This is a genomic window from Streptomyces pluripotens (assembly GCF_000802245.2).
Lineage (GTDB): Bacteria > Actinomycetota > Actinomycetes > Streptomycetales > Streptomycetaceae > Streptomyces > Streptomyces pluripotens.
This window is the reverse complement of the sequence record NZ_CP021080.1, coordinates 4,134,236-4,590,976: the sequence shown is the minus strand read 5'-3', so window position 1 is coordinate 4,590,976 and position 456,741 is coordinate 4,134,236. Positions and strand designations below refer to the sequence as shown.

At 69.7% G+C, this 456,741-nt stretch carries 407 protein-coding genes, 5 tRNA genes, 3 pseudogenes and 3 riboswitches (2 of these 418 only partly in view); of the genes and pseudogenes, 178 read left to right on the top strand and 237 right to left on the bottom strand.

The genetic code is table 11. The features are described from left to right. On the bottom strand, positions 1-298 hold the 5' end (the start) of the coding sequence (locus LK06_RS20805; protein WP_039652967.1) for a PH domain-containing protein. Its footprint begins 368 nt before the window's first position; 298 of the gene's 666 nt are visible here — the first part of the coding sequence; the start codon lies at positions 296-298; its stop codon lies off the left edge, out of view. 147 nt (positions 299-445) lie between these two features. On the opposite strand from LK06_RS20805, the gene deoC reads away from it, so the two are divergent. Genes deoC through LK06_RS20790 form a run of 3 tightly spaced genes read left to right on the top strand, consistent with a single transcriptional unit; the run spans position 446 to position 3,749 of the window. Then, positions 446-1,432, top strand: coding sequence for a deoxyribose-phosphate aldolase (gene deoC / locus LK06_RS20800; RefSeq protein WP_039653204.1), 987 nt, complete (start codon positions 446-448; stop codon positions 1,430-1,432). 6 nt (positions 1,433-1,438) lie between these two features. Next, a complete protein-coding gene (locus LK06_RS20795) occupies positions 1,439-2,869 on the top strand; it encodes an aldehyde dehydrogenase family protein (protein WP_039652964.1) in 1,431 nt (476 codons plus the stop codon). After that, on the top strand, positions 2,862-3,749 hold the full coding sequence (locus tag LK06_RS20790) for an aldehyde dehydrogenase family protein (protein WP_039652962.1): 888 nt from the start codon (positions 2,862-2,864) through the stop codon (positions 3,747-3,749). Before LK06_RS20795 ends, LK06_RS20790 begins: the two co-directional genes overlap by 8 nt. Before the next feature lie 76 nt (positions 3,750-3,825). Here LK06_RS20790 and LK06_RS20785 read toward each other — a convergent pair whose 3' ends face one another. Then, the gene (locus tag LK06_RS20785; RefSeq protein ID WP_039652960.1) at positions 3,826-4,233 is read right to left on the bottom strand and encodes a hypothetical protein; all 408 of its coding nucleotides are present in this window, start codon (positions 4,231-4,233) and stop codon (positions 3,826-3,828) included. A 127-nt stretch (positions 4,234-4,360) separates the two neighbouring features. On the opposite strand from LK06_RS20785, the gene LK06_RS20780 reads away from it, so the two are divergent. Next, positions 4,361-4,996 (top strand): uridine kinase family protein, encoded by a 636-nt coding sequence (locus tag LK06_RS20780; RefSeq protein WP_234367461.1) that lies wholly within the window; start codon positions 4,361-4,363, stop codon positions 4,994-4,996. A gap of 160 nt (positions 4,997-5,156) precedes the next feature. On the opposite strand, the gene LK06_RS20775 is transcribed toward LK06_RS20780, so the two are convergent. Further along, positions 5,157-5,933, bottom strand: a complete 777-nt coding sequence (locus tag LK06_RS20775) for a SigE family RNA polymerase sigma factor (RefSeq protein WP_039653203.1) — start codon at positions 5,931-5,933, stop codon at positions 5,157-5,159. A gap of 243 nt (positions 5,934-6,176) precedes the next feature. On the opposite strand from LK06_RS20775, the gene afsQ1 reads away from it, so the two are divergent. From afsQ1 to LK06_RS20750, 5 genes are all read left to right on the top strand, one after another. Further along, on the top strand, positions 6,177-6,854 hold the full coding sequence (gene afsQ1 / locus LK06_RS20770) for a two-component system response regulator AfsQ1 (protein WP_026248263.1): 678 nt from the start codon (positions 6,177-6,179) through the stop codon (positions 6,852-6,854). After that, positions 6,851-8,500 (top strand): sensor histidine kinase, encoded by a 1,650-nt coding sequence (locus LK06_RS20765; RefSeq protein WP_234367460.1) that lies wholly within the window; start codon positions 6,851-6,853, stop codon positions 8,498-8,500. The genes afsQ1 and LK06_RS20765 overlap by 4 nt, the downstream gene beginning before the upstream one ends. Then, positions 8,497-9,099, top strand: coding sequence for a hypothetical protein (locus tag LK06_RS20760; RefSeq protein WP_039652955.1), 603 nt, complete (start codon positions 8,497-8,499; stop codon positions 9,097-9,099). The genes LK06_RS20765 and LK06_RS20760 overlap by 4 nt, the downstream gene beginning before the upstream one ends. A 145-nt stretch (positions 9,100-9,244) precedes the next feature. Next, positions 9,245-9,805 (top strand): VanZ family protein, encoded by a 561-nt coding sequence (locus LK06_RS20755; RefSeq protein WP_039652953.1) that lies wholly within the window; start codon positions 9,245-9,247, stop codon positions 9,803-9,805. Positions 9,806-9,916: 111 nt separating this feature from the next. Continuing rightward, positions 9,917-10,117: a PspC domain-containing protein gene (locus tag LK06_RS20750; protein ID WP_039652950.1), complete on the top strand. Its 201-nt coding sequence runs from the start codon at positions 9,917-9,919 to the stop codon at positions 10,115-10,117. A 76-nt stretch (positions 10,118-10,193) separates the two neighbouring features. Here the strand turns inward: LK06_RS20750 and LK06_RS20745 are convergent, their stop codons facing one another. Beyond that, a complete protein-coding gene (locus tag LK06_RS20745; protein ID WP_039653200.1) occupies positions 10,194-10,553 on the bottom strand; it encodes a hypothetical protein in 360 nt (119 codons plus the stop codon). A 150-nt stretch (positions 10,554-10,703) separates the two neighbouring features. Continuing rightward, a complete protein-coding gene (locus LK06_RS20740; protein ID WP_039652949.1) occupies positions 10,704-11,891 on the bottom strand; it encodes an adenosine deaminase in 1,188 nt (395 codons plus the stop codon). 122 nt (positions 11,892-12,013) lie between these two features. Here LK06_RS20740 and LK06_RS20735 point away from each other — a divergent pair, with 122 nt between their 5' ends. Beyond that, a complete protein-coding gene (locus LK06_RS20735) occupies positions 12,014-12,781 on the top strand; it encodes an alpha/beta hydrolase (protein WP_039652947.1) in 768 nt (255 codons plus the stop codon). A gap of 40 nt (positions 12,782-12,821) precedes the next feature. Here the strand turns inward: LK06_RS20735 and LK06_RS20730 are convergent, their stop codons facing one another. Beyond that, on the bottom strand, positions 12,822-13,781 hold the full coding sequence (locus LK06_RS20730; protein ID WP_039652945.1) for a LysR family transcriptional regulator: 960 nt from the start codon (positions 13,779-13,781) through the stop codon (positions 12,822-12,824). 62 nt (positions 13,782-13,843) lie between these two features. Between LK06_RS20730 and LK06_RS20725 the strand changes: the two genes are divergently transcribed. Next, a complete protein-coding gene (locus LK06_RS20725; RefSeq protein ID WP_039652943.1) occupies positions 13,844-15,127 on the top strand; it encodes an MFS transporter in 1,284 nt (427 codons plus the stop codon). A 273-nt stretch (positions 15,128-15,400) separates the two neighbouring features. After that, positions 15,401-16,414, top strand: a complete 1,014-nt coding sequence (locus LK06_RS20720) for a sigma-70 family RNA polymerase sigma factor (RefSeq protein WP_039652942.1) — start codon at positions 15,401-15,403, stop codon at positions 16,412-16,414. Here LK06_RS20720 and LK06_RS20715 read toward each other — a convergent pair. Then, complete coding sequence (locus tag LK06_RS20715; protein WP_071659134.1) at positions 16,298-16,684, bottom strand: STAS domain-containing protein; 387 nt, start codon at positions 16,682-16,684, stop codon at positions 16,298-16,300. The genes LK06_RS20720 and LK06_RS20715 overlap by 117 nt on opposite strands. Before the next feature lie 111 nt (positions 16,685-16,795). Between LK06_RS20715 and LK06_RS20710 the strand changes: the two genes are divergently transcribed. Then, entirely contained in the window at positions 16,796-17,716 is a 921-nt protein-coding gene (locus LK06_RS20710; RefSeq protein ID WP_039652940.1) for an AEC family transporter, read from the top strand. Between the two features lie 177 nt (positions 17,717-17,893). Here the strand turns inward: LK06_RS20710 and LK06_RS20705 are convergent, their stop codons facing one another. The 7 genes from LK06_RS20705 to LK06_RS20675 form a co-directional block, all read right to left on the bottom strand. After that, a complete protein-coding gene (locus tag LK06_RS20705; RefSeq protein ID WP_039652939.1) occupies positions 17,894-19,177 on the bottom strand; it encodes a thymidine phosphorylase in 1,284 nt (427 codons plus the stop codon). Positions 19,178-19,242: 65 nt separating this feature from the next. Next, positions 19,243-19,650: a cytidine deaminase gene (locus LK06_RS20700; protein ID WP_039652937.1), complete on the bottom strand. Its 408-nt coding sequence runs from the start codon at positions 19,648-19,650 to the stop codon at positions 19,243-19,245. After that, positions 19,647-20,936: an ABC transporter permease gene (locus LK06_RS20695; RefSeq protein WP_039652935.1), complete on the bottom strand. Its 1,290-nt coding sequence runs from the start codon at positions 20,934-20,936 to the stop codon at positions 19,647-19,649. The genes LK06_RS20700 and LK06_RS20695 overlap by 4 nt, the downstream gene beginning before the upstream one ends. Further along, positions 20,936-22,063 carry an ABC transporter permease gene (locus tag LK06_RS20690; protein WP_039652933.1) on the bottom strand — a complete coding sequence of 376 codons (1,128 nt, stop codon included), beginning with the start codon at positions 22,061-22,063 and terminating at the stop codon, positions 20,936-20,938. Before LK06_RS20690 ends, LK06_RS20695 begins: the two co-directional genes overlap by 1 nt. Next, a complete protein-coding gene (locus tag LK06_RS20685) occupies positions 22,060-23,619 on the bottom strand; it encodes an ABC transporter ATP-binding protein (protein ID WP_071659133.1) in 1,560 nt (519 codons plus the stop codon). Before LK06_RS20685 ends, LK06_RS20690 begins: the two co-directional genes overlap by 4 nt. Positions 23,620-23,785: 166 nt before the next feature. Then, entirely contained in the window at positions 23,786-24,841 is a 1,056-nt protein-coding gene (locus LK06_RS20680) for a BMP family lipoprotein (protein WP_043406115.1), read from the bottom strand. Positions 24,842-25,192: 351 nt separating this feature from the next. Continuing rightward, positions 25,193-26,431, bottom strand: a complete 1,239-nt coding sequence (locus LK06_RS20675; protein WP_174673907.1) for an amidohydrolase — start codon at positions 26,429-26,431, stop codon at positions 25,193-25,195. A 181-nt stretch (positions 26,432-26,612) separates the two neighbouring features. Between LK06_RS20675 and LK06_RS34480 the strand changes: the two genes are divergently transcribed. Both LK06_RS34480 and LK06_RS34475 read left to right on the top strand, forming a co-directional pair. Beyond that, a complete protein-coding gene (locus LK06_RS34480) occupies positions 26,613-26,972 on the top strand; it encodes a class I SAM-dependent methyltransferase (protein ID WP_234367459.1) in 360 nt (119 codons plus the stop codon). A gap of 109 nt (positions 26,973-27,081) precedes the next feature. Beyond that, complete coding sequence (locus LK06_RS34475; protein WP_234367458.1) at positions 27,082-27,288, top strand: hypothetical protein; 207 nt, start codon at positions 27,082-27,084, stop codon at positions 27,286-27,288. Here the strand turns inward: LK06_RS34475 and LK06_RS20665 are convergent. After that, positions 27,285-28,487: a L,D-transpeptidase gene (locus LK06_RS20665; protein WP_039652926.1), complete on the bottom strand. Its 1,203-nt coding sequence runs from the start codon at positions 28,485-28,487 to the stop codon at positions 27,285-27,287. The genes LK06_RS34475 and LK06_RS20665 overlap by 4 nt on opposite strands. Positions 28,488-28,730: 243 nt before the next feature. Here LK06_RS20665 and LK06_RS20660 point away from each other — a divergent pair, with 243 nt between their 5' ends. The 6 genes from LK06_RS20660 to LK06_RS20635 all read left to right on the top strand — a co-directional run bounded on the left by LK06_RS20660 (position 28,731) and on the right by LK06_RS20635 (position 35,460). After that, positions 28,731-29,915: a lipid II:glycine glycyltransferase FemX gene (locus tag LK06_RS20660; protein ID WP_039652924.1), complete on the top strand. Its 1,185-nt coding sequence runs from the start codon at positions 28,731-28,733 to the stop codon at positions 29,913-29,915. After that, entirely contained in the window at positions 29,912-31,612 is a 1,701-nt protein-coding gene (gene murJ, locus LK06_RS20655; protein ID WP_089516734.1) for a murein biosynthesis integral membrane protein MurJ, read from the top strand. Before LK06_RS20660 ends, murJ begins: the two co-directional genes overlap by 4 nt. 79 nt (positions 31,613-31,691) lie before the next feature. Continuing rightward, the gene (locus tag LK06_RS20650; RefSeq protein WP_039652922.1) at positions 31,692-32,372 is read left to right on the top strand and encodes a response regulator transcription factor; all 681 of its coding nucleotides are present in this window, start codon (positions 31,692-31,694) and stop codon (positions 32,370-32,372) included. Next, positions 32,369-33,907 carry a sensor histidine kinase gene (locus tag LK06_RS20645; protein ID WP_039652921.1) on the top strand — a complete coding sequence of 513 codons (1,539 nt, stop codon included), beginning with the start codon at positions 32,369-32,371 and terminating at the stop codon, positions 33,905-33,907. The genes LK06_RS20650 and LK06_RS20645 overlap by 4 nt, the downstream gene beginning before the upstream one ends. Further along, positions 33,904-34,413, top strand: a complete 510-nt coding sequence (locus LK06_RS20640; RefSeq protein WP_063837881.1) for a hypothetical protein — start codon at positions 33,904-33,906, stop codon at positions 34,411-34,413. The genes LK06_RS20645 and LK06_RS20640 overlap by 4 nt, the downstream gene beginning before the upstream one ends. Positions 34,414-34,638: 225 nt before the next feature. Next, positions 34,639-35,460, top strand: coding sequence for an oxygen-binding di-iron domain-containing protein (locus tag LK06_RS20635; protein ID WP_043406121.1), 822 nt, complete (start codon positions 34,639-34,641; stop codon positions 35,458-35,460). A gap of 217 nt (positions 35,461-35,677) precedes the next feature. Here the strand turns inward: LK06_RS20635 and LK06_RS20630 are convergent, their stop codons facing one another. The 4 genes from LK06_RS20630 to LK06_RS20615 are packed head-to-tail and all read right to left on the bottom strand — an operon-like array spanning position 35,678 to position 40,433. Continuing rightward, positions 35,678-36,826: a hypothetical protein gene (locus tag LK06_RS20630; protein WP_039652917.1), complete on the bottom strand. Its 1,149-nt coding sequence runs from the start codon at positions 36,824-36,826 to the stop codon at positions 35,678-35,680. Positions 36,827-36,870: 44 nt separating this feature from the next. Continuing rightward, positions 36,871-37,809: an N-acetylneuraminate synthase family protein gene (locus tag LK06_RS20625; RefSeq protein ID WP_039652915.1), complete on the bottom strand. Its 939-nt coding sequence runs from the start codon at positions 37,807-37,809 to the stop codon at positions 36,871-36,873. A gap of 15 nt (positions 37,810-37,824) precedes the next feature. Then, entirely contained in the window at positions 37,825-39,078 is a 1,254-nt protein-coding gene (locus tag LK06_RS20620) for an N-acylneuraminate cytidylyltransferase (RefSeq protein WP_039652913.1), read from the bottom strand. Between the two features lie 41 nt (positions 39,079-39,119). Then, positions 39,120-40,433: a DUF6716 putative glycosyltransferase gene (locus tag LK06_RS20615; protein ID WP_039652911.1), complete on the bottom strand. Its 1,314-nt coding sequence runs from the start codon at positions 40,431-40,433 to the stop codon at positions 39,120-39,122. 198 nt (positions 40,434-40,631) lie between these two features. On the opposite strand from LK06_RS20615, the gene LK06_RS20610 reads away from it, so the two are divergent. The 3 genes from LK06_RS20610 to LK06_RS20600 all read left to right on the top strand — a co-directional run bounded on the left by LK06_RS20610 (position 40,632) and on the right by LK06_RS20600 (position 45,949). Next, positions 40,632-41,609 carry a glycosyltransferase family 2 protein gene (locus LK06_RS20610; protein WP_043406126.1) on the top strand — a complete coding sequence of 326 codons (978 nt, stop codon included), beginning with the start codon at positions 40,632-40,634 and terminating at the stop codon, positions 41,607-41,609. Next, positions 41,606-42,940, top strand: coding sequence for a polysialyltransferase family glycosyltransferase (locus LK06_RS20605; RefSeq protein ID WP_039652908.1), 1,335 nt, complete (start codon positions 41,606-41,608; stop codon positions 42,938-42,940). The genes LK06_RS20610 and LK06_RS20605 overlap by 4 nt, the downstream gene beginning before the upstream one ends. A gap of 342 nt (positions 42,941-43,282) precedes the next feature. Next, entirely contained in the window at positions 43,283-45,949 is a 2,667-nt protein-coding gene (locus LK06_RS20600; protein WP_043433832.1) for a glycosyltransferase family 4 protein, read from the top strand. A 146-nt stretch (positions 45,950-46,095) separates the two neighbouring features. Here LK06_RS20600 and LK06_RS20595 read toward each other — a convergent pair whose 3' ends face one another. From LK06_RS20595 to LK06_RS20560, 8 genes are all read right to left on the bottom strand, one after another. Then, positions 46,096-47,676: an acyl-CoA mutase large subunit family protein gene (locus tag LK06_RS20595; protein ID WP_039652904.1), complete on the bottom strand. Its 1,581-nt coding sequence runs from the start codon at positions 47,674-47,676 to the stop codon at positions 46,096-46,098. A 30-nt stretch (positions 47,677-47,706) separates the two neighbouring features. Then, positions 47,707-47,934: a hypothetical protein gene (locus LK06_RS33335; RefSeq protein ID WP_043406135.1), complete on the bottom strand. Its 228-nt coding sequence runs from the start codon at positions 47,932-47,934 to the stop codon at positions 47,707-47,709. 193 nt (positions 47,935-48,127) lie between these two features. Next, positions 48,128-49,261 carry a hypothetical protein gene (locus LK06_RS20590; protein WP_052269927.1) on the bottom strand — a complete coding sequence of 378 codons (1,134 nt, stop codon included), beginning with the start codon at positions 49,259-49,261 and terminating at the stop codon, positions 48,128-48,130. After that, on the bottom strand, positions 49,261-49,923 hold the full coding sequence (locus LK06_RS20585; RefSeq protein ID WP_039652903.1) for an RNA polymerase sigma factor: 663 nt from the start codon (positions 49,921-49,923) through the stop codon (positions 49,261-49,263). Before LK06_RS20585 ends, LK06_RS20590 begins: the two co-directional genes overlap by 1 nt. 443 nt (positions 49,924-50,366) lie before the next feature. Beyond that, positions 50,367-52,046 carry a serine/threonine-protein kinase gene (locus LK06_RS20580; RefSeq protein WP_043433834.1) on the bottom strand — a complete coding sequence of 560 codons (1,680 nt, stop codon included), beginning with the start codon at positions 52,044-52,046 and terminating at the stop codon, positions 50,367-50,369. A 551-nt stretch (positions 52,047-52,597) separates the two neighbouring features. Continuing rightward, positions 52,598-53,164 (bottom strand): hypothetical protein, encoded by a 567-nt coding sequence (locus LK06_RS20570; RefSeq protein ID WP_039652900.1) that lies wholly within the window; start codon positions 53,162-53,164, stop codon positions 52,598-52,600. 92 nt (positions 53,165-53,256) lie between these two features. Continuing rightward, positions 53,257-53,961 carry a DUF4328 domain-containing protein gene (locus tag LK06_RS20565; RefSeq protein WP_039652898.1) on the bottom strand — a complete coding sequence of 235 codons (705 nt, stop codon included), beginning with the start codon at positions 53,959-53,961 and terminating at the stop codon, positions 53,257-53,259. A 181-nt stretch (positions 53,962-54,142) separates the two neighbouring features. Continuing rightward, a complete protein-coding gene (locus LK06_RS20560; protein ID WP_078858903.1) occupies positions 54,143-55,801 on the bottom strand; it encodes a beta-N-acetylhexosaminidase in 1,659 nt (552 codons plus the stop codon). A gap of 154 nt (positions 55,802-55,955) precedes the next feature. On the opposite strand from LK06_RS20560, the gene LK06_RS20555 reads away from it, so the two are divergent. From LK06_RS20555 to LK06_RS20525, 7 genes are all read left to right on the top strand, one after another. After that, the gene (locus LK06_RS20555) at positions 55,956-56,528 is read left to right on the top strand and encodes a 2-oxo-4-hydroxy-4-carboxy-5-ureidoimidazoline decarboxylase (protein ID WP_039652894.1); all 573 of its coding nucleotides are present in this window, start codon (positions 55,956-55,958) and stop codon (positions 56,526-56,528) included. A gap of 189 nt (positions 56,529-56,717) precedes the next feature. Further along, positions 56,718-57,098: a succinate dehydrogenase, cytochrome b556 subunit gene (gene sdhC / locus LK06_RS20550; RefSeq protein ID WP_043406142.1), complete on the top strand. Its 381-nt coding sequence runs from the start codon at positions 56,718-56,720 to the stop codon at positions 57,096-57,098. Positions 57,099-57,103: 5 nt separating this feature from the next. Further along, the gene (locus LK06_RS20545; RefSeq protein ID WP_039652891.1) at positions 57,104-57,586 is read left to right on the top strand and encodes a succinate dehydrogenase hydrophobic membrane anchor subunit; all 483 of its coding nucleotides are present in this window, start codon (positions 57,104-57,106) and stop codon (positions 57,584-57,586) included. A 19-nt stretch (positions 57,587-57,605) separates the two neighbouring features. Next, positions 57,606-59,360 (top strand): succinate dehydrogenase flavoprotein subunit, encoded by a 1,755-nt coding sequence (gene sdhA / locus LK06_RS20540; protein ID WP_039652889.1) that lies wholly within the window; start codon positions 57,606-57,608, stop codon positions 59,358-59,360. Then, positions 59,360-60,139, top strand: coding sequence for a succinate dehydrogenase iron-sulfur subunit (locus LK06_RS20535; RefSeq protein WP_039652888.1), 780 nt, complete (start codon positions 59,360-59,362; stop codon positions 60,137-60,139). Before sdhA ends, LK06_RS20535 begins: the two co-directional genes overlap by 1 nt. A gap of 269 nt (positions 60,140-60,408) precedes the next feature. After that, the gene (locus LK06_RS20530) at positions 60,409-60,846 is read left to right on the top strand and encodes a VOC family protein (RefSeq protein WP_039652886.1); all 438 of its coding nucleotides are present in this window, start codon (positions 60,409-60,411) and stop codon (positions 60,844-60,846) included. Between the two features lie 53 nt (positions 60,847-60,899). Further along, a complete protein-coding gene (locus tag LK06_RS20525) occupies positions 60,900-61,640 on the top strand; it encodes a TetR/AcrR family transcriptional regulator (protein WP_039652884.1) in 741 nt (246 codons plus the stop codon). 86 nt (positions 61,641-61,726) lie between these two features. Here LK06_RS20525 and LK06_RS20520 read toward each other — a convergent pair whose 3' ends face one another. Both LK06_RS20520 and LK06_RS20515 read right to left on the bottom strand, forming a co-directional pair. Further along, positions 61,727-63,271: an ABC transporter substrate-binding protein gene (locus tag LK06_RS20520; protein WP_078858904.1), complete on the bottom strand. Its 1,545-nt coding sequence runs from the start codon at positions 63,269-63,271 to the stop codon at positions 61,727-61,729. Between the two features lie 445 nt (positions 63,272-63,716). Then, positions 63,717-63,956: an SCO4848 family membrane protein gene (locus LK06_RS20515; RefSeq protein ID WP_039652880.1), complete on the bottom strand. Its 240-nt coding sequence runs from the start codon at positions 63,954-63,956 to the stop codon at positions 63,717-63,719. Positions 63,957-64,047: 91 nt separating this feature from the next. Between LK06_RS20515 and LK06_RS20510 the strand changes: the two genes are divergently transcribed. After that, complete coding sequence (locus LK06_RS20510) at positions 64,048-65,283, top strand: D-alanyl-D-alanine carboxypeptidase family protein (RefSeq protein ID WP_039652878.1); 1,236 nt, start codon at positions 64,048-64,050, stop codon at positions 65,281-65,283. Here LK06_RS20510 and LK06_RS20505 read toward each other — a convergent pair. Beyond that, positions 65,231-66,139: a YihY/virulence factor BrkB family protein gene (locus LK06_RS20505; RefSeq protein WP_039652877.1), complete on the bottom strand. Its 909-nt coding sequence runs from the start codon at positions 66,137-66,139 to the stop codon at positions 65,231-65,233. The genes LK06_RS20510 and LK06_RS20505 overlap by 53 nt on opposite strands. A gap of 195 nt (positions 66,140-66,334) precedes the next feature. Here LK06_RS20505 and dprE2 point away from each other — a divergent pair, with 195 nt between their 5' ends. Continuing rightward, the gene (dprE2, locus tag LK06_RS20500; RefSeq protein WP_039653195.1) at positions 66,335-67,111 is read left to right on the top strand and encodes a decaprenylphospho-beta-D-erythro-pentofuranosid-2-ulose 2-reductase; all 777 of its coding nucleotides are present in this window, start codon (positions 66,335-66,337) and stop codon (positions 67,109-67,111) included. Positions 67,112-67,165: 54 nt separating this feature from the next. On the opposite strand, the gene LK06_RS20495 is transcribed toward dprE2, so the two are convergent. From LK06_RS20495 to LK06_RS20485, 3 genes are all read right to left on the bottom strand, one after another. Further along, a complete protein-coding gene (locus LK06_RS20495; protein ID WP_039652875.1) occupies positions 67,166-67,750 on the bottom strand; it encodes a 2'-5' RNA ligase family protein in 585 nt (194 codons plus the stop codon). 137 nt (positions 67,751-67,887) lie between these two features. After that, positions 67,888-68,901 carry a tryptophan--tRNA ligase gene (trpS, locus tag LK06_RS20490; RefSeq protein ID WP_039652873.1) on the bottom strand — a complete coding sequence of 338 codons (1,014 nt, stop codon included), beginning with the start codon at positions 68,899-68,901 and terminating at the stop codon, positions 67,888-67,890. Positions 68,902-69,101: 200 nt separating this feature from the next. Further along, positions 69,102-70,550, bottom strand: coding sequence for a glycine hydroxymethyltransferase (locus LK06_RS20485; protein WP_039652871.1), 1,449 nt, complete (start codon positions 70,548-70,550; stop codon positions 69,102-69,104). Between the two features lie 32 nt (positions 70,551-70,582). After that, positions 70,583-70,674: riboswitch (ZMP/ZTP riboswitch) on the bottom strand. A 109-nt stretch (positions 70,675-70,783) separates the two neighbouring features. Between LK06_RS20485 and rocD the strand changes: the two genes are divergently transcribed. Continuing rightward, positions 70,784-71,989: an ornithine--oxo-acid transaminase gene (rocD, locus tag LK06_RS20480; protein ID WP_039652869.1), complete on the top strand. Its 1,206-nt coding sequence runs from the start codon at positions 70,784-70,786 to the stop codon at positions 71,987-71,989. A 154-nt stretch (positions 71,990-72,143) separates the two neighbouring features. Here rocD and LK06_RS20475 read toward each other — a convergent pair whose 3' ends face one another. Together LK06_RS20475 and LK06_RS20470 are read right to left on the bottom strand one after the other, a co-directional pair. After that, positions 72,144-72,353, bottom strand: a complete 210-nt coding sequence (locus LK06_RS20475; RefSeq protein WP_043406149.1) for a DUF397 domain-containing protein — start codon at positions 72,351-72,353, stop codon at positions 72,144-72,146. Next, positions 72,350-73,180 (bottom strand): helix-turn-helix domain-containing protein, encoded by an 831-nt coding sequence (locus LK06_RS20470; RefSeq protein ID WP_043433849.1) that lies wholly within the window; start codon positions 73,178-73,180, stop codon positions 72,350-72,352. Before LK06_RS20470 ends, LK06_RS20475 begins: the two co-directional genes overlap by 4 nt. Positions 73,181-73,284: 104 nt before the next feature. On the opposite strand from LK06_RS20470, the gene LK06_RS20465 reads away from it, so the two are divergent. From LK06_RS20465 to LK06_RS20455, 3 genes are all read left to right on the top strand, one after another. Beyond that, positions 73,285-73,539, top strand: coding sequence for a vWA domain-containing protein (locus LK06_RS20465; protein ID WP_039652864.1), 255 nt, complete (start codon positions 73,285-73,287; stop codon positions 73,537-73,539). After that, positions 73,536-73,805, top strand: coding sequence for a DUF7848 domain-containing protein (locus tag LK06_RS20460; protein WP_039652862.1), 270 nt, complete (start codon positions 73,536-73,538; stop codon positions 73,803-73,805). Before LK06_RS20465 ends, LK06_RS20460 begins: the two co-directional genes overlap by 4 nt. A 109-nt stretch (positions 73,806-73,914) precedes the next feature. Then, positions 73,915-74,742, top strand: coding sequence for a DMT family protein (locus LK06_RS20455; RefSeq protein WP_039653194.1), 828 nt, complete (start codon positions 73,915-73,917; stop codon positions 74,740-74,742). A gap of 142 nt (positions 74,743-74,884) precedes the next feature. Here the strand turns inward: LK06_RS20455 and pdxR are convergent, their stop codons facing one another. Beyond that, entirely contained in the window at positions 74,885-76,282 is a 1,398-nt protein-coding gene (gene pdxR / locus LK06_RS20450; protein WP_039652860.1) for a MocR-like pyridoxine biosynthesis transcription factor PdxR, read from the bottom strand. 47 nt (positions 76,283-76,329) lie between these two features. On the opposite strand from pdxR, the gene LK06_RS20445 reads away from it, so the two are divergent. The 3 genes from LK06_RS20445 to LK06_RS20435 are packed head-to-tail and all read left to right on the top strand — an operon-like array spanning position 76,330 to position 78,001. After that, positions 76,330-76,839 carry a carboxymuconolactone decarboxylase family protein gene (locus tag LK06_RS20445; protein ID WP_039652858.1) on the top strand — a complete coding sequence of 170 codons (510 nt, stop codon included), beginning with the start codon at positions 76,330-76,332 and terminating at the stop codon, positions 76,837-76,839. Beyond that, positions 76,836-77,279 (top strand): carboxymuconolactone decarboxylase family protein, encoded by a 444-nt coding sequence (locus tag LK06_RS20440; protein ID WP_039652856.1) that lies wholly within the window; start codon positions 76,836-76,838, stop codon positions 77,277-77,279. The genes LK06_RS20445 and LK06_RS20440 overlap by 4 nt, the downstream gene beginning before the upstream one ends. Next, a complete protein-coding gene (locus tag LK06_RS20435; RefSeq protein ID WP_039652854.1) occupies positions 77,276-78,001 on the top strand; it encodes an isocitrate lyase/PEP mutase family protein in 726 nt (241 codons plus the stop codon). The genes LK06_RS20440 and LK06_RS20435 overlap by 4 nt, the downstream gene beginning before the upstream one ends. Positions 78,002-78,096: 95 nt before the next feature. Here LK06_RS20435 and LK06_RS20430 read toward each other — a convergent pair whose 3' ends face one another. The 6 genes from LK06_RS20430 to LK06_RS20405 all read right to left on the bottom strand — a co-directional run bounded on the left by LK06_RS20430 (position 78,097) and on the right by LK06_RS20405 (position 86,699). After that, positions 78,097-79,062, bottom strand: a complete 966-nt coding sequence (locus LK06_RS20430; protein ID WP_039653193.1) for an ABC transporter substrate-binding protein — start codon at positions 79,060-79,062, stop codon at positions 78,097-78,099. Positions 79,063-79,233: 171 nt separating this feature from the next. After that, positions 79,234-81,252 carry an ABC transporter permease subunit gene (locus LK06_RS20425; RefSeq protein ID WP_043406325.1) on the bottom strand — a complete coding sequence of 673 codons (2,019 nt, stop codon included), beginning with the start codon at positions 81,250-81,252 and terminating at the stop codon, positions 79,234-79,236. Between the two features lie 52 nt (positions 81,253-81,304). Further along, entirely contained in the window at positions 81,305-82,414 is a 1,110-nt protein-coding gene (locus tag LK06_RS20420; RefSeq protein ID WP_052269926.1) for a quaternary amine ABC transporter ATP-binding protein, read from the bottom strand. Continuing rightward, entirely contained in the window at positions 82,414-83,964 is a 1,551-nt protein-coding gene (locus tag LK06_RS20415) for a GMC family oxidoreductase (protein WP_039652853.1), read from the bottom strand. Before LK06_RS20415 ends, LK06_RS20420 begins: the two co-directional genes overlap by 1 nt. A 44-nt stretch (positions 83,965-84,008) precedes the next feature. Then, on the bottom strand, positions 84,009-85,529 hold the full coding sequence (locus tag LK06_RS20410) for an aldehyde dehydrogenase family protein (protein WP_039652851.1): 1,521 nt from the start codon (positions 85,527-85,529) through the stop codon (positions 84,009-84,011). A gap of 225 nt (positions 85,530-85,754) precedes the next feature. Beyond that, positions 85,755-86,699 (bottom strand): LysR family transcriptional regulator, encoded by a 945-nt coding sequence (locus LK06_RS20405; protein WP_039652849.1) that lies wholly within the window; start codon positions 86,697-86,699, stop codon positions 85,755-85,757. A gap of 94 nt (positions 86,700-86,793) precedes the next feature. On the opposite strand from LK06_RS20405, the gene LK06_RS20400 reads away from it, so the two are divergent. Then, complete coding sequence (locus tag LK06_RS20400) at positions 86,794-88,200, top strand: MFS transporter (RefSeq protein ID WP_039652847.1); 1,407 nt, start codon at positions 86,794-86,796, stop codon at positions 88,198-88,200. Between the two features lie 88 nt (positions 88,201-88,288). On the opposite strand, the gene LK06_RS20395 is transcribed toward LK06_RS20400, so the two are convergent. The 4 genes from LK06_RS20395 to LK06_RS20380 form a co-directional block, all read right to left on the bottom strand. After that, the gene (locus LK06_RS20395; RefSeq protein WP_039652846.1) at positions 88,289-89,278 is read right to left on the bottom strand and encodes a malate dehydrogenase; all 990 of its coding nucleotides are present in this window, start codon (positions 89,276-89,278) and stop codon (positions 88,289-88,291) included. A 284-nt stretch (positions 89,279-89,562) separates the two neighbouring features. Next, on the bottom strand, positions 89,563-90,831 hold the full coding sequence (locus LK06_RS20390; protein WP_039652843.1) for a helix-turn-helix domain-containing protein: 1,269 nt from the start codon (positions 90,829-90,831) through the stop codon (positions 89,563-89,565). Between the two features lie 294 nt (positions 90,832-91,125). After that, entirely contained in the window at positions 91,126-91,611 is a 486-nt protein-coding gene (locus LK06_RS20385; RefSeq protein WP_043406157.1) for a DUF3017 domain-containing protein, read from the bottom strand. Then, positions 91,601-92,455: a bifunctional methylenetetrahydrofolate dehydrogenase/methenyltetrahydrofolate cyclohydrolase gene (locus tag LK06_RS20380; protein WP_039652840.1), complete on the bottom strand. Its 855-nt coding sequence runs from the start codon at positions 92,453-92,455 to the stop codon at positions 91,601-91,603. Before LK06_RS20380 ends, LK06_RS20385 begins: the two co-directional genes overlap by 11 nt. 280 nt (positions 92,456-92,735) lie before the next feature. Here LK06_RS20380 and LK06_RS20375 point away from each other — a divergent pair, with 280 nt between their 5' ends. Next, positions 92,736-93,413, top strand: coding sequence for a hypothetical protein (locus LK06_RS20375; protein ID WP_043433838.1), 678 nt, complete (start codon positions 92,736-92,738; stop codon positions 93,411-93,413). A 272-nt stretch (positions 93,414-93,685) separates the two neighbouring features. Here the strand turns inward: LK06_RS20375 and LK06_RS20370 are convergent, their stop codons facing one another. The 4 genes from LK06_RS20370 to purN all read right to left on the bottom strand — a co-directional run bounded on the left by LK06_RS20370 (position 93,686) and on the right by purN (position 96,870). Continuing rightward, entirely contained in the window at positions 93,686-94,000 is a 315-nt protein-coding gene (locus tag LK06_RS20370) for a hypothetical protein (protein ID WP_159025117.1), read from the bottom strand. Between the two features lie 346 nt (positions 94,001-94,346). Then, a complete protein-coding gene (locus LK06_RS20365) occupies positions 94,347-94,556 on the bottom strand; it encodes a hypothetical protein (protein WP_039652835.1) in 210 nt (69 codons plus the stop codon). A 116-nt stretch (positions 94,557-94,672) separates the two neighbouring features. After that, positions 94,673-96,235 (bottom strand): bifunctional phosphoribosylaminoimidazolecarboxamide formyltransferase/IMP cyclohydrolase, encoded by a 1,563-nt coding sequence (gene purH / locus LK06_RS20360; protein WP_043406163.1) that lies wholly within the window; start codon positions 96,233-96,235, stop codon positions 94,673-94,675. Beyond that, a complete protein-coding gene (gene purN / locus LK06_RS20355) occupies positions 96,232-96,870 on the bottom strand; it encodes a phosphoribosylglycinamide formyltransferase (protein WP_039652832.1) in 639 nt (212 codons plus the stop codon). Before purN ends, purH begins: the two co-directional genes overlap by 4 nt. A gap of 273 nt (positions 96,871-97,143) precedes the next feature. Between purN and LK06_RS20350 the strand changes: the two genes are divergently transcribed. Continuing rightward, positions 97,144-97,977, top strand: coding sequence for a hypothetical protein (locus LK06_RS20350; RefSeq protein ID WP_039652829.1), 834 nt, complete (start codon positions 97,144-97,146; stop codon positions 97,975-97,977). Positions 97,978-98,172: 195 nt separating this feature from the next. Here the strand turns inward: LK06_RS20350 and LK06_RS20345 are convergent, their stop codons facing one another. Then, positions 98,173-100,071: a cell division protein PerM gene (locus LK06_RS20345; protein WP_063891040.1), complete on the bottom strand. Its 1,899-nt coding sequence runs from the start codon at positions 100,069-100,071 to the stop codon at positions 98,173-98,175. Between the two features lie 96 nt (positions 100,072-100,167). On the opposite strand from LK06_RS20345, the gene LK06_RS20340 reads away from it, so the two are divergent. Then, on the top strand, positions 100,168-101,334 hold the full coding sequence (locus LK06_RS20340) for a helix-turn-helix domain-containing protein (RefSeq protein ID WP_324618358.1): 1,167 nt from the start codon (positions 100,168-100,170) through the stop codon (positions 101,332-101,334). 175 nt (positions 101,335-101,509) lie between these two features. Here the strand turns inward: LK06_RS20340 and sucD are convergent, their stop codons facing one another. From sucD to LK06_RS20315, 5 genes are all read right to left on the bottom strand, one after another. Beyond that, positions 101,510-102,394 carry a succinate--CoA ligase subunit alpha gene (gene sucD, locus LK06_RS20335; protein WP_039652825.1) on the bottom strand — a complete coding sequence of 295 codons (885 nt, stop codon included), beginning with the start codon at positions 102,392-102,394 and terminating at the stop codon, positions 101,510-101,512. 27 nt (positions 102,395-102,421) lie between these two features. Next, positions 102,422-103,600 carry an ADP-forming succinate--CoA ligase subunit beta gene (gene sucC, locus LK06_RS20330; protein ID WP_039652823.1) on the bottom strand — a complete coding sequence of 393 codons (1,179 nt, stop codon included), beginning with the start codon at positions 103,598-103,600 and terminating at the stop codon, positions 102,422-102,424. 558 nt (positions 103,601-104,158) lie between these two features. Then, a complete protein-coding gene (locus LK06_RS20325) occupies positions 104,159-105,334 on the bottom strand; it encodes a VWA domain-containing protein (protein WP_039653188.1) in 1,176 nt (391 codons plus the stop codon). 35 nt (positions 105,335-105,369) lie between these two features. Then, a complete protein-coding gene (locus LK06_RS20320) occupies positions 105,370-107,943 on the bottom strand; it encodes a DUF5682 family protein (RefSeq protein WP_039652822.1) in 2,574 nt (857 codons plus the stop codon). Further along, entirely contained in the window at positions 107,940-109,070 is a 1,131-nt protein-coding gene (locus tag LK06_RS20315) for an ATP-binding protein (RefSeq protein WP_043433842.1), read from the bottom strand. The genes LK06_RS20320 and LK06_RS20315 overlap by 4 nt, the downstream gene beginning before the upstream one ends. Positions 109,071-109,227: 157 nt before the next feature. Here LK06_RS20315 and LK06_RS20310 point away from each other — a divergent pair, with 157 nt between their 5' ends. Together LK06_RS20310 and LK06_RS20305 are read left to right on the top strand one after the other, a co-directional pair. Then, positions 109,228-110,583: an SWIM zinc finger family protein gene (locus LK06_RS20310; protein WP_043406167.1), complete on the top strand. Its 1,356-nt coding sequence runs from the start codon at positions 109,228-109,230 to the stop codon at positions 110,581-110,583. A 175-nt stretch (positions 110,584-110,758) separates the two neighbouring features. After that, positions 110,759-112,423 (top strand): DUF5691 domain-containing protein, encoded by a 1,665-nt coding sequence (locus LK06_RS20305; protein WP_374208084.1) that lies wholly within the window; start codon positions 110,759-110,761, stop codon positions 112,421-112,423. 69 nt (positions 112,424-112,492) lie between these two features. On the opposite strand, the gene icmB is transcribed toward LK06_RS20305, so the two are convergent. Continuing rightward, positions 112,493-112,915 (bottom strand): coenzyme B12-dependent isobutyryl CoA mutase small subunit, encoded by a 423-nt coding sequence (gene icmB, locus LK06_RS20300; RefSeq protein WP_039652816.1) that lies wholly within the window; start codon positions 112,913-112,915, stop codon positions 112,493-112,495. A 224-nt stretch (positions 112,916-113,139) separates the two neighbouring features. Here icmB and LK06_RS20295 point away from each other — a divergent pair, with 224 nt between their 5' ends. Both LK06_RS20295 and LK06_RS20290 read left to right on the top strand, forming a co-directional pair. After that, positions 113,140-113,994, top strand: coding sequence for an esterase/lipase family protein (locus tag LK06_RS20295; protein ID WP_039652814.1), 855 nt, complete (start codon positions 113,140-113,142; stop codon positions 113,992-113,994). A 308-nt stretch (positions 113,995-114,302) separates the two neighbouring features. Beyond that, positions 114,303-115,787, top strand: coding sequence for a M23 family metallopeptidase (locus LK06_RS20290; RefSeq protein WP_039652812.1), 1,485 nt, complete (start codon positions 114,303-114,305; stop codon positions 115,785-115,787). A 62-nt stretch (positions 115,788-115,849) separates the two neighbouring features. Here the strand turns inward: LK06_RS20290 and pcrA are convergent, their stop codons facing one another. Then, on the bottom strand, positions 115,850-118,330 hold the full coding sequence (pcrA, locus tag LK06_RS20285; RefSeq protein WP_043433844.1) for a DNA helicase PcrA: 2,481 nt from the start codon (positions 118,328-118,330) through the stop codon (positions 115,850-115,852). Between the two features lie 262 nt (positions 118,331-118,592). Continuing rightward, positions 118,593-118,763: riboswitch (cyclic di-AMP (ydaO/yuaA leader) on the top strand. A gap of 56 nt (positions 118,764-118,819) precedes the next feature. Between pcrA and LK06_RS20280 the strand changes: the two genes are divergently transcribed. After that, entirely contained in the window at positions 118,820-119,767 is a 948-nt protein-coding gene (locus LK06_RS20280) for a C40 family peptidase (protein ID WP_052318944.1), read from the top strand. A 138-nt stretch (positions 119,768-119,905) separates the two neighbouring features. Here LK06_RS20280 and LK06_RS20275 read toward each other — a convergent pair whose 3' ends face one another. Beyond that, entirely contained in the window at positions 119,906-120,259 is a 354-nt protein-coding gene (locus LK06_RS20275) for a hypothetical protein (RefSeq protein WP_039652807.1), read from the bottom strand. Between the two features lie 425 nt (positions 120,260-120,684). On the opposite strand from LK06_RS20275, the gene LK06_RS20270 reads away from it, so the two are divergent. Beyond that, positions 120,685-121,749, top strand: coding sequence for a C40 family peptidase (locus LK06_RS20270; RefSeq protein WP_039653185.1), 1,065 nt, complete (start codon positions 120,685-120,687; stop codon positions 121,747-121,749). 17 nt (positions 121,750-121,766) lie between these two features. Here LK06_RS20270 and LK06_RS20265 read toward each other — a convergent pair whose 3' ends face one another. Together LK06_RS20265 and LK06_RS20260 are read right to left on the bottom strand one after the other, a co-directional pair. After that, on the bottom strand, positions 121,767-122,513 hold the full coding sequence (locus LK06_RS20265) for a LuxR C-terminal-related transcriptional regulator (RefSeq protein WP_039652805.1): 747 nt from the start codon (positions 122,511-122,513) through the stop codon (positions 121,767-121,769). Beyond that, positions 122,510-123,802 (bottom strand): ATP-binding protein, encoded by a 1,293-nt coding sequence (locus LK06_RS20260; protein WP_039653183.1) that lies wholly within the window; start codon positions 123,800-123,802, stop codon positions 122,510-122,512. Before LK06_RS20260 ends, LK06_RS20265 begins: the two co-directional genes overlap by 4 nt. Positions 123,803-124,019: 217 nt before the next feature. On the opposite strand from LK06_RS20260, the gene LK06_RS20255 reads away from it, so the two are divergent. Together LK06_RS20255 and LK06_RS20250 are read left to right on the top strand one after the other, a co-directional pair. Then, complete coding sequence (locus tag LK06_RS20255; RefSeq protein WP_039652803.1) at positions 124,020-125,534, top strand: PspC domain-containing protein; 1,515 nt, start codon at positions 124,020-124,022, stop codon at positions 125,532-125,534. Then, on the top strand, positions 125,521-125,718 hold the full coding sequence (locus tag LK06_RS20250) for a hypothetical protein (RefSeq protein ID WP_039652802.1): 198 nt from the start codon (positions 125,521-125,523) through the stop codon (positions 125,716-125,718). The genes LK06_RS20255 and LK06_RS20250 overlap by 14 nt, the downstream gene beginning before the upstream one ends. Positions 125,719-125,881: 163 nt before the next feature. Here the strand turns inward: LK06_RS20250 and LK06_RS20245 are convergent, their stop codons facing one another. The 3 genes from LK06_RS20245 to LK06_RS20235 form a co-directional block, all read right to left on the bottom strand. Further along, the gene (locus tag LK06_RS20245; RefSeq protein WP_039652800.1) at positions 125,882-126,412 is read right to left on the bottom strand and encodes a DoxX family protein; all 531 of its coding nucleotides are present in this window, start codon (positions 126,410-126,412) and stop codon (positions 125,882-125,884) included. Positions 126,413-126,770: 358 nt separating this feature from the next. After that, positions 126,771-128,051, bottom strand: coding sequence for a hypothetical protein (locus LK06_RS20240; protein WP_039652798.1), 1,281 nt, complete (start codon positions 128,049-128,051; stop codon positions 126,771-126,773). Between the two features lie 358 nt (positions 128,052-128,409). Further along, entirely contained in the window at positions 128,410-129,204 is a 795-nt protein-coding gene (locus LK06_RS20235; RefSeq protein WP_039652797.1) for a class II aldolase/adducin family protein, read from the bottom strand. 140 nt (positions 129,205-129,344) lie between these two features. On the opposite strand from LK06_RS20235, the gene LK06_RS20230 reads away from it, so the two are divergent. Continuing rightward, positions 129,345-129,821, top strand: coding sequence for a pyridoxamine 5'-phosphate oxidase family protein (locus tag LK06_RS20230; protein WP_174673906.1), 477 nt, complete (start codon positions 129,345-129,347; stop codon positions 129,819-129,821). Positions 129,822-129,843: 22 nt separating this feature from the next. On the opposite strand, the gene guaA is transcribed toward LK06_RS20230, so the two are convergent. Beyond that, positions 129,844-131,424 (bottom strand): glutamine-hydrolyzing GMP synthase, encoded by a 1,581-nt coding sequence (gene guaA / locus LK06_RS20225; protein ID WP_039652793.1) that lies wholly within the window; start codon positions 131,422-131,424, stop codon positions 129,844-129,846. 290 nt (positions 131,425-131,714) lie between these two features. Here guaA and LK06_RS20220 point away from each other — a divergent pair, with 290 nt between their 5' ends. Continuing rightward, positions 131,715-132,020 (top strand): chorismate mutase, encoded by a 306-nt coding sequence (locus tag LK06_RS20220; RefSeq protein WP_039652792.1) that lies wholly within the window; start codon positions 131,715-131,717, stop codon positions 132,018-132,020. An 816-nt stretch (positions 132,021-132,836) separates the two neighbouring features. On the opposite strand, the gene LK06_RS20215 is transcribed toward LK06_RS20220, so the two are convergent. The 8 genes from LK06_RS20215 to LK06_RS20180 all read right to left on the bottom strand — a co-directional run bounded on the left by LK06_RS20215 (position 132,837) and on the right by LK06_RS20180 (position 148,921). Then, on the bottom strand, positions 132,837-134,615 hold the full coding sequence (locus LK06_RS20215; protein WP_039652790.1) for a GMC family oxidoreductase N-terminal domain-containing protein: 1,779 nt from the start codon (positions 134,613-134,615) through the stop codon (positions 132,837-132,839). Positions 134,616-134,735: 120 nt separating this feature from the next. Next, on the bottom strand, positions 134,736-136,349 hold the full coding sequence (locus tag LK06_RS20210) for a succinic semialdehyde dehydrogenase (RefSeq protein ID WP_039652789.1): 1,614 nt from the start codon (positions 136,347-136,349) through the stop codon (positions 134,736-134,738). Positions 136,350-136,517: 168 nt separating this feature from the next. After that, positions 136,518-137,444 (bottom strand): serine/threonine-protein kinase, encoded by a 927-nt coding sequence (locus LK06_RS20205; protein WP_039652788.1) that lies wholly within the window; start codon positions 137,442-137,444, stop codon positions 136,518-136,520. 380 nt (positions 137,445-137,824) lie between these two features. Further along, on the bottom strand, positions 137,825-139,630 hold the full coding sequence (locus LK06_RS20200; RefSeq protein WP_039652787.1) for a serine/threonine-protein kinase: 1,806 nt from the start codon (positions 139,628-139,630) through the stop codon (positions 137,825-137,827). 224 nt (positions 139,631-139,854) lie between these two features. After that, positions 139,855-141,594 carry a protein kinase domain-containing protein gene (locus LK06_RS20195; protein ID WP_039652786.1) on the bottom strand — a complete coding sequence of 580 codons (1,740 nt, stop codon included), beginning with the start codon at positions 141,592-141,594 and terminating at the stop codon, positions 139,855-139,857. Positions 141,595-141,777: 183 nt separating this feature from the next. Then, positions 141,778-144,465, bottom strand: coding sequence for a protein kinase (locus LK06_RS20190; protein ID WP_043433632.1), 2,688 nt, complete (start codon positions 144,463-144,465; stop codon positions 141,778-141,780). A gap of 163 nt (positions 144,466-144,628) precedes the next feature. Then, complete coding sequence (locus tag LK06_RS20185; protein ID WP_174673905.1) at positions 144,629-146,647, bottom strand: serine/threonine-protein kinase; 2,019 nt, start codon at positions 146,645-146,647, stop codon at positions 144,629-144,631. A gap of 567 nt (positions 146,648-147,214) precedes the next feature. Next, the gene (locus tag LK06_RS20180) at positions 147,215-148,921 is read right to left on the bottom strand and encodes a glycerol-3-phosphate dehydrogenase/oxidase (protein ID WP_043433630.1); all 1,707 of its coding nucleotides are present in this window, start codon (positions 148,919-148,921) and stop codon (positions 147,215-147,217) included. Between the two features lie 282 nt (positions 148,922-149,203). Here LK06_RS20180 and LK06_RS20175 point away from each other — a divergent pair, with 282 nt between their 5' ends. After that, positions 149,204-150,412 carry a nucleotide sugar dehydrogenase gene (locus tag LK06_RS20175; RefSeq protein ID WP_039652782.1) on the top strand — a complete coding sequence of 403 codons (1,209 nt, stop codon included), beginning with the start codon at positions 149,204-149,206 and terminating at the stop codon, positions 150,410-150,412. Positions 150,413-150,634: 222 nt separating this feature from the next. Further along, on the top strand, positions 150,635-151,189 hold the full coding sequence (locus LK06_RS20170) for a hypothetical protein (protein WP_039652781.1): 555 nt from the start codon (positions 150,635-150,637) through the stop codon (positions 151,187-151,189). A gap of 85 nt (positions 151,190-151,274) precedes the next feature. On the opposite strand, the gene LK06_RS20165 is transcribed toward LK06_RS20170, so the two are convergent. The 4 genes from LK06_RS20165 to LK06_RS20150 form a co-directional block, all read right to left on the bottom strand. After that, positions 151,275-152,399, bottom strand: a complete 1,125-nt coding sequence (locus LK06_RS20165) for a GuaB3 family IMP dehydrogenase-related protein (RefSeq protein WP_039652780.1) — start codon at positions 152,397-152,399, stop codon at positions 151,275-151,277. A gap of 148 nt (positions 152,400-152,547) precedes the next feature. Beyond that, positions 152,548-154,056 (bottom strand): IMP dehydrogenase, encoded by a 1,509-nt coding sequence (gene guaB, locus LK06_RS20160; protein WP_039652778.1) that lies wholly within the window; start codon positions 154,054-154,056, stop codon positions 152,548-152,550. A 232-nt stretch (positions 154,057-154,288) separates the two neighbouring features. Continuing rightward, on the bottom strand, positions 154,289-154,876 hold the full coding sequence (locus LK06_RS20155) for a sigma-70 family RNA polymerase sigma factor (protein WP_014674427.1): 588 nt from the start codon (positions 154,874-154,876) through the stop codon (positions 154,289-154,291). Positions 154,877-155,607: 731 nt separating this feature from the next. Then, on the bottom strand, positions 155,608-156,219 hold the full coding sequence (locus LK06_RS20150; RefSeq protein WP_003948568.1) for a response regulator transcription factor: 612 nt from the start codon (positions 156,217-156,219) through the stop codon (positions 155,608-155,610). A 381-nt stretch (positions 156,220-156,600) separates the two neighbouring features. On the opposite strand from LK06_RS20150, the gene LK06_RS20145 reads away from it, so the two are divergent. Next, complete coding sequence (locus tag LK06_RS20145) at positions 156,601-156,930, top strand: WhiB family transcriptional regulator (protein WP_039652771.1); 330 nt, start codon at positions 156,601-156,603, stop codon at positions 156,928-156,930. Positions 156,931-157,023: 93 nt separating this feature from the next. On the opposite strand, the gene LK06_RS20140 is transcribed toward LK06_RS20145, so the two are convergent. Beyond that, positions 157,024-158,013, bottom strand: coding sequence for a LysR family transcriptional regulator (locus LK06_RS20140; RefSeq protein ID WP_043433628.1), 990 nt, complete (start codon positions 158,011-158,013; stop codon positions 157,024-157,026). An 80-nt stretch (positions 158,014-158,093) separates the two neighbouring features. Here LK06_RS20140 and LK06_RS20135 point away from each other — a divergent pair, with 80 nt between their 5' ends. From LK06_RS20135 to LK06_RS20125, 3 genes are all read left to right on the top strand, one after another. After that, positions 158,094-158,762: an MOSC domain-containing protein gene (locus LK06_RS20135; protein ID WP_039652768.1), complete on the top strand. Its 669-nt coding sequence runs from the start codon at positions 158,094-158,096 to the stop codon at positions 158,760-158,762. A gap of 73 nt (positions 158,763-158,835) precedes the next feature. Next, positions 158,836-159,609: an SDR family NAD(P)-dependent oxidoreductase gene (locus tag LK06_RS20130; protein ID WP_043406187.1), complete on the top strand. Its 774-nt coding sequence runs from the start codon at positions 158,836-158,838 to the stop codon at positions 159,607-159,609. 88 nt (positions 159,610-159,697) lie between these two features. Then, the gene (locus tag LK06_RS20125) at positions 159,698-160,402 is read left to right on the top strand and encodes an ester cyclase (RefSeq protein ID WP_039652765.1); all 705 of its coding nucleotides are present in this window, start codon (positions 159,698-159,700) and stop codon (positions 160,400-160,402) included. An 81-nt stretch (positions 160,403-160,483) separates the two neighbouring features. Here LK06_RS20125 and groL read toward each other — a convergent pair whose 3' ends face one another. From groL to LK06_RS20105, 4 genes are all read right to left on the bottom strand, one after another. Further along, positions 160,484-162,106, bottom strand: a complete 1,623-nt coding sequence (gene groL, locus LK06_RS20120; RefSeq protein ID WP_039652763.1) for a chaperonin GroEL — start codon at positions 162,104-162,106, stop codon at positions 160,484-160,486. Positions 162,107-162,258: 152 nt separating this feature from the next. After that, positions 162,259-162,567 (bottom strand): co-chaperone GroES, encoded by a 309-nt coding sequence (groES, locus tag LK06_RS20115; protein WP_039652762.1) that lies wholly within the window; start codon positions 162,565-162,567, stop codon positions 162,259-162,261. Between the two features lie 258 nt (positions 162,568-162,825). After that, the gene (locus LK06_RS20110) at positions 162,826-163,650 is read right to left on the bottom strand and encodes a polysaccharide deacetylase family protein (RefSeq protein WP_043406190.1); all 825 of its coding nucleotides are present in this window, start codon (positions 163,648-163,650) and stop codon (positions 162,826-162,828) included. Then, entirely contained in the window at positions 163,647-164,600 is a 954-nt protein-coding gene (locus tag LK06_RS20105; RefSeq protein ID WP_078858863.1) for a polysaccharide deacetylase family protein, read from the bottom strand. The genes LK06_RS20110 and LK06_RS20105 overlap by 4 nt, the downstream gene beginning before the upstream one ends. 90 nt (positions 164,601-164,690) lie before the next feature. Here LK06_RS20105 and LK06_RS20100 point away from each other — a divergent pair, with 90 nt between their 5' ends. Continuing rightward, positions 164,691-165,860: a THUMP-like domain-containing protein gene (locus LK06_RS20100; RefSeq protein ID WP_039652758.1), complete on the top strand. Its 1,170-nt coding sequence runs from the start codon at positions 164,691-164,693 to the stop codon at positions 165,858-165,860. 31 nt (positions 165,861-165,891) lie between these two features. Here LK06_RS20100 and LK06_RS20095 read toward each other — a convergent pair whose 3' ends face one another. The 6 genes from LK06_RS20095 to tsaB form a co-directional block, all read right to left on the bottom strand. Further along, positions 165,892-166,947, bottom strand: coding sequence for an LCP family protein (locus LK06_RS20095; RefSeq protein WP_174673904.1), 1,056 nt, complete (start codon positions 166,945-166,947; stop codon positions 165,892-165,894). A 266-nt stretch (positions 166,948-167,213) separates the two neighbouring features. Then, positions 167,214-167,283: transfer RNA gene (locus LK06_RS33330), tRNA-Arg, on the bottom strand. A gap of 90 nt (positions 167,284-167,373) precedes the next feature. Beyond that, positions 167,374-167,631, bottom strand: a complete 258-nt coding sequence (locus LK06_RS20090; RefSeq protein WP_039652755.1) for a hypothetical protein — start codon at positions 167,629-167,631, stop codon at positions 167,374-167,376. Then, positions 167,628-168,713, bottom strand: coding sequence for a tRNA (adenosine(37)-N6)-threonylcarbamoyltransferase complex transferase subunit TsaD (gene tsaD, locus LK06_RS20085; RefSeq protein WP_039652753.1), 1,086 nt, complete (start codon positions 168,711-168,713; stop codon positions 167,628-167,630). The genes LK06_RS20090 and tsaD overlap by 4 nt, the downstream gene beginning before the upstream one ends. Further along, the gene (gene rimI, locus LK06_RS20080) at positions 168,706-169,203 is read right to left on the bottom strand and encodes a ribosomal protein S18-alanine N-acetyltransferase (protein ID WP_039652751.1); all 498 of its coding nucleotides are present in this window, start codon (positions 169,201-169,203) and stop codon (positions 168,706-168,708) included. The genes tsaD and rimI overlap by 8 nt, the downstream gene beginning before the upstream one ends. Before the next feature lie 29 nt (positions 169,204-169,232). Beyond that, entirely contained in the window at positions 169,233-169,889 is a 657-nt protein-coding gene (tsaB, locus tag LK06_RS20075; protein ID WP_039652750.1) for a tRNA (adenosine(37)-N6)-threonylcarbamoyltransferase complex dimerization subunit type 1 TsaB, read from the bottom strand. A gap of 113 nt (positions 169,890-170,002) precedes the next feature. On the opposite strand from tsaB, the gene LK06_RS20070 reads away from it, so the two are divergent. Continuing rightward, on the top strand, positions 170,003-170,563 hold the full coding sequence (locus LK06_RS20070) for a hypothetical protein (protein WP_039652748.1): 561 nt from the start codon (positions 170,003-170,005) through the stop codon (positions 170,561-170,563). Here LK06_RS20070 and LK06_RS33810 read toward each other — a convergent pair. The 6 genes from LK06_RS33810 to LK06_RS20045 form a co-directional block, all read right to left on the bottom strand. Continuing rightward, a complete protein-coding gene (locus tag LK06_RS33810) occupies positions 170,560-170,733 on the bottom strand; it encodes a hypothetical protein (protein WP_167747949.1) in 174 nt (57 codons plus the stop codon). The two genes, LK06_RS20070 and LK06_RS33810, sit on opposite strands and share 4 nt — an antisense overlap. A 130-nt stretch (positions 170,734-170,863) precedes the next feature. Continuing rightward, positions 170,864-171,376: a tRNA (adenosine(37)-N6)-threonylcarbamoyltransferase complex ATPase subunit type 1 TsaE gene (gene tsaE / locus LK06_RS20065; RefSeq protein WP_039652744.1), complete on the bottom strand. Its 513-nt coding sequence runs from the start codon at positions 171,374-171,376 to the stop codon at positions 170,864-170,866. Next, on the bottom strand, positions 171,342-172,616 hold the full coding sequence (locus LK06_RS20060) for an alpha/beta fold hydrolase (protein WP_039652742.1): 1,275 nt from the start codon (positions 172,614-172,616) through the stop codon (positions 171,342-171,344). The genes tsaE and LK06_RS20060 overlap by 35 nt, the downstream gene beginning before the upstream one ends. Before the next feature lie 142 nt (positions 172,617-172,758). After that, on the bottom strand, positions 172,759-173,925 hold the full coding sequence (alr, locus tag LK06_RS20055; protein ID WP_043406196.1) for an alanine racemase: 1,167 nt from the start codon (positions 173,923-173,925) through the stop codon (positions 172,759-172,761). Positions 173,926-173,987: 62 nt separating this feature from the next. Further along, positions 173,988-175,418, bottom strand: coding sequence for an NAD(P)H-hydrate dehydratase (locus LK06_RS20050; RefSeq protein WP_174673903.1), 1,431 nt, complete (start codon positions 175,416-175,418; stop codon positions 173,988-173,990). A gap of 60 nt (positions 175,419-175,478) precedes the next feature. After that, a complete protein-coding gene (locus LK06_RS20045; protein ID WP_039652737.1) occupies positions 175,479-175,850 on the bottom strand; it encodes a holo-ACP synthase in 372 nt (123 codons plus the stop codon). A gap of 72 nt (positions 175,851-175,922) precedes the next feature. Here LK06_RS20045 and LK06_RS20040 point away from each other — a divergent pair, with 72 nt between their 5' ends. Continuing rightward, positions 175,923-176,702 carry an SDR family NAD(P)-dependent oxidoreductase gene (locus tag LK06_RS20040; RefSeq protein ID WP_039652736.1) on the top strand — a complete coding sequence of 260 codons (780 nt, stop codon included), beginning with the start codon at positions 175,923-175,925 and terminating at the stop codon, positions 176,700-176,702. 440 nt (positions 176,703-177,142) lie between these two features. Here LK06_RS20040 and LK06_RS20035 read toward each other — a convergent pair whose 3' ends face one another. Then, on the bottom strand, positions 177,143-178,534 hold the full coding sequence (locus tag LK06_RS20035; RefSeq protein WP_039652735.1) for a cystathionine beta-synthase: 1,392 nt from the start codon (positions 178,532-178,534) through the stop codon (positions 177,143-177,145). 161 nt (positions 178,535-178,695) lie between these two features. Here LK06_RS20035 and LK06_RS20030 point away from each other — a divergent pair, with 161 nt between their 5' ends. The 3 genes from LK06_RS20030 to LK06_RS20020 all read left to right on the top strand — a co-directional run bounded on the left by LK06_RS20030 (position 178,696) and on the right by LK06_RS20020 (position 182,309). After that, positions 178,696-179,751 (top strand): SGNH/GDSL hydrolase family protein, encoded by a 1,056-nt coding sequence (locus LK06_RS20030; RefSeq protein ID WP_174673902.1) that lies wholly within the window; start codon positions 178,696-178,698, stop codon positions 179,749-179,751. A 272-nt stretch (positions 179,752-180,023) separates the two neighbouring features. Next, on the top strand, positions 180,024-181,244 hold the full coding sequence (locus LK06_RS20025) for an acetyl-CoA C-acetyltransferase (RefSeq protein WP_039652734.1): 1,221 nt from the start codon (positions 180,024-180,026) through the stop codon (positions 181,242-181,244). A gap of 273 nt (positions 181,245-181,517) precedes the next feature. After that, on the top strand, positions 181,518-182,309 hold the full coding sequence (locus LK06_RS20020) for a hypothetical protein (protein ID WP_043406200.1): 792 nt from the start codon (positions 181,518-181,520) through the stop codon (positions 182,307-182,309). An 82-nt stretch (positions 182,310-182,391) separates the two neighbouring features. On the opposite strand, the gene LK06_RS20015 is transcribed toward LK06_RS20020, so the two are convergent. After that, positions 182,392-182,703 (bottom strand): hypothetical protein, encoded by a 312-nt coding sequence (locus LK06_RS20015; protein ID WP_234367457.1) that lies wholly within the window; start codon positions 182,701-182,703, stop codon positions 182,392-182,394. 99 nt (positions 182,704-182,802) lie between these two features. On the opposite strand from LK06_RS20015, the gene LK06_RS20010 reads away from it, so the two are divergent. Further along, positions 182,803-183,033: a DUF4287 domain-containing protein gene (locus LK06_RS20010; protein ID WP_039652729.1), complete on the top strand. Its 231-nt coding sequence runs from the start codon at positions 182,803-182,805 to the stop codon at positions 183,031-183,033. A gap of 371 nt (positions 183,034-183,404) precedes the next feature. Here the strand turns inward: LK06_RS20010 and LK06_RS20005 are convergent, their stop codons facing one another. Together LK06_RS20005 and LK06_RS20000 are read right to left on the bottom strand one after the other, a co-directional pair. After that, entirely contained in the window at positions 183,405-184,241 is an 837-nt protein-coding gene (locus tag LK06_RS20005) for a Bax inhibitor-1/YccA family protein (protein WP_043406203.1), read from the bottom strand. A gap of 237 nt (positions 184,242-184,478) precedes the next feature. Next, positions 184,479-184,565: transfer RNA gene (locus LK06_RS20000), tRNA-Leu, on the bottom strand. Between the two features lie 422 nt (positions 184,566-184,987). Between LK06_RS20000 and LK06_RS19995 the strand changes: the two genes are divergently transcribed. Together LK06_RS19995 and LK06_RS19990 are read left to right on the top strand one after the other, a co-directional pair. After that, entirely contained in the window at positions 184,988-185,809 is an 822-nt protein-coding gene (locus tag LK06_RS19995; protein ID WP_039652726.1) for an ABC transporter ATP-binding protein, read from the top strand. Beyond that, positions 185,809-188,337, top strand: a complete 2,529-nt coding sequence (locus LK06_RS19990; RefSeq protein ID WP_039652725.1) for an ABC transporter permease — start codon at positions 185,809-185,811, stop codon at positions 188,335-188,337. The genes LK06_RS19995 and LK06_RS19990 overlap by 1 nt, the downstream gene beginning before the upstream one ends. Positions 188,338-188,427: 90 nt before the next feature. Here LK06_RS19990 and LK06_RS19985 read toward each other — a convergent pair whose 3' ends face one another. Together LK06_RS19985 and LK06_RS19980 are read right to left on the bottom strand one after the other, a co-directional pair. Continuing rightward, positions 188,428-189,717 (bottom strand): SAM-dependent methyltransferase, encoded by a 1,290-nt coding sequence (locus LK06_RS19985; protein ID WP_039652724.1) that lies wholly within the window; start codon positions 189,715-189,717, stop codon positions 188,428-188,430. Positions 189,718-189,919: 202 nt separating this feature from the next. Further along, complete coding sequence (locus LK06_RS19980; protein ID WP_039652723.1) at positions 189,920-191,302, bottom strand: NAD(P)/FAD-dependent oxidoreductase; 1,383 nt, start codon at positions 191,300-191,302, stop codon at positions 189,920-189,922. Positions 191,303-192,051: 749 nt separating this feature from the next. Between LK06_RS19980 and LK06_RS19970 the strand changes: the two genes are divergently transcribed. Both LK06_RS19970 and LK06_RS19965 read left to right on the top strand, forming a co-directional pair. Further along, positions 192,052-192,324 carry a type II toxin-antitoxin system Phd/YefM family antitoxin gene (locus LK06_RS19970; protein ID WP_039652721.1) on the top strand — a complete coding sequence of 91 codons (273 nt, stop codon included), beginning with the start codon at positions 192,052-192,054 and terminating at the stop codon, positions 192,322-192,324. After that, positions 192,321-192,590, top strand: coding sequence for a type II toxin-antitoxin system RelE family toxin (locus LK06_RS19965; protein ID WP_039652720.1), 270 nt, complete (start codon positions 192,321-192,323; stop codon positions 192,588-192,590). The genes LK06_RS19970 and LK06_RS19965 overlap by 4 nt, the downstream gene beginning before the upstream one ends. A gap of 109 nt (positions 192,591-192,699) precedes the next feature. Here LK06_RS19965 and LK06_RS19960 read toward each other — a convergent pair whose 3' ends face one another. From LK06_RS19960 to LK06_RS35085, 6 genes are all read right to left on the bottom strand, one after another. Further along, positions 192,700-193,653 carry a Ppx/GppA phosphatase family protein gene (locus tag LK06_RS19960; RefSeq protein WP_039652718.1) on the bottom strand — a complete coding sequence of 318 codons (954 nt, stop codon included), beginning with the start codon at positions 193,651-193,653 and terminating at the stop codon, positions 192,700-192,702. Continuing rightward, positions 193,650-194,180 (bottom strand): DUF501 domain-containing protein, encoded by a 531-nt coding sequence (locus LK06_RS19955; RefSeq protein WP_039652717.1) that lies wholly within the window; start codon positions 194,178-194,180, stop codon positions 193,650-193,652. The genes LK06_RS19960 and LK06_RS19955 overlap by 4 nt, the downstream gene beginning before the upstream one ends. A gap of 82 nt (positions 194,181-194,262) precedes the next feature. Further along, positions 194,263-194,739: an FtsB family cell division protein gene (locus tag LK06_RS19950; RefSeq protein ID WP_039652716.1), complete on the bottom strand. Its 477-nt coding sequence runs from the start codon at positions 194,737-194,739 to the stop codon at positions 194,263-194,265. A 101-nt stretch (positions 194,740-194,840) separates the two neighbouring features. After that, positions 194,841-196,148: a phosphopyruvate hydratase gene (gene eno, locus LK06_RS19945; protein ID WP_039652714.1), complete on the bottom strand. Its 1,308-nt coding sequence runs from the start codon at positions 196,146-196,148 to the stop codon at positions 194,841-194,843. 321 nt (positions 196,149-196,469) lie between these two features. Then, positions 196,470-197,168: a LysM peptidoglycan-binding domain-containing protein gene (locus LK06_RS19940; RefSeq protein WP_043433624.1), complete on the bottom strand. Its 699-nt coding sequence runs from the start codon at positions 197,166-197,168 to the stop codon at positions 196,470-196,472. Between the two features lie 4 nt (positions 197,169-197,172). Then, positions 197,173-197,352: riboswitch (cyclic di-AMP (ydaO/yuaA leader) on the bottom strand. Between the two features lie 181 nt (positions 197,353-197,533). Further along, positions 197,534-197,761 (bottom strand): LysM peptidoglycan-binding domain-containing protein, encoded by a 228-nt coding sequence (locus LK06_RS35085; RefSeq protein WP_308355252.1) that lies wholly within the window; start codon positions 197,759-197,761, stop codon positions 197,534-197,536. Between the two features lie 352 nt (positions 197,762-198,113). Here LK06_RS35085 and LK06_RS35080 point away from each other — a divergent pair, with 352 nt between their 5' ends. After that, on the top strand, positions 198,114-198,509 hold the full coding sequence (locus LK06_RS35080; protein ID WP_324618369.1) for a hypothetical protein: 396 nt from the start codon (positions 198,114-198,116) through the stop codon (positions 198,507-198,509). Here LK06_RS35080 and LK06_RS35075 read toward each other — a convergent pair. From LK06_RS35075 to LK06_RS19900, 8 genes and pseudogenes are all read right to left on the bottom strand, one after another. Continuing rightward, positions 198,473-198,760 (bottom strand): annotated as a pseudogene (locus tag LK06_RS35075) (transglycosylase family protein); the annotation flags it as partial. The gene LK06_RS35080 and the pseudogene LK06_RS35075 overlap by 37 nt on opposite strands. 146 nt (positions 198,761-198,906) lie before the next feature. Continuing rightward, a complete protein-coding gene (locus tag LK06_RS19930) occupies positions 198,907-200,205 on the bottom strand; it encodes a cytochrome P450 family protein (RefSeq protein WP_043406212.1) in 1,299 nt (432 codons plus the stop codon). Between the two features lie 251 nt (positions 200,206-200,456). Then, positions 200,457-201,479 carry a nucleoside triphosphate pyrophosphohydrolase gene (locus LK06_RS19925; RefSeq protein WP_039653178.1) on the bottom strand — a complete coding sequence of 341 codons (1,023 nt, stop codon included), beginning with the start codon at positions 201,477-201,479 and terminating at the stop codon, positions 200,457-200,459. 278 nt (positions 201,480-201,757) lie between these two features. Next, positions 201,758-202,408: a SurA N-terminal domain-containing protein gene (locus LK06_RS19920; protein WP_039652707.1), complete on the bottom strand. Its 651-nt coding sequence runs from the start codon at positions 202,406-202,408 to the stop codon at positions 201,758-201,760. A gap of 195 nt (positions 202,409-202,603) precedes the next feature. Then, positions 202,604-203,431 carry a glycoside hydrolase domain-containing protein gene (locus tag LK06_RS19915; protein WP_039652705.1) on the bottom strand — a complete coding sequence of 276 codons (828 nt, stop codon included), beginning with the start codon at positions 203,429-203,431 and terminating at the stop codon, positions 202,604-202,606. A gap of 142 nt (positions 203,432-203,573) precedes the next feature. After that, a complete protein-coding gene (locus LK06_RS19910; RefSeq protein WP_267886100.1) occupies positions 203,574-205,067 on the bottom strand; it encodes a serine/threonine-protein kinase in 1,494 nt (497 codons plus the stop codon). Between the two features lie 38 nt (positions 205,068-205,105). Beyond that, positions 205,106-205,801, bottom strand: coding sequence for a hypothetical protein (locus tag LK06_RS19905; protein WP_039652701.1), 696 nt, complete (start codon positions 205,799-205,801; stop codon positions 205,106-205,108). Between the two features lie 165 nt (positions 205,802-205,966). Next, on the bottom strand, positions 205,967-208,300 hold the full coding sequence (locus tag LK06_RS19900; RefSeq protein WP_039652700.1) for an N-6 DNA methylase: 2,334 nt from the start codon (positions 208,298-208,300) through the stop codon (positions 205,967-205,969). Between the two features lie 188 nt (positions 208,301-208,488). Here LK06_RS19900 and LK06_RS19895 point away from each other — a divergent pair, with 188 nt between their 5' ends. Beyond that, positions 208,489-209,181 carry an Rv1352/Rv1906c domain-containing protein gene (locus LK06_RS19895; RefSeq protein WP_039652698.1) on the top strand — a complete coding sequence of 231 codons (693 nt, stop codon included), beginning with the start codon at positions 208,489-208,491 and terminating at the stop codon, positions 209,179-209,181. 361 nt (positions 209,182-209,542) lie between these two features. Further along, positions 209,543-210,232 (top strand): hypothetical protein, encoded by a 690-nt coding sequence (locus tag LK06_RS19890; RefSeq protein ID WP_039652696.1) that lies wholly within the window; start codon positions 209,543-209,545, stop codon positions 210,230-210,232. Positions 210,233-210,527: 295 nt separating this feature from the next. On the opposite strand, the gene LK06_RS19885 is transcribed toward LK06_RS19890, so the two are convergent. The 5 genes from LK06_RS19885 to LK06_RS19865 all read right to left on the bottom strand — a co-directional run bounded on the left by LK06_RS19885 (position 210,528) and on the right by LK06_RS19865 (position 220,267). Next, positions 210,528-211,235, bottom strand: a complete 708-nt coding sequence (locus LK06_RS19885) for an HNH endonuclease family protein (protein ID WP_039652694.1) — start codon at positions 211,233-211,235, stop codon at positions 210,528-210,530. Between the two features lie 108 nt (positions 211,236-211,343). Then, on the bottom strand, positions 211,344-214,910 hold the full coding sequence (gene mfd, locus LK06_RS19880) for a transcription-repair coupling factor (protein WP_039652693.1): 3,567 nt from the start codon (positions 214,908-214,910) through the stop codon (positions 211,344-211,346). 241 nt (positions 214,911-215,151) lie between these two features. After that, on the bottom strand, positions 215,152-216,039 hold the full coding sequence (locus tag LK06_RS19875; protein WP_043433621.1) for a cellulose-binding protein: 888 nt from the start codon (positions 216,037-216,039) through the stop codon (positions 215,152-215,154). A 285-nt stretch (positions 216,040-216,324) separates the two neighbouring features. Next, positions 216,325-219,156 carry an SUKH-4 family immunity protein gene (locus tag LK06_RS19870; RefSeq protein ID WP_078858861.1) on the bottom strand — a complete coding sequence of 944 codons (2,832 nt, stop codon included), beginning with the start codon at positions 219,154-219,156 and terminating at the stop codon, positions 216,325-216,327. Positions 219,157-219,166: 10 nt separating this feature from the next. Continuing rightward, positions 219,167-220,267 (bottom strand): SMI1/KNR4 family protein, encoded by a 1,101-nt coding sequence (locus LK06_RS19865; protein WP_078858860.1) that lies wholly within the window; start codon positions 220,265-220,267, stop codon positions 219,167-219,169. Between the two features lie 262 nt (positions 220,268-220,529). On the opposite strand from LK06_RS19865, the gene LK06_RS19860 reads away from it, so the two are divergent. Continuing rightward, positions 220,530-221,048 (top strand): YwqJ-related putative deaminase, encoded by a 519-nt coding sequence (locus LK06_RS19860; RefSeq protein ID WP_039652688.1) that lies wholly within the window; start codon positions 220,530-220,532, stop codon positions 221,046-221,048. 73 nt (positions 221,049-221,121) lie between these two features. Beyond that, a complete protein-coding gene (locus LK06_RS19855) occupies positions 221,122-221,616 on the top strand; it encodes an SUKH-3 domain-containing protein (protein WP_039652687.1) in 495 nt (164 codons plus the stop codon). 67 nt (positions 221,617-221,683) lie between these two features. Here the strand turns inward: LK06_RS19855 and LK06_RS19850 are convergent, their stop codons facing one another. Continuing rightward, positions 221,684-223,000: a sensor histidine kinase gene (locus tag LK06_RS19850; protein WP_039652685.1), complete on the bottom strand. Its 1,317-nt coding sequence runs from the start codon at positions 222,998-223,000 to the stop codon at positions 221,684-221,686. 572 nt (positions 223,001-223,572) lie between these two features. Between LK06_RS19850 and LK06_RS35070 the strand changes: the two genes are divergently transcribed. The 7 genes from LK06_RS35070 to LK06_RS19815 all read left to right on the top strand — a co-directional run bounded on the left by LK06_RS35070 (position 223,573) and on the right by LK06_RS19815 (position 229,105). After that, positions 223,573-224,088: a hypothetical protein gene (locus LK06_RS35070; protein WP_308355236.1), complete on the top strand. Its 516-nt coding sequence runs from the start codon at positions 223,573-223,575 to the stop codon at positions 224,086-224,088. Between the two features lie 14 nt (positions 224,089-224,102). After that, positions 224,103-224,178: transfer RNA gene (locus LK06_RS19840), tRNA-Gln, on the top strand. 131 nt (positions 224,179-224,309) lie between these two features. Beyond that, on the top strand, positions 224,310-225,758 hold the full coding sequence (gene glmU / locus LK06_RS19835; protein ID WP_043433619.1) for a bifunctional UDP-N-acetylglucosamine diphosphorylase/glucosamine-1-phosphate N-acetyltransferase GlmU: 1,449 nt from the start codon (positions 224,310-224,312) through the stop codon (positions 225,756-225,758). 152 nt (positions 225,759-225,910) lie between these two features. Further along, positions 225,911-226,891: a ribose-phosphate diphosphokinase gene (locus tag LK06_RS19830; RefSeq protein WP_039652683.1), complete on the top strand. Its 981-nt coding sequence runs from the start codon at positions 225,911-225,913 to the stop codon at positions 226,889-226,891. A gap of 268 nt (positions 226,892-227,159) precedes the next feature. Then, positions 227,160-227,753: a 50S ribosomal protein L25/general stress protein Ctc gene (locus LK06_RS19825; RefSeq protein ID WP_039652682.1), complete on the top strand. Its 594-nt coding sequence runs from the start codon at positions 227,160-227,162 to the stop codon at positions 227,751-227,753. 69 nt (positions 227,754-227,822) lie between these two features. After that, entirely contained in the window at positions 227,823-228,425 is a 603-nt protein-coding gene (gene pth / locus LK06_RS19820) for an aminoacyl-tRNA hydrolase (RefSeq protein ID WP_039652680.1), read from the top strand. Positions 228,426-228,583: 158 nt separating this feature from the next. Then, complete coding sequence (locus LK06_RS19815; protein ID WP_086083412.1) at positions 228,584-229,105, top strand: hypothetical protein; 522 nt, start codon at positions 228,584-228,586, stop codon at positions 229,103-229,105. Positions 229,106-229,190: 85 nt separating this feature from the next. Here LK06_RS19815 and ppc read toward each other — a convergent pair whose 3' ends face one another. After that, on the bottom strand, positions 229,191-231,935 hold the full coding sequence (gene ppc, locus LK06_RS19810; protein ID WP_039652678.1) for a phosphoenolpyruvate carboxylase: 2,745 nt from the start codon (positions 231,933-231,935) through the stop codon (positions 229,191-229,193). Between the two features lie 308 nt (positions 231,936-232,243). Between ppc and LK06_RS19805 the strand changes: the two genes are divergently transcribed. Continuing rightward, a complete protein-coding gene (locus tag LK06_RS19805) occupies positions 232,244-233,251 on the top strand; it encodes an acyl-CoA desaturase (RefSeq protein WP_039652677.1) in 1,008 nt (335 codons plus the stop codon). Continuing rightward, positions 233,248-233,925 carry a TetR/AcrR family transcriptional regulator gene (locus LK06_RS19800; RefSeq protein ID WP_039652676.1) on the top strand — a complete coding sequence of 226 codons (678 nt, stop codon included), beginning with the start codon at positions 233,248-233,250 and terminating at the stop codon, positions 233,923-233,925. Before LK06_RS19805 ends, LK06_RS19800 begins: the two co-directional genes overlap by 4 nt. A gap of 92 nt (positions 233,926-234,017) precedes the next feature. Here LK06_RS19800 and LK06_RS19795 read toward each other — a convergent pair whose 3' ends face one another. After that, positions 234,018-234,398 carry a VOC family protein gene (locus LK06_RS19795; protein ID WP_039653175.1) on the bottom strand — a complete coding sequence of 127 codons (381 nt, stop codon included), beginning with the start codon at positions 234,396-234,398 and terminating at the stop codon, positions 234,018-234,020. 2 nt (positions 234,399-234,400) lie between these two features. Beyond that, positions 234,401-235,225, bottom strand: coding sequence for a trans-aconitate 2-methyltransferase (locus LK06_RS19790; RefSeq protein WP_039652675.1), 825 nt, complete (start codon positions 235,223-235,225; stop codon positions 234,401-234,403). 89 nt (positions 235,226-235,314) lie between these two features. Between LK06_RS19790 and LK06_RS19785 the strand changes: the two genes are divergently transcribed. Then, positions 235,315-235,812 (top strand): MarR family winged helix-turn-helix transcriptional regulator, encoded by a 498-nt coding sequence (locus tag LK06_RS19785; RefSeq protein WP_039652674.1) that lies wholly within the window; start codon positions 235,315-235,317, stop codon positions 235,810-235,812. On the opposite strand, the gene LK06_RS19780 is transcribed toward LK06_RS19785, so the two are convergent. The 7 genes from LK06_RS19780 to LK06_RS19745 form a co-directional block, all read right to left on the bottom strand. Beyond that, complete coding sequence (locus LK06_RS19780; protein WP_039652673.1) at positions 235,771-236,538, bottom strand: LuxR C-terminal-related transcriptional regulator; 768 nt, start codon at positions 236,536-236,538, stop codon at positions 235,771-235,773. The two genes, LK06_RS19785 and LK06_RS19780, sit on opposite strands and share 42 nt — an antisense overlap. Positions 236,539-237,478: 940 nt before the next feature. Next, positions 237,479-238,135, bottom strand: a complete 657-nt coding sequence (locus LK06_RS33325) for a hypothetical protein (protein WP_159025321.1) — start codon at positions 238,133-238,135, stop codon at positions 237,479-237,481. After that, a complete protein-coding gene (locus LK06_RS19765; RefSeq protein WP_043406227.1) occupies positions 238,128-240,299 on the bottom strand; it encodes a hypothetical protein in 2,172 nt (723 codons plus the stop codon). The genes LK06_RS33325 and LK06_RS19765 overlap by 8 nt, the downstream gene beginning before the upstream one ends. A gap of 5 nt (positions 240,300-240,304) precedes the next feature. Then, positions 240,305-240,757 (bottom strand): hypothetical protein, encoded by a 453-nt coding sequence (locus LK06_RS19760; protein ID WP_043432349.1) that lies wholly within the window; start codon positions 240,755-240,757, stop codon positions 240,305-240,307. 174 nt (positions 240,758-240,931) lie between these two features. Next, positions 240,932-242,086, bottom strand: a complete 1,155-nt coding sequence (gene galK / locus LK06_RS19755; protein ID WP_039652672.1) for a galactokinase — start codon at positions 242,084-242,086, stop codon at positions 240,932-240,934. Then, positions 242,086-243,054: a UDP-glucose 4-epimerase GalE gene (galE, locus tag LK06_RS19750; protein WP_039652671.1), complete on the bottom strand. Its 969-nt coding sequence runs from the start codon at positions 243,052-243,054 to the stop codon at positions 242,086-242,088. The genes galK and galE overlap by 1 nt, the downstream gene beginning before the upstream one ends. After that, a complete protein-coding gene (locus LK06_RS19745) occupies positions 243,051-244,160 on the bottom strand; it encodes a galactose-1-phosphate uridylyltransferase (RefSeq protein WP_039652670.1) in 1,110 nt (369 codons plus the stop codon). The genes galE and LK06_RS19745 overlap by 4 nt, the downstream gene beginning before the upstream one ends. A 178-nt stretch (positions 244,161-244,338) precedes the next feature. Here LK06_RS19745 and LK06_RS19740 point away from each other — a divergent pair, with 178 nt between their 5' ends. Together LK06_RS19740 and LK06_RS19735 are read left to right on the top strand one after the other, a co-directional pair. Then, entirely contained in the window at positions 244,339-246,030 is a 1,692-nt protein-coding gene (locus LK06_RS19740; protein WP_039652669.1) for a sodium:solute symporter family protein, read from the top strand. A gap of 21 nt (positions 246,031-246,051) precedes the next feature. Then, a complete protein-coding gene (locus LK06_RS19735; protein WP_039652668.1) occupies positions 246,052-246,405 on the top strand; it encodes a hypothetical protein in 354 nt (117 codons plus the stop codon). A 99-nt stretch (positions 246,406-246,504) separates the two neighbouring features. Here LK06_RS19735 and LK06_RS19730 read toward each other — a convergent pair whose 3' ends face one another. The 9 genes from LK06_RS19730 to rsmI form a co-directional block, all read right to left on the bottom strand. Next, positions 246,505-247,197: a helix-turn-helix transcriptional regulator gene (locus tag LK06_RS19730; RefSeq protein WP_043432351.1), complete on the bottom strand. Its 693-nt coding sequence runs from the start codon at positions 247,195-247,197 to the stop codon at positions 246,505-246,507. A 223-nt stretch (positions 247,198-247,420) separates the two neighbouring features. Beyond that, positions 247,421-249,172, bottom strand: a complete 1,752-nt coding sequence (locus LK06_RS19725) for an outer membrane protein assembly factor BamB family protein (protein WP_043406235.1) — start codon at positions 249,170-249,172, stop codon at positions 247,421-247,423. Between the two features lie 335 nt (positions 249,173-249,507). Beyond that, the gene (locus LK06_RS19720; RefSeq protein ID WP_039652665.1) at positions 249,508-251,316 is read right to left on the bottom strand and encodes an ABC-F family ATP-binding cassette domain-containing protein; all 1,809 of its coding nucleotides are present in this window, start codon (positions 251,314-251,316) and stop codon (positions 249,508-249,510) included. Between the two features lie 325 nt (positions 251,317-251,641). Then, positions 251,642-252,535, bottom strand: a complete 894-nt coding sequence (locus tag LK06_RS19715) for a 4-(cytidine 5'-diphospho)-2-C-methyl-D-erythritol kinase (RefSeq protein ID WP_039652664.1) — start codon at positions 252,533-252,535, stop codon at positions 251,642-251,644. Beyond that, a complete protein-coding gene (gene rsmA / locus LK06_RS19710; RefSeq protein ID WP_039652662.1) occupies positions 252,532-253,401 on the bottom strand; it encodes a 16S rRNA (adenine(1518)-N(6)/adenine(1519)-N(6))-dimethyltransferase RsmA in 870 nt (289 codons plus the stop codon). The genes LK06_RS19715 and rsmA overlap by 4 nt, the downstream gene beginning before the upstream one ends. A 222-nt stretch (positions 253,402-253,623) precedes the next feature. Next, positions 253,624-255,087 (bottom strand): resuscitation-promoting factor, encoded by a 1,464-nt coding sequence (locus LK06_RS19705; RefSeq protein WP_043432353.1) that lies wholly within the window; start codon positions 255,085-255,087, stop codon positions 253,624-253,626. 122 nt (positions 255,088-255,209) lie between these two features. After that, positions 255,210-256,106, bottom strand: coding sequence for a TatD family hydrolase (locus tag LK06_RS19700; protein ID WP_043432355.1), 897 nt, complete (start codon positions 256,104-256,106; stop codon positions 255,210-255,212). A 47-nt stretch (positions 256,107-256,153) separates the two neighbouring features. Further along, positions 256,154-256,555: a hypothetical protein gene (locus tag LK06_RS19695; protein WP_039652658.1), complete on the bottom strand. Its 402-nt coding sequence runs from the start codon at positions 256,553-256,555 to the stop codon at positions 256,154-256,156. 484 nt (positions 256,556-257,039) lie between these two features. Continuing rightward, positions 257,040-257,888 (bottom strand): 16S rRNA (cytidine(1402)-2'-O)-methyltransferase, encoded by an 849-nt coding sequence (gene rsmI / locus LK06_RS19690; protein WP_039652656.1) that lies wholly within the window; start codon positions 257,886-257,888, stop codon positions 257,040-257,042. A gap of 127 nt (positions 257,889-258,015) precedes the next feature. Between rsmI and LK06_RS19685 the strand changes: the two genes are divergently transcribed. Next, positions 258,016-259,767: a dolichyl-phosphate-mannose--protein mannosyltransferase gene (locus LK06_RS19685; protein WP_039652655.1), complete on the top strand. Its 1,752-nt coding sequence runs from the start codon at positions 258,016-258,018 to the stop codon at positions 259,765-259,767. 32 nt (positions 259,768-259,799) lie between these two features. On the opposite strand, the gene LK06_RS19680 is transcribed toward LK06_RS19685, so the two are convergent. Further along, entirely contained in the window at positions 259,800-260,957 is a 1,158-nt protein-coding gene (locus tag LK06_RS19680; protein WP_039652653.1) for a PP2C family protein-serine/threonine phosphatase, read from the bottom strand. Positions 260,958-261,178: 221 nt separating this feature from the next. Here LK06_RS19680 and LK06_RS19675 point away from each other — a divergent pair, with 221 nt between their 5' ends. Continuing rightward, the gene (locus tag LK06_RS19675; protein WP_043432356.1) at positions 261,179-262,843 is read left to right on the top strand and encodes a penicillin-binding transpeptidase domain-containing protein; all 1,665 of its coding nucleotides are present in this window, start codon (positions 261,179-261,181) and stop codon (positions 262,841-262,843) included. A gap of 69 nt (positions 262,844-262,912) precedes the next feature. Here the strand turns inward: LK06_RS19675 and LK06_RS19670 are convergent, their stop codons facing one another. Beyond that, on the bottom strand, positions 262,913-263,251 hold the full coding sequence (locus LK06_RS19670) for an SsgA family sporulation/cell division regulator (protein ID WP_039652651.1): 339 nt from the start codon (positions 263,249-263,251) through the stop codon (positions 262,913-262,915). A 149-nt stretch (positions 263,252-263,400) separates the two neighbouring features. Between LK06_RS19670 and LK06_RS19665 the strand changes: the two genes are divergently transcribed. From LK06_RS19665 to LK06_RS19640, 6 genes are all read left to right on the top strand, one after another. Then, positions 263,401-264,453 carry an energy-coupling factor ABC transporter permease gene (locus LK06_RS19665; RefSeq protein ID WP_043406248.1) on the top strand — a complete coding sequence of 351 codons (1,053 nt, stop codon included), beginning with the start codon at positions 263,401-263,403 and terminating at the stop codon, positions 264,451-264,453. 1 nt (position 264,454) lies between these two features. Beyond that, positions 264,455-265,216, top strand: a complete 762-nt coding sequence (gene cbiQ / locus LK06_RS19660; RefSeq protein ID WP_039652649.1) for a cobalt ECF transporter T component CbiQ — start codon at positions 264,455-264,457, stop codon at positions 265,214-265,216. Beyond that, on the top strand, positions 265,204-265,962 hold the full coding sequence (locus LK06_RS19655; protein WP_039652648.1) for an energy-coupling factor ABC transporter ATP-binding protein: 759 nt from the start codon (positions 265,204-265,206) through the stop codon (positions 265,960-265,962). Before cbiQ ends, LK06_RS19655 begins: the two co-directional genes overlap by 13 nt. Then, complete coding sequence (locus tag LK06_RS19650; RefSeq protein ID WP_052318842.1) at positions 265,959-266,435, top strand: MarR family winged helix-turn-helix transcriptional regulator; 477 nt, start codon at positions 265,959-265,961, stop codon at positions 266,433-266,435. Before LK06_RS19655 ends, LK06_RS19650 begins: the two co-directional genes overlap by 4 nt. Before the next feature lie 189 nt (positions 266,436-266,624). Further along, a complete protein-coding gene (locus LK06_RS19645; RefSeq protein ID WP_039652646.1) occupies positions 266,625-267,071 on the top strand; it encodes an organic hydroperoxide resistance protein in 447 nt (148 codons plus the stop codon). 114 nt (positions 267,072-267,185) lie between these two features. Continuing rightward, complete coding sequence (locus tag LK06_RS19640) at positions 267,186-268,346, top strand: serine hydrolase domain-containing protein (RefSeq protein WP_039653172.1); 1,161 nt, start codon at positions 267,186-267,188, stop codon at positions 268,344-268,346. A gap of 28 nt (positions 268,347-268,374) precedes the next feature. On the opposite strand, the gene LK06_RS19635 is transcribed toward LK06_RS19640, so the two are convergent. The 4 genes from LK06_RS19635 to LK06_RS19620 form a co-directional block, all read right to left on the bottom strand. Then, positions 268,375-268,650, bottom strand: coding sequence for a DUF1876 domain-containing protein (locus LK06_RS19635; RefSeq protein WP_039653171.1), 276 nt, complete (start codon positions 268,648-268,650; stop codon positions 268,375-268,377). Between the two features lie 55 nt (positions 268,651-268,705). After that, the gene (locus LK06_RS19630) at positions 268,706-269,608 is read right to left on the bottom strand and encodes an NAD(P)-dependent oxidoreductase (protein WP_039652644.1); all 903 of its coding nucleotides are present in this window, start codon (positions 269,606-269,608) and stop codon (positions 268,706-268,708) included. Between the two features lie 141 nt (positions 269,609-269,749). After that, complete coding sequence (locus LK06_RS19625; protein ID WP_039652642.1) at positions 269,750-271,975, bottom strand: MMPL family transporter; 2,226 nt, start codon at positions 271,973-271,975, stop codon at positions 269,750-269,752. Between the two features lie 100 nt (positions 271,976-272,075). Next, positions 272,076-272,678, bottom strand: coding sequence for a TetR/AcrR family transcriptional regulator (locus LK06_RS19620; protein ID WP_039652641.1), 603 nt, complete (start codon positions 272,676-272,678; stop codon positions 272,076-272,078). 170 nt (positions 272,679-272,848) lie between these two features. Between LK06_RS19620 and LK06_RS19615 the strand changes: the two genes are divergently transcribed. Continuing rightward, a complete protein-coding gene (locus LK06_RS19615) occupies positions 272,849-276,178 on the top strand; it encodes a S41 family peptidase (protein ID WP_039652639.1) in 3,330 nt (1,109 codons plus the stop codon). A 412-nt stretch (positions 276,179-276,590) separates the two neighbouring features. Here LK06_RS19615 and LK06_RS19610 read toward each other — a convergent pair whose 3' ends face one another. The 4 genes from LK06_RS19610 to LK06_RS19595 all read right to left on the bottom strand — a co-directional run bounded on the left by LK06_RS19610 (position 276,591) and on the right by LK06_RS19595 (position 280,327). Continuing rightward, the gene (locus LK06_RS19610) at positions 276,591-276,788 is read right to left on the bottom strand and encodes a hypothetical protein (RefSeq protein ID WP_039652638.1); all 198 of its coding nucleotides are present in this window, start codon (positions 276,786-276,788) and stop codon (positions 276,591-276,593) included. Positions 276,789-276,882: 94 nt separating this feature from the next. Beyond that, entirely contained in the window at positions 276,883-277,767 is an 885-nt protein-coding gene (locus LK06_RS19605; protein ID WP_043406255.1) for an SDR family oxidoreductase, read from the bottom strand. Continuing rightward, entirely contained in the window at positions 277,764-278,729 is a 966-nt protein-coding gene (locus LK06_RS19600) for an alpha/beta fold hydrolase (protein ID WP_043406258.1), read from the bottom strand. The genes LK06_RS19605 and LK06_RS19600 overlap by 4 nt, the downstream gene beginning before the upstream one ends. Further along, positions 278,726-280,327 (bottom strand): flavin-containing monooxygenase, encoded by a 1,602-nt coding sequence (locus LK06_RS19595; protein ID WP_078858715.1) that lies wholly within the window; start codon positions 280,325-280,327, stop codon positions 278,726-278,728. Before LK06_RS19595 ends, LK06_RS19600 begins: the two co-directional genes overlap by 4 nt. Before the next feature lie 177 nt (positions 280,328-280,504). Between LK06_RS19595 and LK06_RS19590 the strand changes: the two genes are divergently transcribed. Continuing rightward, entirely contained in the window at positions 280,505-281,131 is a 627-nt protein-coding gene (locus tag LK06_RS19590) for a MerR family transcriptional regulator (protein WP_039652633.1), read from the top strand. A gap of 16 nt (positions 281,132-281,147) precedes the next feature. Here LK06_RS19590 and LK06_RS19585 read toward each other — a convergent pair whose 3' ends face one another. Further along, a complete protein-coding gene (locus tag LK06_RS19585; protein ID WP_039652632.1) occupies positions 281,148-281,951 on the bottom strand; it encodes an exodeoxyribonuclease III in 804 nt (267 codons plus the stop codon). A 144-nt stretch (positions 281,952-282,095) separates the two neighbouring features. On the opposite strand from LK06_RS19585, the gene LK06_RS19580 reads away from it, so the two are divergent. Continuing rightward, the gene (locus LK06_RS19580; RefSeq protein ID WP_039652631.1) at positions 282,096-282,572 is read left to right on the top strand and encodes a GNAT family N-acetyltransferase; all 477 of its coding nucleotides are present in this window, start codon (positions 282,096-282,098) and stop codon (positions 282,570-282,572) included. 285 nt (positions 282,573-282,857) lie between these two features. Here LK06_RS19580 and eno (LK06_RS19575) read toward each other — a convergent pair whose 3' ends face one another. Further along, on the bottom strand, positions 282,858-284,129 hold the full coding sequence (eno, locus tag LK06_RS19575) for a phosphopyruvate hydratase (RefSeq protein ID WP_043432357.1): 1,272 nt from the start codon (positions 284,127-284,129) through the stop codon (positions 282,858-282,860). A 591-nt stretch (positions 284,130-284,720) separates the two neighbouring features. Between eno (LK06_RS19575) and LK06_RS19570 the strand changes: the two genes are divergently transcribed. From LK06_RS19570 to LK06_RS19560, 3 genes are all read left to right on the top strand, one after another. Continuing rightward, entirely contained in the window at positions 284,721-285,191 is a 471-nt protein-coding gene (locus LK06_RS19570; RefSeq protein ID WP_043432358.1) for a transposase, read from the top strand. 118 nt (positions 285,192-285,309) lie between these two features. Continuing rightward, on the top strand, positions 285,310-286,461 hold the full coding sequence (locus tag LK06_RS19565; protein WP_234367286.1) for an ISAs1 family transposase: 1,152 nt from the start codon (positions 285,310-285,312) through the stop codon (positions 286,459-286,461). A 424-nt stretch (positions 286,462-286,885) separates the two neighbouring features. Continuing rightward, on the top strand, positions 286,886-287,812 hold the full coding sequence (locus LK06_RS19560) for a NotI family restriction endonuclease (RefSeq protein ID WP_089516733.1): 927 nt from the start codon (positions 286,886-286,888) through the stop codon (positions 287,810-287,812). Here the strand turns inward: LK06_RS19560 and LK06_RS19555 are convergent. Continuing rightward, positions 287,809-288,849, bottom strand: coding sequence for a site-specific DNA-methyltransferase (locus LK06_RS19555; RefSeq protein ID WP_078859144.1), 1,041 nt, complete (start codon positions 288,847-288,849; stop codon positions 287,809-287,811). The genes LK06_RS19560 and LK06_RS19555 overlap by 4 nt on opposite strands. 229 nt (positions 288,850-289,078) lie before the next feature. Between LK06_RS19555 and LK06_RS19550 the strand changes: the two genes are divergently transcribed. The 3 genes from LK06_RS19550 to LK06_RS19540 all read left to right on the top strand — a co-directional run bounded on the left by LK06_RS19550 (position 289,079) and on the right by LK06_RS19540 (position 291,559). Then, entirely contained in the window at positions 289,079-290,158 is a 1,080-nt protein-coding gene (locus tag LK06_RS19550) for a DNA-methyltransferase (RefSeq protein ID WP_078859145.1), read from the top strand. Between the two features lie 76 nt (positions 290,159-290,234). Next, the gene (locus LK06_RS19545) at positions 290,235-290,552 is read left to right on the top strand and encodes a hypothetical protein (protein WP_052319120.1); all 318 of its coding nucleotides are present in this window, start codon (positions 290,235-290,237) and stop codon (positions 290,550-290,552) included. Positions 290,553-290,713: 161 nt separating this feature from the next. Next, positions 290,714-291,559 carry a DUF3846 domain-containing protein gene (locus LK06_RS19540; protein WP_043435960.1) on the top strand — a complete coding sequence of 282 codons (846 nt, stop codon included), beginning with the start codon at positions 290,714-290,716 and terminating at the stop codon, positions 291,557-291,559. 45 nt (positions 291,560-291,604) lie between these two features. Here the strand turns inward: LK06_RS19540 and LK06_RS19535 are convergent, their stop codons facing one another. Together LK06_RS19535 and LK06_RS19530 are read right to left on the bottom strand one after the other, a co-directional pair. Continuing rightward, a complete protein-coding gene (locus tag LK06_RS19535; RefSeq protein WP_234367456.1) occupies positions 291,605-292,522 on the bottom strand; it encodes a restriction endonuclease in 918 nt (305 codons plus the stop codon). 501 nt (positions 292,523-293,023) lie between these two features. After that, a complete protein-coding gene (locus LK06_RS19530) occupies positions 293,024-294,937 on the bottom strand; it encodes a cutinase family protein (protein ID WP_159025320.1) in 1,914 nt (637 codons plus the stop codon). Between the two features lie 167 nt (positions 294,938-295,104). Here LK06_RS19530 and LK06_RS33320 point away from each other — a divergent pair, with 167 nt between their 5' ends. Beyond that, entirely contained in the window at positions 295,105-295,650 is a 546-nt protein-coding gene (locus LK06_RS33320; RefSeq protein ID WP_159025319.1) for a hypothetical protein, read from the top strand. Between the two features lie 227 nt (positions 295,651-295,877). Here LK06_RS33320 and LK06_RS19525 read toward each other — a convergent pair whose 3' ends face one another. The 7 genes from LK06_RS19525 to LK06_RS19500 all read right to left on the bottom strand — a co-directional run bounded on the left by LK06_RS19525 (position 295,878) and on the right by LK06_RS19500 (position 302,018). Continuing rightward, on the bottom strand, positions 295,878-297,611 hold the full coding sequence (locus tag LK06_RS19525; protein WP_078859147.1) for an anti-phage protein: 1,734 nt from the start codon (positions 297,609-297,611) through the stop codon (positions 295,878-295,880). Between the two features lie 73 nt (positions 297,612-297,684). After that, positions 297,685-298,320: a Cap15 family cyclic dinucleotide receptor domain-containing protein gene (locus LK06_RS33315; RefSeq protein WP_159025318.1), complete on the bottom strand. Its 636-nt coding sequence runs from the start codon at positions 298,318-298,320 to the stop codon at positions 297,685-297,687. Continuing rightward, the gene (locus LK06_RS19520) at positions 298,317-299,204 is read right to left on the bottom strand and encodes a nucleotidyltransferase domain-containing protein (protein WP_052319121.1); all 888 of its coding nucleotides are present in this window, start codon (positions 299,202-299,204) and stop codon (positions 298,317-298,319) included. Before LK06_RS19520 ends, LK06_RS33315 begins: the two co-directional genes overlap by 4 nt. Before the next feature lie 114 nt (positions 299,205-299,318). After that, a complete protein-coding gene (locus LK06_RS19515; protein WP_043435994.1) occupies positions 299,319-300,437 on the bottom strand; it encodes a hypothetical protein in 1,119 nt (372 codons plus the stop codon). A gap of 269 nt (positions 300,438-300,706) precedes the next feature. Beyond that, complete coding sequence (locus LK06_RS19510) at positions 300,707-301,372, bottom strand: ATP-binding protein (RefSeq protein WP_063891063.1); 666 nt, start codon at positions 301,370-301,372, stop codon at positions 300,707-300,709. Beyond that, positions 301,372-301,698 (bottom strand): recombinase family protein, encoded by a 327-nt coding sequence (locus LK06_RS19505; RefSeq protein ID WP_043435966.1) that lies wholly within the window; start codon positions 301,696-301,698, stop codon positions 301,372-301,374. The genes LK06_RS19510 and LK06_RS19505 overlap by 1 nt, the downstream gene beginning before the upstream one ends. Then, positions 301,695-302,018, bottom strand: a complete 324-nt coding sequence (locus LK06_RS19500; protein WP_043435968.1) for a recombinase family protein — start codon at positions 302,016-302,018, stop codon at positions 301,695-301,697. The genes LK06_RS19505 and LK06_RS19500 overlap by 4 nt, the downstream gene beginning before the upstream one ends. A 234-nt stretch (positions 302,019-302,252) precedes the next feature. Between LK06_RS19500 and LK06_RS19495 the strand changes: the two genes are divergently transcribed. Together LK06_RS19495 and LK06_RS19490 are read left to right on the top strand one after the other, a co-directional pair. Further along, positions 302,253-303,419: a helix-turn-helix transcriptional regulator gene (locus LK06_RS19495; RefSeq protein WP_043435970.1), complete on the top strand. Its 1,167-nt coding sequence runs from the start codon at positions 302,253-302,255 to the stop codon at positions 303,417-303,419. Between the two features lie 16 nt (positions 303,420-303,435). Beyond that, a complete protein-coding gene (locus tag LK06_RS19490) occupies positions 303,436-304,146 on the top strand; it encodes a 5-formyltetrahydrofolate cyclo-ligase (protein WP_043435996.1) in 711 nt (236 codons plus the stop codon). Positions 304,147-304,464: 318 nt separating this feature from the next. On the opposite strand, the gene LK06_RS19485 is transcribed toward LK06_RS19490, so the two are convergent. Both LK06_RS19485 and LK06_RS19480 read right to left on the bottom strand, forming a co-directional pair. After that, on the bottom strand, positions 304,465-304,920 hold the full coding sequence (locus tag LK06_RS19485) for a hypothetical protein (protein WP_043435972.1): 456 nt from the start codon (positions 304,918-304,920) through the stop codon (positions 304,465-304,467). A 152-nt stretch (positions 304,921-305,072) separates the two neighbouring features. Further along, positions 305,073-305,714 (bottom strand): hypothetical protein, encoded by a 642-nt coding sequence (locus tag LK06_RS19480; RefSeq protein ID WP_159025317.1) that lies wholly within the window; start codon positions 305,712-305,714, stop codon positions 305,073-305,075. A gap of 433 nt (positions 305,715-306,147) precedes the next feature. Between LK06_RS19480 and LK06_RS19475 the strand changes: the two genes are divergently transcribed. The 14 genes and pseudogenes from LK06_RS19475 to LK06_RS35320 all read left to right on the top strand — a co-directional run. Beyond that, positions 306,148-306,399, top strand: coding sequence for a hypothetical protein (locus LK06_RS19475; protein WP_043435976.1), 252 nt, complete (start codon positions 306,148-306,150; stop codon positions 306,397-306,399). Further along, on the top strand, positions 306,399-306,755 hold the full coding sequence (locus LK06_RS19470; protein ID WP_043435978.1) for a hypothetical protein: 357 nt from the start codon (positions 306,399-306,401) through the stop codon (positions 306,753-306,755). Before LK06_RS19475 ends, LK06_RS19470 begins: the two co-directional genes overlap by 1 nt. Next, positions 306,752-306,940, top strand: a complete 189-nt coding sequence (locus LK06_RS19465; protein ID WP_043435981.1) for a hypothetical protein — start codon at positions 306,752-306,754, stop codon at positions 306,938-306,940. Before LK06_RS19470 ends, LK06_RS19465 begins: the two co-directional genes overlap by 4 nt. Then, positions 306,931-307,485, top strand: coding sequence for an MT-A70 family methyltransferase (locus LK06_RS19460; protein ID WP_052319122.1), 555 nt, complete (start codon positions 306,931-306,933; stop codon positions 307,483-307,485). Before LK06_RS19465 ends, LK06_RS19460 begins: the two co-directional genes overlap by 10 nt. Before the next feature lie 20 nt (positions 307,486-307,505). After that, the gene (locus tag LK06_RS19455) at positions 307,506-307,691 is read left to right on the top strand and encodes a hypothetical protein (protein ID WP_043435983.1); all 186 of its coding nucleotides are present in this window, start codon (positions 307,506-307,508) and stop codon (positions 307,689-307,691) included. A 206-nt stretch (positions 307,692-307,897) separates the two neighbouring features. Further along, positions 307,898-308,074, top strand: coding sequence for a hypothetical protein (locus LK06_RS33310; protein WP_159025316.1), 177 nt, complete (start codon positions 307,898-307,900; stop codon positions 308,072-308,074). Next, complete coding sequence (locus LK06_RS19450; RefSeq protein WP_043435984.1) at positions 308,071-310,284, top strand: type IV secretory system conjugative DNA transfer family protein; 2,214 nt, start codon at positions 308,071-308,073, stop codon at positions 310,282-310,284. The genes LK06_RS33310 and LK06_RS19450 overlap by 4 nt, the downstream gene beginning before the upstream one ends. 163 nt (positions 310,285-310,447) lie before the next feature. Beyond that, complete coding sequence (locus LK06_RS19445) at positions 310,448-311,284, top strand: replication-relaxation family protein (RefSeq protein WP_043435986.1); 837 nt, start codon at positions 310,448-310,450, stop codon at positions 311,282-311,284. Then, on the top strand, positions 311,277-311,918 hold the full coding sequence (locus tag LK06_RS19440) for a DUF2637 domain-containing protein (RefSeq protein ID WP_052319123.1): 642 nt from the start codon (positions 311,277-311,279) through the stop codon (positions 311,916-311,918). Before LK06_RS19445 ends, LK06_RS19440 begins: the two co-directional genes overlap by 8 nt. Before the next feature lie 77 nt (positions 311,919-311,995). Beyond that, entirely contained in the window at positions 311,996-312,358 is a 363-nt protein-coding gene (locus LK06_RS19435) for a helix-turn-helix domain-containing protein (RefSeq protein ID WP_078859148.1), read from the top strand. 14 nt (positions 312,359-312,372) lie between these two features. After that, complete coding sequence (locus LK06_RS19430) at positions 312,373-313,020, top strand: ImmA/IrrE family metallo-endopeptidase (protein ID WP_078859149.1); 648 nt, start codon at positions 312,373-312,375, stop codon at positions 313,018-313,020. 14 nt (positions 313,021-313,034) lie between these two features. Next, entirely contained in the window at positions 313,035-313,262 is a 228-nt protein-coding gene (locus tag LK06_RS19425; protein ID WP_052319126.1) for a helix-turn-helix domain-containing protein, read from the top strand. Positions 313,263-313,390: 128 nt separating this feature from the next. Next, positions 313,391-314,668 (top strand): tyrosine-type recombinase/integrase, encoded by a 1,278-nt coding sequence (locus tag LK06_RS19420; RefSeq protein WP_159025315.1) that lies wholly within the window; start codon positions 313,391-313,393, stop codon positions 314,666-314,668. A gap of 131 nt (positions 314,669-314,799) precedes the next feature. Continuing rightward, positions 314,800-315,816, top strand: a pseudogene (locus tag LK06_RS35320) (recombinase family protein); the annotation flags it as partial. 210 nt (positions 315,817-316,026) lie between these two features. Here the strand turns inward: LK06_RS35320 and LK06_RS19405 are convergent. The 8 genes from LK06_RS19405 to galU form a co-directional block, all read right to left on the bottom strand. After that, positions 316,027-316,341, bottom strand: a complete 315-nt coding sequence (locus tag LK06_RS19405; protein WP_086083408.1) for a hypothetical protein — start codon at positions 316,339-316,341, stop codon at positions 316,027-316,029. A 253-nt stretch (positions 316,342-316,594) separates the two neighbouring features. Further along, positions 316,595-316,668: transfer RNA gene (locus tag LK06_RS19400), tRNA-Ala, on the bottom strand. A 95-nt stretch (positions 316,669-316,763) separates the two neighbouring features. Further along, positions 316,764-318,026: a divisome protein SepX/GlpR gene (sepX, locus tag LK06_RS19395; RefSeq protein ID WP_174673901.1), complete on the bottom strand. Its 1,263-nt coding sequence runs from the start codon at positions 318,024-318,026 to the stop codon at positions 316,764-316,766. A gap of 172 nt (positions 318,027-318,198) precedes the next feature. After that, positions 318,199-318,846, bottom strand: coding sequence for a GNAT family N-acetyltransferase (locus tag LK06_RS19390; RefSeq protein ID WP_174673900.1), 648 nt, complete (start codon positions 318,844-318,846; stop codon positions 318,199-318,201). Between the two features lie 20 nt (positions 318,847-318,866). Further along, positions 318,867-319,367, bottom strand: a complete 501-nt coding sequence (locus LK06_RS19385; RefSeq protein ID WP_039652628.1) for a MogA/MoaB family molybdenum cofactor biosynthesis protein — start codon at positions 319,365-319,367, stop codon at positions 318,867-318,869. Next, complete coding sequence (gene moaC / locus LK06_RS19380) at positions 319,364-319,843, bottom strand: cyclic pyranopterin monophosphate synthase MoaC (RefSeq protein WP_039653164.1); 480 nt, start codon at positions 319,841-319,843, stop codon at positions 319,364-319,366. Before moaC ends, LK06_RS19385 begins: the two co-directional genes overlap by 4 nt. 128 nt (positions 319,844-319,971) lie before the next feature. Then, positions 319,972-321,294: a molybdotransferase-like divisome protein Glp gene (gene glp, locus LK06_RS19375; protein WP_039652627.1), complete on the bottom strand. Its 1,323-nt coding sequence runs from the start codon at positions 321,292-321,294 to the stop codon at positions 319,972-319,974. Positions 321,295-321,299: 5 nt separating this feature from the next. After that, a complete protein-coding gene (gene galU / locus LK06_RS19370) occupies positions 321,300-322,202 on the bottom strand; it encodes a UTP--glucose-1-phosphate uridylyltransferase GalU (RefSeq protein ID WP_086083406.1) in 903 nt (300 codons plus the stop codon). A gap of 148 nt (positions 322,203-322,350) precedes the next feature. Between galU and LK06_RS19365 the strand changes: the two genes are divergently transcribed. Further along, positions 322,351-322,932, top strand: coding sequence for a 5-formyltetrahydrofolate cyclo-ligase (locus LK06_RS19365; protein ID WP_052269923.1), 582 nt, complete (start codon positions 322,351-322,353; stop codon positions 322,930-322,932). A gap of 115 nt (positions 322,933-323,047) precedes the next feature. Here the strand turns inward: LK06_RS19365 and LK06_RS19360 are convergent, their stop codons facing one another. Further along, a complete protein-coding gene (locus LK06_RS19360) occupies positions 323,048-325,945 on the bottom strand; it encodes a penicillin acylase family protein (RefSeq protein WP_043435786.1) in 2,898 nt (965 codons plus the stop codon). A 213-nt stretch (positions 325,946-326,158) separates the two neighbouring features. Between LK06_RS19360 and LK06_RS19355 the strand changes: the two genes are divergently transcribed. From LK06_RS19355 to mscL, 6 genes are all read left to right on the top strand, one after another. Beyond that, the gene (locus LK06_RS19355; RefSeq protein ID WP_078859125.1) at positions 326,159-327,664 is read left to right on the top strand and encodes a potassium/proton antiporter; all 1,506 of its coding nucleotides are present in this window, start codon (positions 326,159-326,161) and stop codon (positions 327,662-327,664) included. Positions 327,665-327,963: 299 nt separating this feature from the next. After that, the gene (locus LK06_RS19350; RefSeq protein WP_039652621.1) at positions 327,964-329,259 is read left to right on the top strand and encodes an MFS transporter; all 1,296 of its coding nucleotides are present in this window, start codon (positions 327,964-327,966) and stop codon (positions 329,257-329,259) included. Positions 329,260-329,326: 67 nt separating this feature from the next. Then, positions 329,327-329,659 (top strand): FmdB family zinc ribbon protein, encoded by a 333-nt coding sequence (locus LK06_RS19345; RefSeq protein ID WP_071659147.1) that lies wholly within the window; start codon positions 329,327-329,329, stop codon positions 329,657-329,659. Between the two features lie 160 nt (positions 329,660-329,819). Next, complete coding sequence (locus LK06_RS19340) at positions 329,820-330,653, top strand: S-methyl-5'-thioadenosine phosphorylase (protein ID WP_039652619.1); 834 nt, start codon at positions 329,820-329,822, stop codon at positions 330,651-330,653. A gap of 601 nt (positions 330,654-331,254) precedes the next feature. Then, positions 331,255-331,521: a hypothetical protein gene (locus tag LK06_RS35065; protein ID WP_324609095.1), complete on the top strand. Its 267-nt coding sequence runs from the start codon at positions 331,255-331,257 to the stop codon at positions 331,519-331,521. A gap of 138 nt (positions 331,522-331,659) precedes the next feature. Next, the gene (mscL, locus tag LK06_RS19330) at positions 331,660-332,145 is read left to right on the top strand and encodes a large conductance mechanosensitive channel protein MscL (RefSeq protein WP_039652617.1); all 486 of its coding nucleotides are present in this window, start codon (positions 331,660-331,662) and stop codon (positions 332,143-332,145) included. Between the two features lie 19 nt (positions 332,146-332,164). Here the strand turns inward: mscL and LK06_RS19325 are convergent, their stop codons facing one another. Then, positions 332,165-332,341 (bottom strand): hypothetical protein, encoded by a 177-nt coding sequence (locus tag LK06_RS19325; RefSeq protein WP_086083402.1) that lies wholly within the window; start codon positions 332,339-332,341, stop codon positions 332,165-332,167. 209 nt (positions 332,342-332,550) lie between these two features. Here LK06_RS19325 and LK06_RS19320 point away from each other — a divergent pair, with 209 nt between their 5' ends. The 4 genes from LK06_RS19320 (at position 332,551) to LK06_RS19305 (ending at position 337,201) form a co-directional block, all read left to right on the top strand. Next, the gene (locus LK06_RS19320; protein WP_039652616.1) at positions 332,551-333,789 is read left to right on the top strand and encodes a low temperature requirement protein A; all 1,239 of its coding nucleotides are present in this window, start codon (positions 332,551-332,553) and stop codon (positions 333,787-333,789) included. A 57-nt stretch (positions 333,790-333,846) separates the two neighbouring features. Continuing rightward, positions 333,847-334,872 (top strand): P1 family peptidase, encoded by a 1,026-nt coding sequence (locus LK06_RS19315; protein ID WP_174673899.1) that lies wholly within the window; start codon positions 333,847-333,849, stop codon positions 334,870-334,872. 192 nt (positions 334,873-335,064) lie between these two features. Then, positions 335,065-336,285, top strand: a complete 1,221-nt coding sequence (locus LK06_RS19310) for a L,D-transpeptidase (RefSeq protein WP_086083712.1) — start codon at positions 335,065-335,067, stop codon at positions 336,283-336,285. A gap of 157 nt (positions 336,286-336,442) precedes the next feature. Continuing rightward, a complete protein-coding gene (locus LK06_RS19305) occupies positions 336,443-337,201 on the top strand; it encodes a DUF6227 family protein (RefSeq protein WP_039652614.1) in 759 nt (252 codons plus the stop codon). A 195-nt stretch (positions 337,202-337,396) separates the two neighbouring features. Here LK06_RS19305 and LK06_RS19300 read toward each other — a convergent pair whose 3' ends face one another. Further along, positions 337,397-338,920, bottom strand: coding sequence for an MFS transporter (locus tag LK06_RS19300; protein WP_039652613.1), 1,524 nt, complete (start codon positions 338,918-338,920; stop codon positions 337,397-337,399). Positions 338,921-338,982: 62 nt separating this feature from the next. On the opposite strand from LK06_RS19300, the gene LK06_RS19295 reads away from it, so the two are divergent. Beyond that, positions 338,983-339,984, top strand: a complete 1,002-nt coding sequence (locus LK06_RS19295; RefSeq protein ID WP_174673897.1) for a helix-turn-helix transcriptional regulator — start codon at positions 338,983-338,985, stop codon at positions 339,982-339,984. Here LK06_RS19295 and LK06_RS19290 read toward each other — a convergent pair. After that, a complete protein-coding gene (locus LK06_RS19290) occupies positions 339,981-340,766 on the bottom strand; it encodes a TetR/AcrR family transcriptional regulator (protein WP_043435789.1) in 786 nt (261 codons plus the stop codon). The genes LK06_RS19295 and LK06_RS19290 overlap by 4 nt on opposite strands. A gap of 505 nt (positions 340,767-341,271) precedes the next feature. After that, entirely contained in the window at positions 341,272-342,270 is a 999-nt protein-coding gene (locus LK06_RS19285; RefSeq protein WP_039652609.1) for a sigma-70 family RNA polymerase sigma factor, read from the bottom strand. Positions 342,271-342,478: 208 nt separating this feature from the next. On the opposite strand from LK06_RS19285, the pseudogene LK06_RS34465 reads away from it, so the two are divergent. Then, positions 342,479-342,987, top strand: a pseudogene (locus LK06_RS34465) (GNAT family N-acetyltransferase). A 19-nt stretch (positions 342,988-343,006) separates the two neighbouring features. Here LK06_RS34465 and LK06_RS19275 read toward each other — a convergent pair. Next, positions 343,007-343,774 carry a dioxygenase family protein gene (locus tag LK06_RS19275; RefSeq protein ID WP_039652608.1) on the bottom strand — a complete coding sequence of 256 codons (768 nt, stop codon included), beginning with the start codon at positions 343,772-343,774 and terminating at the stop codon, positions 343,007-343,009. Between the two features lie 258 nt (positions 343,775-344,032). Here LK06_RS19275 and LK06_RS19270 point away from each other — a divergent pair, with 258 nt between their 5' ends. Further along, a complete protein-coding gene (locus tag LK06_RS19270; RefSeq protein ID WP_039652607.1) occupies positions 344,033-344,542 on the top strand; it encodes a MarR family winged helix-turn-helix transcriptional regulator in 510 nt (169 codons plus the stop codon). A gap of 181 nt (positions 344,543-344,723) precedes the next feature. Here the strand turns inward: LK06_RS19270 and LK06_RS19265 are convergent, their stop codons facing one another. Together LK06_RS19265 and LK06_RS19260 are read right to left on the bottom strand one after the other, a co-directional pair. Next, positions 344,724-346,262 (bottom strand): MFS transporter, encoded by a 1,539-nt coding sequence (locus LK06_RS19265; RefSeq protein ID WP_043435792.1) that lies wholly within the window; start codon positions 346,260-346,262, stop codon positions 344,724-344,726. A gap of 254 nt (positions 346,263-346,516) precedes the next feature. Beyond that, entirely contained in the window at positions 346,517-347,164 is a 648-nt protein-coding gene (locus tag LK06_RS19260) for a TetR/AcrR family transcriptional regulator (protein WP_043406267.1), read from the bottom strand. A gap of 422 nt (positions 347,165-347,586) precedes the next feature. On the opposite strand from LK06_RS19260, the gene LK06_RS19255 reads away from it, so the two are divergent. Next, on the top strand, positions 347,587-348,822 hold the full coding sequence (locus tag LK06_RS19255) for a M6 family metalloprotease domain-containing protein (RefSeq protein WP_039653155.1): 1,236 nt from the start codon (positions 347,587-347,589) through the stop codon (positions 348,820-348,822). Positions 348,823-349,044: 222 nt separating this feature from the next. Here LK06_RS19255 and LK06_RS19250 read toward each other — a convergent pair whose 3' ends face one another. The 5 genes from LK06_RS19250 to LK06_RS19230 all read right to left on the bottom strand — a co-directional run bounded on the left by LK06_RS19250 (position 349,045) and on the right by LK06_RS19230 (position 353,975). After that, positions 349,045-350,091: a TRM11 family SAM-dependent methyltransferase gene (locus LK06_RS19250; RefSeq protein ID WP_039652603.1), complete on the bottom strand. Its 1,047-nt coding sequence runs from the start codon at positions 350,089-350,091 to the stop codon at positions 349,045-349,047. A 749-nt stretch (positions 350,092-350,840) separates the two neighbouring features. Continuing rightward, entirely contained in the window at positions 350,841-351,755 is a 915-nt protein-coding gene (locus LK06_RS19245; RefSeq protein WP_052319107.1) for a LysR family transcriptional regulator, read from the bottom strand. 139 nt (positions 351,756-351,894) lie between these two features. Beyond that, a complete protein-coding gene (locus tag LK06_RS19240) occupies positions 351,895-353,178 on the bottom strand; it encodes a multidrug effflux MFS transporter (RefSeq protein WP_063891060.1) in 1,284 nt (427 codons plus the stop codon). Positions 353,179-353,221: 43 nt separating this feature from the next. Continuing rightward, positions 353,222-353,407 carry a hypothetical protein gene (locus LK06_RS19235; RefSeq protein WP_039658369.1) on the bottom strand — a complete coding sequence of 62 codons (186 nt, stop codon included), beginning with the start codon at positions 353,405-353,407 and terminating at the stop codon, positions 353,222-353,224. A 370-nt stretch (positions 353,408-353,777) separates the two neighbouring features. Beyond that, positions 353,778-353,975, bottom strand: coding sequence for a tautomerase family protein (locus LK06_RS19230; RefSeq protein ID WP_039658368.1), 198 nt, complete (start codon positions 353,973-353,975; stop codon positions 353,778-353,780). Between the two features lie 251 nt (positions 353,976-354,226). On the opposite strand from LK06_RS19230, the gene LK06_RS33300 reads away from it, so the two are divergent. Both LK06_RS33300 and LK06_RS19225 read left to right on the top strand, forming a co-directional pair. Then, the gene (locus LK06_RS33300) at positions 354,227-354,379 is read left to right on the top strand and encodes a hypothetical protein (RefSeq protein ID WP_159025239.1); all 153 of its coding nucleotides are present in this window, start codon (positions 354,227-354,229) and stop codon (positions 354,377-354,379) included. Positions 354,380-354,599: 220 nt separating this feature from the next. Then, positions 354,600-354,675, top strand: a tRNA-Arg gene (locus LK06_RS19225). A gap of 769 nt (positions 354,676-355,444) precedes the next feature. Here the strand turns inward: LK06_RS19225 and LK06_RS19220 are convergent. Further along, entirely contained in the window at positions 355,445-356,032 is a 588-nt protein-coding gene (locus LK06_RS19220) for an SMI1/KNR4 family protein (RefSeq protein ID WP_043406270.1), read from the bottom strand. A gap of 43 nt (positions 356,033-356,075) precedes the next feature. Next, positions 356,076-357,743, bottom strand: coding sequence for an ISL3 family transposase (locus tag LK06_RS19215; protein WP_043435795.1), 1,668 nt, complete (start codon positions 357,741-357,743; stop codon positions 356,076-356,078). A 332-nt stretch (positions 357,744-358,075) separates the two neighbouring features. On the opposite strand from LK06_RS19215, the gene LK06_RS19210 reads away from it, so the two are divergent. Next, positions 358,076-358,783 (top strand): MBL fold metallo-hydrolase, encoded by a 708-nt coding sequence (locus LK06_RS19210; RefSeq protein WP_043435798.1) that lies wholly within the window; start codon positions 358,076-358,078, stop codon positions 358,781-358,783. A gap of 24 nt (positions 358,784-358,807) precedes the next feature. Here LK06_RS19210 and istB read toward each other — a convergent pair whose 3' ends face one another. From istB to LK06_RS19175, 6 genes are all read right to left on the bottom strand, one after another. Next, positions 358,808-359,596, bottom strand: coding sequence for an IS21-like element helper ATPase IstB (gene istB / locus LK06_RS19205; RefSeq protein ID WP_043406277.1), 789 nt, complete (start codon positions 359,594-359,596; stop codon positions 358,808-358,810). Beyond that, positions 359,593-359,856 (bottom strand): hypothetical protein, encoded by a 264-nt coding sequence (locus LK06_RS19200; protein ID WP_078859128.1) that lies wholly within the window; start codon positions 359,854-359,856, stop codon positions 359,593-359,595. The genes istB and LK06_RS19200 overlap by 4 nt, the downstream gene beginning before the upstream one ends. Positions 359,857-360,224: 368 nt before the next feature. Further along, positions 360,225-361,661: a group II intron reverse transcriptase/maturase gene (ltrA, locus tag LK06_RS19195; RefSeq protein WP_086082975.1), complete on the bottom strand. Its 1,437-nt coding sequence runs from the start codon at positions 361,659-361,661 to the stop codon at positions 360,225-360,227. Between the two features lie 545 nt (positions 361,662-362,206). Next, complete coding sequence (locus tag LK06_RS19185) at positions 362,207-363,181, bottom strand: IS3 family transposase (RefSeq protein WP_159025314.1); 975 nt, start codon at positions 363,179-363,181, stop codon at positions 362,207-362,209. Positions 363,182-363,557: 376 nt separating this feature from the next. After that, the gene (locus LK06_RS19180; RefSeq protein ID WP_159030172.1) at positions 363,558-364,127 is read right to left on the bottom strand and encodes a hypothetical protein; all 570 of its coding nucleotides are present in this window, start codon (positions 364,125-364,127) and stop codon (positions 363,558-363,560) included. 67 nt (positions 364,128-364,194) lie between these two features. Continuing rightward, entirely contained in the window at positions 364,195-364,632 is a 438-nt protein-coding gene (locus tag LK06_RS19175) for a hypothetical protein (protein ID WP_234367453.1), read from the bottom strand. Positions 364,633-366,016: 1,384 nt separating this feature from the next. Here LK06_RS19175 and LK06_RS33295 point away from each other — a divergent pair. Then, positions 366,017-366,904 (top strand): hypothetical protein, encoded by an 888-nt coding sequence (locus LK06_RS33295; RefSeq protein ID WP_159025153.1) that lies wholly within the window; start codon positions 366,017-366,019, stop codon positions 366,902-366,904. Between the two features lie 13 nt (positions 366,905-366,917). Here LK06_RS33295 and LK06_RS19160 read toward each other — a convergent pair whose 3' ends face one another. Both LK06_RS19160 and LK06_RS19155 read right to left on the bottom strand, forming a co-directional pair. After that, a complete protein-coding gene (locus tag LK06_RS19160) occupies positions 366,918-368,726 on the bottom strand; it encodes a sensor histidine kinase (RefSeq protein WP_234367452.1) in 1,809 nt (602 codons plus the stop codon). After that, a complete protein-coding gene (locus LK06_RS19155) occupies positions 368,723-369,478 on the bottom strand; it encodes a response regulator transcription factor (RefSeq protein WP_039654061.1) in 756 nt (251 codons plus the stop codon). Before LK06_RS19155 ends, LK06_RS19160 begins: the two co-directional genes overlap by 4 nt. 91 nt (positions 369,479-369,569) lie before the next feature. Between LK06_RS19155 and LK06_RS19150 the strand changes: the two genes are divergently transcribed. The 4 genes from LK06_RS19150 to LK06_RS19135 all read left to right on the top strand — a co-directional run bounded on the left by LK06_RS19150 (position 369,570) and on the right by LK06_RS19135 (position 374,883). Further along, complete coding sequence (locus LK06_RS19150; protein WP_234367451.1) at positions 369,570-370,976, top strand: hypothetical protein; 1,407 nt, start codon at positions 369,570-369,572, stop codon at positions 370,974-370,976. Further along, positions 370,973-371,704 carry an ABC transporter ATP-binding protein gene (locus LK06_RS19145; protein ID WP_052270011.1) on the top strand — a complete coding sequence of 244 codons (732 nt, stop codon included), beginning with the start codon at positions 370,973-370,975 and terminating at the stop codon, positions 371,702-371,704. The genes LK06_RS19150 and LK06_RS19145 overlap by 4 nt, the downstream gene beginning before the upstream one ends. Next, positions 371,701-372,939 (top strand): ABC transporter permease, encoded by a 1,239-nt coding sequence (locus tag LK06_RS19140; RefSeq protein WP_039654037.1) that lies wholly within the window; start codon positions 371,701-371,703, stop codon positions 372,937-372,939. Before LK06_RS19145 ends, LK06_RS19140 begins: the two co-directional genes overlap by 4 nt. Positions 372,940-373,353: 414 nt before the next feature. Further along, complete coding sequence (locus tag LK06_RS19135) at positions 373,354-374,883, top strand: serine/threonine-protein kinase (RefSeq protein WP_039654038.1); 1,530 nt, start codon at positions 373,354-373,356, stop codon at positions 374,881-374,883. Between the two features lie 48 nt (positions 374,884-374,931). On the opposite strand, the gene LK06_RS19130 is transcribed toward LK06_RS19135, so the two are convergent. From LK06_RS19130 to LK06_RS19120, 4 genes are all read right to left on the bottom strand, one after another. Next, positions 374,932-375,606: a dienelactone hydrolase family protein gene (locus LK06_RS19130; protein ID WP_039654040.1), complete on the bottom strand. Its 675-nt coding sequence runs from the start codon at positions 375,604-375,606 to the stop codon at positions 374,932-374,934. Positions 375,607-376,050: 444 nt separating this feature from the next. Continuing rightward, positions 376,051-377,496 (bottom strand): protein kinase domain-containing protein, encoded by a 1,446-nt coding sequence (locus tag LK06_RS19125; RefSeq protein WP_052270012.1) that lies wholly within the window; start codon positions 377,494-377,496, stop codon positions 376,051-376,053. A 34-nt stretch (positions 377,497-377,530) separates the two neighbouring features. Continuing rightward, entirely contained in the window at positions 377,531-377,887 is a 357-nt protein-coding gene (locus LK06_RS33290; protein WP_159025313.1) for a hypothetical protein, read from the bottom strand. Between the two features lie 298 nt (positions 377,888-378,185). Next, on the bottom strand, positions 378,186-379,577 hold the full coding sequence (locus LK06_RS19120; RefSeq protein ID WP_078858695.1) for a lanthionine synthetase LanC family protein: 1,392 nt from the start codon (positions 379,575-379,577) through the stop codon (positions 378,186-378,188). 318 nt (positions 379,578-379,895) lie between these two features. Here LK06_RS19120 and LK06_RS34915 point away from each other — a divergent pair, with 318 nt between their 5' ends. Both LK06_RS34915 and LK06_RS34450 read left to right on the top strand, forming a co-directional pair. Continuing rightward, positions 379,896-380,030 carry a hypothetical protein gene (locus tag LK06_RS34915; RefSeq protein ID WP_267886110.1) on the top strand — a complete coding sequence of 45 codons (135 nt, stop codon included), beginning with the start codon at positions 379,896-379,898 and terminating at the stop codon, positions 380,028-380,030. Between the two features lie 45 nt (positions 380,031-380,075). Continuing rightward, positions 380,076-380,234 (top strand): hypothetical protein, encoded by a 159-nt coding sequence (locus tag LK06_RS34450; RefSeq protein ID WP_234367450.1) that lies wholly within the window; start codon positions 380,076-380,078, stop codon positions 380,232-380,234. A gap of 117 nt (positions 380,235-380,351) precedes the next feature. Here LK06_RS34450 and LK06_RS19110 read toward each other — a convergent pair whose 3' ends face one another. From LK06_RS19110 to LK06_RS19100, 3 genes are read right to left on the bottom strand one after another with little or no spacing between them, the layout of a single operon-like run. Next, positions 380,352-381,206, bottom strand: coding sequence for a phosphatase PAP2 family protein (locus tag LK06_RS19110; protein ID WP_043432073.1), 855 nt, complete (start codon positions 381,204-381,206; stop codon positions 380,352-380,354). Continuing rightward, positions 381,203-382,021 carry a VTC domain-containing protein gene (locus LK06_RS19105; protein ID WP_052270013.1) on the bottom strand — a complete coding sequence of 273 codons (819 nt, stop codon included), beginning with the start codon at positions 382,019-382,021 and terminating at the stop codon, positions 381,203-381,205. The genes LK06_RS19110 and LK06_RS19105 overlap by 4 nt, the downstream gene beginning before the upstream one ends. Next, positions 382,018-382,671, bottom strand: a complete 654-nt coding sequence (locus LK06_RS19100; protein ID WP_052270014.1) for a DUF4956 domain-containing protein — start codon at positions 382,669-382,671, stop codon at positions 382,018-382,020. The genes LK06_RS19105 and LK06_RS19100 overlap by 4 nt, the downstream gene beginning before the upstream one ends. A 156-nt stretch (positions 382,672-382,827) precedes the next feature. Between LK06_RS19100 and LK06_RS19095 the strand changes: the two genes are divergently transcribed. Together LK06_RS19095 and LK06_RS19090 are read left to right on the top strand one after the other, a co-directional pair. Beyond that, the gene (locus tag LK06_RS19095) at positions 382,828-383,499 is read left to right on the top strand and encodes a response regulator transcription factor (protein WP_039654043.1); all 672 of its coding nucleotides are present in this window, start codon (positions 382,828-382,830) and stop codon (positions 383,497-383,499) included. Continuing rightward, positions 383,496-384,869, top strand: coding sequence for a HAMP domain-containing sensor histidine kinase (locus LK06_RS19090; RefSeq protein ID WP_052270015.1), 1,374 nt, complete (start codon positions 383,496-383,498; stop codon positions 384,867-384,869). The genes LK06_RS19095 and LK06_RS19090 overlap by 4 nt, the downstream gene beginning before the upstream one ends. 199 nt (positions 384,870-385,068) lie before the next feature. Here LK06_RS19090 and LK06_RS19085 read toward each other — a convergent pair whose 3' ends face one another. After that, entirely contained in the window at positions 385,069-386,658 is a 1,590-nt protein-coding gene (locus tag LK06_RS19085) for a helix-turn-helix domain-containing protein (RefSeq protein ID WP_234367449.1), read from the bottom strand. A 131-nt stretch (positions 386,659-386,789) separates the two neighbouring features. Between LK06_RS19085 and LK06_RS33285 the strand changes: the two genes are divergently transcribed. The 3 genes from LK06_RS33285 (at position 386,790) to LK06_RS19065 (ending at position 389,131) form a co-directional block, all read left to right on the top strand. Then, the gene (locus LK06_RS33285; RefSeq protein WP_039650911.1) at positions 386,790-387,512 is read left to right on the top strand and encodes a DUF4232 domain-containing protein; all 723 of its coding nucleotides are present in this window, start codon (positions 386,790-386,792) and stop codon (positions 387,510-387,512) included. A gap of 177 nt (positions 387,513-387,689) precedes the next feature. Continuing rightward, the gene (locus LK06_RS19070; protein ID WP_039650909.1) at positions 387,690-388,196 is read left to right on the top strand and encodes a glutathione peroxidase; all 507 of its coding nucleotides are present in this window, start codon (positions 387,690-387,692) and stop codon (positions 388,194-388,196) included. 86 nt (positions 388,197-388,282) lie between these two features. Further along, complete coding sequence (locus tag LK06_RS19065) at positions 388,283-389,131, top strand: MerR family transcriptional regulator (RefSeq protein ID WP_043406293.1); 849 nt, start codon at positions 388,283-388,285, stop codon at positions 389,129-389,131. A gap of 140 nt (positions 389,132-389,271) precedes the next feature. Here LK06_RS19065 and LK06_RS19060 read toward each other — a convergent pair whose 3' ends face one another. The 3 genes from LK06_RS19060 to LK06_RS19050 all read right to left on the bottom strand — a co-directional run bounded on the left by LK06_RS19060 (position 389,272) and on the right by LK06_RS19050 (position 391,556). Further along, positions 389,272-389,463, bottom strand: coding sequence for a DUF397 domain-containing protein (locus tag LK06_RS19060; protein ID WP_039650905.1), 192 nt, complete (start codon positions 389,461-389,463; stop codon positions 389,272-389,274). 189 nt (positions 389,464-389,652) lie between these two features. Continuing rightward, complete coding sequence (locus LK06_RS19055; RefSeq protein ID WP_039650903.1) at positions 389,653-390,510, bottom strand: helix-turn-helix domain-containing protein; 858 nt, start codon at positions 390,508-390,510, stop codon at positions 389,653-389,655. 299 nt (positions 390,511-390,809) lie between these two features. Further along, positions 390,810-391,556 (bottom strand): GOLPH3/VPS74 family protein, encoded by a 747-nt coding sequence (locus LK06_RS19050; protein ID WP_039650901.1) that lies wholly within the window; start codon positions 391,554-391,556, stop codon positions 390,810-390,812. A 193-nt stretch (positions 391,557-391,749) separates the two neighbouring features. Between LK06_RS19050 and LK06_RS19045 the strand changes: the two genes are divergently transcribed. Both LK06_RS19045 and LK06_RS19040 read left to right on the top strand, forming a co-directional pair. After that, positions 391,750-394,020 (top strand): D-alanyl-D-alanine carboxypeptidase, encoded by a 2,271-nt coding sequence (locus LK06_RS19045; protein ID WP_043433472.1) that lies wholly within the window; start codon positions 391,750-391,752, stop codon positions 394,018-394,020. A 196-nt stretch (positions 394,021-394,216) separates the two neighbouring features. Continuing rightward, positions 394,217-396,052, top strand: coding sequence for an MFS transporter (locus tag LK06_RS19040; RefSeq protein ID WP_039650899.1), 1,836 nt, complete (start codon positions 394,217-394,219; stop codon positions 396,050-396,052). Between the two features lie 49 nt (positions 396,053-396,101). Here LK06_RS19040 and LK06_RS19035 read toward each other — a convergent pair whose 3' ends face one another. Continuing rightward, entirely contained in the window at positions 396,102-396,950 is an 849-nt protein-coding gene (locus LK06_RS19035) for a hypothetical protein (RefSeq protein WP_039650897.1), read from the bottom strand. A gap of 78 nt (positions 396,951-397,028) precedes the next feature. Here LK06_RS19035 and LK06_RS19030 point away from each other — a divergent pair, with 78 nt between their 5' ends. Then, positions 397,029-397,817, top strand: coding sequence for an SDR family oxidoreductase (locus tag LK06_RS19030; protein WP_039650895.1), 789 nt, complete (start codon positions 397,029-397,031; stop codon positions 397,815-397,817). 16 nt (positions 397,818-397,833) lie between these two features. Here LK06_RS19030 and LK06_RS19025 read toward each other — a convergent pair whose 3' ends face one another. Beyond that, positions 397,834-398,946, bottom strand: coding sequence for an ADP-ribosylglycohydrolase family protein (locus LK06_RS19025; RefSeq protein WP_039650893.1), 1,113 nt, complete (start codon positions 398,944-398,946; stop codon positions 397,834-397,836). 389 nt (positions 398,947-399,335) lie between these two features. Here LK06_RS19025 and LK06_RS19020 point away from each other — a divergent pair, with 389 nt between their 5' ends. Beyond that, positions 399,336-399,872, top strand: coding sequence for a DUF2165 domain-containing protein (locus LK06_RS19020; protein ID WP_039650891.1), 537 nt, complete (start codon positions 399,336-399,338; stop codon positions 399,870-399,872). Here LK06_RS19020 and LK06_RS19015 read toward each other — a convergent pair. The 3 genes from LK06_RS19015 to LK06_RS19005 all read right to left on the bottom strand — a co-directional run bounded on the left by LK06_RS19015 (position 399,865) and on the right by LK06_RS19005 (position 404,083). Further along, on the bottom strand, positions 399,865-400,428 hold the full coding sequence (locus LK06_RS19015) for a hypothetical protein (protein WP_039650890.1): 564 nt from the start codon (positions 400,426-400,428) through the stop codon (positions 399,865-399,867). The two genes, LK06_RS19020 and LK06_RS19015, sit on opposite strands and share 8 nt — an antisense overlap. A gap of 59 nt (positions 400,429-400,487) precedes the next feature. Further along, the gene (locus LK06_RS19010; protein WP_039650888.1) at positions 400,488-403,073 is read right to left on the bottom strand and encodes a bifunctional FO biosynthesis protein CofGH; all 2,586 of its coding nucleotides are present in this window, start codon (positions 403,071-403,073) and stop codon (positions 400,488-400,490) included. Positions 403,074-403,237: 164 nt separating this feature from the next. Beyond that, the gene (locus LK06_RS19005; RefSeq protein ID WP_043433467.1) at positions 403,238-404,083 is read right to left on the bottom strand and encodes a TIGR03619 family F420-dependent LLM class oxidoreductase; all 846 of its coding nucleotides are present in this window, start codon (positions 404,081-404,083) and stop codon (positions 403,238-403,240) included. A 110-nt stretch (positions 404,084-404,193) separates the two neighbouring features. On the opposite strand from LK06_RS19005, the gene LK06_RS19000 reads away from it, so the two are divergent. Next, the gene (locus tag LK06_RS19000) at positions 404,194-405,579 is read left to right on the top strand and encodes a CehA/McbA family metallohydrolase (RefSeq protein WP_039650884.1); all 1,386 of its coding nucleotides are present in this window, start codon (positions 404,194-404,196) and stop codon (positions 405,577-405,579) included. 75 nt (positions 405,580-405,654) lie between these two features. Further along, a complete protein-coding gene (locus LK06_RS18995) occupies positions 405,655-406,050 on the top strand; it encodes a nitroreductase/quinone reductase family protein (RefSeq protein ID WP_039650882.1) in 396 nt (131 codons plus the stop codon). A gap of 24 nt (positions 406,051-406,074) precedes the next feature. On the opposite strand, the gene LK06_RS18990 is transcribed toward LK06_RS18995, so the two are convergent. The 6 genes from LK06_RS18990 to LK06_RS18965 all read right to left on the bottom strand — a co-directional run bounded on the left by LK06_RS18990 (position 406,075) and on the right by LK06_RS18965 (position 413,520). Next, positions 406,075-407,526: an aldehyde dehydrogenase family protein gene (locus LK06_RS18990; protein ID WP_039650880.1), complete on the bottom strand. Its 1,452-nt coding sequence runs from the start codon at positions 407,524-407,526 to the stop codon at positions 406,075-406,077. After that, positions 407,523-409,253, bottom strand: coding sequence for an N-acyl-D-amino-acid deacylase family protein (locus tag LK06_RS18985; RefSeq protein ID WP_043406454.1), 1,731 nt, complete (start codon positions 409,251-409,253; stop codon positions 407,523-407,525). The genes LK06_RS18990 and LK06_RS18985 overlap by 4 nt, the downstream gene beginning before the upstream one ends. Positions 409,254-409,349: 96 nt before the next feature. After that, positions 409,350-410,468, bottom strand: coding sequence for an LLM class flavin-dependent oxidoreductase (locus LK06_RS18980; RefSeq protein WP_071659281.1), 1,119 nt, complete (start codon positions 410,466-410,468; stop codon positions 409,350-409,352). A gap of 99 nt (positions 410,469-410,567) precedes the next feature. Then, positions 410,568-411,338 carry an SDR family NAD(P)-dependent oxidoreductase gene (locus tag LK06_RS18975; RefSeq protein ID WP_039650872.1) on the bottom strand — a complete coding sequence of 257 codons (771 nt, stop codon included), beginning with the start codon at positions 411,336-411,338 and terminating at the stop codon, positions 410,568-410,570. Between the two features lie 29 nt (positions 411,339-411,367). After that, positions 411,368-412,291 carry a TIGR03619 family F420-dependent LLM class oxidoreductase gene (locus tag LK06_RS18970; RefSeq protein ID WP_234367448.1) on the bottom strand — a complete coding sequence of 308 codons (924 nt, stop codon included), beginning with the start codon at positions 412,289-412,291 and terminating at the stop codon, positions 411,368-411,370. Beyond that, positions 412,288-413,520, bottom strand: a complete 1,233-nt coding sequence (locus LK06_RS18965) for an amidohydrolase family protein (protein ID WP_039650869.1) — start codon at positions 413,518-413,520, stop codon at positions 412,288-412,290. The genes LK06_RS18970 and LK06_RS18965 overlap by 4 nt, the downstream gene beginning before the upstream one ends. Before the next feature lie 199 nt (positions 413,521-413,719). Between LK06_RS18965 and afsR the strand changes: the two genes are divergently transcribed. Together afsR and LK06_RS33280 are read left to right on the top strand one after the other, a co-directional pair. Beyond that, positions 413,720-416,728, top strand: a complete 3,009-nt coding sequence (afsR, locus tag LK06_RS18960) for an SARP-family global regulator AfsR (RefSeq protein ID WP_039650868.1) — start codon at positions 413,720-413,722, stop codon at positions 416,726-416,728. A gap of 202 nt (positions 416,729-416,930) precedes the next feature. Next, a complete protein-coding gene (locus LK06_RS33280) occupies positions 416,931-417,098 on the top strand; it encodes a hypothetical protein (protein ID WP_159025097.1) in 168 nt (55 codons plus the stop codon). An 81-nt stretch (positions 417,099-417,179) separates the two neighbouring features. Here the strand turns inward: LK06_RS33280 and LK06_RS18955 are convergent, their stop codons facing one another. Continuing rightward, positions 417,180-418,772, bottom strand: coding sequence for a FadD3 family acyl-CoA ligase (locus tag LK06_RS18955; RefSeq protein WP_234367447.1), 1,593 nt, complete (start codon positions 418,770-418,772; stop codon positions 417,180-417,182). A gap of 90 nt (positions 418,773-418,862) precedes the next feature. Here LK06_RS18955 and LK06_RS18950 point away from each other — a divergent pair, with 90 nt between their 5' ends. Genes LK06_RS18950 through LK06_RS18940 form a run of 3 tightly spaced genes read left to right on the top strand, consistent with a single transcriptional unit; the run spans position 418,863 to position 421,205 of the window. Beyond that, positions 418,863-420,017 (top strand): lipid-transfer protein, encoded by a 1,155-nt coding sequence (locus LK06_RS18950; protein ID WP_039650864.1) that lies wholly within the window; start codon positions 418,863-418,865, stop codon positions 420,015-420,017. 7 nt (positions 420,018-420,024) lie between these two features. Next, positions 420,025-420,432, top strand: coding sequence for a Zn-ribbon domain-containing OB-fold protein (locus LK06_RS18945; protein ID WP_043406448.1), 408 nt, complete (start codon positions 420,025-420,027; stop codon positions 420,430-420,432). Further along, positions 420,417-421,205 carry an enoyl-CoA hydratase/isomerase family protein gene (locus LK06_RS18940; protein ID WP_039650860.1) on the top strand — a complete coding sequence of 263 codons (789 nt, stop codon included), beginning with the start codon at positions 420,417-420,419 and terminating at the stop codon, positions 421,203-421,205. The genes LK06_RS18945 and LK06_RS18940 overlap by 16 nt, the downstream gene beginning before the upstream one ends. 281 nt (positions 421,206-421,486) lie before the next feature. Here the strand turns inward: LK06_RS18940 and afsK are convergent, their stop codons facing one another. Continuing rightward, positions 421,487-423,859, bottom strand: a complete 2,373-nt coding sequence (afsK, locus tag LK06_RS18935) for a protein serine/threonine kinase AfsK (protein WP_039650858.1) — start codon at positions 423,857-423,859, stop codon at positions 421,487-421,489. Positions 423,860-424,029: 170 nt separating this feature from the next. Beyond that, the gene (gene kbpA / locus LK06_RS18930; RefSeq protein ID WP_039650856.1) at positions 424,030-424,773 is read right to left on the bottom strand and encodes an AfsK-binding protein KbpA; all 744 of its coding nucleotides are present in this window, start codon (positions 424,771-424,773) and stop codon (positions 424,030-424,032) included. A gap of 134 nt (positions 424,774-424,907) precedes the next feature. Between kbpA and LK06_RS18925 the strand changes: the two genes are divergently transcribed. After that, entirely contained in the window at positions 424,908-425,543 is a 636-nt protein-coding gene (locus LK06_RS18925) for a TetR family transcriptional regulator (protein ID WP_039650854.1), read from the top strand. 121 nt (positions 425,544-425,664) lie between these two features. On the opposite strand, the gene LK06_RS18920 is transcribed toward LK06_RS18925, so the two are convergent. After that, positions 425,665-426,117, bottom strand: a complete 453-nt coding sequence (locus LK06_RS18920) for an Lrp/AsnC family transcriptional regulator (protein WP_039650852.1) — start codon at positions 426,115-426,117, stop codon at positions 425,665-425,667. Positions 426,118-426,199: 82 nt separating this feature from the next. Between LK06_RS18920 and LK06_RS18915 the strand changes: the two genes are divergently transcribed. Beyond that, a complete protein-coding gene (locus LK06_RS18915; protein ID WP_039650850.1) occupies positions 426,200-426,823 on the top strand; it encodes a LysE family translocator in 624 nt (207 codons plus the stop codon). Positions 426,824-426,888: 65 nt separating this feature from the next. Here the strand turns inward: LK06_RS18915 and LK06_RS18910 are convergent, their stop codons facing one another. Together LK06_RS18910 and LK06_RS18905 are read right to left on the bottom strand one after the other, a co-directional pair. Continuing rightward, positions 426,889-427,668, bottom strand: a complete 780-nt coding sequence (locus LK06_RS18910; protein ID WP_234367618.1) for an IS5 family transposase — start codon at positions 427,666-427,668, stop codon at positions 426,889-426,891. 218 nt (positions 427,669-427,886) lie between these two features. Beyond that, the gene (locus LK06_RS18905; RefSeq protein WP_039650848.1) at positions 427,887-428,213 is read right to left on the bottom strand and encodes a rhodanese-like domain-containing protein; all 327 of its coding nucleotides are present in this window, start codon (positions 428,211-428,213) and stop codon (positions 427,887-427,889) included. Between the two features lie 36 nt (positions 428,214-428,249). Between LK06_RS18905 and LK06_RS18900 the strand changes: the two genes are divergently transcribed. Then, positions 428,250-428,879, top strand: coding sequence for a TetR/AcrR family transcriptional regulator (locus tag LK06_RS18900; protein WP_199838664.1), 630 nt, complete (start codon positions 428,250-428,252; stop codon positions 428,877-428,879). Positions 428,880-428,922: 43 nt separating this feature from the next. On the opposite strand, the gene LK06_RS18895 is transcribed toward LK06_RS18900, so the two are convergent. Continuing rightward, entirely contained in the window at positions 428,923-429,423 is a 501-nt protein-coding gene (locus LK06_RS18895) for a nitroreductase family deazaflavin-dependent oxidoreductase (protein ID WP_039650846.1), read from the bottom strand. Continuing rightward, a complete protein-coding gene (locus tag LK06_RS18890) occupies positions 429,423-430,607 on the bottom strand; it encodes an acyl-CoA dehydrogenase family protein (RefSeq protein WP_086083396.1) in 1,185 nt (394 codons plus the stop codon). The genes LK06_RS18895 and LK06_RS18890 overlap by 1 nt, the downstream gene beginning before the upstream one ends. A gap of 120 nt (positions 430,608-430,727) precedes the next feature. Here LK06_RS18890 and LK06_RS18885 point away from each other — a divergent pair, with 120 nt between their 5' ends. Both LK06_RS18885 and LK06_RS18880 read left to right on the top strand, forming a co-directional pair. Further along, positions 430,728-431,900, top strand: a complete 1,173-nt coding sequence (locus LK06_RS18885; RefSeq protein WP_039650843.1) for a thiolase C-terminal domain-containing protein — start codon at positions 430,728-430,730, stop codon at positions 431,898-431,900. A gap of 65 nt (positions 431,901-431,965) precedes the next feature. Further along, positions 431,966-432,634: a pyridoxine/pyridoxamine 5'-phosphate oxidase gene (locus tag LK06_RS18880; RefSeq protein ID WP_039650841.1), complete on the top strand. Its 669-nt coding sequence runs from the start codon at positions 431,966-431,968 to the stop codon at positions 432,632-432,634. Between the two features lie 58 nt (positions 432,635-432,692). Here LK06_RS18880 and LK06_RS18875 read toward each other — a convergent pair whose 3' ends face one another. After that, positions 432,693-433,088: a Zn-ribbon domain-containing OB-fold protein gene (locus LK06_RS18875; protein ID WP_039650939.1), complete on the bottom strand. Its 396-nt coding sequence runs from the start codon at positions 433,086-433,088 to the stop codon at positions 432,693-432,695. A 70-nt stretch (positions 433,089-433,158) separates the two neighbouring features. After that, entirely contained in the window at positions 433,159-433,608 is a 450-nt protein-coding gene (locus LK06_RS18870) for a DoxX family membrane protein (RefSeq protein ID WP_039650839.1), read from the bottom strand. Between the two features lie 174 nt (positions 433,609-433,782). Between LK06_RS18870 and LK06_RS18865 the strand changes: the two genes are divergently transcribed. The 4 genes from LK06_RS18865 (at position 433,783) to LK06_RS18850 (ending at position 439,938) form a co-directional block, all read left to right on the top strand. Next, complete coding sequence (locus LK06_RS18865) at positions 433,783-435,246, top strand: hypothetical protein (RefSeq protein ID WP_039650837.1); 1,464 nt, start codon at positions 433,783-433,785, stop codon at positions 435,244-435,246. A 149-nt stretch (positions 435,247-435,395) separates the two neighbouring features. After that, positions 435,396-436,574, top strand: coding sequence for a flavin-containing monooxygenase (locus LK06_RS18860; RefSeq protein ID WP_039650835.1), 1,179 nt, complete (start codon positions 435,396-435,398; stop codon positions 436,572-436,574). A gap of 154 nt (positions 436,575-436,728) precedes the next feature. Then, complete coding sequence (locus LK06_RS18855) at positions 436,729-438,966, top strand: acetate--CoA ligase family protein (protein ID WP_039650832.1); 2,238 nt, start codon at positions 436,729-436,731, stop codon at positions 438,964-438,966. Positions 438,967-439,149: 183 nt separating this feature from the next. Beyond that, complete coding sequence (locus LK06_RS18850; protein WP_039650831.1) at positions 439,150-439,938, top strand: enoyl-CoA hydratase/isomerase family protein; 789 nt, start codon at positions 439,150-439,152, stop codon at positions 439,936-439,938. Here LK06_RS18850 and LK06_RS33275 read toward each other — a convergent pair. Then, positions 439,859-440,872, bottom strand: coding sequence for a hypothetical protein (locus tag LK06_RS33275; RefSeq protein WP_052318885.1), 1,014 nt, complete (start codon positions 440,870-440,872; stop codon positions 439,859-439,861). The two genes, LK06_RS18850 and LK06_RS33275, sit on opposite strands and share 80 nt — an antisense overlap. Positions 440,873-440,953: 81 nt before the next feature. Between LK06_RS33275 and LK06_RS18840 the strand changes: the two genes are divergently transcribed. Next, positions 440,954-441,562, top strand: coding sequence for a flavin reductase family protein (locus LK06_RS18840; RefSeq protein ID WP_039650829.1), 609 nt, complete (start codon positions 440,954-440,956; stop codon positions 441,560-441,562). Positions 441,563-441,914: 352 nt separating this feature from the next. On the opposite strand, the gene LK06_RS18835 is transcribed toward LK06_RS18840, so the two are convergent. Beyond that, positions 441,915-443,231: an MFS transporter gene (locus LK06_RS18835; RefSeq protein ID WP_043433101.1), complete on the bottom strand. Its 1,317-nt coding sequence runs from the start codon at positions 443,229-443,231 to the stop codon at positions 441,915-441,917. A 71-nt stretch (positions 443,232-443,302) separates the two neighbouring features. On the opposite strand from LK06_RS18835, the gene LK06_RS18830 reads away from it, so the two are divergent. Continuing rightward, positions 443,303-444,319: a GlxA family transcriptional regulator gene (locus tag LK06_RS18830; RefSeq protein ID WP_174673896.1), complete on the top strand. Its 1,017-nt coding sequence runs from the start codon at positions 443,303-443,305 to the stop codon at positions 444,317-444,319. Between the two features lie 29 nt (positions 444,320-444,348). On the opposite strand, the gene LK06_RS18825 is transcribed toward LK06_RS18830, so the two are convergent. The 3 genes from LK06_RS18825 to LK06_RS18815 form a co-directional block, all read right to left on the bottom strand. Beyond that, a complete protein-coding gene (locus tag LK06_RS18825; protein WP_039650815.1) occupies positions 444,349-445,398 on the bottom strand; it encodes a Zn-dependent alcohol dehydrogenase in 1,050 nt (349 codons plus the stop codon). Then, positions 445,398-446,546: an acyl-CoA dehydrogenase family protein gene (locus tag LK06_RS18820; RefSeq protein ID WP_043433076.1), complete on the bottom strand. Its 1,149-nt coding sequence runs from the start codon at positions 446,544-446,546 to the stop codon at positions 445,398-445,400. The genes LK06_RS18825 and LK06_RS18820 overlap by 1 nt, the downstream gene beginning before the upstream one ends. Positions 446,547-446,658: 112 nt before the next feature. Further along, positions 446,659-447,576, bottom strand: coding sequence for an SDR family NAD(P)-dependent oxidoreductase (locus LK06_RS18815; protein ID WP_043433077.1), 918 nt, complete (start codon positions 447,574-447,576; stop codon positions 446,659-446,661). An 86-nt stretch (positions 447,577-447,662) separates the two neighbouring features. Here LK06_RS18815 and LK06_RS18810 point away from each other — a divergent pair, with 86 nt between their 5' ends. Beyond that, the gene (locus LK06_RS18810; protein WP_039650809.1) at positions 447,663-448,589 is read left to right on the top strand and encodes a cyclase family protein; all 927 of its coding nucleotides are present in this window, start codon (positions 447,663-447,665) and stop codon (positions 448,587-448,589) included. 412 nt (positions 448,590-449,001) lie between these two features. Here LK06_RS18810 and LK06_RS18805 read toward each other — a convergent pair whose 3' ends face one another. From LK06_RS18805 to LK06_RS18785, 5 genes are all read right to left on the bottom strand, one after another. Next, the gene (locus LK06_RS18805; protein WP_039650807.1) at positions 449,002-449,463 is read right to left on the bottom strand and encodes an ATP-binding protein; all 462 of its coding nucleotides are present in this window, start codon (positions 449,461-449,463) and stop codon (positions 449,002-449,004) included. Between the two features lie 18 nt (positions 449,464-449,481). After that, complete coding sequence (locus tag LK06_RS33270) at positions 449,482-449,619, bottom strand: hypothetical protein (protein WP_159025312.1); 138 nt, start codon at positions 449,617-449,619, stop codon at positions 449,482-449,484. Positions 449,620-450,016: 397 nt separating this feature from the next. Beyond that, on the bottom strand, positions 450,017-450,892 hold the full coding sequence (locus LK06_RS18795) for an acyl-CoA dehydrogenase family protein (protein WP_043433078.1): 876 nt from the start codon (positions 450,890-450,892) through the stop codon (positions 450,017-450,019). Between the two features lie 2 nt (positions 450,893-450,894). Further along, complete coding sequence (locus LK06_RS18790) at positions 450,895-452,028, bottom strand: acyl-CoA dehydrogenase family protein (protein WP_039650803.1); 1,134 nt, start codon at positions 452,026-452,028, stop codon at positions 450,895-450,897. Beyond that, a complete protein-coding gene (locus tag LK06_RS18785) occupies positions 452,028-453,236 on the bottom strand; it encodes an amidohydrolase family protein (protein WP_043406433.1) in 1,209 nt (402 codons plus the stop codon). The genes LK06_RS18790 and LK06_RS18785 overlap by 1 nt, the downstream gene beginning before the upstream one ends. Before the next feature lie 86 nt (positions 453,237-453,322). Here LK06_RS18785 and LK06_RS18780 point away from each other — a divergent pair, with 86 nt between their 5' ends. After that, a complete protein-coding gene (locus LK06_RS18780) occupies positions 453,323-454,840 on the top strand; it encodes a class I adenylate-forming enzyme family protein (protein ID WP_039650798.1) in 1,518 nt (505 codons plus the stop codon). Between the two features lie 236 nt (positions 454,841-455,076). Here LK06_RS18780 and LK06_RS18775 read toward each other — a convergent pair whose 3' ends face one another. Further along, complete coding sequence (locus tag LK06_RS18775; RefSeq protein ID WP_039650797.1) at positions 455,077-455,463, bottom strand: STAS domain-containing protein; 387 nt, start codon at positions 455,461-455,463, stop codon at positions 455,077-455,079. A gap of 336 nt (positions 455,464-455,799) precedes the next feature. On the opposite strand from LK06_RS18775, the gene LK06_RS18770 reads away from it, so the two are divergent. Both LK06_RS18770 and LK06_RS18765 read left to right on the top strand, forming a co-directional pair. Beyond that, positions 455,800-456,390, top strand: a complete 591-nt coding sequence (locus tag LK06_RS18770; RefSeq protein WP_039650795.1) for a sigma-70 family RNA polymerase sigma factor — start codon at positions 455,800-455,802, stop codon at positions 456,388-456,390. Next, positions 456,387-456,741 carry the beginning of a maleylpyruvate isomerase N-terminal domain-containing protein gene (locus tag LK06_RS18765; protein ID WP_174673895.1) on the top strand. 1,076 nt of this gene lie beyond the right edge of the window, so only the first 355 of its 1,431 coding nucleotides appear in the window; the start codon lies at positions 456,387-456,389; the stop codon falls past the right edge of the window. The genes LK06_RS18770 and LK06_RS18765 overlap by 4 nt, the downstream gene beginning before the upstream one ends.

Sequence of the window (456,741 nt, the reverse complement as noted above, 5' to 3'; positions counted from 1 at the left end):
CGCCCCAGGGCAGGGTGATCACCCGGAAGGGGTTGCGGATGCGCAACCGGTCGTCGTTCGCAAAGACCGCCGGGCGCAGCGTGAAGCCGACCACCAGCGGGATGACCAGGATCATCCCGGCGAGCGCCAGCCATGGCGCACGGCCGTGGGCGCTGAACAGCGCGTCCAGGCCCAGCCAGCCGACGATCGCGAGCAGCAGCACGCCGGCCAGGAGTGCCAGGGGCGAGCGGTAGATCCGGTCTTTGGCGAGGGGTGCCGGGGGCCGTGGCGCGGGTGACTGATGGTCCGGGGTGGTCATGGCCCCGATTCTGCACGACACCGGTACCGATGCCCCCACACGCCCCTGGCCCGGCGCTCATCCGTGATCTCGGTATGAGGGATGAGCACCTTCTGGCACTCGGGGCTGTACAGCCGCTACGCGCGTAGATATGCTCGTCTGGTGACCATGCCCACTACCGCACCCACAGCATCCTCGCCCCCTGCTAAGCGCGTGGGCGGGACCCCCATCGCCGACGTCACCGCGTCCAACAGCACGCTGCGCCGTTTCCTGCACGGACTGCCCGGCGTCGACGCGGTCGGCCTGGAGGCGCGCGCCGCGTCTCTGGGCACCCGTTCCATCAAGACCACCGCGAAGGCGTACGCCATCGACCTCGCCATCTCGATGGTCGACCTGACGACGCTGGAAGGCGCGGACACCCCGGGCAAGGTCCGGGCCCTCGGCGCCAAGGCGGCCCACCCCGACCCCACGGACCGTGCGACCCCGACGACGGCCGCGGTCTGCGTCTACCCCGACATGGTGGCCGTCGCCAAGCAGGCCGTCGCCGGCAGCGGCGTGAAGGTCGCCTCCGTCGCCACGGCCTTCCCGGCCGGCCGCGTCGCCCTGGACGTGAAGCTGGCCGACGTCCGCGAGGCCGTCGACGCCGGTGCCGACGAGATCGACATGGTCATCGACCGGGGCGCGTTCCTCTCCGGTAAATACCTGAAGGTGTACGACGAGATCGTCGCCGTCAAGGAGGCCTGTGGGGACGCCCGGCTGAAGGTCATCTTCGAGACCGGAGAGCTGTCGACGTACGACAACATCCGGCGGGCGAGCTGGCTGGGCATGCTGGCGGGCGCCGACTTCATCAAGACGTCCACCGGCAAGGTCGCCGTCAACGCGACCCCCGCGAACACCCTCCTCATGCTGGAGGCGGTGCGCGATTTCCGCGCCCAGACCGGCGTCCAGGTCGGTGTGAAGCCCGCCGGCGGCATCCGGACCAGCAAGGACGCGATCAAGTTCCTCGTCCTGGTCAACGAGACCGTCGGCGAGGACTGGCTGGACAACCACTGGTTCCGCTTCGGCGCCTCCTCGCTCCTGAACGATCTGCTGATGCAGCGCCAGAAGCTGGCCACCGGCCGCTACTCCGGCCCCGACTACGTGACGGTGGACTGATCCATCATGGCTTTTGAGTACGCACCCGCACCCGAGTCCCGCGCGGTCGTCGACATCGCACCCTCGTACGGCCTCTTCATCGATGGCGAGTTCGCCGAAGCCGCGGATGGCAAGGTCTTCAAGACAGTCAGCCCCAGCACGGAGGAAGTGCTGTCGGAAGTCGCCCGGGCCGGCGCCGAGGACGTCGACCGTGCGGTGAAGACCGCCCGCAAGGCCTTCGAGAAGTGGTCCGCGCTGCCCGGCTCGGAGCGCGCGAAGTACCTGTTCCGCATCGCGCGGATCATCCAGGAGCGCTCCCGCGAGCTCGCCGTCCTCGAAACCCTCGACAACGGCAAGCCGATCAGGGAGACGAGGGACGCCGACCTGCCCTTGGTGGCCGCGCACTTCTTCTACTACGCGGGCTGGGCCGACAAGCTCGGCCACGCCGGGTTCGGCCCGGACCCGCGTCCGCTGGGTGTGGCCGGCCAGGTCATCCCCTGGAACTTCCCCCTGCTGATGCTGGCGTGGAAGATCGCCCCGGCGCTCGCGGCCGGCAACACGGTCGTCTTGAAGCCGGCCGAGACAACCCCGCTCTCGGCGCTGTTCTTCGCCGACATCTGCCGCCAGGCGGGCCTGCCCAAGGGTGTTGTCAACATCATCCCGGGCTACGGTGACGCGGGCGCCGCACTCGTCGCGCACCCGGACGTCGACAAGGTCGCCTTCACCGGCTCCACGGGCGTCGGCAAGGAGATCGCGCGGACCGTCGCGGGCACCCGCAAGAAGCTCACCCTCGAACTGGGCGGCAAGGGCGCCAACATCGTCTTCGACGACGCCCCGGTCGACCAGGCCGTCGAGGGCATCGTGAACGGCATCTTCTTCAACCAGGGCCAGGTCTGCTGCGCGGGCTCCCGCCTCCTGGTCCAGGAGTCGGTCCACGACGAACTGCTGCACTCGCTCAAGCGCCGTCTGTCGACCCTGCGCCTCGGCGACCCGCTGGACAAGAACACCGACATCGGCGCCATCAACTCCGCCGAGCAACTGGCCCGGATCACCGCGCTCGCCGAGCGGGGCGAGGCGGAGGGCGCCGAGCGCTGGTCCCCGACCTGTGAACTCCCCGAAAGCGGCTTCTGGTTCGCCCCGACGCTCTTCACGAACGTCAGCCAGGCGCACACCGTCGCACGCGACGAGATCTTCGGCCCGGTGCTGTCGGTCCTCACCTTCCGCACACCGGACGAGGCGGTCGCCAAGGCGAACAACACGCCGTACGGCCTGTCGGCGGGCATCTGGACCGAGAAGGGTTCCCGGATCCTGGCCGTCGCCAACAAGCTGCGCGCCGGTGTCGTCTGGTCCAACACGTTCAACAAGTTCGACCCGACCTCGCCGTTCGGCGGTTACAAGGAGTCGGGCTTCGGCCGCGAGGGCGGCCGCCACGGCCTGGAGGCGTACCTCGATGTCTGATGCACGACTGTCGGTGTTCAAGACCTACAAGCTGTACGTCGGCGGGAAGTTCCCGCGTTCCGAGAGCGGCCGGGTGTACGAGGTGACCGACTCGAAGGGCAAGTGGCTGGCCAACGCTCCCCTGGCCTCCCGCAAGGACGCCCGTGACGCGGTCGTGGCCGCGCGCAAGGCGTTCGGCGGGTGGTCCGGTGCGACCGCATACAACCGTGGCCAGGTCCTCTACCGCGTTGCGGAGATGCTGGAGGGCCGCCGGGACCAGTTCGTCCGGGAGGTCTCGGAGGCGGAGGGCCTGTCGAAGTCGAAGGCGACCGCCGTCGTGGACGCCACCATCGACCGCTGGGTCTGGTACGCGGGCTGGACCGACAAGATCGCCCAGGTGGTCGGCGGCGCCAACCCGGTCGCGGGCCCGTTCTTCAACCTCTCCTCCCCGGAGCCGACGGGTGTGGTGGCCGTCGTCGCCCCCCAGGAGTCATCGTTCCTGGGCCTGGTGTCGGTGCTCGCCCCGGTGATCGCGACCGGTAACACGGCGGTGGTGATCGCCAGCGAGAAGTCCCCGCTCCCGGCGCTCTCCCTGGCCGAGGTCCTGGCCACCTCCGACGTCCCGGGTGGTGTCGTCAACATCCTGTCCGGCCGCACGGCGGAGATCGCGGCGCCGCTGGCCGCGCATCAGGACGTCAACGCGATCGACCTCGCGGGAGCCGACGAGGTGCTGGCGAAGGAGCTGGAGATCGCGGCGGCGGACAATCTCAAGCGCGTCCTGCGTCCCCAGCCCGTGGACTACTCCGGGACGCCCGGCACCGACCGTATGACGGCGTTCCTGGAGACCAAGACCGTCTGGCACCCGACGGGTTCGCTGGGCGCGTCGGGCTCGTCGTACTGACGGGCACCGCAGACCGGGAGGCGTGCCGCCCCTCCGTCCGGGGGTGGCACGCCTCCCGCCCTTCGACGTGCCGCACTCAGTGGGCGCCCAGCACCCCCGCCACCTGCCCGACGACCGGAACCGCGCCGAGCGACTGGGCCTCGGCGACCGGGCCGGTCAGCGCCTGCGTGGCGATCGGCTTGAAGTCCGCCAGCTGGGTACCCACCCCGTTGTCGAGGGGATCGACCCCGGTACCCGCCAGCGGATTCGGCTTGAGGCCGGCCACCGGGCCGGTGACATAACCGACGGTGCCGGTGAGAACCGCGAGGCCCGCCTGCGGGTCGACCTTGCCGAGCGAGGTGGGCCGCCACGGTACGTCCACCACGGGGACGGCCGGCTCTGCGTGCGCCGTCGCCGCGCCGGCTGCCAACGCCGCTCCGGCGGTCGCAACGGCGATCAGGGCGCGCTGCGCGGTGGGGTGCTGGGAGGAAGTGTGTCGGGCCATCGCCGGTGCCACCTTCTGGTGCGAAGGGTAAGGATGTCGACACGTAGGGTAGTTGAGGCGGGAGTCACGCTCAAAAGCCGACCCGCGGGGTCGGCAGCCCGCCGACCATGCGTCAAACTGGTGTTCCGTGAGCATTCATCCGCCGTCTCCCGCCCGCGTCGTGCTGCTGTGCGGCCCCTCGGGCTCGGGCAAGTCACTTGTCGCCGCCCGCTCCGGGCTTCCCGTGCTGCGCCTGGACGACTTCTACAAGGAAGGCGACGACCCGACCCTGCCGCTGGTGCGGGGGAGTTCGGACATCGACTGGGACCACCCGCAGTCCTGGGACGCGGACGTCGCGGTCGGTGCCATCACCCGACTGTGCTCCTCGGGCTCGGCGCCGGTTCCGGTGTACGACATCGCGCTCAGCGCCCGTACCGGCGAGGAGGTGCTGAGCATCGGCCGCACCCCGCTGTTCATCGCAGAGGGCATCTTCGCCGCGGAGATCGTGGAACGCCTCCGTGACCTCGGGGTACTGGCGGACGCCCTGTGCCTGTCGCGCGGCCCCGTCACCACGTTCCGGCGGCGCTTCGTGCGGGACTTGAGGGAAGGCCGCAAGTCGGTGCCGTTCCTGCTGCGACGCGGCTGGCGGTTGATGCGTGCCGAGCGGTCGATCGTCACCCGCCAGGTGGCCCTGGGCGCGCATCCCTGCGACCGGGACGAGGCGCTGGGCCGGCTGGCCGCAGCGGCGGCCAGCCGCCGGCTGCACCGACAGACCGCGGTGTGACCGGTGCACCGGAACGGAAACGGGACTGGCTGGGCCCCCGCCCACCAGTCCCGCTCCTCCTGCTCCCCCGTGTCCCCCGTGTCCCCCTGATTCCCCGTGGGCCCACCCCCCAGTGGACCCCCGTACCCCCCTGGGGTCACCCCCCAGTGACCCCCGTCCTTCAGGCGACCAGCTCGCCGAAGGCGCTCTCCTCGTCACGGCCGAAGCTGAGGACCTCGTCCTCGCGCAGCCGGCGGAGCGACCGCCAGATGCTGGACTTCACCGTGCCGACACTGATGCCGAGGATGTCCGCGATCTCCGGGTCCGTACGGCCCTCGTAGTAGCGCAGCACCAACATGGTGCGCTGCTGCTCCGGCAGCCGGGCCAGCGCCTGCCACAGGACCGCGCGCAGCTCGGTGCCGCGCATGGCGTCCGTCTCGCCAGGCGTCTCGGGCAGTTCCTCGGTCGGGTACTCGTTGAGCTTGCGGCGGCGCCAGGCGCTGATGTGCAGGTTCGTCATGGTGCGGCGGAGATATCCACCGACGGCCGCCTTGTCGGTGATCCGGTCCCACGCCCGGTACGTCGAGAACAGCGCGCTCTGCAGCAGGTCCTCGGCCTCGAAACGGTCACCGGTCAGGTGATAGGCGGTGGCGTACAGGGAGGCGCGGCGCTCTTGGACGTAGGCGGTGAACGCCGCTTCGGCGTCCGCGGTCTCCGTCCTCGAACGACGCTCCCCCGCGCCTTCCCTGTACGCGGTTCCCCCGTGCGTCTCCCCCGTACGCGCGTCAACCACCGACATGTAGGGCTGAAGCCCTTGCTGCGCAGGCGCGGTGTGTTGACGCCCGGCGCCGCGAGCGCACCCCCGCCCGCTCACGGCGCCGGACTTCTCGGAACCCCGGTGCACGTCGTGCAGACGCGTGACCACTGCGCTGGTGCTGATGCCGTGCAGCGTGTTCATCTCGCGCTCCCCGTCGTGGACTTCCGGTGCTTCGGTCTTGCCGGGCCAGTTCCAGCTCGCCGTCCGGCCCGTGTTCAAAAAGACTGCCGGGGCCACTTCATGGCCATGTCCGCCGACTGTCACAGACCTGTCACAGGGACCGCACCCAGGCGCTCCACAGGAAGCGCACAGTTGACGGAGGTAGGGAGGGGCCCCGTGCCGGCAGGTCGTCCGACACCCGTTCCATGGGTCAGAATGACCCCCGTGCCTTCCCTGTTGCTGATCGAGGACGACGACGCCATCCGGACGGCCCTGGAGCTCTCCCTGACGCGCCAGGGGCACCGGGTGGCCACCGCTGCCAGCGGAGAGGACGGTCTGAAGCTGCTGCGCGAGCAGCGGCCGGACCTGATCGTGCTGGACGTGATGCTGCCAGGCATCGACGGGTTCGAAGTGTGCCGGCGCATCCGGCGCACGGACCAGCTGCCGATCATTCTGCTGACCGCGCGCAGCGACGACATCGACGTGGTGGTCGGGCTGGAGTCCGGCGCCGACGATTATGTGGTCAAGCCGGTGCAGGGACGGGTGCTGGACGCCCGGATCCGGGCCGTGCTGCGGCGCGGGGAGCGCGAATCCAGCGACTCGGCGACCTTCGGCAACGTCGTCATCGACCGTTCGGCGATGACCGTGACGAAGAACGGCGAGGACCTTCAGCTGACCCCGACCGAACTCCGGCTGCTATTGGAGCTGAGTCGGCGGCCTGGTCAGGCGCTGTCCCGACAGCAACTGCTGCGGCTGGTGTGGGAGCACGACTACCTCGGTGACTCCCGCCTGGTGGACGCCTGCGTGCAACGGCTGCGCGCCAAGGTGGAGGACGTTCCGTCATCCCCGACGCTGATCCGTACCGTCCGTGGCGTCGGCTACCGGCTGGACGCCCCTCAGTGACCGATACACGAGGGGGGCTGCGCGGCTGGGCCGCGGGGCGCAGGGGGAGTCTGTCGCGGCTTCGGTTCACCAGCCTCAGGCTGCGGCTGGTCGTGGTCTTCGGGCTGGTCGCGCTCACCGCTGCGGTGTCGGCCTCGGGCATCGCCTACTGGCTCAACCGGGAAGCCGTGCTCACCCGCGCCCAGGACGCGGTGCTGCGCGACTTCCGGCAGGAGATGCAGAACCGCGCGGGTGCCCTGCCGGTGCACCCCACGCAGGACGCGCTGCAGCGCGCGGCGAGCCAGATGTCCGCGAGTAGCCAGCACTTCAGCGTGCTGCTGGTCGCCCAGGACGCGAGCGACAAGACGGTGTACGGCAACTCGGGCGGCATCAACGGCTTCGCGCTGGAGGACGTGCCGGAGTCGCTGCGCGCCGCCGTGAACAAGCAGCAGCAGGTGACCGGTTCCAACAAGGAGCCCCACCACCTGTACTGGCAGCGGATCGTGGAGCGCGGCACGCCATATCTGGTGGCCGGCACCAAGGTGATCGGCGGCGGTCCGACCGGCTACATGGCGAAGTCGCTGGAGCCGGAGGCCAAGGACCTCAACTCGCTGGCCTGGTCGCTGGGCATCGCGACCGGACTCGCCCTGATCGGTGCCGCACTGCTCGCGCAGGCCGCCGCCACGACCGTGCTGAAGCCGGTGCACCGGCTCGGGGTGGCCGCCCGACGGCTCGGTGAGGGCAGGCTGGACACCCGGCTGCGGGTCTCCGGTACGGATGAACTCGCGGACCTCTCCCGGACGTTCAACAATGCGGCCGAGGCACTGGAGAAGAGGGTCGCGGAGATGGCGGCCCGGGACGAGGCCTCGCGCCGGTTCGTGGCCGACATGTCACACGAGCTGCGGACGCCGCTGACCGCCATCACCGCCGTCACCGAGGTACTGGAAGAGGAGCTGGAATCGGAGGCGGGGGGCATCGACCCCATGGTCGAGCCCGCCGTACGGCTCGTCGTCAGTGAGACCCGGCGGCTGAACGACCTGGTCGAGAACCTGATGGAGGTCACCCGCTTCGACGCGGGCACCGCCCGGCTGGTCCTGGACGACGTGAACGTCGCCGACCAGATCACCGCATGCATCGACGCCCGCGCCTGGCTGGACGCCGTCGAGCTGGACGCCGAGCGCGGCATCCACGCCCGCCTGGACCCGCGCCGTCTGGACGTCATCCTCGCCAACCTGATCGGCAACGCCCTCAAGCACGGCGGGTCGCCGGTACGGGTGTCGGTGCGGGAGGCCGGCGGACCAGCCGGAGGATCTGGTGCACAGGCTGGCGAAGGCGGCAGGGTGACGGAGGACGGCGAGGTCGTGATCCAAGTCCGTGACCACGGCCCGGGCATCCCCGAGGAGGTCCTCCCGCATGTCTTCGACCGCTTCTACAAGGCGAGCGCCTCCCGGCCGCGCTCCGAGGGCAGCGGCCTCGGCCTGTCCATCGCTCTGGAGAACGCCCACATCCACGGCGGCGAGATCACCGCAGCCAACTCCCCTGAAGGTGGCGCGGTGTTCACCCTGCGGCTGCCTCGGGACGCCTCGCGGCTGACCGAGGCGGCCGGCGGGGGCGAGCAGGACCGCGAGACCGACCGGAACGACGGATCGGGGAAGGAGGCGTCATGACCGTCCGGCGCCTGCTGGCACTGCCCCTCCTGGGCGCACTTCTCACCGGCTGCGGCATCCGGGCCACGGAGGTGCCCACCGACTTCGGGGCAGCGCCCTCGCGCGTGCCGTGTTCGCTGGCCGGGCCGGACCTGTCCACGCAGGTCTCACGCGGGGTTCCCGTGCAGGTGTTCCTGCTGTGCGGAACGTCGCTGGTGACCGTCGACCGGGCCGTACGGGTCCCGGGCGGCACCCCGGACGCCCAGCGCCGGGTGATCGTGGCGCAGGGACTTCTGGACCAACTCGCCGCCTCCCCGTCGGCTCCGGAGAAGGCGGCGGGCTACATGACGTACGTGCCCGGGGGCATAAACGTGGCCGGGCCGGGCCCGAAGGACCCCGAGGAGACCCTCCGCCTGAGCACCGCCCCCGGCCGGCTCACCTCCTACGCGCTGGCGCAAGTGGTGTGCACCCTGTCCGACTCCGCCGCGACCGAGGGCGACGGCTCGGTCATCCTGGGTGGTCCCGGCGGCGCCCCGTTGCACCGCTACGGGTGCACCGACGACGTCCGTAACCACCCCGGTACCGCTCGTCCACCGTCCAGCGAGGTCACGGGCAGGTAGCCGCCTGCGCCGCCGCGGGCGGGCACGCCGGGGACGGTGTGTCGGGGGCGGTGTGTCGGCGTGGGCGGGCGTGCCGGGGGTGCCGGGGGTGCATCCGCGTAACCGGTACGGAACCGATCGTGTGCGTCGGCGCGTCTAGGGGGGCGTGCAGCGTCAAGGCTCCATCGGCGGCAGCGCCGCGATCAGCATCCGCGCGACAGGGAGTGTTCTCCTCGTCGCCCACCTCGTGTTCGTCGCCTGGCTGATGCTGCGACCTCTGGACGTGCCCTGGGTGACGCCCCCCAACCTGCGCCCGCTGGCCGGCATCCGAGCCGATATGGCACTGGGCTGGCCGGCCGCCGCCAGACCTCTCGGCGAAGGACTGGCACTGCTCGCGCCTCTGGGCGTGCTGTTGCCGATGGCGCACGGCAGGCTCCTGGTCTCCCCGCTCGCCTCCCTGCTCCGTACGGTGACTGCGGGGGGTCTGGTCTCCCTCGGCATCATCCTGCTGCAGACCGGTGTGCCGGGCAGGGTCGTCGACGTCGATGCGCTGCTGCTGAACACCGTGGGCGTGCTGGTGGCCCATGTGGCGGTCGTACCGGCGGGACGGGCCTGGCTGCGGCGGCAGGCGCCGGACACGGCCTCCGAAGCGGAGCCGGTCACCCTCCAGGGGGAACTGCCTCAGGGGAGTACCCCGACGATTCCCAGGGTCGGGATCGCTCCGTAGAGGGACGCTTCATCCCGTTCTTCTCCCTACCGTGGAAGACAGCTGGGGACGCCATCCGGGCGGCCCCGACCACCGGCCCGCCAACGGACCGACGACCACGGAGGAACCCAGATGGCCGCCCTTGCCCGCCCCACCGACGGCCGCGTGATCGGCGGAGTGTGCGCAGCGCTGGCACGGCGCTTCGGCACCTCCGCGACGACGATGCGGGTGATCTTCCTGCTCTCCTGCCTGCTGCCCGGCCCGCAGTTCCTGCTCTACATAGCGCTGTGGATCCTGCTGCCGTCCGAGGAAAGGGCCCGCACTTCCTGGTGAGCGTGTGCACGCACGCCGTTGGGGCGCTCCCGGACGACTCCGGGGCGCCCCAACGGCGTGCACACGGCGGACGGGGTCAGCCGAGCGGAATGCCGTTCACCGGCACGCCTTGCGTGGGCAGGCCCGTGTTGTGCAGCGGCAGTCCGCCGAGCAGCCCGGCGACCGGTGCGGTCGGCCCGTCGGCGAGGACCTTCTCGACGGCCGGCTTCGCGGCGGCCACCCCGGCACTCACGGCACCCTGCCCCTGGGTGAGCGCCTCGGCAGCACCCGGCAGCGCCTTGCCGACGTTCTCGGCAGGCAGCGTCTTGGTGACGGAGTCCAGCGCCTGAGTGGCGTCCGGGACGGCCGGAGCCGCGTTGGCCGCACCCGCACCGACGGCGGCGAAGGCGGCACCGAGGGCGGCGACACCGAGGGTCTTGGCAGCAGACTGCTTCATGGTGAATGCGTCCTTGAATGCGGAGACGGAGATCAAAAACGACCTGAGTGTCCACGAACGTAAACATGCCGAGCCGCCCGCCGCAAACACCGGAATGCAGGCGCCTTGTGAAAGTGCGTTCGCATTCCAGGTCGGACGACCGCACGGTGACTACTCCCCTGAAACGACAGAATCGCTGGTGAGGACCGCATTCTGGAACAGCCATTCGGATTTCAGTTCCGCATATCCAGGCTTGACGACGTCATTGATCATGGCGAGTCGTTCATCGAAAGGAATGAACGCTGATTTCATCGCATTGACGGAGAACCACTGCAGATCGTCGAGCGTATAACCGAACGCTTCGACGAGATGCTCGAATTCCCGGCTCATGCTGGTGTGCGACATCAGCCGGTTGTCGGTGTTCACCGTGGCACGGAAGTGGAGCCGGCGCAGCAGACCGATGGGGTGCTCGGCATAGGAGGCGGCTGCGCCCGTCTGCAGATTGGAGCTGGGGCACAGCTCCAGCGGGATCCGCTTGTCCCGCACGTACGACGCCAGTCGGCCGAGTTTCACCGAGCCGTCCTCACGGACCTCGATGTCGTCGATGATCCGCACGCCGTGGCCGAGCCGGTCGGCACCGCACCACTGCAGCGCCTGCCAGATGGACGGAAGCCCGAAGGCCTCACCAGCGTGGATGGTGAAGTGGTTGTTCTCGCGCTTGAGGTACTCGAAGGCGTCCAGGTGCCGGGTGGGCGGGTGACCGGCCTCAGCGCCGGCGATGTCGAAGCCGACCACGCCGGAGTCCCGGTGACGGTTGGCGAGTTCGGCGATCTCCAGAGAACGGGCCGCGTGCCGCATGGCGGTCAGCAGGGCACCGACCCGGATGCGGCGACCGTTCTCCCAGGCGAGCCGTTCCCCCTGCCGAAACCCCTCATTGACGGCCTCAACCACCTGTTCAAGGGTCAACCCCTTCTCCAGGTGCTGTTCGGGCGCGTACCGCACCTCCGCGTAGACGACCCCGTCCTCGGCGAGATCCTCGGCGCACTCCCGGGCCACCCGGATCAGCGCGTCACGGGTCTGCATCACGGAGACGGTGTGCCTGAAGGTCTCCAGATACCGTTCCAGCGAACCGGAATCGGCAGCCTCCTGGAACCAGATGCCCAGCTTGTCCGGGTCGGTCTCGGGAAGCTCCGCATAGCCGGTGGCCCGGGCGAGTTCGATGACGGTACCCGGTCGGAGCCCGCCGTCGAGATGATCGTGCAACAGAACCTTGGGGGCCCGGCGGATCTGGTCCGGCGTCGGAACACGCGCCGGGACGTTCGCCGGAACGGTCCCGCTCGGTACAGTCTGGCTCGTCATTTCCGCACTGTAACGCCTACGCGCGTAGAGCGCGTGGCTTTCGCGCCGACATTTTTCGCCGATACGCAACGGTGACCACACATACGGGTTTCGTACACCGCTGCTTCTGACACTGTTCTGTCATGGGACACCAAGCGACGCCGGTCCGAACGGCCAGGCTGGGCAGGGCAGTCGGCCCGGAGCCGACCGCAGTCAGCGCAGCGGTGCTGCTGCTCCCCAGTGGACAGGAGGTCTCCGTCCGCAGGCCGTCCCCCGTGTGGGCGACCGCCTTCGTCCGCTCCCTCAGTCGCGTGCTCGCCCGCGCGGGTCGGGCCGAGGGGTTGGCCGTCCACACCGTCCACTACCGCTACCGGGGCTGGAACGGCAGCGAGGCGCATCCGGCGGCGGACGCGGAGTGGGCCGCCGACGAGGTCGTTCGACGGTACGGGGACGTCCCCGTGTGCCTGACCGGTGTGGACATGGGCGGCCGGGCAGCCCTGCGGGCGGCCGGGCACGAGGCCGTCAACTCCGTCGTCGCCCTGGCCCCACAACTGCCCGAGGAGGATGTCGCCGCGTCCCCCGAGCCAGTGAAGCACCTGGTGGGACGCCGAGTACTGATCGCGCACGGCACGAACGACGAACGCACCGATCCCGAACTGTCGTTCCGGCTGGCCGCACGCGCAAAGAAGGTCAACCCGCAGGTGTGCCGGTTCGAAGTCCATTCCGACGGCCACGGATTGCACGGACACCGGCAAGAAGTGCTCCACCTGGCCGAGGACTTCGTCATGGGGGCGCTGTACGGGTATCCCCTGTCACGGCCGGTGGAGGACGCACTCGCGGCTCCGCCGCCGATCGGGTTGCGGATGCCGTTGGCCACGGGGTTCGGCAAGTCGCTGCGGCGGTCCCCGTAGGAAGGCAGGGGCCGCCCCTCCTGGAACGGCGGCGGACCCGTCAGGGCAGCAGGCTCCCGCGCCGGGAGAGCAGAAACTTCTTGAAGGCTGCCACCGGAGGCGTGTCCGGCCGGTTCGTCAGCCAGGCGACGCCGATCTCCCGCACCGCCCTCGGGGCGGTGACCGCCAGTTCCACCACCCCGGGCCTGGGGACGGTCGGCGGAGGCAGAAGGGCGACGCCCAGCCCCGCCGCGACCAGGCCCCGCAGAGTCTCCGCCTCCTCGCCCTCGAAGGCGACCCGCGGGCGGAAACCGGCCTGTCGGCACAGGTCGTCCGTGATCCTCCGGAGCCCGTAACCCGGCTCCAGGGTGACGAAGGTCTCCTCGGACGCCTCGGCCAAGCGGATGCGGCGGCGGGTGGCCAGGGGGTGGTCGCCGGGGACGACCAGGCGGAGTTTCTGTTCGTCCAATCGGCGGGCGACCAGGTCGGGGGCGTCGGGGACCGGCGAGGTCAGACAGAGGTCCAGGTCACCGGCGCGCAGCCGCTCCAGCATGGCCTCACCGTAGTTCTGGACCAGGCTGAAGCGGACCCGTGGGTGGTCGGCGCGGAAGGCATGCAGGAGGCCGGGCACGGTTTCGGCACCCATGGTGTGCAGGAAGCCGAAGGCGACCTTGCCTGTGGCCGGGTCGGCGTCCGCGCGGATCTCCTCGGCGGCGCGGTCGATCTCGGCGAGGGCACGTTCGACGGAGGCGAGGAAGGTACGGCCGGCGGTGGTCAGGGAGACGGTGCGGCCGTGGCGGGCGAACAGGTCGATACCCAGGTCTTGTTCCAGGCGGGCCATCGCCCGGGACAGGGTGGACTGGGGGACATTCATCTCCCGGGCGGCACGGGTGACGTGCTCGGTACGGGCCACGCCGGCGAAGTGCGCGAGGCGGGGCGCGAGCACCCTCGACATCTCAGTCATGTCTTCTGTGTCACCGGATGATGACAGCCATGCCTGTGACCTCTGCTGATGCATCATGGGAACGATTATGGCGATTCCATGCATTGGACGGATGAGCAGCACCTCCATAGCGTCGAAGCATGCCTTGCGTCAGTACCGAGGCGTCCGCAGGCGCGGACGCCGTCACGCCCGTCCCCTCCCACGACTCCGACTCGCGCATGACGCCCGGCGATCCCGCCTACCGCCGGATGAGCCTCGCCCTGTTCCTCGCCGGAGTCGCCACCTTCGCCCTTCTGTACTCCACCCAGGCCCTACTGCCACTGATCTCCACAGAGTTCGGGGTCGCGGCCAGCCAGGCGAGCTGGACCGTGGCGGCCGCGACCGGCGGCCTGGCGCTGCTCGTGCTACCGATGAGCGCCCTGTCGGAGCGCTTCGGACGCCGTGCGGTGATGACCGCCTCGCTGGCGGTCGCGGTGAGCGTCGGCCTGCTGGTGCCCTTCGCCCCGTCGATCGGCGCGCTGGTGGTGCTGCGGGCGGTGCAGGGCGCGGCACTGGCCGGTCTGCCGGCCTCGGCCACGGCCTACCTCGCGGAGGAGGTCCGGCCGAAGGCACTGGTCACCGCCATCGGCCTGTTCGTGGCGGGCAATAGCATCGGCGGGATGAGCGGACGGCTGATCACCGGCTGGGTCGCGCAGGAGTGGGGCTGGCGGGTCGCCGTCGGCGTGATCGGCGTGATCGCGGTGGGGTGCGCGGCAGCGTTCCGGGCGCTGCTTCCGGCCCCGCGCCACTTCACGGCGGGCTCGCTGCGCCCACGCGTCCTGCTCGGCACGGTCCGCGACCACCTCTGTGACCCGTTGCTACGCCGTCTGTACGCGATCGGGGCACTGTTCATGACGGTGTTCGGCGGCGTCTACACGGTGATCGGCTATCGCCTGACCGAGCAGCCGTTCGGGCTGCCGCAGGGCGTCGTCGGCTCGATCTTCCTGGTCTACCTGGTGGGTACGGTGTCGGCGTCCGCGGCGGGCCGGCTGGTGGGCCGTCTCGGCCGCCGGGGCGCGCTGTACCTGGCGGGCGGTACCACGGCGGCGGGGCTGCTGCTCTCCGTGGCCACCTCCCTCTCCGTGGTCCTGCTGGGCCTGGTATTGATCACAGCGGGTTTCTTCGCCGGCCATGCGGTCGCCTCCTCGGCCGTGGGCAGGACGGCCACGCACGGCCGCGCCCAGGCCGCGGCCCTCTACCAGTCCGCGTACTACATCGGCTCCAGCGTCGGCAGCACGGTCGGTGCGACGGCCTTCCACGCGTCCGGCTGGGCCGGCACCGTCAGGGTCGGCCTCCTCGCGGTCCTGGGCGTGGTGGCGATCACCGTCCTCGGTTCGCGGGCGGCCCGCACGGCGGCCGGACGGGAGCCGGTCACGGCCCCCTGAGCCGCACGTTCCCCCCTGCTCAGGGTCCGTTGTCAGGGGGAACGGATGGCGGCCGCCGGTCAACTGGCACGTTGCGTAGCGGGGGTGCTGTTGCCCGCGCGGCGGCTGCGGGAGGTGGCCCGCTCCGCGACCCGGTGCGGGACCGTACGGACCGGACCGGGCTTCTCCGGGCCCGGGGGCTGTTGCATCACCATCAATGTCAGTGGGCCGCGGTAGTTTCCCGGGTGTGGAACGCGAAAGCGCGAACCGGACGGCCACGGGGGTGGAAGGGCGATGGGCGACAGCACGGCGACGACGGATCTCGACCTGGCACTGGAGGAGCACCGGACCGAGCTGACCGGGTACTGCTACCGGATGCTCGGTTCCTCATTCGAGGCCGAGGACGCCGTACAGGGCACCCTGATCCGGGCGTGGCGGAGCTACGACAGGTTTGAGGGCCGTTCCTCCCTGCGTTCCTGGCTGTACCGGATCGCAACGAACGTGTGCCTGGACATGCTGACGGCGGGCAACAAGCGGGCCCGCCCGGTGGACCTGACCGAATCGACACCGCTCGCCCAGGCGGCGCTCTTCCCCCGCCCGGACAGCACGTGGCTGGAGCCGATGCCGGACGCGCGGGTACTGCCCGCGGTGGACGACCCGGCTGAGGCGGCGGTCGCCAAGGAGTCCGTCCGCTTGGCCTTCGTGGCGGCCCTGCAGCAGCTGCCGCCCAAGCAGCGGGCGGTACTGATCCTGCGCGAGGTGCTGGCCTGGAGGGCGAGTGAGGTCGCCGAGCTGCTAGGCACCACGACCGCCTCCGTCAACAGCGCGTTGCAGCGGGCCCGGGCCACGCTCGCCGAGCGTGCGGACGCGACTGCCGAGGGTGCGGTGTCCGACGCGTTGGACGAAGGGCAGCAGAAGCTCCTGGAGCGCTACGTGACAGCCTTCGAGGGCTACGACATGACGGCGCTGACGGCATTGCTGCACGAGGACGCCGTCATGACGATGCCGCCGTTCGACCTGTGGCTGCGCGGCCCGGCCGACATCACCGGCTTCATGTCCACCCTGGGTGCGTCCTGCGCCGGCTCCCGGCTGCTGCCGGTCCGGGCCAACGGCCTGCCGGGCTTCGCGCACTACAAACCGGACCCGGACAACGGCGGGTTCAGCCCGTGGGCGGTGCAGGTGCTGGAGCTGTCAGACGGCCGGATCACCGGTTTCCACTGCTTCCTCGACACCAAGCGCTGGTTCCCCCTCTTCGATCTGCCGCTCCACCTGGAAGCGGAGGCCGACGAGGTCGAGAAGGGCGGATAGCGCGGGATCGGGGTCCCCCAGCCATATCCGCCCACCGGTCCGGCGGGCGGTCAGCTCCAGCCGGGTCAACAGATCCACGGCGGCGAGTCCCGCGGGTCCCAGCCCGCGCACATCGCCGACCACGACTCGGACCCCGCCGCCCTCCAGGAGTGCCCGCACCTCGGCACACGGTCCCGGCACCCCGTGACGGCCGACGGGACCGTCCAGCACGAGTACTGCGGGTGTTCTGTCATCCACGTGCGGTAGACCGGCGGGGCAGTCGGAACTCATCGGCCCGGACGGCGGGTACAGGACCGGGACAAGGGGCGACCGTCTCCGCCGCCCCGTGGTCGTCGAAGATCACATTGACCTGCCGCTCCCTGCCGCCGCAGGGTTGGCTCCGTGGCGGGGGTGCTGAGCGGGTTCGCGGTGATCGCGGTCGTCATCGGGGTGGGCTATATCATCGGGCGGCGCAGCACCCTCGGTGAGCAGGGCGGCGAGGTGCTGACCGCCCTGGTCTTCACGCTGGCCGGACCGGCTCTGCTGTTCACCACGCTCGCACGGGCCCACCTGTCCGTCCTGTTCTCCAGCCGCCTGGCGGTGACGGCGTTGAGCGCAGCGGCGACCTCCGGGGTGTTCGTCACCATCGGCGTACTACGGCGCTGGGGGTTCGGCCGCACCACGATCGGCGCCCTCTGTTCCGGCTACGTGAACGCGGGCAACCTCGGCATCCCGATCGCCGCGTACGTGCTGGGTGATGCATCCCTGGTGGCACCGGTGCTGCTCTTCCAGGTCGTCCTGGTCGCGCCCCTCGCCCTCACGGTCCTGGACCTGTCCGGGACGGACGAGAAGGGCACCAGGGGACGACGTCTGCTGACCCCGCTGCGGAATCCGATCGCGGTGGGTTCGCTGTCGGGCGTGGTGGTATCGGCGCTGGGCTGGAGTGTCCCCGGCCCTGTCATGGAGCCGCTCACCTTGATCGGCAACATGTCCGTCCCGGCAGCCCTGCTGGTGTTCGGCATGTCGTTGCACGGGAGCGCGGCGCCCGGCCGGGGCCAGGACCGGGGGCCGGTCCTGCTGTCGATCGCGTTGAAGTCGGTGGGCCAGCCGCTGGTGGCCTGGGCGCTGGCGGCGGCCGTCTTCGGCCTGCACGGCGCACCCCTGCTCGATGTGGTGGTGACGTCGGCCCTCCCGGCGGCACAGAACCTGTTCACCTATGCGAGCCGCTACCGGGTGGCCGAGTCCCTGGCCCGCGAGTCGGTCCTGCTGTCGACCGTGCTGTCCGTACCGGTGCTGGTGACAGTGGCGGCGGTGCTGGGGTGAGGACCAGCCGACGCAGCCGACGGGAACGTCGTTCGTGCCGAGGGCCGAGGAGTTCGGCCGTGACAGCACGACGGGGTCGCGCTCCTGGGCGCGCAGCACCTCCCCCGGTGCCACGGGGACGCCAAAGGGGACCGGTGCGGGTCACCGATCCCCTCCACTCGAACGAGAGGACGCTGGTCAGGCGATACGTTCCAGCACGACCGGCGACGCCGTGAAGTCAGTGCCCGGCGCCGAGACGTCGTACGAGCCCTCGACCGCCTGCAGCGCGTACTCGAAGCGCTCGGGGGTGTCCGTGTGCAAGGTCAGCAGAGGCTGGCCCTCGGTCACCGTGTCGCCCGGCTTGGCGTGCAGCTCGACGCCTGCCGCCGCCTGCACCGGGTCCTCCTTGCGGGCGCGGCCGGCACCCAGGCGCCAGGCGGCGACGCCGATGCCGTAGGCGTCCAGACGGGTCAGGACACCGGATGAGGCGGCCTTGATCACGTGCTGTTCCTTCGACGTGGGCAGTTCCGCGTCCGGGTCGCCGCCCTGTGCCGCGATCATTCGGCGCCACACGTCCATGGCCGAGCCGTCGGCCAGTGCCTTCGCCGGGTCGGCGTCCTTGATGCCGGCCGCGTCGAGCATCTCGCGGGCCAGGGCGATCGTCAGCTCGACCACGTCCGCGGGGCCGCCGCCGGCCAGCACCTCCACCGACTCGCGGACCTCCAGGGCGTTGCCCGCAGTCAGGCCCAGCGGGGTGGACATGTCCGTGAGCAGGGCCACCGTCTTCACGCCGTGGTCGGTGCCGAGGCCAACCATCGTCGACGCGAGTTCCCGTGCGTCCCCGATCGTCTTCATGAAGGCGCCGGTGCCGACCTTCACGTCCAGGACCAGTGAGCCCGTGCCCTCGGCGATCTTCTTGGACATGATCGAGGAGGCGATCAGCGGGATCGCCTCCACCGTGCCGGTGACGTCGCGCAGCGCGTAGAGCTTCTTGTCCGCCGGGGCGAGGCCGTCGCCCGCCGCGCAGATCACCGCACCGGTCGTGTCGAGGACGTGCAGCATCTCCTCGTTCGAGAGCAGGGCACGCCAGCCGGGGATCGACTCCAGCTTGTCCAGCGTGCCGCCCGTGTGGCCGAGGCCCCGGCCGGACAGCTGGGGTACAGCCGCACCGCAGGCCGCCACGAGCGGGGCCAGGGGAAGGGTGATCTTGTCGCCCACGCCGCCCGTCGAGTGCTTGTCGGCCGTCGGGCGGGACAGCGACGAGAAGTCCATGCGCTCGCCGGAGGCGATCATGGCCGCCGTCCAGCGGGCGATCTCACGCCGGTTCATGCCGTTGAGCAGGATCGCCATGGCGAGCGCGGACATCTGCTCGTCGGCGACCTCGCCGCGGGTGTAGGCGTCGATGACCCAGTCGATCTGCTCGTCGGTCAGCTCACCGCGGTCCCGCTTGGTGCGGATGACGGAGATGGCGTCCATGGCCATGGCTTTCCTTCCGGAAGTGCGAAGTGCTCGGCCCCCCTGAGCGGGTCAGGGGGGCCGTAGCGGAGTTACTGGGTGAGATGGTCCGGGCCGAAGGCCTGGGGCAGCATCTCGGCGAGCGGGAGGATGCCCGCGGGGGTGTCCACGAGCAGCTCCGGGCCGCCGAACTCGTACAGCAGCTGGCGGCAGCGGCCACACGGGACGAGCAGGCCGCCCGTGCCGTCGACGCAGGTGAAGTGCGTCAGCCGGCCACCGCCGGTGAGCTGGAGCTGCGAGACCAGTCCGCACTCGGCGCACAGGCTGATCCCGTAGGAGGCGTTCTCGACGTTGCAGCCGGTCACCGTGCGGCCGTCGTCGACCAGGGCCGCCACACCGACCGGGAAGCCCGAGTAGGGGGCGTAGGCGTGGGTCATCGCCTCCCGCGCCAGGGCGCGCAGCGCCTCCCAGTCGAAGCCGGCGGCCGGGGTCGTGGTCACTTGCCCTGGCCCTTCCGGTACCGCATGCCGTCAGCCTTCGGCATCCGCAGGCGCTGCGCGGACAGCGACAGCACCAGCAGTGTGACGACGTACGGGGTGGCGCCCACGAAGTCGCTCGGGACCTCGTCGGTGAACAGGTACCAGACCAGCACGAGCGCGCCCACGAAGAGGCTGATCCCGCCCTGCCACAGGGACGTCCTGCGGTAGAGCTTCCAGCCGGCCAGCCCCACGAGCAGGACGACGAGCAGGAGCAGCAGGGCGTGCACGGTCGTGCCGCCGTTGCGCAGTTGCAGGGCGTCGGAGTAGCCGAACAGGCCCGCACCCATCGCGACGCCGCCGGGGCGCCAGTTGCCGAAGATCATGGCCGCGAGACCGATGTAGCCGCGGCCTCCGGTCTGGTTCTCCAGGTAGGTGTGCGAGGTGACCAGCGCGAGGAAGGCGCCGCCGAGGCCGGCCAGGCCGCCGGAGATGGCGACGGCCATGTACTTGTAGCGGTAGACGTTGACGCCGAGTGACTCCGCAGCGGTCGGGTTCTCACCGCAGGAGCGCAGCCGCAGACCGAACGGGGTACGCCACAGCACCCACCAGCTGCCGACGAACAGCGCGGCAGCGATGATCGTCACCACGGACACGTTGGTGATCAGTCCGCCGAGGATGCCGGCGATGTCGGAGACCAGGAACCAGTGGTGCTTCTCGATCGAGGACAGGCCGTCCGAGAGGCCGGGGACGGTGACCCTCGGCAGCGCGTCCACGGGCGGGGACTGCTTGGGGTTGCCGCCCATCTCCGCGGCCTTGCCGCCGGCGAAGAAGACCTTGGCGAGGTACTGGGTGGCACCGAGCGCGAGCAGGTTGACCGCGACACCGGAGACAATGTGGTCGACGCCGAAGGTGACGGTGGCGACGGCGTGCACCAGACCGCCGAGGACACCGAAGCCGATGCCGCACAGCAGGCCGAGCCAGGGGCTGGTCTGCCAGCCGATCCAGCCGGCGCCGAAGGTGCCGAGGATCATCATGCCTTCGAGGCCGATGTTGACCACGCCGGACCGCTCGGACCACAGTCCTCCGAGACCGGCGAGGCCGATCGGCACGGCGAGGGCGAGGGCGGCGGCGACCTGGCCGGAGGAGTCGAGCTGGTTGGAGCCCGTGACCATGCGGAGCGCGGCCAGGAGCAACAGGGCGCCCGAGACGAGCATGAGGATCTGGCCCGGGGACCGGCCGGAGCGCTTGGACGCGGTGTCCGCCTTGGGGGCCGCGGGCGGCGGCGTGTCGGTCATCGTGGCAGTCATCACGCCACCTCCTGATTCTTCGTCGCGGCGGCGGCCTGGGCGGCGAGCTCGGCGCCGACCCGCTGCTGCTGGCGCTTCAGGCCGTAGCGGTTCACGACCTCGTAGGCGATGACGACGCACAGGACGATGACGCCCTGGATGACGCCGAGGATTTCCTTGTCGTAACCCTGCATTTCCAGGTGGTTGGTGGTGCGCTCCAGATAGCCCCACAGGAGGGCGCCGAGCGCGATCCCCACCGGGTTGTTGCGGCCGAGCAGCGCGATGGCGATGCCGGTGAAGCCGATACCGACCGGGAAGCTGTTGTCGTACTGGTGGCTCTCGTTGAGCAGGGTCGGCATACCGACCAGACCGGCCACCGCACCCGAGATGATCATGCTGGTGGCGACCATCTTCTTCACCCCGACGCCGCTCGCGCTGGCGGCGGTGTCGGACTGGCCGACGGTGCGCAGGTCGAAACCGAACCGGGTGCGGCCGAGCACGAACCAGTACGCGAGGCCCACGAGCACGGCGATGAAGATGAAGCCGTACAGCACGCCGGCCGGACCGGTGTCGATGTTGAAGAAGTACGAGGACGACGGCAGCGGCTTGGTGGAGACGAGGGTGCCGCCCTGCTGGAGTTCACCCAGCTTCCCGGGCTGCAGCAGGTAACCGATGATCGCGGTGGCGATCGCGTTCAGCATGATCGTCGAGATGACCTCGCTGACGCCCCGGGTCACCTTGAGGACACCGGCGATGCCCGCCCACAGGGCGCCGGTCGCCATGGCACAAATGATGATCAGCGGGACGGCGATCCAGCCGGGCGCGGTGAGCGCCCCGCCGAGGACGGCGGCGAAGAACGCGGCCAGCCGGTACTGGCCGTCGACACCGATGTTGAACAGGTTCATGCGGAAGCCGATGGCCACCGCGATACCCGAGAGGTAGTACGTCGTCGCCTTGTTCAGGACGTAGACCTGGCTGTCGCTGGCGAAGCCGTAGGTCGTCATGTCGTGGAAGGCGGGGCCGGGGTTCTTGCCGGTCGCGAGGATCACCAGGGCGGTGACGACGATCGCGGCGACGAGGGCCAGCAACGGCGCGGCGAGTCCGAGGACCAGCCGCTCCTTGTCGATCCGTGAGGTCAGCTTCTTCATCGCTCGTCGTCCTCTGTGTGCTCCAGGTGGCCGGCGGCCGCACCCGTCATGGCGGAGCCCAGCTCCTCGGGGGTGATCGTGGCAGGGTCGGCGTCGGCGACCAGGCGGCCGCGGTACATCACCCGCAGGGTGTCGGAGAGCCCGATCAGCTCGTCCAAGTCGGCGGAGATCAGCAGTACGGCCAGGCCCTCGCGGCGGGCCTCGCGGATGTGGTCCCAGATCGCGGCCTGGGCACCGACGTCCACACCGCGGGTGGGGTGCGCGGCGATGAGCAGCTTGGGGCTGTGGCTCATCTCGCGTCCGACGATCAGCTTCTGCTGGTTGCCGCCGGACAGCGACGCGGCGGTCACGTCGATACCGGGCGTGCGGACGTCGTACGCCTCGATGATCCGCTCGGTGTCGGTGCGTGCGCCCCTGATGTCGAGCAGCGGGCCGCGCGAGTTGGGCCGCTCGGTGACATGACCGAGGATGCGGTTCTCCCACAGCGGTGCTTCGAGGAGCAGGCCGTGGCGGTGGCGGTCCTCGGGGATGTAGCCGACACCGGCCTCGCGGCGGGTGCGGGTGGGGATGTGGGAGACGTCCTTACCGTCGAGCGTGATGACGCCGGCGTCCGGGTGGCGCATGCCCATGATCGCCTCGACCAGCTCGGACTGGCCGTTGCCCTCCACGCCGGCGATGCCGAGGACCTCGCCCTTGTGGATGGTGAAGGAGATCTGGTCGAGGATGATCCGCTCGACGCCGTCGAGGTCGGTCATCGCCAGGTGCAGGCCGTCCACCTGGAGCATCGAGACGTCCGTGACGGTGGACTCCTCGGTCTCCGGGGTGGGCAGTTCGCTGCCCACCATCAGCTCGGCTAGCTGCTTGGGCGTGGTGCCCTCCGGCTCGACGGTGCCGACGGTGGTGCCGCGCCGGATGACGGTGATCTCGTCGGCGACCGACAGCACCTCGCCCAGCTTGTGGGAGATGAAGATGACGGTGAGGCCCTCGGCCTTGAGCTCGCGCAGGTTGTCGAAGAGCGCGTCGACCTCCTGCGGCACCAGGACGGCGGTGGGCTCGTCCAGGATGAGGGTCTTGGCACCCCGGTAGAGGACCTTGAGGATCTCCACCCGCTGACGGTCCGCGACGCCCAACTGCTCGACGAGGACGTCGGGGCGGATGTTCAGGCCGTACGCGCCGGAGATCTCCATAATCCTGGCACGTGCCTTGCCGCCGATGCCGTACAGCTTCTCCGCGCCGAGGACGACGTTCTCCAGCACGGTGAGGTTGTCGGCGAGCATGAAGTGCTGGTGCACCATGCCGATGCCGCGGGCGATGGCGTCGCCGGGGTTATGGAAGACGACCTGTTCGCCGTTCACGGTGATGGTGCCCTCGTCCGGCTGCTGCATGCCGTAGAGGATCTTCATCAGGGTGGACTTTCCGGCACCGTTCTCACCGCACAGGGCGTGAACGGTACCGGTGCGGACGGTGATGTCGATGTCGCGGTTGGCGACGACGCCGGGGAAACGCTTGGTGATGCCGCGCAGTTCGACGGCAGCGGGAGGGCTGGACGCGTTGATGGCGCACTCTCCTCGGGGGAAAGGGGCTGCGGGGAGGGGCGAGCGTCGGCGACGCTAGCGCGGCAACTCCGCGCTACACGCGTAGAGTTGACACATTGTTATGGCTCGGCGGGGGGCTCCCAGAGGTGCCCCCGCGCCGAGCCCAGGTCCGATCGGACCCATCAGGTCACGGGGTGGTCTTCACCTTGATGTCACCGTTGACGATCTTCTGCTTCGCGGCGTCCAGCTTGGACTGGATGTCGTTGATGAAGCCGCCGCTGGTGGCCAGCGAGACACCGTTCTTGCCGAGCGAGTAGGTGTTGGTGCCGGTCAGCGGCTTGCCGTCGTGGACCGACTTGATGAAGTCGTAGACACCGACGTCGACGTTCTTGACCATCGAGGTCAGGATCGAGTTCTTGTACTTGGCCAGACCCGGGATGTTGTACTGGTCAGAGTCCACGCCGATGGCCCAGGCGCCCTTGACGCCGTGGACGGCCTCGATCGCGCCGTTACCGGAGGAGCCGGCCGCCGAGTAGATCACGTCGGCACCCCGGTCGAGCATGCCCTGCGCGGCCTCCTTGCCCTTGTCGGGGCTGGCGAAGCCGGAGGTGTCCGAGCCGTGGCTCAGGTACTGGGTGTCGACCTTGACCTTCGGGTTGGTGTCGTGGACGCCCTGGACGTAGCCCGCCTCGAACTTCTTGATCAGCGGGACGTCGACGCCGCCGATGAAGCCGACGTGGTCCTTCTTGGTCTTCAGCGCGGCGGCGACACCGGCCAGGTAGGAGCCCTGCTCCTCGGTGAAGGTGATGCTGTCGACGTTCTTGGCGTTCACCACCGAGTCGACGATGCCGAAGCTGGTCTTCGGGTACTTCGCGGCAACCTTGGTCATGGACGGCGCGTAGGCGTAACCCACGGCGATGATCGGGTTGTAACCGGCGTCCGCCAGGTCCGACAGGCGCTGCTCGCGGTCGGCCTCGGTGTCCGAGGTCTTCGCGGTCAGCTCCTTGACGGAGCCGCCGAACTCGCTCTTGGCCTTGTCGGCACCGCGAGCGGCGGAGTCGTTGAAGGATCGGTCACCACGGCCGCCGACGTCGTAGGCGAGACCGATCTTGACGCCCTTGCCGCCACCGGAGGAGGAGGACGAGCTGGCATTGTCCGAGGACGTGCTGCCACATGCAGTGGCAGTCAGTGCGAGAGCTGCGGTCGCGATGGACGCAGCGGAAAGCTTGGCTACCCGGCGCACGGGAAGGCTCCTTCACCTGACCTGAGCGCCATGTCGGCGCTTGATGTGAGCACCGTGTCGGTGCTCCAGCCGAGACGCCCCGGCGGCGTCGGCTTCGCGGCATCGTAACGCGCGTAGATGTCAGAAAAACACCCCTCTCGACGCCGTTATCGATTCGAGGCAAACAGCATCTGAACACGCTCTCCGTGACCTCTCACACTGGCTGTTGCGCACAGTGCACGAATGACTTACGAGCGTGTTGCGCCGAACAGCGGAGTGTGGCAGGGGCCGATCCCCCCGGGACCGGGGGCGACCTGCACCGTCGCCCTCGCCGGGCACCTCCCGGGCCGCCTGCGTCGCCCCGCCGCCCGCTCAGCCCTGCGCCGGAGGAGCGTCCAGGAAGGCCGCCGCTGTGAACATCTCCACTCCGACCGTGATCGCGTATTCGTCGGCGTCGAAATCCCCCTGGTGGAGATCACGCACCGTACGCTCGCCGGGCCTGCGCACACCCAGCCGGGCCATCGCACCGGGCACGTGCTCCAGGTACCAGGAGAAGTCCTCGCCGCCGAGGCTCTGCTCGGTGCTCTCGACGGAGTCCCGGCCACGCCGGGCGGCCATGGCCCGGCGCAGCAGTTCGGTCGACTCCCGGTCGTTGACGACGGGCGGCACCCCGCGCACGTAGGTGATCTCCGACTTGGCCCGGTGCAGCGTGGCGACCTCGTCGATCGCCGCGTGCACGATGTCGGGGGCCTGCCGCCAGGCCTCCAGATCCAGACAGCGGACCGTCCCGGACAGCTCGGCGTGCTGCGGGATCACGTTCGGTGCGTGGCCCGACTCGATCCGGCCCCAGGTGAGGGCGAGACCGGCCCGGGTGTCGACCCGGCGGGCGACCAGTGCGGGCACGTCGACCGCGACGCGGGCGGCTGCGGTGACCAGGTCAGTGGTCAGGTGAGGGCGAGCGGTGTGCCCCCCGGGCCCGTCCAGCGCGATCTCCAGCCGGTCACACGCACTGGTGATCGGGCCGTGCCGTAGCCCGATCCGTCCGGCGTCCACCCTGGGGTCACAGTGCACGGCGAGGATCCGGCCCACTCCGGTCAGCGCCCCGTCCTCGATGGCGCCCATGGCACCGCCGGGCAGCACCTCCTCGGCGGGCTGGAAGATCAGCCGCACCGGGCGGGGCAGCAGCCCCTTGGCGTGCAGGTCGGCCAGGACGAGACCGGTGCCGAGTACCACGGTGGTGTGCACGTCGTGCCCGCAGGCGTGCGCCCGGTCCGGCACGGTCGACCGGTAGGGGCAGTCGGTCTTGGTGTCCGGAATGGGCAGGGCATCGATATCCGCTCGCAGCGCGAGCAGGGGTACGGCCGGCCGCTGCTCACCCTCCGCGAACCCGATGTCGCACACGAGTCCGGTTCCGGTGGCGAGGACCCGGGGCCTGAGCCCGGCCCGCTCCAGCCGCTCCTTGATCGCGGCGGTCGTACGGAACTCCTGATTGCCCAGCTCGGGGTGCATGTGCAAGTCGCGGCGGAAGCCGACGAGTTCGGTGTGCAGGGACTCGCTCAGCACACCGGGGAGCACATCCCCCGGGAGGCCGGACTCGGACTCTAGGGACATCAAATGATTCACCCTCTGAAGGGTAGAACGCCCGGCTGGTCGACTACCCCTCGATCAACAAAAGTTCAGCCCGTTAGGGGAAGAAAATCTGACCGTCGGACGCATGGCGGCGGACTCTGATGGGTAAAACCTCTCTTTTCTCCCTTCACGCATACCATGCATCGCCCGGTTCACGCGCGCCATGTCCACGAAACGGACCCCTCCCCGCCCCCGTCCCGGTAGGGTCCGCGGTCGTAGTGACTCGACCGAGGACTTCCTGCAGACCACCCACACCTCGTACGACTCGATCGCCAAGGGCCACGCGGCCCGCTTCCCGACCGGGCCCCTCCGCCTGCTGGACCGCTCGGTGGTCACCGCCTTCGCCGAGCTAGTCACGGCGAACGGCCCGGCCCCGGTCGCCGACCTCGGCTGCGGCCCCGGCCACGTCACCGCGCTCCTGCACGACCAGGTGTCCCGGCCTTCGGTGTCGGCCTCTCCCCCGCCATGGCGGCCCTGGCCCGCGAGGCCCACCCCCAACTGCCATTCCACGTGGGCTCGATGACGTGCCTGGATCTGCCCGCCGCCCTGGGCGGCATCCTCGCCCTCTGTTCCACCATCCACGTCCCCGACACCCATCTGCCGTTGCCTCCGCGGAGTTCCACCACCTGCTGGTGCCGGACGGCCAGGTCCTCCTCGCCTTCCAGTCCGGCACCGAGCCGGGCCACCCCCACATGTCCGAGCGCTTCGGCCACGAGATCGGTCTCGACTACTGCTGGCGAACGCCAGAGCAGATCACGACCTTGCGGGCAGGGGCCGGTCTGGAACCGGTGGCGACGGTGGTTCCCTGCCGGCCGCGCCCTCGGCGGCATGCGGCCTAGCCCAGCGCGCTGAGCCTGCGCCACTGCTCCCATCCGGCGTTCCAGTCGCCGAGGCCGTTGTTCAGGGCCACCCTGCCCTTGGTCTGCGCACCCTCGACCTCGAACGGGTCGCCGACGCGGACGTGGGCGTACAGCCACTTGGCGTCGGCCTCGCTCATGCCGATGCAGCCGTGGCTCTTGTTGGCCCGGCCGAAGTAGGCGGCGTTCCAGGGCGCGGCGTGCGCGTACGTGCCGGACCAGGTGAGCCGTATCGCGTAGTCGACCATCGAGTTGTACGCCTTGCCCAGGCCCACGGTCTCGGAGTTCATCCGGATGGTGCCCTCCTTCGCCATCACCACCTCCGTACCGCGCCAGGAACCCGTCTCCGGGCCGGGCGTGCCGCCGGAGACCGGAAAGGTGCGCACCGTCCTGCCTCCGCGCTGCAGGGTGAGGCGGTCCCGGTCGAGGTCCACCTTGACCACCTGACGCGCGCCGATGGTGAAACGGACCTGGTAGTCGCGGACGAACCAGCCGCCGCGGGGTCCCGAGTCGGTGCCGTTCAGCCCGGCGTTCAGCGTCACCTCGGTGCCCGGCTGCCAGTACTCCTTGGGGCGCCAGTCCACCCGGTCCTTGCCGGACCAGTCCTTCAACCAGCCCCAGGACCCCTCGGTGCCGTTCGAGGTGGTGACTTTGAGCTGCTTCTCCACGGCCGTCTTGTTGCGCACCGGACGGTCGAAGACCAGGGAGATCGGCTGGGCCACACCCACCGTGGTGCCGCTGCCCGGCCGCCAGTCCACCTTGTTGACCAGTGCGGCGGCCCGGGTCGTGAAGGAGGTACGGGCCTCGCCCTTCGTACCGTCGGCCGTGCGGGTGGCGGCACTGACCCGGTAGGCGGTGCCGGGCCGGGTGTTGCGGTCGGAGGTCCAGGTCCGGCCGTCGCCCGCCAGCCTGCCCGCGAGCCGGTCGCCGTGGGTGTCGGTGACGGTGACGGAGCTGAGGGTGCCGTCGTGGGCGGTGATCTCGATCGGTTCGCCGGCCTTCGCCCGCGTGCCGTGGGGCGTCACGGTGATCGTCGCCGCCCCGCCGCTCCGCCGCCCGCCGCCCTTCGCGTCCTGTGCGGCCGGGGCTTCGGACGAACAGGCGGAGAGAGCGGTGGTGAGCAGGACGGCCGTCACGGCCGTGGTGACGGCGCCGGCGCGGATGTGGCTCAACTGGCTCAACGAATACCTCCGTGGAAGCGGACGTCGGGAAGGACGGGGCCGGAACGCCGGCGACTCTAGGACGCCAAACGTGCAGCACAGCGGCTGTTTCCGCCGTGTGACGGCGGTTGTGGGGCAACGGTCGTCGTCCGGTCACATACGGCGCGTGGGCCGGTCACCGGCGCCTGTGAATCTCCCGTCATCGACGCACCGGTCGACGCACCGGTCGACGCACCACTCGACGACGGCACCCGAGGAGGCGCAGTGTCAGCGCTGCTCGCGACGGCAGGCTGCGGCCGGCAGGAAACCCGGCTGGGGCCCGTCTCCCCCGAGGCGTACCGGGCCTTCCTGGCCTCACGCACCGGATCCAACCTGGCCCCCAGCTTCCTGCAGTGTCCGTCCTGGGCCGCGGTGAAGGACGGCTGGCAGGCCCAGCTCCTGGGCTGGGGACCGCGGTTCGGCGACGGCACGGGAGAGCTGAGCGGAGTGGCGCTCGTGCTGCTGCGTCAGCTCCCGGGCACCCGAAGGTACTTCGCCTACCTGCCCGAAGGCCCCGTCGCCGACTGGTCCGATCCCGACCTCGACGGCTGGCTCGACCCGCTGCTGCACCACCTTCGTGCCGCGGGCGCCTTCGCCGTGCGCATCGGGCCGTCGCCCGCCTACCGCCGCTGGGACGCCCCCGGACTCAAGGCGGGCGTCGGCCCCGGGCGGCGGGTGACCGACGTACTCGCCCGGGAGGTCGATCCGCTGGGCGCCGCGGTGGCCGAACGGCTGCGGGCCCGCGGCTGGCGGCGCTGCGGCGGCGACGAGGGCGACGGTGACGCCCAGCCCCGCCACGTCTTCCAGGTAACCCTCGCCGGGCGCACCACCGAGGACCTGTGGACCGGCCTCAACCAGGAGTGGCGGCGCAACATACGGCGGGCGGCGAAGTCGGGCGTGGCCGTGACGGTGGGCGGGTCCGCCGAACTTTCCGAGTTCCACCGGCTGTTGCGGATCACGGAGGAGCGGGACGGATTCCGCCTCGGCCGCTCGCTGGAGTACTACCAGCGCCAGTACGCGGCGCTCAACGCCGAGGAGCCGGGCCGGATGCGGCTCTACCTCGCCCGCCACCGGGGGGAGATCCTGGCCGCCCACACCATGATCACGGTGGGGCGCCGGGTCTGGTACCAGACCGGTGCCTCCGCCGACCACCGGCGCGAGGTCCGCCCCTCCAACGCCCTGCAGTGGCGGATGATGCTCGACGCCCACGCCCTGGGCGCGGAGGTCTACGACATGCGGGGCGTGCCCGCCACGCTCGCCCCCGAGGACCGCTCGTTCGGGCTGCTGCGCTGGAAGCTCGGCACCGGTGGACAGGTCGTGGAGACGCTGGGCGAGTGGGAACGGCCGCTCGGAGGCACCGCCAACCACACGCTGTACCGGGCCTTCCAGATGTACCTGGCCCGCCGGTGAGCCAGACACCCGGCCCGCCGGTGAACGGCTCGGCGGCCACCGCCACGGCCGAGCCCGCCGAGCCCGCCGAGCCGGCGGAGCCCGCACGGCCCGTCCTGCGCAGCGGCGCGTTGATGGCCGCCGGCTCCCTCGTCTCCCGCGCCACCGGCTTCGGACGTTCCGCCGTCATCGCCGCCGCGCTCGGCGTGGGGTCGGTCGCCGACGGGTACGCGGTCGGCAACACCGTCCCCAACATCGTCTACACCCTGCTCGTCGGCGGTGCCCTCAACGCCGTTTTCGTTCCCGAACTGGTCCGGGCCGCCGCGGAGCACGAGGACGGCGGGGAGGCGTACACCGACCGGCTGCTCACCGCCTGCACGGCCGCCCTGCTGCTGATCACGGCCGGCACGGTGCTCGCAGCGCCCGCGATCGTGGCGGCGTACACGGGGTACGGCGGCGCGCAGGCGGCGACGACGGTCGCCTTCGCCCGCGCCTGCCTGCCGCAGATCTTCTTCCTCGGCCTGTTCACCCTGCTGGGGCAGGTACTCAACGCCCGCGGCCGGTTCGGCGCCATGATGTGGACGCCGGTCCTCAACAACGTGGTCGTCATCGCCGTCTTCGGCCTGTACCTGGCGACGGCCGCGACCGGCCGGACCCTCACCACCGGCCAGACCGCGCTGCTCGGCTGGGGGACCACCGCGGGGATCGTCGTCCAGACGCTGGCGCTGCTGCCGTCCCTGCACGCGGCCCGCTTCCGCTGGCGGCCGCGGTTCGACTGGCGGGGCAGCGGGCTGTCCCGGCCGCTACGCTCGGCCGGCTGGCTGGTGCTGCTCGTGCTCACCAACCAGGTCGCCTACTGGGTGGTGACCCGGCTCGCCACGCAGGCGGGACAGCGCGCGACGGCGGAGGGGATCGACGGCGGGGCCGGGTTCAGCGCATACGGCAACGCGTATCTGCTGTGGGTCGTACCGCACGGCATCGTGACCGTCTCGCTCGTGACCGCGCTGCTGCCCCGCATGAGCGGGGCGGCGGCCGGCGGCGACCTGGCCGGCGTGCGGCGGGACGTCTCGTACGCCCTGCGGACCACCGCCGCCGCCGTCGTACCGGCCGCGTGCGTGCTCGGCGCGGTCGCCGGGCCGGCCATGGCGGTCGTCTTCCAGTACGGCAGGACCGGCGCGGACGACATCGCGGTCATGGCGGGTGCGTTGACGGCGTTCGCACCGGGACTGATCGCCTTCTCCGGGCAGTACGTCCTCTCCCGCGCCTTCTACGCCATGTCCGACACCCGTACGCCCTTCCTGCTGAACCTGGTCATCGCTGGGCTCAACGCGGGCCTGTCCACGGTCGCCTGCCTGCTGCTGCCCGCGCGCTGGGCGGTGACCGGCATGGCCGGGGCGTACTCGGTGGCGCTCTGCGCGGGCTGGGCGGTCACCGCGTACGTCCTCGACCGCAGGCTGTCGGGACCGGGTCGGCGGGCGGTGTGGCGCTCGCCGACCGCCGCCGCCCAGGCCCGCCTGTTGCCGGCCGCGGCCCTGGCCATCCTGCTCGGTCACCTGGCGTCCACGCGTCTGGCCTTCCTCGGCCCGCTCGCTGCGACGGGCGCGGGCACGGCGGCAGTCCTGGCGGCCTTCGCCCTGTCGGCCCGCCCGCTGCGGTTGGCCGAAGTGGAGGCCGGGCTCGGCGCGGCGCTCGGTGCACTGCGCCGCCTCCGCAAGTGACCCGCCGACCACCTCCAACTGATCGATTTCGTTCATGATTTGACCGAGTCGATCCGCCATCGAATGGAATACTCGGCACATGCCCCGTGTCCTGCTCATCGAAGACGACGCCTCCGTCCGCGCGGGCATCGAACTCGGCCTGCGGCGCCGCGGGCACGACGTACGCACCGCCCCCACCGGGGAGGCCGGGCTCGCCGCCATCGGCGAGTTCCACCCGGATCTGCTACTCCTCGACCTCATGCTGCCCGGCATGAACGGGGTCCAGGTCTGCCGCCGGGTGCGCGAGGCCGGCCAGTTGCCGATCATCATGCTCACCGCCCGCGGCGACGACTTCGACGTCGTGGTCGGGCTGGAGGCCGGGGCCGACGACTACATCGTCAAACCCGCCCGTACGGAGGTGATCGAGGCCCGTGTCAGGGCCGTACTGCGCCGTATCGAGGAGCCGGCCGGCCGGGCCGACGTCGAGTTCCACGGCGACCTCGCCATCGACCGGGTCGCGCTGAACGTCGCCAAGGCCGGGCAGCGCCTGTCCCTGGCCCCCTCCGAGCTGAAGCTCCTGCTGTACCTGTCGGCCGCGCCCGAGCAGGTCTTCAGCCGTCAGCAACTGCTCGAACAGGTCTGGGAACACGGCTATCACGGCGACGCCCGCCTGGTCGACGCCTGTGTACGGCGGCTGCGGAACAAGATCGAGGACGTGCCCGCCAGCCCGCGCTACATCCAGACCCTGCGGGGATTCGGCTACCGCTTCGGGCCGCTGTGAGCCACAGGAAGGCCCGCGCCGGACTGCGCACCCGGCTGGTGCTCGCCTTTCTGCTGGTCGCCGTCGTGAGCGCCGTGTCCACCGCGGTCCTCACCTACCGCGCGGCACGCACCGCAATCCTCCAGCAGGCCCAGGACACCGCGGTGTCCTCCTTCCGCGACCGGGCCCAGTCCCTGGTCGTGCAGTTGCCCGTCCAGCCGTCCGTGCTCCAGGGGCAACTGCGGCAGATGGCCCGCGAGGGCAAGCCGCATCCCTGGGTGGTGTTCGCCGAGTACGGCTCGCTCCGGCTGTCCTCCGGCACCCGGCCGGTGTCCACCGTGATCACCCCGGCCCTGCGCCGCGCCGCGCTGGCCCACCCGAGGGGCAGCTTCCAGCGGGTGGACGAACACGGCCGGCCGTGGTTGACCATCGCCGTGCCGACCGTGTTCCGGCCATGGCCCGGGGCCGCCGCGCGTCCCACGGGCCTGACGCTGTACGCCGTGATGCCGCTGACCGATGAGGAGGCAAGCGTTCAGGCCATGGTCACCGCGGCCCGCGACGGAGCGGTGCCGGGACTCGCGCTCGCCCTCGTGCCCGCGCTGCTGGCGGCCCGCAGCGTGCTGCGCCCGGTACGGGACCTGCGCCGGGCCGCCCGGAACATGGGCAGCGGCCGCCTGGACACCCGTATCCAGGTCAAGGGCGGCGACGAACTCTCGGACCTGGCCCGTACGTTCAACGAGTCCGCGGTCGAACTGGAGCGGACCGTCGGCGAACTGAGAGATGCCGAGGCCCGCGCCCGCCGCTTCGCCTCCGACGTCTCCCACGAGCTGCGCACCCCGCTCGCCGGGATGCTCGCCGTCACCGAGGTCCTGGACGAGGACGCCGCCCGCCTCGCCCCCGACACCGCGGCCGCCGTCCGGCTGATCAGCACGGAGACCGGCAGACTGGCCGTCCTGGTCGAGGACTTGATGGAGATCTCCCGCTTCGACGCCAGGGCGGCCGAGCTGAACACCGACGAGGTCGACGTCGCCCAGGTCATCCGCAAGACCCTGGCGGCCCGCCAGTGGACCGACCCGGCGCAGGTCGTCACCGACCTGCCCGACGGCATCCGGGCCCGGCTGGACCCCCGCCGCTTCGACGTCGTCGTAGCCAACCTGGTGGCCAACGCCCTCCGCCACGGCGCCCCGCCCGTCCGGGTGCGTCTGAGCGTGACGCCGCGCACCACCGCACCCCCGGCGTCACCGGCGGGCGCGGCGGCTGCACCGGCGTCCGTTTCTTCTGCCGCCCCGGTACCCCCGGCGGCCGCGGCCCGGATCGTCGTCGAGGTCGCGGACAGCGGCCCCGGCATCCCCGCGGACGTGCTGCCGCACATCTTCGAGCGCTTCTACAAGGCGGACGCGGCCCGCCGCCGGTCGCAGGGCAGTGGGCTCGGCCTCGCCATAACCCTGGAGAACGTGCACCTGCACGGCGGCACCGTCCGCGCGGCGAACTCTCCCGAAGGCGGAGCCGTCCTCACCGTGGAGATACCCCTGCGGTGCGCGGAGGCCACGGCGTGAGACGTGCCCTCTCCAGGGCGGCCCGGTCCCTCTCGGCCTGCGCCTCGGCAGCCGTACTGGTGACCGGCTGCGGCGTGCGCGGCACCGGCGTCGTCCAGGCCGGCGGACCCGCCACCGTCGCGGTCGTCCCCGCCTCCACGGGGCGGGTTCTGCTCTTCTTCCTCTCCTCGAAGGACAAACTCATGCCGGTGGCCCGGGATATCCACATCGACCAGCCGACGGATCCGGTACCCGGCGTGAAGGTCCTCACCATGCTGTTCACCGGTCCGACACCGGCCGAGCGCACGGCCGGCCTCCACACGGGGCTGCCCAGCCATCCGGGCCCCCTGACCGCGACGAGGTCACCCGGCGAGGTGTCCGTGCTCGTCTCCTTCCCGGTCCACCCGCTCACAGCCTCCGCGGTGCGGCAGTTGGTGTGCACGGCGGCGTTCACGGACGGCGAGGACGGCACCGCAGCGGTGAGCGTCAAGGGCACCGACGGCTCGCTACCGGCGGCCCGCTGCTGAGCACTTCAGCTGTCCGGCGCCTTCGGCGACGGAGCCGCCGAGTCGCGGTCGCCGTGCGCTTACGAGCGTGTGGATCCCGTGGCGAGCGGCGTCACAGGGTGCGCGTACCTCTACGCCGTGCGTGCCCTGGTGGCGTACGGGATGCAGCCTTCGCGAGAAGCGGCGACGATGGGACATGTGGCCGCGGCGCGATCACCCATCCCCGGGGGGGCAGGGAGATGCGACATGCCGATTCACAGGGTCCGCCCGGACATCAGCGTCCTGAACGACAGCCTTGAGGTGCCGGGAATCGGTCACCTCCCGGTGAACGCCTTCGTGTTGTTCGCCTCCCAGCCCGTTGTGGTAGACAGCGGGCTCGGGCTACCCGACCGGAACTTCGTGGAGGTGGTCGGATCCGTGCTGGATCCCGCTGACGTGCGATGGATCTGGCTCACCCACCCGGACCGGGATCACACGGGTGGGATCTTCGACCTGCTGGCCGCGGCGCCTGAGGCGCGTGTGGTGACCACGTTCCTGTCCGTGGGGTTCATGTCCTGTGAACGGCCACTGCCGCTCGACCGCCTCCACCTGATCAACCCGGGACAGTCCCTGGACGTCGGCGACCGTACCCTCACGGCGTTCAGACCACCCCTGTTCGACAATCCGAGCACGGTCGGATTCTTCGACGACCGGACGGGAGTCTGCTTCAGCTCCGACTGCTTCGGTGGGCCGATGCTGAGCGCCGAACTGGCGCAAGCCGATCATGTCGGTGCGGTCGACGAAGAGGACCTGCGGGCCGCACAGTTGCTGTGGGCCACGGTCGACAGCCCGTGGGTGCAGAACGTGGATGTCGAGAAGTTCCGGGGCAGCTTCCAGCCAATACGGGACCGGGAGCCCGAGCTCGTCCTCTCCACACATCTGCCGCCGGCCCCGGGGATGGCCGCCACGATGACGGACAGACTGGCTTCGGTGGCCGGGGCCTCGGCGTTCGTGGGGCCGGACCAGGAAGCGCTGGAGCAGATGCTGGCCGGGTTCGAACCGGGTGGCGGAGGTCAGCCTGCGCCCTGAACCCCGGGATGACCCCGGCGCGCCAGTGTGTTCCGCGGCGCGTCGGCTCTTCCTCGCTGTCTCGGGGCGAGTCCAGCGAGCCGCGTCGAGGTGTCCGGCGTGTCCACGGGCCTCTCGTACACGATCCACGGCGGTTGCCGCACCCCTTCGCGTGCAGGGCCCGACACTTCGGTGGTCGACCGCGTTCCAAGGCTGTCGAGGTCGTCTGCCGGGAGTTCTAGGCTAGGCCCACCGCCGCCAGCCGGTGCACGTCCCGCGCCGTCCCGGTCACCCCCGACAAGAAGCCCTGGGCCCGTGGTGAGGCGGTCTCCGTGAGCCAGCTGGGATCAACGTCGCACACCGCGACGCGGACCCCCGTGCCCGCAAGGGCCAACGGCAGCGTGTGGACCACCGTCGACGGGAAGCTGAGGACCGTACGGCCGATCGGGCCGCGGCGGGCGATCAGTTCCAGGGGCAGGTCGGGCCGGACTATCTCCAGACCGGTCTGGGCGGCGAGACGGTGCAGCTTGTCCACGGCTTCGCGGCGGTGGGCGAAGTAGCGCGTGGCACCGTGCGTCCTGGCCAGGCCGCGCACGGCCGACAGATAGCGGTCGCCGTCCACGACGCCGGTCTCCACCAGGGACGTGCCGACCATGTCCGCGCCCTTGATGATGCGCGGCGGGCCGAAGCGGGCACGGGTCCAGGTGAACTCGTTGGCCGTGACGGTGACGCCGTCCGGGATTTCCGTCACCGGCATGGAGGAGAAGACCTCCACCCGGCGGCGGGCGCTCGGTGTCAGCCGGCGGCGGGCGGAGGAGGACACCGGGGCGAAGAGCAGGTCGCGGGGGCCGGGGCGACCGCCCTTGCGGTGCCACCGGACCAGGCGTTCTCCACGGGCCAGCTGGGCGACGAATTCCATGGTCGCCGTGCCGTCGTCCACCACCACCAGGTCCCGGGCCCGGGTGATGGTCAGGAGCAGTTGTACGTAGCGGGAGAACGGGTCCCCCATGACGATGCGCTCGGCCCGGCGCAGCGCGCCCGCCAAGCCGCCGATGGTATGGAAGGGCGCGGTCGTGCCGCCCCGCGCCTCCTCCCAGCGCACCCGGTACCCCTCGTCCCGGGCCAGATCGGCCATGCGGCGCAACTGGCCCCGGGTCATGGGGTCGGTCGGGGACAGGACGACGACCATGAGTTCCGCGCCGGACGGTGGCGGGGCGCTCACCACCGTCCGGCGCAGCTGCGCGGGCACGGACGGGGAAGTGTCCGGCTCCGCGCCGTGCAAGCCGTGCAGATGTGCCCACTCCAGTACGTTCAGCAGTTGGACCGGGCTCTCCACGAAGGCGAGCGTGTAGGAAGGCTGGCCGGGCTGACCGGCGCGGGGGCTCATCGGCGTACGACCGTCCCGTCGTAAGGGGCTCAAGGGGCCGCGGGTCAGACGGCGACCGGCTCGCCCGCCGCCGCCGCGATCTCCGCCTCGGCGACGACGCCGGCGACACGGCGCAGCTTCTTCATCGGGCCCAACTCGGAGTCATAGACCTTCTTGACGCCGTCACCGAGGGAGGCCTCGATGGCGCGGATGTCGCGGACCAGACGCGTCAGGCCCTGCGGTTCGACGGAGGCGGCCTGGTCGGAACCCCACATGGCGCGGTCGAGGGTGATGTGGCGCTCGACGAAGGTGGCACCGAGGGCGACCGCCGCCAGCGTGGTCTGCAGGCCGGTCTCGTGGCCCGAGTAGCCGATCGGGACGTTCGGGTACTCCTTCTCCAGCGTGTTGATCACGCGGAGGTTCAGTTCCTCGGCCTTGGCCGGGTAGGTGGAGGTCGCGTGGCAGAGCAGGATGTTGTCGCTGCCCAGGACCTCCACCGCGTGACGGATCTGCTTCGGGGTGGACATGCCGGTGGAGAGGATGACCGTACGGCCGGTGGCGCGGAGGGCGCGCAGCAGCTCATCGTCCGTCAGGGAGGCGGAGGCCACCTTGTGGGCGGGGACGTCGAACTTCTCCAGGAAGGCGACGGCCTCGGTGTCCCACGGGGAGGCGAACCAGTCGATCCCCTTCTCCTTGCAGTACGCGTCGATCTGGCGGTACTCGTCCTCGCCGAACTCCACCCGGTGGCGGTAGTCGATGTAGGTCATCCGGCCCCAGGGGGTGTCGCGCTCGATGTCCCACTGGTCGCGCGGGGTGCAGATCTCCGGGGTGCGCTTCTGGAACTTCACGGCGTCGCAGCCGGCCTCGGCGGCCACGTCGATCAGCTTGAACGCGTTCTCCAGCTCGCCGTTGTGGTTGATGCCGATCTCGCCGCAGATGTAGACGGGGCGGCCGGGGCCGGCCTCGCGCGAACCGAAGGTACGGATACGGGAGTTGGTGCTCATGGTGGGAGTCGTCCCTTACTTGGTGGGGTGGAGGGGGTTTTCGAGGGAGGGGCCGAGGATCCAGCCGGCGATCTCCCGGATCGCGCCGTCACCGCCGGGAACGGTGGTGACCGCGCGTGCGGCGCCGCGTACGACGTCGTGGGCGCTCGCGACCGCCACCGGCCAGCCGACGAGGGCGAAGCAGGGGAGGTCGTTGACGTCGTTGCCGACGTAGAGCACGCGCTCCGGCGCGATGCCCTGCTCCTCGCACCACTGTTTGAGGGCGAGGTCCTTGCGGTCGATGCCGTGCAGCACCGGAAGCTTCAGCTTCCGGGCGCGCGCGGCGACCACCGGATTCTGTTCCGTGGACAGCACCAGCATCTTCAGGCCGCTCCTGCGCAGGGCCGCGATGCCGAGCCCGTCCCCGCGGTGCACGGAGACGAACTCCCGTCCTTCGGAGTCGATCAGCACCCGGTCGTCGGTCTGGGTGCCGTCGAAGTCGAGGACCACGGCGTCGATGTCGCCGTGTGAGGGGAGGGCGCCCGGGCGGTCCGCGTCGAACAGCGGGGCGAGGGCCCGGGCGCGGGCCAGGTCGTGCGGATCGTCGATCTCCAGGACCCGGGCGGGGTCGGTGCGCACCAGTTCGGTGCGGCCGAAGAAGCGATGGTTGCGGTCGCGGAAGCCGGCCGCGTCCATCGCGTAGGCGGCGCCGGTTTCCAACAGGTCCTGGGGACGGTCCTGGCGGCGGGGCCGGAAGGACTTGTCGTGATTGACGCCGTACCCTCCGCCGTCCGTGGACGGGCCGTCGGCGGCGTCCGCGTCCCGCCAGATGAAGCCGTGGAAAGGCGCCACGGTCACGGCAGTGTCGGCGCCGTTCTCCACGACCGCCGCGGCAACCCCGTCAATGTCCTCACGGGCCAGGAACGGACTGGTGCACTGCACGAGCAGGACGACGTCCACCGCCGACCCGTGGAGGGCCTCGTGCGCGTCCATGGCGTGCAGCACCGCTGCCTCGGACGTGGCCGTGTCCCCGGCGATGGCGGCCGGCCGCAGCACCACCTCGGCACCGGCCTCCCGCGCGGCGGTCGCAATGGCCTGGTCGTCGGTGGACACCACCACGTCGGTGACCAGGCGGGTCGCCCGGCACTCGCGCACCGCACGCGCCACCAGCGGGACACCACCCACGGGCGCGAGGTTCTTCGCGGGCACCCCCTTGGAACCGCCGCGCGCGGGGATCACGGCGAGCACCCGGCGCATCGAAGCGCTCCGCTCCGCATCCGAGTTGGGCATGGGTTCCTCTCCTTGAGGTCTTCGACGTGCGGTCCGGTGGCTCACAGCTCCCCCATCCGCCGGATCACCGGAGCGACCCGCTGCACCCCGTGCCGGTAAGCGCCCCGCGCGGCCCGGCGCACGATCTGGCGGACTGGTCCGGGCGCCTTGCCGGCGGCGGGCGCGCCGGGCAGCGGGGCGCCGTCGGGGCCGAGATGGTGGCGGGCGAGGATGCCGGGCAGGTAGCCGGGCGCGGTCTCGGGGGTGTAGTAGGGGTTCAGGGGCGGCAGGCCGCCGGGGCGGTCCAGCAGCCTCGCGATCCGTGCGCGGGCCGCGTCGAAGGCGGTGGCGTAGGAGCCGTCGGCGGCGACGCCCTGGCGGGCGACCCACTCCTCGTCGGGCACCGGGCGGTACCCGGCGTCCAGCCGGTCCCAGGAGGCGAGGCAACCGGAGCCGGTGAAGTGGTGGTTGCCGAGCGCCTCGCGCACGCCCAGGTCGGTCAGGACGGCCGTCGGGATGCGCCGGTGCAGGGCCTCCAGGGCGGCCGTGGAGCTGACCGTGACCAGCAGGTCGGTGCGGTCCAGCACCTCGCCCATGTTCCCGTAGACCAGCTTGAAGTTGGCGGGCACGTCAGTGCCCTGGACCAGCTTCTGGTAGGGCAGTTCCTCGATATGGGTGGTGTGCTCACCCGGCTTGGACCGCAGCTTCAGCAGCACCTCGCGCTCGGGGTGCCGCCGGGCGTGCTCGATCAGGCGGTTCAGCAGGTACCTGCGGTCCCTGCGGTTGTCCGGTACGGACGGCTGGGCCGCGAACGCCACCGTGTACGGGTCGTGTTCGCCGGTGTACGGCGTGCCGCCCAGGAAGGGCAGCGCGACCTCGGTGACCGCGGACGCATCGGCGCCCACGCCTTCGTACACGGCCCGGAACCGGTCCGCGTCGTGGCGGGAGTTGGCGAGGACGAGATCCGCGCCGTGCCGCAGCAGGAGTCCGTCGGTGAGCTTCTCGTAGACGACACCGACGTAGCCGGTGACGACGACGGGACGCCGGCTTGAGCCGGCCAGGATGTCGCGCAGGCCGTGCAGCATCGCCTGCACACCGCCGCCGACCAGGGCGAGGACGAGGACGTCATAGGGCTCCTCGGTCATCGCGCGCAGGAACTCCACACTGGTGACCTCGCGCAGGGAATCCGCGCTGACACCGACTTCCTGGAGTTGACGGGCTGTCGGGGTGGCTCGCCCACGCAGGAGGTAGCCGTCGAGCCGGACCTCGGCAGCCGCGGGAGTGAGGCGCTGCGCGGTGAGCGCGCCCCACTTCCACCGGGTGTCGGAGTCCGCCAGGACGGCGACCCGCAGGAAACTCGTTGCACTTGCTGGCACGCCGCAGACGCTAGAAAGCCATTCCGAGGTTTCCCCCAACCCGAACGCAACAAACGGTTAACAGCACATCGCCGAATGGAGAATCGAGTCGCGATCGCTCCGGAATAGAGCCTGGTTCACAGTTTAGCCACACGTCGTTCACTCATTATCAAGGAATCCGTCAGGACGTGTGACGGGCTTGGACCTAACGTCCCTGACGTGGTCAAGCTCTCCGTCATCGTGCCGTTCTACAACGTGCAGCAATACGCGCCCGACACGCTCAAGAGCCTCCGAGTGAATGCGCGTGCGGACTTCGAATTCATCCTTGTCGACGACTGTTCCCGCGACGGGACACCAGAGATCCTCGCGCGCGCGGAGCGCGAGCTGCCGGGCGCAGTGCTGGTCCGGCACGAGCAGAACGAGGGGCTGGCCACCGCGCGCAACACCGGTATCGACCGGGCGCGCGGCCAGTACCTGACGTTCCTGGACGGCGACGACTGGCTCGCCCCCGGCTACCTCCCCCGGCTGGTCACGGCCATGGCGGAGCTGGGCTGCGACTTCCTGCGCACCGACCATGTGCAGTGCACCGCGCGGGCGCGTACCGTGCACCGGGTGCCGGTCGGCCGGCGGAACGTGGTGTTGAACCCGCGCGAGGCGATCCTGCCCGCGGACCGGACCACATCCGTGGACTACGCCTACGCCTGGGCGGGTGTCTACCACCGACGGCTGGTGGACAAGGGGCTGCTGCACTTCACTGACGGGCTGCGGACGGCGGAGGACCGGCCGTGGATCTGGAAGCTGCACCGGGAGGCGGAATCGTTCGCCGCGGTGAGCATGCTCGGCGTCTTCTACCGGCGCGGTGTCGCCTCGTCACTCACCCAGATCGGTGATGTACGGCAGCTGGACTTCATTCGCGCGTTCGACGAGGTCATCGCGGGCACCGCCCGCGATCCGCAGGCGGACACGCTGCTACCCAAGGCCGTCCGCACCTACTGCGCCATCATTTCCCATCACCTGGGATCCATCGAAAGGTTCGAGCCCACGGTGGCGAAGAAACTGAAGTCCCTGAGCGCCGCCGCCCTGCGACGCATGCCCCAGGACGTGCTGGACCAGGCTCTGGACTCGATGGACCTCCAGCGCGCCGCCAGGCTGCGCCGACTGCGCCGCCGTCCCGTCCCGGCGGGAGTCGCCGCGTGACCATCCAGATCTTCCAGGCCTCGACGCTGTACGGCACCGCCACACTCGCCGCCGCCCTGGACTCCGGCTGCTTCCGCCCGGCCGACCGGCGGATCCTGCTGGTCTGCAACAACGCGGCCACGCCCGAAACCACGCCCGGCCTGGACCAGGTACCCGGATTCGAGCAACTGCGCGACCGGTTCGACGACGTGGTGTCGTACAACGAGGCGATCTTCCCCTTCCACCCGGGCGGCTGGGCGCCGCGCCCGGAGGACCTGCCGCTCTGGGAGCGCTACCTGCGCCACGAGTGGCGGCTGGGGCCAGATGACGTCGAGTTGGCCGTGGAGTCCATCCAGGTCAACCCGTCCCTGGCGCTCGCACAGATCTTCACCGGTGCCCCGGTCACCGTCTACGCCGACGGCCTGATGAGCTACGGTCCCACTCGCAACAAGATCGACCCGCTGGTCGGCACGCGGGTGGACCGGGTGCTCCACCTGGACCTGGTGCCGGGTGTGGACCCGCTGCTGCTGACCGAGTTCGGGGTGCCCGGCGAGGTGGTACCGACGCCCGCCTTCACCAAGGTTCTCGCCGAACTCACCGCGAGCGGCGAGGACCTGCCGGCGATCGAGGAACCCGCGCTGCTGCTCGGCCAGTACCTGTCCGCGCTCGGCATCCTCTCCGCCGAACAGGAGGAGGACCTGCATGTGCGGATGCTGAAGGGCGCGGCCGGGCTCGGGCACACCACCGTGGTGTTCAAGCCGCACCCGTCCGCCCCCGCCCGTTTCACCCGGTCCCTGGAAGAGGCGGCGGAGCAGCTGGAGGTCCAGCTGACCGTGCTCGACGCACCGGTCCTCGCCGAGGTGCTCTACCAGCGGATGCGTCCCGCGCTGGTCGTGGGCTGTTTCTCCACCGCCCTGCTCACGGCCTCCGCGCTGTACGGCCTACCCGTCGCCCGGACCGGAACCGACCTGTTGCTGGAGCGGCTGACACCGTTCGAGAACAGCAACCGGGTCCCGGTCACCCTGGTGGACGCCCTGCTGCCCGAGCTGGGCGACCGTGCCGCCGTCGCCGAGCAGCGCCGGGGCATGGACGCGACGGCGCTGGGCGCGCTGGTGCGGGCGGTGGGTTTCGCGATGCAGCCGAGAATCCTGCCGGAGCTGCGCGAGGAGACCGAACGGTACCTGGCACGGAACCTGGACGAACGGACCCTGCGCTACTTCAAGCGCAAGCGGCTGACCACGCTGGGACTGCCCGGCGGAATCCCCACCCAGCTGTCGTTCGTCACGCGCAGCACCACGGTCCGCCGGATGGCCCGGACAGCGCGTCGTCTGCGCCGGGGCGTACGTCGCTGAACCCGCCCCGGCCGAACCGTCCCCTCGGGAGGGCCGGGCCTATGGCAAGCCGGCCCTCCCGGGTCGCTCAGCAGCCCGGGGCAGACCGCGCGCGGGCCGCTCTCCCCCTGTATTCCTCGTGGACGGAGACATGCCGTTCGGGGCACTTGAGGTCACTGAGAACGTCTTGCCACGCGTCAACTGAATGTTCACCGGGATTTCCTTTTACGTTCGACTCCCTCGGTAACATGGCCATATTTCATTCATGAACGAAGGTACGCCTGCTCCTCTGAACTGAAGGGGCTTGCCGCGGCCGGACCCTTCACCATTCTCCCCGAGTAGTCGGAGTGGACTGATACATCCATGCGCATCGCTGTGTTTGTCGAGAACCGCAACGGCGTCAGCCTCGCCTCCGAGATCATGCGGGCCTCAGGGGCCGAGGCCCACTCCTTCCACCTGGTCACCGCCGACCGGGATGGACATGTGGCCGAATGGATCGAGGAGGAGGCCAAGGCCCGCTTCGACGCCCTCGCGGTACGCAACCTGTTCGTGGTGGACGAGGCGCTCAGCGATGCCGAGTTCCTCGAAGCGCTCGGGCACCGGATGCGCACCTTCGTGGAGCAGCAGCACATCGATCGGCTGGTGTACTTCAACGACCAGTCGCAGCGCGGCCGTCGCGTGGCCGGGGCGCTGGGCCGCACGCTGCCCCTGATATTGGTGCAGGACGGCCATCTGGACTTCCACTTCAAGAAGACCGGCACCGGACTCCGTGACCAGAACTGGTACTACGGGTCCTCCAACCCCACCGCCGTCTGCGTCTGGGGGCCGGCCACCGCTCACCACCTGATGTTCCGCACCGCGGACGCCAACCCGCCGGTCCACATCACCGGAGCCCTCGGACACAGCGACGACCCGCTCCTGCTGCGCGCGGCCCGCTCCACCACCCACCGGCACGCCAAGGAGTCCGGTGCACCACTGCGCATCGTGGTCCTCGACCAACCCCTCAGCAACCAGAACAAGCTCTCCCGGTCCGACCACCGCGAACAGCTCACCCAACTGTGCGCGGATCTGGCCGAATTCGGCGAGGTCGAGATCAAGCCGCACCCGTCCACGCTCCGCGTCCACCTCGACTGGCTGCGTACGCTGCCCGATGTGACCGTCCTGGACGAGAAGGCCCTGCTGGACGCGGAGGCACTCGACGGATACGACCTCGCGGTCACGTTCTTCTCCACCACGTACCTGCAGACCCTGCGGGCGGGCACGCCGCTGATCCTGTTCAGCCCGCCCCCGCTCAACATCGTCTTCCCGACGATCAACCACCCGCTGCTGCGCAACGTCGGCACGGTCGGGGAACTCGTCGACGTCGTCGCCGATCTGCAGCGCTCGGGCAAGTTCGCGGCCAATGTCCACGGTGAGCCCGTCGAACACTTCATCAGCTTCCACGACGACGTTCCCGAGCAGGTCCTGCATATCGTCGAAACGGCCGCCGTGCCCGCTGAACCTCCGGCCCCGCGGTGGGCAGCCACCGAGGACGCGCACAACAGCCTTCCGCGGGCGGCACGAGCGTTGCACGCCGTGCAACGGCGCATGGAGCGACCGCGCTCGCTGGCCGTGCTCGGCCTCGGTTTCTCGTACGTCACCGGTGTGGCCATCCCGGTCCTGACCTACACGCAGGCACTGCTCGCCCAGAGCCCGGTCGACGTGCGCTACTTCGACCTCGGTGCCTACACCCGCGCCGAGGACATCATGGCCGACCTGGAGGCCGTCGAGGTCGTCCTGGTCAACAGCCTGGCGCCGTTCTGGCGTTCGCCGCTGGCCAACGAACTGGTCCTGGCGCTGCAGGACACCGGCAAGACCGTGGCGCTGTACGCCCACGAGACCGAGTACGTCATGAACTTCGAGGGCGAGCAGCACGCGCTGCGGCACCAGGAGATGCTCGCTCTGCTACCGAAGCTCAAGGTGCTGTGTGTGTCCACCGCCCAGGCCGACATGTTCCGCCAGCACGGGGTGACCGACCCGGTGGTGGTGTACAACACGGTCCCGCAGGACACCCACCGCGCCCGGGCGCGACGCACCCCGGGTGAGCGGCCGCGGATCGTCATGGTCGGCTCGATGCAGGACCGCAAGGGCCTCGACCTGTTCTCACGCGTCGCGGAACTGGCCTCCACGCAGGGCCTGCCGTGGCGGTTCGCGTGGATTGGACACAAGACGTGGCGGATCGGTCCGTCGACCCTGCTGTCGGACCGCGTCGAATGGATGGGGGCGCTCTCCCGCGACCGGGTGCGTGAGGAACTCGCCGCCTCGGACGTCTTCTTCCTCTCCAGCGTCGACGACCCGATGCCGCTGTCCGTCGTGGAGGCGGTGCAGCAGCGGCTGCGCACCGTCACCTATCACCGGGTGGGCTCGCGGGAGGTGCTGGAGGGTGTGCCCGGCTATCGCTCGTTCGCCGAATACACGCCGGAAGCCGCGCTGGAGGCGCTGCGCGGGGTGCTGGACGAGGAAGTCTCGGAAGCCGAATACCAGGACGTCGAGGATCTGTTCGACATCCCCGCCTTCACCACCCGGATGACGGCGGCGCTCGGGCTGCCCGGTCCTGGCGAGAACGTGCAGCCAGCAGTCCATGGGGCCGCGGAAGAGGGCGAGGGTGCCGGGGCCGGCCCGACGTCCTTCTCAGCGGTGCTCGCCCGGCGCGGCAGCTTCCTGGCCGAGGACTTCGCCCGGCACTTCAAGGCGGGCAAGCACGATGACGCGCTGCGCGTGGGCACAGAGATCCTGCGTCGCAGACAGCCGGTGGACGTCATCATCGGCATGGCCGAGATACGGGCGCGGCGCGGCCAGATCAGAGAGGCCTGCCAGTTGCTCTCCGCGGCGGCGATCGCCGGGGGCGACCGCGGCCGGGTCTGGACGGAGGTGGCACGGGTCGCGGATCTCCTCGGCGCTCGGGGGCGGTCCATACGGCAACTCGCCCGCAAGGAAGCGGTCCGCATCCAGCTCGGGAAGCGTTCGGCCCGGCTGCTGAAGCCGGAGTAACCGGAGTAACCGGAGCAAAGGGAGTGGGGATCGAGCAGCAGGACGATCAGGCCGAGACCTGCCCGATGGGTGGGGAGATCGTTGACGCCGACCACGGGAAGGAGCGTCGTCGCACGGCGGTGCCACATCGCCTCCGAGCCAGGTGCTCAGAACGCGTCCGAAGGCACATAGCTCCCCCACACCTCGCGGAGGGCGCCGCACACGTCCCCCACCGTCGCCCGCCCCCGCAACGCCTCCTTCATCGGATACAGCACGTTGTCCTCCCCCTCCGCCGCCTTCTTCAGGGCGTCCAGGGCCGCGTCCACCGCCCCCTGGTCCCGCTCGGCCCGCAATCCGGCCAGCCGCTCCGCCTGCTGGACCTCGATCGCCGGGTCCACGCGCAGCGGCTCGTACGGCTCCTCCTCGTCCAGCTGGTAACGGTTCACACCCACCACCACCCGCTCCCCGGAGTCCGTCTCCTGCGCGACGCGGTACGCGTTCCGCTCGATCTCGGCCTTCTGGAAGCCGCGCTCGATCGCCGCCTCCGCTCCCCCGAGTTCCTCGACCTTGCGCATCAGACCGACGGCCGCCTCCTCCACGTCGTCGGTCATCCGCTCCACCGCGTAGGAACCCGCGAAGGGGTCCACCGTCGCCGGTACATCGGTCTCGTACGCCAGCACCTGCTGGGTGCGCAGCGCCAACCGCGCGCTCTTGTCCGTCGGCAGCGCGATCGCCTCGTCGAAGGAGTTGGTGTGCAGGGACTGGGTGCCACCGAGGACCGCGGCCAGTGCCTGGACGGCGACCCGGACCAGGTTCACCTCCGGCTGCTGGGCCGTCAGCTGGACGCCGGCCGTCTGGGTGTGGAAGCGGAGCATCAGGGACTTGGGGTTGCGCGCGCCGAACTCCTCCTTCATCACCCGCGCCCAGATCCGGCGGGCGGCCCGGAACTTGGCGACCTCTTCCAGCAGCGTCGTACGGGCCACGAAGAAGAAGGACAGTCGGGGGGCGAAGCCGTCCACGTCCATGCCCGCGGCGACCGCCGTGCGCACGTACTCGATGCCGTCCGCGAGCGTGAACGCGATCTCCTGGGCGGGCGACGCCCCCGCCTCCGCCATGTGATATCCGGAGATCGAGATGGTGTTCCACTTCGGGACCTCGGCGGTGCAGTACTTGAAGATGTCCGCCGTCAGACGCAGCGAGGGCTTCGGCGGGAAGATGTACGTCCCGCGCGCGATGTACTCCTTCAACACGTCGTTCTGGATCGTGCCGGTGAGCCGGTCGGCGCTCACCCCCTGTTCCTCCGCCACCAGCTGGTACAGGAGGAGCAGCAGGGCCGCCGGGGCATTGATCGTCATCGAAGTGGACACCCGGTCCAGCGGGATGCCGTTGAACAACACTCGCATGTCCTCGATGGAGTCGATCGCCACGCCGACCTTGCCGACCTCGCCGTGGGCGAGGGGTGCGTCTGAATCATGGCCCATCTGGGTGGGCAGGTCGAAGGCGACCGACAGGCCGGTGGTCCCGTGGGCGATCAGCCTTCGGTAGCGGGCGTTGGATTCGGCGGCCGTGCCGAATCCGGCGTACTGGCGCATGGTCCACGGGCGGCCGGTGTACATGCTCGGGTACACCCCGCGGGTGAACGGGTACTGGCCCGGTTCGCCCAGTTTCCCGGCCGGATCCCAGCCGGTGAGGTCGGTCGGCCCGTAGACCGGCTGGATCGGCAGTCCGGACTCCGACTCACGCGCCATGGGTGCCTCCGCAGTACGTTTCCGTACCCCTCACCATGCCCGGGTCGGCGCCTGGTGTCCTGCGATGGCGGCGACGGCGTGTCCGCCGGGGAGGGAGAGCTGCACCTGAGGGGCGATCAGCCGACCGCTGCGCTGGTGCGTGGAACTGCGGGGCGCGGGCGGGACCGGGGGAACGTGCCCCGCCCGCGCCAGGTGCACGAGCCGTAGGTACGGGGGGAACCCCGGCTCGGTGCGACGGCCGATGACCAGTCGGCTCACTCAGTACTGCGCCACGGGCTCCAGAAACGTCACACCCTTCCCGAAGAAATTTTCGTGGATCACAAAATCGCAGGTCAGACGGGATGAGAGGGGGCGCCGAGCGGTCGTGCCACAGGCCGCGGCGAGGTGCGGAAGCCCCACGAGCGGGCAGGAGCCGCGCGAGGCGGAAGGAAGCACGCGGGACACCCGCGGGTCAGAACGCGGTGTGCGCCGGACCCGGCATCGGCACCGGCGCGGTCCTGCCCTGGTGGCCGGGGAGCGTGGCTATGAAGGCGGTGGGAGCGGGTGCGGCGACACCACGGTGCCGTCCTCTGCCGTTGCCACCACCGGAGCGGGCGCCCTTGCCGGTGCCCTTGCCCTTGCCGGGGTGGCTCTCGTCGTCGTCCTGGTCGCCCTTGCCCCGCCCCTGGCCGTTGCCCGTGCCCTCGCCGTGGCCCGCGGCCCCCTCGCCGCCGTCGTTCGCGCCGCCCTTGCCGCTGTTCGGGGTACCGGAGGCGGAATCGCCCGGGGCCAGGACCACCTTGCAGTACGCGTTCACCCGGGCGGAACCACCCGCCAGGTTCTCCAGTGCACGCCTGCGTCCGGCGTTCAGGCCCTTGCCGTCCCGGATGTCCCGGCAGGACGCGGCGGCATCGCTCCATCCGCTGCCCCGGGTCGCGGACGGCAGGTCATGGCTGGTGTCCGCGCTCGCCCCCGAGCTGTCGTCCGGTGCGACCGCCTCGGCCGAGGAGCCGCCGGGGACCACCCCGGTGCTACCGCTCGGCTGCCCGGAGCCCGCTCCGGCGCCCGACGTGGTCTGTGGGGAGGCCGAGGCGAGCGGCTCTCCGGAAGTGCCGGCGGTGACCGACGGGACGGGCTCGGAGTGTTCGCCGCCGAACGGGGTGGGCAGTACCCCTCCGGCGGCCATCGCGACCCCGCCGAGGGTGCCTGCCGCCACCACCGCGGCGAACGCCAGACGCACCGGGCGGGCCCACCGGGGCCGTCGTGCCGGGATTCCGGTACGGGCCAGGGCACCGATGCGGACCAGCCCCGCGTCGGTGTGGTGGGCGGAGACGGCGGAGCGCCGGCCGGAATCGCCGTCGGCGGCGGAGGCGGCGCCCCGCTCAGCCCCGGCAGCTCCGCGGGCCTCTCGGAAGGCGGCCAGGGCAGCCTTCTCACCAGGGAGTTCTCCCGTCGCGCGCGCCGCCTCCGCGGACAGCGCGCCAAGCGCCTCGGAGAGACGTTCGGCCTGGTCACGGGCGGAGGCGTCGACGACTTCCAGTGACTCACCGCGCAACAGACGTTCCGCCGTCTCACGGTCCAGCCACTTGTACTGCTCGTCGGCCATCACATGTCCTTCTGCGTCCGCGTCGGCGTATGCGTCACAGTGGCGGACGTCACCGCGCGACCGCGCGGTTCTCTCTGTGGCGGAAGGGCGTCGAGCCCGCTCGCCGATTCCGGATCGTCGCCGAGCAGCTCCGCGAGCCGCTTCAGTCCGCGATGCGCAGCGGTGCGTACGGCGCCGGCGCGTTTGCCGAGCGTCTCGGCCGCGGTCTTGGCGTCCAGGCCCACCACCACGCGCAGGACGACCGCCTCGGCCTGGTCCTGCGGGAGGCGGGAGATGAGGGCGAGTGCCCGGTCGGTGGCCAGCGCGTCCATGGCCTCGCCTGCCGTGTCCGAGTCGGCGGCCCGGCCGGTCAGCTCCGTCTCGTCGCCGCCGATGGCGGGACGACGGCCCCGCATGCGTATGTGGTCGAGAGCACGATTGCGGGCGATCCGGGCGGCCCAGCCGCGGAACCGGTCGGCATCGCCGCTGAACCGGTCCAGGTCCCGGGCGATCTGCAGCCAGGCCTCGGAGGCCACGTCCTCGGCGTCCGGGTCTCCGACGAGCGTACGGACGTAACCGAGCAGTCGTGGGTGCACCGCGCGGTACACAGTACGGAACGCGGTCTCGTCCCCGTCCTGTGCCGATCTCACCGCGGCGGTCAGCTCCGCGTCGTCCCCCAGCACCTGACTCCCTTTACGCCCGTCCTTGGTCGGCGCGAAAGGCACGTTACGGCGTCAAACCACTCCTCGTCCATGTCTGTAGAAGCTGCAACTAACTCGTGACCAGGTTCGGATGTGCGCAGGGTGACATCCGAGTGGGGCAGGGTGTGACAGAAAACGCACTCACGACGCTGAGGAGAGTGCGGGCCGCACGCGACCCGTTCGCGCGACGGCCGGGGCCTCTCCTGTGGGGGGTGGCGGCCCCGGCCGTTGCCGCGGTGAACCACTCTGACCTGGGACGATGCAGGGTCACCTGGGTCTCCGTGACGAGCGGGATCGGGGTGGCAGTGTGGTCGTGCAGGTGGGACAGGTGCAGGACGACGTCACCGGTCGCACTGGTGGCGAACCCTCTTGTATGGCTCCTGTGCCATGGGCTGCGGTCCGGCGGGGGCGGCGGCGACGCTCGCTCAGCCGAGGGTGCCGAAGTGGCTGCCGGTCATCTGCCCGTCCTCCGTGCCGGCCGCGGCGACACAGCGGAAGACACGGAGCCCGTCGTCCCATTGCGTCGCGCTCGGCGGAATCACCGTGATCTGCCAATCGTTGGCGATATCCGCGCTGTGCGGGGACCTGGTCTCAGTCATGACCTGCTGGGTACACAGCGCCCGGACATCGGGGTGCTTGATGAGGTCCCGTGCGTTGTTCGTCATGCCGTCCGCGGGCAGGGGGGCGATGGCGAAGGTCTCCCACACGTGCTTCACGTGGCAGTCCGCACGACTGACGGTGACGATCCCCGATACGTCGAGAATGCCGCTCCAGCACTCGGGGGTGGTCACACACCGACCACTCGCACCCTCCACAGCCGTAGCGGGGCAGTTGTCGGTGGTGGTCGGCACCCCGAAGCCGGATGAAGAGGGCGAACCGCTTCCTTCGCCTGTTCCCGCCGATGAGGGCGCGGTGTTCGAGGAGGAGTCCGCGCCCCGGCTCGACTGCCCGGTCTGCCCGGTCTGCCCGGTCTGGGAGACCACCACGGTGATCGACACCGTGACCGAGACGGCCACCGCTGCCAACACGGCGATCAGCCGGGGGCGCCATCGTGTGTGTTCTCGGTCGCCTGCTCCCGTGGTCGTCTCCCTGGTCCCGGGTGCCTCGCCCGGGTGTCCCGGAGCCGTCCCGGCCGGACGGGGGGTCCCCAGGGACTCGGGCAACGGGGTGGTGTCCTGAGGCAGGGTGTGGGGCGGCGCGGAGATGTCCTGGTGTCCCCGGTGGGCGGGGCCGCCAGCGGTGGTCATGCCGGGTGCCGGTCCGAAGTGACCGAGATCGACCGTGTCGAGGTCGACCGCGGCGAGTCCGTCCCGCAGCGCCGCGGCGTGGGGCAGCCGGTGCACCGGGTCCGCCGACAGGGCTTGTCTGAGAACCTCGTTGAGGGCTGCCGGTACGGCGGGCAGGGCAGGATAGGGCCAGGTGTGCCGCACGATGAGTTCGGCAAGGCCCAGTTGGCCGCCGTCCGCCGGGAAATGGGGCGGGCGCCCCAGCAACAGGGCGTACAGGGTCGCGGCGAGCGAGTACACGTCCCCTGCGGGCGACGGCTCCACCATGCGGAACGCCTCGGGCGGCGCGTACGCAGGAGTCAGCGCCTCCCTGGTCACGGACAGTTCCTGGTCTGGCCGTGGCACTGCGGCGAGCCCGAAGTCGGTCAGGGCTACTGCACCGTACTGGTTGACCATGATGTTGCCCGGCTTGATATCGCGGTGCAGCACCCCGGCGGCGTGCGCGGCTGCTACCGCGTCGGCGATGCCCACACCGATGTCGCGGACCTCTTTCACCGGCAGCGGTCCGTCCCGGTGCAGCCGCTCGCCCAACGACCCGCCGGGACACAGCTCCAGCACGATGTACGGGCGGTTGTCGTCGAGCACACCGGCGTCGTACACGGCGACCACATGCGGATGCCCGGACAGCCGTCCAGCCGAGGTGACCTCGCGCATGAACCGCTGCCGGTCGCGGTGAGTGGACAGCCTTCTGCTGTCCACCTTGAGCGCGACCTCCCTGTCCACCATCAACTGACGCGCCCGGTACACCGTGGCGAACCCGCCCTGTCCCAGGACCTCATGGACGTCGTAGCCGGGTAGCTCGAATTGTCCGGGGCGCATGCGCCGCCTCCTCCAGCGTGAATCCCCCGGAGCCGGCACGCCCGGCCCGAAACGGGTGCCGAGACTGTAGCCCAGCGACGGCCCAGCGACGCGACCACCTCGACGGCGGCATCTGCGCGGCGATCGCCCGCGAGCCTCTGGATCTGATCACCAGCACCGGAGGACGGCCGGTGTGCCCGTCCGGTTGCACACGGCGGCGACCTGTTTGTCCAGGTGCTGGGCCAGCACGCTGACCCCGCGCGGCTACGGGCGTGGCATTCGACGTCATTCGACGGTGTCGGTCCACTTCCTTGGGCCAGAGAAGTGGCCGCACGGGCGTCGAGCGCGGCTCCGCCGGGACGCCGCGCTTGCGGTAGGGCGACAGCAGGTGCCGCATGTCGACCACCATCTGCCTGACCCGCCCCGAAGGGATGCCGTCCTCCATCGCGTCCAGGACGCTGCTCCACGTCGCACAGGCTTCCTCAACACCGCCGTGCGCGAAGCTGCTCCGCACCCCGCCGAGCGGCCGGGAGTCCGGACCGCGGGCAGGTGCGAAGCTGACCAACGGCTTGTCAGGTACGTCCCCGCAGCCGGCGCGAGACAACCGCGCGCAGGACCCGCCGGCCCTCCACCGACACCTCCAGGGCTTGGCGCAGACCGGTCGCGCCGTGATCCGCGAGGAGTTCCAGGACGGTCACCTGGCGGCGCAACTCGGCGGCGACCAGTGGGTACCCGGCGTCGGAGCGGCCTGCACGGCCCTCCTCCAGGCCGTCGGCCGCCTCGTCCGGCTCAGCACCGTCCGCGGCGGGGTCGAGGAGCCGGTGGATGCGGAGCGAGGCGACGGAGCAGGCGTCAGCCCAGGCCCGGATTCCGTCTGCGGTGCGCTCGGCCGGAGCGGCTTCCAGCATGCGGCGGGCGAGCCGCGCGGCCTCGTCGTCGTCGGGCTGCGCGGGGTCGAGCGCCCCGCGGGCCTTCTCCAGGCTCTCGCCCCAGTCGGAGCGGCCGGCGAGGCTGGCCCAGAGCGGGCGCAGCACCTCGTCGTCGACCCCGAGCAGGGGTATACACCGATCCAAACAAGCCAACCCGCTGGCGGCCAGTCCCCGCTCGTCGGCCTGTGCGATCAGTTCCACCAGGCTCATCAAAGCCTCCCTCGCCGGGGCGCCGCCCGGTACGGAGCCCGCACTTCCCCTTACTGCGTGCAACGGCCCGGGAGTGTCACAGTCGTAGGTTTTCAGCCATCGACCGGGAGCAGCACGGGACCTGCGAGGGCCTTCCCATCCTGCATCCGGGTGATCGTGAGGACCACGAAGACGGCGAGCACGGCGGCCACGATGTCGAGCAGGTCGCAGAGCAGGATCTGACGGGCGGCATCACGCAGTTCGGCGACGCCCTGCGCCCGGGTGTACTGCCGCGTCGACACCCGCTCGGCGAACAAGGAGCCGAGCCACAGCGCCCACCAGGTGTTGATCAGCGCGTGGCCGCGGCGGTTGGCCGGAGTGGTACTGGCGTCCCAGATGTCGCAGGTGATCCGGCGCGGGAACCACAGGTTGACGACTGGGCAGAACCAGGCGCCGATCGCCCAGCCGCGCTTCATGCTCTGCTCCCCGGGGGCGAACACCTCGGCGTTGATCCGCACCCGCCAGAGCCAGCACAGGTACACGACCATCGCGGCGACCAGGGCGAGGATCTGGGCGATGCCGGCGGCGTTGTAGAACGAGTCGGCGCGGTCGGCACGTTGGAAGACGGCGGAGCCGGTGGCCCCGTTCGCGATGTCCCCGAGGACGCTCAACTCCAGTTGGTCCGCGAAGACGGCGAACAGGTCGGTGACGATGACGACCCCGAGCAGCACGGCAGCAGCCCGGCCCAGCGCCACCGGCGAACGCAGGACGGGGCCGGGTGTCCCGGCGTAGGGCTGCGCGGGCATGGGTGAGGTCATGGCAGAGGTCCCCCGGAATGATGTTGACGGTGTGACGGACGCCCGGCTCTCCCCGAGTCCGGTACGCACGGAGCACCGGAACATACGGCGCGGACGGTCGTACGTCCCATCGATTCCCGGCTCCTGGCCGGGGCCCGGATCCCCGCGCCGGGTCCGTGCGCCGGAGTGCCGGCGGCACCCTTCAGCCCAGCCGGTCCGCCAGCTTCTTGAAGCCGACCCAGGACAGCGCGGGCTTGCCGGGGTCCCACAGCTTCTGCGCGGTGGCCCGCAGCGGCATCCGTATCCCGGCGGCGACCTGTTCCTGTGTCTGGGCATGGGCGAAGTCGCACCACACCGCGAACGACCCGCCGAGGATCTGCCCGTCGTAACGCGCCGGTACAGCGGTGGTGCCGCGCAGTACCCGGGGGGTCCACTGCTCGTAGATGCGCTGGCCCGTCGGATACACGAAGGTTTGCGGCTGCCCGAGGACGTAGTAGAGGAACTCGTCGTTGTAGTTGAGCACCTTGCGGCCCGCGCTCAGGTAATCGACCGGTTGCCGGGCGCCGAACTCCTTGCCGGTCCAGTAGGCGACCTGGAGGTCCCCGGCGGGCTGTACGGAGCTGCTGTGGTAGAAGCCGTCGTTCCAGGCCCGGGCGGTCCGGCCGTGGGCGCGGACGGTGTCGGCGCGGTCGTTGAGCCAGCCCGTGGTGAGGTCGGCGACGGTGCCGCCGGAGCCGTAGGCCTGCCGGGCGGCGGCGGCCAGCTGCGGATAGGAGGCCTGCGGATTCTTCACGGCCAACGCCTGGTACTCGTCACCGCCGAGGTGCCACTCACCGCCGGGGAACAGTCCGGCGTACTCGTTCAGCAGATCGTCGACGATCTTCGCGGAGGCGTCCTTGGAGATGTCGATCGCGCCCCTGGTCGCCACCCCGCTCGCGTTGCGCAGTTGCAGGTCCGGGTGGGCGGCGAGGACGGCTCCCAGATGTCCCGGTGAGTCGATCTCCGGTACGACGGTGATGTGCCGGCTCTCCGCCACCGCCACGATCCGTCTGACCTGCGCCTTGGTCAGGTGGTCCTTGGCCACGATCTCGGGGTGGCTGGTGGACTCGATCCGGAAGGCCTGGTCGTCGGAGAAGTGCAGCCCCAGTTCGTTGAACTTCAGGTCCCCCAGCTCGCGTATTCGATCCTCGATCCAGGACTCGGTGAAGGGCTTGCGTGCGATGTCCAGCATGAACCCGCGCACCGGCTTGGCGGGCTCGTCCCGCACCACCCCTTCCGGGGCCGTGCCACCACCGTGGACCTCCTGCTTGAGGGTGCGGGTGCCGTAGAAGACGCCCGCCTCCCCGGGCCCGCTGATGTGGACCCGTCCGCCGCGGACGGTCATGGTGTAGGACTCCGGGTTCCCGCCCCCGCCGTCGAGCGTGAGCCGCACGTCACCGGCCCGCACGTCGTTCTTCTCCCCCGCGTACGTCAGCCCCAGCTCCGTGGCTATGAGCCGCCCCTCGTCGGCCAGCCCGGCATCGTCCACCACCACCCGGTCGCCCCGCTGCGGCTTCCAGCCGGGCCCGTGCGCGGGGGTGTGGGAGCGCACCGCGGGTATCGTGCGCGGCGCCTGCGACAGCGGATAGGACCGGCTCGGTGTCGGGCTGACCGACGAGGCGGCCGGTGCGCTGGGGTCCGCGGTCGACGCCCGTCCGGACGGCAACCGTGCTCCCCCTTCCGGCTCCCCACCGCCCCCGCCCGACAAGGCCCACACGCCGACGCCTGTGCCGAGCGCGACGGTTGCCGCGAACGCGGTGGCCACCACCGCCCGCTTCCGTATCCGCTGTTGTGCCGAGCTCCGGCGTCTGTGCTGGTTCACCCTGTCAACCTACGGCCGATCCCCCAGTTGTCCGTCACCCGCACGTCCCGAAACTCTCCCATCTGGGTGAAATTCGGGCACCGTGCGGACCCGTCGTGACCACTCTCGATAAACTGACGACACACCTTTCACAGCATCCCCTGCCGCACCACATGTGACGCGAGGACCCACGCTGCCCGCCCACCACCTCCCGTACCTCCCCAAGCCCCTCGACGCCTTCAACGCCGCTCCCGCCGAAGAGGCCCGCACACTCCTCCTGCACTGCCTGCGCAGTCTGCGCTGGTCCTGCCGGCTCGTGGACCACCGGCCCTATCCCGACCTGGACGCCCTGCTCGCCGCGGCGGACGAGGCGGCGTACGACCTCTCACCCGGCGACCTGACGGAAGCCCTGGCGGGCGAGTCCCTCACCGACCTGCCCGAGGGCATCTACTCGGCGGCGCACATGGCCCTGAGCGCGGCCCACGCCGCCTACGAGGCCAGATTCGGACACGCGTTCGTCATCTATCTGGGTGATGTACACCCGGACGAAGTCATCGACTGCATCCTCGAAGGCATCCGATCACGATTGACAAACGATCCGGAGGAGGAACGGGTGACGGCGGCGGAGGAAGTCAGACGCCTCGCACGGCAACGACTCGGACACCTCCTCAGAGGCGCGGGACCCCGCCCACCAGCGGTTTCGCCACACAGCGCGAGCAGCCGCAACGCATCCGCACACGGGACATAGCCGCACACACCCCGCCAGATACCGCAGCTCTAGTCCGTCCGGTGCCAGTTTGATCACACAGGCAGGCCCCCCGTAAAGCACGGCGCGACGCATCGCTACGATGCTGGGGGCCGGTGGACCGTACCCGGCCGGGCCCGACCGACAGTGAAGCCGGCGCGGCCCTAGTCCCCGCTCCCGGAGGGTTCTTCCGTGCCGGCTGGAACGCTGTACCGCGGCCGGGAAGGAATGTGGTCCTGGGTGGCTCACCGAGTCACCGGCGTCCTCATTTTCTTCTTCCTGTTCGTTCACGTACTGGACACCGCTCTCGTGCGTGTCTCGCCCGAGGACTACGACAAGGTCGTAGCCACGTACAAGACGCCGATCGTCGCGCTGCTGGAGTACGGCCTCGTGGCCGCCATCCTCTTCCACGCGCTCAACGGTCTGCGCGTCATCGCCGTCGACTTCTGGTCGAAGGGCCCGCGCTACCAGAAGCAGATGCTCTGGACCGTCGTCGGCGTCTGGGTCGTCCTGATGGCGGGGGCGATCTACCCCGTCCTCGGCCACGCCGCTCGTGTTCTGTTCGGGAGCTGACGCCCATGTCCACGACTGAAACCCCCGCGTCCGGAGTCGGCCCCGTCGAGGGCGCCCCCCTCTACAGCGTCGACAACCCGGCCCCGTTCATCGAGGCACCGCGCAAGCGCACCAGGAAGACCCCGAAGTCGACCCGGGGCAACTTCGAGATGGCCGCCTGGCTGTTCATGCGCCTGTCCGGCATCGTGCTGGTCGTCCTGGTCCTCGGCCACCTGCTGATCCAGTTGGTGCTCGACGGCGGTGTCTCCAAGATCGGCTTCGCTTTCGTGGCCGGCCGCTGGGCGTCCCCGTTCTGGCAGGTCTGGGACCTGCTGATGCTGTGGCTGGCGATGCTGCACGGCGCCAATGGTCTGCGCACGGTCATCAACGACTACGCCGAGCGGCCGAACACCCGGCTGTGGCTGAAGGCCCTGCTCTACACCGCCACGGTCTTCACCATCCTGCTGGGCACGCTGGTGATCTTCACCTTCGACCCGAACATCCGCTAGGCACGGGGCTGCGAGAATCATGAAGATCCACAAGTACGACACCGTCATCGTCGGCGCCGGTGGCGCGGGCATGCGTGCCGCCATCGAGGCGACGAAGCGCAGCCGCACCGCGGTGCTGACCAAGCTCTACCCCACCCGCTCCCACACGGGCGCCGCGCAGGGCGGCATGGCCGCCGCGCTGGCGAACGTGGAGGAGGACAACTGGGAGTGGCACACCTTCGACACGATCAAGGGCGGTGACTACCTGGTCGACCAGGACGCCGCCGAGATCCTGGCGAAGGAGGCCATCGACGCGGTCCTCGACCTGGAGAAGATGGGCCTGCCGTTCAACCGGACGCCGAACGGCACCATCGACCAGCGCCGCTTCGGCGGTCACAGCCGCAACCACGGTGAGGCCCCGGTCCGCCGCTCCTGCTACGCGGCCGACCGCACCGGCCACATGATCCTCCAGACGCTGTACCAGAACTGCGTCAAGGAGGGCGTGGAGTTCTTCAACGAGTTCTACGTCCTGGACCAGCTGATCATCGAGGTCGACGGCGTCAAGAAGTCGGCCGGTGTGGTTGCGTACGAGCTGGCCACCGGCGAGATCCACATCTTCCAGGCGAAGGCGGTCATCTACGCCTCCGGCGGTTGCGGCAAGTTCTTCAAGGTGACCTCCAACGCGCACACCCTCACCGGTGACGGCCAGGCCGCCGTCTACCGCCGCGGGCTGCCGCTGGAGGACATGGAGTTCTTCCAGTTCCACCCGACCGGCATCTGGCGCATGGGCATCCTGCTCACCGAGGGCGCCCGCGGTGAGGGCGGCATCCTGCGCAACAAGGACGGCGAGCGCTTCATGGAGAAGTACGCTCCCGTCATGAAGGACTTGGCGTCCCGTGACGTCGTGTCCCGCTCCATCTACACGGAGATCCGCGAGGGTCGCGGCTGCGGTCCCGAGGGCGACCACGTCTACCTCGACCTGACGCACCTCCCGCCGGAGCAGCTGGACGCCAAGCTCCCGGACATCACCGAGTTCGCGCGCACCTACCTCGGCATCGAGCCCTACACGGACCCGATCCCGATCCAGCCGACCGCGCACTACGCGATGGGCGGCATCCCGACCAACGTCGAGGGTGAGGTCCTGGCGGACAACACCACGGTCGTCCCCGGCCTGTACGCGGCCGGCGAGGTCGCCTGTGTCTCCGTGCACGGTGCCAACCGCCTCGGCACCAACTCGCTGCTGGACATCAACGTCTTCGGCCGCCGCGCGGGCATCGCCGCCGCCGAGTACGCCCACACGGCGGACTTCGTCGAGCTGCCGGAGAACCCGGAGTCCCTCGTGGTCGAGCAGATCGAGCAGCTGCGCGGCTCGACCGGCAGCGAGCGGGTGGCGACCCTGCGCCGCGAGCTGCAGGAGACCATGGACGCCAACGTGATGGTGTTCCGCACCGAGCAGACGATCAAGACGGCGGTCGAGAAGATCGCCGAGCTGCGCGAGCGCTACAAGAACGTGGCGATCCAGGACAAGGGCAGGCGGTTCAACACGGACCTGCTGGAGGCCATCGAGCTGGGCAACCTGCTGGACCTGGCCGAGGTCATGGCCGTCTCGGCGCTGGCCCGCAAGGAGTCCCGCGGCGGTCACTACCGCGAGGACTACCCGAACCGCGACGACGTCAACTTCATGCGCCACACGATGGCGTACCGCGAGGTCGGCGCCGACGGCGCGGAAACCGTCCGTCTCGACTACAAGCCGGTCGTCCAGACCCGCTACCAGCCGATGGAGCGTAAGTACTGATGGCTACCCCTGTTCTGGACAAGGCGGACGCGGCCGGCGAGCCCGAGCCCGGCTTCGCCGACACCCCCAACATCACGGTCACCTTCCGCGTCCGCCGGTTCAACCCGGAGGTCTCGGCCGAGTCGGTCTGGGAAGACTTCCAGCTGGAGATCGACCCGAAGGAGCGGGTCCTCGACGGCCTCCACAAGATCAAGTGGGACGTCGACGGCAGCCTCACCTTCCGCCGTTCGTGCGCGCACGGCATCTGCGGCTCGGACGCGATGCGGATCAACGGCAAGAACCGCCTTGCCTGCAAGACGCTGATCAAGGACATCAACCCCGAGAAGCCGATCACGATCGAGCCCATCAAGGGCCTGACGGTCCTGAAGGACCTGGTCGTGGACATGGAGCCGTTCTTCCAGGCGTACCGGGACGTCATGCCGTTCCTTATCGCCCACGACAAGAACGAGCCGACCCGGGAGCGGTTGCAGTCCGCCGAGGACCGCGAGCGCTTCGACGACACCACCAAGTGCATCCTGTGCGCCGCGTGCACGTCGTCCTGCCCGGTGTTCTGGAACGACGGCCAGTACTTCGGTCCGGCCGCGATCGTGAACGCCCACCGGTTCATCTTCGACTCGCGCGATGATGCCGCTGAGCAGCGGCTGGAGATCCTCAACGACCGCGACGGCGTGTGGCGCTGCCGCACGACCTTCAACTGCACGGACGCCTGCCCGCGCGGTATCGAGGTCACGAAGGCGATCCAGGAAGTCAAGCGCGCCCTGATCACGCGCCGCTACTGAGGCGATCCGCCGTCACACCTCGCTCGGGGCCCCGTTTCCGCAGGGAACGGGGCCCCGAGCACGTACAGCGCTCCCATCGGGTGGACCTGAGCGCAAACGGCGTGCCGGGGCGCCGTCCGGCCTGGTCCTTCCGATCGCCGCAGGCAACCGGAAGGGCGGTGCACGGGCCGGGCACCGGGGTCTCCCCGAAGACGACCGCCGGCATCGGAGCGGGCCGTGCCCGGCGTGCTTGAGCCGCCCCGGGGCATGCCCCGATCTAATCTGACGTCATGTCAGACGATGAGTCGTACGAACTGCTCGGTTTCGACAACGTGCTGTTCCCCGTCGGCGACCTCGCCGAGGCGGCCGGCTTCTACGAGCGGGCCGGGTTCACCCTGGCGTTCCGGTTCGACGAAGCCGGGATCGCACTGCTGAAGGTCGGCGGAGAGACACCCGGCGTCCTGCTGCGCGCCGAGGAGGAACTCGGCCACCGGCCGCCGCCCTGGCCCTCGCCACGCGTCTGGGTCGAGGTACCGGACGCACAGGCGGCGGCGCGGAAGCTGGCCGCCGCTGGCATCGCGCCCCTGGACGGGGTGTTCCAGGGGGCCACCGGCTGGACCGTGGAGATCGCCGACCCCTGGGGGAACGTCATCGGCCTCACGGACTACACCCGCCGTCCGGAGCTGGGCCGCCGGGGCCGATCGGGGCCGACCCCGCTGAGCCGGTAGCGTCCGACAGGGCGGTCCGAGGGGGCCCGCGCCACTCGTTAGGCTCTTCTACCGTGCCCGCGAAGAACGACGGCCCGGCCGCGGCCGGCCCCCAGAGCAGCAAGTCCGAGCAGACCCGCGCACTGATCCTGGAGACCGCATTGCGGCTGTTCCAGGAACGCGGTTACGACAAGACGACGATGCGGGCCATCGCCAAGGAGGCCGGGGTCTCCGTCGGCAACGCCTACTACTACTTCGACGGCAAGGAGCACCTGATCCAGGGCTTCTACGACCGGATCGCCGCCGCACACCAGGCGGCGGTCCGGGAAGTACTGGACCGGGAGACCGAACTGGAAGCGCGGCTGGCGGGCGTGCTGACCGCGTGGCTGGACATCGCCACGCCGTACCACGAGTTCGCCGTGCAGTTCTTCAAGAACGCCGCCGATCCCGACAGCCCGCTCAGCCCCTTTTCCCCGGAGAGCGAGCACGCCCGCGAGCAGGCCATCAGCGTCCACCGGGAGGTACTGGCCGGCTCCAGGTCCAAGGTGGCACCCGAACTACGTGAAGCCCTGCCGGAGTTGATGTGGCTGGCCCAGATGGGCCTGGTCCTGTACTGGGTCTTCGACCGGACTCAGGGGCGGGAGCGCAGCTACCGGCTGGCGCGGCGGGGCGCTCGGCTGACCGCGCGGGGGGTCGCCCTCGCCCGCTTCCGGGTCCTGCGTCCCCTGGTCCTGGAGGTCCACGAACTCTTCACGGACTTCCTGCCGGGAATGACGAAAGCACTGCCGGATCCGGCGCGCGAGCGGGGCGACTGATCAGCACCGGGTGAACGCGTCGGACCGACCCGGCTCCCGGGCCGCGTGCTGCGGCTCAGGGCCGGCCGGCGCGACACATCACCCGGTCAGATCCACTGCAGCCGCCACAGCCGGAACACGCCCGTGCCGTCGGACAGGTACTGGCCGCCGCCCACGTCCTCGGTGCTCACCACGTACTCCTTGCGCTGCCACAGCGGGATCAGCGGCACGTCCTGGGCCACGTCGCCCTGGATGCTGCGGAAGTCCTTCGCGGCACGGGTACGGTCGGCGAACCGCTGGCTGTCCTGGATGAGGTGGTCGACCGGCTTGCTGCTGTACCCGGTGCTCATCGTGGAGCCGGTACCGACGAGCGCGGCGCCGAAGGTGTCGGGGTCCGGGTAGTCGGCCACCCAGCCGACCGCCCATGCGTCCAGCTTCCCGGTCGCCCAGCGCTTTTGGAAGTCGGTCCACTCGTAACCCCGGACGTCCACCTTGAACAGGCCGCCCGCCTCCAGTTGCTGCTTCAGCGCCGCCGCCTCCTGCGCGCCCACGCCCCGGCCCTTGCCGTAGCCGAAGGTGAACCGCACCGGCAGGGTCACCCCAGCCTGGGTGAGCAGCTCGCGCGCCTTGTCCACGCTCTGCGTCGGGTAGTTGTCGAAGAACGACGTGGTGTGGCCGGTGATGCCGGTCGGGATCAGCGAGTACAGCGGATCCACCGTGCCCTGGTAGACCGTCACGGCCAGCTTCTCGCGGTTGATCAGCCAGGCCATGGCCCTGCGCACCCGGGCATCGTGCAGCGGTGAGCTGGCGCGGGTGTTGAGGTACAGGTTGTGGGTCTCCGCGCTGTCCGACTCAGTGACGCGCATCTTGGGGTCGCTCGGGTTCAGCTGGGAGAGCACGTCCGGCGGCAGTGTCCGGGTGGCGACGTCCACTTGCCCGGCCTTCCAGGCGCTGTTGAGCTTCTGGGAGTCGGCGTAGTAGCGCAGTGCGATCGGGCTGCCGGGACCGCTGAGGTACCCCTTGTAGCCCGTGTTCGGCGCGAGGTCGGCCGTCTTGTCCTTGGTGTACCCCGTCAGCCGGTACGGGCCGGTGCCGTCGACGGCGGAGCCGGTGCGCAGGGAGTCGGCCGGGTACTTCTCCTTGTCCACGATGGAACCGGCTCCGGTGGCGACCTTCAGCGGGAAGGTGGCGTCCGGGGACGACAGGTGGAAGGTGACCGTCTTGGCGTCGTCGGCGGTCACCGAGCCGAGCGTGGCGAACAGTGACGCCGGGCCGACTTCGGAGTTGATCTTCTTGACCCGGTCGAAGGAAAACTTCACGTCCTCGGCCGTCATCGCGCGCCCGCTCGGGAAGGTGATCCCGTCGCGCAGCGTGCACTGGTACGTCTTCAGCCCGGTGTCCTGGAACGAGCAGCTCTTCGCGGCGTCCGGAACCGGTTCGGCCCCGCCCGGCTCGAAGGTCAACAACGACTGGAACACGTTGCTGAACAGTGCCCAGGAGCCGGCGTCGTACGCACCGGCCGGATCGAGTGCGGTGACCGCGTCGGTCGTGCCGACGGTGATGGTGTTGTTCTTGTCCTCCTGTGATGGCAGCAGTTGCCAGCCGCCGATTCCCACGACGGCGAGTACGAGCAGCGTCACGAAAATGCGCATGCGAAGAGATCGCATGGTGGTGTTGCCTCCCCAGGCCGGTCAAGGCCCTACCCCTGGCCCAGCACGAAAATGGCCACTCCCCTAAAGTGGCGCGGCTCACCTAATCACACGTGTTTCACCTGGGGGAAGGGCTTTCTGCCCAGATGAGCAAGAACTTACCGAGGTGTTGTTAAGGCGTTGTTTTCAGCCGACTGCACAGCACCTGCGCAGTTGCGGGACCGCCTGTCCCGGGGGAGGCGCCGCTCGTGCCGCGGCAGGCAACGTGTGCCCGTCACGGAGCGGCGTCCGGTGCGTGCTCACGGCGTGCTGGCCGGACATCCTCGTACGGGATGTACGTGGGCTTTCGGTCGGTTCGGCGAGCGTGCATGCATGCATGCATGCATGCATGCATGCCGGCGTCACGACGGGGCGAACGTCGCCTGGTGCGGTACTAGCTGGTGCGGTACTAGGGGGTCCGGCGCAGTGCGCGCAGCCCGCGCAACCCGATGACCCCGATGGCCGTCCCCAGTACGAAGGAGACGATCGCCAGCAACAGGTGCACCCAGAAGTACGCGGTCGGGTGACCGTTGTGGAAGGCAAGCCCGCTGCCGTCCTTGATCAGGTTCTTCACGAAAGTGACCCAGATGACCCAGCTCCACACCCCGAAGGCGAGCAGGAACCAGGAGACCGGGCGGCTGAGTTTCATGGGGCCAGTATCGCCGCCTGCCGTCCGGTTCCGTGCCGGGGGTGCCACCGGCGGTGGGACTTCACGGCGCGCTCCGGGTACGTTCTCGACCGTGCCCGCACCCAAGAACTCCGTCCGGCGCTCCCTGCTGGTCGCCTCCGCCGCGCTGTCGTCGCTGTCCGTCGCCACGTCCGCCGCCCTCGCCGCTCCCACCCCCTCGTCGAGCCCGTCGACCACGCCCCCGGCCCACATGTCCACCGTCGGCGGGGTCCGGCTCGGACAGCCCGGCACGCAGGTCAACCTCGCCCCGGGCGTCCCGGTGCTGCCCAAGGGCCTCACCGCCCGTTCCTGGATCGTCGCCGACGCCGAGTCGGGGGACGTGCTCGCCACGCACAACGCGCACTGGCGACTGGCCCCGGCGAGCACGCTGAAGATGCTGTTCGCCGACACCGTGCTGCCCCGGTTTCCGAGAGGGACCCGGCACAAGGTGGTGCCGTCCGACCTCGCCGGAATGGGCGCCGGTTCCAGCGTGGTCGGCATAGCGGCGGGGCACACCTACACCGTCCACGACCTGTGGCTCGGGGTCTTCCTGCGCTCGGGCAACGACGCCGTCCACGTGCTGTCCTCGATGAACGGCGGTGTCGGACAGACCGTCAAGGACATGCAGGCGCACGCCGACGACCTGCAGGCGCTGGACACGCACGTGGTCTCCCCCGACGGCTACGACGAACCCGGGCAGGTGTCGTCGGCGTACGACCTGACCCTGTTCGCCCGTTCCGGGCTGCAGAAGAAGGACTTCCGCGACTACTGCTCCACCGTGCGGGCGCGATTCGGGTCCAGGGAGATCCAGAACACCAACCGGATGCTGAGCGGCGACACCGACGTGCCCGTCTACCGGGGCATCGCAGGTGTGAAGAACGGCAACACCACCCACGCGGGCGCCACCTTCACCGGTGTCGCCGAGCGCAACGGCAGGGTGCTGCTCGTCACGGTGATGAATCCGGGGAAGCACGAGCACAACGAGGTCTACAAGGAGACCGCCACGTTGTTCGACTGGGGCTTCCAGGCGGCCGGCAAGGTCAAGCCGGTGGGTGAACTGGTGCCGCCGAGGAGCGCCGTGGCGGACGCCACCGCACAGCCGGGTCCCAGTGCCGCCGGGCAGGCCTACGGTACCGGCGGGTCGGGCTCGGCGCCGGCGGCGCGCGCCACCGCCGGGTCCCGCTCCAGTGGCATGGGCATCGCCCTGGCCATCACGGGCGGGTTGCTGGTGCTGCTCGCGGCCGGGGCGTTCCTGGTCAACCGCCGGTGGCCGCTGCCGGATCTGAGGCGCCGTCGGACGCCTTCCTGAGCTCGGTTCCGTCGTCCTGCGTCGCCGTCCAGGAGGCGCAGAACAGAACGAGTTTCGCGGTGAAGTTGATCCACAGCAGCAGGGCCACGGGGACCCCGAACGCGCCGTACATGCTCTTCGCGGCGACCCCCTGGATGTAACCGCTGAGGAGCAGCTTCAGCAGTTCGAAGCCGATCGCGCCGAGCAGGGCGGCCACCAGCAGACGGCCGCGCGGCGGCTCCACCCCGGGCAGCAGGGTCAGCACGTAGAGCAGGACCAGGAAGTCGGCGAGCACGGCAACGGCGAACGCGGCGAGCTGCAACAGCGCGGTGCCCCAGCCGTGCTCGGCCAGGCCGAGCAGGCCCGCCACCCGACCGACCGCGGCCGAGGCGAGCGTGGACGCGGCGAACGTGACCAGCAGGGCGCCGCCGAAGCCGACGAGGACGCCGGCGTCCTTGGCCTTGGCGAGGAAGGGGTTCTCCTTGTGGTCCGGCAGTTCCCACACCGCGCGCAGGCAGTCCCGCACCTGGCCGACCCAGCCGATGCCCGCGAGCAGCAGCACGGCGCCCGCGATGACCCCGACGGTACCGGCGTTGTGCACCAGGGAGCCGATGTCCAGTTGCTGGGAGATGCCCGGGACCTGTTGGGCGATCTTGTCCTCGATGGTCTTCTGGGTGGCCGTGCTCAGTGTGGCGGCGGTGATCGCGGCGATCAGGGTGAGCAGCGGGAACAGGGCCACGAAGCTGATGAACGTCATGGCGGCGGCCAGCCGTGTCCATTTCACCCGGGCCAGCCGCTCGTAGGAGTACCACGCGTGCGTGGCCGTCAGCCAGGTGACGGCCGGCCCGATGCCGGGCAGTCTCTGCAGCCAGTCCATGATCCGTTCCTGCCCTTGTCGCGGAAGCCCAAGCGGGAGACCACCGTGCCGTTGTCCCGGGGCCCGCAGCATGGTGGCCGGGTAGCCGCCGTCCCGTGCGGCTGGGATGGTGCGACATCCCATTAATCACCCACTTCGGGTAGCACGGCGATGTTTCGCCACGGTCAGCCCGTGACCGGCGGATACGGTCACGACATGCCTGGAGCCACGTCGCCCGACCTGCCTGCCCTCGGTCTCCCCCGGTCACTGCTCGTCCTCGGCGGCACGTCCGAGATCGCGCTGGCCACCGCCCGCCGGCTGATCACCCGCCGCACCCGTACCGTGTGGCTGGCCGGCCGCCCCTCACCCGCTCTGGAGCAGGCCGCGGACGGCCTGCGTGCGCTCGGCGCGGAGGTGCGCACCGTCGACTTCGACGCCCTCGACCCCGAGTCCCACGAGACCGTCCTCGGCAAGGTCTTCGCCGAGGGCTGCGTCGACATGGTGCTGCTCGCCTTCGGCATCCTGGGCGACCAGGCCCACGACGAGCGTGACCCGGTGCGGGCCGTGCAGGTCGCCCGGACCAACTACACCGGGGCCGTCTCCGCGGGCCTGGTCAGCGCCCGTGCCCTGCAGTCCCAGGGCCGCGGCTCGCTGGTGGTCCTCTCCTCGGTGGCCGGCGAACGGGCCCGCCGCGTCGACTTCATCTACGGCTCGAGCAAGGCCGGCCTCGACGCCTTCGCCCAGGGCCTCGGCGACGCCCTGCACGGCACCGGCGTGCGCGTCATGGTCGTACGACCCGGATTCGTCAGGACGAGGATGACGTCCGGCCGGCCGGAGAGCCCGTTCGCCACCACCCCTGAGGCGGTCGCCGCGGCGATCGAGCTGGGCCTGCGCCGCCGCTCCGAGACGGTGTGGGTGCCCGGCGCGCTGCGCCTGGTCATGTCGGTCCTGCGGCACTTGCCGCGGTCGGTGTTCCGCAGGCTGCCCGTCTGACGGTCACCGAGTGGGACGGCCGGGGCGGGACTGCGGAAGCGACGACCCGCGCGGCTACCGGCTGGCGATCGTCCCGCGCCCGATGTCGACGTGGCCGGCCTGCGGCGGCACCACGGATCCCCCGAACGTGTACTCCCGCAACTTGCGCCACACCCCGTCGGCGCCCTGCTCGTACAGCGCGAACCCGTTGCACGGCCACTCGGCCTCGAAGGCCGCGAGTTCCTCAAAGGCCCGGTCCATGGCCGCTTCGTCGATGCCGTGGGCGACGGTGACGTGCGGGTGGTAGGGGAACTGCAGCTCGCGCGCGACCGGCCCGGAGGCATCTCGGACCCGCTGCTGCAGCCGGGCGCAGGCCTGCGCGCCCTGGACGACCCGCACGTAGACCACCGGTGACAGGGGCCGGAAGGTACCGGTTCCGGAGAGTCGCATCGGGAACGGCCGGCCGGCCGCTGCGACCTCGGTGAGGTGGGCCTCCACGGCCGGCAGGTCCACCTCGCTCACCTCGGTCGGCGGCAGCAGGGTGACATGTGTGGGGATACCGTGCGCCGCGGCGTCGCCGAAGCCTGCGCGCCGCTCCTGGAGCAGGCTGCCGTGCGGCTCCGGGACCGCGATCGACACGCCGATCGTTACGGTCCCCACGTCGTCTCCTGTCGTCGCACCTGTGGTGTGCCCGGTCGTCCGGGTATCGACTGTACGGCCATGCCGGTCCTGTGGGCAGGCGCAGCGGAAGTGATGTGCAGCGCTCTGCCTCACGGACGTGTGTGCGGTCGTACGCCTCAGTGCTTCGCGGGCAGGAAGCCCACCCGGTCGTACGCCTGCGCGAGCGTCTCGGCAGCGACCGCACGGGCCTTCTCCGCGCCCTTGGCCAGGATCGAGTCAAGCGTCTCGGGGTCGTCCAGGTACTGCTGGGTGCGCTCCCGGAACGGGGTCACGAACTCGACCATGATCTCGGCGAGGTCCGTCTTGAGCGCGCCGTAGCCCTTGCCCTCGTACTTCGCCTCCAGGTCGGCGATGCCCGCCCCGGTGAGCGTCGAGTAGATCGTCAGCAGGTTGCTCACACCCGGCTTGTTCTCGGCGTCGAAGCGGACCACGGTGTCCGTGTCGGTGACGGCGCTCCTGACCTTCTTGGCCGTCGCCTTCGGCTCGTCGAGGAGGTTGACGAGGCCCTTCGGCGTGGATGCCGACTTGCTCATCTTGACCGACGGGTCCTGCAGGTCGTAGATCTTCGCCGTCTCCTTGAGGATGTACGGCTTCGGGACGGTGAAGGTCTGGCCGAACCGACCGTTGAACCGGTCAGCGAGGTCCCGGGTCAGCTCGATGTGCTGACGCTGGTCCTCACCGACCGGCACCTCGTGGGCCTGGTACAGCAAGATGTCCGCGACCTGCAGGATCGGGTACGTGAACAGACCGACGGAGGCCCGGTCGGCGCCCTGCTTGGCGGACTTGTCCTTGAACTGGGTCATCCGGGAGGCCTCGCCGAATCCGGTGAGGCAGTTCATGACCCACGCGAGCTGGGCGTGTTCGGGAACATGGCTCTGCACGAAGAGCGTGCAGCGGTCGGGGTCGAGCCCGGCGGCCAGCAGCTGTGCGACGGCCAGCCGGGTGTTGGCCCGCAGTTCCGCGGGGTCCTGCGGGACCGTGATCGCGTGCAGGTCGACGACCATGTAGAACGCGTCGTGGGTCTCCTGTAGGGACACCCACTGGCGGACGGCGCCGAGGTAGTTGCCGAGGTGGAACGAGCCGGCGGTGGGCTGGATGCCGGAGAGCACGCGGGGTCGGTCAGTCGCCATGCTCACCATTGTCTCAGAGGGTGGAGGTGCGATTGGCCGCCGAGGCAGGCGGCTTCGACGGGTGCTCGGTGGCCCTGTGGCGGAGGGACGGAGCCCCGGGACCGGGCGTCCGGCCGCGGCCGTGTGCCCGGGCCGCACAGCGGGGCCGCGTGCTGCACGCGGCCCCTGCCGAAGCGGCTGCTCCCGCCGGGGGGCGTCCGTCAGCCGAGGTCGACTTCCGGGTACAGCGGGAAGCCCGCCACCAGGTCCGCCGCCCGCTGGGAGACTTCCTCCGCCGCCTTCGGGTCCAGGACGTGCGCGGCCTTGGAGGGGGCGCCCGACTTGGTGGTGCCCGGCTCGGTGGTGGTCAGCACGCGGTCGATGAGGCCGGCGACCTCGTCCATCTCGGCGGTACCGAGGCCGCGCGTGGTCAGGGCAGGGGTGCCGATCCGGATACCGGAGGTGTACCAGGCGCCGTTGGGGTCGGCCGGGATGGCGTTGCGATTGGTGACGATCCCCGACTCCAGGAGGGCGGCCTCGGCCTGGCGGCCGGTGAGGCCGTGGGAGGTGGCGACGTCAATCAGGTTGAGGTGGTTGTCCGTGCCACCGGTCACCAACGTGGTGCCGCGCCGCTTGAGGCCTTCGGCCAGGGCACGGGAGTTGTCGACGATGCGCTGGGCGTAGTCGCGGAAGGCGGGCTGCCGGGCCTCGGCGAGGGCGACCGCCTTGGCGGCCATGACGTGCGGGAGCGGACCGCCGAGAACCATGGGGCAGCCGCGGTCGACCTGGTCCTTGAGGGAGTCGTCGCACAGGACCATGCCGCCGCGCGGGCCGCGCAGCGACTTGTGGGTGGTGGTGGTGACGATCTGGGCGTGCGGGACCGGGTCGAAGTCTCCAGTGAGGACCTTGCCGGCCACGAGGCCGGCGAAGTGGGCCATGTCGACCATCAACGTCGCCCCGACCTCGTCGGCGATCTCGCGCATGACCCGGAAGTTCACCAGCCGGGGGTAGGCCGAGTAGCCGGCGACGATGATCAGCGGCTTGAACTCACGGGCCTGCGCGCGCAGGGCCTCGTAGTCGATGAGGCCGGTGGCCGGGTCGGTGCCGTAGGAGCGCTGGTCGAACATCTTGCCGGAGATGTTCGGGCGGAAACCGTGGGTGAGGTGACCGCCGGCGTCCAGGGACATGCCGAGCATGCGCTGGTTGCCGAAGGCCTGGCGCAGCTCCACCCAGTCGGCCTCGCTGAGGTCGTTGACCTGGCGGACGCCGGTCTTCTCCAGGAAGGGTGCCTCGACCCGGTCGGCCAGCACGGCCCAGAAGGCGACGAGGTTGGCGTCGATGCCGGAGTGCGGCTGAACGTAGGCGTGCCGGGCACCGAAGAGTTCACGGGCGTGCTCGGCGGCCAGGGCCTCCACGGTGTCGACGTTGCGGCAACCGGCGTAGAAACGGCGGCCGACGGTGCCCTCGGCGTACTTGTCGCTGAACCAGTTGCCCATCGCCAGGAGGGTGGCCGGGGAGGCGTAGTTCTCGGAGGCGATCAGCTTGAGCATCTCGCGCTGGTCGGCGATCTCCTGGCCGATGGCGTCCGCGACGCGCGGCTCGACGGCGCGGACGACGTCGAGGGCGGCGCGGAAGGCGGTGGACTCGGTGGAGAGGTGCTGCTCTGGCACGGGGACCTCCGGACGGTGTGCGTTCAGCGTTCACGTTCGGCCCAGGCGCACGGCACTGATTTTGGCGCTCGGGCCGCTCCCCGATGGTCCGTCCCATCCCAGCGCGCCAGTCACGGCCCGCTGGCCAGCCTACCGGGCGCGCCGGGCACGGCAGGTCCCGCGTCCACCATGCGAGCGACGGTAGGAAGGGGGGATCGTCGTGTCCCCGTTCCCCGTGGTGTCCAGGAGAGGCCGTGACCGCTGCCGAGGATCTGATCGCCGCCGCCGGCGCGCACTGTGCGCCCACCTACCGTCCGCTGCCGGTCGTGGTGGCCACGGCCGAGGGCGCATGGATGACGGATGTGGAGGGACGCCGGTACCTGGACTGGCTGGCGGGCTACTCGGCGCTCAACTTCGGACACCGCAACCGGCGGCTGATCGATGCGGCGAAGGCACAGCTGGAACGGGTCACACTGACCTCCCGCGCCTTCCACCACGACCGGTTCGCAGCGTTCTGCACCCAGCTGGCCGAGCTGTGCGGCATGGAGATGGTGCTGCCGATGAACACCGGCGTGGAGGCCGTGGAGAGCGCGCTGAAGACGGCTCGGAAGTGGGGGTACCGGGTGAAGGGGGTGCCCGCGGAGATGGCGAAGATCGTGGTCGCGGGCGGCAACTTCCACGGGCGTACGACGACTGTGATCAGCTTCTCGACGGATGCGCAGGCCCGCGCGGACTTCGGGCCGTACACGCCGGGGTTCGAGATCGTGCCCTACGGAGACCTGACGGCGATGCGGTCGGCGCTCACCGAGAACACGGTGGCGGTGCTTCTGGAGCCGATCCAGGGCGAGTCCGGGGTGATCGTGCCACCGGCCGGTTATCTGCCGGGGGTGCGGGAGCTGACGCGCGAGCGGAACGTCCTCTTCGTCGCCGACGAGATCCAGTCGGGCCTGGGCCGGACCGGAAAGACCTTCGCGTGCGAGCACGAGGGGGTGGTGCCGGACGTGTACGTGCTGGGCAAGGCGCTCGGCGGCGGGATCGTCCCGGTGTCGGCAGTGGTGTCGAGCGAGGCGGTGCTCGGGGTGTTCCGGCCGGGCGACCACGGGTCGACGTTCGGCGGGAATCCGCTGGCCTGTGCGGTGGCGCTGGAGGTGATCGCGATGCTGCGGACCGGTGAGTACCAGGCGCGGGCGGCGGAGCTGGGCGCCCGTCTGCACCGCGCACTGCGAACGCTGCTCGACGGGGGTGCAGTGACGGCGGTGCGCGGGCGCGGGCTGTGGGCGGGAGTGGACATCGCGCCGGGACTGGGTACCGGACGAGAGGTGTCGGAGCGGCTGGTGGAGCGCGGGGTACTGGTGAAGGACACCCACGGGTCCACCATCCGGATCGCGCCACCGCTGGTGATCGGCGAGGAGGACCTGGACTGGGGGCTGGAGCAGCTCACAGCGGTGTTGGGCGGCTGAGGCGGGACCCGGCGACCCGGTACACCGAAACGGGGTCACGAGCGCCGGTGTGCACACCTGCCGGGCACCTCCGTCCGCACGGTTCTGGTGCGAGGTGCTCGCCGGGAGACCCCGGACGAGCACCTGCGCGCACTGCTCGCGGCCCGCCGAGTGGTCAGACCACTGCGAACCCGCCGGCCTTGACGCCCGTCACGAACGACGAGAACGCCTCGGCGGGAAGGTCCAGAACCGGACCGCTCGGATTCTTCGAGTCCCGGACGGGGACCACGCCGCACGGGGCGACGAGGTTGGTGGCGACCTCGATGCACTGGCCGCCGTTGCTGCTGTACGAGGACGTGAACCAACGCGGGTCTTCGGTCGTCACGGGGCGCCCTTTCGTAACTGACTGATCATGGCCACAGAGTCCGTCTGCGAGCGGGCTTCAGCCTGCAGTTGATGGTAGGCCGTCAACATGGGCTGAACGAGGCGCGTTTCGCGCTCCAGTCGTCCTTGTAGCGCAGACTCGGCGTACGCAACATGGCTCCGGTCAGCGAGAGTCAACAGCGTGACGGGCAGATCGAATGCCCGCCGTTCACCGAGGTCGTACGGAGCCACCTGAAGGACAGTGGAGGGTAGTTCGGCGAACGCGGCGAGCCGGTCCAGTTGCGCCGCTATGACCTTGGCACCGCCTACTGGTCGCCGTATGCAGCTCTCGTCCAGAACCGCGTAGACCATGGGGGCAGGCGTGCGTTCAAGGGACGCCTGGCGCGCTGCAAGCAGAGACAACCTTTCCTCCGCCTGCTGCTCCGTAATGGCTCCTCGCCGGACAGCGCCCGTGGTGATGGCCGCCGCGTACTCGGGAGTCTGGAGCAACCCCGGAACGATTCCCAGCTCAAAGAGGCGGATCTCGGTCGCACGGACCTCCTGCGCAACATAGTCCGGGAACCCCTCCAACAGCGCTGTGTGCCGTACAGCGCGCCCTTGGCGTTCGAACAGATCGCCGGTACCGAAGGCCTTGTCAGCACTATGCGAAAAACGGGGAGTTGGAGTCCGACGGCCAGTTTCCACGGCGGAGATGTGCGTCCCGGAGTAACCCATCCGCTCTGCCAGGTCGTCTTGAGTCCAGCCCCGCTCCTCCCGCAACATGCGCAGACGCTGACCGAACGCCGCGCCTGGTGAGTGCTCGGGGTCCAACTCTTTCCGATTCAACAGCCACCACCCAACTTTCCGTGCAAACACCGCAAGTTGAAGACAACCAGGACCCTACGCCACGCTGAATCCTCCGAGTAGTGGACCAACTACGGAGAGGAGTGGCCGTGTCTGGCAAGAACGACCCCGCCGAACGGCAGAACCCCCCACACGTTCCGGCCCCTGGCACGCTCATGGTGGACGTACACGATCGGGTCGGGGAGTTCCGCGGCGAGGCGTACGGATTCTGGTATCTGCGTCCGGTCACGGGCGGTATCGAGTGGTCCGTTCACCCCGCGGACGTGCGGCCGGCGAGTCCCGCGCAGCGTCTCCGGGCCGAGAACGCCCGCGCCAACGCGCGGAGCCGGGGTGAGTTGCTGTGAGCACTCCCGCCCGTGGCACGTTCCGTTTCGTGAACTGGACGCTGCGCCCCGACCGTGACGACGACGCCCCACCAGTGACGTACGCGTTCCGGTGTCTCACCCTCACCGGGAACGACACCGAGTGCGAGGCGAGATCGGAGCCGAGCACGGACCCGACCGAACCGCAGACATGGGCGTTCGGCCACCTGCGCGAGCATCCCGAGCACACCAGCTATGCCGAGGTGATCGAACGCCCGTGGGTGATGTGGCGGGAGGGCCCGGCGTGAACGGCGAACCGGCGCCGGCCGGCTACCGGACCGGGACAGCCCCGTCAACCGCCACCTGAGCCGATAGCCCACCGAGTCGGCGGGCTAGAGTCACTTCGTGCTGTTCGGAATGGTGTGCGCCCTCGGCGCAGCGGTCTGCTTCGGAACCGCGACGGTGTTGCAGGCGGTGGCCGCACGGACGGCGGTGGCCGAGGAGAGCGGGGGCGGGGACGCGGCGCTATTGCTCCGGGCGCTGCGGCAGTGGCGTTACCTCGCCGGGCTGGCGTTGGACGGGCTCGGCTTCCTGTTGCAGATCGCGGCGCTGCGGTCCGTGCCGATCTATGCGGTGGGCGCAGCGCTGGCGGCGAGCCTGGCGGTGACGGCCGTGGTGGCGGCACGGCTGCTGCGGGTGCGGCTGAGCCCCACGGAGTGGGGTGCCGTGGGCGTGGTGTGCGCGGGTCTGGCCATGCTGGGCCTGGCCTCGGGCGCGGAAGGCGACCGCAGCGGGCCGGACCGGCTGGGGTACGCGATGGTGGTGGCGGCGGTGGGCGTGCTGCTGATCGGTGGTCTCGCCGGGCGCCTTTCCGGGCGGACCCGTGCGCTGCTGCTGGGGCTCGGCGCGGGTTTCGGTTTCGGGGTGGTGGAGGTCTCGGTACGGCTGATCAACTCGCTGCGTCCGGCCGGACTGCTGACCAATCCCGCGACGTACGCCCTGCTGCTCGGCGGCGGGGCCGCGTTCCTGCTGCTCACCTCGGCCCTGCAACGCGGCTCGGTGACGACGGCGACGGCCGGGCTGGTGATCGGCGAGACGATCGGCCCGGCGTGGGTCGGGGTGGTGTGGCTCGGCGACCGGACGCGGGAGGGACTGGCCTGGCTGGCGGTGCTGGGCTTCGTGGTCGCGGTGGCAGGGGCGATGCTGCTGGCGAGGTTCGGGGAGGCACCGGCAACGGAGGGATGACCTGTCGGACGCCCCACGCCCGACGCCCGGTGCCGTCTCGGCGCCACCCTCGACGCGGTTCCACCGCGGCGGCACCCTGCGACGACGGCGAGCCACCCGGGATGGCCGGCCGTGTGTGCCGAGACGGCACAGCCGTCGCGGCCTACCGCGGCAACACCCGGCACAGCGCTTCCAACGCCCCCGCCCACGCGCTGTCCGAGGGCCTTGCGTACCCCACGACCAAGGCGTCCCGTGGCTCGGCGACGGCCCGCGGATGCCGGTACCAGGACAGGCCGTGCAGCGCCAGCCCTTGCCGGCCGGCCGCCTCGATGACCGGTTGTTCGGTGCCGGGCGGCAATCGCAGCACCACGTGCAGTCCGGCCGCGATTCCCGTCACCCGGACTTCACGGCCGCGGTCGGCCACGGCCTCGGCAACGGCGTCACGACGACGCCGGTAGCGCAGCCGGGCCGAGCGCACGTGGCGGTCGTAGGCGCCGGAGTCGATGAACTCGGCCAGGGTGAGCTGCTCCAGTACACCGACCGTGTCGACGGTGCCCTTGGCCGAGGCCACCTCCTGCACCAGCGCCGGTGGCAACACCATCCAGCCGAGCCGCAGTCCGGGGGCGAGGGACTTGCTGGCAGTGCCCAGGTAGACGACCCGGTCGGGGTCGAGCCCCTGCAGTGCGCCGACCGGCTGGCGGTCGTAGCGGAACTCGCCGTCGTAGTCGTCCTCCAGGACCAGCCCGCCGGTGCGCCGCGCCCAGTCGACGACGGCGGCCCGCTGGTCGGAGCGCAGTGGCACGCCCATGGGGAACTGGTGAGCCGGGGTGAGCAGAACCGCCCCGTGCCCGCCCAGCTCCCGGGTGTTCGTGCCGAGCTCGTCGTACGGCAGCGCGGGGGTCGACAGGCCCGAGTCCTGCAGCAGCCGCCGGTACGCGTCGACCCCGTACGACTCGACCGCCACGGTCCGCGCCCCGCGCGCCCGCAGCACCGTGCCGAGGAGGCGCAGCGCATGCGCGAACCCCGCGGTGATCAGCACGGCTTCCGGATCCGCGCGGACCCCCCGGGAGCGGGCGAGGTAGCCGGCGAGAGCGGTGCGCAGTTCGGTACGGCCGCGCGGGTCCCCGTAGCCGAGGGCGTGGGAGGGGACGACGGACAGCGCACGGCGGGCGGCCTTGAGCCACTCGGCGCGCGGGAAGGCGGAGAGGTCGGGAGCGCCGGGAATGAGGCTGTGGGCGGGGTGGTCGAGGCGCCGGCGACGCAGTGGCGTGTCACTGCCCGAGGGCGGGACCACCACACGCTCCGCCACCCGCGTGCCCGAGCCCTGCCGGGCGGTGAGCCACCCCTCCGCCACCAGGTCGGTGTAGGCCTCGGCGACGGTGTTGCGGGCGATGCCGAGGTCGGCGGCGAGGGAACGGGAGGAGGGCAGCCGGGTACCGGGAGCCAGGCGCCCCGAGCGGACGGCGTCCCGCAGGGCGTCGGTCAGCCCCCGGCGCAGCCCGGCCGAGCCGACCGGTTCGAGGTGCAGGTCGATGCCCAGATTGGCCCAGGGTTTCACCACGAAATTGGACCATAACGCTGGACTACCTCGCCCCTAGGGTCAAGGGCATGAGCACGACCCACGACGCACACGACGACGCCCGGCTCGCGCCCGAGCGCACCCCTCGCATGCACTGGGCCCAGCAGGCCCCAGAGGTGTACGAGGCCATGGTCCGACTGAACACGGCCGCCGGTCGGGGACTCGACCCCACCCTGGTGGAGCTGGTCCGACTGCGCGCCTCCGCACTCAACCGCTGTGCGCTGTGCCTGGACATGCACACCAAGGACGCGCTGGCGTCCGGGGAGAGCGTCCAGCGCATCGTGCAGCTCAGTGCGTGGGAGGAGTCGGAACACTTCTACACCGAGAGGGAACTGGCGGCGATCGCGCTGACCGAGGCGATCACGGTCCTCACGGACGGTTTCGTACCGGACGAGGTGTACGAGAGGGCCGCCAAGCACTTCGAGGAGGCCGAACTCGCCCAGCTGATCGCCACCATCACGGTGATCAACGCGTGGAACCGGTTCGGCGTGGCCACCCGCGCGGTACCGGGGCACTACCAGCCGGGACAGCACAAGTGAGCCGTACGCAGCTGCTGGACAGGGAGGTCGGCCAGGCGATGACCGCGCTCAGCGCGGCGGCGAAGAGGGGGTTCGGCGACCCCGTTCTCGCTGAGCTGGTCATGATCCGTGCCTCGCAGCTCAACCACTGTGCCTTCTGCCTCGACATGCACCTGCGGGTGGCCCGGGCGAACGGCGAGTCGGAGGACCGCCTCCAGCTCCTTGACGCCTGGGAGGAGACCGGGGGTCTCTACAGCGAGCGGGAGCGGGCGGCGCTCAGGCTGACCGAGTCGGTCACCCTCCTCACCGACGGCTTCGTACCGGACGCGGTGTACGACACTGCGGCCCGGCACTTCGGCGGGAGGGAACTGGCCCATCTCATCGGGCTGATCACCGTTATCAACAGCTGGAACCGGCTGATGGTCAGCCGCCGTGTCCCGCCGGGAGGCAACCAGCCATGAGCACGGTGGAGGAGTTCCGCGCCCTGCATCTGCGGCGCGCCGAGGACGATCCGCTGATCCTGCCCGGGCCCTGGGACGCGGCCAGTGCGCGGGTGTTCGCGGAGGCCGGTTTCCCGGCGCTGGCCACGCCGAGCGCGGGCGTGGCCGCCTCGCTCGGGTACGCGGACGGGGCCACTGGGGCGGACCTGATGTTCGCGGCGGTGGCCCGGATCGCGCGGGCGGTGGACGTACCGGTGTCGGCGGACGTCGAGGACGGATACGGGTTGGCGCCGGAGGAGCTGGTGGAGCGGCTGCTGGGGGCGGGCGCCGTGGGCTGCAACCTTGAGGACTCGCAGCCCGGGGGGATCCTCAAGGACCAGCACGAGCACGCGGAGTACCTCGCCGAGGTCTGCTCGGTCGCCGCCGGCCGGCTGTTCGTCAACGCCCGTGTCGACACCTTCGTCCATGGCGACGGCGATCCCGAACGGGCGGTCGAACGCGCCACGTTGTACACGGCGGCGGGTGCGGACTGCGTCTACCCGATCCTCGCCCCGCCGGACGTGCTGCCGCTGCTGCGGGCCGGGGTCGAGGGCCCGCTGAACGCCCTGGCCCTGCTGGACGACGGGGGCCCCTCGCCCACCGCACTCGGCCGGCTCGGGGCCACCCGGGTCACGTTCGGGCCGGGGTTGCAGCGGCGGGCGGTCGCTGCCCTGCGGGAGATCACCGCCGGCCTCGGGAGCTGACCAGGCGCCGTGCCGGCTGACCGGCTGGCAACGCTACGGCCCCCACCCGCCGAGGGCGGGTGGGGGCCGTAGCGTCAGGCTGCTGCGTCGGCCGATTACTTCGGCAGCCAGGCCTTCCAGACGTCCGGGTTGGCCTTGACCCACTTCTCGGCGGCCTTGTCAGAGCTCATCTTCTGGTCCGCGATCATCGCGGCGACCTCGTTCTGCTGGGCGTTGGTCCAGTTGAAGTTCTTCAGGAACTGGGCCGCCTTCGGGTTGTTCTTGGCGAAGCCGGCGCCCAGGTACTTCTGCAGCGGGGTCTGGGCGTATCCGCAGGCGACCTTCTTCGGGTCGGAGTCGCAGCCCTTCTTGTACTCGGGCAGCTTCACCTCGACCAGGTCGAGCTGGGAGTTGAGCCACTGCGGCGTCCACCAGTAGCTGATGAACGGCTTCTTGGACTTGTAGCTCTCCTTGATCTGGGTGATCTGTGCGGCCTCGGAGCCGGCGTAGACCGTCTTGAGGTTCAGCTTCAGGTTCTTGATGAGCGCGTCGTCGTTGGTGGTGTACGACGGCGAGCCCTCCAGCAGCTGGCCCTTGCTGCCGCTCTCGGCGGTCTTGAAGAGGGACGCGTACTTGTTGAGGTTCTTGTAGTCGGTGATGTCCGGGTGCTCGTCGGCCAGGTACTTGGGGATGTACCAGCCGATGTGACCGGTGACGCCCAGGCCACCGCCCGAGATGATCGACTTCTTGTCGTCGACGTAGAGCTTGACCTTCTTCGGCGCGCCGCCCCAGTCCTCCAGGATGACGTTGGCCTTGCCGCTGTTGAGGGCGTCGAAGGCGACCGACTCGTCGAGCTGGGTCAGCTTGACCTTCGTGTGGAGTTCGTTCTCCAGGATGTACTTGGCGACGGCCGCGTTGGCCTCGGCACCGACCCAGGACGGCACGGCGATGGTGACCGCCTCCGAGCCGCCGGACGAGCCGGACGAGGAGGAGGTCTTGGCGGCGCTGCACGCGCTCAGACCGGTGACGCCGAGGACGACGGTGGCGGCGGTGGCGGCACGCAGGAGGTGCTTTCTGTTCATCATGGGAAGGGTGTCTCTCGTTTCAAACAGGCAGGTGGGTCCTGCGGCGCCGGCAGCGGAGGTGATCCGGCCGGATGGGGGCGGATTCGGGCTGCCGAGCGCGGTGGGCGGGAGTCGGGGACGGGGACGGGGGTTGGGGACAAGGACGGGACGGGGGGCGGGGTGGTCGGCTCAGTGCCTGCCGTTCCCCTTGTTCGGGCGCTGTGTGGTGCGGTCCAGCACCAGCCCCAGCAGCACGATGGCGACACCGGCGGTCAGGCCGACGCCGAGTTGGCTCTTCTGCAGGCCGTAGACGACGTCGTAACCGAGCGCGCCGGAGCCGACGAAACCGCCGACGATCACCATGGCGAGCACCAGCACCACGCCCTGGTTCAGCGCGAGCATCAGCGCGGGCCGGGCCAGTGGCACCTGCACCTGGCGGATCTGCTGGAAGGTGCTCGCGCCCATGGAGCGGGCCGCCTCCAGCGTGGCCGGGTCGACCTGGCGCAGGCCCTGCATGGTGATCCGCACGACGGCGGGCAGCGCGTACAGCACGGCCGCGGCGACCGCGGGAGCGCGGCCCACGTTGAACAGGGCCACCACCGGGATCAGGTAGATGAACTGCGGCAGGGTCTGCAGGGTGTCCAGCACCGGACGCAGGATGCGTTCCAGCAAGGGCACACGGGCCCCGGCCACGCCGATGATGAAGCCGAGCACGAGGGTGACGGCGACACCGGCGATCGCCTGGGACAGGGTGTCCAGGGCGTGGCCCCACACCCCGATCACGCCGACGCCGGCCATTGCCAGGGCGGCCGTGCACATCGCGCCCCAGCCGCCCGCGAGCAGGGCGAGGGCCGCGACCAGCAGGACCAGCAGCCACCACGGTGTGCCGGTCAGGACGCTCCGGATCGGGTCGAGCACCCAGATGGTGAAGTTGCCGGCCCAGGTGCGGGTTCCGCCCAGGACGGGCACCCCCTCGGCCAGGTGGCCGGTGAACCAGTCCACACCGCTCTGGACGGGCGAGGCGATATCCACGTTCCAGGCCTCGGGCCAGTCGGCGACCAGCAGCTGCCAGCCGACCGCGCCCAGCACGGTGCCCGAGCCGACCGCCAGGAGCCAGGCGCGCCAGCCGTGCAGCCAGGAGGAGCCGGACGGGGCGGCGCCCTCGCCCAATCGCTCGCCCGCGGCAGCGGTGACCCGGTCCAGCCAGACGGCCAGCAGCACGATCGGGATACCCGCGGCGAGCGCGCCGCCCACGTCGAGGATGGACAGTGCGTGGAACACTTCCTCGCCGAGGCCGCCGGCGCCGATCACCGAGGCGATGGTGACCATCGACAGGGCCATCATGATCGTCTGGTTCAGGCCGAGCAGGATCTCCTTGCGGGCCAGCGGCAGCCGCGCGGTCAGCAGCCGCTGCACCGGACTGGTGCCCAGCGACTCGGCGGCCTCCATGACACCCTGGTCGGCGCCGCGCAGGCCGAGCGCGGTGAGGCGGGCCATCGGCGGGGCGGCGTAGATGATGGTCGCGATCAGCGCGGACGGCACACCGACGTCGAACAGCAGCACCAGCGGCAGCAGGTAGGCGAACGCCGGCATGATCTGCATGGTGTCCAGCACGGGTCGCAGCACGCGCTCGAAGCGGTCCGACAGACCGGCACCCAGCCCGAGCGCCCCGCCGATGACGGCGGAGACCGCGACCGCGACTGCCATCAGCGCGAGGGTCTCCATCGTGGCTTGCCACATGCCGAGCAGACCGCACACCGTGAAGGCGGCGAACGTGATGCCGGCGAGCTTCAGCCCGCGCCGGTCGCGCAGGCCTCCGATCCGCCAGGAGAGCAGCACGGCGGCCGCGATCACCGGCGACCAGCCCAGGCTCTCCAACAGGTCGGTCACCCAGCTCACCGAGCCGTCGGCCCAGTTGCTCAGGTGCAGCAGGCCGTAGAGGAAGACCGGGTTGGTGTCCCGGTTGCGCACGATCCAGGTGTACGTGTCGTCCAGCGGCGTCTTGACGTCGACGCTCAGCGCGGACGGCCAGGCTCCGCTGCCCCACAGCAACGCGGCCAGCGGGACGAGCACGACCGCGGCGACGGCCAACGGCCACAGCCGGCGCACCACGGGGTGGCGCAGCCATGCGCGGGGCGCGGCGGAGACCTTCTCCTCGGCCGGTTCGGCCGGGGTCGGCGGCGAGGCAGGGGTGACGACGGCGCTCATGCGGTCCACCCCCGGGTATGGCCGATCGGTGCTGTTGTCGTGGCGATCCGCATCAGGCGGCCACCTCCTCGCGGTCGATTCCGGCGACGACCCGCAGCAGCGCGGCGTGGTCCACCTGGCCCAGGCAGTGGCCGTCCTGCACCACGCAGACGGCCCGGCCGGTGCGGGCGACGGTCTCGATGGCCTTGACGACCACCGTGTCGGGGGTGAGGGCGCCGGGGTGCTCCGGGCCGCCGCAGTCCCCGGCGTGCATCGCGGTGCGTACCGTCATGACCTGCTCGCGCGGCACGTCCCGGACGAAGTCACGGACGTAGTCGTCAGCGGGGGCGCCGACGATCTCCTCAGGAGTGCCGAGCTGCACGACCTGGCCGTCCCGCATCAGCGCGATGCGGTCGCCGACGCGCAGTGCCTCGCTGAGGTCGTGGGTGATGAAGACCATGGTGCGGCCCTCTTCGCTGTGCAGGCGGATGACCTCCTCCTGCATGTCGCGGCGGATCAGCGGGTCGAGGGCGCTGAACGGCTCGTCGAAGAGCAGCACCTCGGGGTCGGAAGCGAGCGCGCGGGCCAGCCCGACGCGCTGCTGCTGGCCGCCGGAGAGCTGGCCGGGGCGGCGCTGCTCCAGGCCCTCCAGGCCGACCTTGGCGACCATCTGCGCGGCCCGCTCGCGCCGCTCCGCCTTGGGCATGCCCTGGATCTCCAGGCCGTAGGCGACATTGTCCAGGACGGAGCGGTGGGGCAGCAGGCCGAAGTGCTGGAACACCATGGCGGCCCGGTGGCGGCGCAACTCGCGCAGCCGGTTCTTGTCCATGGCGAGGACGTCCTCGCCGTCGATCTCCAGCGTGCCGGAGGTCGGCTCGATGAGCCGGGTCAGGCAACGCACCAGGGTGGACTTGCCGGAGCCGGACAGGCCCATGACGACGAAGACCTCGCCCTTGCGCACGTCGAAGGAGACGTCCCGGACGGCCGCGGTGCAGCCAGTACGGGCGCGCAGCTCGGACTGGGAGAGCCCGGAGTACTCCGGGTTGCCGGGAACACCGTCGGCTTTGGGGCCGAAGACCTTCCACAGGTTGCGCACGCCGAAGACGGGGGGCGCCTCGGTCGCTTCCGCGGGACCGCTCTCCTTGTCGAGAGTGGGCTTCTTTGGGGTAGGTATGCCGCTCATCAGGCCTGGTTCCCTTCGCTGGTGCCGGCCAGCAGTTCGGCTGCCTTCTCGCCGACCATCAGTACGCCGATCATGGGGTTCACCGCGGGCAGGGTCGGGAAGACGGACGCGTCGACGACGCGGATGCCCTCCAGCCCATGGATTCGCAACTCGGCGTCGACGACGGCGAGTTCGTCGTCGGCAGGGCCGATCTTGCAGGTGCCCGCCGGGTGGTAGACAGTGTGGTGCGCCTTGCGCAGCAGTTCGCTGAGCTGTTCGTCGTCGGTGACGTCGGGGCCGGGGAAGACTTCCCGCTCCAGCCAGCCGGCGAACGGCTCGGTCTTGGCGATCTGCCGGGCCACCCGGACTCCGTCGACGAGGGTCTGCGCGTCGTAGCCGTCCTCGTCAGTGAAGTAGCGGAAGTCGAGGGCGGGCTTGACGTCGGGGTCCGCGGAAGTGAGGTAGATCCGCCCGCGAGCACGCGACTTGGGGATGTTCGGCGTCATCGACACGCCGTGCTCGGGACGTTCGTAGCCCAGCCGCTCGGGGTTGTCGGTGAAGGGGACCTGGTAGAAGTGGAACATCAGGTCAGGGAGGTCCTGGGTGGCGTCCCGGCGCACGAACAGCGCGGCGTCGGAGTCCATCGCCGAGTTCTCCGGCAGCGGCCGGCTGGTCTCCCAGACGATCACCGACTCCGGGTGGTCCTGCAGGTTCTCGCCGACACCCGGCAGGTCGTGCACGACCGGGATGCCCAGCTCTTCGAGGTCCTTCTTCGGGCCGATGCCGGACAGCAGCAGCAGGCGCGGGGAATCGACGGCGCCGGCACTGACCACGACCTCGCGACGGGCGGTGATCAGCTGCTCCGTGCCGTCCTTGGTGCGTACCCGCACTCCGGTGGCGCGCTTGCCGTCCAGCTCCAGCTTGTAGGCCCAGGTCTCCAGCAGCAGCGTCAGGTTGGGCCGGTCGCCGGCCTCCATGTGGGGGTGGAGGTAGGCGACGGAGGCGGAGGAACGCTTGTTGTTCTCCGGGTGGTAGGCGAGGTCGAGGAAACCGACGCCCTCGTGGAAGGGCTTTGCGTTGAAGCCGGTCACCTCGGGAACGCCGGTGGCCGCCTTGGCCGCCTCGATCCAGTCCTTGGCGATGGCGTTCTGGTCCTTGTCGGCGACCCGGACGATGTTGTTGCGCAGCCGGGCGTAGTAGGCCTCCATCTGCACGGCACCCCAGCCGGTGGCTCCGGCCGCCTCCCACTCGTCCCAGTCGGCCGGGAGCGGCTTGAAGGAGATCAGGGTGTTGTGCGAGGAACAGCCGCCGAGGACCTTGGCGCGGCTGTGCAGGATGTGGGAGTTGCCCTGGGGCTGCTCGACACTCGTGTACTCGTAGTCGAGGTCGCCACCGAGCAGTCCCTTCCAGCGGCGCAGGGTGAGGACGTCGTCGCGGTCGATGTCGCTGGGGCCGCCCTCGATGACGGCGACGGTGACGTCCGCGTTCTCGGTGAGGCGGGAGGCTATGACGGAACCGGCCGTGCCGCCACCGATGACGACGTAGTCGTAGACGTGGGGGGTCTCGGACATGGGGGTACTACTCCAGGTCGGGGGGGAAGGGGGGTTCGGTGGGCTCAACCGGCGAACCAGCGCACCGGCTTGGGGGCGAGGTTCTGGTAGACGTGCTTGGTCTCCCGGTACTCGGCGAGCCCTGCAGGCCCCAGCTCGCGGCCGGTGCCGCTCTTGCCGAAGCCGCCCCACTCCGCCTGCGGCAGATAAGGGTGGAAGTCGTTGATCCAGACGGTGCCGTGGCGCAGGCGGGCCGCGACGCGCCGGGCTCGGCCCGGGTCTGCGGTCCAGACGGCGCCGGCGAGGCCGTACTCGGTGTCGTTGGCGAGGAGGACGGCCTCCTCCTCGGTGCGGAAGGTCTCGACGGTGAGGACCGGGCCGAAGACCTCCTCACGCACCACCTTCATGTCCCGGTGGCAGCCGTCGAGGACGGTCGGCTCGTAGAAGTAGCCGGTCTCGGGCCGCGCCGGTGACGGTTCCGGCCGCTTGCCGCCGCAGCGCAGCACCGCGCCCTCGGCGAGCGCGGAGGCGACGTAGGCCTCGGTCTTGTCGCGCTGCTGCGCGGAGACGAGCGGGCCGCACTCCACGCCGTCCTCGGTGCCCCGGCCGAGCCTGATCTTCTGTGCGCGGCGGGCGAGTTCGGCGACGAAGCGGTCACGGACCGTCTCCTCGACGATCAGCCGGCCACCGGCCGAGCAGACCTGGCCACTGTGGATGAAGGCGGCGTTGAGGGCCTGGTCGACGGCGGTGTCGAAGCCCTCCTCGGTGGCGCAGGCGTCGGCGAAGACCACGTTGGGGTTCTTGCCGCCGAGTTCGAGGGCCACCTTCTTCACGGTGGGGGCGGCGGCCTGGGCGACCTTGGTGCCGCTGACCAGTCCGCCGGTGAAGGAAACCAGGTCCACGTCCGGGTGCTCGGCGAGCCGGGCGCCGACGCTGTGACCGGGTCCGGTGACGATGTTGGCGACACCGTCCGGCAGGCCGGCCTCGGCGAGCAGCTCGATCAGCGCGACGGTGGTCAGCGGGGTGATCTCGCTGGGCTTGATCACGAAGGTGTTGCCGGCCGCGAGCGCGGGGGCGATCTTCCAGCTGGCCTGCAGGAGCGGGTAGTTCCAGGGGGTGATCAGCGCGCAGACGCCGACCGGCTCGTGCACCACCACGCTGTGGACGTCAGGGGAACCCGCGTCGACCACCCGGCCCGGGGCCTCGGCGGCGACCAGGTCGGCGAAGTACCGGAAGGCATCGGCGACGCAGTCGATGTCGATCCGACCCTCCTCGGCAGTCTTGCCCGCGTCCCGGCTCTCCAGCAGGCCGAGCTCCTCGCGGTCACGTACCAGCAGGTCGGCGACGCGGCGCAGCAGAGCAGCACGTTCGGCGACCGGGGTGCCGGGCCAGGGGCCGTGGTCGAACGCCTGCCGAGCGGCGACCACCGCACGCTCCGCGTCCTTCTCGTCCCCCTCAGCAACCACGGCGAACGGCCGGGCGTCCGCGGGGTCGAGGATCTCGCGCGTGGCACCGGAGACCGCCTCCAGCCACTCACCCCCCACGTGAATGGTCGCCTGGACCTTTCGTTCCTTTGTGTCCGCCATGATCGATATTGCCTTCCGTTCCTGTTTTGCACCCCTGAGTCACACACGTGACCCACTCGGGGACCGTGACCGCCTGCCCGGACTCACCGATCGCATGCGTAATTGGTGGCCGAAAGTGCGCCGCGTCACTAAAAGCAAGGAAGAAAAGCAAACAAAACGGACGAATACGTGAGGTGTGAACGCTCCGTGCCGGCCGCTGGGCACACAGAAACCGGTCCACAACTGTCACGGAAGGTCACGACCACCGGCGGAATCGGGCCATCGCGCCCCCATCAGGTCGCGCACGCAGGCGCGCAGCCAGGCGTGAGCCGGGTCGGCGTCGTGGCGCGGATGCCAGGCCAGCCCGACCCTGAGCGGGGGGAGTCGTAGGGGGACGTCGAAGGCGACCAGACCGAGGGCCGCGGCCAGCGGAAGGCTCCAGGAGCCGACCAGCCCGATCAAGTCACTGTCGCGCAGCACGAACAACGAGGCCGGATAGGTGCCGACGCTGCCCACCACCCGGCGCTGCAGGCCCGACTCGGCCAGGGCCTCGTCGATCGGCCCGTGCAGTCTGCCGCGCCGCGAGACGATCAGGTGCCCGGCGGCCGTCGCGAACCTCTCCGGCGTGACCTCACCCTCCAGCAGCGGGTGGCCGGCCCGTACGACGCCGCACATACGGTCCTCGCCGACGGTCTCCACATGCACCTCGGGCGAGGTGGTGTCGATCACCCCGACCTCCAGATCGGCGGTGCCCTGGCGCAGGAACGGAGCGTCCACATGGCTCTCGGACAGAAAGCGCAGGCGGATGCCGGGCGCCTCGCGGGCGGCGCGGGCGAAGAGGGCCGCACCATGGGCGGCGGCGATCGCATCGTGGCCGAGCAGCGTGAAGGTGCGGCTCACCGTGCGCAGGTCGGAACCCCGGCCCGGCGCGAACAGGGCCCGCGCCCGCTCCACCACCGCGCTCACCTCGGCGCGCACGGCCAGTGCGTGCGGGGTCGGCACCATCCGACGGCCGGCGCGCACCAGGACGGGATCACCGAGCGCCTTGCGGATCCGGCCGAGGGTACGGCTCATCGCGGGCTCGGACAGGTGCAACCGGCGGGCGGCGCCCTGCACGCTCTGTTCCTCCAGCAGCACGTCCAGCGCGACCAACAGATTGAGGTCCAGGCTGGTGGATTGCGTCATGTGCATTCATCCCTTGCAAAGACTGCACTGGAGTGCAGGTCATGGCGAGCCTACGGTGAGAGCACATCCCACCCCAACCGCCAAGCTCCCGGGAGGAGCCGTGCCCGCGCACGCTCTCAAACGCCCCGTCCTGCTCACGCTGTGCGCCTGCGTCCTGGTCGCCCAGAGCATGGTCGCCGCCATCAACCTACTGATCCCACAACTGAGTTCGTCCGCCCTGCACCCCTCGCACACCGAGATCCTGTGGACGGTCGACGCCTACGTCATCGTCTTCGCGGGGCTCCTCGTCCCGGCCGGCGCGCTAGGCGACCGGTACGGCCGCAAGGGCGCCCTGCTGGTCGGATTGGGCCTGTTCGCCGCCGGTGCCGCCGCCAGCGCACTCGCCCCCGTTCCCGCCGTACTGATCACGGGCCGGGGCCTGTCCGGCGCCGGAGCCGCCCTGATCACCCCGGCGACCCTGTCGATCCTGATGCAGTTGTCCGCACCCGGGCACCGAGCCCGCTCGATGGCCGCCTGGACCCTGGCGATCGGTCTGGGTGGCGCGGCGGGCAACCTGGGTGGCGGACTGGCCGGCCAGTTCCTCACCTGGCGCGCACTGTTCGCGGTGATGGTCCCGCTCGCCGCCGTCCTCGCCGTCGCCGTCGCGGTCACCACCCCGCGTACGGCGCGCTCGGCGCGGAGCAACCCCGACCCGCTCGGCGCCCTGCTGCTCACCGCGGGTCTGGCCGCGGGCCTGTTCGGCATCATCGAGGGTCCGGTCTACGGCTGGACGTCCGCGCGCATCCTCGGCGCCTTCGCCGCCGGTGCCCTGCTGATCAGCGGCTTCGTCCGGCACGCCCTGCGCGCGGCGGCCCCGTTGTTCGACCCCCGGGTCTTCGCCTCCGCGCGGCTGCGGGCGGCCTCCCTCGGCACGGCCACCGGTTTCTTCGGCCTGTTCTCCCTCTTCTTCCTCAACTCGCAATACCTGCAGGACATCAAGGGTTTCGGCGCGGCCGTCACCGGTGTGGCGATCCTGCCGCTGCCCGTCGGGATGGCGGTCGCGCAGAAGCTGGCCGCCCGCTGGGCGGACCGTCCCCGCGCAATCGTCGGCACCGGTCTGAGCCTGATCGGCCTCGGCCTGCTGGGCGCGTCCGGCATCGACGCGAGCACCCCCTACTGGGCGTACGCCGGCTGGCTGCTGCTGATCTCGGCCGGCACCGGGCTGTCCATGCCGGCCCTGACCCTCGGTGTGGTCACCTCGCTCCCCGCCCACCAGACGGGCCTCGGATCCGGCCTGGGCACCACCGCCAGGGAGACCGGCGCCGCACTGGGCGTCGCGGTCACCGGCACCGTCCTGTCCTCGCACGCCGACCTCGCCCATGGCATGGGCCCGGCCCTGCGCACCGTCGCCCTGGTGGTACTGGCCGCGACGGTCCTGGTGGTGACGGGGTACGGGGCCGGCTCCGGATCATCACGCACGGTCGCTGCGGGCCGGGAACGCGACCTGACCCCCTCCAGCCGCCCCTGACCGACGCGGGGCGGCACGAACGAGCGCGGGCCCGGTTGCCGGAGAAAACCGGAACCGGGCCCGCGCCGGATACGACGGGGAGGCCAGCTCAGATGAGGCCCAGGGCGCGGACCGCCTCGCGCTCGTCCGCCAGCTCCTTGACGGAGGCGTCGATGCGGGCGCGGGAGAACTCGTTGATCTCCAGGCCCTGGACGATCTCGTACGCGCCGTCCTTGCAGGTGACCGGGAAAGAGGAGATCAGGCCCTCCGGAACGCCGTAGGAACCGTCTGACGGAATACCCATGGAGGTCCAGTCGCCCTGGGCGGTGCCGTTGACCCAGGTGTGGACGTGGTCGATGGCGGCGTTGGCGGCGGAGGCGGCCGACGAGGCGCCACGCGCCTCGATGATGGCCGCACCACGCTTGGCGACAGTCGGGATGAAGTCCTCGGCCAGCCACTTCTCGTCGTTGACGGTCTCGGCGGCGTTCTTGCCGGCGACGGTGGCGTGGAAGATGTCCGGGTACTGGGTGGCGGAGTGGTTGCCCCAGATGGTCAGGCGCGTGATGTCGGCGACCGGGGTGCCCGTCTTCTTCGCGAGCTGGGTCAGCGCGCGGTTGTGGTCCAGACGGGTCATCGCGGTGAAGCGCTCGGCCGGGACGTCCGGCGCAGCGGCCTGCGCGATGAGCGCGTTGGTGTTGGCCGGGTTGCCGACCACGAGCACCTTGATGTCGTCCGCGGCGTGGTCGTTGATGGCCTTGCCCTGCGGCTTGAAGATGCCGCCGTTGGCCTCCAGCAGGTCGCCGCGCTCCATGCCCTTGGTGCGCGGACGGGCGCCTACGAGGAGGGCCACGTTGGCGCCGTCGAAGGCGACGTTCGGGTCGTCCGAGATGTCGATGCCCTGCAGCAGCGGGAAGGCGCAGTCGTCCAGCTCCATGGCCGTGCCCTCGGCGGCCTTGAGTGCCGGGGTGATCTCCAGCAGGCGCAGCTTGACCGGCACGTCCGCGCCGAGCAGCTGGCCGGAGGCGATGCGGAAGAGCAGGGCGTAACCGATCTGGCCGGCCGCGCCGGTGACGGTGACGTTCACGGGAGTGCGGGTCATGGCGTTCTCCGTATGACAGCTGGCGGTGGGGCGTCCCTGCCCCGGGCGGATGATCGATCTCTTGGCGTCAAGAGAGATCCAGCGGTCAGGCTATCGCGCATCCGGCATGCGAGACGTCCCGGGCCCTGTGGCTCACCCCACAGGGGTCAACGCAGGGCACCGGGGGGAGCAGGTCGCCCAGCCTGGTCGTCACCGCACACCCTGTCCGCCCGTCATGTCCCCTCCCCGTCCGCGGGTCGTCCCCCCTCCCGACCGCCCGTCACCTCGTGCCCCCGTCGGGTCCGTTATCTCGTGCATCCCGTCGGCCCGGATGCCAGGGTCACGCACGCCCTGGCCTCCGTCGCGTCCCGCACGGCGACCATCGGGGTGTAGGCGATGGTGTCCCCAGCAGCCGTAGCGTCCGCCGTCTGCCGCTCCCCGCCCGCTGAGACCTGCACGCGGTCGCCCGGTGCCGCACCGGTGATGCGGCCCCAAGCCGCACCACAGGTCTTGCTGTAGCGGACCTCCAGGGTGATGGCGCCGACGGTGGTGCTCTTGGCGGTGGTCACCAGGTCACCACTGCAGTGCATGACCTCGGCGTCCTTACCGTTGCAGGCCGGGCCGGCACACTTGACCCCGGCGGGCAGGCTCACGTGCGTACTGGTGACCGGGGAGGGCGACGTGGCGGGGTGTCCCTCCTTGCCGCCGCCTCCCTGGCCGGTGAAGTAGAAGACGGCGCCGATGAGGACGAGCACGCCGACGAGTCCCGCCAGGAACGCAGCCAACCGGTGCCGGTCCACGGCCCGGTCGGCCGCCGGTCCCGGACGCGACTCCGCCGGCTCTGCCGGGTGGGGGCCGGAGGTGCCCGGCCCGTCCGGACGCCGCCCGGGGTGGGCGCCCGCCCGGGACGGGCCCTGGTAGCCGGCCAGCCCCCACGAGTTGCCGTCGGACGCTGCACCATCCGCGGGGGCGGTCGCCGGCCCGGACACGTCTTGGCCACCGGTGCCATGAGCCGGTCCGTGTCCCGCCCCCTCCCGGGCACCGGCATGGGCATCGACACTGGCATCGGGAACCGTCGGCTGGGCGGGAAGCGTCGGCTGGGCGAAGACCGCCGGAACGGCGTCCGCGGGTCCGGCGGACCCCGGAGGCGCGGCGGTGTCGCCGCTCCCGCGGTCGGCCGAGTCGCTTGTCTCCCGGCCCGGTTCCCCCGAATCGCCCGCCTCCCCCAGTTCCCCCAACTCCCCCAGTGCGGCCCGCGCCTGGGAGATCCGGATCGCCTCCATGGTGCTGTCGTGCCGCATCTCCGCCCGGCTCCAGGCACGTTCGGCCAACTCCCACAGAGTGACCAGATGGACCGGGTTGGTGCCGGTGACCTCGGCGAGCGCCACGACCGCCCCCTTGGGTGCGAGGAGCCGACCACCGAGGTAGCGCTCCCAGGACGTCCTGCCGTAGCCCGTGCGGTCGGCCAGCGCCGCGATGCTCAAGCCGCTACGGTCCACGAGCCGGCGCAGCTGGCTGGTGAACTCCCTGATCTGCGGATCCAGATCCTCCGGCAAGGCTTTCCAGCGAGGCATCGTCCTCCCCCTCTTCCCCCCCAGTCGGTGGCTCTTGCCCAAGGATCCCAGTTCCCGGAGTGGGAGCGCATGGACACCTGCGTGCCCCGTGTACCGGCACCACGGTGCCACCTGCGTCGGCAGGCCGGCACCGGAGCGGAACCGTCACCTCCGGGCCACAGCACGGGGACAGGCGCTGAACGCCTTGTTCATGGCAAGGAAGTCCGGACGGTGAACAGCCTGCGGAATCCCGGTGAAAGACCGGTGGCCCGCACCATCCGGGCGAGGTGCGGGCCACCGGTCCAACGGGCGCCGTTACTTGGTGACCGTGAAGTGCAGGGTGTCCTTCAGGAACGGGATCTGCAACCAAGGTTTGGGCTGGGCCATCAAAGCCAGCAGGACGATCGCCAGGCCAAGGATGCCGTAGGTGACGATGTCCGTGAAGCGGGAACGAACGGCGAGCATGCCGACGCTCGGCAGTATCCAGCGCATGGCCGCGCCGGTCAGCAGGGCGGCCCCGATCAACAGGCTGCCGTAGCGGAACGCGTCGAGCGCGGTCAGCAGCAGGCCGAGCGCGACTGCCGACAGCACGACGAGCACGGGCCACTGCCGTGCGGGCGCCGGGGCGTCACCGGGCGCGGCCCGGCCGCCCCCCTCGGGACGCGCGGTGTCCTTCGTCAACAGCGGGAAACGGCGAGTGGTCCGCCGCGGGCGCCCCTCCGGGGCGGGGACGGTCGCCGCGTCGCGCACCGCCGGTACCGGTTCTGATCCCGCGTGCCCACGGGTGCCCTCAGCCGACACTGCGCTCCGCCGCCTCGACCACGTTGACCAGCAGCTGCGCCCGGGTCATCGGGCCGACGCCGCCGGGGTTCGGGGAGATCCAGCCGGCCACCCCGGCCACGTCCGGATGGACGTCTCCGACGATCTTGCCCTCGGCGTTGCGCGAGACGCCGATGTCCAGCACCGCTGCGCCCGGCTTGACGTCCTCGGCGCGGATCAGATGCGGGGAGCCAGCCGCCGCGATGATGATGTCGGCCCGCTTGAGGTGCGCGGACAAGTCGCGGGTTCCGGTGTGACACTGGGTCACGGTGGCGTTCTCGCTGCGCCGGGTGAGCAGCAACGGCATCGGGCGCCCGATGGTGACACCGCGACCGACGACCACGACCTCGGCGCCCTTGATCTCGACGCCGTAGCGGCGCAGCAGAGTCAGCACACCGTTGGGGGTGCAGGGCAGCGGCGCCGGTTCGTTCAGCACCAGCCGACCGAGGTTCATCGGGTGCAGCCCGTCCGCGTCCTTGGCCGGATCCATCAGTTCCAGGATGCGGTTCTCGTCGATGCCCCTGGGCAGCGGCAACTGGACGATGTAGCCGGTGCAGGCCGGGTCCTCGTTCAGCTCCCGGACGACCGCCTCGATCTCCTCTTGGGTGGCCGTGGCCGGCAGCTCGCGCTGGATCGAGGCGATGCCGACCTGCGCGCAGTCACGGTGCTTGCCGGCGACGTACTTCTGACTGCCGGGGTCGTCCCCGACCAGGATCGTGCCGAGGCCGGGCGTGACGCCCCTCTCCTTCAGGGCCGCCACGCGGGCGGTCAGGTCGGACTTGATCGCGGCTGCGGTGGCCTTGCCATCGAGAATCTGGGCGGTCATGGCCCCATCCTCGCGGATGACCCGGCCCGGATTCCAATCCGGGGTGGCCGGACGCTCCTGCCACACCTGTTATCACATGATCGGGGTGGTAATACGTGATGATCGGCGATGTTGCACTTGCACAACACCTGACGATTCCGGCTGGACAAGTAAGAGCCCGTTAAAGAACGATGAGAGCACAGTGCCGCGGGCAGTGCCGGGGGGGCGGACCGCATCTGTACATCTCCTCCGAACCGTGCTGCGCGTCGTCCCCGCACTTGAGCAACGGAGGAACTGCGCCATGAGCTTTGGCGACCAGAACAACCCCTACGGCCCCCCACCCCAGCAGCCGCCGGCCACCCCCGCCCCCGGCTACGGCTACCCCCAACAGCCCGGCGTTCCGCCGCAGCCTCCGGGCTACCCCCAGGCTCCGGGCTATCCCCAGGCTCCGGGCTATCCCCAGGCTCCGGGCTACCCCCAGCAGGCCTACCCGGGGTACCCCGCCACGAACGCGATGCCGCAGACGATGCCCGGCCTGACGACCACCGCGCGGGTCCTGCTCTACATCGTGGCAGGCGTACAGGTCCTCATCGGCGTCTTCGCGATCTTCGGCGCCGCGACGCTCAACGACGCCTCCAACGCGGGTGAGGACACCTTCGGCAACAACAGCCTGTCCGACATCGGACACGCCAGCGCCGGCCTCATCTTCTTCTTCGCCCTGCTCTTCCTCGGGCTTGCCGGGCTGTCGATCACGCTGGGCGTGAAGTTCTCCACCGGCGGCCAGGGCATCCGCATCACCACGATGGTCTACGGCATCCTGGGCGCCCTCTTCGGCGTCCTGATCCTCATCGGGGCGGCGAACACCAACTCCAGCGCCGGACTCGTGTGGGCCCTGCTGTGGATCGGCTTCGGCGGCGTGATGGCGGCGGCGATGATCTCCCCGTCCGGCGCGGCATGGTTCAGCCGCCCGCGCTACTGAGCCCGTAGGACGTACGGCACACACCCGCCGAGGGCCGTGTCCGCATCCCGTGATCGGGGGGACACGGCCCTCGACGTTCGAAGAGACCGGGCAAACCGGACAGGTGACTCACCGTCGCCTCCGCGCTCCGGCATCCAGCCCTGAGCCGCCACCCGGCCCCTCGGGGAACCAGCGGGGACGCTCTCCCTGCGACGCCCGCGGTCATCGCCGCCACGGCCACCCACGGGGAGCAGGCCGGGACCGACCGGGCCCGCCCGCGCCTCCTGCGGATCTCAGCCGACGGGACGCCCTCGCCGCCGCGCGCCCCCGCGCACCACGCCCAGGACGCGCGACACGAACTCCAGCAGGAGGAGCAGCCCGGCGAACACCACGCACGCCCTCGCCGCCATCCAGGACCCGGCCGCGACCGCGCGTGCGTAGGAGGCGACCCAGGGCCCCGCGCTGCCGAGGTCCCACACGGGCCGCTGCGGAAACTCCGCGCCGACCACGTCACTCACCGCCGAGGTCACGAGCCCGAGCAGGGCCAGACCGACGGCCGCGAGCACCAGCTTCCGCAGAGCGGGGCGCCGCTCGCACACTCCACGCATGTTGTCCCCTTTCCCACCGGCTGGACACTGTACGCGCCGGCCGCCTGGCCCACCCGCTGGGCCGGCCCGAGAGTGGGCCACGCCCCCTGGCACCCCAACCGGTTCAGCCCCCGCGTCAGGAACCGGGCGGCTGGTGCTGGAGGCGTTTCCTGCCCCCCCCACCGGTCACCGCCGTGCGCATCGAGCCACCGGGGGAGAACTGCCGTGCGGTGTCGTCCAGAACGTCAAGACCTCCGCGCCCCGTCCAGGCGTTTCCCGCCCCCACCGCCGCCGAGGCACCCGGCCGTTCCTCCGGACGGCCGACGGTGACCGGGTGGGGAAGCCTGCCCTCGTCGTGGGTCGGGCGTCAGCCCTCGTCGGTCTCCCAGTGGAAGGACGCAAGGGTGGCGGGCTCCTCGCCCGGTGCAGCGCTGATGCGCCGTCGGCCGGCCAGGCGCCCCAGACCAGTGAGCGCGCCGAGCAGGACGGCGAGCAGACAGAAGAAGCCGACAACGAGACCAGCGGCGCCGAGGAAGCCGAGTTCGGCCAACCGGGCCAGGAAGTCCAGGGGGTTCATGCATCCGCATGCCAACATGCCGACAGCCTCCCCGGTGGGGAGGCTGTCGGCACGGCTCGTGTCCGTACGGTGCTACGGAATTTTCCCTTCCGGGACCGCCGCAGGGCGGCGGCCGCTCAGTGGAAGAAGTGGCGCGTACCGGTGAAGTACATGGTCACGCCCGCCTTCTTCGCCGCTTCCACAGCGAGCTCGTCACGGACCGAGCCGCCCGGCTGGACGATCGCCCGGACACCGGCACCGATGAGGATCTCAGGGCCGTCGGGGAAGGGGAAGAAGGCGTCGGAGGCCGCATAGGATCCCCGGGCGCGCTCCTCGCCGGCCCGCTCGACAGCCAGTTTGCAGGAGTCGACGCGGTTGACCTGGCCCATGCCGACACCGACCGAGGCACTGTCCTTGGCGAGCAGGATCGCGTTGGACTTCACCGCGCGGCACGCCTTCCAGGCGAAGGCCAGCTGAGCCAGCTCGTCGGGGGAGAGCGCCTCGCCGGCGGCCAGTGTCCAGTTGGCCGGGTCGTCGCCCTCGGCCTGGAGCCGGTCGGTGGCCTGGAGCAGCGCACCACCGTCGATCGGCTTGACCTCGACGGGGTTGGCCGGGCCCTCGGGACAGCGCAGTACGCGGATGTTCTTCTTCTTGGTCAGGGCCTCCAGCGCGCCGTCCTCGTAGCCGGGCGCCACGATGACCTCGGTGAAGATCTCCGCAACCTGCTCGGCCATCTCCTTGCTGACCGGCCGGTTCACGGCGATGACCCCGCCGAAGGCGGAGAGCGGGTCGCAGGCGTGCGCCTTGCGGTGCGCCTCGGCGACGTCCGCGCCGATCGCGATGCCGCAGGGGTTGGCGTGCTTGATGATCGCGACGCAGGGCTCGTCGTGGTCGTACGCGGCACGGCGGGCGGCGTCCGTGTCCGTGTAGTTGTTGTACGACATCTCCTTGCCGTGCAGTTGTTCGGCCGCCGCGAGGCCCCCCTCGCCGGAGGTGTAGAGGGCGGCGGGCTGGTGCGGGTTCTCGCCGTAGCGCAGTGTGCGGTCCCGCTCCAGGGTGGTGCCGATGAAGTCGGGGAACGCGGAGTCGTCCGCGGGAGCGTAGGCGGAGGCGAACCAGGAGGCGACGGCCGTGTCGTACTCGGCCGTGTGCCGGAAGGCCTCTGCCGCCAGGCGCTTGCGGGCGGCGAGGTCGAAGCCGCCGTCCTTCACTGCGGCGAGTACGTCCCCGTACCGCTCGGGGCTGGTGACCACGGCGACGGAAGGGTGGTTCTTGGCGGCGGCGCGGACCATCGACGGGCCGCCGATGTCGATCTGCTCCACGCACTCGTCCGGCGAGGCGCCGGAGGCGACCGTCTCCCGGAACGGGTAGAGGTTAACGACGACCAGGTCGAACGGCTCCACACCGAGTTCGGTGAGCTGGCGCCGGTGGTCCTCCAGACGCAGGTCGGCGAGGATGCCGGCGTGGACCTTGGGGTGCAGGGTCTTGACCCGGCCGTCCAGGCACTCGGGGAAGCCGGTCAGCTCCTCGACCTTGGTCACGGGGACACCGGCGGCGGCGATCCGGCCGGCCGTGGAGCCGGTGGAGACCAACTCGACACCGGCCTCGTGCAGCCCGCGGGCCAATTCCTCCAGCCCGGTCTTGTCGTAGACGCTGACGAGCGCGCGATGGATGGCCCGCTTGTTGCTCTCGGCGGTCACTGGATAACTACCTTTCGTCCCTCGATGCGATAGCCGTTGCGGGCGAGCCGCCCCACGACCTCGACGAGCAGCCTTCGCTCGACTTCCTTGATGCGCTCGTGCAGCGCGCTCTCGTCGTCCTCGTCCCGGACCTCGACCACGCCCTGCGCGATGATCGGCCCGGTGTCGACGCCGTCGTCGACGAAGTGGACGGTGCAGCCGGTGACCTTGGCGCCGTACGCGAGCGCGTCACGGACCCCGTGGGCCCCCGGAAAACTGGGGAGGAGGGCCGGGTGGGTGTTCACGAACCGCCCGCCGAAGCGCGCGAGGAATTCCTTCCCCACGATCTTCATGAAACCGGCGGAGACCACGAGGTCGGGCTCGTACGCAGCCACCGCGTCGGCGAGGGCGGCGTCCCACTCCTCCCGGGTGCCGAAGTCCTTGACCTTCCGCACGAAGACCGGCAGCCCGGCCCGCTCGGCGCGGGCGAGCCCCTCGATGTCTTCACGGTCGGCCCCGACGGCGACGATCCGAGCGCCGTACGACTCGGCTCCGGTGCGCTCGATCTCGTCCAGGAGCGCCTGCAGATTGGTGCCGGATCCGGAGACCAGCGCGACGAGGCGCTTGACCGCTGGGCCAGCGGAGGTGGCGGCCACGGTGGGGCCCTTTCTCGGGGTGGCGGTGTGTCCAGCCAGCGGCTCGTATGTTCGCACGAATGCTTCACACCCCGGGATACGGGGAAGTCTACGAAGCGGCCGGCCGTCAGCAACGATACCGGCACTGTGACCGGCCCCCACGGGACGGGGGCGTGGCCGGAAGGTAGCGTTCGCAAGGAGCCGGCTCGGGAACGCGGTCGTGGTGCAGTGCGTTCACGGAGTGGAAGCTCACGTCGGACAGCCGTGGTTCACCTAGGGGAAGACGCTCTTTTGATGCCCGATCGCAGCCCGCGACTCCTCACGTTCCCTCCGCGCCCAGCCCAGGGGGGCGAGCGTGGCGTGCTGCTGCGGGAGCGGCCGGCGTCGCCGCCCGAGGCGTCCCGAGGCGGACAGGACGGCGGCAGCCGGGGCGGTGAGCAGCAGGACGACAACCCCTTCGCTCCGCCGCCGGAGGGCACCCCCGACCGCCCCTGGCAACCCCGCCACCCCGAGGGCTCATCCAGTGCCGGTGCCGGTTCCGGCTCTGAGACCGGCAACACCGGAGGCGCTCCCGGCCCCGGAGGTGGTTCACCCTCGGGTTCCCGGTGGAGTGACCGTCAGCCCGGCGGTTCCCCCGACGGCGGCTTCGGCGAGCGGCCCGGCAGTGGTCCGCAGAGCCCCGGCGGCTCCACCGGCCCCGGCGGCCCCGGCGGCATGCGCTGGGACCCGACGGACCCGGCGCAACGACGGGCCCGCTACGCCCTGCTGTCGGGCATGTGGTCGGTCTTCTTCGTGCTCTTCGGCTGGCAGTACGTGGCCCTGCTGCTGGGCGCGCTGGCCCTGTACTGGGGCATCAGCGCGCTGCGCGCCAAACCGCGCGTCCCGGGGTCGGACACCCCGGCGTCCACAGACGGCCGGGGCGTCCGGCCTCAGGCCACGGCGGCCATCGGCGGCCTGGTCACGGCGTCCCTGGCACTGGTCCTGGTGGCCTCGGCCTTCACCGTCCAGCTCGTCTACCGCGACTACTACACCTGCGTCAACGACGCCCTCACCCACGAGGCCAAGCAGTCCTGCGAGAAGCTGCTGCCGCAGGAGCTGCGCGGGGTGCTGGGGGCAGAGAACGGGTAGCCGGGTCCGGCGGGTCCGGCGGGTGTCCGTTTCAGGTCCCGATCGGCAGGGTGCGCTCCGGGGCCCGTGAGGCCTGTCGGGGTCCAGCGGGGTGCGGACCCGTTCACGGAGTCTGCCCGATCACCGGGGCCTTCCCAGCGCAGCTGCGCCCGCCCACGGCTCAGCGGGGCCCGCCCGGGGTTCAGCGGGGCCCGCTCAGGGTTCAGCCGTGTCCGTCCAGGTCTCGTCGGGCCGGGGACAGGACTCGGTGGGCGCACCCCGGGTGGCAGCGGGGTCCGGACGAAGCTCGTCCGTGCTCGACCCCTGCCCGGCCTGGGGCCCGGCAGTGCCGTCGCGCGGGGCGGCGGCGTCCCGCAGGGCCGCCCAGCGAGATGCGCGCGCGAGGTCATCGTGCCAGTCCGGGGTGAACGGGTCGTCAGCGGGAACGAAGTCGTACAGCTCGTCCTCGACGGCACCGCTCGTGCCGCGCACGGTCCCGACCCGGGCGGACATGGCCGGCTTCGCCCCAGCCGGCTCGGTTGGCCTGGCGGTCTCCTCGGCTGTGCCGGCACCTCCGGCGTTCACCCCGGCCGCCGCCTTCGGGTTCGCCCTGGCCTTCGACTTGGCCGACCTGACCTGCAACTTCCACTTCACCTTCGACTTCAGTTTCAGCTTCGCCTCCGACTCCGACTCCGACTCCGAGGTGCCCTCCCCCTTCCCTGGCGTCGTCGCGGAGTCCGTGCCCACCGCGTGGCCCGCCGCGGCTCCCGGCGCCGGGATCCCGCCGCGCCGGGCCCGGTACCCCCGCAGCCGCCAGGACCGTACGCCCAGTGCGACCGGAATCCCGAGCACCGCCGTCCAGATCCCGGCCGCTCCCCCGGTCTGCCACCACACCGGCCCGAAGCGGGCCAGTGCGGCCACGCCCAGCGGGCCGCCCGCCAGCTCGGCGAGCAGCGCGAGGCCTGCCGCGCAGACCGTCGCGGTCAGTAGGACCACCCCGGTGGTGCGGCCGGCTGACCAAGGGGCCCGCGAAGCCTCCCGGGGCTCCGCCCGGTTCACGGCCGCCCTCGCCACGAACCAGCCGGCGGTGATCCCGGCCGCCACAGGCACCAGTGCCGCCGCCCAGTCCGGAACTGTCCCGGCGCCGGCGTCCGGCACCGCGGCCAACAGCGGGAACGGCGGAAGCATCGGGGCCGGGTCGGAGGCGAGCGGGTGCACGACGTGCCCGGTGCCCAGGGCGAAACCGGGTCCGAGGGCGTAGGAGGCGGCCCACACCGCCGCGTTGGGGATGAGCGCGAGGCCGAGCAGCAGTACGGCGAAGCGTCCCGCCCAGCCCTCGGTCAGTTGGAGGAAGGACGCCCGCACGGCCCCTCCGTGCCACACCAGCGACACGCCGAGCAGCAGGGCCCCACCGCCGAACAGTACCGCCGTCGCCGCCCCGGCGGCCCGAACGGCCGCACCCAGCCGCGCCCGCGCATCCACTCCCAGCACCAGCCTCCGTACCGGCCCGGGTAGTACCACCAGCGCGCTCAGCACAGGCGCACGAGGACGGCCGTGCGCCGACCATGCCCCCACTCCCGCCGCACCCACCGCGACCAGCGGCAGACATGCCGTCACCCATCCCCAGGAAGGACGCAGTTCGCTGCCGGAGCAGTAGAGCGCGGTGGCGACACCGACACCGAGGTAGCCGAGGACCACACCCGTCCACGCCGTGCGCACCGGCACCGGCGGGGGGCCATCGGGGTCGGCGGACACGTCCGACGCGTCCCGCGCCGCCCGGTACAGCAACCACAGGGGCAGCGCGAGCAGCAGCAGCGGTGTCACCCCCACCGGCAGGGGCGCGCCGGAGAGGGTGTCGGTGCGGACCAGTTCCACCCCGTGCGCCAGCAGCCACAGTGCGGCGGCGACGTGCAGTGCTCCGCCCGGTCCGCTGTCGGGGTAGGGCGAGCTGACCCACATCCCCAGGACGAGCACGGCGAGCGAACCGAGCCCGAGGCCGGCCGCGACCGCACCTGAGAGGAGGCTCGCGGCCAGCCCAGGCGAACGGTCGCGGAGCCGGGCGAGCAGAGGCGACGACAACGGTCGGCGAGCGGTCATCCGGATCACGGAGGCCATGCTCCCAACGACACGCGCTTTCCCGTCGTAACAGGCGAACCACCGATGTGTCGCTCAATATACGTTTATGTTCTTTTCCGCATGGAAGGGCGAACGGTGACGACGCAGACCACTGCCAGCCCGCTGCCACCGCCGAAGGAACGCCGACGCCTGCGCGAGTCCGTTTCGCTGACGCAGACTCAGCTTGCGGCACGGCTCGGCGTCAGCCGCGCCACGGTGCGTGCCTGGGAGTCCGGCCGCCGTGCCCCGAACGGCGGCGAGGGCGAGGCGTACACCAGGCTGCTGACCCGCCTTGCCGAACCGACGGGCGCTCAGGGGACCAAGACTGCCGCCACGGAGAAGACCGGGTCTCACCTGGCGGAGAAGACCGGGGCCGCGGCCACACAGACGTCCTCTGGGACGGTGAGCTCCGGGGGAGGAGCCCCCGGACCCGAGTCCCGGCCGCACGTGCCGGACGCGCTTGAGCCGCCGGAGCCCACTCAGGCCTTCGACGCCCTGTACGCGTTCTGCGCCCCGGCGCTGGTGCGTCAGGCCTACCTGCTCACCGGACGCCGGGAGCTGGCCCGCGAGGCCGTGGAGCAGGCCTTCCAACTCGCCTGGCAGCACTGGCCGGAGGTGGCCCGGGACCGGGATCCCGGCGGATGGGTACGGTCCACGGCGTACGACTGTGCGCTCTCCCCGTGGCATCGATTCCGTCCCCGCTACCGACACCCGGAGCCCCCACCCGCGGACCCGGCCGACCGCGATCTACTGAACGCCCTGCTCAGGCTACCGACGTCGTACCGACGCACGGTCGTCCTCTACGACGGCGTGGGCCTCGACCTGCCGGAGACAGCGGCGGAGACGGAGGCCACCACACCGGCCGCCGCCAACCGGCTGACCCACGCCCGCGAGGCGCTGGCCGCGCGGATTCCGGAACTGGCCGATCCTGCCGAACTCCATCGCCGCCTTCTCGAACTGGCCTCGGCCGAGCGTCTGCGCGCGGCCAAGCCGATGACGGTACGGACGGTCGGCGAACGCCGGAACGTGTTCTGGACGCGGGCCGCCATCACCTTCACGGTGACGATCATCGGTGCCACGACGCTCACCCTGCGGACGGCACCGACGCACTACGAAGCACCGGTCGCGCCCGCACAGGCAGTACGGGGGGTTCCACGGCCGGCGGCGCTGGGGCCCCTCTCCGAGGAAGAACGGGCGTTGCGCGCGAAGCTGCGCGCAGAGACGGCGAACGGCCCGGAGCGTCTGGTTCCGCAGGCACGGTGAGCACTGCGGCGGTCCCGCCGTGGCTGGTGCCCGCCGCGCGGTGCCGTCCCTGCCCCCATCACCACACGAGGCGTGAAACGCCGGTGGGCCCGCCCCAGCCGGGGAGCGGGCCCACCCACGGTCGAAACCGGGACGCTCGGGCGCCGAAACGTCAGGCGCACGGGCCGTCAGGCCGTCAGGCGCTCAGGATCTCGCGCGCGAGCTTCGCCGTCTCGGTGGGGGTCTTGCCGACCTTGACGCCCGCGGCCTCCAGGGCTTCCTTCTTGGCCTGTGCGGTACCGGAGGAGCCGGAGACGATGGCGCCCGCGTGGCCCATGGTCTTGCCCTCGGGCGCGGTGAAGCCCGCGACGTAGCCGACCACCGGCTTGGTCACGTTCTCCTTGATGAAGGCCGCGGCACGCTCCTCCGCGTCGCCGCCGATCTCACCGATCATCACGATGAGGTCGGTCTCCGGGTCGTTCTGGAACGCGGCGAGGGCGTCGATGTGCGTGGTGCCGATGATCGGGTCACCGCCGATGCCAACGGCGGTCGAGAAGCCGATGTCCCGCAGCTCGTACATCATCTGGTACGTCAGCGTGCCGGACTTCGACACCAGGCCGATGCGGCCCGGCTTGGTGATGTCGCCCGGGATGATGCCGACGTTCGACTGACCCGGGGTGATGATGCCGGGGCAGTTCGGACCGATGATGCGGGTCTTGTTGCCCTTCTTGCCGGCGTACGCCCAGAAGGCCGCCGTGTCGTGCACGGCGATGCCCTCGGTGATCACGACGGCCAGCGGGATCTCGGCGTCGATGGCCTCGACGACCGCGTCCTTGGTGAACTTCTCCGGCACGAAGATGACGGAGACGTCGGCACCGGTCTTGTCGACGGCCTCCTTGACGGTGCCGAAGACGGGTACCTCGGTGCCGTCGAAGTCCACGGTGGTGCCCGCCTTGCGCGGGTTCACGCCGCCCACGACGTGGGTGCCGTCACCGAGCATGAGCTTGGTGTGCTTCATGCCGGTGGAACCGGTCATGCCCTGGACGATGACCTTGCTGTCCTTGTTGAGCCAGATAGCCATGGTGTGTCGGTGTCCTCGTCCTCGTACTTACTTGGCGGCGGCCAGCTCGGCGGCCTTGTCGGCCGCGCCGTCCATGGTGTCGACGCGCTGCACCAGCGGGTGGTTGGCGTCGGTGAGGATCTTGCGGCCCAGCTCGGCGTTGTTGCCGTCGAGACGGACGACGAGCGGCTTGGTGACTTCCTCGCCGCGGTCCTCCAGCAGCTTCAGGGCCTGCACGATGCCGTTGGCGACCTCGTCACAGGCGGTGATGCCACCGAAGACGTTCACGAAGACGGACTTGACGTCCGGGTCGCCCAGGATGATCTCCAGGCCGTTCGCCATCACCTGGGCGGAGGCGCCACCACCGATGTCCAGGAAGTTGGCGGGCTTGACGCCACCGTGCTTCTCACCGGCGTACGCGACGACGTCCAGGGTGCTCATGACGAGGCCGGCGCCGTTGCCGATGATGCCGACCTGGCCGTCGAGCTTGACGTAGTTGAGGTTCTTCTCCTTGGCAGCCGCCTCCAGCGGGTTGGCAGCGGCCTTGTCGTGAAGCTCCTCGAAGTCCGGGTGACGGAATTCGGCGTTGTCGTCCAGGGACACCTTGCCGTCGAGGGCGATGACGTCACCGGAGGCGACCTTGGCCAGCGGGTTGACCTCGACCAGGAGGGCGTCCTCCTTGATGAAGGTGTCCCACAGCCTGACCAGAACGTTGACGATCTTGTCCGCGACCTCGGCCGGGAACTTGGCGGCCTCGACGATCTCGCGGGCCTTCGCCTCGTCCACACCGTCGATCGGGTCGATCGGGGTCTTGGCAACGGCCTCCGGGCGGGTGGCCGCGACCTCCTCGATCTCCACGCCGCCCTCAACGGAGGCGATGGAGAGGAAGGTGCGGTTGGCACGGTCGAGGAGGAAGGAGACGTAGTACTCCTCGACGATCTCCGGAGCGGTCTCGGCAATCATGACCTTGTGGACCGTGTGGCCCTTGATGTCCATGCCGAGGATGTCCGTCGCCCGGGCGACTGCCTCGTCCGCGGAGGCGGCCAGCTTGACGCCGCCGGCCTTACCACGACCACCGACCTTCACCTGCGCCTTGACGACGGACTTGCCGCCGAGACGCTCGGTGATCTCGCGCGCCGCCTCAGGCGTGTCGATGACTTCACCGGCCAGCACCGGTACATCGTGCTTGGCGAAGAGGTCCCTCGCCTGGTACTCGAACAGGTCCACGCGCTTCCGTCCCTATCAGTGATCTCGCGGTTCGTTGGATGCGTGGGCGTGCCGCGAAGGGCAACGTGACGTCCGCTCTGTCACAGGGGAAGCGCACACGGTGTCCGAGCGCGCGGCATGTCCGCCTCGCAGGTTATCGCTGCTTGCGGGGGGCCTCTAAATCGCGGGTCACACGCGAGCGGTGATACCTGTCACATGATGCCGGGTCTGCTGGCACGGCGTGCCGCGAACCGGGCGGTGTACGGGTGATCTGCGAGACCTTGCCAGACCGGGGCGACCCGGCGGGGCCCCTCGGGCAACCCCGGGGCGGGCGCCGGGACGCCGGCGGCCGACCGGCCCAGCCGCCCCCGAGGTCACTACCCGCTCCAGCCACCAGGCTCCACCCTCTCCCAGCCGACGGCGTTCGGCTGTCCGGCAGGTCACGAGTGCCGTACGCAGGACCGGCACCGAAGGTGATGGGTATCGTCACCCTATTCCAACTTCCAAGGCCCTCCTCGCATTTCTTCCTTCCTTTTCACCTTTATCCCACTTCGTTCTCCTTCCTCTTCCGGGCCTTCCTCACACGGGCTCCGGCACCGGCAACGGGCGCTTCTCCAGCGCCGCTGCCATCACCGCGGGAAACAGATCGGGCGTACAGGCGAAGGCGGGTGCGCCGAGCGCGGCGAGCGCCGCCGCGTGCTCCCGGTCGTACGCGGGGGCTCCCTCGTCCGACAGCGCAAGCAGCGTCACGAACTGCACCCCGGACGCCTTCATCGCGGCGACCCGCCCCAGCATCTCGGCACGGATGCCGCCCTCGTAGAGGTCGCTGATCAATACCACCACGGTCTCCGCAGGTCGGGTGATCCGGGACTGGCAGTAGGCGAGCGCCCGGTTGATGTCCGTGCCGCCCCCGAGCTGGGTGCCGAAGAGGACGTCGACCGGGTCGTCCAACTGGTCGGTGAGGTCGACCACCGTCGTGTCGAAGACGACCAGGCGGGTGCTGATCGAGCGCAGGGAAGCCAGGACCGCGCCGAACACGGACGCGTAGACCACGGACGCGGCCATCGAACCGGACTGGTCGACGCAGAGCACGACCTCCTTCCTCACCGACCGCGCGGCGCGCCCGTAGCCGATCAGCCGCTCCGGCACGACCGTGCGGTACTCGGGCAGGTAGTGCTTCAGGTTGGCCACGATGGTGCGGTTCCAGTCGACATCGTGAGGGCGGGGGCGGCTCACACGTGCGCTGCGGTCCAGGGCACCGGTGAGCGTGGCCCGGGTACGGGCAGCGAGCCGCTTCTCCAGGTCCTCGACCACCTTGTGTACGACCGCGCGTGCCGTTTCCTTGGTCGTCTCCGGCATCGCCTTGCTGAGCGAGAGCAGCGTGCCGACCAGATGCACGTCGGGCTCCACCGCCTCCAGCATCTCCGGCTCCAGCAGTAGAGAGGAGAGCCCGAGCCGGTCGATGGCGTCGCGCTGCATGACCTGGACCACGGAGGACGGGAAGTACGTGCGGATGTCGCCGAGCCAGCGCGCCATGGCCGGCGCCGAGGCCCCTAGCCCCGCCGTGCGGCCCCGGCCCGGCTGTGGTCGGTCCCCCTTTCCGTAGAGCGCGGCCAATGTGCCGTCCATCGCCGCGTCCCGACCGGACAGCGCGTATCCCGTGCCGTCGGCCCGATCACCGCCCAGCACCAGCCGCCAGCGGCGCAGCCGCTCCTGGATCGGGTCGTGCGCGTCCACCGGCGACGGCACGGTCATCGGCTCGGGTGTCGCCCCGGTCGTCGGCCCGGTCGTCATGCGCCCACCTCCAAGAGGCTGTCGTCATCGGTCGTGTCGTGTTCGCCTTCCAAACCGAGCAGCAGTCGCAGCACGGGCAGCACGGCATCGGCGCGCCCGGTGTCCGGTTCGGCGGCGAAGCCGGGGGGCCCGGCCTGCCGCTCCACCAGTCGCGCCCGCTCCCCCGGTCCCCGCCGGGCCAGTTCGCCCAGGGTTCTGCGCACGCCCGGCTCATATGCCGCGAACGTGCGCCGCAACAACGGCAGCACGTCCGCGAATGCCTCCGCCGGTACCTCGGTCAGCCAGGTGTCGACCAGGCCCAGCAGCCGCTCGTCGTGCACCAGGAGCAGACCGCCCCCGCCGCCGACGAAACCCTCGATCCAGGCGGCGGCGTCTACGGGCGAAGTGCCCGGGGAGAGCGCGAGCCCCATCAGCCTTGCCGCCTCTTCGGGCTCCAGCGCGGCCCTGTCCAACAACAGCCGCACGGCCCGGCCCCGGATGACACCGGGCGTACTGTCCCGCAGGAACAGGCTCCGCAACACGGCACACCAGCGACCACGCAGGTCACCGTGGCCGGTGGCCCGGGGCCCGGCGAGGACCGAACCCGCCTGCTCCGCTGGGGTGTTGGGGGTACCGGTGGTCCGCCCGGCGGCAACCTCCACGGCCCCCGCACCTCCTTCAGCTCCTCCTTCACCACCTGCGGCATCAGCCACGACAGGGGCACTGGTCGCATCCTGCGCGCCGGGAGCGCCGGCCAGGACTTCCCCCAGCAGTTCCACGGCCGTGTGCACCGCGTCCACGTGGCCGCGCATCTCGTCCGCCGCGTCCGGGTCGAGCGCGGAGCAGGCCGGGGGGAGACCCACGAAGATCCGCTCCGCGAGACCCACGGCGACCCCGGTCAGCGCGCTGGTATCGGTGCCGCGCACATCGCCGTAGCGCAGCGAGCGGACCAGGGCGGGCAGAGCCTGTGCAAGGTGGCCGACGTCCGTGTCGAGGGCCGCCCGGTCGGCGAGCACCCGCATGACCACGGGCAGCGCGTCCGCCAGTCCGGCCAGCAGGCACTGCTCGGCCAGCGCGGTGACGTCGGCCAGAGCACGCGCAGCGGTCGCGTCCGCCTCGGCCTTGGCCCGGGCGGCAGCGAGGACGGTCGTCCCCCACCCGCCTGCTTCGGCGACCCGCACCGACAGTTCCGGCTCCCAGCACAGCCGCCAGGTCTCCCGGAAGGTGCCCGCACTTCCCCGCGACGCGGCGGGTTCGCCCCAGCCGACGCCGAGCAGACGCAGCCGGTGCAGCAGCCTGCTACGGCCGGAGTCGGTGTCCCGGCGCAGATCCAGCTCAAGCTCGCGCTCTCGTGCCTCGGGCTTGAGCCGCAGCGAGCGCTGCTGCCGGGCCAGGTCACGCTGCAGCGGTACCGCTGGGGCCGACTCGGGGACCTCGCCCAGGACGTCCCCGACCACCAGCCGGTCGTGCACCAGCGCGAGCGGCACGTCCGAGCCCTCGCACATGACCGCGCGCACCGCGTCGGTGGTCTCGCCGAGCCCGGGCAGCGGACGGCCGCGCAGCGCCGCCAGGGTCTCCGCAAGCCGTACGGCCTCGATCACGTGCGCGGGGGAGACGACCCGGTCCTCCTGGCGCAGCAGTCCGGCCACCGTGGTCAGCCACCGCTCCACGGGGCGGTCAGGGGCGTGGAACAGATGCCCGTACCAGCCGGGCGAGTCGATGCCCGCGCCGTACCCGCCGGCCCGGGCCAGCCTGCGGTACGTCCATGGCACCCAGGTCAGGTCCGCCCGGATCCTGGCCAGCCCCTTGAGCAGCGCCCGGTCCGCGGTGACGGACCTCTCCTCGCGCAGTGCGGGCACGTGCCAGGCCCCGCACACCACGGCCACCGTGTCCCCGAACTCCTTGCGCGCGGCGCGCAGTCGGAGCCGCATGTGCGCCTCCCGGACGGCGTCCCGGGAGCGGGCACCGGTGTCGTACCGCTCGCGCAGTGCTCCCATGGCCTCCGCCAGTGCGGCGAACGGAGCGAAGGGGTCCCGCCCGGCCGGGCCCCGGTGCTCCACGACGTCCTCCCACCACCGCTCGGGATCGTCGTACCCGGCGACCCCGGCGAGTGCGGCCAGGGGATCGACGCGGACCCGGTCGCCGGCTTCCAGGGTGGCCCCGGCGGGGGGCCCGCCGGGCGTCCCGGACCCGGGCCCGGTGTCCTGCCCGGCCCCGGCGGGAACGTCGTCCTTCTCCTCCCAGGCGAGTGTGTGCGCGGCCGGCAGGTCGATGAAGCGGGCCGGGACGCCTTCCTCCAGGGCCCAGCTGAGCGCCACCCATTCGGGGCTGAACTCGGCGAAGGGCCAGAAGGCCGAGCGGCCCTGCTCGCCCACGGCGTGGGCGAGCAGGGCGACCGGAGGCCGCAGGCCAGGGTCGGCGGCCAGCGGGATCAGCGCGTCGGCCTCGGGCGGGCCCTCGATCAGGACGGCACACGGACGGGCGGCCTGCAGCGCGGCCCGCACCGCGCGTGCGGAGCCGGGCCCGTGGTGGCGCACACCGAGCAGCAGTGGCTCGGAGCCGCCGGCCGCGCTCCGGCCGGAGTCGGTCATGCGCTCACCTCCCGACAGGCCCGGTAGAAGTCCGTCCAGCCCTCGCGCTCCCGGACGACGGTCTCCAGATACTCCTGCCAGACGACCCGGTCGGCTGCCGGGTCACGGACGACGGCGCCGAGGATGCCGGCGGCGACGTCCCCCGGGCGCAGTACTCCGTCGCCGAAGTGCGTGGCCAGGGCGAGGCCGTTGGTGACGACGGAGATGGCCTCCGCAGTGGACAGCGTGCCGCTGGGCGACTTCAGCTTGGTGCGGCCGTCCGCGGTGATGCCGTCACGCAGTTCCCGGAAGACGGTCACGACCCGGCGGATCTCCTCGATGCCGTCGGGCGCGGTCGGCAGATCGAGAAGGTGGCCGGTCTGCTCGACCCGACGCGTGACGATGTCGACCTCGGAGTCGGCACTCTCCGGCAGCGGCAGCACCACGGTGTTGAAACGGCGGCGCAGCGCACTGGAAAGGTCGTTGACGCCCCGGTCTCTGTCATTGGCCGTGGCGATCAGATTGAAACCGCGGACTGCCTGGACCTCCTCGCCCAGCTCCGGGATGGGGAGCGTCTTCTCCGACAGGATCGTGATCAGCGTGTCCTGCACGTCGGCTGGGATACGGGTCAGCTCCTCCACCCGGGCCGTCATGCCCTCGGCCATGGCCCGCATGACGGGACTGGGCACGAGGGCGCCACGGCTCGGACCCTGCGCGAGCAGCTGCGCGTAGTTCCAGCCGTACCGGATCGCCTCCTCCGGGGTGCCGGCGGTGCCCTGCACCAGCAGGGTGGAGTCGCCGCTGACAGCGGCTGCCAGGTGCTCAGAGACCCAGGTCTTGGCAGTGCCGGGCACACCCAGCAGGAGCAGGGCGCGGTCGGTGGCGAGGGTGGTGACGGCGACCTCGACGATCCGGCGCGGGCCCACGTACTTGGGTGTGATCACCGTGCCGTCCGGCAGGGTGCCGCCGAGCAGATAGGTCGCCACCGCCCACGGCGACAGCTTCCAGCGGGCCGGGCGCGGGCGGTCGTCCTGGACGGCGAGCGCGGACAGCTCGGCGGCGAAGGCATGCTCGGCGTGCGGCCGCAACGCGTGCGCCCTGTCGTCGCGCTCGGGTGCGGCGGTGGTCGGTGGCACGGGTACGGACATGGCTGAGGCCCCCTCCAGCTCGGCCGGTTCGGATCTGTCACCCACCGTGCACCACGCCACTGACAATCGCTCTCACCTGCATGAACACACGCACGAGAGGGACTGCCGACGGTGCTCGCCGGGCCGATTGTCAGTGGTGGGACCTAGCGTCGGTGACATGACTGAGCAGGGGGTGCGCTGGACCGTGGGCCAGGTGCTGGCACTGGCGCCTGACGCCACGTCACGCACAGCAGGGAGCAGACTCGGCGCGGCCGGGCCGTGGTCCGGGGCGGGAAGCGGAGAGGGGGTGGTGTGGGGGCTGTGCAAGGGGAGTGGCAGCAGGCCGTACCAGACCGTGGTGGACCTCGCCGGTGCGGCCGGGCCGGCGTACAAGTGCAGTTGCCCGAGCCGTAAGTTCCCGTGCAAGCACGCACTCGGTCTGCTTCTGTTGTGGGCGGGCGGCGAGGCCTCGGTACCGGCTCGCGCACAGCCTCCGGACTGGGCCGGACAGTGGTTGTCGGACAGACGCAAGCGTGCCGGGAGCACAGGGGCGCCGGCCGAGGGGGATTCCGCGGCAGGGCCCGCCGATCCGGAGGCGGCACGCCGGCGGACGGAGCGCCGGGCCGCGCGGATCACGGCGGGCGCGATGGAGCTGGAGCACCGACTGGCGGACCTGCTGCGCAGCGGCCTGGCCTCGGCCGAGCAGACGGGTTACGGCCCGTGGGACGAAACAGCGGCCCGCATGGTCGACGCGCAGGCACCCGGCCTGGCCTCCCGGGTCCGTGAGCTGGGGGCGATTCCGGGGTCGGGCCCAGGCTGGCCGACACGATTGCTGGAGGAATGTGCACTGGTGCACCTGCTCGATCAGGGCTGGCTGCACCGTGACCAGTTGCCGGACGAGCTGGCGGCCACGGTCCGCTCCCGGCTCGGTCTGCCGAGCTCGGCTGACGGCCCACCCATACGCGACCGGTGGCTGGTCCTCGCTCAATACGACACGGCGGACACGAAACTGACGACGCGCCGAATCTGGCTGCACGGTGCCGCATCCGGCCGCACCCGGCTGCTGCTGTCCTACGGCGCGGCCGGTCGGGCCCCCGAGCTGGCACTGCCGGTCGGCTTGGCCCTGGATGCGGAGCTGTCCGACTATCCGGGGACCGGCCGGTCCCGGGCCGCCCTGGGCGGGCAGTTCGCCCCGCCCGCCCCGGCCGGGTTCCGCCCGCCGGGACTGACCACGGCCGGGGCTACGGCCCGCTACGGCGAGGCGCTGCGCGACGACCCCTGGCTGGAGTCGATCCCGGTGACCCTGGACCGGGTGGTACCGGTCCCGGACGGAGATCTGTGGCAACTGGCCGACGCCGAGGCGGACGCGGCCCTGCCGCTGGCCACGGCCGCCGGTTCCCGTCCGGGCCTCTGGCAGCTGATCGCCCTGTCCGGCGGCACCCCCGTGAAGGTGTTCGGCGAATGCGGCCACCGCGGTTTCACTCCGCTCACCGCCTGGCCGGAGGGCGCGGGAGACGCGGTGGCGCTGTGCTGATCCGGCCGCTCATGCAGCACCTCGGCAGGCGCGCCCGGCCGTGTGCGGGGGACATCGGCACACACGCTCAAGTGCGCACGAAGGGCCACGGCAGCCCCGGACGGCCTCCGGCGAACTGCATCCGCGGGCTCACCGGACAACCACTCGTCCACACCCATCGGAAGGGACGACGGTCTTGAACGCGACCCCGGCCGCGACGCCTCCCGCAAGCTCCCGGCGAAGGTCCCCGACGCCCCTCACGACCGCCTGGGAAGACCTGGTCGCCATCGCCCTGCTGGGCACCGACCGGCGCCCCCTGTCCCATGGCGCGTCTGGCCGTGCAGCCCCCGTCGCCCTGCTCGACGCAGCCGCCGTGGCGACCGTACGGCGGCGGGCAGGAGTGCGGCCCGCCCCGCCGGCACCACGGCCGGCACGGGCCCCCGAGGACCCGCGCCCGGCGCTGCCTGCCCCGGCGGCCCGCAGATTGGCGACGCTCCTCGCAGACCGTTCCGGCGGCTCCGGCAGTGGCCGGCGGGGCAGTTCCCCAGACCTCATGGAGCTGCTCCCGCAATGGCTCGCGGCGGCCAACGCGCACGGGTACGCCGCACCGCCGCAGGCACTCCCTCCCCTGCTGGACGCAGCACGGGGCCGCACCGACCTGCGCCCGGCGGCGCTGGCGTTCGCGGGTCCGCGAGCACTGTGGCTGGCCCGGCTGAACCCGGACTGGCGCTTCGCCCTGCGCGTGGTCCCCGGCAGTACGGCGCTGCCCGGCCCGGACGACGCCGAGGCGGTGCGACGCCTCTGGCAGGAAGGGCTGTTCGCCGAACGGGTGGCTCTGCTCGGCACGCTGCGGGCCCGTAGACCTGCGTTCGGGCGGGACCTGCTGTCGTCGACCTGGTCGGCGGAACGGGCGGAGGACCGGCTGGTGTTCCTGGATTCGCTGCGCACCGGCCTGTCCACCGACGACGAGCCGTTCCTGGAACAGGCGTTGGGCGACCGCAGCCGCACCGTCCGGGCGACGGCCGCGGAGCTGCTCTCCGCGCTGCCGGACTCGGCGCTGGCCACGCGCATGGCCGTACGGGCCGCGGCGTGCGTGACACTCGACCGCACGGGGAACTCCCCGGCGATCGCGGTGGAGCCGCCGTCCGCGTGCGACTTGACCATGGAGCGGGACGGAGCGGTAGCCACGCCTCCTGCCGGCAGAGGGGAACGGTCCTGGTGGCTTGGCCAGTTGGTGGAGGCGGCGCCACTCGGCACATGGGAGGAGCGGCTCGGTGGACGGAGCGCGCGGGAGATAGTGGCGCTGCCGGTGGCCGACGGCTGGCAGGGCGAACTGCACGCCGCCTGGTGCCGCGCAGCGGTGCGCCAGGGGGACGCCACATGGTCGAGGGCACTGCTCGGTTCGCCGGCGGCACCGGACGCGGGCGGGCCGGGGGCCGTCTCCCTGGCTGAACGGGCGAAGCTGCTGACCACACTGGACCCGGCCGACCGGGCCGAGTGGGTCGCCGGATTCATCGCGACGCACGGGCTGTCGGAGGCGTTCCAGTTGCTCGGGGTGTGCGCGGTGCCCTGGGCTCCGCCGCTTGGCCGGGCGGTCGTGGACGCCCTCGACATCGCCAGGGACGCAGGCAGTTACCCATGGAGCTTCAGCGGGGTGATGGGGCTGGCGGAGCGCTGTCTGGACCCGGCGGAGGCAGCCCGGATGCAGGTACTACTGGCGGTACCGGACGAGCGGGACGATGCTGCCCCGGGTGCCGGGGGGTACTGGGCGGAGGCGTTCCAACGGCTCGTCACGACGCTGCGGTTGCGGGCGGCGATGGCGGACGAACTCGACGCGACGTCGTCCTCCCCGCCACCGTAGCCCGCGCCCAGCCGTCGCGCACGCCGAGCAGGCCGCCACCCCGGGCATCCAGCCCTCTGGGGGAGCCGCTCAGCCCCCGGAGGCAGCCGGCTGACGGACGTTCGCCTGGACCCAGGTCACGATCGACGCGGTCGTCGCCCCGGGCGTGAAGATCTCGGCGACGCCCTTCTCCTTCAACGGCGGGATGTCCTCGTCAGGGACGATGCCCCCGCCGAAGACGAGGATGTCCTCGGCGTCCCGCTCCTTGAGGAGGTCGATGACCGCGGCGAACAAGGTGTTGTGCGCACCGGAGAGGATGGACAGGCCGATCGCGTCGGCGTCCTCCTGGATCGCGGTGTCGACGATCTGTTCCGGCGTCTGATGGAGCCCGGTGTAGATGACCTCCATGCCGGCGTCGCGCAGGGCGCGCGCGATGACCTTGGCCCCGCGATCGTGGCCGTCGAGCCCCGGCTTGGCCACCACCACGCGGATCGGACCGGCTGCCACACCCATCACTTCCTCCATCACACGACCACGGAAGCGGTTGCTTCCGCACCTAACGACAAGTACCGCACTTTTGGTGCGCTCCGCCACCCGTCGCGAAGTGAACGAACGTTATCTCCAGGATCCCGCAACCGGCAGTTTTACAGTGCGCAGCGAGGGGGAAATCACACGGAGGGACATAAAGGCACACGGGGGATCGAGCCGTCCTCCGGCGTGCCGACAGGAGGTCGGCCATGAAGGTCACCGGGGTATTGCCGCTCTTTCTCCCGCTCTGTCGTCGTCTGTGGCCAGGCAAGCTGGCCGGACTTTCCGTCGCGCTGCTCAAGGCCACCGCGCTGGAAGCGGCGATCTTGGCCGGCCATCTCCTGCTGTATCCGACCGGTCTCACCCAGGAGCGCCGCGCCCACCCGGCCCTTCCCGGCGACGACCGCGCCGCTCAGTTGCCCGTCCGGCCCGAACCACCGGTCGTGCTGCTGCATGGTTTCATCGACAACCGTTCGGTGTTCGTACTGTTGCGCCGCAGCCTCGCCCAGCACGGCAGACAGTGGGTGGAATCACTCAACTACTCTCCGCTCATCTGCGACATCCGCACCGCGGCCGAGCTGCTCGACCGGCACATCGAGGAGGTCTGCGACCGAACCGGTAGCGGCAAGGTCGACATTGTGGGGCACAGCCTCGGCGGGCTGATCGCCCGCTACTACGTGCAGTGTCTCGGCGGCGATCTACGCGTGCGCACGCTCGTCACCCTGGGCACCCCGCACGGCGGGACCCGGGCGGCGCCGCTGGCCAATGCGCACCCGATCGTGCGGCAGATGCGGCCCGGCTCGGAGGTCATCGAGGAGCTGACCCAGCCCGCACCCGGCTGCCGCACCCGGTTCGTGAGCTTCTGGAGCGACCTGGACACGGTGATGGTCCCCCTGGAAACGGCCGCCCTGGACCACCCGGACCTCGATGCGGAGAACGTCCGGGTGTCCGGCATCGGACATCTCGCCCTGCCCGTACACCCCGCCGTGGCAGCTGGGGTGCGCGAGGCCCTCGATTCCACGCGTTCCCGGGAGCAGGACAGCGGCGGCCTGACGGTGGCCTAAGTGCGGCGGCAGGCGACGTTCGCCCCGGGCAAACGTCGCCCGCCGCGGCACTGGCAACGAGACCGAGCACCCCGAGACAGAGGGCGGCGGCGAGCACGACACAGCCGCCACACAGGCCACTCACCGCCACCGAATATCGAACACTCATCGAACGCAAAGCCAAACTCGCGTCCGGCGCCCCCTAAACCCTGCCGAATGCCCGTTTACGCCCCACGCGTGCCCGGCCGAAGATTGTCGCGCCCGCGTACTGCCGGGTACAGTCGCCGCACTGCTCTGGCAGCCCTGTTGTCGAGGCGAAAGAGAAGTTGGTGAACGATCGTCACCCGTCGGGGATCATGACCACCCCGGCTCCGGCTTCCGACGCCTCCACCGCGTACCACGCACCGTACGGGACCCAGGAAGCCTCCTACGGCGACCCCACCACCTGCAGCGGCTACGACACCACTGGTTTTACGGGCCACCCCACGAGCGCCTCGGCCTTCCACTCGGACCCGCTCTTCGGCGGCCTCCCGAACAGCGGGCTGGCCACCGGCTCGTACGACACCGCGCAGTGGTCGACGGGCACCGAGTCCCCGCGCCACGACTCCTACGGGTCCGAGCAGCACACCGTCTACGACGTCGGGGCCCACGCCTCGACCACCTGGACAGTCCCTGCACAGGCCACCGGAAACGACGTCAGCGGCCAGTGGGACGCCGGCACCTGGCTCCACCCCGACCAGCCCGCCGGCACCGACCCCACCCAGCAGTGGGATTGGGGCACACAGGCCTTCGACACAGGTGCTTACGACGCCACGCAGTGGAACTCCGGCAGCCAGTTCCATGCGGCGGATCCCGAGCAAAGCGCCGAACCGTTCGGGCAGCAGGCAACCGCGACTGTCGGACAGGACGGCGATCCGCAGGGGAGCGCCGTTTTCGAGCGGGCACCGTACGAGGACACCGCCTTCGGTGAACCGGTACCCGGCGAGGACGAAAGGGCTGCCACCGGTGAACTGTCCGCGGTGACCGGCCTGCCGGAGGACCGCCGGGAGGGCGCCCCCGCCCCAGCGCCCCGCGCGGGGCGATCCCGCCGCCGTACGCCTGCCAAGCGCTCCGCGTTGCTGACCATTGCCGTGCCCTCGGCCTGCGTGGTGGGGGTCACCGGAATCGCCGCGGCCTCTGTCGGCGCGCTGACCGACGACTCCAAGGACACCACCGCCTCCGCCCCGGACGCCCACGCGGTACAGCCGTCGGCCGCCAACAGCGAGTTGGACAGCCAACTCAAGACGCTCTCGGCAGGCGCTCACGACTTCGCCGACCGGGCGAGCCGCACACAGGACCGGATCGACCTCAAGGCGCAACAGGCACTGGAGAAGAAGAAGGCCGCCGCGGAAGCGGCACTCAGGGAACGGCTGCGCCCCAAGTTCGCGCTTCCGGTCACCCAGAAGGGGCTCAGCGCCTACTTCGGCCAGGCGGGCGTGAACTGGATGTCGGTGCACACCGGAATCGACTTCCCCGTCTCCTACGGCACCACCGTGATGGCTGCCACCGACGGCACTGTCAGCACGAAGTGGAACAGCGCCTACGGCAATATGATGATCGTGACGGCGAAGGACGGCACGCAGACCTGGTACTGCCACCTGTCCCATTACCGCGTGGCCTCCGGCGCGACCGTCAAAGCCGGCCAGCCGATCGCCTATTCAGGCAACTCCGGCAATTCCACCGGCCCACATCTGCACTTCGAGGTGCGGCCGGCCGGCGGAGCCGCCGTAGATCCGCTGCCGTGGCTGAGGAGCCACGGACTCGATCCCACCTAGGCCGCCACCCCGGGGCCCCGCACGGAAGACGTCCAGTGGAGTCCAGGGCCCCTGCCGGTGGACTACAGCTTCTCCACCGGGGCGTACCGGAGCAGCAGCCGCTTCGGCTTGGCGTCGCCGAAGTCGATCGTCGCCTCGGCGTTGGCACCCGTGCCCTTCACCGCGACGACCGTGCCGAGCCCGAACTGATCGTGGGTGACCCGGTCCCCGACGGCCAGCGCGACCACCGGTTTCTCGGTGGCGCGCCGTGTGGCGAACCCGGACGCCCCCGAAGCCGAGGAGCGCGAGCGGGCCGAGGACAGCGAGGCCGCGATCCCGGAGGCCGGGCCGGAGGACACCGGTGCCGCCGCCCCCGTCCGCTTCCATACCAGGTGGGCGGCCGGGATCTCTTCCAGGAAGCGTGAGGGCGGGTTGTACGACGGCTGCCCCCAGGCGCTGCGCATCGCCGAGCGCGTGAGGTAGAGCCGCTCCCGTGCCCGCGTGATGCCGACGTACGCCAGGCGCCGCTCCTCCTCCAGTTCCTTGGTCTGGCCGAGGGCTCGCATGTGCGGGAAGACGCCGTCCTCCATTCCGGTCAGGAAGACGACCGGGAACTCCAGGCCCTTGGCGGTGTGCAGGGTCATCAGTGTGATGACGCCGTCACCGTCGCCCTCGTCCGGAATCTGGTCGGAGTCGGCGACCAGGGCGACCTGCTCAAGGAAGTCGGCGAGTGTACTCTCCCGGTCTTCCCCGCGCTCCTGTTCGAACTCCAGGGCGACGGCCGCGAGCTCCTGCAGGTTCTCGATGCGGGTCTCGTCCTGCGGATCAGTAGAGGTCTGCAACTCAGCCAGGTAGCCAGTGCGTTCGAGGACCGCCTCCAGGATGGTGGCCGGCCCCGCGCCGGACTCCACGACGGTACGCAGTTCCTCCATCAGCGTGTTGAACCGCTTGACCGCGTTGGTGGAGCGCGCGGCCATGCCATATGCCTCGTCCACACGCTTGAGCGCCTGCGGGAAGCTGATCCTCTCGCGTTGGGAGAGGGCGTCGATCATCGCCTCCGCGCGCTCACCGATGCCCCGTTTGGGCACGTTGAGGATGCGGCGCAGTGGCACCGAGTCCTCGGGGTTGGCGAGGACACGCAGATAGGCGAGGACGTCCCGGACCTCCTTGCGCTCGTAGAAGCGGACCCCTCCGACCACCTTGTAGGGCAGGCCGACACGGATGAAGACCTCTTCGAAGACACGGGACTGTGCATTCGTGCGGTAGAAGACGGCGATGTCGCCCGCCCGGGCCTCGCCCGCGTCGACCAGGCGGTCTATCTCGTCTGCGACGAACTGGGCCTCGTCGTGCTCGGTGTCGGCGACGTACCCGGTGATCCGTGCGCCCTGGCCCGCGTTGGTCCACAGGTTCTTCGGGCGGCGGGACTCGTTGCGTTCGATGACCGCGTTGGCGGCGGACAGGATGGTCTGCGTGGAACGGTAGTTCTGCTCCAGCAGGATCGTCGTCGCGTTCGGGTAGTCCTCCTCGAACTGGAGGATGTTGCGGATCGTCGCACCGCGGAACGCGTAGATCGACTGGTCCGCGTCGCCCACCACGCAGAGCTCGGCGGGCGGGAGGTCGTGCTCGCTGGGGGGCGCACTCTCGTCGTGCTCGCCGGTCCCGACGAGCTCGCGAACCAGCGCGTACTGGGCGTGGTTGGTGTCCTGGTACTCATCGACCAGGACGTGCCGGAAGCGGCGACGGTAATGCTCGGCGACGTCCGGGAAGGCGCGCAGCAGGTTGACCGTCGTCATGATCAGGTCGTCGAAGTCGAGGGCGTTCGCCTCGCGCAGCCGCGACTGGTACAGGGCGTAGGCCTGGGCGAGGGTCTTCTCGAAGCCGTCGTTGGCCTGGGCGGCGAAGTCCTCCTCGTCGATCAGCTCGTTCTTCAGGTTGCTGATCTTGGCGCTGAAGGACTTGGGCGGAAAGCGCTTGGGATCGAGGTCCAGGTCGCGGCAGACCAGGGCCATCAGGCGCTTGCTGTCAGCGGCGTCGTAGATCGAGAACGACGACGTGAATCCGAGTTTCTTCGACTCCCGGCGCAGGATGCGCACACACGCGCTGTGGAAGGTCATCACCCACATCGCGCTCGCACGCGGGCCGACGAGCCGCTCGACCCGCTCCTTCATCTCGCCCGCAGCCTTGTTGGTGAAGGTGATCGCGAGGATCTGGCCCGGGTGGACATTCCGCTCGGCGAGCAGGTGGGCGATGCGATGGGTGAGCACGCGGGTCTTGCCGGAGCCTGCGCCGGCGACGATGAGCAGTGGCGAGCCGGCGTGCACGACTGCGGCACGCTGGTTCTCGTTCAGCCCCTGCAGCAGCGCCGCCGGGTCGAGCACGGGGCGCGGGGCTCCGCCGCGGTAGTGGGCGTCCCGGTCCTGCGGCACGTCGAACTTCCCGCCGAACAGATCGTCCGGAAGGGGCTCCGGAGCGTGATCGCCCTCGGGCGGTGGCGGGGGTTCCTCCTCGTGCCCGCGCGGGGGCTGGAGGTCCGCCAGGAAGCTGTCGTCAAAGAGGCTGCTCATCGCTCTACGAGTCTAGGGCGCCGCACCGACAACCGGTCGCCGTCCCCCGAACCCGGCCGGATTCCCGATGGGTCGATCTTCACCGCCCGGGCACCGATCAGCCCTTCACGCTGCGCAGGTACGTGATCACCCGTGCGCGAAACCATCCTCAGGTCACGGAAATGTATCGGACATACCGCTCACCAACCTTCACAGAAGTCACACGAGTTGGCTAAGTTGCCGTCAGGCCGCACGACCCCCTTCCGGCGAACGTCGCCGGGCCGCACGGCCTCCGCCGAGTCCGGCGCGCCCGCACGGGTGCCCGGAGCCGGGGACCCACCGATCCTGGGGTGAATCGGCCGAATCCCACCTGGGATGACGCCGTAGGGCAACCCTTCCGAAGCACCCGCCCGAACCCGACAGCTAACCCGGCAGGCGGCACATTGGAAGGAGTCGCCTCCCTTGGCGTCGCACCGCAAGACGCGCCCCGGCGGGACCCACGGAGCGGGTGTGCACACCCCCTCTCCCGCCGCTCTCGCCACCGCCACCCTCGCGTCGGTGGCCGTACTGCCCCAGCCGACCCCGGCGGCACCCGCCGGTGACGGCGGGCCCAGCCCGGAGGAGATCGAGAAGAAGATCGACGAGTTCTACCGCCGGCCCGACTCGGCGCCGGAGGGGGAAGCGGCGGCCCTGCAGCGGCCCCGGTCCGGCGAACCGCACGGGGAAGGCGCCCGGCGCGCGGGCCGGCGCACCAAGGCCCGTGACGGGCTGGGGCCCTTCGCGACCACCCAGGATTCGGCCACCGCTCTTCTCGCGGAGTACCCGCAGGATCACTTCGCCCAGAACCTGGTGATGAACCGGCTGGCCTCACGCGTGCGGGACGCCGCCGATCGGGGCAAGGCCACCAGGAGCCCGGAGACGCCGACGGCTTCGCACTACGACGTGAAGACCGCCAAGGCCGACGTCCAGCACAAGCTCGCCACCGCGCGTGAACTCCTGGGCCGCCTGGTGGCCCGGGAGCACGGACCGACGGCCGCGGCCGGACAGCGCGGTCGGGAGGATCCGGCGCCGCGGGGCCGCGCCTCCTCCGTCTCCCAGGCCACGCGGGCCGACAGGGCGGTCGTCTTCGCCCGAGCCCAAATCGGCAAGCCGTACGTCAGCGGTGCCAGCGGTCCTGGCTCCTACGACTGTTCCGGCCTCACCCAGGCCGCCTGGAAGGCCGCCGGTGTCACCCTCCCCCGTGGCGCCCGAGAGCAGGCCGCCGCGGGTACCCCGGTCTCCCCCGATGACGCGCGCGCCGGTGACCTGGTCTTCTTTCATGACGACTGCAGCCACGTGGGACTCTGCACGGGCAACGGCAGCATGATCCACGCCCCGAAGCCCGGCACGTACGTCTGCGAGGAGTCCCTCGACCACGGTGGCGAGTCGACCGTCCACCACGTGGTGCGTCCGGCCTGACCCCGCCGTCTGCACGTACCCGCGCCCATGCGCGTCGCGCGGGTACGGCAGGGTCTCCGAGCGCGCGGGGCGTCGCATCCGGTGCTCGCGGCCGGCTCGACGGCACGGGCGGGCGGCCGTGGAGTGCGCGGTCGAGTGTCAGGTCCACAGGACGGCGATGAAGATGTTCACCGTGGTCAGCAGGCCGACCAGCCCGAAGAGGCCCTTGTCGATCCGCTCCTCGTCGCGCTTCACATAGACCAGCCCGAGGATCACGATCAGCAGCGCCAGCTTCACACCAATCTTGACGGTGTTGACCGGATAGCCGTGGGCCTGGTGGAGGCCGACCAGGGCGACTCCGGTGACGAGCATGGTCAGGGCACCATGGAGCATCCCGGGGACGAACCGGGCCGTGCCCTGGCCTATCGCCTTCATCTGGGTGAGAAAACCGCCGAGTAGCGCCGCGATGCCGATGATGTGCAGGCCGACGAAGAAATGGATGAGTACGTCCATGGTGCCGGAGCCTAACCAGAGGTGCGCGGGCCGCCCTTCACCGGGCCCGCCCGGCGTCGGCATGGATCTTGCATCCATGCGCCCCTAGCACCCCACGCCTCCTGACCTCGCCACTTTCCGCATTTCGGTCACCGCACCGCGTGAAGCCGGTGCCTCCAGGCGGCTCGTGCTGTCACACAAGGTCACATCCTGATCCTTCAGAGCCAGTTCCGTACACGCGTTACCCACTCGTCACAGTGCGGCTTAGCGTCCTCCTCCAGGTGACCGGCTCCCCATCGCCGCCCGGGCCAGGGGCGGCAGTCGGACACCACCGCCGAGAAGGGCCCGGCGGCGGTCCGTTCCCCCTGTGCGGGGCGCCGCCGGGCACACCGAACGCTCGGTCGTACTAGTCCCATCCAGTCCCGTGAAAGGACGTGACGGTACAGGTGGCAGCGCACCGCAAGCCCCGGCAACGCCCGCTGGGCGGCCATACGGCCCGGACGGCCGCCACGCTCGCCCTCGCGGGCGCGGCCACCGCAACGGGCTTCGAAGGAACGGGGCACGCCGCACCACAGCTGACGCCGGCGCAGGTGAAGGCGAAGGTCGACAAGCTGTACCAGGATGCCGAGGCCGCCACCGAGAAGTACGACGGGGCCAAGGAGAAGGCGGACACGGCCCAGCGGCGGCTGAACACGCTGCGGGACGAGGCCGCCCGCAAACAGCAGAAGCTGAACTCGACCCGCGAGGCACTGGGCTCGATCGCGGCGGCGCAGTACCGGCAGGGCGGCATCGCCCCGGCCTGGCAGCTGGCCCTGTCCAGTGACCCCGACCGGTACCTGGACGGCGCCGCGTTCGCGGAGCGGGCCGGCGACCGACAGGCCGCCGCAGTGTCACGAGTGCGCACACAACTGCGAGAGGTCGAGCAGTTGCGCGGCACTGCGCGCGTCGAGCTGAAGTCGCTGCGGGCACGGCAGGCGGAGCTGAAACGGCAGAAGAAGACCATCACCAGCAAGCTCGACGAGGCGCAGAAGCTGCTCGCCCGGCTCAGTCCGCGGGAGCGGAAGGAAGTCGTCGGCGACAGCGCTACGGCCGGGCGCGCTTCCCGGGCGGCCCCGGGTGCCCGCAAGACGCTGGAGCGTGCCGGGTCGGCCACAGCTCCGGACGCGCGCGCCGCCGCGGCCATCTCCTATGCCTACGCCAAGCTCGGCAGCCCCTATGTGTGGGGCGCGACGGGTCCCAACGCCTTCGACTGCTCTGGGCTGGTGCAAGCTGCGTACCGCTCCGCCGGTGTCTCGCTACCGCGCACCACCTACGCTCAGATCAACGCGGGCCGGCGCGTCTCCCGCTCCGAACTCCAGCCGGGCGACCTGGTGTTCTTCTACTCCGGGATCAGTCACGTCGGCCTCTACATCGGCAACGGCCAGATGATCCACGCGCCGAACCCGTCGGCACCCGTGCGGCTGGCTCCGATCGACGAGATGCCGTTCGCGGGGGCGACCAGGGTGGCGTGAGGGCCGCCCCGCAGAGGTCAGACCAGCCTGCGCGCGGTCGCCCAACGGGTCAGCTCGTGACGATTGGAAAGCTGGAGCTTGCGCAGCACCGCCGAGACATGGGATTCGACCGTCTTCACCGAGATGAACAGTTGCTTGGCGATCTCCTTGTAGGCATAGCCACGGGCGATCAGACGCAGTACCTCGCGTTCCCGCTGGGTCAGTCGATCCAGGTCCTCATCCACCGGCGGAGCGTCGGTGGAGGCGAAGGCGTCGAGGACGAACCCGGCCAACCGCGGGGAGAAAACGGCGTCGCCTTCCTGAACCCGGAAGATCGAGTCGACCAGATCGGTGCCGGTGATGGTCTTGGTGACATAGCCGCGGGCGCCGCCTCGGATCACCCCGATCACGTCCTCCGCCGCGTCCGACACCGACAGTGCGAGGAAGCGCACGGGCCGTTCCGGGTCCGCCGTCAAGGCCGCGCACCGGCGCAACACCTCGACACCGCCGCCGCCCGGGAGATGGACGTCGAGGAGAACGACCTCAGGCCGGGTCGCGGTGATGACGGTGACCGCCTGATCGACGTCCCCGGCCTCACCGACCACTTCGACGCCGGTCGTCCCGGTCTGCCCGATTTCGGCCTGGACCCCGGCGCGGAACATGCGGTGGTCGTCCACGAGCACCACCCGGACGTGCCGAGCCCCCTCACCGCGGTCGGCAGGCCCGCCTGACCCGGCCGCCTCTGCCGCCTCCGCCGTGCCATTCGCCTCGGTCGCGTCGTTCATGACGTCTTCTCCGCCCTCTCCATCTCCAGCTCGACCTCCGTGCCACCGCCCGGCACCGCCCGCAGTCGGGCCGTACCACCGTTACGCTCCATGCGGCCGATGATCGATTCTCTGACGCCCATGCGGTCGGCAGGTATCGAGTCGAGGTCGAAGCCCGGGCCGCGGTCCCGCACGGACACGAAGACCGTCCTTCCCTCGACTTCTGCATAGACCTGTACGGCACCGCCCTCGCCACCGTACTTGGCCGCATTCACCATCGCCTCGCGCGCGGCCTGCATCTGCGCACCGGTCTTCTCGTCCAGCGGGCAGTCACCGACGATGACGACCTCGATGGGCACTCCGTGCTTGTCCTCCACCTCTGCCGCACTGGACCGCACCGCCTCCGCGACCGTGTCCGGCTCCTCGTCCTCGTCCTTGCCGGTGCCCTCGGGCCTGTACAGCCAGGTACGCAGGTCGCGTTCCTGGGCGCGGGCGAGGCGGCGCACCTCGTTCGGGCTCTCGGCGTTGCGCTGGATCAGGGTGAGGGTGTGCAGCACGGAGTCGTGGACGTGGGCGGCGACCTCGGCGCGTTCCTGTGCACGGATGCGCATCAGCCGTTCCTCGGACAGGTCCTGGGTCATGCGGACCAGGTAGGGGCCGGCCAGCAGGGTGATGCCGACGAGGACGGCGAGCGCGGCTTGGAGGACCGCACCGAGGTGGGCGGCCGAACCCTGCAGGACGAAGATGGCGGAAACACCTGCCGTGACGAGCAGGACCCCGCCGGCCGCACGGAGCAGGGTGAGGGTGTGACGCCGACGGCCGACCTCGGCCCAGCGGGCACGTCGGGCGTTGTCCGCCTGACGCCAGACCAGGGCGACGCCAGCCGCAACGAGCACGGCGGGCAGCAGGTAGGCCTTGGCCGCGCTGCCCAGGTTGACGCTGCCCACGAAGACCATGGCCACGACGACCATAAGGAGCAGCGCGACGATCTGGCCCCGGTCCGGCTTGCGGGCCACCAGTCTGCGGCGGCCGTCCGGCGCGGTTTCAGCGCCGACCAGCGAGGGCGGCTTCTGGTCGCCGACGCCACCGACACCGAGGGGGACGAAGAACCAGAACGCGGCGTACAGCAGTGCCCCGAGTCCGTCGGCCATGAACAGGCCGGCGAAGACGAGCCTCACCCAGACCACGGGCAACCCCAGATGCCCGGCGAGGCCCCGCGCCACTCCACCGAGCCAGCGTCCGTCGCTACTGCGGTAGAGCTTGCGCGGCGGCCGCGGGGCGTCGACTGGCAGGCTTGCGGCTTCCGGCATGTCATCGATGGTCACACGACCGGCGAGGACAGGGCATCAGGGTCGGCCCCGAGAGGCCCCTGATCTTCGGTGCAACCGGGTGGGGGGACAACCAGGCGCGGTTCCGGGCGGCCGGTGCCGTTCGAACGCTTCCCCGCGCCCTCTCAGGGCTGATTTCAGGGTTCGCCCAGGGTCGTCCCGACTGCCGTCGTGGTGGGCGGGCCGTCACCATGGACGCATGACGGATCACGAGCACGCCGCGACGGGTCCGGGACCCGGCACCGGCCCTCGCCCGGCACCGGGCACCGGACCGACGGATGCCGCGCCCGCCGCAGCGGGGAGGGCCGAAGCGGCCGGTGCGGGCACCCGTGCCAGTGCCCGCACCGGCGGTGGAGCCGGCGTGGGCAATCGCAGTGGCGACAGCCCCGGTGCCCGCGCCGGCAGCAACGCCGGTGTGCCGCACCAACCGGATGCCGCCGGGGCCCCCGACCGGTTCCTGCGCGACCGTCGGCACAAGCTGATCGCAGGTGTGTGCGCGGGCCTCGGCCGGCAGACCGACATGGATCCGGTGATCTTCCGAATCACCCTGTCCGTGTTGTCGGCGACCGGCGGCATAGGCCTCATCTTCTACGGATTCGCCTGGCTCCTGGTGCCGTACACGGACGAGGAGGAGAACGAACTCCGCAAGCTGCTGACGGGCCGGGTCGACGGCCAGGCGCTTGCCGCCGTGCTGTTCGCCCTGGTCGGCTGCGGGATCTTCCTGACCATGCTGAAGAACGGCGGAGTGCTGGCCTTCGGCGCGGTGCTCTCCCTGCTGCTGGCGGGCGCCGGGTACTGGTCGCGGCGCCGTGGCGCCCCCGGTCCCGACCCGCTCGCCGCGTCGGCCGCCGCCGACGCCCCGCCGGAAGCCCAGGCGCCGCCGGTCGTCACCTCGTACCCGTCCTGGTGGCGCGACCCAATCGTCAAGGACGGCACCCACATCGGCGGCACCGGCTATCTGTGGGGGCCCGGTGACGCCCGCGAGCGGGACCTCAGCCCGGTCGTAGACGTCGGCGTCGCCACCCCCTGGATCCACCCCGGCTCCGCGCAGCCGCCACGCACCATGCCCCAAAGACCCCGCGGGCCACGCTGGATCGGCGGCTGGGTGTTCCTGCTCGCCCTGCTGGCCGGTGGCCTGGGCACCGGGCTGACCTGGCACACGCACCCGCTGGGAACCAGCCTGCAGACGGGCCTGGCCTGCGCGCTCATGGTCTTCGGGCTGGGTGTCACGGTCAGTGCGTTCCTGGGGCGTACGGGCGCAGGGACGGTGTTCTTGGCGATCGTCACGGCGGCGCTGCTCGCCGCGGCGGCGGCCCTGCCGAAGGACATCACCACGGACTGGAGGGACGTGTCCTGGAAGCCGGCCGTGGCCTCGCAGGTACGGCCCACGTACGACCTCGGCGCCGGGCGGGGCACGCTGGACCTGAGCCGGGTGCACCCGGGCCAGGGAACGAAGGTCACGATCAGCGCTCATGTGGGGGTGGGGCGGCTCGTGGCAGTCGTGCCGGCGGACGCGACCGTGCGGATGAGCATCGAGGTGGGAATGGGCGACGTTCGCTTGCCCGGAGACAGCAGGAAGGATGTAGACGTGCGTCCGGACCGGCATGAGGTCGTGGCACTGGAGCCGGTCAAGGGTGCCAAGGACTCTGGCACGCTGGACCTCACGCTCAAAGTGGGTGTGGGACGGGTGGAGGTCAGCCGTGCTGCGTCATGAGTTCCAGCCCGGGAAACTGGTCGCCGGGCTTTCCCTCACCGCCGCCGGCGTCGTCTACGCCGGGGACGCGGGCGGTTTGTGGGAGACGCCGTGGTTCGTGATCGTCCCGCTGGTGGTGGGCGGCCTGTTCCTGGCCGGCGTCACGGCCGCCCTGGCCCGTGGGGTACGCAGAGGGGGTGGCTAGCAGTGCTGCCGCAGGCAACGTTCGCCCCGTCGCGACGCCCGGCACGCACGCTCGCCGCACCGACCGAAGGCCCACGTACATCCCGTACGAGGATGTCCGGCCAGCACGCCGAGAGCACGCACCGGACACCGCTCTTTACGGGCACACGTCACCTGCGGCGGTACTAGTGGTAGCCGCCGGCCCGCTGCCGGCGCCGTGTCCGCCAGGCCGCGTCCAGGGAAAGGAAAGGGGTGCCTGCGAGGACCAGGGGAAGCCAGGCCATCAGGTAGGCGAGATCGTTGCCGTAGTAGTAGGGAGTGGCGGTCCAGCTGACCGTCAGCCACAGGCTGAGTGAGATCAACGCGCCGCCGAGCGCAGCCAGTCGGCCGAACAGACCGAGCAGGGTGCCGATCCCGACGGCCAACTCACCCAGGGCGATGGCGTAGCCAAAACCCACTGGGCTCTTGAGGGCCACGTCGATCAGGGCCGGGAGGGCGGAGGAGTCACGGGCCGCGCGCATGGTGTCGCCGATCGAGCCGGCGCCCCCGGACGTCAGAAAGGCGCTGTTCGTGAGCTTGTCCAGGCCGGCGTAGACGAAGGTGACCCCGAGGAAGATGCGCAGCGGCAGCAGAGCGTAGTGGCCGGCGACGTCCCGCAAGCCGCGGCGGCCGGTCGGCCTGGTGGTGTACGTGTCCGCCCTCATGCCGTAAGTCATCGCTGCCAGCCGCCTCTCACCCGCCTGCCGCCCCCTCACCCGACGGTACGCACGACAAAGAGGGATCGTTCAATCCTCTCCGTATGAATCTTCGAATTTCGGTTCTTCGCACGAACCGTGGATGGCCGGATCCGGACGAGGTTCCACCGCACGAGGTGACCCGGGGATTCGACCCGCGGCAGTCGGCCCCTCCCGAAGTGAGGGGGAACCGCTGCGGGTTCCGGACGGCGATCTCCAACCGGGCGAACGCGCACGACCGCCAGTACGGCTCGGCTGGTATCGCCGACGGCACGCATCGGCCGGCACTCCGCCCTTGTTTGCCCTTCTCCGCCCGTCCCCGCACCTCTTGCCGCGTCGTTCACTCCGTCACGTGCACCGCGTACCGGTTGGTCGCGACGCCGGCCGCCGTCACCACCTGTACTTCCACCGTGCCCGGCTCCACATCGGCCGGTACAGACACGGTCAGGACGGTGTCCGTGGGGTTACGGAAGCCGCCCGTGACCGGAATCAGCGGCACGTGGACATCGACCGTGCCGATGCGGACTACCGTGCGCGAGAGCCGGTCGGCGCCGTGTGCGCCTGGCGGGACGAAGCTGGTACCGCGGATCTCGATGTCGTCGCCGGTGCGGATCGGCCCATCCAGGTCACCGGGTTCGCGGGCGCGGACCACGGAGAGGATGGCCGGTCGGCCGCCCTCCGCGTACTTGCCCGCCAGGTAGGTCGCCGCCGAGATCAGCACGATAACGCCCAGCCCCCAGGGCAGGTCGGGCAGTTGGCCCGGGCGGCGGGCGAGCCGTACGGCGGCGAACAGCAGGGCGACGGCGCTGATGACGACGTACTGGATGTCGGTGAAGGCCCCCCGGCCCGCGTCGTCGGTGAGCAGGTCGGCGGCGCGCGGCCGGTGGGCCGGAACCTTCTGCAACCGCTGGGCCAGGATGCGCAGCCCCACCACCCTGCGGACCAGGACGGCGACGCCGCACACCACGGCGAGAACGGTCACCGTGCCCACCCCGCGTGCGAGATCGAGCCCCGAGATCAGCGCGTCGCGTTCGGTGTGGCCGGACGCGGCGGCCAGCCGGCCCACCAGCAGCAGGACGGTGTAGGCGACGAAGAGCACCCAACAGGCGGCCACCGTACGGGATGTGGACATCCGGTTGTCCTCACCGATCACCGGGGCGAGTACACCGCCGCGGGCCCGATGGAGCCGGCAGGCGGCGGTCAGCGTGCCGGCGACGGCCAGCGCCGCGAGCAGCGCCGCGGTACGGGCCCCGGTCCAGCCCGCGCCGATCGCGGTGAGCGCCTCGACCAGCAGCAGGACGATGACCGCGCCCCACACCGCGCACACCGTCCACAGCCACAGGCGCGCGAGCCATGCCTCGCCCTCGACCCGACCTCGTTCGGCGACCGTCTCCGCACACTGGGTCAACTCCTCGGAGATCCACTGGCGGGACGCGGAAGCCGAGTGCGCCACGGCCGTTGGCAGCCCCTGCCCGGCCGCGAACTCGTCGCGTCGCCGCAGGAAGGCCGCGACGGCCCGCCGGTGTCCTTCGCGGGCACCGTGCGGACAATCCCCGCAGGTGCAGCCGCCCTGGTGGGTCCTCTCGGGGCCCGCGCCCCCTCTCGCCTCCTGCACCGCCACGCCCGACGCCCGCCTTCCCCACGACCTGTCCGGCACGGCCGCCGACGCGCGATGCGCGCCACGGCCCTGCTCCACCCCTTGCGACGACAGCGAATTGTGCCCTACCCGCGGCCATTCGACATCGCCGGGCCGACCCCTATGGGTGAACCTCGGGCCGTCGTGTTGACCCGGCTGCGAGATACCTCCGTACGGCCGAGATCATCCAACGGGACGGCCCTGGGCACCGGCTGCCGGACACAGCCGACCCCTACCGGCTGACGGGAGCACGTGGACCGTCTTGGGGTCGCGGAGTACGCACCGGGCCGGAGTACTCACGGACGAGGAGTGCGCGATGCCGACTGCGGCCGTGCTCAGAGGTTCAGCTGAGCAGGTCGGGTTCGCTGCGGCTGATGTCCTGCCACAGCGGTTGGTAGTTGATCCAGGCCACCAAGTCGCCGCCGAGCTGTTCCCGGGTCGCCACCGCCGGTTTGTGGTCGATGAGGACCGGGCGCCCCGCCGCCCGGGCCATCAGCTGCACCTGGCAGGACCGCTCCAGGGACAGGAACCACCAGGCGGCCGCGTCCACCGAATTCCCGACGGTGAGCAGCCCGTGGTTGCGCAGCACGAGCGCTTTGCGTGAGCCGAGCGCGGCGGCGATGCGGCGGCCCTCCTCGGCATCGACGGTGACGCCGCTGTAGGCGTCGTACAGCGCCAGGTCCTCGTAGAAGGCGCAACTCTCCTGAGTGATGGGGTCGATCAGCTCACCGAGAGCGGCGAGGGCGCGCCCGTGCACGGAGTGGCAGTGCGCGACGGCGACGACGTCTGGGCGGACGGCGTGGACCTGGGCGTGCACGGTGAACGCGGCCTGGTTGACGTGGAAGCGCCCCTCGATGACCTGCCCGTCCTGGTTGGCGAGGACGAGGTCGCTGACGGTGACGTGCCGGAACGGCATCCCGAACGGGTTGACCCAGAAGCAGTCGGTGAACTCGGGGTCGCGAGCCGTGATGTGTCCGGACACCCCGTCCTCGAATCCGGCCCGCCCGAAGATCCGCAGGGCTCCCGCGAGCCGTTCCTTGCGGTGCCGGCGTTCGTCCTCGACCGAATCGTGCATCGGGGGCATGGCGAACTGCAGCTGGTCCGTGGGCAGCGGCAGGGGCGGGATGGGTCCGTGCATAGGTCCTCCAGTGGGGGGATTGCCGTACGGGCCGGAAGTTACCGCCGGTCAGCACAAAAGGGCAGAGCTGTTCCATAAAGATGACGTACACAGCGAATACCCGACATGCTCTGTCGGGTTTCTCGGCGAGACTGGCGTGCATGACGCGTGTGAACTGGGCGGCCTTCACCGCCGCCGAACCTCGACTGGCGAAGATCACCGAGGAGCGTTTCGGTGCGTTCCGCCACCACGTCCTCGCCACGCTGCGCGGGGACGGCTCCCCGCGTACTTCGGGCCTGGAGGCCGACTTTCGCGCCGGCGAACTGTGGCTCGGCATGATGGACGGCTCCCGCAAGTCCCTCGACCTGCGTCGCGACCCACGCTTCGCGCTGCAAACGAATCCCGGCGCCGGCACGGACATGGCGGGCGGGGACGTGCGGATCGCTGGGCGGGCGTATGAGGTCGAAAGCGGGGAGAGCAGGGACCGCTACGTGGAAGAGGTGGAACCGCCGCAGCCGTTCCACCTCTTCCGCACCGAACTGACGGAGGTCGTGCGGACCTATGTCGAGGACGACAGGTTCCTCGTCATCGAGGTCTGGAAGCCCGGGGAGCCGGTGCGTACGCTCCGCCGGACCTGAGTCCCGGAGTGCAGGCCCCGGCTCACTCCCACTCGATGGTGCCCGGGGGCTTCGAGGTGACGTCGAGCACGACCCGGTTGACGTCCCGGACCTCGTTGGTGATCCGGGTCGAGATGCGAGACAGGACGTCGTACGGCAGCCGGGACCAGTCTGCGGTCATGGCGTCCTCGGAGGAGACCGGGCGCAGCACGATCGGGTGTCCGTAGGTGCGGCCGTCGCCCTGGACGCCGACGGAACGGACGTCCGCGAGCAGGACCACCGGGCACTGCCAGATCTCGCGGTCCAGGCCGGCCGCGGACAGTTCCTCGCGGGCGATGGCGTCGGCCTCGCGCAGCAGGTCCAGGCGCTCCTTGGTGACCTCGCCGACGATGCGGATGCCGAGGCCCGGGCCCGGGAACGGCTGGCGCTGGACGATCTCCTCCGGCAGGCCCAGCTCCTGGCCGACCATCCGGACCTCGTCCTTGAACAGCTTGCGCAGCGGCTCGATCAGCTTGAACTCAAGGTCCTCGGGCAGGCCGCCGACGTTGTGGTGCGACTTGATGTTCGCGGTGCCGGTGCCGCCGCCGGACTCGACGACGTCGGGGTAGAGGGTGCCCTGGACCAGGAACTCCACGGCCGGTCCCTCGTCGGCGATGATCTCGGCCTGCGCCTGTTCGAAGACGCGGATGAACTCACGGCCGATGATCTTGCGCTTCTCCTCGGGGTCGGAGACGCCCTTGAGCGCGGTAAGGAAGCGCTCCTCCGCGTCCACGACCTTCAACTGAACGCCGGTGGCTGCGACGAAGTCCTTCTCGACCTGCTCGGTCTCGCCCTTGCGCATCAGTCCGTGGTCGACGTACACGCAGGTCAGCTGGGAGCCGATGGCCTTCTGCACCAGTGCGGCGGCGACGGCGGAGTCCACACCCCCGGACAGGCCGCAGATCGCCCGCTTGTCACCGACGCGTTCGCGGATCGCGGTGACCTGCTCCTCGATCACATTGCCGGTGGTCCAGTTCGGCTTCAGTCCCGCACCGCGGTACAGGAAGTGCTCCAGCACCTGCTGGCCGTGTGTGGAGTGCATGACCTCGGGGTGGTACTGGACGCCGTAGAGCTTCTTCTCGTCGTTCTCGAACGCGGCGACCGGAACGACGTCCGTGGACGCGCTGACCGTGAAGCCCTCGGGGGCCGCGGAGCAGGCGTCGCCGTGCGACATCCACACGGCCTGTTCGGCCGGGGTGCCCTCGAAGAGGGTGGTGGACGTCCGGGAGACGTGCAGGTCGGTACGGCCGTACTCGCGGGCTCCGGTGTTGTCGACGGTGCCGCCGAGGCTCTGCGCCATGAGCTGGAAGCCGTAGCACATGCCGAAGACCGGCACGCCGGCCTCGAAGAGGGCGCGGTCGACGGTGGGGGCACCTTCCTCGTACACCGAGGAGGGGCCGCCGGAGAGGACGATCGCCGCGGGGTTCTTGGCGAGCATCTCCTGGACCGGCATGGAGCTCGGCACGATCTCGCTGTAGACCCGCGCCTCGCGGACACGACGGGCGATGAGCTGGGCGTACTGCGCACCGAAGTCGACGACCAGGACGGTGTCGGGGGCGGCGGCAGACTGGGTCGCTGATGACACGGGGTGCCTTCCGGCGGTTGGGCGGGGGTCTGTGGGTCCGATTCTAACGGGGTGGGCCCGAGAGTCCCGACCGCGTCTGAGGGGGCCGTGGCATACTGGCCGCATGCTCGCGCAGACGACCTTCCTCTTTACCTATGGCATCCGGCCCGCCGGCTGCCATGGTCGTGCCGCTTGAGCGAACCGCCGAGCGACTTACCAGGCGCCCCGGGCCGACAAGGCCCGGGGCGCCTGTCGTTCACCGGGTTCTGCCGTCCCGGGGCATCCACCCTTCCCGATCGAGGAGCCCCGACATGACCACCGCGACCCCGAAGAGCACGACGACGTCGGAGACGGCACCGGAGGCCGCCGCAACCACCGAAGCGGCCATCGCGGACGCCCGCGAACGCATCGACGCGCTGGACGACCGGATTATCGGTCTCATCCAGGAGCGGGCGGCCGTCTCCGCCGTGATCCAGGAGACCCGCATCACGTCCGGTGGACGGCGGGTGCACCTGTCCCGGGAGATGGAGATCCTCACCCGTTACCGTGCTGCCCTCGGCAAGCCGGGCACCGCCCTCGCCATGACGCTGCTGGAGGTGTGCCGGGGTCGCATCTGAGTTCGGTCCGGCTCTCACCCATACGGCGCGTGACCGGCCCGCGCACCGCCTCGTTGAGCGGGGTGTCCGTGCCAGCCAGGGGCGGGCCCGAAGAACCACGCGTGGCTCGCTGGAGCGATGAGACGTACGGGTCGTGCCGTACGTCGTGGGACCTCGCTCCGGAAAGTGACCGGACGGCAGGGGACAGCAGCCCGGTCACCCAAGAGAACGATCGGCCCCGGGGACGCTCGGGGCCGATCGGCGGAAAACTCCATAAGAGCACCGGTGCCCGCCAAACCATTGCGGACACCCCGTTCCCCCAGCACGATGCGCAGAAGCCCCCGAGTCCCTCCGCGCACAAGACGGCACAGCCGTATCACTCGCCGGCCAGCGGCCGACAGCACAGAGCTTGTGGCGCCCCCGGCGCCGCTCCGAGGCACCGGCGCTTCCCTGACGCCGGTGCTGACCGAAGAAGGGCCCCGCGGCCCCTCCGTCCCCGCGGGGCCCTTCGTCATGCCCTGGAACCGGGGCCGGAGCCGGGGCCAGGTCTGCGTGACCTACTTCACATGAAATTGCGCGCAGCCGGCGCAACCCTTCTCCGCCCTCACCGATCGAACCTCCTGCCAGATCAAGAAGACGGCGAGATTCGGGCGACCTGCGTTCGGAGGGGGACGCAGGTCGCACGTCTCTTCTCCGGCCTGCCCGGTCCTCTCGGGTCCGATGCGGTCCTCTCCGGCTCTTCCCGGCCTTCCCTGGGCCAGCTGGGCTCCTGGGCTCCTGGGCTCCTCCGAACTGGCCGCCCGCTCCGTTTCTCCTTCTCCCGAACGACTGCTTCTCCTACTTCTTCGGCGGCACCGCCGGCATCCCCAGGAAGGGCAGCCGCAGCGCACCGAACGCATCCGCCGGTACCACCGGCGCCTGCGGTTCCACCGGCTTCAGCCGCTCATACAGCGCTCCGGACGCCGGGCGCGGGTCTTCCTGACCCTTGTTCGGCCAGAAGGACATCGCCCGCTCGGCCTGCGCGGTGATCGTCAGCGAGGGATTCACGCCGAGGTTCGCCGAGACCGCCGCACCGTCCACCACCGAGATGCCGGGATGGCCGTACAACCGGTGGTACGCGTCGATCACCCCCGTCCGAGGGGAGTCGCCGATGGGGCAGCCGCCGAGGAAGTGTGCCGTGAGCGGGGTGCCCATCAGTTCGCCGATGTTGCTGCCCGCGAACCCGTTGATCTCGCCAGCGAGCACGGAGGCGGCCTGCGTGGCGGCCTTGATCTGCTTCGGGTTCGGGGAGCCGTGCCCCTGCCGCGCAGTGAGCAGCCCTTTGCCGATGCCGGCGGGCTTCAGATACGTCGTCAGGGAGTTGTCCAGGGACTGCATGACCAGGCCGATAATGCTCCGCTCCGACCAGCGCCGGTTGGAGAGGGAGCGGGCGACCAGAACGGGGTGCCGGGCCGCGTTCGCTAGCCAGGCCAGCACGCGTGAGGAGCCCTCGGTGTACGGCACCTGGAGGATCGACAGGCCGCCCATCGAGTTGGAGCCCTTGCCGTAGCGGACGGGTTCGATATGGGTGTTCTCGTCGGGGTGGATCGAGGACGTGATGGCGACGCCCCGCGTGAAGTCAGGCTTCGACGCGCCGGTCGCCTTGCGGTAGCGGCGGTTGTCGGTCTGAGCGCCGACCAGCGCCTCGGAGTTGGTGCGGGTCAGATCGCCCAGCCGGTTCGACAGGTGCGGCAGCCGGCCGCTTGCCTTCATCCGGTGCAGCAGGGTCTGTGTGCCGTAGGTGCCCGCGGCCAGGACCACGCGGCGCGCGGTGAAGATCCGGCCCCTGTCCGTCTTCTTGCGGTCCGTCGGCAGGGTCGCCACCGCGTACCCACCCCGTGAGTCGTCCGTGACCGATACGACCGTTGTCATGGGGTGGACCACCGCTCCCGCCTGCTCGGCGAGGTAGAGGTAGTTCTCGTTCAGGGTGTTCTTCGCTCCGTGCCGGCAACCGGTCATGCACTCGCCGCACTCGGTGCAGGCGTTCCGCGAAGGGCCGACGCCGCCGAAGTACGGGTCCGCCACCTCCTCACCGGGCTTCCCCTTCGCCGTTCCGTCGGCGTCCTTGCCATCGCCGAAGAACACGCCGACCGGTGCCAGGTGAAAGGTCTCACCGACGCCCATCCGCTGCGCCGCGGCCTTCAGGTGCACGTCGGAGGGGGTCATGGTCGGGTTCAGACGCACTCCGAGCATGCGCCGGGCCTGGTCGTAGTACGGCTTCAGCTCCTCCTGCCAGTCGGTGATGTCCCGCCACTGCGGATCGTCGAAGAAGGCCTTCGGCGGCACGTAGAGGGTGTTGGCGTAGTTGAGTGAGCCGCCGCCGACGCCGGCCCCGGCCAGCACCATCACATTGCCCAGCAGGTGGATGCGCTGGATGCCGAACATGCCGAGGCGCGGCGCCCACAGGTAGTTCTTCAGGTCCCAGGAATTGCGCGGGAGCGCGTCGCGGGTGAATCGGCGGCCGGCCTCCAGGACGCCTACCCGGTAGCCCTTCTCGGTCAGGCGGAGGGCGGATACGGAACCGCCGAAGCCTGAACCCACGACGAGGACGTCGTAGTCGTAAGCGTCCTGGGGCACGTTCTCTCCTAGTGGGGTTTCGCGTGCGGCGAAGGGAAGGGCCGGGGAAGGGGGAAGGGGTGGGGAAGGGAAGGGGGGATTGAGCGGGAATCGCCCCGGGGAACTGCGCGTCCGCGGAAATCAGCGGAACCTGAACGCCTTCATCAGGCGCAGGCTGCGGCTCATGAAGGCGGCGTACCGCTCGTCGTCCATGCCCAGTGAGGGAGCCATCGGCAGCAGTCGCTGACGGGCCACCGTCTGGGCCTCGGTGTACTTGAGGATGCCTTCGGAGCCGTGGCGGCGGCCGAGACCAGAGTCCTTCATGCCACCCATCGGGGACTGTGCGCTGCCGTAGGCCGGCGCATAGCCCTCGTTGACGTTGACCGTGCCGGTGCGCAGGCGGGAGGCGACGTCCAGTGCGCGACGGGCGCTCTTCGTCCAGACGGACGCATTCAGGCCGTACGGCGTGGCATTGGCACGCTCGACCGCCTCCTCCTCGCTCTTGAACCGGTAGACCGCGACGACGGGGCCGAAGGTCTCCTCCGCGCACACGGCCATGGATTCCTCGACACCGTCGAGGATGGTCGGCTCGAAGAAGTAGGGGCCGATGTCGGGGCGGGCCACACCGCCCGCGAGCACCTTCGCCCCCTTGGCCACTGCCTCCTGCACATGGCGTTCGACGGTCTTCAGTTGTCGCTCCCCGACCAGCGACCCCATCTCGGCGCCGTAGGCGAGGGAGTTGCCGAGCCGCATGGCTCTGGTGCGGGCGGCGAAGCGCTCCAGGAAAGCATCGGCGAGCGACTCGTGGACGTAGAGCCGCTCGATGGAGATGCAGAGCTGTCCGGCGGAGGAGAAGCAGGCGCGTACGGCTCCCGCCGCTGCCTTCTCGATGTCGGCGTCCTCCAGCACCAGCATGGCGTTCTTGCCGCCGAGTTCGAGCGAGACGCCGACCAGGCGGGAGGCCGCCCCGACAGCGACCTCACGGCCGGTGCGGGTGGAGCCGGTGAAGGAAACGTAGTCGGCGTGCTTGACCAGTTCCGGGCCGACGACCGGCCCCTCGCCCAGCACGACCTGGAACACGCCGTCGGGCAAGCCTGCCTCGATGAGCAGGTCACGTGCCCAGAGCGCGGTGAGACAGGTCTCCGTGTCCGGCTTCATCACCACCGCGTTACCGGCGACGAAGGCGGGCAGTGCGTCGCCGACGGACAGCTCCAGCGGGTAGTTCCAGGGGGCGATCTGCCCTACGACACCACGCGGATGACGGAGTTCGGTGACCTTGGTCAGGGTCGGCACGGCACCCGCGTGCCGTTTCGGCCGCAGGTAGGCGGTGGCCCGGCGGCCGTAGTGGCGGGCGGCGACCGCGACGGCCTGCACCTCCTCGTGCGCGTGCAGACGGGCCTTGCCGGTTTCCAGCTGGACCAGGTCGAGGACCTCGCCCTGCCGCTCCAGCAACAGGTCGTGGAAACGGAGGAGCACCTCCGCCCGCCGTCTCACCGGGACCTGTGCCCAGACGGCCTGCGCGGCGCGAGCCGCTTCGAAGGCCTTGAGCACGTCCTCGGGGGCGGACTCGGGCAGGTCGGCCAGCTTCTCGCCGGTGAACGCCGTGTGGTTGGCGGTAGTGCCGGAGCCGACAACGCCCTTGGTCAGCCGGGCCACCAGTTGCGGGGTGACCACCTCGGCGGCGGTGCGGGCCCCGACGGGGGCGGGTGCGAGGGGATTGGTACCGGCGGTGTCCGGAGCCTGCGTGTCCGTCATGACGCGCAGGGTATGCCGGTGCGGAGGCTTTGTGTACCCGTCGGTAACGACGATTCACCGACCACCCACACACTGCCAGTGATCACTGGCAGCAAATGTGCTGATCAGGGCGTTGATGCACCCACGAGCAAGACGATCAGCCGGCTCAGGGAATTGTCGGGAAGATGATCACTCGGCTCCGGGTTTCCTGGCGAGCAGGAGCCCGAGAGCCGCGAGGGGCGTACGGCGACGCCGGTCGGGGACGGGATCGGAGGGGGGCGCCGGCGCGGGCGCCGGAAGCCGGGCTACCGGCAGTGATCCCGGCGCCGGAGCGGGGTTCCGCTGCGTCGTCTGTCTGTCGGGGCCGGGGGGAAGGCCGAGGTACGCGCGGAGTGCCCCCGTGGCTTCGTCCGCGCCGGGCCGGATCGTCGGGTCGTCGGCGCACAGCCGGTCCACCAACAGTTCCAGCGGCCCGAGCGGGCCGTGCTCCGCCCCGACGGCGGCGCGGAGCAGCGCGCCCACGGACCACAGGTCGCAGGCCGGGCCGGCGCCGGGTCCCGCCGCCCGCTCGGGGGCCGTGAACCCGGGGGGCGAGCCCTTCGTGTGCCCGTCGCCGATCCCGAAGTCGGTGAGGACGACCCGGCCAGTGCCGGATTCCAGCAGCACGTTGGCCGGTTTGACGTCCCGGTGCACGATACCGACGGCGTGGGCGGTACGCAGGGCACCGAGCACAGCGAGCCCGATGCGGGCGGCCTCGGCGGGCGGGAGAGGGCCGCGCCGCAGAACCTCGTGCAGGGACTCGCCGGCCACCAGCTCCATGACGACCCACGGGACCCCGGCCTCGGTGACGACGTCATGGACCGTCACGGCGGAGGGATGCCGCACCCGGGTGGCGGCCCGGGCCTCCCGGTAGAGCCGGTTGGCGATGCGCCGGCTCAACTCGTGGTCGGCCGGGTCGCCGGGCAGGGCAGGCTCCTTGACAGCGACGTGCCCCTGCCCCCGTTCGTCCCGGGCGCGCCAGACTATCCCCGTCGGACCACCCCCGAGGCGATCTGCCAGCCGGTAACGCCCCCCGATCAGACGTCCATCGGGCGGGTGTTCGCCGTCTTCAGTCATGCCCCATGAGTACCGCGCGCGCCACTGCATTGTCGAAATGGGGAGGTCCGGAACGGGTCCGGGTGGTTCGGATCCGGGCACTGGTGCCGGCTACGGCGGGTCGGAGGCACACGGCGGCAGAACGGGCCGGCGTCGCAGGGAAGCCCCCGGGTCTCCCCCGTGCCTTCGGTACTTCCGTCGGGCCGCCCCAGGCGAAGCGGGCGGACGCGAAGGTGCCCCTTCTTCGGTGACGCGCTCCAGCGACAACGGTGGGGGCGACCATGCCGCCGCAGCCGCACAGAGGTCGAACGACGAGCCAGGGTGGGCACGTCGAGCACCGGCGGCCGGCCGACGCCCGTCGAGGACCGCGGGCCGGTGGCACAACCGCGACCGGGCGCCGCTCACCCGCCCGTGGCCGCGAAGGTGTCGACCGCCACGTCGAAGTACTCCCGGGCCTCCCGCACCTTGCCCACCGGCGCCGACACCCACACGTCGTACATCCGCCCGGCCTCCTCCCAGCACAGGTCGTAGGTGTGCCGCGGGCCTTCGGCGACGCTGAAGCCGTCCCAGGTGAACTCCCACAGTGCGGCGGGGTGTCCGTGGTGCACGGTGCGGGTGACCCGGCCGTCGTGGTACCCCGGGTTAGTGGACGGACCGTCGGCGGCGGACCGGTTCATCACCGCCTCCGGGCCGCCCGGTTGGGGCCCGGTTACCTTGATGCCGAGACGGAAGGTGGACCCGGCCGAGAGATAGAAGACCCGCTCGCCCTGCCAACTGCGGGTGAAGTCGCGCGGCACGGCGAGGGAGAAGCCCGCCGGGTCCCGGACGGTGCGGTATCCGGACGGCGCCGTGCGCGACTCGGCAGCGGTCGGGGCGCCCGCCTCCGGGCCTGTTGCAGTGGGTGTCGGGGAGGTGCCGGTGACCGTCGGAGCCGGGCTCGTGCCGGCGCCGGTGTGGGTCGCTGGGCTGGTAGCCGTGCCGCCCGGGGTACCGCCGCCCCCGTCCGCTCCCCGGTGCATCAGTAGTACCGCGGCCGACGCGCCGGCTCCGGCCAGCGCGGCGACGAGCAGGGCCGCCACCAGCACTCCGCGCGAGGACGGCCGGGGCCGCTCGGCAGGCGGCTGCGGGGCCGAGGCTGGGGCCGGACCACCGTGTGGAACGTCGGGCCGGGTCGGCGTGTACGACGCCGCGTCCCCGGATGAACGGCTGTCCGGACCACTGGGCCGTTGCGTACGGGCCTCGGTGCCGCCGGACTTCGGTGCCCGGCTGCCGAAGGCCCCTGGTCTCGGCGCGCGGTTGCCGCCGCCGAGTCTGGGGATCCGCCCGCCACCGTGGCTGCCGGGCGGGCCCGGGCTGCTGGGTGCGGCCGGTGTCCGCCCCGTCTCCAGGAACGTCCGCAGCATCCGTTCGGCGTCCGCCCGGTCCAGCCGCCGGTCGGGATCGCGTTCCAGCAGTCCCCGGATCACCGGCAGCAACGGCTCCGCCTGCGCGGGGGGGCGGATCTCGTCGGTGACGACGGCGTGCAGGATGCCGCCGAGCGAGTCGCGCCGGAAGGGCGACTCTCCGCTGAGGGCCGTGCACAGCAGAGCGCCCAGCGACCACAGGTCGGACTCCGGTCCGGTGCGCAACCCCGACATCCGCTCCGGCGCGGTGTACTCAGGTGAGCCGACGAAGGACCCAGTCTCGGTGAGCGTGGTGGCTCCGGCGACCTGCGCGATGCCGAAGTCAGTGAGCACCACCCGGCCGGTATCGGACTCGATCAGGACGTTCGCGGGCTTGATGTCGCGGTGCAGCACCCCCGCCTCGTGCGCGGCGCCGAGCGCGCTCAGCAGGGCAATGCCGATCCGCGCCGCCTCTGCCGCATCGACCGGGCCCTGCCGGGTGATCCGGTCGGCGAGCGAACCACCGTCCACCAATTCCATGATGAGGTAGGGACGTCCGTCCTGCTCCACGACGTCGTACACGCCGATGACGTGCGGGTGCCGCAACTGGGCGACCGCGCGGGCTTCGCGGAAGGTGCGGTCGCGGCGACGACGTGCGTCGTCCTCCGGCAGCGAGTCGTCCGGGAGGAGTTCCTTGACCGCCACCCGGCGACCCAGCGCCTGATCGCGCGCCCGCCACACGACGCCCATGCCGCCGCGCCCGATGCGTGTCTCCAAGCGGTAGCGGCCCGCGATCACCCGGAAGTCGGCGCCCTCGGTCCCCATGAGCCCCATCATGCCGCACCGGACCCACGCGCTCCGGGGCGCCGATCGGCCAAGCCGACCCGCTCAGCTGCCCTTTCCGGCCGGACCGGCCCGGGGCTGAGCGCCGCAGATCGCCCTTTTCCGGCGGTCGGGATACTGGGTTCACGTACCCGACTATCCTCTTTCGGCCGAAGTTCAGCCGAATCAGCCCGGGTTCGAGCACCCCACTGCCTCTTTTGGCTGGATCAGCCCGAGTTCGGCTCCTGCCAGCTCCGCAGCACCCACTTGAACTGCTGGCTGGTCTTCGCCCAGTCCTCGGCGGGCGTCGACATGTAGATCGCGTATTCGGTGCCCTGACGCGAGAAGTAGGTTTCCTCGATGGCGTGCCGGGGGCCGGCCACGTGGGGCGGGTCCTTCTTCAGTGCGGTCCAGGTGTACTCCCACAGCGACCCCTTGCGGTCGCGGTAGATGTTCCCCTCCAGCCTCACTTTGGCGTAGCCGACCAGCCGCCGGAGCTGCTGTTCGAGGTCCTTCTGGTGGGAGGTGGCGTCGACGAAGTCGGGTGAACTGTCGATGGAGATGCGCACGAAGTGCACGCCCCCGTCGGGTGTGTAGTCGATCTGCTTGAGGTCACCCTCGTCGCTGTACACCTTGCGCGTCCAGCCCTCGGGCAGGGAGAGGCTGAAGCCGAGCGGGTCGTGGTGGGTCTGCCAGCCGGCCGGGACCAGGCTTGCCGGGCTCGGGTTGCCGCTGGCGCTTGCCGAGGGTTCGGAGGCAGGGGTCGTGGTGTGGTCCGCCCGGGCGTTCGGGCTCCCGCCCCTCCACTGCTGGAAGGCCACCGCAGCGCCACCGCCCAGCACGGCCGCGACGGCGACGACGAGGGCGAGCGTACGCAACCGGCGCCGCGGTCGACCTGCCGCTCTGCTCCTGCGTGCTGCGGCATTCACCGCAGCGCCCGTCGCCGAACCGGCCGGCGTCGGCTCCACGGCCGTCGACCCCGTTGCAGAACGGGTCGCGTGCGCCACCGCACCGGGGCCGAGGCCCGGTACGGTCGGCCCGGAACCGTAGCCGGAGGCGACCGTCCCGGGTCCGGGCGAGCCCCCCTCCTGCACCCCTCCCGCGTGCCCGCCCGAGCCTTGCGCCGGGACGAACGCCCGGGGTGCATGTGGAGTGCGCCCCTCCGCCACCTCGGAGAGCAACTGCTCGGTCTCCTGCGCGTCCGGCCGCCGGTCCGGTTCCTTGCGCAGCAGGGCGGCGATGACCGGTCCGAGTGGGCCGGCGTGGCACGGCTCGTCGGCTTCCTCCTCGACAACCGCCTGCATGGTGCCCAGCGGTGAGGTGCGGCGGAACGGCGAGCGGCCCTCGACGGCCGTGTACAGCGTCGCGCCGAGCGCCCACAGGTCGGAGGACGGGCCGGGGTCATGACCACGCACCCGCTCGGGCGCGAGGTAGTCGACCGAGCCGACCACCTCTCCGGTTCGGGTGATGGTGGTGTCGCCGTCGATCTGGGCGATGCCGAAGTCGGTGAGCAGAACCCGGCCGTCCCTGCCGAGCAGGACGTTTCCCGGCTTGATGTCCCGGTGCAGTACGCCGGCGGTGTGCGCGGCGCGCAGCGCCCGCAGCACCCAGAGTCCGATGCGCGCGGCTTCCCTGGGTTCTATCCGCCCCTGTTCCTTGACCGCGTCGGCCAGCGAGTTGCCCTCGACCAACTCCATGACGATCCAGGGGCGCCCGTCGTGCTCCAGGACGTCGTGCACGGTGACGACGGCGGAGTGGTTGATGCGGGCGGCGGCCCGCGCCTCGGCCCGGGTGCGAGCCAGCAACACGGCCCGGTCGCTCTCGGACACGTAGAGCGCTGCGGTCAACTCCTTGATGGCGACCGTCCGGTGCAGCACCTCGTCGTGGGCGCGCCACACCCGGCCCATGCCGCCGCTGCCGATCGAATCGGCAAGCCGGTAGCGGCCCGCTATGAGCAGGCCCTGCATCTGATTCACGTTGCCCCGCAATGCTCTTGTCAGGGCCAGACTAAGGACCGGCCTGCCATCAGGGAACCAGCGGGGTACCAAGGTGACAGCACTGTGACGGTTGACGCTCAAGCGCGCGAACGGGAACCTGCTCCCGCACGGCCCAGCAGGTGTACCGAGCGCCCTTTCGGGTATGCGCGACGCTCAACGGGTGAAACGGTACGTCGCCGTGGCCTGCTCGTACAACCTCGTCACCTCGTCACGATCGGCCTCGGGGCCCCGGACTTGGAGGATGTGGTAGCGGCCGTCGAGCAGGATCGCCATGTTGCGCACGAAGAGGTTGTGTCCCCGGCCGTCCGACCAGGTGAACTGCCCCTCAGCCATGGTCCGTCCGCCCACCTCAATGGTGCGCAGGCCGGTGGCGGTGGCCCAACTGGAGTCCCGGTACGGCTGGAGTTCGCGCTCCTTGTCCCGCTGGTAGGCCATCGGGTCGCTGCCGTAGCTCGACGCGTCGTCCCGCCCTGCCACGACGATCAGTTCGAAGTTCCCGTGCGTGAAGACCACCTGACCACTGCCGTTCTTCGGCCTGCGGACCCAGCCCTTGGCGACGGCGACCTGGAAGCCGCCGGGATCCTTGCGCAAGGTGAAGCCGTCGGCGATGACGGGGTCGCCTCCGGTCTGCGTCTCGGTGGCCGGTGCCGACTCAGTGGAGTCGCCCCCCGGCGTGCTCTGCCCGGACGACGGTTCCGGCGAGTGTGCGGGGGCGGAACTCGCCTGCCCTGCCACGCCGGTACGGTCGCCTGCCGCAGCGCCGTTTGCCGCGGCGCCGTTCCCCTGCCGCTTGGGCAGGAACAGCATGGCGAAGGAAATCGCTGCGGCCAGCAGGAGCAGGATCAGCAGGAGCAGGAGCCGGCCGAGTCGACGTGGCGAACCTCCTTCCTCCTGGACGCTGTTGTGCCGGTCCTCCCGGGCCCGCTTGTGCCGGCCGTGGGGATGGGCCGCGGGCAGCCCGGCACGGCGCCGCCGCACCAGCTCGCCGCGGCGTCGAACGATCGGCAGCCGGTTCGGGGCGGCCGGCGGGACGGGGACGACGTGAGTGCCGGCTTCCGGTTCGGGCGCGGACCGCACCAGTGAGCGCAGCCAGCCGCTCAGTTCCTCGACGTCAGGCCGTTCCGTGGGGTCCTGACGGAGCAGCGACTCCACGACCGGGCGGAGCGGACCGCATTCCTCGGCGAACGCGGGGGGCTCGGCGCACACCAGTTGCACCAGTTCGGCCGTCGACTCCTCCGGGTACGGCGCGTGCCCCTGTACCGCCCGGAACAGCAGCGCGCCCAGTGCCCACAGGTCGGTGACCGGGCCGACCGGGGCCGCGAGTTGCCAGTTCTCGTGCACCGGCCCGGCCTGCTCCGGCGCCCACCGCTCGGTCACCGGTCCCACGACGGTCATCCGCATCTGCCGTGCTCGCTCGGCAGCGAGCGCGGTCGCGGGGCCTCGGCGCACGCCGTTTCCCGCGCCTTGGTCGTCCCAGCCCGCGGGCGACTGTGCGGGGAGCACGGAGGGCTCGGGAGCCTGGGGCTGTAGGGCAGCGGTCCTCGGGGCGGGGGCGGCCCTGCCCAGGGAGGGGGACGTACCTCCGGGCGCGGAACGCGGTGAGGCGCCGTGCCACGGTGCGCCCTGCACCGCCTCGTGGTCAGCCGCCCGCCCGGGAGGCGTCGGGCCGCCCGGCCCCGCGGGGAACGGTGTCTGTGCCGCACCGCCGAGCGGGTCGGCGCCCGCGCCGCCCTCAGCGGCCGGGCGTGCCCCGGGCAGGGCTACGAGGCCGTCTTGCTGGGCCACCCGGGCGGCGGCACGGGCACCCGCGCGGTACGCGGCGATGGCCCCGGCCCGAGCCGCACGGACGTCTGCACCCTCGTCCATAGCCCGTTGTCCGGCCGGACTGGGCGCGTGGTTCTCCCGGGGAGCACCGTTCGCCGTGTGAACCGCCGGCCGTCCGGCCGCCCGCGCCTGGATGGCAGCCCGGCGCGCGGTCTCGGGGCCGGCGTCCGCGGACGGAACACCACCCCCGTGCGCGGTCACGTCCGTTCGGCCGCCGGAACCAGCCGGGCCGGTCGGGCCGGTCGGGCCGGAGCGTCCGGAAGCGTCCTCCGGAGCGCGGCTGCTCCCCGAGGGCCCGGTCTGCGCGGGCAGTGCGGGACCGTCGCCGGTGCCTGCACCCGCAGCAGGGACGACCCCCGACGTCCCCGCGCCGTCTTCCGCCGGATCCGGCAGCTCCTGACGGACCGGCACCGGGTCGTATCCGCAGAGCGCCTCCTCCGCCGCGCCGACTGCCAGGCCGGTGAGCATCACCCGGCCGTCGTCGCAGACCAGGACGGTGCGGCCGGTGACGTTGCGGTGCACCCAGCCGTGGGCGTGCAGTACCCGCAGCGCCATGAGCACATCGGAGGCCACCTCGGCCGCCCGGTAGGGCGTCAGCGGCCGCTCGGCGAGCAGCTCGGCCAACGGGCGAGCGGTCACCAGCTCGCTGACGATCCAGAGGGAACCGCCCTCGGCGAACACGTCGAAGACCTGGTCCAGGCGTGGATGGTCGGGGATGCTGGCCGCTGCCTGGGCGGCTTCGATGGCGCGCCGCACCACGGGGTCGGCGGGCCGTCGCGTCGCAGTCCGTGGCGCCGCCGGTCGTGCCCCGCGCGCACGCGCGGTGAACCCTTCGGGCAGACCCTCGGCGTCGAGCACCTCGGCCTCGACGACCTCGGGCAACGCCACCTGACGGACGAGCACTTCCTGGCCGCTGTAGGTGTCGAAGGCGCGCGTCTCGGTGAGTTCGTACTCGTCGGAGGGTGGCTGCGGCAGGCGGTAGCGGTCGGCGAGCACCCGTCCCGCGTAGTCGTCCACGCTGCCTCCCCCGGCCGCCTGCCCGGTCACATCCGTTCGCCCCACGACCCGTTTCGCACGTAGCTGCGGCTGCGTGCGGTCCGCAACCATTCACGATACGGGCCGAAGGCAGTCCGCATTGAAAGGATGACGGATTCTCACGCGTCAAACAGGCTTCCGCGGTCTATGACTTGGGTTCGAAGGACGTCTGCAGGGTCTTCCAGGAGTCCTTGCGCAGTGCGGTGTCCCAGTTGGCGGCCTTCGCCGTGTACATCAACGCGTACCCGTACCGGCCGCCGACCACGAACCCCCGGTCGATGGTGCGGTACTTGGTGCCGCCGTCGACGTAAGTGAACTCCCAGTCGGCCGTGTTCCAGCCGCGGTAGTCCACCTTCTCTATGCGGACCTTCTTGTACTGGGCGCGCACCATGCCGCGCTCCTGGTTCTGCCAGTCCGCCACCGGGTCGTCCTTGGGCGTACTGGTCCAGCCGATGAGCAGCTTCTGCCCCGCGGGCCCGGTGTAGCGGTCCCCTCCACCGTCGGTGGCCTGGTACTTCCACCCCTCGGGCAACCCGATCGAGTACCCCTGGCTGCCCTGGCGGGTCGACACCACCGGCGCGCCGCCGGAACCCTTGGAACCGGGCGTGCTGGACGCGTCAGCGGACCCGCTCGCGCTGACGTCCATCGCAGCGTCCGACGCCGAGCCGGTGCTCGCGGACGTCGAACCCGCTCCGTCGGCCTGTGCACCGCTGCCCGCGCCGGGCGTGCTCTCGTCCCGCTTGGTGGATGCACCGGCGCTGGCCGCCGCCCCGGCCCCACCGTTCCTGCCGCTCTTGCCGCTGGTGCCCTTGCCACCGCCCAGCACGATGACCAGAACGGCCCCAAGCACCGCGAGGACGACCACCACCGAGACGATCGCCAGCGTGCGCTTGGACACCACGTCGGTCAGCGGGGCCCTCGGCGCCGGTCGTGGCGGCAGATCCAGTTCCGGCGGCGGCACCACCGGCCAGCCCGAACTCGCCTTGGACGGGCCGGGGTCGGGTGCCGCGACGGACCCGGATGCCGGACCGACCGGTCTCGTCGCGGATCCCGCGCCCGGCCGTCCCGACGTGGGGGCGGGTCGCGCTCCGTCGTCGGCCGGGCCGGCGGCACCCGCCGCGGTCGTGCCGGCCCCGCCCTGCGTCCGCACCGAGGACGTGGCCGCGCCGGCCGCAGGACGGACCGGACGCGGCTCCCCGCCGCGCTTCTGGGCGGTCTGCTCGGCCGTCCTTCCCTCGGCGGCGTCCGGCAGGGCGGGCAGCGGCACCACCCGGGTGGCGTCCTGCGGTTCCGGTTCGGGTGCGTGGACCACCGCGTTGAGCATGGCCCGGGCCCCGGCGTCGTCGAGCCGCTTGGTGGGGTCCTTGGTGAGCAGGCCGTAGATGACGTCCTTGAGCGGGCCCGCGTGCTTGGGCTCCTCCAGCGGCTCGGTCATCACCGCGGTGAGCGTGGCGATCGCCGAACCCTTGTCATACGGCGGCGCGCCTTCGACGGCCGCGTACAGCAGACCGCCGAGTGACCACAGGTCGGCCGCCGGACCGGGCTTGTGGCCGCGGGCGCGTTCGGGGGAGATGTAGGAGGGAGCACCGACGAGCATGCCGGTCGAGGTGATGGACGGGTCGCCCTCGACCTGCGCGATGCCGAAGTCGGTGAGCACGACCCGGCCGTCCTCTGCGATGAGCACGTTGGACGGCTTCACGTCCCGGTGCAGGATGCCCTCGCGGTGCGCGGAGCGCAGCACGTCGAGAATGGCGAGTCCCACTTCGGCGGCGCGCCTGGGCTTCAGCAGGCCGTCCTCGCGGATCGCCTCGGCGAGCGACTTCCCCTCCACCAACTCCATGACGATCCAGGGCCGGTCGTCCTCGTCGACCACGTCGAAGACCGTCACCGCGCTGTTGTTGCGGATCCGGGCGATCGCCTTGGCCTCACGCAGGGTGCGTGTGATCAGGCGCCGCTTCTCCTCGTCGTCGATGTTCGACGGGAACCGCAGCTCCTTGACGGCGACCGTCCGGCCCAGCGTCTCGTCCTCGGCCCGCCAGACCGTCCCCATACCGCCGCGGCCCAGCACACCTCCCAGCCGGTACCGCCCGGCGAGGAGGCGCCGCTCGCTGTTGTCCTGACGAGTCTCCTGACGGGATGTCCCCGCCCGCTCCGCCTCCGACATGCGTCCCCTCATACAACCCGCCCTGACAGAGCCTCCATTGTCTCTCACCCGGCAAGCGCCGGACGCCCAGGGTGCCATTGACCGCGGCCCGCCGCGCAACAGCGGAACGCATCTGAAGCGGATGTTCCGCTTACCGCTGCGACGGGGCGCAAGAGCGGAGCGAGCAGAAGACCGACTCCCCCGACGGTGTGGCCCGTTGCGGTGCCGGCAGTGCCACCGCACCCCTCCCTGCCGCTCCCGCCCGAACGGACCTCATCGGCCGGGGTCCGCATACCGGCCACCGATGCGCCGACGGCGTCCTATGGTCACAGCCCTCCGGCCACTGCCTCGAACTCGGCCTTTCCAGGGGCCTGATGCCGCGGCAGGCGGCGTTCGCCCGCCAGAAGGCGCCATCCAGTACGTGCTCCGGGTCCCCGGCCGTTGGCTGGGGGAATGCCAGCCGGAAGCCCTCATACTGGACGTGCGTGGGTCTTCGGGCGGTGCGGTGGGCATCGTGCGCCGGGCGTCGCGACGGGACCAACATTGCCTGGTGGGGAGCTGGTTACCCGCCCACTCGCGCTGGCGCGCCTAGAGCGGCACGATGTCCGGCGCCCCCAGCCGCGCCGCATCCGCCGTCTGGTCGTCCGGCTGGAGTTGGGACTCCCGCTCGGCTTCGACCTGCTTCTCGTAGTGTTCGACCTCGCGCTGGATCTGGTCCTTGTCCCAGCCGAGGACCGGTGCCATCAATGCGGCCGCCTCGCGGGCGCTGCGCGTGCCCCGGTCGAAGGTCTCGATGGAGATGCGCGTGCGGCGGGTGAGAACGTCGTCCAGGTGCCGGGCCCCCTCGTGCGAAGCGGCGTACACCACCTCGGCACGCAGATAGTCGTCGGCGCCCGGTAGCGGCTCGCCGAGCGCGGGATCTGCGGCAATGAGCTCCAGGAGTTCCTCGATCCCGGAGCCGTACCGATTCAGCAGGTGTTCCACGCGGACCGCGTGCAGTCCGGTCCGGGCGGCGATCCGCGCCCGCGCGTTCCACAGCGCCTGGTAGCCCTCCGCACCCAGCAACGGAGTGTCGTCCGTGACGCAGTCGGCGACGCGCATGTCAAGGCCGTGCACCGCCTCATCGACAGCATCCTTCGCCATCACCCGGTAGGTCGTGTACTTGCCGCCCGCGACGACCACCAGGCCCGGCGCCGGATGCGCGACCGTGTGTTCGCGGGACAGCTTGCTGGTGGCGTCGGACTCACCGGCGAGCAACGGTCGCAGGCCCGCGTACACACCCTGTACGTCGTCGCGGCCGAGCGGTACGGCGAGCACCGAGTTGACGTGTTCGAGTAGGTAGTCGATGTCAGCGCTGGACGCGGCCGGGTGGGCCTTGTCGAGGTCCCAGTCGGTGTCGGTGGTGCCGACGATCCAGTGCCGGCCCCAGGGGATGACGAAGAGGACGGACTTCTCGGTGCGCAGGATCAGGCCGGTGCTGGAGTGGATGCGGTCCTTGGGCACGACCAGATGGATGCCCTTGGACGCACGGACGTGGAACTGCCCACGCTCGCCCACCATCGCCTGCGTGTCGTCGGTCCACACGCCGGTGGCGTTGACGACCTGCTGGGCACGGACCTCGTACTCGCCACCGCCCTCGACGTCCTGCACCCGGGCACCGACGACGCGCTCGCCCTCCCGCAGGAACCCGGTCACACGGGCGCGGTTGGCCACCTTCGCGCCGTAGGAAGCCGCCGTGCGTACCAAGGTGGTGACGAAGCGGGCGTCGTCCACCTGGGCGTCGTAGTACTGGAGGGCGCCGACCAGAGCGTCCTTCCTCAGGCAGGGTGCCACGCGCAGGGCGTGACGCCGGGTCAGATGGCGGTGCACGGGCAGCCCCCGGCCGTGACGACGGGCCATGGACATCACGTCGTACAAGGCGACGCCCGAGCCTGCGTACAGGCGCTCCCAGCCCTTGTGCTGCAACGGATAGAGGAAGGGAACCGGCTTGACCAGGTGCGGAGCGAGCCGCTCCAGGAGCAGCCCACGTTCCTTGAGAGCCTCGCGGACCAGCGCGAAGTCGAGCATCTCCAGATAGCGCAGGCCGCCGTGGATCAGCTTGCTGGATCGGCTGGAGGTGCCGGACGCCCAGTCGCGGGCCTCGACCAGACCAGTGGACAGACCGCGGGTGACCGCGTCCAGTGCCGTACCTGCGCCAACCACCCCGGCGCCGACCACCAGCACGTCCAGCTCGCGCTCCGCCATCGCCGCCAGTGCCTCGACGCGTTGCGCCGGCCCCAGAGTCGCTGTCCTCACCGTTGCCTCCCGCTGTCGCACAACCCGCTCGCGTCGGCCGCACCCGGTGGGCGAAGCCCGGTTCGTCCCCTCCTCATGCCCAAATTCTGACCGTCTTGCCCGACTTCAGCCACCACGCGCTTCCAGCCTGTGGACAACTCGCGCACAACCCTCGGAAGACACACGAACAGAATCCCGCATAACGGTCATATTTACTCCTAGTCTGACAGTGCGCTCGCTCATCTTGTCCACAGCGTTTGCGCACCTGTGCCACTTCGGCTACTGGGAAGGACGGGCCACGCCATGCCCGCAGACCTCGCCGTCATCGGACTCGGCCCCTACGGCTTGCCGCTCGCCCAGGCCGCCGTCGCCGCAGGCATCCCCACGATCGGCTACGCCACCGGCCCGGAAGCGGGCTCACTCAGCCCCGCCGAACTACGCCGTATGCACTCCGCCGGCTTCCGACCGGGCACCGATCCGGCCCAGCTCGGTCGAGTGCGCACCGCGGTGATCTGCGCACCGACGCCGCGCGGCGCGGACGGCGGGCTCGACCTCGGCCAGGTGGAAACCGCCACCCGCGCCCTGGCCCCGCGGCTCCGCCCGCACACCACGGTCATCCTGGAGTCACCCGTGCTCCCCGGGACGACCGAGGAGTTCCTGCGCCCCCTACTGGAAGAGGGCTCGGGTCTGCACGCGGGCCGCGACTTCCACCTGGCCTACTCCCCCAGCCGGGTGGATCCCGGCAACCGCGACCACACGCCCTCCAACACGCCGAAGGTGATCGGCGGTCTGACTCCCGCCTGCACCGAGTCCGCGGCCGCGTTCTACGGCCGACTCACCGACAAGGTGGTGCGGGCACGCGGCCTGCGCGAAGCGGAGACCGTACAGCTCCTGGAGGCCAACTACCGGCACGTCAACATCGCGCTCGTCAACGAGATGGCCGTTCTCTGCCACGAGCTGGGCGTCGACCTGTGGGACGTCATCCGCTGCGCGGAGACCAAGCCCTTCGGCTTCCAGGCCTTCCGGCCGGGCCCGGGAGTGGGCGGGCACGGCATCCCGCAGGACCTGACCGGGCACGCCACCCGCACCCTGCGCATGGTGGAACTGGCCCAGCAGGTCAACCACCGCATGCCCCGCTACGTCGTCCAGCGCGCCGCCACCCTCCTCAACGAACACGGCAAGTCCGCCCGCGGCGCCCGCGTCCTCCTCCTCGGCGTCACCTACAAGCCCGACCTCGCCGACCGGCAGGGCGCACCCGCACAGGAGATCGCCATCCGCCTGATGGAGCTGGGCGCCTCCGTGAGCTACCACGACCCGTACGTCCCCGCGTGGAACGTCCTGGACCGCCCGGTACCGCGCGCGGACTCCCTGTACGAGGCGGCAGCCGACGCCGACCTGACGATCCTGCTCCAGCAGCACCGCACCTACGACCTGCAGGGCCTGTCCGTGAAGGCTCAGCTGCTGCTGGACACCCGGGGGGCGACCCCGACGGGGGCGGCGAACCGGCTCTGAGGGCCGTGCAGGTCCGTGCAGGGCCACGAGGCCTGAGGGGCCGTGATCAACGGAAGGCAACGAACGGAAAGCGGTTACACAGACAAAGCGATCACGAACCGAGAACGGCTGGGAGCACTGCCGCCCCCGGCTGTTAATCTCCTCGAACTCGCCGCACACACGTGCGCTGCGGTCACCCGTTTCCGTCTTCCAGTTGTGCCACAGCACGGGGGAATATCTGTCATGAGCCAGTCAGCTCCGCCGCCTCAACCGCCACAGTCCGCTCCGGTCGGCGGCAACCCCTACGCCAAGCAGGCGCCGCCGCCCGCTCCCGGAGCGCCCTACCCGCCGCAGCCGGGCGCCTCCGCCACGCCGCCGGCGCCGCCCGCACCGGTCCGGAACAACCTGCCCCTCGGCCTGCTGTCGGCGTTCGCCGCCGCAGTGGTCGCCGCCGCGCTCTACGGCGCTGTCATCGGCCTCACCGAGCACGAGATCGGCTGGGCGGCCATCGGCGTCGGATTCGTCATCGGTGCCACCGCGGGCAAGACCGGTGGCCGCAATCCCGTCCTGCCGATCGCCAGCGTGGTCCTGGCGCTGGCCTCCGTGTACCTCGGTCAGCTGGTGGGCACGGCTCTCATCGTCGCCAAGAAGACCCCCTGGAGCTTCACCGAGGCCTTCTTCGGCCACTTCGGTCTGCTCCAGACAGCCTGGAAGGACGCGGCTGACCCGCTCACCTTCCTCTTCTTCGCCATCGCCGCGTTCGCCGCGTTCTCCGGCGCCAAGAAGGCCGCCGCGTAAGGCGGACGCCTTCAGGACGAAGGGCCCGCCGCGGGCGGGCCCTTCCTGTCGTACGGCTTCACCTCGTACCGGCGTACCGGACGGGTCAGCGCCGGTGCTGGCTGTCCGCGACCGTGACCTCCACCCGCTGGAACTCCTTGAGCTCGCTGTAGCCGGTGGTGGCCATGGCGCGGCGCAGGGCGCCGAAGAAGTTCATCGAGCCGTCCGGGGTGTGGGACGGGCCGGTCAGGATCTCCTCGATGGTGCCGACCGTGCCGAGGCCGACCTTCTTGCCGCGGGGCAGTTCCTCGTTGACCGCCTCCATGCCCCAGTGGTGGCCCTTGCCGGGCGCGTCCGTGGCACGGGCCAGCGGGGAACCCATCATCACCGCATCGGCGCCGCAGGCGATGGCCTTCGGTAGGTCGCCGGACCAGCCGACGCCGCCGTCCGCGATCACGTGCACGTACCGGCCGCCGGACTCGTCCATGTAGTCGCGGCGGGCCGCGGCGACGTCCGCCACCGCGGTGGCCATCGGGACCTGGATGCCGAGGACATTGCGCGTGGTGTGCGCCGCGCCACCGCCGAAGCCCACCAGGACACCGGCCGCGCCGGTGCGCATCAGGTGCAGGGCAGCGGTGTAGGTGGCACAGCCGCCGACGATCACCGGCACGTCCAGCTCGTAGATGAACTGCTTCAGGTTCAGCGGCTCGTGCGAGGACGACACGTGCTCGGCCGAGACCGTCGTACCGCGGATGACGAAGATGTCCACGCCCGCGTCCACAACCGCCTTGGAGAACTGGGCGGTGCGCTGCGGGGAGAGGGCGGCCGCCGTGACCACGCCGGAGTCGCGCACCTCCTTGATCCGGGCGCCGATCAGCTCCTCCTTGATGGGAGCCGCGTAGATCTCCTGGAGGCGGCGGGTCGCCCGCTCGGCCGGCAGCTCGGCGACCTCATCCAGCAGCGGCTGCGGGTCCTCGTGCCGCGTCCACAGGCCTTCCAGGTTGAGCACGCCGAGGCCGCCCAGCTCCCCGATGCGGATGGCGGTTGCCGGGGAGACGACGGAGTCCATGGGGGCGGCCAGGAAGGGCAGCTCGAAGCGGTAGGCGTCGATCTGCCAGGCGATCGAGACCTCCTTCGGGTCCCGCGTACGGCGGCTGGGGACGACGGCGATGTCGTCGAAGGCGTACGCCCGGCGGCCGCGCTTGCCGCGCCCGATCTCGATCTCAGTCACGTCTTGGCCTTTCCCTGATGCGTTTCAGCGTCTTCCAGTATCGCCGACGGGTACGACAACGGCGGCCCCGGATGCTCCGGGGCCGCCGTCGATGTCCGGCACAGGTCCGGCCACGCGCGGGTGAAGGCGTACGCGCGTGGCCCGAAAGCTACCGCTTGTTGCTGTAGTTCGGCGCCTCGACCGTCATCTGGATGTCGTGCGGGTGGCTCTCCTTCAGACCCGCTGAGGTGATGCGGACGAACCGGCCGTTGGCCTGCAGCTGGGGCACGGTCTGGCCGCCCACGTAGAACATCGACTGACGCAATCCGCCGACCAGCTGGTGCACGACGGAGGAGAGCGGGCCGCGGTAGGGCACCTGGCCCTCGATACCCTCGGGGATCAGCTGCTCGTCGGAGGCAACGCCCTCCTGGAAGTAGCGGTCCTTGGAGAAGGACTTGCGGTCGCCACGGGTCTGCATGGCGCCGAGCGAGCCCATGCCGCGGTAGGACTTGAACTGCTTGCCGTTGATGAACAGCAGCTCGCCCGGGGACTCCTCGCAGCCGGCCAGCAGCGAGCCGAGCATCACCGTGTCGGCGCCCGCGACCAGGGCCTTGGCGATGTCACCGGAGTACTGCAGGCCGCCGTCGCCGATCACCGGGACACCGGCCTCCTTGGCGGCGAGCGCCGCCTCGTAGATCGCGGTGACCTGCGGCACGCCGACGCCGGCGACCACACGGGTCGTGCAGATGGAGCCGGGGCCGACTCCGACCTTGATGCCGTCGGCACCCGCGTCGACCAGGGCCTGGGCGCCGTCGCGCGTGGCCACGTTGCCGCCGATGACGTCGACACCGGAGGAGTTCGACTTGATCTTGGCGATCATGTCTCCCACCAGGCGGGAGTGACCGTGCGCGGTGTCCACGACGATGAAGTCGACGCCGGCTGCGACCAGGGCCTGGGCACGCTCGAAGGCGTCACCGGCCACGCCGACCGCCGCGCCGACCAGAAGCCGGCCTTCGGCGTCCTTGGCGGCGTTCGGGTACTTCTCCGCCTTGACGAAGTCCTTGACGGTGATCAGGCCCTTGAGAACGCCCTCGTCATCGACCAGCGGCAGCTTTTCGATCTTGTGCTTGCGCAGCAGCTCCATGGCCTCCGGGCCGGAGATGCCGACCTTGCCGGTGACCAGCGGCATCGGGGTCATGACCTCGTGCACGCGGCGGGTGCGATCGCTCTCGAAGGCCATGTCGCGGTTGGTGACGATACCGAGGAGCTTCTTGTCGCCGTCGGTCACCGGGACGCCACTGATGCGGAACTTGGCGCACAGGGCGTCGGCCTCGGCGAGGGTGGCGTCCGGGTGGATGGTGATGGGGTCGGTGACCATACCGGACTCGGAGCGCTTCACCAGGTCGACCTGGTTCGCCTGGTCCTCGATGGAGAGGTTGCGGTGCAGCACGCCGACGCCACCCTGGCGTGCCATCGCGATCGCCATACGGGCCTCGGTCACCTTGTCCATGGCGGCCGACAGCAGCGGGATGTTCACCCGCACGTTCTTGGAGACGTACGAGGCGGTGTCGATCTCGTCGGGTGCCATGTCCGACGCGCCCGGCAGCAGCAGCACGTCGTCGTAGGTCAGCCCGAGTGTCGCGAATTTACCGGGCACTCCGTCGACGTTGGCAGTCATGACACCTTCCCCAAATGGCCTTGATCGGTGCGGATGTCCATGCTAGCGGGAAGCATCGCCAGCACATTCCACGGTACGGCGCTCCCTCCGGCTTCGTATGTTCGTACGGAACCGCCGGCCCAGCCGTTCACAGGGACCAGCGCAGAGGGGGCCGTAGTCAGCCAATGTGGGCTCAAAACCGCCGGTTTACACCGTCATGCTCGGCCTCCACCGAGGACAGGGGACGGCGAACTCACTGTTCTGCGAGTGCCCTGAGGCGGCTCAGCGCCCGATGCTGGGCCACGCGGACGGCTCCGGGTGACATTCCCAACATCTGCCCGGTCTCCTCCGCGGTCAAGCCCACGGCGATGCGCAACAGCAGCAGCTCGCGCTGGTTCTCGGGGAGGTTGGCCAGCAGCTTCTTGGCCCACTCAGCGTCGCTGCTGAGCAGGGCACGCTCCTCCGGGCCGAGCGAGTCGTCGGGGCGTTCCGGCATCTCGTCCGACGGGACGGCCGTGGAGCCCGGGTGCCGCATGGCGGCACGCTGCAGGTCGGCCACCTTGTGCGAAGCGATGGCGAAGACGAACGCCTCGAAGGGACGACCGGTGTCGCGGTAGCGGGGCAGGGCCAGGAGGACCGCCACGCAGACTTCTTGGGCAAGGTCCTCCACGAAGTGGCGGGCATCGCCGGGCAGCCGGGAGAGCCGAGTGCGGCAGTAGCGCAGCGCCAGCGGATGGACGCGGGCCAGCAGGTCGTGGGTGGCCTGCTCATCCCCGTCGACGGCACGATGCACGAGCGCACCGATCGCCCCATGGGCCGTGCCCGCCTCGTCGTCGCGCATCGGTCCATGGTGCCTTGCGGCCGTCCGGTCCGTCGCATTGTGCTCGTGGTTGTGCACTGAAGCGTTATGAGTAGGTGCGCCGGCACTCATCCCCTGCGCCCTCCCCTTCCGCTCGACCGACTCGTCCCCGAGAGACTCCACACCTCAAGGATGCGGCATCCGCGCCGAAACAAGGAGCGCGCGTCCGGCGGGCCGCCTTGCGCACCGCCCGGTGGAGCGTACGACACCGTTGTCCGCCGGGCTCGTGCACCGCCGGGCCACGCATGCCCAGCGCCCTGCCGGACGGGTCCGCAACCCGCCGTCCGTGCTGGTGCCGGGCACGCGGCCCGTTGTCCAGCGGCCCCGGCACCACGCCCACCGACCCCGACACCGACACCGACACCACGGTCGGCGAAGCCGACCAGCTCGGGCACGGGACAGGACACCGCGGCTGCGAAGGGAGGGGAGGCCAACCGGCCGTGTCCCGCGTACGCCCCGGGTAACGGCTCGACGTCGCGGGGCCCACGGCGCCCACCCGGGCAACCGGCCCCGGCGACTCCACGGTGCGCTCCGGGTCCGGCCTCACCGGACGGCGCGGGTGAGACCGGGGTACGGACCGCGTCCGTACCTCCGCGCTCCCCGAACGCCGTCGGCCCGCCCGGCTGCTGCCGGGGGAGGCGGAGCCCCTCCCGGCTCCGGGAAGTACTCCCGGAGCGGTCCGGTCCCGCCCGCCCCGCAGGGCTACGCATGTCCTACCGGACCAGTCCCCAGCGGAAGCCGAGCGCCACCGCGTGGGCCCGATCGGAGGCGCCGAGCTTCTTGAACAGACGCCGGGCGTGCGTCTTGACGGTGTCCTCGGAGAGGAACAGCTCGCGGCCGATCTCGGCGTTGGAGCGACCGTGGCTCATGCCCTCCAGCACCTGGATCTCACGCGCGGTGAGCGTGGGCGCGGCGCCCATCTCTGCCGAGCGGAGACGGCGGGGTGCCAGGCGCCAGGTCGGGTCGGCCAGCGCCTGCGTCACCGTGGCACGCAGTTCCGCGCGCGAGGCGTCCTTGTGCAGGTAGCCCCGAGCACCAGCGGCGACCGCGAGGGCCACACCGTCAAGGTCCTCGGCGACGGTGAGCATGATGATGCGGGCGCCCGGATCGGCGGACAGCAGCCGACGCACGGTCTCGACGCCACCCAGGCCGGGCATGCGCACGTCCATCAGGATGAGGTCGGAGCGGTCGGCGCCCCAGCGGCGGAGGACTTCCTCGCCGTTGGCCGCCGTCGTCACACGCTCGACACCGGGCACGGTCGCGACCGCGCGGCGGAGCGCCTCTCGGGCAAGCGGGGAGTCGTCGCAGACGAGGACGGATGTCATGACCGCCCTCCGCAGCTGATGCGCGTCACCTTGAGCCTCCAGGCTGGTACGGAATCGTCACCTGTGCGGTCGACTGCCTCGGACGCCTGCCCGAGCTCTTGTGCTTTCAACCGCCTCCGCACTCTCAACGACGGTCACTCGAAAGAGTTACGGGGCCGCGTGCCGTCTTCGGCACTCTACGTGAGGGAGCCGACACAGCGCAGACATGCCCGACGGACCCTCAACTTTTCACCACAACCCATGCCCCATTCAGACCCTTTTCTTCCCATTTCGTGGTGTACAAGGCTAGATTCGCAATGAGTCATATTTACATCTCCTTAGACCGGAGATGTACGGTCGTTGGCACCGGATCCGCCCAGAACGGCAACAAGGGGTCACGCAATGGCAGATTTCTCCCGCCTTCCCGGACCGAACGCGGACCTGTGGGACTGGCAGCTGCTGGCTGCCTGCCGCGGGGTGGACAGCTCGCTCTTCTTCCACCCGGAGGGCGAGCGCGGGGCGGCTCGGAGCGCTCGCGAGAACTCGGCCAAGGAGGTCTGTATGAGGTGCCCGGTCCGCGCGGAGTGCGCGGCGCACGCCCTGGCGGTACGCGAGCCGTACGGCGTATGGGGCGGCCTGACCGAGGATGAGCGCGAAGAGTTGATGGGGCGAGCACGCAACCGCCTGGTGGCGGCGTCCACCAGCAGCGGGGAGGCCGCCCCGAGAGCCTGAAGGAACGTTTCTGCAATCTATCCCCACCCGGGCACGCGAGCGCGTGCCCACGATTCTGCGGTGGAAGGGGATGGCGCTCGCCCACCGCCGGAGCTAGAGCCGTCCCTCCGCCCGGGTCGCCTGGGCCGCCTGGGCCGCCTGGGCCGCCTGGGCCAGTTGTTCCAGCGTCGCCGCCACCGTCGGCACCCGCGCCAGGTCGGGCAGGGTGAGGGCGACGATCTCCCGCCGCACCGCCGGTTCCAGCCGTACCGCCCGCACTCCCCGCGGCCGTACCGACTCCACCGCCAGCTGCGGGAGCACGGCGACGCCGAGCCCCGCCCCCACCAGTCCGGCCACCGCCGGGTAGTCGTCGGTCGCGAAGTCGATGCGGGGAGTGAAACCGACCGCCTCGCACACCTGCACGAGCTGACCGCGGCAGCGCGGACAGCCCGCGATCCAGGGTTCCTCGGCCAGCTCACCGATGGCGACGGCCTCCGCACGCGCAAGTCGATGACGCTCGGGCACCAGGGCCACCAGACGGTCCGTCAGTAGGGGGCGTTCGACGAGGTCGCCCCAGTCCTCGGCCGCCTGGGCGGCCTCGGCCACCGTGGTTGCCGAGGCGGCTGAGGCGGCTGAGGCGGCTGAGGCGGCTTCGTAGCGGAAGGCGAGGGTCAGGTCGCAGTCGCCCGCACGCAGCAGTTCCACGGACTTCGGGGGCTCGGCCTCCTCCAGGGAGACCCGGGTACCGGGGTGGGCGGCGCGCAGGGCGGCCAGGGCGGTGGGAACCAGGGTGGAGCTGCCGCTGGGGAAGGAAACGAGCCGGACTCTGCCTGCCCTCAGGCCCGCGATGGCGGCGACCTCCTCCTCGGCTGCGGTGAGCCCGGCGAGGATGCCGGAGGCGTGCCGCACCAGGGCCTCGCCCGCCTCGGTGAGGCGCATCTCCCGGCCGCTACGGACCAGCAGCGGTGTGCCGACGGAGCCCTCCAGGGCTTTCATCTGCTGGCTGACGGCGGGCTGGGTGCAGCCCAGTTCACGCCCCGCCGCAGAGAACGAGCCGGTGGCGGCGACGGCGCGCAGGACACGGAGATGACGAGCCTCGATCACCCTTGGAGTATAAGGGTCGCTTGGAGACTGCGCCCGATATTCGATCGACGCTTTGAGCATGTTCCCGTACTGTGCTTGGCGTGAAGGTTCTCTCGGTCAATCTGGGTCGTCCGCAGCCGGTGCCGTACACGGACCAGCAGGAAGGCGTCACGGGCATCGACAAGAAGCCGGCCGACGGGTCGGTGCAGGTGACGGCGCCGGGGCCCAAGGGGGTCGGCGCGAGCGGTCTCGCCGGGGACGCGGTGTGCGACCTGCGGCACCATGGCGGCGACGACCAAGCGGTGTACGCGTTCGCCCGCGAGGACCTCGACGACTGGGAGCGCGAACTCGGGCGAGCGCTGGCCAACGGTTGCTTCGGTGAGAACCTGACCACACAGGGTCTGGACGTCTCCCGGGCACTGATCGGCGAGCGCTGGCGGATCGGTCCCGAGGTGGTGCTGGAGGTCACCTCGGGCCGGATTCCGTGCCGTACGTTCCAGGGCCATCTGGGCGAACGCGGCTGGGTCAAGAGGTTCACGCAGAAGGGCGCAACGGGTGCCTACCTCCGGGTGATCCGGCCGGGTGGGATACGGGCGGGCGATCCGGTCGAGATCGTCCACCGGCCGGACCACGGGGTGACGGCGGCGATGCAGTTCCGCGCGGTCACCACCGAGCGGGAGCTGCTGCCACGGCTACTCGCGGCGGGCACGGCGCTGCACTCAGCGACGCTGGCGGCGGCCCACAAGTATGTGGAGCAGCACGGGGGCTGAGCGACCGTCCGTCGCCCGCCGGGACGACCACGCAGGTGGCGTACGCCGCCGGCCGGGTCACTACCCTTGGGCCATGACAACGGCTCTGATTACGGGATCGACCGCGGGGATCGGCGCCGCGTTCGCGCGGCGGCTGGCGGCTGACGGGCATGACCTGGTCCTGGTGGCGCGGAACACCGAGCGACTGCGCGAACAGGCGACCGAACTGCACGACCGGCATGGCGTAGAGGTCGAGGTACTCGCCGCCGACCTCTCCGGGGACAAGGGCATCGAGACCGTCGCCGACCGGCTCAAAGACCGCAAGAACCCGGTCGACCTGCTGATCAACAACGCCGGTTTCGGGAACAAGGGCCGCTATCTGGACGTACCGATGGCGGACGAGTTGAAGATGCTCAAGGTGCACTGCGAGGCGGTGCTGCGACTGACGTCGGCGGCGACCTCGGCGATGCGGGAGCGGGGCCGGGGCGGGGTCGTCAACGTCGCTTCCGTGGCCGCCTTCGTGCCGCGGGGCACGTACGGGGCGTCCAAGGCGTGGGTCGTGCAGTTCACGCAGGGCGCGGCCAAGGACCTGGCTGGCAGCGGTGTCCGCCTGATGGCCCTGTGTCCGGGCTTCGTGCGTACCGAGTTCCATCAACGCGCGGGGATGGGCACGGACAACATTCCGGGCTGGATGTGGCTGGACGCCGACAAGCTGGTGGCGGCGGCGCTGACGGACCTGGCGCGCGGCAGGTCGTTGTCCATCCCGGACCCCCGTTACAAGGCGCTGATGGGCCTGGTGAAGGTGACGCCCCGGGGGCTGCTGGGCGGGATCAGTTCCAGGACGGGGCGCAGGTACGGCCCGCAGTAGGGCCGTGGGCTGAACGGGTGGTGCCGCCGCCCCGGTGGGAGAATGGCCAGGACGGTACCTGACCACCAGGGGGGCGGGAGGCAGCGTCATGACTTTCGTACAGCTCATCGAATGTAGGACGAGCCGGCTGGACGAGATGAACCGGCTCATGGACGACTGGGTCGCACAGACCAAGGGCAGGCGAACCGCGACGCACGCGGTGGTCGGCAAGGACCGTTCGGACGCGTCGCACATCGTCGAAATGGTGGAGTTCCCGTCGTACGAGGAGGCGATGCGGAACTCGAAGCTCCCGGAAACCGACCAGATCTTCCGGGAGATGGTCGCCCTGTGCGACGAGACGCCGACGTTCACCGATCTGGACGTCGTACGGGACGAACAGTTGTCCGAGGACACCGTGCGCAGGTTCTTCGAGACGATCGCGACGGCGGGCGAACTACCGCCACTGAACGACCTGCTGGAGGAGGACGTTCACAGCCTCGATCCGGTGAACCCGCAGACCACCATCGGGATGGACAACGTCCGCGGCGAGTTCGGGATGTGGCGCGGGGCCTTCGAGTTCTCGTTCACGGTCGAGGACGTACTCGCCCAGGGCGACCAGGCGTGCGCGCGGTGGACGTGGAACGCCACGCACACGGGCGACTTTCTGGGGATCGGCGCCACCGGTAAACGGGTGACCATGACCGGGATGACGCTGTTCCGGTTCGGTGACGAGGGCAAGATCGCCGAGCTGTGGTGGCAGCACGACCAGCTGGGACTGATGCAACAGCTGGGGGCGCTGGACGAGTTGGAGTAGGAGGAGCCTGCCGCGGACAGCGGGATGGCCCGGCACCCCTTGCGGGGGTGCCGGGCCATCCTTGCGGCTTGCCGACCTGCCTCAGTGGGCGTGACCGTGGCCCTGACCCGCGGCCTCCGGCTCCTCTTCCTTCTTCTCCACGACCAGGGTCTCGGTCGTGAGCAGCAGGGAGGCGATGGAGGCGGCGTTCTCCAGGGCGGAGCGGGTGACCTTGACCGGGTCGATCACGCCGGCCTTGATCAGGTCGCCGTACTCGCCGGTGGCCGCGTTGTAGCCCTGGCCCTTCTCCAGGTCCTTGACCTTGGAGACGATGACGTAGCCTTCCTGGCCGGCGTTCTCGCCGATCCAGCGCAGCGGCTCGACCACGGCGTTGCGGACCACGGAGACACCAGTGGCCTCGTCGCCGGTCTTGCCGAGGTTGCCCTCAAGGCTCTTGGAGGCGTGGACCAGAGCGGAACCGCCACCGGAGACGATGCCCTCCTCGACCGCGGCGCGGGTCGCGGAGATGGCGTCCTCCAGACGGTGCTTCTTCTCCTTCAGCTCCACCTCGGTGGCGGCGCCGACCTTGATCACGCACACGCCGCCGGCCAGCTTCGCGAGGCGCTCCTGGAGCTTTTCGCGGTCCCAGTCGGAGTCGGTGGTCTCGATCTCGGCCTTGATCTGCGCGACGCGACCCTCGACGTCCTCCTTCTTACCGGCGCCGTCGACGAGCGTGGTGTCGTCCTTGGTGACGGTGACGCGGCGGGCGGAACCGAGCACCTCGAGGCCGGCCTGGTCGAGCTTGAGGCCGACTTCCTCGGAGATGACGGTGGCGCCGGTGAGGACGGCCATGTCCTGGAGCATCGCCTTGCGGCGGTCGCCGAAGCCCGGGGCCTTGACGGCGACGGCGTTGAAGGTGCCACGGATCTTGTTCACGACGAGGGTGGACAGGGCCTCGCCCTCGACGTCCTCGGCGATGATCAGCAGCGGCTTGGAGGAGTTGGCCTGGATGACCTTCTCCAGCAGGGGCAGCATGTCCGCGATGGCGGAGATCTTGCCCTGGTGGATGAGGATGTACGGGTCGTCGAGGACGGCCTCCATGCGCTCCTGGTCCGTCACGAAGTACGGCGACAGGTAGCCCTTGTCGAAGGCCATGCCCTCGGTGAAGTCCAGCTCCAGACCGAAGGTGTTGGACTCCTCGACGGTGATCACACCGTCCTTGCCGACCTTGTCCATCGCCTCGGCGATCAGCTCGCCGACCTGCTGGTCCTGAGCGGACAGCGCGGCCACGGCGGCGATGTCGGACTTCTCGTCGATCGGGCGGGCCGAGCCGAGCAGGTCCTCGGAGATGGCCTTGACCGCGGCGTCGATGCCCTTCTTCAGGGCGGCCGGGGAGGCACCGGCGGCGACGTTCTTCAGACCCTCGCGGACCAGGGCCTGGGCGAGGACGGTGGCGGTGGTGGTGCCGTCACCAGCGATGTCGTTGGTCTTGGTCGCCACCTCCTTCACCAGCTGGGCGCCGAGGTTCTCGTACGGGTCCTCGACCTCAACCTCGCGGGCGATCGTGACACCGTCGTTGGTGATCGTGGGGGCGCCGAACTTCTTGTCGATGACGACGTTGCGACCCTTGGGGCCGATCGTCACCTTGACCGTGTCGGCCAGCTTGTTGACGCCGCGCTCAAGGGCGCGACGGGCGTCCTCGTCGAACTTCAGGATCTTCGCCATGACAGCGGGAGCCCTCTCGGAAATCTGTGGGTGAAAAAAACGCTGCGCCCCGGGCGCCCGGCTTCTTATCGGTCGCGGGGGCCAGGGGCGCAGCTCAGAGCAAAAGGTTGCTTCGAGGCCGGGATTTCTGGGGGGTGTCCCCCAGACCCCCCTTACTTCTCGATGATCGCGAGGACGTCGCGAGCCGAGAGGACGAGGTACTCCTCGCCGTTGTACTTCACCTCGGTGCCGCCGTACTTGCTGTAGAGGACAACGTCGCCGACCTTGACGTCGAGCGGAAGGCGCTCGCCGTTCTCGAACCGGCCCGGGCCCACGGCGAGGACGGCGCCCTCCTGGGGCTTCTCCTTCGCGGTGTCCGGAATGACCAGGCCAGAGGCCGTGGTCTGCTCGGCGTCCAGCGGCTGGACCACGATGCGGTCCTCAAGCGGCTTGATGGCAACCTTGGAGCTGGCGGTCGTCACGATCCGACCTCCCCCTTCGGAGATCTCGCGGGGTTAACTGTCTGAGGTGGCGACCAGGTCGATCCGTCGTCGCGGGTGCCGGACCTGCCCGTCGCGTGTTGGCACTCTCCAGTGGGGAGTGCCAGAGCTGAGACTATGACCGCGATTAGCACTCGGTCAAGCGGAGTGCCAATGCGCACGGCGCGTCGGCAGGATTCGCGGTTGCTGGACGACCGTCCGTGCACCCGGACGTCCGGTTGTTCCACCGCGTCCGGGCGTTCAGCCCACCAGGTAGTCCTCAAGTCGCCCCGCCGTCAGCCCGCCGCGCTGCGCGCTCCGCAGCACCCGTGTCGTGCGTTCCCGCAGGGTCAGGCCGGTCGACTCGTCCGGGCCCACCAGGACGATGTCGCCGGGGAGCAGGCGGTGTTCGCCCCGGGTGTAGACGAGACCGGCCGGGGTCATCGCGGCGCGCCACAGCACCACCGCGCCGATACCGCAGTCGGCCGCAGCACGCAGGGTGGTGGTGTCGTAGGTGCCGTAGGGCGGGCGGAAGAGCCGGGGGCGGACGCCGAGCCGGGACCGGAGCCGATCCTGCTGACCACAGATCTCGGTGCGCTGGCCGGGGTACGGCTGCCCGGCCAGCGCACGGTGGTCGAGGGTGTGGTTCTGGATGCCGGCACCGAGGGCGTGCAGACGGGCGAAATGCTCGTAGCCGGGGCCGGCGATGCTGTCGGTGAGGAACATGCTGACGGGGAGCCGCAGTTCGCGGACCATGTCGGCGAAGCGGGGGTCGCGCTCGGCGCCGTCGTCGTAGGTGAGGAAGACCACCCGGTCGCGGGTGGGGACGTGGTCCACCACGCGGGCCAGAGCGCGACCGGCGGTGTGTGGGGCGAGCGCGAGGGTCCTGGTGGCGGGCCGGGGCGGGCGGGGCAGGGGCTGGGACAGGCCCCAGCGTCGGTAGGTCCGATCGGGCGCGGGGCCGCGTGAACGCACTCCTTCGGCCGCCTTCTTGCCGAGGCGCTCGATGGGGTCGACGGACTGGGCGCAACCCGCGAGGAGGACGGCCGCGGCCAGGGCCACGGCCAGGCCCCGCGCCCGCCTCACAGGTAGTCCTCCAGGCGGGCCACCGCGTACCCCTCACGCGTGATCTTGTTCAGGAAGCGGCGCATGTCGTCGACCATCGTGCCGTTCCAGTCATTGCGGCCGCGGAAGTGGGTGAGGACGATGTCGCCGGGGCGCAGCTGCTCGTCGTCCTCGCGGAACTCCCAGTGGTCGACGTAGACCTCCTCGTTCCAGATCGGCGCGTACGTGATGCCACAGGACTTGGCCGCGCGCAGGCTGTCCTGGTTGTAGTTGCCGTAGGGCGGGCGGAAGACCTTCGGGCGCTTGCCGAACTGCTTCTGCATGATGTCCTGCATGCCGCAGATCTCGTCCCGCTGCTCCTCGTAGGACAGCCCCGGCAGGTAGGGGTGGTGCAGTGTGTGGTTGTTGAGGGTGTTGCCGTAGGACTGCATCTTCCGGAAGTAGGCGTAGTCGTCCTTCACCAGGTAGTTGCTGAGGAAGGCGGTGTACGGGATCTTCAGGTCCCGCATCATCTGCAGGAACCGGGGGTCCTTCTCCGCGCCGTCGTCGATGGTGAGGAAGACGACCTTGTTCTTGGTGGGGACGGTGGTGAAGACCGGCGGCAGGTCCCAGTCCTCCTGGTGATCCACCTCGAATCCGGCGCGGGCCGTGATGTGGGGTTTCTCCACAGGCGGGGCCGGCGGCGCCAGGGGGGTCTGCTGCAGCCCCCAGCGCTTGGCGGCAGCGGCCAGCCGGGCGTGCTCGGCGGCTTTGGCGGCGCGCGGGTCCAGGGAGTGGGCGGGGCCGCCACGGCCGGGCGCGGCGGAGGCGGCGGGGGTGGCGGCGCCGGGGCCGGCGCAGGCCGAGAGGAGGGCGGCCGAGGCCAGCGCAGCGGCTCCCCAGCCGAGGGCCAGCTTCCGGACGCGGGTGCGCGCACCGGGACCCGCTCCCGGAGCTGACCGTTTCTCGTCATTTTGTACTACTGCTCGCATGGTGCCGGATCCTCCCAGCCCACGATCTGGAACCCGGGCCGACACCGCCGCCGGGGGCGCACCGTCCACCGACTGGCCCACAATGACCCGGTGAACGACCTCGCACTCCTCCTCACTCCCGAAGGCCGCGCCCTCCTCGACGAAGTGCGCGACACCGAGCCCGCACAGGAACTGGCCGTCGCCACCCGGCTGCGCCGCGACCACCCGGCCGAACTGGTGTCGGCCGCGCTCGGCCAGGCCCGGCTGCGGCAACGGGCCGCGGCGAAGTTCGGGACGCAGGACGCCGGACGGATGTTCTTCACGCCGAACGGCGTCGAGCAGTCGACCCGGGCGAGCGTGGCGGCCCACCGGGCCCGGCGGTTCACGGAGCTGGGCGTGACCTCGGTGGCCGATCTGTGCTGCGGGATCGGCGGTGACGCGATCGCGCTGGCGCGGGCCGGCATCCGGGTACTAGCCGTGGACCGGGACCCGCTGACGGCGGCGGTGGCCCGTGCGAACGCCGAGGCGCTGGGGCTGTCCGGACTGATCGAGGTGCGCCAGGCCGACGTCACGGAGGTGGACACCGCCGGGTACGAGGCGGTGTTCGTGGACCCGGCGCGGCGCGGCGGACGCGGGAGGATCTTCGATCCCGAGGCCTACTCGCCACCCCTGTCCTGGGCGGTCGGTGCGGCCCGTACGGCACCCCGGGCGGCCCTCAAGGTCGCCCCGGGCATCCCGCACGAGGCGGTGCCCGCCGAGGCCGAGGCCGAGTGGATCTCGGACGGCGGGGAGGTGAAGGAGGCGGTGCTGTGGTTCGGCACGGGGGCACCGGGCGCAGTACGGGCCACGCTGCTGCCAGGCCCGCGGACGCTGCTGGGTCGGGGGCTGCCCGATCCCCGGGTCCGGCCGGTGGGGCGGTACCTGTACGAGCCGGACGGTGCCGTGATCCGCGCCCATCTGGTCGCCGAGGTGGCCGAGGAGGTCGCCGGCGGGCTCATCGACGCGACCATCGCCTACATCACTGCCGATGAACTGCGGGCCGTGCCGTACGCCTCGGTCTACGAGATCACCGACCGGCTCCCCTTCAACGTCAAGAGGCTGAAGGCGCTGCTGCGGGAGCGGGAGGTCGGCACACTGACCGTGAAGAAGCGCGGTTCCGCGGTCGAACCGGAGGAACTGCGCCGGAAGGTGAAGCCGCAGGGACCGAACGCGGCGACGGTGTTCCTCACCCGTGTCGCCGGGGCGCCGGCCATGCTGATCGGCACCCCGGTACGGCCGTAACCTCTCCTTCCCCTACCTCGCGTCGGGGAACTCAGCGCAGGGAAGCCCACAGTGCGCTTGCCGCCGGCTCCTTGGCGACCACCCGGTTGGGATCGGAAGGTGCGGTGACGACCGGCATCGTCACCGTCGTCACATGACTGGCCGTCAGGCCCTTGAGGCTCCGCCCGAATCGCATCAACTTGCTCAGGGAGTCCAGGCCGGTGTCGGTCGTGAGGCAGGCGGTGACGGCATCGGCCGCCCGGTACAGCCCGGCCGGGTCGGTGAGCAGGTCGGTGGCGGCCATCTGCTCCAGCAGGGCTTTGACCAGTTTCTGCTGCAGGCCTATCCGGCCGAGGCCGCTGCCGTCGCCTATGCCGTGCCGGGTGCGGGCGAGCGCCAACGCCTGTGTGCCGTCGAGGTGGTGGGCTCCGGCCTTGAGGTGCAGGTGGCTCCGGTTGTCGTCGATGTCCTGGTCGGTGGTGACGTCGACCCCGCCGAGCGCGTCCACCAACTTGGCGAAGCCGGAGAAGTCGATCTCAACGTAGTGGTCCATCCGCACGTGCGTGATCGATTCGACGGTCTTCACCGCACACACCGGTCCGCCCACCGCATAGGCGCTGTTGAACATGGTGTGGTGCGCCACCGCCGTCGAGCCCCCGGAGGCGAGTGGGCAGGACGGGCGGGTGACGAGCGTGTCACGCGGAATGCTGACGACGGTGGCCTTGGTGCGGCCCGCCTCGATGTGCACGACCATCGCCGTGTCCGACCGGGCGCCGGTGCTGTCGCCGCCGCCGAGCGCCTTGTCGGCCTTGCTACTGCGCGAATCCGAGCCGAGGACCAGGATGTTCAGGGAGCCGGTGGGTGGCGAAGCGGCGGCGGCCGGGGCGCTCACCGACGGGGCGGCCACCGCCCGGGCGGGCCGGTCACCGCCGAGCGCGCTGTTGATGTCGACGCTGGTGATGTTGTCGTTCAGGTGCCAGTACGCCCAGCCCGCGGCGGCCACGCCCACCACCAAGGCACCCGCCAGGGCGAGACCAGCGGCCTTCAGTGCTCTCGACCGCCGCCCCGCCCGTCTGCCCGTATCGGCCTGCTCCTCGTATCCCGTCACGACAGGAACGTAAGTCCGAATGATGAGCGGACCGTTAGCGCAAGCCGTGAGAGGTCGCTTTCTCCCGGTTTTCTTGGGTGATTCTCATCCCGGCCTCACTTTCGATACCAGTTCAACGGAACGGTTCGAGAAGGAGGTTCGGTGGTGGCCGGGTGCAACACCCCGAAAGAGTGAACACAGTTGGCGGCGGTGTGCCTTCGGGGGGAGCCAGCCGAGGGGCCAATGAGAACACCCCGCCCCGAGCAAGTCGGGACGGGGTGAGACGGAGCGCCGGGCAGGCCTTGCACCTGCATCTCCCCGCAGGAAGCGGGACGTCTTTCCTTGGACCACCAACGCACTGCTTACGGACCGGAAGTTCGGCCGTTCGCGTGTGATGATCATAGCGCAGCCGATGCGGATTCTCCAACCCCGGCGAACTCGGCGAGCTCAGCCGTCCGCCACCGACTCGAACCGCCACCGGTGCACCGCCCGCGTCACCAGCTCTGCGTCCGGATCGGGCAGTTCGGGCAGTTCGGCGTCGTAGGACGCGTCCCACCAGGTGATGACCAGCACCCGGTCCTGCGGCGCGCGGAAGGACTCCCGGCGCACCGGCGACGCGGCGAGCCGCTGCCGCCGGACCCACGCGAGCAGTTCCTCACCCCGGCCGTCGGCAGCCCGGGCCTCCCACATCAGGGCGACGGTCACGAGTACAGGTTCTCCCTGCTCACCTCGTGGACGTGATCGTGGCCCGGTACGTGCGGGTCCGTCACCGGTAGGGAGGAGTCGGCCGACAGGTCCCAGTCGGAGGCGGCCCGGTTGCGGGCGACCATCTCGGCGCCCAGGGCGGCCACCATCGCACCATTGTCGGTGCACAGCTTGGGACGCGGAACGCGCAGCCGGATACCGGCCGCCTCGCAGCGCTCCTGGGCGAGAGCACGCAGGCGGGAGTTGGCAGCCACCCCGCCCCCGATCATCAGGTGGTCGACACCCTCGTCCTTACAGGCACGAACGGCCTTGCGCGTGAGGACATCGACCACGGCCTCCTGGAAGGAGGCGGCCACATCGCGGACCGGAACCTCCTCACCGGCCGCGCGCCTGGCCTCGATCCAGCGGGCCACGGCCGTCTTCAGCCCGGAGAAGGAGAAGTCGTAGGCGGGATCGCGCGGTCCGGTGAGCCCGCGGGGGAAGGCGATGGCCGCGGGATCGCCCTCGCATGCGTACCGGTCGATCACCGGGCCGCCGGGGAAACCCAGGTTCAGCACGCGGGCGATCTTGTCGAAGGCCTCGCCGGCCGCGTCGTCGATGGTCGAACCCATCGGGCGGACGTCGGCGGTGATGTCCGTCGACAGGAGCAGGGAGGAGTGACCGCCGGAGACCAACAGGGCCATGGTCGGCTCGGGCAGCGGGCCGTGCTCCAACTGGTCCACACAGATGTGGGAGGCCAAGTGATTGACCCCGTAGAGGGGCTTGCCGAGGGCGTAGGCGTAGGCCTTGGCCGCCGAAACGCCGACGAGGAGGGCACCGGCGAGGCCGGGACCGGCGGTCACCGAGATGCCGTCCAGGTCCTTCGCGCCGATCCCCGCCTCCCGCAGCGCCCGGTCGATGGTCGGGACCATCGCCTCCAGGTGCGCCCGGGACGCCACTTCCGGTACGACGCCACCAAATCGGGCGTGCTCGTCCACGCTGGAGGCGACGGCGTCCGCCAGCAGGGTGGTGCCGCGGACGATGCCGACGCCGGTCTCGTCACAGGAGGTCTCGATACCGAGGACGAGAGGTTCGTCAGTCATTGATTTCGGTTCCTTGTGCTGGGGAAGAGCCCGCGGCGGAGCCGCTGTCGGGTGCTGTGGTCAGACGCATCACCAGGGCGTCCACGTTGCCTGGCTGGTAGTAGCCGCGTCTGAAGCCGATCGGGGCAAAGCCGAAGCGCTCGTAGAGCTTCTGGGCTCGGACGTTGTCGACCCGGCATTCGAGCAGCACCTCGTGGCATTCGAACGCGGTGGCCGCGCGGAGCAGTTCGGCCAGCAGACGCCCGCCGAGGCCAGTGCCCTGCTGGTCGCGGGCGACGGCGAGGGTCTGGACGTCGGCCAGTTCCCCGGAGGCGGCGAGGCCCGCGTAGCCGACGATGCGGGCGCCGGATGCGGCCACGAGGTAGCGCCGGGTGGCCTGGGGGCCCCGGGAGTGCGCCAGCTCGGACCAGAACATGCCTCTGGACCAGGCGTCCTCGGGGAAGAGGTCCCTCTCCAGCTCCAGGACCGGGTCGATGTCCCACCAGCGCATCTCGCGCAGTCGAGGGGGTTCCGGTTGAGTCACTTGGGGGTGACCACCTTGTAGTTCTTGGGTACCTGGGCATCCGGCCTGCGCAGATACAGCGGCCGGGGCGGCAGCAGCTCGTCACCGGCGGCCAGCTTCTCCGCGGCGAGGGAGGCGAGGGAGGCGGCGGACACGTGCTCGGGCTCGTGGGCGCTCGGGAACGTGTCCGGGTAGAGCAGCGCCCCCGCGCCGACCGCCGGGAGCCCGACGACCTGTTCCGCGATGTCGGCCGGCCGGCCCACGGCCGGATCGGTCAGGCGGGTCCGCGCATCGGCGTACTTGGCCCAGTAGACCTCCTTGCGGCGGGCGTCGGTCGCCACCACGAAGGGGCCCTTCTCGATGTCCGTGGCGTAGGCGAGACCATCCAGGGTGCACAGGCCGTGCACCGGAACGCCGAGCGCGAGACCGAAGGTGTCGGCGGTCATCAGGCCGACCCGCAGGCCGGTGTAGGGACCGGGGCCGACACCGACGACGATCCCGGTGACCGCCTCCAGTTTCAGCCCGGCCACGGCGAGCACGCGGTCGACGGCCGGCAGCAGCAGCTCCCCGTGCCGGCGCGCGTCCACCTGACTCGATGAGGCGATGACGTCGGTGCCGTCGTGCAGCGCGACGGTGACGGCGGGTGTTGCGGTATCCAGAGCGAGCAAGAGCACGCGAACAGCCTACGGCGCCCGCGGCTCGCGCACGGCCGTCCGGGACGGACGGTCACTGACTGCTACGGTCTGTACGAAGTACGACATAGGGCGCGAAGCAGAGGTGGGCGCACGTGGCAGGGACCAGCTCGGGGATCGTGGCCGGCCTCACCGCGACAGCCGTCGGAGCGGTCGGCTTCCTCACCTACCAGGCCCAGGCAACCGTCCCGGCGGGCCTGGGCGGCAAGCCCGCGGCGAGTGCGTCGCCCTCGGGAGTCGCGGCCAAGGCGCCCCGGGACCGACGCCACCCGACCGCCCTGCCGGGCCACTCCGGCAGGGGCGAGCGAGTCGTGTACTCGCTGGACGACGACCGGGTCTGGCTGGTCAACCGGCGAAACCGGGTGGAGCGCACTTTCAAGGTCGCCCCGGGCAACGTCGACCCGCCGCCGGGCGCGTACCGGGTCACGTCCCGCTCGCATGCCGTCACCGGTACCGACGGCATCCCGGTGGAGCACGTCGTGCGGTTCACCGGAGTGAACGGGGTGACGATCGGCTTCAGCGCGGCGGTGAGCGACGGCCCGCGCGCGCCGGCCGACCCGAGCCTGCGGAGGGGCGGCATCCGGGAAACCCGGGCGGACGGGGATGCGACGTGGAAGTTCGCGACGATCGGCGTACGGGTGGTCGTGATCCGTTAGGCGGCCGTGCGCCGGTCCGGGGCGGGCCCGGGTGCCGGTTCCCGGGCCTCCGGGTCCCGCGGCGGCCGGGAGATCGCGACCGCCGCCGCACACGAGGCCAGCAGGTCACGCGTGGAAACCCGGGCGAGCGCGGCCGGTCGAGGTTGCTTGGTGGGTCGGGCGGCGGTCATGGACGCCTCCTGAGGTGCGGGGGCGAACGCGGTTAGGCACACCTAACTACGAGCTGGGTACCATGTCACCACGCCCCAGACGTCCTCCGCAACAGGTTGCCGACAGCCTGTCGGAAAGCCCTTGGGGCCTTCAGGCGGACAGGGTCTCCAGATCCGTCCCAGCCCACCGTGCCCCCAGCCCGGTCAGCGTCACGTGCCGCACCTCGTCGGTCGTGTCCCCGACCGCGCGGTGGATGACGACCTGGAGCCGGTCCTCGGTCAGCTCCTCGACCTTGCCCTCGCCCCACTCCACGACGATCACCGAGTCGGGCAGCGAGACGTCGAGGTCCAGGTCCTCCATCTCGTCCAGGCTGCCGGAGAGCCGGTAGGCGTCCACATGGACCAGGGGCGGGCCGTCACCGAGGGACGGGTGAACCCGGGCGATCACAAAGGTCGGCGAGGTGACCGCACCGCGCACGCCCAGCCCCTCGCCGAGCCCGCGGGTCAGGGTGGTCTTGCCGGCACCGAGCTCCCCGGTGAGCATCACCAGGTCACCCGCGCGCAGCAGCTTGGCCATCCTGCGGCCCAACTCCCGCATCTGCTCGGGCGAGGTGATCGTCAGCCGGGTCTCAGCGGGGTCGTGCGGTCCTGCTGGTGCTTCCATAGCCAGTAACGGTAGCCCCTGCGGGCACGGCACCCGCGCGGGTGAGTAGGTCGGCGAGCCGGTCGGTGACCACTTCCGGGTGCTCCAGCATCACCAGGTGCCCGGCGTCGGGAACGAGCACCAGCTCGGCGTCGGGCAGCAGGCCGGCGATGGCCTCGCTGTGCTCGCTGGGCGTGACAAGGTCCCGCACACCGGCCAGGACGAGCGCGGGAACGCCCTGGAAATGGGCCAGTGCCCCGGTCTTCTCGTGGTCGGTGAACGCCGGGTAGAACTCGGCGACCACGTCGATCGGCGTCGACTCGATCATCCGCTCGGCGAACCGCGCCACGGCCGGATCGACGTCCCGCCCCGCGAACGAGTACCGCTTGATGATCCCGGCGAACAGATCGGCCGTGGCCCTGCGCCCCTTCTCCACCAGCTCCGCCTGTTGCCCGAGCGCCTTCAGCACACCCGGGAGAATCCGGCGCACCACGTTGACGCCAGCGACGGGCAACCCGAAGTCGACCTCGCCGAGCCGCCCGGAGGAGGTCCCGACGAAGGCGGTGGCGACGACCCGGTCCCGGACCAGCTCCGGGTAGTGGGCCGCGAGGGCCATCACGGTCATCCCGCCCATCGAGTGACCGACCAGCACCACCGGCCCCTCCGGTACGGCGGCGTCGAGGACGGCCTTGAGGTCGCGGCCGAGTTGGTCGATGGTCACGGGCACCCGGTCCCGCGTCTGAGCCAGGCCCCTTCCGGACCGGCCGTGACTGCGCTGGTCCCAGTACACGGTGCGGACGACACCGCGCAGGGCGGACCGCTGGAAGTGCCAGGAGTCCTGGCTGAGGCAGTAACCGTGACAGAAGACGACGGTGACCGGGGCGGGTGCCTGGCGGCCGAACAGCCGGCGCCGCCGGGGGGAGACGTTCGGCCCCGGTTCTGGCTCGATTTCGTCGACCTCGTAGTACAGCTCGGTCCCATCGTCGGCGTAGGCCTTGCCCGGAACACCCCGCAGGGTGCCGTACGGACCCGCCGAGTCGAGTGCCAGCCGGGCCTTGCGCCGCATTCCGCGCCCCACCGTCAGCCGCTCTACGGCGACTCCGGCCGCCGCGCCCGCGGCGAGCACGCCGACCGCGGCACCGGCGATGCCGGTCGCCCTGCGCCACCCCCCGGCCTCTGCCCCCGCGGCGGAGGTGGCGGTCGCCGAGGCGACGGCGTCCGCCACGACCTCCGCCACGACCTCCGCACTGCTCTCGCTCACGTACCGCTCCTCTTCGCCGTACTGCAGTTCGCCTGGGTGGATGAAACGGGTGGTGCCGGGGTGGTGCTGGTTGATCGCTGTTGCAGGTGCCCCTCGTTGCGGCCGCTGTCACATGAGATCCGGGTTGCCGCCCTGAGAGGGGTCACCCGTGTTCTTTCCCATTCACGTAGACGCGCGGAACCCGGGTTCCGATGCGCGTGACGATTTCGTAGGCGATCGTGCCACAGGCCTGCGCCCAGTCCTCGGCGGTGGGCTCACCGCGATCACCGGGTCCGAACAGCACCGCCTCCGCGCCGGCCGTAGGCTCGTCGCCCCCCAGATCCACCACGAACTGGTCCATGGCCACCCGCCCGGCGACCGTCCGCCACTTGCCGTCGATCAGCACCGGCCCGGTGCCCGAGGCATGCCGCGGGACGCCGTCCGCGTAACCGACGGGCACCAGACCGAGCGTGGTCCCACCGGGAGTGACGTAGTGGTGGCCGTAGCTGACACCGTGTCCCCCCGGTACCCGCTTGACCAGGGCCAGCGAGGCACTGAGCGTCATCACCGGACGCAGCCCGAAGTCGGCCGGGGCGCCCAACTCGGGGCTGGGCGAGATGCCGTACACGGCGATCCCGGTGCGGACGAGGTCGAAGTGGGACTCGGGCAGGGTGAGCGCGGCCGGCGAGTTGGCGATGTGCCGTACCTCGGGCCGCACGCCCTGTCCCTCGGCGTGGTCCAGCATCTCGCGAAAGCGGTCGAGCTGAGCGGCGATGGACGGGTGCCCGGGCTCATCAGCACAGGCGAAGTGGGACCACAGCCCGGTGATCCGGATCAGCCCGTCGGCCTCGGCACGCAGGGCCCGGGCAACCAGCTCTGGCCAGTCGGCGGGCTGGCAGCCACTGCGCCCGAGACCGGTGTCGGCCTTGAGCTGCACACGCGCGGCCCGCCCGGCCTCCCGGGCGGCCTCGACGACCTCCCGAAGGGCCCACAACCCGCTCACGGACACATCGATGTCGGCCTCGATCGCTTCCCGCCAGGGCCCGCCCGGCACCCAGAGCCAGCACATCATCCGCCCCGACAGCCCGGCCGCGCGCAGCGCGAGCGCCTCCTCGGGCGTGGCCGTGCCGAGCCAGGCCGCCCCCGCCTCGCGGGCCGCACGGGCGCACGGCACCGCACCGTGGCCGTACCCGTCGGACTTGACGACGGCCATCACGGCCGCGCCCTTCACCCGGGCACGCAGGGCCCGCACATTGGCGCGCAGGGCGCCCAGATCGATCTCGGCGCGGGCGCGCAGGGGCGCCGTCGGCACAGCTGCAGTCTCACTCATGGCGCCCCCAGTCTCTCAGAGGCCCTTCTGGGCCCCCGAGAACCTGGCCCTCCCCGAGAACCTCAGTGCCGCACGTCCCGCCACGCCTGCGGAATCCGCTCCGCGACGTCATGCGCTCCGGTCGGTGCGCCCTGGGCCGCGAAACGCCCGGCCAGGCCGTGCAGATAGGCCGCCCCGCTCCCCGCATCCAGCGCGGACAACCCCGCCGCCAGTAGCGATCCCGCGAGCCCCGACAGCACATCCCCGCTCCCCGCGGTGGCCAGCCACCCCGTCCCCGTGGCGTTCACCCGCATCGCACCGCCCGCAGGATCGGCCACCAGCGTCGTCGACCCCTTCAACAGCACGGTGGCCCGGTACACCGCCGCTAGTTCCCGCACCGCGGCCAGCGGCGCCCCCTCCACGTCCTCGCGCCGCACCCCCAGCAGGGCTGCGGCCTCCCCCGCGTGCGGGGTCATCAGCGTCGGCGCCGTACGCCCCCGCACCGCGTCTCGCCCGGCCAGCCGCAAGCCGTCCGCATCGACCAGCACGGGCACGTCCGTCCCGAGGACCTCCGCCACGGTCACCGCATCATCGCCGATCCCCGGTCCGACCACCCAGGCTTGTACCCGTCCGGCCTTGGCCGGTCCGGCATCGGACACGAGCGTCTCGGGGAAGCGAGCGATCACCACGTCCCCCGCGGGACCGACGTAGCGCACGGCCCCCGCACCGCCCCGCAGGGCCCCGGAGACGGCGAGGACGGCAGCACCCGGATACCGCGCCGACCCGGCGGCGACGCCCACGACCCCCCGTCGGTACTTGTCGCTCTGTGCCGTCGGCGCCGGCAGCAGCCGGGCCAGATCCGCGTGCTGCAACGCCTCCAGCTCGCCCTCGGTGGGCAGCTCCAGCCCGATACCGACCAGCCGCACCACCCCGGCGTACTCCCGGGCGGGGTCGACCAGCAGCCCCGGCTTGTACGTCCCGAAAGTGACCGTGAGGTCGGCCCGGACGGCTGCCCCCCGGACCTCCCCGGTATCCGCCTCGACCCCGCTGGGCAGATCCACGGCCACCACTGCGGCTCGGGACCTCTCCGCGATCCCGGCGAGCCGCTCGGCATCGGGTCGCAGCCCGCCCTTTCCCCCGATCCCGACGATCCCGTCCAGCACGAGGTCGGCCCGCTGGATCGGCTCCCCCGCGGAATCGGCCGCGGCCACCTGGCCCCCGGCCCGGCGGAGCGCCTCGAGTCCCCCGCCGTGCACCCGTTCGGGGGAGAGCAGCACGGCGGTGACGCCGGCCCCGCGGCGTGCCAGCCGTGCCCCCGCGTACAGCGCGTCCCCGCCGTTGTCCCCGCTGCCGACCAGCAGCACCACCCGGCTGCCGTACACCCGCCCCAGCAGCTCCGCACAGGCCGCGGCCAGTCCCGCGGCGGCCCGCTGCATCAGCGTTCCCTCCGGCAGCCGCGCCATCAGTGCTCGTTCGGCCGCCCTCACCGTCTCCACGCTGTACGCAGTACGCATGGCTCCGAGTCTGCCCCGGAACCCGGGCTCCCCACACCCCGGCGCTCGCCGCGCCCGCGCTCATCCCTCGGCGACCACCACGGCCGAGGCCACCCCCGCGTCATGGCTCAGCGACACGTGCCAGGCCCGCACGCCCAGCTCCGCCGCCCGCGCGGCGACCGTCCCCTTCACCCGCAGCCGGGGCTGCCCGCTGTCCTCGACGTACACCTCGGCGTCCGTCCAGTGCAGCCCCGGCGGCGCCCCCAGGGCCTTCGCCAACGCCTCCTTGGCGGCGAACCGGGCGGCGAGCGAGGCGGTCCCACGCCGTTGTCCGCCGGGCAGCAGCAGCTCCCGTTCCACGAAGAGCCGCTCGGCCAATCCCGGGGTCCGCTCCAGGGATGCCCGGAACCGGTCGATCTCGGCGACGTCGATCCCCACTCCGATGATGCTCATGGGCCGCAGCCTACGGTCACGGGTACCGGAGCACGCCGCACCGCCGTGCGCCCGGCGTCTACGCTCCGGGGCATGACGTCTCAGGCCTATCTCTGCGAACTGTTCTCGCTGGACGACCGGATCGCCATCGTCACGGGAGGTAGTTCCGGCATCGGGCGGGCCATCACCGGGGCGCTGGCACGAGCCGGAGCGAGTGTCGTGGCCGTGGCCCGCGGGGAGGAGCGGCTCCGGGAGACCGTCGCCGAGTTGCTGGCGGACGGCTGCCGTGCGGCCTGGACCGTCGGGGACCTGAGCAGCCGTGAGGGTGTGCGCGCGGCGGCCGAGGACGCGGCCGGCGTGTTCGGGGAGCCCGACATCCTCGTCAACTGCGCGGGGATCAACATCAGGCCTCCCCTGGACGAGTTGGACGAGGACGTCTGGGATGCCACCATGGCGCTGAACCTGGAGGCCCCGTTCCTGCTGGGCCAGAGGTTCGGGCCGGGCATGGCCGAGCGTGGCTTCGGCCGGATCATCCACGTCTCTTCCCAGCAGGCACACCGCGCCTTCGTGCAGAGCGGCGCGTACGGCGTCTCGAAGGGGGCGTTGGAGTCACTGGCCCGGTCCCAGGCCGAGGCCTGGTCTCCGCACGGTGTCACCTGCAACACCGTGGTGCCCGGCTTCGTGATGACGCCGCTGAACGCACGGCTGTCATCCGATCCCGGGCGAGTGGCGGCGCTGGCCGCGCGGACCATGACCGGACGCAACGGAGTCGCGGAGGACTTCGCGGGAGCGGCGGTCTTCCTCGCCAGCCGGGCGTCGGCCTACGTCACCGGGCAGTCAGTCTTCGTCGACGGCGGCTTCTCGGTCCACTGAGCCCGCGCCGGTCCGCGTGGCCCGTGCGGTTCGGACCGCGCCCGGAGCCCGGGCCTCGCCCGAAGCGCGCGGGCCCGACCGACACCCGTGGGTCCGGGCGGAGGGGGATGCGCGGGGACCGCCGCACCCCCGTTTCCGGGGGGCGGGACGACGGCGGTCCCCGCGAGGGACGCGGGCCGGGTCAGGGCCGGGTTGCGCGTCCGTGGCGTCCATGGAGGTCCGGGAGCCGCTCCGGAGGTCCGTGACGCCGTTCGGCGCCGGCCCGGGCGGGGAGCCGCTCCCGCCCTGCCGACACTCACCACTGTGCCGAACGCGTGTTAAGCGGGTGCTGCGTGCACGTGACACGCTCGTACCACTTCCGAAAACGGCTCCCGAAACGGCTCGGCCGCCCGCGCCCTCGGCACATCCACCCTGGTCACGGACAGTTCACCGCAGGTGCGCTACTTGGCGCCGGTCTTGGCCAGGAAGGCCAGCAGGTCCTGCCGGCTGACCACGCCGGTCGGCTTGCCCTCGACCAGGACGATCGCCGCGTCCGCCGAACCCAGTACGGTCATCAAGTCGGCGACCGGCTCGCCGGAACCGACCTGGGGCAGCGGGGCCGACATGTGCTTCTCCAGCGGGTCGGTGAGGGAGGCCCGCTTGTTGAACAGGGCGTCCAACAGTTCCCGTTCCACGACCGAGCCGACCACCTCAGCGGCCATGACGTCCGGGTGGCCGGCACCCGGTTTGACGACCGGCATCTGCGAGACGCCGTACTCGCGCAGCACCTCGATGGCCTCGCCGACGGTCTCCTCCGGGTGCATATGCACCAGGGACGGGATGGAACCGCCCTCCTTGTCGTTGAGGACGTCGGCGACGCGGGCGCTGGGGCCCTCGTCCTCCAGGAAACCGTAGTCGGCCATCCACTCGTCGTTGAAGATCTTGCTGAGGTAGCCGCGTCCGCTGTCGGGGAGCAGCACCACCACGACGTCGTCCGGGCCGAGCCGCTCGGCGACCCGCAGCGCGGCGACGACCGCCATACCGCAGGAGCCGCCCACCAGCAGGCCCTCCTCCTTGGCCAGCCGGCGCGTCATCTGGAAGGAGTCCTTGTCGGAGACCGCGACGATCTCGTCGGCGACGGTGCGGTCATAGGCGGTGGGCCAGAAGTCCTCGCCGACGCCCTCGACCAGGTACGGCCGCCCGGACCCGCCCGAGTAGACGGAGCCCTCCGGGTCGGCGCCGATGACCTTGACCTTGCCGTCGCTGACGTCCTTCAAGTAACGGCCGGTGCCGGAGATGGTGCCGCCGGTGCCGACACCCGCCACGAAGTGGGTGATCTTCCCCTCGGTCTGCTCCCAGAGCTCGGGGCCGGTCGAGTGATAGTGCGAGAGGGGGTTGTTGGGGTTGGAGTACTGGTCGGGCTTCCAGGCACCGGGGGTCTCACGGACGAGCCGGTCGGAGACGTTGTAGTAGGAGTCCGGGTGCTCGGGGGCGACCGCGGTGGGGCAGACGACGACTTCGGCGCCGTACGCGCGCAGCACGTTGATCTTGTCGGTGCTCACCTTGTCGGGGCAGACGAAGATGCACTTGTAGCCCTTCTGCTGGGCCACGATGGCGAGTCCCACCCCCGTGTTGCCGCTGGTCGGCTCGACGATCGTGCCGCCCGGCTTGAGCTCCCCGCTCTGCTCGGCGGCCTCGATCATGCGCAGGGCGATGCGGTCCTTCACGGAGCCGCCCGGGTTGAAGTACTCCACCTTGGCCAGGACGGTCGCCTGGATGCCCTTGGTCACGTTGTTGAGCCGCACCAGCGGGGTGTTGCCGACGAGGCTGATCATCGAGTCGTGGAATTGCACCGTTGTCTCCGGTTGCTCTGCAAAAACAGTGGTCGTAGTGGTTCCGCCAGCCTACGGCCCCGGGGTGAGGCACGGTGGTCGTTCACTCCCCGTTGAGATTGGCGAACGGGCTGTACGGGGCAAGGAGTGGATGTACGGCTACGAGGAGGTGGCGGCGACGCATGACGAACCTGTCGAGGGCGAGAGTGGCCCGGCGCATCGCGGCCGGAGCGGCGTACGGCGGCGGCGGGGTGGGCCTGGTCGGCGCGGCCGCCGTCGGGCTGCTGCTGGCGGAGGTGCGGATGGCCCGGCGCCATGTGGGCAACGGCGGCAGCGACCGGGTGCCGACGGCCGACGGCGTGTACGGCTGGGGCTCCCCCGGCTCACGCGAAGCCGAAGGCGGTGGAACATACGGAATCCCCGGTGAACCGCCCCTACGACTGACCCTGCTCGGCGACTCCACGGCCGCGGGGCAGGGCGTGCACCGGTCGGGCCAGACCCCGGGCGCACTGCTGGCCTCGGGACTCGCCGCGGTGGCGGAACGACCGGTGGTGCTGCAGAACGTGGCGCTGCCGGGGGCCCAGTCGGACGACCTGGACCGCCAGGTGACCCTGGTGCTCTCCGCGCCCCTCCCCGTCCCCGACGTCTGCGTGATCATGATCGGTGCGAACGACGTGACGCACCGGATGCCGCCGACCCGTTCGGTACGGCACTTGTCGGCGGCAGTACGACGGCTGCGCACGGCCGGCGCGGAGGTGGTGGTCGGCACCTGCCCCGACCTCGGCACCATCGAACCGGTGCAGCAGCCGCTGCGGTGGCTGGCCCGACGGGCGTCACGGCAGTTGGCCGCGGCCCAGACGATCGGGGTGGTGGCGCAGGGCGGGCGCACGGTGTCGCTGGGCGATCTGCTGGGCCCCGAGTTCGAGGCGAACCCCCGGGAACTGTTCGGCCCGGACAACTACCACCCCTCGGCGGAGGGGTACGCGACGGCCGCCATGGCCATACTGCCGACGGTGTGCGCGGTGCTGGGCCTGTGGCCCGCGGAGGAGGAACGGCCGGACGTATCGCGGCGCGAGGGCTTCCTCCCGGTCGCACGGGCCGCGGCCGAGGCCGCGGCGGAGGCCGGTACGGAGGTCACGGCGGCGATGCCGACCGGGCCGCGTGGGCCGTGGGCATTGCTCAAGCGGAGGCGCCGGAGGCGGGTGCCGGAGGCAGAATCCGCTGCTCCGTCGGCGTGAGGGGCCGTTCCCGCGCACGGCCCCCAGGGCCGACAACGCGGGAGTTCCCGGGCCGGGGACCGACTCGTTGGCACTGCCGGGGACCGACTCGTTGGCACTGATGAACCCGGTCACTCGCCACCCGCAAAAGCAAGCGCTTAGTAAATTGCGGCCAGTGTCACACCGCCCCACCGGTGACCTGGGCCATACGTACCGGTAACTTCCCAACCGGCCCTGCCCTACCGCCACCCCGGCGAAGCGCTACGCACCACCCCTTTCCGAATGGAGCCGTGATGCCCGAAGCCGTCATCGTCTCGACCGCCCGCTCCCCCATCGGCCGCGCCGTCAAGGGCTCCCTGAAGGACCTGCGCCCCGACGACCTGACCGCCACGATCATCCGGGCCGCACTGGACAAGATCCCCGAGTTGGACCCCAAGGAGATCGACGACCTGATGCTCGGCTGCGGTCTGCCGGGCGGCGAACAGGGCCACAACCTGGGTCGGATCGTCGCCGTGCAGATGGGCATGGACCATCTGCCGGGCTGCACCATCACCCGCTACTGCTCCTCCTCCCTGCAGACCTCCCGCATGGCGCTGCACGCCATCAAGGCCGGCGAGGGCGACGTCTTCATCTCGGCCGGCGTCGAGACGGTCTCCCGCTTCGCCAAGGGCAGCTCCGACGGCCTACCCGACACGCACAACCCGCTCTTCGCCGAGGCCGAGGCCCGCACCGCCGCCGTCGCCGGGTCCGAAGGCTCCACCTGGCACGATCCGCGCGAGGACGGCCTGGTGCCCGACCCGTACATCGCGATGGGCCAGACCGCGGAGAACCTCGCCCGCGCCAAGGGCATCACCCGCCAGGAGATGGACGAGTTCGGGGTCCGCTCGCAAAACCTCGCCGAAGAGGCCATCAAGAACGGCTTCTGGGCACGCGAGATCACACCGGTGTCACTCCCGGACGGCACGGTGGTCAGCAAGGACGACGGCCCGCGCGCCGGGGTCACCCTGGAGGGCGTCCAGGGCCTCAAGCCGGTCTTCCGCCCCGACGGCCTGGTCACCGCCGGCAACTGCTGCCCGCTCAACGACGGTGCCGCCGCGCTGGTCATCATGTCCGACAGCAAGGCCCGCGAACTGGGCCTGACCCCGCTGGCGCGGATCGTGTCCACCGGCGTCTCCGGCCTCTCCCCGGAGATCATGGGCCTCGGCCCGGTCGAGGCCTCCCAACAGGCCCTCCGCCGCGCCGGCCTGACCATCGACGACATCGACCTGGTCGAGATCAACGAGGCCTTCGCCGCCCAGGTGATCCCCTCCTACCGGGATCTCGGCATCGACCTCGACAAGCTGAACGTCAACGGCGGCGCCATCGCCGTCGGCCACCCCTTCGGCATGACCGGGGCCCGGATCACCGGCACGCTCATCAACTCGCTGCAGTGGCACGACAAGCAGTTCGGGCTGGAGACGATGTGCGTCGGTGGCGGTCAGGGCATGGCGATGGTCATCGAGCGCCTCAGCTGACCCACCGTCCGTAGCGCGACAGGTACGTTGCGTCAGCCGGCGGCCCGGACCCCTGGAAACTCCGGGGGTCCGGGCCTTTCCGTAATCCAATCTCCCCCAGGATGTGACCTATCTCCCTCACCAGAGGTATCTGCGCAGGTCAGAGCCATTGCACTCGAAACATCACGACCCAAGCCCCGCCCGTTTCGTGACGTTACGCACTGACAGCTGGTTAGTCCGCCCTTCAAGCTGATGTAGGAAGTCGGGGGTCGACTTTGAACCGGGAGTATGTCAGTGAGCGCTATGCCGATCGCCCTGCTGCTCACCACGGTCGCCACGGGCGCCGTGGGCGTTGCCGTCCTGCGCACCGTCCTGAAGCTGCGCCGCCAGATCGCGGAACTGCACACGCAGCTCGCCGGGGACGCCGAGAGCCACGCCGCAGCCATGCGCGCGCTCCTGCCGCACGCCCGCACCACGGCCGACGCCGAGGAGATACGCGCGGCCGTGGTTGAGGCGCTCGCCGAAGAACGGGAGCGGGAGCTGGCCGAAGCGCGCGCCTTCTGGGCCGCACAGGAGACACGTGAGGCGGCTGACGCGCCCTCCCTGCTCGGCCTGCCCGACACCGAACTGTTCCTGCCTCGCCAGGCCGACTTCGCGGGCCTGGAACCGGTGTCCGAGCCGGCCGCCGACGCTGACGAAAGCACTGGGGAATCCCCCGAGCTGACCGCGGCCCGCCGCCGCCACCCCTCGCATCCCGACTTCGTGCCGGTGCAGTCGCCGACCGTGAACGACCACGAGCGCACGGTGACCACGCTGGAGCAGCTGGCCGCCGAGCAGGTCGAACTCTCCGACGTCCGCCCGGGACCGCTCGGGACCCTCGACGTCTACGTCTTCGCCGACGGCACGACCCTGTGCATGACGCCGGGTCACCGGGAGACGGCGCAACGCCTTGCGGCGGCCCTGGAGGCGGACGAGGCGCCGTACCTCCTGGGCGGATCGGGGATATCCGGCGCCTACACCCTCACGTTCGCGTGCGGCGAGGACACCGTCTACATCCTGGCCGACAGGGTCATCGCGTCGCTCTGACAGCCCGCACCGTTCCTCCGCCTCGGCCCACCGCGAGCGGGGAGTGCGGCGCCGTCCGGCGCCCTCGCCGGCGGCAGCCGCTTCAGACGCCCGCCCGCCCCCGTGCCTCCTCCACCAACCGCACGGCGTCGGCGACCTGTTCCTCACTGCGCAGCACCAGTGCCAGGTCATGCGCGGCCACGAGGATCTGGTCGGCGGCCGCGAACATCCCCGCGTCCGGCATCTCCCGGGGCTCGGTTCCCGGCTCCTCGACGGCCTGCACCCACCGGGCCAACTCCCGGGCCAGCGCCAGCGCCTCCGCCGCCGCGCCTCGCTGCAGGCGGCTCTGCGGTGCCGCCCGCAGCCGGTCGGCGAAGTGATCCACTGCTTTGGTCAAGGGCGTCGTATCAACCACGCGCCGAGCGTAACGCGCCGCACTGTTGCCAATACACGAACGCTCAGGCACCGTGACGTGAAGGACCGGCCTACATCCCCTGCGCATTCGGAGGCGCCGATGTCCCAGCTCTTCTCCGAGGAGACCCACCGCAACCTGCTCGCCCGCATTCCCCAGTGCACCGGCCGTGAAGTCTCCGACTGGCTGCGCGCCGTCGAAGAAGGCCCTGCACTCTTCCGTTTCGAGGAGAAGGTCAGCTGGCTCCGGCACGAGTACGACCTGGCCTACGGCCACGCCAAGGCGATCGTGCACGAGTACGACCTGAGGAGAGCAGCCCGGAAGCTGCTCTGACCGCCACCATCCGGAAGGTCGATGACACACCCCGGCCGGTCGTTGGTCCGATGAGATCCCTGGCCACCGGCTCCCGTCGGTGGCGCGCCGGTCCGGTGACGTGTGGACCCGGCGGTGCCGACGCGCGCCGGACACTGAAGGGCCCCGGGCCGCCCAGGAACTCAACGGCCGCCCGCGCAAGACGCTCGACTGGTATACCCCAGTCGAGCGTCTGCGTGATCTACTCACCACCAAAAATCAGGTGGTGTTGCGACGCCCGCTTGAACCCAAGCCGTGGCACCGGGGCCCTTGTCACGGCACGACGTCAGCGGGCCATGGCCAGGGGCGCCAGGAGGTGTCTCAAAGGCGCCGCACAGGACGTCCGAAATCCCCTAGTCGTTGCTGCTGAAGATCGCCACCAGGCGCAGCATCTCCATGTAGATCCACACCAGGGCCACGGTGAGGCCGAACGCGGCGAACCAGGACTCGTTGCGCGGGGCACCGTAGGCGATGCCGTCCTCGATCTCCTTGAAGTCGAGGGTCAGGTAGAAGGCGCCAATCAGGATCGCGATGATGCCGACGAGCGCGCCGATCGGGCCGAAGCTGCGCAGACCGCCGTTCTCGGCGACGCCCAACGCGACTAGCATCAGGTTGACCGCCATGACCACCACGAAGGCCATCCCGATGGCGAGACCGATGCGAGCGTAGCGGGCGGTGACGCGGATCCAGCCGGCGCGGTAAACGAGCAGGGTCGCACCCGAGACCGCCATGGTGCCGAGCACCGCCTGGAAGGGGGCACCACTCCACCGGCTGTTGTACATCGCGCTGAGGACGCCGAGGAAGACACCCTCGAACGCGGCGTATCCGAGGATCAGCGCGGGCGACGGGGTGCGCTTGAAGCTCTGGACCAGCGCCAGGACCATCGCGATCAGTCCCGAACCGAAGGCCAGGAACAAGCTGGTGGCCGTGACGGGCAGCAACACCCAGGCGAGAATGGCACCGAGGACGGCCGTGCCGAGCGTCGTGGCCGAGCGGACGATGACGTCGTCCATCGTCATCCGGTCGGCGGTGGCCACGGCCTGCGGCGGGGCACCCTCCTGTACGCCGTAGGGGTTCTGGGCGTAGGGGTTGCCCTGTGCATACCCGGCCTGCGGTGCGGTGTTGAAGCCGGCGTAGCCGTTGCCACGGCTGAACCCCCGTCGCACGAGGACCGGGTTGCTGCTCCTCATTTCACTCCTCCATGACCACCCTGTGCAGTCTCGACCCAAGGGTAATGGGTTGGCAAAGATCGACCATAATACCTGGGGAGGATCTTTCCCCTAGTGCCGCGTCACATGCCCCGTGTGTGGGTGGGCTCGCTCCTGCGGGAGACACGGGAATCGTGACCGGGCGGTCCGGCGTCTGCTGACGGAGTGCCGGAGACGACGCGTCGGGCCCGCCTCCACCGCTCCCCTCGGGGTAGGAGGTGGTGCCCGGAGCCGGACTTGAACCGGCACGCCCGCGAAGGGGCAGCGAGGTTTAAGCTCGCCGTGTCTGCTTTCCACCATCCGGGCAGGCCATGGGCTCCGCTTCGAGGTTCCGAGCCTATCGGCACGCATCCCCCGGACAGCGGGCACGCGGACCGATGTTGTCTTATTTTATTGAGGTCTGAGGGTGCATCAGCCCGCGGAACAGGCCATCCGCACTTGCCAATAGCCTGGCGTGGCGTCAGTGCGCCCGCACACGAAATGACGGAATTTCACCGTCTGAACGAGGGTGACCCACCTGTTCTTGACCACGTTCGACAATGTTCGACGGTGTTGCGACAGGGTGGTTCTCGGGGTCGGTCGTCCTTCCCAGGTATGACGCGGCACCCTTCCGTCCGCCCCGAGTCGCCCCCGGGAACCAGAGCTTCGGCTGACGGTCCGGGCGCGTGGCGCCGAGACGATGGACAGGTCCCCAGGAACACACGTCATCCCGACAGGAGCACCGTCCCGTGACCACCACATCCACCGCCGGCAGGGCGACCGCCGTGGCCGCCCGCGCCTCGGAGTTGTCGAAGATCTACGGGCAGGGTGAGACCCGTGTCGTCGCCCTGGACCGGGTCTCCGTCGACTTCCGGCAGGCCGAGTTCACCGCGATCATGGGCCCGTCTGGCTCCGGCAAGTCCACACTGATGCACTGCGTGGCCGGTCTGGACACCTTCTCCTCCGGTTCCGTACGCATCGGTGACACCGAGCTGGGCTCCCTGAAGGACAAGCAGCTCACCAAGTTGCGCCGGGACAAGATCGGCTTCATCTTCCAGGCGTTCAACCTGCTGCCGACGCTGACCGCGCAGGAGAACATCACCCTGCCCATGGACATAGCCGGGCGGAAGCCGGACGCGGTGTGGCTGGACCAGGTCATCCAGATGGTGGGGTTGTCCAGCCGGCTGAGCCACCGACCCTCCCAGCTCTCCGGCGGCCAGCAGCAGCGCGTGGCCGTCGCCCGTGCCCTCGCCGCCAAGCCGGAGATCATCTTCGGTGACGAGCCGACCGGCAACCTCGACTCACGCTCCGGCGCCGAGGTGCTCGGCTTCCTGCGCAACTCCGTGCGCGAGCTGGGCCAGACGGTCGTCATGGTCACCCACGACCCGGTGGCCGCGGCGTACGCGGACCGCGTGGTCTTCCTCGCGGACGGCCGGATCGTGGACGAGATCCACCACCCGACGGCCGACTCCGTCCTCGACCTCATGCGCAGTCTTCCCGGAAGCGGCAACACCAGCGGCACCGTGCCGCACCAGACCGCCGGGTTCGACGGGAAGGGCCGTACCAGCTGATGTTCCGCACCGCCCTGCGCAACGTCCTCGCGCACAAGGCCCGGCTGCTGATGACCGTGCTCGCCGTCATGCTCGGCGTGGCGTTCGTCTCCGGCACGCTGGTCTTCACCAACACCGTCTCCGACGCCTTCCAGAAGAGCTCCGCCAAGGGGTTCGACCATGTCGACGTCGCCATACGGCCCAAGTACCAGGAATCCAAGGGCAACGCGGTCGGCCGGCTTCCCGAGCTACCCCGGAAGCTGCTCGCCGAGGCCGCCAAGGTACCAGGCGCCGCCTCCGCCACCGGTGTCGTCACCGGCTTCACCGCGGTCGCCGACAAGAACGGCCATCTGGTCGGTGGCGACTGGCAGTCTGTGGGCGGCAACTACTGGGGTGCCAAGGACTCGCGGTACCCGCTGGTCAGTGGTCACGCCCCGCACGGCGAGAACGAGGTGCTGATCGACTCGGCCACCGCCGAGCGAGCCGGGTACAAGGCCGGCGACACCGTGCGCCTGTCGGTCGACGGTCCGGTGCTCACCCCGCGCATCGCCGGCATCTTCACCACCGACGACGGCAACGTCGCCGCGGGCGGCAGCCTCGTCCTGTACGACACACCGACCGCGCAGGCCCTGTTCGGCAAGAAGGGCACGTACGACGAGATCGACGTGCGGGCCCGCACCGGAACCAGCCAGTCGGCGCTCAAGTCCCAGCTCGACGAGGTCCTGCCGACCCACCTGGTGGAGACCACCACCGGCAAGCAGCTCGCCGACGACCAGGCGCGGATGATCTCCACGTCGATGAGCGGACTGCGGCAGATACTGCTGGTGTTCGCTGGTATCGCGCTGTTCGTCGGTACGTTCATCATCGCCAACACCTTCACCATGCTGGTCGCCCAGCGCACCCGGGAACTGGCCCTACTGCGGGCGGTCGGTGCGTCCCGTCGCCAGGTCACCCGTTCGGTGCTCATCGAGGCGTTCGTGGTCGGCGCGGTCGCCGGCGTGGCAGGACTGGCCGCCGGCATCGGTATCGGCGCGGGCCTGCGCGAGTTGCTGGGCGCCCTGGGTGCCACCCTGCCCGACGGCCCGTTGGTGATCAGCCCGGGCACCGTGGTGGCCGCCCTCGCGGTCGGCGTCCTCATCACCATGCTGGCCGCCTGGCTGCCCGGCCGCCGGGCAGCGAAGGTCCCGCCGGTGGCGGCGATGAGCAGTCTGCACGCCAAGGCCACCACCAAGTCGCTGGTGCTGCGCAACACGCTGGGCGCGCTGCTCTCAGCGGCCGGCATCGCCGTGATCCTGGCGGCCACGACGATGGATGCCGATACCGCCAAGGTCCCGATGGGCCTCGGTGCCGTCCTGTTGATCATCGGCGTGTTCATCCTGACTCCGCTGCTGTCCCGCCCGCTGATCGCGGCCACCGCCCCGGTGCTGCGCGTGTTCGGTGTCTCGGGCAGGCTGGCCCGCCAGAACTCGGTGCGCAACCCGCGCCGCACCGCGGCCACCGCCTCGGCACTGATGATCGGCCTGACCCTGATCACCGGCATGACCGTGCTGGCGGGCAGCCTGCAGAGGTCCATCGACAAGATGGCCTCCTCGGCGATCCGTGCCGACTACGTCGTCTCGATGGCCAATCGCGGTCCCCTCTCACCCGACGTGGCGAAGAAGCTCGCCGGCACCGACGGGGTCACCGCGAGCAGCCCGATGCGCAACGCGGTGTCCCGCATCGACGGCGAAACCGAGTTCCTGACCGGCGTCGACGGCTCGGCGATCACCGAACTGACGGATCTGAAGGTGGACGACGGTTCCTTCGCGGTGGGCGGCACCCGGGTCGTCGTGGACAAGGACCAGGCCGACTCGCACGGCTGGCAGGCCGGTTCCGAGTTCACCATGCACTTCGAGGACGGCAAGGCGCAGCGGCTGACGGTCGCCGGTGTCTACGAGGGCAACGAGATGGTCAACGGAATCATGCTCGACAACCGGACCCTCAGTCCCCATCTGAAGGACCCCGCTGACATGAAGGTGATGGTCAAGACGGCGGACGGCGCTTCGGCCGCGGTCAAGGATCGGCTGGAGAAGGCCCTCGGCTCCAATCCGGCGATCAGGGTCCAGGACAAGAAGGACATCTCCCACCAGATCGCGGAGATATTCACGCAGGTTCTGAACATGGTCTACGGCCTGCTCGCCATGGCAGTGATCGTGGCGGTGATCGGGGTCATCAACACCCTGGCGATGTCGGTCTTTGAGCGTTCCCAGGAGATCGGCATGCTGCGGGCGATCGGTCTGGACCGCAGGGCCGTCAGGCGGATGGTGCGTCTGGAATCCCTGGTGATCTCCCTGTTCGGCGGCGTACTCGGGATCGGTCTGGGCGTGTTCTTCGGCTGGGCGGCCGGCGAGCTGCTGGGCACGAAGATGCCGACGTACGAACTGGTCCTGCCGTGGGGCCGAATGGCGGTCTTCCTCCTGCTGGCGGGCGTGGTCGGCATCCTGGCCGCCCTGTGGCCGGCCCGGCGTGCGACGCGGCTGAACATGCTGGCGGCGATCAAGGCCGAGTAACCGACAGCAGGACCGGGCAACCGTGCCGGCGGCAAGGGTTCCCGTTCCGGCCGTGCACACCGCCGGAACGGGAACGGGAACCCTCGTGGGTCAGCCGTGCCAGGTGCGGGTCCGCAGCGGGAGCCCGGACGCGCCCGATTCGGGGGTGCGGACCGCCAGGACCTGGTTGACGCCGATGCGGTTGCGTTCGAAGGCGAGTGCACTGGCGGCCATGTACAGGCGCCAGACGCGGGCACGCCCGGGGCTGCTGAGCCGGACCGCGCGGTCCCAGTCGGCCTCCAGGTTGGTCACCCAGCACCGCAGGGTGCGGGCGTAGTGCTCACGGATGGACTCCACGTCCCGCACCTCGAAGCCGGCCCGCTCCAGTTGGGTGACGGTGGTGCCGATCGGGGCGAGTTCGCCGTCGGGGAAGACATAGGCGTCGATGAACCGGTCGACCTCGTACGACGCTTCGTCCTGCTGGGGGCGGCGGGCGATCTGGTGGTTGAGCAGCCGGCCGCCGGGTTTCAGCAGGGCGTACAGATCGCTCGCGTACCGCAGGTAGGGTTCGGCACCGACGTGTTCGGCCATGCCGATGGAGGAGATCGCGTCGTAGGGTCCGTCGACGACGTCCCGGTAGTCCTGCACCCTGATCTCCACGCGGTCGGTCAGACCCTCGTCAGCGACGCGCTTGCGGGCGTGGGCGGCCTGCTCCTGGGAGAGGGTGACGCCGACGACGCTCACGCCGTGCTCGCGGGCGGCGTGGACGGCCATCGAGCCCCAGCCGCAGCCGACGTCCAGCAACCGCTGGCCTGCAGTCAGACCGAGCTTCCGACACACGAGTTCAAGCTTGTCCCGCTGGGCGGACTCCAGGGTGCCGCCGTCCTCCCAGTAGGCGCACGAGTAGATCATGGACGGGCCCAGGACGATGCCGTAGAAGTCGTTACCCACATCGTAGTGGTGGCTGATGGCCCGCCTGTCGCTGCTCCGGGTGTGCAGGTGGCGGCGCCTGCGCACCTCCTCGCGGGGCGGGGCGGGCGGGAACGGCAACCCGGTGAGCTTCAGCAACTCATATCCGGCGACCCTGACTTCGGGGTCACGCAACGCCTGGGCGAAGCTACGGGCGTCCTCGTCCCGCTCCCAGATCAGCCCCGCCATCGAGTCGAGCACGGAGTACAGGTCTCCCTCGATGTCCAGGTCGCCGGAGACCCAGGCCCGGGCCAGTCCCAGTTCACCTGGTGGGAACAGCATCCGGCGTAGGGCACGACGGTTGCGCACGACGAGTGCCGGGGCGTCCGGCGGCCCGTCCTGCGAACCGTCCCAGGCCCGTACCCGTACCGGGAGCGGCACTCCCAGCAACTGCTCGGCGAGTCTCCTGAGCCGCGATGCGGCGTCGGCCATGACGCACACCTCCAAGACGACGATCCCGGATGCCTGTTACCACGAAAACACCGAGAGCCACCCCACACAGTCCCGCAAAGGGGTTACGGCCGCATAAAGGCAGGTAAACCGAGAAAACCGAAGGACCTCCCGCACCACGGATGGCGGGAGGTCCTTCGGGTGATCGGTTGACCGCGGTTCACAGACCGCTACCCGACGAGGGTCAGGAGGCCTTGGCCTTCTCCCCGGTCTTCGGCGCCGCGGCGACCGGGGCCGGCTTCGCGGCCTCGTAGAACTCCTCGCGCGGGTTCTGCATGGCGCCGAGGGAGACGACCTCGCGCTTGAGGAACATGCCGAGCGTCCAGTCGGCGAAGACACGGATCTTGCGGTTCCAGGTCGGCATGGCCAGACCGTGGTAACCACGGTGCATGTACCAGGCGAGGCGACCCTTGACCTTGATCTTCATCTTGCCCATGACGATCATCGCCACGCCCTTGTGGAGGCCGAGACCGGCCACCGCGCCCTTGTTGGCGTGCTCGTACTCCTTCTGCGGGAAGCCCCGCATACCGGAGATCACGTTGTCGCCGAGGGCCTTGGCCTGGCGCAGGGCGTGCTGGGCGTTCGGCGGGCACCAGGCGTTCTCGTTGCCCGCCTTACGGCCGACGAGGTCCGGGACCTGCGCGTTGTCACCGGCGGCCCAGATGTAGTCCGTGCCCTTGACCTGGAGCGTGGGCTCGCAGTCGACGTGGCCGCGGGGGCCGAGGGGCAGGCCGAAGCGGGCCAGGGCCGGGTTCGGCTTGACGCCAGCGGTCCAGACGATCGTGTTGGAGTCGACCTCCAGCCCGTTCTTCAGCACCACGTGTCCGCCGACGCAGGAGTCCATGGAGGTGGAGAGGTAGATCTCGACACCCCGGCTCTCCAGGTGCTCCCTGCCGTACTGGCCGAGCTTGGGGCCGACCTCGGGAAGGATCTTGTCAGCCGCGTCGACCAGGACGAACCGCATGTCCTCGCGGGAGACGTTCTTGTAGTACTTGGCCGCGTCCCGGGCCATGTCCTCGACCTCGCCGATGGTCTCCGCGCCCGCGAAGCCGCCGCCGATGAAGACGAAGGTGAGCGCCTTGCGGCGGATCTCCTCGTCAGTCGTGGAGTCTGCCTTGTCCAACTGCTCCAGCACGTGGTTGCGCAGCCCGATGGACTCCTCGATGCCCTTCATGCCGATGCCCTGCTCGGCGAGGCCGGGGATCGGGAAGGTACGGGAGACCGCGCCCATCGCGATCACCAGGTAGTCGAAGGGCAGCTCGTACGCCTCTCCCACGAGTGGGGCGATCGTGGCCACCTTGCGGTCCTGGTCGATGGTGGTGACCCGGCCGGTGAGGACCTCCGCCTTCGGCAGCACGCGCCGCAGCGGGACGACGACATGGCGAGGGGAGATGTTGCCGGCGGCGGCTTCGGGGAGGAAGGGCTGGTAGGTCATGTACGACCGGGGGTCGACGACCGTGACGGTCGCCTCTCCGTAGCGCATCTTCTTGAGGATGCGCCGAGCTGCGTACAGGCCTACGTACCCACCGCCTACTACGAGGATCCTGGGACGCTCCGTGGTGCTCATGCCATCGAGTATCCACCCGCCCCCAGGGGGCTGCTCGTGCGCCCCTTCACAAGGTCTGACAGGGCATATGTTAAACTCCGCGGCCCGCGTGACACAGATCATGTGACCGAAAGGGAACCGCGGGGTGGTTCGCCCCATTGTCAATACCGCGTGAGCTGCCCATCCGGGCCCTTCGACCCCTTGCGGAGCATCTCCACGAACCCCTCCCCGCTCACCCTGGAAGCACGCGCATAGGACTCGCGCGAGGACTCCCGAGGAGCCCTTTGCCCCCCGGACGGGTCAATGAGGGCCTTCCAGTCCCCCACCAGGGCAGAATTCCTTGTGAAGAAGTTCACGAACTTTTCCAGCGGCACACCATCGGAGCTCCGGGCGACCCGCTCACACGTTACCGAAACCGCTCAACAGAGGCTACTTGCCAGTAGCGGGCGGACCGGAAAACACCCCCCGCCGGACCGGTCCCCCGATCCGTTCCGGCGACGCCGACGGACGCCGTCAAGGTGGGCGACCGGCGGGACACCTACCGCAACCTGTGACGCCCCGCCCGGCACCACCTTTGCCGTAGTCACCGCCAGGTGGAACGGGATCCGCTCGGCTGAGTGGGGCGAGCGCAACCGACCAGCGGGCGCCGACCGGCTCCGCCCCTCAGCGCGCCCCGCTCGCCGCGTAATGAGCGATGCCGTCGAGGATCGCTCGCGAACGCGGCTCCCCCGGAGCCACCGCGTGTACACACAGACGCGTACACTGATGCCATGGCCGAGAACACCGTGACAGTACGAGAGGCCCGCGCACATCTCGCGGACCACATCAACCGGGCCGAGGAAGGCATCCCGACGGTCATCACGCGCAACGGCGCGCCGGTGGCGGCCGTGGTTCCGATCACGGACTTCGAAGCTCTGGAGGAAGCGGCCGACGTGATGTTGGCGCGCGAAGCGGAAGCGGTCCTGGCCGAGGGCGGCCCCACCGTAACCATGGCGGAACTGCTGGCGGACCTGTTCACCGAACACGGCGGCGAGGCGGCGTGAAGTACGCCTTCCGGTTCACCACGGCGGCGCAGCGGCAGCTCCGGGCCATCAGCCGGCCCGACGCTATGCGCATTCTGACCGCGCTGACCGCACTCGGTGACGACCCGTACCGCGAGGACGCCGACATCAAGAAACTCACCGGCCCGTCGGGGCTCTATCGGCTCCGAGTCGGAAGCTACCGGGTCGCCTACCAGATCGACGATGGTGAACTCGTCGTCCTCGTCGTCAAGGTGGGCGACCGGCGGGACACCTACCGCAACCTGTGACGCCCCGCCCGGCACCACCTTTGCCGTAGTCACCGCCAGGTGGAACGGGATCCGCTCGGCTGAGTGGGGCGAGCGCAACCGACCAGCGGGCGCCGACCGGCTCCGCCCCTCAGCGCGCCCCGCTCGCCGCGTAATGAGCGATGCCGTCGAGGATGTCGTGCTCGCTCACCACGACCTCTTCGGCACCGATCCGCTCCATGATCGCGAGAAGCACCAGGGCCCCCGCGCCGATGACGTCGACCCGGCCCGGGTGCATGGAGGGCACCGCTGCGCGCTCGGCGTGCGTGGAACGCAGCAGCCATTCGGTGATCTCGCGAACGCGTTCGCGGGAGATCCGGGAGTGGTGGATGCGCGCGGAGTCGTACTCGGGCAGGCCCTGGGCGATCGCGGACACGGTGGTGACCGAGCCGGCCAGGCCCACCAGGGTGTGCGCCTCGCGCAGCGGGACCGTCTGCTCCACGAGGTCCAGGGCGGCCTCGATATCGGCCGTTATGGCGGCGATCTGCTCCTGGGTGGGCGGGTCGGTGACCTCACCGTCGCGCACCAGGTGGCGTTCCGTCATCCGCACGCAGCCGATGTCCACGGACCGCGCGGCCCGGGCGTGCTCCTCGCCCACGACGAACTCGGTGGAACCGCCGCCGATGTCCACCACCAGGAAGGGCTTGGTGAGGTCATCACGCCCCGTCAGCTCCCTGGTGGCCCCGGTGAAGGAGAACTCGGCCTCCTGGTCGCCGGTGATGACCTCCGGCTCGACACCGAGGATGTCCAGGACGCCGCGTACGAAGTCGTCGCGGTTCTCGGCGTCACGGGAGGCCGAGGTGGCGACGAACCGGATGCGTTCGGCCCCGTGTTCCTTGATGACCGCCGCGTACTCACGACAGGCAGCGAAGGTGCGCTCCAGTGCCTGCGGGGCGAGCCGGCCGGTGCGGTCGACGCCCTGGCCGAGCCGCACGATCGTCATGCGGCGGTCCAGGTCGACCAGTTCGCCCGTCCGCGGGTCGACGTCGGCCACCAGGAGGCGGATGGAGTTTGTACCGCAGTCGATGGCGGCGACGCGGGTCACTGCTCGTCCTCCTTCGGGAGGGTCACGCAGGCGCCCTTGCGCCACCACTCCGGCAGCATGGCGAGAGCCTCGTCGCCGAGCGGGTTGACCCCCGGGCCCGCGGCCAGGGAATGGGCGACCAGGACGTGCAGGCACTTGACCCGGTCCGGCATGCCGCCCGCGCTCGGGAAGCCCTGCAGCTCCTCGATCTCGTCCCGGCGCCGGATGTAGTCCTCGTGCGCGGCCCGGTAGGCGGCGGCCAGTTCGGGGTCGCGCTGCAGCCGTTCCGTCATCTCCTTCATCACACCGCTGGCCTCCAGCGTGCCGATGGCCGAGGACGCCTTCGGGCACGTCAGGTAGTACAGCGTCGGGAAGGGTGTGCCGTCGGGCAGGCGCGGTGCCGTCTCCACGACGTCCGGTTGGCCGCACGGACAGCGGTGTGCGATGGCCCGCAGGCCCCGCGGCGGGCGGCCCAGCTGCTGCTTGAAGGCCTCGACGTCCGCATCGGTGGGCTCGGTGCGCGGAGTGGGCGGCGGAGGGGTTTCCATAACTGCTTTCAGGATGGCTTTCTGTGGGTTGCCGACCGGGGGCCGGCCACTGGGTGGAGGCCGATTGCCGGCCGGGGGCCGGTCACCGGCCGGAGGCGTCGGACTTGTCGACGCCGTCCCAGACGTTCGCGTACCAGGGCCGGTGAGCGGCCCTCAGGTCGGCACGGGACTGCGTGGCCGCGCCCGGGGCGACGACCACGTACCCGGTCTCCCCCGGCAGCACGTAGTGCAGCCTGCGCCGGATCTGCTGCTCGGCATAGGCGTCGTCCTGCCAGCGCGCCTTGAGGTCGCGCAGTTGTTCGACACGTTGGCGGGCCCGATCTTGTTGCCGCTGGAGGTCGGCGATCTCCGCGCGCTGGGAGACGTACTGCCGCATCGGATAGGCGAGCGCGACGATCAACGAGCACAGCACCAGCGCGAGCAGCGCCGCGCGACCGGTGAGCCGGGAGCGGCGGGCCTGCCGCTTCGTCTGGGAACGGTAGACCCGGGCCGCGGTCTGCTCGCCGAGCAGCCGCAGTCTGGTCGTGGTGGAGAACCGGTCACGGTCCTTCACGGCCATTTTCCCCGCCTCCCGCTCACACGCACGTACGTCCCCGGACACGGTACGGGACCGGGGACGGGGACGTACGGACGACTGGCTAGGGCTTAGCCCGGTGTGGGTCAGTCCTTCGAGATCTCGACGTGGCCCCGGAAGCGCGGGAAGGCGCTGCGGCCGGCGTACACCGCCGCGTCGTCGAGGATCTCCTCGATGCGCAGCAGCTGGTTGTACTTGGCGACACGCTCGGAGCGGGCCGGTGCGCCGGTCTTGATCTGACCGCAGTTGGTGGCGACGGCCAGGTCAGCGATCGTGACGTCCTCGGTCTCGCCGGAGCGGTGGGACATCATGCACTTGAAGCCGCTGCGCTGGGCCAGCTCGACGGCGTCCAGGGTCTCGGTCAGCGAGCCGATCTGGTTGACCTTGACCAGCAGGGCGTTGGCCGCACCCTCCTCGATGCCGCGCTGCAGGCGCTCCGGGTTGGTGACGAACAGGTCGTCGCCGACCAGCTGGACCTTGTCACCGAGCTTGTCGGTGATGACCTTCCAGCCGGCCCAGTCGTCCTCGAACAGCGGGTCCTCGATGGAGACCAGCGGGTAGGCCGCCACCAGCTCCTCGTAGTACTCCGTCATCTCGGCGGCGGAGCGCTCCTTGCCCTCGAAGAGGTACTTGCCGTCCTTGTAGAACTCGGAGGCGGCCACGTCGAGCGCCAGGGCGACCTGCTGGCCGGGGATGTAGCCGGCCTCCTTGATGGCCTCCAGGATGAGGTCCAGGGCCTCGCGGTTGGAACCCAGGTTGGGGGCGAAACCACCCTCGTCACCGAGGCCGGTGGCCAGGCCCTTCGACTTCAGGACCTTCTTCAGGGTGTGGTAGACCTCGACGCCCCAGCGCAGTGCCTCGGAGAAGGACTCCGCGCCGATCGGGGCGATCATGAACTCCTGGATGTCCACGTTGGAGTCGGCGTGCGAGCCGCCGTTCAGGATGTTCATCATCGGCACCGGCAGCAGGTGCGCGTTCGGGCCGCCCAGGTAGCGGAAGAGGGGGAGGTCGCTGGCCTCGGAGGCGGCGTGCGCGACGGCGAGCGAGACGCCGAGGATGGCGTTGGCGCCGAGGGAGCCCTTGTTGTCAGTGGCGTCCAGGTCGAACATGGCCTGGTCGATCAGACGCTGCTCGGTGGCGTCGTAGCCGACCAGCTCCGGGCCGATCTGCTCGCTGACGGTGAGGACGGCCTTCTCGACGCCCTTGCCCTGGTAGCGGTTCGGGTCACCGTCACGGAGCTCGATGGCCTCGAAAGCGCCGGTGGAGGCGCCGGACGGGACGGCGGCACGACCCGTGCTGCCGTCGTCGAGGCCGACCTCGACCTCGACCGTGGGATTGCCTCGGGAGTCCAGGATTTCCCGGGCTACGACGACGTCGATGGACGGCACGAGCATCTCCTTCTTGGATGTGACGCTGGAAGTGCACGGCTGGGTGCCTTACGGCTGCGCCTTGCGACTAGAGCCTAACCGCCACGGGGCCATCGGCCAGCCGACCGACCGTCCCGTGGACACGCCCGACGGTACCTTTTGTTTTCAAACGAAACAAAGAGGTCTCCCTACAGAGGACGGAAAAACCCCGCCCCGGCGCGTACGGGGGAACACGCGCCGGGGCGGGGAGTCCTGGGAGTCAGGGGTGAGAGTCCCTCACGAGACCGGAGGGCCTCCGGCGCGGGGCGCCGGGAGTGGGGGCACCGCGACTCCGACCGGAGCCCGGTGTCACTTCAGGTGCAGCTGCTGGCCCGGGTAGATGAGGTTGGCGTCCTCGATGATGCCCTTGTTCAGGTCGAACAGCTTCTGCCAACCGCCCTTGACGCCGTGCTTGACGGCGATGGAGCTGAGGGTGTCGCCCTTGACGACCTTGTACTCGCCATCCCCCTTCTTGACCCTCTTGCCGGCCGGAGTAGTGACCGTCTTACCCACGGCCGGACGCTCAGCGGAGCGGGAGGCGGCCGGCTGGCCGGTCGAGCGGGTGCTGGCGCCGCTCGACGAGGAGGTGCCGGCGGAGTTGTTCGAGGAACTGCTCGGGGCGGAGCCGTTGTAGGGGGCACTCGTCAGACCCGTGCCGCAGACCGGCCAGGCACCCTTGCCCTGCGCCGCCAGAACCTTCTCGGCGATGGCGATCTGCTGCGCCTTGGTGGCGTTGTTGGCCGTGGCGGCGTACTGAGTGCCGCCGTACGCGGCCCAGGTGGAGGCGGAGAACTGCAGACCGCCGTAGTAGCCATTGCCCGTGTTGATGGACCAGTTGCCACCGGACTCGCACTGGGCGACGGCGTCCCACTGGGAAGCGGTGGCGGCGGAGGCGTTGCCGGCCGCCATCAGCGGGGCGGCGACGGCGGCGCCGGTGACACCGGCGAGCGCGAGGGCGCGAGCGGCCTTGGACGGACGACGATGCTTGCCCTTGCCGGAAAACAGCATGGAACGATCCCCTCACCGACGCCTGCGAGGTGAGCTGTCGGGTTCGGGCCGGTTGGGCTGCCCGGCCGCATCCCACGTCTTGCTCTACGTGCGATGCGGCTTCACCCCAAGCCGATTCCAGCTCAACTGCTGGCATCGGCACTTACCTTGGGTCCCCCGCTCCTGCCTGCGGCGCTTACGCGTCGAATGTTCCCGGGCAGCCGCTGGCAGGATTCGGCGTTGCAGCTGCCGGGGCTCGTGGTGACGAGCGGTCCTGACCGTAGACACGCGATCCGTGGAATTTCAAAGACGATCAGGGCTTCTGAGACTCATCCCACACTTTCACCTAAACGGACATTAGCGGCGAAGTATGGCGTCAACTTCCCCTACTTTGCACCCGTTTCCGCACCGACTTCGAGGGTCTGACCGGCGACGATGTGGTCCGGATCGGCACCGACCACCCCCTTGTTCCCGGCATAGAGCGCACGCCATCCGCCGTCGACGTCAAAGGAGTCGGCGATGGAGGTCAGGGAGTCGCCCTCGCGGACGGTATAGGTGCCCGGCTCACGTGAGGCGTGACGACCCAACACCTCACCCTTCTGTCCGCTTTTCACGCTTCCTTCCGCACTCTCGCCACGGTGGCGCCCGCCGCCATCGAGAGTGCCGGTGTCGACCAGACTCCAAGAGCCTGCACCTTGACGGGATGTGCCCGAGTTGTCGGTATTCGGGCCGGCCGCAGAAGAGCCCTCACCCCCCTGCGCATATCCCGCACCAGATGAAACTGACTTGTCGGACTTAGTGGCATTGGACCCTTTGAGGTCGGCATCCATACCGGGGTCCGTGGCTGCATCCTCGCCCGGGGTGTAGCCCGGCACGGGCGTCGAGCCCGGAGAGGAACCGGGACCCAAACCCGAACCGGGATCGGAGTCGGAGCCAGAACCGGTGCCGGTGCCGGTGCCGGTTGCAGTGTCGACGTCGGACGAGGGCGATCCGGGCAAAGAGGACCCGGGCGAAGAGGGCGACGACGAAGAGGGCGACGACGGAGTGGAGGAGGAAGGGCCAGAGGGAGAGAAGGACGAGGACCCCGAGGAGGAGGGTGACAAGGGGACGGAGGACGACGAGGTCGAGGAGTCGGACAGACCGGTTGAAACGGAGTCGTCGGACAGACCGCCGGAATGGTTCGCACCGCCGGCGCCCCCCAGGCCTCCGACCCCCGTGTCCACATCCACAGCGCCCGAGCCCGGCGTCAGGCCGGACCGCTGGGCGCAAGTGGCCCAGGGAGCGGTGCTCTGGTCGCCGAGTATCTCCTCGGCGACGGCGATCTGCTGCGAGCGGCTGGCCTGGTCGGGGCTGTCGGCGTAGCGGCTGCCGCCGTACTTCACCCAGTCATCCTGCGAGATCTGCAGGCCGCCGTAGTACCCGTTGCCGGTGTCGGCACTCCAGGACCCCCCGCTCTCACACTCGGCCACCTTGTCCCAGGTGGTGCCGTCGGCCGCGTTGGCGCTCGCGGCGCCGAGCAGTGGGATGGCGATGGCCGAGCCGGTCACTCCTGCCGCTACGAGCAGAGCCGGAGCCTGGCGGGGGCGACGGTGACGACCATTCCCGGAGAGCATGCGGAAACCTTTCGCGCGACAGCAGTACCAGCGCGACGGATGGTGCCCGCCGCGCTGATGGGTGAACGTATCGGCTGACGATCACTTGTCACAAGTCAATGCCGCACAGATCACGCAAAGATCACAGGGTTAACGGAATGTCACGTTTAAGCTCGTGGAACCTCTTCGGGAACCGGGGTGAACTCCACGGGCAGGGTGCGTAGTCCGCGCATGATGAGCCCGCCGCGCCAGCGCAGTTCGGCCGGGTCCGCGGCGAGCCGCAGGTCGGGCATCCGGGTGAGGAGGGTGGCGAGCGCGGTCTGGCCCTCCAAGCGGGCCAGTGGCGCACCCAGGCAGTAGTGGATGCCGTGGCCGTAGCCGAGGTGCTGGTTGTCCCGCCGGGCGAGGTCCAGTACGTCGGGTTCGGAGAACCGCCCCGGGTCCCGGTCGGCGGCGGCGAGGACGACAAGCACCGGGTCTCCCGGCGCGATGTCCTCACCGCCGATGGTGAGAGGTTCGGTGGCGAACCGCCAGGTGGCCAACTCCACCGGCCCGTCGTAGCGGAGCAGTTCCTCCACTCCGGTCTCTAGGAGGTCCCTTGCCCCTCGTGCCAGGGACCCCTGCAGGCGGTGGCGTTGTTCGGGGTGGGTGAGCAGGGCGTAGGTGCCGTTGCCGATGAGATTGACGGTTGTCTCGAAGCCTGCGAAGAGGAGGATGAAGGCCATGGCGGCGGCTTCGTTCTCCGTGAGGTGCTCACCGTGGTCGGAGGCGCGGATCAGGCCGGAGATCAAGTCCTCGCCGGGTGCGGGGTCGGCAGGCAGTGCCTGGCGCTTCTTGTGAATCAGTTCGGCGAGGTAGCCGCGCATCTTCTTCACCGACCGTGCGACCCCACCGCGCGGCCCTCCCCCGTGCCGGATCATCATGCCCGCCCAGTCGCGGAAGTCATCTTGGTCCTCGCTCGGGACGCCGAGCAGGTCGCAGATGGCGTAGATGGGCAGCGGGAAGGCGAACTCGTGGATCAGGTCGGCCGAGCCGCGCGCCGCGAACTGGTCGATGAGGCGGTCGGTCAGCTCCTGCACACGGGGGGCGAATTCGGCGACGCGTCGGGGCGTGAACGCCTTGCTGACCAGCCGGCGCAGCCGTGTGTGGTCCGGCGGATCGATGTTCAGCAGATGCGTCATCAGGTCGGCCTTGCGCTCACCAGGGATGCCGGTCTTGCCCTTGGCGTGGGCGGGCTCGTCATGATGCGCCGGGTTCTTGCTCAGCCGTTGATCGGCGAGGGCTTGTCTGGCATCGGCATACCGGGTGACCAACCAGGCCTCGACTCCACTGGGCAACCGGGTCCGGTGAACCGGGGCGTGCTCGCGCAGCCAGGCGTAGGCCGGATAGGGGTTGGCGGCGAACTCCCAGGTGAACAAGGCGGGCGCTGAGTCGGAAGCCGTCGAGGGGCGGGGCGGATTGGTCACTCCACGACGGTATCCGGACTCGGGTGGCCAGGCTTCGGGGCGGCCGGCGGAACCAGGCCTGCGGATCGGACACGATACGGGCGACGGAGGCGGACTGGCACGCACGAACACGCATCACTTCCATGAACGCGAAGGAACACGGACGGACACGGATGGACACAGACGGACACGGATGAACTCAGGCGCACAGAAGAACAGGAGGGGAGCTGTGGGAGCGGAAGGTGAGCTGGTGTGGACGCTCCTGCACAGGGCTACGCCTCGCCCACTGCCAGTCCCTCCGCCACACGTATCGCATCCCGATACGCCCGTGCCGCTGCCCGCAGTGCCGCCTCCGGATCGACTCCGGCGGCATCCGCGCGCACCGCGAGCGCGAGCAGTTCGTAGCCGACCCCCTCCGACGTCGGCAGGGGGACGTCCAGGCCCGCCGTGCGGGCACGGGAGGCGAGCTTGGCGGCGAGGGCGAGGCCGGGCTGACCGAGGGGAACACCCTCCGTGACCGAGCTGCGCCGCTTCTCCTCGGCCTTGGTGCGCAACCAGTGCTCCTTGACCTCCTCGGGGGTCTCGGCCTTCTCGTCGCCGAAGACGTGCGGGTGGCGGTGGATGAGCTTGGCGACGATGCCGCCCGCCACGTCGTCGACGGAGAACGGCGCGTCCGGATCCTCCTCGGCGATACGGGAGTGGAAGACGACCTGCAGGAGGACATCGCCCAGCTCTTCGCGCAGTTCCTCGCGATCGCCGGCCTCGATCGCCTCGACCAGTTCGTACGCCTCCTCGATGCCGTACTTGGCCAGGCCCTTGTGCGTTTGCCGGGAGGACCAGGGGCACTCGACGCGGATGCGGTCCATGACCTGCACGAGGTCCAGGAGACGAGCGCCGGGCAGGTCGTAAGAGGCCGGGAGCAGCTCCAGCTCCGGCATGGAGATGCGGCCGGAGCCGGCCAGCCGGGCCAGGCCGTCGGTGAGCGCCGGCTCACCCTCGCCCGTCGCCACGACCACCACCGTCCGGCCACCGGCGCAGGCGTCGACCAGCTGCTGTGCGGTGGGGGACACCGCCTGCACGGCCGTCCCGGCCTCCCGCAGGTACGGCAACTGCGGATGTGCGCCGTCCGCGCACAACACGACATCGGCGGTGCGCAGGGCCTGCCAGGCGGGCCAGGAGAGCAGGCCGGGGGCGACGCGGTGGCTGGTGGTGAGCAGGACGATGCGGCCGGGGCCGGCGACGGGTTCGGGACCGGCGGGGCCGGGGGCGGCGGCTGCGGAGCTGGATGCGTTCACGATCCGAACGTAACCCACGCGGCGGGGGAGCGGTTTCCGTTGTCCACAGGGACAGGCCGATCTTGCGATCGTACGACTGTGACCTGCCGTTTCATCGCTCACCATCCCGGCCCCGCGGCGACCACGGCCGTACCGCTCCGACGGACCGGCTGGCCCACCGGTCCGCCGGCCTGCCGGTGACTCCGGTGCCGCCGCCAGTACGTCGATCTCTCGCTGCCGTGGTCGCCGCGGGGCCGTGGTACCCCGGTCTGTCGGCCCGCGGTCCGTCAGCCCGTCGTCTATGTCGTGAGCAGCTGACCACCCGCCGTCGTGACCTCCCGTACCCAGGGTGTCTTGACGTCCACCCGGCTGCTCTTCTGCACGTCCCAGGCCCCGTAGCGCGGGTTGAGGGCAACGTGGAGTTCCCCGGAGGCCTTGGACAGAGCCTTCCAGAAGGCGGGCTGGCCGGTGTCGGTGCCGAGCTCGGTCGCGAGTTTCTGCGCCTCCAGCTGGAGGCGCAGGTTGTCGTCGAGGTGTGCGGGGTCGATGCCGTACTTCTGCAGCCAGGCCGTCTGAAGCCCCTTGGCCCCGCCGACCTGCTGCTCCAGGCCCGCCCGCATCTGCTGGACCTCCTTGCGGGTGACCGTGACGCCCGCGTCCTGAGCGGCCCGGTGCAGCACCCGGTCGAGGACCATGTTGTGCAGGGTGTCGCGGGTCAGGCTGCCCGTGGAGGCGAGGACCTGCCGGTACTGGGCGTCGTTCGCCACCGCGGCCCGCTGGGCCTGACGGACCTCGTTGACCCGGTTCTCCAGTTGGGCGACGGTGATCCGCTGCCCTCCGACGACGGCTGCCGCGCCCGGGTGCGCATCGTTTCCACAGGCGGTCAGGAAGGGTGCCGCGGCGGCGATCGCGGCGGTGAGTAGGAGGGCGGTGCGACGACGGCGGTGCAAGGAAACCTCCCGAGGAGATTGCAATAACAAGTGCGGCGCGCAGCACCCCCGTCAAGGGTGGTGGTCGGCGACGGGCGGGCGCACAGGGTCTTGCGGTGATCGATGGTAGGCAGTGGGCAGGCTGCGGCCAACCCATTCGACCAACGATTCGCGTGCACTTCGGGCACCGCCGCGCCCGGCCCGAGGGCGTACGGCTCAGCGGATGATGGCCACCGGGGCGTCCCACGCGTCACGGTCGACGGTGAGCGTGACGCCCCCGTGGCTCTCCCTGCTGTTGACCATGTACTGGTGAGCGCGGCTGTGGTCGGTGAACCGGGTGGAGCCCCAGGGCCAGTCCGAGACGGTGGTGTTGTGCTTGTCCCAGCGCGCGTACCAGAGGTTGCCGGGCAGGCCTTTCCTGTTGGACGCGGTGACGACGGCCTTGGCGCTGGAGCTGCTGAAACCGTAGGAGCCGGCCCGGTAGGTCTTGGCACGCAGCCCCTTGTCGAAGGCGCGCACGTAGGTCAGCACGGCCTCGTTGCACGCCTTGTCCTTGATGTCGTAGGCCTCGACGTCCAGGTAGACGGGACTGCCCTTCCTCATCCCGAGCGCGGAGGCCCTGGCCACCGCGTCAGCGGCGTCCGAGGCGCCGAGGGAGGCGGCGGTGCGGGCCGTCAGCTTCTCCGGGTTGGCGCCGGACCGGCAGGGCGGCTGGGCTCCCACGTAGATCGGGATGAGCTTCCAGCCCATGGTGTTGACCGACTTCACCCAGGAGGCGGTGAGGTGGGGCTGGGAGCAGCCGCGGTTCTTGCCGCCCACGTAGACGGCAGCGGCGCCGTAGAAGCCCGTGTGCCAGGCCTTCATCGTTGACAGCGAGGGCGCGGCACAGGTGTCGAACGCACGGCCCTTGAAAGTGCGCTGGGCGGGCCAGGTGGTGGCCGCCATGGACGTCTGCGCGGCGATGCCGGCCGCGGCGGCAACGGCCGCACCGGCCACCGCCCACGTGAGGTACCTGCGCTTCTTCGATTGCCGGTGGCCGGCCATGAGTCCCACCCCTGATCGTGCACGGCGGTCCGCGCGCGTGCTTGTTCGGCGACGACGAAGCGCAAAGTACCGGGCTCCGTCACCGCGTTCGCACAAGTCAAGATCCCCGGGTTCACGAGAAGCACCCAAGGAACGGCACATCCTAGCCGTGCACCTGTCCCAGCCATTGCAGGGTGCGGCGGATCTCCACGGCCATGGGGTACCCGGGTCCGTGCATCCGTTCCACCTCCATCAGCAGTCGCGCGAGGATGTCGTGCGCGGCCGGCCGGTCGCCGAGGGCGAGCAGCAGGTGGCCGATGCGCCGGCGGACCTCGTGGGCGAGCTGCAGGTCGCCGGAGACGTACTGGTTCTCGTAGTACGGCAGCAGCGCGCGGTACTCGGCCAGCGCGGCCGACGGTTCGCCCAGTTGTTCCAGACACTGCGCGGCCTCGTACCGGAAGCGCAGGGACTGCGGGTCCGCCTGGCCGGCCTCGGCGGCACGTTCGTCGGCGAGGCGGCGCAGTTCGGGCAGCGCGCGCCGGTACTGGCCGTCGTCCATGAGCGTGGCCGCGTACTGCTTGCGCAGGGTGCGCACCACCGGGGAGCGCTCGCCGTGCTGTTCGGCGGCAGCGGGCAGGATCGTGCCGAGCATGTCGACGGCTTGGGTGATGCGCCCCTCCCCGAGCAGCCGCTTGACCTCGTCCACGGCCGCGGCGACATCGGGTTTCTCGCCCACCAGCGGCGCCGGCGCAACGGAGGCGGGCTGGGGCGCAGGGGTCCGTGCGCGGTCGGGCCAAGGGGCGTGCGGACGCAGGAAAGGCCGCGTGGGGTCCAAGGGCGCCCCCGTCGGCGTCCCCCGCGCGGGCAGAAGGACTGCCAGGTCCTCGTACACCTCCTGCGCGGACGCCGGCCGGTGCTGCGGGTCCTTGGCGAGCAGCCGCAGGACGAGGGTTTCGAGTCCCTCGGGGACCTCGGGGCGGATGCGGCGCACCGGTAGCGGGGGCTCGTACAGATGCCGGTGCAGCACGCCGAGCGCCGTGGAGCCGACGAACGGCACGTCGCCGCTGAGCAGTTCGTGCATCAGTACGCCGAGCGCGTAGAGGTCGGTGTACGGACCGACCGCGCCGCCCATCGCCTGTTCGGGCGCCATGTAGGCGGGCGAGCCGATCGGGGATCCGGTGTGGGTGAGGCGGGTGGTGTCGGTGTCCATGACCGAGGCGACGCCCAGGTCAAGCACGGTGACCGTGCCGTCCTGCTTGACCATCACGTTGCGCGGTTTGAGGTCGCGGTGGATGATCGGCACGGCGTGCACGGCGCTCAGCACCGCGCACAGCTGGGCGGCCACCGCGACCGTCCACTGCCACGGGTACGGATCGTGTTCGGCGAGATGGTCGGAGAGGTCCGCACCATCTACGTACTGCATGACGAGGAACAGTTCGTCGCCCTCGCTGCCCGCGTCGTGCACGGTGACCAGACCGGGGTGGTCCACCTGCGCGGTCACCCGGCACTCACGCACGAACCGGCGGCGCAGCTCGTCCGCCTCCTGGCCCGCCACCTTGTCGGGGCGCAGCAGTTTCACCGCCACGCGCCGGTCGAGCCGTTGGTCGTACGCCGTCCAGACCTGGCCCATGCCGCCCTGTCCGATGAGCGTGGACAGTTCGTACCGGCCGGCGACGACCCGCCCTGTCGCCACGGTCACCTGCCGCCCTCGTGCCCGGGAACCCCACCGTGGCCGTCGTCCCGCCCGCCGCCGTGCTGGCGCAGGTAGTCGCTCAGCTCATCCAGTTCGGCTCGCACCTGGTCGATCCGGGCGGGCGCCGGGTGCCTGGGCGGCGGGGTGTTCGGCGGCGACGGAGCGACGGGCGTGTGCGGCACCGCGGACGGGCGAGGGGGAAGGGGCGGGGCCACGGGTGCGTCGGCAAAGGCGGGGGTGCCGGAGACATACCCCACGGGACGGAATCCCGCGCTCGGTGTGGTCGTCGCCGTGTACGGGCTCGGATGGCCTGGGTAGCCGTACGCCGGCGCCACCTGCTGCGTCAGGTGCGTCTGTCGCTCCATGAAATGGCGGATGTCCGCGGCCAGGTAGTACGCCGGCGCACCCACGAACAGGATGAGCAGCAGCACGACGCCGACGTAACCGCCGGTGGTGTGGATGTCGTCGCCGGGCTCGCTCCCCAGCAGCACGAAGCTGAGGATGTCTGCGACCAGCGTCGCGACGAACAGCCCCCAGTCCAGTGACCGGCGCGTGACGGCGGCCAGCCGCAGCATCATCGCCCAAGCCAGCAAGCCGAAGCTGAGGAAGCCGAGCGCCACGAACAGCACACGCAGGAAGACCAACCACCCGGTGTGCGGTGGCTTCTTCACCGACTGACCGTGGCCGTGGCCCTGCATGGCTGCTCCTGATGCCTGAAATGGGTGTGCCCGTCCGGTGTGCTCCGGGTCGGGCAACGCCGGTCGTACGCCTGTCGCTTCGAGCATATGGCCCGGCATGGACGAGCGGCCCGGCCTGTACCGAACCGTTGCCGGGCCCCTCAGCACTCGGCGGTCGATCAGGGATCAGTCGGGCGTGACCGTGCCGTCGGTGAGCCCGTCGTACATCCCGCGCACCAACTGCTCTCCGAGCCGACCCGCATGGCGCAACACCCGCTCGAACTCGTCGAGTGCGCGGAAACGCGCGCCGTAACGCCGTTGTTCGTCCAGGGGGAGCCGGGGCAGCTGCATCCGGCGCACGTCCAGCCGGGTCGCGGTGGAGGCGTAGCTGCTGGCCTGCCGGTTGTTGGTGGTGCCTCGGAGGAAGCCGGCCAGGAACCAGGGGTCGAGCGCCGTACGGTCGGGGCGCAGAAGCACGAGGTTGCGCCCCAGGGCGGCGCCCTCCGTGGCGTCATCGACCACGCGCGCCACTGCGCCACCGCCGAGCACCGGTACGACGACGTCGCCCGGCTCGGTCAGTACGGCCTCCTCCTCACTCTCCGGGAGCGTGCCCGAGGGCGCGGTTCCGGAGAGGACATCGTGGTCGGTGAGCACGGGCGCCCGCGCGTGGCCACCGTTCCCGCCGGTGCGCAGCACCAGCGCGCCCCCACGCGCGAGTTCGCCAACGGTGGTGAGCGGCCAGCGCACCGGCGAGGCCGGGTCAGCGGGGGGCGGGGTGAGCTCGACGGTCAGGCGCAGGGTCGCACCGAGGCGCTCGCGCACCTCCGTGAGCTGCTCCGCGCCGCCGTCTGCCGCCGGCGGCAGATGACGGGCGGGGGCCAGGTCCACGTCGTCGTCGAGGAGTTCGATGACCGGAACGGAACGCGCGAGTCCGGGTCGTTCGCCGAGCCGCCCGTCACGCGCGAAGGCGCCCCAGGCGTCCAGGACGGCGTCCCGCACCGCCTGCCAGTCCGGGCCTGCCTTCCCCTCCCCGGCGAACCTCCCGGCGTCCACCAGCAGCACCTCGGGCGTCACCGGAGTCCGGCCGGGCCGGCGCAACACCCATACGTGCAGCGGGATGTTGTACGGCGGTGCCGCCCCAAGCGGCAGCGCGACGACGGCTCTGAGCGCCCCCCGGCGCAGCAGGTCGGCGCGGATCCGGCGCCCGGAACGTCGGGACGCGACGGCCGGCGGCATGAGCAGGACGGCGGTGCCGCCGTCGGCCAGCCGGGCCAACGCGTGCTGCACCCAGGCCAGCTCGGACTCGGTGCGGGCCGGGAAGCCATACTCCCAACGGGGGTCGTAGGCGAGTTCGTCGTGGCCCCAATTGCGCTCGTTGAACGGGGGGTGGCACAGGACCGCGTCCGCGCGCAGCTCCGGATAGGCATCGGCGCGCAGGGCATCGCCTGCGACCCCGCGCACGGCGGCGCGGGAGTGCAGGGCAAGCCGCAGCGCGGTGAGTGCGGCCAGGTCGGGGGCGCTGTCCTGGGCGTATAGCTCCTGGTCGGGACGCGGGTCGACGGCACGCAGCAAGGCCCCGGTGCCGCAGGCCGGGTCCAGCACGGTTCGGGCAGGGCCGGCGAGGTCGGCCATGACACCGGCGAGCTCGGCCGGGGTCAGCGTGTACTGGCGGGGGTTGGCGTCCACATGCCGGCTCAGCAGGAACTCGAACGTCTGCCGCGCCCCGGCCTCGGCGGCCAGCTCGGCGGCACCGCGTAGAAGCTGGGCGGAGGCGAGGATCTGAGGTCCGGTGGGCATACGCAAGGCAAGGGTGTCGCGCCCCGCATGGGGGCTGTGCTCCGCGCGGGCGCTGCGCCGGGCGTACGTTCCCAGCGCCGCAGGGACGCGGGGAACAGGTGGTGGGGTGTTCACATGGTGCGGGGTCGATGAGGAGTTCACACCCGGCGGCTCGGGTGCCGCGTTCACGTCGGATGTGGTCGGTGCGGAGTTCGCGACAGGCGGGACCGGGCCAGGATCCACAGCAGGTGCGGCCTGCAGGGTGTTCACGTTCCGTGCCTGCTGGGAGGCGTTCACGGCCTCCGCGCCACCGACAGAACGGCCCCTGTGAACCGCTCGGCCCGACGGACCGCCGAAGCGCGGCGCCAGCGCGTCCTCCAGAACGCCGGGCAGCATCGCGGCCAGCCGTGCGTCGGAACCAGCGCTCGCTTCGAGCCACACGGTGGGGCGCTCGTGGATCAGCAGCAGCACGCAACCGACGTGCACCAGGGCCACCAACGGGCCCTCGGGGTGACCGGCCAGTTGCTGCCAGACACGTTCACGCAGCGGGACCTCGGCGAGTTTTCCCTGCTTGCGGAGCCAGGCCTCGACCTCGGCGAGCGCGAACGACGGGCTGGTCTCGGTGCCGCCGACCGGCTTGGGGAAGTCTGCGTGGCGGCGACGCCAGTTGCTGACGGCAGCGCGGCCCACTCCAGCGAGCCGCGCGATACCGGCCGCCGTCACCTCTGTCGCATTGTCCTGCACCCGCCCCACTCCCCTCGTCCCATGTGTGCACCGAGCATACCGGCGTACACGCGATCCACGCATTCACGCGCGTGCACTCAGTCGATCCTGTGAACTGTGTTGACTCGGTTCACAGGCTCTGTTCTTATTGACCCAGCGAACCGAGCGACTGCCGGAGGGGGTGGTCGCCACGTTGGGGAGGGATCGCCATGGGTATGAAGGCCAAGGTCGCGCTGGGGGCCGTCGCAGGGATCGTCGTCATCGGTGCCATATCGGCAACCGCAGGCAACGGTGACAAGAGCGACGGCTCCAACGGCAGCGGCAAGGACTCTTCGGCCTCCGCCACACACAAGTCCGGGGGCAAGAAGGACTCGGGGGACAAGAAGACGACCGAGAAGAAGAAGGTCGCCTTCGCCGGTGACGGCGACTACCAGGTCGGCTCGGACGTGAAGCCGGGCACGTACCGCACGTCAGGCAACGCCGACGACATGTGTTACTGGGAGCGCGCCAAGGACGCCTCGGGCGAAATGGACTCGCTGCTCGCCAACGACAACGTCAGCGGCACGAGTTACGTCACCATCAAGGCCACCGACAAGGTGTTCAAGTCCGAGGGCTGCAAGGACTGGGAGGCCGTCGACCCGAAGGCGAAGGGCACGCCGGCCTCTTCGATGGACGGCAACGGGGGGATGTACAAGGTCGGCACGGACATCGCGCCGGGCACGTACAAGTCGACCGGGAACAAGGACGACTCCTGCTACTGGGAGCGCACCAAGGACGCCGAGCACGGGCTGAACTCGATCATCGCCAACAACAACGTGACCGGCACGGCCGTCGTCACCATCCGCCCGTCGGACGCCTACTTCAAGACGACCGGCTGCGGCAACTGGAAGAAGACCGCCTGACCCGGCGGGCCCTCCGGCCCCGGCTCCTTCACCCCGCGCGCCCACCACTTCTCACCTCTCCTCCAAGGACCGCCATGTGACACGTCGCACGCACCCCGCCCCGTCCCGTCCCCCGCAAGCCACGAGACCGCGTCAGCGCAGAGTATGGATTCCAGCACAGGCGGGCGCTTTGACCAGCCTCTGAAGACTCGGTCACCGCTATGTGGCCCGGGATGCCCGCTCTCTGCGTCTCCCCCACGTCCGGCTGCGTCTCGTCGACTCCCGGCCGCCAGCCCGGAACTCCCGCTGTAGCCGCTTCCGAACGACGTACGGCGCGCCGTACGCATTTCCCCCGTATCACCCATCCTTCTGAAGGACTGTCATGCACCTTCCATCCCGTGTCGTCACGCTGTTGGCCGTCGCGGCACTCCCCCTGGCGCTGTCCGCCTGTTCCCCCTTCGCCAGCAAGCCAGCCAAGGATCCCAACGCCGGGCTGCTCACCGGTACACAGCTCAAGACGGCACTGGCGCCCGCCTCGGTGTTCCCGGCAGGGTTCACCGCGCAGGCCGACGGCGCATCGGACAGCGGAGGCCATTTCCTCTCGCCGTCCGCCAAGAACACCACGAAGCCGGACTGCCCCAGGCTGGAGGAAACGTCCTGGATCCAGGCGAGCGGGTACAAGGGCGGGGTGTCGTTCGCGCAGAACGAATACATGATCAGGGACAAGACCCAGGACATGTTTCAGGAGATCGACGAGTTCCAGGGCACCAGGGCCAAGAAGGTGATGAAGTCGCTGAGGGCCTTCACCACGCAGTGTGCGACGTTCACGGACACCGACGCACACGCCAAGGTCAGCCTCACGAACAAGCCCACGCCCGGGCTCGGTGACGAGGCCTTCACGATCACGCTGAAGAGCGGCACCTGGGAAAACGGCACCACCCTCATCGCGGTCCGCTCCGGGCACGCCGTGATCACGACGGCGTCCACCGCCGGCACCGACAACGGCGCCGCGACCGCGAAGAAGATGGCGACCGAGATCCTGGGGGCCCTGCAGAAGAAGTCGGCCGCGTGACCCGAAAGGGCGGCAGAGCCGCCTGATCCACGAAACGGGCAGCCTGCCGGATCGGGGGACCGGCAGGCTGCCTCACCAGAAGGCCGACAAGCGGACGCGCCCAGCGGCGCGGTCAGGCTGTCGGCCCCTTCGCCGTTTCCCGAAGTCCGTTCAGGAGCCGGTGGTGGTCGGCGGCAGGTCCGCGCAGGGGTTCTTCCCCGGCACGACGGATGGCCGTCGCGCTCAGCGACCGGCTTCCGTGTTCAGGGTGGCCTCCCTCTTCAGGGAGCTCGGTTCGGGGGGTGGTCCTCTCCCTTCAGCGGGCTCGGAAGCGCTCCGGCGCCCTGGTCGGATTGCCACCCGTGGGGAGCTTCTGGTCCGGGCAGGTGGCGAGGACCTGCTTCATCGCGGTCCGTTCGGCTGCGGTGACCCACAGGCCGTACTTCTTCTTGACCGCCACTTGCGTGGCGACATAGGTACAGCGGTAGGCCTTGTTGGACGGGAGCCAGGTGGCCGCGTCACCGTCTCCTTTGCCGCGGTTGGCACCCGCATCGACCGCGATGAGGTTGAGCGGGTCGTTGGCCAGCGCTATGCGCTTGCTGGGGTCCCAGTACTTGGCGCCCTTCTGCCAGGCGTCCGAGAGGGCCACGACATGGTCGATGTCAACCTGGCTCCGGCCTCGCCGGTAGGTGATGGCCTTGTCGGAGTACGGGTCCCGGTCGAGCAGGCCGTAGGAGACCTTGCAGGTCCCCCCGGTGAACCTCACGTTCTTCAGGTCGCGTTTGAGTATGTCGTCACGGGTGTCGCAGGAGTTGGAATCCGTGTCCGCCCAGGGGGTGCCGAACCGGGCCCGGGAGTAACCGGTCTTGGGCGCACGTCCCTTGACGGTCAGCGACCCTGCAGCGGTCAGGGCCTCTCCCGCGCTCCTGGTTCCGGAGGAACCCTCGGTCTGCCCGGCCTTGCACCCGGCCCCGGCGATCAGCACGATGACAGCGGCGACCACCCCGCCCCCCAAACGCGCCACTCTGGGTCCCCTCCACTCGCCTTCGACCGCCCGGCACGTGCGCCGGCGGTGCCTTCCCCCTACGGTAGCTGCCGCGGCAGCCAGGGAAGACGGGGCCGAACGGAGTGATCACGACCCCAGAACCGAGGCGAGGAACTCGCCGACCCAGGCGAGCAGTTCGCGGCCGACCAGCGGTTTGCCGCCCACCCTTGCGGTCTTCGGACGCGGGACCAGCACCTGGTGCGCGGCAGGCTTGATGACCGTGCCCGGGTAGAGCCGCTTCACCCGCAGCTCCTGGGACTCGCGCAACTCCACCGGGGCGAAGCGGATGTTGGTGCCCTGAAGGACGATCTCACTGACACCGCACGCCCGTGCGAGCATCCGCAGCCCGGCCACCAGCAGCAGGTTCTCCACCGGTTCGGGCAGCTTCCCGTAGCGGTCGGAGAGTTCCTCGCGTACGGCCTTGACGTCCTCCTCCGAGTTGGCGGAGGCGATGGCCCGGTACGCCTGTAGACGCAGCCGCTCGCCGGGCGCGTAGTCGTGCGGGACATGCGCGTCGACAGGCAGCTCGATCTTGACCTCCAGCGGCGGCTCCTCCACCCCCGCCCCGGCCTCGCCCGTCTCCAACTGGCGCCGGTAGTCCGCCACCGCCTCACCGACCATACGGACGTACAGGTCGAAGCCGACGCCCGCAATGTGTCCGGACTGCTCGCCGCCGAGCAGGTTGCCCGCGCCGCGGATCTCCAGGTCCTTCATCGCCACGTACATGCCGGCGCCCATCTCCGTGTGTTGGGCGATGGTGGCGAGGCGCTCGTGCGCGGTCTCCGTCAGGGGCTTCTCCGGGGGGTAGAGGAAGTAGGCGTACCCCCGCTCCCTACCCCGGCCGACCCTGCCGCGCAGCTGGTGCAGTTGGGACAGGCCGAAGTTGTCGCCGCGTTCCACGATCAGTGTGTTGGCGTTGGAGATGTCGATGCCGGACTCGACGATCGTGGTCGAAACCAGCACGTCGAACCTCTTCTCCCAGAAGTCGACCACGACCTGCTCCAGGGCCGCCTCCGACATCTGGCCGTGAGCGGTGGCGATGCGCGCCTCGGGGACGATCTCACGCAACCGGGCCGCGGCCCGGTCGATGGACTCGACCCGGTTGTGGATGTAGAAGACCTGTCCCTCCCGCAGCAGTTCACGGCGGATGGCCGCACCGATCTGCTTCTCGTCGTACGGCCCGACGAAGGTGAGCACGGGGTGGCGCTCCTCCGGGGGCGTGGTGATCGTGGACATCTCGCGGATGCCGGTGACCGCCATCTCCAAGGTGCGCGGGATCGGGGTCGCGGACATGGTCAGCACGTCCACGTTCGCGCGCAGCTTCTTCAGCTGCTCCTTGTGCTCGACGCCGAAGCGCTGCTCCTCGTCGACGATGACCAGGCCCAGGTCCTTGAACTTCGTCTCCGAGGAGAACAGGCGGTGGGTGCCGATGACGATGTCCACCGCGCCGTCGTGCAGACCTTCCAGAACGGCCTTGGCCTCGGTGTCGGTCTGGAACCGGGACAGCGCCCGCACGGTCACCGGGAACTGCGAGTACCGCTCGGAGAACGTGCCGAAGTGCTGCTGAACCAGCAGGGTCGTCGGGACGAGGACGGCGACCTGCTTGCCGTCCTGTACCGCCTTGAAGGCGGCCCGCACGGCGATCTCGGTCTTGCCGTAGCCGACGTCGCCGCAGATCAGCCGGTCCATGGGGACCGTCTTCTCCATGTCCTCCTTGACCTCGGCGATGGTGGTGAGCTGGTCGGGGGTCTCCGCGTAGGGGAAGGCGTCCTCCAGTTCGCGCTGCCAGGGGGTGTCACCACCGAAAGCGTGACCGGGGGCGGCCATGCGCGCGCTGTAGAGCTTGATCAGGTCCGCGGCGATCTCCTTGACGGCCTTCTTCGCCCGGGCCTTGGTCTTCGTCCAGTCCGCGCCGCCCAGGCGGTGCAGCGTGGGCGCCTCGCCGCCGACGTACTTGGTGATCTGCTCCAGCTGGTCGGTGGGGATGTAGAGGCGGTCGCCGGGCTGACCGCGCTTGGCGGGGGCGTACTCCACGACCAGGTACTCGCGGGTGGCGCCCTGGACGGTGCGCTGCACCATCTCGATGTAGCGGCCGACTCCGTGCTGTTCGTGGACGATGTAGTCGCCCGGTTCCAGGGTGAGCGGATCGATGGTCTTGCGACGGCGGGCGGGCATGCGGGCACCGTCACGACCGGCGGCACGCTGGCCGGACAGGTCGGTCTCGGTGAGCACGGCGAGCCGGAGTGCCGGATCCACGAAGCCGTATTCGATGGAGCCACAGGCGACGTGCACCACGGAGGGGCTGATCTGGCCGAGATCGGAATCCAGGCGGGCCGGGATGCCCTCGCCGCCGAGGACCTCAACCGTGCGTGCGGCGGGACCGTGGCCCTCGGTGACGAACACCGCGCGCCAGCCGTCGGCGAGCCAGCCCTTGGTGTCGGCGAGGGCCTTGGCGGTGTCGCCTCGGTAGCTGTCGGGCGCGTGCATGCCGAGCTTGAGGGTGTCCCCCGCCGCGTCGGCGGCGAGCGGATCCGTCAGTGCCTCGTCAGCGGCGAAGGGCGAGACCGACCACCACATCATGTCCCGTTCGCGTGCCCGGTCTCGGACGTCCGCGATGGACCACAGGGAGGCCGCGCCGACATCGATCGGTGCCTCGCCTCCGCCCGCAGTGGCCGCCCACGACGCCTGCAGGAACTCCTGCGAAGTGGCCACGAGGTCGGCGGCCCGCGTGCGGACCCGCTCCGGATCGCAGACGACAGCCATCGCGCCCTTGGGCAGCACGTCAAGCAGTAGTTCCATGTCGTCGACCAGGACCGGCGCCAGGGACTCCATGCCCTCGACCGCGATGCCCTCGGCGATCTTGCCGAGCAGCTCGCCCAACTCGGGGTGTTCCTCGGCGAGGGCACGCGCACGGGCGCGTACGTCGTCGGTGAGCAGCAGCTCGCGGCAGGGCGGAGCCCACAGGCCGTGTTCGGCGACTTCGAGCGAGCGCTGGTCGGCGACCTTGAAGTAGCGGATCTCCTCGACGTCATCGCCCCAGAACTCGATGCGCAGGGGGTGTTCCTCAGTGGGTGGGAAGACGTCCAGGATGCCGCCGCGCACGGCGAACTCGCCACGCTTCTCGACGAGCTCCACGCGCGCGTAAGCCGCTGCCGAGAGGGCCTTCACGACATCGTCCAGGTCGGCCGTCCAGCCGGTCCGCAGGGACACCGGCTCCAGGTCGCCAAGACCCCTGACCTGCGGCTGCAGCACGGAACGCACGGGCGCTACGACCACGGAGACCGGGCCGGTCTCGGGATCGTCCGGGCTGGGGTGGGCGAGGCGCCTCAGGACGGCGAGGCGACGGCCCACGGTGTCACTGCGCGGGCTCAGCCGCTCGTGCGGGAGGGTTTCCCAGGAGGGGTACTCCACCACACCCTCGGCAGGCAGAACGGAGCGCAGGGCGGCGGCCAGATCCTCGGCCTCCCGGCCCGTCGCCGTGACCGCCAGCACCGGGCGGCCGGTCTCGCGGGCGAGGGCTGCGACCGCGAGCGGACGGGCCGCCGGCGGCCCGACGAGGTCGACGTGCATGCGGTTGCCGTCCGCCGCCGCCCGAATCGCTTCCGCGAGGGCGGCGTCCTTGACTACGGCGTCGAGCAGACCATGCAGGCTCATGAGGGCTTTTCCGTCCAGGGGTGGGCAACGCAAAGAGCCCGACGCGGGAAACGGCCGGGAGTCTCCAGCCTACGACGCCGCACTGAGCGCCGCCGGGGGCTGTGGACAATCGTGCTCGCCGACGCCGGGTGCTGGTGCCTCTATAGGCACCCCGTCCCTTCCGGAAGGTAGCTGCACGGGCCACGGGGTCGGTTCTGGCGGAGAGCGGGGGGAGGGTTCGGCGCCGGGTCCCAGGAGGCCGCTACTCCAGAGCGGCCCGGCCCGTCAGTGTGATCAGGCTGCTGCGCACATGGTCCATGTGCGCCCGTACGTCGTCCCAGGTCTCGCCGTGCTCGCACAACACCTGTTCCGTTTCCCGGGCGATGCGTTCCTCGCGCACACGGGCGGCGGCGATGACCTCAGCAGCACGCGCCCGTGCCTCCTCCTGGCAGCGGCGCGCGGACTCCTCGGCCTCGCTGAGAGCCCGTTTGGCCTCGGACAGCGCGGTCTCGGCCCGGTTCACCTGCTCGGCCTGCCAGGCGTCGAACGCCGCGGCCCTGCCGGCTTCCGCACGCTCGGCCGCGGCCCATCCTTCGGCGTGCTCCCGGGACTGCTCGGCCAGCATGCCGGTGGTGCGCTGCCGCATCTCGCGCAACGCTGCGAGAGCCTCTCCACGGCATGCCTTCACCCCGCGCCGGGCACGGACGCGGAGGTCGTCGGCCTCGGCGCGCGCGGCAAGAAGCCGCTGGCGGCAGCGTTCGTCAGCCTCCGCACGAAGCGCGTGGGCCGCCTCTTGCCCCTCCTGGCGCACGCCCTCGGCCTCGGCCTCGGCCTGCGCGAGCCGTTGGCCGGCTTCGTGCCGGGCGCGCTCCCGGACGTCCGCCGCTTCGTCCAGCACCAGCTGGAACACGTGCCGGGCACGCTCCCCGAGCGTGTCGTACGCCTGCGGTGCGAGAGCGGTGACGGTCTCGCGCAGGCGGGCGACCTCCGCTTCCATGTCCCTGGCGAGCACAGTCAGCCGCGCTGCGCGCTCCCACGCGGCGTCCCGATCCTGCGACAGCGCCTCCATGCACGCGTCGACCCGATCGGGGCGGTAGCCGCGCCCCCGGACGGTCACGAAGCCGTGCGGCGAAATCGATGCGCTGCTCACCCTGGGAACCCCTCTCCACCGGACCTACACGACAGGATGATTTCGCGCATATCTTGATGGATCGGACGTAAGCACTCATAACGCGACACTCCGTAGTCGCGTTACGGCCGGAATATCGCACTTCGTGGTGGGCGTCGCGTGCTCGACCGCCCACGCGCACCAGGCCCCTCAGCCCTGGGCAGCACGCGCCGGTCTCGGCTACGACCGGCGAACGCACCCGCCCGGCTGCCCCGCGGCGCGCGGCGGGGCAGCCGGGAAACGCCCACCTTCACATGAACGAGGACATCACAGCAGCCCGTCCCACATCTGCTCCAGCAGCACGGACCACCAGCTCTCCGGAGAACCCAGCGCCGCAGGATCCAACGCCGCCAACTGCGCCTGGAAGTCGACGGTCCAACGGCCCGCCTGCTCCTGGTTCAGCCCGTACCGCAGGCGCCACATCCGGCCCAGCAGGGCGAGGCAGCGCACGAACTCCGGCAGTCCGGTGTTCACGAACTGCGGCGGCACCGGAGCACCGCCCGGCCCCGCCTCCACCGGCACGGCCACGATGTTCGCCGTCCCGTACTGCACACAGATCGCCTTGCCGAAGTCGGTACCCAGGACGAGGTACGACCCCGCGTCCCCGGCCGGCTGGACCCCGCGCTCGACCGCCAGTTCCGCCAGCGTCGGCACCGGCCGGCCCGGCTGGGCCTGCGCCCAGAAGAACGGACCCATGTCGAGCGGCAGCCCCGCCATGACCAGGGTGTGCGCCACGACCGGCGGCACGCCCTGCCGCGACACCGCCTGCTGCTCGAACCGGAAGACACCCGGCCCGAACGCCACCGCCAGTTCCTGCGCAACGCCCTCGGGCGGGATCGGCGGCGCGGCCTGCACCGGTGGCAGCGGCGCCCGCACCGGCGCGGGCCGCGCGGGCCCGTCCGCCACCTGGTGCAGCTCACCCTGGTGCGCCAGCAACTGCTGCATGCCCTGCCGACGGCCGGCGTGATCCGTGCCGTACGGCGCGATGCTTGTGATCCGAGCCTGCGGCCACTGCTCCCGGATCATCCGGGCACAATAGGCGCCCGGCAACTCGCACGACTCCAGTTCGGTGTGCAACTCCAGCACCTGCGCCGGCGGCACGTTCATCGCACGCAACTCGTGGAAGATCTGCCACTCCGGATGGGGTGTGCCCGGCGCCGAACGTCGAATCAGCTGCTGTTCCGAACCGTCCTGCGCACGGTAGCGCAACACGGCCTGGTAGCCGGGACCGACCGTCGGCCGGCTCTGCTGCGGATACCCATACGCCGGAGGCCGCCCCGGGCCGGGAACTGCTGGCGGCGGCACCGCACCAGGCGGCGCCGGCTTCGGGACACCCGGACCGCCGGGTGCGCCCGGGGCGGGCGGCGGGGGTACTCCAGGACCGACGATAGGGGGCGCGGCCAGCACGGTCTCGGCATGGTGCACAGCACCCTGGGCGCCGCCGGCAGCGCCCAGGACACCGGCCGTCCCCGCCGCGCCGGACCCTCCCGGGGCCCCCGGAGGCTGCGGCGCGCCCCCGCCCAACCGACCCGGATCCGCCAACACCGTGGCCGCCTGGTGCACGTTGCCCGGAGGGGTCCCGCCCGGCGCGCCCGGGGGCGTGACAGGCGCCTCAGGAGCACCCGAGGTGTTCGGCGCGCCCGGCGCCGCCACCCCCTTCGCGCCCTGCGGCCCAGCGGAGCCGCCCTGCGCGCCCGCACCAGCCTGGGCCTCGGCCCCCTCGGGTCCGAGCGCCGACACGAGCTGTGTCGGTACGTACCCTCCCGGGGGCGTGCCCGGCGCAGACGGGGGCACGCCCCCGTCGCGAGCGCCAGGGGAGCCAGGTACGCCCGGGGCACCGGGGGGAGGGGGCGGTGCACCCACTCCCCCACGCGCCTTCCTCGGCGGTGGCGCCGCCTTGCTCGTCGCGGCATCCGCGATGTCGCCGGCGTTCGGCGCGAGCCGCCGCGCGGGCGCGCCCGGCCCCGCCTGGGGCTGCGGCACGTCCGGCGCACCGCCCGGCGCCTGCGGATAGCCGTACGACGGGGCACCAGGACGCGGGGGCGGGGGCACACTGTCCTGCGGCGCACCGGAAAAAACAGGAGGCACGGGCGGCACGGCGGGCACCGAAGGATGGGCGGGTGCACCCGGCGCGGGCGCACCAGGGGCGGCCGGCGCGGGCGGGAAGCCGTATGCCACGGTGCCGGGCGGCGGTGTGCTCCCCGGTGGAACACCCAGCCCGTTCGAGGCATCGAGCGCCTGCGCGACCGCCGTCGGCGGCAGCTGACTGCCGCCCGGCAGCAACTCCGTCTTCGCATCCGGCACGACCGCCGTCGGCCGGGGAACCCCGTCGTCCGAGTCACCCACCTGTGGGGCAAGCACCGTCGCCGGCAACGGCACGCAACGATCGTCCTCACCGGAGTCCGCATTGGTGTCGGTGCCCGACCACGGTGTGGCCCCCGGGGGCACGTCTACCGGAGCAGGAGCCCCGCCCACCCCCGGCCCTCCCCGGGTCCCACCAAACGCCTCCGGCGCAGCCGCCGGCACCCCGGCCCGCGTCTCCGCCAGACCTGCACCACCACGGGCAGAAGCACCGCCACCAGAACCAAAGCCAGACCCGGAACCAGCCCCGGTCGGCACGCCACCGGCACCACCACCCACAGCGGGCACCGGGCCCCCGCCCGTGGCAGAGGCCTCCCCCGGAACGCCGGCGACCCGCTCGTCCGACACCGGCCGCTCCCCGAGCCCCAGCTTGTCGGCCGCCTCCTGCAACCACTCCGGCGGAGACAACAGGAACGACGTCTGGTTCAGGTCGACGCGAGCCGGCGCCGCCGTCGGAACCGCGTCCTCGGGCTCATCCACGCGACCGTACTTCTCCTCGTACCGGCGAATCACCTCCCCCACCGGAAGCGCTGGCCACAGCGTCGCGTCCCCGCTGTCCCGGGCAATGACCAGCCGCTGCGCGCCCGCGTCCGAACGCGGCCCCTCCGCACGGTCCTCGCCCCACACCACGAAACCCAGCTCGAACTCCCGCACCCGCACCTCACGGTGCTGGTACGCGGGGACATCCCCGTTGATCCACTCCTCGGCGCGCTCCTGCGCCTGCGCATACGTCACCATCGCGTGAAACTCACTCCCCCACAGGGCCGGAGAACGCCGGGTCAGAAGTCGCCGGGCCGGAAGACCCCGGGCCGGGATCCGACGAACTGGAATCCGACGAGCCGGAAGACACCGGAACGACGCGGGCGAAGCCGCCGTCCACCATCAGGTTCGCCACCGTCTCCAGCTCCGGCGGATCACCGGCCAGCCGGGACAGAAAGGCATCGAAGTCCTCACCGCAGGGCCGCAACAGACGCTCCGCCCGCTCCGCCGGCGACCACGCCGGATCCGTGTCCCGCACGTCGTCGTAGGCGCAGAACCACACCGAGCCGAGCCGCTCGCCCTTCACCTTCACCGCGAGCAAACCACCCTGCGCGAAGGACACACCGAGGTAATCCTTCGTCAGATGGTCACGCAGGCATTTGTTCACGTACACCAGATCGTTGACCGCGGCCTCGTCCCGCACGGTGAAGAACGGCTGGTCCACAAGCAATCCCAGGCCGGCGTCGAGCGCCGCACCCACCGGTGCGCAACCGCCCGCCGCCTTCAGGAAAGACCGGTAGGCACCGGGAAGCCGATAACCGAGGTCCTCCTCAACCGCCTGCACCTGCACTTCGGTCACCGCAACACCCGACTTCGGCAAGCCGACATGTACGGGTCGCGTCTCCTGCAACGGCCGCGTCCCCTGCTTGGCCGGGTCCACCCGCGCCGTAGCCACCCCGCCGTGATGCCGCAACAACGCCTTCACCTCGACCGGAATCAACTCCAGCCGCCGTGCGCCCACCACGTGATGCCACGTCCAGCCGTGCGGCGTCGCCACGTCCGGCACCGTGTCCCACAACTCGTGCCCCGACGCCGCCAAGGCCGCGTTCGCCGACACATAGTCCGTCAACCGCAACTCGTCGACGCCGAAACCCTCCGGCGGCTCGGCGATCTGAGCCGCCACCCGCGCGTACGGCGAGAAATCCGGATAACCGTGCTCGTCGACCCGTACCCCTCTCGGGTAACGCGCCGCCCGAACCGGATCCGGGAAGTGCACGACCTGTCCGGCGTAAGCCGCGTTCGGCGGCGCGGCGTGTCCCCCAGCCTGGCGGCTGGGCGATGCCCCCAGCCCGAGCCGGCCTGTCGTCATGGCGGTTGCCCCCTGCGGCGTACTCTCTGGCCTGAACGGCGGTGTCGATCGGGAATATCGACAGCCTAAGCGGTACACGAAGCCCGGTCACCGGCCCACCGCGTCCCCTCGGACAGGCACTCCCACGCCTGCGTGACCAGCCGTCACCTCACCGTCACCACCTGCCCCGAAACCGGCGTGTCGCACCGCCCCAGCTTCCGCACCCGCCAGGGCGTTTGGCACCCTGTGTCCTTCGGGGGATGCCCGGGGAGGGAAAACGTCCATGAACATCTTGAAGACCGGAGGTGCCAACGTGCGGGCCGGCGACCCTCGCATCGACTGGAGCGGCACCGACACGCCTCCCGCCCCCACCCTCCTCCACCGCCGCGACGGCATCCTGCCCACCATCGCCGCCGCCCTCTCCGTCCGCGGTGCCGCCACCCTCACCGGCACAGCCGCCCGCGGCGAAGACCCCCCACCCCTGCACCCCCTCGTCCAGGACTTCCTCGACACCCTCACCAGCGCCCAGCGCGACCGCTTCACCGGCCGCTGCGCCGAGACCATCCTCATCTCCCGGCACATCACCACGACCGACGCCACCCGCAGCAAGCGCGCCGCACGCAAACCCATGACCAACGGCGAAGCACGCAAGGCCCTCAAATACGCCAAACTCACCGCCCGCCGCATACGCGAGGACGGTGACCCCCTCCACGGCAGCTTCGCCGCCCCCTGCCGCGCCTGCACCTCCCTCAGCGCTCACTTCGGCGTCCGCATCGTCGACCCCACCGCAACCGTCGGCTGAGAAACCCCGTCAACCCCGGCAACACCCGCAACACCCCGCGAGCACGACGCGCGAGCACGACGAACGAAGGCAGATGCACCCCGACCGCACCTCGACCACGCGCTTCCCCGTACCCGTCGACGCCGCGCTGCGCGCCGCCGGCTGGCAGCCCGGACGCTGGAACATAAAGCAGGCCGAAATCTGGGCCGACGCGCTACGCGAACACACCTCACCCGCCGGACACCGGCACGCCGTCTTCCCCGCCGCGGTCGAAGCCTGGGCCGAATTCGGCGCTCTGACCATCACCCCCACCGGGACCGGCCGCCAGAGCGCCCCCGCCAACCTCCACCTCGACCCCCTGCACGGTCTGCACCTCGCCCGCACCCTCGGCGACCTCGGCCGCGCCCTGGACACCGAACTCTGCCCCCTCGGTGAGGAAACCGACACCGCCGCGCTCCTCGCCATCGACACCGAGGGCCGCGTCTACACCCTCGATCACACCGGCGACTGGTACGTCGGCCCCAGCATCGACCACGCCCTGTCCTCACTCATCACCGGTATCGACCCCGTACGCCTTACTGCGGGCTGAACCACAACGCGGCGGACGCAGCGGCGACGGGCGCAGAGAGGCGCGGCAACGGGGCACCACAGCACCGCTACACCGCCGGAATCACCGCCGACACACGGAACCCGCCCGTGTCCGTCGGCCCCGAGACGAACACACCGCCGAGCGCCGCGACCCGCTCCCGCATCCCCACCAGGCCATTGCCACCCGAGGGCAACCTCGCCGCCGCCGCGGACCCCGGCTCCGGCGGCGGCTCGTTCTCCACCTGCATCGCGATTTCCGACGCCCGGTGCGCCAACCGCACATGCGTCTTCGCGCCTGCCGCGTGCTTGTGGACGTTCGTCAACGCCTCCTGGACCACCCGGTACGCCGTCTGCTCGATCTCCGCCGCATACGACCGCACCTCCCCCATCACCGACAGATCCACGGCCATCCCCGCGGCCGTGGACTGCCCGATCAACTCGTCCAGCTCCGACAGACACGGCCCCTCCGCCGAACCGGCCTCCTCTCCTGCCGCCCGTGAAGCCGCCGCGGCAGCCGCCGCCCCCACCGCCACCAACGGCGCCGAAGCAGCGCGACCGGCCACGTCCTCCCCGGCCCGCAACACCCCGAGCATCTCCCGCAGCTCGGTCAGCGCCTGCCGACCCATGTCCCCCACCAGAGCCGCGTTCTTCACCGCCTTCTCCGGGTCCTTTCGGGCAACCGCCTGGAGCGCCGCCGCATGCACCACCATCAGGCTCACCCGGTGCGCGACCACGTCATGCATCTCCCGCGCGATACGCGTCCGCTCTTCGCCACGCGCCCACTCGGCCCGCTCCTCCGCCCGCTCCGCGAGCAGCTGCAGCTCCCGTTCCAAGGAGTCTGCCCGCTCCCGCAGGCTCTCCATCAGCCGCCGGCGCGCACCCACGTACAAGCCCAGCAGCACCGGCGGAGCCGTCAACCCCAACGACGTCGTGACCGCCGCGAACGGCACGAACCAGTCACCGAGCGTCAGGTCACCCCGCGCCAAGTCCTGCCGCACCCGCACGAACGTCACGATCATCGTGCCCAGCAACGACATCCCCGCCAGCGCGCCGATGATCCGCCGGGGCACCTCACACGAGGCCAGCGTGTACAGCCCGACGATGCCCATCAGGAACCCCATCTGGGCCGGCGTGATCGCGATCGCCACCAGCACGACGGCGATCGGCCACCTCCGCCGGACCAGCAGCATCGAACCGGCGACCACCCCGAACCCGATCCCCACCGCCACCGGGACTCCCGCGTCCCGGGCGAACCGAATCCCCTCCGCACCGCACTCCAGGGCGGACACCAGCGCAAGGCTCCCGTCGAGCACCGCACTGCGCCGCCTTGCCCACCACCAGGGCCCGGTCACGGCCCTGGCGTGCTCTTCCCCCGTCATGGTCATGGCTCCAGCGTACGGGCGGCGGGTACGGCATTTCCGTCGGCTTTCACCCGCCTCCGCACGCCGCCGCTCGCGACCGGACACCCCCGAAACCCCTGCACATCCCTCGAACTGGTGAACCCTTCCCTATCGGCTCTGGAGCAGACCGTTCCGGAAGGACGGTATGCACATGGCACATTCATCCGGCCCATCCGGCCCATCCAGCCCATCCAGCCCATCCAGCCCATCCAGCCCATCCAGCAAGAGCACGGACCTCGAAGGGCTACGGGAGCAAGTGGTCGCCCTACGACGAGCGGGCCGCAGCCTCCGCCAGATCCGGAATGAGCTGAAAATCTTCAACAACGACGTCCTCAACCAGCTCGTCAAGGGGGAACCGCCGCCGGAGTGGACGAAGCGACCGAATGCCAAGGACGGCCTGCGGGCAAGGGCCCGCGAGCTGCGGCTGCAGGGGTGGACCTACGACCGGATCGAAGCGGAGCTGGGCTGCTCACGGAGTTCGGTGTCACTGTGGGTCCGGGATCTGCCGAGGCCCGAGCCCCGAGCCCCGGTACACACCGCAAGAGCAGCAAGCACTCATGCAGGAGGGCCTGGCAAGGCGTCGCGCGGCGGAGAACGAGAAGCGCAAGGACAGCAGGGCGGCTGCGCTGCAGGAGATCGGGGATCTGTCGGACCGCGAGCTCTTCATGGCGGGCATTGCGCTCTACTGGGCGGAGGGAGCGAAAAGCAAGCCGTACGACCGCCGTGAGCGAGCGGTCTTCGTCAGCAGCGACCCCGGCGTCATCCAGACCTACCTCGCGTGGCTGGACCTGCTCGGCGTGGACCACGAGCGCTTGGCCTTCCGGCTACTTGTCCACGAGTCCGTAGACGTCGAAACGGCCCATCGTTTCTGGGCCGCCATCGCCGACGTTGACGTCTCCGTCTTCGCCAGGCCGACGCTTCAACGGCACAACCCGAAGGCCGTCCGCAAGAACACCGGCGTCGACTATCACGGTTGTCTCGTGATCGGCGTAGCCAGAAGCGCCCACCTGTACCACCGCATCGAAGGCTGGTGGAACGGAATCGTGGCTCAGGCTCAGGCCCGTCTCGGGTAAGGTCTGAGGCGCTGTCCCCCGTGGTGTAACTGGCAGCACACTGGTTTTTGGTACCAGCAGGACAAGGTTCGAATCCTTGCGGGGGAGCCACAGCACGCAAGTCCCAGGTTCGGGCCCTGACGGGCAACACTGCCGTCAGGGCCCGCGCGCGTATCCCCCCACCCTCCCCCCGGTATCCTGCGGCTGTCACCCCCACCCATCCAGAGCCGAAGGGCAACCCCGTGAGCGCCATCCGCCCGGCCGCCGTCGTCGTTCTCGCCGCGGGTGAGGGCACCCGTATGAAATCGGCCACACCCAAGGTCCTCCACCAAATCTGCGGCCGCTCCCTGGTGGGTCATGTTCTGGCCGCAGCCCGCGAATTGGACCCGGAGAACCTGGTCGTCGTGGTGGGCCACGCCCGTGAGCAGGTCACCGCGCACCTGACCGAGACCGACCCCACGGTGCGCACGGCCGTTCAAACGGAGCAGAACGGGACCGGGCACGCCGTACGCATCGGTTTGGAGGAGCTGGGCGGGGCCGTGGACGGGACCGTGGTCGTCGTCTGCGGGGACACCCCCCTCCTCACCGGCGAAACCTTGCGACAGCTCGCCGGGACCCATCAAGCGGACGGCAATGCCGTGACGGTTCTCACCGCCGAGGTCCCGGACGCGACCGGGTACGGCCGGATCGTGCGGGACGCAGCGAACGGTGCCGTCACCGAGATCGTGGAGCACAAGGACGCGACCGAAGCCCTGCGGGCGATCCGGGAGATCAACAGCGGGGTGTTCGCGTTCGACGGGCAGCTGCTGGCGGACGCGCTGAAGAAGGTGCGGACGGACAACAGCCAGGGCGAGGAGTATCTGACCGACGTGCTCGGGATCCTTCGGGAGGCCGGGCACCGGGTCGGCGCCTCCGTGGCCGGCGATCACCGGGAGATCGCCGGGATCAACAACCGCGTACAGCTCGCCGAGGCCCGGCGGATCCTCAACGACCGGTTGCTGACCCGGGCGATGCTGGACGGGGTGACCGTGGTCGACCCGGCGACGACCTGGGTGGATGTGACCGTGACCTTCGAACAGGACGTCGTGGTGCACCCGGGCACGCAGCTCACGGGGACGACCCACCTCTGCGAGGGTGCCGAGGTCGGCCCGAACAGCCGGCTCGGGGACACTCGCGTCGGCCCCGGGGCACGCGTGGACAACACCGTGTCCGTCGGCGCCGTCGTGGGACCGCAGGCGAGCGTGGGACCGTACGCGTATCTGCGGCCCGGAACCCGGCTGGGCGCGAAGGGGAAGATCGGTACGTACGTCGAGACGAAGAACGCGGCCATCGGCGAGGGGACGAAGGTTCCGCACCTGTCGTACGTCGGGGACGCCACGATCGGTGAGTACACGAACATCGGAGCGGCGAGTGTGTTCGTGAACTACGACGGTAAGGACAAGCACCACACCACGGTCGGGTCGCATTGCCGGACGGGTTCGGACAACATGTTTGTGGCTCCTGTCACGGTCGGGGACGGCTCGTACACCGCTGCCGGTTCCGTGATCACGAAGGACGTGCCGCCCGGTTCGCTGGCCGTGGCCCGCGGTCAGCAGCGGAATATCGAGGGCTGGGTGGCGCGGAAGCGTCCGGGAAGCGCCGCGGCGAAGGCTGCCGAAGCGACGTCCCGGCAGGGCCGGAACGAGGACTGACCGGAAACGGGTGCGCTGAACACGGCGTACCGTGATAAGTGCACATCCGCACGTGTGCATCTGCATCCCTACCAGCTGATACGGCCTCTCATGCCCAGCGAGAGGTCGCCGACCAGCCAGCTGGCTGAGACAACCTCTGAGGAGACTGTGCTGTGACCGGGATCAAGACGACCGGCGAGAAGAAGTTGATGTTCTTCTCCGGCCGCGCCCACCCCGAGCTTGCCGAGGAGGTCGCCCAGCAGCTGGGTGTCGGGGTCGTCCCGACGAAGGCCTTCGACTTCGCCAACGGCGAGATCTACGTCCGATACCAGGAGTCGGCGCGCGGTGCGGACTGCTTCCTGATCCAGAGCCACACGGCTCCGATCAACAAGTGGATCATGGAGCAGTTGATCATGATCGACGCGCTGAAGCGCGCGTCGGCCCGCTCCATCACCGTGATCGTGCCGTTCTACGGTTACGCGCGGCAGGACAAGAAGCACCGGGGACGTGAACCGATTTCGGCGCGTCTGATCGCGGATCTGATGAAGACCGCGGGTGCGGACCGGATTCTGACCGTCGATCTGCACACGGACCAGATCCAGGGGTTCTTCGACGGTCCGGTGGACCACCTGTTCGCGCTGCCCCTGCTCGCGGACTACGTGGGCGACAAGGTGGACCGGAAGAAGCTGACGGTCGTATCGCCGGACGCGGGCCGGGTGCGGGTGGCGGACCGGTGGTGCGACCGGCTCGGTGCGCCCCTCGCGATCGTGCACAAGCGGCGAGACAAGGACGTGGCGAACCAGGTGACCGTCCACGAGGTCGTGGGTGAGGTCAAGGGCCGGGTCTGTGTCCTGGTCGACGACATGATCGACACGGGCGGGACCATCTGCGCGGCCGCGGACGCGCTGTTCGCGCACGGTGCGGAGGACGTCATCGTGACGGCTACGCACGGTGTGCTGTCGGGCCCGGCGTCGGACCGGCTGAAGAATTCGCGGGTGAGCGAGTTCGTGTTCACGAACACGCTGCCGACGCCGGCGGAGCTGGGCCGGGATCTGGACAAGATCACGGTTCTGTCGATCGCTCCGACGATCGCGAGCGCGGTCCGCGAGGTGTTCGAGGACGGTTCGGTGACCAGCCTCTTCGACGAGCAGTGACCGGCCCCGTCAGCAAGCAGTGAGGTTTCTGCAACCCCAGCGGGCTGCCTAGCCGAAGATCCTTTTGAGTGTGGCCTCCCCCTCCGAGTAGACTGCCCCAGTTGCTCGGCGAGGGAGGCCGTACTCCGTTCCAGGGCCCCTGGGCCCTCAGGGACCTCAGGGTTGCCAGGACGGAATGCGGTGGTCCGTTATCGACGCGCTCTTCGTAGCAGGCCGTTCGTGGCCGGGTGACCACGTCCGTTCCGAATTCCTACGAGGAGTGATCCACATGTCCGAGGTGAAGCTCGCCGCCGAGACCCGCACCGAGTTCGGCAAGGGTGCCGCCCGCCGCGTCCGCCGCGACAACAAGGTTCCGGGTGTTCTCTACGGCCACGGTTCCCAGCCGCTGCACCTGACCCTGCCGGGCCACGAGCTGCTGATGGCGCTGCGTACGCCGAACGTCCTGATCTCCCTGGACATCGACGGCAAGGCCAACGAGCTGGCGATCCCGAAGGCCGTGCAGCGCGACCCGCTGAAGGGCTTCCTGGAGCACGTCGACCTGCTGCTGGTCAAGCGCGGCGAGAAGGTCACGGTCGAGGTTCCGGTGCACACCGAGGGCGAGCTGGCCCCGGGTGGCAACCTGCTGGAGCACGTGCTGAACGCGCTGCCGATCGAGGCCGAGGCGACCCACATCCCCGAGTCCGTCACGGTCTCCGTCGAGGGCCTGGAGGCCGGTGCTTCCGTCCTGGCCAAGGACATCACGCTGCCGGCCGGTGCCACGCTGGCCGTGGAGGAGGACGCGGTCGTCCTGCAGGTTCTGGCCGCGCAGGCCGAGGAGTCCGCGGGCGAGGCCGCCGAGGGCGAAGAGGCCGCCGAGGCCTGATCCTCGTAGTCGTCGTTTCGTCAGCCGCTGTTCCCGGTGGGAACAGCGGCTGGCGCGTATCAAGGAGACATGGACGTGACCACCCCCGCCAATGGCCCTTGGCTCATCGTCGGACTCGGCAACCCCGGGCCGGAGTACGCCATGAACCGGCACAACGTCGGCTTCATGGTGGTCGACCTGCTCGCGGAACGGATCGGGGGGAAGTTCAAGCGGGCGGGCAAAGCACAGGCGCAGGTGTTGGAGGGGCGGATCGGACCGGCCGGTCCGGCCAGCCGCCGAGTGATCCTCGCCAAGCCGATGTCCTACATGAACCTGTCCGGTGGTCCGGTGAACGCGCTCAAGGACTTCTACAAGGTTCCGGTGGCGAACGTCGTCGCGGTCCACGACGAGCTGGACATCGATTACGGCACGCTGCGGCTGAAGCTGGGCGGTGGCGACAACGGCCACAACGGCCTGAAGTCGATGACGAAGGCAATGGGGTCGGACTACCACCGGGTGCGGTTCGGGATCGGTCGGCCACCGGGGCGGATGCAGGTGGCTGATTTTGTACTGAGGGACTTCTCATCGGCGGAGCGCAAGGAGCTCGACTACTCCGTGGATCGTGCGGCGGACGCGGTGGAGTGTCTGGTGACGGAGGGCCTGGAGCGGGCGCAAAGTTCGTACAACTCCTGATGTGTGCCCCCAGCAGCTCACCGATTCACCCCTTTGTGCACACTTTCGCATGTCCTTCCTCGGGCATTCCCGACATGCCCTCGCTGTGTACTTCCAATGTGCACTCCCCCGCACGGTTGAGGGCCTCAGGGGAGTTGACCAGCGTATGAATATGGCCAATGATCCCGGCCATGCCTGCCACAGCCAGCACTGCCCGGAAGGGCTACGCTCGCCATGCCTCCGCGTCCGCGTGGCGGTACTGGCGGGTCGCCGCGATGGGTGCGGTCGCCGCGCTGATTCTGTTCGCCGGGGTGTGGGGTTCCTGGGGGACGGCGCAGCACGTGATGCTCACCAGGGGGCGGGAACTGGGCACGGTCGCCGTCACGGCGTGTGCGGGAGACACGTGCACCGGTCCTTTCAGGCCGATGTCTGCGGGGGCTCGGGCACGCGCTCACGTGCAGATCGCGCGGTCGGTCGCGGTGCACCAAGGGCGCACCTACGACGTCGTCGTGAAGCCCGGAACCGATGTGGTGGTCCGGTCGGGGCCGGGCGGCATCCTGTACGCCTGGGTTCCGCTGGGCGGTGCGCTGCTGCTGGCCTCGGTGGTCGTGGCGGGTGGGATGCGACTGACCCGGCTGGCGTGGGTGCTGGCGGGGTCGGGTGCGGCGCTGCTGACGGCGGCTTTCGCGGCGGTGCGGTGAGCGGCGCCGTCACGTGACGTGCCGTGGCACGCCATGAGGGGCCTCGGGACCGTGGCCCCGGGACCCCCTCATGCGGGTGACCGTGTCAGCCCGTGTTGCGCAGGCCGGCGGCAACGCCGTTCACGGTGAGGAGCAGGGCGCGGGAGAGCAGTGGGTCGGGCGTCGCTCCCGCGTCGGCGGCGTCACGCTGCCGCTTGAGCAGGGTGACCTGGAGGTAGGAAATCGGGTCCAGGTAGGCGTCCCGGATGCCGAAGGTCTGCCTGAGGACCGGCTGGGCGTCGAGGAGCTCGTTCTCGCCGGTGACCCGCAGCACCTCGCGGACGGTGAGTTCGTGTTCGGCCTTGATGGTGTCGAAGACGTGCTTCAGCTCGTCCGGGACCAGGGTGTCGACGTAGTGCTGGGCGATCCGCAGGTCGGTCTTGGCCAGGGTCATCTCGACGTTGGAGATGAAGTTGCGGAAGAAGTGCCACTGCTGGTGCATCTCGTCGAGCACGGTGTCCCCTTCATACCGCAGGCCCGCCTCGCGCAGGGCCTTGAGGCCGGAGCCGACGCCGAACCAGCCGGGGACGATCTGCCGGGACTGGGTCCAGCCGAACACCCACGGGATGGCGCGCAGGCCGTCGAGGCCGGCGCCGGAGTCGGGGCGTCGGGAGGGCCGGGAGCCGAGGTGGAGTTCGGCGAGCTGGTCGACCGGGGTGGAGGCGAAGAAGTACGCCGGGAGGTCGGGGTCCTCCACGAGCCTGCGGTAGGCACCGTGGGCGGCGTCCGAGACGACATCCATGGCCGCGTCCCAGCGGGCGAGGGCCTCGTCGGACTGGCGGGGGGCGGTGTGCAGGGCGGAGGCCTGCAGGGTGGCCGCGACCGTCAGTTCCAGGTTCTCCCGAGCCAGGGACGGGATGAGGTACTTGTCGGAGATGACCTCGCCCTGTTCGGTGACCTTGATCTCGCCCTCCAGGGTGCCCCAGGGCTGGGCGAGGATGGCGTCGTGGGAGGGACCGCCACCGCGGCCGACGGTGCCGCCACGGCCGTGGAAGAGCCGGAGGCGTACGCCGTAGCGGTGGGCGACGTCGCGCAGGCGCCGCTGGGCGCGGTGGATCTCCCACTGGCTGGTGGTGATGCCGCCGAACTTGGAGGAGTCGGAGTAGCCGAGCATGACCTCCTGTACGTCACCGCGCAGCGCGACCAGGCGCCGGTAGGACGGGTCAGAGAGCATGTCCTCCAGGATGGTGTCGGCGGCACGCAGTTCGTCGGTGGTCTCCAGGAGGGGGACGATGCCGATCCTGGCCCAGCCGGCGTGCAGGTCGACGAGGCCGGCCTCACGGGCGAGGACGGCGGCGGCGAAGACGTCGTCGGCGCCCTGGCACATGGAGATGATGTAGGACTCGATGACCTCGGGGCCGAAGGTCTCCAGGGCCTTCTTGACCGTCTCGAAGACGCCGAGAGTCTTGGTGCCGGGCGCGTCGACGGGTGCCGGGGTGGGGGCCAGCGGCCTCCTCGACCTCAGCTCCTTGGCAAGGAGCTTGGCCCGGTACTCGCGGGGCATGTCGGCATAGCGCCAGGATTCCTCGCCGAGGCGGTCGAAGAGCTGGCCGAGGGCGTGGTGGTGGGCGTCGGCGTGTTCACGGACGTCCATGGTGGCGAGTTGGAGGCCGAAGGCCGCCAGGGTGCGGATGGTGCGGGCGAGGCGGCCGTCGGCGAAGAGGCCACCGCGGTGCTCGCGCAGGGAGGCCTGGATGATCCGCAGGTCCTTGAGGAGCTGACCGGTGCCGAGGTAGTCGCGGCCCTCCTCGTGGGGGGTACCGGTGGCCAGGCGCTGCTTGGTGTTCGCCAGCTTCTGCCGGATGCAGGTGGCCTTCAGCCGGTAGGGCTCCTCGGCGTTGAGGCGCTTGTAACGGGGGCTGATCTCGGGCAGGCGTTCGAGGTCGGCCTTGAGGGAGTCGAGGAGTTCCTCGGTGGCACCGGTGTAGCGGATGGAGTGGGACAGCAGGCCGCGCAGTTCGTCGATCGTCTCCAGGGCGTCGTTGATGCCGTGTTCGTGCTGGAGGATGAGGACGTCCCAGGTGACCTGGGGGGTGACGTTGGGGTTGCCGTCGCGGTCACCGCCGATCCAGGTGCCGAAGGTGAGGGGACGGGTGGCGTCGGGCACCGTGACCCCGACGCGTTCCAGTTCGGCGGTGAGGTCTTCGAGGACGTCGCCGACGGCGTCGGCATGTAGCTCATCGAGGTAGTAGATGGCGTTGCGGGCTTCGTCGGCGGGCTCGGGACGCACGACGCGCAGCTCGTCCGTCTGCCAGACCAGGTCGATGTTCTCGGCGAGCCGGACGTCGTGGCGGCGGCGGTCGGAGGGGAGGACCGGGGTGTCCAGGAGCGCGGCGATGCGCCGGAGCTTGTTGAGGACCGACCGGCGCGCGGCCTCGGTGGGGTGCGCGGTGAACACCGGGCGCACGTTGAGGTTCTGCACGGACTGGCGCAGGTGCTCGGGGTCGGCGTCCTTCAGCCGGTCCGCCGTGCGGGCGAGGAGGCCGCCCTCGGCGGCGCGCCTGGCCCGCAGCTCCCGGCCACGGTGCACCTGTTCGGTGATGTTGGCCAGGTGGAAGTAGGTGGAGAAGGCGCGGACCAGCTTGGCCGCGGTCTCCAGTTCGGTGCCGCGCAGCAGCTCGGCGGCGGCCTCGCCGTCCTCACGGGTCAGGCGGCGGACCTTTTCCACCAGGTCGAGGAGTTCGGGGCCTTCCTGCCGGACGAGGGTCTCGCCCAGGAGGTCACCCAGCCGGCGGATGTCGGCACGCAGCTCGCTGCTGGTCGTGGTGGTCTGGTCGTCGGCACTGCTCACAGGTGCGGCTCCTTGCAGTGTTGAAGCTCGTCTGGGAGGGAACCCGTCCGTCTGCCACGCGGCGAAGGGCCGCATACGGGCCGGAGCGTCCGGGAAGAAACTTCAGCGGACCGCGCTGTCCGACCGACTCCAAGGATAGGTGTCCGTGCGGGCGCGCTGGTCCTGGGGCTCTTGCCGCCGCTCGACACGCTGCCATACTTACGTCGCCGTAGGTTACGGACCCGTAGGGAAGTACTGTCGAGTCCCGCTCGGTCCGGCGGCCCGGCACCTGCTTCCACCCCCGACCCTCGACCCCACAGGGGACGCGCATGACCTCAAGTTCCGATGTGATCGAAGAAGCCCGCAAGGTCACCGACACAGCTGCTCCGTCCGCCACGCTGGGCGGTGAGCAGAAGCGCTCGATCGAGCAGATCACGCTGCTGCTCTTCATCACCGTGCCGTTCCTGGCGTTGGTGGCGGCGGTGCCGCTGGCCTGGGGCTGGGGGGTGAGCTGGCTCGATCTGGGCCTGCTGGTGTTCTTCTACTTCCTCGGCTGCCACGGCATCACGATCGGTTTCCACCGGTACTTCACCCACGGTTCCTTCAAAGCCAGGCGACCCCTGCGGATCGCGCTGGCGATCATGGGATCGCTGGCGGTGGAAGGCCCCCTGGTGCGCTGGGTGGCCGATCACCGCAAGCATCACAGGTTCTCCGACGCGGAGGGCGACCCGCACTCTCCGTGGCGGTACGGCGAGACGGTTCCAGCACTGTTGAAGGGCCTGTGGTGGGCTCACCTCGGCTGGATGTTCGACGAGGAGCAGACCCCGCAGGAGAAGTACGCGCCGGACCTGATCAAGGACAGCGCGATCCGGACGATCTCCCGCCAGTTCGTGCTGTGGACGGCGGTGTCGCTACTGCTTCCGCCGCTGATCGGTGGTCTGGTGACGATGTCCTGGTGGGGGGCGTTCACCGCGTTCTTCTGGGGTTCACTCGTACGAGTGGCGTTGTTGCACCATGTCACGTGGTCGATCAACTCGATCTGTCACGCGGTCGGCAAACGGCCGTTCAAGTCGCGGGACCGTTCGGGCAATGTGTGGTGGCTGGCGGTCCTGTCCTGCGGTGAGTCCTGGCACAACCTGCACCACGCGGACCCGACCTCGGCACGGCACGGTGTGATGCGCGGCCAGGTCGACTCCTCGGCCCGTCTGATCCGCTGGTTCGAGCTGCTCGGCTGGGCGTACGACGTGCGCTGGCCGTCACGCTCGCGTATCGATTCGCGCCGTAACACCGGGGAAGACGGCTCCCGGCGCGGGAAGGAGACGGCCGAGGCGGCATGATTGACGCCGTGGCGACCGATTCCAGCAGCACCCCGGGCAATGACAAGCAGCGGCGGACCCGCCGGACCCGAATGACCGGTGCCGAGCGCCGCCAGCAGTTGCTGGAGATCGGTCGCACCCTCTTCGCGGCGAAGGGCTTCGAGGGCACCTCGGTGGAGGAGATCGCGGCGAAGGCCGGGGTCTCCAAGCCGGTGGTGTACGAGCACTTCGGCGGCAAGGAGGGGCTGTACGCGGTGGTGGTGGACCGTGAGATGCGGCGCCTGCTGGACATGGTGACCGGTTCCCTGACGGCCGGCCACCCTCGCGAGCTGTGCGAGCAGGCGGCCTTCGCCCTGTTGGACTACATCGAGGAGTACACGGACGGCTTCCGCATTCTGGTCCGTGACTCCCCCATCCCCCAGTCGACGGGTTCCTTCGCTTCGCTGATCTCCGACATCGCCACCCAGGTGGAGGACATCCTGGGCCGCGAGTTCAAGTCGCGCGGTTTCGACCCCAAGCTCGCCCCGCTCTATGCGCAGGCACTGGTCGGCATGGTGGCGCTGACCGGTCAGTGGTGGCTGGACGTGCGCCGCCCGAAGAAGGCGGAGGTGGCGGCCCATCTGGTGAACCTGGCTTGGCACGGGCTGGACGGGTTGGAGCCGAAGCCGCGGCTGATAGGCCACCGGAAGAGCTGAGGAGCCGCGGTTCACGCCCGCCGGTTTCAGGCCCGGCTCGGCGCGCCCGCGCCCACGTCCGCAGGTCCGCCACCCAAGGCCCCGCGCCCTCGTCACCCGCCCGGGCCGGACGCCGTGACCGTCTCCAGGAACTCCAGGCGGTTCCCCACCGGATCCTCGGAGTAGAAGCGGCGGTAGCCCGGGAGGGTGTCGTCCCAGGTCACCGGGGCCCCCTGGGCCGCGAGGCGGGCGGCGTACGCCTCGATGCCCGTCACCCGCAGCCCCGGGTGAGCCTTCTTCGCAGGACGGAAGTCCTCCTCAAGACCCAGGTGGAGCCGGACGTAGCCCGCCTCGAACCAGCATCCCCCGCGGGCGGCGAGCTCCGGTGGCTTGGGGGTTTCCGTCATGCCGAGGACGTCCACGTAGTACGCCCGCAGGGTGTCCTCGGAGCCGGGCGGTGCCGCGAGCTGCACGTGGTCGACGGCGATCAGCACGTTCACGCCCCCTTCACAGCTACGGCGAACAGCCGGCGGAAGGGCAGCACGGTGCCGTAGCCGGCGCTCGGGTACGCCTGCCGGAGCAGGTCCCGGTACTCGGCGAGGAATGCGTCGCGAGCCTCGGGATCGTCGGCCAGGGCGGTGAGGGCGAGGCGCAGCCCGGTGCCCTTCACCCAGTCCAGGACCGGGTCGGGGCCTGCCAGGACGTGGAAGTACGTCGTCTGCCACACGTCGGTCGCGCAGCCCAGGCGGGCGAGGCGGTCCAGGTAGGAGCCGGGGGTGTGGACGGAGTCGGTGCGGCGCAGCATGCCGCCGAGGCGGTCCTTCCAGCGGGGGGTGGCGGCGAGTTCGCGCATCAGGGCGTGCAACGGGGCGTCGGTGTTGTCCGGGACCTGGAACGCGAAGGTTCCCTTGGGCCTCAGGGCGGCGATCCAGTCGGCGAAGCGGTCGGCGTGGCCCGGCACCCACTGGAGGGTGGCGTTGGAGACGATCAGTTCGTACGGCTCCCCGGGCGTCCAGGTGCGGACGTCGGCGTGGGAGAAGTCCAGGCGGCCTCCCCCGGTCGTCGGACCTTCGTGGTCGGTGCGGGCCTTGTCGAGCATCTCGGGCGAGTTGTCGTAGCCGGTGATGTGTGCGGTCGGCCAGCGTTCGGCGAGCAGGGCGGTGACGTTGCCGGGGCCGCAGCCGAGGTCGGCGATGCGGGGTCGCCCCGGGGGCGGTTGCCCCGGGAGGGCGGGGAGGCGGGCGAGGAGATCGGTGAAGGGACGGGCCCGGTGGTGGGCGTGCCGGAGGTACTGGTCGGGGTCCCAATGGGGGTTCGTCATGCCTCCCACTGTCCTCGGACACTTATCTCAATGTCAAGAGACTTGACATCAAGAGACTTCATGTCGACACAACCACTACACTGAGCGCTATGGAGGACGAGGTCGATCGGCTGGTCGCAGCGTGGCGCCGGGAGCGCCCGGACCTCGACGTGGAGCCGCTGGAAGTGCTCAGCCGGGTGAGCCGTCTCGCCCGGCACCTGGACCGCGCGCGCCGGCTCGCCTTCGCCGAGCACCAGCTGGAACCCTGGGAGTTCGACGTGCTGACCGCGCTTCGGCGCGCAGGCACGCCGTACCAGCTCTCCCCCGGCCAGTTGCTGACGCAGACCCTGGTCACCTCGGGCACGATGACCAACCGGATCGACCGGCTGGCGAAGAAGGGCCTGGTCGAACGGCTCCCCGACCCGAGCGACCGGCGGGGCGTGCTGGTCCGGCTGACCGGGACGGGCCGGGACCGTGCGGACCAGGCGCTGGCAGGGCTGCTGGAACAGGAGCGGGCGATCCTCGTAGAGCTGTCCCGCGCCCAGCGGGCGGAACTGGCCGGGCTGCTACGCCAGCTGACCGCCCCGTTCGACAACGTCCCCAGTTAGTTCCGCGGGCCCCACGCCCGCACGCCGCGCGAGCGCGACGGCAGCCAGCGTCGAATGGACGCCCAGCTTCCCGAGGACGTTCTGCATGTGGGTGCGCACGGTGTGCGGGGAGAGGAACAGCCGCTCGGCGACGGCCTTGCGGCCGAGCCCGGCGACCATGCACCGCAGCACCTCCCGCTCACGCGGGGTGAGTGACTCCACCAGCCGCTCGCTTTCGGTCCGGTGCCTGCGGGCGGCGGTCAGCTCCTTGAGCACGCCGGTGAGCAACGCGGGCGGCAGATGCGTCTCGTCGCGCAGCACCCCTCGGATCACCGTCAGCAGCCTCGACAGCGAGCAGTCCTTGGCGACCCATCCGGAGGCGCCGGCCTGCAGGGCCAGGGCCGCGCGGCGCGGGTCGTCCTTCTCGGCGAGGACGACGGTCCGCACAGCGGGCTGGGCGGACCGGACCCCGGCGACGAGTGAGATGCCGTCTACCAGTCCCTCCTCGTCGCCCTCGTGCACGGGCACGGCGGGGCGGGTGGTGGGCAGGCCGCCGCCCAGGTCGGCGTCCACCAGCATGACGTCGTAGCGTCGGCCGTCGCCCGCTGCCCGCTCCAGGCAGCGCAGCGCGGCTGGACCGCTGCCGGCAGCGAAGACGTCGACGTCCGGCTCGGCGGCCAGGGCCGCGGCGAGCGACTCGGCGAAGATGCGGTGGTCGTCCACGACCAGGACTCGGATGCGAACCACATAACCCCCTTCCCCAGGCTCCACGCGGAGCAGGGGATACCCAAGGTCCGAAACGGCTCCATGTTCGACCGCTCCGGAAAAGCCCGGAAAAGGTCCGGAGAACGACGACCCGCGGGTACGACACACCACGGAAAGGTCGTCCCGCCGCACGGCTGCCGCCGTCGCAGAGACTGCTACCCCCACCGCGGGCGCCGTACCCGCCTGCCTCGCCCCCTGATCAGCACCGGCCCCCACCGGTGCTGTTCCTCAGAGTACGGATGGGAGCGGACAGCGGAAGGTGATTTGCAGAACTGACCGTCCAAGGTGTTCACGGTGTGTTGCACGTTTCGTATTGAGGCAGAAGTCGACAAAGCCCGACGCGATCTTTTCGCTCGCGGCTGGGCACCCGGAAGAGCTGTGCCCCAGGAGGATCCCAGGCGCCTATGTCCGGCAAAGCGGTGGGGCCGGGCCGAAAAGAAGCGGGTGCTGGCCGGGAAGGACCGACGGCCGCCGGTCAAACGGGGGGTGGCGGCGGAGGGGGAGGCGGGTAGGGCGGCCGAGGCGGGATCCGGGGTCCACGCGGACCGACCGGGGGGCGGTTGGGGCTTCAGCGACCGCCGAGGGCGGGGCGGCGGCTGCCGCCGGGGGCTGAGGGGCGGGGGCGGAGCAGGCGGCGACGCGGGCGGCTCACAGTCCGACAGCACCGGCAGTCCCGCGCGCAACCGCTCGACGGTCCGCTCGGCACAACGGCGGGCTCGCGGGTCGTCGTCGCGTTCGTACCAGCAGACAACACTGCCTCCTCGCGGGGGATTCACGCGCCGCGGAAGGGTTGTGCCGGAGAGCAGCCGGTAGCCGAGTGCGCGAGCGATCTCCTCGGCACGGCGGAGGTCTGCGTCGACGCAGTGGAACCGCATGTGCACCCGCCCACGGCCGTCGAACTGAGCGACGATCTCTTCATCCGTCATCGGCGATCCTTGTAGCGGGGCAGTTGCTCGGGAAACGCACGAGGGGTCTTACACTCGGCCAGCCCGTAGGCGCGCTGGGTGAGTTGGTAGGCGAAGTCAGTCAGGGCCTGGCGCAGTTCGGCGCCGGTGGCCCTGCTCTTGCCGGTCACACCGGCCTCCGCCACCAAGGCATAGGCCTGCGACGCGCTCCCTTCCTCGACGTTCGCCGGAGCGCAAGGGACATAGATGGAAGCGGAGCCGATATCGCCATCCATCTGCGCCAGTGCTTCGACACCGTCTTTCGAGGTTGTCACAATACGGTGGCCTGCAAGACTCCCATAGTGATCTTCCCACGCGGATTCAGACGAATCCCGAAGATCCACCTGCCCCGACAGAATCGAGTCACCGCTGGTGGAAACGCGGCAAGCAAAAGAAAATCGACGCCCCACGCCATCTTGATCAGCCCATTCCTCTGCTGATCGCGCACGTGGCAGAACTTGAATCACAAGGTCCCGCGACACAGCATGGTCACACACCTTTTCTGGAAGAAGATAAAGCCCCTTTGAGAAGAACAGGAAGAAGCCGCCGCCCACAAGTCCCGTTACCGCCAGACAAATGGCGAACCCCCTCACAATTCGCGACTTTCCGTCTTTCTGTAGCACTTCTTCACTCATATTGCGCCTTGGAGCGATTCAAGTAGTAGTCGCTGTCTTTCCAGCCATCGTTGACGGCTTGCCGCATCGTGTCCTTGATTGCATCCTCCGGCAGGTCTACGTCATTTCGGACCAAGGCATCCTCCACTGACCACTGTGTCTGCTGACTCACCGAATCGCGCATCATGAACAGGTCACGACTCGAGCGATACAGGGCCTCGTCTTTGGCGCCGTCAAGTTGTTGACCTTCTACCAGACGGTCAACAGCGCCTCCAGCAACAGCCCCGACACCACCTCCGACAAACGCTCCCATCACGTCCCCACCAAGCCTTTCGGGAACCTTGACGAAGCTCACACCAATAGCAACCCACGTTTTTGCATAGTCCCCCTTTTGCTGCATAGCATCGTTGTAATCTCTCTCACCATTGATGGCTCCATCAACTTCCGCATTCGCAGCAGAGTGCCCAACAATACCCTCGATAATCCCAGCGTTTCTGCCGATATCAGTGAGGACTTGTTTGTGACTTCCATCAAACAAGGCTGGATTCGAAAGATGCGCCTCAACCAGGTTGCCAGTGTAGATACTTTCTCCGTAGATAACTCCTGCTCTTCCGGAAGGATCTGCAGATGTTGCCGAGAGAAAACGAGTGACGTCTGGAAGACTCAACCCGGAAGGTGATTCGCTGTTCGTAACGAAGACAGCTTCCGAACCAGGCCCTGCGAGCGCATGGCTGATCTCCGGCATGTAAGCCGCCGCCATATCCCCGAAGCTCTCGCCGAGCCCGCTGGTCGCCAGGTCCGCGCCTCCGTCGGGGTCGGCCACCGCATGCATGATGTTGGCCATGATCTTGACCTGGGTCGCGCTGTGCGGCGGGGCCATGGAGGTGGTGTCACCGTCGGCGACGCCGGTGACGGCAGCCTCCATGGCGCGTCCGAGGGTCTCTTCCCGGTCTGTGAATCTGGTGGTGCCGAGCATGTGATCCAGGTCCGACTTGGACTCGAAGGCGTGCTGGGCCGCCTCGGGGTTGTGGGACAGCCCGTCGAACAGCCCCTCCAGCGGGTCCCGGCCATTGCCGCCGCCGAAGACGAGGTCCAGGGAGTCGTACCCCTTGGCCCACAGGTCATGGGTGCCCGAGTCCCCTGCTGCCTTGTCCGCCTTGAACAGCTTCTCGCGGTAGTCGTCCAGGAACTCGGTGTCGAACTGGCCCTGGTGCAGAAGGCTGCTGATGACCTGGGAGCCGAGGGCGCCGAAAGCACTGGTCGAGTCGGTGGCCCGGAAGTTGATGTTGCGTTCGGCGATCAGATCCTTCTTCCAGACCCGCATGGCGTCCGAGTCCGAGAAGGACACCGTGGCCAGGGTCAGGCCCAAGCTGGTCTGCAGGTCCTTCATCGTCTCCAGTTCCGCGCCCCTGGCACCGGCATGGGAGTGGGTCATCTCGGTCCAGAACTGGAGCGTGCCCTTGGCTCCCAGGCGAGTCACGAACTGTTCTGCAAACAGGGGGTCGTCGTGGTACTGGTCCATCGTGCGGTTGAAGGCGGCAACGTCGTCGAGGGACATGTCAGCTGGGTGCTTGGCCATCCATGCCAGCTTCCCGGCAGCCGCGACGGCCTTGGCCGCCTCGTCCCGGTCCGTGTAGGAGGCGTCCGTGAAACCGTACTTGGCCTGGTCCACGAGGAGCCGGAGGGCCTTCGCGGCGCTGCTGTCGCTCTGCGTCGCCTTGGTCAGGACGCCTTGGATCTCGTTGCGGAAGCCGTCCAGCACCGTCTGGTCCACCAGGCCGGTCCCTCCGCTGGGGTCGGACGCCCAGTCGGGACGGGTCTTCCCCATGACGGCGAAGGACCCGTCACCGGTGTCGAGTACCAGCAGTCCCTGTTTCCCGGCCTGCGCGATCACGTCGTTCAGCTGGGTGCGGTAGCTGATGAGTTCGCCGTGCGTGTCGCTGAGGATCTTGGTGATGGAATCCGCCTGGGTGTGCGCGTCGGCGAACTCAGCGGCGGTCCTGGTGATGAACTCGCGGGTGACGATGGCGTTAGCTCCGGCCCACTTGGCCTTGTCAGCCTTGGCCTTGAGGTTCTCCTCGGCGTCCTTCTTCAGGTCGCCGAGTCTCTTCGTCATCTGCTGCCAGTCGGCGACCGCTTCACCGAGCTTGGCGAAGCTGCCGTGGCGCAGTGCATCAAGATCCATCGGCGTCAGTAGCCCCTCCGGTTGTCGAAACCCTCGTCGAGGGTGGCGATGCTGCTGACCGCGCCGGCGATGTAGGAATCATCGGCCGCATGCTGGTTCTTGGTGTACCGCAGGTGGTTGGAGATGTGGGCGCAGGCGTCCAGCAGAGTTCTGGCCTGCTCATTCCAACGCTCTGTCACGTGTTCCAGCGCGCCTCCGAGGGCGAAACCCTCGCCCTTGAGCCCGCCCGCGGCGGACTCGGAGGCCACACGCGCGTGGCCGCTGTAGTTTGTGAAGTCGTCGAACAGGTCATGGGCCGCCTTGCCAACCGCCTCGAGATCCTTGTGCCCCACCACGAGATCGCCCTTGGTATCGCCGCCACCTCCCGGTGCGGCCACATACTGGTTGAGCTGCATCCGCGTGGAATGGCGCGGGTCGGCCGCCTGGGCCTTCAGCTGCTCCCATTCCTCCCAGGCCATGTGTGGGCTCCCCCTGATCTCCCGGTGTGCCATCGGGCATGCAGTAGTGACGGCGTCGTACGTTACCGGCCCGCGTAAGCCCCTTACCCGGGCGAGTGGTTTGGTGACGGGTGACGAGGCCTCCCGCAACCGCAGGTCGCGGACGAGGCGGTGCAGGCGGCGGGAACCGGTGCGTCAGTTCACCCGCCGGGCCCCGGCCGAAGGCACCGCCTCGAAGATCTGTGGAGCCGTGAAGCCGGCCGCGATGAAGGCCTCCTCGACCGCCTTGGTGACCGCGTTCACCTCGGCGGCCTCCGCCAGGACGATCGCCGAGCCGCCGAAGCCGCCGCCGGTCATCCGGGCGCCGAGGGCGCCGTTCGCCAGCGCGGTGTCGACGACCAGATCCAGCTCGGGGCAGGAGACGCGGAAGTCGTCGCGGAGCGAGGCGTGGCCCTCGGAGAGGACCGGGCCGACGGCGCGGATCTCACCGGCGCGCAGGAGTTCCACGACCCGCTCGACCCGATGGTCCTCGGTGACGACGTGCCGGACCAGGCGGACGACCTCTTCCTCGTCGCCGATGCGCGCGAGGGCCGCGTCCAGGTCGGCGTACGGGATGTCCCTGAGGGCGTCGACGCCGAGCAGGGCGGCGCCCTTCTCGCAGCCCGCACGGCGCTTGCCGTACGCGCCGGCATTGTGGGCGTGCTTGACCCGGGTGTCGACCACCAGCAGGCGCAGTCCCCCGGCCGCGAGGTCGAAGGGGATCTGCCGTTGGGAGAGGTCGCGGGTGTCGAGGAACAGCGCGTGCCCGACGGTGCAGCACGCGGAGGCCATCTGGTCCATGATCCCGGTCGGGGCGCCAACGTAGACGTTCTCCGCGCGCTGGCAGAGGCGGGCCAGCTGCCGGGGCTGGACGCCGAGTTCGTACAGGTCGTCCAGCGCCAGGGCGATCACGACCTCCAGAGCGGCGGACGAGGACAGGCCCGCGCCGGCCGGGACCGTCGACGACAGGTGGATGTCCGCGCCGGTGATCTCGTGGCCCGCCTCGCGCAGTGCCCAGACCACGCCCGCCGGGTATGCCGTCCAGTCGCCGGCGCCCTGCGGAGCGGGGGTGTCCAGCGACATTTCCGCCACCCCGCCCTGGACGTCCGCCGAGTGCAGGCGCAGTAGCCCGTCGTCCCGGCGGGCAACGGCGGCGATCGCCTGGTGGGGCAGCGCGAACGGCATGACGAAGCCGTCGTTGTAGTCGGTGTGCTCGCCGATCAGGTTGACCCGGCCCGGAGCCGCCCACACTCCCTCCGGCCGGGCCCCGTACAGCTCGGTGAAGCGCTCCGCGACCCGCTGTGCCCCCACTACTGCTCCCGGTTGCCTGCGTTGTGCCGGACGAACTCCCAGGCGTCCGCGACGATGCCCGCGAGGTCCGCGCGGGAGGGGTTCCAACCGAGCTTCTCCTGGGCCGTGTCCGCTGAGGCGACCAGGACCGCCGGGTCGCCGCCCCGGCGCGGGGCGACGACCTCGGGGATCGGATGGCCGGTAACCTTGCGGACGGTCTCGACGACCTCGCGGACGGAGAAGCCGTTGCCGTTGCCGAGGTTGCAGATCAGGTGCTCCCCCGGGCGCGCCGCCGCCAGGGCCAGCAGGTGGGCCTCCGCCAGGTCCGCGACGTGGATGTAGTCGCGGACGCAGGTGCCGTCTGGGGTCGGGTAGTCGTCGCCGTAGACGGAGATCGCCTCACGGCGGCCCTGGGCGACCTGGAGAACCAGCGGGATCAGGTGCGACTCGGGATCGTGGCGCTCACCGTACGCGCCGTATGCGCCGGCCACGTTGAAGTAGCGTAGGGAGACCGCGGCCAGGCCATGGGCGTTCGCCTCGCTGGTGATCATGTGGTCGACGGCGAGCTTGGAGGCGCCGTAGGGGTTGGTCGGCTTCGTCGGGGCGGTCTCGGCGATCGGGAGCTGCTCGGGTTCGCCGTACGTGGCCGCCGTCGAGGAGAAGACCAGCTTGCGGACGCCCGTTTCACGCATCGCAGCGAGCAGGGCCATGCTGCCGGACACGTTGTTGTCCCAGTATTTCTCCGGCTTCACCACCGACTCGCCGACCTGCGAGAAGGCGGCGAAGTGCAGCACGCCGTCGTAGGAGGAGTCGAGCCACTTCGCGGCGTCACGGATGTCGCCCTCGACGAACCCGGCCCCGGCCGGAACGCCCTCGCGGAAGCCGGTGGAGAGATTGTCGAGGACGGTGACCTCGTGGCCGGCCTCCAACAGGTGCTGGGCCACCACGCTGCCGACGTAACCCGCGCCACCCGTCACCAGGTACTTCATGAACTCGCTACCTCTCGCAGTCGCTCGGCCGCGCGCTCCGGCGGCACGTCGTTGATGAACACGCTCATGCCAGACTCCGAACCCGCGAGAAACTTGAGCTTGCCGGAAGTACGGCGGACGGTGAAAAGCTCAAGGTGCAGCGCGAAGTCGTCCCGCAGGACACCGCCGAACTCCTCCAGCGCGCCGAACGGGGCCTGGTGCCAGGCCGCGATGTACGGCGTGGGCGGTGCTCCCCCTGGGTTCCCGGCTGCGTCCCGCACGGTGCTCTCCCCTCCGTCCCGCTTGGCGAAGATCCGGTCGAAGCGCCTCAAGAGTTCCAGATAGATCTGGGGGAATTCTGTGCGTGCCGCCTCGCCGAGGGCCAGCAGATCGGGCACACGGCGCTTGGGGTACACGTGGACCTCGTACGGCCAGTGCGCAGCGTACGGCACGAAGGCCGCCCAGTGTTCACCCTCAAGGACGACCCGCGTTCCGGCGAGTTCCCGCTCCAGGACGGCGTCGAACAGGTTGTCCCCACCGGTCGCCTCCTTGTGGGCGGACAGCGAGCGGAGCATCAGCGCGGTGCGGGGGGTGGTGAAGGGGTAGGCGTAGATCTGCCCGTGCGGGTGGCCCAGGGTCACACCGATTTCGGCGCCCCGGTTCTCGAAGCAGAAGACCTGTTGGACGGAGGGCAGCTGGGACAGCTCCGAGGTGCGATCCGTCCAGGCGTCCAGCACCAGACGCGCCTGGTCTTCGGTGAGGTCGGCGAACGAGGCGTCGTGGTCGGAGGTGAAGCACACGACCTCGCAGCGCCCAGAGTCGCCGGCGAGGGACGGGAAGCGGTTCTCGAAGACGACCACGTCGTACGTCGAGTCCGGGATCTCGCTGAGCCGGTCCCCCCGTGTCGGGCAGAGGGGACATTCGTCGGCCGGCGGATGGTACGTGCGGCCCTGGCGGTGCGAGGCGACGGCGACCGAGTCGCCGAGTAGCGGGTCGTGGCGGATCTCGGACGTGGTGACCGTACGGCCCAACGGGCGGCGGTCGACCGCGTCCCGCACGGTGTCGTCACGGAGGTCGAAGTAGATCAGCTCACGACCGTCGGCCAGCTGGGTCGAGGTCCTCTTCACGCGGGCTCCTTGTTCGGCACCACCCCATCGCTCAACACAATCAAACACAACAGACCACAACTCGACCACACCCAGGCCCATCACAATCAAACAAAGTCCGTCATGCGGCGTGTTCAATGACGGGATGCGGAGGTGCAGGTTCCGCTCTGGCTCAGTTCGCGCGACGAAGCGAGTTCTCATGCAGACCCCCACACACGCCCCCACCCACCTGGCGGCGGAACTACGGCTCCCCACCAACGGGCTGGACTACACGATCCTGGCGATCTACTTCGCCGTCGTCCTGGGCATCGGATTCGCGGCCCGCCGCTCGGTGAAGACCAGCCTCGACTTCTTCCTCTCCGGCCGCTCGATGCCCGCCTGGATCACGGGCCTCGCCTTCATCTCCGCGAACCTGGCGGCCACCGAGATCCTCGGCATGGCAGCCAACAGCGCGCAGTACGGCGCCTACACCGTGCACTGGTACTGGATCGGTGCCATTCCCGCCATGGTCTTCCTGGGCCTGGTGATGATGCCCTTCTACTACGGCAGCAAGGTCCGCTCGGTCCCCGAGTTCCTGTTGCTGCGCTTCGACCGGGGCGCCCACCTGCTCAGTTCGATCCTGTTCGCCTTCGCCGCCGTCCTGATCGCAGGCGTTAACCTCTACGCCCTCGCGATCGTCGTGGAGGCGCTGCTCGGCTGGCCGCAGTGGGTCGCCATCGTGGTCGCAGGCGCCTTCGTGCTCGCGTACATCACCCTGGGCGGTCTGTCGTCGGCGATCTACAACGAGGTGCTGCAGTTCTTCGTGATCCTGGCCGCCCTCATCCCGATCACCGCGCTGAGCCTGAAGAAGGCCGGCGGCTGGGGCGGCCTGACCGACAAGCTCACCGCGAGCCACGGCAGCAACTTCACGACCGCCTGGGGCGGCACCGGCGTCGGCACCGCCAACCCGCTCGGCGCCAACTGGCTGACCATCGTCCTCGGCCTCGGCTTCGTGCTCTCGTTCGGGTACTGGACCACCAACTTCGCCGAGGTGCAGCGCGCCCTGTCCGCGAAGAACCTCTCAGCGGGTCAGCGGACCCCCCTGATCGCCGCCTATCCGAAAATCTTCATCGTCTTCCTCGTGATGATCCCCGGCCTGGTCGCCGCCGCGCTGGTGCCGGGCTTCGGCACCTCCGGCTCCGGCTACCAGTACAACGACGCCATCCCCTACCTGATGGAGGACCTGCTGCCGAACGGTGTGCTCGGCATCGCCGTCACCGGTCTGCTCGCCGCGTTCATGGCGGGCATGGCCGCCAACGTGTCGTCGTTCAACACCGTCTTCACCAACGACATCTGGGAGAAGTACGCGGTGCCCGGCCGCGAGGACGCCTACTACGTCCGCTTCGGCCGCCTGATCACCGTGGTCGGCGTCTGCGCCTCCATCGGCACGGCGTTCCTGGCCTCGTCGTTCTCGAACATCATGGCCTACCTGCAGACGCTGTTCTCCTTCTTCAACGTGCCGATGTTCGCCGTCTTCATCGTCGGCATGTTCTGGAAGCGCGCATCCGCCAAGTCCGGCTTCTGGGGCCTGCTCGCGGGCACCGTCACGGCGATGATCAACTACTTCGTCTTCTACAAGAAGGGCATCATCTCCCTCCCCTCCGACCAGGGCGCCAACTTCGTCTCCGCGATCGCGGGCTTCGTCGCCGGTGCGGTCGTCATGTTCGTGGTGTCCCTGTTCACCAGCCCGAAGCCGACCGAGGAACTACAAGGCCTGGTCTACGGCACCCGGTCCCCCGGCATGGCCGAACCGCCCGCCGCCGGCGACGACGCCTGGTACCGCAGGCCCGCGCTGCTCGGCTGGGGCGCGATCGCCCTGGCCGCCCTCTGCTACATCCCGTTCTCGCTCTGACGCGGGAGGACCGAGGAAACCATGACCGAGCACCCCGAGCACCCTGGCCGCCACCACCACTACACCGAGGAGGACATCGCCCAGGAGGTCTCCGAGCTGGAGGCCGAGTCCGCGACCGCGGCCCGCATCTTCGACCTGCGCCGCATCATCGGCGGCCTGTTCGTGCTCTACGGCGTGATCGTCACGCTCACCGGCATCACCGACTCCCAGTCCGCCATCGACAAGGCCGAGGGTGTGAACGTCAACCTGTGGACCGGGATCGGGATGCTCCTGCTGGGCGTCTTCTTCCTCGTGTGGCTGAAGCTGCGCCCGACTCCGCCTCCACTCCCTGCGAAGGAGCCGGCGGAGCAGGAGCCGCCTTCCGAACACGGGTGAGCGCAGGTGAGGGCGGTTACGCGGCGGCCCGCTGCCGGCTCCCCGCACCCGTCAGACCGGCATCCGCAGCGTCCGACCTCCGGCGGGTGCCGGAGGCCGTCACGTCTCCGGCCCCGCCACGTGCCGCAGCGCCCCGGCCCGGTCCAGGAGGCCGGTCCTCGCCGCCAGCGCCGCCGCCTCCAACCGCGACCCCACTCCCAGCTTCATCAGCACCCGCTGCACGTGCGTACGCGCGGTGCTCGGCGCGATCCCCATCCCTGCCGCGATCAGCCGAGTGTCCTCCCCATCAGCCACCCGCACCAGCACCTCCACCTCACGCGGCGTGAGCATCTCCAGCAGCCGTTGGGCCTCGTCGTCGGGCTGGGCCGCCGGATTGAGCAGCTCGGCGAACGCGGCCTGGAGCAACTGCGGAGCCACCGCTGCCTCGCCCGCCCGGGCCTTCATGATGGACCGTTCGACCCCCTCGATCCGCTCGTCGTGCCGTACGTACCCGGACGCGCCCGCGGCGAAGGCCGCCGCGATACCCCGCGGAGACGGCACCGGGCCCAGCACCAGGACCGCCACCTGCGGCCGCTCCCGCTTGATCTTCGCCACCGGATCGAAGACTCCCGGCTCGGCCGGCACCGCCGTGCCCAGCAGGCACACCTCCGGTGCCCGCGCGATCACCAGGTCCGCGGCACCCGCAGCCGGTGCCGCCGCCGCGAGCACCCGGTGCCCGCGCAGTTTGAGCGCCGACGCCAGCGCCTCGGCGAGCAGGCGATGGTCGTCGACGACCATGAGCCGTACTCCCATAGAGCAACCCCCCAGTCTCCCGGTGGATGCCCTCACTATGGACGCCCACCGGCCCGCAAGGACAGAGGGCCCCCGGCCCCCGCCCTTCATGTCCCCGGAAGCTACACGCTTGTTCGACGTCTTGCTGCCGCTATGGTGAGAAGTGCCCCGGATCAATGAAATCCGGGGCACTTCTCGGTAAGGCACCCATTCGGGCGGGACCAGCAGCGGTGCCGACGGCAGGTCAGTCGCCCGTGCCGAACGCCAACACCAGATACCCCCCGCCGTGCTCGGTGTCCACCCTCTTGGCGAACACCGCCGACATGTAGAGGCGGCCATGCCCGAAGCGGATCTCCGCGAACTCCGGCAGCATGTGGGCCTCCGCCATCCGCACGGACCGCGTGGCGGGGTTCTCCATCAGCTTGGTCGTCTGGAAGCTGCCGCCGTCGATGCTGACGATCTGGCCGCCCTTGTCGTACGGCGGAGACTTGTAGGCCAGCAGGTTGCCGCCGTCCATGCGCAGCGGGTACAGCGCGTAGCCGTCACCGGCTGCGGCACGCTGGCCGGTCTGCTTGCCCGTGTCCAGGTCGAAAGCGACGATCTCGTTGGTCTTGCTGTACTCGACGTTGCCGTCGTGCCGCTCGGTGGCCAGGTACAGCCTGTCGTTGCCGACAACGATCCCCTTGCAGTCCTCGCTGTGGGAGATGCCGTTGCAGCGACCCGCGTAGGTGTCGCCGGGCGCGGAGATGCGGGTGCGCAGTCTGCCGGTCGTGTTGTCGATGGAGAAGTAGTCCGACACCCCGCTGCCGTCGCCCGCGCTGTGGCCGACGTCGGCCGCCACCACCAGCGGGTCGGTGGAGACGACGGACGCGTCCTCAATGCCCGAGGGCATCGTGTAGTCGGAGATCACCTTCCCCGTCCCAGGGCCGATGGTCTGAATGTGCAGCTGCTCGTTGCCGTACGGGTCGCACGTGCGTACGGCGACCAGCTTGGCACCTCCGCCGTAGCCCAGGTCGCGGCAGGTCCCGTCCGGCTTCGGCCGCCACAGCAGCTTGCCGGAATCGATGTCGAGGGCGGTTCCGCCGGCAAGGCCGCCGGCCGCGACGGTGCGCTGGCCGACCGTCACATGGGAGAAGTCCATCAGGACGTCACCGGTCTTGACCGACTTCATCCACAGCGCCTTGCCCGCGTCGAGGTCGATCGCGGCGATCCGGGTGCAGCCCACCGAGGTGTTCTTCGCGGGCGTCCTCGGCCGGAAGACGACCGCCGTCCGGTTGTCGGAGGTGACGTGGCTGCTGGCTGAGCAGATCGGCCCGGGCAGCTTGACCGTCCACAGCTTGCTCCCCTTGGCGGGGTCGTAGCCGACGATCTCGGCGATGCCGCTCTTGGCGTACACCTTGTCCGTGAGCCAGGAGCCCGACGTGATGCCCAAGCCGTCCGTCTTGGGCATCGGGATCTTGAACAGCACGCTGGAGGCGGAGTCGGCCGGCGCCTTCTCCGTGCCTCCGGTGGAAGAGCCGCCAGAGGTACCGCCGGTACCGTCCTTGCCACCCGTGCTGCCGGTCGAGGTGCCGGTGTCGTGTTTCTTGCCGTCGCCCCCGGAGGACTTGGCGTACCAGATGCCGCCACCGATGATCAACGCGATGGCGACGACCGCCGCGACGACGACGGACAGCGCGGTCCTGTTCCGGCGGCCGTCCCCGCCCTGCCCGGACCAGGGGTTCGCCGGCACGGTCGGCGGCTGCGCCGGGTAGCCGTAACCCGGCTGCTGGGGCTGCTGGGGGTAGCCGTAGGGGCCCGGCGTACCGGGGGCGGCGGGTGCCCCGTACGGGCCCGGCTGCTGGGGGTAGCCGTAACCGGGCTGTGGCTGCTGCGGCGGGAGCCCGGGGTGCGGGGGAGGAGATGTGGTGGGCGCGCCGAAACCACCGCCCTGCGGCTGGTGGTCCGGTGGCGGCCCGAATCCGCCGTGGGGCGGCTGGTTGGGCGGCTGAGTCATCAGCGCTCTTCCCCCTCGTTCACTGATTCTTAGCCACGCCCTGAGGTGTGTGATGGACGCAAGGTCGTCCTCAGAAAGTTCACAGACGGCCTTTTCTACCACCCGGGACCGATGGCGGACGGGACCGGAGGAACCGCTGTTTCCAAGGGAGGACCCGCTCGTGATGGCGTTGCTACGCGCCCCCACGCCCCCTCCACGCGCCGCACACTACGGCGTTGCGCGGAGGGGGCGCTGGAAAGCCGGACATCGTGTGGTGAAGTGGGGGCGCACAGTGGCCGATTCACGTCGACGGGATGTCCCGACCCCGCACTGCACGCCCCGAGTTGCGCGCCCCCTTACGCGTCCTCCGCCAACTCCAGCCAGCGCAACTCCAGTTCCTCACGCTCTCCGGCGAGGTCCCGCAACCGGGCATCCAGGTCAGCCACCTTGGCGAAGTCGGTGGCGTTCTCCGCGATCTGGGCGTGCAGTGTGGATTCCTTCTCGGAGATCTTGTCCAACTGGCGCTCGATCTTCTGGAGTTCCTTCTTCGCAGCGCGCTGGTCGGCGGCGCTCTTCTCCGACGTGGCCGGCTTGGGCGTCGCAGCGGCGGACTGAGCCGCCACCGCCTCCTCCATGCGCTGCCGCCGTTCCAGGTACTCGTCGATCCCGCGCGGCAGCATCCGCAGGGTGCCGTCGCCGAGGAGAGCGAAGACCCGGTCGGTGGTGCGCTCGACGAAGAACCGGTCGTGGGAGATGACGATCATCGAACCGGGCCAGCCGTCGAGGAGGTCTTCGAGCTGGGTGAGGGTCTCGATGTCGAGATCGTTGGTGGGCTCGTCCAGGAAAAGGACGTTGGGCTCGTCCATGAGGAGGCGCAGCAGCTGGATCCGGCGGCGCTCACCGCCGGAGAGGTCTCCCACCGGCGTCCACTGCTTCTCCTTGTTGAAACCGAACGTCTCGCACAGCTGACCGGCGGTCATCTCGCGTCCCTTGCCGAGGTCGACGCGCTCGCGGACCTGCTGGACGGCCTCCAGGACCCGCCAGGCGGGATCGAGTTCGGAGACCTCCTGGGAGAGGTAGGCGAGCCGGACCGTCTTTCCGACGGCGATGCGTCCGCCGGCCGGCTGCTCCTCGCCCTCCGTACGGGCCGCCGCGGCCATGGCGCGCAGCAGGGAGGTCTTGCCTGCGCCGTTGACCCCGACGAGACCGATCCGGTCGCCCGGCCCGAGCTGCCAGGTGACGTGTTTGAGAAGCACCTTGGGCCCGGCCTGCACGGTGATGTCTTCCAGATCGAAGACCGTCTTGCCCAGCCGGGAGGAGGCGAACTTCATCAGCTCGCTGCGGTCCCGGGGCGGCGGTACGTCGGCGATCAGCTCGTTGGCCGCCTCGACCCGGAAGCGCGGCTTGGAGGTACGGGCGGGAGCCCCGCGCCGCAGCCAGGCCAGCTCCTTCCTGATGAGGTTCTGCCGCTTGGCCTCCTCGGTGGCCGCGATCCGCTCACGCTCCGCCCGCGCGAAGACGTAGTCGGAGTAGCCTCCCTCGTACTCGTAGACGGCGCCGCGCTGCACGTCCCACATGCGGGTGCAGACCTGGTCCAGGAACCACCGGTCGTGCGTCACGCACACCAGCGCCGAACGCCGCTTGCCCAGGTGCCGGGCGAGCCAGGCGATGCCCTCGACGTCCAGATGGTTGGTGGGCTCGTCCAGGACGATCAGGTCTTGTTCCTCGATGAGCAGCTTGGCGAGCGCGATCCGGCGCCGCTCGCCGCCCGACAGCGGCCCGATGACGGTGTCCAGCCCCTTGGGGAACCCAGGCAGGTCCAATCCGCCGAACAGTCCGGTCAGGACGTCCCTGACCTTGGCGTTGCCGGCCCACTCGTGATCGGCCATGTCACCGATGACCTCGTGGCGCACGGTGGCGGCGGGGTCGAGGGAGTCATGCTGGGTGAGCACTCCGAGCCGCAGCCCGCCGGAGTGGGTGACTCGTCCGGTGTCGGTTTCCTCCACCTTGGCGAGCATCCGGATGAGGGTGGTCTTGCCGTCGCCGTTGCGTCCGACGACCCCGACCCGGTCCCCTTCCGACACGCCGAGCGAGACGCCGTCCAGCAGGGCACGAGTGCCGTAGACCTTGCTGACGTTCTCGACATTGACCAGGTTGACGGCCATTTCACTCCTGTGCGCGGGGATCGGTCAGCCTTCTAGCGTAGGGCCTAGGGGGGTACGGGCGGGGCCGAGGGCATGATCACCCTCGGTGACGACGCCGTCGCGGGTACGGCCGCCGCCGTGGTAGACCGGCTGCCGCTGCCGTCGGCAGCGGGCTCCCGCCCGTTACCGGGGCCCGGAGCACCACATCCATGCCGCATTGCGTCCGGCGTCCGGTGCCACCCGCAACGACCGGACCGCGCACGTGCCCGGCCACCCTGATCCAGGTCGACGAGCCCTCCGCCTGCGCGGCGGCCGGGTCGCCGGCGGTGCCGCCGCAGGGCACGCCTCAGACGACCGTCGCCCCCGCCACCGGCCCCGCAGCCGTCCGTACGGTCCGGCACGTCCCCGACCCCCGCAGTGCCCGTGCGACCTTCTCGGCCGTCCCGGGATCCCGCACGAGGAAGGCCGTGGTCGGCCCGGATCCGGAGACCAGCGCGGTGAGCGCGCCCGCCGCACGCCCCGCGTCCAAGGTGTCGGCCAGCTCCGGGAAGAGGGACAGGGCGGCCGGCTGGAGATCGTTGGAGACGGCGGCTGCCAGCGCTTCGGGGTCGCCCTTCGCGAGCGCTTCCAGCAGATCAGGGGAGGCCACCGGCCCGGGAATCTCCCGCCCCTCTGCGAGCCGGTCGAACTCTCGGAAGACCGCAGGTGTGGACAGCCCGCGTCCGGCCATCGCGAACACCCAGTGGAACGTGCCGCCGGTCTCCAGAGCAGTCAGCCGCTCGCCGCGCCCGATACCGAGGGCCGCACCGCCCACCAGGCTGAACGGCACATCGCTTCCCAACTCGGCGCAGATGGCAAGGAGTTCGGCGCGGGACGCGCCGGCGTTCCACAGCGCGTTGCAGGCGAGCAGCGCGCCCGCACCGTCCGCGCTGCCGCCCGCCATCCCGCCAGCGACCGGGATGTCCTTGGCGATGTGGAGGTGCACGGTCGGTGCGATGCCCCGCCGCTCAGCGAGGGCGATCGCGGCGCGTGCGGCGAGGTTGCCACGGTCCAACGGGACCTGGTCGGCGTCCGGGCCCTCGCAGGTGACCCGCAGTTCGTCGGCCGGGGAGACGGTGACCTCGTCGTACAGACCGACGGCGAGGAACACGTTCGCGAGGTCGTGGTACCCGTCGGGGCGGGCGGCGCCGACCGCGAGCTGGACGTTGACCTTGGCCGGCACCCGTACCGTGACGCTCACTTGCCCATCTCCCCGTGTTCCGCGATCCGCGCGAACTCCTCCACGGTCAGCGACTCCCCGCGCGCCTGCGGCGAGATCCCGGCCGCGACCAGCGCTGCCTCCGCCGCAGGGGCGGAACCGGCCCATCCGGCGAGCGCCGCCCGCAGGGTCTTGCGGCGCTGCGCGAACGCCGCGTCGACGACGGCGAAGACCTCCTTCTTGGAGGCGGTCGTCCGGATCGGCTCGGCCCGCCGGACGAGGGAGACCAGCCCGCTGTCGACGTTCGGTGCGGGCCAGAAGACGTTGCGGCCGATGGCGCCGGCCCGCCTCACCTCGGCGTACCAGTTGGCCTTCACCGACGGTACGCCGTACACCCTGGAGCCCGGCCGGGCAGCGAGTCGGTCGGCGACCTCGGCCTGCACCATCACCAGCGTCCGCTCGATGCCGGGGAAGGTGTCGAGCATGTGCAGCAGCACGGGCACGGCGACGTTGTACGGAAGGTTCGCCACCAGCGCGGTCGGCGCGGGGCCCGGCAGTTCGGTGATGTGCATCGCGTCGGAGTGGACCAGTGCGAATCGGTCGGCGCGCTCCGGCATGCGTGCGGCCACGGTCGCGGGCAGCGCGGCGGCGAGGACGTCGTCGATCTCGACGGCGGTGACCCGGTCGGCGACCTCCAGCAACGCGAGCGTGAGGGAGCCCAACCCCGGGCCGACCTCGACGACCACGTCGTCGGGCCGGACCTCGGCGGTGCGGACGATACGGCGGACCGTGTTGGCGTCGATCACGAAGTTCTGGCCGCGCTGCTTGGTGGGACGGACGCCGAGCGCTGCCGCGAGTTCGCGGACGTCGGCCGGGCCGAGGAGGGCATCGGAGGTGGGGCTGCTCACGGGACAAGGGTACGGGGCGGACCGGGCCCCCTTCGCCCGGTGCCGGGAGGTGGGTGTCGGGGGTCCGGCACCGCGTTCCGGACCCCCGACACCCGACGCCTCGACCCGCGGCCACCGGCCGGCGGTCACCGATCCGCGGTCACTGGTCCGCAGTCCTCAGCCGAGGGTCCCCGGGTCCCAGTCCTTCAGTGCTCACCACGTCCACGTCCTGCGGTCCGTGCCTCACCCGTGCAGGCGCGCCCCGCAATGCGGCCAGGGGCTCGCACCGCGGCGCACGTACAGCTTCTTCGCGCGGTACGTCTGTTCCTCAGCCGCCGCGTCCTGCGGGCGCCCACTGCCGCCGAGGCTGTGCCAGGTGTGCGTGTCGAACTGGTAGAGCCCGCCGTACGTCCCCGAGGGGTCGACCGCGTGCGGGCGGCCACCGGACTCGCAGGCGGCGAGGCCGCCCCAGTTGAGGTGGTCGGCGCCGTGCACGGAACGCGGCAGCGGCTTGGTACCCACCAGCACCACCCGCTTGCGCGGCCGGCGCACCACCTCGGACTTCTCCCGACGCGGCTTCTGCCGAACCCCGTTGACGGTGCGCAGGAGGTAGGTGGTCCGGCGCAGCCCGGGCCGACCGGGGTCGGTGACGACCTCGGTGCCCCTGAAGAGAGAAGGGTCTTCGGTCCGCTCGACTTCGAACGGGATCTGCTCCTCGCGGACCTCCCGGGTGCCACGCACCCGCAGTACGGTCACCGTCTGTCCGTCGCGCGGGAAACTGCCGGGCGGGGCGGAGGTGGTGTCCTGGCCTCGTAGAGCGATCCCGGCCTCCTCAACCGCCTCACGAACGGTGGCCGCGTTGGTGCGGATGGTGCGGGCCCGGCCGTCCGCCATGATCGTGACGGCCCGTTCGGTGCGCACGTCGAGCGCGAGCCCGGCGCGTCCGATGCTCCGGGAGCGCGAGGTGGACAGGTACGCGCCCTCCGCACGCACTCCCAGCTCGTCGAGGGCTCCCTCCACCGTGCTCGCCGTCGTCCACACCTCGTGCCGCCTGCCGTCCAGCGTGAGCCGTACGGGACGTCCGTAGCGCACCGCGACCGCGTCGCCGCTGGCGAGCGCCGCGTCGGGGGCGGGCGCGACCACGTCGTGCGCTCCTGCGGGCACGCCCTCCTCGGCGAGCAGTTCACTCACGTCGTCGGCGAAGGTGTGCAGCGTGCGCTGTCTGCCGTCGACGTCCAGCTCGATCACCTTGTCTTTGGCGACGAAGGCGGTGGTGCCGCAGGCCAGGAAGGCCACCACCAGCGCCTGCGGCAGCAGACGGCGCACGGCGGACTCCGGGCGCTCCGCGGAACGGGGCCTGCGCCGACGTGTGGCACGCCGGCCCACTCCACCGCGCGCACCGGGTTGAGGGGCCGCACCAGGTTGACGGGCCGCTTCGCCCGGTGTGCTCCCGCTCTGTCGCGGCAGCACCGGCTCGCTCACGCCTGTGTACCCGGGTGCCGGCACGGAGGCCTTCTGCGCCACCGCCTCGTACGCGGTCCGGTACGTGCCGCCGTGCGGTGCTCCGTACACCGCCCCGTACGGCACGGTCTCCGCGTTGTGCACACCGGGCCCTGCGCCGCCGGGCGTGCCGGACTCGCCGGGTGTGCCGGGCGGCGCGCTGCGGGGGCCGTACGCCGCGTAGGTCTCGTACTGTGAATCGCTCACGCCGACATGCTCCAGAGGGCCAGAGGGGTCCGGATTCCGGAATCGGGCCCCAAGAACCTAGCGGAGCGACGGTCACTCTCCAAAGCGGCTCGGCTACGTACCGTTGTGCCGCGAACGCGCGCTCAGTAGCCGAACGCGCGGGCGGTGTTCGCGCCGAGCGCCGTCGCCAGCGCGTCTTCGCCGAAGCCGCGCACGGCAGCCATTGCGCGCACCGTGACCGGCACGAGGTAGGGGGCGTTGGGCCGCCCCCGGTACGGAACCGGGGTCAGGAAGGGCGCGTCGGTCTCCACCAGGATCAGTTCCAGCGGGGCGACGGCGAGCGCGTCCCGCAGGTTCCCGGCGTTCTTGAAGGTGACGTTGCCGGCGAAGGACATGAAGTAGCCCTCGCGGGCGCAGGTCCGGGCCATCTCGGCGTCGCCCGAGTAGCAGTGGAAGACGGTGCGCTCCGGGGCGCCCTCCTCCTTCAGGACGCGCAGGACGTCGGCGTGGGCGTCCCGGTCGTGGATGACGAGCGCTTTGCCGTGCCGCTTGGCGATCTCGATGTGGGCGCGGAAGGACCGCTCCTGCGCGGCCTTGCCCTCGGGCCCGGTGCGGAAGTAGTCCAGCCCGGTCTCGCCGACGCCCTTCACCTGGGGCAGCACGGCCAACCGCTCGATCTCGGCCAGGGCGTCGTCCAGCGCACCGTCTCCACCCGCCTCGCGTGCGCCCTGCCGGGACCATCCGTCGGGGTCGCCGTGGACGATGCGCGGGGCCTCGTTGGGGTGCAGGGCGACCGTGGCGTGGACGCTGTCGTACGCGGCGGCGGTCTGCGCCGCCCACCGCGAGCCGTTGAGGTCGCAGCCGACCTGTACGACCGTGGTGACGCCCACCGACGCTGCCTTCGCCAGCCCCTCCTCGACCGTGCCGGACTGCATGTCGAGGTGCGTGTGGGAGTCGGCGACGGGCACCTGGAGGGGGGCCGGGAGCGGCGGTGCCGCGTTCTTGTCGTCCGTGGTGGTCTGGCCGGCGTTCGAAGGCATGCCCCGATCCTACGAAAGGGGCATGCCACCGCGGTCCGGTGAGCCGTTCAGCTCGCCTTGCGCTGGAACGGATGCAGGAGATCGGACAGGTGCCAGTGGCGGGACTCCCTGCGCTGCGCAGGCACGTCCGGGACCTCGATCGGGCCCGCCAGGGGCACTCGGTGGTGCCGATCCGCCGAGCCGCGCACCGACGAGACCCGTCCGGCGCGCATGATCCGCAGGACTCGGCCATCGCAGTTCTGGCAGTTGGGCCGGCTCAGCGGCGACGGTACGAACCGGCCGTCGGTGACGTACTGCACGAACTGGTGCCCGTCGGCGTCCGTGTGGTGCTCTATCTCGTACGACTGCTCCCAGCCGTGCCCGCAACTCATGCAGGCGAAGGAATACGACTCGTGAACGACGGCTGCGGCCGTACCGCGGAGGCCGGTCTGCCCTGCGATCTCACTCATGCCAGCTCCTCTTGTCCGCTGGACAAGCGCCCCGGCACGGGGAACCCCCCGGAACCCCATGGGGCGAGGGACGGGTGCGTCCCTTTGACCAGTGGACGCTTCTCCCGGCGCGAATGCATCCGGCCTGTCGAGTATTGGATGCGATTTGGGCGTTTCTTGCCAAAACGGCCGCGGCGGCAGCCTCTCCGCTTTGCCTTTGGCGACAGCCTTTTGCCCGCTCATGGGGCATGCGCTCACCCGAGAACACCCCTGCTCAGAGGTCGTTTTTCGCCCGTCTGACGCTCTTCGGCGAGGCTCTTTGGCAGGGAACGGGACCGGAGGGGAACGGGACCGGAGGGGAACGGGGCGCGCCCAGGCAGAAACGAGTCCCGGCCGGAAGTCAGGCTGTTGTGCGGGAGGTGGGCTCTCGCACAGGACAGGCCCGGAGACAGGCAGCAGGCCCGGGGACGGCCCGGCCCGACAGCAGGGCCGTCCCCGGACCGGGTCACTCAGCGGAGCGCTTGGCCGCCACCACCGCGTCGAACACCACCCGCTTGGGCAGCCCCGCCTCCACCGCCACCGCCGCGATGGCCTCCTTGCGGCGTTCGCCGGCCTCCTCTCGCACCCGGACCCGGCGGACCAGTTCCCCGGCGTCGAGCGCTTCGGGCCCGGCCTCGGGGGCGCCCTCGACCACCACGGTGATCTCCCCTCGAACGCCGTCCGCGGCCCACCGGGCCAGTTCGGCGAGCGGACCGCGCCGTACCTCCTCGTAGGTCTTGGTGAGCTCGCGGCAGACGGCGGCCCGCCGCTCCGCACCAAAGACCTCGGCCATGGCGGCGAGCGTGTCGTCGAGCCGGTGCGGGGCCTCGAAGTACACCAGTGTCCGCCGCTCGTCCGCGACCTCCCGCAGTCGCGACAATCGCTCGCCCGCCTTGCGCGGCAGGAACCCCTCGAAGCAGAACCGGTCGACGGGCAGCCCGGACAGCGCTAGCGCGGTCAGGACTGCGGACGGCCCGGGCACGGCGGTGACCCGGATGTCCTTGTCCACGGCCGCCGCGACCAACCGGTACCCCGGGTCGGAGACCGAGGGCATCCCCGCATCGGTCACCAGCAGCACGCGTGCCCCGCCGAGCAGTTCCTCCACCAGTTCCGGCGTCCGGGCGGACTCGTTGCCCTCGAAGTAGGACACGACCCGCCCCTGGGGCGTGACACCCAGCGCCTGGGTGAGCCGGCGCAACCGCCGGGTGTCCTCGGCCGCGACCACGTCGGCGCCCGCCAGCTCCTCGGCCAGCCGGGGCGGCGCGTCCGCGATGTCGCCGATGGGAGTACCTGCGAGGACAAGGGTTCCAGTCACGCCCCCATCCTCCCAGGAGAGTGGGCGCCGGCCTGCGGTCCCCCGGGAAACGGGGGAAACCGACCGGCTCACGACCGGTAGCGCACATGCGCGGGACTCGCACAGCGCCGTTCCCTACGATGGCGCGGTGACCAGTACCGCGTCCTCCATGGACCACCTCCGGCAGGACCAGGCACCGCACGACCGGCGGCCGTCGTGGCAGCGGCGGCTGCGGCGCTACGGGTACACACCGGCCGGGGAGGCGCCCACGGACGACGTGCGCGACCGGCTCGTGCCCCCATACGCCGAGCCGAGCCCCCGCCTGTGGCAGGTCCTCGGCGTGCCACCGGTCCTCGCCGAGCGGATCACCCGCTGGTCGGGGTGGGGCGGCCCGCTCCTGGTGACACTGATGGCGGGCCTGATGCGGTTCTGGAACCTGGGCAGCCCGCGCGCGGTGATATTCGACGAGACGTACTACGCCAAGGACGCCTGGGCGATCGTCCACCGCGGCTTCGAGGTCAACTGGGACAAGAACGCCAACGACCTGGTCCTGCAGACGCACGGCCATCTGGCGATCCCGACGGACGCGTCCTACGTCGTGCACCCGCCGGTCGGCAAGTACGTCATCGGGCTCGGCGAGCTGGTCTTCGGGTTCAACCCGTTCGGCTGGCGCTTCATGACGGCCCTGCTGGGGACGCTGAGCGTACTGCTGCTGTGCCGGATCGGGCGCCGGATCTTCCGCTCGACGTTCCTCGGCTGTCTGGCGGGCGCGCTGCTGGCGGTGGACGGGCTGCACTTCGTGATGAGCCGGACCTCACTGCTCGACGGTGTGCTGATGTTCTTCGTGGTGGCCGCGTTCGGCTGCCTGATCCTCGACCGGGACCGGTCACGGAAGAAACTGGCCGATGCGCTGCCGGCCGGCCCCGACGGTCGGGTCCGCCCGAACGCGCACCTCTCCGACACCTTCCGCTTCGGCCTGCGGCCCTGGCGCTGGGCGGCCGGGCTGCTCCTGGGCCTGGCCGCCGCCACCAAGTGGAACGGCCTGTTCTTCCTGGCCGCGTTCTGCGTGATGACCCTCCTGTGGGACGTCGGCGCGCGCAAGGTGGCCGGCGCCCGTCACCCGTACACCGCGGTTCTCAAGTACGACACCGGCCTCGCCTTCCTGGCCACTGTCCCGGTGGCGCTCGTCGTGTACGTCGCCTCCTGGACCGGCTGGATCCTCTCCCCCACCGACGGCACCGGCGGCTACTTCCGCAACTGGGCGGCCACCGCCGGCAAGGGCGGCTCCTGGACCTTCCTGCCGGACTGGTTGCGCAGCCTGTGGCACTACGAGCACGAGGTGTACGAGTTCAACATCCACCTGACGTCCCCGCACACCTACCAGTCCAACCCGTGGAGCTGGATCGTGCTGGGCCGCCCGGTGTCGTATTTCTACCAGTCCCCGGCCCCGGGCACCGATGGTTGCCCGGCGGACGCCGGCCAGAAGTGCGCGCGGGAGGTACTGGCGATCGGCACGCCGTTGCTGTGGTGGGCGGCCTGCATCGCGATCCTGTACGTGCTGTGGCGCTGGGCGTTCCGCCGCGACTGGCGCGCCGGTGCCATCGCATGCGGGATCGCGGCCGGTTATCTTCCCTGGTTCCATTACCAGGAGCGGACGATCTTCCTCTTCTACGCGGTCGTCTTCGTACCGTTCCTGTGTCTGGCGGTGGCGATGCTGATCGGTGCGATCGTCGGTCCGCCGGGCTCCAGCGACACCCGTCGGGTGATCGGCGCGTCGGCGGCGGGCGTGCTGGTGCTGCTGATCGCCTGGAACTTCATCTTCTTCTGGCCTCTGTACACCGGCACCCCGATCCCGCTCGACGAGTGGCAGTCGCGGATGTGGCTGGACACCTGGGTCTAGCTGGGCGGACACGGCGCGGGAGCGTGGCGGCTTCAGCGGGCGTGACCGGCGGGCGGCTCCGGCGCGGTGCCGTCGAGCCGGTCGACGAGAATCATCGCCACGTCGTCCGTCAGGTCACCCCCGGTGTGGCGGGTCAACCTCAGGTGCAGTTGCTCCAGGAATTCCGGCGGGGTGGTGCTGTCGTGTATCCCCTCCATGGTCTCCGGCAGGGCGAAGAACTCGTTGCCCCGGTTGCGGGCCTCGATGACACCGTCGGTGTAGAGCAGCAGGCGGTCGCCAGGGAGGAACGGGTAGGTCTCGGGTTCGGCGGGAGGACCGAGGTCTTCCAGGCCGAGCGGCGGCGACGGCGTGGAGGGCATCAGCGCCGTGGCTCTGCCCCGGTGTAGCAGCAGCGGCGGGGGGTGGCCGCGATTCACCAGTTGCACCACGGATTCGTCGGGCACCTGGGCGATGAGAGCGGTGGTGAACCCCTCCAGCAGGATGTCCGAGTCATGCGCGGCCGACGCGGCGACCGCCCGTCGGAGCGCGGCCGAGCAGTGGTTCATGACCTCCACCAGGTCGTTCTCGTAGTGCACGGCTTCCCGGAACGCCCCCACCGCCACCGCGACGGCCCGTACCGCGGACAGCCCCTTTCCCCGGACGTCCCCGACGATCATCCGGACGCCGTAGCGCGTCTGCACGGCTTCGTACAGGTCACCGCCCACCTGCGCCCCCGTCCCGGCCGCGAGGCTCAGGCTGCCCGCCAGGAGCGGGCCCAGTCGCGGGGGAACGGGTCGCAGGACGACGTCCTGGGCCGCCACCGCGATCCGGCGGACTTGGTCGAGCTCTCTCTGCCGGCGTGCCTGCACGGCGCGGCTGGTGACGAGACCGGCAGCGGTCACCAGGGCCAGAGCCAGAAAATTGGTATAGACCTGCAGAGTGCCCCAGGCCTGGTTGTACGTCGCGGTGGTCACACTGATCGCCAGTGCGAGCAGCGCCGCCGCGGCGGTGCCCCTAGGGCCCATCGTCACCGCCGCCAGCGCCGGTACCGCGGTGAGGAAGGGGCCGGTGTAGATGAAGTGCGCAGGCGTGAGCTCGATGACCAGCACGGCCAGCGCAATCAGGAAGGGCACGCACTGCATCAGCGCGAAGAGGACCCGGCCGTGCCCGCCCGCTCCCGTCGAGGGAGGTGAGCGCAAGAGCGACTTCATGAACCAAGCCTGCCTCGCCGAGGCCCGCGACTCCACCTCTGCCGGGTTTGCCCCAGGCGGCACGGCGACGAGGCAGGCGGCAGGACCGGACCGTTTGTCGCAGGCGTGCTACGGAACACCATCCGGGGCCACCCGGGAAGGCCGGGACTTTAGGGTGATGGCGTCGTTGGGGAGTGCGAGGGCTGCGGGGACCCTGGGGAAGGCGCGGAGGAACTGAGACCGTGGGCAAGAGAAGGCGCGTCGTCGAGCGACGGAAGACCAGACCCGCTGTGCTCGGCGGGATGATGGCCGTGGTCGTCGGCGCCGGAGTCGGTGTGTACGCGCTGTACGGGGGCGGTGCCGCCGCCGACGAGCGGACGGCCACCACGGCCGCCCACAAGGCCGTCAAGACCGGCCCGCTCACCGCGGCCGAGGTCCGCACGGCAGCCACGCGCTTCCTCACCGCCTGGGAGCAGGGCAAGGTCACCGACGCCGCGGCCGATACCGACGACCCGTCCGCCGCGGGCAAGCTGCTCACGAGCTACGCCAAGGACGCGCACCTGAAGGACGTCGCGCTCACGGCCGGAACAGCCACGGGTAGCAAGGTGCCGTTCTGCGTCAAGGCGACGGTGTCGTACCGGAACCTCACCAAGCCGCTGTCCTACGGCAGCTCCCTCACCGTCGTGCGGCGGGCGAGCGACGGCGAGCCGCTGGTCAAGTGGCGCCCTGCCGTTGTCCACCCGGACCTCAGGAGCGGCGACTCACTGGTCACCGGCGAGACCGGCACCCCACCCGTGATGGCGGTGGACCGTGACGGAGGCGAGCTGACGACCGTCGAGTACCCGTCGCTCGGCACGGTACTGGACGGTCTCCGGGAGAAGTACGGCAAGACGGCCGGCGGCAAAGCAGCCGTCGAGCTGCGCGTGGTCCGCGGCAAGGCGTCCAAGGCGGCCAAGGTGTCCGACAAGACACTCCTGGAGCTGCGCAAGGGCAGCCCGGGCAAGGTGAAGACCACACTCAGTCCCACCCTCCAGGCGGAGGCCGAGCGGCTGGTCGACCGACGGGAGCACGCCTCGGTGGTCGTGCTGCGGCCGTCGACGGGCGAGATCCTCGCGGTCGCCAACAGCGGGCACGGCTTCAACGTCGGCTTCCAGGGCGCCCTGGCACCGGGCTCCACGATGAAGATCATCACTTCGTCGCTGCTGATCGAGAAGGGCCTGGCATCGGCGGACAAGGGGCACCCCTGCCCCAAGACGTCCGCCTACGGCGGCTGGAAGTTCCACAACGAGGACGGCTTCGAGATCAAGGGCGGTACGTTCAAGGCGAGCTTCGCCCGCTCCTGCAACACCGCCTTCATCAGTCAGGCGAAGAAACTGGGGAACGGCGACCTGACCAAGCAGGCAGAGCAGGTGTTCGGCCTGTCCATGAACAACTGGGCGATCGGCGTGCCCAGCGTCGATGGCTCGGTGCCGGTGCAGTCAGGGGCCTCAATGGCGGCCTCGCTGATCGGTCAGGGCGGGGTCCGGATGAACCCGTTGAACATGGCCTCGGTGGCGGCCACGGTGAAGTCGGGCTCGTTCCACCAGCCGTACCTGGTATCCCCGTCCGTCGACCACCGCACGCTGGCCACCGCCTCACGCACCCTGTCGGCGGGCACCCTGGCCCAGCTGCGCGAGCTGATGCAGTACACGGCCGCCTACGGCACCGCCGCCGAGGCCATGTCCGGGTTGGGCCCGGACTACGGTGCGAAGACCGGCTCGGCCGAGGTCGACGGGCAGAAGAAGCCGAACGGCTGGTTCACCGCCTACCGCGGCGACCTCGCCGCCGCGGGCGTGGTTCAGGCGGGCGGTCACGGCGGCGACACGGCGGGCCCGATCGTGGCGGCGCTGCTGAAGAAGGGCGGCTGACGGACAGGAGGACCGCTGACCCGGCCGAAGGAACGGGCTGACCCGGCCGGTTCCGGTAGGCCGGGGACGTCAGCTGTGCACGGGTTCGGCAGTGTAGGTCCGGCGTAGAAATCTGAGCAGGGTCTTGGAGTCGAACTGCACCACTTCCACACCGTGGTCCGTATGGAACTCCACGACCGCCTGGACCCGCCCGCACGGCCACACCCGCACGGCACCGCTCTCGGCCGGTGTCCGCAGCCCCCGTTCCAGCAGCGCGCGGGAGAAGGTCCATTCGTGCGGGCCCGGCAGCCTGAACCGGACCGACCGTGGATCGGTGTCGGGGTCGTACCGCAGCACTACGGGTACGGCCCCCGGATCCTCCTCGTCCGTGACGATGTGGGCGCGCGCGTACTGTTCGACTACAGACATCGTACCGCCCTCTCACGCTGTGTGACCTACGTGAAAGCCACGCATCCGCTTTCTCTCTAATGTCGCACATTTTCCGTCCTCCACCCGGCGAGAAGACGAGACCTTGTCTCTCTTGCAAAGAGTTCGCAAGAAGGCTTTAAAATCATCCGGTGCACGTACCAGACGGATTCATCGACGCCCCCACCTCCGCCGTCACCGGAGTGGTCGCCGCCGGCGCCCTCGCGGTGAGCCTGCGTGGCGCCCGCCGCGAACTCGACGACCGGACGGCACCGCTGGCCGGCCTGGTAGCGGCGTTCATCTTCGCCGTACAGATGCTCAACTTCCCGGTCGCGGCCGGGACCAGCGGCCACCTACTGGGTGGTGCGCTCGCCGCGATACTCGTCGGTCCCTACACAGGCGTGCTGTGCGTGTCGGTCGTGCTGCTGATGCAGGGCGTGCTGTTCGCGGACGGCGGGCTGACCGCACTCGGTGTGAACATCACCGACATGGCCATCGTCACCACGGTGGTGTCGTACGCGGTCTTCCGCGGACTGCTCGCCGTGCTGCCCCGCAAGCGGCGCTCGGTGACGATCGCCTCCTTCGCCGCCGCGCTGGTGTCCGTCCCGGCCGCCGCTGTCGTCTTCACCCTGATCTACGCGGCCGGTGGCACCACGGACGTCTCGATCAGCAAGGTGGCGACGGCGATGATCGGTGTGCACGTGCTGATCGGCCTCGGCGAGGCGGTCATCACCGCGCTCACCGTCAGCGCTGTCGTCGCGGTCCGTCCGGACCTGGTGCACGGCGCACGAGGCCTGCGGCAGCGGCTCAAACTGCGCGTGAACGGAGAGCTGGTCGACGCGCCGGCCCTCGCGGCGCCCGCAGCGGCCCGCGCCTCCCGGCGCACGCTGTGGGTGACCGGCCTCGTCACCTCACTCGTCCTCGCCGGTTTCGTCAGCTTCTACGCCTCCGCCGATCCCGACGGCCTGGAGAAGGTCGCGCACGACAAGGGGATCGACAAGAAGGAGGAGGAGCACGCTGCGGCCGGTTCCCCGCTCGCCGGTTACGGGCTCAGGGACGTCTCCGACGCCCGGCTGTCCGGTGGTCTCGCGGGTGTGATCGGCGTCGGTGTCACGGTGGTGGCCGGCAGTGCGGTGTTCTGGGCGGTGCGCAGACGCCGCAGCGCGGGCGTCTCGCCCGCTTCGACGGCGGGCACGGGCGTCTGACGTGGGCGCGGGACACGCACACCGGCTCTACCGGCACGGCCACTCGCCCGTGCACACCCTGCCACCGCACACCAAACTGGCCGCCGCCTTCCTGTTCGTGGTCGTCGTGGTGTCGACCCCGCGCGAGGTGATGTGGGCGTTCGCGCTGTACGCCGTCCTGCTCGCGTTCGTCGCGCACCGCGCGCATGTGCCCGCCGGCTTCCTGCTCAAACGGCTGCTGATCGAGGTGCCGTTCGTGACGTTCGCGGTGCTCATGCCGTTCGTCGCGGAGGGTGAACGGGTGCAGGTGCTCGGCATGTCGCTGAGTGCGAGCGGGCTGTGGGGTGCCTGGAACGTGCTCGCCAAGGGCACCCTCGGTGTGGCCGCCTCGGTGCTGCTGGCCGCCACCACCGAGCTGCGCGAACTGTTGCTCGGCCTCCAGCGGTTGAAGCTGCCGCCGCTGCTCGTGCAGATCGCTTCCTTCATGATCCGCTACGGCGACGTCATCACCGATGAGATGCGCCGGATGCGGATCGCCCGCGAGTCGCGCGGTTTCGAGGCGAAGGGCGTGCGGCACTGGGGCGTGCTCGCCAAGTCGGCCGGCGCGCTGTTCATCCGCTCCTACGAGCGGGGGGAGCGGGTGCACCTGGCCATGATGAGCCGGGGATACGCCGGCTCGATGCCGGTCATCGACGAGGCGACCGCATCCCGGGCGCAGTGGTCGTACGCCCTGGCGCTCCCCTTCACCGCCCTCGTCGTCTGTCTGCTGGGATGGTTCCTGTGACACCTTCATTGGAAGTGGCCGGACTGGCCTTCGCCTATCCGGACGGCCATCAGGCCCTGTTCGGAGTCGACTTCTCCGTCGGGCGCGGCGAACGGGTCGCCCTGCTCGGCCCGAACGGCGCCGGCAAGACGACCCTGGTGCTGCATCTGAACGGCATCCTGAGCGGCGGCACCGGCACGGTGACCGTCGCGGGGCTGCCCGTCGGCAAGCAGCACATGGCCGCCATCCGGCAGCGGGTGGGCATCGTCTTCCAGGACCCCGACGACCAACTGTTCATGCCAACGGTGCGGGAGGACGTGGCGTTCGGGCCGGCCGCCGCCGGGATCAAGGGTGCGGCACTGGAGCAACGGGTGCACCGTGCTCTGGAACAGGTCGGCATGCGGGACTTCGCCGACCGACCACCGCACCACCTGTCCTTCGGTCAGCGCCGGCGCGTGGCCGTGGCGACCGTACTGGCGATGGAACCGGAGATCCTGGTCCTGGACGAACCGTCCTCCAACCTCGACCCGGCATCCCGCCGGGAACTCGCCGACATCCTGCGCTCCTTGGACGTCACGGTCCTCATGGTCACGCACGACCTGCCCTACGCGCTGGAACTGTGCCCGCGCTCGCTGATCCTCAGCGGCGGCGTGATCACGGCGGACGGCCCGACCGGCGAGTTGCTCTCCGACGACGAGCTGATGCGGGCACACCGGCTGGAGCTGCCGTTCGGGTTCGACCCGAAGTCCGTGACAATGGGCGCGTGACGCGTCAAGAAGACCGAGCCGACCGGGGCGCCGCCGGGTCGCTCTTGCTGGACGACCAACTGTGTTTCGCGCTGTACGCGGCCCAGCGGGCTGTGACCGCTGCGTACCGCCCGCATCTGGACGCCCTCGGGCTCACCTACCCGCAGTACCTCGTGCTGCTCGTGCTGTGGGAGCGGGGCGAAACCAGTGTGAAGGAGCTGGCGCGTGCCCTCCGCCTGGACTACGGCACCGTGTCGCCGCTGCTGAAGCGGCTGGAGAGGGCAGGCCTGGTGCGCAGGGAGCGCGCCACGAGCGACGAGCGCTCGGTACTCGTCGCATGCACCGGACAGGGAGAGCAACTCAGGGAACGCGCAGCGCGTGTTCCCGGCGCACTGCTCACCACCACGGGACTCGGCGCACAGGAGGCAGCGCGATTGCGGGAGGAGCTGCGGAAGCTCACCGAGCGCGCCGACACGGCGACCGACTGCCCCTGATGCGCGCGCGGCAGCCCCCACTCGGGCAAGGCAGCCTCCCGGCCCGCACCACACGGACCTGATCCAGGCGACGCGGCCCCGGCTCGCGTGACGCACAGGTCGTCGCCCCCCTGCCCACTCAAGCTGACCTACCGGCCGGTACCTTGTGCGCGATACATTTGCGCGCCACTTATTCCGGGGAGGCCGGCCATGGCCGAGGACACCGCCGTCGACACCCGTCCGACGAAGATCATGTACGTCGCCGAAGCCACTGCCCACGGCGGCCGGGACGGCCACGTCACCAGCCAGGACGGCCGACTGCAACTGAAGGTCGCGATGCCTCCGGAACTGGGCGGCGACGGCAACGGCACCAACCCTGAACAACTGTTCGCGGCCGGCTACAGCTCCTGCTTCCACAACGCGCTCATCCTGGTCGGCAACCGCGCGGGCTACGACCTGACCGGCTCCACGGTGGCGGCGAAGGTGGGCATCGGCCCGAACAGGCATCGCGGCTACGGCCTCGCGGTCGCTCTCAGCATCTCCCTGCCGGTCCTGGACCCGCAGCTGGCGGCCGAGCTGGTGGACGCGGCACACGAGGTATGCCCCTATTCGAACGCGACCCGCGGCAACATCGAGGTAACGATTCTGCTCGGCTGATCCAACCAAGGAATCGCAGGCACACAACCGCCGTTACACCCACTGTCGCAGGCGATCGGAAGGACGACGGACGTGCGATCGGCAAGGACGGCGAGCGTGGACGCAAACGCAGACGTGAACGTGAACGGCACCGTGGCCGAGGGCTTCGAGCCGGTCCGGGAGGCATTCGCAGCGAACTTCGCTCTGCTCGGCGAGCGCGGCGCGGCTGTCGCCGTGTACCGCGACGGCCACCGGGTCGTCGACCTGTGGGCCGGCACCAAGGACGTGGACGGTGACATCCCCTGGGAACGCGGTACCGCGCAGGTCGTACGCTCCGCCACCAAAGGCGTCACCGCCGCCGCGCTCCTGCTCCTGCACCAGCGCGGCGAGCTGGACCTGGACGCCCCGGTGGGCGCGTACTGGCCAGAGTACAAAGCGGCCGGCAAGGAACACACCCGGGTGCGGCACCTGCTCGCGCACCGCGCCGGTGTACCGGTCCTGGACCGTCCGCTGACCCCCGCCGAGGCAGCCGATCCCGATCTCGGTGCGGCGGCCGTCGCCGCACAGGCACCCGTGTGGGAGCCGGGCACCGATCACGGCTACCACGCCCATACCTACGGCTGGCTCACCGGCGAACTGGTCCGGCGCGTCACCGGCCGTCCGATCGGCGAGTGGATCGCGGACGAGATCGCGACCGCCGTCGGCGCGGACCTGTGGCTGGGCCTGCCGGGGTCCGAACGCCCGCGCGTGGGCCGGGTCGGGCCGGTCGAGGCGCCCGAGGCCGCCGGCGCTCTGAAGATCCGGCCCAAACGTGCCGTGGCCGATGCCTACGCCGACCCGGCCTCCCTGACCCGCCGGGCCTTCGCCGCGATCACCCCGCTCCCCGACGAGAACGCCCCCGCCCACCAGTCCGCCGCCCTGCCCGCCTCCAACGGCATCGCCACCGCCGAGGGCCTGGCGCGCTGTTACGCCTCGCTCATCGGCGACGTGGACGGCGGTACCCGTCTGTTCTCCGCGGACACCACGGAACTGGCCCGCGCCGAGAACTCGACCGGACCGGACCGGGTCCTGGTGGTGGGCACCCGGTTCGGCCTCGGTTACATGCTGCACGGCGCTGCGTCCCCGCTGCTCTCCCCCGGTTCCTTCGGCCACCCGGGCCGCGGCGGCTCCCTCGCGTTCGCCGACCCCGAATCGGGCATCGCCTTCGGCTATGTCACCAACGGGTTCCGGCAGGGCGTGACGGCGGACCCGAGAGCACAGGCACTGGTGCGGGCGCTGCGCACGGTACTCGGGTAACGGCGCACCCGGACTGCGGGCCGGTGCCTTACATGTGGATCGGATGCGAAGTCCGCCCGGACTCCGCGTCAATCTCCCCGTGCGCCTTGGTCAGCAGCTCCATGGCCAGTTCGTTGAGGGCGCGGGCGCCCGCTATCTCTTCGCCGACCCGGGGCTGGTTCGCGTCGACGTGGTGGCGGCTGGCGTGCCCGTGGGCCCGTACCTCGCTACCGTCGGGCAACCGCACCAGGGCGGCCGCGCGCGTGTGCTCGTCGTCTTCCTGGAACTCCAGCTCGATGTGCCATCCCACAGCTGTGTGCATCATGTCGACCACCTCCGGAAAACCGCTGCTTCCAGGGTGCTCCCGCGGGCGGGGAACGTCACTTCGGCGGGTCGGACGGAGCCTGATCGCCGAAGCTGGCGAAGTACGCGGCGGCCATGTCCTCGCCGGCATGCCCCTGAGCGGCGGCCCGGGCCAAGCGTGCTGCGGTCGCGGCGGCGACATCGAGCCGGACGCCGTTCTGCTCCCCCGCCCGGACGACCAGCTGGGCGTCCTTCCCGGCGGTGGCCACCATGAACGACGGCGGGGAGAGCCTGCCGTCGAGTATCAGCGCGGACTTCGCCCGCAGGTAGCCCATATCCAGTGGGCCGCCCTCGATGAGGGCGAAGAAGTCCTGCGGGTCCACGCCGAGGGCTTCGGCCAAGGCCAGCACCTCGCCAGCCGCCGCGGTGGCCGCGAGGACCCAGCTGTTGGCGACCAGCTTGAGCCGACTGGCGCTTCCCGCGTCCGCGTCCGCCCCGGTCCACACGGTCCTCGCGCCCACCGCGTCGAAGACCGGCGCGACCGTCTCCCGTCCCTCCTCCGGCCCGGCGGCCAGCACGGTCAGTTGCCCGGTCTCCGCGGGCTGCCGGGTGCCGAGGACGGGGGCGTCGTAGAAGAGGAGCCCGTGCTCACGGCCGAAGGCGGCCAACGCGGAGACGAGTTCGACGCCCGTGGTGGTGCACTGCGCCCAGGCCGTACCGGAGCGCAGCGCCGGGGCGGCTTCGCGCATCACGTCCAGGACGGTGTCGCCGTCGTAGAGCATGGTGAGGACGACATCGGCGCCCTCGACGGCCTCGGCGGGCGTGCCGGTGACGCGCGCGCCTTCGGCGGCGAGGGGCTCCGCCTTGTCCCGAGTGCGGTTCCAGGCCCGCACGGTGAGTCCGGCGCGGCACAGGTTGCGGGCCATGGCTGCGCCCATGATGCCGGTGCCGAGGACACCGACGGTCGGCTTGTCGGTCATCGACAGCTCCCTGTCGTCGTGGTCTGTGTTCAGCTTCTCGCACCGTGACGTCCCCGGTGCGCCACAAAGAGCAGCCGGTGAGGGTACGTCGTCCCCCGCGGGACCCTCACCGGCTGGTCAACGTCGGTCAGCAGCGGTGCGTCAGGCGCGTACTAGCTCCCGTTCCCCTTCGGTGTCGGGATCCCTGCTGTCCGCGCCGGACCGGGTGCGCAGTCCCTCGCCCTCGACGTCGACGTTGGGCAGCGCGCGGTCGAGCCACTTCGGCAGCCACCAGGCTCGCTTACCGAGCAGGGCGAGCACCGCCGGGACGACGGCCATGCGGACGATGAACGCGTCGAAGAAGACGGCGATCGCGAGGCCGAAGCCGATCATCTTGACCATCGACTCGCTGGAGCCGATGAAGCCGGAGAAGACGGCGATCATGATGACGGCGGCGGCGGTCACCACCCGGGCACCGTGTTGGAAGCCGGTCACGATGGCCTGGCTGGGCTTCTCACCGTGTACGTGTGCCTCCCGCATCCGGGTCACGAGGAACACCTCGTAGTCCATCGCAAGACCGAAGACGACGCCCACCATGAAGATCGGCATCATCGACATGACCGGGCCGGTCTGCTCGACGTGCATCAGGCCGGACAGCCAGCCCCACTGGAAGACCGCGACCACGGCACCGAGCGCCGCCAGCACGCTGAGCAGGAAGCCGAGGGCCGCCTTCAGCGGGACCAGGACCGAGCGGAAGACCACGATCAGCAGCAGGAACGCCAGGCCCACCACCAGCGCCAGATAGGGCAGGAGCGCGTCGTTCAGCCTCTGCGAGACGTCGATGTTCATCGCCGTGGAGCCGGTGACCAGGACCTTGGAGCCGGTCTCCGCGGCGATGCCGGGCCCCTTGCCGCGGATGGCGTGCACCAGGTCTTCGGTCGTCGTCGACGACGGCTTGGACTTGGGGATGACCGTGATCGTCGCGGTGTCACCGGCCTTGTTGGGCGCGGCCGGGGTGACGGTGACGACGTCCTTCAGGCCCTTGATCTCGTCGCCGACCTTGGTGAAGGCAGCCTTGGGGTCGTCACTGCCCTTGGCGTCGACCACGACCATCAACGGGCCGTTGAAGCCGGGTCCGAAGCCCTCGGAGAGAAGGTCGTAGGCGCGCCTCTGGGTGGTGGAGACCGGCTGGGATCCGTCGTCGGGGAGGCCGAGTTCGAGGGAGGCGGCCGGGACCGCCGCGGCGCCGAGGCCGATCACGCCGAGGAGTAGCACCGCGACGGGCCGACGGACGACGAAGCTCGCCCAGCGGGAGCCCATGTTGGGGCGCCCCGGTTTCCTCGGCGTGCGGCCGCCGCCGAGCAGCTTGCTCTTCTCACCGGCCGGTTTGACCTTGCGGCCCGCGTAGCCGAGCAGTGCCGGGATCATCGTCAGGGCGATGAGCACGGCGATGGCGACCGTGCCCGCGGCGGCGACGCCCATCTTGGTCAGCATCGGAATGTTGACGACGGACAGGCCGACCAGGGCGATGACGACGGTCAGGCCGGCGAAGACCACGGCCGAGCCCGCGGTACCGACGGCCCGGCCGGCGGCTTCCTCGCGTTCGCGGCCCTCGGCGAGTTCGGCCCGGTAGCGGGAGACGATGAACAGGGCGTAGTCGATGCCGACGGCGAGGCCGATCATCGTCGCCAGGGTCGAGGTCGTCGAGCCCAGGTCGAGGGTGCTGGCGAGGGCGGTGATCGTGGAGACGCCGATACCGACACCGATGATCGCGGTCAGCAGTGGCAGCCCGGCGGCGACCAGGGAACCGAAGGTGATGACGAGGACGACCGCGGCGATCGCCAGGCCGATCACCTCGCTGGAGCCGCTCTTGGGGGCCGCGTTGAGGGCGTCACCGCCGACCTCGACGGTCAGCCCGGTGTCCCGGGCGTGCTGCGCGGCCGTCTTCAGGGCGTCCCGGGAGGAGTCCTCCAGTTCCATGCCGGACACTTTGTACTTCACCGACGCGTAGGCGATGGTGCCGTTCTTGCTGACGGCGTGCCCGCTGAAGGGGTCGGCCACGGACGCTACCTCAAAGCCGTGCTTCAGCTCCTTGACCGCCTTCTCGACGGTCGCCTTGTTGGCCTTGTCGGTCATCTTCTCGCCGCTCGGCGCCTGGAAGACGACCCGCGCCGTCGCGCCGTCGGCACTCATGCCGGGGAAGCGGTGTTCCAGCAGGTCGAAGGCCTTCTGTGCCTCGGTGCCGGGAATGGAGAAGGAGGTGTTGCCGGCGGTCGGTGCGGAGGCGGCGCCCACCCCAGCGAGGGTGAGCAGCGCGACCCATATCAGGGCGACGAAGTGCCGTCGCCGGAAGGCGAGCCGGCCGAGTTTGTAGAGGTACGTGGCCATGGAGGCGTACTCCCGGTCAGGTCGTGGGGTTCATCTGGGCAGGGTTGATCAGCCCGACGACGTGAGCGGTGACGTCAGGTAGTGGGTTTGTTGGGGAAGGTCAGATGGCTGACACGCCGAGGGCGGGGAGGACCACGGCGTCGATGTACGAGGTGAGGAAGGCCCGGGTGGGCGGCTGGTCGTCGAGCAAGGTCCGGGTGGCGAAACCGCCGACCATCATGTGCAGCATGAAATCGATGGCCGGGCAGTCGGGACGGATCTCGCCCCGGTCGACCGCGCGCTGCACCACCTGCCGGAACCCGCCCACCTCGTGGGCGATGAGCTGTTCCCGGAAGGCCTGGCGCAGATCGTCATTGTGGTGCATCGCCATGGCGACACCCCGCATCAGCGCGGAGTTCCGCTCCATGGTGCAGTCGTCCTCCAGCGCCACTAGGGCGTGCAGGTCACCGCGGAGCGAACCGGTGTCGATGTCCTCGACGTGGCCGCGCTTGCCGTGCCGCAACGCCTGGACGACCAGCTGTGCCTTGCCGCCCCACTGGCGGTAGAGCGTGGCCTTGCTGGACCGGGTGCGGGCGGCGACGGCGTCCATGGTGAGGGTGTCGTAACCGACCTCCCGGAGCAGACCGAGCACGGCCTCGTACAACTCGGCCTCGCGCTCGGGCGTGATCCGACTGCGACGCGTCGCTGCGACGGCCTCGCTCATGCCGGTCACCTTCCCACTCCGGAACTCGCATCTTCTTTCGTACCTCCACGAGGGTACCCCTCCCCTTATCGAAACGAAACGGTTTCGTACGTGTCTTGGGTCACGAAGGTGAAGGACGCATAAGGGCCGCACGAGTTGCTGGGCCCCACCGGGCGGAAAAGCATGAGGAGGTGAGCTATCTGCACCTCCCCCACCTCAGCGGCGACCTGGTGTGCTTCGCAGCCGAAGACGACCTCTGGCTGGCACCCCTCGACGCCCCGGGCCGCGCCTGGCGGCTCACGGCAGACCGCACCAAGGCCGGTCATCCCCGCTTCTCGCCCGACGGGCGTCACATCGCCTACACCAGCTGGCGCAGCCTCGTCCCCGAAATCAACCTGGTCCCCGTCGACGGCGGTCCCGCGCGGCGGCTGACGTACTGGGGCAACACCGACACCCGCGTCTGCGGCTGGACACCTCCCGACCCGGACGGCAGGAGCCACATCCTCGCCGTCGCCTCCCACGGCCAGCCCTTCTCCTACTTCACCTGGGCCTACAAGGTCCCCACCGACGGCGACCCGGGCGCACGGCTGCCCTGGGGGCCGGTCTGCGACATCCAGGTCGCCGACCTCGACGGCGAACACCAGAGCCTGCTGCTCACCGGCACCCCGCCGCACGAACCGGCCTCCTGGAAGCGCTACCGCGGCGGCGCCATGGGCCGGCTCTGGCTGCACGGGCGACGCCTGCTGCCGGACGTCGAAGGTCATCTGGCCTGCCCCATGTTCGTCGGTGACCGGATCGTCTTCCTCTCCGACCACGAGGGTGTCGGCAACCTCTACTCCTGCACCCACGACGGCACCGATCTGCGCCGCCACACCGACCACGACGCCTTCTACGCCCGGCACGCCTCCAGCGACGGCACCCGGGTGGTCTACCAGTGCGCGGGGGACCTGTGGCTGGTGGACGACCTGTCCCCGAACGGCGTACCGCGCAAGCTCGGCATCCGCCTCGCCGGACCGGCCACCGGCCGCCGGAGGTACCAAGTACCGGCCGCACAGAACGTGGACGGCGTCTCCATGGACGAGACCGGCCGGGCCAGCGCGGTCGTCGTCCGAGGCAGTCTGTACTGGCTCACCCATCGCGACGGCCCGGCCCGGACGATCACCGACACGCCCGGTGTCCGGGTCCGGCTGCCGGACATGCTGGGCTCCACCGGACAGGTCGCCTACATCACCGACGCCCAGGGCGAGGACGCGGTCGAGATCGCCCAGTTGCCCCGCGCGACCGGCGACCGTGCGCCGCGCCGGCTGGCCGCGGGCAAGCTGGGCCGAGTCCTGGAAATGGTCTCCGACCCGTTGGGCGAACGCCTGGCCATCGCCTCGCACGACGGACGGCTCCTGCTGATCGACACCGCGGACGACTCCGGAGTCGGGACCACCGGCAGATCGTCCGCGGAGACCACCGCCGGCCCGGACGAATCCGGCCCGGGCACCGCAGCCCCAGACAGCGTGGTCACCGAACTGATCCACTCCGTCAACGGCCCCGTCCGCGACCTGGCCTTCTCCCCCGACGGTTCCTGGCTCGCCTGGTCCCACCCGGGCATCGGCCGTTCCCTGCGCCAGATCAAACTGGCCCGCATCAACGACCGCCTCGTCGTGGACGTGACCAACGGCCGCTTCGAGGACGAGAACCCGGTCTTCACCCGTGACGGCCGCTATCTCGCCTTCCTGTCCTGGCGCGGCTTCGACCCGGTGTACGACGTCCACACCGGTGACCTGTCCTTCCCGCTCGGCTGCCGCCCCTACCTCGTCCCGCTCTCCTCCGCGACCCCGTCCCCCTTCGCCTTGAGCCCCGAGGGGCGTCCGGCCGCCGGGGGGCTCGATCCGGCCGGGGACGAAGAGAGCGGCGAGGGCGGCATGGTGACCGTCGAGGCGGAGGGCCTAGAGAGCAGGGTCACACCGTTCCCGGTCATCGCCTCCAAGTACTCCGCGCTGCGTCCGGTTTCGGGTGGCGGACTGGTCTGGCTGCGCTGGCCGATCTCCGGCGCGCTCGGCGAGACCTTCGCCAGCCCGGACGACACCACTGGCCGCCCGACCCTTGAGTACTTCAACATCGGCAAGGCCAAGAAGTCCGAACTCGTCGGCCACCTTGACTGGTTCGAGGTGAGCGGCGACGGCACCCGGCTGGTCGTCGTGGACGAGGGGGAACTGCGGGCCGTGCCCTCGACCGAGCCGGGCGACGGCGACACCACCGTCTGGATCGACCTGCGCCGCATCCCGCACGAAGCCGACCCGCCCGCGGAGTGGCGCCAGTCCTACGAGGAGGCCGGCCGCCTCATCCGCGCCTACTTCTGGGACCCCGGTATGTGCGGCATCGACTGGGACGCGGTGCTCGATCAGTACCGCCCGCTGGTCGAACGGGTCGCCACACCCGACGAGTTCGCGGACCTCCTGCGTGAAGTCCTCGGTGAACTCGGGACCTCCCACGCCTACGTGACCGGGGCCCGCCACAACGAAGGCCCGCCCCACTACCAGCGCCGACAGGGCCTGTTGGGCGCCAACCTGGTGCGCCGCGACGCCGGCTGGACGGTCAAGCGCATCCTGCCCGGCGACTCCTCCGACTCCAAGGCCCGCTCACCACTGGCCGGTACGGGCATCCGCGAGGGTGCCGTGCTGACCCACGTCGACGGCCGCCCAGTCGACCCAGTGACCGGCCCCTATCCCCTGCTGGCGGGCTCGGGCGGTACGACCGTGGAGCTGACGTTCATCCCGGCGGAAGGCGGGGCCGGGCGCCCCCGGCGGGTCGCCGTCGTCCCGCTCGTCGACGAACGGCCGCTGCGCTACCAGGACTGGGTCTCCAAACGCCGCGCGGTCGTCCGGGAGTTGAGCGGCGGAAGATGCGGCTATCTACACATCCCCGACATGGGCGGCTCGGGCTGGGCGCAGTTCAACCGCGACCTGCGCATGGAGGTGTCCCGGCCGGCACTGATCGTGGACGTGCGCGGCAACGCGGGCGGACACATCAGCGAACTCGTCATCGAGAAGCTGACCCGCACGATCCTGGGCTGGGACCTGACTCGGGACGCGCAACCGGTGTCGTACACCTCGAACGCCCCCCGGGGCCCCGTGGTCGCCCTCGCCGACGAGGCGACCTCCTCCGACGGCGACATGATCACCGCCGCCTTCAGACTGCTGAAGCTCGGTCCGGTGGTCGGCCAGCGCACCTGGGGTGGCGTGGTCGGCATGACCGGCCGTCACCGGCTGGGCGACGGCACGGTCATCACGGTGCCGATGAACGCGGCCTGGTTCGAGGCCTACGGCTGGTCCGTGGAGAACCGTGGCGTCACCCCCGACCTGGAGGTCCTGCGCACCCCCCTGGACTGGGCGGAGGGCCGCTACGCCCAGTTGGACGACGCCGTCCGGCTGGCCCTGGACCTCCTGGAGACCACTCCGGCGGCCGTTCCCCCCGACTACGGCGACACCCCCGACCGCTCGCGACCCAAACTGCCCCCGAGGTCCCTGTGAGGCCCGTCCGCCGGCTCCGTCCGACAGGCATCCGCAGACGCCCGCAGCCGGGAAAGGGGCGCGAGCCCCACCGGTGTGCGGCTGCGCAGCGTGGGTGACCTCCCGCTCACCACCCTCGCAGCCCCGCGCCCCCGCGGCCCCCGCCCAACGACGTACCGCAACCGCCCCGGAAGCCCACCGCCCACGCCCCGGAAACCATGCACACCCCTGGCATCACCCCGCGCGCACGGCGCAAGAGTCGTCGTCCTGACCGTCGCCGGCCTTGGCCTCTCGTCACCCCGCGCGCACGGCGCAAGAGTCGTCGTCCTGACCGTCGCCGGCCTTGGCCTCTCGTCACCCCGCGCGCACGGCGCAAGGCGCCCTCCGTGACGGAGGACGCCTTGTCTGAACCGGCCGAGGCCGAACGCAGCGACTAAGCGTCGTAGTCCTGGTCGAAGCGCTCTTCCATCTCCCGGTCCGCGTCATCGATGTCGCGCGTGCTCTGGCGGCCACGCTCGGACTGGGGCTGCCGGCTGCGCTGGGCGGCCCGCTCGCGCGCCTGACCCGTCTTGTCCTTGGCCTGGTCCTGCCACTCGCCGGCCCGGTCCTGGAACTGGTCCTTCATACCCATGTGGGTTCACTCCTGCGGTGAATGAGGATGGGGGGGCGACCCCTCGGTGGGGCCTCGACCAGCGTCACACGGGCAAACACGCAGCGCATTTCGATCAGTTACCGTGCGTAGCGCGACTCGCCTCGTCCGCTGCCCCACCTGCACCGACGAGTCCGGAGCGCATCCCCTGCAGACGGTGCGCGAACCGCTTCATCTCGCGCTGGCCGACCGTCCCGATGAGCGCCGGCAGACAGCCGCGCACACCCTGCATCCCACGCAGCCACCACTGTCCGTACACATGCGCCGAACGGCGCTCGATCCCGGCGACGAGCCGGTCCACCGCAGGCCCCAGTGGATACGTCTTGTTCGACGGCCACGGCAGTCGCTGCCGCAGTTCCCGCATGACGTCGTCCTGGTCGGCGCCGCGCACCATGTCGGTGTCGGTCCAGGACAGGTAGGCGACGCCGACGCGCACACCCTGGTAGCCGACCTCGGCCCGCAGACTGTGCGCGTACGCCTCCACTCCCGACTTGGAGGCGCAGTACGCCGTCATCATCGGCGCGGGGGTGATCGCGGCGAGGGAAGCGACCTGGAGCAGATACCCGCGGCTCTCCACGAGCACCGGGAGGAACGCGCGGGCGGTCACCGCCGAACCGATCAGGTTCACCTCGATCACCCGCCGCCAGGCCTGCGGATCGGAGTCGGCGAACGGACCGCCCGTGGCCACACCGGCGTTGGCGACCACGATGTCGACCTTGCCGAAGCGCGCCTTCACCTCCCGCGCGACCCTGCTCATGGCCTCGTGGTCGGTGACGTCGGCATACCAGTGCGCGCTGTCGCTGTGCAGCCGTCCGGAGACCTCCTTCAGTGCCTCCTCCTCCAGCCCGACCAGCGCCACCTTCGCGCCGCGCGCGGAGAGCTTGCGCGCCAGCAGTTCGCCGACGCCGCGGGCCGCTCCGGTGACGACCGCGACCTGCCCTTCGAGGCTGACCCCGTTCATGCGCCCTCCCTGCTCCGCACGGGGGTGGAACCGTGCTCCTGCTCCTGCTCGGGGGCGGCCCCCGTGACGTACGTGGTGACGAGTTCCCGCATCCTGCGGACCACCAGGTCGGGAGCCTCCATCGGGGTCATGTGGCCGATGCCGGGCAGTTCGGTGAGACCGACGCAGTTCGGCAGTCCGGCGGCCAGCGCGCGGGCGTGGACGGGAGGCGTGAGCCGGTCCGAGGCGCCGTGCACCACTGCGGCAGGCACCTGCAACTCCCTTACACCGTGGTCGAGATCGAGCGTGGCGAGCACACCGCCCCAGGCATGACGCACGGTGCGCGGGCAGGCGTGCACGATCCGTGCGCACGCCTCCACCACGTGCGGGGCGGAACCGGCACCCATGGTGGCGTACTTGAGGATGCTCTTCGCCACTGGCGTGACGGGCCCGAGAGGAACGGACGACCCGAGCACCTGTCCGGTGATCCAGGTGCGCACGCGCCCGGCACGCAACGGCACCACGGACGCCTCCTCCACCAGCCGGGAACTGCCGGTGCTGCACAGCAGGACGGCGGCGGCGTGCGCGTGGAAGCGGGGGCGGGTAGAAGCGGCCATGATGGTCATTCCCCCCATGGAGTGGCCGACGACCAGGGCCTTCTCCTTCGGGGACAGCGTCTTCGCGAGCACCGCTTCCAGATCGTCCGCCAGGGCCCGGGTGCTGCACACCGGGCTCGCGGGGCTGCGTCCGTGACCCCGCTGGTCATAGACGATCACCCGGTGGTCGGCCGCCAGGTCCCGGGTCTGCGCCGCCCAGAAGGCGGTCGAGCAGGTCCAGCCGTGGGAGAGGACGACAGCGGGCGCCTTCTCGGGCCCGTGTACCTCGACGTGCAACCGCGCTCCGCCGGTGGAGGCGACGGTCAGTGCACGGGAGGGGGCGGGCGGGGCATACGGGCCGGTGGCCACGGAGGTGAGCCGGCTCATGCGGCGGCCCCGCTCTGCTTCCCGGCACGCACCGTCTCCCCGGCCGCGGCCTTCTTCCCGGCCGCTGCCTTGCCCGCCGCCCCCGCCTTCTTCCCAGCCGTGCCCGCCCGGTTCTCCTCGCGCTTGCGGATGACCTCGTACTCCGCCAGGTCCACCCGTCGGGTCGCGCGCCGGAACTCGGTTGTCGTACCGGGCCAGATGGTGGTGTTGCGTCCGCTCGCGTCCAGGTACCAGCTGGTGCAGCCACCCGTGTTCCACACCGTCCGCTTCATCCGTTCCTGGACCTCGTGGTTCCAGGCCTCGACGGCGGCGGGCCGGGCGTCGAGCGCGGTACGGACGCCGGAGCCGCCGAGGACGTCGAGGTGGCGCAGATAGTCGGCCAGGTAGTTCAGCTGGGACTCGATCATGAGGATCATGGAGGAGTTCCCGAGGCCGGTGTTGGGCCCGATGATCGTCATCCAGTTCGGGAATCCGGCGGCTGAGGCACCGCGCAGCGCCTGCATGCCGTTCTTCCAGGACTCCGCGAGCGTGGTGCCCTCCACGCCGACCACGCGCTCGGCGATCGGCATGTCGGTGACGTGGAATCCCGTACCGAAGATGATCGCGTCGACCTCGGCCTCGGTACCGTCGGCGGCAACGACGACCGACCCGCGGATCTCGCTGAGCCCGCTCGCGACGACGTCCACGTTGGGCCGGGCGAGCGCCGGGTAGTACTCGCTGGACAGCAAGATCCGCTTGCAGCCGATGCGGTAGTCGGGGGTGAGCTTGGCGCGCAGGGCGGGGTCCTTGATGGCACGCGCCATGTTGCGCTTGGCGAGCTGTTCGATGAGGCCGAGTTCGTCGGGGTGCTTGGTGAACGCCTGCACCTGCAGCTCCCGGATGCCCCACAGCAGTCCGCGCCTGAGCTGGGTGGTGAAGGGCAACGACCGGTGCAGCCACCGCTCGGGGGCGCTGACGGCGCGGTCCACCCGGGGCATCACCCACGGCGGGGTCCGCTGGAGCAGGGTGAGCCGGCTGACCTGCGGCTGGATGGCAGGCACGATCTGGATGGCGGAGGCGCCGGTGCCGACCATGGCGACGCGCTTGCCCCGTAGGTCGTAGTCGTGGTCCCAGCGGGCGGAGTGGAAGACCTTGCCCGGGAAGGACTCCAGGCCCGGGATCTCGGGAATCTTCGGATCGGACAGCGGTCCGGTGGCGGAGACGACGACATCGGCGGACAGCGACCCGCGGGTGGTCTCGATCTCCCAGCGCAGGTTGTCCGCGTCCCAGGTCATCAGCTTGACCTCGGAGTCGCAGCGGATATGCGGACGCAGGCCGAACAGGTCGGTGACGTGCTCCAGATAGGCGCGGATGTGCCGTTGGCCGGAGAAGGTGCGCGGCCAGTCCGGGTTGGGTGCGAAGGAGAAGGAGTACAGGTGGGAGGGCACGTCACAGGCGCACCCGGGGTAACTGTTGTCCCGCCAGGTGCCGCCGACGCTGTCCGCCCGCTCCAGGACGACGAAGTCGGTGATCCCCTCCCGGCGCAACCGCACGGCGGCTCCCAGCCCGCCGAACCCGGACCCGATCACCGCCACCCGTACATGTTCGTGCTCGGCCATCCCGAAGCCTCCACGCATCGCCTTGGATTCTGCCAGTGAATACTGGCGCAATGGGACTGTAGAGCAGCTCCGTACCGAGCGGTAGGGGTCCGGGGAGGGAAAGTTACCGGCGGTACAACATAGGCTGCGGGTGTGGCAGAGGACGCAGAACACCCGGGGGCACCGCGCGAGTACCGCATGGCGGAGCTAGCTCGCCTGGCCGGCATCACCGTGCGCACACTGCGCTTCTACCGCGAGCGCAAACTGCTGCCGCCGCCCCGCCGGGAGGGCCGTATCGCCTGGTACGACGACCACCACCTGGCCCGTCTGCGCACCATCTCCGCCCTGCTGGAGCGCGGCCACACACTGACCGGCATCGCGGAGTTGGCCGAGGCCTTCGACCACGGCCGGGACGTCGCCGACCTCCTGGGCGTCGGCACGCCCAGCGAGGAGGAACCGGTCCGCCTCACCCCCGAGGAACTGGCTGCCCGCTTCGAGGACGAGGTCACCCCCGACAACCTCGCCGCTGCCATGGACCTCGGCTACCTCGGCACCGACGGCGACGAGATCGTCCACATCAGCGCCCGCCTGCTGGACGTCTCCGCCGCCCTGGTCCGCGAGGGGATCCCGCTCGCCGAGGTGCTCGCCGCCGGCGCCCGCGTCCGCGCGCACGCCGACGCCCTGGCCCAGCTCTTCACCGACCTGGTCCTCCAGCACGCAGCCGAGGTGGATCTGCAACGCCTGCGGCCACTGGCCCGGACCGTGGTGGAGGCGGAGCTGTCACTCGCGCTGGACCGTCGGCTGAACCAGCCCGCCGACCGGTGAACCTCGGCCGCTCCGGTCAGAGGCCGAAGACCGCGGTCACCGGCGCATGATCGGACCAGCGCTGCTCGTAGGAGGCGGCTCGCTCGACAAACGCCTTGACCGCTCGCTCGGCCAGCGTCGGCGTGGCCATCAGGTAGTCGATGCGCCAACCCGAGTCGTTGTCGAAGGCGCGCCCGCGGTACGACCACCAGGTGTACGGCCCTGCCGCGTCCGGGTGCAGGGCACGTACGACGTCGACGTACCCGCCGCCGGCTGGGTCGAGGACACTGCCGAGCCACTCCCGCTCCTCAGGCAGGAAGCCGGAGTTCTTGGTGTTGCCGCGCCAGTTCTTGAGGTCAGTCTGCTGGTGGGCGATGTTCCAGTCGCCGCAGACTACGACCTCGCGCCCGTCGGCGGCGGCCCGCTCGCGCAGCCGCTTCAGGTAGGCGAGGAACTCGTCCATGAAGCGGACCTTCTCGTCCTGCCGCTCGGTGCCGACCTCACCGGAGGGCAAGTAGAGCGAGGCGACCGTGACGCCGGGCAGGTCGGCCTCGACATAGCGCCCGCTGCCGTCGAACTCGGCCGAGCCGAAACCCACCCGGACCCGGTCGGGCTCGCGCCGGGTGTAGAGGGAGACACCTGCCCGGCCCTTGGCAGCGGCCGGAGCGTGCACGACATGCCAGCCGTCGGGCTGCCGGACCTCCTCGGGCAGTTGGTGCGGCTCGGCGCGCACCTCTTGCAGGCAGACGACGTCCGCGGAGGTCTGGGCGAGCCACTCCACGAAGCCCTTCCTCGCGGCGGCCCGCAATCCGTTCACGTTCACCGAGGTCACCGTCAGCAAAGCACTCTCCTCGACCTCATGGTCGACCTCGGCCGCCGGACACGTCGTCCGAGGTCACAATCAGCATCCACGGCACGATACCGGCACACTGGTCGGAGCCCTCACGCCAAGACCCACCACCCGCATAGAGGTGCGACACACAGCATGAACATACGCCGCGTCCGCTTCGATCACCCCGACGCCGTCAAGCTCAACGACGAGGTCCAGGCCGAGTACCACCTACGCTACGGCGACGGTGGCGACGCCACGCCCCTCGACGTCTCGGACTTCGACCCACCTCAAGGCGCCTACCTGATCGCGTACGACGAGCACGACCACCCCGTGGCCACCGGCGGCTGGCGCAGCCAGGACCAGAGCGGCGAGGGCACCGAGGACGGTGACGCCGAACTCAAGCGCATGTTCGTGATCGACCGGATGCGCGGCCAGGGCCTCGCGCGCCGCATGCTCGCGGCCCTGGAGGAGGACGCCCGGGCCGCCGGGCGGCTGCGCATGGTCCTGGAGACGGGCACCAAGCAGCCGGAAGCCATCGCCTTGTACACCTCCAGCGGTTACGAGCCGTGCACCGGCTTCGGCTACTACCGGGACTACGAGGAGAGCCGGTACTTCGCGAAGCAGCTGTGAGAAGGAGCGTTCGCAGGGCTGCTGGAGACCACGTCCCGGCAGCCGCGGACGGGTCGGACCCGGGCAGCAGGCGCTCCGGCCGCCCGTTTCCCCCAGGGACACGGGCGGCCTGTTGCGTTGCGGACCCCTTTCGCGGCGCAGGTGGCCAAAGGCGCTGCCGTCCGAGACCGTCGACGTGCCACAGATCGCTGCCGGGGTTCGCGACGCGGTTTTCGAAGAGCCCCTTCCGATGACGTCGCCGGCAGGCGGGGCGGCTCGGTCGTCGGCGAGTGCCGTCAGCCGCCGTCAGGCGTCTGCCAGGCCGAACGGCAAGGACGGGTTGGCCTCGGCGATCTCGATGAGGCGGTTGTACTTCGCGACGCGTTCGCCGCGGGCCGGGGCGCCGGACTTGATCTGGCCGCTGCCGGTGCCGACGACGAGATCGGCGATGAAGGAGTCCTCCGTCTCGCCGGAGCGGTGCGAGACCATCTGCGTGTAGCCGGCCTCCCGGCAGATCCGCATCGCCTCCAGGGTCTCGGTGACGGTGCCGATCTGGTTGACCTTGATGAGGGCGGAGTTGCCGATCTTCTTGCTGATGGCCTCGGTGATGATGGCCGGGTTGGTGACGAAGATGTCGTCGCCCATCAACTGGACACGGTCGCCGAGCCGTTCGGTCAGGCGGACCCAGCCGCCCCAGTCATCCTCGGCGAGGCCGTCCTCGATGGACCAGAGCGGGAAGCGGTCGACGATCGCCTCGTAGCGTTCGATCAGTTGGTCGCTGGTCAGCTTCTCGCCCGCGACGTCGTACCCGCCGTCGCGGTGGAACTCACTGGCCGCCGGGTCCAGGGCGATGGCGATGCCCTCACGGCCGGCGGCATGTCCGGTGGCGGTGACGGCGTCGATGAGGAGTTGGAGGACCTCCTCCGGGCGGTCGACGGCGGGGGCGAAACCACCCTCGTCGCCCAGGCCCACGGCGTGTCCTTGGGCGGACAGGATCGCCTTGAGCTTCGCGTAGACCTCGGCTCCGGCACGTACTGCCTCGGGCAGGCTGGGCGCGCCGAGCGGGGCGAGCATGAACTCCTGGAAGTCGAGGTTGTTGGTGGCGTGGGCGCCGCCGTTGACGACGTTGAAGTGCGGTACCGGAAGGCGCGGAGTGGTGCCCGCAACCTGGGCGATGTGCTGCCACAACTCGCGTCCGGCCAGCACGGCTTCGGCACGCATGGCGGCCATGGAGACGCCGATGACGGCGTTGGCGCCGAGCCGCGCCTTCGTGTCGGTGCCGTCGAGATCGAGCAGGGCGCGGTCGACGTCGGCGGCGGAGTCGAAGGAACGGCCGGTCAGGGCCTGGGCGATCTCGCCGTTGACGTGCCCGACGGCGGTCCGTACGCCCTGTCCGTTGTAGCGGGAGGCGTCGCCGTCGCGGAGCTCGACGGCCTCCCGGGTGCCCGTCGACGCCCCGGAGGGGACACCGGCACGCACACGGGCGCCATCGACGGTGGTGAGGGTGACGGCGAGGGTGGGGCGGGCACGGGAGTCGAGGATCTCGACGGCGTGCAGGTCCGTGATCTGCAGAGGCATGGGCTCTTTCCCTACGCTGGGGACGACTGGCGGATGGCGACTGGCGGATGGCAGTGACAAGTGGTGTGGTCGGTTACTGGCCCTCAGCGGCGACCAGTTCGGCCCTCGCCCGGCCGGTGTGCGGGTTCAGGTAGGTGCCGCCCCCTCGGACACAGGGGTGCAGGTCGGGGTCGGGGTCGTAACCACCTCCTCTCGCCGCGACAGCCGAAGCCGCCACACACGCCAGGGCTGCCAAGGTCGCCGGGGCCGCCGGGGCTCGGGGATGCAAAGCCCGGCGGAACCGGGCACAGTCGAAGGAGCCACAGCAGCCGCTGACACTTCAGGCACCTCCAGGACGGTGTCACGCGCCCGCCCGGGCCCACAGGGCCGTTCGGCCTGGTCACCGGCCCAGTCGGCCTCTCCACCCGCCCGGTCGGCAAGCCGTCTGGCCTCGTCGCAGAGGAGCGCAGGTCGTCGGCGACCGCCCCGCGGCTGCTCAGGCGGTGACGGTCCCTCTCGCAGCGCGTGTCGGTGCCCGCCGCCCGGACGCGGGCGAGCACATGGCTCAGGGTCCACTCGTGATGGACAAGCAGCCGCGAGGTGCGACCGACCATGGCGCACGGGTACCCCGCCCGTCACCGGTCCCAGGGCGCGAAGGCGCAGCATCAGTCGGTGGTAGGCGGTGATGTGCTCGGCCGCCTCGTGGAGGACCTCCGCCGCGACGACGCCCGCTTCGCCGCAGGCAGCCACCGTACGGTCGACGGCAGACTGGCCGCCGACCGTTGGTTCCCCTCCGCCAAGACCTGTTCCGGATGCGGCGCGATGAGCGACAAGTCGCTGCTGCACGTGCGGACTTACCCATGCGACGCCCGCGGCCTGGTCATCGACCGGGACTCCACCACGGCCCGCCACCTCACCGCCCTCGCGACAGCATGCACAACTCGTACCGGAGTCGGCGGAGGCCAGGACACCCCAGCGGTGTCGAAGCCTCGTGGAGCCGGCCAGAAGACCCGCGCCACCTGCCCCAGCCGCAAGGCAAGGGCAGGGCGGGCAAGCGGCAGGGCGGTTTCAAAGTCCCGGTGATCACGTGAGTGCGCAGGTCGCGACGGTATGACGATGCGCGGTCGGCCCGGTCCGTACGCAACGAAGCTCCGGTTGATGCCGGTGACCGATCAAGTCGCCCGCACCGCCCGGAGCTTCGATGTGCCGTCAGTCTGCCACCGTCTGTCTGATCAAGTCGCCCACCCGTCAGCACCGGTTGATCGGACCGCTGGCCCTGCGGCTGCGGACCTTGGCCGACCCCCGGCATCGGCGCGGGAAGCGTCACTCGTTCGTGAGCGTGCTGCTGGTGGCCTGCTCGGCGGTGCTGACCGGAGCCCGTTCCTTCGCCGCGATCGGCCAGTGGGCAGCGAGCGCCCCGCAGGACACGCTCGCCCGGCTCGGCGCCCGCGCCACGACGGTCTTGAACGTGCGCATCGCGCCGAGTGCGGCGACCATCCGCCGCGTCCTGAACGCCGCCTGCCCCGGCGGGCTCGCCGACCTGCTCGGATCCGATCCGGCCGGGGCGGACACCCTCGCGGTGGACGGCAAGAGCGCCCGCGGCTCGCGCCACGGCGAGATCCCGGCCGCCCATCTGCTGGCCGCGATCACCGGCGCCGGCCTGACCGTCACCCAACTGCGGGTCCCCGGCAAGACGAACGAAATCACCTGCTTTGACGCCTTGCTGGCGCCCTACGACCTGACCGGCGTCACGGTCTCCGCGGATGCCCTGCACTGCCAGCGCGATCACGCCCGGTTCCTCGTCGAGGAGAAGAAGGCGCACTACGCCTTCACCGTGAAGCGCAACCAGAAGAACCTGCACCGCCAACTCGCCACCCTGCCCTGGGAGAAGGCGAGTGCGAAGTTCTACGACCGCACCGATGCCCACGGACGCCTGGAGACCCGCGTCGTGCAGGCCCTGACCATCACCGACCTCGGCGTCGACTTCCCCCACGCGGTCCAGGTCGCGAAGATCGTCCGGCACCGCACTCAGCGCAAGACCGGCAAACGCAGCCGCGAGACGGTCTACGTCATCACGGACCTGGCCAGCCGCGAAGCCTCCCCCGAGCGCATCGCGAAGATCGTCCGTTCGCAGTGGATCATCGAGAACCGTCTCCACTTCGTCCGAGACACCGCCTTCGCCGAGGACGCCTCCACGGTCCGAACCGGACACGGCCCGGACAACATGGCCACCCTCCGCAGCTTCGCGATCAACACACTGCGAGCCTCCGGCCACGCGAACATCGCGGCCGGACTCCGCGAGATGTCCTACGACGGCTTCCGCCGACCACTGGACCTCCTCGGCCTTGCCTGACCAGCGCTCCCACGCAAGATCAAAAGACTTTGCAACAGCCCTGGGGCAAGCGGCGAAACCATGCCTCACCAGCGACCTCGGGAAGCAAGATCCGAAGGAGTTGCTGCACTCCGCTGCTGTACGACACGTCAAAGCCCCGATAGGGAGATCCCTACCGGGGCTTTGAGCTGCGTGGCCCTGAAGGGAACCAAATTGAACCCCGTGCTCATGCGGTACGTCCGAAAACACACCGCATAGAGCGTCAGGGGACCCCGTCTGTGGCCACCCATCTTACGCGTCTGGGCTTCAAGCCCGACGCCGCTCCGGCACCTTCACCGGGTGCCGGAGCTCAACACACGACTCATGACTCCGCGATGCAAGCACCGTGAGCACGCTGCCAGTAAGCGTGTGTCGTGAGCCCAACAGCCACCGATAGCATGTGCAGATGGCTCAGAGCGCAGGTCGGAACGTACGAGGAAACGTGTTCCCTATCGTCGAAGCCTTCGGCTTTCCACACGACAGCGAGTCGCCGGCGGCCGCGAAGGCGTGGGACGAGAAGAGCTGTCCCTTCGCAGGTGGCCTGTGCGAGAAGCAGCGACAGTACGGCTTCGGCTACTGCTCGGTCACCTATGCGGCCAAGTGGAACGACGGCCAGCAACGCACCTACGCCGTCTGCGACCACCGGCTCGATGGCCCGCCAGTCGAATGGGCCGTGACGGACTTCTTCGGAGACCGCCAGGCGACCCTCGTGTCTGAGGTAGCGGCAACGCTCACCCCAAGGCTCAACATCGACTATGTCGCTTTCGCAGACGACCCGTCCGCTCCGGACGGAACAAGTCTCATCGCGATCGAGACTCAGGCGATCGACCTCAGGGGTGGTGGAGTCGGGCCTGCATGGAAAGCCTGGGAAGCAGACGATGTCGATAACTGGCGCGCATATTTCACCGCCGAAGCCGAACGCAAAGGCCGTCGCGACACGGTGGACTACGGCGTGAACACCGGCAACGTCTATAAACGACTCGGCACTCAGGTAGCCGTGAAGGGCGAATATCTGAAGCAGATAGACGTGCCGCTCTATGTAGTGATGCAGCACAGCATCCTGCAACAGCTCCGCTCGCGGATCAACTTCGCCCCAGTCGCAGCGGACTCCCCCTGGGACATCACGTTCGCTGGATTTGACTACGGCGGCGCGCTCGACTCCGACGGAAAGATGCGCCTCGACCTGGTTGAGACCGTTAGAACGACCCTACCAAATTACCTGGAAGCCATGACCTCAAGCGGCGAAGGTAGCGCCATGCGCGCAGATTTTGTCGCCAAGGTCAGGAAGAAGGTTAAGGTCGCATCCACTCAAACAAATCTGTTCAACCTCTAGAACAGCTGCGATTGAGAATCGCCATCGTCTTGTTTCGGGATGTCCACCTCGTCAGCTTCAGCGATAGCAAATTGCCGGTTGGTCACGTTCGTGCGAGCTGATGCAGAGAAATGAGTGGTGATCTCGAAGCCCATCCCTCGACGCCCGTTCTTCACTGCTACGGCAAGAGACCGACCTGTGCCACAGAACGGGTCCAAGACCAGCCCACCAGGAGGGCACGAGCTCAAGATTCGCGGCTCGATCAGCTTCACGGGGAAGGTCGCCGAGTGACCATCGGAACCGGGTGCCGCGTTGACCCTGACGACATCCCGAGCGCCCTCCTCCACGGCGGACATGTCGTAGTAGTACTTCGCTCGCCCCTCTTTCGGGCGCTTCACGAAGTGGAAGAAGTGTTCATGCGCTAGCCGCAGTCGATCCTTCTCAGGACGTGGCGGCACGTTCCGCTTCTCCCAAATAACATCGTTTCGGAGAATCCAGCGCTCGGCCTGCATGGCGATGGCGAAGCGGGCCGGGATCAACAGCAGTTGCTTCTCCTGACGGAATCCCCCCATCGGCGTCTTCCTGCGCATCCTCGGGTTGTCACCCAACCCTTGGCGTCCATCGAAACGGATGCTCGACCACCGAGCGAAATAGGTGTCGCCAATGTTGATCCAAATGCTTCCGCCCGGCTTCAAAGCAGAGGCGCCCCGCTGAAAAATCTCAACAAGGTTACTGACGTACCACTCAGGAAGCGGCTCCAGCCCCAAGCAACCACCATGAAGCCTGTACCAGTCGTACGGGGGCGGAACTTCCTTGCTCCCGCCTTCAACTTCCCACTCGCGCAGAATTTCCTCGTTGTGGTCGAGGCCGTAGGTGCGAAGTCCCCAGTACGGCGGTGACGTGATAATCAGATCGACTGATTCGGCAGGAAGCTTGCCCATGAGATCGAAGGCATCACCCTCATGCACCTCCGCCACATTATCTTGCAGCGGAGGCGTAATACCCTGAGAAACTTCCATACCCTGCCCCAAATTGAACGATCCCGTGAAGACACGCATACATGTCGGGCGCGAGTATATACCACCCAACCCCTGTTATCCAACATTGGCGCAGCGAAACAAAACAAGGATCGCGAACCCAAAAGACGCTGTGGCCCAGCGTGAGAGATAACGTACGGTATCTGGTCAAAACAGAGGCAGGACGTTAGGTCATCCTCAGTCTAATGAACGCCAAGCCGACCGTACCCTAGCCATCTAAGATCAAGCACAACTAAACAAGGAAACAGTTATGACCCACGTGAGCAAAGGAGACTATCCACAAACCGAAAGCCATTCAGCGCGCACCACGAAGCTCCCCCGCAACAAAATCCTCATCGGCGACGTACGCGACCAGCTTGCCGAACTCCCGGCGTCATCCATCGACACCATCATCACGAGCCCGCCGTACTTCGGCGTCCGCGACTACGGCCACGACCAGCAACTCGGCGCAGAACCCGACGTAGACGGTTGGGTCGAGGGTCTGCGTGTTGCGGCCCACGAGTTCGCTCGCGTCCTGCGCCCGACCGGTTCGCTCTGGCTGAACCTGGGCGACAGCTACGCCCGCCACCCAACCGAGGGCGCACCCACCAAGAGCCTGCTGCTCGGCCCGTCCCGCGTAGCGTTGGCGCTCATCCGTGACGGCTGGATACTCCGCAACCAAGTCATCTGGGCGAAGTCCAACCCCATGCCGTCATCTGTCGGCGACCGGCTGACCACAACGCACGAGCTGATCTACTTCTTCACCCGTTCGCGCAGCTACTACTTCAACCTCGATGCCATTCGGCAACCGCTCGTCACCACGAAGCCGCAGGCCACACGAGACACCGCGCGCGTCTACCCGCCCCCAAGCGCCGGCGCGACCAGCCGGCCCGGCTGGACGCTCAACGACAACCGCGGGCTGGGGCACCTCAAGGCATCTGGGGCTGCTGGTCATCCGCTCGGCAAGAACCCCGGCGACGTCTGGACACTGCCGACAGCCGGGTTCCGAGGCGGCCACTTCGCGGCCTTCCCCCTGCGCCTCGCCGAACGCCCCTTGCTCGCGACATGCCCGGAGCGCGTGTGTTCTGTCTGCGGAGCAGCATGGCAACGCGAGCTAGAACGTCGTGGCGACCGATTGCTCGCCGTGGGTGCACTGCAACCAAGCTGCACCCACAAAGCCGAAGGTGTGCCCGGCGTCGTGCTCGACCCGTTCATGGGTACCGGCACCACGGCGCTCGCTGCCGAGAAGCACGGCCGTGACTGGCTCGGTATCGAGCTGAACCCCGAGTACGCCGCTATGGCCCGGCAGCGCATCACGGCGCAGCGGCGCAAACGCACGCCGACGCACTGACACCTCGTCGGTGTCATGCGGCCGTTGTCGTCATCCGAAATCGGATGGCCGGTCGCACAGCATCGAGGAGGCTCCCATGGCGGGACCCACCAACGGCGGCGTGAAGACGCTCGGCATCAAGGTGCCGGACGCCCTGCACGCGCAGTTCACCCTGGTCGCTCAGCTCGACAACATTTCGCTGGGTGACGCAGCTCTGCGCGCCGTAGAGCTGTACGTGGACACCAAGAAGGCCGAGCCGGACTTTGCGGCTCGCGCTGCTGCCGCGCTTGAGGAGATCGAGCGCGAGGCTGCCGCCCGACGCGGAGCCATCCAAGGGCTGTTCGGGGAGGCCTCCCCGGCAGCCGAAGCCGCCGACACGACGACAAGTCGGCGACGGGGTGAGTCGGCCAAGTAAGGCCATCCCCCCTGAAGGGAGTGGAGCGGCGGACGCATGTTGTCCGCCCTCCGCTCCCCCACTTCCACATCAGACCGTGCTCCCTCTGCGGGCGATCGGCCTGGTGCGGAACCGGACCCGCCCACCAGGCAAAAGCCCGAAGGGTCCAGAAGCGAGCGGACATGCTGACCGCAATCGTGATACCAGCCGATCCGGCAGAACCGGCGCGGCTGGAGCAGCTCGACAAACGGGACGTCGACGCGTTCCGTGCGCTTGTCGGCGGCCATCTTCAGGTCATCAACCTGGAACGGCCGGCGGCGACCATGTACCTCAACGACGAAGGCAAGCTCGACGGGTTGCCGTTCAACCCCAGGGCTACGGCGCTGCTGTGGGCCCATAACGCCGCGTTCCGCGACCAGGACGTCATCGCCGGTGACGCCTTCATCGTCGGCGTCCCTGACAGGCACGGCGACGACACCACAGCACCGACGGAACTGGTTGACCTCCTCTTCCACACCAAGCGCTACCGCGTGTTGGTGCAGGGCGAGGGCGACGAGAAGTTCTACGGACACCTACGGCCGTTCGACTCGTGGTTCGAGGCGTACGGCTTCGGCGTCCATCTGGTGCGGATGTTCAGCCAGCTCCAGGACGTACAGATCGTGGCCGAAACCGAGGACGAACAGGCCAAGCTCATCCAGGAGTGGCTGCGCATCGGGAAGGAGAACCCGGCGATCGTGGCGGCCACCGACCCGCCGTTCACCGAGGGCAGCTTCGAGGAGTGCTTCACCGTCGAGGAGCTGGAGGAGCGAATCACGGCTGCCTCGTGGGGAATCGGCACGGCGTTCTACCACCGCGACCTGTGCTTCATTCAGCAGGTCGAGGGTGGTGACGAGTGGTTGACTATTCGTCACAGCGTCGCGTTCGAGAGCATCACTGTATTGCCGCTCATTGAGCGTGGTGAGCTCGCTTCACTGGTGCGCCGACTGTTGGCCGCTTCGAAGGAGCAGTGTCAGCGGTTGGAGTACTGAATCAAACCGCCGCCCGAGCTACGGCTTGGGCGGCGGACACCCCCCTCAGAACGGTGGCTCGTCGCTGAAGCCGCCTCCACCCCACGGATTAGCCTCTTTCGGGATCGCCTTCTCAGGGAGGGGCAAGTTGGTTACAACGTAGAGATTCAAGATGTCGGCCCGGTCGATGAACATGATCTGGCTTCGCTTAGCATCATCAAGCGCGTTGCCGATCCAGTTCCGAGCAGCTTTGGTAATCTCGCCGCCCGCCACTATGAAGGCATGGTCAACGAGAACCCGCTTGTTGGCTTCCGGGTCGAAGATCTCGTGCGCCAGCATCATCAAAGCTTGGTTGTGGATCTCGGCAACGTTTGCGTTGCCTGCCCTCGTAACACCGGATGCGTCGAGCTTGCCCTTCTTCACTTGGATTCCGAAGTAGAGCAAGTGCTGCGTCGGCAAGGTGTAGCGCATCCAGATGTCCTTGCCGTATTCGAGTGCCTTGTCTCGATGGCCGGCTGCCGTGATGCGGTGGAACCCAAGCTGCCGGAAGAGCGGTAGCAGGACCTCTTCGATCAGCTCATCTTCGCTGCACTTATCAAGGTAAGCCGCAAGGTCGTTACGGCGCTTGACCTCTACGGCCGTCAGCGGTCGATGCGGATTTGCTTGCAGTACCGTGACCGTGTTCGTGCCCACATGCCGTACATAGCAATGGCGGTCGTCGCCATAGAAGGCCTCGAAGCCCTCCCGGTTGAGCACAGCGTTCAGTTGCTCCAACGCGTGCTGTCGATCCGGCCCCTCATTCAATGCATCGCTCGGACTCATCAATTGGTCGATGAGGCGACAGAAAATCTCGGGCGGGTGCGTCGGGCCATCGTGAGGCTCGCTCAGCATGGCGTCGAGAACGTCGGCGACCCAGCGATGACGAGTAGATCCGTCGTGAGCCCAGTCCGTATCAAGCTCCTGAAAAAACTCGGTGATATACATGCTCGACCGATAGGGGAAGTACTTCGGCTCCTCACCTGGCCCAGGGGATTCCGCGCCCAGGTTTCCGCAAATCAAGTCAGCGAGCGCTTCGGAGTTCCTACGTCTAAACTTCATAATTGTCCTCCCTGACGGAATGGCACCTGAAGCCTCGTCGCACAATAACGCTTGTTTGCTCGATTTTACTTGATAGCTCTTGCCAGTAGACCAGCTTCTCTTCCGGTGCGGTCATCATCACCTTCTCTATACTCTATGGAACTAGAGTATGCGCGAACTTCACACAATAATCAAGAGGAATAGCGACTTCCGGTTGATCGGGCCAATAGCTGGATGGCAACTAGGACCGCCATGTAATTAGCAAGAATTTAAAAAACCCACCCTCGTGAAGTCGAAAACTTCAGAGGGCAGGCAAGCCACAAACTACATTCCGAGAGGTGCGGCCAGCCCGCCCGGACGCTTGTCGCTCCTAAGCGACATGCCGTCCGGGCTGAGCTAAGCCTCCATCTACCTCGCCACCTCAAACAACTTGCTCGTGGTGGGACTTGTCCCACCACCCCACCAGGTCTCGTATACCTCACCACGGTTGGTGCCGGTGTAGATCTGTTGGGCTGCGCCGTCGTTGAACTTCACGAAGGTAGAGATGTCGCCCTGCTGCGAACGGTTCACAACGTTGCTGTTGCCAGCGCCGCTGCTTGTGTACCAGAACTCACGCACGCCACCGGTTGTGGCGATGTAGATCTGGTAGGCACTGCCCGTGCGCATGGCTTGGGAGTGGATGATGCCAGTTCGGCCCGAGACCTCGGCGCTGTGCGCCGGGGCAGTGGATCCGTTCCACTTGCTCTGCCACACGGATGTGGAAGTGCCAGTGAACAGGCGCTGCTCGCCACTCACCAACGTCTTGCTGAGCGAGTTGATGTCGCCCTGTGAGATATTGAGGATGGTGCCGTACTTCACGCCCTCACTCTTCCACCAGATTTCGTACACCCAGCCGGCGCTAGCGACATACAACTGGTCTTCGCCGTCCGGGCCAGTGGACTTGACCATGGTGACTGGGTTGTTGATGTTGACCAGGCGGGATTTGTGAATTCCCTCCGGGTCGCCATCTTTCCACCAGAACTCGTACGGTCCGTCGCTCGCCAGGACGTACAGCCGGTGAACGTACTGGCCGCCTTCCCAGCGGTTGGCCGCGATGACCGACCGCACACCACTGAGCCCGCTGATGATCTTGGCACTCCCCGGGGAATGTTGCGCATCCCACCAGGTCTCCCAGATCCCATCCGGAACCGCGGTATACACGGCCTGCTTGCCTTCCGGCAAGTTGACCTTGTCGAACCCCACGATGTTGTCCTGAGCGATGTGAATCACTTCGCTCGTGTGGACACCATCTCCACCCGGATGCCACCAGGCTTCCGTGATGGCCGACTGTGTGGCGGCGTAGACTTGGGGTGTGCCGGAGGAGTCGGTGGTGCGTTTGAGGGATTTGACGGTGGGAGGTGGGGGCGGAGCCGCCGGCGAGTCCGCCGAAGTATCCGGCGGAGTGATGGTGTAGCTCGGACCCGCTATCTGGATCGAGCTCAACTCGCCCAGCTTGGAGAACGCCTTGTTCACGATCTCCAGCGCAGAATCGGGATCGGGAATCCAATGGTCCTGGTAAGCGCTACCGTGAGTGCTCAACGGATTGCCCGCAACGGGCAAATACGCTTTGTTGCCGGTGCAGATGCCATCACGCTTGTCACACCAGCTACCAGTTCGATCGGCGAGCGAACTCGGTACGTATGGAACACGAATGCGGAGCGACCCCAGAGCGCAATTGGCGTCACCACGTGCCCACGGAACGCGAACGACCATATTGCAGGCCGTACTCCGTGGATCGCCATACAGCGCCACGTAACCGATATGGCTCCGTGTGTAGTCGCTGATGCTGTTCATGGCGTAACCGACAACCTCGGCACCCTGAGAATAACCACCGACGACGATGGACTCCCTGGGGCAGCGACTCGCACGGTCGTTGAGATGGGTAACGAGCTCGCTGACGCCAGTCCAGACGCTATCGTAGTAGCCGTCCATCCCGGTGAGGATGCCCCAGTCGGCCCAACCTACTGCTGGATACCTGCCCGGACTCAGTTGATCCTGTGGCTGCTGGGCGTTATCGAGATTGCCGAGCTCAACCCAAGCACGAGGCGCCTCGTAGCTAGCGAGGATACTAAGGACGGACGTTTTGAACGCCCTTGCTTGCGCGCCGTCAAAGCTTTCGCCTGAGCCACGCGCGAAGACAACGTAGACACCGCCATTTTTCATGCAGGCGGGATCAGCCTTTGCCGAGGTTACCGGTCCGAAGATCGTCAAGCCCAAACTGCCGCACAGCATGGCCATGCAGAGCAGGAGGATCCGCAATCGGCTTTGCGCAGTGATGCGCAATTGATTCACCTCTCTTCTGTTTTTAAGCTGCGGCTCCCCAATTAGCAATTAGGGATTATAGATACATTAACATAATTGCAAATAAGTTCAAGGAAGCTTAGGCTACCTTCACTTGCCCACTGATCGAATTTGACTTAAAATAGGGGTGAATTTAACGAGAGCTGCACATGAAAGAGCAAAGTAAAACCTCCGCTTCCGCCGCGCTAGGGCAGAAGAAACGATTCATTATCATCGGTGCTGGTGCTGCGATCGCCATTGCACTACTTGTGGCAGGCCTTTTTTATTGGGTTACACACAATTATGCGCAAGAAGCATCTTCTCCGCTGGAGAAAATTCTTGTCCAGAGCGGGGCGGTAAAAGTGTGCGGTTCGGGCGATCCAGGGCGAGGACCTGACAACTACGCGCCTCACTATGCATCACTTTACGAGTTAGATGCGAGTAAAGATGATGCGGTCGAGCTGATCACTAAAGCTGCAGCCGAGAACGGATATAGTCTGGTGCGCAACAGTTCTCCGTATCCGTATGTTGAACAGTACTGGGACACTGTCGGCAAGAAGAGTAACTACCCAGGCTTCAGCAGCGGCAACGTGACGGTCAGGTTTAGCGTCTACGGCGCAGGTACGGAGAAGCTGTATTGCGACCAGCAGCCGCTCCAGTCGGATGAGACTCACACCGCAATTTCGCTTGAAGTGAGATTGCCTGACTCTAAGTAGTCAGGAGAATGTGGGGCTAAGGCTAAGTTCACACGCCAGCGGCGACGTGGCCGCGGAGCAGTGCAGCACAAGGAGCGCCCAATCAACCGGAGTCTGGTGGGCGATCTGGTCACGTAGTCTAACGCTCCCTCGCCGATCGACAGTGAACGTGGCGACGCCCCAACAACCCGCCCGGGGGAAAGCACAAGGCTAGCCAACCGAAGCTCCGGTCATCCCTCAACCGGAAATCATATCCAGTACGTATCATCCATGTCTGGATCGGGCTCTAGATCTGACTCGATGATTCGCAGATTCCGATTCTTCTCTTCCCACTCGTCCACCCGCTCCCGGGCGTCATTCAAGGCTTCGCATTGAGTACCCGACAAGTAGAAACGAAAGGACTTCACTGCGTCCCAAGCCTCATTGCACTCTTTGATATTAAGCGACTCCGCCGAAGCAACAGCAAGATAGCGCTCAACGGCATCCATCACGATTTGCTTTTCGACGCGAGGGTGTAGTTGCGGCAGGATGTTAATTACGCCATCCGAGCTATAGACGATAACAATCGCTGGCGGTCGTTCACTGTCGAGGTACCGGATGGCATTATTAAATCGACTACCGCGAGCCGGATCTCCTCTACTATGAGCGGTACCATCGAGAATTACACCGATGGCATGACATCGACCTTGCAGGTCAACGAGCATCGCTCCGTCCATGTCTGTCAGCTGTGTCAAAAGCTGGGAAGTTAGCCGAGTCGGCTCGATTGACCATGCTTGCGGTGACAGGCGTTCAGCCTCGGCTGCCGCATCGCCTGAGATGATAAGCATCGCCCCGTGCCTATGATTACCGGCGGCTTGCGCAGCTTCACGTAGCGCGTCCTGGTCGGCTTCAGGAAAGAAGCGACTCACGAGATCTTCCAAATACTCTTCATCGAGTACAAGCGTCGGCAAACGGGGGATGCCGTCCCGCACGATCAATAGCGCTTCATCTGCATGCGAAAACTCCCAAACGCCCCGTGCGGTGAAGCTGACGGAAAACACCGTTTCACTATCAGCGTCATAATCGGGCTTCACTACCCCAAGGCCGTAGACGCTTTCTCCATCCGACAGTAGGTCCGATTGAGATCCGCTGGCCTCCAGAAGCTTTCGCACGGCCGGCACGTTGCGCATCTTCACTGGGTGTTTAAGCCTGAGGAATACTTCAATAGCCGGATCGTCCTGCTGGGCGATGATAAGTCGTCCCGCTCCTGGCCGCCCCTCATATGGCAGAGCAGAGAGGCCGCTCATGAGCAAATGATTCTCGCCGCCAAACCAGAATCCAGCACAGTACAACATGGAGCGGACCATTGATTCAGTGGCGCTCCTTACGATCTCGTCCCCGCTCTCCGGCAAATAGGCGGAGCCATCGCCAGGTATGTACAGGGCCCGGACTGAGCGTCGAAAGATCTCCCGAATTACAGCATGCACCAGTGACTGATGCACATGGAACCGATCACGCTCCTCAGTCTTGATCTGAGGAACGTTTTTGATAGCGGCCTTATCCACACTGATGACCGTATGTACTTCATAGTCGCCCACTCGGATTGAGCCACTTGAAAAGAATCTCCTCCCTTGCTCTCGCGGCATTGCCTCAAAAGCCTCTTCGAGTGCTCGCGCGCGCATCCTATCGCGTAGTTCCTGATGGCGTTGTTTATGCACGTGGGCAACGCTGTGGATCATATTGCGATCTGGATGGCTTGCGTACAGCTCGGCTGCTCGTTTCCTTACATGCGCCAATTCATCGGGCGAGTAGGGGCCGTCTTCAGGTTCAATGCATACATCAAATTGATGATCACCAGCTGCCTTGAAGCCAACCAGCACAACATCCGGGTCCCCGTAAAACCCAATCGCCTCAAGAGTCGATTCTGTCCGAACCGCTACCGCGATCCTGTAGTGAGGCTGATAGGCCCACATGAACTGTTTGATGGAGCGTCCTTCACCCATGATCTATTCACCCCTCACTAAATCACAGCCGCTTCCACTTGCCGAGTTTTCTTGCGGCTTCACCATGCCAGCCTCATCCAGCCTCTTCGAAGAGTTCGGCCGCCTCGGCGAAGTCATCTGCTAGGTTCTTCTTATCTCGCTCCACAAAATCCAGCTCGCCTTTGCTGTCGCGGTCTGTCCAGTAGTGGCCTTTAAGGCGCCTCGCCGGGTTGCCAGATACATCAAAAACGGTTGAACCATGGTGAATTCGGCTACGGTGTTCAACGCGCAAATCGGGCTTGTTGAGATACATGTAGGTCAGTAGAACCGATCCATCGACTTCCGATACCTTGGCCAAAGCAGACGTGGACTTCGATTCGTCAGTCATAAGCTTCACAGAGACCAGCGAGGCAGTCTGCTGCACCACAAGGTAGACAGTCTTCGGCGGTGGGCTGCTGCCGGTTTCCGGATTAGTCCAGAAGGACGTGAGCGTACCTTTCCAGGTCCCGCGGACACTACGAGCTACTCCCACTCCCGGAATTCGCTGAACCAGGGGAAGCCGCCATAGCAAAAAATCCCACAGGTTGAAGATGACCGTGCACAACAGGACAGCAGTCGAGAAAAGTTTGAGAGCGCTCCAATCTGGCTTCCCGTCTTGCATCCACGCGCTAACTACGAAGAGAAGCACGACCACCCCGACAATGACGCGAATAGCGATCGTCTTTTTCATGACGCGTATCCCAGATAGTTCCAGGCAGCTTTCACGAAGTCACGTGCGTCCTGACGGCTCCAATCCTGAGTGCCGTGAAAGAGGAACTTGCAGTCATTCACTTCAAACCACCGCTCTGACTCTTCCGACGGTTCGGCGCCCTCAAGCTCCTGCCAGATGTGCACGATGATGCCTTCAATAGTCTTGGTCCATGTCGGCTCAAGAAAAACGCTGTCCGGACAGTTGTACACAAGGCTTTCAACGAAGAAGGAAGGAACCTCACGGTGGACATCTTCTGCAACCATCGCGTTCTCAACGCGCTTCATAATTCGAACAGCCTTTTTGTAATACTGTCTGGTGCGCGTGTTCTTTGCCCGCCCATTCTCTAGCTGCTGTTTTGGGTAGTTGACTAGGGATGCTCCATTTTTCTTGAAGACCTTGGCGCCTTTGCGGTAACTGGTCGACGAGAAATGGTACTCGTATTCAAAACAGGGCACCACGTCGGCATCTACACGAGCGCTGCTGGAATGGATGCGGAATGCAGTCGAACCCGAGGAGTCAACTTGACCGGGGAACTTAGCCCTCAGTGCTGCTTCAAGCTCTGACCTTAGTTTTGCTGGCGTCCAGATCCCCGTGTAGGACCCGCTCGGTGGATGCGCACCCTCGGTAGCCTCGTCCCAGTACACGGCTTCACCGCACTGCACAGCGATATCAACATCGCTGTCTGCCTTGACGTTGGTGTTGTTTGCGTATGAACCTTTAGCGTAAACACTGAGGTCGCAACCATGGAACGCAGCGTGTTCCTTAATGGCCTCACGAATCATCCGCTCGGTGCGGTCTTGCTTATCCTGCTCAGTCGCACTGGATGGTCCAGTCCAACCGCTCAACTTTTCTTCTAGTATCATTCAATTTTCCCGTTGGATTATGGAGCGCAAGAGCATCAAGACGAGGCGCCGTCACTCAGCGTCGCTGCCTGGCGCCCAGGAGCCTACTCCGCCGCACTGACACTGCCGATCGCCTTAACCGCGCGCAGTATCGTCCGTCGTCTCGTCCTCCAGCACCCACACGAACGCCACCCCGCCCTTAGGAAACGTCCAGCCCGGGTAAGAGATCTTGGCGCTCGGTGTTGGCTCCGACGCCTCAAGCTGCGAGATACGCGGCTGCCGCGGTCCAGACAGGTAGTCCAAGACGTTCATGTAGCGGATACCGCAATCGCCGTACCAGATCTCAGCCGTGAAGTCCTTGGTCGGCTGCGCAAGGTCGAGGTGCAGCGTGTGTCCGTGACGCTGAACGAGCACGCGGTAGGTGTACGAAAGCGTCACCTCGCGCTTGTCGCGTACATCAGCCTCACCGAGGTTCACGGTGTAGGTCTGGTTCCCCTTGCGGCTGCTGCGGCGAACCGTCTGATCCTTGCCGTCAATCGCAGCATTCACCAGTTCGAAGACCTCGGGAGAGGACGCGTCCAGTCCGTTGACCGGCTGGAAGTACCAGACGTCGGCGGACGCCGGGTCGGTCAACGACTCCCGGTAGGCGTCCAGGTCTGAGATGCACGAGAAGCGCAGTACCGGGCTTGTCGGCGTAAACCTGTACTCCCAGCGCACGGTAGCCACGAACATCGAGCCTGCACCGTGAGCGGGGCCGTCCGTCCAGGGAGCCAACGCAACGGATACGTGGGCGTCGTACCATCGCTGCCTCGCCCCGATGATCTGCTCTTTGAGGTCGCGGTAGGCGTCGCTCGCCAGCTCTGGGTCCTTCAGCTGAATGGCTAGGGTGTTTTCGACGATCCGGTCGAGCGTCTCGGGAGAGGCCACATTCGTCAACGAGTCCGGCGCGAAGGCGAAGCCGTTGACGACGGCGTCGCGGATGGCCGGCGCTTCCTCGGCAAGAACCTTGCGGAGGCGTTCGTTGGCGCGAACCTCGGCGTCAGCCTGGTCGATGTACTCGAAGAAGATGGCTATGAGGCCGGTCGTAAAGAGCGCCGAGCCGACATCCATGACTGGAAGGTTGGTCAGCCAGTCACCGGCTGCGCTCCTGCTCGTCCACTGAGCCAGAACCATAAGAGCAATGCCGACCGCCGTGGCGACGGTTGCGAGTAGCGCGAGTTTGGTTCGGTAGAGGCGTTCAAGTGGACTGAGCATGTACAAGATCAATTATAACGAATGTACAGCTCATCGCAATGGCGAGATGACTGACGGCCCCGCGTCGGATGCGTTCCGACGCGGGGCCGTCAGCTTCTCAGGTGGTGCAAGAGGCCCGGAACATCAGGCCCGGGTACCACCACCGCCACCACTCAGGATCTTGGTCATTACGTCACCTCCTTCTTCCCTGGTGCGTCACCAGCGCAGCGGTCACATTCAGCGCGCGAGCCTGAGCCGCGCCCTGCCACTACGCTGAAGATTCAGACGGCTCACGTCGTGAGGCCTCCGACGCCACACAGTGCTTCCACGGCCGGCGCCCGAGACATTGGCGGCTCCTGGCTCACGGTCTGCATCCAGTGCGCGTAGCCGTCGATCACCTGTTGGAGCAGACCCGTGTACGCCATGCGCTCCGCCGGTCCACTTGGAGCCCTGGAGTCATCGGGAATGTCCAGCGGCGTCCGCGCACGTGTGGCCATCTGGTCAGCAGCTTTGTGGATCTCAAGTTCAGCCCAAACGACCTTGCCGCCAGCAGGCGGACGGTAGACGCTCCACTGCTTCGTCATGGCAGAAACGAGCAGAAGCCCCCGGCCGCTCTCCGCGTCTCCTTTCGGTTCCTTGATGACGGGCTCCTCGGTGCTGCGATCCCACACGTCGACGAACAGGCTCGTGTCGAGTACGCGCAGCTGCACCCCGATGACGTGGTGACCCTGGATGTCATGCAACTTCGGCTCGGGGTTGGTGATGCCGGTCGCCCGTATGGCGTTGGTGACCAGTTCGCTGACGACCAGCTCGGCATCCTCGGTGTAGTCGAGCAGGTTCCAGCGCCTCAAGACCAGTCGAACGAACATGCGTGAGCAGCTGACCGCCGTCGGTACTGCCGCGAGCCGGATGCTGGTGGTGTAGAAGATCCTGGGCTGGGGTGACTGAGGTTGCATCACGCCTCACCCGCCTCGAAGACCTGGGCGTCTGCCTCTAACTCCAGACGAATCAGCATGTGAGTCCGCAGGAGGGGATGACGGGCGAGGTGTTCCATGGAGGGCACCACCACGTGACGGACACCCGTGCATCTGAGCTCATCAACGAGAGCCGCGAACGTGCGCTGACAGCCAGGCGTGGACTCCGCGAAAATCTCGACGAGTTGGTAGCCACGGATGTCGGCGTACCGTTGCAACGCCGTCTCAAGGTCAAACAACGCCTCGTCCGACTCATCATCTACGCGCATGTAGCCGTAGACCTTGATCGATGTAGTGTCTGGCCTCATCGGCGCTGCCCCTGCACGATCCAGATGCGTGCGCCGGTCTCGCGTTCGATGTGCTGCCGCATGGCGTCCTGGAGGCCCGGAAGCCGAGCGAAGTGCCACAGGGACGGCACCAGCACGTTCTTGACGTCGGACTGCTTGAGTCGGCCGATCATCGCTTCGAACGCTGACTCGGCGCACCGAACGCTCTCGGTGAAGACATCACCCAGGGCGAACCCCTCGCGGTCGGCGAATGTCGCCAACTCCCGTCGAATCACCTCGGCTTCGTCACTGCCCTCTGCGTCGATGGCAACTCGCATATAGCCGTAGATCGTTGGTCGCACGACCGACCACCCTCGAAGCGTTACCGGATTCATGGACTGCCGGGCCGACAGCGGGTGTTAGGGGAGCACCGCCACCGGCCCGACGTGCAACCAGCGAACCGCCGTGACCAGGGAAAACCCACCGCAGAACAGTGGCAAGGGTGACGCAGAAGTGCGGCATTACCCGGTCTGACCTGCGCGGACTGCCGCCACCCGGATATTCTTGGTGCCCGCCGCTGGCGAGGAGTACGGACAATGGCGAGCAAACGGGTACGTCTTGCACAACGCCGCAGGTCGGCGGGGTTCAGTCAAGAGAAATTAGCCGAGCATCTTGGCGTCGAGCGTACGACGGTTGTGCGCTGGGAGACCGCCAAGGCCGACCCACAGCCCTGGCTCCGGCCGAAACTCGCGTCGGCACTCAAGGTGACCGCAGACGAACTGCACGCGTTACTCGAAGACATCGTCGTTGTTGAAGCCGAGCCCAGCGAGCGTCTGAACTACGCACTCGCACATCCGTCGAGCGCCGACCTGGTCGCCGTGGCCTACCTGCACGAGCGCGTCCGCAAGCTCGACGAGTCCTATGACGGGGCTCCGTCGACCGCTCTCCTCGGCCCCGCCGGCCAGGTCCACGGACAAATCGGCTACCTACGCGAGCACGCCACCAACTCACGCGTACGCAAAGCCCTGTACGAGGTCGAGGCCGAGTCAGCGACGTTCGTGGGACAACTCGTCTGGGACGTCAGCCAGCGGCGCGACCACGGCGGGCCGGTCGTCTATCTCGACGAAGCCGTTCATGCTGCTCGGCAAGCGCGGGACCCAGGAGCCGAGAGCTATGCGGTGCTGCGGAAGAGTTACGTGGCGCTGTACGGCGAGAAGGACCCGGTCAAGGGCGTGATGCTGGCCCAGGAGGCGGTTGAGGTCGCCAAGCTGGCCAGCCCTTCGCTGATGGGCCTGAGCCTGCTGCACGTCGCCGAGGGGTACGCCATGGTTGGTGACGTCCAGCGCTGCGAGGACGCTTTGAAGAAGGCCGAGGCACAGTTCGAGCGGATAAGCCCGGACGACGTGGCCGCCGAGTACTACACGCTCAACGAGTACAACCGCCTGGCTGGCTCGTGCTACCTCTTTCTCGGCCTGCCCGACCGGGCCGAGCCGATTCTTCGCAATACGGTCAGCGCCCTCGCGCCCAAAAAGAAGAGCCAGGCCATCGCGCTCGGCAATCTCACGCTGTCGCTGATCCACCAACGTAAGCTCGAAGAAGCAGCGGAGACCATGCACCGCACGATCGACGCCGTGGAGCTGACGCGCGGCGGAGGCGGGCTGAACCTGGCGTTCGCTGCGGGCCGGGAGCTGCGTGAGTGGCGTACCGAGGCGTGGGTGCAGGACATCAACGACCGGCTCCTTGCCCTGATGGCCGCCATCTGAGCTGCAAGGGGTGTACGTGGGGATCGACGAGGCCAAGCACGCTGTACGCGATCAGGTGTGGCGGCTGCTGGAGCGTGAAGGCGCAGCGCCCGAGGGCTCGTACGGAAAGATTCCGGGGTTCTACGGCGCCGAACTGACTGCCGCACGCCTGGCCGAGACGCCCGAGTGGCAGGCGGCACGGACGATCAAGGCGAACCCCGACTGGGCTCAACTTCCCGTGCGGACACGGGCACTTCGAGACGGCAAGCTCCTCTATATGGCAGTACCACGGATGGCCAGCGAGCAACCGTTCTTCTTGCTCGACCCCGAGACGCTGGAGCTGCCGCCGGAGGAGGCCGCCGAAAAGAGCGGGGCCAAGGAGTGCGCCAGGCGAATCGGCGTCGAGGAGATGCGGCCGATCGACATGGTCATCTGCGGCAGCGTGGCTGTGAACCGCTCCGGCGCACGCATCGGGAAGGGCGCCGGCTACTCCGACCTGGAGGTGGCCCTGCTGATTGAGGCGGGCCTGGTGACTGACGAGACCGTGATCGTGGCGCCTGTTCACTCACTCCAGGTCGTCGATGACGAGATCCCGGAAACGCCGCACGACTTCAGCGTGGATCTCATCGTCACGACTGACGAGATCATCCACTGCCCCGACCAGCGGCGACCCAGCGGCATCCTGTGGGGTGACCTGACGGCAGAGAAGATCGCGGCGATTCCAGTGTTGGCGGCGAGGGGATATTGAACCCCCAACTGAGATTTGGATGAGTCGGCAAGCGGGTGGACTGAAGGACGTAGCCCAGCGAAAACTTCGGGCCTCGACTACAGTCCGCGATCCATCTCTTTCCCAGGGGTTTGCATGCCTCGGTCGCCTATCACATTGACCCGTATTCGTTGCGTTGCGCTGCCCACAGATTACATCGTGCAGGAGCTTCAAGGGCAATGAACCCGAGAATGAAGCCTACCGCCGAGGCATTCCCAAAAATGAAGAACACCCCGCGACCGACCAGCGGACACAGGGTGTTCTTCGCTGGGGTCGCGGGGTAGGGCTGCCGAGTTGGTCCTAGACGTCTTCGGTGTACCGAATCGTCCCGTTGGGGTCGGGGTTCTTCGGAACCACCTGTATGAACCCCTCGGTGGGGTTCGGGTTATCTCCCGCTGCACGGAGGTATAGACGCACGCGCCTGGCCTCCTCATAGGGGTCGAAACCCGACTTCATAAGCCACCCCTCCACGTACCAGTCCGGGTGCTTGAAGCAGCCAAGCGGCGTATCCCCGCCGTCGTGGTCGACACCCACGAACACTGACGTGGTGGTCTGAACGACCACGTCGAATGTGATGCTCGCGGAGAGCCCGATACGGATCGGCAGGGGATCGGCGTAGGTGTTGCCAAACTGGGCGTTCTTGAGATCTTCCAGGGAGAATCCGGGGGTGAAAATGAAGATGGTTTCACCCGCTTCGAAGCCGTAACCTCTGAACATCTCGTACAGATCGTCTCCGGGACCGTGCTCAGTGGCCATGTTGTCTTACCTCTCGTGCGGTTCAGGTGGGGCACACCGCCGGTTGAAATCATTCAAGCGGAGTGCCCCATCCGAAGATGAGAGGTAAGACAATCACCATTCCAACAATCCATAGCCTATAGAATCACATATAGGCGAATTCGTCAATATATTCACGACTTCTTGACGGCGTGAAAAAAGAAGTTCGGATATGTGGCAATGATCCCATACATTATCATTCCACCAAAGAAAAACATTAGGAATGCGAGCACAATAGTATTCACCTGCATGAACCGCAAGTTTCTCCTGGTCATCACAACCTTGTCCGCGTCGAGCCGGAAGACAACGTCTTGAGCAAGCTCGAAACCCTGCTTGAAGTGAGGGTCTGTCATCAAATCGAAGAAGTCGGGTTCGCGCTCCTTTGCTGCCTGGACTTCGGCATGACGATCAAGGATGAGCTTTGCAAGCGCGGGAAATCCGATGGCATCTTCGTAGTCTGAAAGGGTACGAGGAGCCCGCTCAATGTATGGCCTTCCTCCGCCCTCTGGTGTCGCTGTTGCCTGCACACGGCGTTTAACGACACCAATGTGCGCTTCTATGCCCGCGCCGATGGCGAGGGCGACACGAACAGAACGAGCGACCATTCCATCACCCATCGTCCCGATCAGTTCAGCCAGCTTCTTGCGGGCCTGCTCAGCGTTGTCCACTAGAAGGAGCGGGAACATCCAGTCACGCTCATCCAGCTTGTCGAGCGTCACCCCATCCCCCGTGCGCATCTCCCTGAACGCCTCGACCAACCGTGCCTGGCCGTTCACACAAGTCCCCCTGTTGTCAGTGCACGCTATCTGCGACCCAGTGTCCCACGCGATCACATGCAGCTGACGTGCAATCTCGAACTTGCACGTCGGCTGCATGTACCACGGTGCCTCCGCCGACCGAACGTTGATCTGCGCGATCCACTCAGCGCATCCGTCAACGGAAGGTGGGGAGCACCGAGATGAGCATCCTCGTCAGGTACGAGCGCGGATGACGTGTCCGACATCGTCAACTTCGGCCACCTCATCGACGAGAAACCGGCCGCCTTGGACGTCGCCCAAGCGGCGGCCTGATCACGGAAATTGCCCTGGCTCATCACGACGGCACCGCAGCGACTGCTTGGTGTCCGCGCCCTTGTCTTCGAAGTCGAGGCGACAGAAGCCGGGGAGCCCTAACCCCACCAGCAGCACCAACCACAACTGGAGTCATCAAATGGGCGAACTACTTCCCTTCGGCAATGGAGAGATCGCGCGCACTCGGCGCGACATCAAGAAGGCACAACTCAAGCTGGACGGCCTCGCCGAGTTCAACGGGCAGGCCATGAGCTACACGCAGATGCTCGATGTGCGTCGCCAGCTCCTGACGGCCAACAACCCGACGGTCGGGCCGCTGCTCGAACAGCTGGAGATCAGCTTCGTTCTCGAAGCCCAGCGAATCCAGAGCACTATGTACAGGGGGATCTAATGGACGAGATCATCGAGGGCTGCATCGCGCTCTTCTTCTCCATCCTCGCCATCCTCATCGCCATCGCTATACCGGTGGCCATCGCCTACTGCGTGATCTACGGCCTGTTCTGGCTGGCGTATGCAGTGGAGCGATTCATCGAGCAGAACTTGGGACTGATCCTGACGATCGGCTTCCTGGGTGTGTTTGTATTCGTCTGGGGCGTCGTGATAGCCAAGCTCATCCAGCTCTGGTGGGCGTCGCATCAGGTGAAGGCCCAACAGAAGCGCGCCTTGTGCAAGCTTGAGGAGCGCTACCAGGAGGCGGCCAGGGCGATGGATGAACTCGGGCAGGCCGATGCGGGGAGCGCTCCATGAGCAAGCTCCGCCAGGCCCGAGCCGAACAGCGTCGGCGCTACCTCGCCATCATGAAGAGCTGGCGGCAGCTCCGCCGCTCAGATCCCGAGCAACGAGCCCAACGACGGGCCACGCGCCGGCGGTTGTTGGAGGAACTGCGGGCACTCGACCGGGAATCAGCCGACGAGAGCGGCACATGGCGGTAAGCGAGAACGGGACGGGCGCACCTCAGCGCCCGTCCCCCGCCAAGTACCGCACCATCCTCGCCGACCCTCCATGGCGCACCAATCAGGTCGGCAACCGCGGAGCAGCTCGGTACTACCCGCTCATGGCGACTGAGGACATCTGTCGTCTGAAAGTCAGTCCATTGGCGGCCGACGACGCCCATCTCTGGCTGTGGGTGACGAACTCGAACCTGGACGAGGGCATTGAGGTCATGGAGGCGTGGGGGTTTGCGTACCGAAGCTGCCTCACCTGGGTCAAATACGGGCGCACCGCTGGTCTAGGTATCTACCTACGCAACCAGACAGAGCAACTCTTGTTCGGCGTCCGAGGGTCGGCACCAGTGCTGTTCCGGTCACAGGCCACGTGGTTTGTTGCTCCGAGGCAGGAACACAGCCACAAGCCCGAAGAGCAGTACGCGATTATCCAGCGCTGCTCTCCCGACCCGTACTTGGAGCTGTTCGCCAGGCGCAGGCAGCCGGGCTGGGACGTGTGGGGCAACCAAGTCGACTCCGACGTCTCCCTGTAGCTCTCGGAAGGAGGTTTGAAATGGAACCAGGCAAGTTCGGCCCCGTGCTGGGCCGGATACTCGGCGCACTGCTCCTCGTGCTACTGGTAGCGGGCGTTGCACGCGCGGCGTACTGGCTGCTTGCGCCACTCGTTCCGGCCGTGGTCGTCCTCATCGTGCTCGGCGCTGTGTACTGGATCGTCTTCCGGGGTTTCCGGCGTCGCTGAACGACCCTCGCGACCGCTGCGGAATCGACAGCCAACCTCTCTGGCCAGGAGCGGAGCTGTAATTTCTACGGCTCGACTCCAGCCGCGATCAGCTCAATAACTAACAGAAGGGAGCGCATCCGTGTTTTTCGCAGACTCGGCCGCTCGCGTCAGCCCCACGACTGGCGCGGGCCGCCGCACCCACCAACCCAACGGAAAGGCTCCCCATGAACAAACCTCGCAAGAAAATTCGTATCGTCGGCGAGCGTCGCCCTGAGCTGGACGTCGCGCGCTTCGCCGAGGCCCTCATCGCGTTCGCCATGCACCGTCTCAAGACGAGCACCGACAAGAACACCGCCGAACATGACCAGCCCGCCGCTGTGGAGCAGGAGCGTGCATCATGACGCTGGTCGTCCTCATCGCCGCTGGCGGCCTCACGGTGCTGGCGCTCATCCTCGGCGGACGCTGGGCCAACGCCCTTTCGTGGCGTCGTCGCCTCGTGGCGTATCAATTGCGGTTGCCAAGTGGCCTCACGGCCGAGCAGGTAAGCAACTGGCTCGGCAGCGTGGCCGCCGACTCTCAACACTGGCCAGTCGGATTCGAGATCGAAGCCACCCGGCGCGGCATCGGCTTCTACCTGATCGTGTCGCGGTCACACGAGACCAGCACTCTCGCACGGCTGCGCTCCGCCCTCCCCGGTGTTCGAGCCGAGGAAGCGCCTGACTATCTCGATGCGAGGCCGGCGGTTCTGGCGGCGCATGAGTTCAAGCTCAGCAACTTGCAGCGCCCCTTGGCGTCCGACCGTGCCGAGTCCACCATCACGGCACTGTTGTCGGGGCTGTTCCCTCTCTCCGGCGACGAAGTGGTGCACGTGCAGTGGCTCCTCTCGGGCGGTCGCGCCTTCTCGCCGAGCAAGGACGACCCAGCCGAGCTGGCCCGTGCCATACGAGCGAAGAACGCCGCACCGCTCTTCAACGCCGTGGCTCGCGTCGCGGTATCGGCGGGCACCCGGCCTCGTGCAGGCAACCTGCTGAGCCGCGTCACCAACGCCTACAAGATGCTGGACGCTCCCGGCGTCTCGGTCGTACCGCGGATGCTGTCGCTGTCCACCGTGACGGAGCGCCTCTATAGGCGTGCGGTTCCGCTGACGGTCTGGCAGATGCGCCTCAACACCGAGGAAGTCACCGGGCTGCTCGGCATTCCTCTCGGCACCCATCATCTTCCCGGCCTGGAGCTTGGCCGGGCACGCCAGCTACCGCCCCCACAGGACATGGCGCGCTCCGGGCTGGTGCTCGCGGAAAGCAACTTCCCTGGCTCCAGCAACCAGCTTCTGACCTTGCGGACGGAAGACCGACTGCGGCACCTCCACCTCCTTGGCCCTACCGGGGTCGGCAAGTCAACTCTCATCTGCAATTTGGCTCTACAGGACATCGAGCGGGGTGACGGCCTGGTGCTCGTCGACCCCAAGAGTGATCTTGTAGCTGATGTCTTGGCCCGCGTACCCGAAGACAGGACGGAGGACGTCATCGTCCTCGACCCGTCCGCTACCGACTGCCCCGTAGGCTTCAACGTCCTCCAGGTAGGACAGAGCGAGCACGAACGCGAGTTGGTCGTCGATCACGTCGTGCATGTGTTCTCAGAGCTGTGGCGATCGTCTTGGGGGCCCAGGACCTCCGACGTCTTGCGTACGTGCCTACTGACGCTCACTCACACGCGAGCAATGGACGGCTCGGCCTTCACCCTGGTCGAGGTTCCCGAGCTGCTGCTCAATCCGACCTTCCGCAGGTTCGTGCTGAGCCAGGCCGGCGTCCCGGACTCGGTACGAAGCTTCTGGTCGGCCTACGAGCGCATGAGCGAAGGCGAACGCGCGCAAGTCATCGGCCCCAGCCTCAACAAGCTGCGCAGCCTGACCACCCGTACGCCCCTTCGGCTCATGCTCGGCCAGAGCACCGGCATCGACCTGACGGACATCTTCACGAAGCGCCGCATCGTCCTGGTCGCCCTCAGCAAGGGCACAGTCGGCACCGAGACCGCACACCTCCTCGGCTCGCTCCTTATGTCCGGACTCTGGATGACGACACTTGCCCGCGCCGCCGTTCCCGCCGAGAAGCGCCGCCCTACATGGTGCTACACAGACGAATTTCAGGATGTGGTGAGGCTAGGCTCGGACGGCGAACTAGCCGAGATGCTGTCGCAGGCACGTGCCCTCGGCCTCGGCCTGGTCTTGGCGCACCAGTACCTCGACCAGCTACCCCGCGACGTCCGTACAGCGGTGCTTGGCACCGCTCGCTCGCAAGTCGTCTTCCAGCTCGACTACGACGACGCGCGCACCTTGGAACGGCGCTTCGCTCCGGCGCTGACTGCTGCCGACCTCATGGGGCTGCCGGTACACGAGATCGCCATGCGGCCCAGTGTCCACGGAGAGACCCGGCCCCCAACGACCGGCATCACCAGGCCGCTCGACGAACCACTACGTGACCCTGCCGCACTCGCCGAACGCAGCCGCGAGCACTACGGCAGCGTCCGGGTTGGCGTAGAGGCTGCGCTCAAGGCTCGTATCGAAGCGCCAGCTGCGGGCAAGTTCGGCCGCACGCGACGAGGAGACGCGTCGTGATGGCTGCCAACTGGGCTATGGCGACACCGCTTCAAGAAGCGCGGAGGGGTGTTGGTCTCGCTGTTGGCTTCGCTGCCCACCTCGTTTCTCTTCCCTCCCGGTCAACAGCCCGTTTTCGCTCTCTACCGCCAGCGAAACACCTCGTCCTCCTGGAGGACGAGGTATGACTACCGCACGAGCCCCGCGCGGCAGCCGGATCGGTACGGCGCGCGTCCTGGCGCTTGCCGAAACGCTGAGCGAGCGCGAGTGGCAGATCATGGGAACGGTCAACCGGCTGCGGCTGGCGACTGGCCTTCAGCTGGAGCGCCTGCACTTCGCCGAGCTGACCGGCAAGAGCCGATCGGTCGTCCGTTGGCGGGTGCTCAAGCGGTTGGTCGACGCCCAGGTGCTCATGCCTCTGACTCGTCGTATCGGGGGCAGCCTCCGCGGTTCGGCCAAGCTGACCTACGCGCTCGACGTCGCCGGGGAACGGCTGCTACGGCTCCGTCGCAACCTGTCGCAGGGCGAGGAGCGGATTCGCCGGCCTGCGCCGATCGGCGAGCGGTTCGTAGCCCACACCGTGGCCACAAGCGAGCTGTACGTGCAGCTCGTTGAGCGCTCAGCGGCTGACGGCTTCACAGTGGACGAATTTCGGGCCGAGCCCGCCTCCTGGTGGCCCAACGGGGATGGCGGCTGGATGAAACCCGACGCCTACCTGTCGATCTCCGCAGACGGCATCACCGACCACTGGTGGGTAGAAGTCGACCTTGCCACCGAGGCTGTGCCGACGCTGCGCGGGAAGTTCCTGGCGTACACCGACTTCGTAGGGCAAGGACAGCTCGGCCCCGCCGACGTTGTGCCCCGCGTGCTGGTGACGGTGCCGACCGAGGCCCGAGGCGAGGTCATGGCCAACGTCGTCGCGCGGATGCCCGCGCCCGCCGACGAGTTGTTCGTCGTGGCGCTGCATGACGAAGCGATCGGCTTGCTGAGTGCGGAGTTGAGCGAGGCCGACTATGAGTAGGGCCCAGCCGCGCGACTGGTGGGTGGTGGCGGGCATGGCCGTCACCGCGTGTTCAGCGGCCGTCAGTAGCTTCTCCGGTCTGCGCGCTCTCGCTGCTGCGACTGGATGGCCGGAGGCTCTGTCGCCGCTGCTTCCCTGCACCATAGATGCGTATGCGACGACTGCTACGCGAGTGTGGCTGTCTGGTGTGACGCGCTCCGAGCGAGCACGCCACTTCGCCCGCTGGAACGCGATTGGGGCCATCGGGCTGTCGCTGGTCGGTAATGCCGCTTGGCACCTGATCGCGGCCAAGGTGCTCACGGTGACGTGGCCGATCGTCGTGGTGGTCGGTGCCGTCCCGCCTGCCGTCCTCGGTCTGCTGTCGCACTTGGCCGTCCTACGCAGCCAGGACGACGAGGACGAGCAGGACGAAGCCGTGCCACCCGGTACGGAGCTGCACGAGCACGGGGACAAGGCCGACGCCGGTGAGGACGAGTTGCTTGAGGCGGCCCGCGCCGCCGACGCCGCGTACCGGACAGAGCACGGCAAGCCGATCACGCGCGACGAGTTGCGGAAGCACCTGCATGTCAGCACGGAAAAGACTAGTCACATACTGCGGCTACTTCGCACGCTACCAGATGACCCAGGGAAATAACCATAAGCGTTGTAAATTCCACCGTGTCGAAATCAACACACTTCGTTTATAGTTAATTTCATAGGGGGAACAACTAAATGGAGGAATCCAAAAAACCAACCACCCTGGGCCAATACTTGGAGCAGGGACGACAAATATCCGGGCTAAGCCTACGGCAACTCGAAGCGGCAAGCGGCGTCAATATCATGACGATTAGACGGCTACTAAATAATCAGGTGGATAGCCCGTCGGCCGAACATGTCCAGCAACTCGTGAGAACACTGGAGCTGGACGAGAACGACGCCTTCGCCTACATCGGCGTAACACCGCCAAAAGGACTCCCAGACATCGCCCCCTACCTCAGGGCAAAAATGGGACTCCGCGGCGAAGCACTGCGTCAAGCCGCCGAGGAGATTCAAGAAATCATCGAGAAGTACGACGGTGACACGCCCGACCAGTAGAAAGGAGACTACGTATGAATACATCTATCATTCGACAAGTTCGGGGGCTTATGCCGCTACGTCCGTTGACGTTGCGCGAAGCAAGAGGCGTTGCCGAACGGCAGGCAATACTCCTGCTTGAGCTACTCGGACAGCGTGAGCCGGCCGTGGACGTCGGGCTTATCTCGGAGCTGCCACGGGTTGAAGTCAAAGTTGAGCCTAGGCGACGGCTAGGCGGGATCTCTGGATTCTCGCAATGGAGTCGTGGACGCTGGCTCGTTGTAGTGAATCAGGACGACAGCGGCACTCGTCGCCGCTTCACGCTCGGCCACGAGTTCAAGCATGTGCTCGACCATCCATTCATCAAGGAGATTTACAGCCGTATGGGCTCAACCGACGAGGATCGCTACCGCATCGCAGAGCAGATTTGTGATTATTTCGCGGCCTGCCTACTCATGCCGCGTAACTGGGTCAAGCGACATTGGGCGAGCGGTGTCCAAGAAGCGGCAGCGCTCGCAGCGCTGTTCAACGTCTCCGAGGTTGCCATGGCGAGACGTCTTCGAGACTTGCGCCTTGTCGATCCAGCCGACCGGCACATGAACCTACGGGAGTTGAGCCAGCCCGTGCGCGATTACTTTCGGAAGGCTCCGGGGGCGCAGCCCGATCTCTGCCCACTAACGTAAAAGGAGGGATGCTTATGACAGAAGACCTAACAAAAATCTACTTCCGCACGGCTTCCGATGCCGCCGACGACCTATTGACCGTGGCCGAGGCATGCGCCGAGTTGCGTGTGAGTAAGTGGACGCTCTACCAATTTATCCACTCTCGACAACTGGCGAGCATCAAGATTCGCAGCCGCCGCCTGATTCCTCGCAGCGCCATACGCGAGCTGATCGAGAAGCTTAAATTGGAGGCAACCGCGTAATGGCTCGGCGTAACGCAAACGGCGAAGGGAGCATCTACAAGCGCAAGGATGGACGCTGGGAGGGCGCTAAGTACCTCCCCACTGTTAGCGGACGGTCCAAACGTGTGCGTGTGTACGGCACTACAAAGATGGAGGCCCAAGAGAAGCTGACTCTAGTCACCGCACAAGTACTCAAAGGGGCGGCACTGCCCGATGAATCGTGGAGACTCGACCAGTACCTCGACCATTGGCTTTCGACTGCAAAACGCCGCCCGCTAACCCTCCGCCGGCATGAATCCATTGTCCGACTGCACCTGAAACCCGGTCTTGGACACTACAAGCTGACGCAGCTATCGATACACACTGTTCAGTCGTTCATTAACCAACTTGCTGACGATGGCACTACCACCGCAACGATTCACCAAGCGCGTAAGGTTCTGAGCGCTGCACTTACATACGCGATGCGGCAGGAGCTAATAACGCGCAACGTTGCTCGGCTGGTTCAGATGCCGAAGTACAAGCCCAAGGAGGCGGAACACTGGACTACCGAGGAGGCAGCGCGATTCCTAGAAGCATCGAGGCCTGATCCGCTCTATCCAGCATTTCTACTGTTAGTTATGTACGGTCTTCGGCGTGGTGAAGTGCTTGGCATCAGATGGCGCGACGTCAACTTCGCCGACGGCGTACTGCACATACGGCAACAGGTACAACGTATCAACGGCGTTCTGCAACAAGTGGATCTGAAGACTGACACTAGTGTCCGCGATGAACCCCTACTCACGACTGTTGCAGATAAATTGTTGGCGCATAAGCACGAGCAAGAAGCTGCCCGCCTGCTGGCAGGCGACAATTGGCAAGGAACAGGGAATCACGACGAGCTCGTCTTCACTACAAGGTCGGGACGCCCTATGGAGTCCAGAAACCTTTACCGTTCATTCTTGAGAATCTGTGAGCGCTACGGGCTTCGCCGCATCACCGTCCATGGAATGCGGCACACCAACGCAACGACACAGAAAAAATTGAACGTTCATGACCGCGACATTCAAGCAATCCTTGGTCACGGCGACGTGAGGACTACAGGCATATACGAGCACACGGACATGAACAGCAAACGCTCCGCACTTGAAAAGGTTGAGACCGCGCTACTCGCGCAGGCAGCGCATGACCGTACGCGTTGCCGTCAGGAACAGCCGTCAAACAAGAAAAAACTCCACCGAATCGGTGAAGTTCTCTCTGGTGGCTCCTCCCAGACTCGAACTGGGGACACAAGGCTCTTCAGGCCCATCCAAGCCCCCTTACACGAACAGCTCGCCTCTATAGATCAGGTCATGCAAGCACGCACTATTGAGTGGAAGCTCGGCTGCGTTGCCGTCTATTTAGCCGTCAACTCGCCGTCAGAAGAAGACGCAGATCGGAGGGCGGCATGAGTTACCAACCTCAAAGGAGCGGTCGCAGCCCTCCCGTGGACTAAGTGCGCTCCCTCCCTATTCCTGCAACCTCAAGGAGCCGGTCATGCACTCGCTCAATCCCCGCTCATCGACCATAGAGAGGCAGCGCTATGCGCATACTCACCGAAGTCCTCGACGGCTTCACTCTCCAGAATCCACCAGACGGCGTGAAACTCGCCGTCAGCTACCTCCGCGTCTCCACGTCGGCGCAAGCCGACACCGACTTCGACGAAGAGGGATACTCCATCCCGGCCCAACGAGAGGCCAACCAGCGCACGGCCGAACGGCTCGGCGCGGTCGTCGTGGCGGAGTTCATGGACAGAGGCGAGTCAGCGAAGACCGCCGACCGCCCCGAGTTGCAAACCATGCTGGAGTTCGTCCGCGAGCTGGGCAGCATCAGCTACGTCATCGTGCATAAGGTGGACCGTCTGGCCCGCTCTCGCGAAGACGACGTAGCGATCAACATCGCCATCCGTCAGGCCGGGGCGCAGCTGGTGTCCTCGACCGAGAACATCGACGAGACACCCTCGGGCAAGCTGCTGCACGGGATCATGGCGACCATCGCCGAGTTCTACTCTTCCAACCTCGCAATGGAAGCGAAGAAGGGTATGCGCCAGAAGGCAAAGTCTGGTGGTACGCCTGGTCTTGCACCGCTCGGCTACCTCAACGTCCGCACCAAAGTGGACGGCCGCGAGGTTCGCACCGTCGCCGTCGACCCGGAGCGCGCGCCGCTCATCCAGTGGATGTTCAGGGCGTATGCGTCAGGCGACTACACCATGGAACGGCTCTGCACCGAACTGGAGCATCGCGGGCTTCGTATCCCCGCCACACGGAAGCGGCCGACGCGGCCGGTCAGCATCCAGCACATCAACAAGATGCTCGTGAACCGCTACTACATCGGCTATGTGAAGTTCGAGGGCGTTTGGTACGACGGCCGCCACCCGGCGCTCATCGATACCGAGACCTTCGAGCAAGTACAGGCTGTCCGCCGGGCACGCATGGAGTCTCGCGAAAAGACGCACAAGCACCCGCACTACCTGAAGGGTTCGATCTTCTGCGGTCAGTGCGGCGGACGACTCGGCGTCACCAACGCCAAAGGCCGTTGGGGCACCGTCTATCCCTACTTCTACTGCATCGGCCGAGCCAAACACCGTCAGTGCACCCAGTCGGCCGTGCTCATCGCCGACGCCGAAGTGTCCGTGGCCGACTACTGGAGCCGCGTACAGCTCTCCGAGGCCCGCATCGCGGCCATCCGCGAACAGGTCATGGTCGAACTCGTGCTGCGCCAACAGAGCAACGCCATAGAACTCGCACGACAGGAGAAAAGGAAGAAAGACCTACAGAACGCACAGCTCAAGCTGGTCGAGATGCGCTACGCCGACGCCATCCCGCTCGACCTCCTGAAGTCCGAGCAAGAGCGCATCACGCGCGAACTGGCCGGAGTGCAGCAGATCATCGACCGCTGTTCCATCGAGATCGAAGCCGTCCTGACGGTCGTAGAAGAGGCGCTGCTGCTGTGCGCCAACGCACACCGGCTGTACCTCAGCGCTCCGCCTACTGTCCGCCGCCAGCTCAACCAAGCCGTGTTCACTCGCTTCTGGATCATCGACGACCAGGTGCACGGCGCGGACCTGACGGAAACCTTCGCCCACCTTCTTACACCCGGCTCCGCCAGGAGTGAGAACAAGATCGCTGCCGTCCCGGAAACCGGCCCCGAAACGGGCACGGTCGGCACGGCGACGGGGCGTGCCCGCGAGGGCCGCCAGTGCCACCCCCGGGCGCAGAACCACGCCCCCGAACCGGCGCGGCCCCGAGACCCGGTTCAACGCCCCCACGGGCCCCTACCGGCCGAAACGAAGAACCCCGATCCGTTTCGGGATCGGGGTTCGAACGTCGTTACTTGGGTGGACCTGAGGGGATTTGAACCCCTGGCCCCCTCGATGCGAACGAGGTGCGCTACCGGACTGCGCCACAGGCCCTTGCAACGAGTGAAACTCTAGCATCCCCGTCGGGCTGCTTAAAAATCCGTTCCCCGACTGGTCAGGGGCAGATCCCCGGCAGGAGGGTAAGCGGGTCACTCGTTGGCCGCACGCGGGTGGTCGCCGTCCTCGTACTGGTCGAAGAGGGGCGTGCGCCCACGCTCACGTGCCCTGCGGGCGGAGGCTGCACGACGGGCATCGCTGCGTTCGCCCCCTGGCTTGTCCGTGGACACGGGCGCCTGCTCATCCTCTCCCGTCTCCGGTTGCGTATCCGGCTCCCCCGCCGGCGCCTGAGCCGCTTCGTGTTCCGGCGTGAGCGCGCTCGAACGCGCCGAACTCCATGTACCGGGTGCCCCGAGGTCCACGTCGGAGGTGGCGCGCGGGGCGACCGGCGCCGTCACGTACGTCGGCAGCGGCACCGGCACCGGGTCCCAACTCTCCCCGTGATCGGGCCGCCGCTGCCGCTCGCGCTGCTGGTCGACCCACTCTGCGTGGTCGGTCTGCTCGACCAAGGCGCGTCGGTCCGCGGCGAGCGCGGAGAGACCAGTGTCCGCTCCGGCCTCTGGGCCCTCCTCCGAATCGTCCGGACCGGGGTCCGCGTCAAGGGGGGCACGCCGACGCGGCGGACGTTCCCGCTCGCGCAGTCGCTGGGCCGCCGCCTCGGCGCGCCGGCGATCCATCTGGTACGCGAAGCGACGGCGCTCCTGAGAACGCAGATGGGCGATGTAGGCGCTGAGGAGTGCGGCGGGGGCGGCCGGGGCCCACAGAAAGGCGAGCCCCCCGACAGCGGCGACGATCGCGCCCAGTGTGAAGGCGAGGAAGAGCATCATCGTGGTACGCCTTCGACGCGCGAGCACCTTGGAACGCCGGGCGCGCGCTGCGGCCGCCCGCGCCGAGGGCGTGCTCCGCTCCGGCTCCCCCTGTTTCCGCGCGCCTGGGGACCCGGAGGCGGACACGGGGGAGCCAGAGGAATGCTGTGGGGGCGCCGAGGTAGACCTGGACGTCGGTGGAACGACGTGTCCGGGCACCTGCCCCGTCCCCGAAGACGCCTCCGACGCCGCATCCGTGCGGATCTGACGGCGGGTCGGAGGCACGACAAAGGCCCGGACGTCGACCGAGTCGGTGACGGCGTCCGGGTCGCCGGCATCCGGCTCCCCCTCGCGGGCGGAGCGCGCCCGCAGGTCCTTGGCGTACCGGCGCTCCATGCCCGCCCGTCCGGACAGCAGCCGGATGGCGGTGCTGAAGCGTTCCGTCGGACGGGCCTCGTTCAGCTCGTCCTGCCTACGGAGCCACATCGGCACCAAGTAGGCGGCCCAAGCCCCGACGATGACTGCGTAGATGAGGCCGCTGCTGCTCACGTCTCACACCGTAGAGGGGTTTGCGTGAGGCCATCCGCCAATTGGGCCGGTGTGTCGCACGATCTGGCTGATATTTCCAGCTTTTTTTGCGATCGATGCGATCACAGGACCGCCGCAGCCGTGAATTCAGTGCACCAAGGTGATCATCAGCGGGTCAATTTCGAACATGTATTCAATTTGTGGGGCTGGGGGGATTCCCCTGGGCGCTCTCGTGCTCGGTGTGCTTCCGCTGCCGGGATCGTGCCCGCTGCCAGCGTGCGAGCAACCCTTCGGGCACCTCGTCCGCAGTGAGCGCGAAGACGAGGTGATCACGCCAGGCTCCGTCGATGTGCAGAAAGCGCCGGCGGAGCCCCTCCTCACGGAATCCGAGTTTCTCCACGACCCGGCGGCTCGGCCGGTTCTCGGGGCGAATGCAGACCTCGATGCGGTGCAGCCCCACCGTGCGGAAACAGTGGTCCACCACGAGGGCGACGGCCGTCGGCGTCACCCCGCGCCCGGCCACCGCCTCGTCCACCCAGTAGCCGATGTGCGCCGAGCACATCGACCCCCAGGTGATGCCGGCGACCGTCAATTGCCCTACCAGCTGCCCCTGGTACTCGATGACGAACGGCAGCATCCGGCCCGCGCCGGCCTCGGAGCGCAGATGCCGGACCATCTGCCGGTAGGTCGGCCGATGCGTGATCGGCCCGCTCGGCGTAGGCGGCGGGATGGTCGCCTCCCAGGGGCGCAGCCAGTCCCGGTTGCGCCGGTTCACCTCGCGCCAGGCCCGTTGGTCGCGCAGCCGTATCGGCCGGAGGACGACATCGCCGTCCACCAGCACGACCGGCCAGGAAGGGCTGTTCAGCTCGCACCCCCGCTGCTGGGTCTGGGGTGGTCGCCGCCGCGGACCTGATCGACGGCGTGGATCAGCAGGGGCTCCAGTACGGCGAGGCCGTCCTTCACCCCGCCGGTGGAGCCTGGCAGGTTGACGATCAGGGTGCTCCCCGCGACCCCGGCCAGGCCCCGGGACAGCGCGGACGTCGGCACCTTCTCCCGCCCGAACGCCCGGATAGCCTCCGCGATGCCCGGCACCTCATGGTCGATCACCGCGCGGGTCGCCTCAGGCGTGCGGTCGGTGGGGGAGATCCCGGTACCACCGGTGGTGACGATGGCGTCGTAGCCAGCCTGTACACCCGCGCGCAGGGCCGCCTCCACGGGGTCCCCGTCCGGGACGACCCGGGGACCGTCGACGTGGAAACCGAAGCCCTTCAGGCGGTCGGCGACCAGCGGACCGCCCTTGTCCTCATAGACACCCGCAGCGGCCCTGTTGGAGGCGGTGACCACCAGTGCACGATAGGTCATGCCCGGCTCCAGTCACCCGACTTGCCGCCCGTCTTCTCCTCCACCCGTACGTCCGTGATGACCGCTCCCTTGTCGACGGCCTTGACCATGTCGATCACGGTGAGGGCGGCGACCGTCACCGCGGTGAGGGCCTCCATCTCGACGCCCGTACGGTCCGTCGTCTTCACGGTGGCCGAGATCTCCACAGCGTCGTCCGCGACCGACAGATCCAGTTTCACACCGGACAGCGACAGCGGGTGGCACAGCGGGATCAGGTCCGGGGTGCGCTTGGCCCCCATGATGCCCGCGATACGCGCAGTGGCCAGGGCGTCTCCCTTCGGGACCCCCTCACCACGCAACAACTCGACCACGCGGGGTGCGACCAGGACGCGGCCGCTGGCGCGGGCGGTGCGTGCGGTCACGTCCTTGCCGGACACATCCACCATGCGGGCGGCGCCCGCCTCGTCGATGTGCGTCAGTCCATCCTGCGTACTCATGGTGCGGCGCTCCCGGTCCGAGCCCGGCACCGTGCGGTGCACGGGCCTGTTGTGCGCGACACGGTACCGCCAAGCCGGCGCGCACCGCGGACCAGGACCCCCGCCCGCGGACGGGCGTGCGCGGGTACCTAGCCGAGCAGCACTACCTCCACCTCGGTGCCGGGCTCCACCACGTCCACGTCCTCGGGCACGACGATCAGGGCGTCGGCGTGGGCCAACGCCGCGACCAGGTGGGAGCCGGCCCCACCCACCGGGGTCACCTCTCCGTCCGTGTAGGTGCCACGCAGGAACTGGCGGCGCCCCTCGGGGGAGCGGAGCACCTGGTCCGCCCGCAGGACCGCCCGCGTGCGGGGTCGGTGGACGTCCTTGAGACCCATCAGGGCGCGGATGGCAGGGCGGGCGAACAGTTCGAAGGAAACGTACGACGACACCGGGTTGCCGGGCAGGGCCAGCAGGGGCGTGAAGTCGGGGCCGATGGTGCCGAAGCCCTGCGGCTTGCCGGGCTGCATGGCGAGCTTGCGGAACTCGACGCCGCCGCCCGCCTCGTCCGCGTCACCGGTGTAGGCGAGTGCCTCCTTGACGACGTCGTACGCGCCGACGCTCACTCCGCCGGTGGTCACGAGCAGGTCGGCGCGGATGAGCTGGTCCTCGATGGTGGAGCGGAGCGTCTCCGCGTCGTCGGCGACGGCACCCACCCGGTAGCCGATGGCGCCGGCGTCCCGCGCGGCCGCGGTGAGGGCGAAGCTGTTGGAGTCGTAGATCCGGCCGGTGGCCAGCTCCTCGCCGGGTTGGACGAGCTCGCTTCCGGTGGACATGACGACCACGCGCGGACGCGGACGGACACGCACCGTGCCGCGACCGATCGCCGCGAGGAGGGCGATCTGCGGCGGGCCGAGGATCGTGCCGGCTTCCAGGGCGCGATCGCCGGCCTTCACGTCGCTGCCCTCGGCACGCACATGCGCGCGCGCCTCGACGGGGTGGTACACCGACACCTGCCCCTCGGCGCCCTCGGGGGCCAGGCTGCGCGCCCGCATGCCGTTCGCCGGGCCGGCGCCGAGCCCGCCGTCGGTCCACTCGACGGGGACCACGGCCTCGGCGCCGGGCGGCAGCGGGGCGCCGGTCATGATGCGGGCGGCTTGGCCGGGACCAACCCGGACCGGTTCGGCCGCGCCCGCCGCGACGTCCCCGACGACCTCCAGGACAGCCGGGAACTCCTCACTGGCGCCCGCGACGTCCGTGACCCGCACCGCGTACCCGTCCATCGAGCTGTTGTCGAACGGCGGCAGGGAAACCGGTACGACGACGTCGTCGACCAGGACACAGCCCTGGGCGTCGAGCAGTTGCAGCTCGATGGGTTCGAGGGGACGAACGGTCGAGAGGATGTCCTCCAGGTGCTCGTCCACCGACCACAGGTGATCCGGGTCGGCGGGGCGGGTCGCGGCGCTGCTCAAGATCGCTACATCTCCTCGGCTACGTAGCTGCGAAGCCAGGTCCGGAAGTCCGGGCCCAGGTCTTCACGTTCGCACGCCAGTCTGACAATGGCACGCAGATAGTCGCCACGGTCCCCGGTGTCGTAGCGGCGCCCCTTGAAGACGACACCGTGCACCGGGCCGCCGACCTTCTCGTCCTGGGCGAGCTGCTGGAGGGCGTCGGTGAGCTGGATCTCTCCGCCGCGGCCCGGCTCGGTCTTGCGCAGTATGCCGAAGATGTGCGGATCGAGGACGTAGCGGCCGATGACCGCGTAGTTCGACGGGGCGTCCGCCGGGTCCGGCTTCTCGACCAGGCCGGTCACCTTCACGACGTCGCCTTCGACGGTGGGCTCCACGGCCGCGCAGCCGTAGAGGTGGACCTGCTCGGGCGCGACCTCCATGAGCGCGATCACACTGCCACCGTGCTGCTCCTGGACGTCGATCATGCGCCTGAGCAGCGGGTCCCGCGGATCGATCAGGTCGTCGCCCAGGAGTACGGCGAAGGGCTCCTGGCCGACGTGTGGGGCGGCGCACAGCACCGCGTGCCCGAGCCCCCTGGGGTCGCCCTGACGGACGTAGTGCATGGTGGCCAGGTCGCTGGACTGCCGCACCTTCGCGAGCCGTTCGCCGTCGCCCTTCTTCTCAAGGGCCGATTCCAGCTCGTAATTGCGGTCGAAGTGGTCTTCGAGGGGGCGTTTGTTGCGCCCGGTGATCATGAGTACGTCGTCGAGCCCCGCTGACACGGCCTCCTCGACCACGTACTGGATAGCCGGCTTGTCGACGACCGGAAGCATCTCCTTGGGAGTGGCTTTGGTGGCCGGCAGGAACCGGGTGCCGAGGCCCGCCGCGGGAATGACAGCCTTGCTGATCCTGGGGTGCGACTGAGTCATGCCCGCAACCCTATCCGGTGCCTTTGCTGGGAATCTGCGTTTCCAGCAGGTTGACCCTGATATGACCGCATTGAGACATGACCACATAAGAAGGGTGCGCGAACGACCAGTGGAACACGTCGGACACACGGGCGAGCCTGACAAACGAATGTTGCGGCGGGAGCTCCTCGTGGTGAGGAACAGATTGACGGAGGATGACGTCCGCGAGGCGGGCCGCACGCTGGCGGAGCGCTCCTTGGACCTACCCGAACTGGCGGACGCGCACACGGTGGCGGCGTACGTCTCCGTGGGTAGCGAGCCCGGCACCCGCCCGCTGTTGGAGGCGCTGCACGCCCGGGGCGTACGCGTCCTGCTTCCCGTGCTGCTGCCCGACAACGACCTGGACTGGGGCGAGTACGCCGGCCCGGGTTCCCTCGCCCGGGTCCAACACAGCGGCAAGATGGAACTGTTCGAGCCCTCCGGCGAGCATCTCGGCCCGGCCGCCGTGACCGGCGCGGACGCCGTGCTGCTACCCGGACTCGCGGTCGACGCACGCGGGATGCGCCTGGGGCGCGGCGGCGGCTCCTACGACCGAGTTCTGGCCCGCCTGGAACGGTCGGGCGCCCGACCCCGGCTCGTGGTGCTGCTGTACGACACGGAGGTCGTCGCTCGGGTTCCGGCCAAGGGGCACGACAAACCGGTGCACGCCGTGGTCACGCCCTCCGGCGTGCACCGGTTCCCGAGCACCTGAGCCGGCATCCGTCCACCGAAGAGAACGGCCCTTCCACGCGCGTGGAAGGGCCGTTCTCTTCGGTGTGCCTCGGCGCCTCAGCCCTCAGAGGCTCGCGCCTGCGGCTCGGCTACAGCTACGGCTTGAGGACGAGCGTGTCACTCGTGCTCCCGTCGACCGCCTTGGCCGAGAACGACCAGGGCAGCAGCTCCCCCTTGGCCCACCTGCCCGTCTGGTCCGTGTAGTGCGCGCTGAAGGCGTGCCCGGAAGCGCCGGTTAGGTTGATCCACTTGGACTTGTCGAGATCGGCGAGGTTCACGACCATCCGCATCGACGGCACCCAGATGATGTTGTAACCGCCGGCCGCGTTCCAGCCGGTCGCGTTGACCGCCGCCTCACCGCCGCTGAGCTTCCAGGGGCCGCGGTTGAGGACGTACTGCAGGGCCCCCGGGCCCTCGGTGCCGAGTGTCCGGTTCTTCAGGAACAGACGGTGCAGCCGGCCCCAGCTCCAGGTGTCGATGTCCTTGCCGAGCTTCGCCGTCAGCTCCCAGCGGGCGTCGATCATGGCCCGGGCGAAGAGCTGGTCGCGGTTGTGCGCGGCAGGGCGAGTACCCGACTTGGGGGTCTTCCACCAGTCGCTGTTCGGCTTGTCCATCAGGATGCGCACGACCTCGAACCAGCGGTCGCCACCGTCCGGCTGCGCCTGGTCGGCGTCCCGCTCCCCGCACTCGCGGACCTTGGTGTTGTCGTCCACCGGGCCGGTGCTGTCGATCTTGTCGACCCACAGGCACTGTCCCTTGACGCGCAGTTCCTTGGGCAGCTTGTTGCCGAAGGCGAGCTTGAGGATGTTGCGCCAGACGGCGTTGAAGTACGCGGCCGCTGCAGAGTCGGCGTCCTGGGTGTAGTCCCAGCCCTCCAGCAGCTTCTGCGCCTGGCGCACGTCCGGGTCGGACAGGTTGATCTTCAGCAACTTGGGCACCAGGAGCTTGGCCATCTCGTTGCTGTTGTCCAACTGCATCTGCCGCATGTCGTTGGTGGAGATCTTGCCGCCGTCCTTGATCTTGGACTCGATCAGGTCGGTGATGCGCTGGCTGCGGGCACCGTAGCCCCAGTCGGTGGTGAGGGTGTACGGGTACTTGTCCTTGTCGATCACGGCCTGGTTGGCGGTGACGATGTAACCGCGCTTGGGGTTGTACTCGTAGGGCAGCTCGTCCTGCTTGATGAAGCCGGTCCAGCGGTACTTCGCGTCCCAGCCCGGTGCCGGGACGGAGCCGTCGTCCGCGGAGGAGCGGGTGGGAATCCTGCCGGGCAGTGTGTAGCCGATGTTGTTGTCGGTGTCGGCGTAGATCAGGTTCTGTGAGGGCACGTCGAACAGGGCTGCCGCGGCACGGAAGTCGTTCCAGTCCGCCGCCCTGTCGATGGCGAAGACGGCGTCCATGGTGGTGCCCGGGTCGAGCGCGGTCCACCGCAGGGCGATGCCGTAGCCGTCACCGCGGTCGGGCGCTGCCGTGTCGACGGTGGCCTTCTTGCCGACCTGGACGAGTTCGTCGTCGCGGTCGGACAGCAGCGGCATGCCGTCCTGGGTCTGACGCACGACGATGGTCTTGGAGGCCCCGTCGGCGACCTTGATGGTCTCCTCACGGGTCTTGAACGGCCGGACCTTGCCGTTGTACAGGTAGCCGTTCGCACTCACCTTCTCCAGGTAGAGGTCGGTGACGTCGACTCCGGAGTTGGTCATTCCCCAGGCGATCTTCGCGTTATGACCGATGATCACACCGGGCATGCCGGCAAAGGTGTAGCCGGTGACGTCGTACTGGCACTTGCTGGAGACGGTCCGGCAGTGCAGGCCCATCTGGTACCAGACGGACGGCAGCGACGGCGACAGGTGGGGGTCGTTGGCGAGCAGGGGCTTGTGGGTGATCGTGTACTTCCCGGAGACGACCCAGGAGTTGGAGCCGATGCCGTGGCCGTTGACGCCGACGGCCGTCGGGACGTTGTCGAGAACCTTGTAGAGGCCCTCCAGCTGGCTCTGGAGCGCCGAACCGGTCGCACCCGAGGCAGGGGAACCCGCCGTACCGGTCGCGCCCGTGGTGCCCGCCGTGCCCGTGGTGCCCGCCGTACCGGTGGTGCTGGTGGTGCCAGTGGTGCCGCCCGTGCCCTGGGAGGTGCCTGCGATGCCCGGAGCACCCGTGGTGCCCGCCGTGCCGGTGGTACCGGTGGTGTCCTGAGAGGTGCCTGAGACGCCGCTCTGCCGGAACGTCTTGGTCAGCTCGCTGTACTGGCCTTCCTGCACGATTGGCTTGTTACGGCCGTAGGGGTACTCCGGGTAGAGGTCCTGGATCTGCTTCGGGCCGAGACGGCTGGTCATCAGGGCGCGGTCGATCTCGTCCTGCATGTTGCCGCGCAGGTCCCAGGCCATCGCCTTCAGCCAGGAGATGGAGTCGACCGGGGTCCACTTCTGCGGCTTGTAGTCGTTGGTGAGGCCCAGGGCGGCGTACTCCAGGGAGATCGACTTGCCGTCCTTGCCCTGCAGGTAGGCGTTGACCCCCTTGGCGTAGGCCTGGAGGTACTTCTTCGTGGAGGCCGACAGCTTGGTGTCGTATTCCTGCTTGGCGATCCGGTCCCAGCCGAGGGTGCGCAGGAACTCGTCGTTCTTGACCTGCCCCTTCCCGAACATCTCCGACAGGCGCCCGGAGGTCATGTGGCGGCGCACGTCCATCTGCCAGAACCGGTCCTGCGCCTGGACGTATCCCTGCGCCATGAACAGGTCCTCGTCGGAGGAGGCGTAGATCTGCGGGATGCCGTTGCCGTCCCGCTTGACGTCGACCGGCCCGGACAGGCCGTCGAGCGTGATCGACCCCGTGGTCTGCGGGAAGGACGCGCGAACGGTGCTGATCGACCAATACGCCCCGAAGGCGATGCCGCCTATGACGGCCAGGACCAGTACCAGCACGATCAGTCGGGCTTTGCGCCCCTTCTTCCTGCCGGACTTTGCGGGCTTGTCACCCGTTGTGGCGGTGGTGTTGGGGGGCATCGCTGTCCTTGCTGTCCTAACGCGAGCGGCAGGTCGGGCTGTGACTTTGAATGAGCGTTGGAGCAACCATAGGCGCAGGGCCCTGTCCCGCTTGACGCGGAGTCGGGAACCAGCACACACGGACGTTCGATCTTGCCCTGGGGAACGTCAAGAAAGCGTCAAGAGTTAGGTAAGGTAATGAAGTAACCGAAGAACTCAGGGAAGGTACCGCCGCTGACCGTTCACCACCTCAACCAGCTCCTGCTCGTCTGCTCCGTCGTCCTGTTGGTCGCTGTCGTGGCCGTCCGGATCTCCTCCCGCAGCGGGCTCCCCAGCCTGCTCGTGTACCTGGGGATCGGCGTCCTCATGGGCCAAGACGGGATCGGCGGCATCCACTTCAACAGCGCCGCGGTGACCCAGGTCATGGGATACGCGGCCCTGGTCGTGATCCTCGCCGAGGGCGGCCTCGGCACGAAGTGGAAGGAGATCCGACCGGTCTTGCCGTCCGCCTCGGTCCTGGCGACGGCCGGTGTCGCCGTCAGTGTCGGTGTCACCGCCGCCGCGGCGCACTACCTGGTCGGGCTGGAGTGGCGGCAGGCGCTCATCATCGGCGCGGTGGTGTCGTCCACGGACGCGGCGGCGGTCTTCTCCGTGCTGCGCAGAGTCCCCCTCCCCGCGCGCGTGACGGGGACGCTGGAGGCGGAGTCCGGCTTCAACGACGCCCCGGTGGTCATCCTGGTCGTCGCCTTCTCCACGGCCGGCCCGGTCGAGCACTGGTACGCCCTGCTGGGCAAGATAGCCCTGGAGCTGGCCGTCGGCGCTGCCATAGGGCTCGCGGTCGGTTGGCTGGGCTCCCTCGGGCTCAAGCGGGTAGCCCTGCCCGCCTCCGGCCTCTACCCGATCGCCGTGATGGCGATCGCCGTCGCGGCGTACGCCGCCGGTGCCCTGGCGCACGGCAGCGGCTTCCTGGCCGTCTACCTCGCCTCGATGACGCTCGGCAATGCCAAGCTCCCCCACTGGCCCGCCACCCGCGGCTTCGCCGAGGGGCTCGGCTGGATCGCCCAGATCGGCATGTTCGTCGTACTCGGCCTGCTGGTCACCCCGCACGAGCTGGGTGACGACATCTGGCCCGCACTCGTCATCGGACTGGCCCTCACCATGGTGGCCCGCCCGCTGAGCGTGGTGCTCAGCCTGGCGCCGTTCCGGGTGCCATGGCAGGAGCAGACGCTGATGTCGTGGGCGGGCCTGCGGGGCGCTGTGCCCATCATCCTGGCCACCATCCCGATGGTGAACGGCGTGGTCGGAAGCCGCCGCATCTTCAACATCGTCTTCGTGCTGGTCGTCGTCTACACCCTCATCCAGGGACCGACCTTGCCCTGGCTGGCGCGCAGACTGCGCCTGGGCGAGCAGGGTGAGGCCTCCGACCTCGGTATCGAGTCGGCACCCTTGGAGCGGCTGCGCGGACACCTGCTGTCCGTCTCGGTCCCCGAGGGCTCACGGATGCACGGTGTGGAGGTGAACGAGTTGCGGCTGCCGCCCGGCGCCGCCGTCACCCTCGTCGTCCGCGAAGGAAAATCGTTTGTTCCGCTGCCCACGACGGTGCTGCGGCGAGGCGACGAATTGCTGGTCGTCGCCACCGACCCGGTTCGCGACGCGACAGAACGCCGGCTGCGGGCGGTGGCCCACGGAGGAAAGCTGGCCAGTTGGTTGGGCACCGACGGGCCGAGCAGTTCGGGCTGACCGGACAGCCCGCGTTAAAGGGATGTTTCGTACCGTTCACACCCCCGGAAATCGCAGGTGACCAGGTTTATGGTGTCCGCTTTCACAGGTGTACGACGCCCTGGTCCCTGTACGATGAAGGCGCACCCTGATCGAACCAACTCTGCCTGACGCAGAGCTGGCGCGACCGTATGGCGGCCGGGTCGCTCCCCACCCGCAGTGGGCGCCGGCATCTACCGCAGTCCGCGCAAGAGGACAGCTCTCGGCGCCCGTGTTCCTCGACGGAACCCGCGCTACCAGGCGGCAGAAAGGCACGGGCCGTGGGATCCACGGTCACCACCGCACCGGAGAAGACCTCCCCGGCATCGTCCCACTCGGGATACGGGCAGTTGCTGCGCACCCGCGGCGCCTGGACGTTCCTGCTCCCTGGCTTCGCGGCCCGTCAGCCGTTCGCGATGCTCACGATCTCCATCGTGCTGCTCGTGCAGCACACCACCGGCTCGTACGGCGCCGCGGGCGCCACCGCGGCCGCCACCGGAGTCTCCATGGCGCTGTTCGCGCCCTATAGCGGTCGCCTCGCCGACCGCCACGGCCAGCGCGCCGTGCTGATCCCGGGTGTTCTGGTGCACACACTCGCCGGAGTGTCCCTGACGGCGCTCGCGCTGGCGCACGCGCCCCTGTGGGCGCTGTTCCTGGCGGCTGTCCCGACCGGCGCCTCAGTCCCGCAGGTCAGCCCGATGGTGCGGGCGCGCTGGGGTGTGAAGCTGTACGGCTCGCCCCTGATGACCACCGCGGCGGCATTCGAGTCGGTCACCGATGAGCTGACCTTCGTCTTCGGCCCGTTGCTGGCCACGGCTCTGTGCACGACGGTGACCCCGGCAGCGGGCCTGGTCACGGAAGCCGGGCTGACCTTGTTCGGCGGCCTGCTGTTCGCCGCGCAGAAGGGCACGCAGCCGCCGGTGGACTCCAGCAGCGGGGCTGCACGCGTGCAGCACGCCTCGGCTCTGCGCGTCCCCGGCGTGCGCGTACTGGTCGTGACTTTCCTCGGCATCGGCTCCGTCTTCGGGGGCATGCAGGTGGCGCTGGCGGCCTTCACCGAGTCCATCGGCGAGCCCGGCCTGAACGGCGTCCTGTACGGCGTCTTCGCCGCCGGCAACATGCTGTCCGGCATCGCCTGTGGCGCGATCGCCTGGAAGGTCGCACCGCAACGGCGCCTGGTCCTCGGTTACACGGCGCTCGCGCTGACCGCGTCCGCGCTGTGGACGGCGCACTCCGTACTGCTCCTCGCCGGGCTCGGTCTGCTGGTCGGCATGTGCATCGCCCCGGCGCTGATCACCGGCTACACGCTGGTCGAAGCCCTGGTCCCGGCCGCCGCCCGCACCGAGGCCTTCACCTGGCTGACCGGCGCGGTGGCACTGGGGCAGGCGACCGCGGTCACCGTCGCGGGCCAGCTGGAGGACCGCCTCTGGGACGGCGCGGGATTCCTGGTTCCCATGGGCGGCACCGTGCTCGCCCTGGTGACGCTGGTGTCGCTGCGTTCCCTGCTGGTCCCGCAGCAGCGCAACCGTATGGTTGCACGTGGCGTCGGTCACCGAGTGCCGGTCACGGTGGACTGATCCCCGGGAATACGTCACTATGGACCGTCGTTAGCACTCATTGAGTGAGAGTGCCAGGAGGAACACAGTGCCGACCTACCAGTACCAGTGCACCGAGTGCGGCGAGGGCCTTGAGGCGGTGCAGAAGTTCACCGACGACGCCCTGACCGAGTGCCCCGGCTGTAACGGCCGCCTGAAGAAGGTGTTCTCCGCGGTCGGCATTGTCTTCAAGGGCTCCGGCTTCTACCGCAACGACTCACGCGGCTCCACGTCGAGCAGCAGCCCGGCGTCGAAGTCGGGTTCGTCGTCGTCCGAGTCGAAGACGCCCTCGTCGACGGCTTCCTCGTCGACGACCTCGTCGTCTGCGGCTTCCTCGTCGACGGCCTCCTCGTCGAGCTCCACGAGCAGCTCCGCAGCCTGAGACCTCCCGCCCCGGGCTCTGCCGTCGGACGACGGCAGAGCCGTCGGCGTGCTCCCCGGACCAACCCCTGGCGGGTCCCGTGTGAGCAGACCCCGGCGTCCGTCCCCACAGGTTTCGGACCAACTCCCCGCAGGTCCGGCGGGCAGCTAGGGTGCAGGCCATGGCGAACGCAGAGATCGGCGTAATCGGTGGCTCGGGCTTCTACTCGTTCCTCAACGACGTGACCGAGGTCGAGGTGGACACCCCCTACGGGCCGCCCAGCGACTCCCTCTTCCTCGGCGAGATCGCCGGCCGACGGGTCGCCTTCCTGCCCCGGCACGGTCGCGGCCACCACCTGCCGCCGCACCGCATCAACTACCGCGCCAACCTGTGGGCGCTGCGCTCGCTGGGCGTCCGGCAGGTCCTCGGCCCGTGCGCGGTGGGCGGGCTGCGCCCGGAATACGGCCCGGGCACGTTGCTGATTCCGGACCAGCTGGTGGACCGCACGAAGTCCAGGGCACAGACCTACTTCGACGGACTGCCGCTGCCCGACGGCACGGTTCCGAACGTGGTGCACGTATCCCTGGCCGACCCCTACTGCCCCGCCGGCCGGGCCGCCGCGCTGAAGGCGGCGCGCGGACGGGACTGGGAGCCGGTGGACGGCGGCACGCTGGTCGTGGTCGAGGGGCCGCGCTTCTCCACCCGTGCCGAATCCCTGTGGCACCAGGCGCAGGGCTGGTCGGTCGTGGGCATGACCGGCCACCCCGAAGCGGCGCTCGCCCGGGAACTCGAGTTGTGCTACACGTCGCTGACGCTCGTCACCGACCTCGACGCGGGCGCCGAGACCGGTGAGGGCGTGTCGCACGAAGAGGTGCTACGCGTCTTCGCGGCCAATGTGGACCGGCTGCGTGGCGTGCTGTTCGGCGCGGTAGCAGCACTGCCGGAGACCAGGTCACGGGAGTGCCTGTGCAGGGCTGGACTCGGCGGAATGGATCCGGGCTTCGAGATGCCGTAGCAGGGTCGAGGACGGTGACTGGGCCAAGGGCCGGGGGGGCAACGGACTAGCGGGCTAGCGCTGGGAGGTGGGGCTCGATGGGGCTCCAGGGACTGGGGACACCCAAGCGAGAGGGGCTGGGACACCCCAGCAAGCGGAATTTCCCGTTCGAGTAGGCGCGTTGTCCACAATCCATCCGTGATCCACCAGCTGCGGCGGTAATCGGCGCAAGGCGTCATCGTGGCATCGCCAGCCGAATTCCTCGTCGCAAGCGGTGATCGTCATGCTTTCGCCCTCATCGTCCCGGCCTCCCCTTCTCCTCTCTGCCCCATCCGCTCACGCCCCTTCCCCACCTCCCCTCCACGTCCCGCGCCCGCTGGGCACGGACGCACCCGCGACCTGCGAGGTCCCACCGTTCGCTCCGGTACGTGTGCGCGGCAGGCGGTATCAATGGCAACAGCTCGTGGGCCACCGCAGGCGGGTCGTAGCGGCCGGCCTGGCAGTGACGGCCGCCTTGCTCGTGGCTGCAGGGCCACAGGCCACGACGACGCCACACCACCCAAAGCCGAACCGCGGACACCCGGTCGCCAAACCCGCACGACAGCGGGCGGCGACGGACGTGGTGGCTGCACCCGTACGAATCGCCGATGCCGCCACCGTCCGGCTCCTACGGGCCGGTGACCGCGTCGACGTGATCGCGGCGACGGACCCATCGGCCGGCCACGCCCCTCTCGTACTCGCGCGGGATGTGCGAGTGACCAAGGTGCCGGAGCCGCAGGGAGACACGGTCGAATCCGGGGCTCTGGTCGTACTGTCTGCGCCGCGCACCACGGCTGCACGGCTGGTCGGTGCTAGCGCCACAACACCACTGGCGGTGACGCTGTGCTGAACGGACTCGCACTGTTTCTCGGAGGCTTGCTGTCAAGTCGCTCGATCGAGCTACGGAATTGGACACGACGGCCGCACTGTGACGTAGGTTGCGGAGCGTTTCATTCCACAGCCTGTGCATGCGAGGAGAGTCCCCGAGGTGAGCACGAAGAAGGAACCGAACGTCTGGCAGGGCTTCAAGGCCTTCCTGATGCGTGGCAACGTCGTCGATCTGGCAATCGCGGTGGTGATCGGCGCGGCCTTCACCAACATCGTCAGCTCGCTGGTCAAGGGAGTCATCAACCCGCTGGTCGGGGCGATCGGCACACAGAACCTGGACCACTACAGCTTCTGCCTGAAGGGCCCGTGCGCGGTGGGCGCGGACGGCACGGTCAAGAGCGGTGTGGCGATCCTGTGGGGCTCCGTCCTCGGTTCGACCCTCACTTTCGTCTTCACCGCGGCGGTGGTGTACTTCCTGATGGTCCTGCCGATGTCGAAGTACCTGGCCCGGCAGGCGGCCCGCAAGGCGGACCAGGAGGACACGAAGGAGGTCATCGAGGTGACCGAGGTGACCGAGCTGGAGGTACTCAAGGAGATCCGCGACACACTGGTCACACAGCGTGGACCGGAGTATGCCGAGCGCTGACGGCGCTCCCGCGGGCGACTCAGAGGTGGTGGGGCGGCTTCTCGTCGAGGAAACGCTTCAGGTCGGCGACACCGTCACCGTCCGCGCGCTCGCCCCACCCACGATCGGTGTCATCCGAGGACTGTTGGTCCAACGGATCGTCGAAGACCAGGATCGGCTTCGGGGCTCGCGACTCGGGTTCGGGGCCAGTACTCATGCCACAAGGGTACGGTCCCGCACCCGACGGGCCCGACTCTCGTGAGCCTGGGCCAAGCAAGGGGCCTCCACGCCGGAAATTCCACCCGGCACGGCACCCGACACGGCACCCGACGTTGGGCCCGAGGCATTACCGGGGCAGCACCCACTCAGCCGCTTGTGAATGTGTACACACGATGTTGGGGCCGGTTTTCTGTTGTTCTGGGAGCTATGACGTCAAGTTCCGTTCCGATGCCCGCCCCCGCGGGCGCGCCACAGCCTGCTGGCCCCTTGCGGCGGCTCACCGCACGCGGGCGCGACGAGTCGCACCGCGTCGCCTCCCCGCTAGAGCTCTTCTTCGACCTGTGCTTCGTGGTGGCCGTCGCGCAGGCGGGCGCACAACTGGTACACGCTGTCACCCAAGGGCACGCGGGCAACGGAATCCTCAACTACGCGATGCTGTTCTTCGCGATCTGGTGGGCCTGGATGAACTTCACCTGGTTCGCCTCGGCGTACGACAACGACGACGCGCTCTACCGGGTGGTCACCCTCGTGCAGATCGCCGGAGTCCTGCTCCTGGCCGCCGGCATCTCCCAGGCCTTCCAGCAGCACGACTACCTGGTGGTCTGGCTCGGCTATCTGATCATGCGGCTGGCGATGGCCGCACAGTGGCTGAGAGCCGCGAATTCGGCCGTGGGTGCGGAAAGGACCATGGCGCTCAGGTACGCCTTCGGTGTACTGCTGTGCCAGGTCGGCTGGCTGGGACTGGTACTGCTGCCCGAGCCGACACACCCCTGGGTGTTCCTGGTGATGGCGGTCGCAGAACTGTGCGTACCGGTGTACGCGGAGAAGGCCTGCCAGACCGCTTGGCATCCGCACCACATCGCCGAGCGGTACGGCCTGTTCACCATCATCGTGCTCGGGGAGACGATCGCCGCGTCCACGGTCGCCGTGAAGTCTGCCGTGGACGAGCACGGCGCGCTGGGCGAGCTGCTGCCCATCGCGGCGGGCGGTTTGTTGATCGTGTTCTCCGCCTGGTGGATCTATTTCGGCGTCCCCATCCACGGCCATCTGCGCTCCAACGGGCAGGCGTTCCTGTGGGGTTACGGCCATTACCTGATCTTCTCCTCCGCCGCGGCGATCGGCGCCGGCCTGGAAGTGGCGGTGGAACAAGCGGTCGGCACGACAGACGTCTCCATGCTGTCCGCCTCGGCAGCCGTGACCCTGCCCACGGCGCTGTATCTGCTGGCCGTCTGGGCACTGCACTCACGGCACTTCAAGATCGGCATCACCCAGCAGCTGACGCTGCCGGTCACGGCTCTCCTGGTGATCAGTTGCACCTTCCTGGGTGACTGGGCGGTACTCGTGGCGGGATTGGTGTGCTCGACCGCGGTGGCGACGGGCGTGACGCTGACGGCACACCTGGTCGGCCGACGGCGTGAGGCGAGCGCAGCCCTGCCGACCGACTGAGCCCTCGGACACCTTCGGGTCCCGGTACGGCGTCCCGGTACGGGACAGACTGCCCCCATGACAGTTGATGCATTGACGGACGTTGCGGGGATCCGGGTGGGGCACGCCACACGCAACACGGACGGCTGGCTCACCGGCACCACGGTCGTGCTCGCCCCCGAAAGCGGGGCCGTCGCCGCCGTGGACGTGCGCGGTGGTGGCCCCGGCACCAAGGAGACCGACGCGCTCGACCCGCGCAACCTGGTGCAGAGGATCGACGCAGTCGTACTGACCGGAGGCAGCGCGTACGGACTCGACACAGCGTCCGGCGTGCTCGCCTGGCTTGAGGAACAACGGCGCGGCGTACAAGTGGGGGCGGACCCAGCACATGTGGTGCCGGTGGTACCCGCAGCGTGCGTCTTCGACCTGGGGCGCGGAGGGAACTTCCGCGCACGCCCGGATGCCCGGACGGGGCGCGCCGCGGTGGAGGCCGCGGCAACCGCTGCGCTGGGCGCCCGTGTGCCGGAGGGGTGCGTCGGCGCAGGCACAGGTGCGGTGGCGGGGCAGCTCAAGGGCGGAGTGGGCACTGCGAGCGCGGTGCTCGACTCGGGGATCACCGTGGCCGCGTTGGTCGTGGCCAATGCGGCCGGGTCGGTGGTGGACCCGCAAACGGGCGTGCTGTACGGGGAGCTGTTCCAAGGGCGGGCCGAATATCCTGAGGGGCGCGTGCACGAAGCGGCACTCCGGCGTCTGGACGAGATCGCCGCTGGCCATGCACCGCCGTCACTCAACACGACGCTGGCGGTGGTCGCGACCGACGCGGATCTCTCCAAGGCACAGGCGCAGAAGCTGGCGGGCACCGCGCACGACGGAATCGCGCGCGCCGTACGTCCGGTGCACCTCCTGCACGACGGGGACACGGTGTTCGCGCTAGCGACCGGAGCCCGCCCGCTCGGCACGCACCTCTTGGCGCTCAACGACATTCTCACCGCCGGCGCGGATCTCGTGACGCGCGCAATCGTACGGGCCGTGCGCGCCGCCGAGCCGGTCGAAGGGCCTGGAGGAGTGTGGCCGTCCTACCAGGAGTTGTACGGAAAGAGGTGAGGGCGGGACAGGTGTGGGAGGGAGTGGGGCGGGGTGGGAGGGAGTGGGGCGAGGTCCCAGTGACGTCGCATTGTCGCGGTTCTGTCACGCGATGGCGTTCGCCGACGCTTGAGGGAACCCAGCCGGGTTCCGATGCCCTCCTTCTTCACACCTGGAACGGATCACGCACATCGCACGAACCTGGAGCAGCCCGTGACAACGCCGGACATTGCAGCGCGGCGCGCACTGGGGGCCTGTGCCGCCCTGATGGTCGGTGCCCTCGCCCTGACCGCTTGCGGTGGCAGCGCCAACGCCACCGGCGACGACAACAAGGGCAGCAAGGGCTCCCCCAAGACGTCGACCGCGAAGGTCGTGATCTCGGCCAAGGACGGCTCGATGGACGCATCCATCAACGCGACCGGGGTGAAGGTCAGCAGCGGGAGGCTGACCGACGTGAAGATGACCGCGGCGGAGTCGGGACAGGTCGTGCAGGGGGCGATATCCGCCGACGGCAGCAGTTGGAAACCGAAGCATCAACTGGAGCGGGGGACGAAGTACGAGATAAGCGCGACGGCGAGGGACGCCCAAGGGCGTGCCTCGGCGGCCAACTCCATCTTCACCACGGTCTCCTCGGCGAGGAGTTTCATCGGTACCTATACACCGGACAACGGCACGACCGTCGGGGTGGGCATGCCCGTGTCGTTCATCTTCGACAAGTCGATCACCGACAAGAAGGCCGTGCAATCGCACATCACGGTCGACTCCAACAGCGGTCAGCAGGTGGTCGGGCACTGGTTCGGTGATCGGCGGCTGGACTTCCGACCGCCGGAGTACTGGAAGACCGGATCCAAGATCACTGTGGAGATCGACTTGGACGGCGTCCAGGGCGCCAAGGGCGTGTACGGGGTCCAGAAGAAGACCGTCTCCCTCACCATCGGGCGGTCGCAGATCTCCACGGTCGACGCCGGCACACAGATGATGACGGTGGTGCGGGACAGCAAGACGATCAAGTCTGTGCCGATCTCCGCGGGCAGCCCGCAGCACGCCACGTACAACGGACAGATGGTGATCTCCGAGAAGTCCGTGCAGACCCGCATGAACGGGTCGACGGTCGGCTTCGGCGGGGAGTACGACATCCCGGACGTGCCGCACGCGATGCAACTGACGTCATCGGGGACGTTCATCCACGGAAACTACTGGTACAACAAGGGCAACCCGCCCTTCGGTCGGCAGGGAACCAGCCATGGCTGCATCGGACTCGCTGACGTACAGGGCGCGCAGGGTGCCACATCGGCCAAGTGGTTCTTCGACAACTCGCTCGTCGGGGACGTCGTGATCGTGAAGAATTCCCACGACACCACGGTGGCGCCGGACAACGGTCTCAACGGCTGGAACATGTCCTGGAGCGCCTGGACCGCCGGAAGCGCGATCTGAGCTGCGGCTTTTGGCGGCACGTCAGGCCGCGCGGGAACTCTCCGCGCGGCCCGCACGTTTTCCCAGCGCACGTTTTCTCGGTTCCCGGACATGATGTCCGACCAAAGGGCTACGGTATGCACCCACAAGGTGACATGCAGCAACGCCGGGAGATGTCTTGAGCCTTCCGTACGAGACGGCAGCGTACGAATCAGCCGAGTCGCCCGAGTCTCCGGAGGAGCACCTCGGGCGACTCCTCGGCCGTGCCCTGAACTCCTTCGAGCTGCCCGATGAGGTGATACGGAGCCTCGACTGTGCGCTGGCGCACAACAGTTCCCTGCACTCCGCGCACCACAGCGCGGGACTGCGCCGGGAGACCCACCGGCACACCTGGCTGCTCGCCGACGGCTCCGCGGTCACGTTGTGGGAGCTGGTTCGCAACCCCACTCCGGGTGGCGCCCCGGAACACGAGGTGTACGTGGACGAGGAAGAACTGCAAGCCGCCACGGCGCGACTCGGACTGCCACCGGACACACCCGACTTCGAACTCCCCACGCTGATACGACTGTGGGCGATTCCCGAACCCCGCCACGTATTCGCCTCCGACAACTCGGCGGATCACGCGCGCCGCCTGCTGCGCCGGGCGGAGAACCCCGACCGGCCGGACGTGGAGGCGGCGGCGTTACTTGCGACCGCGGTCGCGCACGAGATCACACAGGCGTTCGGGCGGCCGGGGCGAGCCGGGCGGACCGGGCTGAACTACGCGTTGTACGAGCACGCGTTCCTGCTGCCGGACGGCAGCGAGGTCTCGCTGTGGGAGGTCGAGCACACGGCGACTCCCGACGGGCGGCACATGTGCGAGGTGTACATATCTGAGGATGCGGCCCGGGATGCCATGGAGCGGCGCGCGGCACGGCAGGGACAGCAGCAGGCGTAGCAAGCGGGGATGGCAGCCGGGACGGGGCGGGGCAACCGGTCAGCAACGGGCGGAGAGCTGGAGGAAAGACGGGGAACGCCCATGGCGGAGGGCACAGGGTGAGGCGAAGCGGGACCGTGGGTTGGGGACGGAGGGTTCGGTACGGACCATCGAATACCGAACCCTCCGTCCCTCGTACCGTGCGTCGGGCGACCCTCAGTGCACGAGTTCGTGTTCCCGCTCGCCCACCGAGGATTCCTCGACGGAGGGGTCCGTCCCCTCCGGGTGTGGGGCCGGCCGCTTCGGCAGAGCGGACATCAGCAGGAAGATCACGCCCATGATCCCGGCGACCCACCCCAGCGCGTGCTGGAAGGCGTGTACGAAGGCCGGGCCGATCTGAGACCGCGACAACCGGTCGCCGATCTCCCCGAAGAACACCACTGACACAAGGCCCAGCCCGAGCGCGTTGCCCATCTGCTGCACGGTGTTGATCAGCCCGGAAGCGGAACCGGCGTGCTCGCGGGGCACCTCGGAGAGCACCACGTCGGTGAGCGGGGCGACGATCAACCCCATGCCGGTGCCCATGACGACCAGCGGAAGAGCCATCTGCCAGGAGGCGATGGCAAGGCCGTAGCGGTGCGCCTCCCACAGGTAGAGGAGGACGCCCCCGCCCATGATCAGCGCCCCCGCCTGAAGGACCATCCGGCCGAAACGGGGGACCAGCTTCTGCACCGACACACCAGCCGCGGTGGATACCGCGATCGAGAACGGTACCCCGGTCAGCCCGGCCCGTAGCGGGCTCCAGCCCAGGCCGGTCTGCATGTACAGCGTCCACACCAGGAAGAAGATGCCGAGCCCGACACCGAAGACGGTCTGCACGGCGATGCCGGCGGCGAAGCTCTTGACGCGGAACAGCGGCAGTTCGATCAGCGGAGAACCGTCCCGGGCAGCCTTGCGGCGCTCGTGGGCGACCAGCAGGCCGAAGACGCCGAGGGCGCCGGCCATCGAGGCGTAACCCCACAGCGGCCAGTCCAGTTCCCGACCGCGGGTGAGCGGGTAGAGCAGCATCAGCAGCCCGAGGGAGACCAGGGCGACACCGACGAGGTCCAGCTTGAGTGCCTTCGGGGCTCGGGACTCGGTGATGAAGCGGCGGCCGAGCAGCCAGGCGACGAGGCCGACCGGCAGGTTGATGAGGAAGATGGGCCGCCACTCCAGCCCGTACAGGTTCCACTCCGTCAGCAGCGCACCGAGCAGTGGACCGGAGACTGCGCCCAGGCCGACGACCGCGCCGAACAGGCCGAAGACCTTGCCTCGTTCGTGGGCCGGGAAGGTGGCGTGCACGATCGACAACACCTGCGGCACCATCATCGCCGCCATACCGCCCTGCAGAATGCGCGCGGCGACCAGCATCTCCGGGTTCCCAGCGAAACCGCACAGGGCGGACGCGAAGGTGAACCCGCCGACGCCGATGAGGAACAGCCGTTTGCGGCCGTGGATGTCGCCGAGCCGGCCACCGGTGATCAGCCCGGCGGCGAAGGCGAGGGCGTACCCGGCCGTTATCCACTGGATCTGGCTGACGGAGGCGTGGGCGCTCCGCTCGATGGACGGGATGGCGATGTTGACGATCGTCACGTCGACGAGGTCCATGAAGGCCGCGGTCATCACGATCGCGAGGGCAAACCAGCGGGCTCGCCCGCTGCCGTCGCGGTGGGTGTCAAGGGCGCTGTCGTTCGCGTTCATGCCTCGAAGGTAGAGTCCGTTTAGGCCAGACCATGTCCTAGATGTCCGGCATCCTCATAGGTATGACGACGGACACTCCGGCCCGACTCCTGCAGCTCCTCTCCTTGCTCCAGACCCCGCGCGAATGGCCAGGCAGCAAGCTGGCCGAGCGACTCGGAGTGTCCCGCCGCACCATCCGGCGGGACATCGACAGGCTGCGCGAGCTCGGCTATCCGGTGCAGGCCACGAAGGGCCCGGAGGGCGGGTACCGGCTGGTCGCGGGAAAGGCGCTGCCCCCACTGGTGCTGGACGACGAGGAGGCGGTGGCCATAGTGGTGGGGCTGCGGGCCGGTGCCGGACACGCCGTGGAGGGCGTGGAGGAGGCATCGGTACGGGCCCTGGCCAAGCTGGAGCAGGTGCTGCCGGCCCGGCTGCGTCACCGGGTGGCCGCGCTGCAGGCCGCTACCACGCCGCTGACCAGTGGGGACGGGCCGAGCATCGCGCCGGAGACGCTGATCGTGATCGCCACGACGGTGGCGGGTCGGGAGCGGCTGAGGTTCGCCTACCGGGACAAGGACGGCAGTGAGTCCCGGCGCCTGACCGAGCCACATCGGCTGGTGTCGGCCGGACGGCGGTGGTACCTGGTTGCCTACGACCTCGACCGGGCGGACTGGCGCACCTTCCGGGTGGACCGGGTGAGCGCGCCGTTCGCGACCGGAGTCCGGTTCGCACCGCGGGAGTTGCCGACCGGGAGTGCCACGGAGTACCTACGGCGGTCCCTCCACCGGCAACAGGAGACGTACGCATTCGAAGTACGGTTCGCCGCGCCCGCAGAACGGGTTGCCGCGCGCGTACCGATGTCGGTCGGGGTGCCCGAGGACGACGGGCAGGGCGGTTGCGTCCTGCGTGGTGTCTCCGGCGATCCGATGGAGTGGCTGACAGTGCGGCTGGTACTGACAGGGTATGAGTTCACGGTGTGCGAGCCCGAGGAACTGGGCGCGTGTGCGAAGGAGTTGGGCAGACGGTTGAGTCGGGCGGCGGGGCTGACCACCCAGACCCCGCCTAGTCGCCTGTTGCGGCACTAGTTTTCCCCACTCCACTCGAAGACTCGCAGCGCACGCAGGTTCCGCAGCGCCAGCGCCGCAGGACCGTCCGGTCCAACGGGCGCGGACGTCGCTGCGGCCCAGCACTCCACAGCCACGCGAACGGCGGCGCCGGCCACGGCCGCGGCGAATCGGAGGTGTGGGGTGATGGCGGCGGGTGCGAGGACCGGCGTGGCGCTGGGGTCGGAGGTGGGGGCCTCAGACGGGGAGGCAACGTTGTCGGCCCCTTCGCCGGCCGGCTCAGCAGGTCCCGCTGCCCCAGAAGACCCGGTCGTTCCAACGCCCCCGGAGCTTCCGGCGACTCCACCGGCCCCGGCAGCCCCGGCAGCTCCGACAGCTCCGACAGCTCCGACAGCTCCGGGGGACGACAGCCGTGCTGCGAGGATCTCCGCCAGTGCTCCCTCCGACGTCTGACACACCTCCGCCCAAACCTTGCGCAGGGCGGGGCTGGTCTCGGCCAGGCGGATCAGGGTACGGGCCCATTCCCAGGAGGCCGCCGAGACACCTGACCCCGGGGTGAGCGTGTGGTGGACAGCGTGTTCCAGCGCCTCCGGGACGGTGAGGCTGGCCGGGGCCGCCCGGACCGCTTCCGCCCAGCGCTGGGCACCGGCCGCATAGAGCGGGGCCACCGCCTCCTCCTTGGTGGCGAAGTAGCGGTAAAACGTACGGGGGGCGATGCCGGCGGCCCGGGCGATGTCCTCGGCACGGGTCGCCCGCAGGCCTCGGTGGGCGAACAGGGCAGCCGCCGCCCGGGCGATCTCCATCCGGGTCTCGGCTTTCCTCCGCTCAGTGAGAGAGGCCGGCGCAGCGGCGGAAAACGACCGGTGGGCCGTGCCCTGGGAAGCGCGCGGGGTGGTGCTCATCTCGGCAGGCTATGCCTCTGTGGCAGAATCTGCCATCCGGCGGTTCACCCCGGGGTTCAGGTACGGGGTGGGCCGCCCTTCCAGCATCGCGTTGCCGGTGTTCCCGAGCGCAGAGGAAAGCCGGGCCCCGGCGCCTGGGGGGGTAGGCGCCGGAGCCCGGCTCCGGAAGGTCCCGCCGCCGGGGGGGGATGTGCGTCGGGACCTGGCTCGCGTGGGGTCGGCCAGTGGTGTGGCTTAGTGGGTTGGTTCAGTGCGCGTGCTGCGGTGGGGAGTGCGCCCCGGGCCCCGCTTCCTGGGCCCGGAAGGGTTGTTCCCCCGAGCCACAGAGTTGAAGCGACGGGACCCCGTCATGTTTGCGCCGTCTTTCGCCCCCGGGCGTGCGCGCCGCACGGGGGCCGTACGCCCGTCACGCCGCCGCGTCGAAGCCGGTGTCGCGGGCCAGCTTCTTCAGTTCGAGCAGCGCATGCTTCTCGATCTGGCGGATGCGCTCACGCGTCAGTCCGTGCTCCTTGCCGACCTCGGTCAGGGTGCGCTCCCGGCCGTCCTCGATGCCGTACCGCATCTTGATGATGGATGCCGTGCGCTGGTCCAGACGGCCGATCAGGTCGTCCAGTTCCTCGCTGCGGAGCAGGGTCAGCACGGACTGTTCGGGGGAGACGGCCGAGGTGTCCTCCAGCAGGTCGCCGAACTGGGTCTCGCCCTCGTCGTCCACCGACATGTTCAGGGAGACCGGGTCGCGGGCCCAGTCGAGCACGTCGGTGACGCGCTCCGGGGTCGAGCCCAACTCCGCGGCAACCTCCGTGGGCTCCGGATCGCGGCCGTTCTCACGGTTGAACTCACGCTGCACGCGGCGGATACGGCCCAACTCCTCCACCAGGTGGACGGGGAGCCGGATCGTGCGGGACTGGTCGGCGATGGACCGGGTGATGGCCTGCCGAATCCACCAGGTGGCGTACGTCGAGAACTTGAACCCCTTGCGGTAGTCGAACTTCTCGACGGCGCGCACCAGGCCTGCATTGCCCTCCTGGATCAGGTCGAGCAGCGGCAGGCCACTGCGCGGGTAGCGCCGAGCGACCGCGACGACCAGGCGGAGGTTGGAACGGATGAAGACGTCCTTGGCCCGCTCGCTCTCGGCGACCAGCGCCTCCAGTTCCTCGCGGGTGGCGTCCGCCCCGGTCTCCTCACATCCGTCGAGGACCTGCTGAGCGAACACACCCGCCTCGATGGCCTGGGACAGCTCGACCTCCTTTGCGGCGTCGAGCAACGGCGTACGCGCGATCTCGTCGAGGTACATGCCGACCAGGTCGCGGTCGGCGATCTCGCCGCCATGAGCGCGAACACTGCTTGCCGAGTCGACCGTCTCGCCGGAGGCGGACTGACGACGGGCGACGGCACGGGTTGCCATGCGTGCTCCCTTGCGGTGGTGGGCTGGCGGTGGTCCTGACGAACGCTCGGCACTCCCGGCGACTGGCTCTGAGACTCTCCCGGAGTGCCCTGCATCCGATGGAAACAACGACTGGAATCCGGACAGAATTCCCAACCCTCCCCTCAATTTTTCTGATCATGCAGTACCCTGCCCGCTCACACGAGGAGTCCCGCTGCCGTCAGACGGTATGGAGGTGCAGGTCAGGCCCGGAGCCGAGGGGGAACTCCCCGCCCTTGCCGATCTCTACAACCATGACGTACGCGAGAGGCCGATCGCATGAGATACCGCGATCTTCACTCCGGAGGAGCGCCGCCCTCGGCCGCCCTCCCACACCGGAAGACGGCCCGTACCGCCTGATGGTTGCCACGGGTGCGGACTCACAGCGGATTCTGGGGTACTCCACATCCAGCCCTTACCGCGCCGGGCCGGCGTACGCCACGCCCGCGGAGACCTCGGCATACGTCGCCGCGGCCACCACCCGGCGCGACGTCGGTTCCCTGCTCCACTCGACCCTCTTCCAGGGCCCTCTCGGGCGAGGGCCTGCGCCGCGCCTGCACGCGCATCGCCCCGACCGACGGGCTCTGCGGGTGAGCGCACACACGCCTCGACTTCCGGCGCGCCGGCACGTATCGCGAGGTGGACCGTACGTTCGGCCGCTACTGGGACGTGGTCCGGTACGAGAAGGAGCTGCCGTAGCCGGAGCCGGACCGGGCCATCACCCGAACTGCACCGACCGCTTCGCCAGGCCCATCCAGAACCCGTCGATCACGGACTTCTGCGCGTCCAGTTCACCGCTGGCCTCCGCCGCGCCCATGGCGACGAAGAGCGGGGCGAAGTGTTCGGTGCGCGGGTGGGCGTAGCGGCCGGCGGGCGCCTTGTTCAGGAAGTCCAGGAGGGCGTCCCAGTCCCGGTCCGCCAGGGCTCGCCTACCCCAGTCGTCGAACTCGGAGGACCAGTCGGGTACCCCGCGCCCCGCGGACCGGAGCGCGGCGAGGTTGTGGGTGAAGAAGCCGGAGCCGATGATCAGCACACCCTCGTCCCGCAGGGGGGCGAGCTTTCGTCCTACGTCCATCAGACGCACCGGGTCGAGAGTGGGCATGGATATCTGCAGGACCGGGACGTCGGCGGCCGGATACATCTCGGCGAGGGGGACATAGGCTCCGTGGTCGAGGCCTCGATGGGAGATGTCCTGGACGGGGGTGCCGGGGGCGCTCACCAACGTGCGGACGGACTCGGCAAGCCCGGGGGCGCCGGGGGCGGCGTACCGGACCCGGTAGTAGCGCTCGGGGAAGCCCCAGAAGTCGTAGACGAGCGGGACGGTCTGGACCGCACCCAGTGCGAGCGGGGCCTCCTCCCAGTGGGCGGAGACCACGAGGATCGCCTTGGGGCGGGGCAGGCCGGCGGACCAGGCGGCGAGCTGGCCGGGCCAGACCGGATCGTCGGCGAGCGGCGGGGCGCCGTGGCTGAGATACAGAGCGGGCATGCGCTCAAGGGCCTCTGGCTCCCCTGATCCCTCCAGTCCCCCAGACCCCTTCCGCACCGAGGGTCGCTCCCACACCCCGCCGTCCTCCCTGATGTCTGGCTTCTCCTGCACATCGGGCTTGTGCTCCGGAGCGGACTTCCCCTGTGTGGTAGCAGACATGGCGGCGACTCCCGGAAATGCTTTAACTCTCAAGCTCTTAGGTCGAGCATACGACCGACTTGTTCAACATTCAAGGAGACGCCTCTTACAGTGGGACGCATGAACACGGCACCGGACCCCGCCACGCGGCACCGCTGGCTCACCGACGACGAACAGCGCGTCTGGCGCGCCTACCTGCACGCCACCACCCTCCTTGAGGACCACTTGGACCGGCAGTTGCAGCGAGACGCGGGTATGCCGCACATCTACTACGGCCTCCTCGTGAGCCTCGCCGAGGCACCGCGCCGCCGACTGCGGATGACGGAGCTGGCGATGCGGTCGAAGATCACCCGCTCCCGACTCTCGCACGCGATCGCCCGACTGGAGGAGAACGGCTGGGTCCGCCGCGAACACTGCCCCTCCGACAAGCGCGGCCAGTTCGCGGTGCTCACCGACGAGGGCGCCGAGGTGCTGCGGGGCACCGCACCCGGCCACGTGACCGCCGTACGCCAGGCACTGTTCGACCGGCTCACACCCGAACAGCAGGAGGCCCTCGGCGAGATCATGGCGATCGTCGCCGAGGGCCTCCAGCCCAACGACACGGGCGCAGACCTACCCTGGCTCCGCTAGCCCCTGCCAGGTCCACCGGGTCCACGGAGCGCTGACGGGTCCTGGCAGAGCTGCCAGCACCGGCCTCACCGGGCGCACGCTCACCTGGCGTCCGCCCCCACCCCTGCACCCGCCGACTCCACCGGGCCCACCGGCCCCGGTCAGGCCTGGACAGACCCCGCGAGCTCCTGCCGGAGCGTGGTCAGTGAGCCACCACCGGCACCTTGACCTCGTCCTCCACGTCCTCGCCGGAGGCCACCGGGAGGGAGCCCGGACGGCCCGCATTGACGAAGGTGAAGGCGATCAGCGCCGCGAGCCCCAGGATGCCGACGGCGAACCAGATCGCGGTGCTGTAGCCGTGCACCATGCCCTGCAGCTGGATCAGCTGCTGCTGCGGCTTGGTGACCGCACCGGCGGCATGGCCATTGATGTACGACGTCTTCGCGGAGGCGGCGATGGTGTTGAGCAGCGCCGTGCCGATCGCACCGCCCACCTGCTGCGAGGTGTTGACCATGGCAGAGGCGACACCGGCGTCCTTGGGCTGGACGCCCTGGGTGGCCAGGGACATGGCGGGCATGAACGCCGAACCCATGCCCAGGCCGAGCAGGAGCATCGCGGGCAACAGCAGAGCGGCGTACGAGGAGTCGATCTGCAGCTGGGTCAGCAGCAGCATGCCGAGACCGGCGACCAGGAAGCCGGGACCCATCAGCAACCGGGCCCGGACACGGGTCATCAGCCGGGCGCCGATCTGGGTGGATCCGGTGATCATGCCGACCACCATCGGCAGGAATGCGAAGCCGGTCTTGACCGGCAAGTAGCCCTTCACGACCTGCAGGTAGTAGGTCAGGAAGAGGAACAGTCCGAACATGCCGATGATCGCGAGGCCGAGGGACAGGTAGATGCCACCGCGGCTGCGGTTCCTGACCACGCGCAGAGGCAGCAGCGGGGCCCTCATCCGGGACTCGACGACCACGAACGCGAACAGCAGCACCGCGGACGCGACGAACATCGCGACGGTGACGGCGTCGCCCCAGCCATCGGACTCAGCACGGGTGAAGCCGTAGACGAGGGCGACCAGGCCGAGGGTGGAAAGGACCACGCCGGGGATGTCGAGCGGGGAGCGGTTGCGCCCGCCCTGCGGCTCACGGATGACGAAGTAGGCACCGGCCGCGGCGACGATGGCGAACGGGACGTTCACGAAGAAGGTCCAGCGCCAGTCCAGGTACTCGGTGAGGAATCCGCCCAGGATCAGGCCGACAGCACCGCCGCCGCCGGCGATGGCGCCGTAGATGCCGAACGCCTTGGCGCGTTCCTTGGCGTCCGTGAACATGACGGCGAGCAGGGACAGGGCGGCCGGCGCGAGTAGCGCGCCGAAGACGCCCTGGAGGGCGCGGGCACCGAACATCATCGGGCCGTTGGTGGCCGCACCGCCAAGCGCGGAGGCGACGGCGAAGCCGGCCAGTCCCAGGACGAAGGCGCGCCTACGGCCCCACAGGTCGGCGATCCGGCCGCCGAAGAGCAGCAGACCTCCGAAGGCGAGGGCGTAGGCGGTGACGACCCACTGCCGGTTGCCGTCGGATATCCCCAGGTCGTGCTGGGCCGAGGGCAGGGCGATGTTCACGATGGTGGCGTCGAGGACGACCATCAGCTGGGCGAGCGCGATGAAGACGAGCGCCTTCCAGCGATGGGCGTCGCCGCTCGATACGGCAGCGCCGGGAGCCTTGAGGGCTGGTTCAGACACGGGTGTACCCACTTTTGGACTTCGGAACGGAGAGTTCAGGGCATCGCCACGGGAAGGTGCAAGAGAACGAAGCGTGATGAACACGACAAACGCGGCGAGCAGGATGAACGGGAAGGAAGAGGAGGTGAAGGAGGAAGAGAGGAGGTGAAGGAGGGGGCGGAGGAGAGGGCAGAGGAGGGGCAAGAGACGAAGGGGAACCGGGACGAAGAGAGGTGATGGACGGGGCGACGGGTCCGGGACGGCCGGCCGGCCGGTCAGGACATGCGCAGTTCCTCAACCGTCACAGCCGAGCCCGGTAGGGCGGAGCGGGCGGGCGCCCGCAGGCCGTCGAGAAAGAGCTGGAGATGGCGGTGGACGAATCGGTCGCCGCGGCCGCAGTCGGTGCCGGCCGGGGGCCGGCTCAGTTGGGCCACGACGATCAGCAGGTCACCGACACCGACATCGGGGCGGAGCCGCCCCATCGCCCTGGCCCGGGCCATGACCTCGTCGACGAGCCGCTCGACGCGCTCCCGGGAGGCCTCCAGATCGGGGTGATTGCGGTCGAAGGCGCCGGAGATCATCGGGCACAGCGCGCTGATCCGCTCGTCGGCAGCAGTGTGCACGAAGCGCTCCAGAGCAGCGAAGGCGTCCCCGGTCTCCGCGAGGGCCCTCTCGGCCGCCTCAGCCGTCCGGTCCATGACGGAACAGACGACCTCACGAACGAGGGCCTCACGGTCGGGGAAGTTGCGGTACACCGTGGCGTTGCCGACGCCGGCCCGGCGGGCGACCTCGTCGAGTGGCACGTCCGGGCCGTACTCGACGAACATCTCCCGGGCGGCGGTGACGATCCGCTCCCGGTTGCGCACGGCGTCGGCGCGCGGCCGGGTCACCTTGCGCCGGATGGGGGCGGTGGCGGTCGACACGGCGTCCTCCTCCGAACGTTGGGGGCGATCCGGGGATGGAGTCCCCGTTTCGCTCTGACGCCGATCTAAACGGGGAGAGCGTCCCCGGTTATTTCCCACCCCCGAAAAGACTTCACGTGACCTGCGCCACACCCACCGACCGCCGGGATTCACCCTCCTGCACATCGGCATTCCCACGGTCGGCCTCCTCCAGCGCGCGCCCTCCACCCCCGCCACCACAGGGTGAGCGCAAGGGTGCAGCCGGAGACCGGCGGCTGCCGTGGAACGCGAAGGGTCCATGCATGCAGCCGCCATCGCTCCGCCGCCGCATATGCCCCCAGCGCCGCACACGCCCGGTGCGCCTCATACACCCCGTACTGCGCCTCATACATTCCGCGCACCCCGCACATCCAAGCCCCCGCCGCCGCATACGCCCACGTCGTCTGGCCGCCCTCACCGCGGTGACCGCCCTGACCCTCACCGTCAGCACCTCGGCCGGTACCGAGCATCCGACCGCACCCGCCACCGCCGGGCCCATCGGGCTGGCCCGCTCCTCCGCCCTCGTCCCCTGCCTGCTCCACGGCGGCCTGAACGTCCAGATGACCGAGGGCGTCCCCACCCCGGGCGGCTACTCCCGTTCCACCGGCACGGTCCACGCCCTGACCCTGATGGTCGACTTCTCCGACGCGCCCGGGCAGGGCAGCGCCATGGACCGCTTCCACGAGTTCTTCCCGCAGACCCAGAAATGGTTCCGCACCGCGTCGTACGGCCGGCTCGACTACCGCCCCGAGACCCCCATCACCACGTGGCTGCGGATGCCGATGCCGTTCAGGGCGTACGGCATAGAGCGCGGCGCACCCTTCGAACCCGGCTACCGGCAGCTGGTGCAGGACATCGTGGCCGCGGCCGACCCGGACGTGGACTTCAGCTCCTACGACCTACTGAACGTGCTCGTCACCCCGAACGCCGGCCCCTCCGCCCTGGACACGGTGCTGTCCGTGACCTTCGCCGGAAACGGGGAGGCTCCAGTCGCCGACGGCGTGCCGATCGCCAACGCCTCCTTCGTCTACTCCCGCCAGGACGACGGCTCCGGCTCCTACGCCCGCACCGGCTACCGCGTCCTGCCGCACGAGAACGGCCACACCTTCGGCCTGCCCGACCTGTACACGCAGGAAGGCGGGGAGGCGGTAGGGCACTGGGACATCATGAGCGAGGACTGGGGTGCCAACAACGACCTGCTCGGCTGGCACAAGTGGAAACTGGGGTGGCTGGACGGCTCCCAGGTCGGCTGCGTGGCGACGTCGGGAAGCGTCGAATACATACTGACGCCGTTGTACAAGCCTGGCGGCGGCAAGCTGATCCTCGTACCGATCAACTCCAGGAGCGTCTACGCGGTGGAGCTGCGCACACGGGGCGGCAACGACGAGGCGGTGTGCCGACCGGGCATCCTGATCTACCTGGTCGACACCTCGGTGGACACCGGGCGCGGCCCGGTCACGGTCTACGACAGCCATCGCGGCAGCGGCGGCTGCATCCACAGCCCCAACGTGCAGGCGGAACTCTCCGACGCCCCGTTCTCCACCGGCGAGACCTTCAAGGACCCCCGCCACGCCATCACCATCCAGGTGCTGGGCACGGAGCCCGACGGGAACTACAGGGTGCGCATCACCCGAGGGTAGCCCGCCAGGACGGCAGGCCGTACGGAGCCGACGGGAACCTGAACGGGCCCGCGGCCGACCGGATGCGGCCCGCGCCTACGGCACGTCAGGGCCGCACGCCCCGCAGGGCGCGTCACCGGGCGGCAGCAGGGTGGTCGCTGTGCTCCGCCGCATGCATGCCCTTGGTCGCCCAGCCCGGGGCACCCGGTCCGGCAGTCCCCCGGGGTTTGGGCGCTGCTGAAGTCAGTTCTTGGTAGCCACGATGACGTCGCGGTTGATCGCCTGGTCCACGCGGTGGACGAAGCCCAGGTACGCCTCGGAGTCACGCACCGTGAAACCGCCCGCCTCCAGGATCTCCGCCAGTTCCTCCCGCCGGGCCACCAACGTGTTCCAGGAAATGCCGATGGCACCGCCGCGCCGCAGCAGGGGTTCCCACACGGGCACGGCCGCGGCCAGAAGTTCCCTGGGGCTGCGGGAGAGACGGCCGGCGTTCGCGCCACCGTGCGGGCGGCTGCCGTGCTGGACGCCATAGGGCGCGTCGGTGACGATCAGGTCGAACTCACCGCGGCGGAAGAAGTCGCCGCTCTTGAGCGTGTCGGCGTTCACCACCGTGACATCGATGGTGCTGCCCTCCCGGTACTGCTCCTTGGAAGCCCCCAGGCTGACCTGCAACCGTCGTCCCAGGGTCGCTTTCTGGCGGCGGACGGGCCCGACCTCCGCCTTGTGCTTGAGCCGGTTGTTCTTGAGCCAGGTCCGGAAAAACGCCGAGTAGGCCTCGAAGTCCTTCGCGTCAGTATCCAGGCCGGACGCGTCCATGCCGTACATGACCGCCTGGTTGAGCGTGGTACCCCGGCCGCACATCGGGTCGAAGAGCCGCATGCCGCCCGTCAGCAGGTCGGCCGGCGCATCCGTCGCCAGGGCGGTCACGTTCACCAGCAGCTTGGTGAAGTCCTCGTTGGTCTTCCCTGCGTATTTCTGGATGGTGAGCAGATCGCTGCTGAAGAGGTCGAGCGGGCGCTTGGCCACCGGCCGCAGCAGGTCGGATTCCACGGCGAACAACGCGTACACGGACGACATGTTCGACAACAGACGGATGTCGGTCTCCGACAGCGCATCGGCCGTGAAGGTGACGTAGGGGACCCCACCGATCTCGGTGATCTCGACGTCCCGGACATTGCCGCCGACGGCCCTCTCGCCGAAGACAGCGAGTTCCGCCATGGCAAGGGCAGGAGCAGACTGGGCGTACACGCGGTTGTGCGAAGGCGAGACGAGAAACCCGTACCTGCTCACGCTGGGAACCCTGCTTTCCACTGGCTTCGGGCGGTGGCCGTAAACGCACTGGCGGTGCTGGACAGCCGCGGCGGAAGCCCGGTCAGTGCCTGCTCGACCTTACCCGAGGCCGTACCGCCGCTCCGGCGCCGTGGCGGGCCACCGGAGTCGGACCGGCCCGGTCGGTGAAGATCTCCTGGAGCAGGATCGGGGGCAGCCCGGAGCGCCACCCTCCTGGGGCCGGATGCCGTCGTCGCCGCTCTTCAGCGCCTGCTCGGCGGCTCGTGGCCCACCGTGGGCCATCACCGCCGGTCTACCCCCACACGTCCAGTCCACCGAGGCAGCCGGACCACAACCTCAGGGGCGGCGGTGCGGGCTCCGCACAGGGGACCGCCGTCACCCCACACCGGTGCTGGGCGCACGCGGTGCGGTCCGCCCCGTGGCCACCAACTCCGCGGCCCCAGCCATCGGTGGGCACTTGGGAAACCATGCTCGGCGGCATGCTGCCGTGGGAAACGGCCAGGTAGACCGGGCCCGCACCGACGTCGTCGCGCATCGCAGCGAGTAAGGTCAAGGCCAAGGTCGAGAGGCACGCGGCTATGTGGACAAGATATCTCCAACGCATCCCGCGACACCCAGTCGGCGAACTCCCGGTTCAGCCTTCGAAACCCCTCGGTCGGCACAACAGGCCGGCAAGACGAAGGCGGGGACCCCGTTGCCACAGAACGCATGGCATCTCTCCCCGAAGAGGCATAAGGCCGAGCGGACAATCAGTCGAGTTGTCGATTCTCCTCCGCAACTTTTCGGCGCACTTTCGCACTTGTTGCGGTAAGCAATTCCAGGCGCCCGGGCTCGGCGTCTTCTCGTAGTGCGAGAAACATGCGGATGGTGATGGGCTCGCCATTGAGCGGGCGCAGCGCAATCCGACGGGAGGAAACCATGCCTGCGGCCGTGGGGTACATCAGCGTCCAACCGGCGGCGCCTGCGCCGATCTCGGCGAGGGTGTCCTGGAGTCCGGTGAAGGGTGGGCCCAGGGCTGGCTCGAACCCCGCCTTCCGGCACGCCGCGACGACGGTGTCGAAGAGCACCGGGTTCTCGCTGCGGGAGGCGATGCGCAACGGCAGCCCGGCAAGATCGACCAGATCTAGGCGGTCACGCTCGGCAAGCGGGTGCACGACGGGCAGCGCGACCACCAGGGGGTCGCACCACAGGGTGAGGAAGCGCAGGCCAGGAGCGTTTTCGACACCCCGAATGAAGGCCGCATCCAGCCGCCCCGCGCGCACCTCCTCCAAGCGGGTGTGGGCATCGAGGGTCTGGAACTCGAAGCGGGTGCCGGAGCCGGGGTCGGGCAGCGCGTCCAGGAAGTCGTCCAGCCGCTGCCCCAGGGCGGAGCTGATGCCGACCCGAAAGGCGGCCTCGTTCCGTGTGGCCAGCCGCTCGGCCTTGGCGACGAAGCAGTCCAGCGCCTTGAGTAGTTCGCGCCCCTCTGGCAGCAGGGCCCGACCGGCCGGCGTGAGAGTGACGGCACGACTGGAACGGTCGAAGAGTTGGGTGCGCAGTTCCCGCTCCAGCCGGCGCACCTGCTGACTGACCGCGGGCTGACCTATGTGCAGCCGCTCCGCCGCCCTACCGAAATGCAACTCCTCTGCGACGGCAATGAAGTACTGGATCTGACGCAGTTCCACAGAACCCCCCATAACCCTTAGAGCGGCCCCAATAGATCATTAGCAAACTATTTCGCCTTCAGGATCGCCGCGGGGGAATCATCGCACACCACGGAACAGCGCCCCCAACGGGGGCCGGTGCCGCGAAGTTCGGTTCTCATTACTCCGCGATAACCCCTTCCCTATCGCCGACCCGGTCGCCGTCGCCTTGAATTTCTTCGATCCACTCTTCCGTGATGCGCTCCTGCCGGACTGCCCATGAAAGAAACAAAGCGAAAGCAGAGATTCCGACCACCGCGGCGGCCACTACGAACCAGCCCAGGGCGAACAGGTCGCCCGAGGGCAACCGGCTGGAAAGGAAGATGCCCAGCGATGCGGCCAGCAGTTGGAGCGCGCCCATCAGACCGGATGCGGAGCCCGCGGTCGACCGGAAGGTCGTCACCCCCGCGCTCATCGACAGCGGCAGCAGGAAGCCGTTGCCGAAGGTCATCACCGGCATGAAGACCAGTACCAGCAGGCCCCAGGGCGTGCCGACGCCACTCAGCCCCAGACCCAGCATCATCAGCGCCCCGGCGAGGAAGAACCCGTGGCCCATCCAGAGAAGCTGGTTGATGGGTCGCTTGCGGACCAGCGTCCGCGAGGTGAGGTTGCCCGCGACGTACGCTACCGAGACGGTGATGTAGCAGTAGCTGATGGTCTCGGTGGCCAAACCCATCTTCTCGAAGACCAGGGGGGAGGCCGCCAGATAGCCGAAGTAACCTCCGTATGCCACTGCCAGGTTGACGGTGTAGGCCCAGAACAGCGGCCGGGTCAGCAGCATGGGATAGCCCTTGAGAGTGGCGCCCAGATGCTTACTGCGTCGTTCCGACGGCAGGCTCTCGGGAATCGAGGTGACCATCACGAGCAGCGTCACCAGACCGACCAGGGCAGTGACCACGAACGGCGCACGCCAGGAGACGTAGGTGGTCAGATAGCCACCGGCCAACGGGGCGACGGACGGGGAGACACCGACGATCGGCATGACCGTGGCGAACATCCGGGCTGCGTCCTGCTCCTCGTACAGGTCGCTGATCACGGCCCTTCCGAGCACCATGCCCGAACCGGCACCCAGCGCCTGGAGAAGTCGGCCTGCGCCGAACACCTCGATCGTGGGCGCCACCGCACACACCAGGGAGGCCACGGCGAACAGACCGAGCCCGCAGACGATGACCCGCTTGCGGCCGTACGCGTCCGAGATCGGCCCGTAGACGGCCTGTGAGACCGCGATGCCGATCATGAACGCGCTGAACGTCCACTGCACGGACGCGACCGGAGCGTCAAAGGCGCGCGCGGTGGCCGGCACACCCGGCAGATTGATGTCGGAGGCGAACAGGCCCCCGGCGTTCAACGAGCACAGAACGGCGAGCAACAGCGCGTAGGACGTCCGTGTTGATGCGGTCTTCATGGCACGTGCAACTTCCCTGATCAAGAAGGAGGCGGTGGTGGTCTCACCCGGCGGATACCGGCGCCTGGGCGATCTCCACTCCGGCCATCTGGCCGAACGTCTGTGCCCGCAGCACCGAAGTGGCCCGATAGTGGCTGGAGTAGAGCCCGGCGGTCTCACCGATGGTGTGCAGGCCCTCGACGGGCTCGTCCGGGCGGTGTTCTCGCCGCAGTTGTAGCGTCTGGACCATTCCAGGACCCGAACCACGACCCGGCCCAAGTCCCGGACCAGAACCCGGCTGCCCGAGGCGTTCTCCGCAAAGCTGACCACGGTCGCCGGTCAGCCCACCCGCGCCTCAGACCCACGACCAACAACTCCAAGGGGCAACGGAATCGGTTGCGGCGCCAAAGGACAGTTCAGTGGTGCCAAGCACGTCGCCCACGGCAGCTCCGCACCTCCTCTTCCGATGCGGGGTGGAGGCCGTCAGCGTGGCCGAGAGCGGGGGTACGTTTCCAGGCCGGTACGGTGGAATTTCCCAGCCCGGTAACGGCGTTGGGGAAGCGGGCAGCCCGCAATCCGCGGTTCTCAGGTTCTTTCAGGTTCTTGAGACAGCCAGCAGGTCAGCGCTTGGCGGCACGGGCGGCCAGCGTGTCGCCGGCGATCGACCAGCTGTCAGTGGCGATCTCCTGCACGGTCACCCACACGCTCTCCGGCTTGCTTCCAGTGGCCTTGACGTAAGCGTCGGTCAGCTCACGGACCAGTTCGGCCTTCTGCTCGGCGGTCTTACCAGGGGTCTGCTGCACGTGGATGAGAGGCATCACGTTCTCCGGATGATTGAGGTCGGACTGATGAAGCACGGCCCCGGGCCACTGGGCCGGGGAGGGCGTCGTGCATCCAGTCCAGCACCAGGTCAGAAGCCGTCCAAGACGCAATCCGCGCTGGCACCGATCACGAATCGTGATGCGTCCGAGGTGGGCGGCCCGGCCTACGTCAAGCGTTCGGGAGAGGTGCGAGGAGGCATTCAGACCGTACGCACCGCGAACCGCACCCCCACGCCGTCACTCTGGGTATGGGAAAGCGAGTCCCGGATACGGCGCCCAGGGAACCTGCTGGAACGCTGCTGATCTACATCGGCTATGCCTGGCTCACCAACTCCATCACCCGTCTCGGCGTCGTTCGAGTCCTGGTTCTGCGCCGCCGACAACCCGAGCGCTCAATTTGATCCGCTCCCGATGCCCCGGCAGGACGCCCAGCCCCTGCTCCCCAGTGCACCGACACAAGATCCCCGACAGCGCCACATCTCTCCGTACGCCGAGCACGCCACCCGCTACACTGGCGTCGGCGAGCAGATCCTCATCGGCTGGTCGCCAGCCTGTCCCAAACATGTCAACGGGTGTGTCCGTGTGCGGCATCGTTCTTGACACGTTTGTCGACAGTTCCCCGCCTTCGTAGCTCAGGGGATAGAGCACCGCTCTCCTAAAGCGGGTGTCGCAGGTTCGAATCCTGCCGGGGGCACCAGGTTGATCAGGGCTAAGGCCCCGGAACTCCCAGGTCAGGGAGAATCCGGGGCCTTCCTCGTTCTGTCGTCTTCCGCTCTGGCTACAGGGCGCCTACGATCTCACTACACCCTCACTGCCGGAGTTGATCTCCTAAATAGCTCCTAAATGATCTTGCCGTTTCGGCAGGTCACGGCCATGACCGACATACCGAACGGCCCCCGCTCCTCCCATGAGAGGAACGGGGGCCGTCGTGTGCCGGGACACCGCCAAGAGGGGGGCACCGCCCTGGTGGCCCGGCACGTCTGAGGCCGACGCAGAGCGGCTACGTCGACTGCATCACCTGTCTAACAAAGCAGGTCGCGGCAGGTAATCACCCGTTCGGGTGAACGGGTGTTCGATTCGGAGCCATACCCTCAGCCTCACGACATAGACCCGTGCTGGATCACGCTCGCCGCTCTTGTTGCCGAGCGGCCGCCCCAACGGGGGTGATGGGGCGACCGCCCGTCTCCAGTGCTGACCCTCGTCCGTCGCCGTCAGACGAGTTCGCTGGAGTCCAGCCCGTGCCCGGCGCGACCGGTGTTGCGCCGGGCACGGTCGTCTACTCGGACCACTGGGTGCCGGGTACGTCCGTGATGGATGTCCGGCCGTTGTAGTAGTCACGGTGTGGCCCGTCGTGGCCCGGGGTCCGGGTGCAGGACGCTCTGCCGCTGTGGTGTTCCAGGGCGCAGTATGGCATTAACGCTCCGAAGTGGGGTCTGGCGCAAGTTCCGTGGAGCGGATACGGAGAGTCAGATCTTCGGAGCCATGCGATGCCGGTTCGGATGGGCACGAAGCCGAGGCGAGGTCAGTTCCAGGGCCCGGTCGTCGCGGCCAGCGCTCATGTGGTTGAGCCAGCGTTCGTACCAGTCGAGGAAGTCGGTGGCGGAAGAGACGTTGGGACCCCAGTACCCGTCGCTGTTACCAACGAGGACGCGGCCAGTGAGTGGACCGGTCACCCCGAGCACGCATACATCGGTGCAGCCCATTTCGATGATGTGGAGGAAGAGGTCGCGTTCATGTGGCTCGGGTCCCACGCAGCCGAAGCCTCGGGGTGTCCCTTGCTCTCCGGGCGGATCCATAACCAGCAGGGAACACCGCTCCAGTGGCATGAGGCCGTAGAACGGTGCCGCGCCTGAGCCGCCGATGTGCGTGAGGAACTGCCGATAGGCGTGGGGGAGAACGATGTCGTGCTCGGCCTCAAACGCAGCGACGCGTGCTTCCGCCAGCTTCGGGCCGGAGAAGAACTTGTGTTGTTCTTCCCCGAAGGAGTGGCTGCGCAGTGGCTGGAACGGGATCGCCGCCAGCTTGCGACGCAGGCGGGGTATTCGGGGATCCATGGTGCATCTTCTCTCGTCCCCGTCACCCTATGGGGGACTGTAGTCAGCTGGCCAGAAGCACCCTCTTCCGCAGTAGAGCGAATCCGGCCCGGCCGAACATCTGCCGTTTGATCATCTTGATCCTGTTGACGGCGCCTTCGACCGGGCCGGAGTTCCAGTCGGTGGTCAGTCCTGCGGTCACGGCGTCGACGTCGCTGTTCAGGCCGGTGGCGAAGGTGCTGATGCCGGGCAGCTTCGAGGCGGCGGCCTCGGTGATCCAGTCGGGCAGGTCCTCGCCGCCGAGCGTGGTGAGCATCTCTGCGAAAGAGCTGGTCAGCTCTGCCGCGGTGCGGAGTTCGGGACAGTGTGCCAAGGCGCTCTTGCGGAGCAGTTCTTCCTCTTCTGTCAGTGTTCCGGGGTGGCGGACGAGCCATCCGGTGATCTCCCGTACGGACGGCAGCGGCGGAGCGGGGGCGGGCCGCGCGGTCTGGGGAAGGTTGCGGCGGGTCCAGTCACGGACCGTGGAGTACGAACCGTGGAAACCGCGTTCGGTGATCTCCCGGTGGAGAGCGAGCACGGTGACGCGGCCCTCGGTCTCTGCCCAGCGTTGTTCCAGGTAGGAGACGTAAGGGGCGAGTTTGCCGGGGCGTCGGGGTTTCCGGCCTTTGACCATGTCCTGCCAGCGAGCGGCGCGGGCGTATCGCTGAACGGTGTGCCGGCCCCAGCCGAGATGCCGGGCGATGTGCCGGATGCCCATGCCCTGGCCGAGGAGCTCATGGACGAGTTCGTGGTGTTCGCGGGCGCGTTGCGCGAACCGTCCGGCCGGGGCCTCGGCCGCTTCGCCGGTGTCGTCCGGGCCGTCGGTCTCCGGGCCGTCGATCTCCGGGCCGTCGGTGTCGGGGCTGGCGGGAGTTTCCCATGCCGGTTCGGGCTCTTCCGGTTCCTGCGGGCATTCGTGCAGGCAGGAGCGGTGGGCGGCGACGGTCTTCTCCACGGCGGTGGTGAGGTTCTGCCAGAGGTGAAAGCGGTCGGCAACTTGGAGAGCCTGCGGGGCCGCGGTGGTGGCGGCGTCCGCATAGACGCCGGCACGGTCGCGGCACAGTACCTCGATCTCCGGGTGCGTCCTCAGCCAGAGGGCGAGGGTGTCCGCGTCGCGTTCGGGCAGCAGGTCTAGGACCTGGTGAGTCTCGGCGTCGATGATCACGGTGCCATAGACGTGGCCGCGGCGTAGGGCGAAGTCGTCCACTCCCACCGCCGTGGGCTCGGCGTGGGCGGGGTCGGGCAGGTCCATCACCCGGCGCAGGAGGGTGCTGCGGCTGGTCATGATGCCGGTCTGCTCGGCGAGCCGGGCACCGGCCCGGCCGGCGAGGGCCAGACCGATGGTGCCCAGCATCTGCCGCAGCCGCTCGGTGACCCGGCCGTGCCGCTGGGTCAGGCCCGGTATCTGCTCGACGAACGTCCGCCGTCCGCACGCCGGGCTTGCGCACAGGAAGCGGCGGACCCGAAGCGCCATCTCCGCCCTTCGCCCTGCTACCGGCAGATCGACGGGAAACCGCAGGTAGGAACTGTGCACACGCTCCGACCATCCATCGCAGCCCGGACACGCGCCGCCCGTGGCCGTGCAGCGGGCCTCCACCCGCACCGTCGTTCCCGCCGTACGTACGGCCACGACCTCAACCCCGGGCACCTGCGGGAACAACAGGTCCCGCATCTCGTAAATGATCTCGCTCATGACGGCCGAATCTCCGCCGTCTCACCCGTCCGAGGAGCGATTTCCGGGCGATCTCACCAACCCGCGCACAGAGATCAAAAACTACAAGGCGTAACCGAATCACGGAACTTGCGCCAGAGCCCCGAAGTGGCCCCACTTTTCCGGTCCGAACTGGCCCCGGTTCGAGGGCTGGAGGGGTGGAGTTCCGGCTTGGGCTGGCCCCGGGTTCCGGTCCGTGCCGGCCCCGGTTGGCGTGGCTGCGCGACGAAACTCAAGTCATCAAGCGCGCTTTCGGTTATCTGCTGAAGGCGAAGCGGCGAGTACACGGCTTCGACGGTGCCTAGGTTGTTCGTATGGAGATCGTTGAGCTGTTGCCGGAACTGCATCTGCTTCGTTTCGAGGTCGGGCAGGCGTATCTGTGGCGTGACGCGGACGGGCTCACGTTGATCGACTCTGGGGTTGCGGGGGTCGGCCGGGCAGTCGCCGATGCCATCCTGAGCGTCGGCTCGAAGCCCGGAGACCTGCGGCGCATCGTGCTCACCCACTTTCATGAGGACCATGCCGGCGGTGCTGCCGAGATCGCCGAGTGGGGTGGGATCGAAGTGTTCGCGCACCGTTTGGACGCCGGGGTGATCCGTGGGGAGTCACCGGCTCCGTCACCGGTCTTCACGGATGCTCCGGACTGGGAACGTTCCTTGTTCGAGAGCAAGCCGAAGCTGCCACCGGCACCGCCGGTGCCGGTCGACCATGAGGTTGGTGATCAAGATGTGCTTCCCTTCGGTGGCGGGGCTCGCGTCGTGGCTGCGCCGGGTCATACTCCGGGCAGCACTGCGTTTTATCTCCCGGCCTTCGGGGTGCTCTTCCTGGGCGACGCTGCAGCGAACGTGGGAGGCAAGACCATGGTCGGCGTGTTCAACACCGACCGCTCTCGTGCACTGGAATCCTTGCGGTCCTTGAGCCGGCTGGATGCGGAGGTGGCGTGCTTCGGCCACGGCGAGGCGATCGTGGGATCGGCTTCGGCAGCTCTGCGTGCTGCGGCAGCTTCCTCGAGCGGCAGGTGAGGATCCGGCCGACATGACAGTGGATCATTTGTCCGAACCTTGCTGCCTGGCTTTGGTCCGGGCAAGGCGGTAGGACTCGGTGCCGGTCTCGATGATCGTGCCGTTGAAGGTGAGGCGGTCGACGATGGCCGCGCAGAGCCGTGGGTCGGTGAAGGTCTTCGTCCAGCCTCCGAACGACTCGTTCGAGGCGATGGCCACGCTGTTCTTCTCCTCGCGTTCGGTCAGAACCTGGAACAGCATCTCGGCTCCGCGACGGTCGAGTTCGAGGTAGCCGAGTTCATCGATGCAGAGCAGGTCGACCCGTCCGTAGCGGGCGATGGTCTTGGTCAGCTGCTTGTCGTCGGCTGCCTCGACCAGCTCGTTGACCAGTTTCGCGGCGAGCACGTAGCGGACCCGGAAGCCGCCCATCGCGGCGGCCGCTCCCAGGCCGATCAGCAGGTGGGATTTGCCGGTGCCGGAGTCGCCGATCAGACAGAGCGGCTCGCCCTTCTTGACCCATTCACAGGTCGCGAGGTTGTTGATCAGAGCCGGGGTGACGCTCGCGTTCGCGGTGTAGTCGAAATCGGACAGCCACTTCTGGCGGGGAAAGCCGGCCGCGCGGATGCGTCGTTCCGACCGGCGGCGGTCGCGGTCCTCGCACTCGGCCATCAGTAGTTCGGCAAGGAAACCGCGGTAGGACAGGTGCTCGCGTTCGGCGCGGGCGACGGTGTCGGCGAACTGCGCCCGCATGGTCGGCAGCCGCAGCACCCGGCAGGCGGTGTCGATCGCGGCGTCGGAGGCGGGTTCGGTCAGGGCGTGGTGCGGGCCGGTCATGGCGCTTCCCTTCCAGGACGGTGCAGCAGTTGGTCCCAGCGGTCGAGGGCGGGCAGGGGACGCTGGTCAGCGGGCAGCCGGGTGGCCCGGCGTTCGGTCAGGCTGGGCAGCTGCAGGTCGGGCGGCGTGACCGGTTCGGGCAGCGGTGTGGTGACGGTCGGCGAGCGGCCCTCGGACTCGGCGGCCTTGCGCGCCTCCACCGCGACCACGTCCGCGGTGCAGACGTTGATCGCGAGGGCGGCTCGGATCCCGGCGACCACGTCGCGGTGTTGCAGGTGGCGGTGCAGCAGCAGGACGTGAACCAGGGCCTTGGTCCCCTCGCTCTCGCCCAGGCCGTGCTTGGCCGCGGACCAGAACGCCTCATGAGCCGGGGTGAACCGCCCCGGGTTCGGTAGAAATCTCAGATTATGGTTGTGACCTGGAGTTTCGCGGATTGCTTGTAGTGATTGGTCTCGTATTCGACGGGCGGAACGTGGTCTATCTCACCGTGGAGTCTGTAAGGTCGGCCCGGGGCGCGGTACTGGCCTTTCGACCAGCCCGTTTCCCCGGACCGCCTTCCGAACCCGCCGTGCGCCTCGTCAACGCAACGGGCTCTCCACAAGCCCCAGTTCGGGCCCGCGTCCGGTCCTCATGCTATCGCCAGCGGCCAGGGGGACGGAATTCGTGATCCTCGGTAGCGGTAACGCGTAGTGCGCACCTTTGCCGGGTCAAATAGATCCCGTTCCTGCCCTCTGGGCCACCATTCGCCACCGCAGTAACGGCGACGCAGTTCCTTCCAGTTCATTCGGCGGTGCTTGCTACGAATCCATTTGATGACCCGACGCCATGCGTAGGCGCTCAGGTATTGGAAGGTAGCGCTAGACACCCCCGGCCGGAAGAACATGGTCCAACCTCGCAACACCGAGTTGAGTCGGCGTAGGAGTTCGTCCAATGGTTGGTTTGTGTTGACCTGTCGGCAGATCGTCTTGACCTTGGCCATGACGGCGTGAAGTGCCTTCTTGGCTGGGTAGGTGTAGACGTACCATCGGTCCGTGCCCTTCTTGCGATGGCGTTGGATGCGCCACCCCAGGAAGTCCACGCCCTCATTGATGTGGGTGATTAGGGTCTTCTCCTCTGACAGGTGCAGCCCCATTCTGCTGAGCACCTGTGCTGCCTCTTCCTTGAGGGTGTAGGCGTCTTCCTTCGTGCCAGTAACCGCAATCACCCAGTCGTCCGCGTACCGGCAGAGCCGGTAATTAGGCAGACCGCGGCGACGGCGCTTCGCTCGCTCGTTAGGTGTAGACGCTGGCCCTCCTGGCGCCTGGGCGAAGTGCTCGTCCAGGACGGCGAGGGCGACGTTGCTGAGCAACGGCGACAGGATCGAACCTTGCGGAGTACCGGATCTACTCTCCTTCAACGAGCCGTGTTCCGTGAGGATGCCCGCTTTCAGAAAGGCTTTCACCAGCACCAGGACGCGTCTGTCCCCGATCCGAAGGCGCACCCGGTCCATAAGGGCCGGATGGGCAATCTCGTCGAAGCAGGCCCGGATGTCACCCTCAACCACCCATTCGTAAGAGTGGGAAGTCAAGTGTCTTACCTCGGACACCGCGTCGTGGACCCGATAGTTGGGGCGGAATCCGTACGAGCACGGAAGAAAATCTGCCTCAAAGATTGGTTCCATCACCAGCTTCAGGGATGCTTGCACCACCCGATCGCGGATCGTACTGATTCCCAGGCGTCGACGCTTTGTCGACCCCGGTTTCGGAATCAGTCGCTCCCGTGCCGGAAGCGGCAGGAAACTGCGATCCTTCAGAGAGGAACGCAGCGCGCCGAGAAAACCCTCGACGCCCTGCTGCAGCGAAATGGACGCAGCCGTACGGCCGTCCACCCCAGCGGTTTTGGCTCCCCTGTTACTCCGAACCCGGTCCCATGCGACAAGCAAGAACGCGGGGTCGGTCACGAGGTTGTACAGGTCGTCAAACCGCCGATGAGGATCATCTACGGCCCAACGGTGCAGCTTGGTCTGGATCTCCAGTACCCGGCGCTCGGCCTTCATCAAGGCCCACTCCAGTTCGTCGGTATTCACCAACGCCCTCCCGGCATTCCAGTTCCCTCCCTGCTGACTTGCTGGCCCCCTTCGCCGTGTACGCGCCTTTCGCGCGCTCGGACTACTACGGGGCCTCCGCCCCACTCCACGGCCAACAGCCGACAACGGGCCTGCCCATCACCGCACCGGATGTCCGGCGAGAGGGCGACCGGGAGTGGTTCCCACGTTCACTAGGAGTCGTTCGGCCAGGTCGGCGTCCAGCTCTATCCCGGCAGCATCGCCACGCCTACACCGCAGGTATTCAGCGTGGCCTCTGAGCCGTTTCACCGCGGGCGGCTTCAGAGTCGGCCCATCTCCTTGGAGGACGGGTCGCGTACTGCAACCCCGGCCCATATCCGCCAGGTTGGAGCCGGGAGGTACTGTTACGGGACTTCGGACGCTGATTCACTTTCGTTACGCCTTCTGGCCTTGCTAGCCGGACCCGAGCCGTCTGGCAGTGCCGACTCGTCCCGACGTTGTCGAGGCTGCTTCCCGCCCTCCTCAGCGTTCCCTGAGTTGGACTGCCTCCAGCTTCAACCGGGCCTCTACGGCGGTCCGGCGGTGGGGATTCGCACCCGCACACGATCTCCTAGCGCCTCGTGGCGCACTCGGTGGTTGTACCAGTCGACCCACTCTGCGGTGGCCAACTCGACCTGGGAGAGCGACTTCCAGGGCCGTTGGGGCTTGATCAGCTCGGTCTCGTACAGGCCGATCGTGCTCTCCATCAGGGCATTGTCGTAGGCGTCGCCGACCGAGCCGATCGAGGCGGCGATGCCGGCGGCGTCCAGATGCTCGGCGAGCCGGAAGCTCGTATATCGCGACCCGGCGTCCGAGTGGTGTAACAACTCGCCTGGCTGAACGGGGTGTTGTTCGCGGTCGCGTTGCCACACGGCCATCTCCAGGGCGTCCAGCACGAAGACTGTTTCCTTCACGGTGGCCGCGGACCAGCCGACGATCCGGCGGGAGAACGTGTCCACGACGAAGGCGACGTAGACGACACCGGCCCAGGTCTTCACGTGGGTGAAGTCCGCGACCCAGCAGCGGTTCGGGGCGGCGGCGACGAAGTCGCGGTCCAACAGGTCCGGTGCCCGTTCGGCCTGCCCGCCGGGCAGCGTGGTGATCACGCGTGTACCGCGGACCGCTCCGGTGATGCCGAGTTCGCGCATCAGGCGTTCGACGGTGCAACGGGCCACGTGGTGGCCCTGCCGGTTCAGCTCACGCCAGATCTTCCTGGCCCCGTAGACGCGGTAGTTGGCCTCGAAGACCTCGCTGATCTGTTCCTTGAGTTCGGCATCCCGCACGGTCCTGGCCGACGGCGTGCTCCGTCGTTCGTGGTGGGCGTAGTAGGTGGAGGGGGCGATCTTGCAGTCGTGTCCGGTGAGGGTTCTGCAGATCAGCTCGTTATCAACGGCCGTGTTCAGGATCGCCCGCAGGATCTGGTACGCGTTGACCACGGTCGGCTCACCGGTCTGCTCCAGACAGGCCGTACGCCAGGTCCGGACCCGAGCTGTCGTGATCAAGGCACCCACACACAGGAAGGGCCGGTGGCCATGAGCCGAGCGCTATGCGACTCGGGGACAGGCCGGTCGGCTCCGACCTCTCGCCGTTGTCAACTGCACGCCGTTGGATGGGAAGTTGGGAGTAGGTGGGGAGGACTGGGGCCGGCAACAGGGCCAGGACCGCAACGGGAGATGATCCGCTCATGCGCATACGAAGAGAGGCCCGCTGGGTCTTATGGGGACTGTGGCTTGCATGTCTGGTGTTCTGCATCTGGTTCTTCGCAGAGGTGATCATATTGTACATACAGGCCGAATCCTGGTGACACAGGTACCGTGCCGCTCCCGTGCCAGAACGGGCGGGAGTCACGGGGAATCGGGGTTCGTCGGGGGTGTGCCGTCACGCGCCGCCCGAAGTAGGCAATCCCCAGGTCAGGCCCGCGATCGCCCTACCTCGTTCTGGATGTCGAGCGACATAGACCAGTTCGTGCCAGGCGAGACCGGGGCCGGCGAAGTGGCCCTCGATACTGCCGAGCGAACGTGGTCGATCCCAGTCGGGATCGGTCAGGTAGTAGTCGATCCCGCAGTCCTCGGGGAAGTTGCGATAGACGATCAGAACGGTGTGTCCGCGTTGCAAGGGCAACCGGAGGACAGGCCAGGCAGCCGGGTCAGTGAGAGTCCTGTAGGCCTCCTCGGTGTCCGCGCCATCGACGCCGAACCATCCTGGCTCAGGATCCACGTCCTCCCCTTCGGCCAGCCACAGCAAGTGCGCGGGCCAGAAACCGGGAAGGCCGAGCAATTCCTCACTGAACGCAAGAGGGTCGTCCTCATATCCAGGGATCACCACACGATCAACCTGCCACCTCGGCGCCTGCTTCCTGTCGGTGAGTATCTGAGTGCGAGACAACAGCGACGTACAACGGCGAACACTCGCGCACAGCGACAGACCATTGGAGGAGGTGAGAGGCACACCGGCTCCAGGTCGAGCACCCACCCAAGTTACTTCGGGACAAAGCGGTCCCGTAGGCAAGACAGGGCTAGTCAGACACGCCCAAGTCCTCACGCATGATCCGGCGCATGGCGGTCAGTGCGGGTTCTGCAGCCTTCAGGTCGATGAGTGCCTGATCCGCGTTCCCTCCTTCCCGAGCCAGACCCCGATCAATGCGCTTGGCAGTAGCGTCGATCGCGGCCAGGACAACGTTCGACTCGCGAGATGCCCTGAGTACCGCTTCAGGGACAATCATCTGAGCTTCGGCGTAGCGATCCCGGTAGTCCCGCCGCACCTCCTCGACCTGGGCGCGGTCGTCGTCGGTGTAGACACCGTCTCGCATGCGATGGAGGGCGTCTTTCAGCATGGTGTGGAAGTGACGGGACGCGCGGTTCATAGCGCTGTACGCAGCGCGCCGTTCCTCAAAGACCCGTCTTCCCTCCTCGGCCTGCCTCTCTTCCGCTCGCTGGCGCTTCGTGTCGTCCAAGTCGTAATCACAGGCGCCAGGAGCGTGCCGAGCACTCCAAGACGGCAGTGACCATGGCGGCAGTCGTGGCACCCATGCGCGCGACCCTAGCGGCTGGCCGCTTTCGCTGCCCCCAGAACGGCCCGCTGACATCCATGCCTGACATCAACGACATCAGACAAGGACGCACGCAAGCGTCTCTATGCGGCTGGGAAGACGGTCAGCATCACCGAGTCCACGGACTCCGGATCGAACTCCTAAAGCGTGTGTCGCAGGTTCGAATCCTGCCGGGGGTGGCACCAGGTCTGACCAGCGCGTTTACCTCTCTGAGGTAGGCGCGCTGGTCGTCGTAGCCGTGACATTAGCCGTCAGTAGGTTCCACATCATGGCAAACACCAAGGTCGAGACCACTCAACGAGGCCGCGTCCGGCGCAATGGATCCGGCTCCTGGCGCAGCGCCTGCAGCACGGCCGGGGCCGGCAGCTCGCGCAGGAGGTCGACACCATGCTGTCCGCCCGCGACTGGGCGAGGAACCCGGCGAATGCTCGGATGGCGTGCTGCAGGAGCTCTTTCTCGCTGCGTGCCTCGGCGAGTTGGGCCTGGGTCTGCTCGTCCTCGATGGCGGCCAGCGGCAGCCAGAGGTGGTTCTGCTTCCTTGCCCAGGTGATGTCGGGGTAGGTGGCGAAGGCGTTGGCCCGAGTCCGTACATCAGTGAGGTATGGCAGGTCAGGCCCTCGCTCGCGGCGATCGTCAGGGCGTAGTCGAGGGAGAGCGCGCCGCTGACGATCTTATCTGTCTTCACCCAGGTCGACTCGTGGCCCGCGCTCTGCGAGGCCTTATCGGGCGTTCGCCAACTGATCTGGACGTTGTGGTCGGCGTCGATCACCGTGATGATGGAGCGGTATCCGTTGAGCACGTCCGGGCCTCCGCCCCGTCGGGACCGGTGGTCGTTCTGACGGACGCGTACGACGTCGCCGACCGCGAGGGTGAGGGCGTCGACGCCGGGCAGCGCGTAGGTGTGCTCGGCGCCGAGTTCGCCAGCGACCCGGCGGAGCTGCTGTGCCCCGGGGTTGAGGGCGTCGACATCGCTGTTGCGGGCGGCCAGCGCCACCAGGTTGTCGATGAGGTCGTACGCGTCCGGCCAGTGCTGGCGCCGCAGTTCGTCCCAGGTGGTGATGGATCTGTGAACGCGCTTCGTCGGCGGTTTCGGTGGGGTGGACCCGGTCGCCTTCCGCGAGCAGCTGCAGCGCGAGTGCGTGGTCGCCGGTGCGCCATATCTCCAGCGCGGCGCGTTCGGCGGCGTCCTCCTGGCGGCGGTTCTCGGTGAGCGTCAGCCCGTGGACCAGGCGGTGGACCAGGCAGTGGACCAGGCAGTGGGCCACCTGCCGGGCCCGATCGCCTGCAGTTGCAGGCGATCGCCGATGGCGACGACTCACACTTCCTCGCCCCCGAACACACCACATCAAAATGGCACCGTCAGAAGGAAACCCTACCCCTGACCAGCAAAGACAACGGCAACCCGACGACGACAACTGCCGCAGCGGCTCTGCGTCAATCACCCGCGGCATCGCATCCAGACCGCATCGCGAATCGGGCATCCTGGAGCGAACCGTACTCTGACAGAGCACTGACAGGGAGCAAACATCGCTCGGGAACGATGGGCGCCATGCAGACGCGAACCTCTCGAACAGCGCCCAGCCCCCGTCGTCTCACGCGGAACACCCTGCTCGTCGCGGCCGGCATGACCGCCGTTGCGCTCCTGACCGGATGCGGCGGCTCGGGCAGCACGTCAGACAGTGCCTCAGGCGCCGGCGAGGATGTCGCTTCGCTGCCCTCTCAGGGGGGCGGCGCGGCGGCGAAGTCCGGGTCGGCGGGGAAGCCTAGCGGCACGGCGGACCCGGACGCGGGGCGTCCCCAGGTGCGGTTGGACAGTAGTCAGGAAGACATCGACCGCATGTGGGAGAGCTTTGAATCCTGTCTGAGGCAACATGACGGTCCGGACTGGAAGCAGAAGATGATAGAGGCCAGGAAGTCCGGGAAACCCTGGGCGGCCGATAAAGCCTGCCACTCCAAGGAGCCGCTCCAGCCCCCGGAGCTCGATCCGGCCAAGAACCCCCACTTCGCCGACGACACGCGGGCGATGGTCCAGTGCATGAACGGCAAGGGCATCAAGAGTGAGGTGGACTCCCAGAGTGGCTTCTGGGGGCTCATTCACGGTGATGAGATGAATGCTCCTGGATTCGGCGACGCCGTACGCACGTGCCAGATCAAGGCATTCGGCGGGAACAAGTAGGCCGCTGGGCGGATCATGCCGGCAGGTGGAGCGTGAAGGTGGTTCCGGTGCCGGGGATGCTGGTCACGGTGACCTCGCCCTCGTGTGCTTCGACCAGTCGGCGCACGATGGCCAGGCCCAGTCCGCTGCCGCCGGTTTGGCGGCTGCGGGAGCGCTCGGCGCGCCAGAAGCGGTCGAACACCCGTGGGAGGTCGTCCGGGGAGATGCCGCTGCCCGTGTCGGCGACCTCGATCAGTACGGTGTTGCCCTCGCGTCGGGAGCGCAGGGACACGGTGCCGCCGGCCGGGGTGTGCCGCAGGGCGTTGGAGATCAGGTTGCCCACGATCTGCCGCAGCCGCAGCGGATCCGCGAACGTCCACACATCGCCCTCGGCGCACACCTCGAGGGCGACCCCTGCCGACTGGCCGTGGCTCCCGTATACGGTGGCGGCGTGCTCGAGGATCGTGCCCGCCTTTACGTACTCCAGGTGCAGTTCGAGCGTGCCGGCGTCGGACGCGGCAAGGACCTGGAGGTCGTCCACGATGTGCTGGAGGAGCAGGGTCTCCTCCAGCAGCGAGGCGGTCACTTCGTCCTCGGCCGACAGCATGCCGTCCTGCGTCGCCTCCAGCCAGCCGCGGATGGTGGTCAGCGGGGTCCGCAGCTCATGGGCGATGTCACTGACCATCGCCTTGCGCTGCTCTTCCATGCGCTCGCGATACGCGGATAGGTCGTTGAACGCCGTGGTGAGACGACCGATCTCGTCGTTCGCCGCCACGGGCAGCGGGACGTACGGCTGTCCCGGCAGACGAACCGCGTCGGTGAGCGCGCGCAGCGGCCTGACCATGCGGAGGCCGACAGCGGCGGTCACCGCCGTGGTCACGACGAGTACCAGCGCGGTGACGCCGGCGATCCGGGCGGCGTTGGCCGCGGAAAAGTCGAACCGCGACACCGCGGCCGAGCCGCTCGACTCGCTGACGTACACCCGCGCCGCCGGTGCGACGTAGGGGGCGAGTTGTTCGCGGCGGCTTGTGTCGATGCAGTTCTGCGTGGCTGTGCCCAAGGCGCCGTCTTCCGCCGGCGGAGCAGGGGTGAAATCGAGGCCGAGCTTCACGGTGTGCAGGCCCTGGCGCTGCAGACAGCCGGTGATCAGCTGATTGAGATGGGCGAGGGCCGCGGACTCGGTCGGTGTGGGGGCGTCGAGGCGGTACAGCTGGCAGATGAGCGAGGCCTTCAGTTGGATGTCGCCGCTCCCGGAGATCTGGATCCGGGGCCGCCCGCCGGGGACATCGGCCAGTGTGACGGCGACGGGGAGCTGCAGTCTGTCGCGCACGCAATCCACGCCTTTCTTCGCCGTGGCGACGAGCTGTCGGCGTTCCGCCGGCGGCAGCCGGAACGGGCCGAGCGCCTTGGGGTAGATGCGGTCCGCACTGGTGTCGCGGATCAGCGCGGGATCGGTCTGGAGGGGGTCCACGACCGCGAGCGCCTCAGCGGAGTTCGGCCCGGCCGCACCGGGGGAAGAGTCGGCGATCAGCCTGCCACCGGGGCTCTGGAGATCGCGCAGCGCGATACGGCGGTGGGTGCGCACGGCGAGTTCCTTGACCGTCCGGTTGACGCCGTCCCACCGCGGATGGGTGGCCGCGTAGTCCATCAGGGTCCGGTACACGGTGACGTCGTCGGTGAGTGCCTGCCCGCTCTGCTTACGGATCACACTGCTGGTCGTCTGCACCGCGAGCCACGCGGTGGCCGACAGGGCGCACACGGCGATGAGCAACGACGCGGCCAGCAACCTCGTCAGCAGGCTCTTGTGCAGTGGGACTCCGGCTAGGCGGGTGCCGATCCTCACCGCTCGCCCCGCGGCTCGGCCCGGAAGCTGTCCGGGCCGTCCGCGGTGCCCGAGCCGTCGGTCAGCTTGTAGCCGACGCCGACGACGGTCAGCAGATAGGCGGGCCGCCGGGGGACGGGTTCGATCTTTTTGCGCAGGTTGAGGATATGTACGTCGATCGTGCGCTCGGTGACGAAGGCGTTGGCGCCCCGGGTGTGCGTGAGCAGTTGCCGGCGGGTGAAGACACGGTCCGGCGCGGCGAGCATGACCGAAAGCAGCCGGAACTCACCCGCTGTCAACTCGATGCGCCGTGCGCCGAGTCTGACCTCGTGCCGTGCCGCGTCCATCGTGAGGGCGCCGACCTGCAGTACCGTCTCCTCTGCCGGCTCCGCCTCGACCTCGGCCGTGCGCCGGGCCCGCCGCAGCAGGGTCCGGATACGGGCCATCAGCTCCCGGACGCTGTAGGGCTTGGTCATGAAGTCGTCGGCCCCCAGCCCCAGCCCGCGTAGGAGATCGTCCTCGGTGTTACGGGCCGTGAGCATCAGGATGGCGAGCTCGGACTCCCGGCGCAGCACGCGGCAGACCTGCAGTCCGTCCACCACGGGCATCATCACGTCCAGGACCAGCAGATCAGGTCGGTGGCGGCGGGCCTCGTCGATGGCAGAGCCCCCGTCGTGGACGATCACGACGGTGTGGCCCTCGTGCTCGAGGTAGCGGCGAATGACCGTGGCCTGCCTGAGGTCGTCCTCGGCCACCAAAATATGTGCGCACACAAGCGCCACGGTAAGTTACCCGCGGAGCCTCGAACATGCTTTTGATGCCGATCTGACAGCGTCCTCACATCGCTCGGTCACGATGGCCGCCATGTCCCCCGATCTGTTGCGGCACGTCCGCAAACACCGCATGGAACATGGCCCGGCCGAGCCACCGCAGCTCCAGGACCCGGAAGACGGGAACGAAGGGAGTGGCGGGAGAGGGAAGCGGCTGGCCATCGCGCTCGTCGTGGTTCTCGCGGTGGGCGGGGCCGGTGTCGGTCTGATCGCAGGCAGCGGTGACGACCGGCAGACCGGCGCAGTGTCGAACGGCGCATCGCGGAACGCGACGGTGGCCGTGGTCAGGACCGATCTGTCTGACGCGTTGTCGCTGCAGGGGTCGCTCGGCTTCGGCCGGGCGGTGACGGTCAAGGGCGGCAAGGAAGGCGTGGTCACCCAGCTGCCGGGCGTGGGCGCCACGGTGTCCAGGGGCGAGTCTCTGTACCGGCTGGACGATCGTCCGGTGCCCGTGTTCTACGGCTCCACACCTCTGTTCCGTACGCTCGACACCAAGGGCGTCGCCGGGCGGGACGTGAAGGTCATCGCCGACAACCTGCAGGCCCTGGGGTACGCCGTCGGTACCCAGCCCGCGCCGGGCTCCTGGATCGATGAACCGGTGCAGCAGACGGATCCGGCTCATTCCGGATCGGCGCAACCCTCCTCGGCTCAGTCGGGTTCGGCGCAGCAGTCCGGTTCGGTGCGTCAGGCTTCGGCTCAGACCGGTCCGTCGCATCAGCCTTCGGCACCGGCAGGTCCGAGCGGTGCGGCGGGCACGGGAGCCCCGGCGAGTTCGGCCCCTGCCACGGTCCACACCCAGCTCAAGAAGGGAGAAGCCGTACTCACCGACTCCCTCATCTCGGCCGTCAAGAAGTGGCAGACCCACGTCGGCATGTCCCCCACCGGGGTGCTCGGGCCGGGCGACGTGTACGTCACCAGCGGCGCGGTGCGCGTCGGCGCGGTGCAGGCACAGCCCGGCGACCCGGCCACCGGGACGCTGCTGTCGGTCACCAACACGGTCAAGCTGGTGACCGTGCCGGTCGACCCGACCCAGGTCGGCTCGATCAACAGCGGTGACAAGGTGACCGTCGTCCTGCCTGACAACTCCACGACACCCGGTACCGTCTCCGCCATCAGCACGACGGTGCAGTCCGGGGACGCGGGCTCAGGGGGCAACGCGTCCGGCACCTCCCGCGTGAACGTCACCGTCACTCTGAGCAACGCCAACGCGGTGAGCCGCCTGAACTCCGCGACCGTCCAGGTGCAGTTCAGCACCCACACCCGCAAGGGCGTGCTCGCCGTACCGGTCGGCGCGCTCCTCGCGCTGAGCGGAGGCGGGTACGCCGTCCAGCTTCCCGACGGCCACCTGGTGGCGGTGAAGACGGGACTGTTCGCCAAGGGACAGGTGGAGATCACCGGCGAGGGCATCGGCCCGGGCACGAAAGTGGTGACCACGTCATGACCATCGCCGCACCCGCCAATCCCGCGCCCCTGCACACCGGTTCCGGACCGGTCCTGGCGGTCCGGAGCGCGAGCATGGCGTACGCCGGCGGAGTCAAGGCCCTCGACAACGTCTCACTGACCGTCAACACCGGTGAACTGCTCGCCATCGTGGGCCCCTCGGGTTCCGGCAAGTCCACGCTGCTCAACATCATGGGCACCCTCGACCGGCCGACCGACGGTGTGGTGGAGATCGGCGGCCAGGACGTGACGGTCTTCTCCGACCGGCGTCTTTCCGCGCTGCGCGGCCGCCTGCTCGGTTTCGTCTTCCAGCAGTTCCACCTCACCGAGGGCCTGACCGCCGCCGAGAACGTCGCGACCGGCCTGCTCTACGCCGGAGTGGCGCGCCGCCGACGCCGCCCGCTCGCGCTGGAGGCGCTCGCCCGGGTCGGCCTGGCCCACCGTGCCGGGCATCTGCCCCGCCAGCTCTCCGGCGGTGAGAAGCAGCGCGTCGCCATCGCCCGCGCACTGGTGCACAACCCCGCCCTGGTCCTGGCCGACGAGCCCACCGGCGCGCTGGACAGCACCAACGGCCGGGCCGTGCTGGACCTTCTGACCTCTTTGAACCGTGAGGGAGCCACCATCGCGGTCATCACCCATGACACGGACATCGCCATGAGCCTGCCCCGACGGGTGGAGATCCGCGACGGCCGCATCGTCGCCGACACCCGCGGGGGAAACCCGTCATGAACCCAAGCTCCACAGCCCCTACGGCCTTTGCCGAGGCGGCCACCAGGCCCGTACGGCTGAGCCCGCTGGACGTCCTCGGTCTGGGCCTGCTCGGCGTCCGCACGCGCACGATGCGGGCCGCGCTGTCGGCGCTCGGGATCTCCATCGGCATCGCCACCATGATCGTCGTCACCGGCATCCCGGCCTCCAGCCGTGCGGCACTGCTGGACCAGCTCACGGCCCTGGGCACCAACATGCTCAAGGTGCAGTCCCAGCCCAACAAGGATCAGCCCATCCTGTTCCCGCCCGATGCGGACCGCATGGTCGCCCGCATCGGTCCCGTGACGATGACGAGCGCCGTCGCCAACACCCACGCCACCGTTCACCGCTCCGACCGCATCGCTGCGGACGACTACTCCGGTCTCACCGTTCTGGCGAGCCGGACCAACCTGCTCCCCGCGCTGAACGCCTCCGTCAGCTCGGGAACCTTCCTCACCTCCGCGGGCGAGAAGTTCCCCACGGCGGTCCTCGGCTCGGTCGCCGCCACCCGGCTGGGCATCGAGCCCCTGCGCCCCGGTCAGCCGAGTCCGCAGATCTTCATCAACAATCACTGGTTCACGGTCGTCGGCATCCTCACCACGACACCGCTCTCCCCGGACATCGACCGCTCCGTCCTCGTCGGCTGGGACGCCGCCCGCACCGAGCTGAAATTCGACGGGCACCCCACCGTCGTCTACGTCAAGGCCCGAGAAAGCGCGATGGAGGCCGTCCGGGACGTCCTGCCCGCCACGGTCTACCCGCAGCTACCGGGCATGGTGCAGGTCAGCCGTCCGTCCGACGCGCTGGCCGCGAAGCGCGAAGCCGAGGCCAACTTCTCCGCTCTCTTCCTGGGCCTGGCCGGGGTCGCCCTGCTGGTCGGCGGTATCGGCGTGGCCAACACCATGGTCATCTCCGTCCTCGAACGCCGCCGGGAGATCGGCCTGCGACGCGCGCTGGGCGCCCACCGCGGCCAGATCCGCAACCAGTTCCTGACCGAGTCGGTCATCCTGTCCGCACTGGGCGGACTGGCCGGCGTGGTGCTCGGCATCCTGGCAACCATCGGTTACGTCAGCTACCAGCACTGGCCCGTGGTCATCCCGCTCGCCACGGTGGCCGAAGGGTTCGGCGGAGCCATCCTGGTCGGAGTGACGGCGGGCGTCTACCCCTCAATCAGGGCATCCCGCCTCACCCCCACCGAGGCTCTCGCCTCCGCCTGAAACCGGCGGACCGTCCCAGCGGAGACGCGGCGTCGTAGACGGCGGTGACGGTCGCCATCCGGCGCCGCCCGCCGCGTTCCCGGTCCGGCAGCTGGGCGGAGGGCGGCCGGGGACCGGCCTGTGACGGTCTCCCGCTACACCTACCGGGGCAACAAGATCCCAAGCCCTGGCCCGCCACTGCCTGACGGCAGACTCCGTGGAGAGCCCGTTACCGAGAGATCGGTACGGCGGGTTCGGCGAGCGGTCCGGGGAAACGGACCGGGATCAGTCCCGGCACCGCGCCCCGGGCCGACTCAACAACACGAAGCCCCCGGGCATGCCGACGGTCTCACGTGCCTGCGCCATGTCCGCCCGAAGCCAGCTTCCTCCTGAACTGGCCTCCGGAGTGTCACCGGTTGTCCTAGTCTGACCCGCATGACACCGGGGGACAGGGTCGACGGGCGCTTTGAGCTGATCGAACGGCTCGGCAGCGGGGGAATGGGTACCGTGTGGCGGGCCAGGGACACGGTGCTGCACCGTGAGGTAGCCCTCAAGGCGGTGCGTCAGGACACGGACGCCTCGCACACCGTACGGGAACGCGTCATGCGAGAGGCCAGGGCGCTGGCCCGGCTCAGCGACCCGCACGTGGTGACGGTGTACGAAGTCATCGAGGCGGAGCCGCACCCGTGGATCGTGATGGAACTCGTGCCCGGCACCTCGCTCCAGCAGCGCATCGCCGCGGGTCCGCTGAGCCCCGCAGAGACGGCCCGCATCGGCCGCCAGCTGCTCTCCGCCCTGCGCGCCGCGCACGCCGCCGGCATCCAGCACCGGGACGTCAAACCCGCGAACATCCTCATCCGCCCCAACGGCACCGCCGCCCTGACCGACTTCGGCATCGCCGCCCTCCAGGGCGCGACGGCGCTGACCGCGTCCGGTGAACTCATCGGCACCCCGGAGTACATGGCTCCGGAACGCATCCGCGGCCGGGACGACGACCCGGCCTCCGACCTGTGGTCCCTCGGGCTGGTCCTGTACGTGTGCACGGAGGGCGCAAGCCCGCTGCGCCGCGCGACTACGCTCGCCACCCTGGCCGCGGTCCTCGACGAGCCGGTCCCCCCGCCCGTACGCTCCGGGCCTCTGGCTCCCGTCCTGCAGTCCCTCCTCGTGCGGGACCCAGCGGCCCGCCCCGACGCCGGGCAGTTGGACGCGATGCTCGCAGAGGTCGAGGCCGGCACCGCACCGTGCTGGGCCCAGCCGACGATGACGGCGGCACGCATGCCGACCCCGGTGCTCCAGGCGCCCCCCACACAACAGGACGTACCCAAGCCTGGGCGGCCAACTCGCAGCCGTACCACGGTGTTCCTCGCAGCAACCGCTGTCCTGGCCGTCACCACGGCGACCGCGTTGGTGGTGACCTTTCACGCACATGAGGACAACAAACCGACCGCCGGGCCGGCCGGCGCCACGCCCACGGCCAGGCCCACGCCCACGTCGCTCACACCGGCCCCCCACACGCGGCCGGCGACCCCCCTTCCGGGGCACAACCCAGACCCGACACCGACACCGACACCGAGCCCGTCTTCCTCCCCCACACCGAGCGGGTCGCAGCAGTCCTCGGCCCCGGCAGATAGCGGCCGTTGGATCGCACAGCTGTCCTCCGAACCCGTCTCCTCGGGCACCGCTGCCCGCGACCAGCACCTCCACCGCATCCGTACCTCCGTGCCCGAAGCGCTCTACCTGCGCAGCGACGATTACGCCTCCCTACGCCCCGGCTACTGGGTGATCTATGCACCGGGCCCCTTCGCCGACGGCCGCGCGGCGCTCACCTTCTGCGCCGAGCGTGGACGCACCACCGCGAACGCCTGCATCGGCCGCTACCTGAGCACCAGCCCCGCCGACTTCACCCTCCAGTGCTACCCCCCGGCGCCCGAGGCGAAGGGCGGCTGCACACGCAACGGCTCCTAGGACTCCGTTGGGTCTGTCTTCACGCGGCCGGCCCGTACATGGCCTGGCTCAGCCCGGCTCTGTTCCACCACGCGTGACGTGCTCGGCGAAGAATGCCAGGACACGTTGCCACGCGTCCGCCGCCGCGTCGGCATGGTAGTTGCGCCACTGGTCGTTGAAGAAGGAGTGTTTGGCTTCCGGATACACCTTCAGGTCGTGCGGAGTGCCAGCCGCCGTCAGCTCGGTTTCCAGTACTCCGGCGGCCTTGGTGGTGAAGTCCTTTCCCGGCCATGATCCAACGACTGGGCACAGTCGGCGGATCGCCTCGCGCGGCTTGGGCGCGGCACCGTAGAACGGTGCGATGGCGGCCAGCCGATCATCGGTACATGCCCACGTCAAGACGAGGGAACCGCCCAGGCAAAAGCCGATGGCGCCGATCCGGGCGGCATCGACCTCGGGATGATCGGCCAGGAGTCCGAGCGCGGCCTTGAGAGCCGGAACACCGTAGTGGTCGAGATTCCCGGTCATCGCGCCCACGAACATCCGCGCCATGCACAGGGCCCGGTTGCGTCCCTCGAACAGGTCGACCCCGAGCGCGGCGTACCCCTCGGCGGCGAACCTCCGGCAGATGTCCCGGATGTGGTCGTTCAGGCCGGACGCCTCGTGGATGACGACGACACCCGGATACGGTCCCGTGTCGACGGGAAGGGCCAGAAAAGCACTGCCGAGCGTTTCGGTCCGCATCGTTCCACTCTGTCACGCGGACTCGCGGCACCGCGGGTCCCAAACGTCCCCTCTAGCGTTCCGTATCAGGAGGTCCAGCAGGACCAGCCGTCCTGGCATCGGGCGAGCGATGAGTTCGTGGGCTGGTGACCGTCGTCGAGGCACGCTGGCGCGCGCTGCCCCGGAACACCTCGGCACCGACGGCCGAACGCTTCACCCGTCTGCACGAGGAACACGGCACCCACCGGATCGTGGAGGTCGATCAGCGCCCCGGGGCGGGTACGGGCTTCTGCTGGCGGATCGAGCAGGCCACGAGAGGCGTTCCCCTCGTGAGCACCTGCGTTCACGCCCCCGCGACGACGACCTACCGGGACGGCCCCTTCCCGGTGGAGATCGGCCTCGGCCGGGTCTGGCCACACGCCGCCCAGCGGGTCAACGTGGTCGTGAGCCGGTGGCCGGCCGCCGTCACGCTGGTGGATGGGGCGTCCGGGCTGCCCGTCCGTCCAGAGCCTGACGGCGAACCAGTTCGACGGACTCCCACGACACGGTGGCCATGGCCACCAGTGACAGCAGCAGGTAGAAGACGGAGAGCTTGTGCAGGTCGTCGAGGAAGTACCAGATCGATGCGGTGGCACTGAACCAGAAGGCGACCAGTGAACCGGCGGCGCGCTTCTTGCTGCGTGCAGCGCTGACGAGGCAGCAGACGGCGGCCACTGCGAGCAGAACGGCGACGGCGAGGTAGGAGTAGGCCCACCCGACATAGGCGCGTCTCAGTTCAGAGTTGACCGCCACGGCCTCGGCCACGGGCCCCCAGCCCACCACACAGGACAGTCGTGTGGACCACGGCAGCGCCACCAGGCCCAACACGCCGGCTGCCATGGCAACCCAGCCGAAATGAGCGGTGTCCACCAGTCGGCCACGTGCGCACAACAGCGAAAGCAGGCAGCCGAGCAGAGCCAGAGCGCTGTCGGTGGAGGGACGCAGGGAAACACGGAAGGTGTCCCGGAGCGCAGTTCGGCCGCCGGAACGCGTCACCGGGGACCCGGGTGTGGTGGCTTGAACCGTCGGCATGGAGGTCTGTATCAGGACGTCGGCGAGGGCTGCGCGCATCTCCCCGGCATCGGCGAAGCGTTCCTCGGGGTCCTTGCCAAGGGCACGCAGGATCACCGCCTCCACCGCCACGGGTACCTGCGGCCTCAGCCGGGAGACCGGCTCGGGTGCGGCGAACAGGTGCTGGTGCATGATGGCGAAGGACGATTCGCCACGGAACGGGGGCGTACCGGTGAGCAGTTCGTGCAGCAGGCACCCCATCGCGTACAGATCGGCCCGATGGTCGATCTCCGTCCCGTTGATCTGCTCAGGGGAAAGGTAGGCGGGGGTGCCGATCGCCGCACCGCTTCCGGTGATGCGGGTGGCGGTCTCGGTGAAGGCCTTGGCGATACCGAAGTCGAGGACCTTCACGGTGTCGGACCCGGTGAGCATGATGTTCGAGGGCTTGATGTCCCTGTGTACGATCCCGCACTCGTGGCTGTGCTGCAGCGCGTCCAGCACCGCGCACGCCACGTTGACGGCGTCGGCGACAGGCAGTGGGCCGTCTCGCAGGGCCTCGGCGAGAGTGGCACCCTGCACGTACTCCATGACCAGGTAGGGCCACGGGCCATCCGGGTGCGACTCCTCGCCGACGTCGTGGATGGTGGCCACCGCTGGATGGTTCAGCGCGGCAGCCGCGTGCGCCTCGCGCCGGAAACGGGCTCGGGATTGCGGATCATGAGCCAGCGCCGAGGAGAGCAGCTTCACCGCGACAGTGCGGCGCAGCCGCTGGTCCACCCCGCGATGGACCGTTCCCATGCCGCCTTGGCCGAGTTTCTCGACCAGCTCGTACCGGCCGCCGAGGACCATGTCCCGCCCCACTCACGCCTCCTGTGAATCAGAAACCCGACGCAGCTTACGGCGCGCCCTCAACGGGCCCGTCGCCACCACCACAGCGCGGCGGGTCGTGGAGCAGGAGTTCGAGCGCACTGCCGGACGCACGTGCCCGGTCGTCCAAGGCCGGAGAGCAGGCCGTTCCGAGTCGTGGTCCGGCGGTCGCGCCGTGCAGCAGGACGCGTTGCCGAAGGACGGAGCCCGGCGGATGGTCGACGGTCAGGCCGGCGAGCGCAGGGCTGCCACCTGGGCCACGAACGGTCGGGCGCACCCCCTTGCTCCGTGCCCGGGACGGCACCCGTTGCGGGGCCACCGCCGTAGCGCCGACCACCCCGCTGTGGCCGGACTCGGGCCGAGTGGTGCGGTCGGTCGACGCCACGCTCGAACCAGTCGGCGGAGCCGGCGACTTCGAACCAGTCGATGAGTGTGATCACGAAGAGTTCCGTCTGGGAGGCACCGGGAATTCGTCACCGTCGCAGACGGCGCTCAAGCGGCCGTGGACCGCAGGTGGGCCACGGAGTCCGGCGTCGGAAGAGCGGAATGAGAAGACCGGAGAACGGGACTGATGGTGTGGATTGCGCGTGAGTACGCTGGACGGCTGGCCAGGTGCGCGGTCGTCTTCGAGCCAGATGGTCCAGCTCGCACCGGACACATGCGGAGTCGGCCGTGCGGTCGGATCACCGGGAGGGAACCGCCCCCGGCTCGTCCACAGACGGGGATGCCCGGTTCTCCACACCACTGCCGGTCGCCGGAAGGCGCACGCCCGATCCATCACGACACCGCGTCGTACCACCGCGGCTGATCGCGGTCTGGGCGGGCACCGGGGGCTGGTCCGGCCAGGTGAAGGCGTACCGGGGGGCCTCCCCGCGGCTCAGCCGTACGAAGCGCAGGAGTTCACGGACGATGCCCGCGTTGCCCATCGCCCAGCCGGTGCACGGTTCGAGGTCGCTCGGGGTGGCCCGGTACTCGCAGTTGGACCAGCGAGCACCGTCACCGTCCCGGATCGCACGGGCGGTAAGGTCCGCGACGAGGACGTGGGCGAAGTCGCAAGAGTCCTGTTGTTCGGCGATCCGGTCACAGGCCAGGGCGAGGACGCCGGCGGTTCCGCAGCAGCGGCCGTTGTTGTCCCAGAACCCGGGGCGCAGCCGCTGGGGCAGTCCGGAGTGGGTGACCGTGTGCCAGCAGCGGTCGGCGAGGGCGGACCAGGCGGGGTCGGCGGTGATGTCCCGCAACAGCCGGAAGGCCTGGGCGTCGCCGGCCGGGCCGTGGCACCAGCCGTAGCTGATGGGCTCGATCACGTCGGGGCGGTACTGCGGGGTGGAGTGCGGCACCAGGAAGCCCTCCGGTCCTGCTTCGTCACGTGCCACGATCTCCGCGGCACCGGCCAGCGCCAGTTCGACCAGGTCCGCACGACCGGTGTCCCCGCCGACCCGGGCAAGTGCCAGGACGATGCCGAGCGTGCCGTGCGAGACGTGGTGCAGGCGGGAGTCGACACCCGTGCGAAAGGCCCACTGGACGCCCGACGGAGTATGTTCCGCCGTCCACACATACGGTTCGGTAGCGAGGACGGCCAGTTCGGTGTCACCGGCGAGGAGTGCCCCCAGACCGATCCCTGCGTTGCCGCCCATCAGCTCGAACAGTTCGCCCCAGCGGGTGCCGTCGAAGCGTGACCTCACGACCTCCAACGCGCGGTCGGCGGCTGCGCCGGCGGCCGTGTCGCCGAGCTCTTCGTGGAGGGCCCGCAGGACGAGCGCCATGCCGGTACGGCCGAAGTAGAGGGAATCGTCGGCGATGTCGTCGACGCAGTCCGCGAGGCTGCGCGCCGCTCGCAGGGCGGCGTCGGCGTAGGAGTCATCGCCGAAGTGCCGCCACGCCTCCAGAAGCACGGGGACGTTCCCGGCCGTGCCGCTGTAGAGCGTCGGGTTGAGCTCGTTGTCCGAAGGCCTGGTCGTCCAGGCGAGGCCCGCTCCGGGGGTCTCCCGCGCCGCCCCGGTCAGCCATCTCAGCCCGTCCACCGCGAGTCCCTCGACCTCGTCGACCGCCGCGGCCCGGGCTTGTGATGCCGTCATGGACCCACTCTCGCATGATCTCCGCATCAGTCCAGGGGGCGGTGGCGTTCCGCGGAACCTCGGCCGCCGCACCGCGACCGCACCGGATCGGGTGGGAACGGCGGAGGGTCACGAGGCGAGGCGGGTTCGGCGGTGGCCGGGCTCCGCCGGATTCTCACGCCGAGAACCAGCGTCGCCGACGGGACCACGAGCCGGTCAGCCGACACCGATGCCCCGTGCCGGCCCGGCCCCGTCCCAGCAGCGTGGAAGCGCCCAACGATGCACCGGGCCGCCGGTCGCAGCCGGCTGCACCAGGGCTCGACCCGTGCATCATGGAGCATGGGTGTCGATCTGGAACTGCACTCGGCGCGGGCTGCCCGCAACTGGCGCAAGTCCCGCGCACCGCCCCTGCAGAGCTCCTATGGGCACGGCGGCACCTTGGCCGATGCGCTCAACTCGCGCCGGCGCCTTTGAGCTTCCGGCCCGCTCACCGCCATCGATGCGTACGGGGACACGTTGATGAACGAGCAGGAGTGCGCAGTGGCTCTCCAGGAGATCCAGCGTCTGGGGCAGCGATGCGGGAACGAGCGTCAGCTCGTCGCGTGGGGCGACCTCGCGACGATGCTCGACCAGTGCGGGGCCACCCCGGGCAGTCACCTGTGGTTCGCGGGCGACTGAAGCGATCTCCACTGCCGCTTCCCTGACCACCCGGGCGGTTCGGCATCGTCCGAGCCGGCGCCCCGGTGAGCGCGGCGCCACCCACCGGGGCCGCCCAGCCGCGGTGGGCGGCACGTCTCAGTGTCCGCTGATCGCGAGCTCGTAGTCACCGATCAGGTCGCCGAGCAGGGTTCCGGCGGTGAGGTCGCCGGTGACGTGGCCAGCCATGTAGAGCCGGGAGTAGAGGACTTCGGCCTGCATCCACCGGTAGTCCCCGGCCCGGCGCGGGGAGAGGGCGCCGAGGAAGGTGACGGCGGCGGCGGACCGGCTGGCGTGGCTGGAAGGGTAGGAGTACGGGCCTTTGGCACCGGGCTTGATGTGCTTCTCGGGGCGCAGGGTCGGGTCCATGACGAAGGGCGCCGGCTGCCTGTCGCGGGCGGCGACCTGGTCGCTGATGGCCTTGGCCAGCTTCAGGGCCGACGTGAGTTCGGCCTTCTCCGCCTTGCCCCGCGGGGCGGGGGTGAGTTCGCGCTGGTCGTGGAGGTAGAGCTTCCAGATGTCCTTCTTGCCGTTGAGCTCCAGCCAGGTGGCCGCCTTCCTCCCGGCGGCCGTCCGGGCCCTGGCCAGTTGCTGGACCTGCCGGAGCTCCGCGGTGCGTTCCTTCGCCGTGGGCGGTGCGGGGACCTGAAGGGCGGCCCAGGTGGCGAACGCCTTGTCGTCGCGGGTGGTGCCGTGCGCCTTCTCCCACTGGGCGAAGAGGGTGTCGGCCTTCTTGCGCTGGGCGTCGGCCTGCTTGCCGATGGGGGTGATCTCGGCGTCCGTGAACAGGGACGGTGGCGGGTTCTTCTTGACCCGGTCGGTCGCCGAGAGTTTCTTGTTCGACGAGGAAGCCGTGGCCCCCAGTTGCGGCCGCAGCAGGCCGAAAGCGGCAGCGGTCACGGCGAGCAGGGCAATGGCTGCGTACTGCCATGTGACACGGCTCAGGGCCTTCATGCGGCAGGGATCCTTTCGAGGAGCGGTGCGGGACGGGCCACGGCGGTGAAGTACGTGCGGGCGAGGCGGCGCACGTCGTTGTCGGGCAGGCCGGGCCTGAGCAGCGACTGGCCGACGATGTACTTGCTCAGGGAGACAGGCCGGGCGCCCAGGCGCAGCAGGAGGCGGTCGGCTGGGGCAGGCCGGGCGCCGCCCTTGGTTTCGACGAGGACGTGCCCCGGGTCGAGGGCTGCGGTGCGGTCCCCGTGATGGCAGGTGAGGACGCCGTCGAGGGTGACGCGCGTGCCGTGGTCCAGGTCGGCGAGGGCCGCACGGACATAGCGGATCTCCGCTGCGGCGGACAGCGCCGCGGGGGCGACGGGGACATCCGCCCGCCGCAGCACTCCGTCGACGAACTCGGCGGCGGAGTCGTCCAGTCGGCCGTAGGCGCGGGTGGGGGCTTTAAGTGCGTGTTTGACGGTGGCGCCGCGGCCGTCCTTCGTCTTCACTTCCACCCGGCACAGTCCGTCCTCCGCGTACAGGCGGGTACGGACCTTCCAGCGACGGCGGCGCCGCTGGATGTGGGCCCGCCAGGCGCCCAACTGCCCGGTGTCGAAGTAGGTGCTGAGGTAGCTCGTCGTACGTCGGCCGGCCAGGTCGAGGACGTGGTGGCTGCCGGCGAGCTGGTCCACGAGGAGCCGGGCACGGTCGAGGGGGAGCAGGTACTTGCGGTCGGTGCGGTGCTGGAGTGCGGCGGCCGCGTCGACCTCGGCGAGGCTGGCGCCACGCAGTGCGGACAGCCCGAGGTCGGCCGCGAGGAGCAAGGCGGGCGTCACGCGGCCGTCACCTGCTCGCGCGGCTCGGTGTCCTGGGCGGTGCCCCCCTCGGCCGGTACGACGGGATAGCGGGCGGAGACCCGGGTGGTTTCACGGACGTAGTCGACCTCGTCGACCGCCACCGACAACGGCGCCTGGCCGAAGCGCAACGCGACGTCCTGGGCGATCACGGACGGGTCGTCGTAGATGCGGTCCAGGGTCAGTTTCACCGTGCGGGTCGGCGGCTGGTAGGCGCGGGGGTCGTCGACCAGCAAAACAGCCACCAGGACCGCCGCGTCGAGTGCGATGACAAGCCAGCTGTCACGTTGCGGAAGTCCGGTGCACAGGGCTATGACCAGCGTCACGAACGTGTAGGCGACGTCGCGCAGGGTGAAGGCGGCGCTGCGGAGCCGGACCAGGGAGAGGATGCCGAACAGGCCGAATCCGACCCCCGCCGGGAACTTGCCCGCGCTGATCGCGCTCATCGCCGCGAACAGGCCCAGGTTGAGCGCGACCAGGACCAGCGGCATCGCCGGTGCGCTGGGGCGGCGCCGGTAGAGCCACCCGACCAGGACCATCAGGGCGACGACATCGAGTCCGCCGCGCGTGGTGAGGTCGATGGGGCCGATGTGCTCGGTGATGCCCTTGGCGGCGAGCACCCATGCGTCCATGACTGTCCCTTCCGTCCCGGCACCTCGGACGGCGGACCAGTCGCGGTCCGCGGAGCACCGCGACGTGAAGGACGGTAGGTAGGTCACATGAACAGACCATGAAGCCTTTCTTCCGGGCGCCCGGGGCACGAGGCACGGGCGGTTAGCCTGACCGGCATGCACTACCTGGTCGTCGACGACGAAACCCGCCTCACCGACCTCGTCGTCCGCTACCTCACCGAGTCCGGACACACCGCGCAGGGCCGCTACGACGGCATCTCCGGCCTGGCCGCCGCCCGCGATCCCCGCCTGGACGGGATCGTCCTGGACGTGATGCTGCCGGGCATGGACGGGGTCGAGGTCTGCCGAACGTTGCGCAACGCGGGCGTCGATGTCCCCGTGATCCTGCTCACCGCACGCGGGGCGATCAGCGAACGGGTGGCCGGGCTGGACGCCGGCGCCGACGACTACCTGGTCAAGCCGTTCGCCATGGAGGAGTTGCTGGCCCGGCTGCGTGCGATCTCCCGCCGCCGTCCCGACTGCTCCGGCCGGCTCCGGGTGAGCGACCTCGTCCTCGACCCCGGACAACAGCGTGCCTGGCGGGGTGACACGGAGCTCGACCTGTCCCGGCGGGAATTCGCCGTGCTGCGGGTGCTGATGGAGAACGCCGGCCAGGTCGTGACCCGACTGCACCTGCTCGACGAGGTCTGGGACGGCGAGACCGACCTGCGCAGCAACGCCATCGATGTGCACGTCTCCAAGGTGCGTGCCAAGGTCGACCGTGCCTTCGGTCGTACGACGATCACGACCCTGCGCGGGCGGGGCTACCGCCTGGAGACCTCCTCGTGACCCTGCTGGGCCGGGCGGGATCCGGGTTCCGGCGGCTCCCTGTGGTCACCCGTCTCGTGCTGGCCGTCGCCCTGACCATGTCCCTGGTCCTGACCGGAGCAGCCGGGCTGGTCTACTGGCGGGTCCAGACCGCCCTCGACCGACAGCTCCACGATGACCTGGCCGCCTACCAGCACAGCCTCGACCGGGCTCTCCGCGCCGGCACCGCGATGCCGTCGGGCCCCAGCGGCAGCCTCTACCAGGTCCTCGACGACCGAGGCCGGGTCCTTGCCGCCACTGACTCCGAGAGCCATCGCGCCCTGCTCACACCCGACGAACTCAGCTCGGCCGTACGCGGTCACGCGGTACGACGTGATGTCGGCTCGCTACTGCCGATCACTCCGGACACGCTGCGTCTCCAGGCCAAGCACGTCACGGTCGACGGAGCAGCACGCGTCGTCGTCGCCGCAGTCCGGCGCGGACATCGCGACGAGGCGCTGCGCGAGCTCCTCGCCCAACTCGCCTTCGCCTCCGGACTGACCCTGATCGCCGCCTCGTACGTCGGCTACCGCACCGCCCGTGCCGCGTTGCGTCCCGTCGAGCGCTACCGCGCCGCAGCCGCCACCCTCGCCGACGGCGCGCAGAACTTGCGTCTGGACGTGCCTGCCGATCGCGACGACGAGATCACCCGCCTCGGGCACACCCTCAACCGCATGCTCGACCGTCTGGAAGCGTCCGCCGAACGCGAGCACCAGTTCATCGCGGACGCGAGCCACGAGCTGCGCACCCCGCTGTCCCTGCTGCGGGCCGAGGTCGACGTCGCCTTGCACCGCCCCCGCTCGGCCCGGGAACTCACCGACACCCTGCGCTCCGTGGACGCCGAGGTCCAGCGTCTGATCGCCCTCTCCAACGCCCTGTTGGACCTGGAGGAACTCGGCAGCACCGACCACCTCACCCGGGCACCCGTACCACTCGCCGCCCTCGTCGGCGCCGCCGTCGCCCCGCACCTGCGCAGCGCCGAAGAGGACGGGCGTGGACTGACCACCGACACGCCGGACGCCAGCGCCGACGTCGACGCACGCTGGTTGGTGCCCGCCATCGGCAACCTCGTCCACAACGCCCTCCGGCACGGCGCCGGGACCGTCCGCCTCACCGCCGCCGTCCACGAGGGCAGACTGCGGCTGTGCGTCGCCGACGAGGGTACGGGCTTCCCGCCGGAGTTCCTTCCCCAGGCGTTCGACCGCTTCGCCCGCGCGGAAGCGAGCCGCACGAGCGAGGGATCCGGCCTCGGGCTCGCCTTCGTGCAGGCAGTGGCCACCGCTCACGGAGGTACTGCGCGCGCCGAGAACTCCGGGGGCGGCGCCGTCGTCACCCTCGACCTTCCGTGCTGACCGGCGCACGGCTCTCGCCCTCGGACCGGTGCACCGCAGGGTGGACGCAGGGCGCCGCGCCTGCCGGACCTGTACCCGTTCGGATGTCCGGGCGCCGGTGGAGCAACTCGGCCGTCCCACGTGACCGGCCGGCCTCATGGGGATGCGAACCGAATTCAGGGCCGCTCGCGCGCAGCCCTCGGCACGTGCCCTCCCACCATCAGGAGTAGGGCACCCAGCCATCGATGCTGGCGCCGTTGTACCAGTACTTCTTGTCGCCGTGCATACCGATGGTGCGGAAAGGTGTGCCGTTGTCGTCGATCCGGGCGGTGCCCTGTCGATCGCCACTGCTCCAGCTCAGTTCGAGGTACCAACTGACGTCCCGGGTCCCGGTGTACGCGTCCACGTTCAGCACCTCTGGGTCGTCGACGGAGACCTCGTACGGGAAGTCGACCACCCGGGTTCGAATGTCGCCCTCGTGGCCCGGCACCGCCTTGGCGGTCGGCACCTGCGCATCGAGGTCCACGGCGAACGACGCCGGAGTCAGGCCACCACCGCAGCCCTCGCCCATGGTGTAGGCGTTGCCCACCGGCGCCTTGCGCACACCGGCGACCTGGACGTAGAGGGCGTGCAGTACAACGGGCCGGCCGCTGGTGCCCTGCACGGTGACCTGGAGACGCAGGTGTCCCGCTGGTGTGGCGCCCAGCGCCGCAGCCCAGCCCTGGGTGGCCTGGCCCGCGGGCGGCGGCGGCACGCTCGCCGGCGGACGTCGGAGGAAGAACCACTGGTCGCAGCGTTCGTCCCAGTTGTTGGCCAGGACGTTCACGTGGAACGGTGGCGCGGCGGAGGTACCGGCCCGCGCCTCGCCGTGGCCGGAGGACGCCCTGGCCGACGGCGGTGCGCTGCCGTTCCGGGACGCCGGAGAGCCGCTGGGGGAAGGAGTCTTACCGGAAGGCGCCACGGTGCGGGTGCCTTCCGTCGTGTCGGCCGGCCCGATCACGACCGGCCGCGGCTCGACGGTCCCGCTGCTCGTGCGCCCGGTGGGGCCCTGCGTGCGGGGCGGCACGACCCACGCGACGGCGGCAACCACGGCTGCCGTCGTCGCCCCGGCGGCTCCTGCCACGGCGAGGAGGATGTTCCGCTGCCGGCCAGTACGGGTGCCGCGCCCCCGGGCGGAACCGGGACCGGCCCCGGGCCGCGCGGGCTCCGACCCGAGCCTCCCAGGCTGCGAGGCAGAGTCGGGGCGGAGCCGGAGGGCGGGGGGTGGGTTGGGGTTGGGGTTGGGGTTGGGGTTGGGGTTGGGCTGAGGCTGGGAGTTGGGCTCGGGCTGGGCCTGGGAGTTGGGATCGGGCTGGGGCTCGGATTCGAGCCTGGGTACCGGCATGGCCTCGACCGCTCGGGGCGCTGTTCCCGGCCCATGCTCGACAGTGGCAGGGGCTGGCACGGCTGCTGCGGGTGGCACGGCGGCAGGCGCCTGGGCCCGCCGCCGTGCGGCATCCGCCAGGATCCACCGCCGGTGCAACTCGACGAGTTCCTCCCGGGTGGCACCGCAGACCCGGGCGAAACGCTCCAGCGGGGCGTAGTCGTTGGGCACGGTGGTGCCGTTGCAGTAGCGGTGCAACGTGGACGTACCGACGTGGAGCCGCTTGCTGAGTGCGCCGTAGCTGCGCCCCGAGCGCTCCTTCAGCGCGAGGAGCAGCTCCCCGAGCTCCCGCACCACGTCCTGATCCACCATTCCAGCCCCCAAGCCCTCGGTCAGCGTCCCCGAACAGCGTTCCAGGCGTCGTTGTTCCCCCAGTTCAGAGGGCATGGAACCGTTCCACGGTTCCCAACTGCCCACCGATCACGGCTACGGGGACGAATCCCCGTCCAGAGTTTGGTCATCGGCCCCTCCACCGGACGGGGCCCTTGACCGATCGACCGAACGGGAGAAGCACACCCATGTCCGCCAAGCGCGTCCTGATCTCCACGGCCGCCTTCGCCCTCGGTGCCCTCGGCATGGTCGCCTGCGGCCCCGGCTCCTCGTCCGCCGCCACCGCGCCTGTCCCCGCCACCACGCCCTCTGCCCCCGCCACGCCCCCCTCTGCCTCCGCCTCTGCCTCAGGGTCGGCTGGTGGGCAGTCCGTACCCACCAGCCACCCCGGCAAGGCAGCCGATAGGAGCAAGGCGATCACCGGCAGCAAGCGGTGGCGAACGGCCGGGGCCGGAGCCGGAGCCGGGGCCGCCTCGGCGGCGAGGAAGCCTTCGGGCACCCACACGACCAGCCGCAGCACGCACCCTGCCCTGTGCCGCTCGGGTCAGCTGACGGTCACCGCGGCGCCGGTTCACCGTCCGCTGAACCACCTGCTGATCACCGCCAAGAACACCAGCGGTGTCCCCTGCGACCTCGGCATCATCGGCTTGGTGACGTTCGACGGCCGGATCAAGGCAACCACCCCGGGCGGGCTGGGCGGGGGCCCGAACATCCTGCGCCCCGGCGAAGCGAACTACGAGTCCGTCGCCCTCGACCAGCAGGACGCCCCTGGCCGCGGCAGCGACGTCTCGTCCCTGACGGTGGAGTTGGACAGCGGGGACAGCCTCGACATCCGTCTCAAGAGGACCCATGTCCACGCCCCACGAATCTCGGTCTGGCTCCCCACCGTGGCGGACGCCCTGGCCTTCTGAACTCCCGAAGGCACGCCGCAGCACGCCCCGGACAACGGTCTGGCCCCCGGGCCGCTGTTCGGGGGACGCCTCTGCTCCGCCTCGACGAGCCGACGACGGCTCCGGCCACTCGCCGCCCGGCCGGCCGGTACCGGCCCCGAGCTCCGCCGGTAACCCGGCGGCACTAGCATCCGGGGCATGACGACTACCGACCACAACGGCTCACCACTGCACGTCGAGGTAGGGGCTCTGCGCGGCGGCTCCGCGAACCTGCCGCAATACGACGGCAAGGCCGTGCTCATCGTGAACGTGGCCTCCCGATGCGGCCTCACCCCGCAGTACTCGGGGCTGGAGAAGCTTCAGGAGCAGTACGCCGACCGGGGCTTCACCGTGCTGGGCGTACCCTGCAACCAGTTCCTCGGGCAGGAACCCGGCACCTCCGAGGAGATCGCGGAGTTCTGCTCGGCGACGTACGGGGTGACCTTCCCGCTGACCGAGAAGGTGGAGGTGAACGGCGAGGGCCGGCACCCACTCTACGAGCGGCTCGTCGGCTTCGCGGACGCCGAGGGGCACGCCGGGGACATCCGCTGGAACTTCGAGAAGTTCCTGATCGGGCGGGACGGCCAGGTCGTCGCGCGCTTCTCCCCGCAGACCGAGCCGGAGTCGACCGAGCTCGTGGCCGCCATCGAGGGTCAGCTCGGCTGACCGCCGGTTGACCTTGCCCCTGGGGCAGGGGCGAACGTCTCCTCGCCGGGCGGAAAACGGACCGCCCGGCGACGGAGGATGGCACCGTGCACGAAGAACTGCTCACCATCGGCGCGTTCGCTGCGCGCGCCCGGCTGTCGGCGAAGGCCCTGCGGCTGTACGACCGGCTCGGCCTGCTGGCACCGGCGGTGGTGGACGAAACGAGCGGCTACCGGTACTACCGCGCCGACCAGGCCGAACCCGCCCGCCTGGTTGCCCTGTTGCGGCAGTTGGACATGCCGCTCGCCCGGATCGCCGACGTGGTCGGGGCCGACGGTACCGAGGCCGCCGACCTGCTCGCCGCCTACTGGGCGGATGTGGAAGCCCGGGTGGCCGGGCAGCGTGCCCTCGCCGAGTACCTCCGTGGACGGCTGTCGGGGAGGAGCTCCGAGATGTACGGAAAATTCGCGATCGAAACCGTGGACGTACCGGCCCAGGTGGTGATCACCGAGTCGCGGCACACCCTCGCGGACGAATTGCCGACGTGGATCGGTGCGTCGATGGGGCGGCTGGAGACGGCCGCACGGGAGTGCGGAGGCGTCGTGGGCGCGCCGTTCGTCATCTATCACTCCGAGGTGTCGATGGAGAGCGACGGTCCGGCCGAGTGCTGCGTTCCGGTGGCTGACGAGGCAGCAGCGCGTACATGGGCCGAGCGACAGGGACGGGTCTGGGAGACGACCGTACGGGTGGCGCCGGCGGCACGGCTGGCCTATACCCGGGTCACCAAGGCGCAGGTGGCCCATCCGCAGATCCTCGCGGCTTTCGAGGCGGTGGGGCAGTGGATGGCCGGGCGGGGGCTGGAGACGGCCGGTCCCTGCCGCGAGATCTACTTCGCGGACTGGGACGCGGCGGGGGCCGGGGACCCGGTGTGTGACGTGGCCTTCCCGGTGAAGTGACTCCAGGTCGAAAGGAGACGACCGAGCCCTCTCGGCAAGGACGGCGACTGGTCGAGAGGGCTCCTGGTGGTGCTTGTGCAGTTGTTGTGGCCGGACGGTGTCGCCCGACGTGGCTACGGACGAGGGTCAGTGAGGGCCCCTTAGGCCTTGACCGACGTCACGAAGGCGTTCCACGCGTCGGCGGGGAAGGCCAGGACCGGGCCCTCGGCGACCTTGGAGTCGCGGACGGCGAGTTCGGCGGCGGTGGGCGACTTGACCTCGACGCAGGCGCCGTTGCCCGCGGAATAGGAAGACTTCATCCACGTCTCCGAAGCGCCCTGAATCAGTGCCATGTCCACTCCTGTTGCAAGTTGCGGTAGTGCGGTTCACGCCAACCTGTCGTTCTGATTGGCGTGATCGACGCTACCGGGCAACTGCTCCCGCGGGAGGAGTCGTTCACTCAACCGGATGGCATATTCCAGATGAGCCTTCCGTCACAGCCGGTTGGCAGTGTATGATCCCTCGCCCCATGCGCCGCCGCCTCAATCGGCATACCCCTTGGCCACCTTTGCAATGAACTGTCGGGATTGCTCCACATTGAGGGACTGCGCCCGTAGATGCTCATACATCACGGCGTACTTCTGCACGTCCTGCGCCTTCTCCAGATACAGGTCGCTGGTGACACCCTCCAGGTAGACCACGCTGGAGTCGGCCGCATCGGTGAACTCCAGAATCGCGTACTGGCCGTTGAGCCCGGGGTGCGCGCCCACCTCGAACGGCAGCACCTGCACGGTGACGTGCGGCAGCTGGGACATCTCGATCAGATGGTCCAGCTGCTCCCGCATCACCAGCTTGCTGCCCACGACCCTGCGCAGCGCCGCCTCATCCAGCACCACCCACAGCCGAAGCGGGTTGTTCTCGGCGGTGATACGTTCCTGTCGACGCATGCGCACCTGTACGCGCTTCTCGATCTCGGCCGTCGACGTCTCCGGCAACGCCCCCTGCACCAGGGCCTCCGCGTAGGCGCGAGTCTGCAACAGCCCCGTCACCAGCTGGGGTTCGTACACCCGCAGCGACTCGGCGTCGGTCTCCAGCCCGATGTACACGCTGTACGGGATGTCCCCGAAGGTGTGCCACCATCCCTGCTGCCGCGAGTCCCGGGCCATCTCCATGAGCGAATCCACGATCCGCTGGTCCTCGACCTCGTACACCCCGCACAGGTCGCGCACATCGCGCTGGCTGATGCTCCTGCGGCCGTTCTCCAGCCGGCTGATCTTCGACTGCGACACGAGCAGCCGCTCCGCCACCTCTTCGGCCGTCATGCCCTTGAGCTCGCGGAGCCTGCGCAGCTCCTGGCCCAGCCGGCGTCGCCTGACGGTGGGATTGACATTGGACGCCACGAGACGTGCACCTCCGGCTGCCTGCCTGTTACTTGACTTTCCGTATCTGCTGTTGAGCAGATTGCCACCAAGCTGCTTTCCGCCGCTGGCAAACGGCGGATATGCAGCGTGCGTACGTCAGTTCAGGCACCGCCCTGACCACCAGGGATACGGCGAACCGAACGGCGACTCACGGCAGCTCACGGCAACTTACGGCAACGCAGTCGAGCGGAGCGGTGCGACCGCAGGGGTCTCACCGCTCCGCTCGAACCAGCGGCTCCCGGATCGGGTCGTGGGCCTGTGGGGACCGGGGTAACGGTTCAGTGGGCTGCGGCGCGCGCCATGGACCCGCGGCGCGGCTGCATCGGAACCCCGCGTGCGGGTTCCGCCGCGGCCCGGCCGGGCGCCGGCGGCCGGCCGGTCGGACCGCGGCGCGGCTGGGCAGCCGCACCGTTCTGCACGTCCATCACGGCGTGCGCAACGAGCCCGCCCATCGGATCGTGCCGGATCAGGTCCCTCAGCCGGGAGCGGGACGACCGCCCCTCGTTCCCCGGGTACAGGTGTTTGCCGAGTCCGACGGCATGCGCCAGCGAGGCGAGCGCCGCGGTCCGCGGGTCTGGTGGCACACCGGTGCGGATCGCCGAGTCCAGCCGGGCTCGGATCTCCCGACTGATGGCGGTGTCCGTCGCCTGGTAGCGCGTCGTGGGCAGCACCCCACACATTTGGCCGGGTACTGCGGCAACCATGCCGCACCGCTCCAAATGCGAGAGATAGGTCTGGCGGAGACCGAGACGCGGTCCGCCGATCCAGTGCACTGCCCGCACCGGAGCGCCGCGCCTTCGCAGCAACTCCAACGCGCAGTCCAGAGTCGGATCTCCTGTCGGCCGTGGCACCACCACGGCGATACGATCCCCGTCTGGGGCTATACGTCCGGCCAGCGCCAGCTCCACTAGCTGCGCTCCGGCCAGACCGAGGTCGAGCGACTGCGGCTGTGCAGTGGTACCCGTGGCCGGGTCCAGTGCCAGCAGCAGAAGCTCCTCCGGAAGTGTTCTGCGGCTCCTGCCCATCCATGCCTCCCCGCGTGGATGAATGACAGGGTGACCCCTCTCACATTGGTCTGTCGAGGGTGCGTGACCGGTTCGTAAGGGAACCGGTAGGTATGTCGTTCTCGTCTTCCACAGGGGCCAAGCCCTCACACAGGACACTGGTACATGGTTGGGACAGGGCGGCACAGGCATGTGGCGCATGGAGGAGGCATCGGTGGCGGGCGAGTCCCCCGACAGGTCGAAGCAGCGCGAGTCGTCGGCAGAACCGACGCCGGGGAGTACGGGTCCGGTTCCCGAGGCTCGTGACCCGCGCCTCGCAGTCGCCCGCGAAAAGGATTCCTCGGACAGTGGCGGCACGGACACCACGACGAAGGTCCTTTCGGTACGGAAGCTGAAGAAACCGACGACCACCCCGAAAACGACGGAGGCGGAGTCCCCGGAGGAGAACCCGTCGCGGTCGGAGCGCCAGGAGGCGCCCGCGAAGGAGGACGCCGCCCTCCGCGAGGCGGTCGCGGCATGGGTGCGCGGGGCCGACGCGACCACCGACACGCATCCCGCCGGCAACCCCGGGGCGACCGAGCGACCAGCCCCGGACGGTGAGGCCCGTACGGAGACCGATCCGGAGGCTAGCGCGGACGAAGCGGACGAAGCAGCGGACGCGGCCAGTGGCTCGCCCGCCCTCGCGGAGACAGACGCGGCCAAGACGACGGAGGCCGACACAGACGCGAAGGCCGACACAGACACGGAGACCGACACAGACACGGAGACCGAGGCGACAGACGGGGCGCAGGCCACCCCGGACGCGGACGCGGACGCCGAGACCGGGGACGAGGGCCGCGAAGGCGGAGCCTCGGCCACCGTGGTCGATGACGAACCGACGGCCGCCTCCAAGGACACCCCGCAGGGGTCTCCCGCACCCGCTGGCGAGACCCCGACGGACGGCGCGGTTGGGGACACGGACAGCACAGGCGAAGCCGAGGCGGACCCCACCCCGGCCGCAGCACCGCAGGCCACCGTCGACCAGCCCACCACCATGCTCAAGCTCGGCGGCACCTCCAAGTCCGCTCCGCCCGATTCCGAGCACACCAGCAAGTTCGTCGCGCTGAAGAACGACATGCCGAGGCCGGCCACGAAGCCGCGGGCCGACGCCACCACCCCCGTCCCCCACGTCGGCCCGGAGCGCACCACCCAGCAGCCCCTGCCGCCCAAGCCGCCGCTCGACCTGCTGGCCGAGCTGACGAACACACCCCCGCCCCCGCAGACCCCGGTCCGCACCCTGGTGCGCAGGGTGAAGATCTGGACGCCGCTGGTCCTGCTCCTGGCGATCATCTTCGCGGTCGTACAGAACTTCCGCGCACTCCCCCAGCCGACCCTGACCCTCACCGCGAAGGACAACTACACCTTCGGCGGCGACAAAGTGGACATCCCCTGGCCGGCCAGCGGTCAGGCCGCCCTGGACGTGCAGGGCATCGGCACCTTCGGCTCTTCGGGCACGCAAAAGCCCGTACCGATCGCGAGCGTGGCGAAGGTGATGACCGCGTACATCATCCTGCGCGACCACCCGCTCAAGAGCGGCGCCGCAGGACCCAAGATCAAGATCGACAAGACCGCGGAGGAGCAGTCGACGGCGGGCCAGGAATCCACCGTCGATGTCTTTGCAGGTGACTCGATCTCCCAGCGCGAGGCGCTGGAGGGCGTTCTCATCGCTTCCGCGAACAACGTGGCCCGGCTGCTCGCCCGCTGGGACGCCGGCTCGGAGAAGGCGTTCGTGGCGAAGATGAACGCGACCGCCAAGAGCCTCGGCATGACGAACACCACGTACACCGACCCCTCGGGGCTGACGGACTCCACCGTCAGCACGGCCGTGGACCAGGTGAAGCTGGCCAAGAAGGCGATGACCCAGCCCGTCTTCCGCCAGGTCGCGAGGATGATGTCCTACAACGACTACAAGGGCGTCAACCACCCCAACTGGAACCGTCTGGTCGGCCACAACCACGTCGTCGGCATCAAGACGGGGACCACCACCTCCGCCCTGGGCAACCTGGTCTTCGCGGCGAACCAGAAGGTCGGCGGTGAGACCCGGACCATCGTCGGTGCGGTGATCCGCCAGCGCGCGAGCAGCTCGGACAACTCCATCCTCACCGGGGCCCTGGACGCGGCGGACAAGCTGATCAGGTCCGGGCAGAGTGCCCTGCAGTCGGCGACGATCCTGAAGAAGGGGGACGTCGTCGGCTACGTGGACGACGGTCTCGGCGGTCGCACCCCGGTCGTGGCGACGCAAGACGTGACGGCGGCGGGCTGGTCCGGCCTGAAGGTGAAGCTGTCCCTCTCCTCCGGCACTGTGCCCCACACCGCGAAGGCCGGAACCAAGGTCGGCACGCTCACCGTGGGTGACGGTTCGGCGGGTGCGGTGGCGGTTCCGGTGGCCCTGCAAAACGATCTGGCCGAGCCCGGTTTCGGGGCCAGGCTGACCCGTCTGGGCTGACCGCACCACCGTCGGCCCGTCCCGCACCCCACCGACCGAGCCCCACCCGGGAGCTCGGCGGCGGGGTGCGTGCTAGCGTCGCGAATCGGGGCAGGTCGCCGGTCACGCTACGGGGCGGCGAACTGAACGAAAAGCGGCCGGGAACACCGAGGAACCCGGCCGAGTACGGAAGACGGGACACGGGGAGCGCCTTCAGGTGGCCACAGCGGAGCCGACACGCGCCGACGACGCCGATCCGGGCCCGGTATCCGGCCCGCGAATACGCCTGTCCGCGAGTGACGCGGACGGCACGGACCGTACGGACGGCAGGCGCGGGCGCACGCGCCTACTCACCGTGACCGAAGCCCTCCGGCGGCAGTTCCTGCGGCACCCCGCGCTCGGCGTCACCGCGCTGGCGGGTGTCCTGCACGTCATCTGGTTCTTCACGTTCGCGAACAGTGGTGGCGATCTTGCCGCGCAGGACGCCTGGGCGGAGTTCGTCGGCCGGCACCCTGACTCGGCGTACAACCTCGCCTGGTACGGCGGCATGCACCCGGTGTCGTACAGCGTGGTGTCGCCGTACCTGATGGCCGTCCTCGGCGTCCGCACGACGATGATGATCTCCGGGACGGTGTCCGCGGGCCTGCTGACGCTGATCCTGATCCGCAGTCGGGCCGTGCGTAACCCGCTGCCGGCCGCCCTCGCCGGGGTCTTCGCGCTGCTCTGCAACGCGGTGTCCGGGCGGGTCACCTTCGGGCTCGGCACGATGATCGCGCTCGGCGCGGTCGCCGCCGTGTTCTGCTGGCCGTACCGGTGGCGGCACAAACGCTGGGCCAAGGCGGCGGTGGCCGCCCCGCTGGCCGGACTCTCCACCATGGCTTCGCCGGTCTCGGGCCTGTTCGTGGGGCTGATCGCGGTTGCCCTGTTCCTGCAGAAGCGGCGGCCGGGCGCCTGGGCGCTGGGGATCGCCCCGTCGGCGGTGGTCGCCGCTTCCTGGTTCTTCTTCCCGTTCTCCGGCACCCAGCCGATGACGATCGGCTCAGTGGTGCTGCCGCTGCTGTACGGCCTGCTGTGCCTGTTCCTGGTGCCGAGGCAATGGGTGACCGTCCGGCTCACGGCCGCCGTCTACAGCACCGGTGTCGTCCTGGTGTGGCTGATCAGCTCGCAGATCGGATCGAACATCTCGCGGATGCCGATGCTGTTCGCGGGCGCGACGCTGCTCGCCGCGCTGCCGTACACCGTGCCCAGGTCGCGCCGGTGGTACCTGACCGTGCTGGCGTTCCTCGGCTTCGTCGGCTGGATCGGCTTCAAGTCGGTCGACGACGTCGTTCACACCACCCCGGCCGCCTCCTGGGCGCGGGAATTGGCTCCGCTGGTCAACCAGTTGCAGAAGGTCGGCGCGGAGAAGGGCCGTGTGGAGGTGGTCCCCGCCCGCTCGCACCGCGAGGCCTCCGCGCTCGCCCCGTACGTCAACCTGGCGCGCGGCTGGAACCGCCAGGCCGACATGGAACGCAATCCGCTCTTCTACGACGACACGCTCAACTCGGCGAACTACCACGAGTGGCTCCGGCGGTGGGCCGTGCACTTCGTGGTGCTGCCCAAGGACAACCCGGACGGGGACGGCGGCCAGCGCGAGCGCGAGCTGCTGCGGCGCGGAATGCCCTACCTGAAGCAGATCTGGGGCGACGCCAACTGGCAGCTGTTCCAGGTCACCGATCCGTTGCCGCTCGCCGGCCCCAACGCCGTGGTGGACCGCGCCGAGCAGGGCGAGATGACCTTGCGGGTGCGCGAGGCGGGGCGGGTCCTGATCCGGATTCCGTACTCGCCGTGGCTGAGCATCGTCGACGAGCACGGCAAGAGCCTGAAGCCGCCGCAGCCGTCCGGGGTGCCGAAGACGTACCACAACGTCAACGGCTGCCTGATGGCCACGCCGGAGGACGCGGACGGGGACAAGTGGACCGTGCTGCTGGCACCGCGGGCCGGGACGTACCGGCTGGCCGCGCCCTATCAGCTGCCGCGCGGCACACCGTGCCCCGACGAGTTGAAGGGATAGTCCTTCCCGAGGAGGTCGCTTTCCGACATCTTCTTCTGGACGTCTTCTTCTAATCGGTGCCGCGCAGTTCGGTGACGTACCTGTCCGTGCCCGGCACCGTGGGAATGAACGGTGCAACCAGCTCCACCCGTCCCAGCCCCGACTCCGCCACCTGCTCTCCCAGCCCCGTGAAGTGCGCTTGCCAGCACTCCCGCGGGTCGGCCTCCAGGAACCACAGCAGGGTCAGCCGGGTGCCCACGCCCTCGACCTGCTTCACATAGGTCATCCGGTCGCCCGGCAGCGGCGTCGGCCGGAACACCGTGACCAGGGCCGACGGGGAACCCGGCAAGAGACCGGGGAGGTGACGCGCGCGCAGCCACTCCACCAGCTCGTTCCGCTGCTGCGGCGACTCGGCGTCGATCACCTCCAGCACCAGCCCGGCGTACGGATGGTCGAGGGCGTGGAAGTCCCTGGGCCCGGCGGCGCCGTCCCGGTAGACCGTCGCCTCGTGGTCCTGGAAGGCCGTGAAGACGTGGGTGCGGGCGTGGTGGACGCGGGCGTCCCGGTTGAGGCGCCGGTTGATGGCGACCGTCCACTTCATGTGGTCGTCGTAGCGGCCGGCGGTGATCCAGTAAGTGGAGAGGTAGCAGCCGGTGGTGACGGGCCGGGCGACGGCCGACTCCTCCGGGTAGCGCAGCAACTGCAGGTCCCGCGTGGCGACCCAGCGGCGTCCGGCGTACATCCAGGGCATCGCCATCGCGCCGGCGATGAAGTGGTCGTCCTCGTACCAGCGGTTGTAGGCGTGTTCCTGGCCGGGGTGCGGTTCGACCATGGTGATCAGCGCGTGGCCCGGGCGGACACCGTACGGGCCCACGGCCGCCAGTTCCGCGTACTGCTCGCTGCGGGTGCCCTCGCTCATCCGTTCCCCTTCCGTCCTGCCCCGCCCGCCCATACTCTGACGCCCCGTCAGGAAAAATGCCAGACCCGGGAGGCACCGATGTCCCTGCTCACCGGCAAGACCGTCGTCGTCTCGGGCGTCGGGGCCGGGCTCGGCCGACAGGTGGCCGCGGCCGTCGTACGGGAGGGCGGGAACGCGGTGCTCGGGGCGCGCACCGAGGCGTACCTCGCCGAATGTGCGGCCGGGATCGACCCGGACGGCGCGCACACGGCGTACCGGGCGACCGACATCACCGACGAGGGGCAGTGCACGGAGCTGGCCGCGCTCGCACGCGAGCGGTTCGGCTCGGTCGGCGCTGTGGTGCAGGTGGCGGCCTGGGACTCCTACTTCGGCGGGGTCGAAGACGCGGACTTCTCCGTCTGGCGGTCGGTCATCGACGTGAACCTGCTGGGGACACTGCGGATGACGCGGGCCTGCCTGCCGGCGCTGAAGGCGGGCGGGGGCGGGGCGGTGGTGTTCATCGGGACGCAGTCGGCCGTCGCCGCGCCCTCGCAGGTGCGGCAGGCCGCGTACGCCGCCTCGAAGGGGGCGCTCACCAGCGCGATGTACGCGCTGGCGCGGGAGGTGGGGCCGTACCGGATCCGGGTCAACAGTGTGCTGCCGGGCTGGATGTGGGGGCCGCCGGTGCAGGCGTACGTGCGGTTCGCGGCGCAGAGCGAGGGGGTGCCGGAGGCGGCGGTGCTGGCACGGCTGACCGGGCGGATGGCGCTGCCGGAGCTGGCCACCGACGCGGATGTGGCGGACGCTGCGGTGTTCCTGTCGTCGGACCGGGCACGCGCCATCACCGGCCAGTCGCTGCTGGTCAACGCGGGGGAACTGATGCGCTGACCAGCACAGGCACCGCTCACCGCGGATACCGTGCCAGCCATCCCGGCGATGAGCCGGCGGGGCCGTGCAGGGCGGGCCCCTGGGTCATCTCCATCGCGAAGTCGTCGGCGAGTTCGAGAATCGTCGGTCGTCCCTCCAACTCGGCTAGCCAGCCGGGCGGCAGGGCGGTTTCGCCGTGCAGCGCGCCCAGGAGGCCACCGGTGAGGGTGCCGGCGGCGGCCGAAGGGCCGCTCTGGTTCACCGCCAGGCACAGCCCGTGCCGGATGTCCTCCCCCACCAGAGCGCAGTAGACGGAGGCTGCCAACAGCCCGTCCGCCGTGCCGTCCCCGGCCAGTTCCTCCACCCGCTCCGGGCCGGGCATCCCCTGCCGCACCGCACCGAGGGCATGCTGGAGGGCGCCGGAGACGGGCTGGTGGCCGGGACGGACGGCGAGCAGGCCTAGGGCGCGCCGCACCGCGCCGTCCAGGCTGTCCCCGCGGGCCAGGCCGTGCACGATCGCGGCGTACGCCCCCGCGGCCAGCTGGGCGATGGGGTGCCCGTGGGTCTGGACCGCGCACTCGACGGCCAGTTGGGCGACGAGTTGCGGCTCCCAGCCGACCAGCAGCCCGAACGGCGTGGACCGGGCGACGGCCTCCGGTCCCATCTCCCCCGGGTTCTTCGGAGCCTCCAGCGTGCCCATGGTCTCGTCACCGAAGCCGACGAGCAGCGCCCGGGTGGGGTCACGACGGGCGTACAGCCACTCCTCCCGGGCCAGCCATCCGTCGTCCTTGCGGCGCTCGTCGGGTCCCCAGTCCCGCTGGGTGGCCGCCCAGCGCAGATACGCGCGGTGCAGATCGGTCGGCGGGTGCCAGACGCCGGTGTCGCGGCGGACCTGGGCGCGGATCAGTCCGTCCACGGTGAACAGGGTGAGCTGGGTGTGATGGGTGACCGTGCCGCGCCGCCCGTGCCCGAACGCCAGGTCGAGCAGGCCCTCGGGGCCGTAGGCCGACCGGATCTCCTCCAGGGACAGCGGGTCGGCCGGGCCGCCCAGCGCGTCTCCCACGGCGGCCCCGAGCAGGGTGCCGCGCACCCTGCTGCGGAAGTCCTGTTGCTCGGCGCGGCCCCAGACGGCGCCGGATGTCGCACCCACCAGTCCTCCTCAGGGCACCGTCCGTCCGTTCGACGCAAGCACTGTAATCGACACGGAACGGTCCGTTGAGGGGGGCAATTCGCCCCTGAGGGGTCATTCCCGCACAGCTATGAGCGCTTCGGCCCCGTACGGAATCGGCCCTGTTGGCGTCGGTGGTGGGCCGGTCGTACGGCACTCGCCGCCGCTCTCGCCGCTGCCGTGTGCAGTTCACCTCCGTCCGGGAGGAGTCGGCTCTGCGGTGTCCTGCCGGACGGCGGCCGGTGCCGGAGCGGCGCCTGGCACACCTCCCGGCCGGCTCCCCAACCGCCATCCGGGTGCGCCCACTTCACGTCTCATTCTGGCGCAATGGCCACGCGATGGCTGGGCTTGCATCGGGAGAGAATTCACCCATGACCACCACCCCCACCGCCCACACCACCCCCACCACCCCCATGCGGCACACCGGCCTCAGCCTCGCCGCCGGCGTGCTCACCGGCATACTCGCCCTCTACATCACCCTGGTCGCGCTCGGGAACATCACCGACTTCGGGACCAACCAGCAGTTCGTGCGGCACGTACTGGCGATGGACACCACGTTCAAGGACGACGATCTGATGTGGCGGGCCATCACCAGCACCACGCTTCAGGACACCGCCTACGTCCTGATCATCGTGTGGGAGACGGTGGCCGCGCTCGTGCTCGTCTGGGGCACCTGGCTCTGGACCCGCCGGGATCACGACCGTGCCCGGCGCTGGTCCACCTACGGCCTGCTGATGCTGCTGCTTCTCTTCGGGGCCGGTTTCATCGCGATCGGCGGCGAGTGGTTCGCCATGTGGCAGTCGAAGGCCTGGAACGGCCTGCAGGCCGCGACCCGGGTGTTCCTGCTCAGTTCGGTGGCACTGATCGTCACCCAGCTGCCGGGCGGCGGGCAGCGGAACGCTACTTGACGACGGCCACCCTGGTGCCCCGGTCACCGAAGGCCCACAGTGCGGCGCCGTCCTCCTTGTGGAGGCGGACGCCACCCAACTTCTGACCGTTCGCGGGCGGCGGCGAAGAGCCGTCGAGGGCGTTGGAGAACGCTATGTTCACGCCGGACGTCTTGGTGAAGTACATGACGTGCTCGATCTCGACGCCGTCCGAGCCCTTGAGGGACTGGGTGCGCAGAGTGATCGAGTAACGGCCGGGCAGCGGGCTCACCGTGCCCGGCCACACCGCGAAGGTGCGGGTCGCCTTGCCGGTGGCGTCGACCATCCACACCCGCTTCTCGCCGACCGAGTAGACGATCCGGCGGCCCGTGCCGGACCCGTCCGGCAGGGCGGGCGGGGCGGACGGTGCGGGCGCGGCGGAGGCATGGACGCGCGGCGACGCGGAGGTCTTGGGTTTGGCCGTCGCGGCCGTGGGACGCGGCCCGTGGTCCGCCTGTATGGCGAGGGCGACAACGACCGCGGTCGCTCCCGCTGTCAGACCGGTGACCCAGGCCCAGGTGGGCAGTCGGGCAGCCACGGGTACGCATCTCCTCCGCTACGGGGCCCCGTCTTGGCTCGGGGGTCGGATCATCGTACTCAGTCCAGGACCGGGAGCAGATCCGGCAGGTGCCCGTCGGACGCCTCGGCCACCCGTCTCCGTTCCCCGGGGACCTCGCCGTAGAGGGTGGTGCGCGGCTTCGCCGGACGGCCGGCCGCCTCCGCCACCGCCACCAGGTCGCGGATGGACTTGTACGAGCCATAGGAGGAGCCCGCCATGCGGGAAATCGTCTCCTCCATCAGTGTCCCGCCCAGGTCGTTGGCGCCGGAGCGCAGCATCTCCGCTGCCCCCTCCGCACCCAGCTTGACCCAACTCGTCTGGATGTTGGGGATCCAAGGGTGCAGCAGCAGCCTCGCCATCGCGGTGACCGCCCGGTTGTCCCGTGTGGACGGGCCCGGCCGGGCGATCCCCGCCAGGTACACCGGCGCGTTCGTGTGGATGAAGGGGAGCGTCACGAATTCCGTGAAGCCGCCCGTCTCCCGCTGGATTCCGGCCAGGGTGCGCAGATGGCCCAGCCAGTGGCGGGGCTGGTCCACATGTCCGTACATCATCGTCGAGGACGAGCGGATGCCCAGCTCGTGGGCGGTCGTGATCACCTCGGTCCAGGTGGCCGTGGGCAGCTTGCCCTTGGTCAGCACCCAGCGGACCTCGTCGTCCAGGATCTCCGCGGCGGTGCCGGGGAGGGAGTCCAGTCCGGCCTCCTTGGCGGCCGTCAGCCATTCCCGGACGGACATCCCCGTTCTGGTGGCTCCGTTCACCACCTCCATCGGCGAGAAGGCGTGGACGTGCATGCCGGGGACGCGCTCCTTGACCGCCCTCACGATGTCGAAATACGCCGTGCCCGGCAGGTCCGGGTGGATGCCGCCCTGCATGCACACCTCCACCGCGCCCACGTCCCAGGCCTGTTGGGCGCGGTCCGCCACCTGCTCCAGGGAGAGCGTGTAGGCGTCCGCGTCCGTACGACGCTGCGCGAAGGCACAGAAACGGCACCCCGTGTAGCAGACGTTGGTGAAGTTGATGTTGCGGGTGACGATGTAGGTGACGTCGTCACCGACCGCCGACCTGCGGACGTCGTCCGCCACCCGGCACAGCGCGTCCAGCGCCGGGCCGTCCGCGTGGAGGAGGGCCAGGGCCTCGGAGTCCGACAGCTTCGCCGGATCGTCGACCGCTGTCCGCAGTGCCTGCCGTACGTCCGTGTCGATGCGCTCCGGTGCCATGCCGGGGGCAGCCGCCTCGCGCAGGACCTCCCAGTCGCCGTACACCTCGTCGAAGTCGTCACGCCGGTCGGTGGTACGGCCCTCGGTGTCGATGGTGCGGTGCAGATCCGTGCGGCCGGCCGGCACGAAGACCTCCTCCGGCTCCTGCCAGGGCAGCCCTTCGGGCAGGACGCCGGCCAGCGCCAGTCCGGTCTCTGCGTCCGCCAGCGCGCGGACGTGCGGACGCAGCCGCGGGTCCAGCCAGGGCTCGCCCCGGCGAACGAACTCGGGGTACACGCAGAGGCGTTCGCGCAGTTCGAAGCCCGCCGCCCGTGATCTTTGGGCCAGTTCCTCGATCTGCGGCCACGGGCGTTCGGGGTTGACGTGGTCGATGGTCAGGGGCGAGACCCCGCCCCAGTCGTCGATTCCGGCGCCGATCAGCCGCTCGTACTCGGAGTCGACGAGGTTCGGCGGGGCCTGCAGGCAGGCACTCGGCCCCATGATGTGCCGGGCCACGGCCACCGTGGCCAGCAGGTCCTCCAGTTCGGCGTCCGGCATGCCGCGCATCGCCGTGTCCGGCTTGGCACGGAAGTTCTGGATGATCAGTTCCTGGATGCCGTGGTAGGCGCGGGACACCTTACGCAGGGCGAAGAGGGACTCCGCTCGCTCCTCGTACGTTTCCCCGATGCCGATCAGGATGCCGGAGGTGAAGGGGACGGAGGAGCGGCCTGCGTCCTGGAGGACCCGCAGGCGTACGGCCGGTTCCTTGTCCGGGGAACCGTGGTGCGGACCGCCGGGCTCGGACCACAGCCGGGTCGCCGTCGTCTCCAGCATCATGCCCATGGACGGTGCGACGGGCTTCAGCCGCTGGAAGTCCGTCCACGTCATCACGCCCGGATTGAGGTGGGGCAGCAGGCCCGTCTCCTCCAGGATGCGGACGGAAATGGCGCGGACGTAGGCGATGGTGTCGTCATAACCGTGGGCGTCGAGCCACTCGCGCGCCTCGGGCCAGCGGGCCTCGGGCTTGTCGCCGAGGGTGATCAGGGCTTCCTTGCAACCGAGGGCTGCGCCCTTGCGAGCGATGTCCAGGACCTCGTCGGGGGACATGAACATCCCGTGCCCGGCCCGGCGCAGCTTGCCGGGGACGGTGACGAAGGTGCAGTAGTGGCACGTGTCCCGGCACAGCCGGGTGAGGGGGATGAACACGCTCTTCGAGTACGTGATGACGCCGGGCCTGCCCGCTGCCGCGAGTCCCGCGTCCCGTACCCGGGCGGCCGACTCGGCGAGATCGGTCAAGGCCTCGCCGCGGGCCTGCAGCAGCACCGCAGCCTCGGCGACGTCGAGGGCGACGCCGTCCCGGGCGCGTTTGAGGGCGCGACGCATGGAGTTCTCGGTGGGGCCGGTTCCGGAGGTCGCGGAAGTCGTCATCTCTTGAGCATACGTTCGCCCTCGCCAACCCCACGGGTCCCGTCAGCACCCGCGAAGGCGGGCGACGACGGGACGGGGAGCGGGCGAAACGGTGCGGGAACAAGGGCGGAGCAAGGGCGCGGGGCGAAATAGCGGAACGCGGGGGCGGGAGGCCCGTAGGAGGCCTAGAGAAAGCTCCCGTACCCGTCCAGCGCCCGCAGCACCTTCGGCTCCCCGGCGGGCGGCAGCTGCACCACGACCTCCTCGATGCCCAGTTCGGCGTAGTGGGCCAGCTTGCCCGGGGTGGGGTGGACCGCGTACGGCACGACCTGGAGGGCTGCGGGGTCACGGCCCGCGTCGGCCCACACCGAGCGCAGGACCGGCAGGGACTCGGACAGCCCCCGTCCGCCGATCGGCAGCCAGCCGTCGGCGTATCCGGCGATGTGCGCGAACAGTCCAGGTCCTGCGGCACCACCGACGAGCGTGCGGGGGCCGGCGACCGGCCCGCGCGGCCTCCGGACCGGCTTGGGGTACGCGACACTGGCCCGGACGGAACCGAACTCACCCTCGAAGCCCGTCGGTTCCAGCGACCACAGCGCCTGCATGAGCCCCATGCGGTCCCGGACCAGCTCCCGCCGGGTACGCCACCGCACACCGTGGTCGGCGGCCTCCTCGACGTTCCAGCCGAAGCCAACACCGAGGGTGAAGCGTCCACCCGAGAGGTGATCGAGGGTGGCGATCTGCTTGGCGAGGGCGATGGGGTCGTGCTGGGCGACCAGGGTGATACCGGTGGCGAGGCCGAGCCGCTCGGTGACGGCCGCCGCCTGGGCGAGCGCGACGAACGGGTCGAAGGTGCGGCCGTACTCGCGCGGCAGTTCGCCGCCGGCCGGGTACGGAGAGGTGCGCTCGACGGGGATGTGGGTGTGCTCGGGCAGGTACAGCCCGGCGAAGCCGCGCTGTTCCAGTTCGCGGGCGAGCCGGACGGGCGTGATGGTCTCGTCGGTCAGGAAGACGGTGACGGCGATACGCATGACCCCTCTTTACCGGGACCCGACCCCCTTGTCGATACCGACCGGTCGGCACCCACCACGCGCCGGTGACGGACGCGGCCGTCAGCCCTACGGTGGAAGACGTGACGACGATGCGCGGCATCCTGCCACCCGGCTGCGGGGACTACGTGTACGTTCCCGTCGAGGTTCCACCTGGCACCGCCGAGCTGAAGGTCTCCTACCGCTACGACAGGCCCTCCGTCCCGCCAGGCGTTCCCGGCAACGCCCTGGACATCGGCCTCTTCGACGAGCACGGCACCGAGCTCGGCGGCCGGGGCTTCAGGGGCTGGTCGGGCGGCGCCCGCACGGAGTTCTTCGTCCGCGCGGACGAGGCGACACCCGGCTATCTCCCCGGCCCCCTGAACCCCGGCACCTGGCACATCGCGCTCGGCCCGTACACGGTGGCGCCACAGGGGCTGCCGTACGAACTGACCGTCACGCTGACGGCCGGTGAGCCGGTCCGGACCCCCCGTCCGGTCTACCCGCCTGCCCGCGGCCGGGGACGGGGCCGCGCCTGGTACCGGGGCGACTGCCACCTGCACTCCTGGCACTCGGACGGCCGCCGCACCCCGGCCGGGATCGCGGACCTGGCCCGTGCGGCCGGGCTGGACTTCCTGGGCAGCTCCGACCACAACACCAACGCCGCGCACGCCCACTGGGCCGACGCGGCGGGCGACGACCTGCTGGTCCTGCTCGGCGAGGAGGTCACCACCAGGAACGGCCACGTGCTGGCCGTCGGCACCGAGCCCGGCACCTTCATCGACTGGCGCTACCGGGCCCGGGACCATCACTGGAGCCGCTTCGCCCGGGAGATCCGCCGTGCCGGCGGCCTGGTCGTCCCGGCCCACCCGTATGCCGACTGCATCGGCTGCGCCTGGAGGTTCGGGTTCGGGGAAGCGGACGCGATCGAGGTGTGGAACGGGCCCTGGACGCCCGACGACGAAGTGGCCCTGACCGCCTGGGACGGCCGGCTCGCCGCCGCTGCGGGGCGCGGCGGCCGGGCCTGGCTGCCGGCGATGGGCAACAGCGACGCCCATCGCGCACCGGACGTGATCGGGCATCCCCAGACGGTCGTCCTGGCCGACGATCTGACCCGGGAGGCGATCCTGGCGGGCCTGCGTGCGGGCCGGTCGTACGTGACCGAGTCGAAGAACCTCTCCCTGGCCCTCACCGCCACCGCCCGGAGCGGCGAACAGGCGGGTATCGGCGAGCGGCTGGCGCTGGCCGCCGACACCCCGGTGATCCTCCGTCTGGAGGTCATCGGCGCTCCGCGCTGCCAGGTCCGCCTGGTGACCGACCAGGGCACGCTGTTCACGAGCGATCCACTACCGGTGTCGGGGAAGGGAACCGTCGAGTGGCACACCACTCCGGCCCACGCGGCCCATGTGCGCGCCGAGTTGCGACACACGACGGCGCTGGGGACAGCGGCGGGGGCGATGGCAGCCTTTACCAACCCCCTCTTCCTCGGGTCTACTTGATCGAGCCCACCCCATACCGGCGGAACCGGGACACGGCTCCGCCGCGAGGGCGGAGAACCAGGAGAGGAAGCACGGATGTCAGGTGGCGCAGACCGCAAGCACCGCATGGTGACCCGCTTTCAGCGTCACCTCGCCAACCCGCTGAACCGGCGCCTTCCCTTCCAGACCCTGCTGGAGACCACGGGCCGCAAGTCCGGCCGGCCCCGGCTGACCCCGGTGGGCGGGCGCCGGGCCGGAGACTCCTTCTGGATCGTCTCGGAGTTCGGTTTCACGTCGCAGTACGTGCGCAACATCCAGGCCGATCCGCAGGTCCGCGTCCGCATCGCGGGCCGCTGGCATCGCGGCACCGCCCACCTCCTCCCCGACGACGACGCCGTCTCCCGCCTGCGCACGCTCCCCCGCTTCAACAGCGCGGCGGTACGGGCGTTCGGCACGGATCTGCTGACGGTCCGGATCGACCTGGCGGAGTGACGGTCGGCGCATGAGGCCTGCCCGTCACCCGGGCCACACGATCGCCTGCACCTCGCTGTAGGCGTGCAGGGCGTACACGCCCACGTCCCGGCCGACGCCGCTGCGCTTGAAGCCACCGAACGGCGCCTCCATGTTGCGGCTCACCGTGTTGATGCCGACTCCTCCCGCACGCAGCCGCCGCGCGACCCGGAAGGCCCTTGCCGTGTCACCGGACCAGACGTAGTCGATGAGGCCGTATTCGGAATCGTTGGCCAGGGCCACCGCTTCGTCCTCGTCGCCGAAGGGAATGACCACCACGACCGGCCCGAAGATCTCCTCACGGGCCACCCGCATATCGTTGGTGCAGTCGGCGAGGAGGGTGGGGGAGACGTAGAAACCACGTTCCAGCCGGGGCCGTTCACCTCCCGCCGCGAGCACGGCCCCCTCCTTCCGCCCGAGTTCGACGTACGCCTCGACCCGCGCCCGGTGCTCGTCCGAGATCACCGGCCCGACGACGGTGTCCGGCTCCCGGGGATCGCCCACCTTCAACCGGTCGGCATAGGCGGCCAGCCGTTCGACCAAGCGGCCGTACACCGCCCGCTGGGCCAAAACCCGGGTGGGGGCCGTGCAGATCTGGCCGCTGTAGAACGAGAAGGTGGTGCCGATACCGGCGACGGCCGAGCCGAGGTCAGCGTCGTCGAAGACGATCGCGGCACCTTTGCCGCCCAGTTCCATCAGCTGACGCTTCATGTCCCGGCCGCACGCCTCGGCGATGCCTCGTCCCACGGCGGTGGATCCGGTGAAACTCACCATGTCGACATCGTCCGACGCGACCACGGCCTCGCCCACGGCCACCGCACGCCCCGAGACGACGTTCACCACGCCCGGCGGTACTCCGGCCGCCTCAAGTGCCTGTGCCATCCGGTACACGGACAACGGGTCCTGCGGTGCGGGCTTGACGACGACCGTGTTGCCCATCGCCAGGGCCGGGGCGACCTTGCCGGCCGGATTGGCCCACGGATTGTTGTAGGAAGTGATGCAGCTGACGACCCCGACGGGCTGCCGTACCGCCAGTGCACCCGTGACACCGGCCCCGCCCATCGGCCCAGCCGCGTTGACCTGCGGTACGACGGCCCACTCGGCGGGCTCGACGCCCGCGTACCGGCGGAAGCGGGCGGCGGCCACCCCGACCTGCATCGCGCGGGCCGTCCGGGTCGTCGCCCCGGTCTCGGCACGGGCTAGGTCGGCGTACGGGTCCAGCCGTCCGCGAATGAGCTCCGCCGCCCGTCCCAGCACGGCGGCCCGCTCCTCCGGCCTGGTCCGCGACCAGAGGGCGAACGCCTCCCGGGCCGTCGCGCAGGCCGCCCGCGCCTGCGCGACGGAGGCCTCGGGTGCCCAGCCGGCGGTCTCCTCGGTGGCCGGGTCGGTCACCGGGTAGTGCCCGCCGTCCGGCTCCACCCACTCCCCGCCGATGAACAGCGGTTGCCGGTCCGTCATCGCGTCCCCACCGTCTCGGTGTCGCGCCCGGACCGCAGCACCCTTCCCGGTACAGCTCCGCTCACCACGTCGTCCCGGATCGCCTCGACACCGTTGACCCACACGGCCCGCACCCCGATCGCCCGGGAGTCCAGGCGGGGACTGTCACCCGGCAGGTCGTGCACCAGGCGGGCCGGACCGGCGTCGATCCGCTCCGGGTCGAAGAGGACCAGGTCGGCGTGCCAGCCCTCCGCCACCCGTCCCCGCCGGCGCAACCCGAAGAGCCGGGCCGGATCGTCGGTCAGCATCTGCACCGCCCGCTCCAGACCGACCAGTTTCCGGCCGCGCAGGCAGTCCCCCAGGAACCGGGTGGTGTACGGCGCACCGCACATCCGGTCCAGGTGGGCACCCGCGTCCGAGCCGCCGAGCAGGACGTCCTCGTGCTGCCAGGTCTCGGCCCGCAGTGCCCAGGACGCCGGGTCGTTGTCGCTGGGCATCGGCCACAGGACAGTACGGAGGTCGTCGTTGGCGCAGATCTCCACCAGGCAGGTGAAGGGGTCCTGGTCCCGCTCGGCCGCGATGTCCCGCACGACCCGGCCGGTGAGCCCTCGGTTGGCCTCGCTGTAGGTGTCGCCGATGACGTAGCGGCCGAAGTTCGCGAGCCGCCGGAAGACACCCGCCTCCTTCGACCCGGCCCGCCGCAGCATCTCCTTCCTGACCTGTGGATCGCGGAGCCTGGCGATGCGCTCGGGAACGGGCAGCCCCAGGACCGGACCCCAGCCCGGTATGAGGTTCAGGGCGCAGAAGGTGCCCAGGGACATGTTCATCGGGGTGAGGATCGGCATGGTGAGGGCCACCACCCGGCCGCCCGCCTTCCGGGCCCGCTCGCTCGCGCTCAGCTGGCGGGGCACGCGCTCGGGGACGGCCGCGTCGATGGTGAGGACGTTCCAGTTCAGGGGCCGCCCGGCCACTGCGCTGAGCTCCGCCAGCAGGTCGATCTCGGCATCACTGAACTGGTCCAGGCACCCGGCGACGATCGCCTCGATCTGGGTGCCCTCGTGCTCGCCGACGGCCCGCGACAGGGCCAGCAACTCCCCTGGTCGGGCGTGTCTGGAGGCGACCGGCCGCCCGTCCCCGTCGGTGTGAGTGCCGGACTGGGTGGTGGACAGCCCCCAGGCGCCGGCGTCCATGGCCTCGTGCAGCAGCCGGAGCATGGCGCCGAGCTGTTCCTCGCCCGGTTGCCCACCGACGGCCTGCGCCCCCATCACGTACCGGCGCAGGGCACAGTGCCCCACCATGAAGCCCGCGTTGACGGCGATCCGGCCGTCGAGGGCGTCCAGGTACTCCCCGAAGGAGCGCCAGCTCCACGGTGTCCCCTGCTCCAGTGCGACCAGGGACATGCCCTCGACCTTGGACATCATGCGCCGGGTGTAGTCGGCATCCGAGGGACGGTCGGGGTTCAAGGGCGCGAGGGTGAACCCGCAGTTGCCGGCGACGACGCTCGTCACCCCGTGGTTGAGCGACGGGGTGGCGTACGGGTCCCAGAAGAGCTGGGCGTCGTAGTGGGTGTGGGGGTCGACGAAGCCGGGTGCGAGGACGAGGCCGTGTGCGTCCTCGGTGCTGTGGGCTTCCTGGGCGACCCTGCCGACGACGGCGATGTGTCCGTCCTGGATGCCGACATCGGCGGTGCGTGCGGGGGCGCCCGTGCCGTCCACGACGGTGGCACCCTTGATGACGTGATCGAGCATGGGGCTCCCTCCCTCAACTGCGGTGCGGGACAGGCCGTGAAGGGCCGCGGGTGACCGTGCGGTCGGCGGCGGGCGCGCCGTGCTGCACCGCGGCGCTCACACGGCCGCCCGGAACCTGGACGTCCGGTGCACGGGATCCGTGTCGATCTTCGGGATGACGTGCTCCCCGATGAGCCGGATCGTCCGCAGTGTTTCCTCCTTCGGCACCCCCACCGGCAGCCCGAAGCTCAGCTGATCGGCGCCCGCCTGCTCCCACCGCTTGCACTGGCGCAGCACCTCGTCCGGGTCGCCACAGATCAGCAGTTCCTCCTCGATGAGCAGTTCCACGAACTCGGGCGTGTACTCCGGCAGCGTCTCCGGCCACACCGGGAAACCCTCCGGGCGGGGGAACGTGTCGTGGTACCGGAAGACCAGCGACGGCAGATAGTGCAACCCGCCCGCGACCGCGGTCCGGATCGCCTCCTCGTGCGTGGGTGCGCAGATGGCCGTGGTCGTCACCATCACGTTGTCGTTGACGAAGTCCCCCACCGGCTCCGCGTCCACGATCGCCGTCTTGTACTGCTCCAGCACCCACTCCATGTCCGAGACCTTCTGGATGCTGAAGCCGAGCACGCCCAGGCCCTTCCTGGCAGCCATGGCGTAGGAAGGCGGTGATCCGGCGGCGTACCACATCGCCGGGTGGGACTTCCCGTACGGCTTCGGCAGAATCTTGCGCGGTGGCAGCTGCCAGTGCTTGCCCTGGAATCCGGGGTACTCGTCCTGGAGCCACATCCGGGGGAACTCGGCGATCGTCTCCTCCCAGATCTCCTTGGTGTGGTTCATGTCGGTGATGCCGGGCAGGAAGCCGAGGATCTCGTGCGAGCCCGCACCCCGCCCGCTACCGAACTCGAAGCGGCCCTCGGTGAGGTGGTCGAGCATGGCGACCTTCTCGGCGACCTTCACCGGGTGGTTGACCTGGGCGAGCGGATTGAAGATCCCGGAGCCCAGGTGGATCCGCTCGGTCGCGTGCGCCAGGTACCCGAGGAAGACGTCGTTGGCGGACAGGTGTGAGTACTGTTCCAGGAAGTGGTGCTCGGAGGCCCAGGCGTACTTGAAGCCCGACTTGTCCGCCTGGATGACGTACTCGGTCTCCTCCATCAGTGCCTTGTGCTCGGCGAGCGGGTCGGTCTCGGCGCGCTTGCCCACGTATCCCTGTACAAAGAGCCCGAATTCCAAGGCGGTTCACCGTCCCGAGATTGTGCTGACGTATCGTCAGATGCGTTTGCTGGCCGACTGTCGCACCGGCCGCCGCGGGGGTCAATAGCTGATGGTGCGTCAGATAATGCTGACTCCGGCCAGCCAGCCCCCGTCGATCACGAACGGCTGCCCGGTGATGTACGAGGAGTCGCCCGAGGTGAGGAAGAGGGCGAGCTGCGCCACCTCCTCCGGTCGCCCGACCCGCCCAAGCGGGACGAGCCTGCGGTACAGGTCGTCCAGGGCCCGACCGGTCTCCTCCGGATCGGCGTCCGGATCCAGCCGGGCCGGATTGGACATCGGGGTGTCGATGGCGCCCGGGCAGATGGCGTTGACCCGTATCCGCCGGCCGGCCAGCTCCAGCGCGGCGACCCGGGTCAGCCCGAGGATGGCGTGCTTGGTGGCGGCGTACGTGCCCACGGCCGCCATGCCGGTCAGCGCCGTGTAGGAGGCGGTGTTCACGATCGTGCCGCCGTCGGTCATCTCCGGTGCCACGGCCTTCATCCCCAGGAAGCAGCCCACCTGGTTGACCTGTACCACCTGCATGAACTCGTCCAGTGGAGTGTCCACGAGGGCGTTGAAGCGCAGGATGCCCGCATTGTTGACCAGCCCGTCGATGCGCCCGTACGCCCGCTTGGTGGCCGCGACGGCCTGCCGCCACCCCTCCTCCGTGCCGACGTCGAGGTGGACGTAGGCAGCCCCTATCTCCTTGGCCAGCGCCTCGCCCTGGTCGTCCAGCACGTCCGCCACGATCACCTGCGCGCCTTCCGCCCGGAACAGCCGCGCCTCCTGTTCGCCCTGTCCGCGCGCCGCCCCGGTGACGATGACGACCCGCCCGTCCAGCTTGCCCATGGCTCCTCCTCGGTCCTCGGACCCGTCCGTCAGTCCAGCAGGGGCGCGACCTCCGCCCCGAACACGTCGACCTGCTCGATGAGTTCGGCCCGGCTGCGGCTGCGGAACCGCACCTGTACCTGGTCCACGCCCATCGACCGGTACTCCCGCAGCGACTCGGCCAGCGCCTCGGGTGCCCCGGTGAGGGTCCGCCGGCCCACATCCCAGCCGGCCCGGCCGACGTAGAGCGGCTCGGCGATGGCGCCGACGGTGAAGGGCCCCGCGGCCCCGCGCTCCTGCCTGAGCCGCCGTATCCGCGCGATCTGTGCGGGCATCCGCTCGCGGGCGTCGCCCTGCGGCAGCCAGCCGTCGCCCTTGAGGGCGGCCCGGCGCACGGCAGCGGGCGAGGAGCCGCCGACCCACACGGGCAGGCGGGACTGCACGGGCCGGGGCCGCTGCCCCAGGCCCGCGAAGTCGTACAGCTTGCCGTGGTGCTCGGGGAACTCCTCCGGCCCGAGGGCGGCGCGCAGGGCGTCGATGCTCTCGTCGAGGACGGCTCCTCGCCTCCCGAAGTCCACGTCCAGGACCTCGAACTCCTCCCGCACGTGCCCGGCCCCCACCCCCAGAACCAGCCGCCCGCCGGAGAGGCGATCGAGAGTGGCGTACTGCTTGGCGGCGGGCAACGGGTGCCGCAGCCCCACGACGGCCACGTGGACCAGCAGCCGGACGCGCTCGGTCACGGCGGCCAGGTGGGCGAGGGTGGCCACGGGGTCGTACCAGACCGTGCTCATGGCCCCGGCGAGGCGGCGCGGAATGGCCACGTGGTCGCAGCAGGCCAGGTACTCGGCCCCGGCCCGGTCGACGGCCCGCGCGATCTCCACCAGATCCGCCGGACCACCGCCAGCCTCCCAGGCCTCCGCGTACAGCGTGCTCTGGGACTGGACGGGCAGCTGGATGCCCCAGGCGAGGCTCACCGCGCCCCCCGCCAGAGCCCGTTGGCCGACAGCCCCAGCAGTTCGATGGCGTTGCCGCGGACGATCCGCTCGACGACGTCGGCCGGCAGATGCCCCATCTGGGCCTCGCCGACCTTGCGGGACTCGGGCCAGGTGGAGTCCGAGTGCGGGTAGTCCGTCTCGTACAGGACGTTCCCGACCCCGATGGCGTCCAGGTTGCGCAGCCCGAAGGCGTCGTCGAAGAAGCAGCCGTAGACGTGCTCGGTGAACAGTTCGGACGGCGGCCGGCGCACCTTGTCGGCGACCCCGCCCCAGCCCCGGTTCTCCCGCCACACGACGTCGGCGCGCTCGATGATGTACGGAATCCAGCCGATCTGCCCCTCGGCGTACATCACCTTCAGGTTCGGGAAGCGGTCGAACTTTCCGCTCATCAGCCAGTCCACCATCGAGAAGCAGCAGTTGGCGAAGGTGATGGTGGAGCCGACGGCGGGCGGGGCGTCGGCGGAGGTCGAGGGCATCCGACTGCTGGAGCCGATGTGCATGGCGACGACCGTGCCGGTCTCGTCGCACGCCGCGAGGAACGGGTCCCAGTCGTCGGTGTGCACCGAGGGCAGCCCGAGGTACGGCGGTATCTCGGAGAAGGCGACGGCCCGCACCCCTCGGGCGGCGTTCCGCCGAACCTCCTGGGCGGCGAGCGAGGCGTCCCAGAGCGGGATGAGGGTGAGCGGTATCAGCCGCCCGTGCGCCTCGGGGCCGCACCACTGCTCCACCATCCAGTCGTTGTAGGCGCGCACGCACAACAGGGCGAGGTCCCGGTCCCGGGCCTCGGTGAAGGTCTGGCCGCAGAAGCGGGGGAAGGTGGGGAAGCAGAGGGCCGACTGGACGTGGTTGACGTCCATGTCGGCGAGGCGGGCCGGGACGTCGTACGACCCGGCCCGCATCTGCTCGTAGGTGATGACCTCCAGCTTGATGTCGTCCCTGCTGTACCCGACGGCGGTGTCGAGGCGGGTGAGGGGCCGGTGCAGGTCCTCGTACACCCACCAGTCACCGACGGGCCCGTCGGTGCCGCCAGGTTCACCCATCACGGGTTTGAAACGCCCGCCGAGGAAGGTCATCTCCTTCAGCGGTGCCCGCACGATCCGGGGCCCGACGTCCCGGTACTTCTTCGGCAACCGGTCCTGCCAGACGGCGGCGGGCTCCACGGTGTGGTCGTCGACGGAGATGATCGGCGGGAACTGTGTGGTCTCCATGCCCTCCACGGTAGCGCCGATCTGACGGACCGTCAGCTATCGTGCCGGGCGCATTGCCGAGCCCTCGGATGCGAAGACCGGGTACCGGCCACGCGAACCGGGCGTCGCCGCCTTGTGATCGGCGTCTCCCGCGGCTGACGCAACCGCCTCGGACAAGGCAGACTGGCGGAGTTGTTCGTGATACCGAAGGGGCGAACGCATGGATGGTGGGCCGCGCGTGCCTGAGCAGCGACGTCCCGACTCCGGGGCCACGGCCGCCGCCGAAGCCGGCACCGAAGCCGAAGCCGGCACCGTCGCGGAGCCACAGGGGCTGCGCTTCGGCGTGCTCGGTCCGGTGCGGGCCTGGCACGGCGAGGAGGCGCTCAACATGGGCTCCCCACAACAGCGCGCCCTGCTGGCCGCCCTGCTGCTGCGCGAGGGCCGTACGGCCACGGCGGCGGAACTCATCGACGCCCTCTGGGGCGCCGAGCCACCCAGCCAGGCACTGGCAGCACTGCGCACCTACGCCTCCCGGCTCCGCAAGGTGCTGGACCCCGGGGTCCTGGTCAGCGAGTCCGGCGGCTACGCCGTACGGGTACCGGGCGACGGCGCCCTGGACCTGGCGACGGCCCAGGACCTCGCCGCGGCAGCGGAGAAGGCACGGAGCACAGGTGACCTGGGCCGGGCCCGGGAACTGCTGAACCGGGCGCTGGGGCTGTGGGACGGCGAGCCGCTCGCCGGCGTTCCCGGCCCGTACGCCCAGACCCAGCGGGTACGCCTGGAGGAATGGCGCCTGGGGCTCCTGGAGTCCCGCCTGGACATGGACCTGGAGCAGGGGTGCCACGCGGAGGCCGTCTCGGAACTGACGGCGCTGACGGCGGCGCATCCACTGCGCGAGCGCCTGCGCGAGTTGCTGATGCTGGCGCTGTACCGCAGTGGCCGCCAGGCGGAAGCGTTGGCGGTGTACGCGGACACCCGGCGGCTGCTGGCGGAGGAGCTGGGCGTGGACCCGCGCCCGGGGCTCCGCGAACTCCAGCAGCGCATCCTCCGGGCCGACCCCGCGCTGGCGGAGCCGTCCGCCCCGGTGGTGGAGCCGGCCGTGGTCCGGCTCCGCCCCGCTCAGCTGCCCGCCTCGGTCCCCGACTTCACCGGCCGCAACGCCTTCGTGAGCGAGCTGAGCGAGGTGCTGTCCGCGGCGTCGGAGGCGGAAGGCCGGGTGATGGCGGTGTCGGCGCTGGCCGGTATCGGCGGTGTGGGCAAGACGACGCTGGCGGTCCATGTGGCCCACCGGGCCCGCTCCGCGTTCCCCGACGGCCAGCTGTACGTGGACCTCCAGGGCACGGGTCCACGCCCGGCGGAACCGGAGACGGTGCTCGGCTCCTTCCTGCGCGCCTTGGGCACGGCGGACTCGGCCCTCCCGGACTCGCTCCAGGAGCGGGCGGCCCTGTACCGGTCGGCACTGGACGGCCGCCGAGTACTAGTGCTGCTGGACAATGCCAAGGACGCGGCGCAGGTACGACCGCTGCTGCCCGGCACGGAAGGTTGTGCGGCGCTGGTCACCTCCCGGGTCCGGATGGTCGACCTGGCCGGGGCCCATCTCGTCGACCTCGACGTCATGTCCCCGGACGAGGCCCTGACGCTGTTCACGAAGATCGTGGGCGAGGAGCGGGTGGCGGCGGAACGGAAGGCAGCGCTGGACGTGGTGGCGGCCTGCGGCTTCCTCCCGCTGGCCATCCGCATCGCCGCCTCCCGGCTGGCGGCCCGCCGCACCTGGACGGTGTCGGTACTGGCGGCGAAGCTGGCGGACGAACGCCGCCGGCTGGACGAACTCCAAGCGGGCGACCTGGCGGTCAAGGCGACCTTCGAACTGGGCTACGGCCAGCTGGAGCCGGCCCAGGCCCGGGCGTTCCGGCTGCTCGGGCTGGCCGACGGCCCGGACATCTCCCTCGCTGCCGCGGCAGCAGCCCTGGACCTCCCCGTGGAGGACACGGAGGACCTGCTGGAGTCCCTGGTGGACACCTCGCTCCTGGAATCGGCGGCACCTGGACGGTACCGGCTCCACGATCTGGTGCGGCTCTACGCACGTGCCTGTGCGGAGCGGGACGAGCAGCCGCCGAGTGAGCGGGAGGCGGCGACATCGCGACTGCTGGACTTCTACCTGGCCACGGCGGCGGGGGTCTACGCGATCGAGCGGCCCGGAGACCGGCTGGTCGATCACCTGGAACCGACCGAGTACCCGGGGCTGGTCTTCGATGACCGGCACGGGGCTAGGGACTGGCTCTACACCGAAGCGGTCTGCCTCCTGTCCTGCGTGCGCCAGTCGACGCGACCCGACCGACTCAGACGGGCCGTGGACCTGTTGTGGGCGGTCATCGACCTCGCCGAGTCGGGAGCCAACTCCAAGGAGTACGAAGCCACCGGAGCAGCCGTCCGTGCCGCCGCACAGGCCCACGGCGATCAGCGCGCGGAGGCCCGCGCCCTGGTCACCCTCGCCAACGGCCACCACATGTCGGGCCGTTTCGAACTGGCGGACCAGGAGGCCGCCGAGGCCGTACGGCTGGCGGAGACCGCGGACGATCCGCTCCCCCAGTGCTGGGCGTCCAACATGCTCGGGGTCATCGCCCTCTACCAGAGCCGGCACACGGCCGGTGAGCGCCACCTGACCCGGGCCATCGACAGTTTCCGTTCCGCCGGAGACCGCCCCGGCGAAGCCAGCGCCCTGTGCAACCTCTCGCGGATACGCCTGGCCATGGGCCGCACGGAGAGTGCGGTCACCCTCGCCCAGCAGGGCACGTACATGTACGACGACATGGGGCACGCTCTCAAGGGGGCCAACGGCCGTTACGCACTGGGGCTCGCGCTCACCCAGAGCGGACAGCACGCGTTGGCCGCGGAGCGCCTCCAAGAGGCCCTGGGGGTGTTCCGTGACAGTCGACAACGGCTGTGGGAGGGGATGACCCTCTTCCGGCTCGCCGAGGTCGACCTCGCCGTCCGGCGTCTGGCGCAGGCGGCGACCAAAGCGGAGTCGGCGCTGGCCCTGCTCCGCGGCATCGGCGGCGAGTGGCGGCGCGGCAATGTCCTCACCGCGCTCGGTCGGGCGTTGCTCGGCATCGGACAGAGCGGGCGGGCACAGGTCTGTTGGCAGGAAGCCCTCACCATCTTCGAGGCGCTGAACGCCCCGGAAGCCGACGAGGTACGTGCGCTGCTGGGGCCCCTCTCGGTGGCGTGAGGTCGGACCCTGCACGTTCATCGTTCGTTTATCGGCGGGGGGCACCCTCAGTGAGGTCGTTCCGTCGCGTCGGGGGACAGACGGGACCTCACCTGGGTGCACCTTAGGGTGAACCGGCCTGGGAGCACCGTCCGGCGGCCCTCGGGGGAGCTGCCGGGCGGGCCTTTTGGCCCACCACGACACGTAGTTTCAGGAGAGCAACATGAGCGACGCCAAGAAGACGACCGAGGCGGGGTCTTCGCCCACCGAGGTGACCACGCTGAACACGCACGCCACCAGCGAGCCGCTGAAGCCGATCACTCTGGCGGTGGGCGAGGACACCGGCTTCGTGACCCCGGACAACACGCACGCCACGGACGAGAGGGCCTGACCCGGTTCTTCATCCGACGGGAATCGGCCGCGGCGGTGCAAAGGGGGAGCCGTCGCGGCCGGGGTCCGTGGCCGCAAGCCCTCACCGGCTCCGCAGCGGCCCCTTCACCACCTTCCCGCTCGCGTTGCGCGGAAGGCCGGGCACGAACTCCACCTCCCGCGGCACCTTGTAGTTGGCCATCTCACGACGGGACCAGGCGATCAGGTCGTCGGCGGTCAGGACCGAACCCGGCCTGCGTACGACGAAGGCCTTGCCGACCTCCCCCAGACGGGCGTCCGGTACGCCGACCACCGCCACGTCCGCCACGTCCGGGTGGACGCCGAGCAGTCGCTCTATCTCCGCCGGGTAGGCGTTGAAGCCGCCGACGATGAACATGTCCTTGATGCGGTCCGTGATCCGCAGGTTGCCGGACCGGTCCAGGACGCCCACGTCACCCGTGCGCAGCCAGCCGTCCCCGGTCATGACCTCTCGGGTCGCCGTCTCGTCCGCGTAGTAGCCGCGCATGACGTTGAAGCCCCGGACCAGTACCTCCCCGGGTGTGCCGGCCGGTGCCGGAGCCCCTCCGGCACCGGCCACCTTCACCTCCGTACCGGGGATCGCCCGGCCGGATGTGGCAGCGATGACCGACGGATCGTCGCCGCGCCGGCACATGGTGACGATGCCGCTCGCCTCCGAGAGGCCGTAGGCGGTGAGGACCGTGTCGATGCCGAGCTCCTCGCGCAGGCGTTCCACCAGGCGGAGCGGGACCACGGCCGCGCCGGTGACCACGAGCCTCAGCGCCGAGAGGTCGTGGGCGTCGCGGGCCGGGTGGTCCAGGAGCGCCTGGTGGAGGGCCGGTGGGCCGGGCAGGACGGAGACCCGCTCCGCCGCGATGTTGGCCAGCGCCGTGTCCGCGTTGAACACGGGCTGCGGGATCATCGTCGCCCCGCGCATCAGGCAGGCGATCACGCCGGCCTTGTAGCCGAAGGTGTGGAAGAAGGGATTGACGATCAGGTAGCGGTCCGTGGCGCGCAGGCCCGCGAGGTCCGCCCAGATTTCGTACGCCGTGAGCGTCTGCTCGTGGGTGATCATCGCTCCCTTGGGGCGGCCCGTGGTGCCTGAGGTGAAGATGATGTCGGACAGGCACCGGCCGTCCAACTTCTCCCCTCGGCGGAGGACGTCGGACTCTCCCACGCTCTCCCCGTCCGCCAGGAAGTCCTTCCACGTCCGAAAGCCGGCGGGTGCGTCGTCGGAGAGGACCACCGCCTGCTCAAGCTCCGGCAGGCTGGGCAGCGGCCGGCCGGAACCGCCGGAAGAGCCCGCCGCGCGCCGCAGCGAGGCCACGTACGACGTGCCCAGGAACGTACCCGTCACGAAGAGCAGCCGGGCCCCGCTGCGCCGCAGCACGTCGGCCGCCTCCGCCCCCTTGAAGCGGGTGTTCAGCGGCACCAGCACCGCACCCGCGCAGACCGCACCGAGGGCCGCGACGATCCAGTCGAGGGAATTGGGGGCCCAGATCGCCACCCGGTCACCCACCCGCACCCCGGCGGCCAGATATGCCGCCGCCGCGCGCTCGACGCGGGCGCCCAGTGCGGCGTACCTGATCCTCTTGCGGCCTTCGACCACGGCCTCGGTGTCCGCGTACCGCTCGGCCGCCGACCGCACCAGTTCCGCAATGGTGTTCCACTCGCCCACGGCCACCCTCCCCGGGTCACATACCTGACTGTCCGTCAGATTAGCGCTAGGCTGACACACTGTCAGCACATGTGAGGGGGCGGCTACACCATGGCAGGACCCGGACTGAAGGACGCCACGGCCATCGTCGGGATAGGCCAGACCGCCTTCGCCAAGCACCTTCCGGAGGACGAGAAGACGCTCGCCTGCCGGGCCGTGCTCGCCGCGCTCGACGACGCCGGGATCGCACCCGGTGAAGTCGACGCCCTGGCCTCCTACACCATGGAGGAGACCGACGAGGTGGAGCTGGCGAAGGCGGTCGGGTTCGGCGACCTGACCTTCTTCAGCAAAGTGGGGTACGGGGGCGGCGGTTCCTGCGCCACGATCGCCCACCTCGCCGCCGCCATCGCCACCGGGCAGGCCACGGTGGGGGTGGCGTGGCGATCCCGGAAGAGGGGCAGCGGGCTGCGACCGTGGACCAGCACGGCGGTTCAGCTGCCCACTCCGGCCCAGTGGACCCGCCCCTTCGGGCTGCTACGGCCCGCGGACGAGATCGCCATGCTGACGCGCCGGTACATGCACGAGTACGGCGCCACCCGGGACCACTTGTTCCACGTCGCCCTCGCCTGCCGTAACCGGGCCAATCAGAATCCGGCGGCCGTCATGTACGAACGGCCCCTGACCCGCGCTCTGTACATGACCTCCCGGTGGATCAGTGAACCGCTGTGCCTCTTCGACAACTGCCTGGAGACGGACGGAGCATTGGCCTGTGTGGTCGTCGGCAAGGAGCGTGCGCGGGACTGCGCCGCAAGGCCCGTGTACGTGCACTCCGCGGCCCAGGGGCTGCCCGCCCAGCACCACGGCATGGTCAACTACTGGAACGACGACCCGCTCACCGGCCCCGCCTGGACCGCGGCCCGACACCTGTGGAAACACGCCGACTTCACGCCGGACGACGTCGACGTGGCGCAGATCTACGACGCGTTCACGGCCCTGATCCCCCTGTCCCTGGAGGGCTACGGCTTCTGCGGGCGGGGAGAGGGGGGCGCGTTCACCGAGGGCGGTGCCCTGGAGATCGGGGGACGGTTGCCCATCAACACCGGTGGAGGCGGGCTCTCCGAGGCCTACGTGCACGGCTTCAACCTCGTCAACGAAGGGGTGAAGCAGCTACGCGGGACCAGTACCGCGCAGGTTCCGGGGGCCGCCACCTGTCTGGTCACCGCCGGCGAGGGTGTACCCACCTCCGCTCTGCTGCTGAGGAGTTGAGACCGACATGCTGGCCCCTGTCACCGACACCGACGGCGCGCCCTTCTGGGAGTACGCGGCCCGCGGCGAACTGCGCGTGCAGGCCTGCGGCGACTGCGGCGAGTCCCGGTTCCCGCCCCGGCCCTGCTGCCCGCGCTGCCAGTCCTTCGCGAGCGAGTGGCGGAGGGTGTCAGGGCGGGGCCGGGTGTGGTCGTACATCGTGGCGCATCCGCCGCTGCTACCCGACTACGCCCAACAGGCGCCGTACAACGTGGTGGTCGTGGAATTGGAGGACGCGCCGCGGATCCGGCTGGTCGGGAATCTGGTCACCGCTCCCGGAGCCCCGCTCGGCTCCCTCGACCCGGGGCGCATCCGGATCGGCACCCGGGTCCAGGTGGTCTTCTCCGGAGGGCTTCCGCAGTGGGTACTGGTGTGAACACCGTCCGCCTCGACGTCGGCGCGGACACCGGGGTGGCCGTCGTCACCCTGAACCGGCCCGAGCGGCTCAACGCCGTCGATCTGGAGATGGTTCGCGAACTCACCGGGGTATGGCGCAGGTTGCGGTTCGAGGACTCGGTGCGTGCCGTCGTGCTCACCGGAGCCGGGGAGCGGGCGTTCTGCACCGGGATCGACCGGGACGCCGTCGTGCCCCAGCCCTCGTCGCCGTACATGCAGGACGATCCGCTGCTGGGCATGGGGCCGAAGGCGAACGACCTGTGGAAGCCGGTGGTGGTCGCGGTGCAAGGGATGGCCTGCGGCGGCGCGTTCTACCTGCTGGGCGAGAGCGAGTTCATCGTCGCCGATACCACCGCTTCCTTCTTCGACCCGCACACGACGTACGGCATGGTGAGCGCGTACGAGTCCATGCTGATGGCACACCGGATGCCCTACGGGGAGGCGGCACGGATGATGCTCATGGGGACGGCCGAGCGGATCTCGGCCCGACGGGCGCACACCATCGGGCTGGTCTCCGAAATCACCGAGAAAGGACTGGCGTTGGATGCTGCCGTGCGGTGCGCCGCAGTGATCGCCAGCTACCCGCCGGAGGGAGTGCAGGGGACCGTGCGGGCGTTGTGGGCGGCCAAGGAGGCGGCGCGTGCGCAGGCGTTCGCACAGGCGCCGCACCTGATCGCGCTGGGCAACCTGCCCCCGGGGCAACAGGCGGAGCTGTTCGCGAGGCGGCATGGCGGGGAGTTCCGCATCCGGTGACCGCCGGCCGGCCGGTCCGCCACCAAAAGCCCCTCTTCCCGTTCGTCCATCCGGTGGGCAGGCCAGGACGGCAGTCCGCAACCGGCGATGCGCTTCCCCCGGACGCGCCGTCGGTGAGCACGGTGGCCATCGGGAAATCGCCCCGCGACCCGTCATCCATGGACACACCACAGTCGTGACCGTCCGCGTCCACCACGTGGCGGGCACTCGGCACCGGGGGTAGCGTCAGCCGTGGGACGGCCGCCGTCCGAAGCCCTTCCGTGCAACCGGTGCGACGGCCGTCACGTGGTACGTGCCGTCCCCGTGCCCTTCTCCGCGTCCAGCGCGTACACACAGCGGTCCTTGCTGCACGCGTACACCACGCCGTCCTCGACCACCGGGGAACCGGTGATCTCACCGCCGGTGGCGAGCTTCCAACGCAGTCGTCCGTCATCAGCCTTCAGGGTGTACAGCAGATGATCGGTGGAGCCGAAGTGGATACGGCCCTCAGCCACCGACGGCGACCCCACGACGTCGCCGCCCGCCTGGAAACGCCACTTGGGGGTGCCGGTGACCGCGTCCAGGGTGTAGAGGCCCTTGCCGCTGCCGACATGGACGTGTCCGGCAGCCACCAGAACCGGCTCGACGGAAGAACGGGACTCGGTCGCGATGCGCCAGCGGTCCCGGCCGTCGGCGGCGTCGAGGGCGTAGACCGTGCCGAGGTAGTCGGCCAGGTAGACACCGCCGCCGGTGACGGCCGGGCCGGAGGCGAAGGCCGGGGGGCTGAGAAAGACCGCTGGGGCTTCGAAGTGCCAGCGGACCATGCCGCTCGCCGCCTCGATGGCGATGACGCGGGTGCCGGCGGAGACGTAGACCTGGCCGTCGGAGGCCGGACTGAGGCGGATGGGCACGCCGCCACAGGAAGTCGCGTCGCCGATGGGGTACGACCAGCGCTCCTCACCGGTGCGGGCCTCCAGCGCGCGCAGCCGGGCGTCCTGCCAGACATAGACCGTGCCGTCGTGGACGAGGGGGCCGGCCTCCGGGGCCTCGAAGTCGGTCTGGCAGCCGGTGATCTCCCACAGCTTCTGCCCGCCCGTGGCCTCCCAGGCCTGGACGCCGCCGCCGCGGGTTCCGGTGACGACCGTGCCGTGGCCGGCCTGGAGGGAGTACACCCAGGCGTCCGTGGACACCCGCCACAGGTCGGTGCCCTCCCGGGCGTCCAGGGCGAACAGGGTGGGGCCGTCGGAGGCGTGGACACGGCCGTCGGCCACCGCCATGGACCAGGCGACGTCCCGGGTCTTGAAGCGGCGACGGCCGGTGGCCACGTCCAGCGCGTGCACCTCGAATGAGGTGACGTAGACGAGGTCGCCGTCGACGTGGGGGGTGCCCCAGACGTCGTTGGACATGCGGAAGCGCCAGGGCCGCCAACCGTTCGCCGCCTCCGCGGACGAGGATCCACCCGGTTCGGGCGAAGCCGAGGCCTTGGGGGACGACGGCACCGCGGGGTCGACACCGGCCACTCCGGTGCGCGCCCGGGACCAGCTGGCGACCAGACCGGCCTCCGGAGGGGGTGCCTTGACGGCGGCGGCACGGGCGTCGGCGACCCGGGGGCCGGGGCCGATGGGTACCCGGGCGCCGGCCAGCCGGACCGGGCCGGCGTCAGCGGCGCCCACGGGTGCGGGGGCACGGACCGGGGGGTCGTAGGAGGGTGGCGGGGGCACAGGCGCGCGGCCACCAGGGCGCGGACCGGACGCGGTGGGGGCAGGCTTGAGGGCGGGACGCCCGCCGCGGCGGGACTCGATGAGGACGAACGCCTTCTCCGGCAGCCAGGCGGAGGCGGTGCCGCTGTCGTCGGTGCCGGAACCGAAGAGGTGCGGGGCGAGCTGGGTCTGGAGGTCGGCCGGGGTGGGGCGGGCGGGGGCCTCCATCTGCATGCACGCCTCGATGAGCGGACGCAGCTCGTCGGGCAAGCCGGTGAGGTCCGGACCCTCGCGGAGCAGCATGAAGACGGTCTCGACCGGGTTGGCCCCGTGGAAGGGCGGGTGACCGGTGGCCGCGAAGACCAGGGTGGATCCCAGGGAGAAGACATCGCTGGCGCCGGTGACGCTGCGGGAGTCCTTGGCCTGCTCGGGAGACATGTAGGCGGGAGTCCCGACGGCGACGTTCGTCATCGTCAAACGAGTGTTCGACACACCGGAGGCGATACCGAAGTCGATCACCCGGGGGCCGTCCTCGACCACGAGTACGTTGGAGGGCTTGAGGTCGCGGTGAACCAGTCCGGCGCCGTGGATGGATTGCAGGGCCTCGGCGACGCCCGCCGCGAGCCAGCGCACAGCCTGGGCCGGGAGCGGTCCGCAGTCGTTCACTATCTCCTCAAGGGAGGGTGCGGGGACGTAGGCGGTCGCGAGCCAGGGCACGGCGGCCCGCGGGTCGGCGTCCACCACGGCTGCCGTGTAGAACCCGGAGACCGCGCGGGCCGCCTCCACCTCACGGGTGAAGCGGACCCGGAACAGCTGGTCCTCGGCCAGCTCAGTACGCACCGTCTTGATCGCCACGCGCCGGCCGGACGCCGAGCGCGCGAGATAGACCAGCCCCATGCCGCCGGCCCCCAGCCGGCCCAGCACCTCGAACGGCCCGATCCGCCGCGGATCGTGCTGCGTCAGCTGATCCACCACTTGCCTGCCACCTCCCCGTACGAGCCACGCCACCCACGTATGTGCGCGGCCGAAAAGCAGCGTCTCACCACCCCACCGCCACGGCGGCACGCACCCCGATTCTTCCTGGCCGGGCCGCCAGTTGCGAACCCGGGGGAAAATCGGGGTGTCTCACGCCAAAAGTGGATGCATCAACGCTGCAGCAGTGCGAACGACGCCCCCTGATTGTCGGTGACGACGGCCACTCGCCCGTACGACGTCTCAAAGGGTGGCACCTGCACCCGCCCGCCCAGCCGCTGCACGGCCCCCAGGATGTCGTCCAGGTCCTCGGCCCGGAAGTGGGTGAGGAAGTGCGAGGGCATCTCAGCCGGGAAGACCTCGCCGACGTCCGCACGACCGAAATCGGGTTCGGCGTCGGCGCCGAACAGGGCTTCGTGGAAGAGACCGCCGTAGAAGGTGTTGGCTGCGGCGACGTCCCGGGTGTACAGCTCGGCCCAGACGAAGGTGCCGGGGGCGTGACGACGGCCGAAGCCGGGGTGGGTGCCTGCCTGCCACAGGCCGAACACCGCGCCGTCGGGGTCGGCGGCGAGCCCGGCCGTCCCCAGGTCACCCACCGGGAAGGGGGCCACCACCAGCTGTCCGCCGGCCCCGGCGATCCGCCTGCCCAACGCCCCGGCGTCCGGGGTGGCGAAGTACACCGTCCAGACGGTGGGCATCCGGCCGTCCACCTTGGGGGAGAGTGCGGCGACCCGGTCCCCGTCCAGCCTGGCCCACACCGAGGAACCGTAGGCCTGGCCCGGCTCGGAGAAGGTCCACCCGAAGAGCTCACCGTAGAACCGCTTGCCCGCCTCGACGTCGGAAAGCTGCGCGTCCACCCAGCAGGGGACGCCCTCCCCGTACGCCTCTTCCTTCAGGGATGCCCTGTTTTCGGCCATGTCGCCAAAGTAACCGGGTCACGCGCACCCCGCAGACCAGGCACACCACCCTCAGAGCGCCCGTGCACCCCATTTGCAGTCGGCCGAATCGCGCTCCGATCCCCCCTCGGTAAGCTGACGGCATGACAGGACAAGTGCGTACCGTCGACGGCCGCGTGGCCGGCCGGCGTGGGCAGGCGACCCGGCAGAAGCTGCTCGACTGCCTCAGCGAGATGCTCAGCTCCTCCCCTTACCGGGACGTCAAGGTCATCGATGTCGCCCGGAAGGCGGGCACTTCACCCGCGACCTTCTACCAGTACTTCCCGGACGTCGAGGGCGCCGTCCTGGAGATCGCCGAACAAATGGCTGCCGAGGGCGCCGGATTGGCCGAACTCCTCGAAGGACGCACCTGGACCGGGAAGTCCGGGTGGCAGACGGCGCAGGAATTGGTGAACGGGTTCCTGGACTTCTGGCGCAGGAACGACGCGATCCTACGCGTGGTCGACCTTGGCGCGGCCGAAGGGGACAAACGGTTCTACAAGATCAGGATGAAGATCCTGAACTCGGTGAACAACTCCCTCGCCGACTCCATCGCAGAACTACAGTCCAAGGGCCGGGTCGACAAGGACGTGAACCCGGCGGCGGTGGCCGGGTCCCTGGTCGCGATGCTCGCGGCGGTCGCCGGACACCAGAAGGGCTTTTCCTCCTGGGGTGTGAAACAGGCCGAACTCAAGCCGAATCTGGCGCTGTTGGTACACCTGGGTGTGACTGGCAAGAAACCGCTGAAGTAGCCGACGACATAGCCGGTGTAGTGGCCGGTGACGTAGCCGGTGACCTGATCGACGGCCTTTCGGGTCCGAAGTCCTGTCTGGCAGGCGGTGGTTCACCGGCGGTGAGCCGCCGCCTGCCGTGTCATGCGGGCAGCGGCCGGTCCTGGACCACGTGCTTCATCACCAGTGTCGACGTCAGCCGCTGCACCCCGGGCAGGGTGGCGAGCCGCTCGTCGTACAGCCGCTGGAAAGCGGCGAGGTCGGCGGTGGCGACCCGCAGCAGGTAGTCGGGCTCGCCGAACAGCCGCTGGGCGTCCAACACGTGCTCCAGCTGACCGATCGCACGCTCGAACTCGGCGACCGTGTCCCGGTCCTCCTGCCGCATGGACACGAAGACCAACGCCTCGAAGTTCAGCCCGAGCGCCGCCGCGTCCACCACCGCCCGGTACCCCTGGATGGCTCCAGACCTTTCCAGCTCGCGCAGCCGCCGGTGGCACGGGGAGACACTGAGGCGCACCCGAGCGGCCAGCTCGGTCACGGTCAGTCGCCCGTCCTGCTGCAGCTCGGCAAGGATTTTCCGGTCCACGTCGTCCATGGAGAAGATATTTGCCCAGATTCCCCGTTCATGGGCAAACTTCAGAAACACTTTCGAGCCATCCGCGCCTAATGTCCCCAGCATGGACTCCGGACTGCTCCTCTCCTTCCTCGCCCTGGACCTGCTGCTGGTGTGCGTACCGGGCGCTGACTGGGCGTACGTCATCACGGCAGCCCTGCGCGGCAGCCCCGTGACGCGTGCGGTGGCGGGCCTGGTCTCCGGCTACGCCCTGCACACGGCCCTGGCGACGGCAGGCCTGGCGGTCCTGGTGGCGGGCTCACCCCGGCTGCTGACGGTACTGACGGTGGCGGGTGCCGGGTACCTGCTGTGGCTGGGGTGGAGCGTGCTGCGCCGCCCGGCCGTACCCGGACCGACCGCGGAGCCCGCGCCCCCAGCCGGCCGCGGGCTCTTCTCACGAGGAGCCGTGATCAGCGGTCTGAACCCCAAGGGCCTGCTCCTGTACCTCTCCCTGCTCCCCCAGTTCCTCACCCTCCGGGGCACCCACCTGCCCGTCCCGGCGCAGACGGCGGCCCTCGGCCTGCTCCACATGGGGTGCTGCGCGGCCGTCTACCTCACCGTCGGCACCCTCGCCCGCGCCCTGCTCGCGGCGCGCCCGGCGGCAGCCCGCGCGGTGTCCCGGACCTCGGGCGCAGCGATGCTGGGAATCGGCGCGTTCCTGCTGGTGGAGCGACTGGCGATGCTTTAGAGATCGCGCAGATAGGTGTGTGCTCATGGACGGCGGTGCGGGCGTTCGTTCCAACGGTGAGTCGTTCATGCCTGTCGGATGAGGCTGCGCACGATGATGATCGCGTCGGCAAGATCGAAGAAGGCGTTGATGACGGTGGCTCGGCGCTCGTAGCAGCGGGCGAGGCGGTGGAAGGCGTTCTGCCAGGAGTGGGTGCGCTCCACGTGCCACCTCTGGCTCGCCTGGATCGGCGCTTTCGCGCCTTTGTGCGCGATCTGGCTGTGCAGGCCGCGTTCGCTGAGCAGGGTGCGGGTGGTGTCGGAGTCGTAGCCGGCGTCCAGGTGGACGGTGATGTCGTCGGGTAACGGTCCGAGGTCGTCCAGGCGGTCCAGGGTTGGGGCGAGCAGCGGGGAGTCGTGGCGGTTGACTCCGGCCAGGACGCGGCCCAGCGGAATGCCGTAACCATCCGTCATGCCGGAACGTTTCAGGCCCTGCTTGCCGCGGTCGGCCGGGGAACGCCCGGCCACCTCGCCGCCGCCGGGGGCTTTGGTGATAGCGCCGTCGATGGCGATCTGGTCCAAGACGAGGCCGACGATCCGGTCGTAGGACTCCAGCGCGATTTGCTTGAGCCGGGTGAAGACGCCGAGCCGGATCCACTCGTCGCGGCGGTTGCGGATCGTGGTGGCCGAGCAGGTCGTGTCGGCGATCGCCTGGTAGGAGCGGCCGAACCGCAGGAGCTGCAGCAGCTTGTCGAACACGATCCGGTCTTTGATGCGCGGGCGGTGGCAGCACAGGGGATGGTCCGGGTGGTAGCGCGGCCACTCCGGAAGGACGGCGGCGAATTGGTCCCACAGTGGTTGGGTCAGTCATGCCGGCAGTACGGGCACGAACCTTCCAAGTGATCAAGGAATATCAGCCTCTTATTGAGGCCGTTGACAGGCTGCGTCGGACTCGGCCCATGCCGTCCACGCCGTGTGTGCCTCACTGGGGTGCTCGATGGCCTGTCGACGCGGCATGGTGCATGGATGCGTGACCGCTCCGAGGGAGAGCAGGGCTTTTCGGGCTGCCCTCCCCCGGGGTGGGGTCAGGCGGACTCGGTGGGAAGGCCCGCCTCCACCCAGTCTTGGATGCCCTCACGGTACTTGCGGACGTTGGTGTATCCGAGAGCGGTGAGCCGGCTGGCGACCTGTCCACTGTTGGGGCACGCCGGGTTGGAGCAGTAAGTGACGACCGCTGCGTCGCGGTCGGGGAGTAGGGCGGACGCCTGGGCCTCCACGTCGGCCAGGACCAGTTCGAGTGCGCCAGGAAGGTGCTGCTTGGCGTAGTACTCGCCACCCAGAGCGTCGACGACGGTAACGCTGCCCGCGTCTATGGCTGCCTTCAGCTCGTCTCGTGTGATGAGTGCGGTCATGCCCCTGCCTTTCAAGAATCGGACTATAGTCCGCTTGTGGCTCACGACAATAACGGACCGCAGTCCGATTCTGCAATGCTGCTGGAACTCCTGCGGACCCCGCCGCCAAAGGAACAAGCACGCTCGGCACGCAACCGTGCCGCCGTACTGGACGCAGCCGCGCGGCTGTTCGCCGAGCGCGGGGTGGAAGCGGTCTCCATGGACCAGGTGGCCGAGGCCGCCGGTGTCGGCAAGGGCACTCTGTACCGCCGCTTCGGCGATAAGTCCGGGCTGGCCGGCGCACTCCTTGACACCCGAGAACGCGTACTGCAAGAGGCGATCCTGTATGGACCGCCACCGCTTGGCCCTGGAGCCGCCGCCGAGGAGCGGCTCACCGCGTTCGTCGACGCCTATGTCGACTACCTGCTGGAGAACCTGGCTCTCATCCGCACCTCGGAGACCGCCGCAGTCGGCGCCCGGTACCGGATCGGGGCCTACCGGTTCTGGCACCGCCACACAGCGATCCTGCTGGGCACCACACCCGACCCCGAACACACCGCTCACGCCCTGCTCGCCGCGCTGGCCGCCGAACACGTGGCCGCGCTCCTACCGGAACTCGGCGAGCAACGGATCCGAGCCGGCCTCATTCGCCTCGCCCGCTCGGCGATGCAACCCCCCAGCCCGTAAGGCAAGGGCCGAGTCGTGAACCCACACCTGTCCGCGCGACCTCCTAGCCCTCATCGTCGCGTCCGATGAGCCGGAACAGCCGGATCTCACGCTCCACCCGCGCCTGGTAGGTGGCGTACGGCGGCCAGAACACCAGCAGCGCCCCCCAGACGGCGGCCCGCTCCTCCCCCGTCAGCAGCTGGGCCGTAACGGGGATCTCCTCGCCCTTCCAACTGATGAAGGCTTCCGGGTAGGCGAGCAGATTGTGGCTCCAGGCCGGATGACCGGTCCGCCCGAAGTTGGAGCCGACGAGGACCCAGCTCGCACCGTCGTCCTCCGGCATGCACGCCAGCGGAGCCCGGCGGGGCAGGCCGCTGCGGGCGCCGGTGGACGTGAGGATCACCCCGGGCAGCAGGCGGGCGCTAAGCAGCACCCTGCCCCTGGTGAGCCGGTGCACGCCCCGGTCCACGGCCGGGATGACATGCGGGGCGGACTTGGCGAAGACCCGGCTGGAGGACACCTTGTGGACGAGCCGGACGAAGAACCGGACGGTGGCATCGGACATCAGACCGCCACCTCCCCGCCCCCGAACAGCCCGGCCGTCTCGGCGGCCCGGTCCCGCAGCCGGTGCACCGGCCCGAACAACAATTCGTCCCCGGCCGCCCGTTTGAAGTACAGCTGGACGTCATGCTCCCAGGTGAACCCGATGCCGCCGTGCAGCTGGACACCTTCGGCGGCAGCGCACCGTAGCGCCTCCAGGGCTTGCGCGAGCGCGAGCCCGCCCACCCGTTCCCCCTGCGCTGTCGCCCAGGCCGCGTAACAGGAGGCCGACCGCGCCGCCTGGACGGCCACATAGACGTCCGCCAACTGATGCTTCACCGCCTGGAAGGACCCGATGCGCCGCCCGAACTGCTCGCGCCGCCCGACGTACTCCACGGTCTGCTCCAACACCCGGTCGGCCGCCCCGACGGCCTCGGCGGCGAGCACAGCGGCGACACGGTCCCCGAGAGCGGCAAGCGCGGGCAGCACCTCGGTGTGCTCCTCCCCAAGCAACTCCGCGCGCACCTCACGCAGTTGCACCCGGCCCTGTGGCCGGGTGGCGTCGAGGGCGGTCTGTCGGGTCCGGACCAGCCCCTCAGCGTTTGCCTGCACCAGGAACAACAGCGTCCGGGACCGCGCGAACCCGCCGGTGTGCGCGGCGACGAGCAGCAGTCCCGCACTGTGCCCGTCCAGCACCTGGTCGACCTGCCCGTACAGCCGCCAGCCGTCCGCACGGTGCCTGGCCTGCACACCACCGGCCCGCCCGCCTCCCGCGCTGTACCCGGCATTCGCGCTGGTCAGGGCCAGAGCCGTGGCGAGGGACGGCCCGGAAACGGCGAGGGTGGCGGTGAGGGTTCCCGCGGCCAGGCGGGGCAGCAACTCGGCGCGCTGCGTCTGCGTTCCCAGGTCGAGGACCAACGGGGCGGTGAGGACGGAGGTGGCCAGCAGCGGGGACGGGGCGAGGCAACGGCCCGTCTCCTCGCAGGCGAGAGCCAGGTCGGTGATCGTGCAGCCGACGCCGCCGTACCGCTCGGGGAGGGCGAGCCCCGGCAGGCCGAGCCGGTCGGCCAGAGCGGTCCACAGGAGGGGGTCGTACCCGGCCGGGCTGTCGAGGGCGGTCCGCAGTTCCGGGGAGCCGCAGCGCTTGCGCAGCAGCCCTCTCAGGGTGCGGCGGATCTCGTCCTGTTCGGCGGTGAGGCGCGTGTCCATGGCTGATCCTTCCAGCGGATCTGACGGTCCGTCATGTTAGGCCTTGACCACCGGGTTGCCCATAGCCGCGACAGCACGACACCTCCCCCGCGAGCAGCAAACTGATGTACCGTCAGCTTTATGACGTCAGGGAGCAGGAAAGTCGCCGTGGTCGGCGTGGCCCTCTCCGACTGCGGCCGCGTGGACGACGCCACCGCGTACACGCTGCACGCCCAGGCCGCCCGCCGCGCACTGGCGGACGCCGGCCTGGACCGCACCCGGGTGGACGGCTTCGCCTCAGCAGGCCTGGGCACACTGGCGCCGGTGGAAGTCGCCGAGTACCTCGGCCTGCACCCCACCTGGGTGGACTCCACCTCCGTCGGCGGAGCGACCTGGGAGGTCATGGCGGCGCACGCGGCGGACGCGATCGCGGCGGGCCACGCGAACGCGGTACTGCTGGCCTACGGCTCGACGGCGAGGGCCGACATCAAAGCCGGTCGCAGAACGGGAAACCTCTCCTTCGGCGCTCGGGGCCCTCTCCAGTTCGAGGTCCCCTACGGCCACACGCTCATCGCCAAGTACGCCATGGCGGCCCGCCGCCACATGATCGAACACGGCACGACAGTCGAACAGCTGGCCCAGGTCGCGGTGCAGGCACGGGCCAACGCGGCCCTGAACCCGGAGGCGATGTTCCGCGCCCCGGTCACGGTCGACGACGTCCTGTCCGGCCCGATGATCGCCGACCCCTTCACCAAGCTGCACTGCTGCATCCGCTCCGACGGCGGTGCGGCCGTCCTCCTGGCAGCCGAGGAGTACGTCCGGGACTGCCGTACGTCGCCCGTATGGCTCCTGGGCACCGGCGAGCACGTCTCCCACGCGGCCATGTCCGAGTGGCCGGACTTCACCCTCTCACCGGCTGCGGTGAGCGGTCGCCTGGCCTTCGAGCGCGCCGGTGTCCGCCCGACCGAGATCGACTTCGCCGAGGTCTACGACGCCTTCACCTACATGACCCTGGTGACCCTGGAAGACCTCGGCTTCTGCGCGAAGGGCGAGGGCGGGGCATTCGTGGAGAAGGGACGCCTGATGGTGCGGGGCGGAGATCTGCCGGTCAACACGGACGGCGGCGGCCTGTCGGCCCAACACCCGGGAATGCGCGGCCTCTTCCTGCTCGTGGAGGCGGTACGGCAACTGCGCGGCGAGGCGGAGGACCGCCAAGTGCGGGCGCGGGACGGGAGCTTGCCCCGGCTGGGAGTGGCGTCCGGCACCGGGGGCTGGTTCTGCTCGTCGGGGACAGTGGTACTGGGGCGGGAGTGAGCCCCGGCCAGGCAGGCACGTACCGCCCGCGCCACCGCGCCACCGCCAGAAGTGATACTCACCCCATGGCACAACAGGATCTCCACGAACTGCTCCGGTCGCTGCGGGTATGGGACCCCGAGAAGACACAGCTGCGTCCCTTCGATCCGGACACGGCTCCCCCCGCACCGCTGACACTGTTCACCCACTGGTTCGCCGAGGCGGTTGCCGCGGGGCAGCCGGAGCCACACACCATGTCACTGGCGACGGCCGACGAGGAGGGCAACCCGGACGTACGGATCGTGATGCTGCACGGAGCGGACTCGGCGGGCTGGTCCTTCGGCACGCACGCCACCAGCCAAAAGGGGCGGGCCCTCGACGCACGGCCGTACGCGGCCCTGGTCTTCTACTGGCCGGTGCTGGGGCGGCAGGTGCGGCTGCGCGGGCCGGTGACGGCATCGCCTTCGCAGGAGAGCCAGGCGGACCTACAGGCGCGGTCGACGGGAGCCCTGGCGGCGGCACTGACCGGCCGGCAGAGCGACGAGCTGAACTCGCTGGAAGAGCTACGGCGGGCGTCGGAGGTGGCCTGGCAGCGGGCCCGGGAGAACCCGGCTGAGCCCTCCCCGACCTGGACCCTGTACCGGCTGCGTCCGGACACCGTGGAGTTCTTCCAGGGGGAGGCCGAGAGGCAGCACGTACGGCTGGAGTACCGGCGCACCGAGTCCGGCTGGACCAGGCGGCTGCTGTGGCCGTGAACTCGTCCAGGTCGTGACCGGGCGCCGCCGCTCAGGAGGCACGCGGTCGTGATCGCGCTCAGGGGTCCGGCCGGAACACCGGACTTCCGTCCCGGAAGGTCACCCTGAGCGGCATCGCGGCCGTCAGCTCCCCCTCGGGGCACTCCACCACCTCCGTCATCATCCTCGGCCCCTCCGCGAGGTCGACCACGGCCGCCGTATACGGAGTGCGGTCGCCGAAGGGAGGCAGGTCGTTGCGGTGGACCGTGGACCAGGTGTAGAGCGTGGCCCGCCCGCTCGTCTCCTCCCAGGCGACGTCCTCGCTCCAGCAGTGGGGGCAGAACTCCCGGGGGTAGTGGTGTGCCCGGCCGCATCGGCCGCAGCGGCGGATCAGCAGCCGACCCTGCGCCGCCGCCTCCCAGTAGGGCCGCGTGAAGGCGTCGGGCTCCGGGACGTCGTAGCGGACCGCCCCCATCAAGACCACCCCACCGCGCACCGCCCCACCGCGCACCACCCCACCGCGCTCGCCACCCTTCCCACCGCGCTCATCGGAACCACCCCAACCACGCGTCCAGCGACCAGGTCTGCCACGCCATGCCGAAGAAGCCGGCCAGGGAGATCAGCGCCATCATCGAGTTCTGCCCCTGCTCCGCCCAGTCGTGGATCATGAGGACGAAGTAGACCGCGTTGAGGAGCAGGCCGCCGAGCAAGGCCACCGGGGTCAGGAAGCCGAGGACCAGGCCAAGACCGAGGGCCAGTTCGGCGTGGGCCACGACGTACGCCATGAGCTTCGGGCGCGGTGCGACCACCGCATCGAAACCCGCCCGGACCGGGGCCCACCGGTGTTTCGCCGCGACGTCCGCCGCCCAGGCGATGCCGCTCCCGCCGAACCACGCCTTCTTGTCCTTGTGCCGCCAGCTCTCCAACCACCACAGGCCGAGCCCGACACGCAGCACCGCCAGCCACTCGGGACCGTCCAGCCATATCGAGTCCATGAACTGACGGTACGTCAGTTCACCTCACTTGTAGAGCCCGCGGGGCAGCACGGCTCACGGTCTCCTCCGCCGGCCGGCACGTCGGCTGCGCGAACGGACCGCGCGCACCGCACTGGTGCGGCGCTGGGGTGGCGACGTGATCCTTCCGTGTCCTGTAGTGAGCATGATCGAGGGATGAAGCGATGGACACGAGGCGTCGCGGCTGCCGCCGTACTGGTGGGGACGTCGGCGCCGAGCGCGGTCGGCGCGCCGCGGACCGACGGAAAAGGCCTGACGATCGAGGCCCCACCGACCTACTACACGCAGATGTCCCACCCGACCAGCGTCGGGCTGTCGGTGACGGTCGACGCAGGGAGCGGATCCTCCGTGCGCGGCGTCACACTGACCATGGACGCCTCCGAGGTGCAGGGCACGGTGCGCATGCGTGCCAAAAGGAGTTGCACGAAGGGAGCGGGGTACGTCTTCACCTGCCACCTCACCTCGTCCCACCAGCGCTCCGAACTCTACGACCTGGTCGTCCTGGGTGCCGACAAGCGGGCCCGGGCGGGGGCGCACGGCACCGTACGGTTCTCCGCCACCGGCCCGAACGGGCAGCGGGCCGAGGCCGAGATGGTGATGACGGCAGGCACGCCGGAGTTCTGGGGAAGGAAGCTGTCCTTCACAGACGCTCCGGTCGGCAAGCCCGTGAAGATCTGGGGCGGGGTCCTCAACCACGGCCCCATGGCGGCGAGCGGATTCGTGGTGCGGATGGGGGGTGGTCCGCGTCTGAAGCTCGACCACAGATACAGCAACTGCCGCTACGAGGAGGTCGGTGAGTCCAGCGCGCGCTGCGTCTTCGACACCCCCGTGGAGCCGGGCGAGGCCTACGCCTTCGACGCGCCGTTCGTCGTGGAGGGCGGAAAGGACCTGACGAAGGGCACGGTGGAGATGCGCATCCTCGCGCCCGGACAGGACGAGGATCCCGCATCCCTGACCAACAGACGGTTCGAAGTGCCCGGGAAGGGCCCCAAGCTCGGCTTGACGCCGACTGGCCCCACGGGCTTCTCACCCAAGTACCACACCATCCCCATCGACACCGACCGGCACGTCGACATACGGGCCGTGGCCGGGGGGCTGCGGGGACAGCCCGGTGACGTCATCCCGCTGGAAGTGGGACTACGCAACCAGGGCCAGGGGCGCGTCGACTCGCGCTACCTCCGCTACGAGATCGTCCCGCCCAAGGGCGTCACCCTGATCCCGCCGGACGTTCCGTCCGTGGACCCGGACGGCGACGAGCTTCCGAGCTGGAACTGCAGTCCGCGGAAGCCGGGGGAAGACCGGTACGTCTGCGGGACCAAGAACCTGGGACCCGGTGCGTCCGACACTCAGGTATTGAGGTTCCGCATCGACGGCAGGACCACGGGCACCGGCTACGTGAGGGCCGTCCTCAAGGGCGGCTATGCGGAACGCGACTCCGACAAGGGGAACAACGCAGCGGCGATCAAGGTGCAGGTACCCGGTGCGCGAGCCGACGAGGGACCCGGCTCCGACGGCCGCAGCGGCGGGCCCGGATGGGGCCTCACCGTGGGCGCCGGGCTGGCCGGCGCCCTCGCGCTCGCAGCATCGGCCTGGTACGCCGTCCGCCGCTACCGGAGTTGAGACCCGGGGACCGCTCGCCCAGGACGGCTGCCGGGGCCGCACGCCGAGCCCGGGCAGCCGGGCGCTTCGCGCACAGTCGTGATCAATCCGCAACCAATTCCAGTCTTGACCGAGACCCATCAAGCGTATGGATGGTTACGCTCCCGCTCATGGCAGTCTCCCGTCCCACCCCCGCGCACCTCTCCGCAACCCCCGCCGACCGGCCGGTCTACGTCATCGGCGCCGGTCCGGGCGGCCTGGCCGCCGCATACGCCCTGCGGGCCCGGGGCATACGGGCCGTGGTCCTGGAGAAGGCCGACCACGTGGGCGCCTCCTGGCGCCGCCACTACGACCGGCTCCACCTGCACACCACCCGGCGGCTGTCCGCCCTGCCGGGCCTCGCGATACCCCGACGGTTCGGGCGCTGGGTATCCCGGGACAACGTGGTGCGGTATCTGGAGAACTACGCCGAACACCACGAACTGGAGATCGTCACCGGTGTGGAGGTCCATCGCGTCGAGCGGACCAAGGACGGTACGGGCTGGCTGCTGCACGCCTCCGGCGGCCGGGAGCTGACCGGCAGCGCGGTCGTCGTCGCCACCGGCTACAACCACACCCCCCGCGTGCCCGACTGGCCCGGACGGGACGGGTACGGCGGGGAGTTCCGGCACGCCAGTGACTACCGCAACGCCGCACCGTACGCCGGCCAGGACGTGCTCGTCGTCGGCAGCGGCAACACCGGCGCCGAGATCGCCGTCGACCTGACGGAAGGCGGAGCGAAGCGGGTACGACTGGCGGTCCGCACGGCTCCGCACATCCTGCGCCGGTCGACCCTCGGCTGGGCGGCCCAGTACTCGGGCGTGCTGGGCCGGCGGCTACCGGTGAAACTCGTGGACCGACTGGCCGGGCCGATGGCACGGCTCAGCACCCCGGACCTGTCCGCCCACGGGCTGCCCCGTCCGGACACCGGTCTGTACAGCAGGGTGCGGCAGGGCGCCATCCCGGTCCAGGACGTCGGCCTGATCGACGCCGTACGCAAGGGGAAGGTGGAGATCGTGGCCGCCGTAGAGGCGTTCGAGGACGGGAAGGTGGTCCTGGCCGACGGTAGCCACATCTCGCCGGACGGGGTGATCGCCGCCACCGGCTACGTGAGGGCGTTGGAGGGGTTGGTCGGGCATCTCGGCGCGCTGGACGAGCGCGGCAGACCGGTGGTGCACGGCGGCCACACCCCCGCACAGGCACCCGGCCTGTACTTCACCGGGTTCACCAATCCGATCAGCGGAATGCTCCGGGAGATGGCCCTCGACGCCCGGAAGATAGCCAAGGCGGTGGCGAAGAGGCTGTCGTAGCCTTGTGCAACTTTGCCGTTCGACCGGTTCCTGACAGCGCGTCAGTTCAGTAACCTGACATAGCGTCAGTTTTGTTGCTGTCAGTCCGTGGCCACCAGTCCCGGCTGTCAGTCCGTGGCTGTCAATGTGGCTGTCTCAAGGAGCGGGCGGAACGATGCTTGGATCAACCCACGGCACCCTCACCACCGACTCCCGCCGGGCCCGGGTCATCGCCTGCGGCGAACAGCGGTCCGGACCCGCCGTCCACGGCCGGACTGACGATCTCGAAAACGGGGCCGGCCTGGACGTCAGCGGGCGCCCACTGCACGCGGACGTACCGGACCTCACCCGCTTCTTCCGGCCCGAGTCCGTCGCCGTGATCGGCGCCTCGGACACCGACGGACGGCCCAACACCGGGATCACCCGGCAGCTGCTGACGTGGGCCGAGCGGGTGGGGGCGCGGGTGCACCCGGTGCACCCGCGCCGGACGTCCGTCTTCGGTGTCCCGTGCGTCGGCTCCGTCGCCGCCCTGCCCGAGCAAGTCGACCTGGCCGTCCTCCTGGTGGCCGACCCGCTGCCGGTGATAGAGGAACTGGCCGAGGCCAAAACGAAGTTCGCGGTCGCCTTCGCCTCCGGATTCGCGGAGACCGGCGAAGCCGGCGCCGCGGCCCAGGAGCGCCTCGCGGAGGCCGTGCAGCGCTCCGGGCTGCGATTGCTCGGACCCAACACCAATCTCAACGCCTTCGAGCGGTTCCGGGACGACCTGACGGGACCGGCCATAGCACTGATCACCCAGTCCGGGCACCAGGGGCGGCCCGTCTTCGCCCTGCAGGAGCTGGGAATCCGGCTGTCGCACTGGGCGCCCACCGGGAACGAGGCCGACCTGGAGACCGCCGACTTCATCTCCTACTTCGCTGAGCAGGCCGAGGTGGGCGCCATCGCCTGCTATGTGGAGGGGCTGAAGGACGGCCGCGCCTTCCTGTTGGCCGCCGACCACGCGGCCCGCCGCCGGGTGCCCGTGGTCGCCGTGAAGGTAGGCCGCACCGAAGCCGGAGCCCGTACGGCCGCCTCGCACACCGGCAAGCTCACGGGGGCCGACGACGTGGTGGACGCGGCCATGCGCCAGTACGGCGTCATCCGCGTCGAAGGGCTGGACGAACTCCAGGACACGGCCGCCCTGCTGGCGCGGGCCGGAACCCCGCGGGCGGACGGGGTCGCCGTCTGCTCCATCTCCGGCGGCACGGGCGCCCATGTCGCCGACCTCGCCGCCGCGGCCGGCCTACGGCTCCCCCGGCTGTCCGCGACCAAACAGGCCGAACTGCACCAGTGGATACCGGAGTATCTGAACGTGGCCAATCCGGTGGACAGCGGCGGCCACCCGGTGGGCGACCACCGCGGCCGGAAGATCATCGACGCACTCCTCTCCGATCCGGCGGTCGGGGTGCTGATCTGTCCGATCACGGGCCCCTTTCCGCCCTTGAGTGACCGACTCGTCCAGGACCTGACCGCTGCCGCCGAGGAGACCGACAAGCTGGTGTGCGTGGTGTGGGGCTCGCCGGTCGGCACCGAGCCCGCCTACCGGGAGGTCCTGCTCGGCTCCTCCCGCGTGGCCACCTTCCGGACCGTCGGCAACTGCCTGACCGCCGTCCGCGCCTGGCTCGACTACCACCGGTTCGCGCGCGACTACCACTCCCCCTTCGACGCGGCCCCCCGCACTCCCTCGCCCTCCGTCCGCAAGATCGAGGCCCTGTTGCGCCCGGGCCGGCAGCTGAGCGAACACGCTGCCAAGCAACTGCTGCGCGCCTACGGCATCCGGGTGCCGCGCGAGCAACTGGTGACCAGCGCGGCGGCGGCCGTCCGGGCGGCCGCGCAGGTCGGCTACCCGGTGGTGATGAAGGCCTCCGCGCCACAACTGGCCCACAAGACCGAACTGGGTCTGGTGAAGATCGGACTGACCTCGGCGAGCCAGGTCCGGGACGCCTACCGCGAGCTGACCGACATCGCCCGCTACGAAGGCGTCTCACTGGACGGCGTCCTGGTGTGCCAGATGGTCGAACAGGGCGTGGAGATGGTCGTCGGGGTCACGCACGACGACCTGTTCGGGCCGACCGTGACCGTGGGTCTCGGCGGAGTTCTGGTGGAGGTGCTGCACGATGCGGCGGTCCGGGTCCCGCCGTTCGGTGAGGAACAGGCCCGGGCCATGCTCGCCGAACTGCGCGGCCGGGCACTGCTCGACGGGGTCCGGGGCCGCCCGCCCGCCGACCGGGATGCGTTGGTGGAGGTCATCCTGCGGGTGCAGCGCATGGCCCTGGAGCTCGGTGACCGCGTGGCAGAGCTGGACATCAACCCGCTGATGGTCCTGCCGAACGGGCACGGGGCAGTGGCGCTGGACGCGCTGGTGGTCTGCCGTTGACTTCCGTCCCCTCCTGAAGGGAGGGGCTGGTCAAGGAGTGCGGGCAGTTGGGGGGCAGACTCCGGTCCGCACCGACGGCGAACCGGCCTGCACCGCTCTGCACCGCCCTGCACCGCCCTGCACCGCAGGAGCTTCGTTTCCTCCCCCGGCCGAAGCCGGGGGTATCCACGAAGGAGAGCCCCGATGACCGGCGTCGACCAGGCGACCCACGACCACGTCTCCTCCATCACCCTGGCCCGCCCCGACTCCCTCAACGCCCTCACCCCCGCCATGCGGGACCAGCTCATCGAGTTGCTCACGCAGGCGTCCGGGGACCCGGACGTGCGAGCGGTCGTCCTCACCGGCACCGGACGCGGCTTCTGTGCGGGCGCGGACCTGCGGGGCGGCGGCGCAGGGGGCGGCGAACGGATAGCGGGCGACGTCGCCCGCGTCCTCCGGCACGGCGCCCAACGCCTGATCGCAGCCGTGCTGGACTGCGAGAAGCCGGTGCTGGCCGCCGTGAACGGCACGGCGGCCGGGCTGGGCGCGCACCTGGCCCTCGCCTGCGACCTCGTGCTGGCGGCCGAGTCCGCCCGCTTCATCGAGGTCTTCGCACGGCGCGGCCTGGTACCGGACGCGGGCGGCGCCTATCTGCTGCCCCGGCTGATCGGCCCGCATCGGGCCAAGGAGCTGATGTTCCTGGCGGACGCCGTCCCGGCTGCGGAGGCCGAGAGGATCGGGCTGGTCAACCGGGTCGTGCCGGACGACGACTTGCCGAAGACCGCCCGCGCATGGGCGCAGCGGCTGGCCACCGGCCCCACCCGGGCCCTCGCCCTCACCAAACAGCTGCTGAACGACTCCCTTGGCACCGACCGCGCGACCGCCTTCGCCGCGGAGGCAGCCGCGCAGGAGATCAACATGACGACGCAGGACGCCCGGGAAGGGCTGCGCGCGTTCGCAGAACGCCGGACCCCGCGGTTCCGTGGGCGGTGAGCCCGGCGGGACCGATCAGGGTCTCCGCTTGAGTTTCCGCAGGGTGCCCGCGTCCGCGTCGCCGAAGAGCACGAACAGTTCGGGGGCGTGCTCGGTGCCGCTGATCGACCAGTGGGTGTCCTCGCCGCAGCGGTGGTCCAGCTTGAGGAGTATCCGTCTCGCACGTCTCCGTTCCGTACCGGTCGCGGTCACGGTCGCGCTGCCAGCTGCCGGATCCGTCACAGAGGACGAACTCCTTGGTCAGCCAGTCGTGGCCGGGCGGCTGGGCCGGCAACCGGACCGCCTCGGCACGGCCGTCCGGACGCAGTCGAAGCAGCTCCCCGCTCGCCCCACGCCACTCCCCGACCAGCTGGGCGGTGCTGAGCTTCGGTGGCTCATACTGCTTGATCAAGCCGCTCTCGGCGGCGAGAATCCCGCCTCCGAAGGCCGCGGCGAAGAGCGCCATCGAGCCGAGCGCCGAACGCCACCAGACGCCCCACCACCTCCAGGCGCGGCGGCGGGCGTAGCCGACGCCGAGGGTGGGGAGGACACCGAGGGCCGTCAGGACCGGGACCGAGGTGGTGAGCGGCCACAACGGTGCTGTCAGCACGCCCCAGACGACGGCCGGGGCCACCGGGGCGACCAGGTGCCGGATCCAGCCGGGACCTGGGAGGCGGCGCGCGAGCAGCACCGAGGGCAGGGTCAGCGTGCAGGCCTGCACCATGCCGAGCGCCGGGAGTACCAGGGGCGCGAAGACCAGCATGCAGAGCATTCCGAGGATGGCGGGAGCACCACCGATCCCCACACCGTAGGCGTCACGGCTGAAGCTCTCGATCCAGCACAGCAGACCGACGGCCGGAAGCTGGGCCGCGTTCACCGCGGCCCCCGCGTTCAGATCGCCGGCCGCCCGGGTCGACCACGCGTTCCCGGCCTTCTCCCGGATCTCTTCCCCCATGGCCCGACTCTATGAGGCACGCGCGCTGCTCCTGCCTTCAGGGTTCCCAACTGACCTACCGTCAGCTTGAATGGAAGGGTGATGGGACACGCAGGCGCGGCCGCCGCCGCCGTTCGTCATCTCAGACCGGTTCCGCGACCGGGGCCCGCACAGCCGCTGCCGCGGCCGGAGTTGCGGTGTGTCCGGGAGAACGAGCGGGCGCCGGTGGAACAGGGCGAATTCCGCCGGGTCCTGGGTAACTTCGCGAGCGGGGTGACAGTGATCACCGCACCGGCCGCGGAGGGCGAAGCGGGCCCCGCCGGGTTCGCCTGCCAGTCCTTCTCCTCGCTTTCCCTCGACCCGCCCCTCGTCTGCTTCATGGTGGGTCGTGCCTCCACCACGTGGCCGCGCATCGCCCGCGCTGGCGTCTTCTGCGTCAACGTGCTCGGCGCCGGCCAGAGCGAGCTGTGCCGTTCCTTCGCGGTAAGCGGCGCGGACAAGTTCGCGGGAGTGGCGTACGAGGCGGCCCCCGTCTCCGGGGCGCCGCTCCTGACCGGGGCGGTGGCTTGGATCGACTGCACCGTCCACGCCGTGCACACCGGGGGCGATCACCTCATCGTCGTGGGACGGGTGGACGCCCTCGGTGCCGGCGGGACGGATGAGCCGCTGCTCTTCCACCAGGGGCGCTTCGCCGGGCTCGACGTGGGCTGAACCGGGACGGGCGGACGAGGAACCGCCGCTTCTCCCCCGGGGCGCCACACACCGGCCGATCGCCGGTCGACAGGCGACAGGCGACAGGCGACAAGCGACAGGCGACAAGCTGCAAGCTGCAAGCTGCAAGCTGCAAGCTGCAAGCTGCAAGCTGCAACGACGACGGCCGACGGCCGACATCGCCGGTCGACGGTGGCTGGCCGACCGGCGACAGTGGCTGGTCGACCGTTGCGGTCGTCCGAAGCGCACGGCGCGGTGAGCTCCAGGCACTCCGTGGGTCACGGTGGAGCACCTGCCGAGGGGCAGACCGTCTCGGTGAGGCGGAGCCGCCCAGAACAGCTCCGGTCAGCGCTCAGGGGGTGCTCGGCGCCAGGGGCCTGGGCGTTGCCGTCGGCCGGCGCCGGATCACCAGCGCCATCAGGGCCGCCGCCGCGCACAGCGTGCCGCAGGCGTACCAGACCGGGTCGTAGGAGCCGGCGGTGTCGCGGACGAAGCCGCCGAGGTAGGCCACGAGAGCCGCACCGATCTGGTGGGAGGCGAGCACCCATCCGAAGACGATGGCACTGTCCGCGCCGTAGTGCTCGCGGCACAGGGCCAGGGTCGGCGGGACAGTGGCCACCCAGTCGAGGCCGTAGAACACGATGAAGAACAGCATCGGGGGATGGACCTGGGGGGCCAGCAGCAGCGGCAGGAACATCAGTGAGACGCCGCGCAGGGCGTAGTACACGGCGAGCAGCCGGCGTGGTGCGAACCGGTCGGTGAACCAGCCGGAGGCGATCGTACCGGCCACGTCGAACACCCCGACGACCGCGAGCAGCGAGGCCGCCGTCGTGACGGGCATGCCATGGTCGTGCTCGGCCGGCACAAAGTGTGTCTGTACCAGGCCGTTGGTGGTGGCACCGCAGATCGCGAAGGTGCCGGCGAGCAGCCAGAAGGGGCGTGTGCGCGCGGCGGCGGAGAGGACCGTGAGGGTGCGTCGGGCGGCACCGGTGACCGGGGGCGGCTTCGGCACGAACTCGGTGGCGCCGTAGGGCTTCTGCCCCACGTCGGCGGGATGGTCGCGGAGCAGGATCAGGACGAACGGCACCACGGCGAGGGCGGTGAGGGCGACCGTGGCCGCAGCGGGACGCCAGTCGTGGTGCGCGACGATCCAGGACAGCAGGGGCAGGAAGACCAACTGTCCGGAGGCGGAGGCCGCGGTGAGGATGCCGGTCACCAGGCCACGGCGCTCGGTGAACCAGCGATGGGTGACCGTCGCCGCGAAGGCCAGCGCCATGGAGCCCGAACCGAGGCCGACCAGCAGGCCCCAGCACAGCCACAACTGCCAGGCCGCCGTCATCCACACGGTCAGTCCGGAGCCGAGCGCGATCACGGTCAGTGCGGCGGCGACCACGCGGCGGATCCTGAAGCGGTCCATGAGCGCCGCCGCGAACGGCGCGGTGAGGCCGTACAGCGCCAGGTTGATGGAGACGGCCGCGCCGATCGTGCCGTGCGACCAGCCGAACTCCTCGTGCAACGGGTCGATGAGCAGGCCGGGCAGGGAGCGGAAGGCTGCCGCACCGGTGATGGTGACGAAGGTGACGGCGGCGACGAACCAGGCACGGTGTACACGGCGGTGCCGGCCGGGCGGGGCCTGGACGGGGGCTGCGGCTGGGCTTGTCTGAGTCACGTCCTCCAGCGTCCGGTCCGCGTCCCGGTCCATCGAGTGGCCCGAGGGACAGCATTCGCTACGATCAGGCCATGGATGTCATCGAGGGTCCCCGTCCGCACCGGGTCGTCGTCCTCGCCCTCGACGGGCTGCTGCCCTTCGAACTGGGCATCCCGCACCGCATCTTCGGCCGCTCGAAGGACACCGGGGGGAGGCACCTGTACGAGGTGGTGACCTGCTCGGTGCGGCCACCCGGCCAGGTCGAGACGGACGCCGACTTCGCCGTGCGGGTCCCGCACGGCCCGGAAGCATTGGCCGACGCCGACACGGTGATCGTCCCGGCATCGCACGAACTCGGCCCGGTCTTCGAGGAAGGCCGGCTGACCGCCGAGCTGGCCGCCGCCCTGGCCCGTATCCGCCCCGGAACCCGGATCGCCTCCATCTGCACGGGCAGCTACGTCCTCGCCGCCGCCGGTCTCCTCGACGGCCGCCGGGCGACCACGCACTGGGCGGTAGCGGAACGCTTCCAGCAGATGTTTCCCCGGGTCACGGTGGACGCGGACGTGTTGTTCATCGACGACGGGGACGTGCTGACCTCGGCCGGGGTGGCCGCCGGTATCGACCTGTGCCTGCACATGGTCCGCCGGGACTTCGGCATGGCCGTCGCCAATGAGACCGCCCGGGTCACGGTCGTACCGCCCCACCGGGACGGCGGTCAGGCCCAGTTCATCCACCGCCCGGTCCCGGACCCACGACTGGCCACGACGGGCGCCGCCCGCGCCTGGGCGCTGGACCGTCTGCACGAAGCGATCCAACTGCGGGACATGGCAGAACAGGAGGCCATGTCGGTGCGCACCTTCACCCGCCGCTTCCGCGAGGAGGTCGGCGTCAGCCCGGTCCAGTGGCTGACCCGGCAGCGCGTTGAGCGTGCCCGGCACCTCCTGGAGTCCACCGATCTGCCGATGGACCAGGTGGCCGGGGAGGCGGGCTTCGGTACGGCCCAGTCGATGCGGCAGCACCTCCAGCAGGCGCTCGGGGTCACGCCGACTGCGTACCGGCGGACGTTCCGGACCGGCGCCGCCCAGGATGCCTCCGAGAACGGCCGCTGAACGCTCGGCTCCCAAGGGGCGGTGCGGTGTCAGAAGGTGAGGACCGCCCGCGCCACCCGCCCCGCCTCAGCGTCCGCCCGGGCCTTGTCGAAGTCCTCCACCGGATGGACCGCGGTGATCAACTCGTCCAGCAGCAACCGTCCCTGGCGGTACAGCTCGGCGTACAGGGCGATGTCCCGCTGGGGGCGGGAGGAGCCGTAGCGGCAGCCCAGGACCGCTTTGTCCAGGTAGAGGGAGGAGACCAGGAAGGACGCCTCGGCCGTGGCCGGGGGAACCCCCAGGAGGACCGCCTGGCCGTGTCGGTCCAGGAGGTCGATCGCGGCGCGGACCAGATCCACCCGGCCGACGCACTCGAAGACGTGGTCGGCCCCGGTGGGCAGCAGTTCCCTGACCCCTTCGACGGACGGCAGGAAGTCCGTCGCGCCGAACTGCCGGGCCACCACCTCCTTCGCCGGATTGGCGTCCACGGCGACGATCCGCAGGGCCCCGGCGAGCCGCGCGCCCTGCAGCACGTTCAGCCCGATGCCGCCCGCTCCGATGACGACCACGCTGTCCCCGCGGTCCACCCGGGCCCGGTTCAGCACCGCTCCCACACCGGTGAGGACCCCGCAACCGATCAGTGCGGCGGACCGGAGCGGGACGTCCTGCGGGATCCGCACCGCCTGCACGGCCTTGACGACCGTACGTTCGGCGAAGGCCGAGTTGGCGGCGAACTGGTGCACCGGCTCCGCGCCCCGCCGAAACGGCTTGCCCGGGCGCCCGATCGCCTGCCGGCACATCGTGGGCCGGCCCCGGTCGCATTCCGCGCACGTGCCGCAGTTGGCGAGCGTGGACAGGGCCACGTGGTCGCCGGGGGACACATGGGTGACGCCCGCGCCGACCGCCTCCACCACCCCCGCGCCCTCGTGGCCCAGCACCACCGGCAGCGGGAACGGAATGGTGCCGTCGACCACCGACAGGTCGCTGTGGCACAGCCCGGCCGCCGAGACCGCGACCAGTACCTCCCCGGGCCCCGGGTCCCGCACCGTCAGGTCGTCCACCACCCGGACCTGTTGTCCGTCGAACACCACACCACGCATCACACGGCCCCCTTGGGCTCTCTGGGCAGACCGAGCACCCGCTCGGCGATGATCGAGCGCTGGATTTGGTCCGAGCCGCCGTAGATGGTGTCGGCCCGGGAGAAGAGGAACAGGTGCTGGGCCGCGTCGAGTTCGTACGGCGCCGACGGCGACCAGTCCGCGGGACCGGCGGAGGCGGCGGCCCCGCGGACCCGCACGGCCAGCTCACCCAGCCGCTGGTGCCAGTTCGCCCACAGCAGCTTGGCGACGCTGGGCGCGCCGGGGTCACCCGTGCCGCCGAGGGTGCGCAGGGCGTTCCAACGCATGGTGCGCAGTTCGGCCCACTGGCGGACGAGACGGTCGCGGATGACCGGGTCATCGGCGGCACCGGTCCGTACGGCGGTGCGGACGACGTCCGCCAGTTCCTCGGCGAATCCGATCTGCTGGGCGAGCGTGGACACCCCGCGTTCGAAGCCGAGCAGACTCATCGCCACCCGCCAGCCGTCTCCTGCCGCACCGACGGTGTGTTCCGCACGAGCACATGCCCCGTCGAAGAAGACCTCGTTGAAGTCACTCGTACCGGTCATCTGGCGGATGGGACGGACCTCGATGCGGCCCGGCTGGTCCATCGGGACGAGCAGGAAGCTCAGGCCCCGGTGACGGCGGGACCCCGGGTCGGTGCGGGCGAGTACGAAACACCAGTCGGCCTCGTGTGCGAGGGAGGTCCAGATCTTCTGACCGGTGATCCGGTAATGCGGGCCCTCCCGTACCGCCGCCGTGCGGATTCCGGCCAGGTCGGAGCCGGCGCCCGGTTCACTGTAGCCCTGGCACCACAGTTCCTCTCCGGCCGCGATCGGGGGCAGGAAACGGGCCTTCTGCTCCGCGGTGCCATGGGCGAGGAGGGTCGGAGCGAGGAGGTTCTCGCCGATGTGCCCGGAACGGGCGGGCGCGGGTGAACGGGCGTACTCCTCGGCCCAGGCGACCTGCTGGGTGAGGGTGGCGGTGCGGTTGCCGTAGCCCGGCTCCGGCCAGCCGATGCCTATCCAGCCGGCCTTGCCGAGGGTGCGTTCCCAGGTACGGCGGTCCTGGGCGTGCCCGGTGTGTGCGGCCAGCCAGGTGCGGGCCTCGGTACGGAACGCCTCGTCATCTTGCGTGAAGCCGAAATCCACGGTGCCCGCCTCGTGTTGGTTCCCTGTCTCGGATACGTGCCCGGTTTCGGTACGGTCGGCGGCGCGAACCGCCGCCGCGTGCTCGCGACCGACCGTCCGCGCTGCCTGGGGATTACCGGGCGTTCGGCCGGCTCCCGTCCCGCGCCGCGTCCTCCATCGCCACCAGGTGCGACAGCATCGGCATCGGGTCCACCCCCACCGTCCCCGGCAGGAACCGTGCGATCCGCTCCGGGGTCCAGCCCGGTCCCTCGGCGTACGCCGCCCGCAGTTCCCTCGGTTGGGCCCATACCGCGATCTTGGGGCCGGCGATCGTGTACACCTGCCCGGTGATCTCCTGCTGACGGGCGTGGTCGGAGAGCAGGTACGCCACGAGTGCGGCGACGTCCTCCGGTTCCCCGATCTCGGCCAGTTCCATCGGCACGTTCGCCGACATCCGCGTACGCGCCACCGGGGCCACGGCGTTGGCGGTGACCCCGTACTTGTGCAGGCCCAGGGCCGCACTGCGCACGAGCGAGATGACGCCGCCCTTCGCCGCACTGTAGTTGGCCTGGGACACCGAGCCCTGGTGGTTGCCGCTGGTGAAGCCGATCAACGTCCCCGACCGCTGCTCGCGCATCACCGCGGACGCCGCCCGGAAGACGGTGAAGGTGCCCTTGAGGTGGGTGGCGACGACGGGGTCCCACTCCTCCTCGGTCATGTTGAACAGCATGCGTTCACGGAGGATCCCGGCGACGCACACGACTCCGTCGAGGCGACCGTACGACGACAGGGCCGTGTCGACGACCCGTCGACCGCCCGCCATCGTGGCGATGTCATCGGCGACGGCGACGGCCTCACCGCCGGCCGCCGCGATCTCCTTGACGACCGCCTCGGCGACCTCGCTGGTGGGTGAGGTGCCGTCGGTGGCGACCCCGTAGTCGTTGACGACGACCTGCGCGCCCTCGGCCGCCGCGGCCAGCGCCACCGCGCGTCCGATGCCGCGTCCAGCGCCGGTCACGGCGACCACCTTGCCTGCCAAGAAGTTCCCCATGCCCGGCCCCTTCCCACAGTTTCTGACGGACCGTTAGATTTTATGGCGCGCCGGACGCGCGGACACAAGCCCCGGGGAGGCACCGGATGGCACTGCCGGAGGAGTTCCACGAGATCGCCGAGCGCGTGAACAACTGGGGCCGCTGGGGTGCCGACGACGAGATCGGCACCTTGAACCTGATCACCGACGAGGTGGTGCGGGGGGCGGCTGGCGAGATCCGCGCCGGCCACCGCATCCCGCTCGCGCTCCCGCTCAGACAGGACGGGGTGCAGACCGGAGTGATCCCGGGGCGGATCAATCCGCTGCACGCCATGGTGCAGGTCAACCAGGAGCTGTTCGGTCCGGGCACGGTGGCGTGCAGCGACGACGTCGTGACCATGGGGCTACAGGCCGGCACCCACTGGGACGCGCTCGCCCACGTCTCGCACTCCGGAAGGCTCTACAACGGCCGTCCGGCACACCTGATCACCGCGCACGGAGGGGCCGGGTTCGGCGGCATCGACAAGGTGCGGCACATCGTCTCGCGCGGGGTCCTGCTGGACGTGGCACGCACACGCGGGGTGGACCGACTGGCGGGCGGTCATGCGGTCACACCGGACGACCTGGAGGCGGCGGAGGAGTTCGGCAGGACCCGGGTCCGGTCCGGGGACGTCGTACTGGTACGCACCGGCCAGGTGCAGCGGTACCTGACCGGGGACACGCACGGGTACGGCTATCCGTCGCCGGGTCTCTCGGTGCGCTGTCCGGAGTGGTTCCACACGCGTGATGTGGCGGCAGTCGCGAACGACACGCTCACTTTTGAGATATTTCCCCCCGAGAGGGATGATCTGTGGCTGCCCGTGCACGCCCTCGATCTGGTGGAGATGGGGATGCTGCAGGGCCAGAACTGGAATCTCGAAGAGTTGTCCACAGCCTGTGGAGAAATGCGGAGGTACACGTTCCTCCTCTCGGCGATGCCGGAACCGTTCGCCGGCGCCACAGGCACTCCGGTGGCACCGGTCGCCATACTGTGACGCCCCCGGAGGAAGGGCCTGCCTCAGGCTGCCCCCGCGAAGCGGCCAGGAGGATGCGGAGGAGACCACGGAAAGGCCACAGGGGCCCAGGAGGACCGCGGAAGGCCGGGGCGGGACCGTCGCCACGGACCGCGGCGAGGGGCCCGCGGCACCACCGCGATGCAGCCCCCCCAAACCGGCCGGCGGCGCGCATCCCCCCACCGTCGCGCGCACGCGCCGCCCACCGGTGCGACCCACACCCGACGAGGACCGCCGTCACCCAAGCCCTCGCCGTCCCCTCACGGCGAATCGACGCCCACCAGCGTGATCAGACGCACCGGGGCCGTCAATGCCGGAACGGCGATTTGCGACTTACATCCCTTTTCCAGATCCCGCGCACGGAAGCATCCCCGGCGCACCCCGGCGTCGCCCCTTACACCACTTCGAAGGTGAGGCCCTCGTACGCGGACAGCCCGCCCCCGTACGCCATTGCTGCGCCCTCACGGGACTGCGAACAGCGGTCCAGTTCGCACCAGATGCTCTTCCCGGCACCCTCGGGGCTCCAGCCCCAGCGATCAGCCAGGCAGTCCACGAGGGCCAGGCCCCGACCGCCGGTGGCGTCACCGCCGGCGCACCGCGGCACGGGCGCACGCGAGCTGGTGTCGGCCACCTCCACCCGCACCGCCGACACGGCTGCCGAACCCGGCAGACAGAGCCGTAGCACGGCGGGGCGGCCGGTGTGCACCACCGCATTGGTCACCAGCTCGGAGACGAGCAAGATCAGGGTTTCGGCCAACGGCTCGTCGACCCCTATACCCGACCCGGCGAGCCTCGACCGGGCCCACCTTCTGGCCCGCCCCACCTCTGCGGGGTCGGGTCTGATCTCCAGCTGCACTTGAAGCACCTGCACCGCTCACACCATCCGAACCGGCGGACACATGACCCGACGCCACCCGAACACCACGGCGAAAGCCGCGACGGTCATCACGACGAAGGCCACGATCGTAGCCATTTTCTGCATGGCCAGAACAACGGCCAGAGCAAGGGTCACGGAACGTGATTCCCTTACGAGACAGCATGGTTGACGTACAGTCACCCCAACAAGCGCTTCGGGCATATTCCAGCGCGAAGGAGTACGCGTGCGGCATACTGTGCGACGCTCGTGCCGGGGAGTCGAACAGGCGGGGGAAGAGGCCCGAACCGCCCTGCGAACAGCGGCGCGCACCGCATTGCCCGGCGCCACCCCAGGGGCACCACCGGCACGGCTCCCGCTCGCAGCCCTTCGCATCCCACACAAGGTACCGGAGCGGATGCCCGACTCCAGGCCGTGACGGGCCCCGCGCAGGACACAACCCGGTATCGACGCTCCGTGATCACCGAACGCCACGATCCGCGACATCGTGGGCCACGGCTTGCCCGACGAAGCAGCCCACGCTGCGGCCGGCCGGTCACGCCACCAGTCGCTCGGCGAGGAATTCCTCACTCTGCGTGCCCCCACCGCCGCGATGGGCCCGGACCCAGGCCCGTTTCAGGTGCAGATGCACATCCGCCTCCCAGGTGAAGCCCATGCCGCCGTGCACCTGAAGGCAGTCGCGGGCCCCGCGCACGGCGGCCTCATCGGCGAGCAGCCGTGCGGTGGCGATGTCTGCGGGGTCAGCGGTCACGGCGGCGGCGTAGACGGCGACCCGCGCGACCTCGACCCGCACCAGCAGATCCGCACACAGGTGCTTGACCGCTTGGAAGGCGCCGATCGGCCGCCCGAACTGCTCGCGGGTCCGGGCGTGTTGCACGGCCAGCTCGCACACCCGAGCAGCCGTACCGAGCTGCTCGGCGGCGGTGAGCAGGACGGCCACGCCCCCCGCCGGACCGAAAGCCACGGGGCCGGGGACACGGTGAAGCGGGGTGAGCGGGTCCACCGAATGCAGGGGCACGGCACCGGAGGCGTCCCCACGCACGACATCCGCCGCGCCCAGCCATTCCACCACCCCCCCGTCCACGGCCGTCACGACCGCCTCCCCGGTGGCGGCGCCAGGCACGTCTCCGGCCGCCAGGTGTGTGGCCACGAGCGGTCCCGGCAGCAGCGCACGGCCGGCCTCCTCGAAGGCCAGTACCGCCTCGGCCAGGCCCCGTCCGACCCCGCCGTCCGCCTCGGGCAGCCGCAACGCGAAGAATCCCGCGTCCCCGAGCGTCCGCCACAGCGTCCGGTCGAGCCGGCCCGGCGCGCCGACGGCCGTGCGCAGCACCTCCGGCCCGAAGCACCGGTCCAGCAGTTCCCGCACACCGGTGCGCAACGCCTCTTGGTCGTCGGTGAGTTGGAAGCGCACGCTCACCTCCCTTTGGGCAGGCCGAGGATGCGCTCGGCCACGATGTTCCGCTGGATCTGCGAGGTCCCGGCAGCGATGGTGTAGGACAGGGCGGACAGCCGGTCCAGGACCCAAGGACGGTCCAGATCGAGGCAGTCGGGGCCGAGCACCTCGGCGGCGGTGTCGTACAGCTCCTGCCGGGCGTGCGCATAGCGGAGCTTGAAAACGGACCCGCGGGCGCCCGGCACCCCGCCGGTCGTCTCCGCCTCGCTCACGTTCCACTGGATCAGCCGCCACAGCGCTCTGAACTCCGCGTCCAGCCGCCCGACCCGCCGGCGCAGCACCGGGTCGTCCCAGCGGCCGTTTTCTCTTGCCGTGCGGGTCAGTTCCGTGAGGGTACGGCGGCAGGCGACGACCTCCCCGACGAAGGCCGTACCCCGTTCGAAGGAGAGGGTCACCATGGTCACCCGCCAGCCGTCGTTCTCCTCCCCCACCCGGTTCACGGCCGGCACCCGCACCTCGTCGAGGAACACCTCGGCGAACTCCGCCGACCCGGCGAGCGTGCGCAGCGGCCGTACCGTGATGCCGTCGGCATCCATCGGCATGGCGAGCCAGGTGATGCCCTGGTGCCTGGGTGCGTCCGGGTCGGTGCGGACGAGCAGCTCGCACCAGTCGGCGACTTCCGCGTGCGAGGTCCAGAGCTTGGACCCGCTGACCACGTAGTCGTCGCCGTCACGGTGCGCGCGGGTGCGCAGCGCGGCGAGGTCGGAGCCCGCGCCCGGTTCACTGAAACCCTGGCACCACACCTCCTCCCCGCGCAGGATGGGCGGCAGCCAGCGGGCCTGCTGCCCGACCGTCCCCTCGGCGGCGATGGTCGGCCCCGCGTGCAGCAACCCGACGAAGTTGGCCCCGACGTAGGGCGCACCGGCCCTCTCGGTCTCCTCCAGGAAGATCAGTCGGGTGGTCGGGGAGGCGCCCCAGTGGACGTCGGCGTAGCCGGCGTCGTACAGCATCCGTTGCCAGCCGAGGTCGTAGGCGCGGCGGCCGGGCCAATCGTCAGGTGGGGGCGCCGCCGGGAGAGTGGGCAGGACCTTGGTCAGCCACTCGCGCAGCCGGGCCCGGAACTCCTCCTCCTCGGGCGTGCAGCTCAGGTCCATCAGTCGCCCAGGCCGGGGTCGAGGTCGAGGTCGAGCATGCGGATGGCGTTGCCCCGCATCAGCTTGTGGATCGTCTCGTCATCCAGACCCTTCACGTGGTCCAGGGCGACCTCCCTGGTGTGCGGGAATGTCGAGTCGACGTGGGGGTAGTCGGTCTCGAAGGTGGCGTTGTCACGCCCGACGACGTCGATCGAGGCGACCCCGTGCTTGTCGCGGAAGAAGCAGCAGAAGATCTGCCGGTAGTAGTACGTCGAAGGGGGGTCGGGGATCAAGTCCCTGACCCCGCCCCAGGCACGGTGTTCCTCCCACACGTCGTCGGCGCGCTCCAGGGCGTACGGTATCCAGCCCATCTGCCCTTCGGAGTAGGCGAGTTTGAGGGCCGGGAACTTCACCAGCACCCCGCTGAACAGATAGTCCATCATCGAGGCCATCGCGTTGTTGAAACTGAGCGAGGCCTGGACGGCGGGCGGCGCGTCCGGCGAGGCGGCCGGCATCTGCGACGAGGACCCGATGTGCATGTTGACGACGGTGCCGGTCTCCTGGCACACGGCGAAGAAGGGGTCCCAGTAGCCGGAGTGGATGGAGGGCAGGCCGAGATGGGTGGGAATCTCGGAGAAGGTGACGGCCCGTACCCCCCGCCGGGCGTTGCGCCGGATCTCGGCGACGGCCAGATCCACGTCCCACAGGGGGATCAGGCACAGCGGTATGAGCCGCCCCCCACTGTCCCCGCACCACTCCTCCACCATCCAGTCGTTGTAGGCGCGGACGCAGGCGAGGGCGACCTCCTTGTCATGGGCCTCGGCGAAGGTCTGTCCACAGAAGCGGGGAAAGGTCGGGAAGCAGAGGCTGGCCTCGACGTGGTTGAGGTCCATGTCCGCCAGGCGCGCCTTGGGATCCCAGCACCCGCGCCGCATCTGGTCCCGGGTGATCCCTTCGAGGGTCATCTCGTCCCGGTCGAACCCGACGGCAGCGATGTTCCGCTTGTACGGGAACTTCAGGTCCTCGTAGATCCACCAGTCGGTGGGCTGCCCCTGCGGGTCCATGGTGATCCGGTACTTCCCGCCGACGTAGGCGAGATCCCCGATCCCGGCGGTCAGCGGCTTGGGTCCGCGGTCCCGGTACCTGGCCGGCAGCCAGGTCTCGAAGAGGTGGGCGGGCTCGATCACGTGGTCGTCGACGCTGATGATGCGCGGCAGTTCGGTCGCCATGGGTCCCCTCCGCCGGACGGGTATTTATCTGATGGTTCGTCAGCTAGCATGCCATCTGACGAGCCGTCAGCCAAGCAGGGGGACATGTGAACGAGAGCCCGCACTCCCTGAGTTCCGCCCGCACGCTGTGGGACCTGGTGGTCCGCCGCGCCCGACTCACCCCCGACCGCCCCGTCTTCCTCCAGGCCGACCGCCGGCTCACCTTCGGCGAACTGCGAGAGAAGGCCGAGCGGGTGGCAGCCGGCCTGTACGGCATGGGCGTACGCCCCGGCACGGTGGTCGCCTGGCAGCTGCCCACCCGCATCGAGACCGCCCTGCTGTCCTTCGCGCTGGCCCGCCTGGGTGCCGTCCAGTCCCCGGTCATCCCTTACTACCGGGACCGGGAGGTCGGCTTCGCGCTCGACCGGTCCCGGGCGGAGTTCTTCGCGGTACCGGGCGTGTGGCGCGGCCACGACCACACCGAGATGGCGCGGCGCCTCGGCGCCAAGGGCGTCTTCGAGGCGTACGGCGCCCTCCCCGACGGCGATCCTGCTGTGCTTCCCGCCGCGCCCACCGACGGCACCGCGGTTCGCTGGATCTACTGGACCTCGGGCACCACCTCCGATCCCAAGGGCGTGCTGCACACCGACCGCTCCCTGATCGCGGGCGGCTCCTGCCTGGCCCACGCCCTGCGCCTGACCCCGGACGACGTGGGCTCGATGGCCTTCCCCTACGCGCACATAGCCGGTCCCGACTACACGGTGATGCTGCTCCTGTACGGCTTCCCGGCGGTGTTGTTCGAGCACTTCGCGCTGCCGGAGGCACTGGCGGAGTACCGGCGGCACGGGGTGACGGTGGCGGGCGGGTCGACGGCGTTCTACTCGATGTTCCTGGCCGAGCAGCGCAAGCGGCCGGGCCGGAAGGTGATCCCCTCCCTGCGGCTGCTCGCGGGCGGCGGCGCCCCCAAACCACCCGAGTTGTACTACTCCGTCGTCCGTGACATGGGCGTCCAGCTCGCCCACGGCTACGGCATGACCGAGGTCCCGATGATCACCATGGGCGACCCCGAGGACACCCCGGAGCACCTCGCCACCACTGAGGGCCGCCCGCCCGCGGGCATGCAGGTCAAAATCGTCGACGGCGAGGTACGGCTGCGCGGCGAGGCCGTGTGCCAGGGCTATCTGGACCCCGCCCAGAGGGCTACGGCCTTCGACGAGGAGGGCTTCCTGCGCACGGGCGACCTCGGGCACCTGACGGACTCCGGACACCTGGTCCTCACCGGCCGACTCAAGGACGTGATCATCCGCAAGGGCGAGAACATCTCGGCGAAGGAGATAGAGGACCTGCTCGCCGTCCATCCCGCGGTGGGAGACGCGGCGGTGATCGGCCTGCCGGACGCGGAACGCGGCGAACTGGTCTGCGCGGTCGTGGAACAAGCGGCGAACGCGCCCGGGCTGACGTTGTCCGACGTCATCGCGCACCTGCGGGCGGAAGGCCTGTCCGTGCACAAACTGCCGGAACGGCTGGAGGTGGTGGAGGCGCTGCCGCGGAACGACACGCTGCGCAAGGTGCTGAAGTACAAGCTGCGGGAGCGGTTCTCCGCACCGGCGCGGCACGACGGCTGACGCACCTGGGCGGGCCCGGCATCACGTTCCGACGGGGTGCCAACCCCGCCGGACGGGGACACACCCGTCCGGCGGGGTTGGCCGCGGGCACCGACCGTGGACACCCGAGTCACGAACGGTTGACCCGGCACGGAGGGTAGGACGCGTGCGGCCGTCGGGGGGGAAAACGGAGGTTGTGCCAAGACCGGGGAATTCTGCACCACCCGTGTGGTCTTGTCGCGAAGGTGACCGCACTCTCAGGCCGACAGCGGGCCGGCCTCGTCCTCGTCGATGACCGCGGATTCGACATCGGGCCGGACGTCGAAGAGGCGGCGGACGCCGAGCGCGCCGAGGACCCGGTTGACGTGCGACCCGTCGTCGGCGCCCTGGTCAGGCAGGATCAGTCGCAGCCTGCCCTGGCAGGAGCGGATCAGGCGGCGTGCGGCGATGAGGACTCCGACCCCGCTGGAGTCGCAGAAGAACACGCCGGAGAGGTCCACGACCAGGCTGTGGTGTCCCTCGGCGACGGCGTCGTGCACCCGCTGGCGCAGCACCGGTGAGGTCATCAGGTCCAGTTCCCCGGACACCCGGAGCACAGCCCACCCGCCCCGTTCGACGCCGGTCACATTGAATGCCACGGCCATGCCCCTCCGCTCGCCGGATCTCCCGGAACCGCCCGGAAACGGAAGCAGTTCCCACGTTTCCTTCCGCGCGGCTGCCCAGCGGCCGTTCCCTGAAACGTCCTGCCACAAACCGCTAGCGAGGGAGAAGGGGCTTGTTTCGGTCACTGCAGATCAGGTTCGATCCTCAGTGAGCATGCATTGCGTGAAGGTTGCGTGAAGAGGGCACTATCACCTGCGGCATGCCCAGGGGGCGCACTTTGACACAAAGGGGCGTGCATTGTCAGACGTGCCGACTACATTCGAGAAGACGCGGCAGACACGCTGGACGAGCCGGACACGGGTGAGGGGAGGGGCCACATGGCCGAGAAGGACGTGCCGCCCCGCTGGGACCGGAAGATGCAGCAGCGACTCACCCGCGGTGAGGCAGCCGCCCTCGGCGAGCTGTACGACCGGTTCGCCTCACTCGTGCACAGCCTCGCCCACCGCGTCCTCGACGACGACAGGGCCGCCGACACCGTCACCAGCGAGGTCTTCGCCCACCTCTGGGAGCACCCCGAGACCTACGACCCCAGGCAGGGTCCGCTGCGCTCCTGGGTCGCCGACGTGACCCACCGGATCGCCGTGCAGCGGCTGCGGGACAACGAGACGGCCGCCCTGCCCGCAGGAGACGGCGGGTCCCCGGCGGAACCGGCGCACCTACGGCACCTGGAGCACAAGGTGCGCCGCGCCTCGATCGCCGCTCGCGCCGACTACATCGTCCATTCCATGCCCGCCCCGTTGCGCGCCGCCCTGGAACTGGCCTACTTCCAGCGCCGTGACTATCGCCAGACCGCGACCGACCTCGGCGTCACCGAGGAGGAGGCCCGGCGCCGGCTCCGCCTCGGTCTGCAACTGCTCTCCACCGCCCACGACGCCGGGACACCGCCAAGACACGGGGGTGCGGTGTGAGCGGGGCGGACCGGTCCGAAGCACCCGACGGGCACGAGGGACACGAGGGCCTTACGGGAGCGGATCGGGATGAGCTGCGGTCATACGAGGGTCGCCCGGGCAGACCGTACGACGGCCCGGATGGCGACGGCGGTTCGGGAGACGCTCCGCACGGGCTCGGTCCCACTCGGCCTCCGCGCATACCAGCGCCCCGCAACTCCGTCGAGGACGGCGGGCCCGCCCTGCCCGGCCTCGCCGCTCTGGAAGACCCCGCAGCCGTGCCGCTCGACCTGTCGCACGACGTGCTGAAGTCGCTCCTCGGTGCCTGGGCCCTGGCCGCCTGCTCCCCGCAGGAGACCGCCGCCGTGGAGG

Excerpts from the sequence above, each read along its gene's own strand:
- LK06_RS19150 (WP_234367451.1), top strand. The coding sequence starts at position 369,570 with ATGTCCCCCGATCTGTTGCGGCACGTCCGCAAACACCGCATGGAACAT.
- LK06_RS18890 (WP_086083396.1), bottom strand. The coding sequence starts at position 430,607 with ATGGACACGCGCCTCACCGCCGAACAGGACGAGATCCGCCGCACCCTG.
- LK06_RS20200 (WP_039652787.1), bottom strand. The coding sequence starts at position 139,630 with ATGGGGACCGAGGGCGCCGACTTCCGGGTGATCGCGGGCCGCTACCGC.
- LK06_RS18860 (WP_039650835.1), top strand. The coding sequence starts at position 435,396 with ATGGCAGTCTCCCGTCCCACCCCCGCGCACCTCTCCGCAACCCCCGCC.
- LK06_RS19070 (WP_039650909.1), top strand. The coding sequence starts at position 387,690 with ATGACGACTACCGACCACAACGGCTCACCACTGCACGTCGAGGTAGGG.
- LK06_RS20590 (WP_052269927.1), bottom strand. The coding sequence starts at position 49,261 with ATGGCCGACGAGCAGTACAAGTGGCTGGACCGTGAGACGGCGGAACGT.
- LK06_RS19580 (WP_039652631.1), top strand. The coding sequence starts at position 282,096 with ATGAACATACGCCGCGTCCGCTTCGATCACCCCGACGCCGTCAAGCTC.
- LK06_RS19635 (WP_039653171.1), bottom strand. The coding sequence starts at position 268,650 with ATGATGCACACAGCTGTGGGATGGCACATCGAGCTGGAGTTCCAGGAA.
- LK06_RS20720 (WP_039652942.1), top strand. The coding sequence starts at position 15,401 with ATGGGCGACAGCACGGCGACGACGGATCTCGACCTGGCACTGGAGGAG.
- LK06_RS19950 (WP_039652716.1), bottom strand. The coding sequence starts at position 194,739 with ATGGCCGTGAAGGACCGTGACCGGTTCTCCACCACGACCAGACTGCGG.
- LK06_RS20520 (WP_078858904.1), bottom strand. The coding sequence starts at position 63,271 with ATGCGCATTTTCGTGACGCTGCTCGTACTCGCCGTCGTGGGAATCGGC.
- LK06_RS20565 (WP_039652898.1), bottom strand. The coding sequence starts at position 53,961 with ATGACCTCACCCATGCCCGCGCAGCCCTACGCCGGGACACCCGGCCCC.
- LK06_RS19825 (WP_039652682.1), top strand. The coding sequence starts at position 227,160 with ATGTCCGAGGTGAAGCTCGCCGCCGAGACCCGCACCGAGTTCGGCAAG.
- LK06_RS20185 (WP_174673905.1), bottom strand. The coding sequence starts at position 146,647 with ATGTCGGAGGCGGAGCGGGCGGGGACATCCCGTCAGGAGACTCGTCAG.
- LK06_RS19005 (WP_043433467.1), bottom strand. The coding sequence starts at position 404,083 with ATGCGTATCGCCGTCACCGTCTTCCTGACCGACGAGACCATCACGCCC.
- LK06_RS20345 (WP_063891040.1), bottom strand. The coding sequence starts at position 100,071 with ATGGCCTCCGTGATCCGGATGACCGCTCGCCGACCGTTGTCGTCGCCT.
- sdhA (WP_039652889.1), top strand. The coding sequence starts at position 57,606 with ATGAAGATCCACAAGTACGACACCGTCATCGTCGGCGCCGGTGGCGCG.
- LK06_RS20350 (WP_039652829.1), top strand. The coding sequence starts at position 97,144 with ATGCCCGATCGCAGCCCGCGACTCCTCACGTTCCCTCCGCGCCCAGCC.
- mfd (WP_039652693.1), bottom strand. The coding sequence starts at position 214,910 with ATGAGCCTGCATGGTCTGCTCGACGCCGTAGTCAAGGACGCCGCCCTC.
- tsaD (WP_039652753.1), bottom strand. The coding sequence starts at position 168,713 with ATGACTGACGAACCTCTCGTCCTCGGTATCGAGACCTCCTGTGACGAG.
- LK06_RS20210 (WP_039652789.1), bottom strand. The coding sequence starts at position 136,349 with ATGACGGACACGCAGGCTCCGGACACCGCCGGTACCAATCCCCTCGCA.
- LK06_RS19275 (WP_039652608.1), bottom strand. The coding sequence starts at position 343,774 with ATGCCCGCTCTGTATCTCAGCCACGGCGCCCCGCCGCTCGCCGACGAT.
- LK06_RS33320 (WP_159025319.1), top strand. The coding sequence starts at position 295,105 with ATGAAAGAGCAAAGTAAAACCTCCGCTTCCGCCGCGCTAGGGCAGAAG.
- LK06_RS18950 (WP_039650864.1), top strand. The coding sequence starts at position 418,863 with ATGGCAGGACCCGGACTGAAGGACGCCACGGCCATCGTCGGGATAGGC.
- LK06_RS19695 (WP_039652658.1), bottom strand. The coding sequence starts at position 256,555 with ATGAGTGAGATCGCAGGGCAGACCGGCCTCCGCGGTACGGCCGCAGCC.
- alr (WP_043406196.1), bottom strand. The coding sequence starts at position 173,925 with ATGAGTGAGACTGCAGCTGTGCCGACGGCGCCCCTGCGCGCCCGCGCC.
- LK06_RS19120 (WP_078858695.1), bottom strand. The coding sequence starts at position 379,577 with ATGACGGCATCACAAGCCCGGGCCGCGGCGGTCGACGAGGTCGAGGGA.
- LK06_RS20505 (WP_039652877.1), bottom strand. The coding sequence starts at position 66,139 with ATGGACTGGCTGCAGAGACTGCCCGGCATCGGGCCGGCCGTCACCTGG.
- LK06_RS19730 (WP_043432351.1), bottom strand. The coding sequence starts at position 247,197 with ATGGGAGTACGGCTCATGGTCGTCGACGACCATCGCCTGCTCGCCGAG.
- LK06_RS19385 (WP_039652628.1), bottom strand. The coding sequence starts at position 319,367 with ATGACCTATCGTGCACTGGTGGTCACCGCCTCCAACAGGGCCGCTGCG.
- LK06_RS20405 (WP_039652849.1), bottom strand. The coding sequence starts at position 86,699 with ATGCACATGACGCAATCCACCAGCCTGGACCTCAATCTGTTGGTCGCG.
- LK06_RS19470 (WP_043435978.1), top strand. The coding sequence starts at position 306,399 with ATGGACGAGATCATCGAGGGCTGCATCGCGCTCTTCTTCTCCATCCTC.
- LK06_RS19955 (WP_039652717.1), bottom strand. The coding sequence starts at position 194,180 with ATGGAAACCCCTCCGCCGCCCACTCCGCGCACCGAGCCCACCGATGCG.
- LK06_RS19360 (WP_043435786.1), bottom strand. The coding sequence starts at position 325,945 with ATGCCCCCCAACACCACCGCCACAACGGGTGACAAGCCCGCAAAGTCC.
- eno (WP_039652714.1), bottom strand. The coding sequence starts at position 196,148 with ATGCTCGTGCCGTCCATCGACGTCGTCGTAGCCCGGGAAATCCTGGAC.
- LK06_RS20435 (WP_039652854.1), top strand. The coding sequence starts at position 77,276 with ATGAGCACGGTGGAGGAGTTCCGCGCCCTGCATCTGCGGCGCGCCGAG.
- LK06_RS19060 (WP_039650905.1), bottom strand. The coding sequence starts at position 389,463 with ATGGCACTGATTCAGGGCGCTTCGGAGACGTGGATGAAGTCTTCCTAT.
- LK06_RS19970 (WP_039652721.1), top strand. The coding sequence starts at position 192,052 with ATGGCCGAGAACACCGTGACAGTACGAGAGGCCCGCGCACATCTCGCG.
- LK06_RS20005 (WP_043406203.1), bottom strand. The coding sequence starts at position 184,241 with ATGAGGAGCAGCAACCCGGTCCTCGTGCGACGGGGGTTCAGCCGTGGC.
- trpS (WP_039652873.1), bottom strand. The coding sequence starts at position 68,901 with ATGGCGACTGACCGACCCCGCGTGCTCTCCGGCATCCAGCCCACCGCC.
- LK06_RS19790 (WP_039652675.1), bottom strand. The coding sequence starts at position 235,225 with ATGACGAACCCCCATTGGGACCCCGACCAGTACCTCCGGCACGCCCAC.
- LK06_RS20260 (WP_039653183.1), bottom strand. The coding sequence starts at position 123,802 with ATGCCGGAAGCCGCAAGCCTGCCAGTCGACGCCCCGCGGCCGCCGCGC.
- LK06_RS19020 (WP_039650891.1), top strand. The coding sequence starts at position 399,336 with ATGACCACCACCCCCACCGCCCACACCACCCCCACCACCCCCATGCGG.
- LK06_RS19655 (WP_039652648.1), top strand. The coding sequence starts at position 265,204 with ATGGTTCCTGTGACACCTTCATTGGAAGTGGCCGGACTGGCCTTCGCC.
- LK06_RS20415 (WP_039652853.1), bottom strand. The coding sequence starts at position 83,964 with ATGTCCGAGACCCCCCACGTCTACGACTACGTCGTCATCGGTGGCGGC.
- LK06_RS20410 (WP_039652851.1), bottom strand. The coding sequence starts at position 85,529 with ATGGCGGACACAAAGGAACGAAAGGTCCAGGCGACCATTCACGTGGGG.
- LK06_RS20205 (WP_039652788.1), bottom strand. The coding sequence starts at position 137,444 with ATGACTGAAGACGGCGAACACCCGCCCGATGGACGTCTGATCGGGGGG.
- LK06_RS18985 (WP_043406454.1), bottom strand. The coding sequence starts at position 409,253 with ATGCTCGATCACGTCATCAAGGGTGCCACCGTCGTGGACGGCACGGGC.
- icmB (WP_039652816.1), bottom strand. The coding sequence starts at position 112,915 with ATGGGTGTGGCAGCCGGTCCGATCCGCGTGGTGGTGGCCAAGCCGGGG.
- LK06_RS20545 (WP_039652891.1), top strand. The coding sequence starts at position 57,104 with ATGTCCACGACTGAAACCCCCGCGTCCGGAGTCGGCCCCGTCGAGGGC.
- LK06_RS34480 (WP_234367459.1), top strand. The coding sequence starts at position 26,613 with ATGTCCACGAAACGGACCCCTCCCCGCCCCCGTCCCGGTAGGGTCCGC.
- LK06_RS19815 (WP_086083412.1), top strand. The coding sequence starts at position 228,584 with ATGATCCCGGCCATGCCTGCCACAGCCAGCACTGCCCGGAAGGGCTAC.
- LK06_RS18775 (WP_039650797.1), bottom strand. The coding sequence starts at position 455,463 with ATGGCCGTGGCATTCAATGTGACCGGCGTCGAACGGGGCGGGTGGGCT.
- LK06_RS20145 (WP_039652771.1), top strand. The coding sequence starts at position 156,601 with ATGGCAGATTTCTCCCGCCTTCCCGGACCGAACGCGGACCTGTGGGAC.
- LK06_RS19785 (WP_039652674.1), top strand. The coding sequence starts at position 235,315 with ATGGAGGACGAGGTCGATCGGCTGGTCGCAGCGTGGCGCCGGGAGCGC.
- LK06_RS19990 (WP_039652725.1), top strand. The coding sequence starts at position 185,809 with ATGTTCCGCACCGCCCTGCGCAACGTCCTCGCGCACAAGGCCCGGCTG.
- galU (WP_086083406.1), bottom strand. The coding sequence starts at position 322,202 with ATGACTCAGTCGCACCCCAGGATCAGCAAGGCTGTCATTCCCGCGGCG.
- afsR (WP_039650868.1), top strand. The coding sequence starts at position 413,720 with ATGGATGGTGGGCCGCGCGTGCCTGAGCAGCGACGTCCCGACTCCGGG.
- LK06_RS19850 (WP_039652685.1), bottom strand. The coding sequence starts at position 223,000 with ATGACCATGACGGGGGAAGAGCACGCCAGGGCCGTGACCGGGCCCTGG.
- LK06_RS19865 (WP_078858860.1), bottom strand. The coding sequence starts at position 220,267 with ATGACGACAGGCCGGCTCGGGCTGGGGGCATCGCCCAGCCGCCAGGCT.
- LK06_RS19520 (WP_052319121.1), bottom strand. The coding sequence starts at position 299,204 with ATGATACTAGAAGAAAAGTTGAGCGGTTGGACTGGACCATCCAGTGCG.
- LK06_RS18840 (WP_039650829.1), top strand. The coding sequence starts at position 440,954 with ATGGGACACGCAGGCGCGGCCGCCGCCGCCGTTCGTCATCTCAGACCG.
- LK06_RS20275 (WP_039652807.1), bottom strand. The coding sequence starts at position 120,259 with ATGGACGTACTCATCCATTTCTTCGTCGGCCTGCACATCATCGGCATC.
- LK06_RS19365 (WP_052269923.1), top strand. The coding sequence starts at position 322,351 with ATGTTGCGGCGGGAGCTCCTCGTGGTGAGGAACAGATTGACGGAGGAT.
- LK06_RS19325 (WP_086083402.1), bottom strand. The coding sequence starts at position 332,341 with ATGAGTACTGGCCCCGAACCCGAGTCGCGAGCCCCGAAGCCGATCCTG.
- LK06_RS20315 (WP_043433842.1), bottom strand. The coding sequence starts at position 109,070 with ATGTCCGTACCCGTGCCACCGACCACCGCCGCACCCGAGCGCGACGAC.
- LK06_RS19680 (WP_039652653.1), bottom strand. The coding sequence starts at position 260,957 with ATGAAGTCGCTCTTGCGCTCACCTCCCTCGACGGGAGCGGGCGGGCAC.
- LK06_RS19740 (WP_039652669.1), top strand. The coding sequence starts at position 244,339 with ATGCAGACCCCCACACACGCCCCCACCCACCTGGCGGCGGAACTACGG.
- LK06_RS19620 (WP_039652641.1), bottom strand. The coding sequence starts at position 272,678 with ATGAGCGAGGCCGTCGCAGCGACGCGTCGCAGTCGGATCACGCCCGAG.
- LK06_RS20595 (WP_039652904.1), bottom strand. The coding sequence starts at position 47,676 with ATGGCGCGTGAGTCGGAGTCCGGACTGCCGATCCAGCCGGTCTACGGG.
- LK06_RS20650 (WP_039652922.1), top strand. The coding sequence starts at position 31,692 with ATGCCCCGTGTCCTGCTCATCGAAGACGACGCCTCCGTCCGCGCGGGC.
- LK06_RS20635 (WP_043406121.1), top strand. The coding sequence starts at position 34,639 with ATGCCGATTCACAGGGTCCGCCCGGACATCAGCGTCCTGAACGACAGC.
- istB (WP_043406277.1), bottom strand. The coding sequence starts at position 359,596 with ATGACCGGCCCGCACCACGCCCTGACCGAACCCGCCTCCGACGCCGCG.
- LK06_RS19475 (WP_043435976.1), top strand. The coding sequence starts at position 306,148 with ATGGGCGAACTACTTCCCTTCGGCAATGGAGAGATCGCGCGCACTCGG.
- LK06_RS33325 (WP_159025321.1), bottom strand. The coding sequence starts at position 238,135 with ATGAGTGAAGAAGTGCTACAGAAAGACGGAAAGTCGCGAATTGTGAGG.
- LK06_RS19940 (WP_043433624.1), bottom strand. The coding sequence starts at position 197,168 with ATGCTGTTTTCCGGCAAGGGCAAGCATCGTCGTCCGTCCAAGGCCGCT.
- LK06_RS19735 (WP_039652668.1), top strand. The coding sequence starts at position 246,052 with ATGACCGAGCACCCCGAGCACCCTGGCCGCCACCACCACTACACCGAG.
- LK06_RS19440 (WP_052319123.1), top strand. The coding sequence starts at position 311,277 with ATGAGTAGGGCCCAGCCGCGCGACTGGTGGGTGGTGGCGGGCATGGCC.
- LK06_RS18770 (WP_039650795.1), top strand. The coding sequence starts at position 455,800 with ATGGCCGAGAAGGACGTGCCGCCCCGCTGGGACCGGAAGATGCAGCAG.
- LK06_RS20730 (WP_039652945.1), bottom strand. The coding sequence starts at position 13,781 with ATGATGCATCAGCAGAGGTCACAGGCATGGCTGTCATCATCCGGTGAC.
- LK06_RS19605 (WP_043406255.1), bottom strand. The coding sequence starts at position 277,767 with ATGAACGGGGTCAGCCTCGAAGGGCAGGTCGCGGTCGTCACCGGAGCG.
- LK06_RS19290 (WP_043435789.1), bottom strand. The coding sequence starts at position 340,766 with ATGGAGATCGCCCGGGCGGCGGCTGCCCTGTTCGCCCACCGAGGCCTG.
- sucD (WP_039652825.1), bottom strand. The coding sequence starts at position 102,394 with ATGGCTATCTGGCTCAACAAGGACAGCAAGGTCATCGTCCAGGGCATG.
- LK06_RS20750 (WP_039652950.1), top strand. The coding sequence starts at position 9,917 with ATGGCCGCCCTTGCCCGCCCCACCGACGGCCGCGTGATCGGCGGAGTG.
- LK06_RS19800 (WP_039652676.1), top strand. The coding sequence starts at position 233,248 with ATGATTGACGCCGTGGCGACCGATTCCAGCAGCACCCCGGGCAATGAC.
- tsaE (WP_039652744.1), bottom strand. The coding sequence starts at position 171,376 with ATGGAAGCACCAGCAGGACCGCACGACCCCGCTGAGACCCGGCTGACG.
- LK06_RS18905 (WP_039650848.1), bottom strand. The coding sequence starts at position 428,213 with ATGACCGCACTCATCACACGAGACGAGCTGAAGGCAGCCATAGACGCG.
- LK06_RS19095 (WP_039654043.1), top strand. The coding sequence starts at position 382,828 with ATGCACTACCTGGTCGTCGACGACGAAACCCGCCTCACCGACCTCGTC.
- LK06_RS19870 (WP_078858861.1), bottom strand. The coding sequence starts at position 219,156 with ATGGTGACGTATGCGCAGGCGCAGGAGCGCGCCGAGGAGTGGATCAAC.
- LK06_RS20775 (WP_039653203.1), bottom strand. The coding sequence starts at position 5,933 with ATGAACACGCTGCACGGCATCAGCACCAGCGCAGTGGTCACGCGTCTG.
- LK06_RS19545 (WP_052319120.1), top strand. The coding sequence starts at position 290,235 with ATGGCGGGACCCACCAACGGCGGCGTGAAGACGCTCGGCATCAAGGTG.
- LK06_RS20230 (WP_174673906.1), top strand. The coding sequence starts at position 129,345 with ATGACGCGTGTGAACTGGGCGGCCTTCACCGCCGCCGAACCTCGACTG.
- LK06_RS20630 (WP_039652917.1), bottom strand. The coding sequence starts at position 36,826 with ATGAGCCCCCGCGCCGGTCAGCCCGGCCAGCCTTCCTACACGCTCGCC.
- LK06_RS19340 (WP_039652619.1), top strand. The coding sequence starts at position 329,820 with ATGGCGAACGCAGAGATCGGCGTAATCGGTGGCTCGGGCTTCTACTCG.
- LK06_RS19570 (WP_043432358.1), top strand. The coding sequence starts at position 284,721 with ATGGCGCACGGGTACCCCGCCCGTCACCGGTCCCAGGGCGCGAAGGCG.
- LK06_RS19110 (WP_043432073.1), bottom strand. The coding sequence starts at position 381,206 with ATGAAGGCCCTGAGCCGTGTCACATGGCAGTACGCAGCCATTGCCCTG.
- LK06_RS19450 (WP_043435984.1), top strand. The coding sequence starts at position 308,071 with ATGACGCTGGTCGTCCTCATCGCCGCTGGCGGCCTCACGGTGCTGGCG.
- LK06_RS20420 (WP_052269926.1), bottom strand. The coding sequence starts at position 82,414 with ATGAGCGGCATACCTACCCCAAAGAAGCCCACTCTCGACAAGGAGAGC.
- LK06_RS18825 (WP_039650815.1), bottom strand. The coding sequence starts at position 445,398 with ATGCGTGGTGTGGTGTTCGACGGACAACAGGTCCGGGTGGTGGACGAC.
- LK06_RS20425 (WP_043406325.1), bottom strand. The coding sequence starts at position 81,252 with ATGAGCGCCGTCGTCACCCCTGCCTCGCCGCCGACCCCGGCCGAACCG.
- LK06_RS19425 (WP_052319126.1), top strand. The coding sequence starts at position 313,035 with ATGACAGAAGACCTAACAAAAATCTACTTCCGCACGGCTTCCGATGCC.
- LK06_RS20155 (WP_014674427.1), bottom strand. The coding sequence starts at position 154,876 with ATGCGCGACGACGAGGCGGGCACGGCCCATGGGGCGATCGGTGCGCTC.
- LK06_RS19000 (WP_039650884.1), top strand. The coding sequence starts at position 404,194 with ATGCGCGGCATCCTGCCACCCGGCTGCGGGGACTACGTGTACGTTCCC.
- LK06_RS20320 (WP_039652822.1), bottom strand. The coding sequence starts at position 107,943 with ATGACCGACTCCGGCCGGAGCGCGGCCGGCGGCTCCGAGCCACTGCTG.
- LK06_RS19235 (WP_039658369.1), bottom strand. The coding sequence starts at position 353,407 with ATGGTCCAGACGCTACAACTGCGGCGAGAACACCGCCCGGACGAGCCC.
- LK06_RS20310 (WP_043406167.1), top strand. The coding sequence starts at position 109,228 with ATGACTGAGCAGGGGGTGCGCTGGACCGTGGGCCAGGTGCTGGCACTG.
- LK06_RS20675 (WP_174673907.1), bottom strand. The coding sequence starts at position 26,431 with ATGTCCCTAGAGTCCGAGTCCGGCCTCCCGGGGGATGTGCTCCCCGGT.
- LK06_RS20370 (WP_159025117.1), bottom strand. The coding sequence starts at position 94,000 with ATGCGTGGAGTGTGCGAGCGGCGCCCCGCTCTGCGGAAGCTGGTGCTC.
- LK06_RS20695 (WP_039652935.1), bottom strand. The coding sequence starts at position 20,936 with ATGACTGCCACGATGACCGACACGCCGCCGCCCGCGGCCCCCAAGGCG.
- LK06_RS20445 (WP_039652858.1), top strand. The coding sequence starts at position 76,330 with ATGAGCACGACCCACGACGCACACGACGACGCCCGGCTCGCGCCCGAG.
- LK06_RS34450 (WP_234367450.1), top strand. The coding sequence starts at position 380,076 with ATGAACGAGCAGGAGTGCGCAGTGGCTCTCCAGGAGATCCAGCGTCTG.
- LK06_RS19270 (WP_039652607.1), top strand. The coding sequence starts at position 344,033 with ATGAACACGGCACCGGACCCCGCCACGCGGCACCGCTGGCTCACCGAC.
- LK06_RS18895 (WP_039650846.1), bottom strand. The coding sequence starts at position 429,423 with ATGTCCGATGCCACCGTCCGGTTCTTCGTCCGGCTCGTCCACAAGGTG.
- LK06_RS20195 (WP_039652786.1), bottom strand. The coding sequence starts at position 141,594 with ATGCAGGGCCTGCTCATAGCGGGCCGCTACCGGCTTGCCGATTCGATC.
- kbpA (WP_039650856.1), bottom strand. The coding sequence starts at position 424,773 with ATGGCCGAAAACAGGGCATCCCTGAAGGAAGAGGCGTACGGGGAGGGC.
- LK06_RS19135 (WP_039654038.1), top strand. The coding sequence starts at position 373,354 with ATGACACCGGGGGACAGGGTCGACGGGCGCTTTGAGCTGATCGAACGG.
- LK06_RS18870 (WP_039650839.1), bottom strand. The coding sequence starts at position 433,608 with ATGGACTCGATATGGCTGGACGGTCCCGAGTGGCTGGCGGTGCTGCGT.
- LK06_RS20150 (WP_003948568.1), bottom strand. The coding sequence starts at position 156,219 with ATGACATCCGTCCTCGTCTGCGACGACTCCCCGCTTGCCCGAGAGGCG.
- LK06_RS19765 (WP_043406227.1), bottom strand. The coding sequence starts at position 240,299 with ATGGATCTTGATGCACTGCGCCACGGCAGCTTCGCCAAGCTCGGTGAA.
- LK06_RS20570 (WP_039652900.1), bottom strand. The coding sequence starts at position 53,164 with ATGAGCCTGGTGGAACTGATCGCACAGGCCGACGAGCGGGGACTGGCC.
- moaC (WP_039653164.1), bottom strand. The coding sequence starts at position 319,843 with ATGAGTACGCAGGATGGACTGACGCACATCGACGAGGCGGGCGCCGCC.
- LK06_RS19130 (WP_039654040.1), bottom strand. The coding sequence starts at position 375,606 with ATGCGGACCGAAACGCTCGGCAGTGCTTTTCTGGCCCTTCCCGTCGAC.
- LK06_RS18810 (WP_039650809.1), top strand. The coding sequence starts at position 447,663 with ATGGCACTGCCGGAGGAGTTCCACGAGATCGCCGAGCGCGTGAACAAC.
- LK06_RS20785 (WP_039652960.1), bottom strand. The coding sequence starts at position 4,233 with ATGGCCCGACACACTTCCTCCCAGCACCCCACCGCGCAGCGCGCCCTG.
- LK06_RS19915 (WP_039652705.1), bottom strand. The coding sequence starts at position 203,431 with ATGGCCGGCCACCGGCAATCGAAGAAGCGCAGGTACCTCACGTGGGCG.
- LK06_RS20455 (WP_039653194.1), top strand. The coding sequence starts at position 73,915 with ATGGTGTGCGCCCTCGGCGCAGCGGTCTGCTTCGGAACCGCGACGGTG.
- LK06_RS20705 (WP_039652939.1), bottom strand. The coding sequence starts at position 19,177 with ATGGCCATGGACGCCATCTCCGTCATCCGCACCAAGCGGGACCGCGGT.
- LK06_RS20745 (WP_039653200.1), bottom strand. The coding sequence starts at position 10,553 with ATGAAGCAGTCTGCTGCCAAGACCCTCGGTGTCGCCGCCCTCGGTGCC.
- LK06_RS18990 (WP_039650880.1), bottom strand. The coding sequence starts at position 407,526 with ATGACGGACCGGCAACCGCTGTTCATCGGCGGGGAGTGGGTGGAGCCG.
- LK06_RS19855 (WP_039652687.1), top strand. The coding sequence starts at position 221,122 with ATGCACCCCGACCGCACCTCGACCACGCGCTTCCCCGTACCCGTCGAC.
- LK06_RS34915 (WP_267886110.1), top strand. The coding sequence starts at position 379,896 with ATGGGTGTCGATCTGGAACTGCACTCGGCGCGGGCTGCCCGCAACTGG.
- LK06_RS19140 (WP_039654037.1), top strand. The coding sequence starts at position 371,701 with ATGAACCCAAGCTCCACAGCCCCTACGGCCTTTGCCGAGGCGGCCACC.
- LK06_RS20040 (WP_039652736.1), top strand. The coding sequence starts at position 175,923 with ATGACGTCTCAGGCCTATCTCTGCGAACTGTTCTCGCTGGACGACCGG.
- LK06_RS19420 (WP_159025315.1), top strand. The coding sequence starts at position 313,391 with ATGGAGGCCCAAGAGAAGCTGACTCTAGTCACCGCACAAGTACTCAAA.
- LK06_RS20030 (WP_174673902.1), top strand. The coding sequence starts at position 178,696 with ATGACGAACCTGTCGAGGGCGAGAGTGGCCCGGCGCATCGCGGCCGGA.
- LK06_RS19540 (WP_043435960.1), top strand. The coding sequence starts at position 290,714 with ATGCTGACCGCAATCGTGATACCAGCCGATCCGGCAGAACCGGCGCGG.
- LK06_RS19435 (WP_078859148.1), top strand. The coding sequence starts at position 311,996 with ATGGAGGAATCCAAAAAACCAACCACCCTGGGCCAATACTTGGAGCAG.
- LK06_RS18865 (WP_039650837.1), top strand. The coding sequence starts at position 433,783 with ATGAAGCGATGGACACGAGGCGTCGCGGCTGCCGCCGTACTGGTGGGG.
- LK06_RS19535 (WP_234367456.1), bottom strand. The coding sequence starts at position 292,522 with ATGTATATCACCGAGTTTTTTCAGGAGCTTGATACGGACTGGGCTCAC.
- LK06_RS20130 (WP_043406187.1), top strand. The coding sequence starts at position 158,836 with ATGACAACGGCTCTGATTACGGGATCGACCGCGGGGATCGGCGCCGCG.
- LK06_RS19670 (WP_039652651.1), bottom strand. The coding sequence starts at position 263,251 with ATGTCTGTAGTCGAACAGTACGCGCGCGCCCACATCGTCACGGACGAG.
- LK06_RS19590 (WP_039652633.1), top strand. The coding sequence starts at position 280,505 with ATGGCGGAGCTAGCTCGCCTGGCCGGCATCACCGTGCGCACACTGCGC.
- LK06_RS20050 (WP_174673903.1), bottom strand. The coding sequence starts at position 175,418 with ATGCGTACTGCGTACAGCGTGGAGACGGTGAGGGCGGCCGAACGAGCA.
- LK06_RS20515 (WP_039652880.1), bottom strand. The coding sequence starts at position 63,956 with ATGAAACTCAGCCGCCCGGTCTCCTGGTTCCTGCTCGCCTTCGGGGTG.
- LK06_RS33310 (WP_159025316.1), top strand. The coding sequence starts at position 307,898 with ATGAACAAACCTCGCAAGAAAATTCGTATCGTCGGCGAGCGTCGCCCT.
- LK06_RS19465 (WP_043435981.1), top strand. The coding sequence starts at position 306,752 with ATGAGCAAGCTCCGCCAGGCCCGAGCCGAACAGCGTCGGCGCTACCTC.
- LK06_RS19300 (WP_039652613.1), bottom strand. The coding sequence starts at position 338,920 with ATGAACGCGAACGACAGCGCCCTTGACACCCACCGCGACGGCAGCGGG.
- LK06_RS20265 (WP_039652805.1), bottom strand. The coding sequence starts at position 122,513 with ATGAACGACGCGACCGAGGCGAATGGCACGGCGGAGGCGGCAGAGGCG.
- LK06_RS19315 (WP_174673899.1), top strand. The coding sequence starts at position 333,847 with ATGACAGTTGATGCATTGACGGACGTTGCGGGGATCCGGGTGGGGCAC.
- LK06_RS33285 (WP_039650911.1), top strand. The coding sequence starts at position 386,790 with ATGTCCGCCAAGCGCGTCCTGATCTCCACGGCCGCCTTCGCCCTCGGT.
- LK06_RS19240 (WP_063891060.1), bottom strand. The coding sequence starts at position 353,178 with ATGAAGACCGCATCAACACGGACGTCCTACGCGCTGTTGCTCGCCGTT.
- LK06_RS20010 (WP_039652729.1), top strand. The coding sequence starts at position 182,803 with ATGTCCCAGCTCTTCTCCGAGGAGACCCACCGCAACCTGCTCGCCCGC.
- LK06_RS19565 (WP_234367286.1), top strand. The coding sequence starts at position 285,310 with ATGTGCCGTCAGTCTGCCACCGTCTGTCTGATCAAGTCGCCCACCCGT.
- LK06_RS19285 (WP_039652609.1), bottom strand. The coding sequence starts at position 342,270 with ATGGCAACCCGTGCCGTCGCCCGTCGTCAGTCCGCCTCCGGCGAGACG.
- LK06_RS33315 (WP_159025318.1), bottom strand. The coding sequence starts at position 298,320 with ATGAAAAAGACGATCGCTATTCGCGTCATTGTCGGGGTGGTCGTGCTT.
- LK06_RS35070 (WP_308355236.1), top strand. The coding sequence starts at position 223,573 with ATGCAGGAGGGCCTGGCAAGGCGTCGCGCGGCGGAGAACGAGAAGCGC.
- LK06_RS20600 (WP_043433832.1), top strand. The coding sequence starts at position 43,283 with ATGCGCATCGCTGTGTTTGTCGAGAACCGCAACGGCGTCAGCCTCGCC.
- galE (WP_039652671.1), bottom strand. The coding sequence starts at position 243,054 with ATGAAGTACCTGGTGACGGGTGGCGCGGGTTACGTCGGCAGCGTGGTG.
- LK06_RS19320 (WP_039652616.1), top strand. The coding sequence starts at position 332,551 with ATGACGTCAAGTTCCGTTCCGATGCCCGCCCCCGCGGGCGCGCCACAG.
- LK06_RS19085 (WP_234367449.1), bottom strand. The coding sequence starts at position 386,658 with ATGCCCTCTGAACTGGGGGAACAACGACGCCTGGAACGCTGTTCGGGG.
- LK06_RS20620 (WP_039652913.1), bottom strand. The coding sequence starts at position 39,078 with ATGCCCAACTCGGATGCGGAGCGGAGCGCTTCGATGCGCCGGGTGCTC.
- LK06_RS19445 (WP_043435986.1), top strand. The coding sequence starts at position 310,448 with ATGACTACCGCACGAGCCCCGCGCGGCAGCCGGATCGGTACGGCGCGC.
- LK06_RS19215 (WP_043435795.1), bottom strand. The coding sequence starts at position 357,743 with ATGAGCGAGATCATTTACGAGATGCGGGACCTGTTGTTCCCGCAGGTG.
- LK06_RS33275 (WP_052318885.1), bottom strand. The coding sequence starts at position 440,872 with ATGGGGGAAGAGATCCGGGAGAAGGCCGGGAACGCGTGGTCGACCCGG.
- eno (WP_043432357.1), bottom strand. The coding sequence starts at position 284,129 with ATGCCTCTGCAGATCACGGACCTGCACGCCGTCGAGATCCTCGACTCC.
- LK06_RS20535 (WP_039652888.1), top strand. The coding sequence starts at position 59,360 with ATGGCTACCCCTGTTCTGGACAAGGCGGACGCGGCCGGCGAGCCCGAG.
- LK06_RS20245 (WP_039652800.1), bottom strand. The coding sequence starts at position 126,412 with ATGACTTACGGCATGAGGGCGGACACGTACACCACCAGGCCGACCGGC.
- LK06_RS33810 (WP_167747949.1), bottom strand. The coding sequence starts at position 170,733 with ATGACCGCCGCCCGACCCACCAAGCAACCTCGACCGGCCGCGCTCGCC.
- LK06_RS19100 (WP_052270014.1), bottom strand. The coding sequence starts at position 382,671 with ATGGACGCATGGGTGCTCGCCGCCAAGGGCATCACCGAGCACATCGGC.
- LK06_RS19610 (WP_039652638.1), bottom strand. The coding sequence starts at position 276,788 with ATGGGTATGAAGGACCAGTTCCAGGACCGGGCCGGCGAGTGGCAGGAC.
- LK06_RS33300 (WP_159025239.1), top strand. The coding sequence starts at position 354,227 with ATGGGAAAGCGAGTCCCGGATACGGCGCCCAGGGAACCTGCTGGAACG.
- LK06_RS20220 (WP_039652792.1), top strand. The coding sequence starts at position 131,715 with ATGACCACCGCGACCCCGAAGAGCACGACGACGTCGGAGACGGCACCG.
- LK06_RS18880 (WP_039650841.1), top strand. The coding sequence starts at position 431,966 with ATGGCACAACAGGATCTCCACGAACTGCTCCGGTCGCTGCGGGTATGG.
- LK06_RS20530 (WP_039652886.1), top strand. The coding sequence starts at position 60,409 with ATGTCAGACGATGAGTCGTACGAACTGCTCGGTTTCGACAACGTGCTG.
- LK06_RS19050 (WP_039650901.1), bottom strand. The coding sequence starts at position 391,556 with ATGGGCAGGAGCCGCAGAACACTTCCGGAGGAGCTTCTGCTGCTGGCA.
- LK06_RS19505 (WP_043435966.1), bottom strand. The coding sequence starts at position 301,698 with ATGAGGCCAGACACTACATCGATCAAGGTCTACGGCTACATGCGCGTA.
- LK06_RS19985 (WP_039652724.1), bottom strand. The coding sequence starts at position 189,717 with ATGGCCGACGCCGCATCGCGGCTCAGGAGACTCGCCGAGCAGTTGCTG.
- LK06_RS19510 (WP_063891063.1), bottom strand. The coding sequence starts at position 301,372 with ATGCAACCTCAGTCACCCCAGCCCAGGATCTTCTACACCACCAGCATC.
- LK06_RS19485 (WP_043435972.1), bottom strand. The coding sequence starts at position 304,920 with ATGGCCACTGAGCACGGTCCCGGAGACGATCTGTACGAGATGTTCAGA.
- LK06_RS19230 (WP_039658368.1), bottom strand. The coding sequence starts at position 353,975 with ATGCCTCTCATCCACGTGCAGCAGACCCCTGGTAAGACCGCCGAGCAG.
- LK06_RS20125 (WP_039652765.1), top strand. The coding sequence starts at position 159,698 with ATGACTTTCGTACAGCTCATCGAATGTAGGACGAGCCGGCTGGACGAG.
- LK06_RS18975 (WP_039650872.1), bottom strand. The coding sequence starts at position 411,338 with ATGGGCAAGCTGGACGGGCGGGTCGTCATCGTCACCGGGGCGGCGCGC.
- rimI (WP_039652751.1), bottom strand. The coding sequence starts at position 169,203 with ATGCGCTGGTGGGACATCGACCCGGTCCTGGAGCTGGAGAGGGACCTC.
- LK06_RS19555 (WP_078859144.1), bottom strand. The coding sequence starts at position 288,849 with ATGCGTGTCTTCACGGGATCGTTCAATTTGGGGCAGGGTATGGAAGTT.
- LK06_RS20625 (WP_039652915.1), bottom strand. The coding sequence starts at position 37,809 with ATGAGCACCAACTCCCGTATCCGTACCTTCGGTTCGCGCGAGGCCGGC.
- LK06_RS19600 (WP_043406258.1), bottom strand. The coding sequence starts at position 278,729 with ATGAGCCGGCTCACCTCCGTGGCCACCGGCCCGTATGCCCCGCCCGCC.
- LK06_RS19595 (WP_078858715.1), bottom strand. The coding sequence starts at position 280,327 with ATGGCCGAGCACGAACATGTACGGGTGGCGGTGATCGGGTCCGGGTTC.
- pth (WP_039652680.1), top strand. The coding sequence starts at position 227,823 with ATGGACGTGACCACCCCCGCCAATGGCCCTTGGCTCATCGTCGGACTC.
- LK06_RS19030 (WP_039650895.1), top strand. The coding sequence starts at position 397,029 with ATGTCCCTGCTCACCGGCAAGACCGTCGTCGTCTCGGGCGTCGGGGCC.
- LK06_RS19035 (WP_039650897.1), bottom strand. The coding sequence starts at position 396,950 with ATGAGCGAGGGCACCCGCAGCGAGCAGTACGCGGAACTGGCGGCCGTG.
- LK06_RS20580 (WP_043433834.1), bottom strand. The coding sequence starts at position 52,046 with ATGCGCCCCGGACAATTCGAGCTACCCGGCTACGACGTCCATGAGGTC.
- deoC (WP_039653204.1), top strand. The coding sequence starts at position 446 with ATGCCCACTACCGCACCCACAGCATCCTCGCCCCCTGCTAAGCGCGTG.
- LK06_RS18785 (WP_043406433.1), bottom strand. The coding sequence starts at position 453,236 with ATGGCGACCGAACTGCCGCGCATCATCAGCGTCGACGACCACGTGATC.
- LK06_RS20170 (WP_039652781.1), top strand. The coding sequence starts at position 150,635 with ATGAGCCAGTCAGCTCCGCCGCCTCAACCGCCACAGTCCGCTCCGGTC.
- LK06_RS19145 (WP_052270011.1), top strand. The coding sequence starts at position 370,973 with ATGACCATCGCCGCACCCGCCAATCCCGCGCCCCTGCACACCGGTTCC.
- LK06_RS20790 (WP_039652962.1), top strand. The coding sequence starts at position 2,862 with ATGTCTGATGCACGACTGTCGGTGTTCAAGACCTACAAGCTGTACGTC.
- dprE2 (WP_039653195.1), top strand. The coding sequence starts at position 66,335 with ATGCCTGGAGCCACGTCGCCCGACCTGCCTGCCCTCGGTCTCCCCCGG.
- LK06_RS18920 (WP_039650852.1), bottom strand. The coding sequence starts at position 426,117 with ATGGACGACGTGGACCGGAAAATCCTTGCCGAGCTGCAGCAGGACGGG.
- LK06_RS20795 (WP_039652964.1), top strand. The coding sequence starts at position 1,439 with ATGGCTTTTGAGTACGCACCCGCACCCGAGTCCCGCGCGGTCGTCGAC.
- LK06_RS20025 (WP_039652734.1), top strand. The coding sequence starts at position 180,024 with ATGCCCGAAGCCGTCATCGTCTCGACCGCCCGCTCCCCCATCGGCCGC.
- LK06_RS20045 (WP_039652737.1), bottom strand. The coding sequence starts at position 175,850 with ATGAGCATCATCGGAGTGGGGATCGACGTCGCCGAGATCGACCGGTTC.
- groL (WP_039652763.1), bottom strand. The coding sequence starts at position 162,106 with ATGGCGAAGATCCTGAAGTTCGACGAGGACGCCCGTCGCGCCCTTGAG.
- LK06_RS18995 (WP_039650882.1), top strand. The coding sequence starts at position 405,655 with ATGTCAGGTGGCGCAGACCGCAAGCACCGCATGGTGACCCGCTTTCAG.
- LK06_RS20235 (WP_039652797.1), bottom strand. The coding sequence starts at position 129,204 with ATGCACGGACCCATCCCGCCCCTGCCGCTGCCCACGGACCAGCTGCAG.
- LK06_RS19725 (WP_043406235.1), bottom strand. The coding sequence starts at position 249,172 with ATGACTCAGCCGCCCAACCAGCCGCCCCACGGCGGATTCGGGCCGCCA.
- LK06_RS18830 (WP_174673896.1), top strand. The coding sequence starts at position 443,303 with ATGGATGTCATCGAGGGTCCCCGTCCGCACCGGGTCGTCGTCCTCGCC.
- LK06_RS20105 (WP_078858863.1), bottom strand. The coding sequence starts at position 164,600 with ATGCGAGCAGTAGTACAAAATGACGAGAAACGGTCAGCTCCGGGAGCG.
- LK06_RS20295 (WP_039652814.1), top strand. The coding sequence starts at position 113,140 with ATGAAGGTCACCGGGGTATTGCCGCTCTTTCTCCCGCTCTGTCGTCGT.
- LK06_RS20430 (WP_039653193.1), bottom strand. The coding sequence starts at position 79,062 with ATGAACAGAAAGCACCTCCTGCGTGCCGCCACCGCCGCCACCGTCGTC.
- LK06_RS20375 (WP_043433838.1), top strand. The coding sequence starts at position 92,736 with ATGAGCTTTGGCGACCAGAACAACCCCTACGGCCCCCCACCCCAGCAG.
- LK06_RS19760 (WP_043432349.1), bottom strand. The coding sequence starts at position 240,757 with ATGGCCTGGGAGGAATGGGAGCAGCTGAAGGCCCAGGCGGCCGACCCG.
- LK06_RS18945 (WP_043406448.1), top strand. The coding sequence starts at position 420,025 with ATGCTGGCCCCTGTCACCGACACCGACGGCGCGCCCTTCTGGGAGTAC.
- LK06_RS18815 (WP_043433077.1), bottom strand. The coding sequence starts at position 447,576 with ATGGGGAACTTCTTGGCAGGCAAGGTGGTCGCCGTGACCGGCGCTGGA.
- LK06_RS20715 (WP_071659134.1), bottom strand. The coding sequence starts at position 16,684 with ATGAGTTCCGACTGCCCCGCCGGTCTACCGCACGTGGATGACAGAACA.
- LK06_RS19495 (WP_043435970.1), top strand. The coding sequence starts at position 302,253 with ATGGCGAGCAAACGGGTACGTCTTGCACAACGCCGCAGGTCGGCGGGG.
- LK06_RS19550 (WP_078859145.1), top strand. The coding sequence starts at position 289,079 with ATGACCCACGTGAGCAAAGGAGACTATCCACAAACCGAAAGCCATTCA.
- LK06_RS20725 (WP_039652943.1), top strand. The coding sequence starts at position 13,844 with ATGCCTTGCGTCAGTACCGAGGCGTCCGCAGGCGCGGACGCCGTCACG.
- LK06_RS19525 (WP_078859147.1), bottom strand. The coding sequence starts at position 297,611 with ATGGGTGAAGGACGCTCCATCAAACAGTTCATGTGGGCCTATCAGCCT.
- LK06_RS19010 (WP_039650888.1), bottom strand. The coding sequence starts at position 403,073 with ATGACGACTTCCGCGACCTCCGGAACCGGCCCCACCGAGAACTCCATG.
- LK06_RS20365 (WP_039652835.1), bottom strand. The coding sequence starts at position 94,556 with ATGAACCCCCTGGACTTCCTGGCCCGGTTGGCCGAACTCGGCTTCCTC.
- LK06_RS19720 (WP_039652665.1), bottom strand. The coding sequence starts at position 251,316 with ATGGCCGTCAACCTGGTCAATGTCGAGAACGTCAGCAAGGTCTACGGC.
- LK06_RS19220 (WP_043406270.1), bottom strand. The coding sequence starts at position 356,032 with ATGGATCCCCGAATACCCCGCCTGCGTCGCAAGCTGGCGGCGATCCCG.
- LK06_RS33280 (WP_159025097.1), top strand. The coding sequence starts at position 416,931 with ATGAGCGACGCCAAGAAGACGACCGAGGCGGGGTCTTCGCCCACCGAG.
- guaB (WP_039652778.1), bottom strand. The coding sequence starts at position 154,056 with ATGACTGCCAACGTCGACGGAGTGCCCGGTAAATTCGCGACACTCGGG.
- LK06_RS19895 (WP_039652698.1), top strand. The coding sequence starts at position 208,489 with ATGGGTATGAAGGCCAAGGTCGCGCTGGGGGCCGTCGCAGGGATCGTC.
- LK06_RS20690 (WP_039652933.1), bottom strand. The coding sequence starts at position 22,063 with ATGAAGAAGCTGACCTCACGGATCGACAAGGAGCGGCTGGTCCTCGGA.
- LK06_RS19905 (WP_039652701.1), bottom strand. The coding sequence starts at position 205,801 with ATGCAGGGCCACGGCCACGGTCAGTCGGTGAAGAAGCCACCGCACACC.
- LK06_RS20390 (WP_039652843.1), bottom strand. The coding sequence starts at position 90,831 with ATGCCTCGCTGGAAAGCCTTGCCGGAGGATCTGGATCCGCAGATCAGG.
- LK06_RS20735 (WP_039652947.1), top strand. The coding sequence starts at position 12,014 with ATGGGACACCAAGCGACGCCGGTCCGAACGGCCAGGCTGGGCAGGGCA.
- LK06_RS19645 (WP_039652646.1), top strand. The coding sequence starts at position 266,625 with ATGGCCGAGGACACCGCCGTCGACACCCGTCCGACGAAGATCATGTAC.
- LK06_RS20740 (WP_039652949.1), bottom strand. The coding sequence starts at position 11,891 with ATGACGAGCCAGACTGTACCGAGCGGGACCGTTCCGGCGAACGTCCCG.
- LK06_RS20380 (WP_039652840.1), bottom strand. The coding sequence starts at position 92,455 with ATGACCGCCCAGATTCTCGATGGCAAGGCCACCGCAGCCGCGATCAAG.
- LK06_RS18790 (WP_039650803.1), bottom strand. The coding sequence starts at position 452,028 with ATGGACCTGAGCTGCACGCCCGAGGAGGAGGAGTTCCGGGCCCGGCTG.
- LK06_RS19805 (WP_039652677.1), top strand. The coding sequence starts at position 232,244 with ATGACCTCAAGTTCCGATGTGATCGAAGAAGCCCGCAAGGTCACCGAC.
- LK06_RS18875 (WP_039650939.1), bottom strand. The coding sequence starts at position 433,088 with ATGGGGGCGGTCCGCTACGACGTCCCGGAGCCCGACGCCTTCACGCGG.
- pcrA (WP_043433844.1), bottom strand. The coding sequence starts at position 118,330 with ATGAGCAGCCTCTTTGACGACAGCTTCCTGGCGGACCTCCAGCCCCCG.
- LK06_RS19515 (WP_043435994.1), bottom strand. The coding sequence starts at position 300,437 with ATGCTCAGTCCACTTGAACGCCTCTACCGAACCAAACTCGCGCTACTC.
- LK06_RS18855 (WP_039650832.1), top strand. The coding sequence starts at position 436,729 with ATGCTTGGATCAACCCACGGCACCCTCACCACCGACTCCCGCCGGGCC.
- LK06_RS19890 (WP_039652696.1), top strand. The coding sequence starts at position 209,543 with ATGCACCTTCCATCCCGTGTCGTCACGCTGTTGGCCGTCGCGGCACTC.
- LK06_RS19980 (WP_039652723.1), bottom strand. The coding sequence starts at position 191,302 with ATGAGCACCACGGAGCGTCCCAGGATCCTCGTAGTAGGCGGTGGGTAC.
- LK06_RS18885 (WP_039650843.1), top strand. The coding sequence starts at position 430,728 with ATGACGTCAGGGAGCAGGAAAGTCGCCGTGGTCGGCGTGGCCCTCTCC.
- LK06_RS19430 (WP_078859149.1), top strand. The coding sequence starts at position 312,373 with ATGAATACATCTATCATTCGACAAGTTCGGGGGCTTATGCCGCTACGT.
- LK06_RS19625 (WP_039652642.1), bottom strand. The coding sequence starts at position 271,975 with ATGGCCACGTACCTCTACAAACTCGGCCGGCTCGCCTTCCGGCGACGG.
- LK06_RS20255 (WP_039652803.1), top strand. The coding sequence starts at position 124,020 with ATGACGGATCACGAGCACGCCGCGACGGGTCCGGGACCCGGCACCGGC.
- LK06_RS19460 (WP_052319122.1), top strand. The coding sequence starts at position 306,931 with ATGGCGGTAAGCGAGAACGGGACGGGCGCACCTCAGCGCCCGTCCCCC.
- LK06_RS18965 (WP_039650869.1), bottom strand. The coding sequence starts at position 413,520 with ATGGAGACCACACAGTTCCCGCCGATCATCTCCGTCGACGACCACACC.
- LK06_RS19700 (WP_043432355.1), bottom strand. The coding sequence starts at position 256,106 with ATGCCTTCGAACGCCGGCCAGACCACCACGGACGACAAGAACGCGGCA.
- LK06_RS18850 (WP_039650831.1), top strand. The coding sequence starts at position 439,150 with ATGACCGGCGTCGACCAGGCGACCCACGACCACGTCTCCTCCATCACC.
- LK06_RS20175 (WP_039652782.1), top strand. The coding sequence starts at position 149,204 with ATGCCCGCAGACCTCGCCGTCATCGGACTCGGCCCCTACGGCTTGCCG.
- LK06_RS19630 (WP_039652644.1), bottom strand. The coding sequence starts at position 269,608 with ATGACCGACAAGCCGACCGTCGGTGTCCTCGGCACCGGCATCATGGGC.
- LK06_RS20395 (WP_039652846.1), bottom strand. The coding sequence starts at position 89,278 with ATGACCCGCACTCCCGTGAACGTCACCGTCACCGGCGCGGCCGGCCAG.
- LK06_RS19860 (WP_039652688.1), top strand. The coding sequence starts at position 220,530 with ATGAACATCTTGAAGACCGGAGGTGCCAACGTGCGGGCCGGCGACCCT.
- LK06_RS19455 (WP_043435983.1), top strand. The coding sequence starts at position 307,506 with ATGGAACCAGGCAAGTTCGGCCCCGTGCTGGGCCGGATACTCGGCGCA.
- LK06_RS19295 (WP_174673897.1), top strand. The coding sequence starts at position 338,983 with ATGACGACGGACACTCCGGCCCGACTCCTGCAGCTCCTCTCCTTGCTC.
- LK06_RS20760 (WP_039652955.1), top strand. The coding sequence starts at position 8,497 with ATGACCGTCCGGCGCCTGCTGGCACTGCCCCTCCTGGGCGCACTTCTC.
- LK06_RS18915 (WP_039650850.1), top strand. The coding sequence starts at position 426,200 with ATGGACTCCGGACTGCTCCTCTCCTTCCTCGCCCTGGACCTGCTGCTG.
- LK06_RS19210 (WP_043435798.1), top strand. The coding sequence starts at position 358,076 with ATGGAGATCGTTGAGCTGTTGCCGGAACTGCATCTGCTTCGTTTCGAG.
- LK06_RS20325 (WP_039653188.1), bottom strand. The coding sequence starts at position 105,334 with ATGACCGTGCCGTCGCCGGTGGACGCGCACGACCCGATCCAGGAGCGG.
- LK06_RS19560 (WP_089516733.1), top strand. The coding sequence starts at position 286,886 with ATGGCTCAGAGCGCAGGTCGGAACGTACGAGGAAACGTGTTCCCTATC.